Source organism: Micavibrio sp. TMED2 (genome assembly GCA_002168225.1).
GTDB lineage: Bacteria > Pseudomonadota > Alphaproteobacteria > TMED2 > TMED2 > TMED2.
Genome location: NHBH01000001.1, coordinates 628722 through 1090094, shown reverse-complemented (window position 1 = coordinate 1090094; position 461373 = coordinate 628722). Strand labels below are relative to the sequence as shown.

427 protein-coding genes, 8 tRNA genes, 1 other RNA gene and 3 pseudogenes (2 of these 439 running past the window's edge) are annotated in these 461373 nt (G+C 59.0%); 192 read left to right on the top strand and 247 right to left on the bottom strand.

The genetic code is table 11. The annotated features are described in order from the left end of the window. The 3 genes from CBB62_05210 to CBB62_05200 all read left to right on the top strand — a co-directional run. Positions 1–948 carry the 3' portion of a hypothetical protein gene (locus CBB62_05210; GenBank protein OUT41719.1) on the top strand. 75 nt of this gene lie to the left of the window's left edge, so only the last 948 of its 1023 coding nucleotides appear in the window; its start codon lies beyond the left edge, outside the window; its stop codon occupies positions 946–948. Between the two features lie 142 nt (positions 949–1090). Continuing rightward, a complete protein-coding gene (locus CBB62_05205; GenBank protein ID OUT41718.1) occupies positions 1091–2080 on the top strand; it encodes a thioredoxin-disulfide reductase in 990 nt (329 codons plus the stop codon). Positions 2081–2260: 180 nt separating this feature from the next. Continuing rightward, entirely contained in the window at positions 2261–3187 is a 927-nt protein-coding gene (locus CBB62_05200; protein OUT41717.1) for a LysR family transcriptional regulator, read from the top strand. Between the two features lie 15 nt (positions 3188–3202). Here the strand turns inward: CBB62_05200 and CBB62_05195 are convergent, their stop codons facing one another. Further along, a complete protein-coding gene (locus CBB62_05195; protein ID OUT41716.1) occupies positions 3203–3850 on the bottom strand; it encodes a sulfoxide reductase heme-binding subunit YedZ in 648 nt (215 codons plus the stop codon). Beyond that, positions 3850–4755, bottom strand: a complete 906-nt coding sequence (locus tag CBB62_05190; protein ID OUT41715.1) for a mononuclear molybdenum enzyme YedY — start codon at positions 4753–4755, stop codon at positions 3850–3852. Before CBB62_05190 ends, CBB62_05195 begins: the two co-directional genes overlap by 1 nt. Before the next feature lie 341 nt (positions 4756–5096). Between CBB62_05190 and CBB62_05185 the strand changes: the two genes are divergently transcribed. Continuing rightward, positions 5097–6776, top strand: a complete 1680-nt coding sequence (locus tag CBB62_05185) for a hypothetical protein (GenBank protein ID OUT41714.1) — start codon at positions 5097–5099, stop codon at positions 6774–6776. Between the two features lie 44 nt (positions 6777–6820). Here the strand turns inward: CBB62_05185 and CBB62_05180 are convergent, their stop codons facing one another. After that, positions 6821–8035, bottom strand: coding sequence for an aspartate aminotransferase (locus CBB62_05180; GenBank protein OUT41713.1), 1215 nt, complete (start codon positions 8033–8035; stop codon positions 6821–6823). Positions 8036–8303: 268 nt separating this feature from the next. Between CBB62_05180 and CBB62_05175 the strand changes: the two genes are divergently transcribed. From CBB62_05175 to CBB62_05130, 10 genes are all read left to right on the top strand, one after another. Next, positions 8304–10565, top strand: a complete 2262-nt coding sequence (locus CBB62_05175; GenBank protein ID OUT41712.1) for a marine proteobacterial sortase target protein — start codon at positions 8304–8306, stop codon at positions 10563–10565. Continuing rightward, positions 10562–11218: a sortase, marine proteobacterial type gene (locus CBB62_05170; GenBank protein ID OUT41711.1), complete on the top strand. Its 657-nt coding sequence runs from the start codon at positions 10562–10564 to the stop codon at positions 11216–11218. The genes CBB62_05175 and CBB62_05170 overlap by 4 nt, the downstream gene beginning before the upstream one ends. A gap of 183 nt (positions 11219–11401) precedes the next feature. Beyond that, a complete protein-coding gene (locus CBB62_05165; GenBank protein OUT41710.1) occupies positions 11402–11614 on the top strand; it encodes a hypothetical protein in 213 nt (70 codons plus the stop codon). A gap of 166 nt (positions 11615–11780) precedes the next feature. Continuing rightward, complete coding sequence (locus tag CBB62_05160; GenBank protein ID OUT41709.1) at positions 11781–12113, top strand: transcriptional regulator; 333 nt, start codon at positions 11781–11783, stop codon at positions 12111–12113. Between the two features lie 13 nt (positions 12114–12126). Further along, positions 12127–13128, top strand: a complete 1002-nt coding sequence (locus tag CBB62_05155; GenBank protein OUT41708.1) for an arsenical-resistance protein — start codon at positions 12127–12129, stop codon at positions 13126–13128. Positions 13129–13130: 2 nt separating this feature from the next. Next, a complete protein-coding gene (locus CBB62_05150; protein ID OUT41707.1) occupies positions 13131–13529 on the top strand; it encodes an arsenate reductase (glutaredoxin) in 399 nt (132 codons plus the stop codon). A gap of 118 nt (positions 13530–13647) precedes the next feature. Continuing rightward, positions 13648–14484: a hypothetical protein gene (locus CBB62_05145; GenBank protein OUT41706.1), complete on the top strand. Its 837-nt coding sequence runs from the start codon at positions 13648–13650 to the stop codon at positions 14482–14484. A 49-nt stretch (positions 14485–14533) separates the two neighbouring features. After that, positions 14534–16714, top strand: coding sequence for an excinuclease ABC subunit B (locus CBB62_05140; protein OUT41705.1), 2181 nt, complete (start codon positions 14534–14536; stop codon positions 16712–16714). Positions 16715–16745: 31 nt separating this feature from the next. Next, positions 16746–17501, top strand: coding sequence for a short chain dehydrogenase (locus CBB62_05135; protein OUT41704.1), 756 nt, complete (start codon positions 16746–16748; stop codon positions 17499–17501). A 399-nt stretch (positions 17502–17900) separates the two neighbouring features. Further along, on the top strand, positions 17901–19817 hold the full coding sequence (locus CBB62_05130) for an excinuclease ABC subunit C (GenBank protein OUT41703.1): 1917 nt from the start codon (positions 17901–17903) through the stop codon (positions 19815–19817). 5 nt (positions 19818–19822) lie between these two features. Here the strand turns inward: CBB62_05130 and CBB62_05125 are convergent, their stop codons facing one another. After that, positions 19823–20326 (bottom strand): hypothetical protein, encoded by a 504-nt coding sequence (locus tag CBB62_05125; GenBank protein OUT42657.1) that lies wholly within the window; start codon positions 20324–20326, stop codon positions 19823–19825. A 274-nt stretch (positions 20327–20600) separates the two neighbouring features. On the opposite strand from CBB62_05125, the gene CBB62_05120 reads away from it, so the two are divergent. From CBB62_05120 to CBB62_05095, 6 genes are all read left to right on the top strand, one after another. Continuing rightward, positions 20601–20867: a hypothetical protein gene (locus tag CBB62_05120; protein ID OUT41702.1), complete on the top strand. Its 267-nt coding sequence runs from the start codon at positions 20601–20603 to the stop codon at positions 20865–20867. Then, positions 20867–21427 (top strand): hypothetical protein, encoded by a 561-nt coding sequence (locus CBB62_05115; protein ID OUT41701.1) that lies wholly within the window; start codon positions 20867–20869, stop codon positions 21425–21427. The genes CBB62_05120 and CBB62_05115 overlap by 1 nt, the downstream gene beginning before the upstream one ends. 103 nt (positions 21428–21530) lie before the next feature. Further along, positions 21531–22076, top strand: a complete 546-nt coding sequence (locus tag CBB62_05110) for a CDP-diacylglycerol--glycerol-3-phosphate 3-phosphatidyltransferase (protein ID OUT42656.1) — start codon at positions 21531–21533, stop codon at positions 22074–22076. Next, complete coding sequence (locus CBB62_05105) at positions 22073–22351, top strand: molybdopterin converting factor subunit 1 (protein ID OUT41700.1); 279 nt, start codon at positions 22073–22075, stop codon at positions 22349–22351. The genes CBB62_05110 and CBB62_05105 overlap by 4 nt, the downstream gene beginning before the upstream one ends. 1 nt (position 22352) lies before the next feature. Next, positions 22353–22811 carry a molybdenum cofactor biosynthesis protein MoaE gene (locus tag CBB62_05100; protein ID OUT41699.1) on the top strand — a complete coding sequence of 153 codons (459 nt, stop codon included), beginning with the start codon at positions 22353–22355 and terminating at the stop codon, positions 22809–22811. 52 nt (positions 22812–22863) lie between these two features. Continuing rightward, entirely contained in the window at positions 22864–24093 is a 1230-nt protein-coding gene (locus CBB62_05095) for a hypothetical protein (protein ID OUT41698.1), read from the top strand. Between the two features lies 1 nt (position 24094). Here the strand turns inward: CBB62_05095 and CBB62_05090 are convergent, their stop codons facing one another. Then, complete coding sequence (locus CBB62_05090) at positions 24095–25183, bottom strand: ferrochelatase (protein ID OUT41697.1); 1089 nt, start codon at positions 25181–25183, stop codon at positions 24095–24097. A 165-nt stretch (positions 25184–25348) separates the two neighbouring features. Between CBB62_05090 and CBB62_05085 the strand changes: the two genes are divergently transcribed. Then, positions 25349–26671, top strand: coding sequence for a hypothetical protein (locus tag CBB62_05085; GenBank protein ID OUT41696.1), 1323 nt, complete (start codon positions 25349–25351; stop codon positions 26669–26671). A 9-nt stretch (positions 26672–26680) separates the two neighbouring features. Here CBB62_05085 and CBB62_05080 read toward each other — a convergent pair whose 3' ends face one another. From CBB62_05080 to CBB62_05065, 4 genes are all read right to left on the bottom strand, one after another. Beyond that, entirely contained in the window at positions 26681–27115 is a 435-nt protein-coding gene (locus CBB62_05080; GenBank protein OUT41695.1) for a hypothetical protein, read from the bottom strand. 37 nt (positions 27116–27152) lie between these two features. Continuing rightward, a complete protein-coding gene (locus tag CBB62_05075) occupies positions 27153–28064 on the bottom strand; it encodes a hydroxymethylglutaryl-CoA lyase (GenBank protein ID OUT42655.1) in 912 nt (303 codons plus the stop codon). 106 nt (positions 28065–28170) lie between these two features. Beyond that, on the bottom strand, positions 28171–29415 hold the full coding sequence (locus tag CBB62_05070) for a hypothetical protein (protein OUT41694.1): 1245 nt from the start codon (positions 29413–29415) through the stop codon (positions 28171–28173). Between the two features lie 103 nt (positions 29416–29518). Further along, entirely contained in the window at positions 29519–30121 is a 603-nt protein-coding gene (locus CBB62_05065; GenBank protein OUT41693.1) for a hypothetical protein, read from the bottom strand. Positions 30122–30441: 320 nt separating this feature from the next. On the opposite strand from CBB62_05065, the gene CBB62_05060 reads away from it, so the two are divergent. Further along, positions 30442–31902: a hypothetical protein gene (locus CBB62_05060; GenBank protein OUT41692.1), complete on the top strand. Its 1461-nt coding sequence runs from the start codon at positions 30442–30444 to the stop codon at positions 31900–31902. On the opposite strand, the gene CBB62_05055 is transcribed toward CBB62_05060, so the two are convergent. The 6 genes from CBB62_05055 to CBB62_05030 form a co-directional block, all read right to left on the bottom strand. Further along, the gene (locus CBB62_05055; protein OUT41691.1) at positions 31887–33020 is read right to left on the bottom strand and encodes an acyl-CoA dehydrogenase; all 1134 of its coding nucleotides are present in this window, start codon (positions 33018–33020) and stop codon (positions 31887–31889) included. The genes CBB62_05060 and CBB62_05055 overlap by 16 nt on opposite strands. A gap of 60 nt (positions 33021–33080) precedes the next feature. After that, a complete protein-coding gene (locus CBB62_05050) occupies positions 33081–33761 on the bottom strand; it encodes a hypothetical protein (protein ID OUT41690.1) in 681 nt (226 codons plus the stop codon). Between the two features lie 37 nt (positions 33762–33798). Then, positions 33799–34995 (bottom strand): acetyl-CoA acetyltransferase, encoded by a 1197-nt coding sequence (locus CBB62_05045; protein OUT41689.1) that lies wholly within the window; start codon positions 34993–34995, stop codon positions 33799–33801. Positions 34996–35067: 72 nt separating this feature from the next. After that, positions 35068–36489: a magnesium transporter gene (locus CBB62_05040; GenBank protein OUT42654.1), complete on the bottom strand. Its 1422-nt coding sequence runs from the start codon at positions 36487–36489 to the stop codon at positions 35068–35070. 74 nt (positions 36490–36563) lie between these two features. Then, positions 36564–38870, bottom strand: coding sequence for an NADP-dependent malic enzyme (locus tag CBB62_05035; protein OUT41688.1), 2307 nt, complete (start codon positions 38868–38870; stop codon positions 36564–36566). Positions 38871–39102: 232 nt separating this feature from the next. Further along, a tRNA-Leu gene (locus CBB62_05030) sits at positions 39103–39190 on the bottom strand. 129 nt (positions 39191–39319) lie between these two features. Here CBB62_05030 and CBB62_05025 point away from each other — a divergent pair. Together CBB62_05025 and CBB62_05020 are read left to right on the top strand one after the other, a co-directional pair. Next, the gene (locus CBB62_05025) at positions 39320–40024 is read left to right on the top strand and encodes a lipoate-protein ligase B (protein OUT41687.1); all 705 of its coding nucleotides are present in this window, start codon (positions 39320–39322) and stop codon (positions 40022–40024) included. Beyond that, complete coding sequence (locus tag CBB62_05020) at positions 40025–40993, top strand: hypothetical protein (GenBank protein OUT41686.1); 969 nt, start codon at positions 40025–40027, stop codon at positions 40991–40993. A 3-nt stretch (positions 40994–40996) separates the two neighbouring features. Here CBB62_05020 and CBB62_05015 read toward each other — a convergent pair whose 3' ends face one another. Then, positions 40997–41272, bottom strand: coding sequence for a hypothetical protein (locus tag CBB62_05015; GenBank protein OUT41685.1), 276 nt, complete (start codon positions 41270–41272; stop codon positions 40997–40999). Positions 41273–41485: 213 nt separating this feature from the next. On the opposite strand from CBB62_05015, the gene CBB62_05010 reads away from it, so the two are divergent. The 6 genes from CBB62_05010 to CBB62_04985 all read left to right on the top strand — a co-directional run bounded on the left by CBB62_05010 (position 41486) and on the right by CBB62_04985 (position 47752). After that, on the top strand, positions 41486–42124 hold the full coding sequence (locus tag CBB62_05010; GenBank protein OUT41684.1) for a hypothetical protein: 639 nt from the start codon (positions 41486–41488) through the stop codon (positions 42122–42124). Positions 42125–42182: 58 nt separating this feature from the next. Further along, positions 42183–43511: a hypothetical protein gene (locus CBB62_05005; GenBank protein OUT41683.1), complete on the top strand. Its 1329-nt coding sequence runs from the start codon at positions 42183–42185 to the stop codon at positions 43509–43511. Between the two features lie 126 nt (positions 43512–43637). After that, positions 43638–44714, top strand: a complete 1077-nt coding sequence (locus CBB62_05000; protein ID OUT41682.1) for a hypothetical protein — start codon at positions 43638–43640, stop codon at positions 44712–44714. An 11-nt stretch (positions 44715–44725) separates the two neighbouring features. Then, positions 44726–45460 carry a hypothetical protein gene (locus tag CBB62_04995; GenBank protein ID OUT42653.1) on the top strand — a complete coding sequence of 245 codons (735 nt, stop codon included), beginning with the start codon at positions 44726–44728 and terminating at the stop codon, positions 45458–45460. Beyond that, entirely contained in the window at positions 45457–46494 is a 1038-nt protein-coding gene (locus CBB62_04990; GenBank protein OUT41681.1) for an NAD-dependent dehydratase, read from the top strand. Before CBB62_04995 ends, CBB62_04990 begins: the two co-directional genes overlap by 4 nt. 22 nt (positions 46495–46516) lie before the next feature. Next, positions 46517–47752: a hypothetical protein gene (locus CBB62_04985; protein OUT42652.1), complete on the top strand. Its 1236-nt coding sequence runs from the start codon at positions 46517–46519 to the stop codon at positions 47750–47752. Positions 47753–47755: 3 nt separating this feature from the next. Here the strand turns inward: CBB62_04985 and CBB62_04980 are convergent, their stop codons facing one another. Continuing rightward, positions 47756–48934 carry a hypothetical protein gene (locus tag CBB62_04980; protein ID OUT41680.1) on the bottom strand — a complete coding sequence of 393 codons (1179 nt, stop codon included), beginning with the start codon at positions 48932–48934 and terminating at the stop codon, positions 47756–47758. A 171-nt stretch (positions 48935–49105) separates the two neighbouring features. Here CBB62_04980 and CBB62_04975 point away from each other — a divergent pair, with 171 nt between their 5' ends. Continuing rightward, complete coding sequence (locus CBB62_04975; GenBank protein ID OUT42651.1) at positions 49106–50845, top strand: formate--tetrahydrofolate ligase; 1740 nt, start codon at positions 49106–49108, stop codon at positions 50843–50845. Positions 50846–50866: 21 nt separating this feature from the next. Here the strand turns inward: CBB62_04975 and CBB62_04970 are convergent, their stop codons facing one another. From CBB62_04970 to CBB62_04960, 3 genes are all read right to left on the bottom strand, one after another. Continuing rightward, positions 50867–51442 (bottom strand): hypothetical protein, encoded by a 576-nt coding sequence (locus CBB62_04970; protein OUT41679.1) that lies wholly within the window; start codon positions 51440–51442, stop codon positions 50867–50869. Positions 51443–51586: 144 nt separating this feature from the next. After that, positions 51587–51661: transfer RNA gene (locus tag CBB62_04965), tRNA-Val, on the bottom strand. A 177-nt stretch (positions 51662–51838) separates the two neighbouring features. Beyond that, positions 51839–52201 (bottom strand): response regulator, encoded by a 363-nt coding sequence (locus CBB62_04960; protein ID OUT41678.1) that lies wholly within the window; start codon positions 52199–52201, stop codon positions 51839–51841. A 227-nt stretch (positions 52202–52428) separates the two neighbouring features. Between CBB62_04960 and CBB62_04955 the strand changes: the two genes are divergently transcribed. The 3 genes from CBB62_04955 (at position 52429) to CBB62_04945 (ending at position 55056) form a co-directional block, all read left to right on the top strand. Further along, complete coding sequence (locus tag CBB62_04955) at positions 52429–53316, top strand: hypothetical protein (protein ID OUT41677.1); 888 nt, start codon at positions 52429–52431, stop codon at positions 53314–53316. A 363-nt stretch (positions 53317–53679) separates the two neighbouring features. Continuing rightward, positions 53680–54651, top strand: coding sequence for a glucokinase (locus tag CBB62_04950; protein OUT41676.1), 972 nt, complete (start codon positions 53680–53682; stop codon positions 54649–54651). A gap of 66 nt (positions 54652–54717) precedes the next feature. After that, a complete protein-coding gene (locus CBB62_04945; GenBank protein OUT41675.1) occupies positions 54718–55056 on the top strand; it encodes a hypothetical protein in 339 nt (112 codons plus the stop codon). An 18-nt stretch (positions 55057–55074) separates the two neighbouring features. On the opposite strand, the gene CBB62_04940 is transcribed toward CBB62_04945, so the two are convergent. Both CBB62_04940 and CBB62_04935 read right to left on the bottom strand, forming a co-directional pair. After that, positions 55075–56145: a dipeptide epimerase gene (locus CBB62_04940; protein ID OUT41674.1), complete on the bottom strand. Its 1071-nt coding sequence runs from the start codon at positions 56143–56145 to the stop codon at positions 55075–55077. Beyond that, positions 56115–57149, bottom strand: coding sequence for an EBNA-1 nuclear protein (locus CBB62_04935; protein OUT41673.1), 1035 nt, complete (start codon positions 57147–57149; stop codon positions 56115–56117). The genes CBB62_04940 and CBB62_04935 overlap by 31 nt, the downstream gene beginning before the upstream one ends. Before the next feature lie 180 nt (positions 57150–57329). Between CBB62_04935 and CBB62_04930 the strand changes: the two genes are divergently transcribed. Both CBB62_04930 and CBB62_04925 read left to right on the top strand, forming a co-directional pair. Further along, a complete protein-coding gene (locus CBB62_04930) occupies positions 57330–58610 on the top strand; it encodes a hypothetical protein (GenBank protein ID OUT41672.1) in 1281 nt (426 codons plus the stop codon). Next, on the top strand, positions 58597–60921 hold the full coding sequence (locus tag CBB62_04925; protein ID OUT41671.1) for a hypothetical protein: 2325 nt from the start codon (positions 58597–58599) through the stop codon (positions 60919–60921). Before CBB62_04930 ends, CBB62_04925 begins: the two co-directional genes overlap by 14 nt. Here CBB62_04925 and CBB62_04920 read toward each other — a convergent pair. Further along, entirely contained in the window at positions 60918–61124 is a 207-nt protein-coding gene (locus tag CBB62_04920; protein ID OUT41670.1) for a hypothetical protein, read from the bottom strand. The genes CBB62_04925 and CBB62_04920 overlap by 4 nt on opposite strands. Before the next feature lie 425 nt (positions 61125–61549). Here CBB62_04920 and CBB62_04915 point away from each other — a divergent pair, with 425 nt between their 5' ends. Together CBB62_04915 and CBB62_04910 are read left to right on the top strand one after the other, a co-directional pair. Continuing rightward, complete coding sequence (locus CBB62_04915) at positions 61550–62374, top strand: phosphate starvation-inducible protein PhoH (protein ID OUT41669.1); 825 nt, start codon at positions 61550–61552, stop codon at positions 62372–62374. A gap of 65 nt (positions 62375–62439) precedes the next feature. Beyond that, the gene (locus CBB62_04910) at positions 62440–63159 is read left to right on the top strand and encodes a hypothetical protein (protein OUT41668.1); all 720 of its coding nucleotides are present in this window, start codon (positions 62440–62442) and stop codon (positions 63157–63159) included. Here the strand turns inward: CBB62_04910 and CBB62_04905 are convergent. From CBB62_04905 to CBB62_04865, 9 genes are all read right to left on the bottom strand, one after another. Beyond that, a complete protein-coding gene (locus CBB62_04905; protein ID OUT41667.1) occupies positions 63156–63641 on the bottom strand; it encodes a hypothetical protein in 486 nt (161 codons plus the stop codon). The two genes, CBB62_04910 and CBB62_04905, sit on opposite strands and share 4 nt — an antisense overlap. Continuing rightward, on the bottom strand, positions 63598–63789 hold the full coding sequence (locus tag CBB62_04900; GenBank protein OUT41666.1) for a hypothetical protein: 192 nt from the start codon (positions 63787–63789) through the stop codon (positions 63598–63600). The genes CBB62_04905 and CBB62_04900 overlap by 44 nt, the downstream gene beginning before the upstream one ends. A gap of 159 nt (positions 63790–63948) precedes the next feature. After that, entirely contained in the window at positions 63949–64518 is a 570-nt protein-coding gene (locus tag CBB62_04895; protein ID OUT41665.1) for a hypothetical protein, read from the bottom strand. Position 64519: 1 nt separating this feature from the next. Further along, a complete protein-coding gene (locus CBB62_04890; protein ID OUT41664.1) occupies positions 64520–64930 on the bottom strand; it encodes a hypothetical protein in 411 nt (136 codons plus the stop codon). Next, positions 64863–66662: an acyl-CoA dehydrogenase gene (locus CBB62_04885; protein OUT41663.1), complete on the bottom strand. Its 1800-nt coding sequence runs from the start codon at positions 66660–66662 to the stop codon at positions 64863–64865. The genes CBB62_04890 and CBB62_04885 overlap by 68 nt, the downstream gene beginning before the upstream one ends. Before the next feature lie 40 nt (positions 66663–66702). After that, positions 66703–69027 (bottom strand): 3-hydroxyacyl-CoA dehydrogenase, encoded by a 2325-nt coding sequence (locus CBB62_04880; GenBank protein OUT41662.1) that lies wholly within the window; start codon positions 69025–69027, stop codon positions 66703–66705. 54 nt (positions 69028–69081) lie between these two features. Further along, entirely contained in the window at positions 69082–70233 is a 1152-nt protein-coding gene (locus CBB62_04875) for an acetyl-CoA acetyltransferase (protein ID OUT41661.1), read from the bottom strand. Between the two features lie 114 nt (positions 70234–70347). Then, positions 70348–70776, bottom strand: coding sequence for a MerR family transcriptional regulator (locus tag CBB62_04870; GenBank protein ID OUT41660.1), 429 nt, complete (start codon positions 70774–70776; stop codon positions 70348–70350). 125 nt (positions 70777–70901) lie between these two features. Beyond that, a complete protein-coding gene (locus tag CBB62_04865; protein ID OUT41659.1) occupies positions 70902–72638 on the bottom strand; it encodes a dicarboxylate--CoA ligase PimA in 1737 nt (578 codons plus the stop codon). 559 nt (positions 72639–73197) lie between these two features. Between CBB62_04865 and CBB62_04860 the strand changes: the two genes are divergently transcribed. Continuing rightward, complete coding sequence (locus tag CBB62_04860; GenBank protein ID OUT41658.1) at positions 73198–73782, top strand: hypothetical protein; 585 nt, start codon at positions 73198–73200, stop codon at positions 73780–73782. Here the strand turns inward: CBB62_04860 and CBB62_04855 are convergent. Then, positions 73779–75140 carry a hypothetical protein gene (locus CBB62_04855; protein ID OUT41657.1) on the bottom strand — a complete coding sequence of 454 codons (1362 nt, stop codon included), beginning with the start codon at positions 75138–75140 and terminating at the stop codon, positions 73779–73781. The genes CBB62_04860 and CBB62_04855 overlap by 4 nt on opposite strands. Before the next feature lie 301 nt (positions 75141–75441). On the opposite strand from CBB62_04855, the gene CBB62_04850 reads away from it, so the two are divergent. After that, the gene (locus tag CBB62_04850; GenBank protein OUT41656.1) at positions 75442–76803 is read left to right on the top strand and encodes a hypothetical protein; all 1362 of its coding nucleotides are present in this window, start codon (positions 75442–75444) and stop codon (positions 76801–76803) included. Positions 76804–76933: 130 nt separating this feature from the next. After that, positions 76934–77824, top strand: a complete 891-nt coding sequence (locus tag CBB62_04845) for a hypothetical protein (protein ID OUT41655.1) — start codon at positions 76934–76936, stop codon at positions 77822–77824. A gap of 8 nt (positions 77825–77832) precedes the next feature. Here CBB62_04845 and CBB62_04840 read toward each other — a convergent pair whose 3' ends face one another. Then, positions 77833–78462, bottom strand: a complete 630-nt coding sequence (locus CBB62_04840; protein ID OUT41654.1) for a hypothetical protein — start codon at positions 78460–78462, stop codon at positions 77833–77835. Between the two features lie 93 nt (positions 78463–78555). Between CBB62_04840 and CBB62_04835 the strand changes: the two genes are divergently transcribed. The 3 genes from CBB62_04835 to CBB62_04825 all read left to right on the top strand — a co-directional run bounded on the left by CBB62_04835 (position 78556) and on the right by CBB62_04825 (position 81062). Next, positions 78556–79515 (top strand): 4-hydroxy-3-methylbut-2-enyl diphosphate reductase, encoded by a 960-nt coding sequence (locus CBB62_04835; GenBank protein ID OUT41653.1) that lies wholly within the window; start codon positions 78556–78558, stop codon positions 79513–79515. Between the two features lie 77 nt (positions 79516–79592). Continuing rightward, positions 79593–80570, top strand: a complete 978-nt coding sequence (locus CBB62_04830) for a homoserine kinase (protein ID OUT42650.1) — start codon at positions 79593–79595, stop codon at positions 80568–80570. 6 nt (positions 80571–80576) lie between these two features. Beyond that, positions 80577–81062: a ribonuclease HI gene (locus CBB62_04825; protein ID OUT41652.1), complete on the top strand. Its 486-nt coding sequence runs from the start codon at positions 80577–80579 to the stop codon at positions 81060–81062. 22 nt (positions 81063–81084) lie between these two features. Here the strand turns inward: CBB62_04825 and CBB62_04820 are convergent, their stop codons facing one another. Further along, positions 81085–81585: a peroxiredoxin gene (locus tag CBB62_04820; GenBank protein ID OUT41651.1), complete on the bottom strand. Its 501-nt coding sequence runs from the start codon at positions 81583–81585 to the stop codon at positions 81085–81087. Positions 81586–81828: 243 nt separating this feature from the next. On the opposite strand from CBB62_04820, the gene CBB62_04815 reads away from it, so the two are divergent. Beyond that, on the top strand, positions 81829–82404 hold the full coding sequence (locus CBB62_04815) for a hypothetical protein (GenBank protein OUT42649.1): 576 nt from the start codon (positions 81829–81831) through the stop codon (positions 82402–82404). A gap of 19 nt (positions 82405–82423) precedes the next feature. On the opposite strand, the gene CBB62_04810 is transcribed toward CBB62_04815, so the two are convergent. The 13 genes from CBB62_04810 to CBB62_04750 all read right to left on the bottom strand — a co-directional run bounded on the left by CBB62_04810 (position 82424) and on the right by CBB62_04750 (position 95779). Continuing rightward, a complete protein-coding gene (locus CBB62_04810; protein ID OUT42648.1) occupies positions 82424–83005 on the bottom strand; it encodes a hypothetical protein in 582 nt (193 codons plus the stop codon). A 112-nt stretch (positions 83006–83117) separates the two neighbouring features. Further along, positions 83118–84323 (bottom strand): peptidase M16, encoded by a 1206-nt coding sequence (locus CBB62_04805; GenBank protein ID OUT42647.1) that lies wholly within the window; start codon positions 84321–84323, stop codon positions 83118–83120. Positions 84324–84461: 138 nt separating this feature from the next. Then, positions 84462–85880 carry a threonine synthase gene (locus tag CBB62_04800; GenBank protein OUT41650.1) on the bottom strand — a complete coding sequence of 473 codons (1419 nt, stop codon included), beginning with the start codon at positions 85878–85880 and terminating at the stop codon, positions 84462–84464. A gap of 34 nt (positions 85881–85914) precedes the next feature. Continuing rightward, positions 85915–87414, bottom strand: a complete 1500-nt coding sequence (locus CBB62_04795) for a carboxypeptidase M32 (protein ID OUT41649.1) — start codon at positions 87412–87414, stop codon at positions 85915–85917. Between the two features lie 33 nt (positions 87415–87447). Beyond that, on the bottom strand, positions 87448–88221 hold the full coding sequence (locus tag CBB62_04790; protein OUT41648.1) for a hypothetical protein: 774 nt from the start codon (positions 88219–88221) through the stop codon (positions 87448–87450). Then, on the bottom strand, positions 88181–88588 hold the full coding sequence (locus tag CBB62_04785) for a hypothetical protein (GenBank protein OUT41647.1): 408 nt from the start codon (positions 88586–88588) through the stop codon (positions 88181–88183). Before CBB62_04785 ends, CBB62_04790 begins: the two co-directional genes overlap by 41 nt. Positions 88589–88630: 42 nt before the next feature. Then, positions 88631–89443, bottom strand: coding sequence for a cytochrome c oxidase subunit 3 (locus CBB62_04780; protein ID OUT41646.1), 813 nt, complete (start codon positions 89441–89443; stop codon positions 88631–88633). Between the two features lie 64 nt (positions 89444–89507). After that, a complete protein-coding gene (locus CBB62_04775; protein OUT42646.1) occupies positions 89508–90200 on the bottom strand; it encodes a cytochrome c oxidase assembly protein in 693 nt (230 codons plus the stop codon). Continuing rightward, positions 90193–90492: a hypothetical protein gene (locus CBB62_04770; protein ID OUT41645.1), complete on the bottom strand. Its 300-nt coding sequence runs from the start codon at positions 90490–90492 to the stop codon at positions 90193–90195. The genes CBB62_04775 and CBB62_04770 overlap by 8 nt, the downstream gene beginning before the upstream one ends. Positions 90493–90496: 4 nt before the next feature. Further along, complete coding sequence (locus CBB62_04765) at positions 90497–91483, bottom strand: protoheme IX farnesyltransferase (GenBank protein ID OUT41644.1); 987 nt, start codon at positions 91481–91483, stop codon at positions 90497–90499. Positions 91484–91533: 50 nt separating this feature from the next. Beyond that, positions 91534–93156, bottom strand: coding sequence for a cytochrome c oxidase subunit I (locus CBB62_04760; GenBank protein OUT41643.1), 1623 nt, complete (start codon positions 93154–93156; stop codon positions 91534–91536). 79 nt (positions 93157–93235) lie between these two features. Then, positions 93236–94072, bottom strand: a complete 837-nt coding sequence (locus CBB62_04755; protein ID OUT41642.1) for a cytochrome c oxidase subunit II — start codon at positions 94070–94072, stop codon at positions 93236–93238. Positions 94073–94312: 240 nt separating this feature from the next. Further along, entirely contained in the window at positions 94313–95779 is a 1467-nt protein-coding gene (locus CBB62_04750; GenBank protein OUT41641.1) for a hypothetical protein, read from the bottom strand. A gap of 200 nt (positions 95780–95979) precedes the next feature. Here CBB62_04750 and CBB62_04745 point away from each other — a divergent pair, with 200 nt between their 5' ends. The 8 genes from CBB62_04745 to CBB62_04710 all read left to right on the top strand — a co-directional run bounded on the left by CBB62_04745 (position 95980) and on the right by CBB62_04710 (position 101104). Further along, complete coding sequence (locus CBB62_04745; GenBank protein OUT42645.1) at positions 95980–97413, top strand: metalloprotease TldD; 1434 nt, start codon at positions 95980–95982, stop codon at positions 97411–97413. Between the two features lie 91 nt (positions 97414–97504). Further along, positions 97505–97966, top strand: coding sequence for a hypothetical protein (locus tag CBB62_04740; protein OUT41640.1), 462 nt, complete (start codon positions 97505–97507; stop codon positions 97964–97966). A 105-nt stretch (positions 97967–98071) separates the two neighbouring features. Then, the gene (locus tag CBB62_04735) at positions 98072–98590 is read left to right on the top strand and encodes a hypothetical protein (protein OUT41639.1); all 519 of its coding nucleotides are present in this window, start codon (positions 98072–98074) and stop codon (positions 98588–98590) included. A 114-nt stretch (positions 98591–98704) separates the two neighbouring features. Further along, a complete protein-coding gene (locus CBB62_04730; GenBank protein OUT41638.1) occupies positions 98705–99223 on the top strand; it encodes a hypothetical protein in 519 nt (172 codons plus the stop codon). Positions 99224–99324: 101 nt separating this feature from the next. Continuing rightward, positions 99325–99747: a hypothetical protein gene (locus CBB62_04725; GenBank protein OUT41637.1), complete on the top strand. Its 423-nt coding sequence runs from the start codon at positions 99325–99327 to the stop codon at positions 99745–99747. Positions 99748–99769: 22 nt separating this feature from the next. Further along, a complete protein-coding gene (locus tag CBB62_04720; GenBank protein OUT41636.1) occupies positions 99770–100249 on the top strand; it encodes a hypothetical protein in 480 nt (159 codons plus the stop codon). A 41-nt stretch (positions 100250–100290) separates the two neighbouring features. Beyond that, positions 100291–100788, top strand: coding sequence for a hypothetical protein (locus tag CBB62_04715; GenBank protein OUT41635.1), 498 nt, complete (start codon positions 100291–100293; stop codon positions 100786–100788). 37 nt (positions 100789–100825) lie between these two features. Then, positions 100826–101104, top strand: coding sequence for a hypothetical protein (locus CBB62_04710; protein OUT41634.1), 279 nt, complete (start codon positions 100826–100828; stop codon positions 101102–101104). 12 nt (positions 101105–101116) lie between these two features. Here CBB62_04710 and CBB62_04705 read toward each other — a convergent pair whose 3' ends face one another. The 40 genes and pseudogenes from CBB62_04705 to CBB62_04510 all read right to left on the bottom strand — a co-directional run bounded on the left by CBB62_04705 (position 101117) and on the right by CBB62_04510 (position 131420). Continuing rightward, positions 101117–101815, bottom strand: coding sequence for a hypothetical protein (locus CBB62_04705; protein OUT41633.1), 699 nt, complete (start codon positions 101813–101815; stop codon positions 101117–101119). Positions 101816–101836: 21 nt separating this feature from the next. Beyond that, positions 101837–103915: a hypothetical protein gene (locus CBB62_04700; GenBank protein ID OUT41632.1), complete on the bottom strand. Its 2079-nt coding sequence runs from the start codon at positions 103913–103915 to the stop codon at positions 101837–101839. Further along, the gene (locus CBB62_04695; protein ID OUT41631.1) at positions 103912–104697 is read right to left on the bottom strand and encodes a hypothetical protein; all 786 of its coding nucleotides are present in this window, start codon (positions 104695–104697) and stop codon (positions 103912–103914) included. Before CBB62_04695 ends, CBB62_04700 begins: the two co-directional genes overlap by 4 nt. Before the next feature lie 162 nt (positions 104698–104859). Then, positions 104860–106635, bottom strand: coding sequence for a hypothetical protein (locus CBB62_04690; GenBank protein OUT41630.1), 1776 nt, complete (start codon positions 106633–106635; stop codon positions 104860–104862). A gap of 288 nt (positions 106636–106923) precedes the next feature. Continuing rightward, entirely contained in the window at positions 106924–107946 is a 1023-nt protein-coding gene (locus tag CBB62_04685; GenBank protein ID OUT41629.1) for an RNA pseudouridine synthase, read from the bottom strand. After that, on the bottom strand, positions 107943–108335 hold the full coding sequence (locus CBB62_04680) for a hypothetical protein (GenBank protein ID OUT41628.1): 393 nt from the start codon (positions 108333–108335) through the stop codon (positions 107943–107945). Before CBB62_04680 ends, CBB62_04685 begins: the two co-directional genes overlap by 4 nt. A gap of 10 nt (positions 108336–108345) precedes the next feature. After that, entirely contained in the window at positions 108346–109680 is a 1335-nt protein-coding gene (locus CBB62_04675; protein ID OUT41627.1) for an AAA family ATPase, read from the bottom strand. A gap of 5 nt (positions 109681–109685) precedes the next feature. Continuing rightward, positions 109686–111113 carry a serine protease gene (locus CBB62_04670; GenBank protein ID OUT41626.1) on the bottom strand — a complete coding sequence of 476 codons (1428 nt, stop codon included), beginning with the start codon at positions 111111–111113 and terminating at the stop codon, positions 109686–109688. 156 nt (positions 111114–111269) lie between these two features. Next, positions 111270–111608, bottom strand: a complete 339-nt coding sequence (locus CBB62_04665) for a hypothetical protein (protein OUT41625.1) — start codon at positions 111606–111608, stop codon at positions 111270–111272. Then, entirely contained in the window at positions 111571–111993 is a 423-nt protein-coding gene (locus tag CBB62_04660) for a 50S ribosomal protein L17 (protein ID OUT41624.1), read from the bottom strand. The genes CBB62_04665 and CBB62_04660 overlap by 38 nt, the downstream gene beginning before the upstream one ends. A 257-nt stretch (positions 111994–112250) precedes the next feature. Continuing rightward, positions 112251–113267, bottom strand: coding sequence for a DNA-directed RNA polymerase subunit alpha (locus CBB62_04655; protein ID OUT42644.1), 1017 nt, complete (start codon positions 113265–113267; stop codon positions 112251–112253). A 262-nt stretch (positions 113268–113529) separates the two neighbouring features. Continuing rightward, a complete protein-coding gene (locus tag CBB62_04650; protein OUT41623.1) occupies positions 113530–113928 on the bottom strand; it encodes a 30S ribosomal protein S11 in 399 nt (132 codons plus the stop codon). Positions 113929–113930: 2 nt separating this feature from the next. Continuing rightward, positions 113931–114299, bottom strand: a complete 369-nt coding sequence (locus CBB62_04645; protein ID OUT41622.1) for a 30S ribosomal protein S13 — start codon at positions 114297–114299, stop codon at positions 113931–113933. 326 nt (positions 114300–114625) lie between these two features. After that, a complete protein-coding gene (locus CBB62_04640) occupies positions 114626–115240 on the bottom strand; it encodes an adenylate kinase (protein OUT41621.1) in 615 nt (204 codons plus the stop codon). Positions 115241–115244: 4 nt separating this feature from the next. Beyond that, positions 115245–116591 carry a preprotein translocase subunit SecY gene (locus CBB62_04635; protein OUT41620.1) on the bottom strand — a complete coding sequence of 449 codons (1347 nt, stop codon included), beginning with the start codon at positions 116589–116591 and terminating at the stop codon, positions 115245–115247. A gap of 219 nt (positions 116592–116810) precedes the next feature. After that, positions 116811–117293, bottom strand: coding sequence for a 50S ribosomal protein L15 (locus CBB62_04630; protein OUT41619.1), 483 nt, complete (start codon positions 117291–117293; stop codon positions 116811–116813). A 38-nt stretch (positions 117294–117331) separates the two neighbouring features. After that, positions 117332–117538, bottom strand: coding sequence for a 50S ribosomal protein L30 (locus tag CBB62_04625; GenBank protein OUT41618.1), 207 nt, complete (start codon positions 117536–117538; stop codon positions 117332–117334). Beyond that, on the bottom strand, positions 117531–118133 hold the full coding sequence (locus CBB62_04620) for a 30S ribosomal protein S5 (GenBank protein ID OUT41617.1): 603 nt from the start codon (positions 118131–118133) through the stop codon (positions 117531–117533). The genes CBB62_04625 and CBB62_04620 overlap by 8 nt, the downstream gene beginning before the upstream one ends. Positions 118134–118151: 18 nt before the next feature. Next, complete coding sequence (locus CBB62_04615; GenBank protein ID OUT41616.1) at positions 118152–118511, bottom strand: 50S ribosomal protein L18; 360 nt, start codon at positions 118509–118511, stop codon at positions 118152–118154. A 12-nt stretch (positions 118512–118523) separates the two neighbouring features. Further along, positions 118524–119057, bottom strand: coding sequence for a 50S ribosomal protein L6 (locus tag CBB62_04610; protein OUT41615.1), 534 nt, complete (start codon positions 119055–119057; stop codon positions 118524–118526). A 40-nt stretch (positions 119058–119097) separates the two neighbouring features. Next, positions 119098–119496, bottom strand: a complete 399-nt coding sequence (locus tag CBB62_04605) for a 30S ribosomal protein S8 (GenBank protein OUT41614.1) — start codon at positions 119494–119496, stop codon at positions 119098–119100. Positions 119497–119514: 18 nt separating this feature from the next. Then, positions 119515–119820: a 30S ribosomal protein S14 gene (locus CBB62_04600; protein ID OUT41613.1), complete on the bottom strand. Its 306-nt coding sequence runs from the start codon at positions 119818–119820 to the stop codon at positions 119515–119517. 35 nt (positions 119821–119855) lie between these two features. Beyond that, positions 119856–120398, bottom strand: a complete 543-nt coding sequence (locus CBB62_04595; GenBank protein ID OUT41612.1) for a 50S ribosomal protein L5 — start codon at positions 120396–120398, stop codon at positions 119856–119858. 14 nt (positions 120399–120412) lie between these two features. Beyond that, positions 120413–120763 (bottom strand): 50S ribosomal protein L24, encoded by a 351-nt coding sequence (locus CBB62_04590; GenBank protein ID OUT41611.1) that lies wholly within the window; start codon positions 120761–120763, stop codon positions 120413–120415. After that, the gene (locus CBB62_04585) at positions 120763–121131 is read right to left on the bottom strand and encodes a 50S ribosomal protein L14 (GenBank protein ID OUT41610.1); all 369 of its coding nucleotides are present in this window, start codon (positions 121129–121131) and stop codon (positions 120763–120765) included. Before CBB62_04585 ends, CBB62_04590 begins: the two co-directional genes overlap by 1 nt. Positions 121132–121204: 73 nt before the next feature. Beyond that, on the bottom strand, positions 121205–121444 hold the full coding sequence (locus tag CBB62_04580; protein ID OUT41609.1) for a 30S ribosomal protein S17: 240 nt from the start codon (positions 121442–121444) through the stop codon (positions 121205–121207). Positions 121445–121735: 291 nt separating this feature from the next. After that, positions 121736–121927: pseudogene (locus CBB62_04575) on the bottom strand (50S ribosomal protein L29). A 5-nt stretch (positions 121928–121932) separates the two neighbouring features. Then, positions 121933–122352 carry a 50S ribosomal protein L16 gene (locus tag CBB62_04570; protein OUT41608.1) on the bottom strand — a complete coding sequence of 140 codons (420 nt, stop codon included), beginning with the start codon at positions 122350–122352 and terminating at the stop codon, positions 121933–121935. 75 nt (positions 122353–122427) lie between these two features. Next, on the bottom strand, positions 122428–123123 hold the full coding sequence (locus CBB62_04565) for a 30S ribosomal protein S3 (protein OUT41607.1): 696 nt from the start codon (positions 123121–123123) through the stop codon (positions 122428–122430). A gap of 1 nt (position 123124) precedes the next feature. Beyond that, a complete protein-coding gene (locus CBB62_04560; GenBank protein ID OUT41606.1) occupies positions 123125–123508 on the bottom strand; it encodes a 50S ribosomal protein L22 in 384 nt (127 codons plus the stop codon). 5 nt (positions 123509–123513) lie between these two features. After that, positions 123514–123792, bottom strand: a complete 279-nt coding sequence (locus CBB62_04555; protein ID OUT41605.1) for a 30S ribosomal protein S19 — start codon at positions 123790–123792, stop codon at positions 123514–123516. A 25-nt stretch (positions 123793–123817) separates the two neighbouring features. Continuing rightward, the gene (locus tag CBB62_04550; GenBank protein OUT41604.1) at positions 123818–124648 is read right to left on the bottom strand and encodes a 50S ribosomal protein L2; all 831 of its coding nucleotides are present in this window, start codon (positions 124646–124648) and stop codon (positions 123818–123820) included. A 16-nt stretch (positions 124649–124664) separates the two neighbouring features. After that, positions 124665–124994 (bottom strand): 50S ribosomal protein L23, encoded by a 330-nt coding sequence (locus CBB62_04545; protein ID OUT41603.1) that lies wholly within the window; start codon positions 124992–124994, stop codon positions 124665–124667. Further along, on the bottom strand, positions 124991–125611 hold the full coding sequence (locus tag CBB62_04540; GenBank protein OUT41602.1) for a 50S ribosomal protein L4: 621 nt from the start codon (positions 125609–125611) through the stop codon (positions 124991–124993). The genes CBB62_04545 and CBB62_04540 overlap by 4 nt, the downstream gene beginning before the upstream one ends. Before the next feature lie 5 nt (positions 125612–125616). Next, entirely contained in the window at positions 125617–126432 is an 816-nt protein-coding gene (locus CBB62_04535) for a 50S ribosomal protein L3 (protein ID OUT41601.1), read from the bottom strand. A 35-nt stretch (positions 126433–126467) separates the two neighbouring features. Next, a complete protein-coding gene (locus tag CBB62_04530) occupies positions 126468–126776 on the bottom strand; it encodes a 30S ribosomal protein S10 (protein OUT41600.1) in 309 nt (102 codons plus the stop codon). A 190-nt stretch (positions 126777–126966) separates the two neighbouring features. Continuing rightward, positions 126967–128157, bottom strand: coding sequence for an elongation factor Tu (locus CBB62_04525; protein ID OUT41599.1), 1191 nt, complete (start codon positions 128155–128157; stop codon positions 126967–126969). Positions 128158–128334: 177 nt separating this feature from the next. Then, positions 128335–130419 carry an elongation factor G gene (locus CBB62_04520; protein ID OUT41598.1) on the bottom strand — a complete coding sequence of 695 codons (2085 nt, stop codon included), beginning with the start codon at positions 130417–130419 and terminating at the stop codon, positions 128335–128337. Between the two features lie 146 nt (positions 130420–130565). Next, positions 130566–131036: a 30S ribosomal protein S7 gene (locus CBB62_04515; GenBank protein ID OUT41597.1), complete on the bottom strand. Its 471-nt coding sequence runs from the start codon at positions 131034–131036 to the stop codon at positions 130566–130568. Between the two features lie 12 nt (positions 131037–131048). Continuing rightward, a complete protein-coding gene (locus CBB62_04510; protein ID OUT41596.1) occupies positions 131049–131420 on the bottom strand; it encodes a 30S ribosomal protein S12 in 372 nt (123 codons plus the stop codon). 551 nt (positions 131421–131971) lie between these two features. Between CBB62_04510 and CBB62_04505 the strand changes: the two genes are divergently transcribed. Next, positions 131972–133615, top strand: a complete 1644-nt coding sequence (locus tag CBB62_04505) for an AMP-dependent synthetase (GenBank protein ID OUT41595.1) — start codon at positions 131972–131974, stop codon at positions 133613–133615. Beyond that, positions 133612–134328, top strand: a complete 717-nt coding sequence (locus tag CBB62_04500; protein OUT41594.1) for a hypothetical protein — start codon at positions 133612–133614, stop codon at positions 134326–134328. The genes CBB62_04505 and CBB62_04500 overlap by 4 nt, the downstream gene beginning before the upstream one ends. Positions 134329–134411: 83 nt before the next feature. Here CBB62_04500 and CBB62_04495 read toward each other — a convergent pair whose 3' ends face one another. From CBB62_04495 to CBB62_04425, 15 genes are all read right to left on the bottom strand, one after another. Then, positions 134412–138746, bottom strand: a complete 4335-nt coding sequence (locus CBB62_04495) for a DNA-directed RNA polymerase subunit beta' (GenBank protein OUT41593.1) — start codon at positions 138744–138746, stop codon at positions 134412–134414. A gap of 116 nt (positions 138747–138862) precedes the next feature. Next, a complete protein-coding gene (locus CBB62_04490; protein ID OUT41592.1) occupies positions 138863–143059 on the bottom strand; it encodes a DNA-directed RNA polymerase subunit beta in 4197 nt (1398 codons plus the stop codon). Positions 143060–143580: 521 nt separating this feature from the next. Beyond that, complete coding sequence (locus tag CBB62_04485) at positions 143581–143958, bottom strand: 50S ribosomal protein L7/L12 (protein OUT41591.1); 378 nt, start codon at positions 143956–143958, stop codon at positions 143581–143583. A 69-nt stretch (positions 143959–144027) separates the two neighbouring features. After that, the gene (locus CBB62_04480) at positions 144028–144546 is read right to left on the bottom strand and encodes a 50S ribosomal protein L10 (GenBank protein ID OUT41590.1); all 519 of its coding nucleotides are present in this window, start codon (positions 144544–144546) and stop codon (positions 144028–144030) included. Between the two features lie 377 nt (positions 144547–144923). Next, positions 144924–145628, bottom strand: a complete 705-nt coding sequence (locus tag CBB62_04475) for a 50S ribosomal protein L1 (protein ID OUT41589.1) — start codon at positions 145626–145628, stop codon at positions 144924–144926. A 5-nt stretch (positions 145629–145633) separates the two neighbouring features. Then, entirely contained in the window at positions 145634–146065 is a 432-nt protein-coding gene (locus CBB62_04470; protein ID OUT41588.1) for a 50S ribosomal protein L11, read from the bottom strand. A 274-nt stretch (positions 146066–146339) separates the two neighbouring features. After that, positions 146340–147050: a hypothetical protein gene (locus CBB62_04465; GenBank protein OUT41587.1), complete on the bottom strand. Its 711-nt coding sequence runs from the start codon at positions 147048–147050 to the stop codon at positions 146340–146342. Positions 147051–147088: 38 nt separating this feature from the next. After that, positions 147089–148468: a hypothetical protein gene (locus tag CBB62_04460; protein OUT41586.1), complete on the bottom strand. Its 1380-nt coding sequence runs from the start codon at positions 148466–148468 to the stop codon at positions 147089–147091. 82 nt (positions 148469–148550) lie between these two features. Beyond that, complete coding sequence (locus tag CBB62_04455) at positions 148551–149504, bottom strand: glycosyl transferase (GenBank protein OUT41585.1); 954 nt, start codon at positions 149502–149504, stop codon at positions 148551–148553. Positions 149505–149643: 139 nt separating this feature from the next. Beyond that, positions 149644–150177 carry a transcription termination/antitermination protein NusG gene (locus CBB62_04450; GenBank protein ID OUT41584.1) on the bottom strand — a complete coding sequence of 178 codons (534 nt, stop codon included), beginning with the start codon at positions 150175–150177 and terminating at the stop codon, positions 149644–149646. 63 nt (positions 150178–150240) lie between these two features. Continuing rightward, positions 150241–150438, bottom strand: coding sequence for a preprotein translocase subunit SecE (locus CBB62_04445; GenBank protein ID OUT41583.1), 198 nt, complete (start codon positions 150436–150438; stop codon positions 150241–150243). A 59-nt stretch (positions 150439–150497) separates the two neighbouring features. Then, positions 150498–150573, bottom strand: a tRNA-Trp gene (locus tag CBB62_04440). Positions 150574–150750: 177 nt separating this feature from the next. Next, positions 150751–150824: transfer RNA gene (locus tag CBB62_04435), tRNA-Gly, on the bottom strand. Positions 150825–150909: 85 nt separating this feature from the next. Further along, positions 150910–151503, bottom strand: a complete 594-nt coding sequence (locus CBB62_04430; protein OUT41582.1) for a hypothetical protein — start codon at positions 151501–151503, stop codon at positions 150910–150912. Between the two features lie 149 nt (positions 151504–151652). Then, positions 151653–151737 (bottom strand) — tRNA-Tyr (locus CBB62_04425). A 147-nt stretch (positions 151738–151884) separates the two neighbouring features. Between CBB62_04425 and CBB62_04420 the strand changes: the two genes are divergently transcribed. Beyond that, positions 151885–152844, top strand: coding sequence for a 23S rRNA (guanosine(2251)-2'-O)-methyltransferase RlmB (locus CBB62_04420; protein OUT41581.1), 960 nt, complete (start codon positions 151885–151887; stop codon positions 152842–152844). A 71-nt stretch (positions 152845–152915) separates the two neighbouring features. Next, positions 152916–152991: transfer RNA gene (locus CBB62_04415), tRNA-Thr, on the top strand. Positions 152992–153001: 10 nt separating this feature from the next. Here CBB62_04415 and CBB62_04410 read toward each other — a convergent pair. The 5 genes from CBB62_04410 to CBB62_04390 form a co-directional block, all read right to left on the bottom strand. Then, on the bottom strand, positions 153002–153364 hold the full coding sequence (locus CBB62_04410; GenBank protein OUT41580.1) for a hypothetical protein: 363 nt from the start codon (positions 153362–153364) through the stop codon (positions 153002–153004). Continuing rightward, positions 153364–153672, bottom strand: a complete 309-nt coding sequence (locus CBB62_04405; protein ID OUT41579.1) for a hypothetical protein — start codon at positions 153670–153672, stop codon at positions 153364–153366. The genes CBB62_04410 and CBB62_04405 overlap by 1 nt, the downstream gene beginning before the upstream one ends. Positions 153673–153848: 176 nt before the next feature. After that, positions 153849–155162 (bottom strand): hypothetical protein, encoded by a 1314-nt coding sequence (locus CBB62_04400; protein ID OUT41578.1) that lies wholly within the window; start codon positions 155160–155162, stop codon positions 153849–153851. 1 nt (position 155163) lies between these two features. Beyond that, positions 155164–156315: a hypothetical protein gene (locus CBB62_04395; protein OUT41577.1), complete on the bottom strand. Its 1152-nt coding sequence runs from the start codon at positions 156313–156315 to the stop codon at positions 155164–155166. Between the two features lie 68 nt (positions 156316–156383). Continuing rightward, complete coding sequence (locus CBB62_04390; GenBank protein OUT41576.1) at positions 156384–157244, bottom strand: hypothetical protein; 861 nt, start codon at positions 157242–157244, stop codon at positions 156384–156386. 212 nt (positions 157245–157456) lie between these two features. Here CBB62_04390 and CBB62_04385 point away from each other — a divergent pair, with 212 nt between their 5' ends. Beyond that, positions 157457–157594: an entericidin gene (locus tag CBB62_04385; protein ID OUT42643.1), complete on the top strand. Its 138-nt coding sequence runs from the start codon at positions 157457–157459 to the stop codon at positions 157592–157594. Position 157595: 1 nt separating this feature from the next. On the opposite strand, the gene CBB62_04380 is transcribed toward CBB62_04385, so the two are convergent. The 9 genes from CBB62_04380 to CBB62_04340 form a co-directional block, all read right to left on the bottom strand. After that, the gene (locus CBB62_04380) at positions 157596–158399 is read right to left on the bottom strand and encodes a putrescine ABC transporter permease PotI (protein ID OUT41575.1); all 804 of its coding nucleotides are present in this window, start codon (positions 158397–158399) and stop codon (positions 157596–157598) included. Between the two features lie 3 nt (positions 158400–158402). Next, positions 158403–159314 carry a putrescine ABC transporter permease PotH gene (locus CBB62_04375; protein ID OUT42642.1) on the bottom strand — a complete coding sequence of 304 codons (912 nt, stop codon included), beginning with the start codon at positions 159312–159314 and terminating at the stop codon, positions 158403–158405. Next, positions 159314–160474, bottom strand: a complete 1161-nt coding sequence (locus CBB62_04370; GenBank protein ID OUT41574.1) for a hypothetical protein — start codon at positions 160472–160474, stop codon at positions 159314–159316. The genes CBB62_04375 and CBB62_04370 overlap by 1 nt, the downstream gene beginning before the upstream one ends. A 3-nt stretch (positions 160475–160477) precedes the next feature. Then, positions 160478–161590 carry a spermidine/putrescine ABC transporter substrate-binding protein PotF gene (locus tag CBB62_04365; protein OUT41573.1) on the bottom strand — a complete coding sequence of 371 codons (1113 nt, stop codon included), beginning with the start codon at positions 161588–161590 and terminating at the stop codon, positions 160478–160480. Between the two features lie 117 nt (positions 161591–161707). After that, positions 161708–162712 (bottom strand): hypothetical protein, encoded by a 1005-nt coding sequence (locus CBB62_04360; GenBank protein ID OUT41572.1) that lies wholly within the window; start codon positions 162710–162712, stop codon positions 161708–161710. After that, on the bottom strand, positions 162709–163887 hold the full coding sequence (locus tag CBB62_04355; protein OUT41571.1) for a cystathionine beta-lyase: 1179 nt from the start codon (positions 163885–163887) through the stop codon (positions 162709–162711). Before CBB62_04355 ends, CBB62_04360 begins: the two co-directional genes overlap by 4 nt. Positions 163888–163919: 32 nt before the next feature. Further along, a complete protein-coding gene (locus CBB62_04350) occupies positions 163920–165305 on the bottom strand; it encodes a cystathionine beta-synthase (GenBank protein ID OUT41570.1) in 1386 nt (461 codons plus the stop codon). A gap of 177 nt (positions 165306–165482) precedes the next feature. Further along, entirely contained in the window at positions 165483–165977 is a 495-nt protein-coding gene (locus tag CBB62_04345) for a hypothetical protein (GenBank protein OUT41569.1), read from the bottom strand. Between the two features lie 9 nt (positions 165978–165986). Next, positions 165987–167165, bottom strand: a complete 1179-nt coding sequence (locus tag CBB62_04340; GenBank protein OUT41568.1) for a hypothetical protein — start codon at positions 167163–167165, stop codon at positions 165987–165989. Between the two features lie 196 nt (positions 167166–167361). On the opposite strand from CBB62_04340, the gene CBB62_04335 reads away from it, so the two are divergent. Next, positions 167362–167940, top strand: a complete 579-nt coding sequence (locus tag CBB62_04335; GenBank protein ID OUT41567.1) for a hypothetical protein — start codon at positions 167362–167364, stop codon at positions 167938–167940. Between the two features lie 113 nt (positions 167941–168053). Here the strand turns inward: CBB62_04335 and CBB62_04330 are convergent, their stop codons facing one another. Together CBB62_04330 and CBB62_04325 are read right to left on the bottom strand one after the other, a co-directional pair. Next, positions 168054–168260, bottom strand: a complete 207-nt coding sequence (locus tag CBB62_04330; protein OUT42641.1) for a hypothetical protein — start codon at positions 168258–168260, stop codon at positions 168054–168056. 127 nt (positions 168261–168387) lie between these two features. Next, positions 168388–169695, bottom strand: a complete 1308-nt coding sequence (locus CBB62_04325) for an isocitrate lyase (GenBank protein OUT41566.1) — start codon at positions 169693–169695, stop codon at positions 168388–168390. Between the two features lie 374 nt (positions 169696–170069). Here CBB62_04325 and CBB62_04320 point away from each other — a divergent pair, with 374 nt between their 5' ends. The 4 genes from CBB62_04320 to CBB62_04305 all read left to right on the top strand — a co-directional run bounded on the left by CBB62_04320 (position 170070) and on the right by CBB62_04305 (position 174650). Continuing rightward, positions 170070–171575 (top strand): hypothetical protein, encoded by a 1506-nt coding sequence (locus CBB62_04320; protein ID OUT41565.1) that lies wholly within the window; start codon positions 170070–170072, stop codon positions 171573–171575. Positions 171576–171604: 29 nt separating this feature from the next. Beyond that, on the top strand, positions 171605–173047 hold the full coding sequence (locus tag CBB62_04315) for an XRE family transcriptional regulator (GenBank protein OUT41564.1): 1443 nt from the start codon (positions 171605–171607) through the stop codon (positions 173045–173047). Positions 173048–173193: 146 nt separating this feature from the next. Next, complete coding sequence (locus CBB62_04310; protein ID OUT41563.1) at positions 173194–173601, top strand: hypothetical protein; 408 nt, start codon at positions 173194–173196, stop codon at positions 173599–173601. 44 nt (positions 173602–173645) lie between these two features. Continuing rightward, positions 173646–174650, top strand: coding sequence for a hypothetical protein (locus tag CBB62_04305; GenBank protein OUT41562.1), 1005 nt, complete (start codon positions 173646–173648; stop codon positions 174648–174650). 22 nt (positions 174651–174672) lie between these two features. Here the strand turns inward: CBB62_04305 and CBB62_04300 are convergent, their stop codons facing one another. Beyond that, positions 174673–177852, bottom strand: a complete 3180-nt coding sequence (locus tag CBB62_04300) for a hypothetical protein (protein ID OUT41561.1) — start codon at positions 177850–177852, stop codon at positions 174673–174675. A 195-nt stretch (positions 177853–178047) separates the two neighbouring features. Here CBB62_04300 and CBB62_04295 point away from each other — a divergent pair, with 195 nt between their 5' ends. The 4 genes from CBB62_04295 (at position 178048) to CBB62_04280 (ending at position 183763) form a co-directional block, all read left to right on the top strand. Then, positions 178048–178872, top strand: a complete 825-nt coding sequence (locus CBB62_04295; GenBank protein OUT41560.1) for a hypothetical protein — start codon at positions 178048–178050, stop codon at positions 178870–178872. 210 nt (positions 178873–179082) lie between these two features. Next, positions 179083–180378, top strand: a complete 1296-nt coding sequence (locus CBB62_04290) for a hypothetical protein (protein OUT41559.1) — start codon at positions 179083–179085, stop codon at positions 180376–180378. Positions 180379–180414: 36 nt separating this feature from the next. Further along, positions 180415–181290: an N-carbamoylputrescine amidase gene (locus CBB62_04285; GenBank protein ID OUT41558.1), complete on the top strand. Its 876-nt coding sequence runs from the start codon at positions 180415–180417 to the stop codon at positions 181288–181290. Positions 181291–181375: 85 nt separating this feature from the next. Then, complete coding sequence (locus CBB62_04280; protein ID OUT41557.1) at positions 181376–183763, top strand: hypothetical protein; 2388 nt, start codon at positions 181376–181378, stop codon at positions 183761–183763. On the opposite strand, the gene CBB62_04275 is transcribed toward CBB62_04280, so the two are convergent. The 5 genes from CBB62_04275 to CBB62_04255 form a co-directional block, all read right to left on the bottom strand. After that, complete coding sequence (locus CBB62_04275) at positions 183744–184025, bottom strand: hypothetical protein (GenBank protein ID OUT41556.1); 282 nt, start codon at positions 184023–184025, stop codon at positions 183744–183746. The two genes, CBB62_04280 and CBB62_04275, sit on opposite strands and share 20 nt — an antisense overlap. A gap of 30 nt (positions 184026–184055) precedes the next feature. Further along, positions 184056–184301: a hypothetical protein gene (locus CBB62_04270; protein ID OUT41555.1), complete on the bottom strand. Its 246-nt coding sequence runs from the start codon at positions 184299–184301 to the stop codon at positions 184056–184058. Positions 184302–184392: 91 nt separating this feature from the next. Beyond that, complete coding sequence (locus CBB62_04265; protein OUT41554.1) at positions 184393–185367, bottom strand: hypothetical protein; 975 nt, start codon at positions 185365–185367, stop codon at positions 184393–184395. After that, a complete protein-coding gene (locus CBB62_04260; protein OUT41553.1) occupies positions 185360–186373 on the bottom strand; it encodes a hypothetical protein in 1014 nt (337 codons plus the stop codon). Before CBB62_04260 ends, CBB62_04265 begins: the two co-directional genes overlap by 8 nt. Then, a complete protein-coding gene (locus CBB62_04255) occupies positions 186363–187595 on the bottom strand; it encodes a hypothetical protein (protein OUT41552.1) in 1233 nt (410 codons plus the stop codon). Before CBB62_04255 ends, CBB62_04260 begins: the two co-directional genes overlap by 11 nt. Before the next feature lie 360 nt (positions 187596–187955). Here CBB62_04255 and CBB62_04250 point away from each other — a divergent pair, with 360 nt between their 5' ends. Next, positions 187956–189128 carry a hypothetical protein gene (locus CBB62_04250; protein OUT41551.1) on the top strand — a complete coding sequence of 391 codons (1173 nt, stop codon included), beginning with the start codon at positions 187956–187958 and terminating at the stop codon, positions 189126–189128. On the opposite strand, the gene CBB62_04245 is transcribed toward CBB62_04250, so the two are convergent. The 5 genes from CBB62_04245 to CBB62_04225 form a co-directional block, all read right to left on the bottom strand. Beyond that, the gene (locus CBB62_04245; protein OUT41550.1) at positions 189091–190410 is read right to left on the bottom strand and encodes a hypothetical protein; all 1320 of its coding nucleotides are present in this window, start codon (positions 190408–190410) and stop codon (positions 189091–189093) included. The two genes, CBB62_04250 and CBB62_04245, sit on opposite strands and share 38 nt — an antisense overlap. Then, positions 190407–191234 (bottom strand): hypothetical protein, encoded by an 828-nt coding sequence (locus CBB62_04240; protein ID OUT41549.1) that lies wholly within the window; start codon positions 191232–191234, stop codon positions 190407–190409. Before CBB62_04240 ends, CBB62_04245 begins: the two co-directional genes overlap by 4 nt. 117 nt (positions 191235–191351) lie before the next feature. After that, positions 191352–192560 carry a hypothetical protein gene (locus CBB62_04235; protein ID OUT41548.1) on the bottom strand — a complete coding sequence of 403 codons (1209 nt, stop codon included), beginning with the start codon at positions 192558–192560 and terminating at the stop codon, positions 191352–191354. 135 nt (positions 192561–192695) lie between these two features. Beyond that, positions 192696–193775 (bottom strand): hypothetical protein, encoded by a 1080-nt coding sequence (locus CBB62_04230; GenBank protein OUT41547.1) that lies wholly within the window; start codon positions 193773–193775, stop codon positions 192696–192698. A 194-nt stretch (positions 193776–193969) separates the two neighbouring features. After that, positions 193970–195361, bottom strand: a complete 1392-nt coding sequence (locus tag CBB62_04225; GenBank protein OUT42640.1) for an aspartate aminotransferase family protein — start codon at positions 195359–195361, stop codon at positions 193970–193972. A 637-nt stretch (positions 195362–195998) separates the two neighbouring features. Here CBB62_04225 and CBB62_04220 point away from each other — a divergent pair. Then, entirely contained in the window at positions 195999–197003 is a 1005-nt protein-coding gene (locus tag CBB62_04220; protein OUT41546.1) for an alkane 1-monooxygenase, read from the top strand. A 9-nt stretch (positions 197004–197012) separates the two neighbouring features. Here CBB62_04220 and CBB62_04215 read toward each other — a convergent pair whose 3' ends face one another. Next, positions 197013–197321, bottom strand: coding sequence for a hypothetical protein (locus CBB62_04215; GenBank protein ID OUT41545.1), 309 nt, complete (start codon positions 197319–197321; stop codon positions 197013–197015). A 4-nt stretch (positions 197322–197325) separates the two neighbouring features. Continuing rightward, positions 197326–198498, bottom strand: coding sequence for a hypothetical protein (locus CBB62_04210; protein OUT41544.1), 1173 nt, complete (start codon positions 198496–198498; stop codon positions 197326–197328). 427 nt (positions 198499–198925) lie between these two features. Here CBB62_04210 and CBB62_04205 point away from each other — a divergent pair, with 427 nt between their 5' ends. Together CBB62_04205 and CBB62_04200 are read left to right on the top strand one after the other, a co-directional pair. Next, entirely contained in the window at positions 198926–200458 is a 1533-nt protein-coding gene (locus tag CBB62_04205; GenBank protein ID OUT41543.1) for a hypothetical protein, read from the top strand. A gap of 43 nt (positions 200459–200501) precedes the next feature. Next, entirely contained in the window at positions 200502–200936 is a 435-nt protein-coding gene (locus tag CBB62_04200) for a hypothetical protein (protein ID OUT41542.1), read from the top strand. On the opposite strand, the gene CBB62_04195 is transcribed toward CBB62_04200, so the two are convergent. From CBB62_04195 to CBB62_04180, 4 genes are all read right to left on the bottom strand, one after another. Further along, positions 200844–202118, bottom strand: coding sequence for a hypothetical protein (locus tag CBB62_04195; GenBank protein OUT41541.1), 1275 nt, complete (start codon positions 202116–202118; stop codon positions 200844–200846). The two genes, CBB62_04200 and CBB62_04195, sit on opposite strands and share 93 nt — an antisense overlap. Next, entirely contained in the window at positions 202115–202819 is a 705-nt protein-coding gene (locus CBB62_04190; GenBank protein OUT41540.1) for a hypothetical protein, read from the bottom strand. Before CBB62_04190 ends, CBB62_04195 begins: the two co-directional genes overlap by 4 nt. A 159-nt stretch (positions 202820–202978) precedes the next feature. After that, positions 202979–203239, bottom strand: coding sequence for a hypothetical protein (locus CBB62_04185; protein OUT41539.1), 261 nt, complete (start codon positions 203237–203239; stop codon positions 202979–202981). 94 nt (positions 203240–203333) lie between these two features. Next, a complete protein-coding gene (locus tag CBB62_04180) occupies positions 203334–204215 on the bottom strand; it encodes an ArgP/LysG family DNA-binding transcriptional regulator (GenBank protein OUT41538.1) in 882 nt (293 codons plus the stop codon). Positions 204216–204349: 134 nt separating this feature from the next. Here CBB62_04180 and CBB62_04175 point away from each other — a divergent pair, with 134 nt between their 5' ends. Together CBB62_04175 and CBB62_04170 are read left to right on the top strand one after the other, a co-directional pair. Continuing rightward, positions 204350–204961 (top strand): amino acid transporter, encoded by a 612-nt coding sequence (locus CBB62_04175; GenBank protein ID OUT41537.1) that lies wholly within the window; start codon positions 204350–204352, stop codon positions 204959–204961. Between the two features lie 97 nt (positions 204962–205058). Further along, positions 205059–205364, top strand: coding sequence for a hypothetical protein (locus tag CBB62_04170; GenBank protein OUT41536.1), 306 nt, complete (start codon positions 205059–205061; stop codon positions 205362–205364). A gap of 24 nt (positions 205365–205388) precedes the next feature. Here the strand turns inward: CBB62_04170 and CBB62_04165 are convergent, their stop codons facing one another. Next, positions 205389–206747, bottom strand: coding sequence for a glutamine synthetase (locus CBB62_04165; protein ID OUT42639.1), 1359 nt, complete (start codon positions 206745–206747; stop codon positions 205389–205391). Positions 206748–206938: 191 nt separating this feature from the next. Between CBB62_04165 and CBB62_04160 the strand changes: the two genes are divergently transcribed. Beyond that, positions 206939–208321 (top strand): hypothetical protein, encoded by a 1383-nt coding sequence (locus CBB62_04160; protein ID OUT41535.1) that lies wholly within the window; start codon positions 206939–206941, stop codon positions 208319–208321. A 5-nt stretch (positions 208322–208326) separates the two neighbouring features. On the opposite strand, the pseudogene CBB62_04155 reads toward CBB62_04160, so the two are convergent. The 3 genes and pseudogenes from CBB62_04155 to CBB62_04145 all read right to left on the bottom strand — a co-directional run bounded on the left by CBB62_04155 (position 208327) and on the right by CBB62_04145 (position 210499). Continuing rightward, a pseudogene (locus CBB62_04155) lies at positions 208327–209028 on the bottom strand (hypothetical protein). 24 nt (positions 209029–209052) lie between these two features. Further along, positions 209053–210045: a hypothetical protein gene (locus CBB62_04150; GenBank protein ID OUT41534.1), complete on the bottom strand. Its 993-nt coding sequence runs from the start codon at positions 210043–210045 to the stop codon at positions 209053–209055. A 16-nt stretch (positions 210046–210061) separates the two neighbouring features. Then, positions 210062–210499: a cysteine desufuration protein SufE gene (locus CBB62_04145; protein OUT41533.1), complete on the bottom strand. Its 438-nt coding sequence runs from the start codon at positions 210497–210499 to the stop codon at positions 210062–210064. A gap of 144 nt (positions 210500–210643) precedes the next feature. Here CBB62_04145 and CBB62_04140 point away from each other — a divergent pair, with 144 nt between their 5' ends. From CBB62_04140 to CBB62_04120, 5 genes are all read left to right on the top strand, one after another. After that, the gene (locus CBB62_04140; GenBank protein OUT41532.1) at positions 210644–211948 is read left to right on the top strand and encodes an FAD-dependent oxidoreductase; all 1305 of its coding nucleotides are present in this window, start codon (positions 210644–210646) and stop codon (positions 211946–211948) included. Between the two features lie 76 nt (positions 211949–212024). Continuing rightward, positions 212025–213428: a fumarate hydratase, class II gene (locus CBB62_04135; GenBank protein ID OUT41531.1), complete on the top strand. Its 1404-nt coding sequence runs from the start codon at positions 212025–212027 to the stop codon at positions 213426–213428. 306 nt (positions 213429–213734) lie between these two features. Further along, the gene (locus CBB62_04130) at positions 213735–215057 is read left to right on the top strand and encodes a hypothetical protein (protein ID OUT41530.1); all 1323 of its coding nucleotides are present in this window, start codon (positions 213735–213737) and stop codon (positions 215055–215057) included. A gap of 92 nt (positions 215058–215149) precedes the next feature. Further along, positions 215150–215446: a hypothetical protein gene (locus tag CBB62_04125; protein ID OUT41529.1), complete on the top strand. Its 297-nt coding sequence runs from the start codon at positions 215150–215152 to the stop codon at positions 215444–215446. Beyond that, positions 215439–215636: a hypothetical protein gene (locus CBB62_04120; protein OUT41528.1), complete on the top strand. Its 198-nt coding sequence runs from the start codon at positions 215439–215441 to the stop codon at positions 215634–215636. The genes CBB62_04125 and CBB62_04120 overlap by 8 nt, the downstream gene beginning before the upstream one ends. Positions 215637–215645: 9 nt before the next feature. Here the strand turns inward: CBB62_04120 and CBB62_04115 are convergent, their stop codons facing one another. The 3 genes from CBB62_04115 to CBB62_04105 form a co-directional block, all read right to left on the bottom strand. Continuing rightward, the gene (locus CBB62_04115) at positions 215646–217007 is read right to left on the bottom strand and encodes a hypothetical protein (GenBank protein ID OUT41527.1); all 1362 of its coding nucleotides are present in this window, start codon (positions 217005–217007) and stop codon (positions 215646–215648) included. Between the two features lie 86 nt (positions 217008–217093). Beyond that, positions 217094–220741 (bottom strand): 5-oxoprolinase, encoded by a 3648-nt coding sequence (locus tag CBB62_04110; protein ID OUT41526.1) that lies wholly within the window; start codon positions 220739–220741, stop codon positions 217094–217096. 109 nt (positions 220742–220850) lie between these two features. Further along, complete coding sequence (locus CBB62_04105; protein ID OUT41525.1) at positions 220851–222323, bottom strand: hypothetical protein; 1473 nt, start codon at positions 222321–222323, stop codon at positions 220851–220853. Between the two features lie 191 nt (positions 222324–222514). Here CBB62_04105 and CBB62_04100 point away from each other — a divergent pair, with 191 nt between their 5' ends. The 23 genes from CBB62_04100 to CBB62_03990 all read left to right on the top strand — a co-directional run bounded on the left by CBB62_04100 (position 222515) and on the right by CBB62_03990 (position 250506). After that, positions 222515–223450 carry a hypothetical protein gene (locus tag CBB62_04100; GenBank protein ID OUT41524.1) on the top strand — a complete coding sequence of 312 codons (936 nt, stop codon included), beginning with the start codon at positions 222515–222517 and terminating at the stop codon, positions 223448–223450. Next, positions 223447–224166: an N-acetylmuramoyl-L-alanine amidase gene (locus CBB62_04095; GenBank protein OUT41523.1), complete on the top strand. Its 720-nt coding sequence runs from the start codon at positions 223447–223449 to the stop codon at positions 224164–224166. The genes CBB62_04100 and CBB62_04095 overlap by 4 nt, the downstream gene beginning before the upstream one ends. A 24-nt stretch (positions 224167–224190) precedes the next feature. Next, an RNA gene (rnpB, locus tag CBB62_04090) (RNase P RNA component class A) lies at positions 224191–224584 on the top strand. 374 nt (positions 224585–224958) lie between these two features. Then, positions 224959–225426, top strand: coding sequence for a cell division/cell wall cluster transcriptional repressor MraZ (locus CBB62_04085; GenBank protein OUT41522.1), 468 nt, complete (start codon positions 224959–224961; stop codon positions 225424–225426). Then, the gene (locus CBB62_04080; protein OUT41521.1) at positions 225423–226451 is read left to right on the top strand and encodes a 16S rRNA (cytosine(1402)-N(4))-methyltransferase; all 1029 of its coding nucleotides are present in this window, start codon (positions 225423–225425) and stop codon (positions 226449–226451) included. The genes CBB62_04085 and CBB62_04080 overlap by 4 nt, the downstream gene beginning before the upstream one ends. Then, a complete protein-coding gene (locus CBB62_04075) occupies positions 226448–226879 on the top strand; it encodes a hypothetical protein (GenBank protein ID OUT41520.1) in 432 nt (143 codons plus the stop codon). The genes CBB62_04080 and CBB62_04075 overlap by 4 nt, the downstream gene beginning before the upstream one ends. Before the next feature lie 47 nt (positions 226880–226926). Further along, positions 226927–228798 (top strand): hypothetical protein, encoded by a 1872-nt coding sequence (locus CBB62_04070; protein OUT42638.1) that lies wholly within the window; start codon positions 226927–226929, stop codon positions 228796–228798. A 4-nt stretch (positions 228799–228802) separates the two neighbouring features. Continuing rightward, complete coding sequence (locus tag CBB62_04065) at positions 228803–230305, top strand: UDP-N-acetylmuramoyl-L-alanyl-D-glutamate--2,6-diaminopimelate ligase (GenBank protein OUT41519.1); 1503 nt, start codon at positions 228803–228805, stop codon at positions 230303–230305. Next, positions 230305–231765 (top strand): UDP-N-acetylmuramoylalanyl-D-glutamyl-2, 6-diaminopimelate--D-alanyl-D-alanine ligase, encoded by a 1461-nt coding sequence (locus CBB62_04060; protein OUT42637.1) that lies wholly within the window; start codon positions 230305–230307, stop codon positions 231763–231765. Before CBB62_04065 ends, CBB62_04060 begins: the two co-directional genes overlap by 1 nt. Before the next feature lie 28 nt (positions 231766–231793). Then, positions 231794–232879, top strand: a complete 1086-nt coding sequence (locus CBB62_04055) for a phospho-N-acetylmuramoyl-pentapeptide-transferase (GenBank protein OUT41518.1) — start codon at positions 231794–231796, stop codon at positions 232877–232879. A 7-nt stretch (positions 232880–232886) separates the two neighbouring features. Continuing rightward, on the top strand, positions 232887–234314 hold the full coding sequence (locus CBB62_04050) for a UDP-N-acetylmuramoyl-L-alanine--D-glutamate ligase (protein OUT42636.1): 1428 nt from the start codon (positions 232887–232889) through the stop codon (positions 234312–234314). 11 nt (positions 234315–234325) lie between these two features. Continuing rightward, positions 234326–235531, top strand: coding sequence for a cell division protein FtsW (locus CBB62_04045; protein ID OUT42635.1), 1206 nt, complete (start codon positions 234326–234328; stop codon positions 235529–235531). Then, on the top strand, positions 235528–236712 hold the full coding sequence (locus CBB62_04040; protein ID OUT41517.1) for an undecaprenyldiphospho-muramoylpentapeptide beta-N-acetylglucosaminyltransferase: 1185 nt from the start codon (positions 235528–235530) through the stop codon (positions 236710–236712). The genes CBB62_04045 and CBB62_04040 overlap by 4 nt, the downstream gene beginning before the upstream one ends. Then, positions 236709–238154 carry a UDP-N-acetylmuramate--L-alanine ligase gene (locus CBB62_04035; protein ID OUT41516.1) on the top strand — a complete coding sequence of 482 codons (1446 nt, stop codon included), beginning with the start codon at positions 236709–236711 and terminating at the stop codon, positions 238152–238154. The genes CBB62_04040 and CBB62_04035 overlap by 4 nt, the downstream gene beginning before the upstream one ends. After that, positions 238151–239092, top strand: coding sequence for a UDP-N-acetylenolpyruvoylglucosamine reductase (locus CBB62_04030; protein OUT41515.1), 942 nt, complete (start codon positions 238151–238153; stop codon positions 239090–239092). The genes CBB62_04035 and CBB62_04030 overlap by 4 nt, the downstream gene beginning before the upstream one ends. Further along, on the top strand, positions 239089–240021 hold the full coding sequence (locus CBB62_04025; GenBank protein ID OUT41514.1) for a D-alanine--D-alanine ligase: 933 nt from the start codon (positions 239089–239091) through the stop codon (positions 240019–240021). Before CBB62_04030 ends, CBB62_04025 begins: the two co-directional genes overlap by 4 nt. Beyond that, positions 239988–240899: a hypothetical protein gene (locus CBB62_04020; GenBank protein ID OUT41513.1), complete on the top strand. Its 912-nt coding sequence runs from the start codon at positions 239988–239990 to the stop codon at positions 240897–240899. The genes CBB62_04025 and CBB62_04020 overlap by 34 nt, the downstream gene beginning before the upstream one ends. 29 nt (positions 240900–240928) lie before the next feature. Continuing rightward, positions 240929–242200 carry a cell division protein FtsA gene (locus tag CBB62_04015; protein OUT41512.1) on the top strand — a complete coding sequence of 424 codons (1272 nt, stop codon included), beginning with the start codon at positions 240929–240931 and terminating at the stop codon, positions 242198–242200. 218 nt (positions 242201–242418) lie between these two features. Continuing rightward, positions 242419–244269, top strand: coding sequence for a cell division protein FtsZ (locus tag CBB62_04010; protein ID OUT41511.1), 1851 nt, complete (start codon positions 242419–242421; stop codon positions 244267–244269). A 327-nt stretch (positions 244270–244596) separates the two neighbouring features. Further along, the gene (locus tag CBB62_04005) at positions 244597–245613 is read left to right on the top strand and encodes a UDP-3-O-[3-hydroxymyristoyl] N-acetylglucosamine deacetylase (protein ID OUT41510.1); all 1017 of its coding nucleotides are present in this window, start codon (positions 244597–244599) and stop codon (positions 245611–245613) included. A 154-nt stretch (positions 245614–245767) separates the two neighbouring features. Continuing rightward, on the top strand, positions 245768–246616 hold the full coding sequence (locus tag CBB62_04000; protein OUT41509.1) for an outer membrane protein assembly factor BamD: 849 nt from the start codon (positions 245768–245770) through the stop codon (positions 246614–246616). Positions 246617–246680: 64 nt separating this feature from the next. After that, positions 246681–248351, top strand: a complete 1671-nt coding sequence (locus tag CBB62_03995) for a DNA repair protein RecN (protein ID OUT41508.1) — start codon at positions 246681–246683, stop codon at positions 248349–248351. 31 nt (positions 248352–248382) lie between these two features. Next, entirely contained in the window at positions 248383–250506 is a 2124-nt protein-coding gene (locus CBB62_03990; GenBank protein ID OUT41507.1) for a DNA ligase (NAD(+)) LigA, read from the top strand. Between the two features lie 15 nt (positions 250507–250521). Here the strand turns inward: CBB62_03990 and CBB62_03985 are convergent, their stop codons facing one another. After that, positions 250522–251739 carry a hypothetical protein gene (locus CBB62_03985; protein ID OUT41506.1) on the bottom strand — a complete coding sequence of 406 codons (1218 nt, stop codon included), beginning with the start codon at positions 251737–251739 and terminating at the stop codon, positions 250522–250524. A 330-nt stretch (positions 251740–252069) separates the two neighbouring features. Between CBB62_03985 and CBB62_03980 the strand changes: the two genes are divergently transcribed. Continuing rightward, positions 252070–252669 carry a hypothetical protein gene (locus CBB62_03980; GenBank protein OUT41505.1) on the top strand — a complete coding sequence of 200 codons (600 nt, stop codon included), beginning with the start codon at positions 252070–252072 and terminating at the stop codon, positions 252667–252669. Positions 252670–252758: 89 nt separating this feature from the next. Further along, entirely contained in the window at positions 252759–253898 is a 1140-nt protein-coding gene (locus CBB62_03975; GenBank protein OUT41504.1) for a hypothetical protein, read from the top strand. Positions 253899–253902: 4 nt separating this feature from the next. On the opposite strand, the gene CBB62_03970 is transcribed toward CBB62_03975, so the two are convergent. The 5 genes from CBB62_03970 to CBB62_03950 form a co-directional block, all read right to left on the bottom strand. Continuing rightward, on the bottom strand, positions 253903–256635 hold the full coding sequence (locus tag CBB62_03970) for a hypothetical protein (protein OUT41503.1): 2733 nt from the start codon (positions 256633–256635) through the stop codon (positions 253903–253905). 170 nt (positions 256636–256805) lie between these two features. After that, the gene (locus tag CBB62_03965) at positions 256806–258194 is read right to left on the bottom strand and encodes an NAD synthetase (GenBank protein OUT41502.1); all 1389 of its coding nucleotides are present in this window, start codon (positions 258192–258194) and stop codon (positions 256806–256808) included. 15 nt (positions 258195–258209) lie between these two features. Continuing rightward, positions 258210–258563, bottom strand: a complete 354-nt coding sequence (locus CBB62_03960; protein ID OUT42634.1) for a hypothetical protein — start codon at positions 258561–258563, stop codon at positions 258210–258212. Between the two features lie 107 nt (positions 258564–258670). Further along, positions 258671–259960, bottom strand: coding sequence for an NAD(P) transhydrogenase subunit alpha (locus tag CBB62_03955; GenBank protein ID OUT42633.1), 1290 nt, complete (start codon positions 259958–259960; stop codon positions 258671–258673). Between the two features lie 247 nt (positions 259961–260207). Then, positions 260208–261560 (bottom strand): ABC transporter ATP-binding protein, encoded by a 1353-nt coding sequence (locus CBB62_03950; GenBank protein OUT42632.1) that lies wholly within the window; start codon positions 261558–261560, stop codon positions 260208–260210. A 299-nt stretch (positions 261561–261859) separates the two neighbouring features. Here CBB62_03950 and CBB62_03945 point away from each other — a divergent pair, with 299 nt between their 5' ends. After that, the gene (locus tag CBB62_03945) at positions 261860–263026 is read left to right on the top strand and encodes a hypothetical protein (protein OUT41501.1); all 1167 of its coding nucleotides are present in this window, start codon (positions 261860–261862) and stop codon (positions 263024–263026) included. 95 nt (positions 263027–263121) lie between these two features. Then, the gene (locus tag CBB62_03940; protein OUT41500.1) at positions 263122–264144 is read left to right on the top strand and encodes a hypothetical protein; all 1023 of its coding nucleotides are present in this window, start codon (positions 263122–263124) and stop codon (positions 264142–264144) included. Positions 264145–264198: 54 nt separating this feature from the next. On the opposite strand, the gene CBB62_03935 is transcribed toward CBB62_03940, so the two are convergent. The 3 genes from CBB62_03935 to CBB62_03925 all read right to left on the bottom strand — a co-directional run bounded on the left by CBB62_03935 (position 264199) and on the right by CBB62_03925 (position 267673). Then, the gene (locus CBB62_03935; GenBank protein ID OUT41499.1) at positions 264199–266043 is read right to left on the bottom strand and encodes an oligoendopeptidase F; all 1845 of its coding nucleotides are present in this window, start codon (positions 266041–266043) and stop codon (positions 264199–264201) included. 76 nt (positions 266044–266119) lie between these two features. Continuing rightward, positions 266120–266377, bottom strand: coding sequence for a hypothetical protein (locus CBB62_03930; protein OUT41498.1), 258 nt, complete (start codon positions 266375–266377; stop codon positions 266120–266122). A 9-nt stretch (positions 266378–266386) separates the two neighbouring features. Continuing rightward, positions 266387–267673, bottom strand: a complete 1287-nt coding sequence (locus tag CBB62_03925) for a hypothetical protein (protein ID OUT41497.1) — start codon at positions 267671–267673, stop codon at positions 266387–266389. A gap of 350 nt (positions 267674–268023) precedes the next feature. Here CBB62_03925 and CBB62_03920 point away from each other — a divergent pair, with 350 nt between their 5' ends. Next, the gene (locus CBB62_03920; GenBank protein ID OUT41496.1) at positions 268024–271554 is read left to right on the top strand and encodes an indolepyruvate ferredoxin oxidoreductase; all 3531 of its coding nucleotides are present in this window, start codon (positions 268024–268026) and stop codon (positions 271552–271554) included. 123 nt (positions 271555–271677) lie between these two features. Beyond that, a complete protein-coding gene (locus tag CBB62_03915) occupies positions 271678–272535 on the top strand; it encodes a hypothetical protein (GenBank protein OUT41495.1) in 858 nt (285 codons plus the stop codon). 6 nt (positions 272536–272541) lie between these two features. Here the strand turns inward: CBB62_03915 and CBB62_03910 are convergent, their stop codons facing one another. The 9 genes from CBB62_03910 to CBB62_03870 form a co-directional block, all read right to left on the bottom strand. Next, complete coding sequence (locus CBB62_03910; GenBank protein OUT41494.1) at positions 272542–272832, bottom strand: hypothetical protein; 291 nt, start codon at positions 272830–272832, stop codon at positions 272542–272544. A gap of 134 nt (positions 272833–272966) precedes the next feature. Continuing rightward, a complete protein-coding gene (locus CBB62_03905) occupies positions 272967–274415 on the bottom strand; it encodes a potassium transporter TrkH (protein ID OUT41493.1) in 1449 nt (482 codons plus the stop codon). A 32-nt stretch (positions 274416–274447) separates the two neighbouring features. Beyond that, positions 274448–274804, bottom strand: coding sequence for a tRNA-binding protein (locus CBB62_03900; protein ID OUT41492.1), 357 nt, complete (start codon positions 274802–274804; stop codon positions 274448–274450). Positions 274805–274984: 180 nt separating this feature from the next. After that, the gene (locus CBB62_03895) at positions 274985–275419 is read right to left on the bottom strand and encodes a hypothetical protein (GenBank protein ID OUT41491.1); all 435 of its coding nucleotides are present in this window, start codon (positions 275417–275419) and stop codon (positions 274985–274987) included. Between the two features lie 211 nt (positions 275420–275630). Continuing rightward, the gene (locus CBB62_03890; protein ID OUT41490.1) at positions 275631–276305 is read right to left on the bottom strand and encodes a hypothetical protein; all 675 of its coding nucleotides are present in this window, start codon (positions 276303–276305) and stop codon (positions 275631–275633) included. Between the two features lie 99 nt (positions 276306–276404). Beyond that, entirely contained in the window at positions 276405–277217 is an 813-nt protein-coding gene (locus tag CBB62_03885) for a pyrroline-5-carboxylate reductase (protein ID OUT41489.1), read from the bottom strand. A 36-nt stretch (positions 277218–277253) separates the two neighbouring features. Next, the gene (locus CBB62_03880; GenBank protein ID OUT41488.1) at positions 277254–277760 is read right to left on the bottom strand and encodes a hypothetical protein; all 507 of its coding nucleotides are present in this window, start codon (positions 277758–277760) and stop codon (positions 277254–277256) included. 301 nt (positions 277761–278061) lie between these two features. Continuing rightward, positions 278062–278715 carry a hypothetical protein gene (locus CBB62_03875; protein OUT42631.1) on the bottom strand — a complete coding sequence of 218 codons (654 nt, stop codon included), beginning with the start codon at positions 278713–278715 and terminating at the stop codon, positions 278062–278064. Positions 278716–278925: 210 nt separating this feature from the next. Continuing rightward, positions 278926–279321, bottom strand: coding sequence for a hypothetical protein (locus tag CBB62_03870; GenBank protein OUT41487.1), 396 nt, complete (start codon positions 279319–279321; stop codon positions 278926–278928). Positions 279322–279512: 191 nt separating this feature from the next. Here CBB62_03870 and CBB62_03865 point away from each other — a divergent pair, with 191 nt between their 5' ends. The 10 genes from CBB62_03865 (at position 279513) to CBB62_03820 (ending at position 291384) form a co-directional block, all read left to right on the top strand. Continuing rightward, a complete protein-coding gene (locus tag CBB62_03865; GenBank protein ID OUT41486.1) occupies positions 279513–280499 on the top strand; it encodes an ADP-glyceromanno-heptose 6-epimerase in 987 nt (328 codons plus the stop codon). 67 nt (positions 280500–280566) lie between these two features. Further along, the gene (locus CBB62_03860) at positions 280567–281466 is read left to right on the top strand and encodes a prolipoprotein diacylglyceryl transferase (GenBank protein OUT41485.1); all 900 of its coding nucleotides are present in this window, start codon (positions 280567–280569) and stop codon (positions 281464–281466) included. 1 nt (position 281467) lies between these two features. Further along, a complete protein-coding gene (locus CBB62_03855; GenBank protein OUT41484.1) occupies positions 281468–282604 on the top strand; it encodes a hypothetical protein in 1137 nt (378 codons plus the stop codon). 9 nt (positions 282605–282613) lie between these two features. After that, positions 282614–283381, top strand: a complete 768-nt coding sequence (locus tag CBB62_03850) for a polyphenol oxidase (GenBank protein ID OUT41483.1) — start codon at positions 282614–282616, stop codon at positions 283379–283381. Between the two features lie 114 nt (positions 283382–283495). Continuing rightward, positions 283496–284431, top strand: coding sequence for a phosphoribosylpyrophosphate synthetase (locus tag CBB62_03845; GenBank protein ID OUT41482.1), 936 nt, complete (start codon positions 283496–283498; stop codon positions 284429–284431). 233 nt (positions 284432–284664) lie between these two features. After that, positions 284665–285327, top strand: a complete 663-nt coding sequence (locus CBB62_03840) for a 50S ribosomal protein L25/general stress protein Ctc (protein ID OUT41481.1) — start codon at positions 284665–284667, stop codon at positions 285325–285327. A 104-nt stretch (positions 285328–285431) separates the two neighbouring features. Next, positions 285432–286055: an aminoacyl-tRNA hydrolase gene (locus tag CBB62_03835; GenBank protein OUT41480.1), complete on the top strand. Its 624-nt coding sequence runs from the start codon at positions 285432–285434 to the stop codon at positions 286053–286055. A 10-nt stretch (positions 286056–286065) separates the two neighbouring features. Beyond that, positions 286066–286686 (top strand): D-alanyl-D-alanine dipeptidase, encoded by a 621-nt coding sequence (locus CBB62_03830; GenBank protein ID OUT42630.1) that lies wholly within the window; start codon positions 286066–286068, stop codon positions 286684–286686. A 35-nt stretch (positions 286687–286721) separates the two neighbouring features. Beyond that, entirely contained in the window at positions 286722–287822 is a 1101-nt protein-coding gene (locus CBB62_03825) for a redox-regulated ATPase YchF (GenBank protein OUT41479.1), read from the top strand. Between the two features lie 388 nt (positions 287823–288210). Continuing rightward, a complete protein-coding gene (locus CBB62_03820; protein ID OUT41478.1) occupies positions 288211–291384 on the top strand; it encodes a hypothetical protein in 3174 nt (1057 codons plus the stop codon). 542 nt (positions 291385–291926) lie between these two features. Here CBB62_03820 and CBB62_03815 read toward each other — a convergent pair. From CBB62_03815 to CBB62_03790, 6 genes are all read right to left on the bottom strand, one after another. Next, entirely contained in the window at positions 291927–293132 is a 1206-nt protein-coding gene (locus CBB62_03815) for an MFS transporter (GenBank protein OUT41477.1), read from the bottom strand. Positions 293133–293213: 81 nt separating this feature from the next. Continuing rightward, entirely contained in the window at positions 293214–294200 is a 987-nt protein-coding gene (locus CBB62_03810; protein OUT41476.1) for a hypothetical protein, read from the bottom strand. Next, positions 294076–294678, bottom strand: coding sequence for a hypothetical protein (locus CBB62_03805; GenBank protein ID OUT41475.1), 603 nt, complete (start codon positions 294676–294678; stop codon positions 294076–294078). The genes CBB62_03810 and CBB62_03805 overlap by 125 nt, the downstream gene beginning before the upstream one ends. Before the next feature lie 13 nt (positions 294679–294691). After that, complete coding sequence (locus CBB62_03800) at positions 294692–295486, bottom strand: cytochrome c1 (GenBank protein OUT41474.1); 795 nt, start codon at positions 295484–295486, stop codon at positions 294692–294694. After that, positions 295486–296763 carry a cytochrome b gene (locus CBB62_03795; protein OUT41473.1) on the bottom strand — a complete coding sequence of 426 codons (1278 nt, stop codon included), beginning with the start codon at positions 296761–296763 and terminating at the stop codon, positions 295486–295488. Before CBB62_03795 ends, CBB62_03800 begins: the two co-directional genes overlap by 1 nt. Positions 296764–296856: 93 nt before the next feature. Then, entirely contained in the window at positions 296857–297408 is a 552-nt protein-coding gene (locus CBB62_03790) for a ubiquinol-cytochrome c reductase iron-sulfur subunit (GenBank protein OUT42629.1), read from the bottom strand. Positions 297409–297719: 311 nt separating this feature from the next. On the opposite strand from CBB62_03790, the gene CBB62_03785 reads away from it, so the two are divergent. Together CBB62_03785 and CBB62_03780 are read left to right on the top strand one after the other, a co-directional pair. After that, a complete protein-coding gene (locus tag CBB62_03785; GenBank protein ID OUT41472.1) occupies positions 297720–298205 on the top strand; it encodes an rRNA methyltransferase in 486 nt (161 codons plus the stop codon). A 21-nt stretch (positions 298206–298226) separates the two neighbouring features. Next, entirely contained in the window at positions 298227–299129 is a 903-nt protein-coding gene (locus CBB62_03780) for a coproporphyrinogen III oxidase (GenBank protein ID OUT41471.1), read from the top strand. Positions 299130–299174: 45 nt separating this feature from the next. On the opposite strand, the gene CBB62_03775 is transcribed toward CBB62_03780, so the two are convergent. The 4 genes from CBB62_03775 to CBB62_03760 form a co-directional block, all read right to left on the bottom strand. Beyond that, complete coding sequence (locus CBB62_03775) at positions 299175–300041, bottom strand: RNase adaptor protein RapZ (GenBank protein ID OUT42628.1); 867 nt, start codon at positions 300039–300041, stop codon at positions 299175–299177. A gap of 31 nt (positions 300042–300072) precedes the next feature. Further along, positions 300073–300573, bottom strand: a complete 501-nt coding sequence (locus CBB62_03770) for a hypothetical protein (protein ID OUT41470.1) — start codon at positions 300571–300573, stop codon at positions 300073–300075. Beyond that, positions 300570–302345, bottom strand: coding sequence for a hypothetical protein (locus CBB62_03765; GenBank protein ID OUT42627.1), 1776 nt, complete (start codon positions 302343–302345; stop codon positions 300570–300572). The genes CBB62_03770 and CBB62_03765 overlap by 4 nt, the downstream gene beginning before the upstream one ends. Positions 302346–302534: 189 nt before the next feature. Next, a complete protein-coding gene (locus tag CBB62_03760) occupies positions 302535–303284 on the bottom strand; it encodes a DNA-binding response regulator (protein ID OUT41469.1) in 750 nt (249 codons plus the stop codon). Positions 303285–303352: 68 nt separating this feature from the next. Here CBB62_03760 and CBB62_03755 point away from each other — a divergent pair, with 68 nt between their 5' ends. Then, the gene (locus tag CBB62_03755; GenBank protein OUT41468.1) at positions 303353–304348 is read left to right on the top strand and encodes a hypothetical protein; all 996 of its coding nucleotides are present in this window, start codon (positions 303353–303355) and stop codon (positions 304346–304348) included. Between the two features lie 3 nt (positions 304349–304351). Here the strand turns inward: CBB62_03755 and CBB62_03750 are convergent, their stop codons facing one another. The 8 genes from CBB62_03750 to CBB62_03715 form a co-directional block, all read right to left on the bottom strand. Further along, positions 304352–305101: a hypothetical protein gene (locus tag CBB62_03750; GenBank protein OUT41467.1), complete on the bottom strand. Its 750-nt coding sequence runs from the start codon at positions 305099–305101 to the stop codon at positions 304352–304354. A gap of 113 nt (positions 305102–305214) precedes the next feature. Then, the gene (locus CBB62_03745) at positions 305215–306534 is read right to left on the bottom strand and encodes a hypothetical protein (protein OUT41466.1); all 1320 of its coding nucleotides are present in this window, start codon (positions 306532–306534) and stop codon (positions 305215–305217) included. Between the two features lie 14 nt (positions 306535–306548). Further along, positions 306549–307592 carry an acetyl-CoA carboxylase, carboxyltransferase subunit beta gene (locus CBB62_03740; GenBank protein ID OUT41465.1) on the bottom strand — a complete coding sequence of 348 codons (1044 nt, stop codon included), beginning with the start codon at positions 307590–307592 and terminating at the stop codon, positions 306549–306551. A 67-nt stretch (positions 307593–307659) separates the two neighbouring features. Beyond that, the gene (locus CBB62_03735) at positions 307660–308514 is read right to left on the bottom strand and encodes a tryptophan synthase subunit alpha (protein OUT41464.1); all 855 of its coding nucleotides are present in this window, start codon (positions 308512–308514) and stop codon (positions 307660–307662) included. Then, positions 308514–309743 carry a tryptophan synthase subunit beta gene (locus tag CBB62_03730; GenBank protein OUT41463.1) on the bottom strand — a complete coding sequence of 410 codons (1230 nt, stop codon included), beginning with the start codon at positions 309741–309743 and terminating at the stop codon, positions 308514–308516. Before CBB62_03730 ends, CBB62_03735 begins: the two co-directional genes overlap by 1 nt. Before the next feature lie 47 nt (positions 309744–309790). Beyond that, complete coding sequence (locus tag CBB62_03725; protein ID OUT41462.1) at positions 309791–310501, bottom strand: N-(5'-phosphoribosyl)anthranilate isomerase; 711 nt, start codon at positions 310499–310501, stop codon at positions 309791–309793. A 53-nt stretch (positions 310502–310554) separates the two neighbouring features. Beyond that, on the bottom strand, positions 310555–311298 hold the full coding sequence (locus CBB62_03720) for an orotidine-5'-phosphate decarboxylase (GenBank protein ID OUT41461.1): 744 nt from the start codon (positions 311296–311298) through the stop codon (positions 310555–310557). A gap of 54 nt (positions 311299–311352) precedes the next feature. Then, on the bottom strand, positions 311353–312540 hold the full coding sequence (locus tag CBB62_03715) for a hypothetical protein (protein OUT41460.1): 1188 nt from the start codon (positions 312538–312540) through the stop codon (positions 311353–311355). 118 nt (positions 312541–312658) lie between these two features. On the opposite strand from CBB62_03715, the gene CBB62_03710 reads away from it, so the two are divergent. After that, positions 312659–313405: a hypothetical protein gene (locus CBB62_03710; GenBank protein ID OUT42626.1), complete on the top strand. Its 747-nt coding sequence runs from the start codon at positions 312659–312661 to the stop codon at positions 313403–313405. 12 nt (positions 313406–313417) lie between these two features. Here CBB62_03710 and CBB62_03705 read toward each other — a convergent pair whose 3' ends face one another. From CBB62_03705 to CBB62_03690, 4 genes are all read right to left on the bottom strand, one after another. Continuing rightward, positions 313418–314362, bottom strand: coding sequence for an ornithine cyclodeaminase (locus tag CBB62_03705; GenBank protein OUT41459.1), 945 nt, complete (start codon positions 314360–314362; stop codon positions 313418–313420). 75 nt (positions 314363–314437) lie between these two features. Further along, a complete protein-coding gene (locus CBB62_03700; protein OUT41458.1) occupies positions 314438–314845 on the bottom strand; it encodes a hypothetical protein in 408 nt (135 codons plus the stop codon). 12 nt (positions 314846–314857) lie between these two features. Beyond that, positions 314858–315142, bottom strand: a complete 285-nt coding sequence (locus tag CBB62_03695) for an integration host factor subunit beta (GenBank protein ID OUT41457.1) — start codon at positions 315140–315142, stop codon at positions 314858–314860. Between the two features lie 300 nt (positions 315143–315442). Then, entirely contained in the window at positions 315443–317161 is a 1719-nt protein-coding gene (locus CBB62_03690) for a 30S ribosomal protein S1 (GenBank protein OUT41456.1), read from the bottom strand. A gap of 305 nt (positions 317162–317466) precedes the next feature. Between CBB62_03690 and CBB62_03685 the strand changes: the two genes are divergently transcribed. After that, positions 317467–318027, top strand: a complete 561-nt coding sequence (locus CBB62_03685; protein ID OUT41455.1) for a hypothetical protein — start codon at positions 317467–317469, stop codon at positions 318025–318027. Positions 318028–318035: 8 nt separating this feature from the next. Here the strand turns inward: CBB62_03685 and CBB62_03680 are convergent, their stop codons facing one another. Next, complete coding sequence (locus tag CBB62_03680) at positions 318036–319403, bottom strand: 3-phosphoshikimate 1-carboxyvinyltransferase (protein ID OUT41454.1); 1368 nt, start codon at positions 319401–319403, stop codon at positions 318036–318038. Between the two features lie 265 nt (positions 319404–319668). Between CBB62_03680 and CBB62_03675 the strand changes: the two genes are divergently transcribed. The 4 genes from CBB62_03675 (at position 319669) to CBB62_03660 (ending at position 322390) form a co-directional block, all read left to right on the top strand. Beyond that, the gene (locus CBB62_03675; protein OUT41453.1) at positions 319669–320190 is read left to right on the top strand and encodes a TIGR02300 family protein; all 522 of its coding nucleotides are present in this window, start codon (positions 319669–319671) and stop codon (positions 320188–320190) included. A gap of 42 nt (positions 320191–320232) precedes the next feature. Further along, positions 320233–321366 carry a hypothetical protein gene (locus tag CBB62_03670; protein OUT41452.1) on the top strand — a complete coding sequence of 378 codons (1134 nt, stop codon included), beginning with the start codon at positions 320233–320235 and terminating at the stop codon, positions 321364–321366. 85 nt (positions 321367–321451) lie between these two features. Then, a tRNA-Ala gene (locus CBB62_03665) sits at positions 321452–321527 on the top strand. 44 nt (positions 321528–321571) lie between these two features. Next, entirely contained in the window at positions 321572–322390 is an 819-nt protein-coding gene (locus CBB62_03660; GenBank protein OUT41451.1) for a hypothetical protein, read from the top strand. A gap of 383 nt (positions 322391–322773) precedes the next feature. Here the strand turns inward: CBB62_03660 and CBB62_03655 are convergent, their stop codons facing one another. After that, the gene (locus tag CBB62_03655; protein OUT41450.1) at positions 322774–323892 is read right to left on the bottom strand and encodes a hypothetical protein; all 1119 of its coding nucleotides are present in this window, start codon (positions 323890–323892) and stop codon (positions 322774–322776) included. A gap of 328 nt (positions 323893–324220) precedes the next feature. Between CBB62_03655 and CBB62_03650 the strand changes: the two genes are divergently transcribed. Then, the gene (locus CBB62_03650) at positions 324221–324739 is read left to right on the top strand and encodes a heat-shock protein Hsp20 (GenBank protein OUT41449.1); all 519 of its coding nucleotides are present in this window, start codon (positions 324221–324223) and stop codon (positions 324737–324739) included. A 5-nt stretch (positions 324740–324744) separates the two neighbouring features. Beyond that, on the top strand, positions 324745–324972 hold the full coding sequence (locus CBB62_03645) for a hypothetical protein (protein OUT41448.1): 228 nt from the start codon (positions 324745–324747) through the stop codon (positions 324970–324972). Between the two features lie 14 nt (positions 324973–324986). Here CBB62_03645 and CBB62_03640 read toward each other — a convergent pair whose 3' ends face one another. From CBB62_03640 to CBB62_03600, 9 genes are all read right to left on the bottom strand, one after another. Next, positions 324987–325448 (bottom strand): PTS IIA-like nitrogen-regulatory protein PtsN, encoded by a 462-nt coding sequence (locus CBB62_03640; GenBank protein ID OUT41447.1) that lies wholly within the window; start codon positions 325446–325448, stop codon positions 324987–324989. Between the two features lie 127 nt (positions 325449–325575). Next, complete coding sequence (locus CBB62_03635; GenBank protein OUT41446.1) at positions 325576–326175, bottom strand: ribosomal subunit interface protein; 600 nt, start codon at positions 326173–326175, stop codon at positions 325576–325578. Between the two features lie 128 nt (positions 326176–326303). Beyond that, positions 326304–327875, bottom strand: a complete 1572-nt coding sequence (locus CBB62_03630) for an RNA polymerase sigma-54 factor (GenBank protein OUT41445.1) — start codon at positions 327873–327875, stop codon at positions 326304–326306. Between the two features lie 30 nt (positions 327876–327905). Next, positions 327906–328682 (bottom strand): LPS export ABC transporter ATP-binding protein, encoded by a 777-nt coding sequence (locus tag CBB62_03625; protein ID OUT41444.1) that lies wholly within the window; start codon positions 328680–328682, stop codon positions 327906–327908. A 47-nt stretch (positions 328683–328729) separates the two neighbouring features. After that, entirely contained in the window at positions 328730–329572 is an 843-nt protein-coding gene (locus tag CBB62_03620; GenBank protein OUT41443.1) for a hypothetical protein, read from the bottom strand. Then, the gene (locus tag CBB62_03615) at positions 329569–330321 is read right to left on the bottom strand and encodes an LPS export ABC transporter periplasmic protein LptC (protein ID OUT41442.1); all 753 of its coding nucleotides are present in this window, start codon (positions 330319–330321) and stop codon (positions 329569–329571) included. Before CBB62_03615 ends, CBB62_03620 begins: the two co-directional genes overlap by 4 nt. A 6-nt stretch (positions 330322–330327) precedes the next feature. Further along, positions 330328–331383 carry a KpsF/GutQ family sugar-phosphate isomerase gene (locus CBB62_03610; GenBank protein ID OUT41441.1) on the bottom strand — a complete coding sequence of 352 codons (1056 nt, stop codon included), beginning with the start codon at positions 331381–331383 and terminating at the stop codon, positions 330328–330330. Positions 331384–331527: 144 nt separating this feature from the next. After that, positions 331528–332139, bottom strand: a complete 612-nt coding sequence (locus CBB62_03605) for a ribonuclease D (GenBank protein ID OUT41440.1) — start codon at positions 332137–332139, stop codon at positions 331528–331530. A 25-nt stretch (positions 332140–332164) separates the two neighbouring features. Beyond that, positions 332165–332251: transfer RNA gene (locus tag CBB62_03600), tRNA-Leu, on the bottom strand. 150 nt (positions 332252–332401) lie between these two features. On the opposite strand from CBB62_03600, the gene CBB62_03595 reads away from it, so the two are divergent. Further along, positions 332402–333403: a complex I NDUFA9 subunit family protein gene (locus tag CBB62_03595; protein OUT41439.1), complete on the top strand. Its 1002-nt coding sequence runs from the start codon at positions 332402–332404 to the stop codon at positions 333401–333403. Here CBB62_03595 and CBB62_03590 read toward each other — a convergent pair. From CBB62_03590 to CBB62_03565, 6 genes are all read right to left on the bottom strand, one after another. Beyond that, positions 333400–334575 carry a hypothetical protein gene (locus CBB62_03590; protein ID OUT41438.1) on the bottom strand — a complete coding sequence of 392 codons (1176 nt, stop codon included), beginning with the start codon at positions 334573–334575 and terminating at the stop codon, positions 333400–333402. The genes CBB62_03595 and CBB62_03590 overlap by 4 nt on opposite strands. A gap of 80 nt (positions 334576–334655) precedes the next feature. Beyond that, positions 334656–335942, bottom strand: a complete 1287-nt coding sequence (locus CBB62_03585) for an MFS transporter (GenBank protein OUT41437.1) — start codon at positions 335940–335942, stop codon at positions 334656–334658. Positions 335943–335977: 35 nt separating this feature from the next. Continuing rightward, the gene (locus CBB62_03580; GenBank protein ID OUT41436.1) at positions 335978–340867 is read right to left on the bottom strand and encodes an NAD-glutamate dehydrogenase; all 4890 of its coding nucleotides are present in this window, start codon (positions 340865–340867) and stop codon (positions 335978–335980) included. 203 nt (positions 340868–341070) lie between these two features. Next, on the bottom strand, positions 341071–342228 hold the full coding sequence (locus CBB62_03575; GenBank protein OUT41435.1) for a hypothetical protein: 1158 nt from the start codon (positions 342226–342228) through the stop codon (positions 341071–341073). Between the two features lie 227 nt (positions 342229–342455). Then, positions 342456–344102 carry a chaperonin GroL gene (locus tag CBB62_03570; GenBank protein ID OUT41434.1) on the bottom strand — a complete coding sequence of 549 codons (1647 nt, stop codon included), beginning with the start codon at positions 344100–344102 and terminating at the stop codon, positions 342456–342458. A 56-nt stretch (positions 344103–344158) separates the two neighbouring features. Next, positions 344159–344470, bottom strand: coding sequence for a co-chaperone GroES (locus tag CBB62_03565; GenBank protein OUT41433.1), 312 nt, complete (start codon positions 344468–344470; stop codon positions 344159–344161). Between the two features lie 374 nt (positions 344471–344844). On the opposite strand from CBB62_03565, the gene CBB62_03560 reads away from it, so the two are divergent. Continuing rightward, positions 344845–345105, top strand: a complete 261-nt coding sequence (locus CBB62_03560; protein OUT41432.1) for a Usg family protein — start codon at positions 344845–344847, stop codon at positions 345103–345105. A gap of 24 nt (positions 345106–345129) precedes the next feature. Here the strand turns inward: CBB62_03560 and CBB62_03555 are convergent, their stop codons facing one another. Both CBB62_03555 and CBB62_03550 read right to left on the bottom strand, forming a co-directional pair. Further along, positions 345130–345768 carry a hypothetical protein gene (locus tag CBB62_03555; GenBank protein OUT41431.1) on the bottom strand — a complete coding sequence of 213 codons (639 nt, stop codon included), beginning with the start codon at positions 345766–345768 and terminating at the stop codon, positions 345130–345132. Between the two features lie 18 nt (positions 345769–345786). Further along, positions 345787–346893 (bottom strand): hypothetical protein, encoded by a 1107-nt coding sequence (locus CBB62_03550; GenBank protein OUT41430.1) that lies wholly within the window; start codon positions 346891–346893, stop codon positions 345787–345789. Between the two features lie 307 nt (positions 346894–347200). Here CBB62_03550 and CBB62_03545 point away from each other — a divergent pair, with 307 nt between their 5' ends. Then, complete coding sequence (locus tag CBB62_03545; protein ID OUT41429.1) at positions 347201–348292, top strand: hypothetical protein; 1092 nt, start codon at positions 347201–347203, stop codon at positions 348290–348292. 76 nt (positions 348293–348368) lie between these two features. Here the strand turns inward: CBB62_03545 and CBB62_03540 are convergent, their stop codons facing one another. Continuing rightward, positions 348369–348941, bottom strand: a complete 573-nt coding sequence (locus CBB62_03540) for a hypothetical protein (protein ID OUT42625.1) — start codon at positions 348939–348941, stop codon at positions 348369–348371. Between the two features lie 501 nt (positions 348942–349442). Here CBB62_03540 and CBB62_03535 point away from each other — a divergent pair. After that, on the top strand, positions 349443–350351 hold the full coding sequence (locus tag CBB62_03535; GenBank protein ID OUT41428.1) for a hypothetical protein: 909 nt from the start codon (positions 349443–349445) through the stop codon (positions 350349–350351). Here CBB62_03535 and CBB62_03530 read toward each other — a convergent pair. The 3 genes from CBB62_03530 to CBB62_03520 form a co-directional block, all read right to left on the bottom strand. Continuing rightward, complete coding sequence (locus CBB62_03530; protein ID OUT41427.1) at positions 350311–351225, bottom strand: hypothetical protein; 915 nt, start codon at positions 351223–351225, stop codon at positions 350311–350313. The two genes, CBB62_03535 and CBB62_03530, sit on opposite strands and share 41 nt — an antisense overlap. 12 nt (positions 351226–351237) lie before the next feature. After that, positions 351238–351762, bottom strand: a complete 525-nt coding sequence (locus CBB62_03525) for a peptide-methionine (S)-S-oxide reductase (protein ID OUT41426.1) — start codon at positions 351760–351762, stop codon at positions 351238–351240. A gap of 117 nt (positions 351763–351879) precedes the next feature. Then, positions 351880–352554 (bottom strand): hypothetical protein, encoded by a 675-nt coding sequence (locus CBB62_03520; GenBank protein ID OUT41425.1) that lies wholly within the window; start codon positions 352552–352554, stop codon positions 351880–351882. Positions 352555–352795: 241 nt separating this feature from the next. On the opposite strand from CBB62_03520, the gene CBB62_03515 reads away from it, so the two are divergent. Next, positions 352796–353569 carry a hypothetical protein gene (locus CBB62_03515; GenBank protein ID OUT41424.1) on the top strand — a complete coding sequence of 258 codons (774 nt, stop codon included), beginning with the start codon at positions 352796–352798 and terminating at the stop codon, positions 353567–353569. A gap of 20 nt (positions 353570–353589) precedes the next feature. Here the strand turns inward: CBB62_03515 and CBB62_03510 are convergent, their stop codons facing one another. The 3 genes from CBB62_03510 to CBB62_03500 all read right to left on the bottom strand — a co-directional run bounded on the left by CBB62_03510 (position 353590) and on the right by CBB62_03500 (position 355934). After that, a complete protein-coding gene (locus tag CBB62_03510; protein ID OUT41423.1) occupies positions 353590–354438 on the bottom strand; it encodes a spermidine synthase in 849 nt (282 codons plus the stop codon). A 6-nt stretch (positions 354439–354444) separates the two neighbouring features. Next, positions 354445–355017, bottom strand: a complete 573-nt coding sequence (locus CBB62_03505) for an adenosylmethionine decarboxylase (protein OUT41422.1) — start codon at positions 355015–355017, stop codon at positions 354445–354447. 107 nt (positions 355018–355124) lie between these two features. Further along, a complete protein-coding gene (locus tag CBB62_03500) occupies positions 355125–355934 on the bottom strand; it encodes a hypothetical protein (protein OUT42624.1) in 810 nt (269 codons plus the stop codon). Between the two features lie 77 nt (positions 355935–356011). On the opposite strand from CBB62_03500, the gene CBB62_03495 reads away from it, so the two are divergent. The 6 genes from CBB62_03495 to CBB62_03470 all read left to right on the top strand — a co-directional run bounded on the left by CBB62_03495 (position 356012) and on the right by CBB62_03470 (position 361117). Beyond that, positions 356012–356818, top strand: coding sequence for a hypothetical protein (locus CBB62_03495; protein ID OUT41421.1), 807 nt, complete (start codon positions 356012–356014; stop codon positions 356816–356818). Between the two features lie 105 nt (positions 356819–356923). Next, positions 356924–357625 carry a fumarylacetoacetate hydrolase gene (locus CBB62_03490; protein OUT41420.1) on the top strand — a complete coding sequence of 234 codons (702 nt, stop codon included), beginning with the start codon at positions 356924–356926 and terminating at the stop codon, positions 357623–357625. A gap of 10 nt (positions 357626–357635) precedes the next feature. After that, entirely contained in the window at positions 357636–358445 is an 810-nt protein-coding gene (locus CBB62_03485; protein ID OUT41419.1) for an exodeoxyribonuclease III, read from the top strand. Between the two features lie 46 nt (positions 358446–358491). Then, entirely contained in the window at positions 358492–359118 is a 627-nt protein-coding gene (locus CBB62_03480; GenBank protein ID OUT41418.1) for a hypothetical protein, read from the top strand. Further along, positions 359108–359662 (top strand): hypothetical protein, encoded by a 555-nt coding sequence (locus CBB62_03475; protein OUT41417.1) that lies wholly within the window; start codon positions 359108–359110, stop codon positions 359660–359662. Before CBB62_03480 ends, CBB62_03475 begins: the two co-directional genes overlap by 11 nt. A gap of 207 nt (positions 359663–359869) precedes the next feature. Further along, on the top strand, positions 359870–361117 hold the full coding sequence (locus CBB62_03470; protein ID OUT41416.1) for a hypothetical protein: 1248 nt from the start codon (positions 359870–359872) through the stop codon (positions 361115–361117). A 16-nt stretch (positions 361118–361133) separates the two neighbouring features. Here CBB62_03470 and CBB62_03465 read toward each other — a convergent pair whose 3' ends face one another. After that, positions 361134–361289 carry a DUF1674 domain-containing protein gene (locus tag CBB62_03465; protein OUT41415.1) on the bottom strand — a complete coding sequence of 52 codons (156 nt, stop codon included), beginning with the start codon at positions 361287–361289 and terminating at the stop codon, positions 361134–361136. A gap of 173 nt (positions 361290–361462) precedes the next feature. On the opposite strand from CBB62_03465, the gene CBB62_03460 reads away from it, so the two are divergent. Beyond that, positions 361463–362392, top strand: coding sequence for a zinc metalloprotease HtpX (locus CBB62_03460; protein OUT41414.1), 930 nt, complete (start codon positions 361463–361465; stop codon positions 362390–362392). Positions 362393–362624: 232 nt separating this feature from the next. After that, positions 362625–363917, top strand: coding sequence for a 16S rRNA (cytosine(967)-C(5))-methyltransferase (locus tag CBB62_03455; GenBank protein ID OUT42623.1), 1293 nt, complete (start codon positions 362625–362627; stop codon positions 363915–363917). Between the two features lie 21 nt (positions 363918–363938). Here the strand turns inward: CBB62_03455 and CBB62_03450 are convergent, their stop codons facing one another. The 5 genes from CBB62_03450 to CBB62_03430 all read right to left on the bottom strand — a co-directional run bounded on the left by CBB62_03450 (position 363939) and on the right by CBB62_03430 (position 372744). Further along, positions 363939–365540: a hypothetical protein gene (locus CBB62_03450; protein OUT41413.1), complete on the bottom strand. Its 1602-nt coding sequence runs from the start codon at positions 365538–365540 to the stop codon at positions 363939–363941. 142 nt (positions 365541–365682) lie between these two features. After that, positions 365683–366069, bottom strand: coding sequence for a hypothetical protein (locus CBB62_03445; GenBank protein OUT41412.1), 387 nt, complete (start codon positions 366067–366069; stop codon positions 365683–365685). A 79-nt stretch (positions 366070–366148) separates the two neighbouring features. After that, positions 366149–370747 (bottom strand): glutamate synthase large subunit, encoded by a 4599-nt coding sequence (locus CBB62_03440; GenBank protein OUT41411.1) that lies wholly within the window; start codon positions 370745–370747, stop codon positions 366149–366151. Then, positions 370696–371175 (bottom strand): hypothetical protein, encoded by a 480-nt coding sequence (locus CBB62_03435; protein OUT42622.1) that lies wholly within the window; start codon positions 371173–371175, stop codon positions 370696–370698. Before CBB62_03435 ends, CBB62_03440 begins: the two co-directional genes overlap by 52 nt. A gap of 117 nt (positions 371176–371292) precedes the next feature. Beyond that, positions 371293–372744 carry a dihydropyrimidine dehydrogenase gene (locus tag CBB62_03430; GenBank protein OUT41410.1) on the bottom strand — a complete coding sequence of 484 codons (1452 nt, stop codon included), beginning with the start codon at positions 372742–372744 and terminating at the stop codon, positions 371293–371295. A 363-nt stretch (positions 372745–373107) separates the two neighbouring features. Between CBB62_03430 and CBB62_03425 the strand changes: the two genes are divergently transcribed. The 5 genes from CBB62_03425 (at position 373108) to CBB62_03405 (ending at position 378747) form a co-directional block, all read left to right on the top strand. Further along, complete coding sequence (locus CBB62_03425) at positions 373108–373911, top strand: undecaprenyl-diphosphatase (GenBank protein ID OUT41409.1); 804 nt, start codon at positions 373108–373110, stop codon at positions 373909–373911. Positions 373912–374113: 202 nt separating this feature from the next. Next, on the top strand, positions 374114–375682 hold the full coding sequence (locus tag CBB62_03420; GenBank protein ID OUT41408.1) for a hypothetical protein: 1569 nt from the start codon (positions 374114–374116) through the stop codon (positions 375680–375682). Between the two features lie 137 nt (positions 375683–375819). Beyond that, complete coding sequence (locus tag CBB62_03415) at positions 375820–377298, top strand: hypothetical protein (protein ID OUT41407.1); 1479 nt, start codon at positions 375820–375822, stop codon at positions 377296–377298. Between the two features lie 105 nt (positions 377299–377403). Further along, positions 377404–378258 (top strand): hypothetical protein, encoded by an 855-nt coding sequence (locus tag CBB62_03410; GenBank protein OUT41406.1) that lies wholly within the window; start codon positions 377404–377406, stop codon positions 378256–378258. A 45-nt stretch (positions 378259–378303) separates the two neighbouring features. After that, a complete protein-coding gene (locus tag CBB62_03405) occupies positions 378304–378747 on the top strand; it encodes a hypothetical protein (GenBank protein OUT41405.1) in 444 nt (147 codons plus the stop codon). Between the two features lie 39 nt (positions 378748–378786). On the opposite strand, the gene CBB62_03400 is transcribed toward CBB62_03405, so the two are convergent. Together CBB62_03400 and CBB62_03395 are read right to left on the bottom strand one after the other, a co-directional pair. Continuing rightward, positions 378787–380397, bottom strand: a complete 1611-nt coding sequence (locus tag CBB62_03400) for a bifunctional phosphoribosylaminoimidazolecarboxamide formyltransferase/IMP cyclohydrolase (protein ID OUT42621.1) — start codon at positions 380395–380397, stop codon at positions 378787–378789. A 97-nt stretch (positions 380398–380494) separates the two neighbouring features. Then, a complete protein-coding gene (locus CBB62_03395; protein OUT41404.1) occupies positions 380495–381148 on the bottom strand; it encodes a hypothetical protein in 654 nt (217 codons plus the stop codon). Between the two features lie 211 nt (positions 381149–381359). Here CBB62_03395 and CBB62_03390 point away from each other — a divergent pair, with 211 nt between their 5' ends. Together CBB62_03390 and CBB62_03385 are read left to right on the top strand one after the other, a co-directional pair. Beyond that, the gene (locus CBB62_03390; GenBank protein OUT41403.1) at positions 381360–382550 is read left to right on the top strand and encodes a hypothetical protein; all 1191 of its coding nucleotides are present in this window, start codon (positions 381360–381362) and stop codon (positions 382548–382550) included. A 5-nt stretch (positions 382551–382555) separates the two neighbouring features. Next, the gene (locus tag CBB62_03385; GenBank protein ID OUT41402.1) at positions 382556–385744 is read left to right on the top strand and encodes a hypothetical protein; all 3189 of its coding nucleotides are present in this window, start codon (positions 382556–382558) and stop codon (positions 385742–385744) included. Between the two features lie 14 nt (positions 385745–385758). Here the strand turns inward: CBB62_03385 and CBB62_03380 are convergent, their stop codons facing one another. The 4 genes from CBB62_03380 to CBB62_03365 form a co-directional block, all read right to left on the bottom strand. Continuing rightward, a complete protein-coding gene (locus tag CBB62_03380) occupies positions 385759–386196 on the bottom strand; it encodes a hypothetical protein (protein OUT41401.1) in 438 nt (145 codons plus the stop codon). A gap of 133 nt (positions 386197–386329) precedes the next feature. Next, on the bottom strand, positions 386330–387961 hold the full coding sequence (locus tag CBB62_03375; GenBank protein OUT41400.1) for a hypothetical protein: 1632 nt from the start codon (positions 387959–387961) through the stop codon (positions 386330–386332). Positions 387962–388059: 98 nt separating this feature from the next. After that, positions 388060–388728: a ribulose-phosphate 3-epimerase gene (locus CBB62_03370; protein OUT42620.1), complete on the bottom strand. Its 669-nt coding sequence runs from the start codon at positions 388726–388728 to the stop codon at positions 388060–388062. Between the two features lie 126 nt (positions 388729–388854). Next, positions 388855–389754: a hypothetical protein gene (locus CBB62_03365; GenBank protein ID OUT41399.1), complete on the bottom strand. Its 900-nt coding sequence runs from the start codon at positions 389752–389754 to the stop codon at positions 388855–388857. A 185-nt stretch (positions 389755–389939) separates the two neighbouring features. Here CBB62_03365 and CBB62_03360 point away from each other — a divergent pair, with 185 nt between their 5' ends. The 8 genes from CBB62_03360 to CBB62_03325 all read left to right on the top strand — a co-directional run bounded on the left by CBB62_03360 (position 389940) and on the right by CBB62_03325 (position 395543). Then, positions 389940–390185: a hypothetical protein gene (locus CBB62_03360; GenBank protein OUT41398.1), complete on the top strand. Its 246-nt coding sequence runs from the start codon at positions 389940–389942 to the stop codon at positions 390183–390185. Positions 390186–390297: 112 nt separating this feature from the next. Continuing rightward, positions 390298–390969, top strand: coding sequence for a glutathione S-transferase (locus CBB62_03355; protein OUT41397.1), 672 nt, complete (start codon positions 390298–390300; stop codon positions 390967–390969). Between the two features lie 102 nt (positions 390970–391071). Further along, positions 391072–391872, top strand: a complete 801-nt coding sequence (locus tag CBB62_03350) for a hypothetical protein (GenBank protein ID OUT41396.1) — start codon at positions 391072–391074, stop codon at positions 391870–391872. A 14-nt stretch (positions 391873–391886) separates the two neighbouring features. Beyond that, positions 391887–392753: a hypothetical protein gene (locus CBB62_03345; protein OUT41395.1), complete on the top strand. Its 867-nt coding sequence runs from the start codon at positions 391887–391889 to the stop codon at positions 392751–392753. 134 nt (positions 392754–392887) lie between these two features. Next, on the top strand, positions 392888–393505 hold the full coding sequence (locus tag CBB62_03340; protein OUT41394.1) for a hypothetical protein: 618 nt from the start codon (positions 392888–392890) through the stop codon (positions 393503–393505). Between the two features lie 30 nt (positions 393506–393535). After that, positions 393536–394522, top strand: coding sequence for a hypothetical protein (locus tag CBB62_03335; protein ID OUT41393.1), 987 nt, complete (start codon positions 393536–393538; stop codon positions 394520–394522). A gap of 21 nt (positions 394523–394543) precedes the next feature. After that, the gene (locus tag CBB62_03330; GenBank protein OUT41392.1) at positions 394544–395212 is read left to right on the top strand and encodes a hypothetical protein; all 669 of its coding nucleotides are present in this window, start codon (positions 394544–394546) and stop codon (positions 395210–395212) included. 97 nt (positions 395213–395309) lie between these two features. Beyond that, complete coding sequence (locus CBB62_03325; GenBank protein ID OUT41391.1) at positions 395310–395543, top strand: hypothetical protein; 234 nt, start codon at positions 395310–395312, stop codon at positions 395541–395543. Positions 395544–395560: 17 nt separating this feature from the next. Here CBB62_03325 and CBB62_03320 read toward each other — a convergent pair whose 3' ends face one another. The 5 genes from CBB62_03320 to CBB62_03300 all read right to left on the bottom strand — a co-directional run bounded on the left by CBB62_03320 (position 395561) and on the right by CBB62_03300 (position 398449). Beyond that, on the bottom strand, positions 395561–395776 hold the full coding sequence (locus tag CBB62_03320) for a hypothetical protein (protein OUT41390.1): 216 nt from the start codon (positions 395774–395776) through the stop codon (positions 395561–395563). Positions 395777–395851: 75 nt separating this feature from the next. Then, positions 395852–396478, bottom strand: coding sequence for a hypothetical protein (locus CBB62_03315; GenBank protein OUT41389.1), 627 nt, complete (start codon positions 396476–396478; stop codon positions 395852–395854). A 57-nt stretch (positions 396479–396535) separates the two neighbouring features. Next, the gene (locus CBB62_03310; protein ID OUT41388.1) at positions 396536–397348 is read right to left on the bottom strand and encodes a hypothetical protein; all 813 of its coding nucleotides are present in this window, start codon (positions 397346–397348) and stop codon (positions 396536–396538) included. A gap of 2 nt (positions 397349–397350) precedes the next feature. After that, positions 397351–397620 carry a glutaredoxin 3 gene (locus CBB62_03305; protein OUT41387.1) on the bottom strand — a complete coding sequence of 90 codons (270 nt, stop codon included), beginning with the start codon at positions 397618–397620 and terminating at the stop codon, positions 397351–397353. Between the two features lie 85 nt (positions 397621–397705). Further along, entirely contained in the window at positions 397706–398449 is a 744-nt protein-coding gene (locus CBB62_03300) for a hypothetical protein (protein OUT42619.1), read from the bottom strand. A 153-nt stretch (positions 398450–398602) separates the two neighbouring features. Between CBB62_03300 and CBB62_03295 the strand changes: the two genes are divergently transcribed. The 6 genes and pseudogenes from CBB62_03295 to CBB62_03270 all read left to right on the top strand — a co-directional run bounded on the left by CBB62_03295 (position 398603) and on the right by CBB62_03270 (position 405193). Further along, positions 398603–399535, top strand: coding sequence for a hypothetical protein (locus CBB62_03295; GenBank protein ID OUT42618.1), 933 nt, complete (start codon positions 398603–398605; stop codon positions 399533–399535). 63 nt (positions 399536–399598) lie between these two features. Then, positions 399599–400366, top strand: a complete 768-nt coding sequence (locus CBB62_03290; protein OUT41386.1) for a hydroxyacylglutathione hydrolase — start codon at positions 399599–399601, stop codon at positions 400364–400366. Positions 400367–400404: 38 nt separating this feature from the next. Then, positions 400405–401022, top strand: coding sequence for a hypothetical protein (locus CBB62_03285; protein ID OUT41385.1), 618 nt, complete (start codon positions 400405–400407; stop codon positions 401020–401022). 41 nt (positions 401023–401063) lie between these two features. Further along, the gene (locus tag CBB62_03280) at positions 401064–403088 is read left to right on the top strand and encodes a hypothetical protein (protein ID OUT41384.1); all 2025 of its coding nucleotides are present in this window, start codon (positions 401064–401066) and stop codon (positions 403086–403088) included. 5 nt (positions 403089–403093) lie between these two features. After that, positions 403094–404101 (top strand): glycosyl transferase, encoded by a 1008-nt coding sequence (locus CBB62_03275; GenBank protein OUT41383.1) that lies wholly within the window; start codon positions 403094–403096, stop codon positions 404099–404101. 39 nt (positions 404102–404140) lie between these two features. Further along, a pseudogene (locus tag CBB62_03270) lies at positions 404141–405193 on the top strand (hypothetical protein). 28 nt (positions 405194–405221) lie between these two features. Here the strand turns inward: CBB62_03270 and CBB62_03265 are convergent. The 6 genes from CBB62_03265 to CBB62_03240 form a co-directional block, all read right to left on the bottom strand. Beyond that, entirely contained in the window at positions 405222–406826 is a 1605-nt protein-coding gene (locus CBB62_03265) for a hypothetical protein (protein ID OUT41382.1), read from the bottom strand. Positions 406827–407094: 268 nt separating this feature from the next. Next, positions 407095–407532, bottom strand: coding sequence for an ATP synthase F1 subunit epsilon (locus CBB62_03260; GenBank protein OUT41381.1), 438 nt, complete (start codon positions 407530–407532; stop codon positions 407095–407097). 31 nt (positions 407533–407563) lie between these two features. Then, positions 407564–408994, bottom strand: coding sequence for a F0F1 ATP synthase subunit beta (locus CBB62_03255; protein OUT41380.1), 1431 nt, complete (start codon positions 408992–408994; stop codon positions 407564–407566). A 52-nt stretch (positions 408995–409046) separates the two neighbouring features. After that, on the bottom strand, positions 409047–409946 hold the full coding sequence (locus CBB62_03250; GenBank protein ID OUT41379.1) for a F0F1 ATP synthase subunit gamma: 900 nt from the start codon (positions 409944–409946) through the stop codon (positions 409047–409049). 35 nt (positions 409947–409981) lie between these two features. After that, complete coding sequence (locus CBB62_03245) at positions 409982–411511, bottom strand: F0F1 ATP synthase subunit alpha (protein ID OUT41378.1); 1530 nt, start codon at positions 411509–411511, stop codon at positions 409982–409984. Continuing rightward, positions 411511–412071, bottom strand: a complete 561-nt coding sequence (locus tag CBB62_03240) for a F0F1 ATP synthase subunit delta (protein OUT41377.1) — start codon at positions 412069–412071, stop codon at positions 411511–411513. The genes CBB62_03245 and CBB62_03240 overlap by 1 nt, the downstream gene beginning before the upstream one ends. Before the next feature lie 347 nt (positions 412072–412418). Between CBB62_03240 and CBB62_03235 the strand changes: the two genes are divergently transcribed. Then, on the top strand, positions 412419–413270 hold the full coding sequence (locus CBB62_03235) for a hypothetical protein (protein OUT41376.1): 852 nt from the start codon (positions 412419–412421) through the stop codon (positions 413268–413270). A 22-nt stretch (positions 413271–413292) separates the two neighbouring features. Here the strand turns inward: CBB62_03235 and CBB62_03230 are convergent, their stop codons facing one another. Further along, positions 413293–414456, bottom strand: a complete 1164-nt coding sequence (locus tag CBB62_03230) for a mandelate racemase (protein ID OUT41375.1) — start codon at positions 414454–414456, stop codon at positions 413293–413295. Between the two features lie 117 nt (positions 414457–414573). Here CBB62_03230 and CBB62_03225 point away from each other — a divergent pair, with 117 nt between their 5' ends. Next, positions 414574–415509, top strand: coding sequence for a LysR family transcriptional regulator (locus CBB62_03225; protein ID OUT41374.1), 936 nt, complete (start codon positions 414574–414576; stop codon positions 415507–415509). 14 nt (positions 415510–415523) lie between these two features. Here CBB62_03225 and CBB62_03220 read toward each other — a convergent pair whose 3' ends face one another. The 3 genes from CBB62_03220 to CBB62_03210 all read right to left on the bottom strand — a co-directional run bounded on the left by CBB62_03220 (position 415524) and on the right by CBB62_03210 (position 417972). Further along, positions 415524–416213, bottom strand: coding sequence for a hypothetical protein (locus CBB62_03220; GenBank protein ID OUT41373.1), 690 nt, complete (start codon positions 416211–416213; stop codon positions 415524–415526). A 77-nt stretch (positions 416214–416290) separates the two neighbouring features. Next, entirely contained in the window at positions 416291–417055 is a 765-nt protein-coding gene (locus CBB62_03215) for a 3-hydroxyacyl-CoA dehydrogenase (protein ID OUT41372.1), read from the bottom strand. 89 nt (positions 417056–417144) lie between these two features. Next, positions 417145–417972, bottom strand: a complete 828-nt coding sequence (locus CBB62_03210) for a hypothetical protein (GenBank protein ID OUT42617.1) — start codon at positions 417970–417972, stop codon at positions 417145–417147. Positions 417973–418151: 179 nt separating this feature from the next. Between CBB62_03210 and CBB62_03205 the strand changes: the two genes are divergently transcribed. Continuing rightward, positions 418152–418553 carry a hypothetical protein gene (locus CBB62_03205; protein OUT42616.1) on the top strand — a complete coding sequence of 134 codons (402 nt, stop codon included), beginning with the start codon at positions 418152–418154 and terminating at the stop codon, positions 418551–418553. A gap of 53 nt (positions 418554–418606) precedes the next feature. Beyond that, complete coding sequence (locus CBB62_03200) at positions 418607–419131, top strand: hypothetical protein (protein OUT41371.1); 525 nt, start codon at positions 418607–418609, stop codon at positions 419129–419131. On the opposite strand, the gene CBB62_03195 is transcribed toward CBB62_03200, so the two are convergent. The 3 genes from CBB62_03195 to CBB62_03185 form a co-directional block, all read right to left on the bottom strand. Next, positions 419102–420082 (bottom strand): hypothetical protein, encoded by a 981-nt coding sequence (locus tag CBB62_03195; protein OUT41370.1) that lies wholly within the window; start codon positions 420080–420082, stop codon positions 419102–419104. The genes CBB62_03200 and CBB62_03195 overlap by 30 nt on opposite strands. Before the next feature lie 68 nt (positions 420083–420150). Next, positions 420151–420924, bottom strand: coding sequence for a hypothetical protein (locus tag CBB62_03190; GenBank protein ID OUT41369.1), 774 nt, complete (start codon positions 420922–420924; stop codon positions 420151–420153). Further along, positions 420821–422101, bottom strand: a complete 1281-nt coding sequence (locus CBB62_03185; protein OUT41368.1) for a hypothetical protein — start codon at positions 422099–422101, stop codon at positions 420821–420823. Before CBB62_03185 ends, CBB62_03190 begins: the two co-directional genes overlap by 104 nt. Between CBB62_03185 and CBB62_03180 the strand changes: the two genes are divergently transcribed. Genes CBB62_03180 through CBB62_03170 form a run of 3 tightly spaced genes read left to right on the top strand, consistent with a single transcriptional unit; the run spans position 422100 to position 424664 of the window. Beyond that, positions 422100–423008 carry a hypothetical protein gene (locus CBB62_03180; protein OUT41367.1) on the top strand — a complete coding sequence of 303 codons (909 nt, stop codon included), beginning with the start codon at positions 422100–422102 and terminating at the stop codon, positions 423006–423008. The two genes, CBB62_03185 and CBB62_03180, sit on opposite strands and share 2 nt — an antisense overlap. Positions 423009–423035: 27 nt before the next feature. After that, complete coding sequence (locus CBB62_03175; protein ID OUT41366.1) at positions 423036–424208, top strand: hypothetical protein; 1173 nt, start codon at positions 423036–423038, stop codon at positions 424206–424208. Positions 424209–424220: 12 nt separating this feature from the next. Then, on the top strand, positions 424221–424664 hold the full coding sequence (locus CBB62_03170) for a glyoxalase (GenBank protein ID OUT41365.1): 444 nt from the start codon (positions 424221–424223) through the stop codon (positions 424662–424664). 38 nt (positions 424665–424702) lie between these two features. Here CBB62_03170 and CBB62_03165 read toward each other — a convergent pair whose 3' ends face one another. Continuing rightward, on the bottom strand, positions 424703–425995 hold the full coding sequence (locus CBB62_03165; GenBank protein OUT41364.1) for a poly(3-hydroxybutyrate) depolymerase: 1293 nt from the start codon (positions 425993–425995) through the stop codon (positions 424703–424705). Between the two features lie 554 nt (positions 425996–426549). Between CBB62_03165 and CBB62_03160 the strand changes: the two genes are divergently transcribed. Together CBB62_03160 and CBB62_03155 are read left to right on the top strand one after the other, a co-directional pair. Then, positions 426550–427800, top strand: coding sequence for a Na+/H+ antiporter NhaA (locus tag CBB62_03160; protein OUT41363.1), 1251 nt, complete (start codon positions 426550–426552; stop codon positions 427798–427800). Positions 427801–427826: 26 nt separating this feature from the next. Further along, on the top strand, positions 427827–428840 hold the full coding sequence (locus CBB62_03155) for a hypothetical protein (protein OUT41362.1): 1014 nt from the start codon (positions 427827–427829) through the stop codon (positions 428838–428840). Between the two features lie 15 nt (positions 428841–428855). Here CBB62_03155 and CBB62_03150 read toward each other — a convergent pair whose 3' ends face one another. From CBB62_03150 to CBB62_03140, 3 genes are all read right to left on the bottom strand, one after another. Next, positions 428856–429530, bottom strand: a complete 675-nt coding sequence (locus tag CBB62_03150) for a hypothetical protein (GenBank protein ID OUT41361.1) — start codon at positions 429528–429530, stop codon at positions 428856–428858. A gap of 36 nt (positions 429531–429566) precedes the next feature. Continuing rightward, complete coding sequence (locus CBB62_03145; GenBank protein ID OUT42615.1) at positions 429567–430355, bottom strand: ABC transporter; 789 nt, start codon at positions 430353–430355, stop codon at positions 429567–429569. 71 nt (positions 430356–430426) lie between these two features. Continuing rightward, positions 430427–431212: an ABC transporter gene (locus CBB62_03140; protein OUT42614.1), complete on the bottom strand. Its 786-nt coding sequence runs from the start codon at positions 431210–431212 to the stop codon at positions 430427–430429. 241 nt (positions 431213–431453) lie between these two features. Here CBB62_03140 and CBB62_03135 point away from each other — a divergent pair, with 241 nt between their 5' ends. From CBB62_03135 to CBB62_03125, 3 genes are all read left to right on the top strand, one after another. Next, positions 431454–432836: a hypothetical protein gene (locus tag CBB62_03135; protein ID OUT41360.1), complete on the top strand. Its 1383-nt coding sequence runs from the start codon at positions 431454–431456 to the stop codon at positions 432834–432836. Between the two features lie 47 nt (positions 432837–432883). Next, positions 432884–433477 carry a two-component system response regulator gene (locus tag CBB62_03130; protein ID OUT41359.1) on the top strand — a complete coding sequence of 198 codons (594 nt, stop codon included), beginning with the start codon at positions 432884–432886 and terminating at the stop codon, positions 433475–433477. Between the two features lie 106 nt (positions 433478–433583). After that, positions 433584–435098, top strand: a complete 1515-nt coding sequence (locus CBB62_03125) for a D-glycero-beta-D-manno-heptose 1-phosphate adenylyltransferase (GenBank protein OUT41358.1) — start codon at positions 433584–433586, stop codon at positions 435096–435098. A gap of 22 nt (positions 435099–435120) precedes the next feature. Here the strand turns inward: CBB62_03125 and CBB62_03120 are convergent, their stop codons facing one another. Then, positions 435121–435606, bottom strand: coding sequence for a hypothetical protein (locus CBB62_03120; protein ID OUT41357.1), 486 nt, complete (start codon positions 435604–435606; stop codon positions 435121–435123). 233 nt (positions 435607–435839) lie between these two features. Here CBB62_03120 and CBB62_03115 point away from each other — a divergent pair, with 233 nt between their 5' ends. From CBB62_03115 to CBB62_03095, 5 genes are all read left to right on the top strand, one after another. Continuing rightward, entirely contained in the window at positions 435840–436697 is an 858-nt protein-coding gene (locus tag CBB62_03115; protein ID OUT41356.1) for a hypothetical protein, read from the top strand. Positions 436698–436857: 160 nt separating this feature from the next. Then, positions 436858–439278 carry a hypothetical protein gene (locus CBB62_03110; protein OUT41355.1) on the top strand — a complete coding sequence of 807 codons (2421 nt, stop codon included), beginning with the start codon at positions 436858–436860 and terminating at the stop codon, positions 439276–439278. Between the two features lie 376 nt (positions 439279–439654). Beyond that, positions 439655–441595, top strand: a complete 1941-nt coding sequence (locus CBB62_03105) for a ribonucleotide-diphosphate reductase subunit alpha (protein OUT42613.1) — start codon at positions 439655–439657, stop codon at positions 441593–441595. Between the two features lie 73 nt (positions 441596–441668). Next, the gene (locus tag CBB62_03100) at positions 441669–442631 is read left to right on the top strand and encodes a ribonucleotide-diphosphate reductase subunit beta (GenBank protein OUT41354.1); all 963 of its coding nucleotides are present in this window, start codon (positions 441669–441671) and stop codon (positions 442629–442631) included. Between the two features lie 677 nt (positions 442632–443308). Then, positions 443309–444412, top strand: a complete 1104-nt coding sequence (locus CBB62_03095) for a hypothetical protein (GenBank protein ID OUT41353.1) — start codon at positions 443309–443311, stop codon at positions 444410–444412. Positions 444413–444435: 23 nt separating this feature from the next. Here the strand turns inward: CBB62_03095 and CBB62_03090 are convergent, their stop codons facing one another. Next, the gene (locus tag CBB62_03090; GenBank protein ID OUT41352.1) at positions 444436–445197 is read right to left on the bottom strand and encodes a hypothetical protein; all 762 of its coding nucleotides are present in this window, start codon (positions 445195–445197) and stop codon (positions 444436–444438) included. Further along, complete coding sequence (locus CBB62_03085) at positions 445194–445763, bottom strand: RNA polymerase subunit sigma (GenBank protein ID OUT41351.1); 570 nt, start codon at positions 445761–445763, stop codon at positions 445194–445196. The genes CBB62_03090 and CBB62_03085 overlap by 4 nt, the downstream gene beginning before the upstream one ends. 202 nt (positions 445764–445965) lie before the next feature. On the opposite strand from CBB62_03085, the gene CBB62_03080 reads away from it, so the two are divergent. Both CBB62_03080 and CBB62_03075 read left to right on the top strand, forming a co-directional pair. Then, positions 445966–446766, top strand: coding sequence for a hypothetical protein (locus tag CBB62_03080; protein OUT41350.1), 801 nt, complete (start codon positions 445966–445968; stop codon positions 446764–446766). 99 nt (positions 446767–446865) lie between these two features. Next, on the top strand, positions 446866–448797 hold the full coding sequence (locus CBB62_03075; GenBank protein OUT41349.1) for a hypothetical protein: 1932 nt from the start codon (positions 446866–446868) through the stop codon (positions 448795–448797). 10 nt (positions 448798–448807) lie between these two features. On the opposite strand, the gene CBB62_03070 is transcribed toward CBB62_03075, so the two are convergent. Beyond that, complete coding sequence (locus tag CBB62_03070; GenBank protein ID OUT41348.1) at positions 448808–449362, bottom strand: hypothetical protein; 555 nt, start codon at positions 449360–449362, stop codon at positions 448808–448810. A gap of 184 nt (positions 449363–449546) precedes the next feature. Here CBB62_03070 and CBB62_03065 point away from each other — a divergent pair, with 184 nt between their 5' ends. The 10 genes from CBB62_03065 to CBB62_03020 form a co-directional block, all read left to right on the top strand. Beyond that, positions 449547–449831 carry a hypothetical protein gene (locus CBB62_03065; GenBank protein ID OUT41347.1) on the top strand — a complete coding sequence of 95 codons (285 nt, stop codon included), beginning with the start codon at positions 449547–449549 and terminating at the stop codon, positions 449829–449831. Positions 449832–449917: 86 nt separating this feature from the next. Then, complete coding sequence (locus CBB62_03060) at positions 449918–450880, top strand: hypothetical protein (protein OUT41346.1); 963 nt, start codon at positions 449918–449920, stop codon at positions 450878–450880. Positions 450881–451225: 345 nt separating this feature from the next. Further along, positions 451226–451822, top strand: a complete 597-nt coding sequence (locus CBB62_03055; protein ID OUT41345.1) for a hypothetical protein — start codon at positions 451226–451228, stop codon at positions 451820–451822. A 225-nt stretch (positions 451823–452047) separates the two neighbouring features. Next, positions 452048–453235 (top strand): hypothetical protein, encoded by a 1188-nt coding sequence (locus tag CBB62_03050; protein OUT42612.1) that lies wholly within the window; start codon positions 452048–452050, stop codon positions 453233–453235. Positions 453236–453648: 413 nt separating this feature from the next. Beyond that, a complete protein-coding gene (locus CBB62_03045; protein OUT41344.1) occupies positions 453649–454458 on the top strand; it encodes a hypothetical protein in 810 nt (269 codons plus the stop codon). A 96-nt stretch (positions 454459–454554) separates the two neighbouring features. Continuing rightward, positions 454555–455826: a hypothetical protein gene (locus CBB62_03040; GenBank protein OUT41343.1), complete on the top strand. Its 1272-nt coding sequence runs from the start codon at positions 454555–454557 to the stop codon at positions 455824–455826. A 290-nt stretch (positions 455827–456116) separates the two neighbouring features. Beyond that, the gene (locus CBB62_03035; protein OUT42611.1) at positions 456117–457091 is read left to right on the top strand and encodes a malate dehydrogenase; all 975 of its coding nucleotides are present in this window, start codon (positions 456117–456119) and stop codon (positions 457089–457091) included. Between the two features lie 96 nt (positions 457092–457187). Next, entirely contained in the window at positions 457188–458357 is a 1170-nt protein-coding gene (locus CBB62_03030; GenBank protein ID OUT41342.1) for a succinate--CoA ligase subunit beta, read from the top strand. 2 nt (positions 458358–458359) lie between these two features. After that, complete coding sequence (locus CBB62_03025; GenBank protein OUT41341.1) at positions 458360–459232, top strand: succinate--CoA ligase subunit alpha; 873 nt, start codon at positions 458360–458362, stop codon at positions 459230–459232. A 262-nt stretch (positions 459233–459494) separates the two neighbouring features. Then, positions 459495–461373, top strand: partial view of a 2-oxoglutarate dehydrogenase E1 component gene (locus tag CBB62_03020; GenBank protein OUT41340.1) — the 5' portion only. 1049 nt of this gene lie beyond the right edge of the window; only the first 1879 of its 2928 coding nucleotides appear in the window; the start codon lies at positions 459495–459497; the stop codon falls past the right edge of the window.

The following is a 461373-nucleotide window of genomic DNA, read 5'->3' as shown; positions in this document are numbered from 1 at the left end:
AATCAGGGGCTGGGGCTGGCCGAGGCACTGCAGCGCCGGATAGCCGGGCTGGAGATCGTCACGAAACACGTCACCCTGACCCAGCCCTGGCAAACCATTAACCCCTATCTGCGCAGCCACCGCCTCGATAATCTCACCAGTGACAGTGATCCGCTGACCCCGCCATGGCCGGATATTGCCATCGGCATCGGGCGCCAGAGCATCGGCCCGATGCAGGCCTTGCGCAAACAGTCACCCGCCACCCGGCTGGTACAGCTCCAGCGACCAACCGGCTGGCTGCGCACCCTGCAGGGGCTGCAATTCGACCTCGTGGTACCACCGGCCCATGACCGGGTAGCCCCGCATCCGGTGGTGGTTGAGAGCCTCGGCGCGCTGCACCGGGTCACACTGGAGAAGCTGGCACAGGCAACCGAGCCCTTTGCCAAACGGATCGGTACGCTCCGGCAACCACGCTATGCGGTGCTGATCGGCGGCAAGAGCAAGACCCATGACCTCACCGAGGCGGCGCTGGACCGGCTGATCAACGACCTCAAGGATCTCACAGGGGTTTGTGACTGCTCGCTGATGATCACCACATCCCGGCGCACCGGCGAGGATGCCACTGCCCGGCTGCGCGAGGCCTTTGACCGCAAGCCGCACTGGTTCTGGGATGGCGAGGCACCCAACCCGTATTTCGCGTTTCTGGCCGCTGCGGATGCCATCATCATGACCAATGACAGCGTCTCCATGGCCTCGGAAGCGGCAGCCACCGGCAAGCCGATCTATCAGTTCGACCTGCCGGGCGGATCGGAGAAATTCACCCGCTTCCATACAGCACTTGAGAGCCGGGGCATCACCATGCCGCTGCCGAAAAAGCCCCGCACACCGCTCGGGATTTACCATTATGACCCCTTGCTGGAAGCGGACAGAATTGCCACTATTGCCATCGAGCGGTTCGGCTGGGGATAGTTTGCCGGCAATCCGCGCATGGCAGCGTCAAGTGGCTGGCACTCCGCCCGAAAACTGCCTATCTAGTGGGTAACAGGCCTGCCCCGGTGCGGCTTTCCCATATGCGACGACCACGACGAGAAACGAAGGACGCGAGATCATCATGCGCGATCACACAAAAGTACTGATTATCGGTTCCGGCCCGGCCGGATACACCGCTGCCATCTATGCTGCACGCGCCAATCTCGAACCCATGCTGATTGCCGGTCTGCAACCGGGCGGCCAGCTTACCATCACCACCGATGTGGAGAACTACCCCGGCTTTGCCGAGGCGATCCAAGGGCCGTGGCTGATGGAACAGATGCAGGCACAGGCCGAGCATGTGGGCACCGAACTGGTCAATGACATCGTTATCGACGTGGATTTCGAGCAGCGCCCCTATACGGTCAAAACCGACAGCGGCAAGACCATCACCGCCGATACCGTTATCATCTGCACCGGCGCACAGGCCCGCTGGCTCGGCCTTGAGTCCGAAACCAAATTCCAGAGCTTCGGCGTCTCTGCCTGCGCCACCTGTGACGGCTTCTTCTATCGCGGCAAGAAGGTTGCCGTAGTCGGTGGCGGCAACACCGCTGTCGAGGAAGCACTGTTCCTGACCAATTTCGCCGAAAGCGTGACCCTGATCCACCGCCGCGATGAATTGCGGGCCGAGAAGATCATGCAGGACCGCCTGTTCAACAACCCGAAGGTCACCGTGATCTGGGATCATGTGGTGGATGAGGTGCTGGGCACCGAAGACGGCAATACCGGTGCCAAATCGGTGACCGGCCTGCGTCTGAAATCCATGAAAGATGACACGACACAGGATATTGATGTGGACGGCCTCTTCGTTGCCATCGGCCATGATCCGGCAACCAAGCTGTTCAAGGGCAAGGTGGAGATGGACGACGAAGGCTATATCGTCACCGCCGCCGACAGCACTCGGACCAATATCCCCGGCGTCTATGCTGCCGGTGATGTAAAGGACAAGGTCTATCGTCAAGCCGTCACCGCCGCCGGTATGGGCTGCATGGCGGCACTGGAGGCCGAGCGCTATCTGGCCGAGCATGAAGGCGTGGGTAATCCCGCCGATAACAGCATCGTTGCCGCCTGATCCCTATCAGCGATCAAACCCTGGTTCCTGACAACGCGAAAACTGACGCAAATCAGCCAGCACGACCCTGAAACTGCAGCAGAAAAATGCGACAGTTTATTGACATCTGACACCTGCGCATGACAGCAATGCAAGGCTGACAGATATCTATAAGGATCGGGGGAGCGCTGGTGGGCCGATATGGCCCCGGAAAACAGCGTCAATAGAGAGTTGGATTGGGACAAACTTCGGATTTTCCATGCCGTTGCCGATGCTGGCAGCTTCACCCATGCCGGTGACCGGCTGAAACTCAGCCAGTCAGCGGTCAGCCGCCAGATCAGTGCGCTTGAGGAGAGCCTCAACGTCACGCTGTTCCACCGCCATGCGCGTGGCCTGATCCTGACCGAACAGGGCGAATTGCTGCTGGAAACCGCACGCGACGTGTTCAACAAGCTGTCGCTGGCCGAAAGCCGCCTGTCGGAGACCAAGGAAACCCCACAAGGGCCGCTCGTCGTGACCACTACGGTTGCCTTCGGCTGTAACTGGCTGGTGCCGCGCATCAACAAGTTCATGGAACGCTTCCCGGACATCAAGGTAACGCTGGTGGTCGAGGACCGTGAGCTGGACCTTGGCATGCGCGAGGCGGACATCGCCATTCGCCTCAATCCGCCACGTCAGCCGGACCTGATCGCCCGCAACCTGTTTATGATGGATTTCCACATCTATGCCGGTGTCGAATACCTGAAGCAGCATGGCGTGCCGAAAAGCGTCAGCGATCTGGTCAATCACCGCCTGATCGCCTTCGCCTCGGAAACACCGGCACCGATCCCGCAGATCAACTGGCTGTTCACCGAACTCGGTGATCTCGAGCGTCGCCTGACCCAGCGCTTCAATATCAACAGCGTCTATGGCATGTTCACGGCGGTTCAGAGCAATCTCGGCATTGCCGCGCTGCCCGATTACATGGCAGAGGGCAATGAGGATATCGCCCGCATCCTGCCGGACCACAAGGGGCCACCGGTGCAGGCCTATTTCTGCTATCCGGAAGAGCTGCGCAATTCCAAGCGCATCGCGGTGTTCCGCGACTTCATGATTGAAGAGCTGCAAGGCGCCAATTTCAGCACGTAACGCACCGCGACGTCATTATTGCGCGGCTTCACTGCCAGCCTGCTCGGTCTGGCGGATCAATTGCGCGCGCCATTTCGCCAGCGGCAGGCGTGCTATCAGCAAGACAATGATGATGGCGAGATAGATGATCGGCTCGAGCTGAAAGCCCTTCACCAGCCACAGGAAGTGGATGCCACCGAGCAGTGCTGCCGGATAGACCAGCTTGTGCAACCGTCGCCATGTGGCACCGCCCAGCTTGCGGATCGACAGGTTGTTCGAGGTGACCGCCAGCGGGATCAGCATCAGGAAGGCAGCCATCCCGACCGTGACATAGGGACGTTTGACAATCTCGGTCCAGACCCGATCCAGCGACTGCACATCGAGCACGGTCCAGACCAGAAAATGCGCGAGAACGAAGAAGAAGGCGGTGACACCGATCGCCCGGCGGAACCGGATCAGGCTGATACCGGTCCAGTTGCGCAGCGGCGTAACAGCCAGCCCCAGAATGATCAGTTTCAGCGCCAGCTCGCCATATTCGCGCTCCAGCGCATTGATCGGCTCGGCACCCATCTGACCACTGACCGCGAGCCAGAACAGCCACCCGGCCCATGCGGCACCGGCGAGATAGATCAGCCAGGCCGGTACCCGCCGCAATGCCCCGTTGATTGTCCCTGAAATCGCCATCAGTAGTACTTCGCCAGGTCCATGCCCTCATAGAGCGATGCAACCTCGGCCTCATAACCGTTGAACATCAGCGTCGGAATGCGCGGCGAGAACAGACCGCCGCCGATCTTCCGCTCGCTCGCCTGACTCCAGCGTGGGTGGTCCACATTCGGGTTCACATTGCTGTAGAAACCGTATTCGCGAGCATTGGCCTTATTCCATGAGGTCGGCGGCTGTTTGTCGGTCAGGCTGATGCGGGCGATTGATTTGATGGATTTGAAGCCATATTTCCACGGCACGACCAGACGGATCGGCGCGCCATTCTGCTTCGGCATCGGCTGACCATAAATGCCGGTCGCCATGATGGTGAGCGGATGCATCGCCTCATCAAGGCGCAGCCCCTCGACATAGGGGAAGTCCAGCACCCGGCGACGAACACCGATCATGTTTTCCGGCTGCACCACCGTCTCGAAGGCAACATATTTTGCTTCCGGCTTCACACCGACCTTGTTGAGAATATCAGCGAGTTCGATGCCGTTCCACGGCACCACCATCGACCATGCCTCGACACAGCGGAACCGGTAAATGCGTTCCTCCACCGTCAGGTCGGCGAGCAGTTCCTGCAACGGGTAATCGCCGGGCTTTTCAACCAGCCCGTCAATTTTGATCGACCATGGTGAGGTCACCAGCGCCCCGGCATTGCGCGCCGGATCACCTTTCCCGGTGCCGAATTCATAATAGTTATTGTAGCTGGTAATATCATCGAGGCTGTTTGGCTGCAGCGCTGCTGCCGATGCCTTCTGCCGACCGACACCGACAAGGGCCGCCGCACCAGCGGCACCGGCCATCAGTTGCCGCCGGTTCAGAAACGCCGCTTTCGGCGTTATCTCGTCACGGTTCAGATTATTGGTCCAGCGATAGGCCATCCGGTCGGCTCCTCGGTATCGGTATTAACAGGATCATAGCGCATCCAGCGACATGCACCAGCTTGCCACATATGCCGGATCGCACCATCCACACCCGTTCACAATCCCGTGCCCACAGTTAAAACGCCATTATCCGGCCATCACACAGAATAAATTTATCATCACGATACTGCACCGCAGTACGGAGGATTATGACTGAAATGTTACGCAATTTGACGATATTATCGCTGTAAACTTAATTTTAGAATTATTCTAAATTAGTTAATATTGCACTGCAAAACAACAGGAAATCCGGGTAATTCCTGCGCTCTTTCATCTGCCTGTGCTTATAATTTGGGCATATGGAAAAACAACTTTACACCGTACTCTCGATCGACGGGGGCGGTATCAGGGGCATAGTTCCGCTACGGATCATCTCAGAGATTGAACGGCGTCTCGGACGTCCGTTGACTGATGCGATTGACCTTGCTGCGGGCACATCAACTGGCGGCATTATTGCAGCCGGCCTCAGCATGCGCGATCCGAAACGCCCGGATCAGCCGCGCTACAAAGCCAAAGACCTCGAACAATTCTATCACCATGACGGCCCGGATATCTTCCGCAAGGGCCGCTTCAATGTTCTGCGTTCACTGTTCCGCCCGAAATACGATAACACCGCACTTCGGGATTCCCTTGGCCGGTTCTTCGGTGATACCCGCCTCGACCAGACCCTGACCAGCATCATGCTCACTGCCTACGATATTGAACGGCGGGAAAGCGTGCTGATGCGTCACCTGAAGCACAATCCCGATGGTGACAACGAACGGCGCTGGAAAATCCGCGATGCGGTTCTCGGCTCCTCCTCGGCACCTACCTATTTCAAACCGGCCCGTGTGCGCTCAACCTCAGCCACCGCTGGCGGTACGGAGAATGATCCGGCGGTGCGTGAGCATACGCTGATCGATGGCGGTGTGTTCATGAACAACCCGTCTTCCGCCGCCTATATGGCTGCGGTGAAGGAGAAGCCGGAAGGTGCTGAAATCTTCATGATGTCATTCGGCACCGGCAGCGTGACCCGCCCGTTCCAATATGAGGACGCGAAAAACTGGGGCGGTCTCGGCTGGATCAATCCGAAAAACGATGTGCCGATTGTCAGTTCATCCATGGATGGCCAATCCTCATCCGCCGATCAGAACATGGAATTCCTGCTCGGTGACAACTACATCCGGCTCGACGCACCGCTCTCGCATCCCGAGAAGAAGGGCAAGGCACCGAATGATGCCTTCGATGATGCGTCACCGGAAAACCTGAAGAAAATCGTTGATTTCGCCGACCGCATGATTATCGACAACAGCGAGAAGATTGACCGGATTGTCGACGTTCTCCGCGCCCGGATGGTTCAGAAAGACCTCGAACGCGAGGCAAAGCCCGACCTGCCACCGTCCGATCTTGCGGAATCTTCACAGCCACGCCCTGTCTATGGCCCGCTCCGTCAGATCGGCGAATGGTGGCGCAACATGACCCGCCCACCGATTGACGCAAAAGATATTGGTTGGGATGGTGACAAGCTGGAAGATGCCCGTGCTCACAAGTCATCTCTTGATGAACGGGCAGGCAAAGGCGAGCATTTCAAAAATGAGCTGACCGCGAGCGATGCCCGCCTGCTCAATGAGCGTGAAGTGCTGAAGGCACTCGCCCGCCGCTATGGCAAGATCGCCGGCAAGAGCCAGAAGGCAATCCAGCAGGATATCGAGGATGCCCTCGCCGCCGCTGATGAAGCCACCGCCGCCGGTCAGGTGCTGAGCCATTATGATGATGAGAAGCAGAAACCAAACCGCCGTGGCGGTCTGGCGCGTCGCGTCTCCATGCTGCTGGGCTCCGCCGATGATGAAACCGGCCCGGACATGCAACAGCTTGAATTGCTGGTCAATGGCCGCGTCATCGGCGCCAATGACAGCGATCCTAACGCCGAAACACCAGTTCCCCCGATAGCGGGAAGCACGGAGACCAGAGAAGCCCGGCCATTAAGACCGGGCGCCTGATACTCTGATGACAGCAGAGAGAAGAGAGAGAAAGCGGTCGCGTATTACGCGGCCGCTTTTTTCAGATTGGCGCAAGCCGACTGGATACGCTCACAAGCGGTTTTCAGGGCTTCCTTGGAGGTCGCATAGGAAATGCGGAAGTAAGGCGACAGGCCAAAGGCCACACCCGGCACCACTGCTACCTCGGCATCCTCAAGCAGATAGGTCGCGAAATCGGCATCGCTCTCGATCCGCTTGCCGGACGGGGTGACGAGACCGATCACACCATCACAGCTCGGAAAGACATAGAAGGCACCATCAGGGGTCTGACAGGTCAGGCCCTCGGCATCATTGAGCATGGCAACAACCATGTCGCGACGATCCTTGAACGCGGCATTGCGCTCTTCGAGGAAGTCGATCGGACCGGTCAGGGCGGCGAGTGAGGCCGCCTGGCTGATCGAGGACGGGTTGGCCGTGCTCTGGCTCTGGATTTTCGCCATCGCCTTGACCAGGTCTTTTGGCCCACCGGCATAACCGATCCGCCAGCCGGTCATGGCAAAGGCCTTGGAAACACCGTTACAGGTCAGAGTGCGGTCATAGAGCTTCGGCTCAACTGCCGCGATGGTGGTCATTTCATAGTCGCCGTAACCGATATGCTCATACATATCGTCGGTCATGATCATAACCTGCGGATGCTTGAGCAGCACCTCGGCCAGCGCCTTCAATTCGTCGCTGCTATAGGCGGCACCGGTCGGGTTGCTCGGAGAGTTCAACACCAGCCATTTGGTTTTAGGCGTGATCGCACCCTCAAGCAGTTCGGCGGTCAGCTTGAAGTTGTTGTTCTGGCCGCATTCGACAAATTTGGGCGTACCACCGGCGAGCAAGGTCATATCCGGATAGGATACCCAGTAAGGCGCCGGGATCAGCACTTCGTCACCGGGGTTCAGGGTTGCCATGAAGGCATTGAACAGGATCTGTTTGCCACCGGTACCGACAGAAATCTGGTCCGGGGTATAGTCGAGGCCGTTCTCGCGCTTGAACTTCTCGACGATGGCCTTTTTCAGTTCGGGTGTACCATCGACCGCAGTGTACTTGGTCTGACCTTCATTGATCGCCTTGATTGCCGCCTGTTTGATGTGATCAGGGGTATCAAAATCCGGCTCACCGGCACCCAGCCCGATAACATCACGGCCAGCCGCTTTCAGCTCACGGGCCTTGGTGGTGATGGCAATGGTTGGCGAAGGTTTGATGGCGCTCAGACGGTCTGCGATTACGGTCATTTCTCTACTGGTCCCGCGTTTGAAAGCCCCGCGCACCGGGGCGGTTATCGATCAGCGCACAGTATGACCGCCCGGCAGGCATGACAAGAGTACAGGCGCACCATAATCCGGTTTTTTGCCCGCTTTGCCCCATTCCCGGCCAAAATCAGCCGCAGCCTGCCGCAAAACCACCCTGATAATACCAAGCGGGCGAACCTTGCTTGCCCGATCAACCATTCATTGTCCCCCGCAGTTTGACCGCAGCCAATTCACGAGGGGGAACAGATCAATGGCTCACAGCCCGTGCCGCACCAATCACCACACCAATCATCGAGCCGGTTACCGTATCGGCAGCCTGTGCCTGTCGCTCTGCCTGATCGTTTTGCCCGGCACCGGCTACAGCCAACCGGCCAAGACCGGCCTGCGTGAGGTACAGGCGACCATGGAGAATATGGGCGAAGGTGGGCTGTTCTTCCCCGGCTCGAGTCCCGGCACCGTACTCGCCGGGCAGCAGGTCGCGGCCACGGTCGATATCGATATCAGCGGCATGGTGGCCCGCGCCACCGTCACCCAGCACTTCGCCAATCCGAGCGATGAATGGGTCGAAGCGCTGTACGTCTTCCCGCTGCCAGAGACCTCAGCCGTCGACCGGTTGCAGCTGACCGTCGGCGAGCGCGTCATCAAGGCGGAGATCGCCGAACGCAAACAGGCCGAACAGAAATTCGAGGAAGCCAAGGCAGCGGGCAAGACCGCCAGCATGCTCAGTCAGGAACGCCCCAATATCTTCACTAATGCCGTGACCAATATCGGCCCCCATGAAACGGTCAGCGTACAGATCGGTTTTGAACTGCCGGTAGACTATCACTATGACGCCGAAACCGGGCCGCGCTTCTCGATCCGGTTCCCGATGGCGATCATGCCGCGCTACATGCCCGGCAATCCGGTCGCGGCCTTGCAGGCAAGCTATACCGATCAGGGCGAAGGCTGGTCCTTCGATACCGATCAGGTGCCCGATGCCAGCCGCATTTCACCGCCCGTCGATCCTGAACGTGGCCTCAACCCGATCGGCTTCAATATCGACCTGCAGGCGGGCTTCCCGGTGGGCGATCTCAACAGCTCCTACCACACGATCAACACCCTGGCCGGGGAGACCGGCTTTGACATCACCCTTGCCGACGGTGTCGTACCGGCAGACCGGGATTTCGAGCTGACATGGATGCCAGCCAGCGGCATCGCCCCGCAAGCCGGTATCTTCAGTGAAACGGTGGATGGTCATGATCACCATCTGGTTGTGATCTCCCCACAGGTGCCGGGGGATGACGATGCCGCGACAGAGAGCGACATGCCGCGGGATGTGGTGTTCATCCTCGACAAATCCGGCTCCATGTCCGGCACCTCGATGCGTCAGGCAAAGGCCGCGATGGAGCAGGCCCTGCAAGGCCTCTCGCCCAAAGACAGCTTCCAGATCATTGCCTTTGATGACAGCTATTACCCGCTGTTTCATGAGGCCCGCCCGGCCATACAGGCGAATATCGACGATGCCCTCGACTGGCTCGGTCGGATGGAGGCCGGTGGCGGCACGGAAATGGCCGGTGCCCTCACCCATGCCCTCAGCGGCGATGGCGAGGTTGCCAGCGGGCGGCTGGGTCAGGTCATTTTCATCACCGATGGTGCGGTCGGCAATGAGGACGCCCTGTTCAGCCTGATCGAGAGCAATCTCGGCGACCGTCGCCTGTTCACGGTCGGCATCGGGTCCGCTCCCAACGGCTATTTCATGCGTGAGGCAGCCACCGCCGGGCGCGGCACCTATACCTTCATCGGCGCGCTGGATCAGGTGGGTGAGCGGATGGCGACGCTGTTCCGGCAACTGGAATCACCGGAACTGACCGACCTGACTGCCAGCCTGCCCGCCGGTGCCGAGATGTATCCGCCGCTGCTGCCCGACCTCTATCAGGGCGAGCCGGTGAGTTTCGTCCTGCGCCTGCCGGAAGGCACCGATGGCGACATCACGCTGACCGGCAGCCATATGCAGACCCCGTGGACCAAGTCGCTGCATATTGATGCCGATACAGCCGAGCGTCCCGGCGTGGCTGCCCTCTGGGCCCGGCGCAAGATTGCCGAGATCGAGCGTGTCGGTCGTCGCCAGTTCCGCAGCAGCAACGAGAGCGATACCGACAGCATTGCGAAGTCGGTGACCAGGGTGGCGCTGACCTATAGCCTGCTGAGCAAATACACCAGCCTGCTCGCCGTCGATGAAGTCGCTCGTCGTCCACAGGAAGCAACCCTGACCAGCGGCAGCGTCGCCGGTAATATGCCTGCCGGTGCCACCATGGCCTCGCCGAGCATGGCAACAGCCACTGCCCAGCCCATACGGTCACTGACCCCGCTTGCGGCACCCCATAACCCGTTCAGCGCACAGAACCTGCCCAGAACCGCAACCCCGGCAGACCTGCTGGCGATGATCGGCAGCATCCTGATGGTGCTCGGCCTGATGATCCTCTGGCTGAAACGGCGCGGCGAGTATCTGCGTGAACAGGGAACAGGCGCATGACCACGGCAACCCTGACCCTGCCCGGCAAGGGACGACAGGACGCGGCGGCAGATTTCTGTCGCCGCCAGCCTGCCAACCGGGGAAGCTGGGGCCATATCACCATCTGCCTGCTGCTGATCGCCATCGGTGGCGGGCTGATGTTCAAATCGGCACTGATCCATGCCAAGGCTCTGCTCGGCCCGATCCTGCTCCAGCAGGCGTGGCATGAGACACTGGCGACCGGCCTGCCGACCAAGCCATGGTCATGGGCAGACATCCAGACCAGCGGCAGGTTGCGCGCGCCTGAACACGGCATTGATCTGGTGGCGCTCGACAACAGCAGCGGCGAGGCGCTGACATGGGGGCCGGGGTTCTGGACCGACCCGGCACTGGCCGATGAATCCGGCCTCACCATCCTGACCGGACACCGGGATACGCACTTCGCGTTTTTGTCGGACATAAACCCCGGCGACCGCCTGTTACTGCAGACAAAGGACGGCGCAACTCATCAATATGTGACCGTAAAAACACAGGTGGTTGATGTCCGTCATGACCGGATCACAAAACCCGATGCCGGGGAGTGGCTCTTGCTTATTACCTGCCACCCGTTCGGCAGTGTGTTACCGGACCCGCCGGAACGGTTTCTGGTCTGGGCACGTCGACAAAGCGATTGACCGTTTGCGAACAAAAAAGTTTCAAAAATGGCAATTAGTGTTGTTTGACGCTTTCACACTACTGACGGACACTGAAACTACTGATAAGGCACAAAAGAGGCCTATCGAGGAAACCAAACAGAGACCTGCAAGAACTGTCGATGACAGCGTCTGTCATCGACCATAACATAAGGGCTAGGCGTCATGGATTTTGCTACTGATCATCTGGAAGAAGTTATCGTTGGCCGCGAGGTCAAACAGAGCCGCACTCTCGGCACCACAAGCAACCAGTCACTCACCATCCTTCCATCACTGTTGATGAAGCGGAAAGAGGCAGTAGCTGCCGGTAACGACAGCCTCGTCGTCACCCTCGACAACCGTATCGACGCCCTGCGCGCCACCTATCGCCGCGGCTGATAACCGATACGTGACGGAACAGCCCTAGCCGCTGTCCCGCCAATAACCAAATATTCATTCAACCCCTGCGCTTGCGTAGGGGTTTTTTGCTGTTTGGCGATCTGCAAACCGGAAAATCGGAAATGATATCTGGACTTTGGATAAATATTTCCATATTTCATGAATTATGGAAATAAATGACGCACTCACAGCTTTTGCCGCACTCAGTCAGCCCACCCGCCTGAACGCCTTCCGGCTCCTGATACAGGCCGGGCCGAATGGGCTTGCAGCTGGAGAGATCAGCGATGCTTTGCATGTTCGGCAGAACACGCTCTCGGCCAACCTTTCGGTACTGCTCGGTGCCGGGCTGGTTCGCAATGAACGACAGGGCAGATCAATCCGCTATTTCGCGGACATGGATGGCCTGCGCGGCATGCTCGCCTTTCTCCTGCAGGATTGCTGCGGCGGACGCTCTGAGCTGTGCCAACCCCTGATTGAAGAAATCGCCTGTACTTGCTGAAGGATGCCTGAATATGGGCTTGTTTGAAAAATGGCTCACCCTTGCCATGCTGGCCGGGCTGGCAATCGGCAGTTTTGCGCCCGGACTGGTCTCAATGATCGCTGCTGCAGAGGTAGCTTCGATCAACCTTGTGGTCGCGGTACTGATCTGGGCCATGGTCTATCCGATGATGGTCGGCGTTGATTTTGCCGCTGTCGCTGACGTGGCGAAGCAGCCCAGGGGCCTACTTGTTACGCTGGTTGTGAATTGGCTGATCAAGCCCTTCACCATGGCACTGCTGGCGGTACTGTTCTTCGACCATATCTTCGCCCCGCTGATCGAACCAGCCGATGCTGCCCAATATACCGCCGGACTGATCCTGCTTGGCGCTGCACCCTGTACGGCAATGGTCTTCGTCTGGTCGCAACTGACACGGGGTGACGAGACCTACACGCTGGTTCAGGTCTCGGTGAATGACATTATCATGGTAATCGCCTTTGCCCCGATCGTTGCTTTCCTGCTCGGGGTGACGGAAATCGCCGTGCCATGGGAAACACTGGTTCTGGCAACTGTACTTTATGTGGTGTTGCCCCTGCTCGCTGGCCTCGTAACCCGTCGCGCCCTTGGGTCACCCGAGCGCATTGCGGCATTCACCGCCAGCGTCAAGCCATGGTCAATCATCGGCCTGATTACGACCGTGATGATCCTGTTCGGCCTGCAGGGCAGCGTTATTCTGGACGAACCGCTGGTAATCGCCCTAATCGCCGTACCGATCCTGATCCAGAGCTATGGCATGTTCGCCCTCGCCTATGCCGCAGCCTATGCGCTGAAGGTACCCCACCGGATTGCCGCCCCCTGCGCCCTGATCGGCACTTCCAACTTCTTTGAACTGGCGGTTGCTGTCGCGATTAGTCTGTTCGGACTTAACTCAGGCGCCGCACTGGCCACGGTTGTCGGCGTGCTGGTTGAAGTTCCGGTGATGCTCTCGCTGGTCGCCTTTGCCAACCGCACCCGAACCCGCTTTGTGGAGGCTTGATAATGGTTACGATCTACCACAATCCGGCTTGCGGCACCTCGCGCAACACCCTCGCCATGATCCGGCAATCTGGTGTGGAGCCAGACATCATCCTCTATCTGGAAACACCACCAACACGTGAGAAACTGGAAGCATTGATCGCGGAGATGGGCATCACCCCACGGGAGCTGCTGCGTCGCAAGGGTACACCATTCGATGACCTCGGGCTGGATGACCCCACACTTGACGATGCCGCATTGATTGACGCCATGATGGCACATCCGATCCTGATCAACCGCCCGATCGTGGCAACACCGATAGGTACCCGGCTGTGTCGCCCATCAGAAGTGGTTCTAGACATTCTGGAGAACCCGGATATCGGCCCCTTCACCAAGGAAGATGGCGACATCGTCAATCCATAAGCTGTTAATAGTGCTGCACCATTCATAGACCCTGCCCAATGAGGGGGTTTGTGCTATGGATAATCCGTCTACAAAGTATAGTTTTGCTTCCCAGCATTATTCTCATTATCCGGCCAGCATGACCCAGAACAGCAACATCACCCTCGATACCACCCGGAAAGTTTCCATGAGCCGCCGCAAGCTGTTGAGCGGCCTCGCCTCCGGTTCAGTCGTAGCCTTTGCTGCACCGCTGACTGCCTGCAGCACAAATCCGAATACCGGTCGCAGCCAGCTGATACTGGTGAGTGACGATCAGCTGGCGCAGATGGGCACAACCACATGGCAGACCATGCTGACCGACACGCCGGTTCAGGAAGCGGACAGCGAGCTGACCGATGCCCTCCGCGGCATCGGCAACCGGATCGTTGAGGCAGCAGGCCCGTCACTGCCACCGGCGGATTGGGAATATCGGGTATTCAATGACGAGCAGCTCAATGCCTTCGCCATGCCCGGCGGCAAGGTCGGCTTTTATCAGGGCATTCTCGATCTGATGGATAACGAGAGTCAGGTGGCCACAGTCATGGGCCACGAGGTCAGCCACATTGCCGGACGCCATTCCGCCGAACGCTATTCCCAGACCATCGCCGCCAACACGGCCCTTACCGCTACGTCAATCGCACTCAATGCCGGCGAGGTAAGATTCCAACAACAGATCGCCGCCGTGCTCGGCGTCGGCGTGCAATTCGGTGTCCTGCTGCCCTATCAGCGTCGACAAGAGCTGGAGGCAGACCGTCTCGGTCTGCGCTATATGGCTAAAGCCGGGTTCGACCCGCGTGAGTCCGTGAAGTTCTGGGAAAAGATGATGGCTCGCAATGCCGACCGCGAAAAGCCACCGGAATTTCTCTCCACCCACCCCTCTGATGAAACACGCATCCGCGTACTGGAAGAGGAAATCGCGCTGATCGAGGCGGCTTAAACGCAACTGCCCCTAGCCGTCGCGGCCATGAACGACTATCTGTTAGTCCATGCCAGACGATATCCGTACCGCTGATAATGACAATACAGTCGCTGCCGCCGATGCCAGCGCCCTTGCCGGGGCACCATCGGGGGATATTGGCGTGCCGTTCAAGGTGGCATCGGATTTCGCGCCGGCGGGCGACCAGCCGACAGCGATTGCCGAGTTGTTCGATGGCGTCAGGAATGGCGAGCGGGATCAGGTGCTGCTCGGCGTGACCGGTTCGGGCAAGACATTCACCATGGCCCATGTGATCGAGAAGGCCCAGCGCCCGACCCTGATTCTGGCACCCAACAAAACCCTCGCCGCCCAGCTCTATGGCGAGATGAAAAGCTTCTTCCCCGACAACGCGGTCGAGTATTTCGTCAGCTATTACGATTACTACCAGCCGGAAGCCTATGTCCCGCGCTCGGATACCTTCATCGAGAAGGAAAGCTCGATCAACGAGCAGATCGACCGGATGCGCCACTCGGCCACCCGCGCCCTGCTCGAGCGCAATGATGTCATTATCGTCGCCTCGGTCTCCTGTATCTATGGTATCGGCTCGGTCGAGACCTATTCCAACATGGTGCTGGCCCTGTCCCCCGGCCAGATGATCAGCCGCAATGACCTGCTGAACCGCCTCGTTGATCTGCAATATACCCGCAACAACATCGCCTTTGGCCGCGGTACCTTCCGTGCGCAGGGCGATACAGTTGAAATCTTCCCGGCCCACCTTGATGACCGGGCGTGGCGGATCTCCATGTTCGGGGATGAGATTGAAAAGATCACCGAGTTTGACCCGCTGACCGGGCAGAAGACCGAGACTCTGTCCGGCATCAAGGTCTATGCCAACAGCCACTATGTAACCCCGAAACCGACAGTCAATCAGGCGCTGCAGCAGATCAAGCAGGACCTGAAAACCCGGATCGAGGAATTCACCGCCGAGGGCAAGCTTCTGGAGGCGCAGCGGATCGAACAGCGCACCCAGTTCGATATCGAGATGCTGATGGCCACCGGTTCCTGTCAGGGCATCGAGAACTATTCCCGGCACCTGAGCGGGCGCGCACCCGGCGAACCGCCACCGACCCTGTTCGAGTATCTGCCGAAGAACGCCCTGCTGATCGTTGATGAGAGCCATGTGACCGTGCCGCAGATCGGCGGCATGTACAAAGGCGACTTTGCCCGCAAGACCACCCTGTCGGACTACGGCTTCCGCCTGCCCGCCTGTAAGGACAACCGGCCGCTGAAATTCGAGGAATGGGAAGTGATGCGCCCGCAGACGGTTTTCGTCTCCGCCACCCCCGGCCCGTGGGAGCTGGAACAGACCGGCGGTGTCTTCACCGAACAGGTGGTGCGCCCGACCGGCCTGATCGACCCGCCGGTTATCATCCGCCCGACCGAAAATCAGGTTGATGACCTGCTGGCCGAAATCAGGCTCTGTGTTGAGAAGGAACAGCGGGTACTGGTCACCACCCTGACCAAGAAGATGGCCGAGGCCCTGACCGAATACATGACCGAGGCCGGGATCAAGGTTCGCTACATCCACTCGGACGTGGATACGCTGGAGCGGATCGAGATTATCCGCGACCTGCGGCTTGGCACCTTCGACGTGCTGGTCGGCATCAACCTGCTGCGTGAGGGGTTGGATATTCCCGAATGCGGCATGGTGGCGATCCTCGATGCCGACAAGGAAGGCTATCTGCGCTCCAAGACCTCGCTGATCCAGACCATTGGGCGCGCGGCCCGCAATGTTGATGGCAAAGCCGTGCTCTATGCCGACAAGGTCACCGACAGCATGCAGTTCGCCATCGACGAGACCGAACGCCGCCGGGCCAAACAGATCGAATATAACGAGGAAATGGGCATCACGCCGGAAACGGTGAAGAAGCACATCTCCGATGTCATGGCCGGAATGTATGGTACCAGCAACGACACGCCGATGCTGGAAGCCGCCGATGGCGGGCAGCAGGGCTTTGAGCCGCAGGATGTGAAATCGCGGATCAAGGACATCGAGGAACGCATGAAGGCTGCCGCTGCCGATCTGGAATTCGAGGAGGCCGCCCGGCTGCGTGATGAGTTGCGACGGCTGGAGGCAGCCGATCTCGGCTTTACCGAGGGCGACATGACGGCACCGCGGCTGGCCCCCGGCTGGTCAAAACGCTCGTCAGCGCCAACCAAACCCACTAAGAAACGTCGTCGCCGTTCCTGATCCTTCCTTCTTGCCCGGTTAGCCGCCTGTCATGTCAGATACCCCCAGCGTCCTTGTCACCGGAGCCGCGAAACGCATTGGCAGGTTCATTGCCTGCGCCTTTGCCCGGCGGGGCTGGCATGTGGGGCTGCATTATAACAGCTCGGCAGATGAGGCCGCCGCCTGCAAGCAGGAGATCGAGGCACTCGGCGGCAGTGCCAGCCTCATGCCCTGCGACCTCGCCGACCCGGATGCGGTCGGCGCGCTGATTGAACAGGCAGGCACACTGAACAACTGGCAGGCGCTGGTGAACTCGGCCGCGATCTTCGAGCGTGATCGGACCGCCACCCTGACCCATGAGAGCTGGAACAGGCACCAGATGATCAATCTGGAAGCGCCGCTCCGGCTGTCACAGGCTTTTGCCCGGCAGGTTGACCCGCAGGCCAACAACCTCATTATCAATGTCATCGATGCGAAGGTGCTGCGCCCGAACCAGCATTATCTGAGCTATTCGGTTGCCAAGTCCGGGTTGTGGTATCTGACTCAGGCACAGGCGCTTGATCTCGCCCCGACGGTGCGGGTCAATGCCATCGGACCGGGGCCGACACTGGTGGCACCGGGGCAGAGTGATGAGGTGTTTGAGAAGATGGTGGCGAAGCAGCCGCTGCAACGCGCGCCCGATGCCGATGAGTTCGATGCCACTGTCGGGTTTCTGCTCGCGGCGCGCTCGGTTACCGGTCAGATGATCGCGCTTGATGGCGGCAATCATCTCGGCTGGCAGCATGTAGAAAGAGTGCAGCCGGTATAAACGCACGAAACGTCATTTGGTTTCGCGTTTATTGCCAAGGGCTTGCATTTTCTTTGCTGCATCGCCGTTATGCGGCTGCAACATGCGCCTGACAAGGTCAAGTTGTCCCCACCGAAAATTTGCCGGGGATTTTTGCCTAATTGGAGATATGCGAAGGTTACGAATAGGGAAATATGACAATTCTGACATATCTTTTTTGTTTAACATCAACACCTTAAAAGGAATGCCTATTTTTTGACCATTTTGGGCAATCCCTAGGGTTTCAGCCGTCCCAAGAGGTATTCCAGAAGGTAATCTACAGATTTATCCACAGTTTCCGTGGATTACTAAAATGCAATCAATTCGGTCATCTGCACACAAACGCAAATGCGCAATCGATAGAAGTACTTAACCGAAGTTATGCCCAGCCAGCCCCCGTCAGAGACAAAAAATTCCGAAAAAAAATCGGCTGCCCCGGGCATCAGCCTCGCCCATGGGCAAACGGTTATTCGCGATACCGTCAAGCGACTGCCGGACAGTCCCGGTGTCTACCGGATGCTGAACGCGCAGGAAGATGTACTCTATGTCGGCAAGGCCCGCAGCCTGAAGAAGCGGGTGGTGAACTATACCCATGTGAACAAGCTGCCGATCCGCCTGCAGCGCATGGTGGCCGAGACCACACGGATGGAAATCGTCACCACCCATACCGAGGTCGAGGCGCTGCTGCTGGAAAGCAACCTGATCAAGAAATTCCGCCCGCGCTTCAATATCCTGCTGCGCGATGACAAGAGCTTCCCGTTCATCCTGCTGACCGGCGATCATGACTTCCCACAGATCCGCAAGCATCGCGGTGGCCGGTCACGCGAGGGCGATTATTACGGCCCCTTTGCCTCTGCCGGGATGGTTGACCGCACCATTGCCGCCCTGCAGCGCGCCTTCCTGATCCGCAACTGCACCGATCATGTGTTCAGCACCCGGACCCGGCCCTGCCTGCAATATCATATCAAGCGCTGCTCTGCGCCCTGCGTCGACTATGTGACCAAAGACGAATATGCCGGGCAGATCAGACTGGCAAAAGAGTTCCTGAGCGGCGAGAGCACCTCGGTACAGGCGAAATTCGCTACCGAGATGCAGAAGGCCTCGGATGAATTGGAGTTTGAAGTGGCAGCGCGCTACCGCGACCGTATCCGCGCCCTGACCGCAATCCAGTCGCATCAGGAAATCAATGTGCCCGGCCTGGGCGATGCGGATATTCACGCGCTCTGGCAACAGGGCGGCGAGACCTGCATTCAGGTATTCTTCTTCCGCTCCGGCCAGAATTACGGCAACCGCGCCTATTTCCCGTCCCATGACCGGGACGAGACACCGGCAGACATTCTGGCGGCCTTCGTCGCCCAGTTCTATGACAACAAACCGGCGCCGAAAAAGCTGCTGCTCTCCGCGATCCCGAGCGAGGTTGAGCTGCTGACCGAGGCCCTGTCCCTGCGGGCCGGGTACAAGGTCGATGTGAGCGCACCCCAGCGCGGCGACAAGAAACGGCTGGTCGATCGGGCCGAAACCAATGCCCGCGATGCCCTCGCCCGCCGTCAGGCCGAAAGCGCCTCACAGCGCAAGCTGCTGGAAGGGCTGGCGGAGCTGCTCGACCTCGATGCCCCACCGGCACGGATCGAGGTCTATGACAACAGCCATATCGGCGGCACCGATGCGGTCGGCGGCATGATCGTCGCCGGGCCGGAAGGTTTCATCAAGAACAGCTACCGCAAGTTCAACATCCGCTCCGAAGACATTGAGCCGGGCGATGATTACGGCATGATGCGTGAGGTCATGCAGCGCCGCTTCTCCCGCGCCCAGAAGGAAGACCCGGACCGCACCAAGGGGCAATGGCCCGATCTGGTGATCATTGATGGTGGCCTCGGCCAGTTGAATGTGGTGATCGAGACCTTGCAGGAGCTGGGCATCAGCGATCTGCCGCTGGTCAGCGTTGCCAAGGGCCCAGATCGCAATGCGGGGCGTGAGAAGTTCTTCCTGCCCGGTGCCGAGCCGTTCCAGCTGCCGATCAACGATCCGGTGCTGTTCTATGTCCAGCGCCTGCGGGATGAGGCCCACCGCTTTGCCATCGGCACCCATCGCGCGCGTCGGGAGAAGAAGATCAGCGCCTCGCCACTGGATGAAATTCCGGGTATCGGCCCGTCACGCAAGAAGGCACTGCTGCTGCACTTCGGGTCTGCACGCTCGGTCAAACGCGCGGGCCTGAGCGATCTTGAGGCTGTCGAGGGCATCAGCAAGACCGTGGCCAAGAAAATCTACGACCATTTCCACGGCAATCCGGAAGGCTGAAGCCGTCAGTTGCCTGTGCCTGCCCAACGGAACAGCAGGTTTGCAGCCCAGGCGGCGGCGAGGGCAAACAGCACATGCCCGACCAGCGCAACATAGGTAATGCCGGTGAAGCCGAGGAATGGCGGATTGCCGGCCACCAGATGCGCCATGATATACAGCGCGAAGACCCACAGCCCGACACCGTAGAGCGCCGAGGATGGCAGCCAGTGCAGCCATGGCGCTACCTTGCGCATGATCGGTTGCCAGATGAACAGCCAGCCGACCGGATAGGCGATCAGCCCGGCGACATAATGCAGGAAATGCCCGCCGGGACGGTAGGCCTCGCCGAACACTACCTGCCAAGACTGGGTCGCCAGTGGCACCGGTGCGAGGTTGGGGAACCCGGCCATGGGCGACAGGGCCTGCCCGAACAGGTCGAACAGCACAGTGGCAAATGACCCGGCCAGAATGGTGATCAGGATTGTGGTGCTGTTGATGGCCGGAAATACGCTCTCCGCCTTGGCAGGCAGGGCGTCATCAACCGTGGCAGGGGCGGCAGGATCAAGCTCAAGCTCGGTTGGCGGGGTCGTGGACATGGGGGTTTCCTTCATATGGTCCGGCGCTTATTCAGCCTGACTGTGCGGCGTAAAATACCCCTCGGCAAGACACGGGCGCTCACATCGCGGATAGCGGTTTGTGAGTGTGGATTTCGTGAAGTTGCTTAACTTTCGCCTTTTGCTGTTACAATCGGCAATCGAAAGCAGTTCAAACTGTGAATTCCGTACTTTCGGAGCGATCAGAGCCATGCAGAAAACCGGTTCCGTAACCATAGATGCCGAGCTTCTCAAAGCGGCGGAAACGCGCGCGGCGGATCAGGGCCGGTCACTGACCGACTATCTGGAACGGCTGGTAAAGCTGGACCTGGGTCTGATCACCGGCAATGAGGTCGAGGTGATCAATGCCGGGGATGCCGGTGAGTTCGTACCGGACCGGATGCGCGGCGAGACTGCAGAGGAATACGAGGAACGCAAGGCGATGCTGGCAACGCTGCTGAGCGGTGGGGGTAACTGATGACGGCACGATATTACGAAGGTCAGTTTGTGACCTGCAATTTCCCGTACAAGGAAGCACCGACACAGCCTGGTCAGCGGCGCATCGGCTATATCCACTCGGTCGACCGGAAAACCAACCCGGACAGTCCAACCGCGCTTGTGCTCTATACCACCACATCGGATAACTGGATGCGCCAGAACGAAGGACGCGAAGGCTATTTCCAGTTCGATGAAGTGCAGGCCCGCCGCATGGGACAGGACCGCGAGTTCATGATCGAGGCAGTACGGGTTGCCCGCCTGCCTCTGAACCAGACCTTTTTTCCGGAAATCAACAACCGCTCAAATCGCGCGGGCGTAGTCGGCGCAGCCCCCAAGGCCGTGCAGCAGGAAATCACATCGACCCTGATCGATATAGCCAAAAACCGGCCGCACACCATTGACCGTAGCGGCCCACCACTGTCAAAGCCGACCGTGGCGACCGTCAAGACCACTGCGCCAGCAGCCACCGGCCCGCGTTCGGTCGTCGAGACAGGCAGGACGGCCCCATCCGGTCGCCCGGTGCTCGGCCTCAAGAAGTAAATAAGCCAAAAGTTACCGCCTTGGGACTTGTCTCATCAGGCAAAGGCTGGCACATGCTCGGACACGGCATTTTCACCAACCGGAACAACCCGTGGCACATCCGATCTGGACCATTCCGAATATCCTGACCATCTCGCGCATGGTCGCCATCATGCCATTGGCACTGGCGCTGATCTATGGCGGAGCCGCCGGTGCGTGGATTGCCTTCGCGATCTTCTGTGCCATGAGCATCACCGATTTCCTCGACGGCTTCATTGCCCGCCGGTTCAATATGGGTTCGGCCTTCGGGCGGGTTATGGACCCCATCGCCGACAAGGTGGTGATCGGTGTCATGATGCCCCTGCTGATCGGCCTCGACCTGATCAATGGCTGGCACCAGTTGGCGGTCTATCTGATCCTGACCCGGGAGTTTGTCATCTCGGGCCTGCGTGAATATCTGGCCGGCAGCCTGATCATCCATGTGACACAGCTGGCCAAATGGAAAACCACCCTGCAACTGGTTGCCACCGGCGCAATCCTGCTCGCCGCCGCCCTGCCCGTGGTCATCATCCCGGCCCTTGCCCTGCTCTGGATCGCGGCTGGCCTGACCGTGATCACCGGCATCGACTATCTGCGTCAGGCCTGGCCCAAGCTGACGGAAGCAGCATGAGCGACGAGATCACCGGCAACGAGATTACCGTGAGATATTTCGCCTGGGTCCGCAGCCGGTTGAACCGCCCGCAGGACCGGGTGAGCATTCCCGCCACCGGCCTTACGGTTACCGAGCTGCTGGCGCAGCTAAGCACGCTTTCACCCGATCATGCGCAGGTGCTGGACAACCCGGCCGGGCTGAAGGCCGCGATCAACCAGAGCTATGCCGATCCTGATGCCACCATCATGCCCGGTGACGAGGTTGCCCTGTTCCCACCGGTGACCGGGGGCTGAGATGGCGGTTCATGTGCAGAGCGAGGATTTTGACCCGGCAGCGCTGATCGCCGGGCTGACCGCTGGCCGAACCGATATCGGTGGTCTCGCCACCTTCATCGGGCAGGTGCGCGACGAGAACAAGGGCGCGCGGGTCACCAGCCTGACGCTGGAGCATTATCCGGGCATGACCGAGAAGGAACTGGCGCGGATCGAGGCAGAGGCGCGCCAGCGCTGGCCGCTCCATGATGTCGTGATCGTGCATCGCCATGGTCGTCTGATGCCGGGCGACAATATCGTTTTTGTCGGCACCAGCTCCAGCCACCGGCAGGCCGCATTCGAGGCCTGTCAGTTCATTATGGATTACCTGAAGACTGACGCACCGTTCTGGAAGTTGGAAACCACCGCCGATGGCACGGAACACTGGGTCGAAGCGCGACAGAGTGACCGTGACCAGCGCGACCGCTGGCAAAACGACTGATCCTGTCTATACACTCCGCCGCACCCACCACTGATAATTACCCATTCCCGCCATGACCAAGCTGACAGACCATGACTTGCTGATTGCCGGTGCCGGTGCCGCCGGATTGACCATGGCCGTGGCGGCGGTTGATGCCGGGTGGCGCGTCGCCCTGATCGATCCCGGCCCGATGACCGCGAAGCCCCATGAGCACAGTGCGGGCGATGCCAGAACCACCGCGATCATGGCGAGCGGCATCCGGATGCTTGAACGCCTCGGCGTCTGGGACGGGCTCGCCGGGATCAGCGCGCCCTTGCGGCTTCTGGAACTGGTCGATGACAGCGTGCGCCCGCCAATGCGCCAGCGCTTTGACGCCTCGGAAATCGGGCAGGACTGGTTTGCCCAGAATATCCCCAATGACGCGCTGAAAGGTGCCCTGCTGGCCCGGCTCGCCGGATCGGACAAGATTACCATGCTGCCCGGCAACAAGGTGCTGTCGATCAGCAACCGCGGCGATCACATGCTGGTGGCGACCGAGACCGGACGCCTGACCACCCGTCTGCTGGTTGCTGCTGATGGACACAAATCACCCTGTCGCCAGATGCTGCGCCTGTCGGTCTCGGCACGCACGCCACGGGAAACCGCGCTGGTCTTCAACACCGATCACAGCCTCGATCATGACGGCGTGTCCTATGAATTTCATGGCCCACTTACCGGTAATGGCAAGACCGCTCAGGTCACAACCATTCCGCTGCCCGGCAAGCGGTCGGCGATCAATGTGGTCGGCGATCAGGCCACCATCAGCGCTATCATGGATATGGACGCCGCCGCCCGCGCCACCATGGTCGGGCAGGCGACCCGGCAGGTGCTGGGCACGATAACCGAGACCGAAGCACCCAAGTCATTCCCGATCCGCCCGTTTACCGCGCGCCGGTTATCCGCCGAGCGCGCCGTGCTGATCGGCGAGGCCGCCCATGCCCTGCCGCCGATCGGCGCACAGGGGCTGAACACCACGCTGGCGGATATTGCGGTGCTGATCGACCTGATGGGTGATGCTGCCAATGACGATCCGGGGCGCCAACAGGTTACCGACAGCTATGCCCGCCAGCGCCGCGCCGATATCATGGCCCGCAGCAATGCCACGGGCATGCTCTCGGATATGGTGCATCGGGGCAATCCGCTCATCGACCGCTTGCGCCGTGTCGGATTGCAGGCGATCGGCAATATCGGCCCCTTACGCCGCCAACTCATGGCGCGTGGTATGGAACCGGTCGGCAAGGTCCCGCCCCTGATGGCAAAATAGGTTATTCCGCTGCCTGTATGGCAGGGGTATCGAGCGCGCTGACATCAACCCAGCCAGCCAGTTCCCGCTTGGCGAGATGAGCCAGCAGATCAACCGATGGCGCTGACTGGTTCAGGCATGGCACGACCGAGAAATGGGTGCCGCCATGTTCTTCAAAGATATGCTTGGCCTCAATGCCGATCTCCTCGAGCGTCTCGACACAATCGGCGGAGAAGCCGGGGGTAATCACCACCACCCGTTTCACGCCATCCTTGGCCAGTTGCTCGATGGTCTTGTCGGTATAGGGTTGCAGCCATTCCTTCGGCCCAAAACGGGACTGGAAGGTCAGGCGCAGGGTCTTGTCATCCATGCCCATCCTCTCACGCAGCAACCGCGCGGTCTTGGCACAATGGCAGTGATAGGGATCGCCCTGCTCCAGATAGGTTTTCGGCACCCCGTGGAAGGATGAGACAATCACCTCCGGCTGCCAGCCGAGGCTGTCGATATGCGTCTTGAGGGACGCCGCCAGCGCATCGATATAGACCGGATCATCATGATAGGCTGGCATGGTACGCACGGCAGGCTGCCAGCGCATCTTTTTCATCGCCTCGAAGGCCTTGTCATAGGCGGTGGCCATGGTCGAGGCGGAATATTGCGGATAGAGCGCCATCAGCACGATACGATCACAGCCCTGATCCTTCAGCGCATTGAGGCGGCTGGCAATCGACGGGTTGCCATAGCGCATCCCCCAATCAACCACCACGTTATCGCCCAGTACCTGCAGGCGGGCCGCCAGCGCCTCGGTCTGCTCACGGGTGATCCGGCGCAGCGGGCTCTCATCGGTTTCCCGGTCCCAGATCGAAGCATAAGCCTCACCGCTCTTGCTCGGGCGAGTGGTCAGGATGACCAGATTAAGGAACGGCTTCCACAGCCACATCGGTGCTTCAATCACCCGCGGATCGCTCAGGAACTCACCCAGATAGCGGCGCATGGGCCAGTAACCCGTACCATCGGGCGTGCCGAGATTGATCAGCAGCACACCGGTTTTCGGCGACGGCAGTTTCGGATGGTCGGGGGGTAATTGATGGTGGCGATAATCGGACATTTTCATCGGCTATTCCGGATAGTATGGCGATACCAAGTTCGGCTTGGCCTATATATGGCGGGCGACAGCAGCTTTGGCCAGCAAGGAAGGCAGGAATGTCAGGCTGTCACTTTCGCACCAACCTGATACACTATCCTACGCAAGGGGCAATAATTCGGATCAGACAATTCCATGCGGCTTTCCATTATCGGCGGCGGCCAGATCGGCACATCCGTTGCGCGTGCAGCGGCACGGAGCGGCAAATATCGCGATATCAGCATCAGCGAACCTGATGACGATGCCCGCAAGGTATTGAAAGAACTGCTCGCCCAGGACCCGGCCACCAAGCGTATCGAGGTTACCGACAGCAACAAAAAAGCCGCCAATCGCGCGGATATTGTCGTGCTTGCCACCCCGATCGACCAGTTCGCCCCGGTTACACACGAAATCGCCGACAGCCTGAAATCCGGTGTCGCCATCACCGATGTTGGCTCGATCAAACAGCAATCGGCAGCGGCTATCCTCGACAATCTGCCCAAGGGCATGGCCGGTCGCTATGTTCCCGCCCACCCGACAGTTGGTGCCGAGGGCAGCGGCCCCAAGACCAGCAAACCTGACATGTTTGATGGCGGCACGATCATTGTCGATACCTCGACAGCCGATGCCAGTGCAGCCACAGCGATCACGCAACTCTGGGAAGATGTCGGCGGCAAACCGCTCGGCCTAACCGCCGGACAGCATGACAAGCTTTACGGCACCACCTCCCATCTGCAGCACCTCGTTGCCTTTGCCGCGACCCGCGCCCTGCCGTCCGAGAGCACCAAACTGTCGGAAGACCAGCGCAGCCTGTACCAGATGACCCGCATCGCCGACGCCAACAAGGAAATGTGGCTGCCGATCTTCGAGGGCAACAAATCGGCGATCGTTGAGAGCGGTGCTGCCTATATGGACCGGCTGACCAGCATCAAACAGGCCCTGCAATCGGGTGATCGTGAGGGACTAACCGCAATCCTGACCAAGGCCCATGACTTCGCCAAAGGCTTTCAGGCACCGGAAGACGACGCGGTACTGGTCGCAGCCCGTGACACCATGCGGGCACCCTCGGACAAGGCCGGTGATGGCCTCGGCCTGCCCATGGTGCTGGCCAATGTCACCGCCCTTAATGCGCAACGTGTTGAAGGCGAGATCAAGCAGCCGCTGGCTCCACTGGCCAATCGCAGCCTGAAAGAGGCAAGCCGCCTGACCCAGCTGCCACCGGCGCAATCGGCCGATTTCCTGCTCGCCAACCGGGGGGCCGTATTGAAAGCGATCAGCGGCTTTGAAGTGGGGTTTGCCAATAACCTGTCATCGGTGATTCAGTCCGATCCAACCGCCCAGACCGCGATGATTACCGAAGCGCGACAGAAACGCCGCGGCGTTACCCTGCCCGACCGCCCGGTCATCGTAGCGGACAACAAGCCCGTCGCACGGGATGTGCCACAGGCCAAACCGCGCTACGGCAACCACAGCGCCTGATAACAACAATTACATCAGCCCCAGCTGCTGCAATTCGGCGATCATGTCGGGTGGCAGATCATCGCCCTTGCCGGTATCGAGGGCCGCCAGATCAGGCGGTGCATCCGCCGGTTTCAGATAACGCCAGCCCTGCATGTGCTTACGCTGCAGCGGCTTCACCGGCACGAGCTCCGGCGACATGATGATCCGGCACCAGGTCTTGCCTTCCTCATCGGTTTCCAGCGGCAGATCAAGGATCGACTGGCGGATACAGAGCGAGCGCTGGATGATCCAGTAGATCGATCCCTGCCCATCAACGATCTCGTCGGCACGGGTCGGACGGCGGCGGGTGAAAGTCCAGACCGCGTCCTGCCCCTTGTGCCGGAACCGGCGCGGCTCCTGAACCTCACGCAGATGCTCAACCGATTGGATACCGACAGCAGTACGCAGAATATTGACGGCCATAACCAGTCCTGATGTTCCGTAAACCCGGTGTTCGTGATCAGCTTGCACGCTTGGCGAGCATCGCCTGCCCGACCTTCGACTGGTTATCGCGACCGATCACGCGGCAGATCCAGTCACCGATATCGACCAGCGCATCGAGATCAACCCCGGTCTTATAGCTCATACCTTGCAGCATATAGACCACGTCCTCGGTCGCCACATTGCCACCGGCACCCGGCGCATAGGGGCAGCCACCCAGCCCGGCAACACTGGCATCGAAGATACGTACACCCTGATCGAGTGAGGCAGCGATATTGGCCAGCGCCTGACCATAGGTATCGTGATAATGCCCGGCGAGCGCCACATCCGGTCCGACCGCATCGGCCACCGCCGTCAGCATCGGCACGACCGAACCTGGCGTGCCAACCCCGATGGTATCGCCAAGCGACAACTCGCGGATGCCGAGCCCTGCCATCCGCTCGGCTACATCGGCAACCGCCTTCGGCTCGATAAAGCCCTCATAGGGGCAGCCAACCACACAGGAGACATAGCCGCGCACGGTCATGCCGGCGGCCTGTGCCGCCGCAACGACCGGGCTGACCCGCTCGAAACTCTCATTGATGGAACAGTTGATATTACGCTGTGAGAAGCTCTCGGATGCTGACAGGAAAATGGCGACCGTGCTGACATTCGCCGCCTTCGCCGCTTCCAGCCCGCGCTCATTGGGCACCAGTGCATGATAATCGACACCGTCACGGCGCTTGATGTTGGCAAAGACCTCGGCACTGCCCGCCATCTGCGGCACCCATTTGGGTGAGACGAACGACCCTACCTCAACCACGGGCAATCCGGCATCGGCGAGGCGCTCGACCAGCGTTACCTTGGTCGCCACCTCAACCGGCTTCGGTTCATTCTGCAGCCCGTCACGCGGGCCAACCTCAACGATGGTGATTTTGTCTGTCATGGTCATTTGCATATAGCGCAGCCACAGCCGGTGCAAGACCTGCGGACCGCACAAAAGCAATCGGCCGCCACATTGCTGTGACGGCCGATCGCAGAAATCATGTTGTTCCGGCTTACATGCCGAGGCGGCGCTCAGCTTTTACCAGACGTGGCGGGTTTTCACCGGTTTGCGCAGCGATTGGCAGGCCATCATCATTGGCCGGACCACTGCGGCCATTGCGACCACGACGGTTCGGGAACTGATAGGTCGTTCCTTCATCACCGCTGTTTTTCTTGCCATCCAGACGACGCTCGAGGTGATCAAGGCGCTCCTTGACCTCGGCAGTGATGCCGCCGGTGTAGAAGTCGTCATCAAGGTCCATCTCGCCCTTGCGTGGCGCCAGATAGTTGCCGCCATCGGGTTGCTGGCCAAGGCCTTGCAGCCACTCGGTGTCGATTTTGGTAAAGCCCTTGGTCTTGCGGTTGTCGTCGAGGACAAAGGCAAAGTGCTCAAGATAATCGATCGAGTGCTTGTCATAGGCCTTACGGCGCCAGTCCTTGGAGAACCACTGATCGAACACGGCGCGCTGTGCCTTGCCGTTTTTGATCGCCTCAGGGTCTTTCTGGAGCATATGAACCATGGCCATGGCTTCATCGCCATACTCGCTCTGGGCGTGCGATTGCAGAACCTCAGGGTGACCGGCATCGGCCAGCTCAGCAGCAACGCGCAGTGAGTTGGCTTCGGCGTCGGCTTCCATTGCCCGCATCATCCAGATGTTGTCGGCAGGGCTGAAGTCCAGCTTGGTGTGATAGCCGTTCTTGAACTGCCATGCGTGACGCAGTTCGTGGGCCAGCGTGGCAATCGCGCGACCGTCATCAACCTTCGGGTTGACGGCAACCAGATTCTCGCTCGGTGAGTAGTAACCGTAAACGCCGGCCTGCTGGTCGATCGCGAACTTGACGCCCATCTCCTCAGCCATATCGATCAGGGCACGACCGGACTCACTCTTGCGCATGATAGTCATGTAGTGATTGATCGCCTGAACCGCATCTTCCTGGCTCATCGGCTGCTCTGGCTGCTGACCTTTAGGCACTGAGCGACCGCCCATGCTGCCATCTTTGCCTTCGCCCTTCGGATTGCCCGAGAAGTTTGAAACTGGCGCATTCTTGCGACCATCTGCGCCGTACTCTTCCCAGACGACCAGTGGTTGCTTGTCAGTTTTTTGCTTTTTCGCGACAGCCGGACCATCGCGGTAGCCTTCCAGCTTAGCAGTAATGCCGCCCCATCCCTCGTGGCGACGAGCCTCTTCCTTGCGTTTCGCTGCTGCTTCTTTTTCAGCTTCAGCCGCGATATCGAGAAGTGCGCGTAAGTTTGCCATATTACCCTCTAAGTGTCTCATAACGGTGTGGACCATCAGGTCCGGGGAAATGGCGACGAATGTATTGCGGCGGGGGAGCGCCGTATTAGGTTACTCGGTTGGATTACCGCATGCCGGTCTCCATCATGAGCGATGCATCCTCCATAAGACGCTGATCGGGTGAGCAGCGCATCTGACCATCCTCCAGAATCAGCAGACGCCGGGAAACCAGCTCTCTGCCGCTGATAAAGCAGGCATCAATCTCGAAAGCATTCTCGAAGTCGGCACTGGCATGGACCCGCAGGGGACGCAGCACCTGACCCAGAATCATTTTCTTCTCATCGCTGAGGTCGGCAGCGGCGGGAATATCCTCAACGCGCTCAACCAGAAACTGCGGCTGGTTCTTGTGCCAGACAAAGCTGGTGAAGAACCGGGCGTAATCAGCGACGGTCTTGATATCGAGCTGCAGCGGGGCCGCAGCATTGGCAGCCAGTATCGGCGCTGCCGTGTAATCCAGCACAAACACCTGATGGCGGCGGCGCAGGACATATTTGGTAATCGCCGGGATCGTCGCGCTGTCGCGGCATGCATAGAGCAGCATGTCGGCATAGAACGGCAGCGGTGCCCAGGTCAGGGTTGTGGTGGCGCGGGGCAGTGGACGAGGCTCGAACTGTCGATTGATCTGGCGCAGCACAGCGCGGGCCGTATCAGGCTCCAGCGGGCGCATCTGCAGATTTCGTGCTGACAGTATCGTCATAGATCCCCAAGGTCATCGCATGGCGCGACGTCTAACATTCACTCCGACGTCCTCTTGTCGTACAACAAGCAGACATCAACCTGGCGACGTTAGCTGGCCTGTCCCGGGGGAGCGGGTGACGAGGAAGAACTGATCTCGTCAATCGACCTTATTAAATTGTGCAAACAGGTTACGAAAACGTCAAAGCGAGAAAAATATTGAAACTCAACCGCTTAGTAAAAAAATACGAAAGTCGGGTGCGTTATATACCTGCTACACAATTATTCGTGTTGCAGGTAGTTTTCACGCTATTGGTTTCACTGTTCCCGATATCGGCATTGGCACAAATTTCCAATGCAGACGCAAAAACCGAACCGCTGGAGAGCAGTTCCGGCACGATCATCGACCGCGACGAGACAACTGCAACCATGCGTGTTGATCGCAGCCGGACCAGCATGATCTTCACCGCGCCCAAGGCTGCCAACAGTACCGTGCTGAACCCCGTCCATGATGGCAAAGCCATGAGCCTGCTCTCGAAGATGGATGTCGGCAGTCACGTAACCGTCTACTGGCGTCCCGAGCGGGGCTTGCGCGTGCCGGTCGGCTTTGACCTCGTGCTACCCGAGGCGGCAGCCGATATGGCGGCACAGCCGATCATTGCCGATACCAGTCTGGTGCCGCGGGAATTGCTGACCGAGCGCGGCGGCTATTTCGACCTGCTCGAACGGCAGGGTGAGCAGGTGCTGATCTATGACCGTCTGGCCAATACGGTCAGCGGTGACCGGGATCTGTACCGCATGTATGCCGATGGCAGGCTGCCATTCTGCCTGACCTGCTTCATCTCGCCCCGTCCGCGGGCGCGGCTGGGCAATCCTGCATGGCACCCGACCGGGGCTTATGTGATCTTTCAGCAGGCCAATGACAACGCAACCAGCGATCCGACCAACGGCCTCGACTGGGGTATCAACAACGATCTCTGGTCCCTGCGACTGGAGGACAAGAGCCTGAACCGGATTGTCAGTTCCGAACCGGGGCATGGTGCTGCCTATCCGAATTTTCGTGGCAACCAGATCATCTATGCCGAACGCAGCCCGCCCGATACCGGTACCAGCGGACGGCGCACGCTGATCGCCTCGCTGGCTGGCGATGATCCGTGGGATGGCTGGCAGCTCCGCACCATTAACTTCAACCACGACAAACCTATCACCGTCCGCAACAACAATTCGGAAGCAGCCCAGCGTCGGATTATCCCCTATTTCAATAGCGGGCAAATACTGGAGGCATCGGCTGACGAGCATGAAGATGTGATCGACGGCATCTTCACCCGTGGTGCCGGTCGAACCATCCGCAATGAGCTGGTATTGCGCAATCAACCGGGTGCGGAAGGGCATGCGACCTATGGTCAGGCCATTGGCCCGGCACTCAATGACCGGCAGCAACGATTGACCGTCTACACCAGTTCGCGGGCCATTGCAGACCGTCAGATCAGCAATCGACCGGAGAACACGCCGACCGATCTTTTCGTCCGGGTTGGCAATAGCGGCGAAACCTACCAACTGACCACAAACGGCCTGCGCAGCCGGCAGAGCGGTGATACCTATCAGGTGATTGATCTTGGCTGGACCAATGACCGGCAATGGCTGTTCGCCGCCATCGGGGCCAAGAACAGCATCACCGGACGGGAGCGGGAAACCGAAATCTGGCGCTTTGACATCAGTGCGCTCAGGCAGATGCAGGCCGCCTCACAACAACCGGTTCAGCCTGCCAACTGACGCCCGATAATCAGCTTCTGGATATCGCTGGTGCCTTCATATATCTGGCAGACCCGGACGTCGCGATAGATGCGCTCAACCGGGAAGTCCTCGAGATAGCCATAGCCACCATGTATCTGGATGGCGTCAGAACACACCTTCTCCGCCATTTCCGAGGCGAACAGCTTGGCCATTGCCGCCTCTTTCAGACAGGGCTGCCCCGCATCCTTCATGGCCGCCGCATGGAGCACGAGCTGGCGCGCGGCCTCGACCTGCGTTGCCATATCCGCCAGCCGGAAATTGACCGCTTGATGATCGAAGATCGGCTTGCCGAAGCTTTCACGCTCACGGGCATAGGTCAGCGCATGATCCAGCGCCGAGCGCGCCATACCCACCGATTGCGCGGCAATACCGATCCGACCGCTTTCGAGATTGGCAAGGGCGATCCGGTAGCCCTCGCCCTCTTCGCCGAGCATCATGTCCGGCGTGACCCGGCAGTCATTGAAACTGATCTGCGCGGTATCGGAGGCATGTTGCCCCAGCTTGCGTTCGATCCGGGTTACCTCATAGCCCTCGGCATTTGTCGGCACGAGAAAGGCACTGATACCGCGTTTGCCCGCTTCTGGATCAGTGACGGCAAAGACCAGTGCAATATCGCCGTTCTTGCCGGTGGAGATAAACTGCTTGGCCCCGTTCAGCACCCAGTGATTGCCGTCGCGGCGGGCGCGGGTTTTGAGCGCCGATGCATCGGACCCGGCCTGTGGTTCGGTAAGGCAGAAGCAGCCGACCATCTCACCCCGCGCCATGGGTTTGAGGAACTGTTCCTTCTGGTCCGGTGTGCCGTTCTTGACCAGCGCCGCACAGCAGGGCGAGTTGTGCACGCTCATGACGGTTGAGGTCGCGCCGTCACCGGCGGCAATTTCCTCCAGCGCCAGCGCATAGGATACGGCATCAGCACCGACGCCATCCCATTCCTCCGGCACCATCATGCCGAGGAAGCCAAGCTCGGCCATCTGCGCCAGCGCCTCGCGCGGATAGGTATGGTTGCGGTCCCATTCAGCGGCATTGGGCGCCAGCTGCTCGGTGGCAAACTGCCGGGCGGTATCCCGGATCAGCACCTGATCTTCACTCAGAATCATTTCCCTACCCCTGTCATTTCCAGCGCTGCCATTTCCAGCCCTGACATTATTGTTCTCTGATCACCAAGGCAGAACCGTTCCATCGTAATTGAGGAATATGCCGTTCTGGTTCAGCTCCAGCGTACTCAGCACCTTGCACAGCCCGGCGGTCGATTGCGCGACGGTCAGCGGCGCGGCACCGCCGCCCATATCCGTTTGCACCCAGCCCGGATGCAGTGTGACACAGGTGAAGCCCTCGGTTGCCAGATCACGGCTGAGGCTGCGCCAGACGGCATTGGTCGCGGCCTTGGAGCTGCGATACATATAGCTGCCGCCACTGGTGTTATCGGCGATTGAGCCCATCTTGCTCGAAACCACCGCAAGACGACGCATGTCCCCGGCCCGCAGGTTTGGCAACAGCGCCCGGCTGACCATCAGCGGCGCCACCGTATTCACCGACAATTCTTCAAGCCATGCTTCCGGCGTTACCGTGTCGAGAGTGTTCTTCGGATAGTTATAGACACCCGCATTATTGACCAGCAGGTCGATCGCCCGACCGGCCAATGCCGCGACCATCGCCTCGATTGAGGCTGGATCGGTCACGTCCAGATCGATCACGGTCACCCGCTCACCGAGCGTGGCAAGATCAGTTGCCGTGGCATCGCGACCGGCGGCAATAACGTCCCAGCCATTCTCAAGGAAACGCTCGACGAGACCGCGACCGATGCCACGCTTGGCACCGGTAATCATCACTGTGGGCATAAGAACTGGTCCTGATTGTTGGGATTAGTGGACACGCTCAATGAACACGCTCAATGGCAATAGCGGTTGCCTCACCGCCACCGATACAGAGCGAGGCAACACCGCGCTTCATGTCATATTTCTTCAGGGCATTGAGCAGGGTGACAATGATCCGGGCACCGGATGCACCGACCGGGTGGCCGAGGGCACAGGCACCGCCATGGACATTCACCTTGTCATGGGGCAGGTCGAGATCGCGCATCGCCGCCATGGTAACCACGGCAAAGGCCTCATTGATCTCAAAAAGATCGACATCGCCTGTCGACCAGCCGGTTTTCTCAAACAGCTTTTCCATCGCGCCGATCGGCGCCGTGGTGAACCATGCCGGGGCCTGGGCATGGGTGCTGTGTCCATGAATTTCCGCGAGGATCGTGGCTCCCCTCTTTTCCGCTACCGACCGGCGCATCAGCACCAGTGCCGCCGCGCCATCGGAAATCGAGCTGGAATTGGCCGCCGTTACCGTGCCGTCCTTATCAAAGGCCGGGCGGAGGGTCGGGATCTTGTCGGGATTGGCCTTCAGCGGTTGTTCGTCATGCTCGACCACCGTATCGCCCTTGCGACCCTTGACGGTTACCGGCACGATTTCCGCCGCCGCCGTACCGTCCTCGCTCGCCTGTCTGGCGCGTTTCAGTGAGGTAATGGCGAACTCGTCCTGTGCCTCGCGGGTGAACTGATAGTGCCGGGCGGTTTCCTCGGCAAAGGTACCCATCAGCCGACCGGGCTTGTAGGCGTCCTCAAGACCATCAAGGAACATATGGTCATAAACCTGCCCATGCCCCATGCGATAACCGCCACGGGCACGGTCGAGCAGATAGGGCGCATTGGTCATGCTCTCAAAGCCACCGGCAATGGCAATGTCGTTGGTACCGGCCAGAATGGCGTCATGGGCCATCATGGTCGCCTTCATGCCCGAGCCGCACATCTTGTTGATCGTGGTGCAGCCGACCGCTTCCGGGATACCGGCGCCGAGGGAGGCCTGACGTGCCGGTGCCTGCCCCATACCAGCGGGCAGGACGCAACCCATGATCACATCATTGATGTCCTCGCCGGTAACCGCGGCACGCTTCATCGCCTCGCGGATGGCATCGCTGCCAAGTGCCGGTGCCTTAACGTCGGCGAGATCACCCTGAAACCCACCCATTGGTGTCCGGGCAGCCCCGACGATCACCACCGGATCACTGTTCCTGTTCGACATGACGAGCACTCCCTGTTGCGTTGTTTCTTGTTCTTCGTGTTCCCCGAAACATAGGTGGTGGTCTGGACAAGATCAAAGAAGTATCCAGGCCGCCAATCCGAGGAAGGTAAAAAAGCCAACAATATCAGTAACGGTGGTCAGAAAGACCGAGGATGCCACCGCCGGATCGGCCCCGAATTTGTCGAGGGCGAGCGGGATCATGACCCCGGACAGCCCGGCGACCGCAAGGGTGGCAATCATCGCCATGGCGATCACCGCACCGAGCATCGGATTACCGAACCAGACCGAGGCGACAATGCCGCTGACCACGGCAAAGATTATGCCGTTCAGACTGGCAACAAGGGTTTCCTTGGCAATCACACGCCAGGCGGTATTGGCCGACAGCTCGTTCATCGCCAGCGCGCGCACGGCAACCGTCAGTGTCTGGGTACCGGCATTGCCACCCATACTGGCAACGATCGGCATCAGCACCGCCAGCGCTACGATCTGATCAATCGTGCCCTCAAAGACCCCGATCACCATCGATGCCAGCACGGCCGTCAGCAGGTTGAGCGCCAGCCAGACAAAGCGTGATTTCAGGGTCTTGAAGGTATCGGTATAAATATCGCTCTCGGCGGAGACACCGGCAAGGCGCAGAATATCTTCCTCGGCCTCTTCATCGATAACGTCGACGATGTCATCGAAGGTGATCATCCCGAGCAACCGGCTGTTCTCATCCACCACCGGAACAGAGACGAGGGAGTAGCGTCGGAAGACATCAGCCACCGCCTCCTGATCCATCTCAGCCGGGATCGGATGGATGTCGGTTTCCTGAATTTCCTCAAGCTTGGTCGAGCGACGGGTGCGGACAAGGCGGCTCAAATTGACCGCACCGACAACCCGGTGCAGCGGGTCGACCACATAGACAACGTAAAAATGCTCGGGCAGCTGGTCAGCAGCCGCCCGCATATAGTCAACGGTTTTGCCAACCGTCCAGAACTGGGGCAGCGCCACAACCTCGCGCTGGATCAGACGACCCGCGCTCTCTTCCGGGAAAGTCAGGCCCTGCTCGACCTGTGCGCGGAGCTGGGATGACAGCTTGGCGAGAATTTCCTGCTGACGTTCCTCGTCAAGGTCCTCGACCAGCTCGATGGCGTCATCACTGTCGAGTTCAGTTACCGTCCGGGCGATTTCCTCGGGCGGCAGATAGTCGAGCACCTCATCCCGGATCGAGGGACGCAGGTGGACAAACACCTCGGCGTCAATACCGGTGGGCAGCAGACAATCAACCAGCTGACGGCGATATTCGGGATCGATCTGCTCGATGAGGTCAGCCTCATCGGCGTCGTGCAGATCATCAACCAGCGCACGGACATTGTCGAGCTCGCCCTCGTCAAGCCAGTCGACAACCTTGCCGACCGCTTCCGAGTCAAGCCCGTACTCATTGCTCTCGCCAGCCTCTTCCGCCTCCTCGACGGCTTGCGGCCGGGGTGTTTTTGTATCGAGTTCGGCCATGACGCCGTCTCTTTTCCGGTTGCGGGTGATGCGGCCACCATATGACCGCATCAGTGAGGATTTGTCAGCCCGGTTTATACACCAAACAGAACCGGTTGGTTAGCACCGTCGTGATCGCGCTGCTGGGCATCGACGGTGGCCAGTGCTGTCACGTTCAGGATGCTGCGTGCCGTGGCCGAGCTGGTCAGAATATGCGCAGGCTTGTCGACCCCGAGCAAGAGCGGACCGACCGGCTGGGCATCCGCCAGACACTTGACCAGATTATAGGCGATATTGGCCGCATCCAGATTGGGCATAACCAACAGATTGGCCTGTCCGGTCAGGCGTGAATTCGGGAATGCGGTCGCGCGCAATTCCTCGTTCAGCGCGATATCAGCATGCATTTCGCCCTCGACTTCCAGTTCGGGGGCAAGCACTTCGAGCATTTCACGCGCCTGCTGCATCTTCGCAACCGATGGCCCCTTGCGGGAGCCGAAATTGGAGTAGGACAGCAGCGCCACCTTCGGTTCGATACCGAACCGCCGCACTGCTTCCGCAGCCTCGATGGTCATCTCGGCAATCTGTTCGGCGGTCGGGTCCTCATTGATATGGGTATCGCACATAAAAAAGGTGCCAGACCCGGTCACCAGCACGCTGAGTGCCGCCGGGATGGTCTGCCCGGCGCGCAGGCCGATCACCGATTTCACATCGCTGAGGCGATAGCTGTAGCCGCCCTTGGTGCCGCAGATCAGGGCATCGGCCTCACCCAGATGCACCATCAGCGCGCCGATGACCGTGGTATTGGTACGGACAATCTCGCGGGCCCGGCGCGGGGTGATACCCCGGCGCTCCATCAACTTGTGATACTGCGCGGAGTAGTCAGGGAAGCGCGGATCATCCTCGGGATCGACCAGCTCGTAATGCTTGCCTTCCTGAATGCGCAGATTGAGCCGCTTGATCCGGCTCTCGACCACGCCACGCCGACCGATCAGCACCGGATAGGCGAGGCCGTCATCGCTCACCTGCTGCACCGCGCGCAGCACGCGCATGTCCTCGCCCTCGGCATAGGCAACGCGCTTGGCATTCTGCTTGGCCCGAGAGAAGACGGGGGTCATCACCAGACCGGATTTGAACATAAACCGGTTCAGTTCATTCTCGTAATCGGCGAAATCCTCCACCGGTCGGGTGGCGACACCGCTCTCCATCGCCGCCTTGGCAACGGCCAGGGCAATACGGCCAACCAGACGCGGGTCAAACGGTTTCGGGATCAGGTATTCGGGGCCAAAGGACATGGCCTCGTCACCATAGGCGGCAGCCACCGCCTCGCTGGCCTCGACCATGGCGAGATTGGCAATCGCCTCGACGCAGGCGAGTTTCATCGCCTCGTTGATCTCGGTCGCACCCACATCGAGGGCACCACGGAAGATGAACGGGAAGCATAGGACGTTGTTCACCTGATTGGCGAAATCGGTACGACCGGTGGCGATATAGGCATCGTCACGAACCGCACGCACCTCATCGGGCATGATCTCCGGCGTCGGGTTGGCGAGCGCCATGATCAACGGCTCACCGGCCATGGTGCTGACAAACTCCGGTTTCAGTACGCCGGGCGCGGAAACGCCGAGGAACACATCGGCCCCGACAATCGCCTCACCGAGGGTGCGCTCGGGAATATCGCGGGCAAAACGCGCCTGTTTCTCATGCAACTGATTGGCACGTCCGCTGTGCAGCACGCCGTCAATATCGGTTGCGGTGATGTTCTCGGGCTTGATGCCCATATCGACGAGCAGGTTCAGGCAGGCAATCGCCGCCGCACCGGCACCGGAGGTCACGACCTTGACCGTACCGAGATCACGCTTGGTCAGGCGCGACCAGTTGAGGACGGCAGAGCTGACGATGATCGCGGTGCCATGCTGGTCATCATGGAACACCGGGATATTCATCCGTTCGCGCAGGCGCTCCTCGATGATGAAGCATTCCGGCGCCTTGATATCCTCGAGATTGATGGCACCGAAGCTTGGCTCAAGTGCGGCAACGATATCGCAGAACCGGTCGGGATCGTTGGCATCCACCTCGATGTCGATGGCGTCGATGCCGGCGAATTTCTTGAACAGAACCGCCTTGCCTTCCATCACCGGCTTGGACGCCAGCGGGCCGATATTGCCGAGGCCGAGCACCGCCGTACCATTGGTGATTACCGCGACGAGATTGCCGCGCGTGGTGTATTGGCTGGCATTTTTGGGGTCCTTGACGATCTCCTCACAGGCTGCGGCAACACCGGGCGAATAGGCCAGCGCCAGATCACTCTGGTTGCCCAGTGGTTTGGTCGGCTGCAGGGCTATTTTGCCCGCTGGCCGTGCACGGTGATACTCAAGCGCTGCATCTCTCAGCTTGTCGCCCATAATGCCTCCCGGTGCATTGGCGGTGGCCCACCAATGCCGAACTGTTGATTTTTACGCGATAAAAATGAGTTGGTGCGTAGGTTGTGCCTGCTTTTTGGCCATAATAAAAGCCCGCTTACAAGCGGGCTTGGGCACAAATCGGTTATGCAAATTGCACAACAGTCGAAAAAGCGCGGTTTTCCAATAAAACCAGCGACTTGAATATTTTTACCGGTAAATGTCCGAAAAAAGATGGTGCGGTCGAGAAGACTTGAACTTCCACGGGCGCAATGCCCACAGCGACCTCAACGCTGCGCGTCTACCAATTCCGCCACGACCGCACGTGCCACAGGATGAGCAATCATCCTTGGTAGGCGGCGTTCCTAACAAATGCTGTTATAGGAATCAAGCTAGCTTACGTGTCATAACACACTAAATAATCATTCTCCCCCGCAACAGGTCGGCAAAACATGACGTTCCAGCAACCAGCACCGGCAGAAAACCTGAGATTTTCCGGTTCACCGCCGGTAATCGACTGGCAGATCAGCGACCGTCCCGTCGCCTATCCCGAGGCGGTGCAGCAGATGGAAGAACATGTGGCGGCGATGATTGCTGGTACTGCCGGTGACCGGATATGGCTGCTCGAGCATCCGCCGCTCTATACCGCCGGAACCAGTGCCGATGAGGCCGATCTGCTCGACACCCGGTTTCCGGTGTTCCCGACCGGTCGCGGCGGGCAATACACCTATCACGGCCCCGGCCAGCGGGTCGTCTATGCCATGATTGACCTCAAGCAACGGCGTACCGATCTGCGCTGGTATATCAACCGGCTCGAACAATGGGTGATCGACACGCTGGGATCATTCAACGTCATCGGCGAACGGCGCGAGGGCCGTGTCGGCATCTGGGTCGACAAGAGCCGCTATGGCGAGGCCATGGGGCGGGAGGACAAGATTGCGGCCATCGGTGTGCGGGTTCGCAAATGGGTGGCATTCCACGGCATTTCGATCAATGTCGATCCCGATCTGGAGCATTTCGGCGGCATTGTTCCCTGCGGTATTCGCGGTCATGGCGTCACCTCGCTGACCGCGCTTGGCCTGCCGGTGACCATGGAAGATCTGGATGCCGCGCTGATGGCGCATTTCCCGGAAGATTTGCGCCCTCATACCGCGTGATTGCATCCCGTGCCGACACCGCCCGTTATCGACCAACGCCTGCTTGACGCCCTGCCCGATCTGGAGCGCTACGCCGCCGCATCGACGGCTTTTTCCCATGTGGTCAGCATCGACAGTGGACTGGTCGGTCCTCATGTGGTGATCAGCGCCCTTACCCATGGCAATGAGGTGGCGGGTGCCATCGCCCTCGACCGGCTGATCCGGGAAAACCCGGCAATTTCCCATGGCCGCCTGTCACTGTGCTTCGTCAATTACCGCGCCTATGCCCAGCTCGACCCGGCAGCGCCGTTCGGCAACCGGTTCCTGCAGCGCGACATGAACCGGGTCTGGCACGGATCGCTGGCCAGCGATCCGACCGATGCCTGGGAAGTAAGGCGCGCGCGGGAATTGCTGCCACTGATCCAGAGCAGCGATTTCCTGCTCGACCTGCACACGATGCCGAGGAAGGCACCGCCGCTCGCCCTGATCGGTCCCGCCGCCCGCCACCGCGATCTGGCCCGCGCCATGGGCTGGCCCAAATGGGTGATGATCGATCCCGGCCATGCCGACGGCAAACGCCTCACCGATTATCATCATTTCAGTGATCCCGACCGCTATGCCAGCGCCATGCTGATCGAATGCGGCTATCACTTCGATCTGCGCACCGCCGATATTGCCTATCGCGCCTGCCGCCATCTGCTGAAGACCCTGCATATGCTCGACAGTCCGGCGCGGGTCTCCCCGGACCCGGCACGGATCATCACCGTGACCCACAGCCTCGTCCCGACCACGGCAGCGGAATTCTCCTTCGAGCGCCGGTTTGACGGGCTGCAGGTGATCGAAAAGGCAGGCACGCTGATCGCCCGTGATGGCAGCATCGAGATACGCACGCCCTATGATGATTGTGTCCTGCTGATGCCCGCCCTGCTGCCGAGCGACGGCGCAACTGCGCTCCGCCTTGGCCGGGCAAAGGAATTTCCGGATCAGTGAAACCTAGCAGGTGGGCAGGATTCTGAAGCCGGTTTCGGGCGCATCACAGCTTTGTTCGACCATACGGTCGACCTTGGCGACACTCGGCCCGGCCTGACAATCGGTCAGCATCCGGTCAAGCAGGCTGTCATCGGCGGAAAACACCGCTTCAACCGAGCCATCAAGGCGGTTGCGCACCCAGCCGTCAATGCCAAGCTGCCGCGCCCGCTGTTCGGTCCAGGCACGATAGCCGACACCTTGAACCCGACCGTAAATTGATACCCGCACAGTTTTGCTCACGTTTCTATACCCGTGTTTGTTGGCCACGATAGCGCGGCTACATGTTGTTATTTGATCAAAGCTGTTTGGCCTGAACGACCTTCCCGAGGCATAATATTATCGAATTTGATCATCAGCGCCAGAATAGTTGTAATGATAATGTTTAACTGCGGAAAGCGTCATCCGGTTCCCGGCCTTCCTCACATCAGATGGGGTTTTCTGTCGCTGGCGGCAATGCTGGTTCTGGCCGCTGTTTTGCTGGCCGTCACCCCGGCCCCGGCCGAGGCAGCAGACACCCGCACCACGTGGCGTCCCCCGCCAACTCTGGGGATGCAGGACAATGTCCTGTACATGAAACGGGTCGGTGACTGGCAGGTCACATGCTATCGCCGTACCTTTGTCCTGCCGCTGAATGATGCCTGCGAGTTGCGCCTGCATGAGCGGCAATATGTGACCGGGCACCAGAAGCCGGTTTTCGTTTTCGATCTGGTGATCGAGGTGGCGGAGCCGAGCGACTCAGGCAGCCAAAACAACCGCAAGCCGCGCAATGATCTGGGCGACCTCTATGATTTCAACATCATGCTGGACGCCACGCCGACCCCGACCTGGGCCGATGCCACGATCCGCACCAAGGCATTCCAGATGAAGATCGAGGATGTCTGTCTGGTCGGCCCCTGTATCCTCAGGCATCAGGCCGCAGAGCGCCTGATCAACGAATTCGTCGATGCCGCCGGAACAACGGCAATCATCAGTTTCCGGGATGCCCCGCTGACCGATTCCTATGCCAAGCGCCGTATCGGCGTGCCACTGGATGAGTTCGATCAGGCGCTATCCCTGCTGATTGAACAAACCCAACATTACCGGGGCTATTGATGACTGCTGTTCCAGCCCATCGCCCTGATCTGATCCGCTACACGTTCCGGCCCTGCCCATGATTGCCCTTCTGTTACTCATTATCCTGCTTGGTATTACCCTGTTTCTGGCGCGGGAAAGGCTGCAGAAGTCACCGTTCCGCGAGAACTGGTTCTTGTCATGGGGCACGACCATCGAGGCCCCGGCGTTTCTCGCCAAGATATTCGGCAAGCCACTGTCCCTGCCCGACCCCGGTACCAAATTGCCAGCAGATATCATGCAGTTCCCACCGGCCTATCTCGCCATGCTGATCAACCGGGATCATCTGTGCCGCCCGCTGATGGCCGCGATTGTCGATCTTGCGGTCCGTGGACTGGTCAAGCTTAACTGGAAGTCCGATACCGAGGAGCTGATGCTGGTACGGCTGCCGGTTTCCGCCGAGGACGTGCCGAACAAGCTGGATCGTGCCCTGATCAGCAAACTGTTCCCGAACGAAGCGCTCGAACTGCCGATTGAATGGCGGCATTCATCCATTCTCGGCGATGCCCGCCGGTTGCTCCTGAAAGCCTATGAGAAAAAGGCTGTTCCATCCCGGCTTGGTCTCAACCCGATCCTCCTGCTCGTCATCGTCATGGCGATCATTGCCAGCGTGATCGTGATTGTCGCCACCAGCGAGGTCGGTTTCGTTAGCTTGTTCATGCCCCTGATGCTTGCTTTCTGGCCGATGTTCTCCACATGGGCCGTTGGCAACACCATGCGCGCCCGTGCCCTGTACAAGATCGTGCCGGCTGAACGCTTCATGGCCCGGCTCTTCATCTTTGCCGCCTTTACCGGCGGCATCCTGCTGAGCGGTCTGATCATGGTGCTGGTCACGGCATTTGCCTTTGGCATCATCCGGGCGCTGGTGCTGATCGCCATCGGCCTGCTGTTGATGATGGTGTTCAGTTGGGTCCGGCCAGCGGCAAAGCTGACCAAGGCCCATCAGGTCTCGGCTACCCTGATTGCCGCCCTGAAAAACCGCGAACGCCTGCACAAGGACGCGGACAAGGCTGTGGCATCGCTGAACTGGAAGGTACTGGCGCCGAGTATTGCCCTCGGTCGGGAACAGTCATGGATTGCCAATGGGCAGTTGCATGTCGCGATTGAGGATGATCTGGACGCCGAGGGTGAGGCTGAGCCTGATAATCAGCAACAGCCCTCTGTCGATCCTGACAACCCGTCTATCGCCCTGCCGGAGACCCTTGCCCTCGGGGGCAAGAAGGTACCGCTGGAAACCGTCGAGCAACTGCTCGGCTCGGCACTCTGGTTCGATCTGTGGCTGGCACTCTCCCTCGACCGCCTGATGAATATCAGCGGCGAGATTGAAAACTTCCGCAGCAACCTCAAGCTGGCAAAGTCGGGATCATAGCAACTGATTACGCGGTTATGCCGGGTTGCATTGACAGTGGCGACCCGCACCGGTACTGGGTGCGGAACAACAAGTAACCAATAAAACCAATCTTGCTGGCCGATTGCCGCCGCTTATCCCGAGACGATGTCCCCTGCACCCAAGATCGATATAGTCATTCCCATGTGGAATGAGGCCGCCCGTATCGGTCGCGTGCTTGATGCCCTCGTCGCCCAGACCCGGCAGGATTTCCGGGTCACGATTTTTGATAACTGCTCAACCGACAACGGACCCGATATCTGTCTCGGTTACACTGACCGGCTCGATATTCACCTCAACGCCAAGACGCTGAATATCGGCCAGAACGCCAATATCAACCGCAGCTTCCTGAACGCAACTGCCGACTATGTCGCGATCTGCAGCGCCAATGATGTGCTGGCCCCGGACTATCTGGAACAGTTGGCCACAGTACTGGACCGGGAGGCGGATGTCGGCGTCGCCTATGCCAAGGCAATCAGGGTCGGGCGGGATGGCAATCCGCTCACCGCCCAGCCCCGCAAATGGGCCTTCTATTCTGCCGATCAGGATGATCTCATTGCCCGCGCCTGCATGGTGATCGAACAATATCGCCAGCCATCCAATTTCTTCGCCCTCTACCGCCGCACCGTGCTTGACCGGATGATGCCACAGCCGTTCCGTTTCGGCGGCGATAATGTCTTTGTCTGTGAGGCAGCGCTGTACGGCAAAATCCGCTGTATCGAGGAAGCCGTGGTCTATCAGAGCATCTCGCCCGGCCTGTCCTCGATGCCTGACCGGATGCGCCATCTGATGCGCATGTTCTCGATGGATCACGAACGCGGGCTGCCGGAGGGCAGCGCCCTTGGCGCGCTGGAGCAGCTCTGCCCGATTATCGATATGTATCACGCCCATCTGGACATGTTCCGGCTCGCCCGCCTGCCCTATGAACAACGTACCCGGCTTATCACCGAGGGCAGCAGGGCATTTCTCGCGCGGCGCGGCGATGATATCGAGAAGAATACCCAACGGGTAATCATTCATGCCGGGGAATTCATCGACAGGCTGACGCCTGAGGATTTCTCCCACCGCATGTTCATCCATCAGATGCTGCGCAAGATCGACCAGTGCCTGTTATTGCTGCAGCCTGCGGAGCTGATCGCCCTGCGCCAGCGCTATGCCGATCTCTATGTCGGGGCCAGACCATGACGGCAGATACAATCAGGACCGTCATCCTCGCCGGTGGCAAGGGCCAGCGACTGGGCGCACAGGATCAGCCTAAACCCCTGACCCCGATCAATGGCCGCCCGGTTATCGAGCATGTCATGGCTATTTTCGCGCGGCAGGGATTTCGTGACTTCACCATTGCCACCGGCCATCAGGGACAGGCCATCGCCGATTATGTCACCACGCAAACCCGCCGCCCGACAGGGTTATGGCAGAACGACTGGCGGGTTACCTGCCACGATACCGGTGAGGATACCGCAACCGGTGGCCGCCTGCTGAAACTGCGCGACCGATTGGGCGATGAACTGGGTACTGCCCCGTTCTTCCTCACCTGGGCCGATGGCCTCGCCGATATCGACCTTGCGGCATTGCTGGCCTTCCATCGCGGTCATGGGCGGATGGCAAGCGTCACCGCGGTCTATCCACCACCGCGCTTTGGCCATCTGGACATGGCTGGGAACCGGGTGACCGCCTTTGCCGAAAAGCCGGTACAGCGGGAAGGCCGGATCAATGGCGCGTTTTTCGTCATGGAGCCGGGGGTGATCAACCTGATCGACGATACCGCGACCGTGCTGGAACATGCCCCGATGCAGCGACTGGTGGAACAGGGACAGTTGATGGCCTATCGCCATGACGGTTTCTGGCAATGTATGGATACCCCGGCCGAGGCCGAACGGCTCGACGGGATGGCACGGGCGGGCGATGCCCCATGGCTGGCAGGCCCATGAACCGGGTGCTGGTAACAGGCGAGCGTGGCTATATCGGACAGGTGCTGGTGCCAATGCTGCAGGAAGCCGGTACCATCGTGCACGGGCTGGACCAGCATTATTACGATGGCTGCGCCTTTGGCACGCCCTCCGCGACACCGGATATTCCCTTGATGCGCAAGGATATCCGGGCAATCACCCTCAGTGACCTCGACGGGTTCGACACGGTCATTCATCTGGCCGGGCTATCCAATGATCCCTTGGGCGACCTTGATGCCGGAACCACGCTGGCGATCAATCATCAGGCGGCGGTCGAGACGGCAAGACTGGCAAAACAGGCCGGTGCCCGCCGCTTTGTCTTTGCGTCCAGCTGCAGTGTCTATGGTGCGGCGGGCGAAAACTGGATTGATGAGGCAAGCCCGCTCAACCCCGTCACACCCTATGGCCAGTCGAAGATATTTGCCGAACGCGATATCGCGCCACTCGCCGATGACAGCTTCTGCCCGGTCTTCCTGCGCTTTGCCACGGTTTACGGGCTGTCGCCGATGATCCGCTTTGACCTCGTGGTCAACAACCTGATCGCCTATGCCCTCGCCAGCAAACAGGTGTTCCTGAAGAGTGACGGCATGGCCTGGCGACCGCTGGTGCATGTGGCCGATGTGGCCCAGAGCTTCATGGCCGCCGCCGCCGCGCCCGACGATGCGGTCCGGGGCCAGATCTTCAATATCGGCCAGACCGAACAGAATTTCCGGGTCGTCGATATTGCCCATATCATCGCCGATATCATCCCGGATGCCAGCGTTGCCTTCTCCGACCGCGCCTCACCGGACAAACGCTCCTACCGCGTCAGCTTTGACAAGGCCGGCAGCCATCTGCCCGGCTTTGCCCCAGGCTGGACCTTGCAGGCAGGCGTGGAAAATCTCTACCGCGCGCTCAGGGATCGCCCACCGTCCCCGACAGAATTTGAAGGTCCGCGCTATTGCCGGGTTGCCAAGATCCGCAACCTGATTGCCGCCGGTGACCTAGACAGCGCCCTGCACTGGAGCACTGGTTGACATGGTCAGTGTCGGCCATATCCTGCCCCTGTCCGCCGTCACTGCCTGCCGGTCCTGCGGCAGCGATAAACTGTTTCCGGTGCTTGATCTCGGCGTGACGCCGCTGGCCGACCGGCTGGTGGCACCGGAAGAACTGGACAAGCCGGATGATCTCGCGGCATTGGCGCTCATCGCCTGTTCTGCCTGCAGCCTCGCGCAATTATCGGTCACAGTACCGCCGGACCTGCTGTTCCGCCATGACTACCCCTATCATTCATCCGTCTCTCCGGCGCTGAACCGGCATTTCCACGACAGCGCCCAGAGCCTTATCGCCGATCTGCACGATCCGTCACAGGCGCGGATCGTCGAGGCCGCGAGCAATGACGGCTATCTGCTCCGCCATTTTCAGGCAGCGGGTTACAGCGTGCTTGGCATTGATCCGGCAACCGGCCCGGCGGATCAGGCGCGCATGGCCGGGATAGAGACCATCGACGCCTATTTCACTCAGGCACTGGCCCTCAGGCTCCAACAGGAACGGGGCATCAGCGCTGACCTGTTTCTGGCCAACAACGTCCTCGCCCATGTGCCGGAGATCAATGATTTCGTCGCCGGTATCGCCACCATTCTGGCACCCGATGGCAGGGCGGTGATCGAGACGCCCTATCTCGATGACCTGATCCGGCATCTGGCTTTCGACACCATCTATCACCAGCATGTTTTCCATTATTCCATGACCGCGCTGGTGGCGCTGTTCGCCCGGCATGGCCTGCATATCAACACCTGCGAGCGGCTGGGCATCCATGGCGGATCGCTGCGGCTGCATATCAGCCGGAACACAGATCGACACGCCAGCGTCACCGATCTGCTGGCAGCGGAGGCCGCTGCCGGTATTGCCACGCCTAGCTATTACGCCGGTTTCAGCAACCGTATCGCCGGATTGATCGGGCAGATACAGCGCGTGCTGGCTGACTGCCGCGAGGCTGGCAAACGGGTGGCCGGGTATGGTGCCGCCGCCAAGGCCGTCACCTTCATGGCCGCTGCCGGCATCGGTTGTGATGACCTCGCCTATATCGTCGACCGGAACCCGGTAAAGCACGGCAAATACATGCCCGGCACACGGGTGCCGATCCGGCCATTGCAGGCGCTTGCCGAGGATGCGCCGGATTACCTGCTGCTGCTAGCCTGGAATTTCGCCGACGAGATCATGGCACAGGAAGCTGCCTACCATCAGGCTGGCGGCAGGTTCATCGTGCCCATTCCCGACTTCCGGATAATCTGACGGTCAATCAAACACCCGCATCACCGGATCAAGTCCGAGTGCAGCAAGCTGTGCCGCCACCTCCTCGCGGTAGGCACCGTTCATCAGCAAGACCTCGTCAAAGGCAAGATCGGTGAGTGCCGCCGGGGCGATGACCGGATGGCCGGTGACAGGCAGAAAGGTGCCGTGCTTGTGCGGGTTGATATCGACCGCCGCCAGCACCGTACCCCCGGCATCGAGGCTGGTCAGCAGCGCCACCGCCTTTGACCCACCGCCCCAGAGCACGGTCCGTGTACCGTTGCGCCGACAGGTATCGAAATGCTGCTGCCAGAACTGGCCCTGATCGAGAATGGCCGCGATATCGAGCACATTGATATCGAGCGCCGTGCCACCGGCTGTGCCCGCACCGGTCTGGCCGGGCCGGGCACGCAGGTCGAGATACTGGCCGTTGAAGATTGTCCCGCACCGCTCGACCACAAACCCGGCGCGCGCGAACAGACCGGTCAGGCTCGCGCGCGTGAAGTACGAGCAGTGCTCGTAATAGACGTCCCAGAATGCCCCCGTGGCCGCAACCCGTTCCCATGACGGCAGCTGAAAGAACACGGGAACATCCGTGCTGTCCCCAAGTGCTCGCCGGATTGCCCGGACAAAACCGGCCACATAAGGGATGTGCTCGAGGGTATTGCGACAGCAGACCAGATCAACCGGCGGCAGGACCGTATCGCCGGTAAAGGCCTGATCATGGATGATCAGCTCGCCCTGCTCCACCGCCGGACACCGTTCGCGCATTGCCGCCGGGTCATAGCCGATCCCGCGCGCAACCCCGGCCTCGCAGAGGGCTGCCAGAAACTCGCCCTGCCCGCAGCCGATTTCCAGCACCGTGCCACCGGCGAGGCCGTATTCCGCCACCAGTGCCTCTGCCTGTTCAGCCAGAAACCGCCGATAGGTGCCGGAGAAGCTCTGGGTACTCTCATACCCGGCATCATAGGCAACCAGCGCCGGATCAAAACGCGGGTTCCAGACAAAGCCGCAGGCCGGGCACCCGAACAGCGCCAGATCGCCGGTCGGTACACCCCGCGCCGCATCCCGATCATGATGCAAGCGCACGCTGTTCACCGGCAGGCCATAGAGCCAGTAGCCGAGATCATCGCCAGGATGCTCACAGGCCGGGCATGGCGTATTATGAGAGGGCAAGCTGTTCACGCGCTGAGTTATTCACGGGCATCTTGGCCGGTTGTTGCTGTTTTTGGCTGCATGACCGGCATCCTGCGGGTAGTGTCCGGCATCAGGAAAAGGGCATCGTTTAACTGATGCCAGTTTATCCGGTCCAGCGAAAGCCCGGACTGACCGATGTACCCCAAGGAAGCGCATGTCATGAACCATGTCACCGGCACAGCAACCCTCGCAGGCAACAAGGCATCGGACAGCCTGCCACCGCCCGGTGCCGCCGATATCGACATCGCCCGTGCCGCGCATATGGAACCGATCCTGCCTTTGGCCGAGCAGAAGCTGGGCATTCCCGCCGAAGCGCTGATCCCCTATGGCCATTACAAGGCCAAGCTGTCCCACGACTATATCGCCGGGCTGGCCGACAAGCCGCGCGGCAAGCTAGTGCTGGTCACCGCCATCACCCCGACCCCGGCGGGTGAAGGCAAGACCACAACCAGTGTCGGCCTGAATGACGGGTTGAACCATCTCGGTGTGAAATCGGTTGCCTGCCTGCGCGAGCCGTCCCTGGGTCCCTGTTTCGGCCTCAAGGGCGGGGCTGCCGGTGGTGGCCGGGCACAGGTGCTGCCGATGGAGGACATCAACCTGCACTTCAATGGCGACCTGCACGCCATCACATCGGCGCATAACCTGCTGGCGGCGGTACTCGACAACCATATCCACTGGGGCAACGAGCTCGGCATCGACCCGCGGCGGATCATGTGGCGACGGGTCATGGATATGAACGACCGCGCCCTGCGCCAGATGGTCGTCGGCCTCGGCGGACCGGCCCATGGGGTGCCGCGCGAGGACGGCTTCGACATTACCGTTGCCTCGGAAATCATGGCGATCTTCTGCCTCGCCACCGACATGGCCGATCTGCAGGACCGGCTCGGTCGGATCATCGTCGCCCTGCGCCATGACAAAAGCCCGGTAACCGCCCGCGATCTCGGTGTTGATGGTGCCATGGCGGTGCTGCTGAAGGATGCGCTGCAGCCCAATCTGGTGCAGAGCATCGACCACAGCCCGGTCTTCATCCATGGCGGCCCCTTCGCCAATATCGCCCATGGTTGCAACTCCGTCGTCGCAACCCGCGCCGCACTGGCGCTGAGCGATGTGGTGGTGACCGAGGCCGGGTTCGGCGCCGATCTCGGGGCTGAGAAGTTCCTCAACATCAAATGCCGCCAGACCGGTCTGCAACCGGATGCAGTGGTACTCGTCTGCACGATCCGCGCGCTCAAAATGCATGGCGGCGTGGCCAAGGCCGATCTCGGCACCGCCAATCCCGAGGCCGTGCGCAGCGGCAGCAGCAATCTTCGTCGCCACATTGAGAATATTCAGCAATTCGGCCTGTCGCCCGTGGTCGCGATCAACCATTTCAGCGGTGACAGCGAGGCGGAAATCGACACCGCCATGTCGATCTGTCAGGAACTTGGCGCAACCCCGGTGCTGGCCCGTCACTGGGCCGAGGGCGGCACCGGTGCCATCGACCTCGCCAAGGCGGTCAAGGCCCGGCTCGATGGCGACAAGCCCGACTTCCAACTGCTCTACCCGGACAACATACCGCTGGCCGACAAGGTCCGTGCCGTGGCGAGCAAGATCTACCGCGCCCGCGACCTGCAGATCAGCGACGCGGCGGCGAAATCATTTGCGCAGTTCGAAGCCATGGGCTTCGGCCATCTGCCGGTCTGTATCGCCAAGACGCAATACAGCTTCAGCGCCGATACCACCGCCTATGGCGCGCCCGAGGGCCATGTGCTGCCGGTGCGTGAGGCAAGGCTATCGGCCGGTGCCGGTTTTATCGTCGCTATCTGCGGTGACATCATGACCATGCCCGGCCTGCCCCGCAAACCCGCCGCCCTCAATATCGGCCTCGGCGAAAACGGCGAGATCGTCGGGCTGTCCTGAGCCAGACTAAACTAACCGCCCTTACCCCTCACGCAGCGGGAAGGTGATGGAGGCGGCGATGCTCTTTTCCAGATCGATCTCGTCGATCTGCTTCTGTGTGCGTCTGGCCATGTCCTGCCGGATCTCGGGCAGCATCTGATCGAGGTCAGCCTCGATGTCATTCAGCACATCGCCAATACTGCCCAGTATCTCCCAGGCCCGCGCATTGGTTTCCTCGTTATAGGGGATGAAGAACGACAGCTCGTTACCCTCACGCGACACGTCGATCAGTGGCTGGCGGCCACTGGTCGGCTTGCAGCCCAGCAGGGTGGCATCGCCGATCGCCTTCACATTGACCAGCAGATGGGTGACCTTCTTGGCCCGTGACTGGGTGTAGTCATCGATTTTCTTGTCGCTGCTCTTCTTGGTGCCGATCAGGCTTGCCTCATCGATTTTCGGCACCTTGACCTCGAACCCGTTGGCAATACCCTCCGGGCCGTTTGCCATACGCAGCCGAGCTTTGAAATCAACCTCATGCATGCTCAGGATCGGATTGATGTAATTCAGCGAGAGCCGGGTCAGCTCATCGGTAATCGGTACCTTGAAAGCCTGAACCACTGATAATCCCCCCAAGCAGCAACAGAGCCAAACAGGACGCAGAATCTATCAGCATTCGCGCCATCGGAACAGGCGCAGATCGACATATTCTGCAGTTGATTTTTGTCTAGGAAGCTATCTCTGCCCGATCGGGTACCGGGCTCATGGTGGGCGTGACTGGGATTGAACCAGTGACCCCTACGATGTCAACGTAGTGCTCTCCCGCTGAGCTACACGCCCGCGCACCATGAATGGGGCAGCCGTTTTTGCGACTGCGGCGAGGGAGATAGCATTAGATTCCGGCCACGGCAAGGCCTCGATTGCGGTTTTTTCCAAACTATCCGGTTTTTCGGGCACGCGCATGGTGTCGGCACAGCTGGAACCATGGCGCGCAGGTGAAAAACAGGTACGGTCAAATCAGGCCGACAGGACCACGTCGATATGCTGGGCGAGCTGGCGCAGGTGGAATGGTCGCGACATGACCGGTGCGCTGTTGCCATTGGCGGTCTTGCCCATGCGTAAGGATACGGCGGCAAAGCCGGTGATCAGCATCACCTGCATGCCCGGCAGGCTGGCGGTCACGTGCTTGGCGAGTTCGACGCCATCCATGCCCGGCATGACGATATCGGTCAGGAGCAGGTCATAACTGCCACGATCGAGGGCATAGAGCGCCTCGGTACCGTCACCGACACTCTCCACCGCATGACCTGCGCGTTCCAGCGACTGGGCCAGGAACTGGCGCATGCCGCCATCATCTTCCGCCAATAAAATACGTGCCATTTCCCCAACTTTCTGTTCAGGCATCAACCGGCCGGGTCGATGCGCATAGTGCCGCTCGGGCGTTGTGCCCAATATGCCTTTGCATCACGGGACCGTGTTTCGCGGTCGATCCGGCAGCCAAACCGGGGTATGATGCAGGCAACAAGAATTCAAACCCGAGAGAGAGCCGGTCCGGGACCATGCCGTCGCTCTGACAGACGTGTCTGAATACAGTGATTAGAATCGGTATGGCGCAGACAACCACGACGAAAAGTTACCAGATCGACAGACCGGCCAGTCAGGTGTTGCCGATTGTCCTCGCTTCACCCCATAGCGGAGACACCTATCCTGCTGATTTAATTAGAAAAACCAGCCTGAGCCTGATGCAGCTCCGCCGGTCCGAGGATGCCTTCGTTGACCGGCTCTATGCCCCGGCAGTGCAAAATGGGGTGCCCTTGATTCGGTCTCATCTGGGTCGAGTCTTTGTCGACCTGAACCGCGAGCCCTATGAGCTCGACCCGGCGATGTTTTCCGGCCCGCTGCCACCCTATGCCAATACCCGCAGCCCACGCCTCGCCGCCGGTCTCGGCACCATCGCCAAGGTGATTGCCAGCGGCGAGACGATCTATAACGCGCCGCTGGATTTCAAGGATGTGGCGACCCTGCTCGACACCTATTACAAGCCATATCATCAGGCGCTGGAAGAGCTGCTGCGCGAAACGCGCGAGCAGTTCGGCATCGCCATCCTGATCGACTGCCACTCCATGCCATCCAATGTCGGCCTGCCGAAACCGCAGAACGATCACAAGAACCGGGCCAAGAGTATCGATTTTGTACTCGGCGACTGCCACCGCAGCAGCTGCGATGCCACGATCACCGCCTTCGTCGACCGGCATCTGAGCCGTCTCGGCTATAACGTGATACGCAACCGCCCCTATGCCGGTGGCTATACCACCCAGAATTACGGGCGACCATCGAAAGGCATTCACGCGCTGCAGGTTGAGGTGAACCGAGCGCTCTATATGGATGAGGCAAAGATCGAGCCGCTGCCGACCATCAATCGGCTGACCGAGCAACTCGTCGATATGGTCGAGGCACTGGGCCGCAGCCGGTTGAGCGCTGCTGCCGCCGAATAAAACCGGCCAGCCAAAACCCGGATAAAAAAAAGCCGTTGGTAGAAACCAACGGCTTTAAAAGTTTTATTAGGGAGGAAACACCCAACAGAGAGAGGTCGAACACGATCTCCAAGACCGTATGACCATCTTTAGGCTTACATGAGTTTTGCAGCGCAACAAGCAAAAAGTGATCAAAACTTAATCTTTTTTCTAAAAAACCCTTATTTGCCTAATTTTTAACCATTAACCTAAAAACCATGCAGTCAGAATGCCGTTTCTGATGCAACTCTGGCAAGATGTTCGTGCACCAACATCCTGAAATAATTACCAGCCGCATGAGTCTGACGCTTGCCTGCGCAGGCGAAAAGGTCTTAATCGGGTGCCATGACTGATCTTATTGCAGATATCGGCGCTACCAATGCGCGCTTTGCCCTTGTCGGATCGGGCCTTGGCAATGTGGGACCGGAAGCAATCCGCGTGCTGAGCGTGCAATCCTATCGCGGGCTTGAGGACGCGATGAGCGGCTATCTGGAAGCGATCAATGTCAGCCCCGACGCCATTGAGCGGGCCGCCATCTGCATCGCCGGACCGGTGCTCGGCGACATGATCGTCATGACCAATCACCCATGGTCGTTCAGCCAGCGCGATATCCGCGACCAGTTCGGGCTGAATGACCTGACCGTCATCAATGACTTCACCGCCATGGCCCTGTCGCTGCCGCGCCTGAAAAAGGCCGACCGACGGCAGATCGGCAGCGGTGAGGCCGCCGAACATGCTCATAAGGCAGTCCTCGGCCCCGGTACCGGGCTCGGCGTATCCGGCCTGATCCACCACAACCGCAACCGCTGGCTGCCACTGTCAGGTGAAGGTGGCCATGTGACCCTCGCCGGCATGACCGAGCGGGAAGCCGAAGTGATCGACAACCAGCGTCGGCACACGGGCCATGTCTGCGGTGAGGATTTCCTCTGTGGTCGCGGTCTTGTCACCCTCTATCAGGCGATCAGCCGCACTGATGGCAAAACCGTGACCGGCAGGCTGATCCCCGCCGATGTCACCAATCGCGCGCTTGAGGGCTCCGACCCCGTCGCGGTCGAGACAGTGGAGATGTTCTGTGCCTTTCTCGGCAATGTGGCGGGCAATCTGGCCCTGACCATTGGCGCGACCGGTGGCGTCTATATCGCTGGCGGCATTATCCCGCGACTGGGGGAAGCCTTCGACCGCTCTGCCTTCCGTGACCGGTTCGAGAACAAGGGCCGGTTCATCGACTATCTGAAGCCGATCCCGACCTATCTCGTCACCCATGAGTTCCCAGCATTTCTCGGCCTGATCGCAGCGCTGTCAGCAACCGACAACTGACACCGCCAGCGCGGAACCTTTCCCCATAAGCAAACGTTTATGAACGAGATAAACAGGGGAAAGATCATGAAACACCTGACTTTTACGGCCATTGCGCTCAGCGGTGCCATCTCACTTGGCCTGACCGCCTGTGGCCCCACCGTTGCCCACGCCGCCGGACCAGGCCATTGCCCACCCGGTCTTGCCAAGAAGGGCTGCGTGCCGCCGGGACAGGCCAAGAAATATTCGATCGGCCAGCCGCTCAATACCTATTACACGGTTATCCGGGATTATGACCGCTATTCCCTCAATCGCCCGCCGGAAGGCTACTTTTATGCCCGCGTGGACCAAGACGTGTTGCTAGTAGCCGAAGCGACCAGGAAGGTCGCCGATCTCGTGGTCATTCTGGATGCCCTGTCGAATTAGGGGCGCAATACCGACTGCCTAGTGGCGGTACTCATGTGGCAGGGGCAGTTCCTCGATATCGGCGCTCAGCCCCTGTACACCACCACCCCAGAGGCCCGGCTCAACCGGTTCGATCCTCCACTTGTCATAGGTCAGGCCCGGCTTGCGGTCCCGGTCGAGCATGATCGGGCCGTCGAGATCGACAAAGTGTGCGCCCTGGGCGACGAGTGCCGCGGGAGCCATAGCCAGGGATGAGCCGACCATACAGCCGACCATGACCTGAAAGCCCATGCGCTCGGCCTCGATTTTCATCTTGAGCGCCTCGGTCAGGCCACCGGTCTTGTCCAGCTTGATATTGATGATCTGGTACAGCCCACGCAAACGCTCCAGCGTTGGCAGGTCATGGCAGCTCTCGTCAGCGCCCAATGGCACTGGCAATTCGCCCAGCGTGGCAAGCGGTGCATCCTCGGCAGCAGGCAAAGGCTGCTCCAGCATCTCGATCTCCAGCTCCGCCAGTTCAGCACTGAACCGAGCCACCATATCAAGCGTCCAAGCCTCATTGGCATCAACGATAATACGGGCCTTGGGGGCGGACTCGCGTACGGCACGTACACGCTCCATCTCCACCTCATCCTCACCGGCGAGCTTCAGCTTGAGCAAGGGCCAGTCAGCCAGCGTCAGGGCCTTCGCGGCCATCTCTTCCGGATCGCCGAGACTGATGGTAACAGCGGTTTCAAGGGTTTGCGGTTCCGGCAGCCCGGCAAGTTGCCAGACCGGCAGCCCCGCCTGTTTGGATTCCAGATCCCAGAGCGCGCAATCAATAGCATTGCGGGCGGCACCGGAGGGCAGGATTACCTGCAGCTCTTCCCGCGACATGCCCGCGGAAATACCATCGGAAAGGCTGTTGATAATGTCGAGGACACCGTCAACGCTCTCACCATAGCGGGTATAGGGGGTCGCCTCGCCCCGGCCGATGATGCCATCCTGCTCAATCTGGGCGACAACAACATCCGCCCCGGTGCGTGAACCCCGCGAAATGCGAAAGACGCCCCGAGTCGGAATTGTTTGTTTTCGTGCTGTTAGGAGGCGTGCGCCAGTGAGCGGGGCCATTCCTTTTCCAGTACCTCGACAATCGGACCTACACCAATACGAACCGGATCAACCGCCGGCATACCGTATTGCTCTGATAGCTTATCAAGATACGCTTTCGCTTCTGCTTCGTCTGCCATTTCCGCTGTATTGACAGATAATGCCACGACACGTGCCGCCGGATTGACACGCTTGGCACATTTTTCGTTCAGCGCAATGCAGTCACCGATATCGGGCAGCTGATATTCAGGCAGGCCGCGCATATGCGGACGGGTCGGTTCATGGCACATGACGAGGGCATCGGGCTGGCTACCATGGAGCAGGCCCATGGAAACACCGGCATATGACGCATGGAACAGGGAGCCCTGCCCCTCGATCAGATCCCAGTGATCATCATCATTGTCAGGCGACAGCTGCTCAGCGACACCGGCGATGAAATCGGCAACCACGGCATCAATCGAGATACCGGAACCGTGGATCAGGATACCGGTCTGGCCGGTAGCGCGGAAATCGCATTTCATGCCGCGCTGTTTCATTTCCTTGTCCAGCGCCAGGGTCGTGAACATCTTGCCGACAGAACAGTCGGTACCAACCGCGAGCAGACGCAGGCCCGAACGCTTCTTGCCGTTGCCGACCTCAAACTCACCGGTGGCATGGCGCACATCATGGATATTGCGGCCGAGTTCCTTTGCCTTGGCGGCAACCTGCGGCAGATCGGCGACCTTGTTGTGCAAACCGGAGGCAATGTCGAGCCCCATATCGAGCGCCTTCAGCATCACTTCCTGCCACTCGGGCGCGAATTTGCCACCGCGGTTGGCTACGCCGAGCACCAGCGTCTTGGCACCGGCAGCGACAGCCTCTTCCAGCGTCATCTCGGTCATGCCGGCATCGGCCTTACAGCCCGGCAGGCTCAACTGGCCGACACAGTTTTCCGGGCGCCAGAGGGCGATACCGAAAGCGGTCTTGGCCGCAAGCTGGTCAGGTGCATCACCAAGGAACAGAAGATATGGCAGAGCGATTTGCATGAACGGATGCCTTTCGTTTTGTTATCTCGGCAGGCATGACACCTGCGCTGAGGGCATAGCAGATTTTACATCTTGGTATCCCTCATAGACGCATGATGGCAGCTAGGCAATGCCGAGTTTGATGGGTTTTCAACAACACCAATCGTATCGCGTACAACCGATATTGCTTACACAGCAAATTTGGGGACTTACCAAAACGCCGATCCGACCTATTCATATGTAAGACTGGTATTCAACAAGGGCTTGCCGCCTATCCTGTTCGAGACAACCCGGCTTATGAACACTACTGCTACCGGCAGATTGCCGATCCGGCCGATTTCGGCACGTGCATTGACCACCGGTTATATCGTTGCCCTGCTGATCATTGCAGGGCTGTCGATCGGCTCGCATCTCACCCTCGAATACAGCCTGCGCAGCAACAAGGGCACGGCAGCCGTCATCAACCACACCGGTCGCCAGCGCATGCTGTCACAGCGCATCGCCTCACTGGCGGCACAATGGCAGATGGGCGACAGCAGCGCACAGCAGGCGCTGCACAGCACCATCAACCAGTTCGAGGCGGCCCATGAGTTCCTGATTGCCGAGCACAGCATCGGCACCGCCGACAACCGATATGAACGCGCCCTGCGGTCGATCTATTTCGAGGGCAGAAACTCCCTTGATCAACAGGTGGAAAGCTATGTTGCCGATGCAAGGCGAATTGCCGCCATGCAACCGGATAATCCGCAATTCGAGCCGATAATCACCCGTATCTTTGACGCATCAAGGGAGCAGCTGCTGGTCAGTCTCGATAATGTGGTCACAATCGAACAGGCGGAGAGTGAACAGCAGATCGCCAATTTCGAACGGCTGCAATGGGGCATTCTGGCCGTTGTGCTGATGACGCTGGTGCTGGAAGCCTCAATCATCTTCCGCCCGATGATCCAGAAAATCCTCGAATACACCGCCGCGCTGTTCCACCTGGCCACGGTCGATACCCTGACCGGCATCGCCAACCGGCGCAGCTTCATGGATCAGGCCGAGACCGAGCTTATCCGCACGAGACGGTACAAGCGCCCAGCCTGCATGCTGATGCTGGACATCGACCACTTCAAGAAGGTCAATGACACCTATGGCCATGCTACAGGTGATGATGTGCTGGTCGCAACCGGTGAGACCCTCAGGCAGATGCTGCGCCAGATTGATATCTGCGGCAGGCTGGGTGGCGAGGAATTTGCCATCCTGCTGGTCGAAACCGACCTTGCAGGCGCTCACATCGTCGCCGAACGGATCAGACAGCGCTTCGAGGATATGGCCGTGACAAGCGGCAAGCACAGTATCAGCATTACCGTCAGCATTGGCTGCGCGGCGATTGACCCAGAGAATCCTGACCTGGAAACCGCCCTTGGCGATGCCGACAGATTACTGTACCAAGCCAAGAAAAATGGGCGCAATCAGGTCATGACCAATGCATACAGTTAACCGACTCATTGGCAGCATAATTGCCGTATGTGGCCTTGGTGGATGTTCGCTGCTGACATCACTGCCTGAAGCAACCGATACCAGCCAGCGACTGGCCATGTTTCCGACAACTGGCCTGCCACTTGAAGCGCCGGTCAGCATCCGTTGGGACCGGCACCAGATACCAATGATCGAGGCACAAACCGATGGCGATGCGGCTTTTGCGCTGGGTATGGTGCAAGCGCATCTGCGGCTGGGGCAAATCACACTCGCCAAGCATCTGACCCAGGGCCGGGTTGCCGAACTCGCCGGGCCGATTGCCATTGATTTTGACCGGGCCATCCGCACGATCGATCTCGGACGGGCAACACCCGATATCTATGAAAAACTGCCAACGGACACCCGGGAATGGCTCGATCGCTTTGTAGCGGGATTGAACAGCTATCAAATGCGCATGAGCGATTTGCCCCACGAATTCCGTGTGTTCGGCATCGAAGAACCTGAACCATTCACGGCCACCGATATCCTGACGATCGGTCGTCTTGCCGGTGTTGATGTGAACTGGTTGGGCTGGGTCAATCTGCTCGAACAGCGGAGCCGGGCTGATTGGCCGGAAGTGTGGGACCGCATTCAGAGCACAGGCCTGACCAGCATTGCAGCCGACGGCTCGGCATTTGCCAGAACGCCGGATCAGGCTGGATTGGCCCATGAACTGCTGGTGGCAGCGTTGCGGGACAATGCCAAAATCGGCAGCAACTCCATGGTTATCGATGGCAGCCATACCGCCTCGGGCAAGCCGATGATTGCGAGTGATCCGCATCTGGGATTACGCCTTCCAAACCTCTGGTTGCTTGCAGGCGTAAAATCCCCCTCCATGCAAGTGGTCGGGATGATGCCTGCCGGGCTGCCGATATTCGGCCTTGGTCGCAATCCGGAAGCAGCCTGGGGCGGCACCAATCTGCGCGGCGCCTCCAGTGACCTGATCGACATTGAAGCCGTCGGTTACAGTGAAGCCGATCTTGTAACAGAAACCCGCCCCCTAAAGGTGCGCTGGTGGCCGGATACACAATCCGAAGTCCAGATCAGCCCGGTCGGCCCCGTGATCAGTGACGCCCCGCTGCTGGGACTGGATCGGGATCAGTTACTGGCAATCCGCTGGGTTGGACATGACACAACAGATGAGATCACTGCCTTTCTCCATGCCGCACGAGCAACAAGCTGGCAGAATTTTGCAGATGCCTTCGACACTTACGGCGTATCTGCCCAGAACATGCTCTTTGCCGGTCGGAACGGACGTGACATTGGCGAAATCGGCCTGGTGGTAGCGGCCAGGATGCCGCGACGCACCAATGCCCGACCGCAGGATTTTGTTGTGACTGACCGCGCAGCCCTCAATGCATGGGACAATCTGGCAAACAGCGCCGAACTGCCACGTTTTCACAATCCGGAAACCGGCATACTGGCCAGTGCCAACGTTCCTCCCGGCCCGTCGAAAATCCCTCTCGGCTATGTTTTTTCCGCACCCGACCGGGTTGAACGCCAGATAGCACTTGCCAGCCAGCGCAATGACTGGACAGCAGATCGCCTGCAGCAACTGCAGGTTGATACCTTTTCCTATTCGGCGCTCGAATTCAGAGATCTTTTGATTGGCCGTCTGGCATCCAGCGTTCCTGATCTCACACCACGCTACCAACAGATCATGGAATTGATCCGTCAATGGGACGGCAGATATGATCGTGACAGCCGTGGAGCTCTGGCCTTTTCCGCTCTGTTTGCGGAACTGGCCCCGAGAATTTTTGCGCTGGCCCGGAAAGAACAGGACTATGCCCTGATCAATGGCGGCGGCAACAGTAACCGATGGGCAATCGATATTCTTGCACAGATCAGTGATGCAGATCTCCATGAGGCCTTGCTGCATTCTCTCGAAACGACAGAAACAGCAGTCAATGGCGGCCATAATTGGGGCGACATTCACCGCGTAAATATCGCGCATCTGATGGCCGCCATTCCGCTGATCGGCAGCAAATACCAGATCGGCAATTATCCGATTGCCGGCAGTCATGAGACGATCTGGAAATCAGCCCATCCGCTGACTGCTGAAAAACATGATGCCTATTACGGCAGTCAGTCGCGACACATATCTGATCTCGGCGATATCGACGCCAATTACTTTGTCATTCTTGGTGGTCAGGATGGCTGGCTGAAAAGCGAGAATTTCAACGACCAGACCCAAACCTTCCTCGCCGGTGACCTGATCCAGTTGCCATTGAGTGATGATGGCATCGAACGGGTGTTCAGCCACCGGATAGAGCTGACACCAATCGATGATTAGGCATCGGATTTGCCCGCAGCCTCAAGCTCGGCCTTGCGCGCCTGATACTCCGCCTCCGGGATCAGTCCGCGCTCATACATGGCGTTGAGCGCAAACAGTTCACGGGCGACTGATTCGCCCTCATTTCCACTTTCGGCATCGGTCGAGCCGGTTGCCGCCGCGGCTTGGGAAACTGGTTTCCGGGTGGGATATTTTTTCATCATAACCAAAATTAGTCAGGAATTACTGACACATGCAACTGTTTGGACCAGACCAAGACCGAGCCGGGAGTATTAAACTTTGGTTGCAGTGCCGCATTAGTCTTGGTGTGTGCGTAAGGCACTATAGTACCTTATAGATCGTAAACGGTTGGCTTACCTCTATTTGGACAGGGCAAGCATTTGAGAGCGTCTTTGACCGCCTCACATAAACCGGCGACCGATATGGTCGGATACGCCGCGACCGGGCAGGCTGGATTGATCAGCCGCCACATGCTTCGTCAGCCCAATTCGCCAACCGGGCCAATTCAGAAAATCTCCCCGATATACCAAGATACCGACGCGTATGGGCACCACCGTACGCGCGGCCCATGGGCATGGCTTACCCCCGAGTCAGGCCCCACTTCTAGCCCCAGTATGGAGGTTTGACCATGGCTAAACGGAACAGCGTCAAAGCACAGAAACCAACACGTGAGACCGGTGCCACCGTGCATGCGCTGCCTGGATTTGACGAGCCTTATCGTGAACCGGGTTGGGATCCCCTCGGCAATGACATGTACGAGAATGATCGTCGTCAGGGTACCGATCGACGTTCCGAAGCCCGCCGCAGCGACGATCGTGAACGCGATCAACGCTATATGCGCAAGGTCAAGCCACGGACTTCCGGTCAAGCGGAGCTGATGGAAGCCATCAAGGAACATAATCTGGCGCTGGCCCTCGGCCCGGCCGGTACCGGCAAGACCTATCTCGCCATCGCTTCCGCCGTCGAGGCACTGGAAGCAGGCCAGATCGACCGGATCATCCTGTCCCGCCCGGCCATTGATGCGGGCGAGAATATCGGCTTCCTGCCCGGCGCGCTGGAAGAGAAGATGCACCCCTATCTGCGCCCGTTGTTCGATTGCCTGACCGAGCGTCTCGGCAGCAAGCGTCTGCGGATGCTGATGCAGGACGGCACGGTGGAAATCGCACCGGTCGGTTTCATGCGCGGTCGTACCCTCAACAACGCCTTTGTGGTGATCGATGAGGCCCAGAACTGTACCTATGCCCAGCTCAAGATGCTGATGACCCGCCTCGGCTGGCACTCAACCATGGTCATTACCGGTGACCCGGAACAGTCTGACCTGCTCGATGGCATGTCCGGGCTGGCGGATATCGCCCATCGTCTCGAAGCACTGCCGGATATCGGCGTGGTGCGGTTGAGCGAGAGCGACATTGTCCGCCATCCGCTCGTCGCCTCCATGCTGTCGGTGCTGTAATCCGGGTCCGGTTCAGGCCGGACGCGACATAATATCGGTTTGATAAGGGGTCGGTTGTACGCCATATGGTAACGCAACCGGCCCTTTTTCTGTCCGGGCCATCAATTGCTGTGAAAAGACGACCGATCATGAAGAAATCCACGCTCATCGCCATTGGCATCTGTGCCCTGTTCGCATTGGTCATCATTGCCGTGACGCTGGTGGTCATGCCAGACCTTGTCGGCAATCAGCAGAACGCAGCCGACAGCAACACCGACCAGTCCAAGGGCATTCAGATGGCTGGCAATGTCCGCATGGGCGGCCCTTATACGCTGGTCAATCAGGATGGCGAGACGATTACCGAGCAGTCTTTTGACGGCACCTATCGGCTGATGTTCTTCGGCTTTACCCATTGCCCGGATTTCTGCCCGACCAAGCTCTACCACATCTCACAGATGCTCGACCGCCTGCCGCCGGAAAAGGTGGCCAATATCACCCCGATCTTTGTCACCATCGACCCGGCCCGTGATACCGCCCCGATCCTGAAGGATTATCTGACCGGCTTTGACCCCCGGTTCACCGGGCTAACCGGCAGCGACGAACAGATCGCCGCTGTCGCCAAGGCTTTCCGGGTCTATTACCAGAAGGTTCAGAGTGATGATCCCGAGTATTACAGCATGGATCACTCGACCTTCACCTATATCATGGGACCGGAGAACAACTTCATCGACGTCATTTCCTATGACACGCCGATCGATGTGATGGTTGAGAAGGTCGATGGCTATGTAACGCCCGCCGAGGGCTAGACGGCCAGATGGCGCGCGAACTGTTTTTGTAAGCTGCCACCTTCATAGGGCATGGCGCGCAGGGTAATAGCAGGCCCGGAGCCTACCTCCTTCTCCACAACCAGACGCCGGATCTGGCGATCATCCTGCCAGACCAGCCCAGTCAGGGCATCGAGCAGTGCCTTGGCCACATTATCGGCATCGATGCGGCGGCTGATATTATCAACGGTAAGGAGAATGGCGACGTCATAACCGTCAAAGCGTGCAGCCTTGCGCCAGCCGTTATCGACCAGCGTATCGCGAACGAGCGCGCGCAGCCTGCTGCGCTGGGTGGTCAGCGACCCCAGCTCGATAAACAGAATCTTGTTGTCAATGAATGCAAAGCGGCAACTGGCGCCGCCTTTCCAGGCAAATTTGCCCCGCGACATCAGTATCGCAACACCAGACAGACAGGCAGCATCAGGCTGAGGCCCGAAGCTCCGTTGGCTGGCTGACATCGGCATCGCCGAGCATTTCAGCTGCTTCGATCATGGCCGCAGAACGCTTGCGCCCGACCATTGTTTCGTCCTGCATCAGTCGACGCCGACGAACCACATCACTCTGCAGTGTCTGAACACCGCCTGCACCACGAAAACCAACACCAACACGCATCGCTTTGCCCCCGCTAAATCACGCGTCTGATTTCTGATGTGTGCAAACTACGTGATTGTTACGAAAATGAGAACCCTTAACGACCAGTTAATTGACGTTTTTATATACTTGATACGCTGTTATTCACAGGCTGATTGCGCATGGCTGTATTGCAAACGCCTATTCAGCACCAGCCGCAACAGAGCCCTCGGTTGGCCAGTCGGCCAGCATTCTGACCCAGTCATCGACATAGGCCGGGGGCTTGCCATCGGTATCCGGGGCAACGCCGACGAGTTCCATCAACTCACTGGTCGGCACCCGCCCGCCTTTTGAGGTCATCGCAGCCTGCACCAGCCCGATGGCATTGACCCGGCCTGAAGCACCGAAAAACCGCTGCTCCAGAAATACCCAGCGCTCATCCCAGCCAACCAGCCGGGTTTCCAACTCGAATTTCTCAAATGGTGCAATGGCCCGGCGATAACGCACCGTCGAAGCGGCGATCACCGGCATCCACTTCTTCTGCCGCAGGATCGGCCCGAGCAGCCCGGCACGCAGCATCAGATCAACCCGCCCGAGATCCATGATGCTGAGATAACGGCCATTATTCATATGGAAGTTGAAGTCGAGATCGGTGGGCCAGCAGCGCATACTGAGTCGCCGCACTTGCATGAACTCTTCCGCCGGGTTGCAGCCGCGGCCAGCCCGCCAACCGGCGATCAGCACGGCAATCAGGCGGAAGATCAGGTTCATGTCAGTCGTCCAGCAGGGATGCCAGTTTCAGGGCATGGCCCATGGAGCCATTGACCTTGATCTTGCCGGTCATGAAGGCCAGCGTCGGGTCCTGGGTACCGTTGAGCAGCCCCTGCAGCGTATCCGCCGACATTTTCACGGTCGTATCGCTGTCGGCATCGTCATTTGTCACGGCGGGCGGGGCACTGCTGCCATCGAGCAGGATGGTGCCCTCACCATTGAGATCAAGCTTGATCTTGCCCCCGAAAGCACCGGCAAAAGCCATTTTTTGACGTATCTGGTCGGTCAGTTGTTCAACGGCCATCGTGCCGGGTTCCCTTTTTCTCTGCTCTGTTTGCGGGGCGCTAGAACGCCGCCTCATCGAAATCCATGATCGGATCGGCGCCGGCCATGATCCGCTGGAAGCAGGCATTCGCTTCCGGCATCACCTTTTGCATATAATAGCGCGCGGTCTTGATCTTGTTCTCATAAAAACCGGCATTGCCATTGGCTTCCGGCAGCTTGTCCTTCGCTACCTGCACCATCTGCAGCCACATGTAGCCGAGCGCCACATAACCGAACAGATGCAGGTAATCGGTTGAAGCAGCCCCCGCCTCGTCCGGGTTCTTCATGCCCTTCTGGGCAATCAGCGCGGTGGCCTGTTGCAGCTTGCCGAATGCCTTGGCCAGCGGGAAGACGAATTCCTGCAGCTCGGGATTGGTCTGATGCTTCTCCAGATCGGCCTGTACCGGATGGAAGAACTGGCGCAGCAGGCGACCGAAATCCTTCGGCATCTTGCGACCGACCAGATCGAGCGCCTGAATACCGTTGGCCCCCTCGTAAATCTGGGCGATCCGGGCATCGCGGACATATTGTTCCATGCCCCACTCCCAGATATAGCCATGGCCGCCGAATACCTGCTGACAGGCAATCGCGGCATTGGTTCCATGATCGGTGAGGAACGCCTTGAGGATCGGGGTCATTAGGCTGACCAGATCATCGGCATCACGGCGGGTGCGCTCATCGGGATGTTTCTCGAAGGTATCGATCTTGAGGCCGATCCAATAGGCCAGCGCCCGCGCCGCCTCGTTCACCGATTTGGTGTCGAGCAGGTTCCGGCGCACATCGGGGTGCACCAGAATGCTGTCGGCAGCCTCATCCGGCTCCTTTGATCCGGTCAGGGAGCGGCCCTGGCGCCGGTCCTTGGCATAGATCGCGGCGTTCTGATAGGAGATTTCAGCCATGGACAGGCCCTGAATCGCCACGCCCAGACGCGCGGCATTCATCATGGTGAACATGGCGCGCAAGCCCTTGTGCGGATCGCCGACCAGCCAGCCCTGCGCCTCGTCGAAATTCATCACACAGGTCGAGTTGCCATGGATGCCCATCTTGTGCTCAATCGAGCCACACATCACGCCATTGCGCTGACCGGCCACATAATCGCCACCCTCTTCCTTGGGGAGGAATTTCGGCACGAGGAACAGGCTGATACCGCGGACACCCGGCGGTGCGTCGGGCAGCTTGGCCAGCACCAGATGGACGATGTTTTCGGTCAGGTCATGCTCACCGGCGCTGATGAAAATCTTGGTGCCGGAAATACTGTAGGAGCCGTCATCCCGTGGTGTCGCCTTGGTGCGGATCAGGCCGAGATCGGTACCGCAATGGGGTTCGGTCAGACACATGGTACCGGACCAGATGCCATCAACCAGCTTGGGCAGATAGAGGTTTTTCAGCTCATCCGTGCCGTGCAGATGAATGGCGTCATAGGCCCCCTGTGACAGCCCCGGATACATGGCAAAGGCCATATTGGCCGAGGACAGGACTTCATTCAGGACGAAGTTGACCGCCTGCGGCATCCCCTGTCCGCCATAATCGGGATCAGCCGACAGGCCGACCCAGCCGCCCTCACGGAACTGGTTGTACGCTTCCTTGAACCCGGTTGGTGTACGCACCACACCGTTCTCATAGGTACAGCCTTCCTTATCGCCAACCTGATTGAGCGGAAACAGCTCGTTTTCAGCGAGTTTTGCGGCTTCTTCCAGAACCGTGTCGATCAGCTCGAGGTTCATATCCTCATAACCGGGCAGGCTCGACAACTCATCGGCCTTCAGAACATCATGCAGCAGAAACCGGATATCCTCGATCGGTGCAGTATAGCTGGGCATTTCCGTTTACTCCGTTGTCCTGTTTCTTCTTATTGTTGTTCTAGTTGCGCAGCGGCTTGCCGGTGGTGAGCATATGCTCGATCCGGTCAAGGGTGCCGGTGGTCCGCACCAGCTTCATGAACTCGGCACGCTCGAGATCGAGCACCTCGTCCTCGGTCAGTTCCTCAGTCATATCCTTGCCGCCACCGCTCAGCACATGGGCGAGATGGGCAGATACCACCACATCATGCGGCGTTGCCTTGCCCTGCAGGGCGAAGCCGTCAACCGTGGTGTTGAAGATGGTTTCCGCAGCCGGGCCGGGCAGGTTGAAGACCGGTGGCTCCGGTGGCTGATAGCCATCGACCATGGACAGGGCGCGCTGCTTGGCATCAAACAGCACCCGGTCCCGGTTCATGGTCACACCGTCATCGGCGCGGAAATACAGCAGTTCCTTGGCCTCGATGGCGGATTTCGCCACCGTGGCGGTGCCGATGGTCTCAAACACCTGTGCCACGGCAGGCATCGGGCCGCCGGGACGTTTCGGATTGGCAAAGTGACGGGCCAGCATTTCCTTGCAACCGCCCCAGCCGGGAATAACCCCGACGCCGACCTCGACCAGACCGGTATAGGTCTCGGCATGGGCCTGAACCGCATCGCAATGGAGCAGGATTTCACAGCCGCCACCGAGCGCCATGCCGGATGGCGCACCGATCACCGGGAACGGCGCGTATTTCAGCGCCTTGTAGGTTTGCTGGCCGACCCGGACACTGTCCTCGACCTGCGGCCACATGGCGATATTGGCGGCAAACATGGCAAGGCCGAGATTGGCCCCGACCGAGAAGTTACTGCCTTCGTTATAGATCACCAGCGCCTTGTAGGTCGTACCGTCAATCAGGCCCATGACCTTCTGGTACATCCGGAAGACGTTTTCATCGAGCGAGTTCATCTTGCCGGTGAATTCAAAGCACAGCACACCATCGCCGATATCCCAGACACTGGCAGAACCGTTCTTCGCAACCGGCTCGCTGGCGAGCTTGATATCGGAGAGCAGCAGAACACCCTCGGGCCGCTCAACCTTCGCGTATTCGCCCGCCGTGGTCATGAAGAACAGCTGGCCGTCCTCCACCTTGTAGAATGGCCGACCCGCCGCTTTTTCCAGCAAGGCCGGAATGGCGATGCCCTCTTCCTTCAGCTTGTCCGTGAACCAGTCAACACCAAGCTGATCGAGCATTTCAAACGGGCCGTATTTGCGACCGAAACCGGTGCGCATCGCCTCATCGACCTTGACGATATCATCGGCGATTTCAGGCACCAGATTGAGTGCATAAACGAGAGATTCCTTGAGCACGCGCCAGGCAAGCTGGCCGCCCTTGTCGGGATGCTCGACCAATGCGCGCAGACCCTGTTTCGCGGCATCGACGCTTTCGAGCCGCGCTTTCTCGCTCTTGGCATAGTCGCCGGTCTGGAGATTGATGCTCTCCTTGACCTTGCCGCCACCCTCGCGGTTGATACGGTAGAAACCGCCCTTGCCCTTACGACCGGTATAGCCCTCGCTGATCATCTTGTTCATCAGCGGCACATCGCGGTTATCGACCACATACTGATCATCGGCTGGCAGCGACTTGGTCAGGCTGGCCGAGATATGCGGGATCAGATCGATACCGACCAGATCAAGCAGGCCGAAGACACCCGTTTTCGGCAGGCCCATGGGGCGGGACAGAACCGCATCCGCCTCATCGACCGTCAGGCCGAGGTCGAGCGTCGCGTTGATCGCCGATTGCATCCAGAACGTACCGACCCGGTTGCCGATAAAGCCCGGCGTGTCGTTACATTTGATTACTGCCTTGCCGAGCGCCCGGTCGCCGAACTCCGTAATGCCATCGACCAGTTCCTGTCGGCTCTCCGGCCCGGCCACGATCTCGAGCAGGCGCAGATAGCGTGGCGGGTTGAAGAAGTGGGTGATCAGGAAATCGGCCTTGAAGCCATCGGACTGGCCCTCGACAAGATCTTTAAGTGGGATCGTCGAGGTGTTGGAAGAAACCAGTGTGCCCGGTTTGCGGACCGCATCGATCTTCTTGTACAGGGCGGATTTGATGTCGAGACGTTCGATCACGACCTCGATAATCCAGTCAACATCGGCGATCTGCGCCAGATGATCGTCAATATTGCCCGGCGTCACGAGCCTGGCGAACCGTTTGCTCATGAACGGCGCGGGTTCGGTCTTGAGCGCCTTCTCGATCGCGGATTTCGCCAGAATATCCCGATCCTCGGCCCCTTCCGGCACGATATCGAGCAACAATACCTCAACCCCGGCATTGGCAAGATGGGCGGCGATACCCATACCCATGACGCCGGAGCCGATAACGGCGGCTTTCTTGATGTCCATGTCCTGTCTCTCCCTGTTTTTATCTGTTGGTTATCTGTCTGTCCGGTTACCGGATCAGACCGCTTCCAACAGGGTTGAGACACCCTGACCACCACCGACACACAGGGTCGAGACAGCAAGCCCCTTGCCCTCACGCTTCAGCAGCAGGGCCGCCTTGCCGGTGATACGGGCACCGGATGCGCCGAGCGGGTGGCCGAGCGCAATGGCACCACCATCAATATTGATCTTTTCATCAGGAATACTGAGATCACGCTGCACCGCTAGTGACTGGCTGGCGAAGGCTTCGTTCAGCTCGAAAATATCCACGTCATCGACCTTGAGGCCATGACGGTCGAGCAGTTTCTGGGTTGCCGGGACCGGGCCGATACCCATGATTGCAGGCTCACAGCCGGTAACCGCCATGCCCTTGATCCGGGCCAGCACCGGCAGGCCATTGGCCTTGGCATAGCCTTCAGAGGTGACCAGCGTGGCGGTGGCACCATCGGTCAGAGGTGATGAGGTACCGGCGGTAACCGAGCCTTCGGCATCGAAGGCGGGCTTCAGACCGGCGAGCGCCTCGGCATTGGTATCAGGACGGACACAGCCATCCTTGTCCACGGTTACGCCATTGGCATCAACCGAGGTGACCTCGTCGGCATAGTTGCCGTCAGCCCAGGCCTTGGCCGCCTTCATATGGGAGTTGACCGCGAATGCTTCCTGATCCGCACGGCTGATCTGGTATTTCTTGGCGACATTCTCCGCCGTCAGCCCCATGGACATATAGGCGGCGAGATCACCCTTATCCATTGCCGGGTTCGGCATCGGGTTGAAGCCGCCCATGGGCACGCGGGTCATGCTCTCAACCCCACCGGCAATAAACACCTGCCCACTGCCAGCAGCGATGCTGCCCGCTGCCATATGGATCGTACTCATGGAAGAGGCACACCAGCGGTTGAGGGTGGCCCCGCCGACCGATTTAGGCAAACCGGCGAGAAGTGCGACAGCACGGGCGATATTGATGCCCTGCTCACCTTCCGGGAAGGCACAGCCAAGCAGCAGATCCTCGATATCCTCGGGCTTCACACCGGTTTTCGCCACCAGCGCCTTGATCGCGACCACGGCGAGATCATCTGGGCGCACCTTGGCGAGCGCGCCCTTCTTGGCGAAATGGAATGGGGTACGGACATAACCCGCAATGACAGGGGTCTGGTCGGGATTGGGTGCCATGGTGTTGTTCCTCGAAGTCGCGTGTTCTTGTTGTTTTGCGTTTATTGGGACCGGGAACCGTTTGCTGCGTCAGAGATGGGGCGCTCTCAACGACTTCCGGCCATGCTGGATATATCAACCACCGGTTTTCGCCAGATGGTCGGCAATCTGTTGCTCGATCTCACGCAGTTCGGTGCGCGTCTGCTCCAGATCCGCCATCTGCTGGTCGAGCAGCAGCAGCCGTTCCTGCGCGCGGGCATGGGCGTAGCGCATCTGTTCGGCCTGATTGGCATCGACCGTGTATAGATCAAGAAACTCTTTGATTTCAGAGATAGAGAAACCGAGGCGTTTGCCGCGCAGGATCAGCGCAAGACGACCACGATCGCCATGGGAATAAATCCGGGTGGTGCCGCGTCGTGCCGGGGCGATCAGCCCCTCATCCTCATAGAAGCGAATGGTGCGATGGGTAACGCCAAACTCTTCGGCCAATTGACCGATAGAGAATGTGCGGCCATCGCCCTTCTCGTTTTGCTCGTGCCAGTTGATATTATTGCCGATGGACATCGGGTGGCCTTCTGTTATTTGCCGACATAACGGGCTGTGTAGTGCACACCCTCACAATCAGCAAGTACTCAACACCTTACGTTTACGTAAAGTCGATAGATTTGGCAACAGAAATCTGTTGCAGATTATTGCCTGGCTTCCTGCTCAACAAGGTCTTTCCGGGATAATTTCCCAATCAACGTTTTTGGCAAAGGTTCGTTCCGGAACTCAACCTTGCGCGGCAACTCGATCGGCGAGAGCTTGTCACCGAGAAATGCCTTCAAACCATCATAGTCAAGGGACGAGCCGTCCTTGAGCTTGATCCATGCCTTCGGCACTTCACCACGCTTGGGATCGGGGATACCGGCGACAACGCACTCCTCCACCGCCGGGTGGAGATAGATCGCCTCTTCGATATTGCGCGGATAGACATTGTAGCCATTGACCAGAATCATGTCCTTCAGCCGGTCAACGATGAAGGTATAGCCCTGCTCATCGGTATAGCCGACATCGGCCGTGTGCAACCGCCCGTCCTTCAGGGTATCGGCGGTGGCATCATCGCGCCGCCAATAACCCTTCATGACCTGCGGACCACGGATGCAGACCTCACCCACCTCACCCAGCGGCAGGATGGTTTCCCGATCCTCAAGCGAGACGATCTCGATGGTTGTGCCCGGTACCGGCAGGCCGATTGATCCGGCCTTGCTGGTACCGTTGAGCGGGTTCATGGAGGCAACCGGCGAGGTTTCGGTAAGACCGTAGCCTTCCTCAAGCGTACAGCCGGTCGTGCTCTCGAACCGCTGCTTCACCTCAAGCGGCAGGGGCGCGCCACCGGAAATACACAAGCGGATCGTTGAGAGATCATATGATTTGAGGTCCGGCGCGTTATTGATCGCGGTATAGATAGCAGGCACGGCCGGGAACAGGGTAACTTTGTGCTTCTGAATAGCCTTCAGCAGCCCGATCAGCTCAAATTTCGGCAGCAGCACCAGCTCTGCACCAAATGAAATTCCCAGATTCATTGAGGCAGTCATGGCGAAGACATGGAAATAGGGCAGCACCCCCATCATGACTTCCTGACCAAACTTCGCACCGTCGAACCAGGCAACGCATTGTTGACAGTTTATATACAGGTTGGCGTGGGTCAGCATCGCGCCTTTTGGGATGCCCGTTGTACCGCCGGTATACTGCAGCACCGCCACATCCTCGACCGGATCAATCGCCACCGGCACCGGTTTGCCGCCGACCTGCCGCAAATCTTCAAAGCGAACATGCCGGTCATCTTTTGGCACCCGCGCTAGTTCCTTGCCCTTGATGAGGCGGAACAGCAGGTTTTTCGGGAACGGCAGAATGTCGGTGAACGGGCAGACCAGTATCTGCTTCAGCCCCTCATCCAAGAGTGGTGTGAGCTTGTCATACAGGATCGCCAGATCGACCGTGGCAAGCATATCGAGACCACTGTCACGCACGAGATTGGCGATTTCCCGCTGGGCATAAAGCGGGTTGATATTGACCACAACGCCACCGGCCTTGAGCACGGCATAATGCAGGATAATGTAATAAGGCGTGTTCGGCAGCAACAGGCCGATCCGGTCACCCTTCTTCAAGCCACGCGCCTGCAATCCGGCAGCGACTTCATTGATCGCGGTAACCAGTTGGCCATAGGTATATTTCTTGCCCAGAAAATTGATGGCCACATTGTTCGGGATGCGCGATGCAGTCTGCTCAACCAACTCGTAGAGCGGACGCGGCTCCAGCGGCATGTTCCAGTCACACCCGGCGGGATAATTATCCAGCCAGGGGCGATCGGCCGATGTCCGGGACGAGGTCACCTTGGCGGCAACCGCATCCTCAGCACCTTGCGTGATGCTTTGATCGGTCATGTTCTATCTCCTCCCAAGAGACGGTGTCCGTTCAACACCTGAAATTCACCTGCAGCCTGACCTGTTTTTTTATCCGCCCCGGTTATATTTCCGAGATCATAATGGTTCAGACTGGAACCCGGCGACCGATGACCGCCGGTAAAATCAGATACTACAGCAACTTACGGTTACGTAAACTCCCATAGCCCCATCATCATTAAAGGGTTTGGTGCCGCAATCAATCGGTTTTCTGCGCAAGACCGGGCAGAACTGAGTTGCAAATAATTCGCAACAAATATGGCGAGTAACAACCGGCAGCACAACCGCTGATAGCAAGCAATACTGCGGCTTAGCCGCTGGTTGGCTGGAAAGGGGGATAATTTCAACTGAGAAGAATCTGCGGGATCATAAAATCTAGACCTGATTCTGACGCCAAAACGCGGTATGATCAGCACCCGATGCTGACAGAATATTGGCATGGCAATGGAGAGCGCCACCAAAGCGTGGCACATGGGTAAGGCACGTTCCCGAAACCCGACACCCTTGCTGCTTGTTGACTTTGTTTGCTTAGAGGTCCTGCATCGTGTCTGGTGAGAATGCACAAGTTAAATGGTTCAATTCTGAAAAAGGCTTCGGTTTCGTAAAGATTGATGGCGCTGACCGGGATGCCTTTTTACATATCTCTGCGGTTCAACAGGCCGGAATTACATCGGTAAATCCGGATATGGAAATCCGCTGCCGACTCGGCAACGGACCAAAAGGACCGGTGGTAGAGGAAATCTACGAGGTGCTCAGCCATGGCACACCACAGGCTGGTGGCGGTTTCAACACCTCACCCGGCGGCAGACCGTCATTCGGCGGCGGTGGCAGCGGCGGCGGGCACCATCACCATGGCGGCTATGACAATCACGACCGTTATGATGGCGGCCCCAGTTCCTATGAAGAAGCCGAGGGCACCGATCTGGGCGGCACCGTCAAATGGTTCAACCCTGAAAAAGGCTTCGGCTTCATCGTTCCCGATGACGGGGAAAAAGACATCTTCGTGCACAAGAGCGTCTTGCGCCGTTGCGGCCTCGGTAGTCTCGAGCCGGGCCAGAAAGTCAGCATGAAAGTCGTACCGGCACCCAAGGGCCGGGAAGCCAACTGGATCGAAACCAGACTTTAATTTTCAAGACAAAGCGGCAGCAGCAGACCAAAGCTGGTGCCGAACCCCGGGCGGGTATCGATCCGCAACAGCGCGTTCAGATCCATGAGCATGCCCGCAATCTCAGTGAATGCGGCCTGTTGCCCTGCTTTACCGGCATTATCAGCGCCATTACCACCAAATGCGGCCTGTACCACCGCCGGTGACAAGCCATCGCCATGGCATGTTATCTCGATCAGCGCATATGGCTTGTTGAACCAGTATGGCTGACTCAAGGCACCGTAGAGGAACGCCATACTGTCCGGATCTGGCGTCTCGTGAACCCGCAATCCGTAGAATGGCCCGTTATTCAGCCGCACCGGAAAATAGCTGATCAGCGGATCAGCCTGTATTGCCTCAAGGGCGATTCTGATCGTGCCGAATGGGGTGCCAAGGCAGCTGCAACCTTCCCGCACAAGCAACTGACAGAGCCGGTTTATCTGTTCAAAACCCACAGCCGTCCGAAGCGCGGTTCCCTTTGCCGCAAGTGGCGTGTAGATGATGCCCGGCATCACCGCATCGTCATTGCCATTGTCACCGTCAGGACCGGCCCCTTCCTGTATGTCGCCGACAATACGGGGCATGGCGGTGGTGAGATCGCAGACAGACTGAATGATATCGTTGGGTCTGATCCGGTCGCAGTCATTATCATTGTCGGAAAAGGCAACGATCTGGGCCACGAACTCAGTTGCCCGCTGGGTGCTGCTGTAGATCGTGCTGGCAAATTGCTGTTCCTCGGACCCGGACGGCAAAGCCTCGGCGAGCATTGAGGAATAGCCCATGATCGGCGCCAGCATATTGTTGAAATCATGGGCGATACCGCTGGCCAGCATGTCAATGCCGTGACTGCGGCGGGAAGCAAACTCAACGGGTTTTACCGGCTCGGCTGCATCACGCGGCACCATCAGCGGTGCCGAATAGCCGATCATCCAGCCATCGGGCAACAGACGCAGACTGACCCGGTACCGGTTGGCGGTTCGCGTCTGCTCACCCGCGACGATGCCCGACCACTCATGCAGGCTGGACAACGCCGTTGCAATCTCGGCCCTGACCTGATCCGCGGCATGGTCGCCAAAAATCTCGGTATAATGCAGCCCGACGGCATGCTTGCGCGACGGCAGCCCGGCAATTTCAGCCTGAGGTGCATTCATATAGGCAACCCGGCCATCGGCATCGCACAGATAGACGCCGTCCGGGGTCATATCGAGGGCCCGGCGCAGACGCTGCGCTGGCCAGACATCCTGTCGATACCACAGGACAAAAACCAGCGCGCCAATCAGGAGGAGAGAACAGATCAGCCACATATCGGGTAACACGGGTAAAACAGAGCCAAAAAACATCCGGCCAAGTCTATCGCCGCAATTCCTAACGAGCCGTTAAGCCCTCAGTTGTCCCCAAAACGCCAAATCGGCAAAAACACCTGAAAACAAAGATTTTTTCTGACGGTTGCCGGTTGAACTTTCATCATTTTGCCACATATGCAGGTTATCAATTTCATGTGACCCGAAAATGCCCGCTGCAGCCCATTTGGCAGCCTGCCTCAGTTGAATATTTCTCAACTGAATTTGCAGCGATGCGCTATCGATTCACAGAAACCAATTGATTAACAGAAACCCATTTATTCACAGAAGAAGGACTTTAATGGAAAAGTATGCGGACCTGACGGCCCTCACCCTCGTCATTCTCGTTGCCCTCAGCTTTGGCCTGCTCATGACCCGGCTCCGACAACCGGCGATTGTCGGCTATATTCTGGCCGGTGTTGCCCTCGGACCGACCGGTTTCGGACTGGTCGAGGATACCGCCATTGTCCGCCTGCTCGCCGATCTGGGCGTTATCATGCTGCTGTTCGTCATCGGCATGGAGCTGTCGCTCCGCTCGTTCAAGAGCGTGCTCGGCGTCGCTGTTGGTACCGCCTGTCTGCAGATAACCCTGTCCCTGCTGGTCGCGGGCGGCTTTTCCTATCTCTTCGATCTCTCGATGAACCAGGCCATTCTCGCCGGCTTCATCATGTCGCTGTCGAGCACGGCGGTCGTCATCAAAATCCTTGAGGATGTGGGCGAGTTGCGCACCCAGCTTGGCCGGACCGCGGTCGGCGTACTGATCGCACAGGATCTGGCGGTTGTGCCGATGCTGCTGATTATCGGCGACCTCGGCCGCGGCGGGTTTGATCCGAGCATCCTGCTCAAACTCGGTGGCGCCGGTGTCACTCTCGGCATCGTCATCTGGTTCCTGTCACGGCGCGAGCGGGTCAGGCTGCCCTTCCTCGAGCAGATCACCGAGCGTGAGGACATGGCCCCGATTGCCGCTCTCGCCGCCTGTTTCGGCGTGGCAACCGCTAGTGGCCTGCTTGGCATGTCCGCTGCCTATGGTGCGTTTCTGGCCGGGCTGATCCTCGGCAACTCCAATGTGCGGGCACCGATCTGGAAATCGATCAAGCCGATTGAAACCTGTCTGCTGCTGGTCTTCTTCCTGTCCATCGGCCTGTTGATCGACCTGCCCTTCATTCAGGAGAACTGGCAACTGGTGCTCGGCTGCCTGATTGCTGCGACCTTGCTCAAGACCTTCATCAACATCCTGTCATTGCGCGCCATGGGTGAATGCTGGGGTAAATCCTTTGCCGCCGGTGCCCTGCTCGGACAGGTGGGTGAGTTCTCCTTCGTCCTCGCCGCCGCCGGGCTGAGTTCCGAGATCATCGATGAAAACGGCTATGCGCTGGCGATCTCGGTCATTGCCCTCAGCCTGCTGATCAGCCCGATCTGGAAGGGGTTGGTCCAGCGTACCCATGATCTGGCCGCCACCGGCGTGACCAATCTCCGGGTACTGACCGCGCTGATCTTCTGTGACGAGATCAACGCCATGTCGCGCTGCGTTTCCGCGGTCAAGGGCTGGGACCAGTCAAGCCTCGATAAGGATGGCAGTCTGGTTACATTGGCCAGACGCTTGCGAGTGATGCGGCAACGCGGGCATACCAACCTTGCCAGCGATGTGGAAACCGCTGAATAGGCCGCAAATCATCGCGTCTTATTCAGTTGCCCAATACGTCAGGTATACGTTACACTAGTTCCATAACAGTCGTCTTGGGGAAGTCAGCTGTTTGGCGGCAACTGCTGTCGAGGCAAATGTGGGGGTAAACATGGACAATATCCAGGCGCTGCTGCGTGGTGGATCATCGTCTCGGCCAACCGATCAAAACGGGGCCGCAGAAAACGGGCAGGAAGACCGGGCGGATATTCAGCTGCCCGGCATGATGTCCAATCACGACAGAGAGAAAATACACGCGCTGTTCAAACTGCAGTCGGAATATCTCGACCGCATGGACAGCCTGTTTTCCGATGAAAACGAGACATTGGCTGAACTGGACAACCGCCTGCTGGCGGCCCAGCAGCACCGTGACCAGTTGCGGATCATCACCGCCCTGAACGAACACAGCACCGATCTGGACGGCAAGCCGCGCAGTGCCTGGCGCGGCGGTCGCTTCGACCGCGAGCATATCGCGCACAACAACCCGCTGGGCCTGACCAGGGATCATCACTGGCAGGACTACAAAACCCCGCTGCATGGCCTCGTCTATGGTGGTGCGGAGCTGTTGAGCCTGACCTCACCGCCTTATCGGATGGCCATTCTCGACCTGCTGGTCCGGTTCTATCGGGCCAATCCGGGGCCTGAGCAACCCGGCGATGGCAACAATGACAACACGGACCAGAGCGTCGCCCTGCAACGCGCACGCAACGCCTGCCGCTATCTCGGCAATATCGCGGGCATCGTCGAATGGCAGCAGTTGTTCAAAATGTCATTGCAGGAGTTGGACGCAAGCGATCGCGGTCACCAGCTGGCCTGGCTGATTCAGGCCGTCAGCATCGAGCGTAATGGCGGGATCGATCCGTTCGAGACCCATACCAGCTTTTATCGCGTGGCGGGCGAAACCGTGAGTTCAGGCGTCAATATGAGCTATCTCGACTTACATTTCCGGGCATTGGCAGAGGTCCGGCTGCCGGAAATCGCCATGCTGTATGACGATCTGTAACCGATCGATCAGCGACGGCTGCGACGGTTGTATTTGACCTGCTCCGGCGTCAGCTGGAAACCGAGCAGGATGCTGTAATCGCGGGCATCGGCCCCTTCCACCGGCAGCGGGATCGTCTGCTCGAGGCTCTCAAGCGCACCGGCACGGAACACGCCCTCGGGAAACACAACCGGGGTCCGGAAAATCTGTTTGGCGATCACGATGCCAGCCGGGTCGAGAATGGTGACGAAGTAGTCGAAGCTGGTCTGGTTGCCGCTCAGCGCCGCACCGCGCTCCGCGCTCAGGGTCACATCGAAGGTTACATCGACCTCTTCATCGAAATACTCGCAACCACCACGGATATTCGACAGCGCTGCCCGCGCCACCACATCGGTCAGGTCAACCGCGCCCGGCTCGTTGAACACGGTGACATTGGCGGCATCATCGAGGATCGCCACCCGTGGACAGGCACGCGGATCATCATCGGCACTGGTACAGGCAGCCAGCACCATCAGCGCCACAAGCCCGGACATGAGCACATTGAGGGCACGAAATTGCCGAAAGATGCGGCGAGACTGGGACAGCATGACTATATCCGTTGTGCGATGAACCGGCTGATTGTCACCGGCAGACAGGGTGGTGCGGCGCACAGTAATCATATGTGCATGGCTGCGACAAGAACCCATCTGTTGACTTCTGCATTCATTCGCCAGTTTATCAGGCAGGGAAACACGAAAACCGAATGATCGATTATGAGAGAAACCCAGCACCTATCCGTACTTCTGGCCAATCCGCGCGGCTTCTGCGCGGGCGTTGACCGGGCCATTTCCATGGTCGAGAACGCGCTGGAGAAATATGGCGCGCCAATCTATGTCCGGCATCAGATCGTGCATAATCGCCATGTGGTCGAGCGCCTTGAGGGTCTTGGTGCGATCTTCGTCAAGGAACTCGATGAGGTCCCGAGCGGCGAACGGGTCATCTTCTCTGCCCACGGCGTTGCGAAATCGGTTCCGGAACAGGCTGAGCGCCTGAAGCTGATCAGCTTTGACGCCACCTGCCCGCTGGTGACCAAGGTGCACAAGAAGGCAGAGCACCTGATCAATCGCGGTTATCACATCCTGCTGGTCGGCCATGCCGGTCACCCGGAAGTGGTCGGCACCATGGGTCAGGTGCCACCCGGTCACATGACGCTGGTGGAAACCGCAGAGGATGTCGAGGCCCTGACCAACCTGCCCGCCGACCGGCAGCTGGCCTTTATCACCCAGACCACGCTCTCGGTTGATGATACCGCCAGCATCGTGACCGCCCTGCACAACCGCTTCCCGGATATTCTGGCCCCGAAATCAGAAGACATCTGCTACGCCACCACCAACCGGCAGCAGGCGATCAAGGCAATCGCGAAACGCGCCGATCTGGTGCTGGTGGTCGGAGCCGCCAATTCCTCCAACTCCAACCGGCTGGTTGAAACTGCCAAGGGATACGGCGCACCGGCAGCCTATCTCGTGGCCGATGTCAGCGCGATTGACTGGGCATGGCTTGATGGCGTCAAGACACTGGGCCTGACCGCCGGAGCCTCTGCACCTGAACATCTGGTACAGGAAATCATCGACAACCTGCGCCAGCGCTTCGATATTTCCATGACCGAAACCAGCGGCCCGCTTGAAGATGTGATCTTCAGACTGCCCCGCGAGCTCGAACGCATTCCCGCCTGATCTTTCGTGCCCTCTTCTGAGGTGCCGAAACAAGCTGACGGTTGACGCATCGCCGTGAACCCGGTACCAGCGAAGCCATGGCCGTATATACCGACGTAACAGATGAAGAGCTTGCCGCCTTTTTCGATCAATATGATCTGGGCGATGTGATCTCGTGCAAAGGCATCGCCGAGGGGGTTGAGAACTCCAACTACCTCGTGGTGACGGCTGCCGGTCCGCATATCCTGACCCTGTATGAAAAGCGCGTCCGGGAAGAGGACCTGCCCTTCTTTGTCGGCCTGATGGAGCACCTCGCGGCCAAGGGCTTTCCCTGTCCAACCCCGATTGCCGCTAAAGATGGCAAGAGCCTGCGTCGCCTTTGCGATCGTCCGGCGGCAGTTATTTCGTTTCTGCCCGGCATGTGGCCACGGCGGATTTTACCGCATCACTGCTCCGGCCTCGGCACGGCGCTGGCCCAGATGCACCTCGCAACCGAGGGGTTCGAGCTGACCCTGCCGAACAATTTCGGCCCGGTTGAGTGGAAACGCCTCGCCGATGCCTGTGCCGCCCGCGCGGATGAGGTACAGGACGGTCTGGCGCAGGACATTGCCGCAGAACTCGACTTCCTCGCCGAATGCTGGCCCACCGACCTGCCGCAGGGCGTCATTCACGGCGACCTGTTCCCGGACAATGTCTTCTTCCAGAAAGAAGAACTCTCCGGCTTCATCGACTTCTATTTCGCCTGCAATGACCAACTGGCCTATGACATTGCCATCTGTCTGAACGCCTGGTGCTTTGAACTTGACCTATCCTTCAATGTGACCAAGGCCCGGCGGTTCCTGCGCGAATACAACAAGGTCCGCCCCCTGACCAGACAGGAACTGGCGGCGATCCCGATACTGGCACGCGGCAGCGCCCTGCGCTTCCTGTTGACCCGCCTCTATGACTGGCTCAACCATCCGCCGGGCGCGATGGTGACCCCGAAAGACCCGCTCGAATACTGGCGCAAGATGAAGTTCCATCAGCAGGTGGACAGCCTCGCCGCCTATGGTCTCGAAACCGCAATGTCGGATTGAGCATCAGTGAGCGGAACACCGGCCAAAAACAGCGTTGAGATATTCACCGATGGTGCCTGCTCGGGCAATCCCGGCCCCGGCGGCTGGGGTGCCCTGTTGCGCAAGGGCGATGTGGAGAAAGAACTGCTCGGTGGTGATCCACAGACCACCAACAACCGCATGGAGCTGACCGCCGCTATCGAGGCACTGGCCGCCCTCACCCGCAACGGCGTTTCCGTCGACCTCTATACCGACAGCCAATATGTCCAGAAGGGCATGAATGAATGGCGGCACGGCTGGAAGGCGAAAGGCTGGCAGAAGAAGGGCAAGCCGATCCCCAATGCCGATCTGTGGGAGCGTCTCGATGCCCTCGACCGCCAGCATGATGTGCGCTGGCACTGGGTACGCGGCCATTCCGGCCACCCGGAAAACGAGCGGGTTGACCAGCTCGCCGTAACTGGTGCGCAGGAGGCAAAAACAAACGGCGCGCCGTTCAAGCGCGCCGTTGACTGATTGACTATCCGACAGCCGCCGATCAGGCCGCGACGGTTTCACCGCTCATGTGCTTGAGGATCGCTTCGGCGCTGGACACTTCGTAAGCACCCGGCTCTTCAACCGCGATATACTCGACAACGCCGTCCTTGATAACAGCGGCAAAGCGCTGGGAGCGGATGCCGAGGCCAAAGCCGCTGCCGTCCATTTCGAGGCCCATTGCCTTGATCAATTCAGCGTTACCATCGGGCAGCATGGTCACCCGACCGGCGGCACCGGAGGTATCTGACCAGTTTTTCATAACAAAAGGATCATTGACCGCGACGCAGGCAACCCCATCGATCCCCTTTTCCGCAAGCGCGTCGAGGTTCTTCAGATAGCTTGGCAGATGCTGGGCCGAACAGGTCGGGGTGAAGGCACCGGGCACACCGAACAGCACCATTTGCTTGCCAGCAAAAACATCAGTGGTTTCAATGGTATCAATACCTTCGTCGGTCAGAACGCGAAGGCTGACGGCGGGAATACGATCACCGGGTTGGATCATCTGTCAGTTCCTTGGAATAGCGTGGGAAATCATACGGAAAATGCAGCCTCACCATGGATGCGGGACTGCCCTTGCCGGTAAATCTAGTGCGTCATTCCCCCGCATACCAGCCCTAAGTCGGATCGGTGATGCTCAAAGCCCAATCTTTTCTTGTGGTAGCAATGTCACAAGTTAACGGGTAGCATTTACCGTGAGCGATGATCGAACGGGAGAACGGGTATGGGGCATGACAAGACCGGCAGTATGGGCGCAAGCCGCAATACCGGCCACTCACTTGCAGGCCAGTTCCTGATCGCCATGCCGAGCATGGGCGATCCACGCTTCGCCAAAACCGTCATTTATCTCTGTGTCCATGATACCGAAGGGGCCATGGGTCTCGTCATCAACAAGACGCTCGATACCCTGCAGTTCCCGGATATTCTCGATCAGCTCGGCATCACCAGCACCATCCACCTCGCCAACCAGCCGGTCCATGCCGGTGGTCCGGTCGAGACCGGTCGCGGGTTCCTGCTGCATTCCACCGATTTCAGGGTTGAGGATACGCAGGAGGTGGATGATGGCATCGCCCTGACCGCCACCGTCGACATTCTGCGTGCGCTGGCCGATGAGAGCGGGCCGGAAAACAGCCTGTTCGCCCTCGGCTACGCCGGTTGGGGTCCGGGACAGCTCGATATGGAAATTCAGGATAATGGCTGGCTCGTGGTACCGGCGGAGACCTCACTGATCTTCGATGCCGATAACGAGACCAAATGGGACCGGGCCATCGGCCTGCTCGGTTTCGATCCGTTCCGCCTCTCCGGCGAGGCCGGACACGCCTGATCGCTGACAAGCCAATGTTTTAGATAAAATCAGGGTCGCCAGTATGGATGCTGGCAGTATTGCCACCCGGTGCCCAGCGGCGGCGTGGCAGGCCATAGAGCACATGATCCTGCCATTCACCGGCGATCTTCAGGTAATCGCTGGCAACCCCCTCCTCGGCAAAACCGGCGCGCATCAGCAACCGGCGGCTGGCCTCGTTATGGGGCATGGTTGCCGCCTCGATCCGGTTCAGACCCAGATCGGTGAAGCCGAAATCAATGGCAGCGGCCAGCGCCTCGGCCATATAGCCCTGTCCGGTGAATTGCTGACCGAGCCAATAGCCGACCATACCGGCCTGCGCCACACCGCGACGGATATTGGTCATGGCGATGCCGCCGAGCAGCGCCGCATCCTCGGTCCGCCAGATCATCAGGTGATAGGACCGGTCGGCATTCCATTCCTGACACTGATAGCTGATCCGCCGGACAAAACCGGCCCGGCTCAGGGCATCATTGGGCCAGACAGGCTCCCAAGGCTCCAGAAACGCGCGGCTTTCCCGACGCAGATCGGCCCATTGCCGATAATCCTCGGGCTGGGGCGGGGCGAGCAATACCCGGTCCATGGCCACCACCGCACGCTGGCGCGGATCGGTTGGCGGTTTGGCCAACAGCCGCGCCGGGAGGCTCGACAGGGTACGCCAGACTGATGTTGCACCGGGTTTCCGATAATGCAGATCAGGCGGCGAGGCGAGCTTGGATCCGGTCATACTCCTCAAGCCCCTTCAGTTTACCAAGCGCCGTCACAGTCGGTCTGGACGACAGGATACGACGGCTGAGCGCCAGCAGCTCATCACGGCTGACCGCATCGACCTCGGCCATGATCGCATCCGGCAGGATCGGTTCGTCAAATGTCAGCATGTTGTTGGCCCAGTATTCCGCCCGCGCCATGCTGTTTTCCAGTGCCAGCATCTGCCCGGCCTGTGCCTGTGCCTTGGCGCGCTGGATTTCCTCTTCGGTCAAATCATGGCTGAGTTTCAGCAACTCGTCACAGACGACGCCGACCAGCTCTTCGATCTGATCCGGGCCGGTACCGGCATAGATCGAGAACAGGCTGCTGTCGATTGACGGATTGACGAAGCTGTAGACGGAATAGACCAGCCCGCGCTTCTCCCGCACTTCCTGAAACAACCGCGATGACATGCCGCCACCGAGCAGGTTGCTCAGCACGTTGCTGGCCTGAAACTGCGGGTCCTTCGGCCCGACGGAATCAAAGCCAAGCATGAAATGCAGCTGCTCGAGATCATCTTCCCGGCGCAGGTCGCCGCCGCGATAATCCGCCAGTGCCATGTCAAAGCCCTCGCGGTCCGGCAGATCGCCGAAACGCTCGCCGACCATATCGACAAAGGCTTCGTGATCCACGTCACCGGCCGCAGCGATAACCAGTCGTCCGGCGGCATAGTTGCGTGACAGGTAATCGCGCAAAGCATCGCGGCTGATCGAGCGCACGGTCTCGCGGCTGCCGAGGATCGGACGGCCAAGTGCCTGCCCCGGGTAGGCCTGCCCCTGAAACAGGTCATGGATCAGATCATCCGGCGTGTCCTCGGTCATGCCGATTTCCTGAATGATCACCTGCCGTTCGCGGTCAAGCTCGGTCGGATCAAGAGTCGGGGCCAGCAACAGATCGCTCAGCACATCCACGGCCAGCGGCAGATCGCCGGACAGCAGACGGACATAGAAGGCCGTGGTATCGCGGGTGGTGTACGCGTTCATCTGACCACCCACCGCCTCGATATCGCTGGCGATCTGGATGGCGGAACGGGTGGCCGTACCCTTGAACACCATATGCTCGAGCATATGGGCAGCACCATTGAGAAACTCAGGCTCATAGCGGGCGCCGGTGGCAACCCAGATGCCGACAGAGACCGTGCCCAGACCGGGCATGGCATCGGAAATCACCCGTACGCCATTAGCCAGGCGAGTGAGACGTACGGTTTCGGAAGGCTGTTCAGTAACAGGCTTTGATGTGGTGGCGGTCAACGACGGTAAATCCCAGCAGAAATAGTCCAGTTGTTCTTGTTATCAGGCCTTGGCCAGTGCCGCCCGGCTGCGGGCCGCAATATGAGCCTCGATTATTTTGAGATCATTGTCGAGTACCGTCATGCGCTCCTCGCGCTCATAGAGATCGGCCATATAGGGCGGCAGGTCTGGCCGGACGCCGATTGCCTGCTCCACCGCATCGGGGAACTTCGCCGGATGGGCACAGGCGAGCGAGACCAGCGGCATGTCGAGATCGGGCATGGCGTCCCGGAACTGTGCCGCCGCCGACAATGCTGCCGCCGTATGCGGATCGACCACATGGCCGGTTTTGCCATAGGTATCGCGGATCATTTCCAGCGTCGCCTCGTCACTGCTGCGATAGGCATGGAACAGCCCGGTTATAGCGGCCATCTGGTTATGATCGGTGGAATATGACCCAGTGGCCCGGAAATCGCCCATGACCTTGGCAACCGCAGTACCGTCACGGCCCATCATCTCGAACAGCAGCCGCTCAAAATTGCTGGAAACCTGAATGTCCATGGATGGGGAGAGGCTTGGCTCAACCCCGGCCAGACGCATTTCGCCATTCTCGAAATAACGGGTCAGAATATCGTTGCGGTTGGTGCCGATCACCAGTTTCTCGATCGGCAGGCCAAGCTGGCGGGCGACATAGCCCGCATAGATATTGCCGAAATTGCCGGTTGGCACACAGAACGCAACCGACCGGTCGGGCGCGCCAAGCCGCAGTGCGGTGCTGACGTAATAGACGGTCTGGGCGATGATCCGTGCCCAGTTGATCGAGTTCACCGCCGACAAGCCGACCTGATCCCGGAAGCCGGTGTCGGCAAACATCGACTTCACCAGATCCTGACAGTCATCGAACGTACCGCGCACCGCAATCGCGTGGATATGGGCACCGGGCACCGTGGTCATCTGGCGGCGCTGGACCTCTGACACCCGGCCTTCCGGGAACAGGATGAAGGTATCGACGCGGGACAGGTCACGGCAGGCCTCGATAGCGGCGGAGCCGGTATCGCCGGAAGTCGCCCCGACCACCGTCACCCGGCGGTTTTCAGCCTCAAGCACCCGATCGAAAAAGTGTCCGAGCAGTTGCAGCGCCACATCCTTGAACGCCAGCGTCGGCCCGTGGAACAGCTCCAGCATCCAGTCGCTGTCATCCATCTGGACCAGCGGCACCACCGCCTGATGCCGGAACCGGGCATAGGCGTCGGTAATATCCTTCTGCAGGTCGGCCTCGCTGATCGTATCGCCGACAAAACGGGCGAGCACGGCAGCGGCAATTTCGGCATAGGAGGCATTGGCCAGCGCCCGCAACTCCGACTTGTCAAAGGCAGGCCAGACTGCCGGGACATACAGCCCGCCATCACTGGCGAGACCGGTCAGCAGGGCTTCGGTAAAATTGAGCGATGGCGCACTGCCACGGGTGGAGATGTACTGCACGGGATGGTCCCAGCCTTGTTGTCGTTCTTGCCTGCTATGAGAGATAGCGGGTTCTGAGGTGGGTTTTAAAGGCTTCCGTGCTCAAGGTCGAGCCTGTGGCATCGGCAATGATGGTCATGGTGTCGGTTTCACTGCCGCGACCATGCACATGCTTGCGCAGCCATGCCAGCAGATTGCCGAATTCACCGCGCGCCAGATCATCGTCCAGACCCGGCAGATCGCGGCGGATCGCGGCAAACAGCTGGGCCGCGGTCAGCGCACCGAGGGTATAGGTCGGGAAGTAGCCGAAAGCCCCGTCAGGCCAGTGAATATCCTGCAGACAACCAACCCCGTCATTCGGCGGGGTGATGCCGAGCAGTTCCTGCATGCCCTCTGCCCATGCACCGGGCAGGTCGGCAATCGCCAGATCACCGGCGATCATGGCACGCTCAAGCCGATAGCGCAGGATCACATGGGCCGGATAGGTCACCTCATCGGCATCAACGCGGATAAAGCCCGGCGCGACCCGTGTGTAATGGTAGTGCAACGTCTCAGCTGACCAGTTACCGGCATCGCCACCGAAGCTCTCACGTACCAGTGGTGCCAGAAACTGCATGAAACCCTCACTGCGGCAGGCCTGCATTTCCATGAGCAGCGACTGGCTTTCATGCATGGTCATGCCACGGGCATTGCCGACCGGCTGACGGATCAGATCATCCGGCAAACCAGCCTCATAGAGGGCGTGGCCGGTCTCGTGCATCACGCCCATCAGGGCACTGGTGAAATCGGCCTCGTTATAGCGGGTGGTGATGCGGATATCATGCGGCCCGGCCCCGCCACAGAACGGGTGGGTCGAGACATCGAGACGACCACGGTTGAAATCAAACCCGGCTGCTGCCATCAGCTTGCGCCCCAGCGCCTCCTGTGCTGCCACCGGATATGGCCCGGTTGGGCGGGCCGGCACGTCCTGACGCGCCTGATGCTCCTGTACCTCAGCCAGAAAACCGGGCAGAAAACCGGTCAGATCATCGAACAGCGCGTCGATAACCGCCGGTTTCAAACCCGGATCATAGGTATCGAGCATGGCCTCATAGGCAGAACAGCCAAGGGCTGCCGCCTTTGCCTCGGCCTGCTGGATCGTCAGGTTCAGTACCTCTTCCAGCGCCGGACGCAGCATCTCGAAATTCGCTTGCTGGCGCGCTTCCCGCCAGAGCATTTCCGAGCGGGTACAGGCCCGGCTATGGGCCTCGACCAGCGCCTGCGGTACGGCAGTCGCATGGGCATGGAGGCGCTGCATCTCGTGCAGATTGGCGCGCTGCTGTGGGCTCAAGCCGGTTTTGGCAGCATCCGCCTCGGCCAGCCAGTCGCCAACCTTCGGATCGGTAATCATGCCATGGGCAATACCGCCAAGGGTGGCCGCCTGATTACCGCGATCGGTTGACGAGCCGGTAGGCATCATCACCGCCCGGTCCCAGCCGAGCAAACCCAGCGCCTGCTCCACATCGGCAATACGGGCAAACTGGTCTTCAAGCGCGAGATAGGCGGTGTCGGTCATGGAGGTGATTACCTGAAAAGCAGAGGAAGGAAACTAGTCAGAAGCAGTATCGCCCGTCTCACGGCGGCCCCGGCTGAGACCATAGGCACCGAAAACGCCGAGCAGCACCAGTGCGAGGCTGTACCAGGTCAGGGCATATTGCAAATGCTGGTTACGTAAGTTGAGGGCTGGTATCTGCGGCACGGGTGGTGCGCCATCGGGCCCACCCAGACGGGCAAAAACCACGGCGGGTTCGAGCGTGCCGATATCCAGCGCGGTTGCAATCGCCGGAATGTCGATCCAGTACCAGCGCGCCTCGTCCGGCTCGTTATCCGGCACCATCGGCCCCTGCTCGAAATCATTGCGCAGAATGCCGTCTATCGTGACGGTAGAGGCTGGCTCATCAGCGCGGCAAGTCGCCTCGCGCCAGCACAGCGGCACCCAGCCGCGATTGACCAGCACCATCCGCCCGTCATCAAGGGCAAGTACCTGCAGCAGCCATTCGCCGAGCTCGCGATTATGGGTCTTGGCCGGTACGAACTGTTCCGTCGCCGCCAACCAGTAGCCGGTCAGCGCAACCGCCCGGTGATTGAACTCGGGCGCTTCCGGATGCTCGGGCATAGCGATCGGATCGGCACTGCTGCGCGCCTGAATGGTTTCGATCAGGTTGTTCTTCCAGGCGAGGCGCTGCACCTGCCATGTGCCAAGGCCGATCAACACAGTCAGGGCCAGCAGGGTCAGAATGGAAACCGGCCAGCCGGGCCGAAATCTGGCAGGGGTGGTCTTGTCAGACGGTACGCTGGTCATCATCGCTTGCGGATTCTTCATGGGTCGGTAGCTGCCAGTCGCTGCCGGTTGCCCGTGAGCGGTACTGGACACCGATCATCAGACCAAAGGCCGGGCGCAACATGGCAAAGGTTGCACCAAGTATAACGCAGCCCCAGAGCAAAGCGTTCACCCAAAGCGGAATTGTTATATAGGCATTGGCGATCAGCGCGATCGGGGTAATGACAGCGCAGAGGATAAACAGCACGAAAAATGCCGGTCCATCCCCGCTGTCATGCTTGCCGAGTTCAAAACCGCAAACGTCACAGACCTCCCGAACCTTCAGGAAACCGTCGAAGATCTTGCCTTCACCGCATTGTGGGCACCGGCATTTGAGACCGGCGACCCACCAGACAGGTTCGGTAGTCATGTGCTTCACGTACTTTCGGGCAGTCCGGTAAAGGCGCGGACCTTATGCGCCCCACCAGTAGATTGAGACGAAGAGGAACAGCCAGACCACGTCAACGAAGTGCCAATACCAGGCCGCTGCCTCGAAACCGAAATGGCTGTCGGCAGTGAAATGGCCCTTGTTGGCGCGCCACAGGCAGACCGCGAGGAAGATGGTACCGACCATGACGTGGAAGCCGTGGAAACCGGTCGCCATGAAGAAGTTGGAGGCAAACACGCCATCGGTGAAGCCGAAATGAACGTGGCTGTACTCATACATCTGAAAGCCGGTGAAGATGGCACCGAGCAGAACCGTCAGTGCCAGACCGGTTTTCATGTCCTTGACGTTGCCTTCCATGATCGCATGGTGCGCCCAGGTAACCGTGCAGCCGGACAGCAGCAGGATCAGGGTCAGCATCAGCGGCAGATCGAACGGATCAACCGTTTGGATGCCGTTTGGCGGCCAGACACCGCCAACCGCCTCGGTCGGGAACAGGCTGGCATTGAAATAGGACCAGAAGAACGCGACGAAGAACATCACCTCGGAGGCAATGAACAGCAGCATGCCATAGCGCATGCCGATCTTGACGATCACGGTATGGGCCTTCTCGACCACCGCTTCCTTGATGACATCACGCCACCAGCCGAACATGCAGCCAAGCACGCAGAGGAAGCCGAGGATCAGCAGCGGAAAGCTGCCGGTGTGCATATAGATAACCGCGCCAACCGCCATCAGACCGGCGGCGAACGAGCTCAACAGTGGCCAGATGCTCGGGTTGACGATGTGGTATGGATGGCCGGGACCATTCTCGACGATTTCATATACCGGATCAGCCATTTGCTTGTTCCCTACTTGTACCTTTGTCCGGTTGTACCGGCCCAACGTTAAAAATCAAAAAACCTTATTCGGCTGCACCGCCGACATGTTCGCCAACCATGGCGCCCTTGGCTTTGCTAACTTCATAGAACCCGTCAACCTTGTCCTGCAAGTCATCCTCGTCATCTGCCTCGAAAAAGGTATAGGACAGGGTGATTGTCTCCACGTCGTTCATCTTGCGATCCTCAAGGATCGACGGATCGACAAAGAACAGTACCGGCATGTCGACATTCTCACCGGCAGCGAGCGTCTGCTTGTTGAAACAGAAGCACTGAACCTTGTGGAAATACTTGCCCGCCTTGAGCGGGGTGACGTTATAGACCGCCATACCGGTTACCGACCGTGCCGTGCGGTTCTCTGCCGAGTAGTAAGCCATTGCCGAGCGACCGATTTCGACCTTGATCTCGGTCTGCTCCGGCTTAAAATTCCAGGGCAGATGCGGATCGGTATCGGCATTGAACCTGACCTTGATGGTCCGCCCGGTGGCGGCATCCTCATCCAGAACCGCATCGGAAACCTGCGTCGTACCACCAAAGCCGGTGACACTGCAGAACAGGTTGTAAAGCGGCACAGCGGCAAAGGAGACACTGACCATCACCGCAACACAGGTCAGGCAAATCGCCATGACCCGGCGGTTTTTGGCCGCCAGTCCATCCCGGTCAAACGGCTGTGGCTGAGGCTCCTGGCTATCAGGGGTCGGGGTGTGCTGCTCAGTCATCATGCTGCTCCCCCACGGCTTTCGCGGTTTCCTGATTGATCAGGGCTGCGGCCTCGACAGCGCGCTCCATCTCACGGCGCTTCGCTCCCTCATCCATGCGGATGATGGTGATGAAATAGAACATGGCGCAGACCACAACCAGCAGGGCAAGGATGGCCCAGTTGCGCTTGCGCCGGCCAGCAACCCAGTCTCCATCAAACGGGCGGTCGGCCTTGGTCTGACCAAGGGTTTCCGCCGTGGACGGGTAATCATTGGTCTGATTGTTGGTGGTGTTTTTATCGCTCTCGCTCATGCCATCACCCGATCAGCATATTTGGTGGCAGCATCAGCCCGTAACCGAGCGCGGCAACAACGCGGTCGAGGATCAGGGCGGCAAAGATCAGGAACAGGTGCATGATCGAAAACAGGAACATTTTCTTGGCCGCGCGATAGCCGGTCGCCTGCCCATCAACCCGCCAGACCCGCAGTGCATGACCGAGGAACATCAAGCCCAGAACCGTGGTTGCGGCACCATAGACCAGCCCAACATGGCCGAGGAAGACAGGCGCCAGCGAGATCGGCAGCAATAAAGCGGTATAGAGCACCATCTGACGCTTGGTTTCCGCCTCTCCGGCAACCACTGGCAGCATGGGGATATTCACGCTGGCATAGTCATCGCGCTTGAACAGGGCGAGTGCCCAGAAATGTGGCGGCGTCCAGAAGAAGATGATGCAGAACAGCGCCAGCGAGGTCAGAGAGACATCGCCGGTAACGGCAGCCCAGCCGATCATCGGCGGGAAGGCACCGGCAGCACCACCGATGACAATATTTTGCGGCGTCCGGCGTTTGAGCCAGACGGTATAGATCAGGATGTAGAAGGCCGAGGCACCGGCGAGCAGCGATGCCGCCATCCAGTTGACCGCCAACCCCATGATCATGACCGAGAACACAGTCAGGATCAGCCCATAGGCGAGCACGGTATCAGCATCGATCCGGCCCTGCGGGATCGGGCGCTTGGCTGTGCGAGACATGACCGCATCAATATCGCGGTCGTACCACATGTTAATGGCACCGGCGGCACCGGCGGCAATGGCGATGCACAGCACCGCAACCGCGCCCAGAAACGGATGGATCGACCCCGGTGCGGCCAGCAGACCGGCGAAACCGGTGAACACCACAAGCGACATCACCCGTGGCTTCAGCACGGTGATGAAGTCATGCAGTGATGCTACAGGCGGCATACCCTTGTTCGGGTCGGATGCCGCCTGATAACTGCCGGTTTGTTGCAGACTGAGGTCAGTCATAGCCGTTCTAATATTCCAATCGGTACCGGTATCGAGACCAGCTCGGGGCCTTAACGGACCCGAGGCTGGATTTCAAACTGGTGGAATGGTGGTGGTGAGCTGAGTGACCACTCAAGGGTCTTGGCCCCTTCGCCCCAGTAATTGGCGCCAACCTTGCGACCCGCCAGCAGCGTGTAGAACACGACGAAGACGAAGAAGATGGTCGCACCAAATGAGAGATAGGCACCATAGGATGAAATTGCGTTCCAGCCCGCATAGGCATCCGGATAATCCGGAATACGGCGTGGCATACCGGCAAGGCCGAGGAAGTGCTGCGGGAAGAACAAAAGGTTCACACCGATGAAGGTGGCCCAGAAGTGCAGCTTGCCCATCCATTCGGGATACTGGCGACCCGACATTTTGCCGATCCAGTAATAGAAACCGGCAAACAGCGCGAAGACGGCACCCAGCGACAGAACGTAGTGGAAGTGGGCCACAACATAATAGGTATCGTGCAGTACGGTATCGATACCGGCATTGGCCAGAACCACCCCGGTCACGCCACCGATGGTGAACAGGAAGATGAAGCCGAGGGCAAACAGCATCGGCGTATCAAAGCGCATGGAGCCGCCCCACATGGTAGCGATCCATGAGAAAATCTTGACCCCGGTCGGTACCGCAATGATCAGGGTCGCCGCCGTGAAATAGGCCCGGGTGTCGACATCAAGACCAGTCGTATACATGTGGTGCGCCCACACGATAAAGCCGATGAAGCCGATGGAAACCATCGCATAGGCCATGCCCAGATAACCGAAGATCGGCTTTTTGGAGAAGGTGGAGACGATGTGGCTGATGATGCCGAAAGCCGGCAGGATCATGATGTAGACCTCAGGGTGACCGAAGAACCAGAACAGATGCTGGTACAGCAATGGGTCACCGCCACCATCGGGCGCGAAGAACGAGGTGCCGAAGTTACGATCGGTCAGCAGCATGGTGATACCACCACCCAGAACCGGAACCGCCAGCACCAGCAGGAATGCGGTGATCAGCATGGCCCAGGCAAACAGCGGCATCTTGTGCAGGGTCATGCCCGGTGCACGCATATTGAAAATAGTGGTGATGAAGTTGGCAGCACCGAGGATCGATGAGGCACCGGCGAGGTGAAGTGCAAAGATGGCCAGATCCACCGACGGGTTGCCAGCATGACCGGCAGTTGAAAGCGGCGGATACACCGTCCAGCCGGTACCGGCACCACCGACAAAGGCAGATGCGAGCAACAGCAGGAACGCTGGCACGATGAGCCAGAAGCTGATGTTGTTGAGACGCGGGAAGGCCATATCCGGCGCACCGATCATGATCGGCACGAACCAGTTACCGAAACCACCGATAAGACCGGGCATGACCACAAAGAAGACCATGATCAGACCATGGGCCGTGATGAACACGTTCCACATATGGCCCGGACCGCCCTCGGCGAACCAGGTCATGATCTGATAGCCCGGCTCCTGCAGCTCCATCCGCATGATGACGGAGAAGGCACCACCAATGATACCGGCGATGATCGAGAAGATAATGTAGAGCGTCCCGATATCCTTGTGGTTGGTTGATAGGAACCAACGGGTAAAGAAACCGGGTTTGTGATCGTGGTGATCATCGTGGCCGTGGGTGGCATCAACAGCGTGGTCGGCAGCCATGTCTCAATTCCTCAAATCTACTCTGCGACGATGAGCGTCGCTTTAGTCAAAAAGGCAAAAGCCTTGAAATAACAATCAATCAGTCACGCTCGGCAGTGGCATCGGCCAGCACCGGTTGCGCGGTACCGGCAACACCGGCAATACGCTCGGCAGTCCAGTCCGCAAATTCTTCCTTGCTGACGGCACGCAGGGAAATCGGCATGAAGCCATGGCCCTCGCCACAGATTTCCGAGCACTGACCATAATACATGCCTGGCTTGTCAACCCGGAACCATGTCTCGTTCAGACGACCGGGTACCGCATCCTTCTTCACACCCAGCGATGGCATGGCCCATGCGTGGAGCACGTCAGCCGCCGTCACCAACAGGCGGATATTGGTACCGACCGGAACCACCAGATCATTGTCGGTTGCCAGCAGGCGTGGCTGGCCGGGCTGCAGTTCATCATCCTGCAGCATGATAGCGGTCAGCTCTATGCCATCCTGATCGGGATATTCATAGGACCAGTACCACTGGAAACCGGTCGCCTTGATGGTCATTTCGGCATCCGGCGTGCGGTCCATGTAATAGAGCAGCGAGAAGGAAGGCACAGCAATCACGATCAGGATCATGACCGGCACAGCGGTCCAGATTACCTCGATCACCGTGTTGTGTGAGGTTTTCGATGGCTCAGGGTTGGCCTTCTCGTTGAATCGCAGGATCACAAAGATCAGCAGACACAACACAAAAAAGGAAATCGCACTGATAATGATCAGCAGCATGTTGTGGAAGTTGTGCACCTGCTCCTGCACCGGTGAGGCGGCATCCTGCAGGTTCAACTGCCATGGCTGGGCAATACCAACGGTTTCAGCAGCACCGGTGGCATTGGCATCACCGGTCATCATCATGAAGATGGCAACTGCGGCAACGGTCATCATGGCGATGATGCTTGACGGGTTTCTGAGTGACTTCCGTAACATATCCATATTTCCGATGTTCCGGCCCCATGCGCCGGAAAGCGAGGGGGACAGGGTCTGTTCGATCTCTAATACGTTCAGGCTTACCCACTTTATATGAGTAAAGCGATAATAAGACTGGGGTGAAACGCCACAGGTGGCGACAGTGCCGACGGCTTACCCCAAATTACCGGCACTTCATATCTGAAAGATTCAGAAATGTCAGGAGCGGCCTTTCGCCCCACTGAAATAAATGATGCCGTATGCGGCCAGAAGGCCAACAGGAATTGCCGTTATCGAGACAATTCCCGGCTCGGATACCACACCGGCAGCAGCCAGACCATTGCCGATAATCTGGCCCAGAAAGGCAAATGCCGTGGTCAGGCCGATAAAGCCAAGCATCTGGAACAACCGGCGATTCTGGCGCTGTGACTGTGCTGTTCGTGCCATAACCGCGGTTTGTACCTGCAGCGCTTCGGTCAGCTTGCCCCGGTCATCACGCTCCAGATGTCGGTCGGCCTTGGCCAATTCGCCCTCGATCAGGTCAAGCCGGACCATCCATTGGCGCAAATCCTGATTGACCGCTTCCAATGAGTGGCCAAGAAAATCACCGAGCGGCATCAGGCCAGGCACCCGTTGCTCGTCAATCGCCACAAGTGCCGTACGTGCCGCCTGTTCGAAGGCATCGCAGGCAGCAAGCGCCACCCGGTCGGCGTGGTGCCGGACCAGACCGGCACGGACAATCGCCACATCTTCGGCATCAACGCTTGGCTGGCCGCTTTCCGGCTGCAGGCGCTGTTCCCAGACCGCCATCTGCGCACCCAAAGCCTGTAACCGTGCATGCTCGGTAAGAGCCGTCATGCGCGCAGCCTCGAACCGGACCAGATCCATGACCAGACGCCCGGCGGTACGGGCACCCAACCCGGCATCACGCAGCAGAATGCGTGGGAAACCGTCATCGGCCTGGCTCCAGTCAGCCCAGAGCAGCCCCTTGCCACCGGCAACGCTGGTGCCAATATAGCCGTCACGTCCGAACAGACGCGCCAGTGACGCCCGGTTGCGCTCCGGCCCAGTGGCTTCCTCATAAAACAGGTGCAGCCCGAACAGGCGCACACCGTTCAACCCGGCAAGCCAGTCTTCCGGCAGGCCGTTAAGAGCAAGCTGGTCAAAGGCCTGCCCCTTCACATTGCGCTGGACGACCGTATAGGCGGAAATCGCGCCACGGTTCTCCCAATGCACCAGAAAGCCTTCAAACTCCACCGTATGCTCGGTGGCATCCGGCGGTGGCGGCGGCGCACCGACGCTGTAGCAAAGCCAGCCCAGATGCTCGCGGTCCGCCTCAATCGGGGCGGCATTATTGACAGTGGCGAAATGGCTGACGGCGCAGGGCGCATTGAGCGATGGCGCAAACCGCAGCTGCCCCGCCGCAATTGCAGCACCAAGCAACACATTGTCCCGGAACGGATAGGCACTGGCCTGTGTCGCCTCCTCGGCGACATAACCATCGGTATAGGCACCGGGATTACCGGCGTCCTCCATGGCGGCCTGTTCCATCATTGCCTGTTCAACCGCCAGACGGTCGGCATCGTAATGCTCATCCGGCAGCGCGAGCTGGGATGGCAGATCATCGAGCAGTTTGGGTCGGTCGCTATTCGCCGCCTGCGGAAAAATGGGCTTTTTGGTATCCATGGAGTAAAGCCTTAGCCAACCGGCTCAGAAAAAGAAAGCATGGTAACTCACAGAACACGGGATAACCGCCGGAAAGCACCTGACAGCAGCATTATCCACCCTATATAAAAGACTTCAACACCTGACATGATACCGGTGCCGCTGGTTCTATGACTGCCAAGCGGTGCCAAACCGACAATTTCCCTAACAAGGATCGCATCATGAGCCATCTCGATATCACCACCGACCTGTTCTACCGTCAGGCCGGAATCGACCAGAAACGGATCGAGGGGATGATCGGCGATGCCCTGCACGGGGCCGATGACGGCGAGCTATACCTGCAATACAGCCAGTCCGAGGCGATTACCTGGGATGATGGCCGGATCAAATCCGCCAGCTACGACACCGATCAGGGCTTCGGCGTGCGCTCGGTTGCCGAGGATCGCTTCGGCTATGCCCATTCAACCGAATTGTCCGAGGCGGCGATTGCCCGCGCCATCGAAACGGTCAAAACCGTTCATACCGGTCGCAATGCCCAGCTTGCCATCGGCCCGACAGCACCGGGAGCCTCGCTCTATACCGCGGAAAACCCGCTGCCGATGATCGGATTCGAGGACAAGGTCGGGCTTCTGGCCAGAATCGACGCCTATGCCCGCGCCAAGGACAGCCGCGTCCGTCAGGTCTCGGCCAGCATCGCCGGTTCATGGACCGCCATCGACATCATGCGCGGTGATGGCGAGCGCCGTGCCGATATCCGCCCCCTCGTCCGCATCAACGTCTCTATCATCGTCGGTGAAGGCGACCGTCAGGAGAGTGGCAGCTATGGCGGCGGCGGTCGCATTACCTATGCCCAGCTGATCGAGGACAGCTACTGGCAACACGCGGTTGATGAGGCGCTGCGCATGGCGTTGGTCAACCTGACCGCGATCCCCGGCCCGGCCGGGCAGATCCCGGTCGTGCTCGGTGCCGGCTGGCCCGGCGTGCTGCTGCATGAGGCCGTGGGTCACGGTCTCGAGGGCGACTTCAACCGCAAGGGCACCTCGACCTTCGCCGGGTCTCTCGGTGATCAGGTGGCATCGAAAGGTGTCACCATCGTCGATGACGGCACCATGAGCGACCGGCGCGGCTCGATCACCATTGATGATGAGGGCACCCCCTCCGGCTACAATGTGCTGATCGAGGACGGCAAGCTGGTCGGCTATATGCAGGACCGGATGAATGCCCGGCTGATGGGGGTGGAGCCAACCGGCAATGGCCGTCGCCAGTCCTATGCCCACAACCCGATGCCGCGCATGACCAATACCTATATGCTGAACGGTGACAAGACCCGGGAAGAGATGATCGCCTCGGTCGATCGTGGCATCTATGCCGCCAATTTCGGCGGCGGTTCGGTCGACATTACCTCGGGCAAGTTCGTATTTTCCGCCACCGAGGCCTATCTGATCGAGAACGGCAAGATCGGCCCGGCAGTCAAGGGCGCCACCCTGATCGGCAATGGTCCCGAGGCCATGCGTCAGGTCACCATGGTCGGCAATGACCTCGCCCTCGACAACGGTATCGGCAACTGCGGCAAGTCCGGACAGTGGGTACCGGTCGGCGTTGGTCAACCATCCTTACGGATCGACGGCCTCACCGTCGGCGGCACGGCAGCGTAAAATAAGGGTTTTCCACTTTCTGGGCCGAGGAGTAGAAGATTGCGCAGCAGCCGTTTGAAGCTGTGCAAATATTCTATGGAGGCTCCCCGCCATGTTTATGAAATTTCTTCGCGGCCCATCCCCGAACGAGGTTGTCCTCGAGGCTGCCGGTATCATCCTCGGTTCCAGAAAAATGCCTGAAGGGCATGAGAACTATCGCCTGCGCGAGGAATCTGCGCGGCAGGCCAAGCATATCGGCAAGCTGCTGGAAGGTGGCAACCAGCTGATGGATGCAGAGGTGCGTGACTTCCTGACCAAGGCCCATCGCGGTTTTGACCGCCTCGGCAAGATCGACAGCGCCATCCATAACGGCACAACCTTCGGTACCGCTGAAGCGATCGCCATGGCCTATCGCAAAAACCCCAAATGGCAGCGCGAGTTTCTGGCCTTCCGCGAAGCGCTTGCTGATCAGGCCGATGCCGTGATCGACAAGATGACCGCAATCCCGACCGTCGAAATGCCGCGCCGCCCGATTCTCCCCAAGGTATCCCTGTCCAACTGGGGCGGCATGTAAGACACCGCTGGTGCCAGCGTAATACGATAGACAGGGATTCCTCCTGCAGGCTTTCGCGCTCATCCCCTATGGTCTGATCATCAACAGATCATAGAGGGAGAAAAAATGTTTGCGCGTTTTGGTAAGTGGCTGCGTCCGAATGCAGAGGACGTAACACTTGAGGTCATCGGGGTTATCAAGGGTACGCAGGAGCTTCGCCGGGGTTACGGCAATGAAGGCGCCTCCTTTGAAGCCTCGGAAATAGCCACACGTGCAGACAAGGTTCTCCGCCGCGAAGGCCACGTCATCAATGCCGACGTGAAAGAACTGCTGAGCCGGGCATCAGAGTTGTTCGGCGAGCTTGGTGAGATGGAAAGCAGCCGGGATGCCTATCGCAACGAAACAGTCGTGCCGTTCGGAACTACCCCACTGCCGGAAGCAAACCCGCGTTGGGAATATGAGTTCACCATGGCCAGACGCGATCTCGACAAGCTGGCAACCCGTGTCTTCGCTGAGCACTTCGCCCCGCAAATCCGTGAGGAAATCAAGGACATGAGCCCGAAGCAACTGGCACGCAAAGCCAAGCGGGAGCCCGAGGCCATGGCACTGCTCGAAGGCCATCTGCGCAAGCCGCCCCGCCTGTAATCTCGACAGCCAAAGCCTCTGCGTTTTCATTACTCGATACACAAAGTTTGCCTGCATACTTTCTTCAGCTTGCCCTATGTTCAGCTCAGCAATCCAGTTGACGAGGGAGAAAAGATGTTTGCACGTTTTGGTAAGTGGCTGCGCCCCAATGCAGAAGATGTAACGCTTGAAGTTATTGGCCTGATCAAGGGTACGAGAGAACTGCAGGCGGGTGCGGGTAACGCACTTGCTGCCGATGATGTCGCCCGCATCGCCAAACGTGCGCAGAACGCCCTGAAGAAGGAAGCCCATGTCATCAGCCCGGACGTCAAGGAGCTGCTGACCAAAAGCGCTGAACTGTTCGGCGAGTTGGGCCAACAGAAGAGCAGCCGCGATACCGGCCGTTATGAAGTGGTCGCCCCTTATGGCGCTTTCCCGGAGCAGGAACCCGATCCTGCCTGGACCAAAGGCTATACCAAGGCACGCCGCCAGCTGGATACACTGGCCACACGGGTATTCTCAACCCAGTTCGCGCCACAGATCCGGGGTGAGATTGCCAATATGAACCAGAAAGAACTGGCTGCGAAAACCAAGCGCGAGCCGGAAGCAATGGCCCTGATGGAAGGCCATCTGCGCAAACCACCAGCACCGTAATCGGCACTTTAATCAAGAATCTTTACCAGAGCCGTTAGCTGCTTTCACAGCACGGCTCTAAGGTTCGCCATCAATTAAGACAACCCGAAAGCCGTATCACCATGTTTGCTGATCTGCTCCGCCGTCCAACCACCAAAACCCTGTCCCTTGAAGTGGTCGGACTGGTCACCGGTCTGAAAGACGTCAAGCGCGGCGCCAGCAACATGCTCGCCAACAGCCATTGTGAGAAACTGGCCGCAAAGATCGACAAGGCTTTGGTGCGCGAGGAAGGCACGGTCGACGCCGATACCCGTGAGTTTCTGACGTTGGCCAAAACCCACTTGCAGAAACTGGGTAACCAGCCCAGCAGTCGTCACACCGGCCGGTTCCACGCAGTACGCGGTGGTGCCATTCCGATCTATCGCGCCGAACCCGCTTGGGATCGCGCTTACGACGCCTTCCGCGAGCGCATGGTTGAACCGACCAGCAAATTCGTTGGCACCCGCACACCGGATGCCAGCCCGACACCGGCAACCAATATCTGACCCACAAAGCGAGCGAGCAGTCATGTTTGGCAAATTCGGACGCAAAAAATCAGCAGACACCCTGACCCTCGAAGTGATCGGCGTCATCACCGGTGCCGAACAGTTCGACCTTGGCAAGAATAACAGCAAGGGCACCCAGATCGCCCATAAATATGCCCGTGATCTTGACCGCATCATCCAACGCAACCGCCGCGTTATGGATAGCGACACCCTGCAGTTCCTGCGTGACAGCCATCGTCACTTCAAATCCCTTGCCAAGACCGCCAGCAGCATTGCCGAAGGCCCGATCATGAGTGGCCCCATGCCCGGCGTTGCCGTACCGCTGAATGTTAAAGCCAACCCGGATTGGCAGGAAAAATTCACTGCTTTCCGAGATGAAATGCGCGGGGCTGCCGCTCAGGTTTTTGAAAAACAGTACCTGCCGGGCTTCCGCGCCCTGCCCGCCTATGAGCCGACCAAAGAGCAGGAGCTCGCCGGTCGTATCATCATGTCCCTTCGCTAAACTTCCTCTCATTCTTTTACTGTTACCCGATGTGACCGCTTATGTATGGCCAGTACCAAAATGATCTCTCAGCTGAAGCCGTAACACTGGAGCTGATCGGCTTGATCCGGGCCGACCGCCTGCTGCCAAATGAAGGCAAGGCGCATCCCCATGCCGCCCGCGCCGCGGGTGAGGCAGTTCGCAATATCCAGAAAGTGCTGCAGCGTGATGGCCGCTCAATGGACCGGGATTTTCGGGAACTGCTGACCGCAGCCGTACCTTTGCTTGATGAACTGGCGGGCACCGGCAGCCACAAGGATACCAATATCTTTGACATGAAGTCAGGTGCCAGACGGCGTGAAGGCAACCCCAAATTCGACGAAAAGCTGGCGAATATGCGCGATGCGCTGGACGCGCGGGCACAGGCAGTGTTTGAAGAGCACTGGCTGGGTGACGTCAAACGCGAGTTCAAGGCCCTCGGTTTGAGCCGATCCCGTCAGGAACGGGAGGCCAAGGGCAAACTGAAGTTCGACATTGCGATGGGTATGGGTAAACTGTAGCGGCCACTCACCCCGCCACCCGAGACTGTCGGCTTTCATGCAAACCTATCAATTCGCCCATTTCCTCAAAGGCCTGCTCGCCGGTTCCGGTGACACCTTCAACCGCGGCCAGTTCGATGAACTGACCCGGGTTTTCGATCACGTCCAGCCGGATGAGAACGAACCGGAAGAGCTGAAAGCCCATGCCTGGATGACCAAGCGGATCAAGGCGATCAATGAAGCACCGAACGAGGAACGCGAGGCGCTGCTGCTGAAACGCCTGCACCGTGATCTGAGCAATGATTTTGCCAAGCACGAGCCAGCCAACGACAGCTAGGAACAGGTCAGGTCAGAGTAGGCCGAGATAACGCTCGGCATTTTCCAGACTGCTACGGATGTTCCGGCGACGTTCATCCGCCTCGTGGTCGCTGCCCCAGTTCTCGGCCTGATACAGCTCATCGACCAGTGATGCCTGATAGAGGCCATCGGCACTGATCGCCGCGCGTGCCAGTGCCAGACCGAGCACGATTGAGCCGCTGAGGCTGGTCGCCTCGGAAATCGCCGCCAGCCGCCAGTCGTCGAAACCGCTCAGATGTTTCATGAACCGTGCTGACACATCGACATCCTGCGTCACCGGCATGATGCCCGTGGTTTCCTTGAGCGGGATACCGAGATCGCCCTCACTCCAGACCAGCATTGGCCGCCATGCCGCTTCCTGCCGGGCCATCAGCTCCCGGTCATCGCCAGCGAAATAGCAGATGAGGTCGGTCTCGCCATATCCGGCAAGCTCGGCAAGGATGGCGTCGCGGTTGGGACCGACATGGTCGAGCGCGGTATAGGTCAGCGCGGTGATCGGCATGTCCGCCGGGATGATCTGCTCACCCTGCGCATCCCATTCCTCGGCCATGACCTGTGCCAGTGCCTCGGTCGGGGCATCCAGTGCCCGCTTGGCCGGGCTGCGGATCGGGCGACCGTCGAGCAGGACGGCATAGCCCCCGTGTTCACCGCTGGCTGGCCCGACACTGACCTGCTTGTAGAAACGCTTCATAACCCTGCTACCGGTATCGGATCAGTTGCCAAACCGGTCGAACAGGCTGCGCACAGCATTACCCGCACCTTCCGGCAGCTTGTCGAGCTGTTCCTTGACGGCATCGCTTGAGCCACCTTTGGTGATGGCATCCTGTATCGCCTGCCTTGGTGAACCGGCTGGCTGGCTGGCTGCCTGCTTGATGGCCGTACGGCAAGCCTGTGCGCCGCCATCATTGTCGGTGACAACCGGGACACGGAACCCGCCGAGATTGACCCCGACGATATCGCCCAGTCCCTGTGCGAGCCCTTGTGGATCAACGGCAATATTCAGATTGCCCGGCGTACCGGTCACCTTGAGCGGCGCAGACACGCCGCTGGTGGCACCGGTATTCAGGCGCGCCCGCATGACCATGTTGAGGTCGGCAGGCGGCACGTCATAACGACCGGTTGCGGCAATGCTGAGGGCTGCCGTATCGATAAAGGTATCGGCAATGGTAGCAACGCCCTGTGAGATCGTGACGGTGGAGACCGCACAATTCATCACCGTACGCTCGGTATTGATCGTGAATGGTGACGCCTGACGGATGCTGTTGACCCATTTGTTGTCCAGCCGGTCGAGATTGAGGAAGCCCTTGCCGCCATCGATCTCGATCACGCCCTGCAGACTGCGCTGCAACTGCTCGACCTGACGACCACGGCCCTGAACATTCGCCTTCAGATTGGTCACACCCTCAAGCGCCTTGGATACGCCGAGCGCCTCCAGGGTTTCGCCCCAGCGGATCTGCTCACCATTCAGGGAGAGCGCAAACTGGCCAATGCTTTCGGCGATGATCTGCGCATTGATTGTCCCGCCAGCCAGATTGGCAACCAGCGGCTCGACAACCAGACGCCCACCGGACAGATCAACCCGGCCATTGACGCTGCCGAGGGCCGCATTGACCGAGGTGAGGTTGCGGAAATCGAAGGTGACATCGGCATCTGCTGTCTCCAGCGCCTGCCATGGCAGTGCCGCCGGCGCTGCTGCGGCAGTTCCAGCCGCTGCAGGGGCAGCCTCGTCATTTGCGGCAGTCTCATCGGTGGCGATGGCAAAATCACCAAGATTGAGCACTTCGCTGACGATATTGCCCACCAGCTTCGGCCGCTCATCCTCCATGACAAACTTGAAATTGCCATTGAACCGGCTCTCACCGAACTCAAGCACCAGCCCGGAGAGCTGGTATTCGTTCGGCGCTACCTGCAGGCGGCTGACCAAACGATAGGGCTCGCCTTCCGGCAATGGCGGGTTATTGACGATGATGCGGGACAGATCGGCAAAGCGTGATCCCTGCATGGCCAGATTGACATCAGCTGTCAGCGGGCCGGACATATCGACCGTGCCCTGCACTTCCATATCGCTGTCAACGGCCGTAACGGTCAGTGCCACCTGAAACGGTGTTTTGGCCTGCAATTCGGCAAGGGTACCAGCGCGCAGACCGATATTGAACTCCTCACCGGCAAAGACACCGGTAGCATCGAGACCTATCCGCTGGCTTTCCGGTGCACGGACCGTAACCCGGTTCAACAGCAATTCATGAACAACCGGCGTGTCATTGGCCCGGTCAAGGCGATGGCTGAACCGCACATTGCTCAGGGTGATCTGGGACACATCAAGGGACAGTGGCGGTGCCTTGGTGCCATCCTCTTCAAGGACCGGTGCCGGTTCCTGTGCCACCGGCTTGCCCGTCTGGTCAAAGATCGGCAGCAGCCAGTTCTTCTCGCCTTTCGCGCTCTCTTCAAGGGACAGTTCGATATTGTCGAGGAATACGCGCTCAATGGCGATCTTGCGTTGGAGCAGTGGCATGATCGCGATGGAGAAATCAATCGTCCCGGCGGTCAGCATGGACCGTTTTTCCGTCCAGGTTGGATTGGCAACACGTATGTCCTGAACCTGAATTGCCAGACTTGGCCAGAGCGACATGGAAATCGGACCGCCAAAGGAGACCTTGCGACCGATGGCATTGGTTGCCTGCGCCTCGATCTGTGGCCGGTATTTCTCGACATCAAAGGTCATGACGAAGGCGGCCAATGCGCCCACGATCAGGACGATAATAACCAGCAAGCCAATCAGGATTTTTTTCATTGTTCTAGGGCTCCGTTGAGCAGCTCTGTTATGGCGGGAATAATTTGGTCGGACTGTCGGATGATACGGTCAGCCCCGGCAGCGGTCAGTTCGTCAACCGGATGATAACCCCAGTTGACACCGATCGAGGCAATCCCGGCAGCACGCGACATCTCGATATCAAACACGGTGTCGCCGATCATCACACAGTTTTCTGCCTCGACACCGGTCTCACCCAGTGCCCGATAAACCATATCCGGGTTCGGCTTGCCGGGACCGAGATCAGCCGTTTGTAGAGTACTGAAATGTGGTAGCAGGTGGTGTTTTTCAAGCGTTGCCACCAGACCGCGGTGGGATTTGCCGGTAGCAACACCGACAATACAGCCGGCCTTGTGCAGCTCGATAACCACCTCGCCGATACCGGGATAGAGCGGCTCGTGCAGGCTCTCGTCCCGGCGCTGGCTGGAAAACGCTTCCTTGTAGTGCCCGGCCAGCCGCTCGACCATCACAGCAGTCTGGTCGCTGGCGATACGGGCAATGGCCTCCACCAGCGGCAGACCGACAACCCGTCGCACCGTCTCGGCATCCGGCACGGGCAGTTTCTCGGCCTGAAACGCCGCATGCATGGCGGCGATAATCGAGAACTGGCTGTCAACCAGCGTACCATCACAATCAAACAGGATCAGAACCGGGCGGGTAACCTTGAGCACGTCGGAAATCGACTTTCGGGCAGCGGAAAATATACGCCCGGAATGAATAGCCCATACGTCCCCGTCCCTAAAGCCGGAATCTGCGTCCACCATCGAAAAACCATGAGTTTTCCCAAAGGCAGAAAAGACAGATGGGATGCCCTGTGTTTCAAGAGCATCCCATCATATGCCGGTCAGAGCTTGCGTGGGTGGAGAGGGGGATGAGGGGGATACGCGCGCTCCAAACCGGTATCTGGTGTATCTGCTGGCTGGTTCCTAGAGGTCACCCCGGTCGATGTAATAGGCACCATGGACCCGGTAGGCCGCCTTGCCCCGGCGCTCGATCAGGCCGCTGGCCATGATCCCGGTGAAGGGACGCAGGAACGGATCGGTACCGGACAGGGTCGGATAGCCGAGGTTCGGATTGTTGGTCGGCACCAGATCCCGGCCACGGGTTTCGGTAACGCCCCGATCCAGAACCAGCATCATGTGGCCACTGTCGCGGAACAGCGGGGTGTAGTCAGGTGGGTTCAGCCTGCCGCTGAAGGCCAGCGGATTCAGGTCGAACATATCCACCTTGATGCGGACGAAGGCAGTAGCGTATTCCGGCCCCGGCGCGATCTGCGCACCGCGCTGACGCAGTGCTTTCGCCAGATGGTCGCGGAACACATTATCCGGCACCCGGTTACGGAACGCCGTGCCCGGCTCGATATAGAAGAACTCACGACCCGGCGCGCCGGTGTAGAACATCTGCTCGGCGATATCATCGGCGATCATCTGCCAGTATGGTGCAGCCTTGGCACCGGTCATGCCCTGGGTCGGGTTACCCGCTGGTGCGCGCATGGTGCCATTGCCGAGGGTTTTCTCCTCGGTATAGCCACGCAGCGACATGGCGGACATACGATCCAGCGCCCGGCGATTGACATTGCGCGGGTCCATGGTCTCAGGCGTCAGCACCACATGGCGAAAATCACGCGGGTGGCCGGTGGTCGGATCGATAAAACTGGTACCGACAGCCCCCGGACCGGTCTGCGGCGCGGTCAGCAAGCCCTGCATGGAGCCGTGAACCGGTTGCGCCGGATAGCGGAAAGTTGCCCCGGCATCGAGCGGATCATGGGCACCATAGGCCGGATGCTGGCCGGGCTGGCCAGCGATCGAGCCGACTACACCGTACCCACCGGATGACATACCCGGCCCGCTCATACGCGGATCGAGCGGATAATTCGGACGTACACCGTCGAGGAGCACAGGCTCGGGACGTGCGGGATCACGGCGCGGATCGAGATACCCGGCAGCAGGCATCGGCTGCTGTGCCACGGCATAACCCTGCCCACCGCGCATCTCGTCATACTGACCGATATAACCGGCAGCGCGTGGCGGCATACCGGTACCGATACCGGGCGCGCCGTGAACATAGGGCTGCCCCTGCACGACAATCGACGGTGGCTGACGGCTTACCGGCGCCAGAACGGGCGCTGCGTAATAGCGTGGCGGACCGAGCTCAACACTGCCGGCGCGCTGGGGCACCTGATGCAGCGGATTGTTCGGGTCATTCGGCGGCAAAACATCGTAGAGCGGATGCGCCTGCGCATATTGCTGCTGATCCTGTGCACCGACCATGCCGTAGCGTGGCGCCTCATCCATCAGCGGATAGGTACCGCCATAGACGGAATAGCTGTGGTCCGTAGTCAGTTGCTGGAACTGGCCCGGTTGGAACACATGGGTTGGCGCATTGGACATCTGCGGCGCGACATAGGGCGCGCCGGATGGCACAACATCGGTTGCCTGCTGCGCACCCATCCGATAGGTGCGATTGATATGCCGGTGATGGAACGGGCCAGTAGCCGCTGGCTCGCCACCCATCATGACCGGCAACGGAACCGTTGCCCGTGGATCAGGCGGCATACCGGCAAAGACCGGCGGACCACCCGCAGTGAATGTCGGCTGCCCAAATTGAGGAGCCACCTCAATCGCCGTGATCGGCGGAGCAATCTCACGGACTTCCCAATAGCGCGGCGTTGGCTGGTCGAATTGCGAGCACCCTGAGAGCACTCCCAATCCTGCCGCGACCGAGACCAACGCCATAACGCGCAAAGATGGAGCCTTCTGCCACATTGGTTCATCCCTTCTATTCACTGGCGGTAAGGGTATGAGCGGTTTGAGGCGGCCTGCAACAGCAATTATGACCGGCAATCCGGGAATGGCGAAAACCCGTGACCGGGCGAATCAAACTGTGTGATTTACGACTCACTTGACCCACAACCCGGCAAATTTGTCCGTGGGATCGTGGTAACAGGCGGTTACGCACAGCTATTTTCAGCGAATCATTGACGCTTGAGATCAGGGTGATTCGGCATCAACAATGCGTTCATAGCCCTCGCGACCGTCACCGAGGACAAAGCCGAACGCCTTCATCGTCTCGATGAAATGCGGTGGCGGCGGTGCCTCGACATCAATCATGCCGCCTGCTGGATGTGGCAGGATCAGACGCTGGGCATGGAGGTGCAGCTTGCGCGACATGTCATTCATCTGCGCATCCGCCCCGCCATATTTGCCATCGCCGAGAATGGGCGTGCCGATCATCTGCAGATGCGCCCGCAGCTGGTGGGTACGACCGGTGATCGGGCGCAGCGCGACCCAGGCCGCCTGTTTTGCCGCATTATCGATGGTGGCATAGCGGGTAATCGCCCGCTTGCCTGCCTCATCATCGCCGCTCATCTTCTCGTTGCCGGGGCCACCGGCTTTGGCCAGTGCGGCATCGATATCGCCTTCGGACGGTGACGGCGTGCCGACAGTGATCGCCCAATAGAGTTTGAAGCTGTCGCGGGCACGGAAAGCCGCGGTCAGGGCGCGGGTTGCCTTGGCCGTCTTGCCGAGGATCAGGACACCGCTGGTATCCTTGTCGAGCCGGTGCACCAGCTTGGGCCGCTCACCATTCTTTTCCAATGCAGCCAGCATGCCATCGATATGGCGCTTCTGGCCGCTGCCGCCCTGTACCGCCAGACCATGGGGCTTGTTCAGGACCAGCACATGGGCGTCCTGAAACAGCACCATCCGCTCGATGGCCTCACGGTCCTCCGGCTTTGGCCGGGCAGCCGATTTTGCCTTGGCCTTGTCTGCCTGCGCCAACTTGTCAGCAGGCATGGGCGGGATGCGCACGGTCTGCCCACGCTCAACCCGCGTGCTGGCCTTGACCCGCCCGCCATCGACCCGGATTTGCCCCTTGCGCAGCAGCTTTTCCAACTGACCGTGGCTCAGGCCGGGAAAATGCTGTTTGAACCAGCGGTCGAGGCGCATGTCATGCTCGTCACCACTGACCGTACGCTGCTGTACGCCGCTGCCGCCTGTCGCTTGCTCGCTCATTGGGAGAATACCATGCGTGTGAGATAGAGGCCGAGGAACAACCCGCCAATCGCGCCGACCATCGATCCCGCGATATAGAGCGCGGAGAATGTCGTCTCACCCCGTTCGATCAGGGTGATGACATCGAGCGAGAAGGTGGAAAACGTCGTGAAGGCGCCCAGAAAACCGACCGCCAGAAACAGGCGGATGCTCTGGGTCGTGCCAAAATGGGCAAACAGACCGATCAGCAGCCCCATGGCAATCGAGCCAAGAATATTCACGGTCAGTGTACCCCAAGGATAGTCCGGCCCAAGCCAGTGCCCCATCAGGCTGCCGACGGCAAAACGCCCGGCGGCACCAAGGGCACCGCCAGCGGCAACAACGGAAATCTGGCTCAGGGCAATACTCATCTGGATATGTCTATTCTGTATCGGAGCCTGTGTCCGTACCGCCTGAACGCTGTTGACGCAAGCGGTTCCAGTAATTCAGCCGTTTGTTGATCTCGCGCTCGAAGCCCCGTTCCACGGGCTGATAGAACTGCTGGCGCGGCATACCGTCGGGGAAATAGTTCTGCCCGGAGAAGCCATCCGCCTGATCATGGTCATAGGCATAGCCCGCACCATAACCGATTTCCTTCATCAGCTTGGTCGGGGCGTTGAGGATATGAGCAGGCGGGTTGAGAGAGCCGGTCTCCTTCGCCGACCGGACCGCCGATTTGAATGCCGAATAGGCAGCATTGCTCTTCGGCGCGGTCGCGAGATAGATGATCGCCTGCGCCAGTGCCAGCTCACCCTCGGGCGAACCGAGACGCTCATAAATCTGCCAGGCTTCCAGCGTCACACCGGCTGCCTGCGGATCGGCGAGGCCAATATCCTCCACCGCCATTCGCACCATGCGGCGCGCCACATAATGCGGGTCCTCGCCCCCGGCGAACATGCGCGCCAGCCAGTACAGCGCCGCATCGGCATCGGAGCCACGCACGGATTTATGCAGGGCGGAAATCAGGTTGTAGTGGCTCTCCTGCCCCTTGTCATAGATCGGTGCCCGTTTCTGCAGGCGCTCCATCAGCCCCGCAGTATCCAGCGTCTGGTCCAGCCCCTTGATCTGCTCCACCAGATTGATCAGATAGCGCCCATCGCCATCAGCCATGGCGATCAGGGTCTCCCGCGCCTGCTCATCCACCGGCAGCTTGGTGCCGATGATCGCCTCGGCCCGTTGCAGGAGAAGTCCCAGCGCCGCGCTCTCAAGCCGTTTCAGCACCAGTACATGACAGCGCGACAGCAGCGCGGCGTTCAACTCGAAGGACGGGTTCTCGGTCGTAGCACCCACGAGGGTGACCAGCCCCTCCTCCACATAGGGCAGGAAGGCATCCTGCTGGGCGCGGTTGAACCGGTGTATCTCGTCGACAAACAGCAGGGTACCGCGCCCGGCATCCCGGCGCTGCCGCGCTCGATCAAACACCTTGCGCAGATCGGCCACACCGGAGAACACCGCCGACAATGGTTCAAACTCAAGATCGGTATGCCCGGCAATCAGGCGGGCAATCGAGGTCTTGCCGCAACCGGGCGGGCCCCAGAAAATCAGCGATGGCAGCTGGTCACCATGCAGAAGGCGGATCAGCGTGCCCTCTTCCCCGACGAGGTGATCCTGACCGACGATATCGGTCAGGGCCACCGGGCGCAGGCGATCGGCCAGAGGACGCGGCGCATCATCGGCAAACAGACCGGCATTGGTTTGGGACGGTGCTGCAGCCATCGGGATCAGGACCTGAATACAGCGTTGATCACGCGGTCACCGCGACGAACTGAAATATCCCAGACAGTGAACTGCTCCCGTAGCAGGGCTGCCAGTTGTTTTACCGACTGGATATCCGCACCGTTGAGCGAGAGCACCACATCACCGGGGCGGAAGCCGACCCGGCGCGCCGGGCTGCGCGCGGCAATTTCAAAGATGATGACCCCTTCCGGATCGCCCGCAAAGCCGATCTGGTCGGCGAGTCCGGGCGACAGGTTGGAAACCGAGATACCGGAGAGCGGGTGCTGACCACCGAGCAGGGTGGTATCGGGTGGCGGATCGAAGGGCGGGAACACCGGCGTGATCGAGGCATTCATCGGCTTGCCATCACGCCAGAACTGGATGGTGGTCGGCTTATTGGCCACCGCAGTCGCCACCCGGAAGCGCAAAGCCTTCGGATCATCGACCGAGCGGTTGTTGAGTGCCAGCAGCACGTCACCGATTTCCAGCCCGGCCCGAGCCGCCGGACTGCCGGGATGGATGCGGGTCAGCATGACGCCAGCCGGACGGTCGATACCAATGGCACGCATCAGATCCGGCGTCACCGGCTGGCCGCTGGCGCCGATCCACGGACGGCGCAGATCACCGCCCTGCTCTGCCGCGAGCACGACGGTACGCACCATATTCGCCGGGATGGCAAAGCCGATACCAAGTGACCCGCCATCACGGGAGAAAATCGCGCTATTGATCCCCAAGAGCTTGCCGTCCAGCCCGAGCAGTGCACCACCGGAATTGCCCGGATTGATCGCGGCATCGGTCTGGATGAAGAACGAGTAATCGGTCACCCCAACATCGGTTCGTGCCAAGGCCGAGACGATGCCGCTGGTCACCGTCTGGCCGACACCGAAGGGATTACCGATGGCCAGCACCAGATCGCCGACCTCGGCATTATCGCTATCGGCAAATTCGAGCGCTGGCAGCGGCTCACTCATCTGGTCGATGATGCGAACCACGGCGAGGTCTGTGCGCTCATCCTCGACCACCACCTCGGCGGCAAACTCGCGGCGGTCGGAGAGCACGACCCGGATCTCGTCCGCGCCCTGTATCACATGCTCATTGGTAACGATCAGCCCTTCCGGTCGCACGATCACGCCGGAGCCGAGAGAATTCTGCTGCTCTTCCTGTTGCTGCGGGCGCAGATCGCCAAAGAAGCGGCGGAAGAACGGATCGTTGAACAGCGGGTTGACCGGGCGGCGCACCTGTTTGCTGGTATAGATATTGACCACCGCCGGGGCTGCCTCCCGGACCAGAGGGGCGTAGGACAGCTGTATCTGCTCACGGGTCTGCGGAACCGCTTTTGGTTCCTCGATCAGGGTTTGGGCCTGGGCATGGGTCTGGGCCGTGATCGGCAACAGCACAAGCAATGCAGCAAGAAGAGAACGCAGACTGGACAATGGTCGATGCCTGAAATTAAAATCCGGAAAGGTACAGACCTGAAACCTAGTGCTTCTGAGCGACGGTTTCCAGATTTGCCGCCAGCATGCCGCACAAAAAGAAAACGCGGCCTGAGAACCAGAGCCGCGTTTTCGGATAAGAATAATATTGTCAGCCTAGAAGCGTGATGGCTGCTGGCCAAGGTCACGGCACAGTCTGAAACAGGCGCTCAGACCGCGGTCACATTCCTGTGCTGCCCCGAATGAGGTACCGGAGCTGCGTTGTGCGCCCGCGCTTTCCATACAGATTGAATGATCCCGCTCACATGAATTGAGGCAGGCATCGATCTGCTCGCGCTCGGATGGCTCAATGCCGGTATCCATACGCTGGAACTCGGCACAACCGACGAGCAGCACGAAACCAAGCGCCAGAATGGCCAGCGCCTGAAGTCGCACAATCGCACCGGGAAGAATGATATTACGCAGCATCTGCGGCGTCACCGGCATCAGCAGCATCAACCTGATCGGATCCTTTGGCGGCCGGATCACGGTCAACGAGTTCGATAACAGCCATTGGCGCGCTGTCGCCATAACGGAAGCCCGCTTTCATAACACGGGTGTAACCGCCTGGACGCTCTTCATAGCGTGGGCCAAGGGTATCGAACAGTTTCGCAACCAGCGCGTCATCACGCAGGGTAGCGAAAGCAAGACGGCGATTGGCAACGCCACCTTTTTTACCAAGGGTAATAAGGCGCTCAACCACGCGGCGCAGATCCTTGGCTTTTGGCAGGGTGGTAACAATCTGCTCGTGCTGGATCAGTGATTTGGACAGGTTGGTGAGCAGCGCTTTACGGTGGCTGGCATCACGGTTGAACTTACGGCCTGTACGACGATGTCGCATGGGAACACTCCTTCTTTCTTGTCTAAGCCGGCATCGGTGATCGCAGTCACAGTTGCCGATTGCGTATCTGACGACCCGGATCAGACCAGTATCGCCAGGATGGGTCACCACGACCCGAAATTCCTGATCCTGTTACGTCATTCCAGCGAAAGCTGGAATCTTTATCCATCACTGCCAGATCCCTGCTTTCGCAGGGATGACGGTGAGGAACCCCATCCCCGCCGGATCAGGCGGGGATGGATAACTCAATGACCGGCTCAGAAGGGCTCTTCGAGCTTTTTGGCCAGTTCTTCGATGTTGTCTGGTGGCCAGCTCTCGACTTCCATACCAAGGTGCAGACCCATCTGGCTCAGCACTTCCTTGATCTCGTTGAGAGACTTGCGACCGAAGTTCGGGGTGCGCAGCATTTCGGCTTCGGTCTTCTGAACCAGATCACCGATATAAACGATGTTGTCGTTCTTGAGGCAGTTGGCCGAACGGACAGACAGCTCAAGCTCATCAACCTTGCGCAGCAGGTGTTTGGAGAATGGCAGCTCGCCGCCTTCTTCTTCCTGACGCTCTTCCTTCGGCTCTTCGAAGTTGATGAAGACCTGCAGCTGGTCCTGCATGATGCGGGCAGCAAGTGCCAGCGCATCTTCAGGCGACACCGCACCGTTGGTTTCGATGCTGACAGAGAGCTTGTCATAATCGGTGATCTGACCAACCCGGGTGTTGTCGACCTTATAGGCAACTTTACGGATTGGAGAGAAAACGCTGTCCACAGGGATCAGGCCAATCGGCGCATCTTCCGGACGGTTCTGAGCTGCCGGACGATAACCGCTGCCGGTCTCGACGGTCATTTCCATGACCAGCTTGGCATCGGCATCGAGGGTGCAGAGCACCAGATCGCCATTCATGATTTCGATGTCGGCACCGGTCTCGATCATTTTGGCGGTAACTTCGCCAGGACCTTCGGCAACCAGACGCATGCGCTTGGTGCCTTCGGCGTGCATGCGCAGCGCCAGGGTCTTGATGTTCAGGACGATGTCGGTGACGTCTTCGCGGACACCGGGGATGGAAGAGAACTCGTGCAGCACGCCCTCGATCTGGATCGAGGTCACAGCAGCACCCTGCAGGGAAGACAGCAGAACGCGACGCAGCGCGTTACCGAGCGTCAGGCCAAAGCCGCGCTCAAGTGGTTCGATGGTGATTGATGCACTGCGGCTTGGATCGTCGCCGAGTTGAACCATTGGCTGGTTCGGCTTGATCAGTTCTTGCCAGTTTTTTTGTAAGATCATGGTTTCTAGCCACCTCTATCATTGTCGGTATTCCGTCACCGGCTGGCTGGCCGGTTGAGGGAAAACCTCTGCCGTTGAGGTCAATCGGTAATCCGGGCAGTTCGGGTACCGAAAAGCGCCTTCCTGTCCCGATCCTGTACGGGCTGGGTCGTGAAACCCAAAGCCACCCCGTTCAGGATCAATGCTGTGGTTGGCGCAGCAATTGACGCCGGTCACGAAAACCGGCGCCAAAACTCTTGAAAACAATCAACAGCGCGTATCAGACGCGGCGTTTTTTCGGCGGACGAACACCGTTGTGCGGGATCGGGGTGACGTCGCGAATGCTGTTGATGGTAAAGCCGATGGACTGCAGGGCGCGCAGAGCGCTCTCACGGCCTGAACCAGGGCCCTTGACGGTAACGTCGAGGGTTTTCATGCCGTGTTCCTGAGCCTTGCGACCGGCGTCTTCTGCTGCAACCTGTGCGGCATAAGGGGTCGATTTCCGCGAGCCTTTGAAACCTTGGCTGCCAGCGGAGGACCAGGAAATGGCATTGCCCTGTGCGTCAGTGATCGTGATCAACGTGTTGTTGAAGGTCGCGTTCACATGCGCCAGACCGGCTGAGATGTTTTTACGCTCGCGGCGGCGGACGCGGCCAGCGGCTTGAGTCTGTTTAGCCATGATTATTTCTTCTTACCAGCGATTGGTTTGGCCGGGCCCTTGCGGGTACGGGCATTGGTATGGGTACGCTGACCACGAACAGGCAAGCCACGACGATGGCGCAGACCGCGATTGCAGCCCATATCCATGAGGCGCTTGATGTTCATAGCCACTTCGCGGCGCAGGTCACCCTCAACAGCATAATCGCCGTCAATGGTTTCACGGATGCGAACGACCTGATCTTCGCTCAGTTGGTTTACCCGGGTTGCAGTTTCAATTCCGAGCTTTTCACAGATCTGGCGCGCAGAGTGCGGGCCAATGCCGTGAATGTAGCGGAGAGCAATCTCCACTCGCTTATTGGTCGGAATGTTAACGCCAGCAATACGTGCCACGTTACGTCTCCATACATCATGCCGGCCCCTATCGGGTGCAGGCGAAAGGTTCAAAACAAGCGGCCATATCTGGCCTGATTACATCAGCCCGAAAACCGGACCAATTAAATCGGTTCAAAAAGCCACTGTCGCGGAATTCGAAATCCCGGTTTTCAGCGGTTCAGCGTGTCACGCCAGCCAATGGCCAGTGGCCACCAGATCGGTGTGACAAAAACATCGCCGTTGCCGGATTGGAGCGGAGTATATGAATACCCCCCCTCCTGTCAAGCAACAGAGGTGAAAGCAGGACCCGGCCTTGAACTTTTTTCAAAGCGGCCGGAACCTTATTACATACCCGGTGCAGCGGTTTGACGAGGTGCCGGGCCGCCGCCGAGGCCAAGAGCCCCTTCGATCTGACGCGTCACATCATCCATTGATGCCATACCATCGATCTTGTGCAGCACGCCTTTTGCCTCATAGAAAGGCAGTACCGGTGCTGTCTGTTCTTTGTAAACGCCGAGCCGCTTGCGCAGGGTCTCGGCGTTATCATCGGCGCGGGCGCTGTTGCCAGCTTCCTTGGCGCGGGTTTCGATGCGGCTGAACAACTCTTCCTCATCGACTTCCATCACCAGCACGGCATCGATTTTACTACCGGACTTGCCAAGCATCGTGTCCAGTGCTTCCGCCTGTGCCTCGGTGCGTGGGAAACCGTCAAGAATGAAGCCCTTGGCGCAATCGTCCTGAGCAATGCGCTGTTCGATCATGCGCACCATGATGTCGTCGGAGACGAGATCACCGGCGTCAATGATTGCCTGCACCTCTTTACCGAGGTCAGAGCCGCTGGCCACAGCCGCACGCAGCATATCGCCGGTGGACAGTTGCTTGAGGCCATAACGCTCTTCGAGGCGTGCTGCCTGGGTGCCTTTGCCGGCCCCGGGCGGTCCGAACATGATCAGCTTCATTATCTTATCGTCTCCCCCGCAATTTTGATTTTTTGACCAGACCTTCATACTGGTGCGCCAGCATATGGGAATGGATCTGGCTGACGGTATCCATGGTAACCGTTACCACAATCAGCAGGCTGGTACCGCCAAAATAGAATGGCACGGATGCATTCTGGGAAATCAGCAATTCAGGGATCATACAGACCACCACCAGATAGGCAGCACCAATCACCGTGATCCGGTTCAGGATGCGCTCAAGGTAGTCGGCTGTATTCTGCCCTGGGCGCGTGCCCGGTACGAAACCGCCATATTTGCGCAGATTATCGGCAACCTCACCGGGGTTGAAGGTAATCGCGGTATAGAAGAAGGCGAAGAACACGATCAGGCCGGCATAGAGCGCCATGAACAGCGGCTGGCCATGCTGGAGCATCGCGCTCATGGATTGCAGCCAGCCCGGTCCGGTACCACCGGCGAGGCCAACGGCAGACAGCGGCAGCAGCAGGAGCGCAGAGGCGAAGATCGGTGGGATAACACCAGAGGTGTTGAGCTTCAACGGCAGGTGGGTGCTGTCGCCGCCATACATGCGGTTGCCCATTTGGCGCTTGGGATACTGGACGATAACCCGGCGCTGGGCGCGCTCCATAAACACGACAAAGGCGATAACCGAAACCACCATGATCACGATGCCGAACAGGACGGCAACCGACATGGCGCCGATACGGACCTGCTCAAACAGGAAGGCGAGCGAGCGCGGCAGCTCGGCGACAATACCGGCAAAGATGATCAGTGAGATGCCGTTACCGATCCCGCGGGCGGTGATCTGCTCACCGAGCCACATCAGGAACATAGTACCACCCAGCAGGGTAATAACCGCGGTCGCACGGAAGAACATGCCCGGATCGAAGACGGCGGACTGACCGGCAGCGGTGGTCAGGTTTTCCATGCCGATCGCCAGACCATAGGCCTGGAACGTGGCGAGCAGAACCGTCAGGTAACGGGTGTACTGGTTGATGGTCTTGCGACCGCTCTCACCCTCTTTCTTGAGGGCTTCCATCTTAGGCGACACACTGGTCATCAACTGCATGATGATCGAGGCCGAGATATACGGCATGATATTGAGCGCGAAAATGCTCATCCGGCCGAAGGCGCCACCGGCAAAGACATCAAGCATCCCCAGAATACCGCCCTGGTTCTGGTTGAAGATGTCATCCATAATCTGGGTATCGATACCGGGCAGCGGCAGGTAAGTGCCGATCCGGTAGACAACAAGTGCGGCCAGGGTGAAGAGAATACGCTTCTTGAGCTCTGTAGCCTTCGCAAAAGCGCCGAAATTAATATTGGCCGCCAGTTGTTCTGCCGCTGATGCCATGGTTCGGTCTTAGCCTTGCGTTACTGTGTTGCACGCGCCGTTTGGGTCGGCGCTGAACTGTGATATGCGCCGGTTACCGGCGCCGATGACGTTGAAAAGCGCGCTGGATATATCCCGGTTTCAGGCCGGAAAAAACAGCGCGCCAGATCAACACGAATTTCTAGATGGGGTCAAATCACGGTATTACGACCGAAAACTCGATCCGACCCCGATCAGGACTTACTCGGCAGTGTCTTCAACAGTCACTGTCTGGGTGATTTTGCCACCAGCCTTTTCGACAGCTTCAACAGCAGCCGCAGAAGCGCGCGCGACTTCCATATCGACTTTTGCCTTCAGCTCGCCCTTGGCCAGCAGGCGGACACCTGCTTTCAGGTTGCCGACGAGACCGGCAGCCTGCAGAACTTCTGCATTAATCGGCTTTTTAGCGTCGATTTTGCCAGCATCGATAGCTGACTGCAGACGACCGATATTGACCACGGCATACTCGGTGCGGAAGTTCTTGTTGTTGAACCCACGCTTCGGCAGACGGCGGTAGATCGGCATTTGACCGCCTTCAAAACCCTTGATCGCGACACCAGTCCGCGACTTCTGGCCTTTGACACCACGGCCGCCGGTTTTGCCCTTGCCGGAACCAATACCACGGCCAACGCGGGTGCGGTCCTTGCGAGCGCCTTCATTATCGCGAATTTCGTTCAGTTTCATGTCACGAATTCCTGTTCGTGGCGAAATCCCGGGCCAGCTTATTCAGCCGGCAGGATCTCAACCAGATGCTTAACCTTGTCAATCATGCCGCGTACGGCAGGGGTGTCCTCGAGTTCACGGACCCGGTTCATACGGGTCAGACCGAGACCATCGAGAGTTGCTTTCTGATCCTGTGGGCGACCGATGCCGCTACGGATCCGGCGGACCTTGACGGTACCAGCCGCTTTTGCTTTTGCCTTAGCCATCAGACTTCTCCGCTGCTTCTGCTGCAGGTGATGCCTCATCATTGGCGGCAGCACCATCTTCCCGGTTACCCAGGATGTCGCTGACCTTCTTGCCACGACGAGCGGCAACCTGACGTGGGCTGGCAATGTGCAGCAGGGCGTCGAAAGTTGCCTTCACCATGTTGTGTGGGTTCGAGGTGCCGGTTGATTTGGCAACAACGTCCTGAACACCGAGGGCTTCAAAAATGGCGCGCATCGGACCACCGGCGATGATACCGGTACCCGGAGGGGCTGAACGAACAACCACGCGACCGGCACCGAAATGGCCTTTACCATCATGGTGCAGGGTACGGCCCTCACGCAGAGGTACGCGAACCATGTTACGTTTGGCCTGATCGGTTGCCTTGCGGATTGCTTCCGGAACCTCACGGGCCTTACCGGAACCAACGCCTGCACGGCCTTTGCCGTCACCGACAACAACCAGTGCGGCGAAACCGAAACGGCGTCCACCTTTGACAACTTTTGCCACCCGGTTGATGCCGACCAGCTTTTCGATCAGATCGCTGTCCTCGCGGCGTTCACTACCGCGTTCAGCACGTTCCTGACGTTGCGACATGTCGTTTAAGCCCTTCGCTTAGAATTCGAGACCGGCTTCACGCGCGGCATCAGCCAGCGCCTTGATCCGACCGTGATAAAGAAAGCCGCCACGGTCGAAAACGACCTCTTTCACGCCAGCCTTGATGGCGCGTTCAGCGACAGATTTTCCAACCAGAGCGGCAGCTTCAACTGTCGCACCGGTTTTGACTTTGCCCAGTACGTCTTTTTGCAGGGTAGAGGCCGAAACGAGGGTGTGACCCTTCGTATCGTCAATAACCTGGGCATAGATGTGCTGGCCTGAGCGATGAACGCTCAGACGCACACGGCCATTGCGGCGCTGGGCCAGCTTGTTGCGCACACGGTATTGGCGGCGCAGGCGTAGGTTGCGGGTGCTCATCGCTCTCAAACCTTACTTCTTCTTACCTTCCTTGCGCAGGATGGTTTCATGTTCATAACGAATACCTTTGCCTTTGTAAGGCTCCGGCGGACGATAGCTGCGGATTTCCGCGGCCACTTGACCGATGCGCTGCTTGTCGGCACCGGTAATTTCAATACGGGTCGGCTGTGGGGTCTGAATTTTGATCCCTTCCGGCACCGGGTAGCGAACTTCATGGCTGAAGCCCAGCTGCAGAACCAGATCATTGCCCTGGGCAGCTGCACGATAACCGACACCGGCGATTTCCAGATTGATCTGGAAGCCTTCGGAGACACCGGTCACCATGTTGCTGATCAACGTGCGGGTGGTAGCCCACATCTGACGCGCCTGACGTGATTCATTCGCCGGCTTGACGGTAACCTGACCGTCTTCCAGCTCGGTAACCACATCTTCGACCACGGTCATGGCGAGCTCACCGAGCTTGCCTTTGGCGGTCAGGACGCGGCCTGCCATTTTCACGTCAACGCCAGATGGCACAGCGACGGGATTTTTTCCAATACGTGACATTCGTTTAGCCTCTTACGAGTTCCGTTTCCAGTCCGCCAAATCAGTAGACGCGGCAGATAACTTCGCCGCCCACATGGGCTGCACGAGCTTCCTGATCCGACATCACACCGCGTGGGGTGGACAGGATTGACACGCCCAGACCGTTATAGACCTTGGAAAGGTCTTTGATCTTGGAATAGACACGACGGCCCGGAGTGGACACGCGTGCGATTTCCTTGATCGCCGGCTGGCCTTCAAAATATTTCAGTTCAATGGTGAGAGAGCGAATACCCGTGCGGACTTCGTGTTCGGAATAACCGCGGATATAGCCTTCGCGCTTCAGCACTTCGAGGACATTGATCCGTTGCTTTGACAACGGGCTGTCGACAGTTGCTTTATGCGCCAACTGACCATTACGGATGCGGGTTAGCATATCACCCAGTGGATCACTTAAAGACATGGTTCAAAGAGCCCCTGGTTACCAACTAGATTTCGTCAGGCCGGCAATCTTGCCTTGGGAACCGAGTTCCCGCAGCGCGATGCGCGACAGTTTAAATTTGCGATAGAAGGCACGCGGACGACCGCTCAGCTCGCAACGGTTGCGAATCCGGGTCGGGTTGCCATTGCGTGGCATCTGGGCCAGTTTCAGACGCGCGGCGAAACGCTCTTCAGCTGGCAGTTCACGGTTGCTCGCAATTTCTTTCAGCGCTTCGCGGCGGGCAGCGGTTTTCGCTACCATCTTCCGGCGACGCTCATTTTTTGCGACTGCACTCTTCTTTGCCATGTCGGCGGTACTCCTGATGTAACCTTGGATCTGGCTTACGACTTCGCAAACGGCATGTGGAACGCGGTGAGAAGCGCGCGGGCTTCGTCGTCGGTCGTGGCCGTTGTACAGATGATGATGTCCATCCCGCGGACCTTGTCGATCTTGTCGTACTCGATCTCCGGGAAAACGATTTGTTCTTTGATGCCCATGGCGTAGTTGCCGCGACCGTCAAAGCTCTTTGACGGAATGCCGCGGAAGTCACGGATACGTGGCATGGCGATGTTCACCAGACGATCCATGAATTCATACATACGCTCACGGCGCAGGGTCACCTTGCAACCGATCGGCATGCCCTGGCGAATTTTAAAGCTCGCTTCAGACTTGCGCGCCTTGGTGATGACCGGCTTCTGGCCGGAAATCAGCGTCAGTTCTTCCACGGCGTTTTGCAGCTTGCGGCTATCACCGACAGCTTCGCCAACACCCATGTTGATAACGATCTTGTCCAGCTTCGGCACTGCGAAGTCGTTTTCATAACCGAACTGCTCTTTGAGAGCCGGTTTGATCGTTTCGTTATATTCTTGCTTCAAGCGGGCCATTGTCATGCCACCTATCAATCGATTTGTTCGCCGGAACGCTTGGCAACGCGAACCTTGGAACCATCTTCCAGAAATTTGAATGCAACGCGGGTTGCTTCACCTGATTTTGGATCTGCAACAGCGAGGTTGGACACATGGATCGGTGCCTCGATACGCTCAATCCCACCAGCAGCGGTCGGGCTTGGGCGACGATGCTTGGTCACCATGTTGACGCCCTGAACGATCGCACGGTTTTCCGCAGGCATGACTTTCAGGACTTGGCCCTTCTTGCCACGATCACGACCGGTGCGAACGATTACCTCGTCGCCTTTACGGATTTTCAGCTTACCGCTGCCACCCGCTGATTTGTTCAATGCCTGTGCCATCACAGAACCTCCGGAGCCAATGAGATGATCTTCATGAAGGCCTTGCCACGCAGTTCGCGGGTCACAGGTCCGAAGATACGAGTGCCGATTGGCTCATTCGTCTTGTTAATCAATACAGCCGCATTCCGATCGAACCGGATAGAGGTGCCATCTGCACGGCGAATTTCCTTCGCAGTACGGACAACAACCGCACGGTGCACATCACCTTTTTTCACCCGGCCGCGCGGAATCGCATCCTTGACCGAGACAACGATGATATCGCCGACCGAGGCGTATTTACGTTTTGAACCACCCAGCACCTTGATGCACTGGACGTTCCGGGCGCCGCTGTTATCGGCGACATCCAATCTGGTCTCTTGTTGGATCATGTTCCAATTCCATTCCTGGGCCCGACAATCGGGTCAGTCACAACCTAGTTAAATCAAAAACCGTTAAGCGCTTTTACGCACCGACAACGCCAATCACTTTCCAGCTCTTGCGTTTTGACAGTGGCTTGCACTCTTCGATCATTACTTCCTGACCGACCGTGTACTGGTTGGTTTCATCGTGAGCCGCATAACGCTTCGACTTCTTGATGAACTTGGCATAGATCGGGTGCTTTACCCGACGCTCGACCAGAACGGTAACGGTCTTGTCACCTTTATCGGACACGACATTGCCCTGTAGAATACGGCGTGGCATCGTCGATTACTCCTTGGTTTCAGCTGCATCAGCAGCGTCTTTTTTCGTAGCCTTGGACTTGGTAGCGGCTTTCTTGGCCGGTGCCTTCTTCGGCTTGTCATCTGTCTTGGCAGCAGCCTTCTTGGCCGGTGCTTTTTTAGCGGCAGCTTTTTTAGGAGCAGCTTCCGCTTTTTTATCTTCAGCAGGTGCCGCCTCTTTTTTCGCAGCTGGCTTCTTGGCAGCGGCTTTTTTCGGCTTGGCAGCAGCTTCATTCGCCGGCTTCGGCAGTTTCACGCCTGGCAGTGGATTACCACTGGCGTCGCGCATACCGAGGACGGTTTTGACCTTGGCGATGTCGCGGCGAACCTGACGGATACGTGCGGTGTTTTCGAGTTGTCCGCTAGCTTTCTGAAAGCGCAAATTAAATTGCTCTTTTTTCAGCGCGAGCAGCTCTGCAGCCAGCTCATCGTTGGTCTTGTTGAAGTATTCAAGTGCAGCAGTCATTGACCTCAGGCTCCTTCAACAGCGCGGGTAACGAAACGGGTTTTGATTGGCAGCTTCGCAGCAGCCAGTTCAAACGCACGGCGCGCAATATCTTCGGGGATACCGTCGAGTTCAAAGATCACGCGACCAGGTTTGACCCGGACGGCCCAGAATTCGGGCGAACCTTTACCACTACCCATACGGACTTCCGCAGGCTTGGATGACACAGGCACATCCGGGAACACACGGATCCAGAGACGGCCCTGACGGCGCATGTGACGGGTGATGGCACGGCGGGCAGCCTCGATCTGACGCGCGGTCAGACGCTCGGGTTGCGTCGCTTTCAGGCCATAGGCTCCGAAATTCAGGCTCGTGCCAGCTTGGGCAACGCCGTGAATACGGCCCTTATGTTGCTTGCGATACTTTGTTCGCTTTGGACTTTGCATCGTTCCTCACTCCTCAACCGCTGCACCCGGCTCAATGCCTGGGCCAGGTCGGCCGCGGTCTGAAGTAAATTCAGGTTAACTGTTCTGGTTTGGTCGGCCAGCTGGCTGCTGATCGGCGAGGCGCCGGTCTTGAGCCATCGGGTCGTGTTCCATGATCTCGCCTTTGAAAACCCAGACCTTGATCCCAATGATCCCATAAGTCGTGAGTGCCTCAGCGACACCATAATCAATGTCAGCACGAAGGGTATGCAGCGGCACACGGCCTTCGCGATACCATTCGGTACGGGCAATCTCTGCACCGCCGAGGCGGCCAGCACAATTAACCCGAATACCACCTGCGCCGAGGCGCATTGCATTCTGAACCACGCGCTTCATTGCCCGGCGGAACGAGACGCGGCGTTCAAGCTGGCTCGCGATGTTCTCGGCAATCAGGGTGGCATCGAGTTCCGGCTTGCGGATCTCGACGATGTTCAGAGACACCTCACCGCCGATCATGTCGGACAGGGTCTGGCGCAGTTTATCAATATCAGCACCCTTTTTACCGATCACTACGCCTGGACGGGCAGAGTTGATGGTAACGCGGGTTTTGTTGGCTGCACGCTCGATGATGATGCGGCTGACACCAGCTTGTTTCAGCTTGGCGGTCAGAAACTTCCGCAGTTTCAGGTCGCGGTGCAGGATATCGCCGTAATTGTTATCAGCGAACCAACGGCTGTCCCAAGTCCGGTTGATACCCAGACGAAGACCAATAGGGTTTACCTTCTGACCCATCTTACGCAGCCTCCTCGGCTCGTTCACGAACAATAATCGTGACGTTAGAAAATGGCTTTACAATCTTGCCGACGCGGCCACGGGCACGAGCGCGGAAACGCTTCATAACCATAGCCTTGCCAACATAAGCCTCGGCAACAAAGAGACGATCCACATCAAGCTGGTGGTTGTTCTCGGCATTGGCGATCGCGCTCTCGAGCACCTTTTTCACATCCTGAGAGATGCGACGGGTGGAGAACTCGAGATCGAGCAATGCTTTGTTCACCGGCTTGCCACGGATCATAGATGCAACCAGATTCAGCTTTTGTGGGCTGACCCGGATCATCCGACCGACGGCACGTGCCTCGTTTTCCGCCTGACGCGGTTTATTTGCTGGCTTGCCCATCGTGGTCAGCCCCTCTTACCTTTTTTGTCAACACCGTGACCGTAGTAGTTACGGCTTGGTGAGAATTCACCGAATTTGTGACCGATCATCTGGTCGGAAACCAGAACCGGGATGAACTTCTGGCCGTTATAGACGCCAAAGGTCAAACCGACGAATTGCGGCAGGATAGTAGACCGGCGAGACCAGGTCTTGATGATCTCGTTACGGCCAGACTGTCGTGCAGCCTCGGCTTTCTTTAACAGGTAGCCGTCTACAAACGGCCCTTTCCACACTGAGCGTGCCATGGTCTTTGTCCTATTGGCCTAGTTCTTAACGCTGCGACTTACGGCGGCGAATGATGTACTTGTTCGTCGCTTTATTCTTACGGGTACGCTTGCCCTTGGTTGGCTTGCCCCATGGGGTCACCGGATGGCGACCACCAGAGGTACGGCCTTCACCACCACCATGGGGGTGATCAACCGGGTTCATCGCAACACCACGGGTGGTTGGACGAACGCCGAGCCAACGCTTGCGACCGGCTTTACCGAGATTGCGGTTGCTGTGCTCCTGGTTGGAAACCGCGCCAACAGTCGCCATGCACTCGGCACGGACGATGCGCAGTTCACCGGAAGCGAGCTTCACCTGAGCATAACCGGTGTCGCGGCCAACCAGCTGCGCGAAGCTGCCAGCGGAGCGAACCATCTTGCCGCCGCCGAGTGGCTTCAGCTCGATGTTGTGAATGATGGTACCGACCGGCATATTTTTCAGCGGCATGGCATTGCCCGGGCGAACATCAACACGCTCACCGGCAACAACCTTGTCACCAACTGCCAGACGCTGAGGCGCCAGGATATAGGCTCTCTCACCGTCATCGTAGTTGATGAGCGCGATAAATGCGCTGCGGTTTGGATCATATTCCAGACGCTCGACCGTACCGACCACATCGAATTTACGACGCTTGAAGTCAATCATGCGATAGCGACGCTTGTGACCACCGCCACGGTGGTAAGCAGTCGTGCGGCCCTGATTGTTGCGGCCACCGGTTTTGGTCAAACCTTCGGTCAGTGCCTTCTCAGGCTTGCCGCGCCACAGGTCGCGACGGTCCACCAACACGAGTTGGCGGGTGCCTGGCGTCACTGGCTTATATTGTTTCAATGCCATTGTCTTGACTGCCTTATCAGATACCGGTCGTCACATCGATCGACTGGCCTTCAGCCAGGGTCACGACGGCTTTTTTAACGTCTGAACGGCGACCTTTAATGCCACGGAACCGCTTTTCCTTGCCCTTCTGGACCAGGGTGTTGACACCAGCGACCTTGACGTCGAACAGGGTCTCAACAGCTTGACGGATTTCCGGCTTGGACGCGTCCATCGGAACTTTGAACGCCACCTGATTGTGCTCGGCGGCGAGTGATGCTTTCTCGGTGATGATCGGGAAGCGGATGATGTCGTACATCCGTTCCTTGGAGACCTTCACGGCGGCAACGCGGGCTGCATACTTGCTCATGCCAGACGCTCCTCGAGTTGCGCGACAGCGTCCTTGGTCAGGATCAGCGTGTCACGGCGAATGATGTCATAAACGTTTGCACCCTGGCTTGGCATCACATCGATATTGGCGATGTTGCGTGAGGCCAGTGCGAAATTCAGGTCCAGCTCGCTGCCGCTGACGATCAGGGCAGAGGTAACACCGAGACCAGCAAGCGATGTCGCCAGGATCTTGGTCTTTGGCTCTTTGGAGGCAGCCGCATCAAGAATGATCAGCTTGCCTTCCTTTGCCTTTGCAGACAGCGCGCTCTTGAGCGCCAGCTTGCGGACCTTCTTGTTCAGCGAGTGGCTGTGATCGCGCACAACCGGGCCAAAAACGGTACCGCCACCACGGAACTGTGGAGCACGAAGGCTACCGGCACGTGCACGGCCGCTGCCCTTCTGGTTCCAAGGCTTCTTGGTGGTGCCGGAAACTTCCGAGCGACCTTTGGTTTTGTGCGTGCCAGCGCGACGCGCAGCCAACTGATAGTTGACCATGCGAGCGACCAGATCAGCGCGCGGCTCGACGCCAAAAATGGCATCGCTGAGCTCGATATCGCCGACCTTTTTATTGGCCAGATTTTTAACCTCGACCTTCATCGGTCTCAATCCTCTTTCTTGTCGCTATCGCCGGCATCTGCAGCTTCTGCAGCGTCGGTTGCAGCGGTGTCTTCAGCAGCAACGGCTTCGTCAACTGCTTCTGCTTTAACTTCTTCAGCTTCCTGCTCGTTGGCGGCACGGAAAGCGGCAGGCAGTGGCGCATCGTCCGGACGTGGGCGCTTGGCCGCATCCTGAACCAGAACCCAACCCTGCTTGGCACCGGGAACGGCACCGCGAACGAGGATCAGACCCTGTTCGACATCAACAGCGTGAACCGTCAGGTTCTGCTGGGTAACGCGCTCGGCACCCATGTGACCAGCCATCTTCTTACCTTTGAAGACGCGGCCCGGATCCTGACACTGACCGGTTGAACCGTGCGAACGGTGAGAGATCGAAACACCGTGAGATGCGCGCAGACCACCGAAGTTGTGGCGCTTCATCGCACCGGCAAAACCCTTACCGATAGATTGGCCGATGACGTCGATATACTGACCGGCGACATAGTGATCAGCAGTGATCTCAACGCCTGGCTCCAGTACATTGTCAGCGGCAACACGGAATTCAGCCACTTTACGCTTCGGCTCAACCTTTGCTTTGGCAAAGTGGCCGCGCTCGGCTTTGTTCGTGCGCTTGACTTTGGCAGCACCAGCACCGAGCTGCACTGCCGTATAACCGTCTTTTTCGTCCGAGCGGACTGCCACGACCTGGCAATTCTCGAGCTTCAACACCGTTACCGGCACCTGGGTGCCGTCTTCGGCGAAGACACGGGTCATACCCATCTTGCGGGCGATAACTCCGGTACGCTTTGCTGCTGCAGTCATTGTTCAAATACCTTCAAAAACTCTTGGCCAAACCCTTAGAGCTTGATCTCGACATCAACACCGGCCGCCAGGTCGAGCTTCATCAGCGCGTCCACTGTTTGCGGGGTCGGGTCAACAATGTCGAGAAGACGCTTATGGGTGCGGATCTCAAACTGCTCACGTGACTTCTTATCGATGTGCGGGCTACGCAACACCGTGAAACGCTCGATCTTGGTCGGCAGCGGGATTGGACCACGAACCTGTGCGCCGGTGCGCTTCGCGGTGTTGACAATCTCGCCGGTCGACTGATCCAGAACGCGGTGGTCGAACGCTTTCAGTCGAATTCTAATGCTCTGCGCCTGCATGGCCCACAAAACCTCAATTACCCCGACCCCTTACCTTGTTCAAATACAAAGCAGTTGGATCAGGTTCGATGCAGATCCCCCATTTGTCGGGCGATCGGAAAATTCAAGCAACTGGGTGGTTGTAGCGGGGCAGTAAGAAAGCGTCGCTTAAATACTGCCCCGATAAACCGGATTATTTTACCAAGTAAACTTACTTGGCGATTTTCGCGACAACACCCGCGCCAACGGTACGACCGCCTTCACGGATAGCGAAACGGAGACCTTCGTCCATCGCGATCGGCGCGATGAGCTCGACTTCCATGGTAACGTTATCGCCTGGCATCACCATCTCGGTGCCTTCAGGCAATTTGCATTCGCCGGTCACGTCAGTCGTCCGGAAGTAGAACTGTGGACGGTAGTTCGTGAAGAATGGCGTGTGGCGGCCACCTTCTTCTTTGGTGAGGATATAAGCCTCGCAAGAGAAGTTGGTGTGCGGAGTGATTGAACCTGGCTTGGCAAGAACCTGACCACGCTCAACGTCTTCACGCTTGGTGCCACGAAGCAGCGCGCCAATATTGTCGCCAGCCTCGCCGCTGTCAAGAAGTTTCCGGAACATTTCTACACCGGTAACAGTTGTTTTGGTGGTATCGCGGATACCGAGGATCTCAACTTCGTCACCAACGTTGACGATACCTTGCTCAACACGGCCGGTAACAACAGTACCACGACCGGAAATAGAGAAGACGTCCTCGATTGGCATCAGGAATGGACGATCCTTTGGACGCTCTGGCTGTGGGATGTACTCATCAACAGCTTCCATCAGCGCTTTGATCGCATTCTTGCCGATTTCGTCGTTGCTGTCTTCGAGAGCAGCAAGAGCGGAACCTTTAACGATTGGAATATCGTCGCCTGGGAAATCGTAAGAAGACAGAAGTTCACGAACTTCCATTTCAACGAGCTCAAGCAGCTCTTCGTCATCGACCTGATCAACCTTGTTCAGGAAGACAACCAGTGATGGAACGCCAACCTGACGCGCCAGCAGGATGTGCTCGCGGGTTTGTGGCATTGGGCCATCAGCTGCAGACACAACCAGAATAGCACCGTCCATCTGGGCAGCACCGGTGATCATGTTTTTCACATAGTCAGCGTGACCAGGGCAGTCAACGTGCGCATAGTGGCGGTTCTCGGTCTCATATTCAACGTGAGCCGTTGAAATGGTGATACCGCGAGCACGCTCTTCAGGCGCCTTATCGATGCTTGCATAATCCTGGAAGGTAGCGCCGCCAGCTTCAGCCATCACCTTGGTGATAGCAGCGGTCAGCGAGGTCTTACCGTGGTCAACGTGACCAATCGTACCAATGTTGGCGTGTGGTTTGGTACGCTCAAACTTTTCCTTCGCCATTTTAGACTCTCCGTCAGGCGTGAGCTTTCGCTCATACGTCTTCTAATCAAAGTTAAAACCGAGAGCTGACCGAAGCCTTCCGACCAACCCCTATTCACATGACAGCGCCGCTACACTCATCTGCGAGCGACGCTGTTTTCTTACCCAGATATCCGGTAGCCGGACATCCGTGTCTCATTAGGCCATTTTGGCCTTTACCTCATCAGCGATTGCCTGTGGCACCGGCTCGTAGTGATCGAACTGCATGGAGTAGTTCGCACGACCCTGTGACATTGAGCGGAGGTTATTAACGTATCCGAACATATTTGCAAGAGGTACCATCGCTTCAACGACACGAGCGATGCCGCGCTGGTCCATGCTGGCAACCTGACCACGGCGACTGTTGAGGTCACCGATGATGTCGCCCATGTAATCTTCCGGGGTAACAACCTCGACCTTCATGACCGGCTCAAGCAGAACCGGGCTTGATTTTGCAATGGCTTCACGGAAAGCAGCACGGGCTGCGATCTCGAAGGCCATGACCGAGCTGTCAACCTCGTGATAGGCACCGTCGGTCAGCTCGACCGAGAAGTCGACAACCGGGAAGCCAGCGATAATGCCGGTTTCTTTTGCACTCAGCAGGCCTTTTTCAACGCCCGGAATGTACTCTTTCGGTACCGAACCACCAACAATGTTGCTGGAGAATGAGTAACCGGCGCCACGCTCACCTGGGGTGAAGGTAAGTTTGATACGCGCAAACTGACCGGAACCACCAGACTGCTTCTTGTGGGTGTAATCGACTTCGGTAACCTTGCCGAGCGTCTCACGGTAAGCAACCTGTGGTGCACCGATATTCGCATCGACCTTGAACTCACGCTTCATGCGATCAACGATGATCTCGAGGTGAAGTTCGCCCATACCTTTAATGATGGTCTGACCGCTCTCGTGATCAACAGACACGCGGAAAGATGGATCTTCGGCAGCCAGACGCTGCAGCGCGGTAGACATCTTCTCCTGGTCGGCTTTCGACTTCGGCTCAACCGCAATCTCGATAACCGGATCAGGGAACTCCATACGCTCGAGAATGATCGGCGCAGAGCTGTCGCAGAGGGTATCACCGGTGGTGGTATTTTTTAGACCGGCGATCGCAACAATGTCACCAGCTTCAGCAATCTTGATATCTTCCCGCTCGTTTGAATGCATAAGCAGCATACGACCGATGCGCTCTTTCTGCTCTTTAACCGTGTTTTGCACATAGGTGCCGGCCTCGAGCCTGCCGGAATAGATCCGGGCAAAGGTCAGGGAACCAACGAAGGGGTCGTTCATGATCTTGAACGCCAGTGCAGAGAATGGCGCATCAGATGATGGTGGACGGGTATCAGGGGTTTCGCCGTCGAGCTTGACGCCGCGAACGTTACCAACATCGAGTGGAGATGGCATGAAATCGACAACAGCGTCGAGCAGAGGCTGAACGCCCTTGTTCTTGAACGCGGTACCGCAGAGGACCGGCACAAAGTCACCAGCGATGGTGCCCTTGCGGATGCACTCTTTCAGCTTCTCGACAGATGGCTCTTCACCCTCGAGATAGGCTTCCATAGCTTCCTCGTCCTGCTCAACGGCAAGTTCGATCAGCTTGGTGCGGTATTCTTCGGCTTTTTCCTTGAGGTCAGCAGGAATTTCCTCGTCGTGGAAAGACGCGCCAAGGTTCTCAGCTTCCCAGATCACGGCGACGTTGCGGACCAGATCAACAGCGCCGGCATAATCGGATTCAGAACCGATCGGCAGCTGCATGACCAGCGGGGTCGCACCGAGGCGATCAACCATCATGTCGACGCAGCGATAGAAGTCGGCACCGATACGGTCCATCTTGTTCACGAAACACATCCGTGGAACGCCGTATTTGTCAGCCTGACGCCAAACGGTTTCAGATTGTGGCTCAACACCGGCAACACTGTCGAAAACAGCAACCGCGCCATCAAGCACACGCAGAGAACGCTCGACCTCAATGGTGAAGTCAACGTGGCCAGGGGTGTCGATGATGTTGATGCGGTGATCTTTCCAGAACGCAGTGGTCGCAGCAGAGGTAATGGTGATACCGCGCTCCTGCTCCTGCTCCATCCAGTCCATGGTGGCATTACCATCGTGAACTTCACCGATCTTGTAAGACTTACCGGTGTAGAACAGAATCCGTTCGGTGGTGGTGGTCTTACCAGCGTCGATATGCGCCATGATACCGATGTTGCGGTACATTTCGAGGGGCGTTGCTGCAGTGCTCTCAGCCATTATCTCTATCCCATAAACCCGTCGGCCCTGTTGGCCTGATCGGTTTCAATTACGAAGGAGCGGTTCAATTAGTTTGCGGCGCTACGAATAACACCGGGTCGTTGAAAACAGCGCCGGTGAGGAAATCCAAACCGGCGCCGGTATTCTTACCAACGGTAGTGTGCGAATGCCTTGTTGGCTTCTGCCATGCGGTGGGTATCTTCCCGCTTCTTGATGGCAGAACCACGCTGGTTCATGGCATCCATGAATTCGCCAGCAAGGCGGTCGATCATGGTTTTCTCAGAACGGCCACGGGCAGCGCCGATGATCCAGCGGATCGCAAGCGCCTGAGCGCGCTCGGAGCGGACTTCAACCGGCACCTGATAGGTCGCACCACCAACACGGCGGGAGCGCACTTCCAGATATGGCTTAACATTGTCGAGAGCCTCATGGAATGAAGCAATCGGATCAGCCTTGGTGCGGCCTTCGACGAGGTCGAGAGCACCATAGACGATACGCTCGGCTGCAGACTTCTTACCGTCATACATCAGAACGTTCATGAATTTGGTCAGAACCTGATCGCCAAATTTGGCGTCTGGCAGTACTTCGCGTTTTTCCGCGCGGCGACGACGTGACATCCTCTAATTCCCTTATTTCGGACGCTTGGCGCCATATTTCGAACGGCGCTGACGGCGGTCTTTAACACCCTGCGTATCGAGGGTACCGCGAATGATGTGATAGCGAACACCAGGCAAATCCTTCACACGACCACCGCGGATCATGACCACGGAGTGCTCCTGAAGGTTGTGGCCCTCACCTGGAATATAGGCGGTAACCTCAAACTGGTTGGTCAGGCGGATACGAGCCACTTTACGAAGCGCTGAGTTAGGCTTCTTTGGAGTGGTGGTATAAACCCGGGTGCACACGCCACGCTTCTGGGGGCAGGCTTCCATAGCCGGCACCTTGTTGATGGCTCGTTTGTCGGTCCGCCCTTTGCGGATCAGCTGGTTAATCGTCGGCATCGCCGCACGCTCGCTCCTAAATTGTCTTACCCTGCGACCTTCCCGTCATTGGGACACCCCAAGAGCGCATTGATCGCGTCCGGGAAAAAGCCATACCGGCAAGAAACTGGCAAACAAAATAAAGACCCGTCGAAGTGCATTTCCGCAATCGGCATAACCAATTTCGAAACGAGGCGATCAACGGATCTTGTCGATTTTTCGCTGGTGCCCTGGCGGCTCGAACTCAATCAATCCATTTCCAAGGGCCAGCCCACTGTTTGGGAATAGCCACAACCGGGGTTGCGTTTAGTCACCTCAATCAAGGTGCCTACGACCAACCCCCAATCAGCGTGGCGCGGATACTATTCACGAGGCCCCACCCCGTCAAGCGTGCAAACGAAAGAATCTTCCATTCTCCCGGTTATTCCGCTCCCGACAGCATGATCGGACCGATTTTGACGGATTTTTCGACCGAATATGCATGCACCGGACCGCAGCTATGCGTATGTTTGGCAGGAACTATTCCTGTTTGGCGGCCTTGCCGGACAGCTTTATATGACTCTTGCCAGCTTATGCTTCAAAAATTTTCAACGATCGGGGAAACCCGCCAACGGTTCCGCTGGGAGATTCCAGAGCATTATAATATCGGCCATGACATCTGTGACCGATGGGCGGCAAGCGATCCCCAGCGCCTCGCCATCATTGATGTGGCCCCTGACGGCACCGCGACGGAGCACAGTTTCGCCGCCTTGCGTGCCGCCTCCAATCGGCTGGCCAATCTGATCATTGCCGAGGGTATTGCCGATAGCCGGATCGCGGTGCTGCTGCCGCAATCATTCGAGACGGCGGTTGCCCATATCGGCATCATCAAGACCGGCAATGTCTCCCTGCCCCTGTTCACCCTGTTCGGCCCGGAAGCCCTGCTGCACCGTCTGCGCGATTCCGGGGCGCAGGCAATCATCACCAATGCCGATGGCGCCCGCACCATTGCCGCCATGCGCGATGAGTTACCGACCCTGCGACTGGTGCTGTCGGTTGACGGGGACAGCGATGATGCCCGCTCATTCCACGATGCCTGTACCGAACAGAGCGATGAGTTCACGGTCAGGCAGACATTGGCCGATGATCCGGCAATCCTGATCTATACCTCCGGCACCACGGGCAATCCCAAGGGCGCGCTCCATGCCCAACGGGTGCTGCTCGGCCATCTGCCGGGCGTTGAGATGAGCCATGATTTCTTCCCGCAGCCGGGCGACCGTATCTGGACCCCGGCTGACTGGGCATGGATCGGCGGGCTGCTCGATGTGATGATGCCAGCACTGCATCACGGGGTGCCCGTGGTCGCACACCGGTTCCGGAAATTCACCGCCGAGGCAGCCTTCGACCTGATCCGCACCCATGGCATCCGCAATGCCTTCCTGCCCCCCACCGCCCTGAAGCTGATGCGCCAGATGGCCGATGCCGAGGACGCCGGTATCAGGATGCGCTCGGTCGCCAGTGGCGGCGAGACCCTCGGCCCGGAGCTGATTACCTGGGGCCAGAAGGCACTCGGTGTCACGATCAATGAATTCTACGGCCAGACCGAGTGCAATATGATCGTCTCCTCCTGCGCCGCGCTTGAGCCCGCCGAGCCGGGCGTCATGGGTTTTGCTGTCCCCGGCCATGAGGTAGCAGTGATCGACCCGACCACCGGGCAGAGAATGGGCATAGAGGCAGAAGGCGAGATCGCCGTGCTTGCGCCCGATCCGGTGATGTTCCTCGAATATTTCAACAAGCCCGAAGCAACCGCTGACAAATTCGTTGAAGGACCGGAAGGGCGCTGGCTGAAAACCGGGGATCGCGGCGTGCACACCACATCCGGTCGCCTGCGCTTCATCGGTCGGGATGATGATGTGATCAGCTCATCCGGCTATCGCATCGGACCGTCAGAGATCGAGGATTGCCTGATCACCCATGCCGCCGTGCAGATGGCCGGGGTAGTGGGCAAACCGGACCCGGTACGTGGCGAGATTGTCACCGCCTTTATCGTGCTCAATGAGGGCTATGCCGCCAGTGACACGTTGGCCGACGAGATTGCCGCCCATGTGAAGGCGCATCTGGCGGCCTATGAATATCCTCGTGTTGTCAGGTTCCTCGATGCCATGCCTATGACCACGACCGGTAAGATCATCCGACGTGACCTCCGGCAGATGGCCACAAACGAGCAAACGCCATGACAATAACCGGCGGCTATCAGATCGCGACGATCACTGCCAATGGCCGCCCCGATCTGGAGCTGATCCGCGCCGGCTACCGGGAGATATATGAAGCGGCATTCCCGATCCGCGATGAACGGGAAAGTCTGGAAACCTTCTGCGAGGCGCTCACCGCCCCCAGCGACGAGGTCCGTTACATCATCAATATTCTGGGTTGGAATCTGAATGATCCGGAACAGCGCAAGCTCGGCTGCTTCGGTGTTGCCAATTACTATCCGAAACAGGATGTAGGCCTGCTCGCCTATGTCGCCACCCTGCCGGAATATCAGATACAGGGGCTGGCCAAGATCACGGTCAACCGGATGGCCGAGGACACCTATCATATGGCCCGGCAGTTCGGCGGCACCCTGCGCGGGTTGTTCGGCGAGGTGAACGACCCGGACAAGGTCTCCGCCGATGAGGACAGCTTCGATCCGCGCAAGCGTCTGGCGATGTATATCCGCTGGGGCTATCAGGTCGTGCCAATCGATTATGTCCAACCAGCCCTCGGGCCCGGCCAGCAGAAATTTGAGGGGCTGAAGCTGCTCAATATCCCGCACCCGGGCACCGGCGACTATGCCGGACCAAAGGCGATTGCCGCATTTATCGACGGCATCTACCGCGAGCTCGGCACCGACCCGGATACCAGCCCGGACGTTGCCCGGATGTATGCCCAGCTCTCTGAACTGGCCTGATACCCCTTCGGTAAGGCAAGAAACAAAAAGGGCCGCAGCGATTGGCTGCGGCCCTTTTTCTGTTCAGTCATGCCAGCGTGCAATTACGCGACGCTTTGCTCGCCATCGGTTGCCTCGGGCAGAGCCGGGGTTTCCGGTTGTGGCTGCTTGGCCATGATTTCCTTGTCGCGACCGGCGGCAATCCGTTTGATGTGATTGACCACGGAACCGGTACCGGCAGGGATCAGGCGACCAACGATGACGTTCTCTTTCAGACCTTCGAGGCTGTCGATCTTGCCGTTGACGGCAGCATCGGTCAGCACCCGTGTCGTTTCCTGGAACGACGCGGCAGAGATGAAGGAACGGGTCTGCAGGCTCGCCTTGGTGATGCCCTGAAGGACAGGAACACCCTGGGCGACGATGCCGCTTTCCTTGGCGGTTTTTTCATTTTCCGCCTGGAATTCGTAGCGATCGACCTGTTCACCGGTCAGGAACGTGGTTTCGCCAGGTTCGGTGATCTCAACCTTCTGCAGCATCTGGTGAACGATCACCTCGATATGCTTGTCGTTGATCTTCACACCCTGCAGGCGATAGACGTCCTGAATCTCGTTGATGAGATAGTCAGCGAGAGCCTCGACACCGGATACCGCGAGGATATCGTGTGGCACCGGGGTACCGTCGAGCAGTGCATCAGCCTTGGACACGAAGTCGCCTTCGCGCACAGCCAGGTGCTTGCCTTTCGGGATCAGGTATTCCCGCGCTTCCGTCTCATCACCTTCCGGCGTCACAACAATACGGCGCTTGTTCTTGTAGTCCTTACCGAAGGAGACGCGACCATCGATTTCACTGATGATGGCGAAGTCTTTCGGCTTACGGGCCTCGAACAATTCCGCAACACGTGGCAGACCACCGGTAATATCCCGGGTTTTGGAGCTTTCCAACGGGATACGGGCCAGAACGTCACCGGCACGGACCTCTGCACCGCTGGCAATCGACAGAATGGCGTCGACTGACAGGTAGTACATGGCGTCAGAACCATTGGCGAGCTTAACCACTTCACCCTTGTCATCAACCAGCGCAATGCGCGGCTTCAGATCGGAGCCCTTGGGCTGCTGACGCCAGTCGGTCACGACTTTCGACGCAATACCGGTGGCCTCATCGGTGACTTCACGGATCGAGATACCGTCAACCAGATCAAGATATTTGACCGTACCGGCTTTCTCGGTGATCACGGGGATCGTGTAGGGGTCCCACTCGGCGAGTTTCTGACCCTTCTCGATCGCACCGCCCTCATCGAGCAGCAGTTTGGCACCGTAAGGAACCCGGTGACGGGCACGCTCACGACCGGCAGTGTCGAGCAGAACCAGCTCGGTGTTACGGCCCATCACGATCGGCAGATCGCGGCTGTCCATAACCACATTCCGGTTTTCGATCTTGATGGTACCGTCAACGGCACTCTCGACCGAGTTCTGCTCCGCACCACGCTGTGCCGCACCACCGATGTGGAAGGTACGCATGGTCAGCTGGGTACCGGGCTCACCGATTGACTGGGCCGCGATAACACCAACCGCTTCACCCATATTGACCAGGGTACCGCGGGCAAGGTCACGTCCGTAACACTTGGCACAGATACCGGTTTTGGTCTTACAGGTCAGAACCGAACGGATCAGGACACTGTCCACACCGGCCTGTTCAATACGGTCAGCGGTCGGCTCGTCGATCAGTTCACCGGCTTCAACGATCACCTCATCGGACAGCGGATCAACCACATTGGCTGCCACGGTCCGGCCGAGGATACGCTCCGCCAGATTAACGATCACATCGCCGCCATCGATGATGGCTTTGGTGGTGAGGCCTTCTTCAGTACCGCAATCATGTTCGACGATGATCGCGTCCTGGGCCACATCAACCAGACGACGGGTCAGGTAACCGGAGTTCGCTGTCTTCAACGCCGTATCGGCGAGACCCTTACGGGCACCGTGGGTGGAGTTGAAGTACTCGAGAACCGTCAGACCCTCTTTAAAGTTCGAGGTAATCGGGGTCTCGATGATCTCACCGGACGGTTTCGCCATCAGACCGCGCATACCGGCCAGCTGACGGATCTGTGCTGGTGACCCACGAGCCCCGGAATGGGCCATCATGTAGACGGAGTTGATGCCTTCTTCCGGACGACCGGAGGACATCACCTTCATCATCTCTTCCGCCACCTTATCGGTGCAGGCGGACCAGATATCGACAACCTTGTTGTACTTCTCGCCGCGGGTGATCAGACCATCCTGATACTGCTGCTCGAATTCCTTGACCTGATCCTGAGCCGCTTCCAGCAGACCTTCCTTGGTTGCAGGAATGACCATATCGTCCTTACCGAAGGAGATACCGGCACGGCAGGCGTAATAGAAGCCGAGAGACATCATGCGGTCACAGAAGATAACGGATTCTTTCTGACCACAGTGACGATAGACAGCGTCAATGACGTTGGTGATCTCTTTCTTGGTCAGCAGACGGTTGACCAGAGAGAACGGCACCTTGAAGTGACGTGGCAGCAGATCGGCAAGGATCATCCGACCAGGGGTGGTAACCACCTTCTGCAGGACTTCGTTGCCGTCTTCGTCACGGGTACGATAGCGGGTCTTGATCCGGGCATTGATCGAGATATCGCCGGCATGCAGGGCATGCTCGATCTCTCCGATACCGCGGAAGTAAGGCACCGCATAGGCGTCGATGTGCTTCTTGGCCAGTTCGGTTTCAGGGTCTTCGACCTTGTCCTGAATGACCCGTGGCTGATCACCGGAGGTATCGACCATCATCACGTCGCCGTTTTTGTAAGCGGCGGCGAGGCTGGCGATATCGTCAACGCCCTCGATCTTGTCACCGAGAATGTCGTCGCGTTCCCAGGTCACATAGTAGAGGCCCAGAACGATATCCTGTGATGGCACGATAATCGGCTTGCCGCTTGCAGGCGACAGGACGTTGTTCGTGGACATCATGAGGACCCGTGCCTCAAGCTGTGCTTCCAGTGACAGCGGTACGTGGACCGCCATCTGGTCACCGTCGAAGTCGGCGTTGAACGCGGTACAGACCAGCGGATGCAGGCGGATCGCCTTACCCTCAACGAGGGTCGGCTCGAATGCCTGAATGCCGAGGCGGTGCAGCGTCGGCGCGCGGTTCAGCATGACCGGATGCTCGCGGATAACCTCTTCGAGGATATCCCAGACTTCCGGACGGGTTTTCTCAACCATCCGCTTGGCCGCCTTGATGGTCGAGGCCATGCCGTACATTTCCAGCTTGTGGTAAATGAACGGCTTGAACAGCTCGAGCGCCATCTTCTTCGGCAGACCGCACTGGTGCAGTTTCAGCTCGGGACCAACGACGATCACGGAACGACCGGAATAGTCAACGCGCTTACCGAGCAGGTTCTGACGGAAGCGGCCCTGCTTGCCCTTCAGCATGTCTGACAGGGATTTAAGCGGACGCTTGTTGGCACCGGTGATGGTCCGGCCACGACGACCGTTATCGAACAGCGCATCAACAGATTCCTGCAGCATACGCTTCTCGTTACGGACAATGATGTCAGGCGCACGCAGTTCGATCAGACGCTTCAGACGATTGTTCCGGTTGATAACCCGGCGATACAGATCGTTGAGGTCAGAGGTCGCGAAACGGCCACCATCGAGTGGAACCAGCGGGCGAAGCTCCGGTGGGATCACAGGAACGACCTCAAGGATCATCCACTCTGGACGGGCACCGGACTCGATGAAGGCATCAAGGAGTTTCAGACGCTTGACCAGTTTCTTGCGCTTGGCTTCGGAACCGGTTTCGCGCAGGTCTTCCTTGACGATCTCGCGCTCTTCCTCGAGGTCCATGCGCTCAAGGATTTTCTGGACCGCTTCGGCACCGATTGCGGCTTCGAAGTTTTCCTCGCCGTACTCGTCCTGTGCCTGAACCAGCTCTTCCTCGGACAGAAGCTGCATTGGCTGCAGATCGGTCAGGCCCGGCTCAACAACGACATAGCTCTCGAAATACAGCACGCGCTCGAGGTCTTTCAGCGTCATGTCAACGATCAGACCAATGCGGCTTGGCAGGGATTTCAGGAACCAGATATGGGCAACCGGAGCGGCCAGTTCGATATGGCCCATGCGGTCACGGCGCACCTTGGACAGGGTAACCTCGACACCGCATTTCTCACAGATAATGCCTTTGTACTTCATGCGCTTGTACTTGCCGCACAAGCATTCGTAATCCTTGATCGGGCCAAAGATACGCGCACAGAACAGACCATCCCGCTCAGGCTTGAAGGTCCGGTAGTTGATCGTCTCCGGCTTCTTGATTTCACCAAACGACCAAGAGCGGATCTGCTCCGGGCTGGCAATCGAGATGCGGATTTGATCGAAACTCGGCGGCGTATTCTGTTGTCCGAAAATCTGCGCCACGTCGCTCATATGAGATCTCCTAAAAAGGCTGCGATGCTTGGGGTCAACCCCGCCCATCGGATCAAAGCGTGCCATCAATCAAGACGGCGAATTCCAAAAAATAACGGTGCCGAAACCGGCGGGCGTCAAAGCGCCCGCTGGCTCAGGTCAACGTTCAGACCAAGTGATTTCAGTTCCTTCACGAGAACGTTGAAGGACTCTGGAATACCGGCCTCGAAATTGTCATCGCCACGGACGATGGATTCATAAACCTTGGTACGACCGGAAACGTCATCGGACTTGACCGTGAGCATTTCTTGCAGGGTATAGGCAGCACCGTAAGCCTGCAGTGCCCAGACCTCCATCTCACCGAAGCGCTGGCCACCGAACTGGGCCTTACCACCCAGCGGCTGCTGGGTAACGAGGCTGTATGGTCCGATTGACCGTGCGTGGATCTTGTCATCCACGAGGTGATGCAGCTTGAGGATATAGATATAGCCGACCGTAACCTTGCGGTGGAACTGTTCACCGGTCCGGCCATCGGTCAGGGTAACCTGACCTGAGCTTGAGAGACCGGCCATTTCCAGCATGGTGTTGATGTCTTCCTCACGGGCACCGTCAAAGACCGGTGTCGCCATCGGAATACCACCGCGCAGGTTGTTACCGAGTTCGAGCAGCTGTTTCTCGTCCATCGGCTCGATATCGGCCTTGTACTGGGCCTCGCCGTAGACTTCCTTCAGCGTGGTGCGCAGATCCTCGATCATCGGTGAGGTATCCTGCTGTGAACGCGCCAGAGCCTGTACCCGATCCACAGTCTTGCCGACCTGCTGGCCGAGGGACGCAGCCGCCCAGCCAAGGTGGGTTTCAAGGATCTGACCGATGTTCATCCGTGACGGCACGCCGAGCGGGTTCAGAACAACGTCAACATGGGTGCCGTCTTCAAGGTAAGGCATATCCTCGATCGGAACGATCTTGGAGATAACCCCCTTGTTACCGTGACGGCCGGCCATCTTGTCACCAGGCTGCAGCTTGCGCTTAACAGCGATGAAGACCTTGACCATTTTCATCACGCCCGGCAGCAGTTCGTCACCGCGCTGGAGCTTCTCGATCTTGTCCTCGAAACGCTTCAGCAGGGCTTCGATGGCGCTGTCGAAGGTAGCACCGATCGCTTCAACGGTGCCCATGACATCGTCGTCTTCGACGGTGATCTGGCGCCATTGACCCGGGGTGAACTGGTCGAGAACCTCAGCGGTGATTTCATCACCGGCCTTGAAGCCGTTCGGGCCGGAAACAGATTTCTGACCGATCAGAACCTCGCGCAGGCGACCATAGAAGTTACGCTCGAGAATACGGCGTTCGTCATCGCGGTCTTTTGCCAGACGTTCGATTTCAGCCTGCTCGATCGACAGGGCACGTTCGTCCTTGTCGACACCGCGACGGGAGAACACACGCACGTCAACAACGGTACCCTGACAGCCCGGAGGCGCCTTCAGGGAGGTGTCCTTAACGTCGGATGCCTTCTCACCGAAGATGGCGCGCAGCAGCTTCTCTTCCGGGGTCATCGGGCTTTCGCCTTTCGGCGTCACCTTACCGACCAGAATATCGCCCGGCTCGATCTCAGCACCGATATAGACGATACCGGCCTCGTCGAGGTTGCGCAGGGCTTCCTCACCGGTATTCGGGATATCGCGGGTGATGTCTTCCTGACCCAGCTTGGTGTCGCGGGCCATGACTTCAAATTCCTCGATATGGATCGAGGTGAAGACGTCATCGCGCACGATACGCTCGGAGATCAGGATCGAATCCTCGAAGTTGTAGCCCATCCAAGGCATGAACGCGCAGAGCACGTTACGGCCAAGCGCCAGTTCACCGAACTGGGTTGATGGACCGTCAGCGATGATCTCGCCAGCCTGAACCATGTCACCGGTTTTCACCAGCGGACGCTGGGTAATACAGGTGTTCTGGTTGGAGCGCTGGAACTTGCGCAGCTTGTAGATGTCAACCACAGGTGCGGTCGGATCGGTTTCTTCGGTCGCACGAACAACGACACGATTACCATCGACCTGGTCAACCACACCGGTACGGCGGGCAACCATGCTGGCGCCACTGTCGCGGGCCACGGTGGCTTCCATGCCGGTACCGACCAGCGGTGCATCCGCCTGCAGCAGTGGCACAGCCTGACGTTGCATGTTCGAGCCCATGAGCGCGCGGTTGGCGTCATCGTTCTCGAGGAACGGAATCAGGGCGGCAGCGACAGAAACAACCTGTTTCGGCGAAACGTCGATCATGTCGATCGCTTCCGGCATCACCGGAATACCGTCACCGGCTTTACGACAGTCAACCAGGTCCTCGACGAACTTGCCGTTCTTGTCGAGTTCGGAGTTGGCCTGCGCAATGGTGTAGCGGCCCTCTTCCATGGCGGAGAGATAGACCACCTCATCGGTCACCTTGCTGTCGACAACCTTACGGTACGGGCTTTCGATAAAGCCGTAGCGGTTGACGCGGGCATAGGTAGCGAGCGAGTTGATCAGACCGATGTTCGGGCCCTCAGGGGTCTCAATCGGGCAGATGCGGCCATAGTGGGTGGTGTGAACGTCACGAACCTCAAAGCCGGCACGCTCACGGGTCAAACCGCCCGGTCCAAGAGCCGAGAGACGACGCTTGTGGGTGATTTCCGACAGCGGGTTGGTCTGGTCCATGAACTGGCTGAGCTGTGATGAACCGAAGAACTCACGCACTGCAGCAGCAGCAGGCTTCGCATTGATCAGATCGTGCGGCATGACCGTGTCGATATCGACAGAGCTCATACGCTCACGGATTGCGCGCTCCATACGCAGCAGACCAACGCGATACTGGTTTTCCATCAGTTCACCGACGGAACGGACGCGACGGTTACCGAGGTGGTCAATATCGTCGATTTCGCCCTTGCCGTCCTTCAGGTCCACGAGGATTTTCAGGATGGCAATAATGTCCTGCTTGCGCAGCACGCGCAGCTGGTCGTCGGTTTGCTGGTCGAGACGTGAATTCATCTTCACGCGACCGACAGACGACAGGTCGTAACGCTCTTGATCGAAGAACAGGCCCTGGAACAGTGCTTCGGCACTCTCGAGGGTTGGCGGCTCGCCCGGACGCATGACGCGATAGATATCGATCAGCGCATCCTCACGGGTTGCGTTGCGGTCGACTTCCATGGTGTTGCGGATATAGGCACCGACATTGACCTGATCGATCTTGAGCAGGCTGACTTCATCAATGCCGCGCTCGTTGAGAGCCGCCAGCAGATCCTCGTCAACTTCCTCGCCGGCTTCGTTCATGACTTCACCGGTGGTCATATCGACCAGATCGGTTGCCAGATACATGCCTTCCAGATGCTCTTCCGGCACCAGAATGGTTTTGACGCCGGTTTCCTCAAGTTTCTTGATGGTGCGCGGGGTCAGCTTCTTGCCAGACTCGAGGATAACCTCGCCGCTGTCGCCATCGGTCAGATCGCCGGAGATTTTCAGCGCCTTGATGGAATCCAGATCGAAATCGGTCACCCAGCCGGACTTGGTGCGCTTGACCACCATGCTGCCATAGAAGCTGGAGAGGATTTCCTCACGGTTCATGCCGTTGATCATCATGCGATCAACTTCAGCATCGATGCCTTCGGCCTTCTTGGCCTCGATCTCTTTGCGGTAATCTTCGGTCTCGGCACTATCGAGCGCATAGAGCAGTGTGGTCACCGGCAGTTTCCGGCGACGGTCGATACGCACATAGACGAGGTCTTTCGGATCAAACTCGAAATCGAGCCATGAACCGCGGTAAGGAATGACGCGTGATGCGAACAGATATTTACCGGATGCGTGGGTCTTGCCCTTGTCGTGATCGAAGAACACGCCGGGAGAACGGTGCATCTGGCTGACGATAACCCGCTCGGTGCCGTTGACGACAAAGGTGCCGTTATCGGTCATCAGCGGCATGTCGCCCATATAGACGTCCTGTTCTTTAATATCGCGGATCGAGCGCAGACCGCTCTCCTCATCAACATCAAAGACGGACAGACGGAGGGTCACCTTCAGCGGGGCAGCATAAGTCAGGCCGCGCTGCTGACATTCCTCAACGTCATATTTCGGCTCTTCCAGTTCATAGAACACGAAGTCGAGTTCGGCGCGATCGGAGAAATCGCGGATTGGAAATACGGAGCGGAAAACCTCATCCAGACCAGAGGAGCGATCCTCATTGGGCTGCAGGAAGACATCATATGAGCTGCGTTGAACCTCAATCAGGTTCGGCATCTCGGTGACTTCGGTAATCCGACCAAAGTTCTTACGCACTCGTTTTTGCGCCGTGAACGGAGTCGCCATAGCTATTCTATCCTTAACCGCTTGCTTTAAATCTGTTGCCAGCCGATCCCTGTTTCCCAACACCAATGAAACAGCGATTCAGCCGCATTTGACCGTTTGATACCCCATGACATCGGGTTCGGTACGCCGCCGGACCCAATATCTAAAACTTTGAAATTTTTAACTTTTCCGAACAACAGGCGTGACGAATTGTTTGCCTGCCCCGCCATGGGCTGCAGACAGCAAAAAGCGCGCGCGTACTCTCTGGCCAGTACGGCACGGCAGTAAATTTTCGGCTAAAAACATGCCACCTCGGCGCGTCAACGCGATAATCCATTGCATCGGAAGTATGGTGTTATAGGCAGACTCGAGCGCGCTGGCAATCGTCTTTTATAATTTTTTCGCCCACGACTTCGTGAGTTTGTCAAGTCATGAAGGCGGGAGCCGCAGAAAACCCGGATTTGTTGCCCTCATAACGTGCGAAACGCGGCGTGCCGAATGGCAGCCGCGTTCCAAACACATAACTTGTGCTGTCAAGCAGATTACTTGAGCTCGACGGTAGCACCAGCTTCTTCGAGCTTTTTCTTGAGCTCTTCAGCTTCAGCTTTGTCAACGCCTTCCTTGATGGCTTTAGGAGCGCCTTCGACGAGGTCTTTGGCTTCCTTGAGGCCGAGGCCGGTGATGCCACGAACTTCTTTAATGACGTTGATTTTCTTGTCGCCGGCAGAAGCCAGGATAACGTCAAATTCGGTTTTCTCTTCAGCAGCAGCACCTGCATCGCCACCGCCAACAGCAGCAACAGCAACAGGAGCAGCAGCTGCAGAAACGCCCCACTTCTCTTCGAGGAGTTTGGAAAGCTCAGCAGCTTCAAGAACGGTCAGAGCTGACAGGTCTTCAACCAGTTTGGTCAGATCGGTCATTGTTTCAATCCTTCAATGTGTCTCGTTATTTAAGATCAAACAGCCAACAGGGCCTGGGTCTGCGCGGAATTACGCAGCCTCTCCCTTATCGGCATAGGCTTGGAATACACGCGCCAGCTGGGCAGCAGGCGCCTGGGTAACAGTTGCCATGCGTTGGGCCGGAGCCTGCAGCACGCCAATGATTTTAGAACGCAGCTCATCGAGAGATGGCAGTTTGGCCAGCTGCTGAATGCCTTCGGCATCCAGAATCTGCGAGCCCATCGAACCACCGACGATTTGCAGTTTCTCATTTTCTTTCGCGAAGTCTGCTGTCACCTTCGCCGCCGCAACCGGATCGGTCGAATAGGTGATAGCGGTCGGGCCCTTGAACAGATCGGCCATACCCTCGAATTGAGTACCTTCGAGAGCAATTCTGGCCAGACGGTTCTTGGTTACCTTGAACCCCGCATCTGCTTCACGAACCTTACCGCGCAGTGCTTCCATCTCGGCAACGCTCAGCCCTGAATAGTGGCTGACGACGACGAGGGATGCCCCGGCGAAAGTCTCGTTCAGCGACGCAACAAGCGCCTGTTTTTCATTACGAAGCACGTCAATAGGTCTCCTCTTGCCTTGCTTCTTCGGTTCAAAACACCACCCGGCGATACCGTGAAGGCCCCGTCGGATGGCAAACATGGGTTCAGACCGCCTTGACCCGATAAGGTCGCCGCAGCATCACCCGTTTGGTTTCTGTCCCAGAAGGTCTTGATGGCAAGGGGCCTTTGACTGACGGGCTCAACCCATCAACAAAAACCTTGCTTGATCTTCTGTCTCGGCAGGCGAACTACGGTTTTAAGCATCAAACCGGCATGCCGGTTCTCAACACCTGCGGTCTTGGACAGTTGCTGCCGGATCGGTAAACCAACCCGGTAGCAGCTAGCGGATCAGCGGCCGATCAAACGGTCGCCGATCCGAATTCGGTGCGCAACTTACGCTGCTGCGCTGGCAATGTCACCTGTTTCAACCGTGATGCTCGGACCCATGGTTGACGTAAGGGTGATTTTCTTGATGTAGGTACCCTTGGCGCCTGATGGCTTTGCCTTGGTGATCGCATCGATCAGGGCCTGGATGTTTTCCTGAACCTTGTCCTGACCGAAGCTGACCTTGCCGACACCGGCATGGATGATACCGGCTTTCTCGACACGGAACTCAACAGAACCGCCCTTGGCAGCCTTGACGGCATCAGCGACGTTCGGAGTGACGGTGCCGAGTTTCGGGTTCGGCATCAGGCCACGTGGGCCGAGCACCTTACCGAGACGACCGACAACCGGCATCATGTCAGGGGTAGCAATACAACGATCGAAATCGATGGTACCGCCCTGAATGGTTTGCATCAGATCCTCATCCCCGACGATATCGGCACCTGCGGCTTTCGCCTCATCAGCCTTGTCGCCTTTCGCGAAGACAGCGACGCGAACGGTTTTACCGGTGCCGTTTGGCAGGGTAACCATGCCGCGAACCATCTGGTCTGCGTGACGTGGGTCAACACCGAGATTCATGGAAACCTCAACGGTCTCGTCGAATTTGGCCGATGCATTTTTCAGGACCAGAGCAACGGCATCGCCGAGCGCCAGAGCCTGGGTGCGATCATATGAATCGCGGAGGTTTTTAATACGCTTACCTGCTTTAGCCATGTCGCTTACTCCACTACCTCGATGCCCATCGAGCGCGCTGATCCTTCGATCATCTTCATCGCAGCATCGATATCGGCAGCATTCAGATCCTGCATTTTCGCTTCCGCGATTTCCTTGACCTGTTTGCGATTGACGCGACCAACGGTAGCGCCTTTACCAACTTCGCCAGAACCCTTCTGGATTTTCGCTGCCTTCTTCAGGAAGAAGGAAGCCGGTGGGGTTTTGGTTTCAAAGGTGAAAGAACGGTCCTGATAAACAGTGATGACCGTCGGCAGCGGAATGCCAGGCTCCATTTCGCCGGTCTTGGCGTTGAATGCCTTGCAGAATTCCATGATGTTCACGCCGGCCTGACCCAGTGCGGGGCCAATTGGTGGCGATGGATTTGCCTTACCGGCAGGCACTTGCAACTTGATCGTGCCAGTGACTTTTTTAGCCATTGGTTTGCTCCATTTACCCAATGTTACGGCAACGGGCACCCTGCCCGCTTCCAAAAGCGGATACCGTCAATCGCGGTGATCCGAAGGGTGCGTGGTCCGGCTTTTTCCGGCATCAGGCGGAGTAGCACCCGATACCAGCCTCCCACGCAAAATTGCGCGCGGTGGACATGCCACCGACGTCAGCGGCGCGGAATAAACAGTGTTGCCGCCAAGAAAGCAAGGATAAATCTGCACTACAGGCACCGGAGAGGCGCACCGGACAGCCGCGCTGTTATCAGCGATGCCGGAGGATGGTGGTCTGATCCGGTACCGGCAGGCACGGCGTCAGTCCGGTATGTACAGTACTGTTGAGACCGGATGCGGCGATGGCCGGTTTGTAGCGGCCCCGCCATGAATTATCAAATACGACAATCCCGCGGGCGGAGAGGCGAGACAGGGCATGATCCAGACAGGCATTGCGAGCCCTGCCATCAATCACAATCAGGTCGTACTGCCCATCAGTCTGATCTATCGCCGAGGCATAACGCCTGAAGCTTTTGTCTGTGTAACCGTGCTTGCCGGACCTGTATGAGGTCGGTTCGTTTTGATCAGCATCATCCGGCTCCACCAGTGTCAGGGAAACATTGTCAAATTCAGCAAGACTATTGGTCAGATAACCATACCAACCGGCATCATGCTCAACGCTGTCAACACGCTGGCAGCGTTTGGCCAGCCAGATGGTGCTGGCACCGCTGCCGTATTCAAATGCCCGGATATCCGGATTGGCCTGGCAAAAGGCCTCGACCTGATCAATGGCCTTATAGGTCCACCACGGCACATCAAAGGTCAGCATGCGCTCCAGATCATGGATGGCAAACAGACTGCTGAACCAGTGACACCAACGGATATGCCGATGACGGTCGATCAGCGGCAGGATGTGCAGCGCTGCAAGCAGGCGTCCCAGCCAACGAATCACATATATATAGAACTGCTTGAGCTTTCCCATCAATGCCTGCCCCTGCCCCGATCATTGCCGCTCCATGCCTATATCAGGCATAGCCGCTCAACATCGGCCTGATCGAACCCCTTGTGCCGCATGATGTCGTGACATTCCGCATCACTCCACGGCAAGGAAAAGATGTTGTAGGTGAAATATTCCGAATAGACCGCCGCCGCCTTCAGGCTGATGAAGGCACCGAACAGGATGACTGCGGCGATTGCCAGCAATTGTGGGCGAGCATGCCCGCCGGCAGCCGGAACCGCGGCAAAGGATTGGATACCGGGGATCAGTAACACCGCGATCATGGGCCACATATCTATGCGGTATCTGAGCGCAATCGTGCCATAGCTCAGGGTCAGCAACACCGAACAGGCAAGTCCTGCCAGCAGGAGGGTTGTCGGGGTCAGCGCCAGTCGCAGACGTTTTGCCCCAAGCACAGCCAGAATGAACCACAGCGGCCACAGGAAGATAACACCGACACTCGGTCCCTCAATGCGGACAAACCCTACCATCGCCGAGATAATGACAGCATGTATCCAGCGCAGCAGGACAGAAGCGCTGGAAAACTCGAAATCACCCAGATAGATGACCAGATTGGGTATAATACGCAACGGGTTGAAACGGCCATATTGCTCGAAGGCGGCAGCCCGTATGCTGTCGGTTTGCTCCAGTCCGAAAAAGGTCTCGCCATACTGGATATCGGACGCGCCGAAACTGCCATGAACAGCAAACAGCGACCCCATCCTCATGGCATTCAGACCGAGATAACCGGCGGTCAGCAGACCAAGCACAATGCCGGCACAGGCAACCGGCACCAGCGCCAGCCGCCAGTTCCGGTACAGGCTGTAGAGTGACAACAGACCAACCGCCAGATAAAGACCGACAGCAACATTTGGACGCGCATGCAGGACCAGCCCGGCCAGCAGGGCAAGCAGCACCAGCCGCCACCTCATATCGCGGCCCGGCATATTCCGGTGCTGCCACAGGATCAGCCAGACAAACGCCGCAACGAGCGCATAGGTCATGCTGATCGGCTCATGATACATGGCGGTATTGGCAACCAGCAGCAGTCCCGGACCGCCAAGCCATAGACCGATCGCCAGCAGAAACTGCAACTGCAGGTAAACGCTGTTTTTCTCAATCACCTGATTAGCCAGATATCGGGCAAACAAGGCATGATAAATGCCAGTGCCGATCACGGACCACAGCCAGATTGAGAACGGGGCCAGGGACAGGCTGCGAATATCAACAAACGGCGCCAAAAGCGCTCTGGTCACCAGCGGTGCCACGCCATGATAGATCACGGCCAACCCGTCAGGAGTGTAATGCCCCTCGAACCGGATAATTCGTGGCGATATGTCCATTCGCCCGTCGATCAGCGACAGATAGTAATAATCATACACCTGTTGCCCGAAGGCAGGCATGTAACCGGACCACAGATACCCGGCAGCAACCAATGCGTAAAAAACCGAAAAGAAAACAAAGCAGCAGAAGAACAGGACTTCTCTATTTTTTATCATCGAAGTCGATCTCTATCTTCCTCACCCGCTCCAGCAGCTGCTCGATCAACCGCCTGTTGATTGAAATGGTGTCGCCGATAATCGCCGCGACAAAGGTGATGTATCCCATGACCAGAAACGTACTGCCAAGAACCAGCGACTGGATCTTGCCGTCCCCTTCGCCGATGAAATAAAAATACAGGAACCGCAGGACCGGGATCAGGCCGATCAGGATCATGGTTGCACCAAGCATGGAGAACGCATGCAACGGTCGGTACATGGCATAACTGCGGAGGATTGTTGCCACTTGTTTCTTGATGAAATGGCCCATCGACTTGAACAGCCGCGATGGCCGGGTCACCGGATTGGTGTCCACATGCACCGACTTTACCAACAACCCCTGCTGACCCACATGGATCAGGGTTTCCGTCGTGTAGCTGAAAGAGGTCATCACATTGATTTTCAGCGCTGCATCCCGGCTATAGGCACGAAAACCCGATACCGCATCCCCCACATCAACCCGGGCGACATGCCGGACAACGGCACTGCCCAAGCGCTGCAACAACCGTTTCAGCAGCGAGAAATCGGTATTCCTACCCGGCTGGCGATCACCGATCACCACATCGGCCTTACCCTCGACAATCGGTCGGACAAGATCGGGAATGGATGAACCGGCATACTGGTTATCGCCATCGGTGTTGACGATGATATCCGCACCCAGCTCGATACAGCGTTCAATGCCGGACTGGAAGCTGCGCGCCAGTCCCTTATTCGCCTTGTGGGATACTATGTGCTGGACCCCGTGTTGACGCGCCACGGCAACCGTTTCATCGGTCGAGCCATCATCAATAATCAGCACCTCAATGACACTGATACCCTCAATGCTTTTCGGAATATCGCGCAAAACTTCGGGGAGCGTACCAGCCTCATTGTAGCATGGTATCTGCACCATAAGCTTCATGGCCGGTCACCTGAAATCATCAATTAGCAAATTGATTCAACGGTTTCAGCCTAACGAAAAACAGTAGACAGCAAAACAAAAAACGGCCCTGACAGAAATCAGGGCCGTGTTATGGCAATAAAGCCGAAATTCGGGGGTTTTACGTCTTTTCGACCTGATTGAATTCAAGCTCGACCGGGGTTGAGCGACCGAAGATCGACACCGCAACCTTGAGGCGGGCGCGCTCTTCGTCGACTTCCTCGACGCTGCCATTGAAGGAAGCGAACGGACCATCGGAGACGCGAACCTGCTCACCGATTTCAAAGGTGATGGTCGGCCGTGGACGTTCGACGCCTTCCTGCACCTGATTCATGATCTGCTCGGCTTCACGATCCGGGATCGGCATCGGCTTGCCGCTACCACCGAGGAAGGTGGTGACCTTCGGGGTGTTCTTGACCAGATGCCAGCTCTCGTCGGTCAGCTTCATGCGGACCAGCACATAGCCGGGGAAGAATTTGCGCTCGGCATTCACCTTCTGGCCGCGACGCATCTCGACGACTTCCTCGGTCGGCACAAGGATTTCCTCGAAAGCATCCTCAAGACCAACCTTGGCCGCTTTCTCGCGGATGGATTCCGCAACCTTGTTTTCAAAACCGGAATAAACGTGAACTACATACCAGCGGGCGTCAGCCATCGCTGCATCCTCCTTGAGAAAACCGGCCGAGACCGGGTTCGTTATGTCGTCGGGCGAGAGCCCTTATTTGCCGATGCCGAGAATTGCCGCAACGGCCCACAGGATGAGCTGGTCGGCAACGACGAAGAAAATTGAACAGAATGTCACCATCAGGAACACGAAGAACGAAGTCATCATGGTTTCACGGCGGGATGGCCATGTGACCTTTTCGGCCTCATTGCGCACTTCGCGGAAAAACTGTACGGGGCGCCAAGTCGCCATTGCTTTCAGGCCTTACCTTGTCCTTGATGAAAAATACCACCTGCCATCTGCATCAGAGATGGCAGGAGCGGAGGGACTCGAACCCACAACCCCCGGTTTTGGAGACCGGTGCTCTACCAATTGAGCTACGCTCCTGTGTACAGCCTGAAATCAAGCAAGCAGGGTTCGCCCAACCGGTCGTTATCCCTATCTCGATTTGTAAGCTGAGCCTGTTAAATAGCCAATCGTTGCGCCCGGCGCAACTGCCATCATCACCAAAAACCAAAAAGCCGGTTTCAGGCATATGAAAAACAGGACTGTCGAGTGAGAATTTGGAGCGGGCGACGGGAATCGAACCCGTATCATCAGCTTGGAAGGCTGAGGTCTTACCATTACACAACGCCCGCGCTGCGGCAGTCATATAAGACAGAATACCGCGCTGGCCAAGAGGCTATTGTTGTTTTTAACCACAGCGCCGATGCCGGATCAAACCTATACCGCCACGAGTTGCCCGGCGTACATGCGCAACTGGCCAGTGACTGCGGCAGGCCACGGCACCACCCAGATCTCGCCATAGACGTTGGCATCGGTGCCGGTAGCAAAGTTGCCCGTACCGCCACCGGACCACTTGCCGGTCTCAAGACTGCCCCCGGTGGTGACGGCCTCCCCGGCAAGAACTCCGTCGATCCAGAGCCGGACACGACCGGGACCCGATATCCGTATATCCCAGACCAGATTGTGCAACTGGTCATCCTGTGGGAAATCCGTGACATCAAGCACAGCCGTACTGTTCGTGTCATATGGCGAGGCTCCATCACCGGCACGCACGCGCAAGGTGTGACCGCCATCGCGTAACAAAACGATGTGCCCGGTCTCCCCGCCCCCGTGCTCGAACAGCACACCATTTGCCGGTGTCGATGGCAGCACCGCATCGGCGGCAAAAACCATATCCGATGTCAGATAAGCGGTCAGCGGATCGGTAATGCCACCCACATCAAATACCCCGGTCAGGGATAATCCAGCCTCGGGATCGAATGGGGGCAAGGGGATTGCCGACAGCGCTTTATGTCTGGCCTGCTGGCCCATCCCGATGCCTAATTGTCCAAGCATGATATCATACCTCATGGTTAATAATAGGTATAAATTCCTATCACACTATCCGACTGATGGCAATCGGGACATGCCCGACTCAACCGGGCCGACTTAACCCGACTGTCTCAATGCTGTAAGGAGAATGGTGGAGGGGGCAGGATTCGAACCTGCGTACGCTATGCGGGCAGATTTACAGTCTGCTGCCTTTAACCACTCGGCCACCCCTCCACGGGTGCCAGAAACGGAATTACCGTTGCGGAGCGGAAGGAATTAGGGCTAACACCCCCTCGCTGTCAACCGGCTAGCGTCAGAAGATTGCAAACAATCGTAAAATTTGTCCAAATCAGCCACCATGATCGCCAAGAGAGCCACGATATGAGCCAGGAAAACCGCGGAAAACGCCCTCGTCGCAACACCCGCCGGAAATCATCCGGGGCGGGTCACGCCCAATCGGGAAGCCAGTCTGGCAACCAATCCGGCGGCGACTCAAACACCCTGCATATGGGCGGCTCCAGTCGCTATTATCAGCAGGGCAAAGGTTCATCCAAACGCGGCAATCGCGACCAACGGATGCCGGCCCGTGGCTTCTGGCTTTATGGCCAGCACGCCTCGATCGAAGCCGTGCTGAATGCCAAGCGCCGCATCCATCGGATTGTCACCACCGAGAACGGTCTGGAGACCCTGCGTAGCGCGCTTGACGAGGCGGCAGGGAAAGGCCTCGGTCGCCCGCAACCTGAAGTGCTCAAAAACAGTGCCTTCGCCGAGACCATCACCGATGCACCCGGCCATAACGGCATCGCGATCGATGTGGCACCGCTGATGCAACCCGACCTGCCAACCGTGATCGAGGCGCTGCCAGCGAATGCCCCAGCCTGCCTGATCGTGCTCGATCAGGTCACCGACCCGCATAATATCGGCGCGATTATCCGCAGCGCCGCTGCCTTTGGGGCGGTTGCAGTGGTGGCACAGGACCGCAATGCCCCGGATGAGACCGCCGTCATGACCAAGATTGCGTCAGGCGGCAGCGAACATGTGCCCTACGTCAAGGTCACCAATATTTCCCGGACACTGGCCTGGCTGGAAGAGCATGACTTCATCGCCTATGCCCTTGATGAGCGCGGTGATTCCATTCTCGGCGACACCAAATTTACCCAACGCGCCGCATTGGTCATGGGTGCAGAAGGCAGCGGCCTGCGCCGTCTGGTCGCCGAGCGGTGCCACCATACGATCAGTCTGCCGACCCTGCCACCGATCCTGAGCCTCAATGTCTCCAACGCCGCTGCCGTCACGCTCTATGAATGGTCACGCGCCGCTGCCCAGCAGGCCGAGGGATAAAAACACGGCGTTTCAGATAAGTTTGGTTGCGACGAAAAACCGATCTGGCTAAAGTCCCGCCAGATGCGTTGGCCGGCTTAGCTCAGTTGGTAGAGCAGTGGTTTTGTAAACCGAAGGTCGGGGGTTCAAGTCCCTCAGCCGGCACCATCCACCCGCGCTAGCAGCGGAAACTCGCTTCCCAGGCAGTGACATAGGCAAAAGACAGGTATCGGATATCTGATTCCGACAATCCCTGAAGCTGGGCCAACCGTGTGATCTGAATTGCCAGTTGACGTGTGGCCGCCGGATTACCACGCCCGGAAAAACACGCCTGCATCTCTGTGGTAATCAGCACACTGACACGCTGAAGTTGCGGGATACTGCCCGAATAGGCCAATTCATTCAGCGTTGAGCTCTGTTCGACACCCTGAGCATGAACATATGTCGTGGCAGGACCGATGCCCAGTGAAATGGCCATCACACAGATGCTGAGAATGGAGAGAATGTTTCTTTTCATAATGTCACCAAACCACAAGGCCATTACGGGCAATTATACTGGGCAAGCCAAAGATACTGAACGCTGTCCCGTACAGCCGGCATATCCTGATCCTCGAGCCCTCGGGCAATCAGGGTTTGCGCCAGACGTTCCGCAGATCGGACAATCTGCTGCGCGCCACGCACATTCATGGTGCCGGTATTGTGGCACTGTGCCAGCAACTGGTTGGTTGATTGCACAAGAGAAATCACACTGGAATTGGTGCCCTGATACACCACGGGCTGCAGCCGAACCGTGACCCGCTGCTGTGCGGCAGCGTCACCTGCTGCAAATCCCAGTGACAGGAACGCCAAAGCCCCTGCGACGCAAAATTGTTTTACCGAATGCATAGTTTCCAACCCCGTAGCAAACCAGTATCAACAGTCTAGCGTTAATCCACCGCTTTTAAAACCCGACATACCAACGCAGCCAAACACATTCATGTGGGCCAGATATATGGCAACGAAAAAGCCATATGGATGCCGCGCGATTATTCTCTCAATAACCCTTCCTGCAAGAGACAATTACCACCAACCCACAGGCGCTCAATGTCAAATGGCCGGGGCAGCAGGTTGTGACAAATATCCCGTGCCGATTGCGGACAACTGCTGCACGGCATTGATTTCATCAGGAAGCGGCGGCGATCAAACCGTTCGGCGCTGGCAATCAGTTCGGCACGCTCATCAGACCGGCAAGCCGCCCAGCCATGGTCATAGGCATAGCCGATGCCATAATGGGCCGCGTTTTCCATGGACCCGCGATTGACCCGCGCACCCAGCCATTGCCCGACACTCGGACTTTTACCACAACCCGAGACAGCTTCCAGCAGCCACCCGGCAAAATCATCGCCTGCGCTGTCGCCACCCAAGACAAGCAACTCATCCTGTGGCAAACCGCGCAGGCTGATCCGCTTGTTACGGCAGACATGTTCCAGATGCGCCAGAATGCCAGCATCAGCGACAATCTCCACCTCGTCCCAGTTTTCAAGCCATGCCCGGATATCCTCTATTGACGGCACATCGCTCCGGCACAGCACGAGCAGGGACCGGTAGCGCATGGGATCGGCCATGCGCGGGGCCAGCAGGGCATTATTGGAGAAGTCGAGAAACCATCGGCCCGAGCCAAGCCCCAACTCGCCGATAATCATGTGCTTGTGCTCGACTGCGCCATAAAGCGAACGGCTGGTCAGGCAGATACCGAACCAGTCGGCAAAGGCTGGCGGAATCGCGATCCGCTGCTCGCCAACCGCGAGGGTCTGGCGCTGCTCGACAAAGCGGCCATTGACCATGCGCTGCCAGATTATCTCGCCACCCTCCGGCGCCGATACCGTGAGGGCACAATCATGCCCATCCCTGAACAGTTCCGAGCTCAGCAGCTGCACATCAACCGGCGCGTCCTGTACCTGCATCGCGAGCGTCATGACCTGACCGTCATCCGCCTGCAATTCCAGAACGGAGCCATTGAGATTGGCAGCACTCATGTCATAGAGGTTGATCTCTAGAGCCGGGCGACCGTCCTGATCGGCAATCAGGAACAGCGGATCACTGTGTCGCCCCAGATGATGGACTGAACCCCGCTCATGGTTGAGTTCGATCCGATAGTCATCAATCGCCAGCCCGGTCAGATGATCAAAAAAACCCGCATCCGTGGCCGAGAGCAGCAGGGTCAGAGGGTAATCATCCTCGACCAGCGTGCCCTGCTCACGGTGTGTGAAGGTGCGGGTAAAACAGGTGGAAACCACAGCGCGTGGATTGTACCGCCCGGTCATGGATGCGCGATCAAGGCTGGCCGTATGCCCCGTCATCTCAACCCGACAGATGGGAGCGGGACGCGGAGACCTGATCGTGACAGGCGAAGACCGAGCGCATGCCGGATGGACAGATGCGCTTGTCACGCGCCAGCCGCTCGATCGACAGCAGGGCCGATTTATAGGCACCGGAGACGACACAGGCCTGCACATGCGGGCAACTGCGGCAGGCAGGCCAGCGCATGAGGTTGCCCAGCTCCTCGCCGGGGCTGCGGACCATTTTCTGTTGTCCCTGCTGTTGCCGCACCGCGCCGCTGGCGAACCGCACCGGATCCATATCGGCACTGACCGCCGAGAAGCCGTAATGGATCTGCCCCTGCCCATCGACAAACAGCAGCATATTGCCATGGCCCTCGAGCTGGGTTTGCAGACTGTCCATATCGCTCTGGGTATGGGTCATGGCATCTGCCGTCCGGGCAACCAGACTGCTGTCCATGCCCCGTGACCTGAGCGCGACATACCACTCCGCGAGCCAGTCCTCGAGCGCCAGATAGGTATCCGGGTTCGCAGCTGCCGGGTCGAGGCTCGGGGCCCAGGTCACATTGACCGGGAAGCCATATTTGCCCACATGCTCCATCAGTTTAGGAATATCCGGAAGCTGGCCGAGCGACAGATTGAGCAACAGGATATCGCCATCCCCGTCACCGCCACCGCGCAGGCCCAGCATGTGATCGATGAAGCTGCAGATATGCTGCCAGTAACTGGCGGATTCATTGGCGGCATTGGCCACCACGACAAACCGGGCATCGAGGTTGTGATCAGCCTCGCGGAAGCCGGATACAATCCGTTCGGCCCGCGCGATCTGATCCGGCAGGCGTCCCATAACCGAGGTGGCAATCTCGATCAGCCCACGGTCGAAACTGAACGCACCGGCAGCTGATGCGGCAATGGCATTGAGCTGCTCAACCACCCCGTCACCGAGATCGAGCATATTACCCCGGCCAACACCGAGCACCAGATCACGACAGGAGGTATGGCCCAGCGTCGTGATTTCACGGAAAGCATTCTCAACCGTCAGCGGATTGAGAAATGGCCGCGTACTGGCCCGTTCTTCGGCGGACAGCGCACAAACCGGGCAGGAACCGGCACAGCGTCCGGCGTAATCGAGATTGACTATCAGCGTCTCATACTGCTTGGCGTCACCGGGCATGGCCCGTGACTGTCCAGACCCTGCATCCCCGGCAAGTCCCGGTCTTTCTGCTGCTGTGCCAGACAGGCTCATCCGGTCACCACTTCCCAATCATTATCGACGGCGTCATTGAGCACGGCAAAAACCACAGGCTCATCAAAAACATACTCTGTTTCCGCCGGGTTATAAAGCCGGTGACGTTTTCCATCGGCGGTTTCCACATTGAGTGCCCAGTAGATCAGCGGATATGCCGGCAGCCGGATCGTGCATCCTGAAATCACCGGGAACAGGTCGGGCAGGTAATACGGATGGTCCGTGCCCCGCATGACCAGCGATTTGCGCTCCCGCGATCCGGGAATGCCCGCGGTCACCATGACATCGGCAGTGATCGCCGTACCGGCATCGCCCTCGATATGAAATTCACAGACCGAGGCGTATTCATCATAGCTGCTGGGTTTCAGGCTCAGATTGTCCGCTGCGTGGTTATAGACCACCAGCCCGGTCGGCTTCCAGCGCTGGTGCCGCAGGCAAAGGCCGCGAATGACCTCGACACGCCCCGCCGCATCCTTGCGGAATTTCAGCTTGGAGATAAATTCCCACTCGCCACCATCGCCGGTTAGCCGCCCCGCCTCGTCGATACGGTTCTGTTCCTCATAGATCATCTGGCCGCGCCGGTTGAACACGAAGTAGTCGATATCGCCGGTCTCGCGGTTCCAGTCGTGGATTTTGACGGACGTGCCTTCCTTGAGGAAATACGGCTCGACCCGTGGTCGGAACTCGGCGATCTCGTAATCAACGAAACCACCGGCATCCAATCCCATATGCCGGGTGAAGCGGGGCGAAAGGCAGTTGAGCGCCGCCGCGCGGTCACCGGCAACCAGCGCCCGGACGTAATCACCGAGCCCGGCTTCGATATCCTGCTGATCAAGCTGGAGGGTTTGCCCTTGCATCAAATTGATGATCCCGTTGCGGAGTACCCGTTACACCTAATTAAATAGCATTTCTGGCGATTGTTGACCAAGCGATAGACAGGCAGGTCAGAAAGTTTGAGCGCGCCAATCCATTGTTTTTTATGAACCAAAACCGTCTATCAGCGTTTACTCAATGACTGTAATTGAGGAGCCAGATAATGATAAAATTCATCGACAAAGATAAATTCAACATGACGGCAGCTGTCCTCGTTCTGATTGCTGCTTTTGGTCTTAGCGCCTGTAATACGGTGGATGGTGCTGGCCAAGACATTGAGGCCGCAGGCGATGGCATCTCTGACGCTGCCAATGATGTTCAGGATGATATGTAAATCAGGCTCGCTTGAGGCGTCTGGCAGATAGCCAGGCGCCTACAAGTGCGGCACAGGTCACCGCCAGAATCAACAGCGTTGCCAACGCATTGACCTGTGGATCGACGCCTAAACGGATTTTCGAGAATACCACCATCGGCAGGGTCGATGATCCCGGTCCACTGACAAAGCTGGCAATCACCAGATCATCAAGCGACAGGGTAAAGGCAAGCAGGAACCCGGCAATGACACCGGGCAGGATCAGTGGCAGGGTGATGGTGAAGAACACTTTCACTGGCGGTGCACCCAAATCTTGTGCCGCCTCTTCCACTGACCGATCCATGCCCTGCAGCCGCGCCTGCACCACAAGTGCAACATAGCAGAGGCCAAAGGTGGCATGGGCAATAACGATGGTCGTGGCCCCGCGACCCGAGGGCCAGCCGATCAGGTCTTCCATCGCCACAAACAGCAACAACAGAGACAGGCCGATCAGTACGTCCGGCATGACAAGCGGCCCGGAAATCAGCCCGCCGAGCAAGCGCCTGCCGGCAAATCGCCCGAAGCGGTCGAGCGCATAGGCAGCGAGCGTACCCAGAATGGCCGCCATAAATCCCGAAATCGCCGCCAGTTTCAGCGATAGGAACGCGGCTGTCAGCAGCTGGTCATTGCTGAACAGTTCCACATACCAGCGGGCCGACCAGCCACCCCAGACGGTAACCAGCTTGCTCTCGTTGAAGGAATAGATAATCAGCACCAGCATGGGGGTGTAGAGAAACACCAACCCGAAGATCAGCGAGGCGGTCAGGAGCAGGCCACGGCGTTGCATGATCTAGCGCCCCTCCCCGTCGGCCGAACCGGTATAGATGTTCTGCAGAAATGCCAGCGGAATAATCAGCACACCAACCAGCATGATCGCCAGGGCGGATGCCACCGGCCAGTCGCGGTTATTGAAGAACTCTTCCCACAATACCTTGCCGATCATCAGCGTATCCGGTCCGCCGAGCAGCGCCGGAATTACAAACTCACCGGTCACCGGGATAAACACCAGCAGGGCACCGGCAATAATGCCCGGCAGGGCTAGCGGTAGGGTGATGGTGATAAAACCCCACCACGGGCGAGCGCCCAGATCTTCCGATGCCTCGAGCAGTGACCAGTCGAGCTTCTCCAGCGCGGCGAAGAGCGGCAGGATCATGAACGGCAGATAGGTATAGACCGTACCGATATAAACCGCAGTATCGGTGTTGATGATACGGATCGGCGCATCAATCAGCCCCCAATCCATCAGGAAACCATTGATGATGCCATTGTCCCGCAACAACCCGGTCCACGCGTAGACCCGGATAAGAAACGAGGTCCAGAACGGCAGGATCACCGCGGTCACCAGAATGATGCGCAGACGCGGTGCCGCCCGAGCGATGGCATAGGCCATGGGAAATCCGACTGTCAGACAAATAAGCGTTGTGACAGCGGCTATTTTCAACGATCCCAGAAATGCGGCAAGGTAAAGCTCGTCGCCAAACAGCAGCTCGAAATTCTCCAGATCACCGAGCCATTTCGGCCAGCCAGCACCGGACCAGTCAAGCAGCGGGGTATAGGGCGGGCGGGCCAAAGCAAGGTCGACCAGCGACAGTTTGGCAATTACCAAAAACGGCAGCAGAAAGAAGATGCCGAGCCAGACCAGCGGCGGCAGGACGATCCCTGCCCGCCGGACCAATGCCTGATATTTGCCCGCTACCGTCATCATGGCGCCGGGAACCAGTAGGCGTCCTCGACCAGCCATTGCAGCCGGGCCGGGGCGGCGATCTCGAGCGCTGCCGCCTGTTTGTCCCCCTGATGCCGAACCGCACGAACCACACCGCCATCGGGCAGTTCCACGGCAACCCGCAGATGATCACCCATAAAGGCCACATCGCGGGTATTGCCGGTGACAAGGTTCCAGTCACCCCCGGACGCCATATCAGGCGGCGGGGTATCAACCGGCACGATGCCGATACATTCAGGCCGGATGCCGACCCGCAAGCTGCTGCCAACCGTCAGTTGCGGCAGGGCTGCAAGGTTATCCTTGGGCAGCCTGATGCCCTGACCCAGCCCGTCGCAATCGGCGATAATACAATCGTCATTGATCGCGCTGACCGTGGCATCGAACAGGTTGATCGAACCGATGAACCCGGCAACGAAATCATCCGCCGGTTCCTCATAGAGCTGGCGGGCGGTCCCGACCTGTTTCAACCGGCCATGATCCATCACCGCGATCCGGTCGGACAGGGCCATGGCCTCTTCCTGATCATGGGTGACGATGATGAAGGTGATATCGGTCTCGGCCTGAATACGGATCAGCTCGAGCTGGGTCTGCTCCCGCAGTTTCTTGTCCAATGCACCGAGTGGTTCGTCGAGCAACAGCACCTTGGGCCGCTTGACGATGGCGCGGGCGAGCGCCACCCGCTGTCTCTGGCCGCCGGAGAGCTGGTGCGGCTTGCGCCCGCCGAACCCGTCGAGTTTGACCATGGCAAGGGCGCGTTCGACCTCGCTGGCAATGGTTGCCCTGTCCGGCTTCGGCTTTCGCTGATGCAGGCCATAGGCGATATTCGCCGCGACACTCATATGCGGAAACAGGGCATAGGACTGGAACATCATATTGACCGGGCGGCGATAGGCGGGTATGCCCGCCATATCGACGCCGTCAATAAGGATGCTGCCCTCATCCGGCTGCTCGAACCCGGCAAGCAGGCGCAGCAGCGTCGTCTTGCCGGAACCGGAGCCACCGAGCAGGGAAAACATCTCCCCCGCCGCAATGTCGAGGTCCAGCGCATCAACGGCGGTGACGTCACCAAATCGTTTGGTGACGCCCCGCAGAGAGATGGCACCGAATTCCAGATCCGGTTGCGATTGTGGTGCTGACAAGGCCTAGCGCCCTGCCTTCACACGGGTCCAGAGGCGGGTACGGGCACGCTCATATTTGGGCGTCACTTCACCGACACTGAACAACTTTTCCTGGGTTTCGGCGCTTGGATAGATTTGTGGGTCTTCCTTCACCTCGGGATCAACAAACTCAAGCGAGGCAGGCACAGCATTGGCATAGGCGACATAGTTGGTGATGCCGGCCATATTCTCCGGGTCGAGCACGAAATTGATGAAGGCGAGCGCGTTTTCGGGGTGCGGTGCATCGGCCGGGATCGCCATCATGTCGAACCAGACAACCGTGCCTTCTTCCGGTATCACATAGGTGATATCGACACCGTTTTCCGCCTCTTCAGCGCGAACCTGTGCCTGTACGATGTCGCCAGAGAAGCCAACAGACAGACAGGTATCGCCATTGGCCAAATCATTGATGTACTGGGACGAATGGAAATACTTGATATAGGGGCGGATCGAGAGCAGCAACTCTTCGGCCTCTTTCAGATGGGCTTCATCCTCGCTCTGTGGCGGATGGCCGAGGTAATGCAGCACGATCGGCATGACTTCCGACGGGCTATCGAGCAGAGTGACGCCGCAATCGGCGAAGTTCTTCACCACATCCGGGTCAAACACCATATCCCAGCTGCCGACCGGTGCATCGGGCATGCGCTCCTCGATCATGCTGACATTATAGCCGAAGCCATTGGTGCCCCATTGATAGATGGCAGCATATTCATTGCCCGGATCGGCAGCGGCAACCCGCTCCAGCATGGCCGGATCGAGATTGGCGAAATTCGGTACCTTGGACTTGTCGAGCTTCTGGTGGATACCGGCAGCGATCTGGCGCGCCAGTTGCGGCTGGGCCGTCGGCATGACCACGTCATAACCGGAGTTACCGGCAAACAGTTTGGCTTCCAGCACCTCGTTGCTGTCGTAAACGTCGTAATTCACCTCGATACCGGTTGCTGCCGTGAAATCCTCGAGCGTGGTCTCGCCGATATAGTCGGACCAGTTATAGATATTGACCACATTCTCCTGTGCCATTGCTGTGGCGGTAATGGAAAGCATGGCCAGCGCGCTCGTCGCGCCAAGCAGGGATTTAACGGCAAATTTTGATGACATCGTAGAGATGCTCCTGATTGTTATGCTGCGTTATCAGCAGTTTGCGTGTCCTGAGACGGCAGATAGTTCAACGTCTATGCCCTATCAAGTCAAGCGGAGTCATTTTGTCGGGATAAGCTAGTTCGGGATATCAACGACAACCCGACCAATCACGTCACCGCGGGCATTAGTGATATTGCCGCTGGCTGCTGGCCAATGCTCTGACAGCACCGCCGCATCTATCGTCGGAGCATCCTCCAGCCGCTCGATCAGCGTACGCATTGCCTGTTCCGTGCCACGCTGGCTGCCATCGGCGGATTTGAGCACGATTGCCGTGCCGGTTTCCGGGATCAGTGCGCCCTGTACCCCCTCCGCGCCCTGTTTCGACAGAACGCGACTGCCGGTTGCCAGCATCAGCGCAGTATCAAACCGGTTACTGCCAGCGACCAGATCGGGATGCGCCGCCCATGCCGCCAGCAATCGGCTTGCTGCATCACCATAACCATCCGGCGGAGTTGTCAGATTGGCATAACCGGTCGCCAATGCAGTCAGGGTGACGGCATAATTGGGCACGGCACAGCCATCATAGCCCCATGGCGCCTGATCCAGATCACAACCCATGAATCTGCTGGCAATGTCGCGAATGGCGACCTGCACCGGATGCTCATAGGTCTCGTAATCGGCAGGCAGATCGCGGTGACGCATCAGGGTCAGCATCCCGGTATGTTTGCCCGAACAGTTATGATGCCGCGCGGTAAATGGCTGGCCCGTGCGGATGAGATCGTCACCCGCCGCCTCGGCAAACGGGCGGTGCGACCCGCAATGCAGTGCTGCCTCATCCAGTCCAATGGCCTCAAGCCATGCCATGACGGCTTCGGTATGCTTTGGCTCACCGCTATGGGAGGCCATCGAGAGTGCCAGATGCCGCGGCTGCAGCCCATGGGCATCGGCGGCACCGGACTGGATCACCGCCAGTGCCTGAAACGGCTTGAAGGCCGAGCGAGGAAAATACCGGGCATCAATATCGCCCCAAGCGTCAATAACCGTGCCGCCCCGGACAATCACCCCATGGATATCATGAGTGCTTTCCGGGTGTTCGCCACGGCTATAGGTGACGGTTATCGGCCGCCCGGATCGGATCACGCGAGCGCCTGTGCCAGATCAGCCTTGAGGTCTTCCACATCCTCGATCCCGACCGAGAGGCGGATCAGGGTATCGCTGATGCCCAGTTCGGCCCGCTGTGCCGGTGGGATCGACGCATGGGTCATGATCGCCGGATGCTCGATCAGGCTCTCAACCCCGCCAAGGCTCTCGGCCAAGGCGAAGACCTCGACCCGCTCAAGTAAGCGGCGGGCATCATCAAGGCCACCCTTGATGAAGCAGGTAATCATACCGCCACCGGCTGGCATCTGCCGCGCCGCCAGAGCGTGCTGCGGATGGGATTTGAGGCCCGGATAGATAACCCGGTCGATATTCGGATGGGCTTCGAGGAACTCGGCAATCTGACCAGCACTCTGGCAATGGCGCTCCATGCGCAGATGCAGGGTTTTCAGGCCACGCATCGCAAGAAAGGCATCAAACGGCCCTTGAATTGCGCCAACCGCGTTCTGGAGATAGGCAATCTGCTCGGCCAAGGCATTGTCCTTGCCGACCACCAGCACACCGCCGACCATATCCGAATGGCCGTTCAGATATTTGGTCGCCGAATGCATGACAAGATCACAGCCATGCTCGATCGGACGCTGTACCCAAGGGCTGGCGAAAGTGTTGTCGGCACAGGTCAGGATGCCTTTGGACTTCGCCAGTCGCGTGACCGCTTCGAGATCGACCAGTTTCAGCATCGGGTTGGTCGGGGTCTCGATCCAGATCAGGCGGGTATTAGCCTGAATGGCCTCTTCCAGCGCGTTGATGTCACCGAGATCGACAAAGGTGAATTGCAGCCCGGCCGTACGTCTGCGCACATTCTCGAACAGCCTGTACGTGCCGCCATATACGTCATCCATGACGATGATGTGGCTGCCGTGATCGAACATCTCCAGCAGGGTAGCCGTAGCTGCCAGACCGGAGGCGAAGGCAAAGCCCTTGATACCGCCTTCGAGATCGGCGATGCAGGCCTCATAGGCCGTACGTGTCGGGTTCTGGGTGCGGCTGTATTCATAGCCCTTGTGAACGCCGGGGCTCTCCTGAACATAGGTGGAGGTGGCATAGATCGGGGTCATGATCGCGCCGGTCGTCGGGTCAGGCGACTGTCCCGCATGAATGGCGCGCGTGCCGAAGCCGGCCCGGTTCGGGCGTTTGGTGTCGATGGTATCAGGCATGTATCGGGTCCTTGGCTGCGCGTATCAGACTGTTACGCGTTTACTTTGCGGCGGAGGTGATTGAGCAGGTCAATGCGGGTAATCAGGCCCAGGAATTGGGAACCGTCCATGATGATTGCAACCTTATCCGCGGCAAAAATCGGCAACAGATCGGTAACCGGTGCACGAACCGGCACGGTTTCGAGCTTGCCGGTCATCGCGGCGGCCACCTGATCGTTGAACCGGCTTTCATCCCGTTCCACATGCATCAGCAGATCGCTCTCGTCGAGAATACCGACCAGTTCGCCATCCTCGGCCATCACCGGCAGTTGCGACACGTCGTACATTTTCATGCGCGCCATGGCGACCATCAGCTTGTCATCAGGCTTGATCGTAACGGCGCTGCCCTGATCGTGGCGATAGGCGATCAGATCGCGGAGATCATTGGCAACCTCACGCTCCTTGAAGCCCTGATCATAGAGCCAGAGGTCGTTATAGACCTTGGTCAGGTATTTGTTGCCGTTATCGCAGACAAAGGTACAGACCCGCTTTGGCTCGGTCTGCTCACGGCAATAGCGCAGCGCTGCCGCGACCAGAGTTCCGGTCGAGGAACCGGCAAGGATGCCTTCCTTCTGAAGCAGTTCAGCAGCGGTCGCCATGGTCTCGGCATCGCTGATCGCATAGGCGGATGAGGCAACCGACATATCGCAGACCGGCGGGATGAAATCCTCACCGATGCCCTCAACGGTCCAGCTGCCGACCTCGTTTGGAATTTCGCCGGTCTCAACATAGGGCGCGATGATCGAACCGACCGGATCAGCCACAACCATTTTGGTCTTGGGTGAGACCTTTTTGAAATAATTGCCAAGCCCGGTCAACGTACCGCCGGAGCCGACACCGCAGACCATGGCATCAATATCCTGATCCATCTGGGCGAAAATCTCCGGCCCGGTGGTGGTTTCATGGGCGTGCGGGTTATGCTCGTTGCCGAACTGGTTGATATAGAACGCCCCGGTTTCCTTGGCGATCCGCTCGGCGATATCCTGATAATATTCCGGGTGGCCCTTGCCGACATCGGAACGGGTCAGGCGTACATCCGCGCCCATGGCCCGCAGGTGGAAAATCTTCTCCCGCGCCATCTTGTCCGGCACGACGATAATCATCTTGTAGCCGCGCTGGGTCGCAACCAGCGCCAGACCGAGGCCGGTATTGCCCGCCGTTGCCTCGACCAGCGTGCCGCCGGGCTTCAGCTCGCCGCTGGCCTCAGCCGCCTCGATCATGGAAATGGCGATACGGTCCTTGATCGAGCCGCCGGGATTCTGGTTTTCCAGCTTCAGGAACAACCGGCATGGTCCGGTATCGAGATTGGTCACCTCCAGCATCGGGGTGTTACCGATCATGTCGAGCGTGGATGATACCGGCTTTGGCAAATAGGGCATGGAAACGGACCTGAAATAGCGTGTGACTGTGCTTATGACTGTATAGGCGCGAAAAGATGCGCCCCAAGGTGATACAGGCAGCGTCTCACTAAATCGAGAGCTAAACGTGATGGCAGATCGCCGATTTCTGCATGATCCGGCAAAAACCGCTGGTCAGCAGGCAAAACAGCAGGATTGCTAGCGGATATTCGGGTTGCTGTTCCACTCAATCCGGCCAACTTCAGCTTCCTGAGTGGCGGTCAGCGGACGTCCCGAACCGGGTGATTCATAACGCCCGACAAAGCCGTCGACATAGACGTTATGGGCAAGCCGGTCCATATCCCGGCGGAAATCACGGAACTCGACCTGAGCGGCGCGTCGGGCGCCCTGTTCATCGGTGCGGCGCAGAATGCCGTAACGGTTGCTGGTCTCGGCTACCTGACCAAGCGCGGCATAGGTCTTGGTCAACAGGGTGCGTTCATCATCGCTCATCGGCTGGCCGGTCTTGGCCTCGGCCTTCAGCACGCCATCAATCCGGGCGGCCAGCGCCTGTGCATCCTTGCCGTATTTAACCGGCTGTTCCTGACGGTCATAGCCGAGATGGTTGACGCCCTTGATATAGCCGACAGTCTCAAGCAGGACGTCGTCGCGCGCGGTCAGCGCGTCCTGACTGGAAAATCTACCGAATGCCATAGTATCCCCCTATTCGGCTGCAGTTTGCGGTACGGCAAACCGGCCGGTTTTCGGCATGGCGATCCGCCGACACCAATCGGCGACAGCCTCAATGCCTTCACGATCAATCAATGCATCGATCCTGTCAAATACCGCGAGCCAGACCGCACATAATTCCGTGCGGCCATAGGGGCTGCCGGTATGATGCACAGCCTCGGACATACAGCCGCCCTGACATGCCTCGAGGAACTTGCAGGACCGGCATTTGGCATCAAAATGGTCGCGCCGCTCTGCCAGTGCCTCCCAGACCTCGCGCTCGAACCGCTCCTCAATCGCATTGCCGAGCTTGTACTGCCCGCTATCGGCCATATCGAGGCAGACATAGAGGTCGCCATTAGGGTCGAGATTGAGCGAGACAAAGGCGCAGTTCTTCTGGAATGGACAGCCGAAGTTGGCCTTGTACAGCCCCTCGTCCCCGGCCCGCTCAGCGAGCCGCGTGGTCAGTAACTGGTAATGCGGCTGGATCATGGTAGTGCCACGCATGGCCCAGCGCTCGAACAGATCGACATAGAGTGCAGAGAGTTCGGGAATGGTCGCTGCCCCCACATCCTTGCCGCCATGAAACACCGCCCGATAGGTGAGGTCATAGCCCTCACGATCAGCGATTTCCAACTCGTCCATCGCATGCTCCACACCCGCCGCATCGACCACATAGATGGCCGGGGCGTTCAGGCCGCGACGACGCTTCAGTTCGGCCCGGCTCTTGTTCAGCATGGCGCGATACAGTTCCGGCGAGCCCTTGACAGTGCGCTGGGTGCCGTAATTGTCGACCGAGGTACTGAGCCGATGCCCGAACAGGGTCTGCAACGCTGCGATCTTGTCGGATTTGCCGATCAGATTGGTCTGGCAGCCATCGGTCACAACATCGAACATGCTGCCGAACCGGTCGCGGGCATAAAAAACAGAGCCGCGCAGCGTGGATTTTGGTACCAGCAGGATCTCGCCGCCGACATACTGGATCGAGAGATGCCCGCCCTGCCCCTGCTGCCAGCCCATGAGCGGCAGAACCTCGTCAGCGATGAAGTCCACCGCGCGGGCAAAATCGGGCGTGCGCATGTACTGATCAGGCGCTTCCTGCCATGACGAGCAATAGCTGCAATCGGCATTGCAGTGCTTGGTCATGCGTACATGCAGGGTAAAGCGTTCCATATAGTCCCGATATCCGGACCGTAATTCCGGTTTCAAAAATGCCGTCGGCTCAAGAATAACGCGTTTTGTATTATTTTTATACCTGTGCCGGGTTGTTGCGGAAATCGGTCACGAAAAATGTTACTATTTTCAAATATGACCAAAATAAGGCGAAACCAACGGTCGGGTGCCATCAAACGAAATACGTCAGGAAGTCATGAGTTCTAAAATACACACCAGACGTCATCGTTCCCGTTTCAGACAAGCCGGTCTGACCCTGACCGACACCATTCTGGCGCTGGTAATTGCCGGGTTGACCTTGGGCGGTGTCGGCATCTTGTTCCTGCGTGGTCTGACAGATACCAAAACCAATGTCGGTTATCAGCAATACATCGTCATGCAGAAATCCGTGCGCGAACTTTATAGCGGTCAGGCCGATTACAGCGGACTAACCAATACGCTGGTCTATAATTCCGGTTACGTCCCTTCCGATATCAAGGCCGATTCGATCGGGGAAATGCGCAATACCTGGGGCGGACTGGTCAACGTCGCGGTCAATGGCGGGAATACCGGACGGTTTGATATTTCCTTCGAGGAAGTACCGCGGGAAGCCTGTGTCCGTATCGTTTCATACACCGGCAATCAGAACGGCAGTACTGATGGTGTGGACAGCATTACCGTCACGGCCGATGGCGGCGATACGGTATTCGATACTTTTCCTACCAACATGGCCTCGGTCGTTGCCGCCTGCGATGATTCGAACGAGCAAAATATCCTGACCTGGACTGCCTACTGACCTCCTGCCACAGCACAAGACACAAAAAAGCGGCGGCATCATATGACACCACCGCTTTGTTTGATGTGTCGGCCTGACATCCAGCGGTCAGCCAACCTGCTCCATCGCTGGCTTTACTGGCTTACGGCTGCCAGTGGTTCCCGTGCGATGGAAAATCGTGCGGTACAGTTTGACCGCGTTGCCTCAGCGAGTTCACGCCATGTCTTGCGCGCCTGTTGGTAGCAGGAGAATGGTCCCAGAACCTGCCGGGTCTGCTCGATCAACTGCTCGAAGCGGGTATCGACATATTCACCGCCGACAATCCAGAAACGTTCGGTCATCTGATTAGTCTGTGCTTGCTGAATGTTCATGGTTTCTCTCCTTTATGCGCAAAAACGGGGTTTCCTGATCCCTTATTTTTTGGGGACCGGGGCGGATTGGGCCGCCCCGGCTCACGATTGCTGACCCTTAAAATTGTTCTGTTTCTGTAGAGTCAGCCATTGCCGTGGTTGAGCTTTCACCGGCAGAGATCGCCATACTGACGGCATCAAAGTAACCGGTGCCGACCTCACGTTGGTGACGGGTGGCGGTGTAGCCATCCTTCTCGGCCGCGAATTCAGCCTGCTGCAGCTCGGAATAGGCCGCCATGCCGCGCTCCTTGTAACCTTTGGCCAGTTGGAATGCCGCGTGGTTCAGGGCGTGGAAGCCAGCGAGGGTGACGAACTGGAACTTGTAGCCCATCGCACCCAGCTCACGCTGGTACTTCGCAATGGTGTCGTCATCCAGATTGGCCTTCCAGTTGAAGCTCGGCGAGCAGTTATAGGCGAGCATCTTGCCCGGGAACTTCTCGTGGATCGCCTCGGCGAACTTGCGGGCATCATCGAGGTTCGGCTTCGACGTCTCCCACCAGATCAGATCGGCATATTCGGCATAGGCCAGACCACGGGCGATACAGCGATCAACACCATCATCCGGGCTTGGCTTCAGGCGATAGAAGCCCTCAGCAGTGCGACCGGCCTCGAAATCGATGAACGGCGCATCACGCTCGTCATGATCGGAGGTGATCAGCTGGGCCGACTGGGCATCGGTGCGGGCCACCAGAATGGTCGAGGTGCCGCAGACATCAGCCGCCAGACGGGCCGCGTTCAGGGTACGGACAAAGGTTTTGGTCGGCACCAGAACCTTGCCGCCCAGATGGCCACATTTCTTCTCGGATGCCAGCTGGTCCTCGAAATGGACACCGGCGGCACCGGCCTTGATCATGCCCTTCATCAGTTCAAAGGCATTCAGCGGGCCACCGAAACCGGCTTCGGCATCGGCCACGATCGGGGCATACCAATGGGTCGGATCATCACCCTTGCCATCCATGCGCTCCATCTGGGCGATCTGGTCGGCACGTTGCAGGGCATTGTTGATGCGCTCAACCACCTGCGGCACGGAATTGGCCGGATACAGGCTCTGGTCGGGATACATCTGACCGGCGATATTGGCGTCAGCCGCAACCTGCCAACCGGACAGGTAGATCGCTTCCAGACCAGCCTTGACCGCCTGTACCGCCTGATTGCCGGTCAGCGCGCCCAGTGAATTGACATAAGGGCGGGTATGGAGCAATTCCCACAGACGGCGGGCGGTATGTTCGGCGATTGAATAGTCGATCTTCAGCGTGCCGCGCAGGCGTTCAACATCGCGCTCGGTATAGTCACGCTTTATACCGTCAAAGCGGCGCGCGTGGATATCAGCGGTATCGGTGGTTTGTCCTTGATCTAGCGGTGCCATGTGTCGAGACCTCTTCTCTGTTGGGTGTGGGGCTTTCCGGTTACGGTTATCTTCCGTGTCTTTCCGGTACCTGTTTGCAGCGCTCCCATCGCTGCGGTTGTTCGTTAGGAACAGGCTGACAAAGTAAATGCGGCAGCGCAATAATCGTTTCATAAAAAGAGGTTAGTATGTAAATTATTGTACGCGCTTTTTTGTTATATATGTAAATTTGTAAATTATTGCCCCTTTGAAAAGATTGGCAACCGACGGCATTCCGGTTGCCGTCAGTTGCCAAATTCCCTAGTATTCGCAGCGCCCCGACCACCGAATGGGCAAGCCTCCCGGATGACCACAGGCAATCATCGGTGGTTCACACTGCAGCGGAACACAGAATCATGGCCAGTGAAGTAAATGCCTTTGACCTCGGCACCACCACCAGTGATCACGCCTCATCATGCGGCTGTTTTACCTGCGCACAGGCGGCAGCTTCCGCCTTCGAGAACGCCGGTGATCGCGCAACTGTCGATCAGGATGGATATATCCGGGTAACCGGTGACCTTGTCATCGACAGCCTGATTGGCAGTGGTGAGAACCGCTGGAACACCAAGCTGCCCTATGGCAGCCCGGTTGAAATTACCTTCAGCTTCCGCACCGAAACCCCAGCCAATTACTTTGATACCATCTATGATTTCCAGCCATTCACGGCGGAAATGCAGGTGGCGGCACGCACCATTCTGGGCCAATACGCTGCTGCAACCGGGATCAGCTTTCGCGAAGTTGAATCCTATGTCGGCGGCCAGATACAACTCGGCATGTACTCCGGTCGTGGCGGCGTGCCGGCAGGCATCCCCAATGACGGGGAAGCGATCCCGCCCAGTGACTATATCGGTAATGCCGGCGGCGATGTCTGGATCAACTGGCAGCGGGCCGATGCTGGCGACCTCAACCCGACACCGGGCAATGGCGGCTATTTCCTGCTGACCCATGAGATCGGCCATGCGCTTGGCCTCAAGCATACCGGTTTCAACAGCGGATTTGATGCTGGCCCGTTCCTGCCAAACGAACTCGACAACACCGCCAATACAATCATGAGCTATAATGGCGGCGGTCCGGACAATGGCCCGCAATCATTTGACTACAGCGCCCTGCAATTCCTCTACGGCATCCCGGAGGCGGCAACCGCCGGCACGACCCACACCGTAATCATCGACGGCGTCAACAATTTCGAACTGGACCCATCCCTGTTCGGTGCGGTCGCCTCGACCTACGAGATTTACTATGAGGGCCAGGGCGGCGCACTGTTTACCGCCAGCAATGCCAATGAAATCATCCATGGCAGCAATGATGGCGACATCTTTGCGCGCGATAACATCTTCGGCAATGGCGGGCACGACACCATGTTCGGCCGCGATGGCGATGACGTTCTGTACGGTAATATCGGCCTTGATCTGATCAGCGGCGACAATGGCAATGACACGCTTTATGGCGGCAAGGATCAGGATATCGTCTACGGCAACATCGGCGACGATGTGATCTACGGCAATTTCTATAATGACGTGATCTTCGGCAACGACGGCAATGACACCCTCTATGGCGACCAGAACGAGGACATTATCCTCGGTCAGGCTGGCAATGACATGCTGTTCGGCAACCGCGGCAACGACACGATGAGCGGCGGCAGCGGTGCGGATATTTTCGTCGGCCGGGTTGGCGGCGGCATCGACACCATCGTCGATTTCAGCTTTGCCGAAGGGGACAGCCTCGACGTTATCATTTCCCAGATCGCCAGTATCGTTGATGACCCGCAGGGCAATGGTCTGGTGCAGTTCATCGATGGCGGCCTGCTGATCCTGCCCGGCGTGGCGGCTGGCGACATCAGCGCCAGTATCGGGCTGGTCTAGCCGTTGGTCAGCACGGGAACGGTTATCTGATGGACGGTAAAGCCATGCTCGGTCACAAGGTCCGGCGCCTGCGTCGCGACCTTGCCCTGACTCAGGCCCAGATGGCGGAGGACCTTGGCATCTCGGCCAGCTATCTGAACCTGATCGAACATAACCAACGACCGGTTACCGTGCCGATCCTGCTCAAGCTGGCACAGATGTTCGAGATCGACATTCAGGCTTTTGCCGAGGATGACGAGGCACGGGTCAAGGCCGAGCTGACCGAGGTATTCGCCGATCCCCTGTTCGAGAATGAGGAAATCAAGGGCACTGATCTGCGCGAGTTGGCCAATATCTCACCCAATCTCGCACGCGGCATCCAGACGCTGTACAAGGCCTATCGCGGCACCAGACAGGATCTGGAAACCCTCGCCGAACGGGTGGCCGATCAGGACCAGCTGCAGAATCTGGACATGCAGGTGTTTCCGGTCGAGGAAGTGCGCGACTTCTTTGAATCCAGCCATAACTATTTCGCCGATCTCGAAACTGCAGCGGAAACCCTCTGGGCTGATGCCGAACTCAATCCCGACCACCTGTATCGCGGCCTGACCGATTACCTTGAGACTGCCCTGTCGATCCGGGTCAAGGTCATGCCCCTCGATGTGATGGGATCATTGCAGCGCCGCTTCGATCGCCATGCCAGGCGGGTGCTGCTGTCGGAAATGCTGCCACAGACCGCCCGCAACTTCCAGATAGCCTCACAGATTGGCTATCTGACCCAGAGCGAGGTGATCAACGAGATCGTCACCAAAGCCGGGTTCAGCAATGATGATGCCCGCCGCCTCGCCCGCCTCGGACTGGTCAATTATTTCGCCGGGGCCGTGCTGATGCCCTATCAGCGGTTTCTCGAAGCAGCGAAAAAGCTGCGGTATGACATTGATGTGCTATCCCACCGGTTCCATGCCAGTATCGAGCAGGTCTGCCACCGGCTAACCACCCTGCAGCGTCCCGGGGCGAAGGGGATTCCGTTCTTCCTGATCCGTGTCGACAAGGCGGGCAATGTCTCCAAACGCTACAGCGCTGGCACCATGCATTTTGCCCGCTATGGCGGCGCCTGCCCGCGCTGGGCGGTACATGATGCCCTGCGCCAGCCCGACCGCTTCCTGACCCAGTTTGGCGAGATGCCCGACGGTGCGCGCTATTTCAGCATTGCCTGCCAGATCGGCAAACCGAGCTTCGGTCACCACCTGCCCGCCAATGAATATGCCCTCGGCATGGGCTGCGATATCAGCCACGCCAAGGACCTGATCTATGCCGATGGTGTCAATCTGGGCAAGGAGGCAAAGCCGGTGCCGATCGGCGTCAACTGTCGGTTGTGCCCACGCCTCGACTGCAACCAGCGGGCCTTTCCGCCGCTGAACCACCGCCTGCATATCGAAGACCATTTGCGCGGTCAGTCACCCTATGCCTTCTCCCCCGTGCTGGAGAGCTAGGGTATCGAATCCTCATTACATTTCCCCGGCAATCAAAATGCTGCTAGCATTCCGGTTCACACGGGGGCGTATCCACGCCTTTAGGCCGCATCACAAAAACAGCAAAAACTTGCGCATCATATACCCATTACCACTTGGCACTTTCTATGATTGAGGTTGTATTACAAGAAGCCGGCCCCGCAATGGTGGTTGGCGAGGCCGAGGACCTGGAAAATATCGCCTTCCTCAAGGTGGCTGATGACGGCGAGACCGTGATCATGGAAACCACCGATATGCAGGAGAAACCGCTCGGGAAACTGAGCGAACGGGCGATAAAGGGCTTGGGCAGTACCGACGCGGTCATCGTGGCGGCATTGTTCAAAAACACCCTGTCCTGGGCCAAAGAGGTGGATTTTGGCAGCTTCAACAGGCCGCCCAGGGATATGCGGGAGATGGAAATATCCATGCTCGCCGAAGCAATATCCCGGAGCGGGTTCTATGCGGAGCCGGCCATTGCCCCGGAAACAGGGCGAAACAACAGGGGCAGCGGGCGCAAGGAACGACAAGGTCGGTAACACAGCGCTGGCAATAGGGATTACAAGGGTAACAGGATATCAATATGAAAACGGCACTTCCAAAACTCCGCAGACTTGGCCTTGCAGTAGGCAGCACGGCACTGATTGCTCTTGCAACAGCCGGTTGCGCCTCGATACCCGGTGAGCGCACCCCGGTTGGCTTTGATGTTCGCGGTGGCACACCGGTAGTTGCCGGAGCACAGAACCCTACACTGCCAACGATCAATCCGCGTGACACCAAATGGGGTCGCGGCCTGTTCGGCACCGTCAATCCCGGCGCACGGGTAGGTCGCCGACTGCATTCCCAACATCTGATAGGCCAACTGCCATTCGGTCTGGAATATGACCGGGAATCCTTACGTGTTGCAGCACAGGACAAGTTGAGCGCAGCCCGGCTGACCGAACGACGTGAAAGCTGGATGGATGTTGTTACCGGCAACAACAATGCCTTCCGCGCCGGTCGTGGTCAGGCCCTGATGGTTGGTATTGATCCACATGACCCGATCAATGGTGCCCGCGACTTTGCCGAACAATATCATCGTCTCTGGAACTATGTTTCCACCGGCACCACGGAAGAGCGCACCCAACGTGCCGAAATCATGCTGCAATCATATCGCGACACCATGGCGGCCCGTCAGAATACCGCCATGCTGCTGCAGGTCGAACAGCGCCTCGAACACTTCCAGGACTATGCCCAGCTTGAACTGGGACGCCGGGTTCTGGGCGATGTGCTGATCCGTGCCGGGGTCTTTACCGAGCGTGAGATCAGATCCGACACGGCCCCAACCTATGGCTTCCTCAACGCAACCGCCATTGGCGCAGTGGCGTATGAAGGTGCCCAGTTCGGCCCGCAACAGGTTCTACTCGCGGATGACCGTTCGCAATCAGCCTATTTCCGCGACGCTGATCCGATGACACAGGTTGAGAACCGTTATGTCCGTGATTCCTACAATCACATTCGACGCGATGCCGATCAGTACAACCGCATTCGCGCGGAAGCGGCCCGTCGCGGCATCACCAGCGCACCACCGATGCGAGCCCTTCGATAAACAAAAGCCATTTTGCCGCAAATCAGCCAGCCAGGGTTTTCGGCTGGCTTTTTTGTTGCGCACCATCACCGCTACCGGTGCCGTTGCCAACCGTCATCCGGTTGGCATCATGCTGCTGCGGATGGAAATTCAGTCGTGCCACCTGTGACATGGCACCCGGCCACTGATCCCACGCCCAGGCACGATAGCTGCGCGGCGGCATGGCGAGAGCAAAATTCTCGGTATCCAGCGTCAGGTTGGGGCTGTAGGTCGGATCGACCAGCAGTTGCTCGCCCCAACGGTCGGTCAGATATTTCATCTCCGACTGGAAACGCTTCAGCTTCTCCGGCGTATCCTCGAAGCCGCGGCTGATCGATTCCAGATGATAGAGCGCAGCATAGGGCGTGAAGATGTTGCGGTACCCGGCCTCACGCACGCGCAGGCAGAAATCCACATCGTTGAAGGCCACCTTCAGCCCCTCATCCAGTCCGCCGACCTCATCATAAACCGATTTCCGGATCAGCAGACAGGCCGCCGTGACTGCCGAGAGTTCCTGCGCCAGCACCAGACGACCGAAATAGCCGGGGGATACGCGCGGATAGTATTTGTGGCTGTGACCGGCAATGCCGCCAAGGCCGATAATCACGCCGCCATGCTGAACCTGATCGTTGCTGTAATAGAGCTTGGCACCGACACAGCCGACATCGGGACGCAGGGCCTGAGAGACCATCTCCGTCAGCCAGCCGCTGTCGATCACCTCGGTATCATTGTTGATCAGTCCGACAACAGAGCCCTTCGCCTGCGCTGCCGCGAAATTGTTGATGGCGGAGAAATTGAACGGCTGTTCATAGCGCAGCACCCGGACCCGCGGGTCATGGCCGATGCTGGCGAAATAGGCCAGTGTCTCCGGCTCCTCGCTGTTGTTATCGACCAGCAGGATTTCCAGATTATCGTAATCGGTGCGCTCAAGAATGCCCTCGATACAGCCGCGGGTCAGCTTCAACTGGTCCTTGGTCGGCACGATGAGCGAGACCAGCGGCGGCTTTTTCGGCAGGGCGTATTGTACGCGGTAATAGCCGTCGAGACCGAATTCCTCGGCCCCCGGCCCAACCGTGACCTCAATCCCGCGGCGCTCGAAATGCTCGGCCAGCGCGCGTTCACCGGCACTGGCGGCATCGCTCTTGGTGCCGATCTCGGTCGCAGCCGACCCGGCAATCGCCCGCCAGTGATACAGGATCAGCGGCACATGAATGATGCGATCATCACTTGTTTGCTCGATTGCACGCAGTAGCAGGTCATAATCCTGACTGCCGTCGAACCCGGTACGCCACTGCCCCGCTGCCTCGATCAGGGACTTGCGGATGACCGTCAAGTGGTTGAGGTAGTTCTGGCCATAGAACAGGTCACGGTTCCAGGCCGGTTTGAAATAGGGTGAATAGCGGCGGTTCTCCTCATCCACCTTGTCCTCGTCACTGTAGAGGATATCGGCGTCCGGAAACTCACCCAGCGCCAGCGCCATCATCAGCAAGGCATGGGGACGCAGCAGATCGTCATGATCCATCAGGGCGATGAAGTCACCGCTGGCCAGCGCAAAGGCATCATTGGTGGCCCCGGCGATATTCTGGTTATGCACATTGATCTGGACCTTGATCCGCGGGTCCGCATCCGCAACCTGCCGCAGCAGATCAACCACCGCCTGATCATTGCCGCCATCATCGACGATACAGAGCTGCCAGTTGTCATAAATCTGGTCGCGCACCGACTGGATCGCCTGAGTCAGTACATCGATCGGCGTTTTGTAGACCGGCATCAGGATCGAGATTGTCGGCTTGCTATCGAGGCCATCCCTAATCTCGGCGAGGCGGGCCAGATCACTGTCGGCCAGCTTGTCGAAATGCTTGACCCAATCACCGAAATCCGCGCTCGAGGCTGGGGCTGGGATACCGGCAAGGCGGTGACGCACCGCCCGGTAAATCGCCCGGAAATCGCCCTTTGACAGGGCCGAGGCCAGACGCACCCCAAGATAGCGATAGTAGGGCAGCTTCTCATGCCGCCAGGCATTGAAATCACGTAAGGGGGCGGTGATCTTCCAACTGCGCGAAGACAGCACCAGATTGAGCTGGTGACGGAGCTCAGCAATTTCCTGCGCCCGCTCTTTCAGAATATCGCTCTGATCGGAAATGGTGCCGCTCAGGCCATGGATATGTTCGCGCAGCTCGTCGCGTTCGCTTTCCCGCGCCCGGACCATCTTGTCATATTCAGCCACTTGCTCACGCTTGCCATCCTCCTGCTCGAGCAGTTCCCGGTCACGCTTGCCGATCTCGGTACGCAACGCCACTTCCAGCTGGCTGGCATGGGTAGCGCGGATCAGCGCATCGATATGGGCAATTGCCTGCTCATTGAGGATGGCAGGCACCGTATCGAGCGGATCGAGGAAGGACGCGGCACGCTGCAGGATGGCGTCATCGACCGAACCACCCTTCGCGGCCAGCAGGGCCTCGTAAAGTTCAACACAACAGGCGGCGAGATCGTTCGGGATATCCTGTGCCGTGTTATGGCGCAGATCGGCAGAGATGAACTCAGCCACCTGATCCCTGATTGCCTTGGGCTTGATCGGCCAGACGAGATCAAGCTGGCTGGCGATTTCCGCCATTTCCGTCTGCCAATCGGCCAGCATACGGTCATAATCGGTGAGCGCGCGCTTCAGCCCCCGGCTGTCGCGTTCGGATTCTACCGTGTAGCGGAGCCAGAGCGACAGCGCCGTGTTCAACCCCATGCCGTCACGCTTTACCAGTGACCCGGCCACCGCCATCGGGTGCCGGAGCGCCAGCACCACCATCGGCTCAATCGACTGTTCCGCTGCAACCTGACGCCACAGGGGCAGAACCCGGCAGACTTTCGGGTCCTTGACCACCGCGAGGTCACCGGAGAACTCACCAGTCAGGATCGCGCCCAGCGCACCCCCGGCATTTGCCGCCGCCTCGGTCTCAAGCCAGTCTTCGGGCAGAGACGGCAAGGAATTCCAGGCCATGCCATAGGTCTGGAACAGTGCCGCATGAACATCGAATGATGCCTGATTCTCCCAATAGCCCTTGGGATTATCGGGGGTTGCCGGCATCAGATCGCCGCCAATATCCGCACCCAGCAGATTGCACAGCCGGGTCACGACAGACGTGCCCGAGCGGTGCATACCGGCAATGAGAATAAGGCTTTGAATGCTCATCTTGTTTTCTTCAACACACTAGGTAACAGCCTTGATGACCGTAAAGCGCGGAACAGGCTGGCTTCCGGTCACGTCATGGGATAGTCAGACCACAAGCCGGAACCGGCCATCCCTGTCAGACGGGCTTGGTAACGTTTTTATCCGGCGAAAGCCAGTATCAGTAACAGCCACACCAACAACCACATCCTGCAGCCGATGAATACCCCCCAGCCGCATCACATCAACGCATCTGCAAACGGCAATCCGGCCCCCGTGGTCATTGGCGCCACCGGCGGTTCGGGCACACGGGCCTTTCACGGCGTACTGCAGGGGCTCGGCCTGTTTATGGGCGTGCGGCTGAACGGTGCCGGTGATGCCATGGATTTCGAGCCGTTTCTCGATAAATGGATCAATCCGCTGATCGGTATGGACAACCGCCTCGACTATACCCTGTCAAAAGCCGGTTTCTGGCGACGCTGGTGCATCCGGCGCGATTTTGACAAGGCGTTCCGGGTATTTACCGCCGACCGGCCAGCGCATGGCCCATGGGGTTGGAAAAATCCACGCTCGATGTATGTGCTGCCGGTAATCGCCGACCGGGTACCAGATTTCCGGTTCCTGCATGTGGTCCGGGACGGGCGCGACATGGCGCTGTCTGATAACCAGAACCAGCGCCGCAAGCATTTTCAGGCCCTGTTCGGCCCACAGAGCAGTGACCGTGACAGTCCTGCCGCATCGGCGACATTATGGTCGATGGCCAACCTGCAGGCTGCCGACTGGGGCGAATCTGTGCTGCAAGAGCGTTATTTGCGGATCCGGCTGGAGGATATCTGCGCCGAACCGGAACGCCATGTTGCCGCAATAGCCCGCTGGCTCGGCCTGCCTGACACTCCCGGTTTTGCTGAAAAAGTAACGGTTGCCGCCCGAACCATCCGGGCACCCTCATCGCTCGGTCGCTGGCGGCAGGCAGAGGAGAAAGATCGGCAGATGATTGAGGATGCGGCCCGCGAAGCCCTTGGCAGATTTGGTTATCTTGATTAGCGCCCGCTCATACCATGAGCTTGACGAACACGTCATACGCATGCCTACATATGCATTGTTTCCTCTGACAGGCATTGGGCCTTTGTGTAATAGGTCACTGTCTCGGGATAAAAGCACTAATCTGTTAAAAACATTCCTCAAAAATTCCGTAAACCCGTATAGTTGAGGCTTCACATCGTTATTCTCCAACGTTCAGGCATGTGACACTCTATGACGCCGCACGAGCTTCTAGACATTCTCCAAAAGCATAATCGGTGGTTGAACCAGAAGGCGGGCGGCGCACGCGCCAACCTCTCATTCGAGACGCTTGAGGGTTCCTCGCTGTCCAAGGTCAACCTGAAGCAGGCCAAGATGTCGGGTGCCAACCTGTCAAATTGCGATCTGACCGGTGCCAATCTGTCTGAAGTCGACCTGTTTGCCGCCAATCTGTCAGGCGCCAACCTGACCAATGCCGATTTGACCAATGCCGATCTGCGTGGTTGTGACCTCAATGGCGCGATCCTCAAGGGCGCGATCATGAAGGGCGTGGACCTGCGCGGTGGTGCCCTGTTCGGTACCAAGCGCAAGACCGATGGCTCGGTCCGTCCATCCGACCTGACCAATGCCGATATGGACGAGGTGACCCTCACCCGGGCGAATGTCTCCGGTGCCAATCTGGCAAATGTCAGTATGGTCGGTGCCACCTGTGAGGGTGCCAAGATGGACGGCGTCAACCTGACCGGTGCCAATCTGGCCGATGCCAGCTTTGATGGCGTCGATATGAAGGGCGCCAACCTGTCCAACGCCACCCTCAAGGGTGCCAAGATGGGCAAGGCCAATCTGACCGGCGTCGACATCACCGGTGCGAAGATTGATGGCGCGCATCTGGACGGTGCCAATCTGACCGGCGTCGACCTCAGCCTTGCGGCCAGCGATGCCACCGATGCCCAGAACATGAGTCGCGGGCTGGCGGAAGACCCACGGGTTACCAAAATTGTCCGCGATCACGTGGAAGCACATATCCTCTGGCTGCAGACCAACGGTGCCAAGGGTTCCCGCTGTGACCTGCGCGGTGAGGATCTGGTCGGGCTGGACCTGTCCGGCGTCAACCTCTCCGGTGCCAATCTCGCCGGGGCCGACATGACCGATGCCAATCTCGAAGGCTCGGAAATGCAGATGGCTGATCTGTCGAATGCCAAGCTGATCAATGCCAATCTGCGCGGTGCCAATCTGAGCGGCATCAATCTGCGTGAAGGTGATCTGACCAATGCCGATCTGACCGATGCCAATGTTTCCGGCGTCGATCTGAAAACCCCGAATGGCAAGTCGACCGGCCGTATCTGGGCCGCCAACCTGTCCTCGGCCAAGCTGTCAGGTGCCAAAATGATCCGCACCCGGTTGAGCGGGACCAATCTCGCCCGTGCCGATCTGAGCGGGGCCGACCTGTCAGAAGCCGATCTGCGCGGCGTCAATCTCGACAACACTACCCTTGATGATGCCAATATGGACGGCGTCGTTCGGGCATAACCATAAGAATAACAATAAATCCCCGGAGCCCGTGCCATGCGAAATGTAACCGTTGCCGCAACCCAGATGGCGTGCAGCTGGGACACCGCGGCCAATCTCGACCACGCCGAGCAGCTGGTACGTGATGCCGCAAAGGACGGCGCACAGATCATCCTGCTGCAGGAACTGTTCGAGACCCCGTATTTCTGTCAGGACCAGAAGCCAGAGTATTTCGGCCTCGCCCGTCCGGTAGACAACAATCCGGTGCTGGACCGCTTTGCCGCACTGGCAAAGGAACTGGAGGTGGTCCTGCCGATCAGCTTTTTCGAGCGTGGCGGTCAGGCATTCTTCAATTCCATGGTGGTATTCGATGCCGATGGTTCGCTGGTCGATACCTATCGCAAAATGCACATCCCCGACGGGCCGGGCTATCAGGAGAAATTCTACTTCAATCCCGGCGATCAGGGGTTCAAAACCTTCAAGACCCGCTATGCCGAGATCGGCGTCGCCATCTGCTGGGACCAGTGGTTCCCGGAATGCGCCCGTGCCATGGTGCTCCAGGGCGCTGAAATCCTGTTCTACCCGACCGCCATCGGTTCGGAGCCACAGGACCCGACACTGGACAGCCGCGAACACTGGATGCGGGTTATGCAGGGCCATGCCGGAGCCAATCTGACCCCGCTCGTCGCCTCCAACCGGATCGGCACCGAACCGGGCGATAACAGTGAAATCACCTTCTACGGCACCAGCTTCATTGCCGGACCGCAGGGCGAAATCCTGCAGCAGGCCAGCCGCGACAAGCAGGAAATCCTGATCCAGAGCTTTGATCTCGACGCCATCCGGGCACAACGGGCGAGCTGGGGCGTATTCCGCGATCGTCGTCCGGAGTTCTATCTGCCAATTCTGAGCCTTGATGGTCAGCGCGGTCGATAACGGCACAACAATGCTTGCCCTGTCGACTGTTGCGGTTTAGGCAACTTCCCCTAAAATGAACCGATAATTTTCGGGGGGAAATTTCGTGATTGCCAAAACGCTGCCAGATGGCCCGCGCCATCGGCATGTCATCCGCCATATTGGCCGGACAGCTCTTGCCATGGCGTTTGCTGTCGGCATGCTTACCACCAGCGCTCATGCCGCCCCGTTGAAACAGCGCCCAAGCAGCGCTCAAACCCGGACCGAACACCCGATAGCCGCGGATTATTCCGCCCGCGCAGGCAGCCGTTTGACTATATTCGGCGACCGTTTCCGCGCCAGCCTTGCCAGGGACAGCAACACGGAACAACCCGAACCCCTCGGCCAGATCGGCGATGACTATATCATCGGTGCCGGTGACCGGCTGGTGGTCCGCCTGCGCGGATCACGCAACGAGACAACCGAACTGACCATCGACCGCAGTGGTCGGATCGCGCTCGACGAGCTCAACCCGATCATGGCTGCGGGCCTCAGCCTAGGGGAATTGCGCGATACCCTGCAGGATGCGGTGAGCAGCCAGTTTCTCGACACCCGTGCCTTTGTCACCATCGACGGCATACGGCAGATTTCAGTGACCGTGACCGGCGCGGTGCCGTTTCCCGGTCCGCTACAGATCAGCAGCCTCGCTACCCCGCTTGATGCCCTGAAGGCTGCGGGCGGCATTGATCCCATGGGCAGCCTGCGCGCCGTCATACTTGGCAGCGAGGGCGGCAATCGCAGCGTCATTGATCTTTATGACCTGCTGCTCGGCAGCAACCCGGCGGCGAACCGTGTCACCCTGCATGCTGGCGACCGTATTCATGTGCCGCCGATTGGCAGCACCATCGCCATTGCCGGGGCGGTAAAACGTCCGGGCGTATTCGAGCTGTCGCCGGGCAAAACTACCATCAGCCTTGAAGAGGCGATCCTGTTCAGCGGCGGCCCCCTGCGTCCCGGTGCCCATGATATCACCCTGTCCCGGCTCGGAGCCGATGGCCTCGACCAGCATCAGCAGCTTGGTGGCAACGACAAGCCGATGCTGGAGAATGGCGACCTGCTGATCTGGCAGACGCCGCAGGCCGTACCACAGGGCCGGATTACCCTCTCAGGCCATACCGGTCGACCCGGTATCGTGACACTGGATCATGCCTTCTCACTCGCCCGGCTGCTGCGCCAGCCCGGCGTCATCCTGCCAGATAATTACAGCTGGCTCGGTCTGATCGCCCGTCGCGCCGATCCCACCGGTCAGGTCACCTATATCAGCTTTGCCCCACAGGCCGTGATCGAGGGCACGCGGGATCGCCGCCTGCAGGACCGGGATGAAGTCATCCTGTTCCCTGCCGAACTGTTCCCGCTGGCGGCACCTATCCTACCCAAGGATGAGATAGTCATAGCCGAGACTGACACAGAGGATACCGGGGAACTGCCCTTGCCACTTGATGATCTGCGCGCCCTGATCGGCAGTCTGGAACTCGATATTGGCGGCACGGTGCAACAGCCCGGTCGCTACCCGGTTGCCGACAGCCTGAGCGCCGAACAGGCGCTGGCACTGGCCGGTGGCGTACAGCCCGGCGTCGATGTGGAAACCATCGCCCACAGCCGCTACCAGCAGGGTGCCATGATCAGCCGGGCAGACATTCCCGCCGACCGGCTTGGCAATGTCATGGTCAGTGCCGGGGACGTGCTGCATGTGGATGGTGACCGTCAGGCCCTCGCCCGCGCGGTCGAAATCACCGGTGCGGTCTTGCGGCCCGGTCGCTATGCGGTACAGGCCGGTGACCGACTGTCCGACCTGATTACACGGGCGGGCGGGTTGACCGAACAGGCATTCCCGGAAGGTGCGATCTTTACCCGACAGAGCGAAAAAAGGCTGGAGAAACAACGCATCCTGCAAGCGGCACAGGAATTGGATCAGGTGGTTGCCACTATGCTGACCCGGGATGACAAGCCGGACCGCGACCTGATCGAGATGAGCCGCAAGCTGTCCGAGGAATTGCGCACTGCCCTGCCGCTCGGCCGGATAACGGTGGAGGCCGATCCGCTGACCCTCGCCAACAATCCGGCACAGGATCTGTTGTTGCAGGATGGCGATACCGTCTATTTCCCGGAACGTACGCTGACCGTACGTGTCTCCGGCGAAGTGCTGTCACCAGCAGCGTTACAGTTTATCAGCGGCAAGGATGTGGCCAGCTATCTGAAGGAAGCAGGCGGTTTCACTGCCCTTGCCGACAAGGCACGTACATTTGTCGTCACACCCGATGGCAGCGCCCGACCGCTCAAGGTCTCGGCCTGGAACTATGATCCGATCACGGTCCTGCCCGGTTCGACCATTGTTGCTCCGCGTGATCCCAAGCCGTTTGATGCCATCGAACTGACCGCAAATATCGGCAATATCCTGAGCCAGATCGCAGTCACCGCCGCCTCCATCGCGGTCATCACCGATAATGACGACTGATCCCGAGCCGCTGTTGTCGATCATCACGGTTACTGATGATCCGAGTGGTGCCGACTTTGGCATAACCCGTGACAGCCTGCAGGCAATCGGCGCTGTGCCGGAAGTCGAATGGCTGGTTGTGCCCGCCGAGCCATCGGCCATGACAGGCCCGGTAAACGCGCGCATCCTGCCGCCCTGCAATGACGGTATCTATCCGGCCATGAATGCCGGGCTTGATGCCGCGAAAGGCACTTATGTCTGGTTCCTGAATGGCGGTGATCAACTGGCCGGGCAGGATGCCCTGACTGCCGTACTAGCGGCATGCCGGGATGGACAGGCCGATTTCATCTATGGCGACACGCTGGTTGTGCGTAATGGCTTGCCCGAACCGGTCTTGAAAACAGCCCGCGATCACAGGGACTGGCACAAGGGCATGTTTGCCCATCATCAGGCCATGATCTATCGCCGTGCCAGGATCGGCGAACAGCGCTTCGACAACCGCTACAGCATCGCCAGCGACTATCATTTCACCATCCGGCACCTGCTGACCGCGGAGCATGTTATCCGGCTTGACCTGCCGCTCTGTCGATATGCCGAGGGCGGGTTATCCGAACAGCATATGGCGCTTGGCGCACGAGAACAGGCCCGGATCAGGCGGCATGACTTTGCGGTTGATCCATGGACGAACCTTCGGGTGCTGCTGTGGCAGCATGGCAGTCGCCGTCTGCGTTGCTGGGCACCGTCGCTGTGGTTCCGGCTGCGGCATCGCTGGACCGGCTAGCCACCTGCTTGTGGCGTCTGACGGCTCTATCAATCTCCCGATAATACCATGCCCGCGCGCAGGCATAGGACAGACCGATACGCCCGTCGAGGAAGCCCAGGCACAGGACATAACTGTCGATGAATGCCGCGAGTGGTCGCAACGGCGTGTGGTCGAGCAATGACTTGGCCCAGCGTCGTGACCAGTGCTCATGACGGCGACTGTCAGTCAGGGCACCGCGCAAGCGCATCATCGCCGCCCAGTCGGCATAATTCAGATGCCGCGCCCGCCAATCGGCGTCCGGCTTCAGATCATGGTGCAGAAGTGGTGCAGACAAATAGCCGATAGCGCCATCAACAATCGGCTGATAATGGCCCTCAACCTCCCAGCCACCGGCGCTGTCGAGGTCATCAACCACCGGAAACCGTGCGCTGCCGGTCCGAAACAGCGACAGCTTGCGATGGCGGCGGCCATACTGCATCACCTGACCGCGATGACCGACCCGCGCCTGCAGGTAATAGCCGCTCGGCCCCTCGGCGCGGTTCAGCACATCGCAAAACTGATCGAGCAGCGCTGGCGTCAACTGTTCATCGGCATCAAGGAACAGGGTCCATGGCTGCGAGATCGGCAGGTGATCGAGGCACCATTGCTTCTTTTTCGGATAGCGCCCGTCCCAGACAAAACTGACCAGCCTTGCCCCGTATGAGCGGGCAATGGCACAGGTCTCATCAGTGCTGTCGCTGTCGACGACGAAAACCTCTGCCGCCGACCGAGAGGATGTCAGACAGGACGCCAGACAATGGGGCAGGTTAATCGCCTCATTCCGGGTCATGATGATAATGGAGAGCGGCAGGGCGTCAGGCATTGTCGGCCTCCCTGCGCCGGTTGGCCAGCGCCACGGCACAACCAATGCCGAGGCAGGCTCCGGCGAGCAGGGCCAGTCCGGCCACGGGCAATGGTGCAGGCCAGTCAGGCATGCGCAAGGCCGATGGCGGTTCGATAATGTCGGCGGCAAAGGGCAGGTCGACGGCTAACATCATGGCGATCTGCAACTGCTCGGTCAGCAGGCGGTTCATGGCTTCCCGATGGCTGGCCAGTTGCGCCTGTTCCATCTGTTCGCTCAGATGCGCGATCTGGGTTTCGACCCGCCGTTGCGCCTCTTGCCGCAACCCGGCATCGGTGAGGCGCAACAGCCGCGTGACCAGCTCCAGCGCCACAGACCGGTCAGGATGGCGCAGGCTGACCCGATACATGGCGCTCTCACCGATGCGCCGGATCGCCAGATGATCGCTGAGCCAGTCGGCCAGATATTCGCCGTCATCATTGATCATGGCCCGGAAGCTGGCTTGTCCGCTTGCCGTGGCTTCCGCGCCCTGACTGCCGCGCAGCAACCCGGCCAGTACCGCCTCTACCGAGCGATCGGGTACGGCCCATTGCTCACGCGCCGGTTGCCACAAGCCGAGGCTGACCCGGCGCATGAAGGCTTCATCCGCCATGATCTGTCGCGCGGTTGCCGGGGCATCGAGCGTCTGGCGGAAATGCTCGAAATCGGAGACCAGCTCATCGGCGCGATGCTCCAGCGGTGTGGTAATCTCCCCCGGTGTTGCCAGCTGCGGCACCCGCAATCCCATACCAACCAGCCCCGATTGCGCGGTCGGGCCGATGATCGCTGTGGCGGTATATTCCGGTACCGTCATCCGCAGCCAGATCACCGCCAGACACAGGCCGATCAGGGCACCAATCACAGCGGCAAGGCCAAGGCGCTTCGCTGATGGAATATACAGTTCCGTCCCGGCAGCAGATGCCGGACCTGTACCACCACCGGTTGCCGTGGATGCGGCATCGGACTGTAGGGGTGGGTTATCGAGCATCGCGCAGCCCCATGCCCATGACCGGATCACAGTCACTGCCCGCAACCGGATGCGGTGTGCGATCCGATACCGCCACCATCGCCCGGCTGGCAATCAGGGCGGCAAGCCGTTCGGCAGGATGGCGGGCAAACAATTCTTCAGCGTAACGACCGGCATTCCCGGCCATAGTCTCAAGGCGTTCCGGCTCAGTGGACAGCACCTGCACCCACTGGAGCAGCCCTGTCGTGTCGCCCGCCGGAACCACATGGCCGAGGTCATGATCGGTGATCATCCGGGCCAGCTCGGTATCCGGTCCGCCAAGCAGGAGGACAGGCCGCCCCACATGCAGGCTGGCCATGGATTTGCACGGCATGATCGTGCCACTCGCGGATGGTTTGATCGACACCACATGGATATGCGCATTCTGCAGATGTTCGCCAAGCTCGGCCTCCGGCACCAGCCGGGTTATCCTGATGCCGTCGAGCAGGTCACTGCCCGCATATTGCCGCCGCAAGCGCTGCTCGCCCCGTTCTGATAGAGCCAGATGCACATCCACGGGCGTGACTGATTGTGCCCAGACACGATGCGCCCGCAGCAGGTCACCAAGGTCATGACCGATGCCGTAATGACCGGAATAGAGCAGGCGCAGAGGCTTTGATGATGGCAGCGGACGGGCAGGTTCCAATACCCGTTCCGGCCAGTTGGGCATGACCGTTACCGCGATATCCGGATTCTGGCGCAACAGCTGTTGCCGCAGACATGCCGATGGCACCACAACCCAGTCACAGCGCCGGACCAGCCAGCGGTGCAGTGGCCGCATCAGCCGCACCGGTATCCGCTGCAACTGCCACGGTGCCTGCATGGCATTGATGACATCGGGATAGATGTCATGGCACCAGTACATGACCGGCACCCGGCGGATCATACCCAGCAACAGGGCCGTGAACAGCACCATTGGCGGGTCGGACAATACGACAATGTAATCAGGTTTCTGACGTTGGAAAAGCGCGCGCAGCAACAGTTTCGGGTGAGCCAGAAACCGGCTGAAGATTGATGGGTCAGAAGCGTTCCCAGAAACCGCTGAAACAGCATCGGCCTGAAGCCCGGTAGCATCCAGCTCCGCCGCCAGATCGGCAAGCAGTCTTGCTGTTGGCACCCGTGCCTCATAGCCATAAAACCGATTGATCAGCAGTATGTTTGCAGATCGCTGATCCACAGTAACCGCAGGTATTGCGCCTGCCATGACCCCTCCCCCGACATGCGCAAATTGTCATACTGGCAAGTCACCGACAATCATACGCTTATATTCACAGTAAGGGGTTGGATGCCACTTGTCACCGCCAAGGAATAATTGCGCGCGATACTATTTCATCGAGTTTCGCTTATCAGTATGGTGATCGGTTGAGAGTTGGGGTAGGATGTTGTTGCATCGCAGTATGCGGCTACATGTACCGAAACATCCAACTGGACCTGCTATTGTTTGTTATATGCCTGCATAGTCATCGCATTCACACAACGAACTCCGGGCTTACCAGCCATCTGATACCTCTGGAGACAGGCGCCGCATTGTCGCTGAATATCACAGACGCGCAGGTACTGCCCCATGCGTGACAAATACCTACGATATACGCTGGAATCCGGCAGTACCCGCATTTTCAACTGTCTCGCGGTTACCCAATCCATTCTGGCAACACAGGCCGAAGAACAGGCAAGCGAACCACTCGCCATCAATGCCACCGACGGGCAGCCGGATGTCGCCACCCTGGCAACCAGACCCGCCCCGCTGTTTTTTGAAAATCTCGGGCTGAACTATACGATCTTCATCAAGGACATGAACCCCGCCTATTCCCATGGCGACGAGGACAGTCCGGAAAAGCCGATCGGCATGAAGATCTATGTGCCCTTCGATACCGACAATGTCTATGCCGGGGGCAAGTCGATCTTTGCCAGCGACCGGGGGTTCCGCAATGCGATTACCGAGGTGATCGGCGAAGGCAATCACATCCGACCGGAATCCATTGCCCGCGACCTGCGCCTGATTGAAATCCTCGACAGCATGCCGGCACTTGACCCGTTTCTGGTCCGGGACATGATGATTTCCCATGGCATCGAGATTGATGAGCGTTATTTCCAGATCAATGACGTGGAATGGAACCGGATTCAGGACCATATCCGCCAGCGCATCCGCCCCATGGTGTCACTGGCACTGCCTGACGGCATTCTGCATTCAGAAGAACGCATGTCAGAGATGATCGATGCGATCTGGAAAGCATCTGACATGCGCAAGCTGCAGCCGCTGATCAAGGCGTTCCTGCTGCCGGTGGAACAGACCGCCGAGATTTTCTATGCCTGGAAGGGCGTCGCGTTCTTCGAGTATCACTATATGCAACTCTCGGAACCGGCGATCGAGTTTGCCAAATGGCTGCAGAGCAGCGCCATACCGACCCACTCGATCACATCACCGGAACAGGAGGAGCTGGACCGGCTCCGCAGTTCGGTGCGGGCGAAGTTGAAAGCCCACTGGAACCGGGCGACCGGCATTTTGAAAGATTACAACTATTCCTATGAACGGCTGTTCAAGGAACAGGGCAGTGCGGTCGACTTCATGCGCTTCATGGGCGCGGCACCGGAGCATTTCTGGCATCTGGGCGACGCGATCATCCGCCTGCAGCACGCTGTCGAAACCTGGGAAAAGATGACCGGACTGACGCCGGAGCGGCGGCTGGAATTTGAAAACCTCAGGATGACCCTGCTGGTAATGGAAGATCTGCTCTAGGCGGTAATGCCAACGCCAGCGGCATCGCCCTTACAGCGCTGAATGCGCAGCGCCAGACCAGCAGCAACAGCAGCCCATATCCGAGATATTTATAGCTGGTATAGAACAGCAGACCGGTCAACAGCGGTGGCAGACAGGCAACCAGCACCAGCCGGATGCCCGCATCGCCGATACGCCAGCCCCTGAACGCCGCAGCAAGTGTCGCCACCAGATAGCACAGCAGACACAACAGGCCGAGCAAGCCTGCCTTGAGTAGCATATAACCGCCCAGCCCGTGCACATAGCCGACCCAGTAATCCCCCACCGCCGGTGAGGCATAATGGGCACCCCAGCCCTGCCCGAGGAAGAGGTCATCAAGCCGCCAGACAATATCCGACCAGATCGCCGCCCATTCATCGAGCCGCGCATTGTCCCCAACGAGCCGTGATTTCTCCACCAGCGCCGGCATGATCGCCAGAACGGTATCGGTATTGATCAGCAGGATAAGCAACAATCCGGCTGAAACCACGATCAGCCGCAGCATGGCGCGCTGTCCCCGGTGACAGGCCAATCGCACCAGCAGGGCATAACCGGCAAGAACAGCGAGCAGGCACAGGCCTAGTGGCGCGCGCTGTGCCGCGGTCGCCATGGCCATCCAGCAAGGGACAGCCGCCGCAATCATCGTAACACTGCAGGCAATGGCGCGGAACCTGCCCGGCATCTCGACGAGCCGGAGGGCAATCGCCAGCCCCAGCAGCAGGCCATAACAGGCACCGAAGCTGACCAGCGGCGAATTGGCGAGATAATCCAGACCCAGCGGATGGGTCACCCGACCCCAGAGCACCAGCGGCAGATCGGTGCCCATCAGGAAACGACAGGCAAAGGCTGTACCGGCAAGGGCGAACAGTGCCGCCAGCATTGCCGGACGGACCGATTGCAATCGCTCGACCGGCACCAGTACCGCCAGAAACAGGAAACCGAGCGGGATAATATCGCGCAGCATATCGGTGGCAGGCCAACCGGCCATCATCCCGCGGATCAGGCCCAGCCAGAACAACAGTAGAAATGCCGCCCCGCCGAGACGCACCCACCAGACATGATGCTGATCGGCAAGCATCGCACCACTGACGCAAAGCATCGCCGCACGGCCACCGACCAGAACCAGCAGACACAGACCGATCATGGTTTCCGGCAGGGTGATTGTATCCGGGGCAGGTTGTGACCAGAGCGCATGAATACCGACAATCATGGCCGGCAACGCGCTTGCCGCCATGGCTGTCAGCTGTTCACGCTGCAGGATCATCCGGTAACCAGCTTGTAGATCATGCGGATCGCGACAATCAGCAGAAAGAAGCTGAACGCCTGTTTCAACCGCTGGGTCGGCAGTACATGGGCCAGATGCGCGCCCCATGGTGCGGCCAGCATGGTCAGCGGGACGATCAGGGCAAAACCGACCAGATTGACATAGCCGATTGACCCGACCGGCAGCCCCTCGGCACCGAAACCGTTGGCGGCAAAGCTGCAGGCACCGAAAATGGCGATCACCAGACCGATTGCCGAGGAAGTACCGACAGCAACCCGTGGCGGCACGGCGCACATGACCATGGTTGGCACTGACAATGTGCCGCCACCGATACCCATGAGGGAGGAAATAATGCCAATAACGGAACCGATACCGGCACTGCCAACCGGTCCCGGCACGCCCTGACGCAGCACCTTATGCTCCGGTGAAAAGGCCATATGGGCCGCGACAAACAACGCGAGGAAGGCAAACAGCCCGGTCAGCCCCTCGGATGGCAAATATCTGGCAATCACGCCACCAACAATGGCACCGATTGCAATCCATGGCGCCCAGAGCTTAACAATCGTGAAATCGACACTGCCGCGCTTTTTATGCGCCCGGATCGACGACAGCGAGGTGGCAATAATGGTAGCCAGCGAGGTACCGACGGCGCAGTGCATGCGCACCTCATCATCGACACCGATAACGCCGAACAGCTCAAACAGCACCGGCACCAGTACGATGCCGCCGCCAACACCGAGCAGCCCGGCCAGAACACCGGCGAACAGGCCAGCACCAATCAGCCCCGAGACGAGGAGCACAAGAGTTTGGGTATCGAGTTCCATGAGAAAATCGCAACAATACGGATCGGAAAGAAGAGATCATGCGGCTTAGCACAAAAAACCCGCCGCCATGCGAAAAAAAATGGTGCAACTGGACAGCCATGCGAAAACCGGCCGAAATCAGTTTTGGGTCAGGGCTGCCTGTTCATCAATCAGCCAGCCCTGATACATCTTGACCCCGAGTGTCTGACCGATCTTGATCGCGCCCTCATGATCACAGCGTGAAAAGACAATCTTGTTGATATCAAGCTCGCGCAATGCCTTGACGCAATCATCATCCTGCAACAGAGCGACGTGCTCCCGGAACAGGTGAATTTTGATGATTTCGGTATTCAGCTTGTTAAGGCGGACATAAGGCAGCAAATCCATGGTCATGCCATCAACCGCGACGCCGAAACCGAGTTTGTGCAGCTTGGCAATCCCCTCGACCGCACGGGCAATGTCCTGAAATATTTCTGCCCGGTGAATCTCGAACACCAGATTCTCCCGCTCCTTGATCTGCAGGTTCTGGGCAAACATATCGAACAGCTGGTCGAAAACCGTATCGAGCGCCACATTGACGCTGACTTTGTGGGTGATCTTGGTCTTGGCAATCAGCAGGTAATGCAGCAGCCGTTCATCGAGCAAACGGCAAAGCTGGTTGAACAGCGGATCGGAGGGCCGGATTTCCACATCGGGAAACAGCTTGCGCTTGAGGTCGGCGAGGCTGACAAACCGCTCCTCGAACACCGGCCACCAGCCGGTATTGCCCCGGTTGATGAAAATATCCTGCTTTTTCAGAAACGGTCGAATGTCACAACGTGCAATGCGATATTCAATACGGCTGAGCATGGCAGCGTTGAGTGGACCATCCAGATCTGCATCCGGCTCCACCTCGTCATCAACCAGAACCGCCGGCAGCTTGGCGAGATTGCCGCCCTGCAGATACTGGTTGGTATGCTCGCGGAACTCCGGATACTTCTCCGGAATCTCGAACTGGTCGATCAGTTTGCGGACCTTTTTCTCCGGCACATCGGGATCGCGCAGGATCGACGTGGCAATCTCGTCAATCAGCGTCTTGGGCTGATCAATCATGTCGAGACGCAGGATAATCACCGCATCGCCATTGCTCATGCGGAAATACTGGCCACGATAGCGGTTCGCCATCTCTGAGATCAGGCTCTGCTGCAACCGGATCAGGCGTGAATTCCCACGCAGCTGGGTGAAGGCCGCAAGCTGCACGGTAACCGCCAGATATTTGTACGGGGTTCTGATCAGGCGACGGCAAAATGCCATCAGTTCTTCTTCTGAACTCATCCGGCGTTCCTGCCAGCGATGCAACGGGCCCATTGCGGAGAATACCAGGGCCTGTGCGGGTTATTATTTATATGCGGCAACCATAACATAAAAAATCCCTGATAACGACCTAACTGCACGTCTGCGGGACAGGCGGCATCAGGCGATATTCCGATGCAACACCTGACGCTACTCGTCGGCATCCGGCACAGTGATTTTCGGCTGTTGCTGGGTGATACAATGGATACCGCCACCGCCACGAATGATATCGAGGGCAGGTACCTGAACAATCTCATGCTCCGGGAACACGCTGTTCATTACTCTCGCCGCCTCGGCATCCGTGTTCTGGTTGAAGCTCGGCATGACAATCGCAGCATTGTCACCCTGCCCGGCGATGTAGAAATTGATGTATCCGGCAGGCAGGCGTCGCCCCTTCTCATAGATCGGTTTCGGTTGTGGCATCAGGATAATTTCCAGCTCACGTCCCTTGGCATCCTCGGCCTTCTGCAGGCGTGACAGGGCATCCTGACCGAGCGTGAAGTTCGGGTCTTTCTCGTCCGAGGGCATGTTGAGCAATACCTTGCCCGGTGCCGCGAAACAGGCGAAATTGTCCACATGGCCACCGGTTTCATCTTCCTCGAAACCGTCATTCAGCCAGATAATCTTCTCGGTACCGGTGTAATCCTTGAGCAGCTTGGCGATGTGATCGCGGCTCATGCCCGGATTGCGGTTCTCATTGACGATGCAGCTCTCGACCGCCAGCAGCGTGCCCTCACCATCGGTATGGATGGCACCACCCTCGGTCACCAGCGGCGCATCAAACAGTGACCAACCGAAGCGTTCGGCAAGGGTCAGTACCAACTGCGCATCACGGGCATATTCATCGCCCAGCAATCCGCCCCAGCCATTAAAAGTCCAGTCGACCGCCGCCTGACGGCCATCGGGATGCACGACAAAGGTGGGACCGGTATCACGGGTCCAGCTGTCATCGAGGTCGACCGGCAGAATGTCGATGCTGTTACCACAGGCCATGGAGGCATCGGCCACATCTTCCTGACGACACAGCATGGTCACCGGCTCAAACCGCGCGATCGCCTTGGCCACCTCGGCATAAGCTTCACGCCCTGCCTCGATGTCGCCATCGCTGAGCGCCCAGGTCTCCTCGCGGCATGGCCAGGCCATGAAACAACGCTCATGAGGGGCCCATTCGGGCGGCATTACGAAACCGGCAGCACGGGGGGTGCCGCTGAGCACGTCTCGATCAGTCATGGTTATTCCGTGAACGGTTGATGGGGCTGGCCATCGGTGCTTTTGAACCGCACCTGTCTGTCTGGCTCTTTTGTCGTCACCAGCAGCCTAACCGCAGTTGCTGGCAGACGCAAGACAGGGCGCAAGACGGGGCGCAAGAGGGGGCCACCATGGCCCCGTCTCACATTGGTTTGAAGATCGCATCGGCATCGGACCTAGAGATAGCCCATGTCTTTGGCCGTTGCGTCGATGGCGCGTTTGGCGCGGCCGACCATTTCGTCGATTTCCGCCTCAGTGATCGTGAAGACCGGCGAGAGCACCATGGTATCGCGCACTGCCCGCATGATCAGGTCATTGGCGAAGCAATGGTCACGACACTTCATGCCGACCTTGTCCTTGTCATCTAAGAAGGTGCGCTTTTCCCGGTCCTTGACCAACTCTACCGCCGCCAGCATGCCGATGGAACGGACCTCGCCCACCATCGGATGATCAGCAAAGGCCTCGTTCAGCCGCTTGTTCAGATAGGGGCCGGTCACATCGCGGATGCGTTCGACCAGACCTTCCTTCTCGATGATGTCGATATTGGCGAGGGCCACGGCACAGGCAACCGGATGACCGGAATAGGTGAAGCCGTGATAGAACTCGCCGCCTTTCTCAATGAACATTTCGGCCACACGATCACCAACCATCACCGCTGACAGCGGCAGGTAGCCGGAGGTGATAGCCTTGGCCTGGGTCATGAAGTCAGGCTTGATGTCGTATTTGTCAGAAGCGAACCAATGACCGGTCCGACCGAAACCGGTAATCACCTCATCGGCGATCAGCAGGATATCCCGCTCCTTGCAGATGCGGTTGATTTCCGGCCAATAGGTCTCCGGCGGAATGATCATGCCACCGGCACCCTGGATCGGCTCGGCGATAAAGGCGGCAACCTTGTCCTCGCCCAGCTCGTCAATCCGCTTCTCCAGCGCCTTGGCAGCGTGCAGGCCGAATTCCTCCGGCATCATGTCGCCGCCCTTGCCGTACCAGTATGGTGGTAGGATGTGATCGACACCGGGCAACGGCAGGTCGCCCTGACTGTGCATGTGCTTCATACCGCAGAGTGAGGTCGCCGCCACGGTGGAGCCGTGATAGCCGTACTCACGGCCGATGATGATCTTCTTCTCCGGTTTACCGGCGAGGTTCCAGTAATGGCGGACCATACGGAAGATGGTGTCATTGGCCTCTGACCCGGATGAGGCATAGAACACATGGTTCAGCCCCTCGGGTGTCAGGTCGACCAGACGCTTCGACAGCTCGATCGACGGTACCGTCGCGGTCTTGAAGAAGGTGTTGTAATAGGCCAGATCCATCATCTGCTTGTGTGCCACATCGGCCAGTTCCTTGCGGCCATAACCAACCGCAACACACCAGAGACCGGCCATACCATCGAGGATTTTGGCACCATTGATATCATGGAGCCATGTGCCCTCTGCCTTTTCGATGATGCGTGAACCGCCCTCGGCTGCCAACGCTTTGTAATCGGTGAAGGGGTGCATGTGGTGGGCAGTATCAAGCGCACGCAGCGCAGCACCGTGATCATTGGTGCCATGGCGGGCATCGGGCATGTCTGCCGGTGGAAATGTCATGTTCGAGATGCGAGTCATAAGTCCCGTACTCCTGTTCTGATTTGATTTTTGTAAATAGTCGGGGGTGTCGGCGCCGGATCGGGGATCGACGGCACCGGCTTGAAAACGCAGCCAGTATCAGGCCTTTGGCGATTGCGGCGGGTTGTAGCCAATACGCGCGCAGAGCAGCATGAGTTCATGCTTGCGGGTCAGGAGCGCGGGTACTGTAACAATCAGATGGACCATGCCCGGAATGGTATGCTTGGAACATGACGTGACCAAGGAAAACTTGGCCGAACTGGCCGAAAATTGCGGTTTCGGTTAGGATAGTTTTAGGAATGCTCATCAACAGGGAAGATTCTGACCATGAATACCTGCTCACAATGCGGCGGCGCACGTTCGGTACAATGCAATCAGTGCCACGGCTCCGGACAGGGGCAGCCTGTCCCCTCCGGGAATCCCGGTCAACCGGCCATGCCTGTGCCCTGCCATGGCTGCGGTGGCAGTGGCCGGATGCCCTGCTATAGCTGCTAGACCAGTCTCAGCACCCTGACGCACCCGACAGCATTGCTGCCCTCACCATTTTGTCGGTGCTATAGGTCTTTCGGTTTCAGATCCCGCACCCTATATGGGGTGAATGTTACCGATCTCCGTTCTCGACCTTTCCCCGATTGCCGATGGCAGTGATGCCGGACAGTCCTTGCGCAACACCCTCGATCTGGCGCGCCACGCAGAGCGTCTGGGGTATCACCGCTACTGGCTGGCCGAACATCACAACATGCCCGGCATCGCCAGTGCCGCCACCGCCGTTGTTATCGGACAGGTGGCCGCTGCCACCTCGACCATCCGGGTCGGCGCAGGCGGCATCATGCTGCCCAACCATGCCCCGCTGGTAATTGCCGAGCAGTTCGGCACCCTCGAGGCGTTGTTCCCCGGTCGCATCGACCTCGGGCTGGGCCGGGCACCCGGCTCGGATCAGGTGACGGCGCAGGCTCTCCGCCGCACGCTCGCAGGCAGCGCCGACAGCTTTCCCAATGATGTGCAGGAATTGCAGGCCTATCTGATGCCCGCCGTGCCACAGCAAGTGGTACAGGCCGTGCCCGGTGCCGGGTCTGAAGTGCCATTATGGATACTGGGCTCCAGCCTGTTCGGCGCGCAACTGGCAGCGCATCTGGGCCTGCCCTACGCCTTTGCCTCGCATTTCGCGCCGGGTGAGATGGAACGGGCGATCACTATCTATCGTGACCGTTTCGAGCCATCGGCACAGCTAGACGAGCCGTATGTCATGCTCGGCCTGAATGTCTTTGCCGCCGATAGCGAGGATGAAGCCGAACTGCTGTTCAGCTCATTGCAGCAGGCCTTCGTCAATCTGCGCAGTGGTCGTCCGGGCAAACTGCCGCGTCCGGTGGAAAATTACAGTCAGCAGATACCACCGGCCATGCAGGGCATGATCCAGCAGGCACTGGCCTGCTCGGCAGTCGGTACGCCGGAGATGATCAGAGCAGGGGTTGAAAGGTTCATCGAACACTATCAGCCCGATGAACTGATCATCACGGCACAGATCCATGACCATACCGCCCGTCTGCGCTCCTTCGAGCTGACGGCAGAAGCACTTGGGCTGGCCTTGGAGCAAGCTGCCTGATGTCAGGTATTAGTGATGACCACCGGGACGATCGGTCAGGGTAATACCGACCGTATATTCCGTGGTCAGCGTACCCTTGTCCGTCACATGGCCGACAGATGCCCGCTTCGCCACATGAAAAGCCGGGCGCAGATCGGGATCAACCGGGTATTCGAGCGTGATTTTCGGCTGGCGGCGCTCGAACAGCAGGGTCACATAGCCATCGCTGCCATGAAACACCACCGACTTCAGCCGCTCCGGCACCGGCTCCTCCAGATAGAGAACGATCTGGTTCTTCTCGGTAATCGCGAGATCAACGATCAAGTCAGACTGTGTCATGGCATCAGACTTTCATCGCAGGCTTTTTCGGTTCAGCTGCAGAACTCTGCTCTTTCATCTCTTTTCCCGGCAGGGCCTGTTCTTCCTGCTTGTGGAAATGGTGCTTCATGATCAGCTGGCCGTTTTCATCCTTGACCCATTTGGTCGTGGCTCGTGGTTTTTTTCTGCCTAGACGGACGGCATTCAGCCGAGCGGTACGCAGGGCAATGCGGTCCTGCTCGGCCTGCTTGCGCTCCTGTTCCTCATGACGTTTGTCGAGATAATGCCGTGTGGCCTGGATCAGGCTGACGCCCGATGTTCCGGCGACAATGCTGTAGACCGAGGTCTTGGCAATATCGAACATGTATTTCGCTTCCGGCAGCTTATCGAGTTCCACATCCATGCCAGTGCTGATAGCGAGATAACCATACAGCCCGGTAAGACCGGCCAGCACTGAAGGCTTGTGCAACAGGTCATTGATGACAGAGACAGTTTTCTGAACTGCCGGATTTTGTGCGGCCCGAACGGTCATGCGTGCCAGGCGGCTGGTGATACCGCGTTTACGATCACCATTGAGCTGCTGCAGGCGAACACCGTCACTATGCTGGCCGGCAATGCCATGTTCTGCATCGTCACCGGCATGGTGCCCAGCTTCATGGCCCTGATCATGCCCGTGCCCATGACCATTGTCGTTATGAGCCAACATCTTGATCACCGACATAGCAACAGAGGCCGTGCTCGGAATATCTGCCAGCAGCATTTTCGGCGCCGAGAGCAGGGCAACCGTAGTGTATGAACGTCGACGATGAGTCTGTTGCTGCATCGCGTCGATTACCTTGGTGTCGGTGGCCCCGGCAGTGGCCAGCAACATGGAGTGAATGACACTGCGGCCACGCTTGGGACGCGACAGTTGCTGGACATAGACCCGAATACTCTCTTCCGACTGATCCAGATCAATGTCGTCGAGCGCAAAATCGCGATCTATATCAATATGCGGAATGCGTTTTCCGGCAGGTCTTGGCCCGTCGGTGCTGGTTTTTGGGTCGCTGGCGGGTTTTGCCCCGGTTTCAGTGGCCTGTTTGCTGTGCCGCGGATCATCGTTGGCGATGATTTTACCAGTGTCCGCGTTACTTGCTTGAACGGCGTGCGGTCGATTGTCTGATCGATCGTAGTCGTCGGATGGTTCAAAATGTTCCATCCCCCGATACTCCTCAGAGGCGAATGTAGTCAGCACATTTATTGCGCTGCAATATCAATCTGGCACCCGTTGTAAGAAAGCGCAAACGCCAAAAACCGGGAGTTTGCAGAAATGTGACATTTCTGATTTCATCATGAAACTGGAAATGGGCCATATGACGCAGAAACATACGGCAATGACCCTGATTACTATTTTTTACGTTTCTTGCTGTTATCGCCCAGCACAAATTTGTTATTGGGCAAATGAATTTCAAAGAACCCAAAAGCGGCATCGACAAAAACGACTCATTTAAAGTTCTATAATAAAACCTTAAATACTCCCAGCAGCAAGTGAGTGAGACTCTCCGCAGTGCCGACGACAGACATCATGCGATGCGCTTAGGCTCCGTGCCAGTTCATTGGACCACAAGGCATGAAGGAGCCGATCCATGAAAGCACGCATTACCGCTACCGAGACCGTTCCCACACATGATGGCGCAAGCCTCGACTGTCATGTCTGGCAATCCCAGACCGGACGCATTCACAATGCACTCCTCATGCTGGCCGACAGTAATAACGATGACGGCTGGGCCAGCGCACTGGTGCATCAACTGGATATGCCCAATGCCGTCGCCATGGCACCGGTACTCCATGAGATCGAACTGGCCGACAGCCCGACTATCATTCAGGCGCTGATTGACCATATCTGCAGCCGCCACGATCTGAGCCCGGCGGATATCCTGCTGATCGGCAAGGGTTCCGGGGCCAGCCGGGCAGCGCTGTTTGCCCATGACTGCGCCCCGCTGCTGCGCGGCATGATCCTCGACACCCCGCGTTTTGCCAGCCTTGGCTTTGCCGAACGCCGGACCATGCACCGGGTTGTCGCCGATGCCACCGCCATCATCACGCCGACACTGATATTAAGCGCCAACCACAGATTTGACCGCGATCACGGCGCGCAACAACGCCTCCATGACCAGTTCGGTAGCCTGTTGAAAGATATCGCCCCGGCTGCTGAGGCACTGGTTCTGCCAACCATTCGTGGCTTTATCGCCCGCTGTTTTGCCACCGCCCGCCCGGTGATCCCGAACCTGCTCGATGCCGATCGGCATGGCCATACGGCAGCGGAATTCGAGCGACTGAGCCAACCGCCTGGCCCATGGTCACCGCGCGGCCTCTATTGGCGCGGTGTCCGCAGCGGTCTGAAGCTGGCGGGCCGGTTCTCCGACGGCATCCGCCTTGGTCACGAGGTCGGCTTCGACAGCGGTGCCATGCTCGACTATGTCTACCGCAACGAGGCAAAGGGCATGGGCCCGATCGGCCGGATGATCGACCGCAATTATATCGATGCCATCGGCTGGCAGGGCATTCGACAGCGCAAGCTGAACCTTGAGGCCATGCTGCTCGAGGCCAACCGACGCCTCAGCGATACCGGAGAGGATATCCGCCTGCTCGATATTGCCGCCGGTCATGGCCGTTATATTCTCGATGCCGTCAACCAATTTGACCAGCGCCCGTCACGGGTACAGCTGCGCGATTTCGATGCCCATAACGTCGCCGATGGTCGGGTGCTGATCCGCGACAAGGCTCTCGCCGACATTGCCGGTTTCGAGCGCGGCGATGCCTTTGACGCTGAGGCGCTGGCAAGCCTCAACAGTCCTGATAGTCTGGCGACCCTGTCAGTCGTCTCGGGCCTTTACGAATTGTTCCCCGAGAACGAACCGGTGCAGCGCTCGCTGGCCGGACTGGCCGAGGCGACAGCAAGCGGCGGCTATCTTGTCTATACCGGCCAGCCATGGCATCCACAGCTTGAGTTCATCGCCCGCGCCCTGACCAGCCACCGTGACGGTCAGGCATGGACCATGCGCCGCCGGACACAGGCGGAGATGGACCAGTTCGTCACCGCCGCCGGTTTCGAAAAAGTGACCCAGCGTGTCGACCCGTGGGGCATCTTCACGGTGTCACTGGCAGTCAGGCGGTGATAGTTTCGGGCTTTGCGAACGAACACCAACACCGCTTGCCCCAATGACACCCGATGATTTCAACAGTTTCTGCGCCGCCCTGCCTGCCACCACCCATGTGGTGCAATGGGGCGGTGCGGATGTGTGGAAGGTTGGCGGCAAGGTTTTTGCCATCGCCTGGTTCGGTCGCGACTATCGCAACTGGCCGAATGGCAAGCCGCCAGCGGATATGATGATCAAACAGGGCGATCCGACACCGGAGAACGGGCATTTCACCTTCAAGGTCTCGGACCTGTCCTATGAGATCATGAGCGAACAGCCCGGATTGCGCCCGGCCCCGTACCTCGCCTCTCGCGGCATGAAGTGGATCCAGCATCATGCGGCACCGGGACTGAACGATGACGAATTACGGGACTATATCCGGATGAGTCACAGGCTGGTCGCCGCCGGGCTGACCAAAAAGAAACGGCTTGAGCTTGGCCTTGCCGAACCGGCGTAGCCTGCCGCCAGCCGCCCGTTCCAACTCCCGCCCCTCGGCGGTATCGCCCGCCCATATCTCGAGCGCTGTGGTGATGGCATAACCGGTCATCTGCGCCTCAATCGCATCAAGCGGCAACAGATCACCGGCAAGCCAGGCACCGGCTGCCGGTGGCGCATCCAGCAAGAGTGCGAGCGCTGCGGCAGTGGCCATAACCGGCACATAAGAGCCGTCATCATCAGCCGCAACCAGTGTCCAGCGAGCATGACGGGCAATACCGGCAGCATCCCGGCCATGCACATCAACCATCATCCCGCCGCGATCCCCGGTCACAAGTCGGGTCAGGCCGCGCGCTTTCTGTAACCATGGGACAAGCCGTGCCACATCGCCGAGCAGATGACGGTGACGCAGCCATGCCAGCGCCTCCATCCCCCGCTGTTCGACCGTCGCCTCAAGCCCGGCATGGAACCGGATAGAACCGGTGATGCTGTAACGTCGGTTGAGCAGGGCAGCATCGGCGGTTTCCACCAGTGCCACCCGCCGCCGTCCCAGCCCCGGCAGATCAATCTCATGCCCCTGCCGCCAACCGGTCTCGACATCGAGCGTGCCGTTTCGATAAACGGTAACCGGCTGTCCGGCATAGCTGAGCACGGCCTCGATAACGGATTGCCCGACCGCGCTTCTGCCCCCCGGTACGATGGCCATGTCAATATCGTCAATGCCCTGCCAGTCATCACAGATAGCGGCGATCACCGCGCCGGACAGGCCGGGCGTGGAGCTGGCTCCGGCAATGGCGAGCACCCCGGCGGCTTTCGCCAGACCATGCAGATGCTCGCGGTAGCCGGTGAGATAGGCCTCGGCATCCGCCAGATCGATGATATGGGCACGAGAGGCAATCGCAGCCTCCGCCAGCCGGTAATCCGCCGTCTGAAACGGCCCGGTGCAGTCGATGACCGCCCAAGGCTTCAGAGCGCCCAGTTGGGCCGCAAGATCGCCGCCGGTGTCAAAGGCAACGCCCTTTACCGGGATCGCAGCTGTTACCGCCAAGGCGGCAGCCAGATGCTGTGCCCGTGCCTCGTTCCGTGAAGTCACCACCAGATCGATACCGGTGAAGTCCCGGCACAGATGTTGCGCCAGCCTGCCACCGAAAACACCGGTCGCGCCCACCAGCAATACGGTCTTGCGTGTCCTAGTTGTCGTCATGGTCTTTGCTCCCGATACAGCCCGGCCTGATAGATCAGCTCACCGAACCATTTATGGGTCAGGGTCAGGGCGAAGAGGAAGGCACCGTCGCCGTCGCTTGCCGCCCGGTCCCGGTGTTCCACCAGCAGGGCACCGGGCTCAAGCCAGCGGGGCAGACGCAGCCGCCATGCGCCAATCCGCCAGTAATAACCGGCGCTGTGGAACAGCAAGGCGTCTTCTGTCGCCTCAACCCGCAGGGCCATGGCGAGGCCGAAGCCGAGATACTCCTCCAGCCCGGTCGGGCCGGTAAACTGCTTGGCAGAATGGATCACCTGCGGAAAGCCAGTACGGTTGGCATAGAGCCGGGTCCAGACCTGCCCGCCGCTCCGCACATCCTCGGTCACGGTCACGACAGACGGCACATCCACCGCCTGTTGCAGCGGCAGCGGTGCGCCGAAGGGGCGGAGCAGATTGGCCAGAACCCGCCCAGCCCGGCTGACCCGCATCTCCACCAGCCGCCCGACATAAATCGCCGTTGCGCCATCGGTCAGCCGTTTGGCAAAGCGTCGTCTGATGGCCGCTGGCAGGCCGTTCCAGTCATCGGCACCGAGCAGGGTGCGGAACCGCAGATCGCCCAACGCCGTGGGCCTGTCCTGTTCGGGATAAAGCCTGTTTTCCGGCGGCTGGTGCCGCTCTGTTCTGACATCAAGGGCCTGTCTCATATCGGCCTCCCTCCCCACCCGGGGCAGAGTGTCTGTCCGACGCCTATCGCCGAACCCTTACATTACAATCTGTAATTTCTGTCTTAACAGAAATTTAAGTCAGCACAGTTGGATTTGCAAGAAAATTTGCACCTGCAAACATCAATGGCGTGTAACGGCTCAGCCCTGATCGTTCAGATAGGTGCGGGCGGTGGCGATCATAGCCTTCAGCGCGTCTTCGCCCATGGTGTTGAGGCGTGGCTCACCGAGATGGGCATTGATCCGCATCCGCAGGATCGCGGCATCGGCGCGCGCCAGATCACTCATGCCGTGAATGCCCAGCATTTCGACAAACCCGACCATGGCCGGGCCGACATTATCGATGCCGAGCAGCGCCTCGCGCTCCCGCTCGGGGAAAGGCTGGATCGTTGATGCGGACATGGGAACCTTACCGGGAATATGACGATGACAAAGGCCGGGCACATAGGCCGGGCGCGATCATAGGTCAGAAGCCCACCCGGTTCCAGAGCGATGCCTAGACCAGATGCCGGGCGGCGACCGCCCGCACCTTTCGGCTGAGAGGCTCCAATGCCGGTGCGGCGAGACGGCTGACATGCCAGAACAACGGCACGTCATGGGGCTCAGACGGTGACAGGGAGATAAGCCGCCCTGCCGCCACATGCGCACGGACCAGCGGCTCGGGGTTCATGCCCCAGCCAAGCCCGGCCAAGGCCGCATCAACAAAGCCATGGGTCGAGGGCAGCCAGTGGGTCGGTAATACCATGCGCTGCCCGGTCAGCCGTTCCGCCCAGTTTGCCTGTAGCCGGTCCTTGATGTTGAAGGTCATGCAGGGTGCAACCGACAGTGCCTTTGCCGTCACCCCGTCAGCAAACCAGCGTTTGACGAAGGCGGGGCTGGCGGTTGCCATATAGCGGAGCGCACCAAGCGGCACGCAGTTGCACCCCTGTACCGCGCCCGGCTTGCCACTGATCGCCGCCGACACCTCACCGCGCGCCAGCAGTTCCGAGCTGTGATCCTGATCGTCGACTACCAGATCATAGAGCAGGCCGTCATCGGCACCGGCCAACGCCTCGACAAACCAAGTGGCAAGGCTGTCGGCATTGACCGCGATCCGTATCGTGACCGCCTCCCCCGCGCCTGCATTCTGTCCCAGATCCTGTGCCACCGCCTGTTCGAGCAGCGCCACCTGTTCGGCATGCTGGACCAGACGCTTGCCGGTCGGGGTCGGGTAGCAGGGCTGGGCCCGCACCACCAGCACCGACCCCATCCGTTCCTCCAGCAGCTTGATCCGCTGGGAAATCGCAGAGGCGGTGACGCCAAGCTGTTGTGCCGCCTTGTCGAAGCTGCCGGTATGCACCACGGCGGCAAGGGCGGCGATTGCCTGATAGTCATACATGGTTGCACCCCGCGTGATGGCGCATCATTAGTTTTTCTAAATTATACTTATTTATCATAATTTTTCTAATTCATGGCGCTCTGCTAGTCAAAGCCGGTGGCCCGACTACAGACAGACACAAACAGCATCAGATCATGTCCAACGCCCTCATCGCCGGTTTTCTGCTCAGCTTCAGCCTGATCCTCGCCATTGGTGCCCAGAACGCCTTTGTGCTGCGGCAGGGCCTGCGGCGGGAGCATGTGCTGGCTGTGGTCTTTGCCTGCGCGCTGTCGGATGCCGTGCTGATTGCTGCCGGGGTGGCGGGGTTCTCGACACTGGTTACCGGCAATTCGTGGATCGAGCCGGTTTTCCGCTATGGCGGCGCGGCGTTCCTGATTGTCTATGGGCTGCGCAGTTTCTGGTCAGCCTGGCGCAACCGGGGGGAAGCGCTGAACCCGGCAGAGGACGCTCCGGCGCGGCTCGGGCGCGTGCTGGTGACCACGCTGGCGCTGACCTGGCTCAACCCGCATGTCTATCTCGACACGCTGGTGCTGATCGGCTTGATCTCCACCCAATATGACAGTGAGGCGCTCTGGTTCGGCCTCGGCGCGGTCAGCGCATCCTTTGTGTTCTTTTTCTCGCTCGGTTATGGCGCAAGGCTGCTGCGCCCGTTCTTTGCCAAACCATCGGCATGGCGGGTTCTGGACGTGCTCGTCGGTGTGGTGATGCTGGGAATTGCCGCGGGCTTATTGCTCGAAACCGGCTAACTAACAGACGCAAGAATCCCATCTAAATGATAATGATTCTTACTTTCATAAGCATGGTGCATGGTACTGGCTGATCTGATCAGCAGGAACACCAAGCATGTATGTATGCAACTGTACGGGCATCGGCGAAAAGCGCCTAGAAGAGATTATTGACGATGAAGGTGCCCGCACCGTTGGTCAGGTATTCAAAACCCATGGCCAGAAGCCCCAATGCGGGCAATGCACCTGCGAAATCCGGGATATCCTTGAAGATGGCGCCAAATCCGGCAAGCCGACCAAGGAAGGCCTTGCCGAATGGCGCAAGCGCAAGATGAATGGCGGCCCGCGCTGCAAATCCAAGGACAAGGGCGCGGCCAACGACAAAACCGGTGATGAACCACCCCGCCTGCGCCGCGCCATGTAGGCTAGCGCACCCGGTCCGACCGGATCAGACGTTGAGCAACAGGAACTCCCGCTCCCAGCTGCTGATCACCTGCTGATAGGCATCATACTCACCATATTTCACCTGCTCCAAAGCATCGACGAAGCGTTCGCCGAACAGCTCACGCAGCGGCTTTGACTGGCGCAGCTTATTGAGCGCATCGAACTGGTGACGCGGTAGCGAGAAGGCGAGACGATAGGCGGAGCCGGTTACCGGATCGGTCGGTTGCAGCTTCTGGGTCATGCCGAGATAACCACAGCCGAGCGATGCCGCGATGGCCAGATACGGGTTGGCGTCAGCACCGGCAACCCGGTTCTCGACCCGGCGCGATGCCGGACCGGAGAGCGGTACGCGGAAGCCGGTTGTCCGGTTGTCATGGCCCCAATGCACATTGATCGGCGCATCGCTGTCCGGCCGCAAGCGGCGATAGGAGTTCACGTTGGGCGCAAACATCGGCATGGCGGCGGGCAGGAATTTCTGCAACCCCGCGATATGCGCGAGGAACAGGCGACTGCTCTTACCCGTAGCGGTGGAGAAGACATTCTCCCCGGTTTCGGTACTGACCACCGACTGGTGCATATGCATTGCCGATCCCGGCTGACCCTGCATCGGCTTGGCCATAAAGGTGGCATAGACGTCGTGGCTGATCGCGACCTGACGAACCGTGCGCTTGAACATGAACACCTGATCGGCCAGCGACAACGGATCACCGTGATTGAAGTTGATCTCGATCTGCGCCGCACCGACCTCATGGTTCATGGTATCAGCATCAATGCCCTGCTTCTCGCAGTAGTCGTAAACATCCTCGAAGATCGGATCGAATTCGTTGAGCGCATCGATCCCGAAGGCCTGCGCGCCGAATTCCTGTCGGCCCGAGCGGCCTACAGGCGGCTCCAGCGGATAGTCCGGGTCCTTGTTCTTGGCGACCAGATAGAATTCCAGTTCGGGCGCCACAACGCAGCGCCATTTCCGCTTGGTGTACTGCTCAACAATCCGGCGCAGGATATAGCGCGAGGAGATATCCACCGGCTTGCCGTCACGATAGAAGCAGTCACAAATCACCTGTGCCGTCGGTTCCTTGTACCAGGGCACGATGCGGATCGTGGCGGGGTCAGGCTGGAGGTAAACATCGATATAGGTGCGATCGGTGATCGACTCCCCTTCCGGATATACCCCGTTGACCATGGAGACGAAGACCGCTTCCGGCAGGCGCAAACCGTTGGTACCGAGGGCTGTCAGGAACTTTTCTGCCGGCAGAACCTTGCCGCGGGCAACGCCCGACATATCGGGAATGAGGCACTCAACCTCGGTAATCCCGTGGCCGCGCACGAAATCAATCAGGCTCTGCTTATCGTGAGCGGGCATATCAAAAGGCATAGAACACATCTTGGCTGTTTCAGAAGCCTGTATGATGCTGCTTTACAGGGCGGCCTACAACTGCCAACCATTGCTGCCTACAAAAATATCTGCGGATCAAACCGCACCAACCACGCTTTGCCACAGATCACGCCCGGAGCGATGAGCCATGGCAGCCAAGAAAGTCGATCGCACATATCATGCTCATGACCGATAAAACCGCAGAAAACCCCTATATCGACTTCCTGAACGAGCACCCGGAGCTGGTCGAGAATGATGGCCTTGTCGATGTGCTGATGCCGGATATGAACGGTGTGATGCGTGGCAAGAAAATGCCGGTTGCCGACCTGCCGAAACTGGCCAAGGACGTGTTTTCCCTGCCCGGCTCGATGTATGCGCTCGATGTTACCGGTGAAAATGTGAAGGGAACCGGTCTGGTCTGGCGCGATGGCGATGCCGACCGCATCTGCAATGGTCTGCCGCACACCATCAGCCTCGTGCCATGGGCGTCCAAGCCAACGGCACAGGTGATGATCACCATGCGCGACAAGGATGACAGCCCGATGGAGGTCGAGCCGCGCAATACCCTCGCCCGGATTGTCGACCGGTTTAACGAGAACGGCCATTACCCGGTTGTGGCGATTGAACTGGAGTTCTTCCTGCTTGATCCGAACTGGCGGATGACCGGCGATCCGCTCGGCCCTGTTGCGCCGATGAGTGGCGACCGGTTGAGCACGACCCAATGCTATTCCCTTGATGACCTTGGCCAGTTCGAGCCGGTGATCGACGATATCTATGCCGCCGCCCGGCTGCAGGATATTCCGGCCACCACGGCGATTGCCGAATACGGCCCCGGCCAGTTCGAGATCAATTTCAACCATGTGAAAGACCCGCTGAAAGCGGCAGATCAGGCAATCCTGTTCAAACGTCTGGTCAAAGGCGTGGCCGAGGCCCACGGGTTTGAAGCCACCTTCATGGCCAAGATTTCACCCGACCTGTCCGGCAACGGCATGCATATCCATTGCAGTGTCGAGGACGCAGACGGCAATAATATCTTCGACGATATCGACAGCGAACACCGGACGCCGGAATTCCTGAACGCGGTCGGCGGTCTCTGCGCCACCATGGAAGACGCCATGGCGATCTTCGCCCCCCATGGCAATTCCTATCGCCGCTTTATCCCCGGCTCCTACGCGCCGATGGCACCCCATTGGGGCTATAACAACCGGACCGTGGCGATGCGGGTACCGCTCGGCGCGCGCCGGGTCGAACACCGGGTCGCCGGGGCCGATGCCAACCCCTATCTGGTGCTGGCCGCCGTCCTCGCCGGTATCCATCACGGCATGACCCATGACATCGAGCCGCCAACCCCGATCAGCGGCAATGCCTATGAGCGCCTCGACAGCAACCGCCCGCCGAACTGGGCCAATGCGCTCGACACCTTCCATGAGAGCGAGTTCATCCGCACCTATTTCGGTGAGCGTTTCGTGAAGACCTTCCTCGCCATCAAACGCAACGAAATAGCCCGCTACATCAGCGCCGTGCCACCAATCGATTACGACTGGTACCTGCGAACGACGTGACGGCCTTACCGGCAGATGCCATAGGGCCCCATGTCGAGGTGGAAGTGGTCGGCATGGGCGGCGTTATAGTCCGGGCCGAGGACGCTGCGGAACAGGTCGCAGGCGCCGTCGCGAAGATCGCGCAGAAACGCGCCTTTCGCGCCCTCATCATCCCAATCATTCAGCACCGAGATTTGTGTGCCGTCCTCTAGCGTCAGCCCGGCAATGTCAATGGCATTGGCGGTTGCGTGCTGACTGCGCCGTGACGACCCCGCAATGTTGCGACAGGCAAAGATGCCGTAATGCTGAATGCGGGCGACCGGCTGGCCGAAATGACGTTCGGCAGCGGGCTTGACCACCGCATTCTCCCAGATCATCAGCGCCGCAACCATGGGACAGGTACCGCGCACTGGTGCTGAATAGGGATACAGGCTCTGGTTCAGAGACACCTGTTCGGTGAGGCTGCATTGGCCAGCCTCCCGATCACCAATGGCAACATAATCGATCTCGGAGCGCGCCAATGCCGCCTGACACCCGTCAAAATCGCCCTTGAGCATCGACAGTTTGGACCCGGTGAACAGCCCGGGTTCAGCGCGCAGGTCAATCGGCTTCCATGGGATATTGGCATTCCGGATCATGCCGTTTTCCGCCATGTACCAGAACGTCCCGGCGGCAGAGACGATAATCAGACAAAGAACAAGTAATATACGCATGACCAATCAACGCATCGGATGGGTTTGCGTTGCGTGCGCTTAAACTGCAGCCTTGATCCAACGGTGAACGAAGGCCAGTTTCCGCCGGGTTACGGCGCTCATGACAAAGGGGTAGACATCATACAGCCCCATCGCCCGGTTGACGTGGTTCAAAGCAATACCGAGGGACGCCGCGACACTCAGTAACGGCTCGGGCGTAGCCGCATCATAGGGATCGAAATCAGCAAGGATCGTATTGCCGTTATCGTCCTTGGTGGTCCATGAGAGCCCCGACGCTTGTGCGCTGTCAACAATATCAACCAGATGCAGAAAATGGGCAAAGGTCTCGGCCCAATCCTCATGGGGATGGGCGCTGGCATAATGGGTCAGGAACTCATGTTGACGCTCCGATGGCTCCTGGCGCGCATAATGGCGTTCGAGCGCAGCGGCATAATCCTGCTGCTCGTCCCCGAACAGATCCCGAAACTCCTCGGCAAAGCCGGGGACGGCAACCAGTCGCATATGGATATAGTGACCGAGTTCATGGCGGAAATGACCGATCATGGTCCGCAAGCGTTCATCCAGTGACTGCCGCCGGGACTCCCGGATTGCGTGATCGGCTTCGACCACATTGATGACAATCCGGCCTTCTGCATGGCCCATCATCACCTGTACCTCACCACCTGCTGTCGCCTCGCTGATCAGTTCGAAGACCGGGTCGGCGTGATTGTCCTGTGGGCCGAATATCCCGTAGCGCATGAGATTGGCCATGACCCAGCGTTTGGCCTGCTCCGCCTCGGCCCAGAGCTCCCGGTTCTTTGACACGGTGAGATCGGGAATGGTCTCCGTCGTGCGGCATGACCGGCATTGTGCATAGCCGTCATCAGCACGCCAGTTGCAGTCGATCTGTTCCCGGTTTTCACATGGGTTGACCGTATTCAGGTCAACAAATCCGCCAAGTGCCGGATCATAGGCCACCGCCTGACCACATGAGCACCCAAGATTGCGGAAATAGATCGTGCCACCGCAACCGGGACATTTAAACAGCTTCATGCTCTGATACAGCCCGTCATGACGCCGAGGCGGTCTCGATCGCAGCCACGGTCTTGATCCGGTCGATCATGGAGAAAAAGCCGTTGCGACGGTTGGCGCTCAGATGTTCCTCGAGCTGCAGCTGCCGGAATGCATCTTCCACATCGACAGCCAGCACCTGCGCCGGCGTCTTGTCGGAATAGAGCACCATCAGAACGGCAATAAGCCCCTTGACGATATGGGCGTCGCTGTCAGCCTGCAGATGGATCACGCGCTCGCCATCAATCTCACGCATTTCATGGATCATCCAGACCTGACTCATACAGCCGCGCACCTTGTTCTCGTCGGTATAGGCGGCCTCGGGCAGCGGCTCCAGCTCGCGGCCCAGATCGATGATGAATTTGTATCGCTCTTCCCAGTCGTCGAGAAATTCAAGGGTTTCGACCAGATCATTGAAATCTTCGGGCAGCGCCATGACGGGTACTCTGACAGTATGGAATAACAGGATATATTTAGCCCTTGCCGGGCGTTCTCATCTTGCAAGCTAGCGAGATCGCTGCCAAGGACAAGGGCAAGTTTTGGTTTTCCTGCCGCCAGATCGGCAAACAGGGTTTCGATCATGCATAACTACCGCAATGAAGGGCACGAGCATCCGGCATCATGGTATGCGGCCTCGGCAACGCTCGACCAGCCACGCCCGCCGATACTGGCCGACCGGACCTGCGATGTCTGTATTGTTGGCGCGGGCTATACCGGGTTATCTGCCGCCATCGACCTTGCGGCCAAGGGCTATGACGTGCTGGTGGTCGAGGCCAACCGGGTCGGTTGGGGAGCCTCGGGCCGCAATGGCGGGCAGGTGGTGCGCGGCTTCACCAAGGGACAGGACCAGATCGCGGGCTGGGTCGGCAAGGAAGACGCCGACCGGCTCTGGAACCTGTCGGTTGATGCCATGGACCTGCTGCGTGAGCGGATCGACAGCCACAACATCGATTGCGACCTCACCTGGGGCTATATTCATGCCGCAGAGAAGGAATCCCACCTCACCGATTGCCGCGAGACCTTCGAGGAATGGAGCCGGTATGGCGTCGAGGACATTTATGTCATGCGCCCGGATCAGATCAGGGAGCGGGTCGCCAGCCCGCGCTATATCGGCGGCTTCTATGATCCCGGCAGCGGCCATCTGCATCCGCTGAAGTATGCCCTCGGCCTTGCCCGTGCGGCGGAAACTGCCGGTGCGACCATCGCCGAGCATTCACAGGTCCTGACCCTTGAGGATTATGACAAGCCCGGCCCGGTAAAGGTGAAGCTGGCAACCGGTGCCACGGTGACGGCGAAGCATGTGCTGCTCGCGGGCAATGCCTATCTCAAAGGGGTGGCACAGGAGATCGAGGGCTATGTCATGCCGGTCGGCACCCATATTGTCGCCACCGAAACCCTCGACGAGAACATGGCCCGGTCGCTGATCCCGGATAACGAGGCAGTCTGCGACCTGTTCTTCGTGCTCAACTATTATCGTCGGTCACCGGACAACCGGCTGCTGTTCGGCGGGCGGGTGAGCTATTCCGGCTATGATCTGCCCGATGTGAGCAAGCATACCGCCGACAAGATGCGCCATGTGTTCCCGCAGTTGAAGGATACCGAAATTGAATACAGCTGGGGCGGCTATGTCGGCATCACAATCAAGCGGGTGCCGCATCTCGGCAAGATCGGCCCCAATACCTTTTTCGCCCATGGCTTCTCCGGTCACGGTGTTGTGTTGACCGGTATGGCCGGGCGCGTGATGGCCGAGGCGATTGCCGGTACCGCTGAACGTTTCGACCTGATGGCCAAAGTGCCGCATGCCAAATTCCCCGGCGGCCGCCTGTTCCGCACCCCGGCACTGGTACTGGCAATGACCTGGTATCGCATGCGGGATTTGCTTTGACCGACAGATCGCCGTAAAACAGGCCGCTCGTCAGCACGACACTTCCTTCCTGTCCTATTCTGGAACATATCGACCAATGACCACCGACCAAAACGTCCGTATCGAAACCGACAGCATGGGCGAACTGCCCGTTCCAACCGACCGTTATTACGGTGCCCAGACCGCCCGCTCCCTGATCAATTTCAAGATCGGTGGCGAGACCATGCCGGCCCCGCTGGTACGTGCCCTCGGTATCGTCAAGAAAGCAGCAGCCCAGACCAATATGGAACTGGGTGCGATGGACAAGAAGATCGGCAATGCGATCACCGAGGCCGCTGAAGAAGTCATCGACGGCAGCCTGCTCGATCACTTCCCGCTGGTGGTCTGGCAGACCGGCTCCGGCACCCAGTCGAACATGAATACCAACGAGGTCATCGCCAACCGGGCGATTGAGCTGCTCGGCGGCGAGCTTGGCTCCAAGGACCCGGTGCACCCGAACGACCATGTGAATATGGGTCAGTCCTCGAATGACACCTTCCCCACCGCCATGCACATTGCAGCGGTCGAGCAGGTGCATCACGAACTGATCCCGGCCCTGCAACGCCTGCATGCTGCCCTCGACAGCAAGGCGAAGGATTTCGCCGATATCATCAAGATCGGCCGCACCCACCTGCAGGATGCCACCCCGCTGACCCTCGGTCAGGAATTCTCCGGCTATGCCCGGCAGATCGAGAACGGCATCGTGCGCATTCGTGGCTGCATGCCACACCTGCTCGAACTGGCGCAGGGCGGCACCGCTGTCGGCACCGGCATTAACTCCAAACGCGGTTTCGCCGAAGGCTTCGCCGCTGCGGTTGCCGAGATCACGGCACTGCCATTCGTTACCGCACCGAACAAGTTCGAGGCACTGGCCGCCCATGACGCGCTGGTCGAGGCATCGGGCGCGCTCAACGTACTGGCTGTCTCGCTGATGAAAATCGCCAATGATATGCGCCTGCTCGGCTCCGGCCCACGCTGCGGTATCGGCGAGATTTCCCTGCCTGCCAATGAGCCGGGCTCCTCCATCATGCCGGGCAAGGTGAACCCGACCCAGTGTGAGGCGATGACCATGGTTTGCGCTCAGGTGATGGGCAACCACACCACTGTCACCGTCGCCGGTTCCAACGGCCATTTCGAACTCAACGTGTTCAAGCCGGTCATCATCTTCAACGTGCTGCAGTCGATCCGCCTGATCGCCGATGCCTGCAACAGCTTCACCGATAACTGCGTTGTCGGCATCACCGCCAATGAAGAACGGATCGGCAAGCTGATGCGCGAGAGCCTGATGCTGGTTACCGCCCTCAACCCGCATATCGGCTACGACAATGCCGCCAAGGTCGCGAAAAAGGCGTTCGAGGACAACTCGACCCTTGAGGAATCGGCTGTCGCCCTCGGCCTGATGACCGCCGAGGAGTTCAACGCGGCGATCAAACCGGAGGAAATGATCGGTCCAAGGGACTGATTTTCCAGCCCTGCCAGATAAATTTTCAGGCGGCAAAACCGCCCGTTTCTACCGCGCTGCAGCATCATAACATTGATGTTGCAGCGTTTTCTTTTTGATTAACCGAATCCTCAGGTTTCCCGGCTAATTTGCCTAAAATTGAGTCATTTGTCATTGGACGAAATCTCGGCCATATTATGACAAAAGCAGCGTATTTGATTTTAAATACACCTGCATTTTCCGGAAATACCGGAGACTGCAGATTTGGCACATGGGGCAAGAATTTTGGATGCAGTCGTAACAGCATCTGGTCAGCAAACCGAGGGAATGGCGGCAACCGCGCCATTGTCCGATGCGCGTGGCGTGAAGATTACCCAGCAGCAGCTTGAAGCGCTGATTGCAGCGCATCAGCATTTTCTGGCCAATCGTGCCGATGCGCCCCGGCTTGACCTGTGCGGACGCACTGTCACCGGCCTCGACTTCTCGCACCACAACCTGACACTCAGCGATTTTTCCCGTGCCGATCTCAGCGGCAGCAACTTCCGGGGCTGCGACATGGCCAACGCCAACCTGTTTGGCGCTGCCATGATCGACAGCAACTTCGCCAGCGCCAATCTGATCAACAGCGACCTGCGCGGCGTGGGCCTGCAGAACGCCGATCTGCGCAGTGCCAATCTGCGCGGTGCCGATCTGCGGCAGGGCATGGTCGAGGACGAGCACGGCAACCGCCACTTCGTCGGCAGCAATCTGCGCTTTGCCGATCTGCGCGGTGCCAACCTCACCGACATTCTCGCCCATGGTGCCGACCTTTCGGCCAGCGACCTGTCCAATGCCCGGCTGAATAATGCCGAGTTGAACGACTGCAACCTGCGCGCCGCCAATCTCGAGAACAGCGACCTGACCGGCACCAATCTCAGCGGCTCTAACCTGCAGGGCGTCGATCTGACCGGGGCCATCCTCGACCGCACCGACCTGACCGGGGCCGATCTGACTGCCGCGATCATGGAAGGGGCACGTATCCGCCGCACCGATCTGACCAGGGCACGGCAATCCGAGCAGCTGGTCGATATCGAAGCCGATCTGCGCTCGATTCTGCATGAGCACCAGCGCTGGATCGAAAGCCTTGGCCGTGTCGGTCGCCGGGCCGATCTCGCCCGCCATGACCTGACCGAAATCGGCCTCAATGGCGCGGAACTGTCCGCTGCCATCATGACCCTGTGCCTGCTGAAATCCGGGCGTCTCGACCGGGCCAATCTGGCCATGGCCGATCTCAGTTCCTCCAACGCACCGGAGATGAGCGCGATCAGCGCCGATCTGCGCGGCACCGTGTTCTCAGAAGCCAATCTGCGCCGCGCCCGGTTCGACCGTGCCGATTGCTCACCGCTGCAGGTAAAACGACCAGAAGGCACCCTGACCTGCGAGGCGGATTTCGCCGGTGCCAACCTGTCTGATGCCAGCTTCGCCCATGCCGATCTGCAGGGCGTCAACTTCGCCGGTACGATCCTGCGTCGCGCCAATCTGCAGGATGCCGACCTGACCGGTGCCAATCTGCGCGGGGCCGACCTCACCGGCGCGCTGTTTGATGGCATCCGTCTAGACGGGGCCGATACCACCGGTGCCATCGGCATCCCGGACGCCTATCTCGACTGATCGCTCCACGAAATTGACGGTTCAGTACTTCCCAGCATCCGGGTAGCGGGTTACTCTGGTTCGCATCCCGTGAACCGCAACAGCCTGTCACCATGCCCGGCAATCCGATCCGTAAACGCTCTGTCCGCCTGTTCGGCCATCTGACCTCGATCAGCATCGAGGAACCGTTCTGGCGCGAATTGCAGGCAATCGCCGCCGCGCGCAACATCACCATGACCGGCCTGATCGAACAGATCGACGCCGAGCGGGCGGAGAGCGAAGACCCGGAAGCCACCGGCAACCTCTCCAGTGCCCTGCGCCTCTATGTGCTGGCGCAGCTGCTGCGTGAACGCGATGAGCGGGACAGCAATCAGGACAATATGACAAGCATGGAGGCAAGCCATGGGTGATGTGGTCAACCTGCGCCAATTCAAGAAGCAAAAGGATCGGGCGGAGAAAGAGAAAACCGCCGAGGCCAACCGCCGCGACCATGGCCGAACCAAGGCCGAGAAGCAGAAGACGGAAGCGCTGCGCAAGATCGAGCAGGACCGCATCGACGGGCACAAGCTCGGCACGGATGAAACCAACAGCGATACCTAGACCGCCAGGTCAGGTGCGAAAATCGAAATCATCCGGTATCCGGTTGAATGCGATCTTGGCCCCGACATAGGGCGCGGTCTTCACGGGCATATGGCCGAAGGACACCGTATCCTGGCCGTATTTCTGGTTCAGTTGATCGAGCGCACCGGACAGTTGTTCATGCCGCCGACGCTTGCTGGCGGATGGTGCCGGTACAGGTTTGTGACCAGCCACCTGCGGCTGCTCATCTGCTGCTGTTGCGGCTGCTGGCGCGAACAGCTCGCCCTGCACCGCATCCATCGGGCTGATCCGGTGCAGCATGACCCCGACTTTTTTCAGTGCGGTATCCGGCGTGATGCCAAGCGCCAGCTCCATGCGGTCCCAGAGCCGATCCACCGCCGTGGTCAGCGCCACCACATCATGCACCGCACCGCCAAGATCCCAGCTCCCGGCCCAGCGACGGCCATCGACAAACCGGACCGACAGATCGAGCAGCCCGGCGACGCGGTTCTGGTGCCGCAAGCGGCTGCCTGCCTTCTGGGCCAGACGCCGGGCAATGGGCCGGGCATTCGCCGGAATACGGGCATCCAGCGGCAGGATATGGCTGTGGCCGACCATCTTGCCACTGCTGTTGTAATCCTCCGGCACCGGATAGCCATGCAGGCGATACCAGAGCCGCTCGCCCTCGACACTGCGCCAGATCGCCCGCAGCTGTTTCGGACTGCTGCGCCAGAGATCATCGATGGTGGCAATGCCATTATCGGCCAGCCGCCTGCCGATGCCGCCCCCGACCCCCGGCAGGTCATTGAGTTTCAGATCGTATAAACGTTGCGGCAGATCATCGGCGCGGAGCAGCACCAGACCATCGGGTTTCTGCAGTTCGGTCGCCACCTTGGCCAGAAACCGGTTCGGACCGATACCGATGGAACAGGTAATCGCCGGGCTGAAGGTCGCGAGCAGGTCACGCTTGATCGCATGGGCAATCTCGTACACCCGCTCGACCGTACCTTCATTGGCCTTCAGCGCGCAGACGAAATCATCAATGGAATAGGCCTCATAAACCGGCACATGATTTTCGATCACCTGTTTGATCTGGCGATGAATGCGGACATAGAGGTCATGCTTCGCCTCGCGAAACACGATGCCGGGACAGAGCTGGCGTGCCTCCGCCACCCGCGTGCCGGTTCTGATGCCATGGCGCTTGGCAATCCGGCAGGCGGCAATGACCGACCCCGAATTGCCCATGATCGGCACCACGGCAACCGGCCGGTCACGCAGTGCCGGTTCCAGATGCTGCTGCACACTGGCGAAAAAGCTGTTCAGATCGACATAGAGCCAGCGCGGGTCATTGACCGGATGAAACGCGGCAGTGGCATGAGGATCGGTGAACATGTGCAGTTACGGGCATAAGTTGAAACCGCCCGAACCATAACCCGATGCGCAGGACTCAACAAGAACAAAAAGCGAACAAATGCACCCTAAGCCTTGCCGAAGCCGCCACCGCCGGGGGTTTCGACGATGAACACATCGCCGGTATCCATTTCCACCGTCTGGGTGCTGGCCAGTTCCTCGACCGTGCCGTCCTTGCGACGGACCGATGTGCGACCGAGCGCACCCGGCTCACCGCCTTCAAGCCCGAATGGCGGTACCTTGCGCCGGTTCGACAGGATCGAGGCGCGCATCGGCTCAAGGAACCGCACCGCCCGAACCGTGCCATCACCGCCGTGATACTTGCCCTTGCCGCCGGAGCCATCCCGGATGGCAAAGCTCTCGAGCAGCACGGGGTAACGCAGCTCCAGCACTTCCGGGTCGGTCAGGCGGGAGTTGGTCATATGGGTATGAACACCGCTGGTACCGTTGAAGCCACGGCCATTATGCCGCCCTGCCCCGGCCCCGCCGCAGATCGTCTCGTAATACTGGTAACGGTCATTGCCGAAGGTGAAGTTGTTCATCGTCCCCTGTGCCGAGGCGAGAACGCCAAGCGCGCCGAACAGACAGTCGGTGACGCATTGGGACGTCTCCACATTCCCGGCAACTACGGCAGCCGGATGATGCGGGTTGAGCATCGAGCCTGCCGGAATACGGATGGTGATCGGTTTCAGGCAGCCGTCATTGAGCGGAATATCCGCCTCGATCAGAGAGCGGAAGACATAGAGCACTGCCGCCCGACACACCGCCGAGGGTGCATTGAAGTTGTTGTCGAGCTGATCGCTGGTGCCAGTGAAATCCACCACCGCCTGCCGGGCATCATGGTCGATGGTCACCGCTACCTGCACCTGTGCGCCATTGTCGAGATGCACCGTATGGGTGCCATACTTCAGACTGCCCAGCACCTCACGGACCAGCCGTTCGGCATTGTCCTGCACATGGCCCATATAGGCACGCACGGTGGCGAGACCGAACTGGTCAACCATCTTGCGCAACTCCGCGACGCCCTTTTCATTGGCGGCGATGTGGGCTTTCAGATCGCCGATATTCTGCTCGATATTCCGCGCCGGATATCTGGCACTGGAGAGCAGTTCCGTGACCTCATCCTCAAGGAACCGGCCCTGATCGACGAGTTGGAAGTTGTCGATCAACACGCCTTCCTCGTCGATATGCTTCGAGTGCGGTGGCATGGAACCGGGGGTCATGCCACCGATATCCGCATGGTGCCCGCGCGACGCGACATAGAACAGCAGTTCAGCCCCCTCACGGTCGAAAACCGGGGTGATGACCGTAACATCGGGTAAATGCGTGCCGCCATTATACGGATCGTTCAGCATGAACACGTCACCGGGCTTCAGGCTGTCGCCACGACGCGTGATGATCGCCTTCACACTCTCGCCCATGGAGCCGAGATGCACCGGCATATGCGGGGCATTGGCCACCAGATCGCCCTGCAGGTCGAAGACGGCGCAGGAGAAATCGAGGCGTTCCTTGATATTGACCGAATAGGCTGTGTTCTCGAGCGTCACGCCCATCTGCTCGGCGATTGACATGAACAGATTGTTGAACACCTCGAGCAGCACCGGATCGGGCCCGGCATCGGCATCACCGGACAGCGCCACCTGATCGGCGCGCGGCTGATAGCGTTTCATCACCACCGCACCGGATGGCATAATCTCCGCCTGCCAGCCCGGCTCGATCATGATGGTCGAGGTATCCTCAAGCAGGATAACAGGCCCCTTGACGGTACTGCCGACCGGCAGATCCTTGCGCTCATAGATCGTGGTATCGCGGTGCTTGTCCTGACAATACACCCCCGTCACGGTCAGCGGTGGCGGCAGCGGCAGGCCGCCCATGCGCTTGCCACCGGTCGCATCATCAACTGTCGCCGTGGTGCCGGAGGCACCGATTGCCTCGACCGCCACCATCTCGACGATCAGATCACGACCATCCATGGTGAAACCGAATTGCTGCTGGTGCAGGCTGTGGAAGTCCGCGGCCATGCCCTCGGCATCGCCAAGCGGCACAGCGAGTGATTTATCAGTGCCGGCATATTTCAGATGCAGGCGGGTCTGGACCGAGATCAGGTCCGGCGTCACACCCTGATCGCGCAATTCCTGTGTTGCCTCATCGGCCAGTGCCCTGGCCCTGTCCTCGGTGCGGGCGAGCGTATCCGCATTCAGCACACCCTCGATCGAGCCTTCACGCAGGGAGCGCAGATCGGCGAGGCCCATACCATAGGCGGAGAGCACACCGGCATAGGGGTGCAGCAACACGGTTTCGATACCGAGCGCATCGGCAACCAGACAGGCATGCTGGCCGCCAGCGCCGCCGAAGCTGTTAAGCGCATAGCCGGACACATCATGACCACGCTGCACCGATACCTGCCGGATCGCATGGGCCATGTTGTCGACGGCAATCCGCAGGAACCCGGCGGCAACCTCGACCGGCGCCCGGCGTGTACCGGTCTGCTCGGCGATTTCCTCGGCCAGCGCGACGAATTTCTTGCGCACCACCTCGGCGTCCAACGGCTCATCACCCTCGGGACCGAAAACACGCGGGAAAAAGCTGGGCTGCAGTTTGCCGAGCATGACATTGCAATCGGTAACCGTCAGCGGCCCGCCACGGCGATAGCTGGCCGGACCGGGATTGGCCCCGGCACTCTCCGGCCCGACCCGGAACCGGGCACCGTCGAAATGGCAGATCGAGCCACCACCGGCAGCAACCGTATGAATGCTCATCATTGGCGCACGCATCCGCACCCCGGCCACCGCCGTCTCAAAGGTACGCTCATAGACACCGTCATAATGAGCAACATCGGTGGAGGTCCCCCCCATATCGAAGCCGATGATCCGGTTGAAGCCATAGGCACGGGCGGTTTCCACCGCTCCGACAATACCGCCCGCCGGGCCGGACAGAATACAGTCCTTGCCCTGAAAACGGTCGGCATCAATCAGCCCGCCATTGGACTGCATGAACATCAGGCGCGGTTGTTCACCATTCTCGCGCTGCAGTTGTCCAGCTACCTGATCCACATAGCGACGCAGGATCGGCGACAGATAGGCATCGACCACCGTGGTATCGCCCCGGCCCACCAGCTTGATCAGCGCGCTGACCTCATGGCTGACCGAGACCTGATCGAACCCGGCCTCGCGGGCGATGGCGGCGGCACGCTGCTCATGATCGGGATAGCGATAGCCGTGCATGAAGACGATGGCACAGGCATTGAAGCCGTTGTCCTTGGCCGCGGCCAGACCGGCGCGCAGGGCATCCTCATCGAGCGGGGTCAGCACCTCGCCCTGTGCCGTCACCCGCTCGGGCACTTCGAGGACATCAGCGTAAAGCAGTTCCGGCAACTCAATCGCCAGATCGAAAATCCGTGGCCGCGCCTGATAGCCGAGGCGCAGGGCATCGCGGAAACCTTCCGGCACGATCAGCAGCACCCGTTCGCCCTTGCGCTCGAGCAGCGCATTGGTGCCAACGGTGGTGCCCATCTTGACCACCTCGATCTTGTCCGCCGGAATATCGGCCTCATGCTGTACCTCGAGCAGATCGGCGATCCCGCGAATGGCGGCATCCTTGTACCGCTCCGGATTTTCCGACAGCAGCTTATGGGTGGTCAGGGTGCCATCGGGTTTGCGCGCAACGATGTCGGTGAACGTGCCACCGCGATCAATCCAGAACTGCCATTTGGTCATGAGGAACCGAGAGTTGGAACCAGTGTGAAGACACCTTCACCTGTACCCGCCAAACCCGCGTAACGCAAGCGGGTCAGACGCCGCAACGCAGCATCGCGAGCCGCCTGGATCAGTATGGCAGCACGACAAAACTCAACCGGTGGTAGGCCCGCTGGGCACTGCCGATACCATCGGTTGAAGAGACGATATACTGCCCCGGATCGAGCACCATGACACAGCGATACTGGCCATCGAGCACGCCATTGGTGTTCGGGGCGGCATTGACGCAGTCGCGACCATTGACCTTGATCCCTGCTGCCGGGGGCAGGCTGATCCGTTCCTCCCCGCGCACCGGACCGATTGCGGCATCGGCAATCAGATAGCCACGCTGGCTCAGACCGAATTGCTGACTGTTCACAATCGCCTCATTTTTGGCCAATCCGGCATAATGCAGGGCCAGCGGCAGGGCAATCGGCTGCCAGACCTTGTCCTGACAGACCAGTATCTGGTTCGTGTTATCAAGCGAGATTGCCAGCGAGCGTTCCGGCGCGCACTTGGCCCCGGCAACCGCGCTGGTATTGTCCGACTGGACGGGCTTGGGCGCGGCGGCGGCCTGAACCGGCACCGGTGGTGGTTGAGGTGCTGCCTGTGGAGCAGGTGGCGGAGCAGACGTTTGGATAGACGATCCACCGGCATCATCATCAAAAAAGAAGAAACTGCTGTTGCTGCGTCTCGGCAACTGGTCGATGTCATAGGAACGGCCCAGAATACCGGACACGGAACGCTCGGCTGGATCGTTGACCGCACGGTTGCGGTCCCGGATTTCCTGACTGCGTTGCCGCTGGCGCTGGATGATGCTGCTGACCCCGCGCCCCTGGGAACCGGCCAGACGGTCTTCTGTTGTCGGCAGTTCCTCATACTCGTCCCGGCGGCTCGGAATATTGACCGCATAGCTGTTCACATAGACCCCGCCGCCCTGTCGGTAATAGGCGATCATGGCCAGATTGCCCCGCCCCAGCCGATATTCCGGCGGAAACTCGCGCAACGGGATTTCCCAGCTGCCATAGGCACCGTTCAGATGGGTGCCATCAATGGATATGCCGCCAGCCTCGGCCCCGGCGATTGATATGATCCGCCCGACCTCACTGGCCGAAAGCTCCTTGCCGCCGCTGGTAACGGTCAGCAATTCAAGGGTCGGGAGCGGTTTCTCGCCATCGGTGCGACGGATCAGCAGCCGGTAGCTCTGGTCATAGGGGTTGGGTCGCAAAACCCCGTTCTGCACCATGAAGTCGGGCACATAACCCTCAGCCGCCAGCAGCGAGGGCGGTATTTCCGTCACCCCGCCCCGACTCACCTCGGCCAGCACGGCACCAAAATTATCCCGCAGATAGCGCCGGGCCGCGTAATGCACAATCCGGTGCTGCTGGGCGGTAACGGCAGCCTTTTCGTAATTGAACTGGCTGACCTGCAATGTGGTGATGATGGCGAGACCGCTGGCGACAATACCAACGCTGAGCAGCCCCTCGATCAGGGTCAGACCGGCCTGATGGCGTCTGAATACCGGAGAATGCCGTCTCGAGAACAGCGATCTGAGAAAGGACATGGGGCGCAAGCTGTGATTGTACCGGACGCTCATAAACAGTTTCGTATCATATCCGCATCGCTGCAACAGCGCATCTTTCTGATCCGACCGGGAAAATTGCGCGTGGCCTTGGCCAGAGCGGCAAATACAGGATATGCTGACCAGTGTTCCATAAGGGGTATCCACCCGCACATTATCAGTATTGGTTTCCCATGGTTGGTTTTCTGGCAAAAGTTGCCCTCAGCGCCGGTGCTTTCGCATTGGCCGGTCCGCTCTCCTATGTTCTGAAAGCCGCCTTTGACGGGACGGTAGAAGGCGCCACCGCCCTGATCACCGGTGAAGACCCGGAGGCCGACAGCAACCCGCTCCGTGGTGCCCTGCCGATTACCGATCTGAGCACCGAAGACCAGTTGGCGTTCTTTGTCGGTGCCATTACCCTGATCGCCAAGATGACCGCCGCCGATGGTGACAGCACCTTTGATGAGGTGCGGGTATTCCGTCAGGTATTCCGCATCAATGGCGAAAACCTCGATGATGTGGCCAAGATCTTCAATGCCGCCAAGCAAAGCAGCCTCGATTACGAGGAATTTGTCGAGCAGCTGGTGGAAATCTTCGGACCGCGCCATGAAACCCTCGACGCCCTGCTCGATGCGCTGTTTGCCATTGCCTATGCCGATCATGTGCTGACCAGTTCGGAGCTTGAATTTCTGCGCTCGATCGCCACCGGCTTCGGGCTGAACAAGGTCGAGTTCGATCAGCTTTGCGCACTTAATGATGCCCGGAAAACCACCGATCCCTACATGGTTCTCGGTGTCCGCAAGGTACAGAGCACCGTGGAAATTCAGGACGAGTACCAGCGCCAGATGGCCCGTTACAGCCCTGATGAGCTGACCCGTCAGGGCCTGCCCAATGCCTTTGCCGAACTGGCGGCCCTGCGCATGGAACTGCTGACCGAGGCGATGGAGCGCATACTGACCGAGCGGGATGTGAGCGGCATGGCCGAAGGCGAGACACCAACCGCCTATTTCGAACGGGTATTCCCGATTGCCAATGCCGGGTTCAAGGGCTTTGGCGTCGGCAAGGACCCCCGTTATGCCGATGAGGCCGAACGCGAGGCATGGCGCGCCCGTAACCAGAAGCGCCGATAGGCAAGCGCCCGACGGTGCCCCCAAGCGACTATATATCCCATCCCTCGCCCAATCTGGATGACCGCCCGGATGGCACGGCAATCGACCATCTGGTGCTGCACTATACCGGTATGAAGACCGGCGCGGCGGCACTGGAGCGCCTGTGCGATCCTGACGCCAAGGTTTCGGCCCATTACCTCGTTGAGGAGGATGGCCAGATATTCCAGATGGTCGATGAGGCCAAACGCGCCTGGCATGCCGGTGTCGCCAGTTGGCGCGGTGCCCGCAATATCAATGCCCGCTCCATCGGCATTGAAATCGTCAATCCGGGCCATGAACATGGCTACCGACCGTTCCCGGCAGAGCAGATCAGCGCCGTCATCGAGCTGTGCCGGGACATCCTTGCCCACCATGACATTCCGGCTCGCAATATTGTCGGACACTCTGACATAGCACCATGGCGCAAGGAAGACCCCGGCGAACTGTTTCCATGGGCCAGCTTCGCCGCTGCCAGCATCGGCCTCTGGCCGGGGACAGGGGCATCGGCAGAAGGCATGGATGCGATCGAGGCACTGACCTCGATCGGCTATCTGACCATGGAACCGTCAAGCACGGAACTGGCGATTACCGCCTTTCAGCGCCGGTTCCGGCCTGCGCTGTTGAATGGCATTGCCGACCCGGAAACCACCGGCCTGATCCATGCCTATGCTGCGCTTTGCGGGATCGACGCTGCCTGAAAACATCGCTATGGTGCGCCACCGCCAGATGGCTGGATGATCGCATGATCGGCCTTGTTGCCGGTCCTGAGGAAAGTCCGGGCTCCACGGAAACACGGTGCCGGGTAACACCCGGCGGGGGCAACCCTAGGGAAAGTGCCACAGAAAACAAACCGCCTGCCTCGTGCGGGTCAGGGTGAAAAGGTGCGGTAAGAGCGCACCGCGACTTCAGCAATGCGGTCGGCATGGTAAACCCCACCGGGAGCAAAACCGAATAGGGATGGCCGGATGGGGCGCCTCGGCGCTGCCATCGGACGGGTTTTCGCGTCGCTATCCGGGTTGGTTGCTCGACGCAGTCAGTAATGGCTGTGCTAGATGAATGATCATCCAGAGGCAGCAATGCCTTGGACAGAACCCGGCTTACAGGCCATCTGGCGGCCTTGCCTTCCACCCGCACATCACCACCATGGGATTTTATGGGCAGACCCGATCCCATCGCGCTCTTATGAGATCAAAATAGGAACATTAAGCGAACAATACCGGTTATAATCTGAATAAATATGCATTCAATCATTTCAAAACCCGTTTTGTTCTATTCAAAGTGTTTGAATATCTACTTCAAAACCGCAGAAAAACTGCCGTATTTACTATCAGATAAGTTGACGACCCATAATTTCCCATGATATCCCAAGATATCCCGGCGAAACGGATGGCAGGGGAAGGCAGCCCTTAACTGGGCAACATCCGGATCGCAGCAACGGGACAGAATGCGGAGCAACCAGCCATAGCGGCTTTTTGGTGGGGAACGGGCTGATGGCCCTCTTTTTGGCCACACACCACAATCGGGTAGATAAGAAGGGTCGTGTATCGGTCCCGGCCCAGTTCCGCACGGCCATTGCTGGCCAGAGTTTTCAGGGCATCGTCGTGTTCCCGTCGCACAAGGCGACCGCGCTGGAGGGTTTCTCCATGGGCCAGATGGAACAGCTGTCCTCAAGCATCGACAGCTTCGACCTGTTCTCCGACGCTCATGACGATCTCGCCACCACCATGTTCGGCAGCTCCGTGCCGCTGCCATTCGACGGCGAGGGCCGGATCGTCCTGCCGAAAGAATTATGTGCCCATGCCGGCATCACCGATGCCGTTGCCTTTGTCGGTCTTGGCAAAAAGTTCCAGATCTGGGAGCCGGAAGCCTTTGCCAGACATCAGGCCGCCGCACAGGAGCGGATGCGCAAGGCCGGACAGACCGTCCCCCAATCAAAAAGTCAGGATGGTGGTCAATGAGCACAGATGCGCCACACATCCCGGTTCTGCTTGATGCCGTCCTGAGTGTGATGCCCTGTGCCGCTGATAAAGTCGTTGTTGACGGCACCTTCGGCGCAGGCGGTTACAGCCGCGCCATGCTGGCCGCCGGTGTCGGCAAACTTTATGGCATCGACCGTGACCCGAGCGTTCAGACCTTCGCCGCACCGCTTGCCGAACAGTACAAGGATCGCTTCACCCTGCTGCAGGGACCGTTCAGCGACATGGAAAGCCTGCTCGCTGCCGAACAGGTCGAGAAGGTGGACGGCATCGTCCTCGATCTAGGCGTGTCCTCGATGCAGCTCGATCAGCCGGAGCGCGGCTTTTCATTCCGCTTCGACGGTCCGCTCGACATGCGCATGGGCGATACCGGCCCGACCGCCGCCGATATCGTCAATGATCTCGAAGAAACCGAACTGGCCAACATCATCTACAACCTCGGCGAAGAGCGTCGCTCCCGTCAGGTCGCCAGCGCCATCGTCCGCGCCCGCGCTGAAAAACGTATCGAGACCACCTTTGAACTGGCTGAAATCATCCGTCCGGTCGTGCGCAAGGGCGCCAGCCGGAAGGCCGCCGAAAAGATCGATCCCGCCACCCGCACCTTCATGGCCCTGCGTCTCTATGTGAATGACGAGTTGGGTGAAGTGGAGCGGGCGCTGAGCGCTGCTGAAAAAATTTTGCAACCAAACGGCGTTCTGGCGGTTGTGTCATTTCACAGCCTCGAAGACAGGCTGGTGAAACAATTTTTCAGAAACCGCTCCACGCCCCAAGGCAGCGGCTCTCGACATCTCCCTGCTCCAATCGCCCATCCCCCCATGGGCACGCCCCCCCTCAAGGGGCAGGGAGATGTCAACTTTCTCCAGACATTCCGGTTCGACAAGGATCTCGGCGGCTCCCGCGGGATCACCGCCAATGATGCAGAGCTCGAGCACAACCCGCGCGCCCGGTCCGCCCGGCTGCGCGCGGCGATCCGCACCGATGCCCCGGCACGGGAGATGGCAGCATGAGCAACCAGAACAATATCCGGTTCAGCACCACCATGTGCACCAGCCTGATCCTCGCCGGCCTGATCGTCATTGCCGCCAGCACCATGATGACCGTCGCCCAGCGGGTCGAGAAACTGCGCGACCAGCAGGCATCACTGACCAAGGATATCGAACGCGAACGCCGGGCGCTGCACATGCTGCACGCCGAATGGGCGCATCTCAACCAGCCGGAGCGCCTGCGCGATCTGGCACTTGCCGTTACCGATCTGCGCCCGCTTGAGCCGGCGCAGCTCGTGTCGGTTACCTCACTCGCAGAAACGCTTGAGGAAATCGAACACACGCCGACTGCACCACATTGCGCGGGTCTGGAGCCACCGGCCCGCAAACCGACCGTGGACAGCAACGGCATCCTGCTTGTCACCTATGGGTTAGGAGGGGATCCCATATGAGCGCGACCATCTGCCAGAATGGCCATAACAGCATGAAACTGGACGCCATGCGCCGACATTACGGCGCCCAGCACCATGCTGAGGACCAGCTCAACAAACCACAGCTATTGCCACAGCGTGCCAGCGCCCAAGCAAAGAGCGCCAATGTGCAGGCCAAGCCTGCCATCTCCGGCATCGCCGATTTTGCCGGTCAAAAAACCCTGTCCTGCCACCGCATCGACGGCACCGACCGTCCGGCACTGCAACGGGCCCGCAAGCGCCTGATGCTGGCCGGGACCGCCTTTGCCTGCGCCATGGCCATTATCGCCGGTCGCCTCGTGGATGTGGCCCTGACCAAGAACGCGGAAGGCAACCACATCGCCTCCCCGCTGCATGGTGATTTCCGCGCCGATATTGTGGATCGCAACGGCGTGCTGATGGCAACGCAGGTTCAGACCGCTTCCCTGTTCGCCGATCCGGCCAAAGTGCTCGACCCGGCGGATACCGCGGCACAGCTGGTGCGCGTCCTGCCCGACCTGAACGCAGAGCGCCTGACCAAGCGCCTGTCCAGCGATGGTCGCTTTACCTGGATCAAGCGCCACCTGACCCCGGAACAGCACGCCGCGGTGCACCGTCTCGGTCTGCCCGGCATTGATACCCGCGAGGAAACCCGCCGGTTCTATCCGCAGGGCAACAGCTTTTCCCACCTGCTCGGCTTCACCTCGATCGACAATGAAGGCCTTGCCGGGATCGAACAGGAATTCGATACCCGCCTGACCAGTGAGAGCGAGCCGTTGAAACTGTCGGTCGATACACGGGTTCAGGATATTCTCCGCCGCAAGCTCGGCGATGCCATGCTGAAGCATCAGGCGGTGGGTGCCACCGGTCTGGTCATGGATGTGCGCACCGGTGAGGTGGTGGCCATGGCCTCCCTGCCCGATTACGATCCGATGCGTCCAGCCGAAGCCCCTGCCGACCACCGTTTCAACCGGGCGGTTCAGGGTGTTTATGAGCTTGGCTCGACCTTCAAGATTTTCACCTCGGCCATGGCGCTCGACAGCGGTCGCGTCACCATGCGCGACGGCGTCGACACCACCGACCCGATCCGCGTCGGCCGGTTCACCATTTCCGATTTCCACCCGCAATCACGCTGGCTGTCGGTGCCGGAAATCTTCATGTACTCGTCCAATATCGGTACCGCGCGCCTCGCCATGGCGGTCGGCACCGAAGGCCAGCAGAAGTTCCTCAACAACCTCGGCCTGACCCAGCGCCTGTCGGTTGAACTGCCGGAAGCGGCCAACCCGATCGTGCCGAAGACATGGCGCGATGTCAGCACCATGACCATTTCCTACGGCCACGGTATTGCGGTCACCCCGATGCACCTGACCAGCGCGGTCAGCGCCATGGTCAATGGCGGTGTCTGGAATGCGCCCACAATTCTGGCCGCAAACAGCCCCGACAACACCCACAAGCTGCCATCACATCGTGTCATTTCCGAGCAAACCTCGGCTCAGGTGCGTCAGCTGATGCGTCTGGTGGTCGAGCACGGCACCGGTGGCCGCGCCGATGCCGACGGCTATCTGGTTGGCGGCAAGACCGGCACTGCCGAGAAAGCCGTCAATGGCCGCTATGCCGAGCGTTCGCTGATCTCTTCTTTCGTTGCGGCCTTCCCGATGAATGACCCAAAATACGTCGTGTTGGCGACCCTGGATGAACCCAAGGGAACCAAAGACACATATGGCTACGCGACAGGTGGCTGGGTTGCCGCCCCGGTCGTGTCCCAGGTGATTGCCGAAATGGCACCGATCCTTGGCTTGCCGCGTGTCAACGCCGACGACCCGAAGGTCCGTCGCGCACTTGATATCCGTTTCGACGGTCCGGTCATCGAGAACGAGCCGGAGCCGACTCCACTTAGAGGAACCAGGCTTGCGTCCTACTGATGTGATGACAGCAATTGTGGATTACATACGTCGTATCGACGGTCAGGATTTTTCTGTGGAAAGCGGGGATAGTTTGCCCGAAAACACCACCGGAAGAATTACCATCGAGAGCGTCACAAGTGACAGCCGCCGGGTAACCCCCGGCGCGCTTTTTTGTGCCATTCCGGGCACCCTGACCGATGGCCGCAACTTTATCACCCAGGCCGCCGAAAAAGGCGCCAGCACCATTCTTGCCCCGACCGGCACCGACTGGCCCAGCCTCGACCAGCGTGTCACCCGTCTGGAAACCGACCAGCCACGCCGGGTTCTGGCGCTGGCCACCGCCGCCTTCTATGGCCGCCAACCGAAACACATGGCTGCCGTTACCGGCACCAGCGGCAAGACTTCAACCGCGCTGTTCACCCAGCAGCTGCTCAGCCTGTTCGGACACAAAAGCGGCAGCCTCGGCACGCTCGGCCTGCGCGCTGACGGATTCCCGGAAACCGAGGCACTGACCACCCCGGCACCGGAAGATTTGCACAAGCTGCTGGCTGAGGTCGCCGATGCCGGTATCGATTACTGCGCGATGGAAGCATCGAGCCACGGCCTCGACCAGTATCGCCTCGACGGCGTGCAGATTCAGGCGGCGGGCTTCACCAATCTGGGCCGCGACCATCTCGACTACCACGCCGATGAGGCGGAATATTTCGCTGCCAAGGCACGCCTGTTCAGTGACCTTCTGGCCAAGGACGGCACCGCGGTTATCAATGCCGACAGCAGCTATGCCCCGGCCTTGCGCGAGATTGCTGCCAAGCGCGGCATCAGCGTGGTTGATTACGGCTTTGCCGCCCGCAACCTGAAACTCCTGAAAGCAACGCCGCACACCACCAGCATCGAGCTGGACCTGTCGATCAATGGCACCGAGCGGACCATTTCCGTACCGCTAGTTGGCGCGTTTCAAGCCCATAACGTCCTGTGCGCCCTCGGCATGGCCATGGCGCTCGATCCGAGCGTGCGGATCGCGGCGGCACTGGATGCCTGCACCAAACTCAAGGGCGCGCCCGGTCGTATGGACCATGTGGCGACCCATACGAGCGGCGCCCCGATCTTTGTCGATTATGCCCATAAGCCCGATGCCCTCGAGGCCGTGCTGAAAGCGCTTCGCCCGCACACCGAAAACCGGCTGGTTGTGGTGTTCGGCTGTGGCGGCGACCGGGACAAGGGCAAGCGTCCGGTGATGGGCGAGATTGCCGAACGGCTCGCAGACCGGGTTTTTGTCACCGACGACAATCCACGCGGTGAGGACCCGGCAACAATTCGCCGCGAAATCCTCGAAAAGTGCAGAAATGCAACGGAAATCGGCGACCGGCGTGCGGCAATCGCAACAGCGATTCGCGATCTTTCGGCAGGGGACATTCTGGTTATTGCCGGAAAGGGTCACGAGACCGGACAAAAGATCGGAGACGAGATTCTACCTTTCAACGACACAACAACCGCCCAAGAACTGGCCGGGGAGCAAAGACAATGATGCGCAAAGCGCCAAGACCAGTCGTCCTCTGGACGTCCAACGAAGTAGCACAGGCTGTTCGCGGCATCTGTGAAATCTATTGGGAAGCCACCGGCGTTTCCATCGACAGTCGCACAACCAAGCGTGGCGACCTGTTCATCGCCCTCGATGGCGAGAATTTCGACGGTCACGACTTCGTTGCCGATGCCTTCGTCAAGGGCGCATCCGCTGCCATCGTCAGCCATATCCCGGATGATGTGCCTGAAGACTGGCCGCTGGTGGTTGTCGAGGACACCTATCAGGCGCTTGAGGACCTTGCCCACATCTCACGCCACCGCAATCAGGGGAAGATGATTGCGCTGACCGGTTCCGTTGGCAAAACCGGTACCAAGGAGGCGCTGCGCCTCTGCCTCGGCGCACAGGCACCGGCCTATGCCAATGAAGGCAACCTGAACAACCACATCGGCGCACCGCTCAGCCTGACCCGGATGCCGGAAGACACCTTCTACAATGTCTTCGAGCTGGGTATGAATCATGCGGGCGAGATCGAGCCGCTGTCGAAGATGGTCCAGCCGGATATCGCCATCATCACCAACGTCCATGATGTGCATATCGAATATTTCGAGAATGAAGAGGGCATCGCCGATGCCAAGGCCGAAATCTTTGCCGGTCTCGGCCCGAACGGTACTGCCATCATCAATGCCGATAACCAGCATTACGCCCGCCTTCTGGCCCATGCCAAAACCCGCGGCATCAAAAACATCCTGACCTTCGGCTCTGACCGCAGCTGCGACGCCTATGTCGTTGATGCCCAGTCCCATGCCACCTCCAGCGCGGTATCCGCCGTGGTCAATGGCGAACGCCTGATCTACAGCCTGTCCGTGCCGGGCATGCACCTTGTCATGAACAGCCTCGCGGTGCTGCTGGCCGCCTCTGCTGCCGGTGCCGACCTGCCGACCGCGGCACGGGCACTCAGCTATCTGAAGCCGATCAAGGGCCGTGGATCACGCAGCCGCGTCGCCACCCCGTTCGGCGCCTTCACCCTGATCGACGAGAGCTACAACGCCAGCCCGATCGCGGTCCGTGCCGCGATCAATGTTCTGGACCGCACCGATCCACAGCCCGGCGGTCGCCGCATGGCCGTGCTCGGCGACATGCTGGAACTGGGTGATACCGGTCCAGCGGCTCATGCTGGCCTCGCCCGCGACCTGAAACGCGCCGGGATCGAGACCGTCCATTGCTGCGGCCCGCTGATGCACCACCTCTATGAGGCACTGCCACCCCATATGCGCGGCCATTATGCGCCTGACAGTGCAACCCTCGCCCCGCTCGTTGCCAATGACGTGATGAGTGGCGATGTGGTGCTGGTCAAAGGCTCGTTCGGCAGCCGGATGAAGGCTGTAGTCGAAGAACTGACCGCCATGTCGGATGAACAGCCGATGTTCCACACCTCGACGGCAATTGCCGTCAATGATGCTTGATGGTGTCTAAAGGAGACCCAGAGACGCCATGCTATACAACCTGATCACGCCTTTTGCGGGTGATATTCCATTAGCCAACCTGTTTCGGTATCTGACTTTCCGGACCGGTGGCGCGATTATGACCGCACTCGTGATCAGCTTTGTTTTCGGACCGGCGATTATCCGCTGGCTGCGCTCGAAACAGGGCGAAGGCCAGCCGATCCGCGAGGACGGCCCGGAAACCCATTTTGTCAAAAAAGGCACCCCCACCATGGGCGGGACCATGATCCTGCTCGGGATTGCGGTCTCCACCCTGCTTTGGGTTGATCTGACCAATATCTATGCCTGGGTCGTGCTCGGCGTGACCATCGGTTACGGCATGCTCGGCTTCGTCGATGACTATCTGAAACTGACCAAGCGCAACACCAAGGGCATGCCCGGCAAGGTCAAGCTGCTCGGTCAGTTCTCCATAGCCTTCATTGCCGCGCTGATCTTCACCATGGTTACCGAAGCGCCGCTCGATACCGGTCTGGCCATTCCATTCGTCAAGGACTTCCTGCTCAATCTCGGCATCCTGTTCGTGCCCTTTGCCATGTTCGTGATTGTCGGATCGTCCAACGCCGTCAACCTGACCGACGGCCTCGACGGCCTAGCCATCGTCCCGGCGATCATCGCCGCCATGTGCTTCGGCCTGATCGCCTATCTCACTGGTAACGCGCTGTTTGCCGACTATCTGCAGATCCACCACGTTCCCGGCGTCGGCGAACTGGCGATCTTCTGCGGCGCGCTGATCGGTGCCGGTCTCGGCTTCCTCTGGTTCAACGCACCACCAGCCATGGTGTTCATGGGCGATACCGGCTCACTCGCCATTGGCGGCGCGCTCGGTTCCATCGCCGTGATCACCAAGCATGAGCTGGTACTGGCGATCATCGGCGGACTGTTCGTGCTCGAAACCGTCTCCGTGATCGTGCAGGTCGCCTCGTTCAAGCTGACCGGCAAGCGGGTATTCCGCATGGCCCCGCTGCACCACCATTTCGAGAAGAAGGGCTGGCACGAGCCAACCATCGTTATCCGGTTCTGGATCATTGCCACCATTCTGGCCTTGATCGGCCTCTCGACCCTGAAGCTGCGGTGATCGAATGATGACAACAGCACCAGACAACCATATCGCCATCAGCAGCAACCGCCCCGTCGCCGTGATGGGGCTTGCGCGTTCCGGCCTCGCCACCATCCGGGCGCTGAAACGCGGCGGCAGCGATGTTATTGCCTGGGATGACAATGCCGACCGGCGGGCCGAGGCAGAGGCACTCGGTGCCAATATCCGCGATCTGCTCGAAACCGATTTTACCGAGGTAGAGAGCCTGATCCTCGCCCCCGGCATTCCGCTGACCCACCCGGCGCCGCATCCGGTGGTAGTGAAGGCAGAGGCCGCGAATACCGAGGTGATCGGCGATATTGAGCTTCTGTACCGCGCCCAACCGGCGGCACGCCATGTGGGCATCACCGGTACCAACGGCAAATCCACCACAACCGCCCTGATCGGTCATATCCTGAACCAGCAGGCCGAGGCTGGAAAGCACGTACAAGTCGGCGGCAATATCGGTATGCCGGTGCTCGATTTCAACCTGCCCGAACCGCGCGATCCGGTGGTGCTCGAGCTGTCCTCGTATCAGCTCGACCTGACCCGTAACGCCGTGTTTTCGATTGCCTGCCTGCTCAATGTCACCCCGGACCATCTCGACCGGCATGGCGATATGGAGGGCTATATCGCCGCCAAGAAACGCATCTTCCGTCGCGGTGCCATGCCGCAGGATGCGGTGATCGGCATCGACAGCGCACCGACCGTCACCATCGCCAGCGAGCTTGAGAAAGCCGGACACTGGCGGGTTACCCGCATCAGCAGCGAAGGCCGGGTCGAGGGCGGTGTCTATGTGCTCAACGGCGTGTTGTATGACGATATTGACGGGCTGGATGAGGCGGTCTGCGACCTGATGCCGATCGAAACCCTGCCCGGTCGACACAACTGGCAGAATGCCGCTGCGGCCTATGCCTGCTGCAAGCGCCTCGGCCTTGATGCCGAAACAATCGCAACCGGTCTCGCCAGTTTTCCCGGTCTGGCCCATCGCCAGCAGATCGTTGCGCGCTACAAGCGGATCAGCTTCGTCAATGACAGCAAGGCGACCAATGCCGATGCCGCGTCCAAGGCGCTCGGCTCATACCCGCGTATTTTCTGGATTGCCGGTGGCAAGGCCAAGGATGGCGGATTGAGCGGGCTTGAGGGCCTTATGGACCGGGTACGCCATGCCTATCTGATCGGCGATGCCGCCAATGATTTCGGTGCATGGTGTGAGGGCAAATGCGCCTACACCATCTGCAAGACCATGGACAAGGCCGTGGCCGAGGCGACCGCGCTGGCCGTAAATGAGCGCAAGGAAAGCGTAGTTCTGTTGTCCCCGGCCTGTGCCAGTTTTGACCAGTTCGACAGCTTCGAGCATCGCGGCGATGTCTTTGCCGCGACGGTGACCAGTGTCATCCGCACCCGCCAGCAAATGATGGAGGCCCAGCAATGAGCGCCACCAGCATGAGCCACACCCACGGCATCCCGTCCAACCGGCAGCCGGTCAATTCACAGCTCTCCATGTGGTGGTTGACCATCGACCGCTGGCTGCTGAGCGCCCTGATCGGCCTCGCCCTGTTCGGGGTTCTGGTGATTGCCGCCGCCAGCCCGGCGGTTGCCGAGCGCATCGGCCTTGCCAGCACCCATTTCCTGAAGCGCCACCTGATCCTGCTGCTGCCGACCATGGCGATCATGATCGGCCTGTCCTTCCTCAGCCCGCGCGGAGTTCGACGCGCCGGGCTGCTGCTGTTTTTCGGCGCGCTCGCCATGCTGATCATCACCCCCTTCACCGGTGATGCGATCAAGGGTGCAACCCGCTGGGTACGGATTGCCGGGTTCTCGCTGCAGGCATCCGAATTCATGAAGCCGGCCTTTGCCATCGTGGTCGCCTGGATGTTTTCGATGCAGCAGAAGGGCGAGGGCTTCCCGGGCAATATTGTGGCCATGGGCATCTGTGTTGTGGTGGCCTCCCTGCTGCTGGTTCAGCCAGATCTCGGCCAGACCTTTGTGCTGATGAGCATTTTCGGCGTGCAGTTCTTCCTCGCCGGACTGCCGATTCTGCTGGTTGTCTGCCTCGGCGTGCTCGGGCTTGGCGGCCTTGTCGGTGCCTATTTCACCTTCCCGCATGTGCAGAGCCGGGTTGACCGGTTCCTTGATCCGTCGAGCGGCGACACCTTTCAGGTCGAGCGCTCCCTCGCCGCCTTCCGTCACGGCAGCTGGTTCGGTACCGGCCCGGCGCAAGGCGAGGTCAAGCATCAGTTGCCCGATGCCCATGCCGATTTCGCCTTCTCCGTACTTGGCGAGGAAATGGGGCTGATCGCCTGCATGCTGTTGCTGATGGTTTTCGCCTTCATCGTCATGCGCGGCTTCTACCGGGCCAGCAAACAGCCCGACCTGTTCGTGCTGCTGGCCACCTCCGGCATCCTGACCCAGTTCGGTATGCAGGCGCTGATCCATATGGGTTCTGCCCTGCACCTGATGCCGACCAAGGGTATGACCCTGCCATTCATCAGCTATGGCGGTTCCTCGCTCATCAGCCTCGGTATCGCCATGGGCTTCATGCTGGCCCTGACCCGCACCAAACGGGCCATCCCGCTGAACATCCGGTTCCAGCCAAATGACAGCGACTGGGATGCAGCCACCACCGACCGTTCGGAGGTGCGCTCATGAGCAGGAATGTGCAGCAACAACCGATCATGCTGGCCGCCGGTGGCACTGGGGGACACCTGTTCCCGGCTCAGGCGCTGGCCGAAACCCTTATCAAACGTGGCTATCGCGTGATCATGGTCACCGACCGTCGCGGCCTCAATTTCGGTGATAATCTGGCCGCGATCGAGGTCCGCCATGTTCAGGCCGCCGGGCGCAAGCCGGGCCTCAAAGGGTTGCTCCGCATGGTAGTGAAAATGGGCCTCGGCTATGCACAGGCCCATGCCATGCTGATGAAGACCGATCCGGCGATCATCGTCGGCTTCGGCGGTTATCCATCCATGCCAACGGTTCTGGCCGCCCTGCATCAGGGCCGGTCTGTCATGCTGCATGAACAGAATGCTGTCCTCGGTCGGGTCAACCGCATGTTTGCCAGCAAGGCCAAGGCCATCGCCACTGCCTTCCCGCGTCTGGAACTGTTGCCGAAAGATGCGGCAGCGCTGACCCAGACCGGCAATCCGGTACGCGCCAATATCGCCAGCCTGCACGACGAGCCATATACCGCACCGGGCGAGGATGACCCGCTGGAGGTGCTGGTGATCGGCGGCAGTCAGGGTGCCACCGTGTTCAGCGAAATTCTGCCCGCAGCGGTTGCCAAACTGCCCGATCATCTGCGCCGCCGCCTGCATATCACCCAGCAGGCTCGCCCGGCGGATATTGAGGAAGCACGCTTCGCCTATGCGCAGATCAACCAGCGTGTCGAGCTGCAGACCTTCTTCACCGATATGCCGCAGCGCCTTGCCGCCGCACATCTGGTCATTGCAAGGGCCGGTGCTTCCACGGTATCGGAGCTGACCGCTGCCGGACGTCCGGCCATTCTGGTCCCCTATCCGCACGCAATGGACGACCACCAGCACAAGAACGCGACCCAGATGGTCGAGCAGGGTGCCGCCTGGCTGATGCCGCAGGACGGCTTTACCGCCGATGCGCTCTCGGCCCGGCTTGAGGCACTGCTGACCAATCCGCAGAAGCTGGCCGAAACTTCAGCCAATGCCCGTGCCGCAGCCCGTATCGATGCCGCCGACCGGCTGGCCGATCTGGTGCTGGCCACTGCCGGGATCGGTGCTGCGGAAAATAGTCAAGAAACCGCCGCAAAGCCGTCAAAGGATCAACCTGATCAGGCACTAATGGAGATGGCATCATGAGAGCTATTCCATCCAATATAGGTGCCCTGCACTTCGTCGGTATCGGCGGTATCGGTATGTCCGGTATTGCCGAAGTCCTGCACAACCTCGGCTACACGGTTCAGGGGTCGGATATTGCCGACAGCGCCAATGTCAAACGGCTGCGCAATCTGGGCATCGAAATCAATGTGGGTCACCGGGCGGAAAACCTCGGCGATGCCATTGCCTGTGTCATTTCCTCTGCCGTGAAGGCTGACAACCCGGAAGTGGTTGCCGCCCGTCGCGCCCGCGTGCCCGTGGTACGCCGCGCCGAGATGCTGGCCGAGCTGATGCGCCTGAAATGGTCGGTCGCCATCGGCGGCACCCATGGCAAGACCACGACCACATCACTGGTCGCAGCGGTCCTGGAAGCAGCCGATCTTGACCCGACTGTCATCAATGGCGGCATCATCAATGCCTATGGCACCAATACCCGGCTTGGTGATGGCGACTGGATGGTGGTCGAGGCGGATGAGAGCGATGGCACCTTTATCCGGCTGCCCGCCACCGCTGCGGTTGTCACCAATATTGATCCGGAACACATGGATCACTACGGCGATTTCGATACGCTGCGCCATGCCTTTGACCGGTTTATCCTGAACCTGCCCTTCTATGGTTTTGCCGCCGTCTGTATCGACCACCCGGAAGTGCAGGCGATGATCCCGCGCGTGGCTGACCGCTGGGTTGTCACCTATGGCTTCTCGCCACAGGCCGATATTCGCGGCATTGATCTGCGCAGTGATGCCAATGGCACCCGTTTTACTGTCCAGATCAGCGAGCGCGCCGGTCGTGACGGTGAGGAAGGCGAAATCCGCGACCTGTTCCTGCCGATGTATGGCGACCATAACGTCCAGAATGCCCTCGCCGCCGTTACCATTGCCCATGAGATGGGGATCGACGCCAATGCGATCCGCAAGGCCTTTACCGGCTTTGGCGGGGTCAAGCGCCGCTTTACCACCACCGGAATCGTCAACGGCATTCGCGTAATCGATGATTACGGCCATCATCCGGTCGAAATCGCCGCCGTACTGAAAGCAGCGCGTCAGGCGGTCGGCGCTGGCAATGTCATCGCCGTGGTGCAGCCGCACCGCTATACCCGCCTCGCCGATCTGTTCGAGGAATTCTGCACCTGCTTCAACGATGCCGATGCGGTGATCGTCGCCGACGTCTATGCCGCCGGTGAAGACCCGATCAAGGGCGCTGACAAGAACAGCATGGTCGAGGGCCTGCGCATGCACGGTCACCGCGATGTGCAACCGCTTAAAGATGCCGCCGCCCTGCCGCAGGTGATTGCCGGGATGGCCAAGCCGGGTGATCTCGTGGTCTGCCTCGGTGCCGGTAATATCACTGCATGGGCCAATGATCTGCCAAGCCAGCTCGAAACCCTGTTTGATGAGCCGAACGCTCAGGGGAGTGCCTCATGATGGCAGCCCAACAAACACAACAGGCGGATTGGCGCGATACCCTGCCGGAACTGCGCGGTCGGGTTAAATATGATGCCCCGATCGGTGCGATGACCTGGTTCCGGGTCGGCGGTCCAGCCGAGTTGCTGTTCCGCCCGGCGGATACCGATGATCTCGCCGCCTTCATCCGCGCCGTGCCCTCGGAAGTCCCGGTTACCGTGATCGGTGTCGCCTCGAACCTGCTGGTGCGCGATGGCGGCATTGACGGCGCGGCAATCCGGCTCGGTGGCGGTTTTGCCAACATCACCGTCGACGGCGATGTGGTCGAGGCCGGTGCCGGTGCCCTTGACCTCAATGTGGCGCTGACCAGCCGTGACGCCGGGCTGACCGGCCTTGAGTTTCTGGCTGGCATTCCCGGCACCATCGGCGGTGCCCTGCGGATGAATGCCGGTGCCTATGGCGGCGAGACGAAAGATCACCTGATCGAGGTCGAGGCCGTAACCCGCACTGGCGAGATCATCCGCGTACCGGCAGCCGAGCTTGGCCTTGCCTATCGTCACAGCGATGCCCCGGCGGACTGGATTTACACCCGCGCTTGGTTCCGTGCCACGGCGGGTGACAAGGACGCCATCGCCGCCCGGATCAGTGAAATTCAGTCGGCACGTGCACAGACCCAGCCGATCAAGTCCCGTACCGGCGGCTCCACCTTCGCCAACCCGGATGGGCACAAGGCATGGCAACTGGTCGATCAGGCCGGGTGCCGCGGTCTCAAGGTCGGCGGGGCACAGGTATCCGAACAGCACTGCAACTTCCTGATCAATACGGGCGACGCCACGGCTGCCGATATCGAGGCGCTGGGCGAGGAAGTTCGTCGCCGGGTCAGGGAAACATCAGGGATTGAGCTCCGCTGGGAAATCAAACGGATCGGCAATCCGATCCGGTCAGGAGAAAGCGCATGAAATCTATGCCGCAAAACAAGGATATCGTTGTCTTGCTCGGTGGCTGGTCTGCCGAACGTGAAGTATCGCTGGTCAGCGGCAAGGCGATTGCCGATGCACTTGAGGCACGTGGCCATAAGGTGCGCCGTGTCGATGTGACCCGTGATCTCGAAAAGCTGCTCGCCGATCTGACGCCGAAACCCGATGTTGCCTTCAACGCGCTCCACGGTCAGGGCGGCGAGGATGGCGTTATTCAGGGCGTATTGGAAATGCTAGACATTCCCTATACCCATTCCGGTATTGCCGCCTCGGCCATCGCCATGAAGAAGCCTGACAGCAAGCGCATCGCCTCTGCCGCCGGTCTCAATGTGGCGGAAGCACAGGTGCTGACCAAGGCCGAGATCATGGCCGGTGAGATCACACTCGAGGCACCTTACGTCATCAAACCGGCAGCCGAAGGGTCAAGCGTCGGCGTGTCGATCATCAAGCCGGGACAGAACGACCTCAAACTGGCGCATGGCGATGATGACACCATGTATCTGGTCGAGAAGTTCATCCCCGGTCATGAACTGACCGTCGGTGTGATGGGTGACCGCGCCCTTACCGTGACCGAGATTTTCCACGAGGAAGGCTTCTTCGACTATCTGGCGAAATATACCGCGGGCAAAGCAACACACGTGATCCCGGCCCAAATCCCGAAAGAGATCGAGACCGCCGCCATGGAACACGCGCTGGCAATCCACCGCGCCCTCGATTGCCGCGGGATCAGCCGGACCGATTTCCGCTGGGATGATACCAAGCCCGGCACCGAGGGGCTGATCTTCCTCGAGATCAATACCCAGCCCGGTTTTACCCCTGTCAGCCTCGTCCCGGAACAGGCCGATCATATCGGCATCCCGTTCGGTGAGCTGTGCGAATGGATATTGGAGGATGCCCTATGCCGCGTGTAGCCAAGACCAAATCCAAAGCGAAACAGGGTGACGGCAAGCAAGCATCCATCTGGAAACAGAATCTGGGCAACTGGTATCGCGGCCAGATCGCCCGCTGGCGTCGTCCGCTGACCATTACCGCCTTCTGCCTGCCCGTGCTCGGCGCTGTTGCCGGAGCCGGATACTGGGCAGTTGCCAGCGGCTGGGCCGCACGCACCCAGAATGCCGTCACGCATACGGTGCTGAACTGGACCGCCGATATGGGTTTTGCCGTAGCTGATGTCCGGGTTGTCGGGCGCAGTGAGGTATCGAGCGAGACCATCCTCGCGATCCTGAATGTCCGCCCCGGCGACCCGATCCTCGGTTTTGATCCGGATGAGGCTCGTTCGCAGCTTGAACGCCTGAGCTGGGTTGGTGCGGTTACCGTCCGGCGCGAACTGCCGGACCTGATCCAGATCCGGCTGGTTGAGCGCACCCCGGCTGCCCTCTGGCAGCGGCAGGGCGAGATTTCGCTGATCGATGCCGATGGCAATGTGCTCGACACCGCCGATGTGCGCGACTACCGCCATCTGCCACTGCTTGCCGGTACCGGCGCGGCCAAAAAAACCCGTGACCTGTTCGGCGTACTGGCCAGCGCGCCGGAGATTGCGGAGCGGATGGTAGCCGCTGCCTGGATCGCCGATAGACGCTGGGATATCACACTCGACAACGAAGTTGTGGTCCGGTTGCCGGAAGACGATCCAGCAGGTGCATTGACCCGGCTGATGCGAGTAAATAACGACCACGATCTCCTGACCCAGGACATCGTCAGTATTGATCTGCGTGTTGATGACCGACTGGTTGTCGAAACGCCTTCGGCTGAAGTGGCCGAGGCGATCAACCCGCAGGAAGGCATTTAGAAAATCAGGCAGGCAGAAAGCTTAAAACCATGGGGTTTTCCAGTATCAGACAAAACCGTCGGCGTCCGGCAGGCAGTATCATTACCGCCCTCGATGTAGGCTCGACCAAAATCTGCTGCTTTATCGCGCGGGTTGAGGAAGCAGGCCATCTGCGCATCATCGGCATCGGACACCATGCCTCAGCGGGCGTGAAAGCTGGTGCGGTCGTCGATATGGAAGCCGCCGCCATCGCGATCGGTCACGCGGTGCATCAGGCCGAGCGTATGGCCGGTCTCGCCATCGACAACGTGCTGGTCAACCTGTCCGGCCCCCATGCGAAGTCGCACCGCGCCGAGGTGGATATTGCCATTGCCGGTGATCAGGTCACCGAGGCCGAAATCTACCGTGCCATCGGTCAGGCCCGCGCGGTTGACCTCGGCGACGATCAGGAACTGGTTCATGCCATGCCGGTCGGCTATGCGCTCGACGGTCAGCGCGGTATCGAAGACCCGCTCGGCATGTATGGCAAGCTGCTCGGTGTCCATATCCATCTGGTCAGCGGTGCCACCGGCCCGATGCGCAACCTGACCGCCTGTATCGAACGCTCGCAACTCAATGTCGATGCCTTCTGCCTCGGTGCCTATGCCGCAGGTTTTGCCAGCCTGACCGAGGATGAAATGCGCCTCGGCGTCACCCTGATCGATATCGGCGGCGGGACCACGGACATTGCCGTGTTCGAGGATATGAGCACGGTCCATACCGATTGCCTGCCGGTTGGCGGCCTGCATATCACCAATGATCTGGCGCAAGGCCTCGGCACCGCTGTCGGCCATGCCGAGCGGATCAAGACCCTGCATGGCAGCGCCCTGCCCGCGATCGGCGATGATGAGGAACTGATCGACGTGCCGCGCCTCGGCGATGATGACGAGCTCTCAGGTCAGGAGCAGGTCTCACGCTCGCTTGTCGTCGGCATGATGCGGCCACGGCTGGAAGAGATATTCGAACTGGTGCGTGTGCGCCTTGAACGCTCCGGCGCTGACCGGTTTGGCGGTCGCCGTGTGGTCCTTACCGGCGGTTCCAGCCAGATCACCGGTATCCGTGAGCTGGCCAGCACCATGCTCGACAAACAGGTACGCCTCGGTCGCCCGAATCGACTGCTCGGTTTGGCTCCTGCAACCACTGGTCCGGGCTTCGCCACGGCTGCCGGGTTGCTCCATTACGGCCTTGAGCACCGGATTGAAACGGTACCGGAAATGACGGCCGTAGAGCCGGAAACGACATGGTATCAACGCGTTAGCCATTGGTTGCGGGAAAACTTATGACCCGGCAACCGATGCAGCAATCCCACAGCCTTACAAAACCTGTGGTTTTCCCATGCCCCGCGCGGGCGGGCATCGGTAGGTTGGACAGGATTCGGTCTGTGATTCCAGAGACATGGCCAGACATGACTGTAATCCATCCGACCATATATACTTGCCACCATGATGAGCATGGTCGCAGCCAGACAACTTAAACCCGCAGCAGCCAAGCGGAGGCTTTTATGATCAATGTAGCAGTACCTGACGATAACGGCGCGCAACTGACGCCCAAGATTTTCGTCATCGGCGTTGGTGGTGCGGGCGGCAACGCCGTCAACAACATGATCCACTCCAACCTGGAAGGCGTGAACTTCCTCGTTGGCAACACGGACGCACAGGCCCTTCAGGGCAATGATGCCGAGATCAAAGTCCAGCTTGGCCCAACCACCACCAAGGGCCTCGGCGCAGGCTCCCGCCCGGAAGTCGGTGAAGCCGCTGCTGAAGAAGCAATGCCCGAGATCATGGAGCACCTCGAAGGTGCGAACATGGTGTTCATCACCGCCGGTATGGGCGGTGGCACCGGCACCGGTGCCGGTCCGGTGATCGCCAAGGCCTGCCGCGAGGCCGGTATCCTGACGGTCGGCGTTGTTACCAAGCCATTCCAGTTCGAAGGCGCACACCGCATGCGCACCGCCGAGGCGGGCATCAAGGAACTGCAGGCCTATGTCGATACGCTGATCATCATTCCAAACCAGAACCTGTTCCGCGTTGCGAATGAGAAAACCACCTTCGCCGATGCGTTCAAGATGGCGGATGACGTCCTGCATGCCGGTGTTCGCGGTGTTACCGACCTGATGGTCATGCCGGGCCTGATCAACCTCGACTTCGCGGATATCAAGACCGTGATGCAGGAGATGGGCAAGGCGATGATGGGTACCGGCGAAGCCTCCGGCGAGCGTCGTGCTACCGAAGCCGCCGAAGCCGCGATCTCCAACCCGCTGCTCGAAGATACCTCAATGCAGGGTGCCCGCGGTATCCTGATCAACATCACCGGTGGCATGGACATGACCCTGTTCGAGGTCGATGAAGCTGCCAACCGTATCCGTCAGGAAGTTGATCCGGACGCCAACATCATCTTCGGTTCCACCTTCGATGAGCACATGGAAGGCGTCATGCGGGTTTCCGTTGTCGCCACCGGTATCGACGCTGCCGAAGGCCAGCAACCGGTTCCACTGCCGGAGCGCCGCACCGAAGCGGTCGCCAGCAAGCCGGTCGTTATGGCTGAACCAGAGCCAATGCCTGAGCCGGAACAGGAGCCGGTGATCGAGGAAGAAGAGATCGCTGCCAGCGCCCCTGCCGCTTTTGACATGGAGCCGGAACTTGAGGACGAGGAAGTCTATATCGAGCCGGAGCAGGTTGATCTTGAGGATTTGACTGCTGCTGAGGCACCGGTACATGATCTGCTCGGTATGCCAGCGCCACAACCGGAGCGTCCGGCAGCCCGCGCACCGGCTGCCCGCCCGGTCATGCAGCCACGTCCGGCCATGGCACCACAACAGGCTGCACCACAACAGCCAACTGCCCGCCCTGCACCACAGGCACAGCCTGCAGCAGAGCAACGCCCGCTGCCACAACGCCGCGACGATGCCTTTATTCCACCAGCCCCGATCGATCCCGGCTACAAGCCGGAAATCGCCCGTGAGGCCAAGCCAGACCCGTTTGCCGCTGCGGCACTCGCCAATGGTGGCCGGGGTGAGGAAAAGACCCGTCGCCGCTCTCTGCTGGACCGCGTAACCGGCCTCGTCGGTTTCGACTCAGACAGCGCTAACCACGCTGAAAACCATGACGAAAATGCAACGGCGGCATCCAATAAACGCACAGCTGGTGGTTCTCCATCACTGAGCCGCGGTGCCGGTGAGCGGCCACAACAGGCCCCTGCATCCCGTCCGGTACGCAGCGCACCAGCCGGTCGCACGGCAGCTGCAGTTGCCCAGCCGAGCCTGAATATCGCCCCGACCTCACCTGCCGAAAGCGCAGAGACGGACGAGGAAATGCTTGATATTCCAGCATTTTTGCGCCGCCAGGCGAACTAATCAACGGGCCAGACTGCATCTGATGCAGAAGCCTGAACCCACTGAAACACCCCGGTTGCCAGACCGGGGTGTTTTTCTGTGCGGCTGCGAATAGGCAATGGCACAACCATTCACAGGTTTTTCAACATGTTACATTTGGTAACAAACGTTGATTTGTTCCCTTGTGCTGCACTTGCTAAATCGGTGATCGTCAAGAAACCGAACTGAACACCAAAACTGAATAAAGGCAATTTTCCAACCGGTTACGGATCAGGCCCAGCGAAGCGCCACAGCTTACAAGCCCCCCTACAAGGCAGCACGCAGCTGATCCGCAGGAAACAACCGAAGATGAGAACATCTTGGAAGATTGTTGGCAGCAACAAAGCCGATGGAGCCAGTCTAGTGCATTACGCAAACGATACCGTCGAAGCCGTTCTTCAACGCACCCTGAAAACCAGCATTCACTGCACTGGTGTCGGGGTCCATTCCGGCAAGAAGACCGCCCTGCGGTTCCTGCCTGCCCCCGCCAATAGCGGTATCCGCTTCATCCGTACCGATGTCACCGATCGTGACAATGTCGTCCCGGCTATCTGGGACGCGGTCACCGACACCCAGCTCTGCACCGTTGTCACCAATGATGCCGGCGTTTCCGTCAGCACCGTTGAGCACGTCATGGCCGCCCTGCGCGGTTGCGGTATCGACAACCTGACCATCGAGCTTGATGGCCCGGAAGTGCCGATCATGGATGGCAGCGCCGAACCATTCGTCTTCCTCATCGACTGCGCCGGTATCGAGGTTCTCGACACCCCGCGCGACGTTATCAAGGTTCTGAAGCCGATCGAATTCGTCGATGGCGACAAAATTGCCCGTCTGCTGCCAGCCGATGGCTGCCAGTTCAGCTTCGAGATCGATTTTGCACCGCGCCTTGACGTCCAGCAGACCTATGAGCTCGACCTCGACGCCAGCGCGTTCAAGCGCTTTATCAGCCGCGCCCGCACCTTCGGCTTCCTTGAGGATGTGGACAAGCTGCGCGCCATGGGCCTCGCCCGCGGTGGCTCGCTCGAAAATGCTGTCGTCATCAGCGGCGACAAGATCATGAACAAGGGCGGCCTGCGCTACACCGACGAGTTGGTCCGTCACAAGGTTCTGGATGCCGTTGGCGACCTCTACCTTGCCGGCGCGCCGATCATTGGCCGCTATGAAGGGTTCAAGGCCGGTCACGCCATGAACAACAACCTGCTGCACGCCATGTTCGCCGATCCGACCGCCTGGATCAAAACCAGCACCGTCGATCTCGGCCTTGATGCCGCCAGTGCCGACCTAGCCGGTTGGCAGGGTCAGTCACAGGTTGCCCGCATCGCCTGATTGCCGCTCAGGCACTGATTTAAGGGTCAGGCGTGGCCTTCGGACGATAGCCGATAATCATATATTGCCGTGTGGTGATCTCGCGCATTGCGCCGGGCATCAAAACGCTTAGAATGCGCGGCAACGCTATATTCCTGTGAAGAGTACGCGCATCATGACTGCCCCTATCGGCTCCTGTTCCGGCAACCGTTTTCGTCCCATACTGCTGGGTCTGGCTCTTGTCCTGTCTCTGGCCGCCTGTTCGAGTGATGACGAGGGCGTCGCCTATGTCGAGCGCCCGGCCGAGGAAATCTACAACACCGCCGCCAATGCGCTCGATTCCGGACGCTATCAGGAAGCCGCACAGCAATTCGACGAGGTGGAACGCCAGCACCCCTATTCCGAATGGGCGACACGCGCCCAGCTGATGGCCGGTTACGCCTATTATCAGGACCTCGACTACGATCAGGCGATCCTGGCGCTGGAGCGCTTTATCCAGCTGCAGCCGGGGCATAAGGATATCGCCTATGCCTATTACCTGCGCGCGCTGTCCTATTACGAACAGATCACCGATGTTAAGCGTGATCAGGCCGTGACTCAGCAAGCCATGGACGGCCTACGTCAGGTGTTCACCCGCTTCCCGGAGAGCAAATACGCCCGCGATGCCCGCTTGAAATTCGAGCTGACCGAGGATCACCTCGCCGGCAAGGAAATGAGCATCGGTCGCTATTACCAGAAGCGTGGCCAATATCAGGCTGCGATCAATCGCTATCGCCGGGTGGTCGATGAGTTCCAGACCACCAGCCACGTGCCCGAAGCGCTGCACCGCCTGACCGAATCATACCTGGCTTTGGGCGTTGTTCCCGAGGCGCAGGCCGCTGCCGCCGTACTTGGCTACAATTTCCCGGGCAGCGACTGGTATGAGGACAGCTACGCATTGCTCGCCGAGGAAGGCTATGAGCCGGTTCGCCCGGAGAAGGGCTGGATGGCCCGTATGATGGACAAGGTCGCCAACGCATTTTGATCGGCCCCGCCGGACAAATACCGCTATAATTCCGGGACAGTTTCCCCGAACCCGCGACGCCGCAATGCTCGTCTCCCTGACCATTCAGAATATCGTTCTGATCGACAAGCTGACCATCGAGTTGGCGGGTGGCCTCTGCGCGCTGACCGGGGAGACCGGGGCGGGCAAGTCGATCCTGCTTGATGCCCTTGGCCTCGCCCTCGGTGCCCGCGCCAATGCCGGTCTGATCCGCGCAGGAGAGGCACAGGCATCGGTCAGCGCGGTTATTGATGCCTCGGCCCTGCCCGGTCTGCAGCAATCCCTCAGCGAGCTTGAAATCGACACTGGCGAGGATCTGATCCTGCGCCGGGTCATCACCCGTGACGGGCGCAGCCGCGCCTTCGTCAACGACCAGCCGGTCAGTATCGGTACCCTGAAGGATATCGGCGCGCATCTGGTCGAGATACACGGCCAGTTCGAGACACAGGGGCTGCTCGATACCGCTGCCCATGCCCAGCTGCTCGACAGCTTCGGCGGCCTGCTTGATACCCGCAAGGCGGTTGCCGACGCCTGGGATAACTGGCAACAGGCCGAAAAAGCCCGCCAGAGCCTCGCCGAGGAGATCGACCGCGCCCGCGCCGAGGAAGACTATCTCCGCCATGCCCTTGGCGAGCTGGATGAGCTGAACCCGGAAGCCGGTGAAGAGGATGCCCTCGCCGCGCGCCGCACCCAGCTCATGCACCGCGAGAAGGTGATGTCGGCCCTTGCTACCGCCGCCAGCGAACTCGGCGGCGAACAGGGTGGCGTCAGGCTGCTGTCATCGGGCCGACGCACCCTTGAGCGCATCGCCGACAAGATGGGCGATGCCTATGACAGGATACTGGAGCCGCTCGACCGGGCACAGTCGGAACTCGATGAAGCCGTCGCCATTCTGGAGACTGTGCTGGCAGAACTTGACCATGACCCGCGCGGGCTTGAGGAAATCGAGGACCGGCTGTTTTCGCTCCGCCAACTGGCGCGCAAGCACAATGTCTCGCCGGATGATCTCGCCGCCCTGCGCAACGGTTTTGCCGAGAAACTGTCGATGATCGACGACCAGAGCGCCCATCTGGACAAGGCCGCCCGCGCCTCGACCGCTGCCCGGCAGGCCTATATCGACGCCGCAGCGATCCTGCGCGAGGGCCGGGAACATGCGGCGGAGAGCCTCGATCAGGCCGTAATGACCGAGCTAACGCCGCTGAAGCTGGGCCGCGCGGTCTTTGTCACCAACCTGACCCGGCTGGAAGAAGACAACTGGACCTCTACCGGCACCGAACGCGTCCGCTTTACCGTCGCCACCAACCCCGGCCAGACACCGGGGCCGATCGACAAAATTGCCTCGGGCGGTGAGCTTGCCCGCTTCATGCTGGCGCTGAAGGTGGCGCTGCGCCGGGTCAATGCCGTGCCGACACTGGTGTTCGACGAGGTTGATGCCGGTATCGGCGGGGCGGTGGCCGATGCGGTAGGCGAACGGCTTGCCCGGCTCGGTCAGGATGTACAGGTTCTGGTGGTCACCCACTCACCGCAGGTTGCCGCGCGCGCCGGTCATCACTGGCAGATCGCCAAATCGGAAGCCGCCGACGGCCTGCCCGCCACCGCCATCACCCGGCTTGACGACAAGGCACGGCGGGAGGAGATTGCCCGGATGCTGTCCGGCGCCGAGATTTCCGATGAAGCCCGCGCCGCCGCTGAAAAGCTGCTTGTCAGTCCTACATAACACACCACACTGAACCGACTGTCCGACAATTATGAAACATGATGTCGTTGATCCAACTAAGGATTTCAGCACTGACAACCTGACCGCCGATGAAGCGGCAGCGGCGCTTGAAGCATTGGCCAAGACCATTGCGGAGCATGACCGCGCCTATCATCAGGAGGATGCGCCGACCATCAGCGACGCCGATTACGATCTGCTGCGTCGTCGGAACGAGGCGATCGAACAGGCATTCCCGCTGCTGGTCCGGGCGGACAGCCCGTCACGCAGCGTCGGGGCAAAACCGGCTTCCGGCTTCAAAAAGGTCCGGCATCAGGTCTCCATGCTGTCGCTGGCCAATGCCTTCAGCGAAGAGGATGTGGCCGACTTCCTCAAAACCGTGCGCCGGTTCTTTGACCTGCCCGAGGATGCCGAGGTGCCGGTACTGGCGGAGGTCAAGATCGACGGCCTCTCCTGCTCCCTGCGCTATGAGCAGGGCAAGCTGGTACAGGCTGCCACCCGTGGTGATGGGCAGGAGGGAGAGGATATTACCGCCAATGTCCGCACCATTGATGATGCCTATATTCCCAAGACGCTGCAGGGCGATTACCCGGATATTCTGGAAATCCGCGGCGAGGTCTATATGGACCGCAGCGAGTTTCTGGCCCTCAACCAGCGCCGGGAAGAGGCCGGTGAGCCGCCCTTTGCCAATCCGCGCAATGCCGCTGCCGGATCTCTGCGCCAGCTTGACCCGAAAATCACCGCCGAGCGCAAACTCCGCTTCTTCGGCTATGGCTGGGGCGTGATCAGCGAACCGGCAAAGGAGTTGTTCGGCACCCAGACCGGTGCCCGCGAACGGATTGCGGGCTGGGGCTTTCCGCTGAACCGGCCCGAACGGCTCTGCCGCACGGTTACGGAGCTGATGGCCTTCTACGAACATGTGCAGGCGGAACGGCCCGGCCTGCCCTTCGACATTGACGGCATTGTCTACAAGCTGGACAGCCTTGATTATCAGGACCGCATGGGCTTTGTCAGCCGCGCACCGCGCTGGGCCATCGCCCACAAGCTGCCTGCCGAACAGGCCCAGACCATATTGGAAAAGATCGATATTCAGGTGGGGCGCACCGGCGCCCTGACACCGGTCGCCCATCTGCAGCCGGTCACCGTCGGCGGGGTCGTGGTGTCCCGTGCCACCCTGCATAATGAGGACGAGATTGAGCGCAAGGATGTGCGGGTCGGCGATACGGTGGTGATCCAGCGTGCCGGGGATGTCATCCCGCAGGTACTGCATGCGATCCCGGAGAAGCGCCCGGCTGACAGCCAGCCATTCGTCTTTCCCGATACCTGCCCGATCTGCGGCAGCCATGCCATTCGTGAGGCCAGTGAGGTCGTACGCCGCTGCACCGGCGGCCTGATCTGTGCGGCACAGGCGGTTGAGCGCATCCGCCACTTCGTCAGCCGTGATGCCTTCGATATCGAGGGTTTTGGTGCCAAGATCGTCCAGCAGTTCTGGGACGATGAACTGGTGCGCAGCCCGGTCGACATCTTCAAGCTACGGGATAAGGACAGCCAGAGCCTGACGCCACTGCGCAACAAGGAAGGCTGGGGCGCCACCTCGGCCACCAAGCTGTTCGATGCCATTGATGAGCGCCGGAATATCGAGCTGGACCGGTTTATCTATGCCCTCGGCATTCGCCAGATTGGCCAGACCACATCCCGGCTGCTGGCCCGGCATTTCGGTCGCTTCGATGCCTTGCGACAGGCGATGATCGAGGCACAGGACCGCGAGAGCGATGCCTATAACGACCTGATCAATATCGACAAGATCGGTCAATCCATGGCCGATGACCTGATCGGATTTTTCGCCGAGGAACAGAACGAGCAACTGCTCGACGCCCTGCTGGCCGAACTGCAGGTGCAGGAATTTACGCTGGAGGTCGATGACAGCTCCGCCGTTTCCGGCAAGACCGTGGTATTTACCGGCACGCTCGAAACCATGTCACGGGCAGAAGCCAAGGTGCAGGCGGAGAAGCTGGGAGCCAAGGTGGCAGGCTCGGTCTCCAAGAAAACCGATTACGTGGTCGCCGGTGCCGATGCCGGATCAAAACTGACCAAGGCCCGCGATCTCGGCGTCACGGTATTGAGCGAAGCCGATTGGCAGGCCTTGGCCAGCGGTTAGCGGTTATTGGCAGGCTCAGGCAATCACAGCCGAAGAAACGGCATCGATTGATGTGACACCAATCAAGGTCAGGCTGTCGCCACCACCGAAGTCGAGCACCAGACTGCCATTAATCTCTGTCGCAACGGCTGTATCCAGCGTCAGGTTCATGAGTGACAGGCTGTCAGGATTGCTGAAATCGGAGATCGTATCCGCACCGAAGCCGAGACCGAAAACGAACTGATCCGGCCCATTGCCACCGATCAGCAGGTCATTGCCAATGTCACCGGACAGCACATCAGAGCCGACATTGCCGAACAGCACATCATCACCGGCACCACCGGAGAGGTAGTCGGTTGCCTGCCCACCGAACAGGGTATCGGCACCATTGCCGCCATTGATAACGTCAGTGGACATGTTGCCGTAGAGAACGTCATCGCCGTCCTGCCCCAGAACCGTATCATCCTGCTGGCCACCATAGAGCGTGTCATTGTCATCATTACCGAACAGCTGGTCCTGATTCTGGTTGCCATAGATCACATCGGTACCGCTGCCGCCATAGATGGTATCCAGCCCGCTGCCACCGAAAATTGTGTCATTACCGGCAAAAGCAGTAACCAGATCCTCACCGGCATCAGCAAGAATCTGATCATCCCCAACCGTCCCTTCGATCATGTCGTTGCCAGCCGTGCCAAGTATGACACCGGGCAATGGCACAGGACCCGGCGTTGTACCGACCAAACCGGGCACAAAGGCAATGGTGGCAGTTGCAGAGGCATCCCCACTGAAGATGAAGTCACCGGCACTCAGCGTCGCCACGCTTGCGCCATTCACTGTCAGCGCCTGCGCATCATTGGCCATGATGGTAACCGCATTGGCACCGCTGGTGCTGATGACCAGTTGGCTGAGATCGGTAATGCCGAGATTGGAAACATCAATCCGGTCAATGCCAACTTCAAAGTCACCGATTGTATCGAGCGAACCCGAGGTCGGGGTGAACAGGAAGACATCGGCACCCGTACCGCCAAACAGCATCTCATCTGATCCGGGACCGCCCTGCAGCGTGTCATCGCCATCCTCACCCAATACCAGCGCTGCGCCATAGCCAACCAACACGTCGCCATCAGCCCCACCATAGAGGGTATCGTTACTACCGATGAGGGTATCCGCCCCGGCATAGCCATAGATCGTATCAGCCGTGCCAATAACGGTATTGGTAATCAGGTCAGCGGAGGTGGTTCCTTGAATAGACATGTGGGGGGATTTCCTTTTTGCCGGGGACATGGTTGTCAGGGCGAATGGGGCATACGGGTGATGTCAGCCGTAATATCTCATGCATCTGCACAACCGCCTCAGCAGCCAAAGGTTCCCAAACCACTCTCCCCATCTCCGGCGAATCGTTTATCGGTTTCAGCCAAATTCGCGCAGTTTCCCTATCCATCAGACCGCGTTCCGTGCCGTCAATTTCAATAACAGCCTGATTTTCCAGTGCTCTTGATTTGCCATACTTGTCCGCGCTGGTGTGTTGCTGAACTGGTCCGGTATCGTATGGCAACAGTTCTCATGATCGCTGCTGGAATACGCATGACCCAAGACACGCGCCCCCTCACTGCCATCTGCCGCCTGCCTATCCTGTTCGGGCTGCTCATCGCCATGCCGTTTCTGGCAGCCTGCGAACCGGATACCGGAAGCGCAATCGGCGAACGCGCGCGCATCGTCTCGGACAAGGATCCGACCGGCGAGAAACTGAATGAAGAAATCTACAGCACGCCAAGCCGTCTGGTCGCCTCGATCCAGACCCTGACCGGGGCCAAGCTCTATGATTTCCAGCTGGAAGAACTGGTCAAGATCGATGCCGCGCTGTCCGACAGCTTCAACCGCATCTCGCTCGCCTATCTCCACGACCTCTCGATCATCACCGGCGTCGAGAAGCAAAAGCTGGAGCCACTGCGCCAGCAGTTTGATACCCAGACCGTATCGGTCGACCAGACCGTGCTGTTCCCCTTCGTCGAGGCCAAGCGCCATCGCCGGTTGTCCGAGGACCAGAAGGAACTGATCCGCCGTCTAGACAGCCAGCGTCGCCTCGACATGACCCATCTGCGCAATAAATACGCCCAGCAGGTCTCGGCGATTACCGGCCTGCCGATGCCCGATGTGGCCGGTGTTCTGGTCCGGGAATTCTGATTAACCGGTTATTCTTTCCTGAAAGCGGTCTAGCCTGTCGTCCTGTTGATTGACGATATGCAGTGGGTGCGGTAGCACCAGCAACCATAATGACCAAGCCGCTCGACCAGATGATTGCCGATTTCTTCAGGGAGTTTCCTGCCCTGAAGCCGACCACGCATATCATCAACCCGACCCGCAAGGGCGCATTCGAGGCAGCAAACCGCTGGATCAGCACGCGGCTGAAGGATGAGGGCCTCGATGGCCGCGCCATGCAGCGGGTCTGGAGCGGCACGCATCGGCATATCCGTGAGGGCGTCCCCCATTATTATGGCGTACCCGGCCTCCGGGATAAGCGCCTCGCCGCGAATATCATCAATCCGGTCTGTTACCCGCTGACATGGGCGGATCGGGTCGAGCGGCAGGTGAGCGATTACCGCGAACAACACTGGGCACGCCCGGACATGCAGGCATTCGAGGCACTCGACCACGCCTATGGGGTGTATACTTTCCATCACGAAACCGGCCATGCGATTGAGCACAGCCTGCCGAAAATGCTGAGTAAGCGCCCATCACGGCATACGGCAACGACAACCGCACTGAAGGCACTGCAGAGCGAGACCTTTGCCGATATTCGTGGCAGCCTCGGCCTGATCCATGAGCTGCCGGCAGCGGATGCGATCGAAACCATGCGGCGGCTCGCGCATCTGCGCAGCATCGCCGCCATCCATCACGGCGATACCGAGCATCTGACCACCCGCGGTTTCCGCACGGTGGTTGGCCGCCTTGCCAGACATCAGGAGCTGGAAGCATGGCAGAAACCTGGGCAGGCCGGGGCACAGGCGCTGATGCAGGACCTGCCGGAGATCAGCTTTACCGCCGACAATATGGAGAGCCTTGCCAGCCTCAACCGGGCGATCATGCCCGGCGACACCTTCTCCGCCGAGACAGCCCTCGCCACGGTCAGCGGCATCGGGGAGAGCACGCCCGACCCGGCGGTTTATGAACTGGCCCGCGATTATGTCGAGGCGGTTGCCGCGCTTGTCCCCGCCGACCGGTATGAGGCATCCAGCCTGACGCTGGCCCGGCTAAACCTGCGCCGCAACCCGATCGCCAAGGCGGTGGATGCCGCCCAGCCGCGGATTGAAACACTCGCGGCACAGGCGCGGCAGGCACTTGTCCCCACCAATGACGCCAAACCGGCACCGGGCACAAAACCGGCACCGCCCCTACGCCGCGCCGGTCTGTAAGTCTCTATTCCACGGCCTTTACCGCAGCGGATACTGAAATACGTTGTCTCACCTGAACGTTGAGCCAGGCGAGGGCGGCCAGTATCAGGCCGAGGCCGAGGAAGGAAACCACCCGCAACAGGCCATCCAATCCCGCCATGTCGATCAGGAATGCCTTGGCAAGGGTCAGGCCGACGCCAACCACGGCGATCCTGTAAAGTTCCGGCGAGCGACGGAAAAAGGTCAGCAGCAGCAAAACCGCTGAGGTGAGGATCATCAGCAGGGTATAGCTGTAGAGTTCCGGATTGGTGGTACCCGGTACCGACAGGATATCGCCGCGCCAGAAACGCCGGATTTCCAGCACCACATACAACCCGCCAAACGCGGCCATCAACCATGCCAAAAGTAATTTCGCTTCGGGCTTCAGGGCCGATGACTGCCGCCCGAACAGGTACAGCAGGCCCCCGAACAGCAGTGCTGGCAGGCCATAGGCAACAAGCAGGGTATCGGCAACCAGCGGGCCGAACACAATCTCATCCGGATCCCGGAGCGGGCTGAGCACCAGCATGGCCACCGTGAACGCCAAAGCGCTGGCCACACCGAATATACCGCAAAGACCGACCCGCACCTGACGGACAAACCCGGTCGAGACCTGCAGGCGGTAATACTGCACTGCTGCCGAGAGCAGACAGATCATCGCCAAGAGCGATGCGCCCCAATGGCTGGCAATATCGTTATCCAAAGCGCGCAGCAGCAGGATGATGCCGAGCACGAATGGCAGGCTGAGCACTGCAGAGTCGATCATGGTCCGGGCGGCAATCCGCTCACGCCCCCGGATATAATGCCATGAGGCGGCGAGCAACCCGATTGATCCGCCATAGACAGCCAGCAGCTCAACCAGCGGCGCATCCAGCGCCCAGAGAACGCCCGGCGTGATGATGAGGCGGCTGGAGACCAGCACCACGCCGACCTGAACAAAGATTGTCAGCAGAGGAAGGTCGAACCGACGGTCGATCAGGACGGCAACCAGCACCATCAGCGCCATGGCAATGGTCAGGGCCACCGATGTCAGGGTCACAACCAGCGCGAAACCGAGCATGGTGAGTGCCGCCAGCGCTGCAAGCGAGACGCGCATCTTGTCCGCGCCGTCAATCCGCGCGAGGCGTTCGGCAAACAGGGTCATCATGGCCGCAATCGCAATGCCGACCAGCCCCCAGCCCTCTGCGCCCAGCACCTGCTGTGGCTCCCAGAATATTTCGAGCAGGACCAGCGTAACCGGTGCATAAAGCGCCAGACCAAATCCCCAATGCACATCGAACGAGCCGCGAATACGCGCCCGGTAAAATGCCAGTACCGACCCGGCAACACCGAAGGCAACGAGGGCGAGCAGGGCCACCAGCGCATCCGATGACATGGCAACGCCCGTGTTGTCCTCGATATAGTCATGGAGCGAGCCACCCGATACCGCCTGCATCACCAGAATAGCGAAGAACAGCAGCGGCGGGATCAGGTTCATATCCGTCAGCGCCCGCGCGTCCCTAAGCCAGACAACAGAAGCCAGCTGCATCAATCCGAGAACAACCAGCACCGTTACCATTTCGGTCAGCCCGCGATCGACCAGAGCGACGGCCAACACCACGCCATAGCTGGCAACGGTCGCAACGGCGGCAATCAGGGTGGTGGCGTGCGGCATGGAACGGTTTTTACCCCACAGCGCCTCGCTCAACATGATCCCGGCATGATCCGGCCAGAGCTTGCGGTTCGGGATAATGATCGCGCCGAGCGCCACAATCAGGGCAAAGGCGATGAAATGAACGTCAGCGTCATGGGCCAGAAACAGCATGCTGGCGGCAGCATAGGTAAAAGCCAGCGCCAGAGCCGATGGCCAGAGCCACTGCTTGACCGTATCAACCAGCAGCCCGGTCAGGGCGATCAGGGCAAAGTAATAGAAGAACTGGTCGACGCTCTCGCTCTCGCCACCGACGATGAAGGGGGCGAGGGTCGCGCCCAGCAGGCCGATGACGGTCAGAACCGGACCATAGAGCCAGCCCATCACCACCGTCGCAACCGACAATCCGGCGAGCAGCGTGAAGGCCATCTCGGCCCCGATCAGGCCATAGAGATGCCGCGCGCCGAGAATGGCGACAAAGATGACAACGATTCCCGCCCCCGACAGGGTCGATGGCAGATAGGCGGTATGGCTCGGCGCATCATCACCAACCCGGCGGCGCAGGAAATCACCTGCGCCAATCAGCGCCAGACCGAGCGCAACCGCACAGGCCACGCGCATTTCAGGGGTCAGCAACCCGCGCTCGATGCCGTAATGGATCAGGAAGATACCGGCAAGCGACAGACAGATGGCTGATACCGCGTAAAACCAGTTCTCACGCAGCCAGTCACCAAACCGTTCGGACAGATCAGGTGCCGTTGTAACCGGAGAAGTCGTTACCGGGGCCTGCTCATAGGCAGCTTGCGCCGGTGCCGGAATATCCAGCGGTTCATCCCGTACGGCGTCAGCTACGGTTTCCGGCAAGTCATCAACGCTGTTCGGAACACTGTCGGATTCCGCCTTCCGTTCACCGGCAGACGGGGTTTGTGACCATGGCTTTGGCCCCCAGAGATCATCGCCGGAGACCACAAACCGGCGCAGATTGCTTACGGTATCTTCCAGTTCACGGGTTTTCGCACTCAGGCGATTGACCTGTACCAGCAGATAGATAAAGCCGCCGATAACGGCGAGAACGGCCAAGGCTTCCATGCGACAAACCAACCCTCAGACAAAAAGCCATGACACTCTGTGCACCAATGGCCCGGCAATCAATGGCGGGGCGGCGAGCGGCACTCACTCACGAGCCGTCTTGCCCCCCTACAAATGCGAAACGGGGCAGAATGATTCTGCCCCGTTTCGGATAATCGTTACGTCCGGCGTTATTCCATCGCCTTGACGATGTCCTCACACATCTTCTTGGCATCGGCCAGAAGCATCATGGTGTTGTCGGCAAAGAACAGCGGGTTATCGACCCCGGCATAACCGGAACCCATGGACCGCTTGACGAACAGCACGGTCTTGGCCTTCTCCACATCCAGTACGGGCATACCGTAGATCGGTGAAGAAGTATCGGTTTTCGCCGCCGGGTTGGTGACGTCATTAGCGCCGATCACAAAGGCCACATCGGCCTGCGCAAAGTCGCGGTTGATGTCTTCCAGCTCGAACACCTCGTCATACGGCACGTTGGCTTCCGCCAGCAGCACGTTCATGTGACCAGGCATACGACCGGCAACCGGGTGAATGGCGTAGGACACGTCAACGCCCTCGGCCTTCAGCATATCGGCCATTTCCCGCAGGGTGTGCTGGGCCTGTGCCACCGCCATGCCGTAACCAGGCACGATGATGACCTTGCCGGCATTCTTCATGATGAAAGCGGCATCATCGGCCGACCCGGCCTTGAAGCTGCGCTCACCCATGTCAGCGGCGGCGCCACCAGCGGCATCACCGCCGAAGCCACCGAGAATGACGTTGAAGAACGACCGGTTCATGCCCTTACACATGATATAAGACAGGATCGCACCGGATGACCCGACCAGCGCCCCGACGATAATCAGCAGGGTATTGCCGAGGGTGAAGCCGATACCCGCTGCTGCCCAGCCGGAATAGCTGTTCAGCATGGAGACCACCACCGGCATATCGGCACCACCGATCGGAATGATCAGCAGGATGCCAAGCGCCAGCGAGACCAGAATGATCAGCCAGAAAGCAGCGGTGGAATTGCTGCCCGCCATCCAGATAATCAGCAGGGCCAGCAGAACACCAAGCGCGGCGTTGAGCGGGTGCTGCATCGGGAAGCTGACCGGCTTGCCGGAGACGATGCCCTGCAATTTGCCGAAGGCAATGATCGAGCCGGTGAAGGTAATCGCACCGATTGCGGTACCGAGCGCCATTTCGATCAGGCTCGACCCGGCAATGTCGCCGCGCGTACCGATACCATAGGCTTCGGGTGCATAGAATGCGGCCATGGCAACGCAGACCGCGGCCAGACCGACGAGAGAGTGGAACCCGGCCACCAGCTGCGGCAGGGCGGTCATGTCGATCTTCTTGGCGATCAGGGTACCAATGGCGCCACCAATAGCGATGCCGAGAATGATCATCCAATAGGACAGAACGCCCGGCAGCATGAGGGTCGTGACAATCGCCACAACCATACCGGCGATACCGAACTGGTTACCGCGACGGGCAGTTTCCGGGTGGGACAAGCCGCGAATGGCCAGAATGAACAGGACCGACGCGACGATATAGGCAAAGCCTGCAAAAGTATCCATGAGTGCTGCCCTACCCTATCGCTGTTTTTTCTTGAACATCGACAGCATTCGCTGGGTCACGATGAACCCGCCGAAGATGTTGATCGAGGCCAGAATGACCGCAAAGAACCCCATGACCTTGGCAAAGCTCATGCCCTCGGGACCGGCAGCGATCAGTGCGCCGACGATGATGACCGAGGAAATGGCGTTGGTGACGGCCATCAATGGCGAGTGCAGTGCCGGGGTAACCGACCAGACCACGTAATAGCCGACGAAACAGGCCAGTACGAGTACCGTCAGGGCGGTGATGAAGAACCCGTCACCATGACCGGCGGCGGCAGCGTCAAGGCCGCTATGGGCCATGGAACTGACATGGGCCTCGATATCCATGAGGCGCGCCTGAGCCGCCTCCAGCGCATTGCGCACGATCTCGAGCTCACCGGTGGTATCAAACCCGTTTTCGCCGAGGCCTGATGGAATATTCTGTTGTTGGCTCATTATTTCGTCTCCCCGTCAGCGGGTTTATCAGTCGCCGTATCTGCTGGTTTTGCAGCAGGCTTGGCCGCCGGTTTTTTGGCCGCAGGCTTGCGTGCCGCGGGCTTCTTGGCCGGTGCGGCAGCAGCTTTGGCTGCTGGCTTGGCGGCTTTGGCATCCTTGAACTGCTCATGGACAACGGCCCCGTCGAGGGTCAGCAATGTGCCCGCAACGATCTCGTCCTCACGATTGATGTTCAGCGACTTGCCGTCTTCCGACAGCAGCAGCGACAGCAGGTTGAGCAGGTTCTTGGCAAACAGGTTTGACGCATCGGCAGCAAGGCGTGACGGCACGTTGTTGTGGCCGACAATCTTGACGCCATTGGCCGTCTCGACAATCTCACCGGGCTTGGAGCCCTCACAGTTGCCGCCCTGTTCAACCGCCAGATCGATAATCACCGAACCCGGCTTCATATCATCAACCATCGCCTTGGTGATCAGGGTCGGGGCCGCACGGCCCGGGATCAGGGCGGTACAGATGGCAATATCGGTCTTCTTCAGCGTTTCATGGACCTTCTCGGCCTGACGCTTCTTGAAGTCCTCGCCCGCTTCCTTGGCGTAACCGCCAGCGGTTTCCATATCCTCCATGCCGTCGACCATCAGGAAGCTGGCACCAAGGCTCTCCACCTGCTCCTTTGCCGCCATGCGAACGTCAGAAGCGGTAACGACAGCGCCCAGACGGCGCGCGGTGGCGATCGCCTGCAGACCGGCAACACCGGCACCCATGATCAGAACGCGGGCCGGGGCAACGGTGCCCGCAGCGGTCATCATCATCGGGAACGCACGGCCATATTCGGCTGCGGCATCAAGCACGGCCTTGTAACCGGCGAGGTTTGACTGGGATGACAGCACATCCATGGACTGCGCCCGGGTAATCCGTGGCACCAGTTCCAGCGCCATGGCGGTCACACCGGCCTTGGCATAGGCAGCAATGTCATCAGGGGACTGATAGGGGTTGATCGTGGCGATCAGCAGCGCCCCCTTGGGGATCAGCGCCAGTTCATCCAGATCACCGTCGCGGAGCGGCTTCTGTACCTTGAGGACAATATCAGCACCCTTGTAGAGGGCTTTCGGGTCCTTCTCGATCTTCGCGCCTGCGGCTTCATACTGGGCATCGGTCACCGACGCCTTCAGACCGGCACCGGTCTCGATCACAACATCGAGCCCCTTGCCGACCAGTTTTTTCACCGTATCGGGCGACGCAGCCACACGCCGCTCGAATGGGCGCCGTTCCAACGGCACTACCAATTTCATCTTGGTCATCTCCCGGTTGCTTGAATGACCACCACGCCGGACGACGCGGTACCATTGATTATTTGTCAGGTGTACGAACCCCACGAGGGGTCGCACCCATGCCCCATGGTGATTCGCACAAGACAGCCCCCATGGCAACAACGCTTTCGGGATCAATCAATAAAATCGGGGAAGACAGGCGTACGCCAGAGACGTACACATACACAAATAGCAAAATCGCAGCCGCAAACGGCAAAATCGCAGCCGATCAGGCAGCCTGAACCGGCGGCAGGTCATTGCGGGCAAGCAACTCGGTCTGACGCTGCTTCAGCTTGTCCTCATCGAAATCGGCGATGACAGTCTGGAACAGCTCGTACCAGTTGATATTGGCGCGCAGGTGCAGGAACACCGAGCCGAGGCCAATGGCGGCACGGTCCATGAAGACGAATTCCCGTGGCACCTCAACCCCGCCGACCTCACGCAGGGCCATATGCACCTTGCGCGCGGTCTCCCGGCCATACATGCCGGAATTGGTTTCCTCGATCAGCCGGGTGCGGTCCTCAAGGATCGGGGCATAGATGAAGTTGGCCCAGATATTGAGAACGTCGATCAGGTCCTTGCTCAGATTGTTGAAGCCCCATGTCTCATAGGCATGGACCGCCAGCGCCTGATCGTCGGTGCGCAGGGCATTGTAGAGATCAATGACACCGCGCACGAAATGTGACGGGAACACACGGACACAGCCGAAATCGAGCAGGTTGATCGAGCCGTCCTCGCGCACCTGATAATTGCCCAGATGCGGGTCACCATGGATCAGGCCGTAATTATAAAACGGCGTGTACCAGGTGTAGAACATGTTCATCGCCAGCAGATTGCGATGTTCCTCATGACTGTCGACATAGTTGAGGATGCCTTCACCCTCGAGCCAGCTCATCGTCAGCAGCCGTTTGGTGGTCAGGTCATTATCAACCGCCGGTACGTGCACCCGATCATCGCCGGTGAAGATATCGCGGTACATGGCCATATGCTTGGCCTCGCGTTCGTAATCCAGCTCTTCACGCAAGCGCTCGGAAATCTCCGCATGGATCTGCTTGGTCGAAATCGCCTTATCCGAGCGCTCGAACAGGTTCATGATCAACTTCAACTGGCGCAAATCCGCCTCGATTGCCGATTGCATATCCGGGTACTGGAGCTTGCAGGCCAGCTGCGCACCGTCGAGGGAAATCGCGCGATGCACCTGTCCGAGCGATGCGGCGGCACAGGCCTCTTTCTCGAAACTCTCGAACCGCTTCTGCCAGCCGGGACCGAGTTCGCTCGCCATACGGCGCTTGACGAAGGGCCAGCCCATCGACGGGGCGTTCGACTGCAGCTGTGACAGCTCCTTCACATATTCCTTCGGCACGGCATCCGGGATGGTCGCCAGCAGTTGCGCCACCTTCATCAACGGGCCCTTCAACCCGCCAAGGGCTGCCCGCAGATCCTCGGCCGCCTTCTCGCGCTCGACCTTGATGCCGAGATAACGCTCACCAGCCGCGCGCGCGGCGATACCGCCCATGGCGCCGGATACCTTTGCGTATCGGGATAATCGTCCGGCCAGGTTATTGTCTTCGCGGTCACTCATTCCGGCAGCGCTCACAATCACGGTATTCCCAGCCATCCAGACAGGCCGGGGAGGTGTTCTTCACAACATAGGGTACTGGTCACCCAACAACCAGTTCCAGATGGCAAAATTTTGTCGCAGGGACAACGAGATACTTTGATCGTGACCGATTGGGTGCGATGCTAGGCGAAATGCCGGATCGGCAGGACAGTCATGCAGTAAACTCATTCTTGGCTTTCGCCCGGAACCGCGACAAACTGAAGGTGTCTCAGATATTGGCTACCCTCACCGCATGGTGAGGCGTTGCGGGTAACAGGATCATGCGTCAGGTCTTTCCGAGCGGCCATCGGCTGCACCAGCCCTCACCCATGGACCGTATGATGGGTTTCTTCCGTCGCGGCGATGCGCGCACACATGTGTTCCAGCTCGGGCTGAGCGGCATGATACTGGTCGGCAGCACCACGCCGACCGCGCTGAAATCGACGATCCGCGACCGAGAATTGCCGATCCACAAGCCGGAGCCGGAAACCGGCGGCAATGCCAGCCCGCCCGACGACCGCATTCGCATCGCCCACGAGCTGACCGCAGGTGGCAAACCGCTGACTTTCGCCCCGGCGGTGAAGACCGAGACAGTCCCGGTTGAAGCCGTCCTGAACGAGCCCGAAACCATCAAACCGGTTGTACCGGAAGTGATCGAACCCGTTGAGGTGGTTGAGGTAATCGATGCCGTTGAGACGGGCGCCCCTTCAGCCACCGCCGGGCCGTTCCGGGACGGCATGAAGACCAGCTTCAGTAATGCGCCAGTGATTACCGAGGAAATGGCCGAGGCGATGAACATCGCCTATGACCGACTGCGCAGCTATCCGATCACCAAGAATGCCGCCATCGCCTGGACCCTGCACGGACTGCATGAGAGTCAGGGCGGCACGATCCTGCGCGAGAAGGGCAAGGGCGATGGCGTCGGCTTTTTTCAGTTCTCGATCTGGAATGGCAATGGCGCCGGCAGCGAGATCAGCGAACTGCCGAAGCGCGGCACGGATCGCAACTGGGAACGCGGCGACTTCATGACCGTGGATGAGGGCGGCACCGCCCCCGACCGAGCCAGCGCGATTATCAGTTCCGTCGATGCGCTGGTGCAGAGCCTGCACGCCCAGCAACATTACCAGTCGCTTTATCGTGCTTCCGGTCGTCACCAGACCACCATTTCCCGGCTGGCTAAACTGTCCACCGGCAGCTTCATCCGCCCCGGCGTGTCATGGAGCGGTCGGAGCAACGGCATCACCAAGACCTATGACCAGAACAAAAAGGCGATTGAAGCCAATATCGCCAGCTTCGAGGCGGAGCGGCAGCGCGATGCCCTGTTGCCCGGTGCCATACCGGTGCCGATACCGGTGCGTCGCCCGGACAATCTCGCTGAAGCATCAGTGGAAGCGCTGGTTTCCACCGGCAAGCATCCTGCCGAACGCGGGCCAGCCATGCCGCGCTGACATAGCGCAAGATATGGCGTATACACTTTCTTGATGATCCGACAATGATACAGTCAGCAAGCAATTCAAAGGGCTGATCCAGAGGAACCGGACCAATGGCAAAACGCAGCTTTTCATTCACCCGTCACGATGGTCGCACCACCCGTGTGTTCATGAGTGGCCCTGATCTGATTGCGCCATCACCGGCTGAAAGTCTTGGCCGCTTCGCCCAGAAAAATGGCCGCCGCGCCGGTGTTGGCCTTGCCATTGCCGGTGTCGCCAGCTTCTTTGCCTTCAATGGTCCGAAGCGCGAGGAAGGCCCAGCCATCGAAACCGGCATCGAAACCAATATTGGCACCCAGCTGCGCACGCCGGAAGTTGTCGCCGGTGATGGTCTGGCCGGTATCGAGACCGTTACCGAGGACCGCACCCTCCGTGCCCCGCGCGTCGCACCACTGCTCGCTGAACCGGCTGAGATCAACCGCGACCTGCCAGTGATCGCGCCCCCGCCTGTACTGGCAGATGCCGAAAATGGTCCGTTCCGTCAGGGCATGCGGACCGGCTTCAACAACAATCCGGTGTTGACCGGGGCAATGGCCGAAAACATGAATATCGCTTTCACCCAGTTCCGCAGCCACGGCTTTACCGAGCAGGCTTCCCTCGCCTTCACCCTGCAGGGCGTGGATGAGAGCCTCGCCGGTACCACCCTGAACGGCACCGGTGATTCCGTCGGCTATTTCCAGTTCTCCAAATGGGATGGCAATGGTGTCGGCGCGGAAATTGCCGCCCTTGCCAAGCCGGGTGCTGATCGCAACTGGGGACCGGCAGATTTCACAGGCGCTGACAGCGCCACCGCCATTCGCAATGCGGCTGATGCCACAGCACAGCTACTGGCCGAAGCCCCCGATTATGCCGGGTTGAATACGCTGGTCCGTGACCCGGATGCGAGTGCTGCCGATCTGGCCCGCGCCACGACCCGCGACTTCATGCGCCCAACCGGCACGGTTGCCGACCGCATGGCCGAGATTGCCACCACGCTTGAGCGCAATCAGGTGGCCCTGCGCAGCAATATCGATGCCCAGACACCGGCGGCGGCCAGCCTTGCCGACCGCCCGCTCGATCGACGCGCAACGCCCTAACCGCCGCTGTGTCCGGCTAATCTGGCTGGCCGGTTAATCAGGCTGCCAGTTAAATCAGGCGACTTCTTCCAACTCATCAATCATGCCGGAAATGATGTCGAGACCGCGCGTCCAGAACGCCGGGTCCGTGGCATCAAGCCCGAACGGTGCCAGCAATTCCTTGTGGCGCTTGGTACCACCGGCGGCAAGCATCTCCAGATACCGCTCGGCAAAGCCGTCATTGGCATCCTGATAGACGGCATAGAGCGCATTCACCAGACAGTCACCGAAGGCATAGGCGTAGACATAGAACGGTGAGTGGATGAAGTGCGGGATGTAGGACCAGAAGTGCTTGTACTCATCCTCGAAATGCATCGCCGGGCCGAGGCTCTCGGTCTGCACATCCATCCAGATTTTGCCGAGCTCGTCAGCAGTCAGTTCCTGCTCGCGCCGTGCCTCATGCACACGCTTCTCGAAATTGAAGAAGGCGATCTGGCGCACGACGGTATTGAGCATGTCCTCGACCTTGCCCGCCAGCAGGATGCGGCGCGCCTTCGGGTCGGTTTCGGCATCGAGCAGTGAGCGGAAGGTCAGCATCTCACCGAAGACGCTGGCGGTTTCAGCCAGTGTCAGTGGTGTTGAGGCCTGCAGATGCCCCTGACCACCCGCCAGCACCTGATGCACGCCGTGACCCAGCTCATGGGCCAGCGTCATCACATCACGCACCTTGCCATGATAGTTCAGCAGCAGATACGGGTGGGCGCTCGGCACGGTCGGGTGCGCAAAGGCACCGGGAGACTTGCCCGCGCGCGGTGGCACATCGATCCAGTCGTTATCGAAGAACTTCTGGCCGACACTGGCGAGATCGGGTGAAAACCGGCCATAGGCGTCGAGCACGATCTTCTTGGCTTCCGGCCAGCTGATCTTGCGGTCGATGTCATCGGGCAGCGGCGCGTTGCGGTCCCAGTAATTCAGCTTGTCGCCACCGAGCCATTTCGCCTTCATCGCGTAATAGCGGTGCGACAGGCGCGGATATGAGGCCGTGACAGCATCATTGAGCGCCTCAACTACCTCATCCTCAACATAGTTGCCGAGATTGCGCGCCGATACCGGTGTCGGATAGTTGCGCCAGCTGTCGTCGATCTGTTTGTCCTTGGCCAGAACATTGGTGATCAGGGTAAAGGTCTTGATGTTGTCGCCAAACACCTTGCCCACCGACTTCGCCGCATCCTTGCGCTTCGCACCGTCGGTATCGCTCATCAGGTTGAGAATTTCGCTCGAGGTCAGCTCCTCGCCGCGGAACGGGAAGCGCAGACCGGCAACAGTCTCATCAAACAGACGGTTCCAGGCAGAGCGGCCAACCACATGGCGCTCATGCAGCAGGCGCTCCAGCTCATCATCGAGCTGGTGCGGGCGGAACACGCGGACATCGCGCAGCCAGCTCTCATAGGCCTTGAGATCGGCATCGGCCAGTTTCTTGCCCATGCTGTCATCACTGATCTTGTTGATCTCCAGCGTAAAGAACAGCAGCGGCGTCGATATTTTGGTGATCCGGTCCTGCATGGAGGAGAAGAAACGACCGATTTCCGGATCGCTCATGTCACCGGCATAGGTCAGATGGGCAAAGCTCATGATCCGGGACAGCACCTCGTCGATGCGCTCATATTCGCGGATCGCTTCGGCCAGTTCGGCACCGGTCAGCTTGTCGATCCGGCCCTTGTACTGCTCGTGGAATGCCTTCGCTGCTGCATCCATGGCCTCAAGATCTTTCTTGAGTTCCGGGCCATCGGTGGAGGGGTAGAGATCAGCCAGATCCCAGACGGGCAGGTCCTGATCGCCCTTGGGGGCGGCGGCAATGCCGTCAGGGGTGTTGGGGATCGAATGGCGGCGGGCAAGGGAAGCGCTGTTCGGCAGAAGCATCGGATGATCTCAATCGGCAGGTGTTAATCAGACATGGTTGATAAAACCATACTGTAAACACCTAGGCGCTCAACAGTCATTCTACCAGTCCGAAACGTTCCTTTATGCCGTTCAGTTGAAAATCACTGGGGCGGCCGATGCCGTGAACCAACACTTCGCCCCATGCCGCCGGTTCAAACCCGTCACGGTCCAGTGCCTCGAGGCACGGCTCCAGACGGTCGATGGCGACACTGAGTACGCAATAGATTTCCGACCCCGCCAGATCATGACCGGACAGGATGAAAACCGTCCGGTCATCGCGGGCGACAATCTTCTGGCGGATCGTCAGTTTCATAACAGAACCTTAGCCGAGCTTGGCTGTCTTCCGTGGTGCATCACCATCCTGCTTGGGCGGTGCAGGTGGTGCCGCGCCATAGGCATGCAGATCATCGCGGCTGACGGCATCATTGTCACGCAGCCCCATGGCCCGTTGCGTGGCATGGGCATCGTGGCGGAATGCGGCCTTCAGACGTTCACCACGCTCTTTCATGTTATCCCGCACACCCATGATCAGGTCACGAACAACGTGGCAGAGAGCGCCTGGACGCTTGATAACCATACCGATCAACTCACCAAGCGGTGCCTTGCGGAACTTGATGTCACCGGCTTTGGCATAGGTGTCGGCAACCGTACGCAGACGCTTGGCACCAACTGCCTTGGCAAAGGGTTCGGGATTGTGATGCGGGTGAACCACCTGAATTTCTTCCCGCAGCATCTTGATGAAATCCTGATTGGCAGCACCGGCCGGATAGGATTTCACAAATGCTTCGGCGGCACGCAATGACATTGGCATGGTGCGGAAGGTTTCGCCCCGTGCCTCTTTCAGGGTGCGCAGCAGGTCGATCATCTTGATTGATTCAGGACCGGAGGCATCGAGTACCTGATGCTTTGCAGCATCGCTCTCGACCAGCCGGGCGGCCTTGGCCACGTCACGGACATGGATCGGCTGCATCCGGGTCTGGCCCTTCCCGAGGATCGGTACGATCGGCATGGCGGCGATGTCATCCATGGACATCTTGTGGCCCCAGCTCTCGGCAGAATAGACAATATCCGGGCGAACAATGGTCCAGTTCAGATCGCGCTTGCCCTGGATGTAGTCATCGGCCTGACGCTTGGACGAGCCATAACCGACCTTGCCGGCATAGGACTTGCCGGCAACGGCGGATGACATCTGGATAAAGCGGCCAACTCCTGCCTTCCCGGCACCCTCGGCGAGGGCAACGGCGGCATGGAAGTTTACCGTCTCGAAGCTGGATTTGCGTTCGAGGTTTTCTTCAAAGATACCGGCATTGTTGATGACGGCATCGACCTCATGGGCCCGGATGACAGCGCGCCAGAAATTCGGACGGTTGACCTTCGGGTCGGTAAAATCCGCCTTGATCCAGCTGACGCGTGGATCATCGGATTTGCGGGTTCGGGAGGAAGTGGCGACAACGTCATGGCCACGTTTCAATAGCTCACGCATGAGCTCGCGGCCAATAAAGCCGCTTGCACCGGTCAATAGAACTTTCATGTCAGATGAACTTCGGTTGTTGCTGTTCGGTCCGTTGGCGGAGGCGGTGTGGCCGCGCCCAGTACAGTGTCCGTCCATACTTCAGCCCGTTTATTCTCATCGGGCGGTTCCGGAACGCTCACCGGGGCAGTCGCATCGTCCCGTCAGCACATTCACACCCTGCGCCTGTTCGATGAAAAAGGAAACATATTGCAGTGCGAAAGATTTATGACGGAAATGTTTCAGCTTTCGACTTCGCAATTTTTTTTCCAAATGCTGCACTGCTTCGATGGAATTATTGCGTTTTGCATAAAGCCCAACCGGTTTTCTCGCCAAAAAGGTCAGCACCCATTACCTTAATGCAGATGTGACATTCATGAGTTGCATGCGAAATCAGACAGCAAAGACACCTGAACAAGGGTGCAGACGTCGTTTTTGGGAGAAAATTTATGGCCGATTTGGTGTTAAACCGGACAATCAGCCTCGACGATAAATATACGCTCGATACCGGTCGTGCCTATATGACCGGCACACAGGCACTGGTGCGCCTGCCGATGCTGCAGCGGCAACGCGATGCGGCAGCCGGGCTTGATACCGCCTGTTTTATCTCCGGCTATCGCGGCTCCCCGCTCGGCGCGCTCGACCAGCAGCTCTGGCAGGCGGGCAAGCATCTGGCCCATAACCACATCCACTTCCAGCCGGGGCTGAATGAAGACCTCGCCGCCACTTCGGTCTGGGGCAGCCAGCAGGTCGGACTGTTCCCCGGCGCGAAGCACGACGGCGTATTCGGCATCTGGTACGGCAAAGGGCCGGGGGTTGACCGCTCCGGCGATGTACTGAAACACGCCAATGCCGCCGGAACCGCCAAACATGGCGGCGTGCTGGCCCTTGCTGGCGACGACCATGCCTGCAAATCCTCGACCTTCCCGCACCAGTCGGAACAGGCCTTCATGGCCGCGATGATCCCGGTGCTGAACCCGGCCAGCGTGCAGGAGTTCATCGATCTCGGCCTGATGGGTATCGCCATGTCGCGCTATGCCGGTTTGTGGGTCGGTTTCAAGACCCTTGCCGATACCGTGGACAGCTCTGCCTCGGTGCTGATTGATCCGCGCGCGGTAGAGATCAATGCCCCGCTCGATTTCGATCTGCCGCCGGGCGGCCTCAATATCCGCTGGCCCGATCCGCCACCGGGACAGGAAGTGCGTCTGATCGACTACAAGCTGCCAGCCGCCCTCGCCTTCGCCCGTGCCAACAAGATCGACAAGGTGGTTTTCCAATCAGACAAACCACGGATCGGTATTGTCTCGACCGGCAAGTCGGTGGTGGAAATCCGCCAAGCCCTGAATGACCTGAATATCGACGAGGACCGGGCCAAATCTCTCGGCCTGTCGCTTTACAAGGTCGGCATGGTCTGGCCGCTGGAAACCGAGGGCGTCAAGGCCTTTGCCGCAAAGCACGAGGAGCTGCTGCTGATCGAGGAAAAGCGCGGCATCATTGAGCCACAGATCAAGGAAGCGCTCTATCACCTGCCTGCCGATCAGCGCCCGCGCATTGTCGGCAAAAAGGATGAGACCGGCAAACCACTGATCAAGTCCACTTACGAGCTGAGTCAGGTCGAGCTGGCGAGTGCAATCCTGAACCGCCTTGGCGATACCGCCCCGGCCGATGCCCGCGAACGGCTGGCCAATATGCAGAAACAGGAGAACATGCGCAAAAACCCGGCCAAGCTGGAGCGCGTGCCGTATTTCTGTTCCGGCTGCCCGCACAATACCTCGACCAATGTGCCGGAAGGCAGCCGCGCCATGGCCGGTATCGGCTGTCACTATATGGCGGTCTGGATGGATCGGCGCACCGATACCTTCACCCAGATGGGTGGCGAGGGCGTGCCATGGATCGGCCAGGCAGCCTTCACCGATACACAGCATGTCTTTGCCAATCTCGGCGATGGCACCTTCTATCACTCCGGCTCGCTCGCCATCCGGGCAGCGATCGCGGCGAAGGTCAATATCACTTACAAACTGCTCTACAATGATGCGGTTGCCATGACCGGCGGTCAGCCGGTCGATGCCCGCGACCAGAGCATTACCGTGTCGCAGATCCTGAAAATGCTGATGGCCGAAGGCGTTGACCGCATTGACGTGGTGACCGAAGATCTCGACCGCTATAATGGTGTCAGCCTGCCGAACTTCACCGGCCTGCATCACCGCAATGATCTGGACAAGGTCCAGCGCGAGTTGCGTGAAACCGGCGGCGTCTCGATCCTGCTCTACGACCAGACCTGCGCCAGTGAGAAACGCCGCCGTCGCAAGCGTGGCCTGATGCCCGATCCAGACAAACGGGTGATCATCAATGAGCTTGTCTGTGAGGGCTGTGGCGATTGTAGTGAGAAATCGAACTGCCTGTCGGTCGTGCCGGTGGAAACCGAATACGGACGCAAGCGCAAGATCGACCAGTCGACCTGTAACAAGGATTATTCCTGCGTCAACGGCTTCTGCCCGAGCTTCGTCAGCGTCAGCGGCGCACAGCTGCGCAAGCCGAACAGCGGCATTACCGGAACCACTGGCCCGCAACCGGTCATTGATCTGCCGGAGCCAACCCTGCCCAATCTGGAGCGCGACTATTCCATTCTGGTTACCGGCGTTGGTGGTACCGGGATCGTGACCGTCGGCGCGCTGCTCGGCATGGCCGCCCATATCGAGGGCAAGGGCGTATCTGTGCTCGATCAGGCCGGTCTCGCCCAGAAGGGTGGCCCGGTGATCAGCCATCTGCGGTTTTCCAAATCGCCGGACCATGTCCTTGGCTCACGTATCCCGAGTGCCGGGGCCGATCTGATCCTCGGCTGTGACCTGCTGGTTGCTGCCGGTGGCGAGGCACGGGCCAAGGTCGATCCGGGCCGCACCCATGCGGTTGTCAACGCCCACCGGACCATCACCGGCCAGTTCACCAAGAACCCGGACCTGAAAATTCCGGGTGAGGCCATGCTCGGCGACATTGCCGCACTGGTCGGTGACGGCAAGCTGTTCTCGATCGACGGCACCGAAATCGCCACCCGAATGATGGGCAACTCCATCGCCACCAATCTGTTCATGCTCGGCATCGCCTATCAGAAGGGGCTGGTGCCGGTATCCTCCGAGGCAATCCTGCAGGCGATCAAGCTGAACGGCGTTGCGGTCGGCATGAATACCGATGCCTTCATGTGGGGCCGTCGCGCGGCACAGGACCCGGATGCGATCCGCAAGGTCATGGAGCAGCGCCGGGCCGCCGCCCGGGCGCAACTCGGCGTTACCGCCAACAAACCGCGCCACCGCGTGCTCTCAACCTCCACGGACGAGATCATCGCGCGCCGGGTCGAAGAACTCACCGCCTATCAGGATGCCGCCTATGCCAAACGCTACAAGGCTCTGACCGAACGGGTACAGAAAGCCGAGGCCAAGCTCGGTGCCGATTTCACCCAGTTGACCGAAGCTGTCGCCCGCTATGCCTACAAGCTGATGGCCTATAAGGACGAATATGAGGTGGCACGGCTCTATACCGATGGCCGGTTCCTGAGCCAGCTCAAGGAGCGCTTTGAGGGCGATATCAAACTCACCTTCCACCTCGCCCCGCCGATGCTGGCGGATCGGGATGAACGTACTGGCGAACTGAAGAAACAGGAGTTCGGCCCTTGGATGCTAAAAGCCTTCGGCCTGCTCAAGCATTTCCGCAAGTTCCGCGGCACCGCACTCGATCCATTCGGGCGCACCGAGGAACGCAAGCTGGAGCGCAAGCTGATCGCCGACTACTTCACGACCATCGATGGCTTGCTGGCGACACTGGATGCAGCCAACCATCATATCGCGGTCGACATTGCCCGGGTGCCGGAACATATCCGCGGCTTCGGCCATGTGAAGGAGCGGCATCTCAAGCAGGCCAAGGCGCGGGAGGCTGAATTGCTGGCCAGTTACAGCAATCCGGAGCCACAGCGCACTGCCGCCGAATAGGCGCCGAATAACCACCACTCATGGATCGATCAAGCAGGTGTGAACAAGCCCCTGCTTGCAATGACTGCTCAGCATACCAACCTGTAACGCAAGCGTTTTTACCCTACGTTACAAGGTGTTATCATGACTGCAGAGACCCTCATTGCCACAGATGCGCCTGCATCCCGGCAACCCCAAGCCCGTTCGGCCAGTCCGTTTCAGGGCTTTTACAACTACACCCTACCCCATGATTATTTCGGTTTTCTGGCACCTCTCGGTTATCGGGCGCCCGACGAGACCATGGGCTTGCTGCGCCCATGGCTGCGTGAGCAGCAGAAGGTCATCACTGACCGACCGATCCGTATTCTGGATTTCTTCTCCGGCTATGGTGCCAATGGCCTGATGCTGCGCACCGGCTATTCGATCCCGGAGATCAGCACCCTCTATGCCGAGGGCGAGCTGTCGACCCATGATTTTGCCAAACACCGGGCGTTCTTTGCCGAACAGCCGATCGGGCCGGATCAGGTGGAGCTGTATGGTCTCGACATCGCGCCCAATGCGCTGGCCTATGCCAAGGCAACCAATGTCTATCAGCAGGTGTTTGACGATAATCTGCTGGAAGGGCCGCCATCAGCGGCATTGGCGCAAGCCGTACATAATGCCGACATCATCATTGAATCCGGCGGCCATCACGAGATTTCCGCCCCGATCATTGATGGGCTGCTTGGTGCTGCCAATCCGGCCCGGCGTCCGCCGCTGATCCTCAGCGTTGCCCGTGACTTCGATTTCCAGCCGATTGCCGAAGTGCTGGACCGGCATGATTACCGGTTCAGGATCGCCAAGCCCGACTTCATGCTGCGACGGTTTGCCGATGACGCCGAACGCGCACGCCGTCAGGCACGCAACCTCGAACTGGGCCAGCCGGTCGGCGGACCATTGGGGGATAACGTTCGTTACGCCAATCTGTACTGGGTCGAACCGGCAGAAACTCAAGCGCGATAACGCTTGTTATGCCGGCTGCATACCGATGGCCGCCAGGTAGAGATCGAGCAGTTGTTCCTGCTCTTCGCGATCCTGGCGGTCCATTTTGCGCAGTTTTACTACCTGACGCATGACCTTGGTGTCGAAACCGACGGCTTTTGCCTCGGCATAGATTTCGCGCACATCAGCGCCAATCGCGGCCTTTTCCTCCTCTAGACGCTCAATGCGCTCGATAAAGGATTTCAGCCGGTCACCAGCGACGCCACCAACATTTGAGGTCTGGGGTTCGTTGCTCTGGTCAATAGCGGCTTCTGACATGGTGCACACTCCATAGGCGCAAGAGGATTGTTCGGGACCGTCTGGATGGCGGATTGATGCGCCCGAGTCAAGCTGGCTGACCGACGCACCCCGCTATCTTCTGGGGGCAGGCTGTTGATAGTTTGGGCAGGGTTCTAACCGCGCCAGAAACCGGGCAACAGGACAACCGCCACCGCCATCAGCTCAAGCCGCCCGAGCAGCATACCGAAAATCAGCAGCCATTTGGCGACATCCGGCAGAGAGGAGAAATTGCCCGCCGGACCGATGATCGGCCCGATCCCCGGCCCTACATTGGCAACTGCCGTTGCGGCACCACTGAAGGCGGTGATGAAGTCCAGCCCGATAAAGGTCAGGGCACAGACCAGCGCGAATACCGTCATCACGAAGATAATGGTGAAGGAGATAATCGCTGCCTCGGTCTCATCATTGATCGGCTGGCCGTTATAGCTTTTCCGGATAACCTTGTGCGGCGTGATCATCTGCTCGGTCCGGGCGATGAACATGCGCACCATGACGATCAGCCGATAGACCTTGAACCCGCCAGCGGTGGAACCGGCACAGCCACCCATGAAGGTCAGGAAGAAGAAGAAGCAGATCGCCCCGGCACCCCACATCAGATAATCAGTGCTGGCATAGCCGGTGGTGGTCATGACCGATGAGATATGGAAGGCCGAGAGCCGCAGGGCATCAAGGAAACCGACATCGTTGATCTCGTAGATATAGAAAGCCATGGCGAACGAGGTGATCACCAGAAAGGCGATATAGAACCGCACCTGTTCATCGGTGAAAAACACCCGGTATTTGCCCTGCATGAAGCGGATGAACAGGACAAAGGGAATACCGCCACAGGTCATGAAGACAACACTGACCCATTCGGTCGCCGGATTGGTGAAATGCCCCATGGAGGCGTCAGAGGTTGAATAGCCACCGGTCGACAGCGTAGTCATGGCATGGTTGACCGCCTCGAACCCGCTCATCCCGGTCATGCCGTAGAGCACGGCACAGGCCGCGGTCAGCACCACATAGACCATGGCAAAGGCACTGATAAAGCTGGCCGATTTCGGCACCACCTTGTCATAGGTATCCGAGGACTCAATCCTGAACAGCTCCATACCACCGATTTTCAGGAAGGGCAGGATCACCAGCCCCATGACGATAATCCCGATCCCGCCGAGCCACTGGGTCATGGAGCGCCAGAGCAGCAGGCTGGCCGGTTTGCTGTCGAGATTGGTGAGGATGGTCGAGCCGGTTGTGGTCAGCCCGGACACGCTCTCGAACACCGCATCGGTGATGGTCTCGACAAAGCTGGAGAAATACAGCGGCAGGGCAGCAACGAAAGAGCCGATGATCCAGGTGACGATAATCAGCAGAAATGCCTGCCGCCGGTTCAGTCCCGGATTGTCATGACGCATAGCGAGCAGAAACAGCCCACCCAGAAAGGCCGAGAGGAAGAACGACACGGTAAAATGCCCCGCCTCCCCGTCATGAAGGTGCAGGGACACCAACAGAGGAACAAGCATCGCAGCGGCAAGCACCAGCACGAACCATGCCGCGATATAGAGAACCGGTCGTATGTCAATCATACTGGATCATATGTAAGAGAATGCGGGTGCGTTCAATACATCCGCCCGCCATTGGGCACATCGAGACTGGGCTGCAGCAGCACAACCTCACCCTCATCATCAGGTACACCAAGTACCAGAAACTCGGACATGAATTTACCGATCTGCTTGGCCGGAAAATTCACAACCGCCACAACCTTGCGACCCGGCAGGGTTTCAGGGTCGTAATGCTTGGTGATCTGGGCCGAGCTTTTGCGCTCACCGATCTCCGGGCCGAAATCCACCCAGATCTTGATCGCCGGACGTCGCGCTTCAGGATAGGGCTCAGCCTTTACAATCGTCCCAACCCGCACATCCACCTTCAGGAAATCATCGAACCCGATTTCCGGTACCAATTCGCTGCTGGCCATCTCGTATACTCACATCATTCGAAAAACACCTTTTCTCTCCTGCCGTGATGACAACCATGGCCCCGACAGAAGGGAAGGAAGAGATAAACCATAATCGGCACTGGAATGCCACCTGACCGCACAAGGCAATAAAAAAGCCCGCCGATAGGGCGGGCCTTTTCATTTCAGCATCAGGGACGCTTACTTTTTCAGCGATTCAACCTGTGATTTCAGCTCGGCGAGGCTTTCCGAGAAACGCTTGGACAGCACATCGGCGCATTCGTTGTTCGACTTCGCCATCAGTTCGGTCATCTCGCGCATATTCTCGAGCAGTTTCTCGAAGTTTTGCTGCAGCAGTTCGGTCTGCTTGGCGACCTTCTCTTCCGGTGCGGACTGGGTCATCAGTTCGTTCATGGAGCCCTGCATTTCCGCGAGCATGGTCTGGAGCACTTCCTGCTGACGACGCATAACCGTCTGCATGCCCTCAAACGCCAGACGGTTGGCCTGGGTCAGCGCATCGATGTTACGGCGCTGGCTGTTGATGACATTGTCCATGTCCACGCCTGGCATTTTGAAATCAGCCATAACTTTGGTGAAATCGGTTTCAAAGAAGTTCATTGGGTTCCGCGCATTCATGGGGCTGTACTCCGCGTGATTATTCTAGTTGGCTTGGGACAGGCCAAATGGCTCTTTGCCTGCCTGTCCGGCACTGTGCGTTTACAAAACACACAGTTACGCCGTCAAGGAAATTGTGCACTGCACAATAAACTTTCAAGCGAAAAAGTTATTCTGTTTCAATCATTTGCGCACATACAAACGCATGCTGCGGCGCAAAACACTTTACACATCAATCGCTTGGCTCAGCCGGTTTCTCGACATCACGTGACGGGCGCAATTCGGACAGCAAGGTGCGAATAAACGACACAGGACCGTCATTGAGCGAATTGGCCAGACTTTCCGCATTCAGCAGGGCCTTGTCGAGCGCTGCCATGGTCTTTGCCTGATCGGCGCTGTCATCATCGAGCCATTTGCGCATGACCGATAACCAGATCAGTGACAGGGCGGCAACCCGTGGTGGTCCGCCATTGGTTTTGGGATCAATGCCAACGGCTGTCATCATCGCCGCCATGGAGCGCCCCAGCTGGGGCAGAACCGGCAGGATATGCTGGGGCCGCGACCGGGCCTCACCCAGCACCACCTTCAGGCCGGGCTTGTAGGCATCGAGCGCATCGAAGCGCTGCATCAGAATATCGAACAGGGCATCGCGCGGCGTCTCGTCGGCGAGATCGGACAGGTCACCGCTCAGAACATCGGCATCAGTCTGCCGGGCCAGCGCAATCAGGATTTCATGTTTGGCGAGGAAATAGCGCTGCACCTCGGCACGGGGCAGCTTGCTGGCATCGATGATGTCATCCATGGACAGCCCGTGCCACGATCCGGCAGCAGCCAGTTCCATCGCCGCATCAATCACCTGACGCGGCGCATCAATTGCTGTGCCGGAGCCATTACCCTTGGCAGCCATGATGACCTCAACTCCCTCAAACGAAGCGCTTATTGTTTAGCCACTATGTAGGGTTATTTACCATTAAAACCAGTAACGGGCGCCGAAAAACCCGTGCCGTTACTCGACTTTAAGCGCGCGAGAGCGGGCAGCGGCGGCGCGGACCGTACGGATCACCAGTGATGGCAGGCCGCCTTCGGCATCCATCAGCACCTGCAACCCGGCCTCGGTCGTGCCCTTGGGACTGGTCACATTCTCACGCAGGGTGGCCGCACTCTTGTCGCTGTCAAACAGCAGGGCACCGGCCCCCTCGACGGTCTTGCGTGCCAGCGTCATGGCGAGATCAGGGGCGAGACCCTCGGCCTCACCGGCGGCGGCCAGCGCTTCCACCAGATGAAACACATAGGCGGGGCCACTGCCGGCCAGACCGGTTACGGCGTCGAAATCATCTTCACGGTCGAGCCAGACCAGCGCACCCGCCGCCTCGAACAGCGCACTCACCGCCTGTTTCTGCTCAGCGGTGACATTCGCGGTGGCGAGCGCCGCGGTTACTCCGCGCAAGACTGCCGCCGGGGTATTGGGCATGGTGCGGATAATCGGGGCATCGGTGCCGAAATAATTGCCGAGCGTGGCAATCGATGTACCGGCCATGATCGAGACCAAGGTACCGCCGCGGCGATAACCGACCAGCCCCGGCACGACGCTTGCCACCATCTGCGGCTTGATCGCCAGTATCATCAGGTCCGGCGCAAAATCATCCGGCACGGCGCTGATATCGAGCACAACTCGCACATTATCGGGCGCATCGGCCAGCACGGCCTTCGGGTCAACAATGTAGGATTGATCGAGCAGCCCGGCCTGCAGCCAGGCATTGAGCAGGGCACCACCCATATTCCCACACCCGATCTGCAGAATGCGGATATGGTCAGCCATGAGCCCTCGCCCTGTCAGCGGTAGAGTTGTTGTTGATTACGCTTCGCCGAGAATATCGACGATGGCGGCTTTCAGTGCCTGATCGGCATCGCCACCACCCATGATGACATACTGGAATGCCGGATAGAAACGCTCGGCCTCGGACAGGCCGAAATCAACCAGATCCTCGATCTGCTCAAGGCTGGCACCGCTGGTACCGCGCATCAGCAGGGTATGACGGAACACCGGTGAGACCTCGTCGCTCGGGAAGATGAAATGGCCGAGCCACAGCCGCTCATTCACCTTGCCCAGCAGCGGATAAAGTTTGTCACGGATCGGGTCCGGGACGGCGATGCAGTATTGACAGAAGAACTGCAGCGAGCTGAAATCATCCTGCCAGATGAACAGCAGGCGGTAATTGCACCAGGTACCCGCAACCTCGACCGCCAGTTCGTCGCTGTCCTGACGCTCGAAGCGCCAGTCATTGGCAACCACGATCTCCTCAACCAGATCGAGAGGATTGACGTGGGGCTGTTCGGTTGTTTCATGCCATTGAATTGACATACCGGTTAGACTCCTTCTAGCGCACCGGCAAAGGGATGGCGCATCACTGCAATGACTGGGTTGGCGACGATGGCCTTCAGCATCGTCATCGAAACGTCATAGTGACCGTGCCAGAGCCTTTTCGGCTGAGCAAATCGGGGTTTGGAACGTAACTGGCGCAGACACGCAACAGCACGCATAAACACATTGTTTTTCAAGCAATTAGACAGCGATACCGTTGCGCCACACCGATCAATAAAGCAATCGGCACTCGGGCCTGTGACGCCCATGACACGAAAAGGGACATTGCTGCCGGGGTAAATCACGGACGCAGACTCCAACCGCCAAACCGATCCGGGCAGTAATGGAGCACACGGCCACCGGGATTGTTGACCTGTGAGCAGCCGTGCTGGCTGAGCGGCGCCGTGCCCTGACGGTAAACCGTCACGTCAGACACCGGCTGCCAGACCACCTCGCGGTAAGCGGGGTACTGGTACTGGACCGCGGGTACGGAGAAGACATTGTTCTGGATCGTGTTCGGCACCACAGGGCCCTGACCGATTAGATAGGCGCTGTTGCCCGGATCACCGCGATAGATATAGCCGCCCGGCGTATAGGACGGGATTTCACCGGACTGATAATAGGCCGCGCGGTTGTGATAGGTGTAATAGTTGTTGCCGATGCGCGATGGGCCGCGCTCGAAACCGGTACCGGCAAAACCGGAGTAATTCGCCTGATGGCCGATACTGCCGCCAACGGCCGCACCGATCAGGGTACCGGCTGCTGTCGCTGCCAGCCGCCCGGAACCACTACCGATGGTCGAGCCGATCAGACCGCCCGCCGCAGCGCCCAGCAGGGTGCCACCGACCTCGGTGCCGGATGGGCCCGGATGGTAATAACCGGAGCCGTAATATGGATGCGGTGACGCACAGGCGGTGGCGAGCAGAGCCACACCGGCAATCACACCGGTGCGCATGAAACCGGCAAAACGCCGGGCCTGACCTGCAGATGACTGATGGCCAGCCACGCCACCGATATTGGCACATGACTGTGCCCTGGCACTAAACAAGCGCATGGAACCTTCCCCTTATCCGTCCACGACCCTGACCTTTAGCCCGTGACCTCGATCTTCCCAAATCGATACCACCCGGCCAGCGTCTTATGACTTGAGGAAAAGACTACGCGATCAGTTTTTCTTTGTCGTGCTGCCTTTGCCGGTTTTGCCGGTTGCAGTTGTTTTGCGTGTCGTTTTCGCCGCGGTCTTTTTGGCAACACCCGTCCCGGATGCCTTGTTTGCGGCGGGTTTTGACGCGGTCTTCTTCGCTGCCGGTTTGGCATCGGCGAGCTGTTTTTCCAGCTTGGCGAGCCGTTCCTGCAATTCCTCGACCTCGATTTTCGCGTCCTGTGCGATCGCCGACATTGTGTCGAATTCCTCACGGGTCACGAAGTCGAAGCGCTGCAGGATCTTCTCGACCTGCTGGCGCACCTGTGCGTCAAACTCTTCACGCAGGCCGAAAACCGTACCCATGGCACCGCTCGCGAGCCGCGCCATATCGTCAAAGAACTTGTTATCGGTCTGCATAGTCTTGTCCCTGTATCAATTACCCGATGCCGTTTACGGGCGCTGTCCGCCAACATCCCTAGCATTACCCGCAGTATAGGCGCGCGCGGTATAAAGGCCAAGCACGGGAATAGTTTGCGATCAGACAAGCCCCGCGCCTATAAGCGTCCACACGGAGAACAACGCAAGATCAGCGACGGGATTTTACGCATATGTATATCGTCACCGGCGGTGCCGGCTTCATCGGTTCCAATATCGTGGCAGGGCTTGAGCAGGCAGACATGGGCCCGATCGTGGTCTGTGACTGGCTCGGCACCGAGATGAAGTGGCGCAATATCTCCAAGCGCAAGCTGTTCGATGTGATCGCACCGGAGCAGCTGGCCGATTTTCTGAACAGCCATGCGGGCGAGATCAGCGGCGTGATCCATATGGGTGCGATTTCCTCGACCACCCACCGCGACGCCGATGAAATCGTCAGCAACAATATCCGCCTGTCGCTCGACCTCTGGACATGGTGTACCCGCGCGCGGGTACCATTTATATATGCGTCTTCTGCCGCCACTTACGGTGATGGCAATGAGAGCTTTGACGACCGCCGCAATGCGGATGGCCTCTCCAGCCTCAACCCGCTCAATGCCTATGGTTGGTCCAAGCATATGGTCGACCGGCGGATTCAGGATGACCTCGATGCCGGTCGCCCGCATCCGCCGCAATGGGTCGGGCTGAAGTTCTTCAACGTCTATGGCCCGAACGAGTTTCACAAGGGCGACATGATGAGCGTGCCCTGCAAACGCTATCCGGAACTCAAATCCGGCGAGCCGTTCCGCCTGTTCGCCTCCGACCGCCCGGAATACGAGGATGGCGGTCAGCGCCGCGACTTCGTCTATGTAAAGGACTGTGTCGAGGTCATTCTCTGGGCACTCAAAAACCCCTCGGTCAGCGGGCTGTTCAACTGCGGCACCGGTCGCGCCACCAGCTTCCGCGAATTGGCGGAAGCCACCTATAGTGCCATGGGCCTGCCATCCAATATCGAGTACATCCCGATGCCCGAACAGCTCAAGGGCAAGTACCAGTATTTCACCCAGGCCGAGATGGGTAAGCTGCGCGACGCCGGATATAATGGCCAGTTCCGTACCGTGGAACAGGGCATGCAGGATTACGTGGCAAATCACCTCAGCAAGGAAGACCCGTTCCTGTAAGCGGCAATCCGCGCTAGGATACCGCCCCTGACATCAATTCTGTTACAGCCCCGGATAGCCCCCATCTATGGCTCTAGAATACCCGACAATCGACCCGGTCGCCCTCGACCTCGGCATCCTGCAGGTCCGCTGGTATGCGCTCGCCTATATCGCCGGCTTTCTGATCGGCTGGCGCTATGTGGTCAGCCTCGCCAACCGTCGCGCCCGGCTTATGGGGCTTTATCCAAAGGCCGCTGACGATAAGGCCCGCATGCGCCCGTCAGCCGATCATATTGCCGATCTGGTCAGTTGGATGATCATCGGCGTAATCCTCGGCGGACGGCTTGGTTACGTGCTGTTCTACCAGCCCGGCCATTTCATCCAGCACCCGCTGGAGATTGTGCAGGTATGGCATGGCGGCATGTCGTTCCATGGCGGCTTTCTCGGCGCCGTCGCGGCCATCGCCCTGTTCGCCCGCCGTCACAAACAGCCGGTACTGGTGCTCGGCGATTTTGTTGCCGCCGCCGCCCCGATCGGGCTCTGCCTGGGTCGGATCGCCAATTTCATCAATGGCGAGCTCTATGGCCGGGCGAGCGATGTGCCCTGGGCCATGGTGTTCCCGAACAGTGATGGCGTTCCGCGTCATCCGAGCCAGCTCTATCAGGCCGGGATGGAAGGCATCGCCCTGTTCATCATTCTGGCGATACTCGCCTATATACCCGCCGTACTGAAACGCCCCGGCATGCTCGCCGGATCGTTCCTCACCGGCTATGGCATCGCCCGGATCATCGGCGAGCTGTTCCGCCAGCCCGACCCGCAGCTCGGCTTCCTGTTCGGCGGTATCACCATGGGCCAGATACTCTCTCTGCCGATGATCGTTATCGGCCTTGGTCTCGCCATCTGGGCATGGCGACGGGGCGAGCGGCTGGGGGAACCGGCACCGGTAACGTCAGTGCCACAATCCGGCACCGAAACAGCCAAATCCTGATATGAGCGTCGATAGCGCAGACAAGCCGGATGAGACCAATCCGCTGCTCGACCTGATGCGGACACGGATCGAACGCGACGGCCCGATTTCAGTCGCCGATTTCATGGCCCTTGCGCTTGGGCACCCCGAGCATGGCTATTACCAGCAGGCAGAACCCTTCGGCGGCAAGGGCGACTTCACCACCGCACCCGAAATCTCCCAGTGTTTCGGCGAGTTGATCGGGTTGTGGCTGGTGCAGTACTGGCGCGATTGCGGCAGCCCCGATCCGGTCAATCTGATCGAACTCGGCCCCGGTCGCGGCACGCTGATGGCCGACACCCTGCGTGCTGCCGCGATTGATCCGGCCTTTATCAGTGCCGCCCGGATTTATATGGTCGAGACCTCACAGCGCCTGCGCGCCATACAGGCCAAGACCCTTGGCCGCCCGATCACGCATCTGGATGATGTCAGCGACCTGCCCGAGGGTTTCTCGCTGGTTGTCGCCAATGAATTTTTCGACGCCCTGCCGATCCGGCAATTCATCCGCACTGACACCGGCTGGCAAGAACGGCGCATCACTATCGATCCGGCAGACAACATGCTGGCCTTCTGCCAGACGCCCCTGCCCGGTAACCGGGAAACCGGCCTGCCCGCCCATGCAGCGCGGGCCGCAACCGGTGCCATCGTCGAAATCTCTCCGCAATCACTGATCGCCACCCGCGATATAGCCGCCCATATCGCGCGCAATGGCGGCGCCGCGCTGTTCATTGATTATAGCTACCACGCGGACCAGTTGCCTGCGGATGGCAGGTTCGGCGAGACACTGCAGGCGCTTCGCGCCCATACGCCATGGCCGGTGCTGGCCGATCCGGGACAGGCCGATATCACCGCCCATGTGGATTTTACCGCGCTGGCGGATACCGCCGCAGCCGATACCCGTGTGGCACCGATCACGACCCAGAGCCTGTTTCTGCAGCATCTCGGCCTCGCCCACCGCCTCGGCCAGTTGCTCGCAACTGCCGCCTCAGCAGAACAGGCGCGCGAGATCGAAACCGCCGCCATCCGGCTGGTTGATCCGCAGCAGATGGGCGATCTGTTCAAGGTGCTGGGCTTCTGTCAACAGGGACAGCCCCCTATGCCCGCACTGGAGAATCTGTAAGGTAGCGCCATGATTACCAGCGACGTACTCGACCACCCCGGCATCGCCCATGGCTTCTGCACCCGCGCGGGCGGCGTCAGCACCGGCGTTTATCAAGGGCTGAACTGCGGTTGGGGCTCGGATGATGACCGGGCCGCCATCCTCGAGAACCGGCGCATCGTTGCCGACCGCTTCGGCCAGACGCCGGACAAGCTCGTCACCATGTTCCAGATCCACAGCGCAAAGGTCGCGACGGTAACCGAGCCATGGGCACCGGACAAGGCACCGGAGGTTGACGGCATCGTCACCGACCGGCCCGGCATTATTCTTGGCGCCCTCGCCGCCGATTGCGCGCCGATCCTGTTCGCCGATCCCGAGGCGCGGATTATCGGTGCCTGTCATGCCGGTTGGAAAGGTGCCCTGCACGGGGTGGCACAGGCGACCGTCGAGGCGATGGAGCAGCTGGGTGCCAACCGGGATGACATCCATGCCTGTATCGGCCCCTGCATCTCCGCCATCTCCTATGAGGTCGGGCCGGAGTTTCCGGCACCGTTTCTGGCCCAGTCACTGGATAACGATCGTTTCTTCCGGCCCGGCAATGGTGATCGGCTGTATTTTGACAATCCCGGTTATCTGCGGGCCAAGCTCACCGAATTGGGGCTCGCCCGGGTAACCGCTACGCGCCACGACACCCTGACCGATCCTGATCGTTTCTACAGCTACCGTCGCAGTTGCCACCTCAATGAACCCGATTACGGACGGCAGATTTCGGTCATCATGCTGGATGCGCAAGGGTGATAACCGCACGAAAGAGCAGGTCAGCGCTTGTAAGAAACAGTTTTCGACGCTATCCCTTGTTCCGCGTTTTCATTGCCAGCATTCGACTGGCCAGCCAACCACGCCAGACATCCCATGAAACTGCTCGCCTGTAACAGCAACCGCACCCTCTCGGAAGCGATTGCCGCCGCTCTCAACACCCCGCTGACCAAAGCCAGCATCCGCCGGTTTTCCGATATGGAGGTGTTCGTTGAAATTCTGGAGAATGTGCGTGGCGAGGATGTTTTCGTCCTGCAATCTACCTCGTTCCCGGCCAATGACAACCTGATGGAACTGCTGGTCACGCTCGATGCCCTGCGGCGCGGTTCGGCCCGCCGGATAACGGCTGTTATCCCCTATTACGGCTATGCCCGTCAGGATCGCAAGACCGGCCCACGGACCCCGATTTCCGCCAAGCTGGTTGCCAATCTGATCACCGTAGCCGGTGCCGACCGGGTACTGACCATGGATCTCCATGCCGGTCAGATCCAGGGCTTCTTCGACATTCCGCTCGACAACCTGCTCGGCGCGCCCGTCTTCGTGAAAGACATTGAAGATCAGGTCGGTCGCGGTAAGGACATCGTTATCGTCTCTCCTGATGTTGGTGGCGTTGTGCGCGCCCGCGCTGTTGCCCGCCGCCTCGATGCCGATCTCGCGATTATCGACAAGCGTCGTGAGCGCGCCGGTGTCTCCGAGGTCATGAACATCATCGGCGACGTCAAGGGCCGTGACTGTATCCTGCTCGATGACATTGTCGATAGTGCCGGCACGCTCTGCAATGCCGGTGTCGCCCTCAGTGAGGCCGGTGCCAAATCTGTCCGCGCCTATGTCACCCATGGTGTTCTGAGTGGCGGTGCCGTTGCCCGCGTCAGCTCCTCACCGCTGGTTGAGCTGGTGACTACCGATAGCATCACCGCAACCGAGGCGGTCCGCGTGGCCACCAATGTCCGCCAGTTGTCCATCGCGCCGATCATGGCCGAGGCGATCAGCCGGATTTCGGAAGAGCGCTCAGTATCCAGCCTGTTTGACTGATTGGCCTGAGCTAGCTGTTGTGAGCGGATGCAGGCCGCATCCGTCCACCGCCAACCGGTCAAACAAAAAACTGGCACTTTCCTGCCATCTGCGATAAACCCCGCACGTCGATTGCGACCCGTACCTGCACCCTTGGAGGCGGCGGTATAGCGTTCGACTGCTATCAAAAACATCAAACACCTGTCTCTTGCGGATTTTTTACCATCCGCATCAACGGGTTATTGGAGATTAACATGACTGAAGTTCGCAAACTCGAAGGCGAAGCACGCGACCGGGTCGGTAAGGGGACCGCCCGTGCAGCACGTCGTGCAGGCCGTATTCCAGCCGTTATCTATGGCGATAAAAAAGATCCGGTGTCGATTACCCTTGATGATCACACCATCCGCATGTTCCTGACCAAGCCTGGCTTCATGACCACCCTGTGGGACATCGAAATCGGCAAGGACAAGCATCGCGTTCTCGCCCGTGACGTTCAACTGGACCCGGTCATGGACTTCCCGGTCCATATCGACTTCCTGCGCGTTACCGACAGAACCAAGATCACGGTTGAAGTGCCTGTGCACTTCATCAACGAGGAAACCTCTCCTGGCCTGACCAGCGGTGGCACCCTCAACGTGGTTCGCTACTCTGTCGAGCTCAATGTCCGTGCCGGTAACATCCCTGACAGCATCGAAGCTGATGTCGGCTCCATGGAACTGGGCGATGCGCTGAAAATCAGCGACATCAACCTGCCCGATGGTGCAACCCCGACCATTGATGACCGCGACTTCACCATCGCCACCATCGCCGCTCCATCTGCTCTGCGTTCTGAAGCAGATGCCGAGGAAGAAGGCGAAGAGGGCGAAGCAGAAGCGACCGAAGCTGATGCCGAGGGCGAGGAAGAAAGCGCGGAATAAACCGCTGCTTCTCCAGCACTCTGCTAAAGACAAGAACCGGCGGTTTCCCGAGCGATACCGCCGGTTTCTTTATGATGACTTCTCAGATAAATGGCTGATCCCCGATGATGATCATTGCTGGCCTCGGCAATCCCGGGCAGAAACATGCGAAACAACGGCACAATATCGGCTTCATGGCGGTCGATGCGATTGCCGCATTGCATGGTTTTGACAGCTGGCGCAGCCAGTTTCAGGCACTGACCGCGCAAGGCCGGATCAATGGCAAGAAGGTGCTGCTGGTCAAACCCCAGACTTTCATGAACAATTCCGGGGCGGCAATTGCCGGCGCCATGCGCTTCTATAAGGTGCCTATGGACAAGCTGGTGGTCTGTTATGACGAGCTTGACCTCGCCCCCGGCAAGCTGCGGGTCAAGCGTGGCGGTGGCCATGCCGGACATAACGGTTTGCGCTCCATCGACAGCCATCTGGGACCGAATTACTGGCGAATACGCCTCGGCATCGGCCATCCGGGGGAGAAATCCCGGGTTCTCGGCCACGTGCTTGGTGATTTCTCGAAGGATGAACAGACATGGCTGGTGCCGCTGATTGCCGCCATCGCACAGGAAATCCACTATATCGTCGATGATAATCAGGCATCCTTCATGAGCCGGGTTGCCATGCATGTGAATGCGGAAACCAAACCGTCAGAGCCAGCCAAACCGAAACAGGACAGCAGCGACGATGCCTGATCTCTCAACCATGTTGCCCCTGTTCGACAACAGCGAGACGCTGGTGCGGATCAATCCGCCCGCAGTTGCGGTCGACTGTCAGCCGGTCTATGCCTCGGCCCATAATGTTCTGGCCCACCCGCTCTATAATCGTCTCGACTGTTACCTGCGACCGGTAGCGGCCAATGCGCTGGCCCTTGCCGCCAGTCTGGCGAAGGAGGACGGGCTGTCTTTACGGGTTTTCGATGCCTATCGCCCGGTTGAGGCACAATATGTCTTCTGGGACCACACACCCGATCCCGATTTCGTCGCCGATCCCCGGCTCGGCTCTACCCATGGGCGCGGGATTGCGGTTGATCTGACCCTGATCGATGAGCAGAAAATGCCCCTGCCGATGGGCACTGAATTCGATGATTTCACCATTGTCGCCCATCACGACTATGGCGACTTGCCCGATGAGGTGATCGCCAACCGGCACCGTTTGCGCGGTTATATGGAAGCGGCAGGATTTATTATTCACGCGCCCGAGTGGTGGCACTATAACCTTCCCGATCCGAACCAGTATCCCCTGATCCATGATGGGGATGCGGTCCCGGCCCTGCTGCGTCCGGAGATGCGCGCCCGCGCCGACCGGACTATGAAGAATTTTTAACTCCGCGCTGATTATACCAGAGAAAAGAGCATATTATGGGATTTAAATGTGGGATTGTCGGACTTCCTAACGTGGGCAAGTCGACATTGTTCAACGCCCTGACCGCCACCGCGGCAGCCCAGGCGGAGAATTTTCCATTCTGCACCATCGAGCCCAATATCGGTAGGGTCGCCGTGCCCGATGAGCGTCTCGACAAGATCGCCAAAATCGGTCAGTCAGCAAAGATCATCCCGACCCAGCTCGAATTTGTCGATATTGCCGGTCTGGTGCGCGGTGCCTCCAAGGGCGAGGGTCTCGGCAACCAGTTCCTCGGCAATATCCGCGAAACCGATGCCATTGTTTATGTGCTTCGCTGTTTCGAGGATGGCGACGTTACCCATGTGGAAGGCTCGGTCGATCCCCTGCGTGATGCCGAAATCATTGAAACAGAACTGATGCTGGCTGATCTCGAGAGCCTCGAGCGCCGGATCCAGAATGCGGTCAAGAAGGCGCGTGGCAATGACAAGGAAGCCAAGGAACAGGTGGCGCTGATGGAACGCATCGTCCCGCTGCTCGAGGACGGCAAACCGGCCCGCATGGTTGAGTTGTCTGCCGATGAGCGTGAGACCTTCCGCCAGCTGCAACTGCTGACCTCAAAGCCTGTGCTGTATGTCTGCAATGTCGAGGAAGACAATGCCGCCGATGGCAATGAGTATTCTGCCAAGGTCGCGGCGATGGCAGCAGAGAAAGGTGCAGAATCCGTTGTCATCTCAGCCAAGATCGAGAGCGAGATTGCCCTCATCGATGATGCAGAGGAAAAGGCCGAATTCCTCGAAACCCTTGGCCTCAGCGAACCCGGATTGAACAAGATCATCCGCGCCGGTTACAAGCTGCTCAACCTCGTCACCTTCTTTACCGTCGGGCCAAAGGAAGCACGGGCTTGGACCGTCCGCCGCAATGCGACGGCACCGGAAGCGGCCGGCGCTATCCATACCGATTTCCAGCGCGGTTTCATCAAGGCGGAAACCATTGCCTATGATGATTTTGTCGGCCTTGGCGGCGAGAGTGCCGCGCGCGAGGCGGGCAAACTCCGTCAGGAGGGCAAGGAATACATCACTCAGGACGGGGATGTTTTCCACTTCAAATTCAACGTTTGATCCACTCCGAACGGGGTCACCATCCGGGCACGAATTAGCGCCACCAGACTCCGGATCAAACAGCTTTCAAAATCGCCGTGACAGGAAACTGTCGACGGCGATTTTTTTATTTCGCGTCCCAAATTGGCCCAAAAGACAATTGGTTTTACCGTCAACTTGCTTGCTTATTCGCTATGCATTACACGCAAAGCAGCCCAAAACGATGCGCATATCGTGTTTGTTATACTTTTTATCCATGCCGTTACATTTTATTTCTCAAAACCGTAACAAACCGTCTTTGTTCTTTCAAAACTGACCCTTACGCCTAGAAGGGTCGCAAATGCGTCAGGCCAGCCATGCGCTGACCAGATAACTACTCCCCCCCCTTTCACATGAAAGACGGTTTTTTATGTCTGATGGTCCGATCAGCACGCGCGAATTTTTTGATGAACTTGGCGTCTATATGGAAGCCAGCATCGAAGAGCGTAACGGCACAGCACCAAATTTTGATGACCTTCTCTACGGTATTACCCTGATTGATGAAGGCCAGTTCCTTGCCGCCCCTCGCAACCTGAATGCGTTCGGCGTGCTCAACGACATCCGCTATGTTCAGCAGTTTGGACGGCCAGAGGGTTTTGAGCGTCAGGAGCCATTTGCCCAGTTCAAGAAAGCTTACAGTGAGCTCGCCCCTCAAATCCTGAAGGAATATCAGGAAGGAATGGCAGCTGTTACTGAGCAGCTTGATGATGAGCATTCCCAATATACCAAGGAAGCACTCGATCACGCACAGGACCAGTATCGTGACAAGGCTGAGCGCGACTTCAATCGCACCTCGCCAATCAGCGTTCACAGCATGGCCGAATATCTGCTGCGCAACATTGTTAATGCGACCCAGACCAATCGCCGTGCAGCACGCAAACTCGATGGCCCACTGACCATCGATGCTGAAACGGAAAAAGAAATTTCCAACACGTTCAACAGCGCCACCCGCAATCCGGTTGACACCCTGTTTGTCATCGAGGGTCGGACACCGGAAATGCGGCCACTCAGAGTACGCAACTTCCTGCGCGCGCTCGATCCGAAGTTTTTCGAACTCATCACCACACGCAACAACACGCAACTCGCCAACTCAAGTGCAGTACCGGAGTCTTCTATGCCTTCTAATGAACTGACCAAATTCATCCTCCGTGCCCAGACAGAAGCCAGAACCCTGGGTGATGATGAGCTGCAGCCGAAGCACTTGTTCCTCGCCCTGCTGGACGATGAAAAGGTCAAAGCCGAGCTGAACAGCCTCAACCGCAGCGCTCGCAAGGTTGAGATCGGTGAACTTCGCTGGGCCTTCACCACCGCTGACACCTCGAAGGCAAGTGCCGACAACCCGCAGGCGAGTGCAGACTTCAATGCGGCACTGGCGCTGGTCGGTCCCGAGTTCCACGAAAGCAATGGCAAGTTCGCTGCCTCCAAGGCCGTGCAGAAGATGCTGGAAGAGTATCCCGAAATCTCTGCAACCCTCAGCGAGGCCGGTTTCACCCCACGCCGTTTCGAGCGCTGGTCAGAAATCGCCGGCAAGGAAATCAAGCCGGTCAACCACAAGCCGTTCAAGATTTCCGATCACGTCTTCAAAGAGGCGATCAAAGAATTCACCCGTGACATCACCGAGATGGCCAATGATGGCAAGCTCGACCCGATCATCGGTCGTGCCGATGAGCTCGAGCAGATGAAAACCATCATGACCCACCGGAAGAAGAAAAATCCGATGGTCATCGGTGAGCCGGGCGTTGGTAAAACCGCACTGCTGCATGGTTATGCTCAGGATGTAGTCAAGGGCGATGTCCCTGATAACCAGAAGGGCGCACGGGTTCTCGAACTCGACGTTCAGGCGCTGATCGCCGGCACCCAGTATCGCGGCCAGTTTGAAGAGCGCCTGCGCAACATCATTGACGGTATCGCCGAGCGCAACGAGCGTGGTGATCGCCCGCCGATCATCCTCGGCATCGACGAAGCTCACACCCTTGTCGGCCTCGGCACTGCCAGTGGTCAGGCACAAGGCGCGTCCCAGTTCATCAAGCCTGCTCTGCAGGAAGGTAATCTGTGGACCATCATGTTCACCACCGAGGACGAGTTCACCAAGCACATCGAAGGTGACGGTGCCCTCGAGCGTCGTACCCAGACCCTGAAGGTTGAAGAGCCTTCACCGGAGGATACCGTCAAGATCCTCATGGGTCTGCGTGGCAAGTTCGAGGATCACTACGACATCACCATTCCTGATGAAGCCCTTGAGGACATCGTCGGTCTGGCAGCGAAATACGTGAACAACCGCAACTTCCCTGACAAGGCGATCGACCTGCTCGATGGTGCGGGTGCCGTTGCCTTCAAAAAGGGCAAGGACACCGTTGACCGTGATGCGGTTATCGAGGTCGTCGCCCGGATGGCCAAACTGCGGAAATCCTATCTCGGTCAGGAAGACAACCAGCGTTATGCCGAACTGGCTGACAGCCTGAAGGAAGATGTCTTCGGTCAGGATCAGGCGGTTGAGGAACTCGCCGATGCCGTTGCCTATGCCAAGGCCGGTCTGCGTGAGCCGAACAAACCTGTGGGCAGCTATCTGTTCGTTGGTCCAACCGGTGTCGGTAAGACCGAACTGGCGAAAAGCCTCGCAAAACGCACCACCGGTTCGGAAGACAACCTCATCCGTATCGATATGTCCGAATACATGGAGAAACACACGATCGGTAAACTGGTAGGCGCCCCTCCAGGCTATGTCGGTTATGGTGAGGAAGGTGTCCTGACCGGCGCAATCCGCCGCCAGCCAAACGCTGTTATCGTGCTCGATGAGATCGAGAAAGCCCACCCTGACGTCCAAAAGCTGCTGCTCGGTGTCATGGATGACGGCAAGATGAAGGATGGCCGTGGTCGGGAGATCAACTTCCAGAACGCTACCCTGATCATGACCTCCAACCTCGGTGCAGCGAAAGCTGACATGGAAGCCACCAAGCGCACCATCGGCTTCCAGAGCGAAGAGAAGAAGGTTGATCGCGGCGAGATAATGGAGAAAGAGGTCGAAGCCTTCTTCGCACCTGAGTTCCGTGGCCGTCTCGATGGCATCATCCGCTTTAACGAGTTGGACAAGGATGTGGCCAAGCTGATCCTCAAGGGTCAGGTCAAAAAACTCATCGGTCGTGCCAAGGAATCCTGGGGCATCAACCTTGAGATTAGTGACAAGGCCCGCGACACCCTGATGGAGCAGGGCTTCAATCCGAAGCTCGGTGCCCGCCCGCTGAAACAGGCGATCGATCGTCTGGTCGGTAAGCCGCTGGCCAAATGGCTGATGAAGAACGGCGACCAGAACACCCGTTCCGGCATGACCGTTACGGTCGAGGAAGTCGGCGAGAACTTCACTGTTTCCAAGGGCAAGGGCGACGATCTGATCGTCAATCCGAAACGGATCGTCAAGCCGGGTGACCTGCCAAACGATACCCTGATGCGCCTCAGAAAGCGCCGTGAGGGTGATACACGTCAGCCGGTCAACGGCAACGACCGCAAGCTGTTTACACCGGGCGGTCCCGGCAAGCGCTTCGGTTAATCTCTGCCGATAAATGAAACAAGAAACGGGAGTGTCTGCTTTTCAGACACTCCCGTTTTGTTTCGGGACCCGGGCTTCCGGGGGTCGGGCAGGATCATCGGCCAAGTTGAGGCAGGAAGCCGATGAAGTCAGGTTACCCAAGTCCCGATCTCGTTCCACGCATTGGCCTACTCTATCAGCCAGTTCGCTTCGAAGATCATGGTCAGTATCGGGCAGGTTATGTGGGGTGTTGGGGCCCGTCCGATGTCCTGACAAGCTCATGATTGGCGGGTTTCAACAGGCCCGCAACAAATTTTATTTAGCGAATACTAAGGCCAAAAACGGCCCAATTTCGCATCAAGAACCGGGTATATTTAGGTAAAATTCTTCTCAATATTAGCCACTATTGATCAGATAAAAATCGCTTTAAAAACAATAGCGTATGGCGTCCATGATCAGGATGTCGAGACCGTATTGCCACCACAGGGCTAGCCCGCCGGCGACCATGCCCATGCCGACCAGCCCTGCCGTCAGTTTAAAAAAAAATTTGCGGTGGGCTTCGATCATGCCATCTGCTCTCTTCCGAGAGCAATTTTCGCCGACATTTCGCGAATTGGCAAATGCAGGATCGCGGCCATCACCCCGAAGGCGATGCTGGCATACCAGATCGGATCATAGCTGCCATAGCGCTCGAACGCCTCACCGCCGAGCCAGGCACCGAGGAAGCTGCCCACCTGATGCCAGAGGAAGACCACGCCGTAGAGGGTTGAGAGATAGCGGGTACCAAACATCAACCCGACCAGACCGCTGGTCAGAGGCACCGTGGCGAGCCACAGGAAGCCCATGGCCGCACCGAACATAATTGCGGTGACGGAATTGAGCGGAATGACCAGAAACAGCGCGATCACCACAGCACGCAGCAGATAAATCAGGCTGAGGAGATACTTTTTGCTAAACTTGTCACCGAGATAACCGGAGAAGTAGGAGCCGACCATATTGAACAGCCCGATCATCGCCAGACCGATCGAGGCTGACCCGGCATCAACCCCGCGATCAAGCAGGTATGACGGGTAATGCACACCGATAAAGGCCAATTGGAACCCGCAGACGAAAAAGCCGAGATTGAGCAGCCAGTAATCGCGGTACCGGAACGCCTGCTTGACCGTCTCGCCCAGTGAACCAGTGCTGATCTCTCCCTCCGGCTCCTTTGGCTTGCCGGCCAGCGCCAGCCCGAGCACGGCCATGATCGAGGTCAGGATGGCCAGCCCAACCAGCGCGCCCTGCCAGTCAAACCAACTGATCATGCCTTGCGTCCCGGGCACGATGGCAAACATGCCGAAACTGCCCGCCGCCGTGGTAATGCCAAAGGCCCGTGAGCGGTAGGCGGGCGGCACCGCCCGGCCTACGGCACCCAACACGACAACATAGGTGGTACCGGCAAGGCCGAGACCGGTCATGACGCCAAGGGTGAGGTGCAGACCCAGCGGGTCCTTGGCCACGATCATCAGCAGCAGGCCGAGGACATAGACCACGGTGCCGCCAAAGATTACCCGGCCTGCGCCATAGCGATCGGCAATCGCGCCGACAAAGGGCTGCGCCAAGCCGAATAACAGGTTGGAAATGGCAATCGCCAGCCCCATGACATCGCGGCCGACCTCAAGATCAATACCGACAGGCTGGACGAACAGGCCCATGCTCTGTCGGATCCCCATGGCAATCGAAACAATCGTCGCGCCACAGGCAATCATCAGCCAAAGTCGAGCAGTCATGGAACCGGCTTTCAAGAAACGTAAAGGGAGACGGAGCATGCCACCATGCAGTGGATGAGACAATCCGCCACGTGCACAACACTAGGATGCTGCAAACTCAATAATAGTGCCGTCAGTATAGGCCGGATCAATAACCAGCCGTTCACCGGGTACTGACAGGATCGGAATATCCGCCTGTGCCAGATAATGCGCGGTATCATCAAGGGATGCGACAGCAAGGGTAATCACCAGCGGCCCCGGCCGATTGAGCAATGCCGCATCGATACCGGGATAGCGCCGCGCCGCCCGCGTCGGTGTCAGGAAACGCAGGCTCTGGCGCGCACCAATCGGCACATCCAGCCGCCCCTCACCGCGATGCAGGCGATCCAGCGGCTGTTCCAGCGCGCTCAGAAAGGTCACGTAACCCGCCTCAAGGCTGGCCGGGTCATCATGGATGATGGTCATGCCCTCGACACCGACCGTGCCATTGGGATGCTCAAGCCATGCCGCTTGCCGGATAATATCCTTGCTCAGATGCTCAACGATAAAGCCGGACAGGGCAGGTACGCTGCCCGGTTTCGGATAGGCGAGACGGAAATGCAGTTCGGTATCGCCGCTATCGAGTTCGACCAGCCGCGACAGATCGGCCAGACGGTCGGCAAGCCCATGAGCTTCGAGCATGGCATGGGCCTGCGCTGCATTATCGGTGGCAAAGGCGAGACCGCTGACACCCGGTCCACGGCTGTCCAGCTGTGTGTTAAGGCCATTGACGAACTGGGACGCATCGACAATGCCGAGCAGTTCCAGATAATCATCGGCAAACATGATGCAGTAATTGGCCGTGCCCCAGCCGATATGCCGACCGCGCGGGGTCAGGGTGAAACCGAGCTTGCGGTAGAGCGCTGCCGTTGCCTCAAGATCGGCAGCGACACTCAACGTATGGTCAATGCCGGTAATCATGGTCTCAGAACCCGTCCGGATGCTGTGCCAGCCATGCCGCCTCTGCCGCCGTGGTCTCCCGCCCCAGCACCTGATTGCGATGCGGGAAACGACCAAACAGGCTGATCGGTTCAAGATGCCGCCGGGCATACTCGGTGGTATTGGCCCAGAACTCGGCATCTGCCGGGTCGATGCTTGGCGCCAGTTGCTCGAACATACCGACACAGGTTTCCTGAGCTGCCATATCCTCGGCATGTTCGAAAGGCAGCAGGACAAACAGCTTCTGCTGGGCGCTCAGCCCCATAAAGGCATCATGGAACTGGTCGAGATACTGCCGGGCGGCGGCCAGCGCCCGGTCATCAAGGACAAATGCCCGTGCCGAACCACGAAACAGATTACGCGGCAGCTGATCGAGCACCAGTATGAGCGCCAGCATGGGCAGGGGATGATCGCGCCAGTAGTCCAGCTTGCCAGCCTCTGCCTCATCGACCAGATGGCCGAAACGGCTCTGCAACCGGGCATCAACATCGTCCTTCTGGATGAACCAGTCGTCAAATGCCAGTTCCTCAAACCAAAACGACAGCAACCCGCGGGCGCTGTCGTCTTGTACAGTCTCAAACTGTGTCATTTGTATTGCGCCTTTAGTGCGCGTCAGCCCAGATGCGCCGTTTGACGGCATACATGAGACAGGTGAACACGATCAGGAACAGGATCACCTTGACCCCGGTCTGCTTGCGCTCATTAAGGTTCGGTTCGGCGGCCCACATCAGGAAGGCAGAGACGTCCTCGGCCATTTCCTCGACGGATGGCGCATAGTCTTCCTCACCATCAAGGCCCTTGTAAGTGATGGCACCTTCAAGCAGCGGTGGCGCCATCGCGATCATGTGACCGGGGAAGTACTCGTTATAGTACATGCCCTCTGGAACGGTCACACCTGCCGGTGCGTCATGATAACCGATCAGTACACCATGGATATATTCCGGGCCCATAGGGCGTGCCTTGGCGAGCAGGGACATATCCGGTGGCAGGGCACCGCCATTGGCGTAGCGGGCAGCCGCTTCATTGGCAAACGGGCTGACGAAGCGATCCTTTGGCTCGGCTGCGCGCTCGAACATCTCGCCTTCGTCATTCGGGCCGTCGGTGACGGTGTAATTCGACGCAATCGCCCGTACCTCTTCCTCGGTAAAGCCAAGTTGGCCAAGGTTGCGGTAGGACAGCAGGCTCATCGAGTGACAGCCAGAGCAGACATCGCGGTAGACCTGAAAACCGCGCTGCAACTGAATCATGTCATAGGTACCGAACGGACCGTCGAAGGAGAAATCCACCTCAGGTGCGTGCACCTCCTCACCAGCAGCGCTGGCAGGCGCAGCCATGAACATACCGGACAGACCGAGGGTAACGGCAAAGGCCGCGGCTAAAGTTGTGGTAAACCGCATTACGGCTTCTCCATCGGGTTGCTTGCCGGTGCGGCACCAGCAGTCGTTGAACTACCACCACCCTTCAGGACAGCCTCGCTGATGCTGGCTGGAAGCGGCAGTGGTTTCTCGATTTTGCCCAGAACAGGCAGGATCACGAGGAAGTGCAGGAAGTAATACAGGGTCGCAATCTGACCGGTGATCACATACCAGCCTTCCGGTGGCTTGGCACCGACATAGCCGAGGACAACGCAATCCACAGCCAGCACCCAGAAGAAGATGCGATAGATCGGCCGGAAATTGGTCGAGCGCACTTTTGAGGTATCAAGCCAGGGCAGCACGAACAGAACAGCAATCGCCGAGAACATCAGGATGACGCCGCCGAGCTTGTCCGGCACGGCCCGCAGGATCGCGTAAAACGGCAGGAAGTACCATTCAGGCACGATATGCGCCGGGGTAACCAGAGGGTTGGCCGGAATATAGTTGTCCGGGTGGCCCAGATAGTTTGGCGCAAAGAACACGAAGGCAGAGAAGAAGATCAGGAAGACGCCAATGCCGAATGCATCCTTGGAGGTGTAATAAGGATGGAATGGCAGGGTGTCTTTCTTGGACTTCGGCTCAATGCCGAGCGGGTTGTTGGACCCGGTAATATGCAGGGCTGCGATATGCAGGACCACAACGCCGACAATGACGAATGGCAGCAGGTAATGCAGGGCAAAGAAGCGGTTAAGGGTCGGGTTATCGACCGAGAAACCACCCCAGAGCCAGGTGACGATATAGTCACCGACCAGCGGTATCGCCGAGAACAGGTTGGTAATAACCGTGGCACCCCAGAAGCTCATCTGGCCCCATGGCAGGACATAGCCCATGAACGCGGTGGCCATCATCAGCAGCAGGATCACAACACCAAGCATCCAGAGCAGCTCGCGCGGTGCCTTGTATGAACCGTAGTAGAGACCTCGGAACATGTGGATATAGACCACGATGAAGAACATGCTGGCGCCATTGGCATGGACATAGCGCAGCAGCCAGCCGTGATTGACGTCACGCATGATGCGCTCGACGCTCTGGAAGGCATAATCGGCATGGGCGGTATAGTTCATGGCCAGCATGATGCCGGTCAGGATCATGGTAACGAGAACTACCATCGCGAGCGCACCGAAATTCCAGAAATAGTTGAAATTCCGGGGCGTCGGGAAAACGCCGTATTCCTTATACAGCATCGTGACTACCGGCAGGCGGCTGTCGATCCACTCTACCACCGGGTTCTCAAATTTGGTTCTTTCGCCACCAGCCATCTTGTGACCTCTATCGGTTATATCAAAGCCGTTCAGTGATTTGGCTTGTCAGTATCAGTGTTTTGTTCGGTATCGGAATGCGCGTTCGGGCGATCAGCCGATTTTCACGGTTGTATCGTCGACAAACTCATATGGGGGAACCAGCAGGTTGGCCGGGGCCGGGCCCTTGCGGATACGACCTGCGGTATCATAGTGCGAGCCGTGGCATGGGCAGAACCAGCCACCGAAATCACCCTTGTTGTCAGCAGGCTTCTGACCCAGCGGCACACAGCCGAGGTGGGTACAGACACCAACCATCACCAGCCATTCAGGCTTCTCGGCGCGCTCTTCATCCGTCTGTGGGTCACGCAGATCATCCACGTTCACAGCGCGTGCCTCGTCGATCTCCGCTTCCGTCCGGTGACGGATAAAGACCGGCTTACCGCGCCAGGTGACAGTGACCGCCTGCCCGACTGCGATATTGGCGATGCTGACCTGAATTGACGCCAGCGCCAGCGTATCGGCCGCCGGGTTCATGCTGTCAATTACCGGCCAGGCAACGGCACCAACGGCAACCGCACCCATGGCACCCGTGGTCAGAAACAGGAAATCGCGGCGCGTTCCCTCGGTATGATGTGATTTGGCGTCCACTGTCTGATCAGTCATCGCAAGGTCATCCACTAGAAATTTCAAGGCGATCATGGCTCATCTATAGCAGCGGGTGGTTACCCGACCCTTACGGGCGCACTATGGTTAAAGCCTTGACCATTCATAGAAATGCGACCGGCAGTCGCATCGTGATAATCATTTTCACATTGTTTGGAAAAATTCTAAACAACATGCCAGCAGGGTCTATACAAAAGCTGAGGCCGCTTGCCTAGAGCCATGCGACACTTATCATGATCCGGCGTGTCATAGCAGCACTGCCGGTTTCACGCCAACCCCTTGTTTCTGACACTGTTTGAAGACCGATTTCGATGCCCCGCCTCTGTCTCTATCAACCGGATATCGCTGCAAATATGGGCAGTATCCTTAGGCTCGGGGCCTGTCTCGGTACCGATTGCGAGATTATCGGGCCATGCGGCTTTCCCTTCGATGATGCCCGATTGCGCCGATCGGCCATGGATTATATCGAGCATGTGACATATCGCTACCACACCGGCTGGGATGCCTTTAACGACTGGCGCACCGGTGAAAATGCCGGTCGGCTCGTGCTCCTGACGACCAAGGGGGCGACTCCGCTGCATGACTTCCGCTTTCAGGCCGATGACCTGCTGCTGTTCGGGCGCGAGGGTGCGGGGGTACCGCAAGTGGTGCATGACAGCGCCGATGCCCGTGTCATCATTCCCATGCGCGCCGAGGTCCGCTCCCTCAATCTGGCACAATCAGCCACCATCACCCTGGCCGAGGCCCTGCGCCAGACCGGGCAATGGCCGCAAATTACCACACCGAGACGGCGATAACCGCCGCACAGGATTAGTTTCATGCACACTGACGAACTCTCCAGCCAAAAGCCGACAACCGTACCGACGGCAACGCAGAAGCAGCGTGCTGTCGACTGGTTTGCCGAGCTGCGCGACCGTATCTGTGCGGCATTCGAGGCGATCGAGGATGACCTTGCCGGCACCAACAGTGACCAGCCGCTGGGCCGTTTCACCCGCAAGGATTGGCAACGCACCGATCAGGTGACCGGCGCTGTCGGCGGCGGTGGCACCATGTCGACCATGCGCGGGCGGGTGTTCGAGAAGGTCGGGGTGAATATTTCCACCGTCCACGGCCATTTCTCGCCTGAGTTTCGCGAACGCATGACCGGGGCCGGTGAGGATGGCGCGTTCTGGGCAGCCGGGATCAGTCTGGTGGCACATATGCACTCGCCGCTGGTCCCTGCGGTTCATATGAATACGCGCCATATCGTAACCCGGGTCGGCTGGTTCGGCGGCGGCGCGGATATGACCCCGACCTTTCCCGAAGCCGCCGATACCGATGCCTTCCACAACGCGCTGAAACAGGCATGCGATGCCCATGATCCGCGCTACTATCCGGAATACAAGGCGTGGTGCGACCGTTACTTTTACCTGCCGCACCGACAGGAACCGCGCGGCATCGGTGGCATTTTCTATGACACCCTCGACAGCGGTAACTGGGAGGCGGATTTCGCCTTCACGCAGGATGTTGGCAAGGCGTTTCTCGATATCTATCCGCAGATTGTCCGCCGCCATATGGATCAGCCTTGGACCGACGAGCAGCGACAGGCCCTGCGTGAAAAACGCGGGCGCTATGTGGAATTCAACCTGCTCTATGATCGCGGCACACTGTTTGGCCTGAAGACCGGCGGCAATATCGAGGCGATCCTGATGAGCCTGCCACCGGACACTGCCTGGCCTTGAGCTTCCCGCAAATTTGGCGGTACAGGAATCGTTATCCTGCCTGTTTTACTGGGGAATATTAGCCGGTAAATCCCGATGCAGCACCTGCGGTTTGAACTGGTCATCGGTCAATGCCGCCGCGATCCGTTCAGCCATGAACACCGAGCGGTGCTTGCCGCCGGTACAGCCGATGGCAATGGTCAGATAACGCTTGCCCTCGGTCCGGTAGCGCGGCAGCAGCGGTTTCAGCAGACTGAGCAGGTTCTGCTCGAATGCCGCGAAATCCGGGTCCTGCATGATCGCCTCACCCACCGGCTTATCCAGCCCGGTCAGCGGGCGCAACTTTTCATCATAATGGGGATTGGCGAGAAAGCGCACATCGAAGACCAGATCGGCATCGCGCGGCACGCCCTTCTTGAATGAAAACGAGGTGACAAAGCCCTCGAGCCGGTTGCGACCGCCGATCTCGTAATGCCCGGTCATCAGACGCCGCAGATCGTGGATATTGAGGTCCGTGGTGTCGATCACCAGATCGGCCTGTTCCTTCAGCGGCTGCAGCACCTGCCGTTCCTTGGCGATGCCATCCGCCACCGGTCGGTCAAGCGCCAGCGGATGCCGCCGTCGGGTTTCGGTGAAGCGGCGGGCCAGCACCTCGTCACTGCAATCGAGGAACAGTATCTGCACATCGCCATGGGTTGAAGCCGCAAGCTGATCCCGCTGGGCAATCAGGCTGTCGGCGGCGAAACCGCGGGTCCGGGTGTCGATGCCGACCGCCATGTGCCGACGCAACAGATCACCCTGCGCCACGAGTGTTTCCAGCAGCGGCAGGGGCAGATTGTCCACGGCCTCGAAGCCGAGATCCTCCAGCGCCTTCAGGCCACTGGACAACCCGGCACCCGACATGCCGGTGACGAGTATCAGACGGTTTCTCATTGCAATACGCTGCTTGCCGGTCACGGGGCAATTATCCCTCTGAATGCATATGCACAGCTAAACGCAAAGCTGCAAGCACACGTTCCGGAACGCCGAATTCGAGCATGGTCAGCGGCAACATGGGCACGGACCGATCACCGATGACCGTAACCGGCAATACCTCCGGCAGCCGCTCCAGCGCCTGCGCCGCATCCCGGTCACCAAGCCGGGCGACCAGCCGCACAGGTTCAGGCTCCCCAGCGACCGGATAGGGCACGAGCCCGACCCCGCGCACCTCGATACGGCCCCTGATTTCTGTCGGACAGTCGGGCATATAATCGCCACTATCAAGCTGATTTAGAAGGGTTTGGTCATCAGATACCAGTTCAGCACCATAGCGTTCGATCAGATGCAGGGCGAGCATGGATTTGCCGCTACCGGACGGTCCCTCTATCAGGATCGAGCCAAGCCCGGCGATTGAAACGGTGCTGGCATGGCGTCGGATGGTCAGGGGCTTGCCGGTCAATGCCTTACCTCGCTCGGCACCTGTCATGCACCACCACGACGGCTGCCATCCTCGCGGCGGCTCTCCCGTGTCGATCGCTCGATCGGCAGTCTGATGATAAAGCGCGCACCGACAATCTGGCTGCCTTCATAACGGTTTTCGGCATGAATGCTGCCGTTCAGCGCCTCAACAATTTGTTTCGAGATCGACAGCCCCAGACCGGAATGGGTACCGAACTTCTCCGTCTTTGGTCGCTCAGAGTAGAAACGGCTGAATATGGCATCCAGCTTGCCCTCTGGGATGCCCGGCCCCTCATCGGCGACACAGATCACAACCTGATTTCCCTGCTGTTCGGCACTGAGCCAGATACGGCCATTCGCCGGGGAGAAGGAAATGGCATTGCCAATCAGGTTCTGCAACACCTGCACCAGCCGCCCCTCGAGCGCCCGCACCTTCAGCACCGTATCGGGCAAGGCCAGCACAACCGATGGCGCCTTGTCTTCCTGTGCCTGCACCGTATGCCGGTGAATATCGGCGAGGGTCGACAGCATAATATTGAGGTCAATGCTTTCGGAATCCGCCCGCGACAACTCGGCATCAAGGCGGGACGCATCAGAAATATCGCTGATCAGCCGGTCAAGGCGGCGAACATCATCCTGAATGATGCCCATCAGCTTGCGCTGCTGATCGGGATCACTGAGCCGGGCTGCGGTTTCGACCGCCGAGCGCAGGGAAGTCAACGGGTTCTTGATCTCATGGGCCACATCGGCGGCAAAGGCCTCAATGGAATCCATCCGCTGCCAGAGCGATTCCATCATCTCCCGCAGGGCCAGTGACAGATCGCCGATCTCGTCATTGCGGGCGGTGAAATCAGGAATCGCAGCGACAGTGCGACCGGGGCTGTTACGCACGAGATCAGCGGCCCGCGCCAGCCGACGCAAGGGTCGCTCGATCGTGCCGGCCAGATAGAGCGATAACAGCACGGTGACCGACAGCGCGATCATCGACATATAGAGGATTGAGCGTCGGACCTCGACCATGGCCGCATCAACGCCGCTGCCATCACGGATCAGCAGCACCGCGCCCAGAACCTTCTTGAACTGCTGGACCGGCGCGGCAGCGGTCAGGATAATGCCCTGCTCGCGATTGCCCCAGCTGTTGGCGCTGACATTACCGGCAAGTGCACGGCCCACATACTGGGTTGCCGGACCGATCAGCATCAGCCCATGCTCTTCCGGATTGGAGTAGATACGTGGCGGATCGCTGATGCTAAGCAGGGCAAACAGGTCATCGAACAGTGACCCGACCCCTTTCCAGCTCTCTGGACTCTGTTCGTCCAGCGGGGCCAGTTCCTCGATTTCCACCAGCCCAAGGCCACTGCGCAGCAAATGGCTGTCGGCAAGCAACTCGCCATTGGCATTATACAGCCGGGAGCGAACCTGCGTCGTCTCGGTCAGGCGACGCACCATCTGGCGGGCCAGTTGCGGCGACAGGGCAATATCGCGCTCGCCTTCCACCTGCTCGATCACCGCGCCTTCAGACACCAGTGCGGCGAAAACCCGTGCCTCGACCAGCAATGTTGCCAGTTCGCGCTCAACCAGTTGCTTGCGGTACTGATCAAGGAACATGACACCAGCCACCAGAATCAGCAGCGCGACCAGGTTTACGGCGAGAATACGCAAGGTGAGCGTTGAGAACGGACGCTGTCCGAGTGCCCGCTTGGCTTCTGGCTCATCATGCTCGACCTGACCACCGGCACGGGATTGGGCCGGGTCATGTCCGGTCGCCTGCGCATGGTGGTTGATGAGCGGACGCGCCATCTTCGGCGATGCATAGGCATCACCGGGGATCAGCCGGTCATTGTCGCCAGCACTCGATGGACGCTTTATCTCGTTCAAAATACCACCAGTAACCTTGCATTGCCGAAGCCGTCAGCAATCGCCTGCATGACAATGGTCAATACAGCAAAGGATACACTGAAAAAAGGGCAGTGGCCAAATAGCGCCGGATCAGGCGTCGGTCGGCTCCGGCGCATCGGCAGCCTTGCCATCCTCGAGACCGTCGCCATGCTCGCGGTAGCGATAGCCAACGCCATAGAGGGTTTCGATGCCGGAGAAGTCGTCATCGACCGATTTGAACTTCTTGCGCACCCGCTTCACATGGCTGTCGATGGTGCGATCATCCACATAGATGTGCTCGCCATAGGCGGCATCCATAAGCTGATTACGGGTTTTCACATGGCCCGGACGTTGCGCCAGGGTCTTGATCAGCAGGAACTCGGTGACGGTCAGCGGTACTTCCTTACCTTGCCAGGTGCAGAAGTGGCGATCCATATCAAGGATCAGGTCACCGCGATCCATGATGTTCTCATCGGATTTACCGGCCTGGCTGCGGGCACTCTCACGCCGTAGCAGTGAGCGGATACGCTCGATCAGCAGGCGTTGGGAAAACGGCTTCTTGATATAATCATCGGCGCCCATGCGCAGGCCGAGCAGCTCATCGACCTCATCATCCTTGGAGGTCAGGAAAATTACCGGCACCTGACTGGTCTGGCGCAATCTGGCGAGGGTTTCCATACCGTCCAGCCGTGGCATCTTGATATCGAGCACAACCAGATCGGGCATGTTGTCCTGAAGTCCGCGCAATGCCTCATCGCCATCGCCATAGGTGCGGACATTAAAGCCCTCTGCCTCAAGCGCCATGGACACAGAAGTCAGGATATTGCGGTCATCATCAACCAGAACGATCGAATTGGTCATGGAACATACTTTCATCAAATAAACCAGATTGGCATCAAATAACCCGGATTGGCCCAGATTTGCCCCGCTTGCACCCGGGTTCCCTGCCACCAACCATCATTATGCCGTCTTTCACACGATCCGTCATGAATATGGCGCCAATTCGGCAGAAACTTGTGCCTTATCCGGCAAACCCGGTGGTCATTTATGGGCAAATGGCCTTATCTGTTGTCCTGTCTGTTGATAAGTTCCACCGGTATGCACACGATCGAGAGACCGACATGAGCAGCAACCGCCCCTCGCTGACCCCGGCCATTACCGCCCGTGGCCTTTTGCGCCGCGCCCGGTTCGGCGCACTGGGCACGGTCAGTCACGGCGTACCCCATGTCTCACTGGTCTCGGTTGCAACCGACCAGCAGGGACAGCCGGTGATGCTGCTTTCGGACCTTGCCCGACATACGCAAAACATCGCACAGGATGCACGGGCCTCGGTAATGGTGGAAGAAGCGCAGCCGAGCGTGGTGAGGGCCAGACAGGCCCATGGCACCGATGGCGCGACCGAGGATCGCGGCGATCCCATGACCCAGGGCCGCCTGACCGTTACCGGTCGCATCGAACTGGTCGACAATGTCGACCGCCCGGCACTGATGGAGCGGTTTCTGGCCCGCCACCCCGATGCCGGACGCTATACCCAGTTCAGCGATTTCCGGGTCTATCGCCTGCTCGTCGAGGACAGTCATATGGTTGCCGGGTTCGGTGCCATTCACGACATCAATCCCGACCAGTTGCTGATTGCCCATGAGCGCGCCGAGGCCATGGCCCATGCGGAGCCCGACATCATCGACCATATGAATGCGGATCATGAGGATGCGCTGCGCGATATCTGTCACAACGTCACCGGCATGCCGAAAGGACGCTGGCGTATGACCGGCATCGATTGTGAAGGCTTTGACGTGATGGACAGCAATCTTGGCTGGGCACGCCACCGGTTCGAGATACCCTTGCGCAATCCGGCCGGTGCGCGTGCGGTGTTCACCCAGCTCGCCCGGGCCGCGCGCGATGCCTCGGCCTCGGATCAGACCTGATAGCTAGTTAAGGGATGCCGACACAAACTTCCCGGCCCCAAGGATCGGCCCGTGATTACGGGCCTGAACCAGTACGGCGAGACCGCTGTTGTCAGTTTCCTGTGGTGCTGCAACGTCGAAACTCACCGGCTCACCACGCCAGCGGCCAAGAATACGGCGCTCATACACCACATTGTAGTGATTAAGGGTCCGACCGGCATTCTCACCGCTGCCGATGGGCTGTCGCTCATGACGCTTGAAGCGCAGCAGGATAATTTCCGCCTCAACCCCGTGATCCATGCCATCAACGCCCACCTGCAGCTGGTTATCCGGTTTTTTCAGGATGCGGACCGGCACATTCGGTCGTGAACTCTTCTGATAGGTCGCGATTGTTTCGAGGACATCATTGCGGCGCGACCCGATCTCATCGGTCTCACCCTGTATCACCATCTGCGGGGTATAATTGTTGCGCCGTCCATGGGCGCGGCTATAGGCCGATTGCAACTCAGTCGCCCATTTCGAAGAATAACGATCCACCCAGCCGAGCCGGTTCCAGTAATCCACGTGATAGGCAACGGCAATCACATCGTCGCGGCGGGCGAGATCACCAAGCAGCGCATCGGCGGGCGGGCAGGATGAACAGCCCTGCGAGGTGAATAGCTCCACCACCACAGGCTTTGACTGCGCGTTCGCCAGCTGTGGGATCATCAGCCCGACCAGCAGGCCAAGCCCGAGAAAACCCGATGCAATCCGCGATGCGATTTTATGTGTCATGGCCGTTCTGCCGTTTTTCAACTCTGTTGTGCTTCCTTACTACCAGAAAAAGCGCAATACGGGCAGATGACAAGCCACGTTCGGTCACACTGATGTGAGCCTGTGGCGAAATATCAGACGCCAACCAGCGCCAGACGCCCGGCCTCACCCTCAAGATGGCGCAGCACGGCACCGGCGAGATAGAGCGAACCGGCAATCAGTATCGGCGCGTCAGAGGGCAGAGTTTCCGCCAGTTTTCCCATGGCCTCGACGATGTCACTCGCGACCAAGACATTGGCGGTAACGTCATCGCAGCCATCGATAACGGCAGCGAGATCGGCTGGCGGCATGCCGGCTTCGGTACCCGGCACTGGCACGGTGACAATATGGCTGAACCGGTCCGCCAGATAATGCGCCATGGTGGTGAAATCCTTGTTCGCCATCACCCCGATCACCAGACCTGCCGCACCAGTTCCATGCATCTGCTGCCAGCTATGCATCAGCGCCGCCATACCTTCGGGGTTATGGGCACCATCGAGCCATATTTCGCGGCGCTGGCCGAACTCGGCAACGAAGGCGGTATCCGCAAGGCGCTGCAGGCGGGCAGTCCATTGCACGCTGGCCAGCGCCTGTTCTGCCGTTGGCCAGTCAATCGCCTCGCCTCGCTGGGCCATAAAGGCCTCGAAAGCAGTGAGTGCTGCGCGGGCATTGGCCGGTTGATGGCTGCCGACCAGACCCAGCCTGCCAATCGGATGCTCGGACAGAGGCAGGATCGGTGCAGTAAGCTGGCGCGCACGCTCCTCAACCACCTGAACCGCGGCATCATGGGCCTGCGCCGCCAGTACTACCGGACGCCCATGCTTGATGATCCCGGCCTTTTCTCCAGCAATCGCTGCCACGGTATCACCGAGAAAGCCCATATGGTCGAGGCCGATGGCGGTAATGACACTGAGCGCTGGTGCCGCCAGCACATTGGTGGCATCGACCCGACCCCCAAGCCCGGTCTCGAGCACAACCAGATCGGCCGGGGCTTCGGCAAAGGCCAGCATGGCCGCCGCGGTCGTTACCTCAAAAAACGTGATCGGCACGCCGCCATTTGCGGCCTCAACCCTATCCAGCAAGGCAAGCAGGGATTGGTCATCAATCGGCTGCGGCAACTGTCCCGGCCCGCATGACAGGGCAATGCGCTCGTTGAAGCGCACCAGATGCGGTGAGGTATAGCGATGCACCCGCAAGCCCTGACTGGCCGCCAGCGCGGTAATCATGGCAATGGTCGAGCCCTTGCCATTGGTACCGGCCACATGAATGACCGGCGGCAGGTGGTGGTGCGGATTATCGAGTGCAGCCAGCAATCGCTCGATACGATCAAGCGACAGATCAATGAGCTTCGGATGCAGGCGCAACAGTCGCGCCAGCACAACATCAACGGGATGGTTGCTGTCCGCCGCGATCATGGCTGCCGGTGATCCTAGTTCTTCGCCTTGCCGTCCGGCTTTTTAAGGCTGTCCGGTGCGGCCATTTCCAGACCGTCATCCGCATCCTCGGCGCCGTCTTCGGCCAGACCGCCCTTGATATGGTCGGAGCCATTGGCCTTGCTCGCAGCAGCACCATTGCCATTGGCACCGTTGGTGGCGGCTTTCGGCGCAGGCTTTTGGGCTTCGGCATATGGCTTGGTCAGCAGGTTCAGAATTCGGCCAAGAGTCGCTTTCAGGTCCTTGCGATGCACGACCAGATCAACCATGCCGTGAGAATGCAGGAACTCAGCGCGCTGGAACCCGTCAGGCAGGGTCTGGCGCATGGTTTCCTCGATCACCCGGGCACCGGCAAAACCAATCTGGGCACCGGTTTCGGCAATATGCACATCACCCAGCATGGCAAAACTGGCGCTGACGCCGCCGGTGGTCGGATCGGTGAACACCACGATATAGGGCAGGCCAGCCTCACGCACCTGCTGCGAGGCAATGACTGTGCGCGGCATCTGCATCAGGGACAGGATACCTTCCTGCATCCGGGCACCGCCGGAAGCAGGTACGACGATCAGCGCTGCTTCCTGTGCCACGGCCAGCCGTGCCGCCGTGACGATCCCTTCACCAACCGCAATACCCATGGACCCACCCATGAAGGAGAAGTCAAAAGCGGCAATCACGGTTTTGACCCCGTCGATGCTGCCATGGGCAACCATGATCGCATCATCGCGACCGGTCTTCGACTTGGCATCGCGCAGACGGTCGGCATAGCGCTTGCTGTCACGGAACTTGAGCGGATCGGCTGGTGTCTTCGGCAACTCGACCAGTTCATAGGCACCATTATCGAACATCAGTTCGAGGCGCTGTTTCGCATTCAGGCGCATATGGTGCGAGCATTCCGGGCACACCATATTATTGGCCACCAGATCCTTGTTGTAGATCATGGACCCACAAGCCTGGCACTTCTTCCACAGATCATCGGGGACTTCCCGTGGAGCAACCAGCGCGCGAATGCGCGGACGAACATAGTTGGTAAGCCAATTCATCGTACAAAAAACCCAAGCAAACCTGCACCCTAGCAGGCGTACGCCATATCAATGCGTACGTTTGTTATCAGGAGCGTACAGCGGCCGACAGCTCGGCAACGAAGCCAAGCGTGGTTGAAACCGCGTCATCAGACCCGCCTTGATAGGCGTTTTTAAGCGTTTCCACAATAGCAGAACCGACCACAACCGCATCGGACAATGTGGACATCTCTTTCGCCTGTTCCGGGGTTTTGATGCCGAACCCGACCGCGACCGGCAGTTCCGTATGTGCTTTCAGGTCATCAATAGCGGCCTGTACCTTGACGAGATTGGCCGAGGCCGTACCGGTGATACCGGTGATCGATACATAGTAGAGGAAGCCCGACGTATTGCGCAGCACCGCCGGCAGCCGCGCCGCATCGGTGGTCGGGGTGATCAGGCGGATGAAGCTCATCCCCGCCTCGACGGCAGGCTGGCACAGCTCGGCATCTTCCTCTGGCGGCAGATCGACCACGATCAGACCGTCGACACCGGCAGCAAGCGCATCGGTGATGAAGCGATCAACGCCGTAGCGATAGATCGGGTTGTAATAGCCCATGAGCACGATCGGCGTGGTCTTGTCCTGCTCGCGGAAATTGGCAACCATGGCCAGCGTCTTGGCGAGCGTCATTCCGGCGGCAAGCGCACGCTGGCTTGAAGCCTGAATCGCCGGACCATCGGCCATCGGATCGGTGAAGGGCATACCGATCTCGATCACATCGGCCCCTGCAGCGGGCAGACCGTTCAGCACCTGCTGGCTGATACCCGGCTCGGGGTCACCGGCGGTGATAAAGGTAACCAGCCCGGTCTTGCCTTCGGCTTTCAGTGCCGCAAACCGTGCCTCGAGGCGATGCTTGCCGAACAGGGTTTCACCGGCAGCGGCAAAATTAACAACATTGCTCATTACATCTCGACTCCCAGAGCCTCGGCGACGGTGAAGATATCCTTATCCCCCCGGCCACACATGTTCATGACCATCAGATGGTCGGCAGGCAGTTTCGGTGCCCGTTTCATGACTTCGGCGAGCGCATGGGACGGCTCAAGCGCAGGCAGGATGCCCTCCTTGGCCGCACAGAGCTTGAAAGCTTCTAGCGCTTCGGCATCAGTGATCGGCACATATTCCACGCGCTTCTGCTCATGCAGCCAGGCATGTTCCGGGCCGATGCCGGGATAATCGAGACCGGCAGAGATCGAATGGGCCTCGGTGATCTGGCCGTCATCATCCTGCAGCAGGAAGGTGCGGTTGCCATGGAGCACACCGGGCAGCCCGCCGGTCAGGGACGCCGCATGTTCGCCGCTGTCGAGACCATGACCACCGGCCTCAACCCCGACCATGCTCACCTCACGGTCATCAAGGAACGGGTGGAACAGGCCGATGGCGTTCGAGCCACCGCCGATGCTGGCGATCAGGCTGTCAGGCAGGCGGCCCTCGGCCTCGAGCATCTGCTCACGGGTCTCGATACCGATCACTGACTGGAAATCACGAACCATCTCGGGATAGGGGTGCGGACCGGCAGCGGTACCGATCAGGTAGAAGGTATCCTCGACATTGGTGACCCAGTCACGCAGCGCCTCGTTCATGGCATCCTTCAGGGTTGCCGACCCACTGGTCACCGGGCGGACCTCCGCGCCGAGCAGCTTCATACGGAACACGTTGGGAGCCTGTCGCTCGATATCGGTCTTGCCCATATAGACAACGCAGGGCAGGCCGAACAGGGCGCAGACGGTAGCGGTGGCAACGCCGTGCTGACCGGCACCGGTCTCGGCGATGATCCGGGTCTTGCCCATGCGCTGGGCGAGCAGTATCTGGCCGACACAGTTGTTGATCTTGTGCGCGCCGGTGTGGTTCAGCTCGTCGCGCTTGAAATAGATTTTGGCACCCTTGCCCGGCTCCGCCTGCGCGCGGAAATGCTCGGTCAGTCGTTCGGCATAAAACAGCGGGCTTGGACGACCGACATAATGTTTCAGGTAGTACTGGAACTCTTCATCGAATTTCGGATCGGCCTTGGCAGCGTTATAGGCCTCCTCCACCGCCAAAATCAGCGGCATCAGGGTCTCGGCCACATAGCGGCCACCGAAAATGCCAAAATGCCCGTTTTCGTCCGGGCCGGCTCTGTAGGAATTCACATTCATGTAATTGCTCTCGTCAGGGAGACATCGGAAACCGTCTGCGCGGGACATTAGCCCTCGGGCAGCAGCAAGCCAAGCGCTTGTGCTTTTTTCTGCGCTTTATTCCGTTCCGGCGATGGCAGGCTGTTGGCCAGTTCGACAAATTCGATGATTTTCGCCGGGTCCTTCTTGCCCGGACGTTCCTCGACACCGGAGGAAACATCGACCGTATGGGCATTGGTTTCGGCCACCGCCTCGGCCAGATTGCCCGGATTGAGGCCACCGGACAGCATCCATGGCCGCCCGAACTCCTGATTGGCCAGCAAACGCCAGTCGAAGGACAGGCCGTTACCGCCGGGCAGAGAGGCCACATTGCTCGGTGGCCGGGCATCGAACAGCAGCCAGTCGGCCACCGGCTCGTAATCCCTGATCGTTTTCAGGTCGCTGGCATCACCGATCCGAAATGCCTTCATCACCGGGATCGAATAGCGCTCACGGATTTCCCGCACCCGGCCCGGCGTCTCGTCGCCGTGGAGCTGGAGCATGTTGAGCGGGGTCTGGCTGATGACATCAGCGAGGAAATCATCACTCGGGTCAACGAACAGGCCAACCACCCGTGAGCTGGTCCCGGCCTGTGCTGCCAGTTGGGCTGCCATCGGTGGCGGCAGATAGCGCGGCGAGCGCTCATAAAACACAAAGCCGATATAGCGCGCACCGTGGGACACCGCAGCCTGCAGGGCCTTCGGCTCATTGATCCCGCAGATTTTTGCATCGACTGACATGACGGCTGCCCCGCTTGGTGAAAACCCAGACCCTAGAGTTAGGGCAAATCGGCCTAAACGCCAGCCTCAATTTCAGCAACGATCTTGCCCGCCGCCTCAACCGGATCGGGGCTGGCGGTAATCGGGCGACCAATGACGAGGTAATCGGCACCGGCATCAATCGCCTGTGCCGGGGTCATCACCCGTTTCTGATCATTCTTGGCCGACCATTCGGGACGCACGCCGGGCACCACCAGCACCACGTCATCGCCCAGCGCCTCACGCAGGAACTTCACCTCGAACGGCGCACAGACCAGACCATTGGCACCGGACTGGACCGCCAGCTCACCGAGACGACGCACCTGATCGGCAACGCTGCGATCCTGTCCGACGCTGGAGAGGTCATCGGCATCGAGGCTGGTCAGCACCGTAACCGCCAGCAGTATCGGCGGCTGGACGCCCTGAGCTTCCGCCCCTTGCTTCGCCGCATCGGCAGCAGCGGCAATCATGGTCCGGCCACCGCTGGCGTGTATGGTCAGGAAGGTCGGCGCGACACTCATGGCCGAGCGCACGGCACCGGCAACGGTATTCGGAATGTCGTGAAATTTAAGGTCGAGGAACAGCGGCAGGCCGAGGGCACGAATATGGTTCACCGCCGGTGGACCGAGCGAGCAGAAGAACTCCAGCCCCAGCTTGACCCCGCCAATCAGCGGCTTGCCATTGGGGGCGAGCGAACGGACCGTTGCCTTGGCGGCGTTCAGGTCATTGGTATCAAGGGCGCAAAGGATGCGTTCATGCGGCTGCAAAACCAGGGTCATAACAGGGCTCTTAACAGTCAGAAGAATAAACTCGGATCGCGCCGGTTTACCTGCTTATGCGACGGATGCCAACCCGGCAGCCCATGGTGTCACCACATCTTTGTCCCGCTGGCCCAGAACCATATCGGCCATGGCCTCGCCCATCAGCGCGCCGAACTTGAAACCGTGGCCGGAAAACCCTGACATTACAAAGCCCTTGCGCCCCATTGGCTCGAGCAGGAAGCGCTCTTCCGGCTGCACGGTATAGAAGCAGGCTCTGGCGCTCTCCAGACGGCTGCGGTCGAGATTGCCGAGGCGCGCTGCGGCCCAGTCGACAACATTGTGCGCCGCATCACGGGCCACATCGCGGTCATCATCGGGATCACCGCTCAGGCTGAACTTGTGATCGCCGATCTTCAGCCGGTTGCCGAACACTGGCGGCACGGCATAAAAGCCGTTGGCCGGATCAATATCGAGCAGCATTGGCGCCATCCGCCATGCCGCCAGCTCATCATCGGTGAGGTTGATATAAACCACCATCTGCCGTGAGGGCGTCACCCGCGTACCGAGTTCCGGCAGCAATTTGGTGACCCAGGCACCGGCAGCCACCACGACAGCGTCGAACTGCTCCGTCGTGCCATCACCGAAATCCAGTATGCCGGTTTCCAGATCAAGACCGTGCACCGGGCGGTTGGGATGGATATGCACGCCGCTGCGCGACAGGTAATGGGCGGTCAGCTCGACAATCCGTCCGGCATGAAGCACACCGCCGGTCGCCACATGGAAGGCATCGAGCACGATCTCACCACGTAGGCCCGGCACCAGTGCGGCACAACCCGCCCCGTCCAGATCACGATAGGCAACAGAGAGCTGCTCCAGACAGCGCCGCGATCCGGCGATCCAGTCCTTGCGTTCGGGCATCCAGCTGCGGTCGGTCGCCGCGTCACGGCCCTCGGCCCCGCCGGTATCCATCACCAGCGTCCCGGTCTCATGATAGAGCGGCTCATCACCGGCAAATTTCGTCAGGTCGGCAAACAGCCGGTCCCAAGCGGCAAAGGCCGGATCGACCATCGCCGTATAGCCCATGGCATTGCCATAGGGGTGGCGGATCAGGCGGCTTTCATCCACCGAGCTGCCATCGGGATTGGGAATATGCGCCTGCTCGAATACCGAAACCCGCGCCCCGGCCCGATACAGCGCCCATGCGGTCGACAGCCCCATAATACCGGCGCCGATCACTGCAATCGCTGGCTTGTCACTCATGCCCACACCCGATCTGAACCCTGCTGAATAATGGCAATATTATGGAATCTCGCCTTGCCGCTGAACCCTGCCACAGCTTCAGCGTTGTGTCCGTAATATTAGATTATGGATTTTATTGATGGCAGATAATTTGGATCGCAGAGCGCTGCTGGCCGCCGGGATCGGTTTTGCCGCAGCCACAACAACCATCGGGATCAGCCCCGCCTTCGCGCAGGGCGATGAGGATGTACACGCCCTCGACCAGTCGACAGAAGTGGTAAAGGGTCCATTTGTGCAACCGGAACTGGGGTTCGAGACCACCGCACTCGACCCGGTGATTTCATCACAGACCATGGTACTCCATTACGAAAAGCACCATGCCGGTTATTACAACAAGCTGAACAAGCTGGTGCAGGGCACACCCTATGAGGCGATGAGCCTTGTGGAGGTAGTGCGACAATCGAAACAGCAGGATCTGCATCAGGACATTTTCAACAATGCCGGTCAGGCGCTCAACCATGTGCAGTACTGGGAAACGCTGGTACCTGGCGGACCGGCAGAACCGGATGACATTTTGAAGGCTGCAATCGACGAGAGTTTTGGTCGGTTTGACGTCATGGTTAATCAGATTGTCGAACAATCCGGCAGCCTGTTCGGCAGCGGCTGGATCTGGCTGGTTAGGACACCGGAAAACAAGCTGTCGATCGTGAAGACCCGCAATGGCAATACGCCGATCGCGGAAGGCGGCAGCCCGGTGCTTAATCTGGACCTGTGGGAACACGCCTATTACCTCGACTACCAGAACCGCCGGAAGGATCATGTCCGCGCCTTGCTGGAGAAGAGCATCAACTGGCGTGTGGTCAGCAGCCGGTTTCAGGATGCCTAGAGGTACTGCGGGCTAAACACGCTCAAAGGTCAGTTCGGCAGCGGCGAGGTCTTCCAGCGCCGTGCCGACCGATTTGAACACCGTAATATCATTATAGCGCCAGCGGGCACTGGACTCACCGCGGGTCAGGCCGAACAGATCGCCGATGATGTCCTGTTCGGTCATGGCACCGTTATTGATCGCCTGAATGATGTCACCGGCCTCTTTCAGCGCACCCTCGCGGGTATCGACGAAGACCAGCCCGCGCTTGAAGGCGCTGTCATCGGCCTCACGCATATCCGGGCGGAAAGCACCGACCAGATCGAGATGGGCACCGGGCTTGAGCAACTCGCCCTTGATCAGCGGCTGTTCCGCCAGCGTGGCACAGGAGACGATATCCGCCCCCTCAATCGCGGCATCTAACTCATCCGTGGCATTGATCGTCAACCGCCGGTTGGTATAGCGGGCGAGGTTTTTGGCCAGCTTCTCGGCCTTGGCCTTGTTACGTCCCCAGATCAGCACTTCAGAAATCGGCCGCACCGCCGCATGGGCGAGGATCAGATGCGGCGCGAGCGCACCAGTGCCGACCATGAGCAGGCGGCTGGCATCACTGCGCGACAGGTAACCCGACGCCAGCGCCGAGGCACAGGCGGTCCGGCGCACGGTCAGCGCCGACCCATCGATCAGCGCCTTGGGCTTACCGGTTCTGGCATCCATCAGCAGATAGCTGCCAATGACCGCCGGAATGCTCTGTTTCGCGTTGTCGGGAAAAACCGTGACCAGCTTGACCCCCAGATGCTTGCCGGTCTGCCAGGCGGGCATGATCAGCAGATTGCCGGGGTGTTCCGTATGGGTGGGGATGGTCAGGTGCTGGCGCAATGGCACCTCGGCACCGCTGCGGAATGCCTGCCTCAGACGCTCAACCAGATGTTTGTAATCAAGGGCCGCATCGACCTCGGCGGCAGAGATAACGCGCATATGGTACGTCCCTGCTTGTTTGTCAGACCCGGCCTGATTGCCGGTCTGCCGCCCCGATCAAGTCAAAGAGGCAAATCAAGAGGCGACCCGGTCCACCTTGTCCGCATCTGCAGCGTCGATGGTTTTGGGCTGTTCGGGGACAACCAGCGGGTTCGGCGGTGACAGCAATGTCTGTGGCACCGGGGATGGCGGGCGCTTGGCCAGTTCGGCCTTGACCCCGGCAAGTTCTTTTTCAAGCGCGGCAGCCTGCTTCTCTGCGGCACGACCGGCCTTGCGGCGCGGGGCGGCATTGCACCAGATGACAAAGCCGCCAACCAGCATCGCCACAAATGCAACGACCAGAACCAACAGGAATAACGGTAGGGTCAGCGTTCCCGGCAGCGGGAACAGGGCAATCTCGACCGGATTGCGATTGCTCAGCGCAAAGGAAACAAGAACAAGACTTACAACGGCCATGATCGGCCATGTGAAAAGGCGCAACATCAGGTACCTGTTTTATGCGTCGCCGTTGAGGCGCTCACGCAGCTGCTTGCCGGTTTTGAAGAACGGAACACTCTTCGCATCAACCTGAACGCTCTCACCGGTACGCGGGTTGCGACCGACACGGGCATCACGCTGTTTGACGGAGAAGGCACCGAAACCGCGCAGTTCAACCCGGTCACCACGGGCAAGGGCCGCCGTGATCTCGTCAAAGACGCAGGCAACCAGCCGTTCAACATCGCGCTGATACAGGTGCGGATTCTGTTCTGACAGTCGTAAAATCAACTCAGACTTGGTCATAGAAAAGTTAAACCTCCAAAAACAACGCGGTTAGTTGCCTGGCTAACGGCTCTCACCAAAACGCCCGTCACAACATCCGGTTTTTTTCTACATGCGTTATCGTTCACATTACAACCATCGAACAACCATTGGTCATCACGATTACGCATATATCTAATTTTATTTCTAAATCATGCGCTTGTGAGAGTGCCAAAGCATAACGCAAGCCGTCAAGGAACGCTTAAGAAAAATGCCGGCGAAGAGGGTTCCCCGCCGACATTTTTGTGTGTTTTTGCAAAAACTGACCGTTTTGGCCAGTTCTTACTTGTCTTCGTCGCTACCGGCTTCGGCTTTTTTCATGGCCGCGCCAAGGATGTCACCGAGAGACGCACCGCTGTCGGTAGAACCGAATTCAGCCATTGCTTTCTTCTCTTCAGCAACTTCGCGTTGTTTGATCGACAGGTTCACCTTGCGACCGCTGCGGTCAACGGTGGTGACGATAGCGTCGACCTTTTCACCAACGGCGAAACGGTCAGGACGCTGCTCGGAACGATCACGGGACAGTTCACCCTTGCGGATGAAGCCGGTGACACCTTCGGTGACCTCAACTTCAACACCGTTATCTTCAAGTTTGGTAACGGTACAGGTAACGATCTGACCCTTTTTGACGGAGCCTGCGGCACCTTCATATGGATCGTCGGACAGTTGCTTGACGCCGAGGGAGATACGCTCTTTCTCGGTGTCGACCTCAAGGACTTTGACCTTGATGGCATCGCCCTTGGTGTATTCCTTGATCGCTTCCTCACCGGATTTTTCCCAATCCAGATCAGAGATGTGAACCATGCCCTCGATGTCACCTGGCAGGCCGACAAACAGGCCGAATTCGGTGATGTTGCGGACATCGCCATCGATCTCGGCACCAACCTGATAGTTGGCAGAGAAGCTGTCCCATGGGTTTTCCATGGTCTGCTTCAGGCCGAGAGAGATACGGCGTTTGTTCGGATCAACGTCGAGAACGGCAACGTCAACTTCCTGGCTGGTAGAGACGATTTTACCGGGGTGGACGTTTTTCTTGGTCCAGGACATTTCGGAAACGTGAACCAGACCTTCGATGCCGGGCTCGAGCTCAACAAACGCACCGTAGTCGGTGATGTTGGTAACGCGGCCAGAGAACTTGGCACCGACCGGATACTTGGCTTCGACGCCTTCCCATGGATCGGTCTCGAGCTGTTTCATGCCGAGAGAGATACGCTGGGTTTCAGCATTGAAGCGAACGACCTGAACTTCGACAGACTGGCCGATTTGCAGGGCTTCCGATGGGTGGTTGATACGACGCCATGAGATGTCGGTAACGTGCAGCAGGCCATCGACACCGCCGAGATCGACGAACGCGCCGTAATCGGTGATGTTTTTGACGACACCCTGAAGAACCTGACCTTCCTGCAGGCTGGAAACCAGCTCGGAACGTGCTTCCGCGCGGCTCTCTTCGAGAACGGCACGACGTGACACAACGATGTTGCCACGTGAACGGTCCATTTTCAGGATCTGGAATGGCTGTGGGGTACCCATGAGCGGGGAAACGTCGCGGACAGGGCGAATATCGACTTGGCTGCCCGGCAGGAACGCAACCGCGCCGTTGAGATCAACGGTAAAGCCACCCTTGACGCGACCGAAGATGGTACCGGTAACGCGACGGCTTTCGTTGAAGGCGGTTTCGAGTTGCTGCCAAGCCTCTTCGCGGCGGGCTTTCTCGCGGGACAGAACAGCTTCGCCGTTCTTGTCTTCCATACGCTCGACGTAAACCTCAACGGTATCGCCAACGGTCAGTTCGGGCTTTTGTCCGGGTGCAGCAAATTCCCGCAGGGGAACGCGACCTTCGGACTTGAGGCCGACATCGATGAGGGCAGCATCACTGTCGAGGGCGATGACAACACCGCTGACGACGCTACCTTCAAAACCTTCTGAGGCGCCGAGCGACTCATCAAGCATATCGGCAAAGGACATTTTATCTTGTTGCTGTTTAGCAGCTGCTTCAGCCATGGAAACTCCAGTTATGCACACGACACGGGGTTAAGGGTTATGGATAAGAACCTGATGCGAAGAATGTCTGTGCGACCGGTCGTGTCAGCGGTCGACAACCACTCTTCAGCGGGTTATCAAGTGCCCGTAGCGGTTGCCCCATCCCTTGAAATGCAAAAACGCCCGCAGGCTTCAACGCCGCGTGCGCCACGCATGGATCAGGATGTGTCAACCAAACCACTGGACGCGCGCGTTATAGTGCCGGAAAACCACGGATGCAAGCGTCTCGCATAAGATTCTGACAATCGTAACCGACGATACCTTCCATGATTATTACCGCTGTTGGCATGCCCGGATCGGGCAAATCCGTTTTCGCTGAGGAATTGCGCCGTCGTGGCCTGCCCCTGATCTATTTTGGCGGGCTGGTGCTGAAAGAGGTGAAAGAGCGCGGTTTGCCTGGGACTCCGGACAATGAGAAGCTGGTGCGCGAGGAGCTGCGTGAGCAGTTCGGCATGGATGCCATGGCCCAGCTCGCCCTGCCGCAGCTGAAGGCCAAGACCGGCGATGGCAGCAAACATTGCGGGATCGACGGGCTGTACAGTTTTTCAGAGTACAAGACCCTGAAAGAGGCATTTGGCGATCAGTTGGTGCTGGTTGGCATTGTTGCGCCCAAGGGCCTGCGCCATCAGCGGCTGGCCGAACGGGAAATCCGCCCCCTCACCTATACCGAGGCCCGCAACCGCGATATTGCCGAGATCGAGAATCTGGAGAAGGGCGGCCCGATCGCGATTGCCGATCACTACATCCACAACCATGGCGATCTGGCGGATTTCACCGCCGATACCAAGGCACTGCTCGACGAGCTGCTCGGACCTGCCAGCAAATAGCCCGCCGATCAGACCGGATTATGCTGCAGCTTGGCGCCGAGCTGGATCATCAGCTTGGCAAAGCTCGGGAAACTGGTGGCGATCGGGGTGGCATCATCGACCGTGACCGGCTCGTCACTGGCGAGGCCGAGGACGAGGAAGCTCATAGCGATGCGGTGATCCAGTGCGGTGGCTACCGTCGCCCCGCCCTTCGGCGGCTGACCGGTGCCACGGATGGTCAGGCTGTCCTCTCCCTCATCGAGATCGACCCCACAAGCGGCAAGCCCAGTCGCCATCATGGCCAGACGGTCGCTCTCCTTGACCCGCAATTCGTGCAGGCCGGGCATATAGGTCGTGCCCTTGGCGCAGGATGCGGCCACTGACAGAACCGGATATTCGTCGATCATGTCGGCCGCCCGGCTGGCCGGTACTTCAATGCCTTCGAGCACACTGCCACGAACCCGCAGATCGGCCACTGGTTCGCCTGCCTCGATGCGCTCGTTCAGAATATCGATCTGGCCACCCATCTCTTTAAGGGTCAGGATCAGCCCGGTGCGACGGGCATTCATGCCAACCGCCTCGATGGTGACATCGGAGCCGGGACGGATCAGTGCCGCGACAATCGGGAAGGCAGCCGAACTCGGATCGGTCGGCACCTTGATATCGGCGGCGACCAGTTCCTGCTGACCAGTCACGGTAATGCGGGTGGCACCATCACTGTCGGTAGTGATGGTCGGGGCGGCACCGAAATGGCGCAACATGTTTTCGGTATGGTCGCGGGTCGGCACGGCCTCGATCACCGTGGTCTCGCCCGGCGTGTTCAGCCCGGCCAACATGATCGCCGACTTCACCTGCGCCGAGGCAACCGGCAGGCGGTATTCAATCGGCACGGCAAGCTCTGCCCCCTCGACCATCATCGGCAGGCGACCAGTACCAAGCTCACCGCGACGGCTGTGGAAGCTCGCGCCCATACGGGACAGCGGATCGGTGACCCGTGCCATAGGCCGCTTCACCAGCGAGGCATCACCGGTAAAGAAGGTGGTGATCGGATGGGTTGCGACGAGGCCAACCAGCAGGCGGGCCGCGGTACCGCTGTTGCCCATATCAAGCACCCGATCAGGTTCGCTGAGCGCACCGACACCGACACCATCAATGCTGACCCGGCCACCCGGCCCGGCGTGATGGGTAATGGTGGCTCCCAGCGCGCGCATGGCAGCCATGGTGTTGAGCACATCCTCGGCTTCGAGCAGCCCTTCAACTTCAGTCCGGCCAACCGCGAGGGTGCCGAAAATCAGCGAGCGGTGTGAGATCGATTTGTCACCGGGAACCCGGATTGTACCCGTCAGCGCATCGCTGCGCCGCGCGACCATTGGGTGTTGCGTTTCGCCGTGGGCCATTTGTTTTCTGCTTGTTTTCGTTATGTTTGCCGCCGGGTGAAATCCACGGGGTCGGGCGAGTTTACAGCCGATCCCGATGCCAGCGCCAATGATTGATAAGCCGGATGCGGAAATACCCGGTCAATTTGACTTTGACAACCCGCTCGCCTCATGGCAAACGCGAAACGGAATTGGGGGCCGGTTATATCTGGCCATGGCCGCCAGTACACCTCATATTTGCAGACCCATTTTGTACATTGACCGTGACCTCTAAGGATACCCTCCCGTGAGCAAGACATCACTCGGCACCAAGCGCATCTGCCCAAACTGCGCAACCCGTTACTATGACCTCGGCAAGAACCCACCGGTTTGCCCGTCATGCAGCACAGAATACGATCCCGAGGCGATGCTGAAGTCACGCCGCACCCGTGCACCACAATCCGATGACGTGAAGAAGCCATCTCCGAAAAAGGCATCGAAGAAGACCGAGGCCGATTACGATGATGATGAGGACGAGGATGAAGATGACCTCGAAACCACGGCATCAGATGACGATGATGATGATCTCGAGGAAGAAGAGGACGACATCGCGGAAATCGATGAGCTGGACGGTGAAGCCGATGCCAGCCTGTTGAAAGATGACGATGATGACACGGACGATGACGATGATGATGACGACATCGACACCGACCTTGACGACGACGATCTGGGCGATGACCTTGGTGATGACGTACTCGTCGATGATGACGATCTCGACGATGACGACCTGGGCGACGTGAAACCAAAAGGCGGCTCAGGCGATATATAAGGGGTCACTGTTACCCCGCCCCTATCAACTGGACACCATAAAATGACACGATCGAACATCCGGCAAAGCGCAACCCTCTGCCGGATGTTTGTTTTTGCGCTATCGCCCCTGCTGATGGCGCCAGTGGTACCGCTCTCAACCGCGCTGGCCGATGAGTCAAAGCCGGTGGAGCCGGAACTGCAGATCGACAAGACGGCGCGTGAGGAACTCGACGCCGACGATCCACGCCTGCTGAAACAGGATGATGACGGTACCATCACCTTCATCTGGGAAAATGACCGCTTTGGCGGCACCGACCGCAACTACACCAACGGCAACCGCATATCCTATCTCTCGCCGACCCAGTCGGTCGGCAGCTTTACCGCGAAGGCAGCACGCACGCTGCTCGGTGCCGATGGCTCTGACAACGTCCGCTATGGCGTTTCGATCGGCCAGAGCATCTTCACCCCGGAAGATACCCAGACCACGGCGCCGCGCCCGAACCAGCATCCCTATGCCGGCTATCTCTATGGTGAGGCCGCCCTGCAGGTGGAAAGCCCGCAGCTGCTGGAGACACTCAGCCTGCAACTGGGCGTGGTTGGTGAACTGGCCGGGGGTGAGTTCGTACAGAACAATTATCACCGCCTGACCGGTGTTGATGAGGCAAATGGCTGGGACAACCAGCTTAAAAACGAACCGGCCCTGCTGATCAGCTATGACCGCAGTTTCCGCAGCCTCTATGACTGGCAGGGGGATGAGGGCGATTTCTTCGATGGCTACGGCTTTGACGTAACGCCAAGCATCGGGGCCAGTCTCGGCAATGTGCTGACCCAGGCGCAGGTCGGCCTTACCTTCCGCTTCGGGCAGGATCTGCGACAGGATTTCGGCCCGCCACGGGTACGCCCGGCAGTGGCCGGCGGCGGCTTCTTCGACCCTGACAGTGATTTCAGCTGGTACGTCTTCGCCGGTGTTGCCGGTCGGGCTGTCGCCTACAACATGTTCCTTGATGGCAACCTGCTGCGCAGCGGTGGGCCAAGCGTCGATCGCCGCCCGCTGGTTGCGGACTTTCAGGTCGGATTGGCGATGCAGTTCCACGATGTCCAGATCGCCTGGACCTATGTCACCCGGACCGAGGAATACCAGACGCAGGGCAGCCAGCAGCAATTCGGTGCGTTCAGCGTCTCCTACAAATTCTGATCCGGTACTTTTCACGGATTTTCTTGAAAAAGACCCTTGCCAGCGCGGTTTTAACGGCCTAAATACGCGGTCTCAGATTGGTGACGGGGCTATAGCTCAGCTGGGAGAGCGCTACAATGGCATTGTAGAGGTCAGCGGTTCGATCCCGCTTAGCTCCACCAATCAGACCAAGGCTTGACCCGGCTCTCATGCCGGGTTTTGTTTTTTGTGGGCCCTCCTGCCGAATATCCGACTGGACCGCACCATGCTGATTGCCCTGCTGATCCTCTCCAACCTGCTGCTCCTGATCGCCCTGCTGTGGCTGGGCAAAAACTATCTCCGCCAGCGCGACCGGCGCCGGGGGCGGAAATCCATCGGCAGCAATCCGATACCGCTGGTTGAACCGGGTGCGATTGATCCGCGCTTCGCCCTCAGCCGGGCGCAGGCCCCCAGCCTCGACAGTGAAGTGCGGTTTATCGGTGCGGGCGGCACGCTGGGCGGCACGACTGATACCGAGGCATGGCTGCTGGCTGGTTTTGCCAAATCGGCCCGACAGATATTTGAGCTCGGCACCTGTACCGGCAAGACCACCTATCTGTTCGCCGCCAATGCACCGAATGAGGCGGAGATCGTCACAATCACCCTGCCACCCGATGGCAATGCCGCCGGTAACCGTGCTGCTGGCGATGATATGGCCGCCCTGGAAACCGCGCAGAAGGAAAGCCAAGTCAGTGAGTTCTATTACGCGAACACGCCGGAAGGCCGGAAAATCACCCAGCTGTTCGGTGACAGCAAGGAATTCGATCACGAGCCCTATCGCGGGCGTTTTGACCTGATTTTCATTGATGGCGGCCATGCGGCTTCCTATGTCAGGTCTGACAGCGAAAAAGCGCTGGCCATGCTCGCACCCGGCGGTTTGCTGCTCTGGCATGACTATACGCCGAGCATGACCGGTGTCTGGGACACGCTTAACGCCCTGCACCAGTCCGGTGTGCCACTTCAGCACATCCGGAATACGACCCTTGTGGCCCATCGCGCTATTTGAACAAAAAATGGCGAAAAATCGGCACTGACGGAGTGTTAACCGATTATTTCGCAATAATAAACGATACAACCCACATATGGTTGTATGGTTAACCGACTGTTTTTTAGCAATATATATCAATTAGAAACCACTGATGTAAAAATAATCGGCGGCGAATACACTTTTTTTACCGCCGCCCTATTGTGACCTTATTTTTGGTTTTTATATCTATCTTACGGATCGTCGGGATGTCCCCCCTTCCCACATATTGGGAAATTGGCTGAAGTCCCTTGCCCCCCTACCCAGGCTTCACCAGCCCGGCGGTCCGCCCCCCTCTTTTCATCAGGCTGGTCGGTTGTTCCGATTACAGGTTTTGGCTGAATGCCCTACTGCTTTCGCGTGCGCTAGATTTCGTTAAGCGGCACTTCGTCGAAGGCACGGTCCTTGCGCGCTTCAACCGCAGGCAGGCCGAGATAGACCGAGGTGCCATCCTCGAAATGGAAGTTGATCTTGGCATTGAAGGCCACGTGCTTGAAGCCGTGCTTGTCCTCGATCGTGAACCGGTCGACCATATAGGTACGGTCCACCTGTCGTCCGGTCAGATAGAATTTGGCCTCACGCAGCTTGGTACCGAACAGGCGGCGGTTACAGAACGCGCGCAGCTTCTCATTGACGATCCCGGCGAAATCCTTGGGCGTGAAGACCTCACCCGCCGGGGTCGGACGCACGAAATTGCCGACCAGTATCTGGTTCGGATCAGCTGCTTCCATCAGGCGGGCCAGCTCGATGGTGACATCCCCGACGATATAGTTCGACCCGCGCGGGTTCAGCCGCTCAACAGAGAAGTAAGTGTAGTGGGAACCGATTGAGGCGCAGGTCTTGGTGGTCGGGATGTAATGCTTGGCCTCATGGCGCATCATGTAATTGACCAGCGCCAGCGTGATCGCCTTGAAGGCAAACAGGTTGGCATCCGCATCAAACCCCTCACGACGGTTCCAGCAATAGAAACCGTCCCCGGTGGTCGAGCGGTTGACCTCGACATAGATCTGGGCATCCGACACAACCCGCTGGGCCACATTGATTGCATGATCCAGATAGCTGAGCTGCGCCACCTGACTGAGCGGCGGCAGGCGACCGAAGCCGGTGATATCGAACAGCAGAACCGCCCGATGCTCGGTCTCGATAATCGAATAGCGGCGCATGAGGACTTCAACGGCGGACAGACTTATCCGACCGGGGCCCTCACCAAACTGTTTGGAGACCGACAGGCTGATGGTTTCGACATTCAACTGGCGCGCCCGGCGGTTCAGTTCATCCTGGCTCATCAGGCGTTCGCCGCGAACAATACGCGGATCGGATGTCGCTACATGGAAGATGCGCGAACGCGGGGCCATCAGGAGTTTGAGGCCGACCCGCATCAATGACCAGCCGACCACCAGATTGCGGCCATACCCCCATTGTTTGCTGAGGAACGCATTCAGTTCATCGACCGAACTGACCGTTTTATGCTCAAGCATCGACATGGCTTGACGCCCACCATCCCCGTATCGTTATGCGACGGTGCCGGATGGGCTGCTACTCAGTCAATCCGGCGAAAAGTGAAGCTAGTTCACGGCACAGGCAGCAGCGTACCACCTTTCGACGCCAAGGGCACCTGTCAGATGCCCCAAATCGACACCCCCTGCCGCGTAACCCGTTATCCACGCATAAAAACCGTCACCACTTGATCTTTGGGCAGGTGCTGACCACATAATATCCAAGTGTCAATGCCGCTATATCAGGGTTGGCACGATTGAGAATTACCCGGCAGCTTTGCCGATGGCCCACTCGCTTGGATTTTAGGAGTGCACCATGTCAGGACGTTTGTCCGCTTTTAACAGCCCGTTTCTGCTCGGGTTCGACCAGATTGAGCAAACGCTCGACCGGCTGACCAAGAGCGCAGGCGACAGCTATCCGCCCTACAATATCGAACAATTTGCCGACGGCAATCTTCGCATCACGGTGGCCGTGGCCGGCTTCACCCTCGATGATCTGTCCATTCAGGTCGAGGATGCGCAACTGGTCATCCGCGGTCGTCAGTCATCGAAGAAAACCGGGGACGAGAGCATCTATCTGCATCGCGGCATTGCCTCCCGGCAGTTCCAGCGCGCCTTTCTGCTGGCCGATGGCATCGAGGTTGCAGGGGCCAATCTGCGACACGGGTTGTTGCATATTGATCTGCGCCTGCCACCACCGGCAACCACGGTCAGGACGATACAGATCAACGCCGGCGACAACTCGGCCAATACCAATGAGGCGGTCGCAATCGAAGGCGAGAGCCAACCGGTCCCGGAGCAGGAGCTCGGGCAACAGCAGAATGCAAAGGAGTAGGAACCATGACAGCAAACACCCCATCACAGATCAGCGAATCTGCTCTGACAACACAGGATTTCCTGACCTTCGGCATCAATGACGTGGCCTATATCCGTACGATCATGGAAGATGGTGCCGAGAAATATGCCGTACATGCGGCTGACGGTACCGAACTGGCAGTGATTGACCATCTGGGCCAGGCAATCGCCACGATCCAGCACAACGAACTGGAAGTCGCCAGCGTCCACTAATCAATTGTAGGCAATCAGGCGGCGCGGCTGTCCGCATGCTGCACCAGCAGCGCCTCAATCGCGGCCGCGCCATCGGCACCGCGCAACTTCTCACACAACGACTGCTCTTTCAGCAGACGAGATACCTTCGCCAGTGATTTCAGGTGATCAGCACCGGCACCTTCCGGGGCCAGCATGGCGAAGATCAGATCAACCGGCTGATCATCCATCGCATCAAAATCAATCGGTCGATCAAGCCGGGCAAAAACCCCGACCACATTGCGGATACCGGCAATCTTCCCATGGGGGATTGCGATGCCCTTGCCGACACCGGTCGTGCCGAGGCGCTCACGCTCAAGCAGCGTGTCGAACACATCGCGTTCCGGCAGGTCATACACCGAGGCAAAGATCGCGGCGATTTCCTGCAGGGCCTGTTTCTTGCTCGTCGCCTTGAGCGACTCACAAATCATTTTCGAATTCAGTTCTGGCGCAGCCATATCGTCGTTTCTGCCCCCTGCCAGTTTACGATATATACCAGAGGCAACCTGCCCGCCTCCGGTTTCATCACGGGTCTAACGGCAAATCATGAAAGCCCCATGACCTGCCGCTATCCCGTTATCATGATCACGCCATCTCAGGCGTTTTCTGATTAGCTTCGATTGTTTCCGGGTCTACCCACCCGATATGCCCGTCTGGACGACGGTATATCATATTCAGCCCGCCATGGGCACGATTTCGGAACATCAGTGCGGGCAACTCACCCAGATCAAGGCGCATGACCGCCTCGGAAACCGTCAGTTCCTCAATTGTAATCGGCAGTTCGGCGACAATGGTTGGCTCGCCATCGTCACTGTCATCCGGCTCGACTGCCGGTTGCTCTGCATGATCAATCACATACTGGTTGGCCCGCATTTCCTCGGACGCTTTCTGGTTGTGATCGCGCAGCTTGCGCTTGTAACGGCGCAAGCGCTTTTCGATGCGTTCGGCGGCGGCATCAAAGGCCGGATATGGCTCCGGTGCCGATCCATTGGCCTGCAGCAGGATGTTGCGGCCCACATGGACGGAAATGTCCACCTGATACAGATACGCATCCTTGGACACGATAACCTTACCCTCGATCGGGTTCGGAAAATACTTTACTGTCAGCGCGTTTAAATGCTCCTCGACATACTCCCGTAAACTATCACCCACATCCATATTCTTACCGATGATGTTAAGTTTCATGGGCTTTTTGCATCCGTTCTTTTTCGTGTGTCACATACAGCAATAAGTCTGCGCGCAGACGGCCCGCCAATCAAGGCTTGAAGGTGAGTTAATTTTCACTACCGCGTCAAACTGCGGATAAATAGCAGTTATTTGTTCAGTCTTTTTTCCCGGCGGCGCTGCACCGATGACGGAATCCGCATGGCCTCCCGGTACTTCGCCACCGTCCGCCGGGCAATATCGACCCCGTCGGCCCGGAGCAGACTGACGATCTTGTCGTCTGACAATATCTTCGCCGGTGGCTCGGCGTCGATCATGGTGCGGATGCGGTGCTTGACCGCCTCGGCGGAATGGCTGCTCTCCCCGTCCGCCCCGGCAATCGCGGCGGTGAAGAAGTATTTCAGCTCGAAGATCCCGCGCGGGCAGGCGATGAACTTGTTGGTCGTTACCCGGCTGATCGTGCTCTCATGCATCTCCACCGCCTCGGCGATGTCGCGCAGTACGAGAGGTTTCAGCGCCTGTACCCCGTGACGGAAGAACTGGTCCTGCTGACGCACCAGCTCGATTGACACCTTGAGGATCGTGGTTGCCCGCTGGTGCAGGGATTTGACCAGCCAGTTGGCCGACTGGAACTGCTCGCTGATATAGTTCTTGTCGTCCTTGTTGGTGACCTTCGATGTCACCATGGCGTGATAGGCCTGATTGACCAGCACCTTGGGCAGGGCGTCGGGGTTCAGTTCAACCAGCCAGCCACCGCGCGGATTGGGCCGGACGAAGATATCCGGGATCACCGGCTCGGCGGTCGGCATGTCGAAGCTGGCCGCCGGTTTCGGATCAAGCGAGCGCAGATCGGCGATCATGTCGCTGAGGTCTTCCTCATCGACGCCGCAGATCTTGCGCAGCTTGGTAAACTCACAGGCCGCGAGCAGGTCGAGATTGTCGAGCAGGGCCTCCATCGCCGGATCAAACCGGTTGCGATCAACCAGCTGCAGACGCAGGCACTCGGTCAGGTTGCGGGCGAAGATGCCGGGCGGATCGAGCCGCTGCAACTTCACCAGCACCGCATCGACCATATCCGGGCTGCAGCCGAGCTGTTCGCTCAACTCACCGAAATCCGCCTCGACATAGCCGGAGCCGTTGAGGCTGTCGAGCAGGGCAAAGGCGATGATCCGCTCGGTGGCATCGGTGATCTCGAGCGGTATCTGTGCTGCCAGATGCTCACGCAAATTCGGCGGACGGCTGTAGCGCGCCTCCAGTTCCAGCTCGTCATCGCTCAGATGGCCGCTGCCACCACCAGCGCCGAGGCCTAGGCTGCCGCCATCCATGCTCGGCAGGCTCGGTGCCGGCATTTCCGCATCGCTGTTGGTCCAGACATTGTCGTAATCGCTGTCAAAGGCGTCGTCGAAGGCCTCTGTGCTGTTCTGCCGGTCGATCAGATCGGCAGACTCGTCGCTCCGTTCTGCAACCCTGTCGCTGCCATCGCTGTCATTGCCGCCAGTGGGGTCGGGCGCTTCCGTGTTCGGCTCATTGACGCTGGCAGCCTCATTGTCGCGGCTGTTGTCGTCGCGTTCGAGCAGCGGGTTCTGCTCCAGTTCCTGCTCGACATATTCCTGCAACTCCACCGATGACAGCTGCAGCAGTTTGATCGCCTGCTGCAGTTGCGGCGTCATGACCAGCGATGTGCCAATCCTGAGTTCCAGGCGTTGTCCCGGCGATGACATCGGTTATTGCCTCTTGCCCATCTGGATCACCTACAGCCGGAACTTCTCGCCGAGATAGACCCGGCGAACATCGTCATTATCGACAATGTCATGTGGCGTGCCTTCCATCAGCACCTTGCCGTCATGGAGGATATAGGCGCGGTCGACGATCCCGAGGGTATCGCGGACATTGTGATCGGTAATCAGCACGCCAATGCCCCGGTCCTTCAGATGCGCGATCAGGTCACGGATTTCCGCAACGGCAATCGGATCGATCCCGGCCAGAGGTTCGTCAAGCAGGACAAAATGCGGCTGGGATGCAAGCGCCCGGGCGATCTCCACCCGTCGGCGCTCACCACCGGACAGGGCGATGGTCGGCGTATGGCGCAAATGGCTGATCGAGAACTCGGCCAGTAGTTCATCAAGCATCAGCTCGCGGATCGAGGCATCGCCCTCGACCACTTCCAGCACCGCGCGGATATTGCCCTCGACCGTCAGCCCGCGGAAGATCGAGGCTTCCTGTGGCAGATAGCCGATGCCGAGCCGGGCCCGGCGGTAGATCGGCTGGGTGGTTATGTCATCGCCATCGAGCAGCACCTGACCGTAATCAGGCCGGATCAGACCGGTAATGATGTAGAACGAGGTTGTCTTGCCTGCACCGTTGGGGCCGAGCAGGCCAACCGCCTCACCGCGCTGTACGGTGAGCGAGACATCGCGGAGCACCGGGCGACCCTTGTAGCGCTTGCCGAGGTGGGATGCCTCAAGACCGCTGTTGCTATGGACCAGACGCGGGCCATGGCCATAGCCGACCTGATGGCCCTGACCCATTTCCTCGCCGGGCGGTGTGCGCCGTATCTTGCGTCGTCGTAAAACCATTACCCCTCGCCCTCTTCACCCGATACATCGTCCGGTGTAATCACCCCGCGCACCCGGCGCTGTCCGTCCTTGGTGGTGAACAGGCGCGATACGCCCGTATCCATATTCACTTCCGCCCGATCACCATTGAGCTGGGTGGAGCCACGGGTCAGGCGCACATCGCCGGTCAGAGTCGCCACATTGGCCTTGACGTCAAAACGCCCCTGACTGCCGCGCACCAGCTCGGTCGGTGTCTCGATCACGACCCCGCCGGTGGCATCAACCACCCGCATGACCATCTCGCCCGCCGCATCCTCGGCAAACCGGGCCATCAGAACATCGGAGCGCAACTCGTTCTCTTCCCGGCTGGCGGTGGCATCACCACGCGCCACGGCGAGTTGCCGCGCCTGCCAGAACTCGAGGCTCTTCTTCGCGGTAATCCGGTCGGTCGCGGTGGTCAGCGCCAGATCCTTGCCGGTAATCACCGCCACCTGTTGTGCTACATCATAAACCGCCTGATCACCGGTCACAGTGGCGTCGGCGGAAATCAGCCTTACCTTGCCCTTGGCATCAAGCCGATAGATTTCGGTCCCGCCTGCAGCCGTATCGCGGTAATAGGCAATCAGCACATCGGCAGCGACGGTCAGGCCATCGCGGGAGGCAACCGCATTGCCGCGCGCCACATAGGCCTGGGCATCGCGCTGCCATTCAAGGCCGTTTTCCGCCTCGATCTCCAGCGGCCCACCGCTCTCATCGCCAAGGGTCAGCGCCGGTTGCTGTGCTTGTACCGACGACAGAGATAACCCGCCAGAAAACAGGGCGACCATCAGCACAAGCAGCGGGGCAGACAGGATACGGCTCACGAGGCACCTCCGTCACCGGCCAGACTGCGCAGCGTCAGGCGACCACGTCCGGGGAACACCAGATAGCGACCATTCTCGAAAATTCGCACACCGCTGCCGGCAATGGTGCCGCCCGGTCCGGTACCGGTGACCGGCTTGTCGGACCATGCGGCCCGTGCTGCCGTATCCACCTGCAGTGCAGAGGTGGTGAACTCGAAACCATCGGGCTGGAACATGTTCACATCGCCCTGCAGCAGCAGTTGCTGACTGTCTTCATCATAGCGCCCGGCATTGGCGCGAATGGCCACCTGCGTGCCGTCATCATAGGTGACATCGGCGAGTGGCTGGGTCAGGTCGATCAGGTTGTTGGCCCCTTGCGAACGGGTGACCTGATCCGCCGTGATGGAGACCAGCCGATCGGCATCGTCATAGCCCTCGAACCGGGCATTGAGCATGGCGCTCTCACCACGTCCGAGGCGGCGCAAACCGTCGCTGCCAGCATTGAGCAGCGGCCAGATCAGGGTACCAACCAGCAGGACAGCCGCCAGTGACGGCACAATGATCCGCAGACCGCGAATGATGCGTGACCGGCGCGGATTGATCCGCGCGGTTTCCCGGCGGCGGTACCAGTCACTCGACTGCCCGGCGGCACCGACACTGCGATAGCCTTGCCCGTCATCCGCGCTCGACTGTTCTGCAGGCGCAGACAGATAGGCCGGTCTTGCCGGGCCACTCTGCCAGTCATCATGTGGGGGGCGTTGGTCGCTCATGGGTTATCAGGCAACCCCGGCGCGCAACAGATCATGGATATGGATGAGGCCGACAGGTCGCTCATCCTCAACAACAAACAGGCTGGTGATCGATTTCTCGTTCATGATCGCCACCGCCTCCGCCGCCAGAGCGGTCGGACGGATGGTTTTCGGTGATGCGGTCATGATCTCGCCGGTCGGCGTGGTCAGCAGATCGGGCGACATATGGCGCCGCAGGTCACCATCGGTCACGATGCCGAGCAAACGGCCATCGCCATCCACTACGCCGGCACAGCCGAAGCTCTTTTCGCTGATACAGACCAGCGTGTCACCCATTGAGGTATCGGCACCGACCAGCGGCAGGGCATCGCCCTTGTGCATCAGATCGTGGACGCGGAGCAGCTTCTGGCCCAGTGCACCGCCCGGATGGAAAATACGGAATTCGTCAGCCGAGAAGCCGCGCTTCTCAAGCAGCGCCATGGCCAGCGCATCGCCGAGCGCCAGCGTCATCGTGGTCGAGGTGGTGGGCGCCAGATGCAGCGGGCAGGCCTCATCCACCTTGGGCAGCAGCAGGGCAATATCCGACTGCTCACCGAGCGGCGAGGCAATATCGCGGGTAATGCCGATCATCGGGATACTGAACCGCTTGGCATAGGGAGCGAGAGCAGCAAGCTCGGCCATACGACCGGAATAGGAAATCGCCAGCACCACATCATTGCGGGTAATCATGCCGAGATCGCCATGCACCGCCTCTGCCGGGTGCACGAACATCGCAGGCGTGCCGGTGGAGGCAAGCGTGGCGGCGATTTTGCGGCCCACATGACCACTCTTGCCAATACCGGTGACAACCACGCGACCGGTCGGCGGCGCACCGTCGGCAGGCTTGTAATCGGCCCCGCCGGTGGTGACGAAAATCAGATCGACGGCACGGACAAAACTGTCATCAAGGCTGGCGGCAAGGGCGTTGAGACCATCGGCTTCAAGTGCCAGAACCCGACGACCGACTTCCTTCACATCAACAGGCTTGTCAGCAGTGGGGGCAGTCGTGCCCGATGCAGAGTTGGCATCGACCGTTTTGGCCACGGTAGCGGTAGTTCCGGTCACGAAATGGGTGGTCCCTGATTATTTTCATGCAGAAATTATGCCAACGCAGTATGCAGCCAAGCTCACCAATGCGTCAAGCGAGGGCCTGAAATGGGTGCGAGGGCACCGGATTTCAAGCTGTTTCTAGTGCGAGAAAATATCCGTTTCCGGCCAGCCTGCCAGATCAAGCTGACAGCGGGTTGGCAGGAAATCAAAGCATGACTGCGCCATGGCCATACGGCCCTCACGCTCCAGTCGACGGTCCAGTTCGGCCTTGAGCTGGTGCAGGTACAGAACGTCGGACGCAGCGTAATGCTGCTGATCTTCGCTCAGCGAGTCGCCGCCCCAATCGGAACTTTGCTGCTCTTTCGACAGACTGATGCCGAGCACTTCCCGGCACAGCTCCTTGAGCGAATGGCGGTCGGTATAGGTGCGGATCAGGCGGGAAGCGATCTTGGTGCAGTAGTTCGGCGCGCTCATCGCCCCGAAGGTGTAATACATCACGGCAATGTCGAAACGCCCGTAATGATACAGCTTGGTAATCTTGGGATCGGTCAAAATTGCCGAGAGGCGCGGTGCCGGTTGCACATCCTTGGCGATCTTGACCAGATGGGCGTCGCCGTCACCGGCAGACACCTGTACCAGACAAAGCCGGTCGCGGGCCGGGAGCAGCCCCATGGTCTCGCAATCGATGGCGACCGCCGTGCCGGGGTCGAAGCTTTCCGGCAGGTCATGGTCGTGCAGATAGATAGCCATCGAGGATGATATTTCTTGAAAGAAATGGTGCCCAGGAGAAGACTCGAACTTCCACGGCCGTTAAGCCACAGGTACCTGAAACCTGCGCGTCTACCAATTCCGCCACCTGGGCAGGGCGGGCCATGATCTAATTCCCTCGGAGGCACTTGTCAATTTATTGTCGCGCTTATATGGCGTTTTTAATTATTCACTGCTATCTGAGCAGGATATCCAACCATTCGAGCACCCATTTCCCAGCACTCATTTCAAGGCATTGCATCCCATGACATTGAACCAACCCGGCAAGGTCGCAACCGTATTCGGCGGAACAGGTTTTATCGGACGCTATCTGGTACAGCGCCTCGCCCGTGATGGCTATTCCGTCCGGGTTCCAACCCGTCACGCGGCAGAAGCAAACCGGCTGCGCGTCAGTGGCGTTGTCGGTCAGGTGGTCCCGGTGCGCATGAGCCTGAAAAACGATGCCGCGATCGAGCGTGTGGTCGATGGTGCCGACTGGGTCATCAATCTGGTCGGGATTCTGGCCGAGAACCGGAAACAGAAATTCAGCGCCCTGCACGCCGAGCTGCCGGGCCGGATCGCCGCTGCCTGTACCAAGGCCGGGGTCAAGTCGCTGGTCCATGTCTCGGCTATCGGTGCCGACAAATCATCCGCATCCGCCTATGCCCGCAGCAAGGCCGAGGGTGAAGAGAACCTGCTGAAGAACTTCCCGCAGGCAACCATCATGCGCCCGAGCGTGGTGTTCGGCCCGGAAGACGACTTCCTCAACCGGTTCGGCGAGATGTGCATGCTGTCACCGGTATTGCCGCTCATCGGCGGTGGCCAGTCACGGTTCCAGCCGGTCTATGTCGCCGATGTGGCAGAAGCCATTCATGTGGCCCTAGCCTCGAAGGACGCACGCGGCCAGATTTATGAACTCGGCGGCCCCCGTCGCTATACGTTCAAGCAGATCCTCGAATACATCAATGAGGTTACCGGTCGTGACCGCAAGCTGGTCAACGTGCCGTTCTGCCTCGCCAGCTTCAAGGCTGCGTTCCTTGAGAAACTGCCGGGCCAGATCCTGACCCGTGATCAGGTAACCCTGCTGAAATCCGATAATATCGTCAGTGACAGCGCCAAGCGCCTTGGCGATCTCGGTATCGAACCGACCACAATGGAAGCGATTGCCCCGCGCTATCTCTACCGGTTCCGGAAGGGCGGGCGCTTTGCCGGCAAGGGCGACCCGAAAAGCGCCAGCGCCACCGAAAGCCGCGGCGTCGCGGCCTAGTCGCCCGACTTACGCAGCACCACAACCCATCCGGCAAGCGGCTTGCCGTATTCGAGCCGGATGGTTTCCTGCCCGAAAAACTCGGCCTCAAACCCGTGCTTTTCCGCCAGCCCTTCAAGGTAATGGCGGTGCTGGGCATAACGCCCGCTGTCGCGCAGCACATAATCGCTGTGCCCGGCGTCCTGCTCGTTATAGGTCAGCGCTTCCGAGGTGAACAAAAACACCCCACCGGGGCCGAGCAGGCGGTCAACCTGCTCGAAAATCGCAGCCAGATCACCGATATAGCAGAAGACATCACCGGCAATGACCACATGATAGTCATGGGCGTTGAGCTTCTGCATTTCGGTGACAAGATCACCTTGCATCAGTCCGGTATAGATATTCTTCTTGCGCGCTTCGGCGAGCATTGCCGGTGACAGGTCAATACCGTCGAGCCTTGCCGCGACAGGTGCCATGAAGGCACCGCACTGGCCGGTACCGCAACCGAGATCGAGAACCGAGAGGTTCTCGCCTCCCATCAGCCCTGACCGCTCGGCCAGATTTTTCAGCATCAGCGGCACCTGATAGCGCAAGACGCTGGCGGTATGGCTGTCGAAGCTCTTGGCATACTGGTCAAAATAGGACGCCACATAGGCGTCAGAAGCCCGCTCCGGTGCCTTGTAATCGCCATCGAGTTTCGCCTTCAGGGCATCGACCATATGGATCGCCTTGGCATCATCAGGGGCCAGACTTACCCATTTCTGATAGGCGGCGAGCGCTTCTTCTAGCTGTCCTGCGGTACGATAGCCATCGGCCAGTTGCTGCCAGATGGTCAGATGATCAGGTTCATACTCGCTGCCTGCCTGTAACTGCTCGAGCGCCTCGGTCAGCTTGCCCAGCTTTTTGTAGGCGATGGCGAAGTTGATCCGCGCCGGGACATATTCCGGGTTGAGCAGGGTCAGAACCTTGAAATAGGGCAGGCTTTCGCGTGCCTTGCCCTGATTGACCAACAGATTGCCGAGGCGGAACAGCGCCTGCGCCTGGGTTGGATCAACGGCGATGCAGAACCGGTAATAGGCGGTGGCCCCATCGATGTTGCCTTCCTGCTCCATCGCCACAGCTTTATGGAACAGGTCGCGCGGTGATTGCGGCGTATCTGCCTGGCTTTGCTGATCGGATGGCTGACTGGACATGGGCAAAACTCACCAAATCGGTTTGATACTGCTGTTTCGATAACGATTAGCCCGGCAGGGCGCAAGCATCCGGCAAAAGATTACGGGGATGGATCATCACCGGCAGTCGTCGGGCGAACCGTCAGCAGGATCAGGGCACCAGCCAGAAAGAAGCAGATAACCGTTGCCAGTCCCCAGCGCTGGCTGTCGGTCCACAGGGTCACCCAACCGAACAGGATCGGCCCCAGAAACGCAATGGATTTACCGGTCAGGGCATAGAGGCCAAACATCTCGGTTGTCAGCTCCGGTGGGCTGATCCGGGCCAGCAGGGACCGGCTGGCCGATTGCGTCGGACCAACAAAGATGCCGAGCGCTAGCGCCAGGCCGATAAACAGCGTCTTGTCGGTAATGAACAGGATTGTCGTACTGAAACCGATCAACCCGGCAAGGGAAATCAGGATTGTCGGCTTGGCCCCAACCCGGTCATCAACCCATGAGAAGGCAATGGCACCAATCCCGGCGGTGAGGTTAAGGCCAATGGCAAAAATCAGGATTTCATCGAAGTCCATGCCGAAGCTGCCAGCCGCATAAAGCCCGCCAACGGCAAACAGGGTACCAAGGCCATCCCGATACAGCGCCGAGGCGATCAGGAAGCGCATGAGCGTCGGCTTGCCCGGCAGGGAGCGCAGAGAATGCTTCAGCTGTTTCAATCCGGCGGCGATGGCGGCACCAAGCGGTCTGCTCTCGCCCCATGGCTTGTCATCGGTCCAGAGAAACAGGGGCACGGAAAACAACCCGTACCACAGAGCCACAAGAATGGCCGTTGCCCGTACATGCTCCTGATTGCCCCGGTCGAGGCCGAATAGCGCCGGATCGGGCTTGATCAGCAAGGCCAGCGCCAGCGCCAGACAGGCCAGCCCGCCGATATAGCCGATGCCCCAGCCCCAGCCGGACATGCGCCCCAGCATATGACGTGGCGCCACGGTCGGCAGCATGGCGTTGTAGAATACCTGCCCGATCTCGAACGTTATACTCGAAATCACGACAAGGGTTATGACTAGCGGGATAAACGCCCGGTCCGGCTCGGCAAACCATAGCCCTGCCGTGGCCAGTACAGCGATCAGGGTAAGCGCGCCAATCCACGGTTTGCGCGGTCCAGCATGATCGGCAATGGCACCGAGTATTGGTGCCAGCAGGGCAACAGCGAGACCGGCAGCCCCAATGGCAAAGCCCCACATGCCGGAACCTTCCGCCTCATCGCCAACAACGCCCTTGGCGAAATAGACGCTGAAAACAAAGGTCAACATCACCGTGCTATAGGCGGAATTGGCCCAGTCATACAGGCACCAGCCCACGATCGATGACCGTCGATGTGCAGTTCCGGTCATGGTCCGGCCCTTTTTGTTTTCGGTTCGGCTGCCGATCAGACTTCAGTCAATGTCCGCAACTGACGGTTGGCAATGGCCAGCATGGACAGATCAACCTCGGCTGCCGAGCGGAACTCCGTAATCAGCCGCATGAGGCGACCAACCTGCTGGGAACGACCCTCGCACCAGTTCTCGATCAGGGCCGTGTTGCTGCCATCCGGATCATATTTGCCATCAACCGACCGCAGCACCTCATAGGCAAGCCGCGAGCGGATGGCATAGAGATCATCAATGATCGCAATCACCGCCTGTTTGCGCCAATGGGTGGTGCGCGGCAGATCAACCGCCTTCATATGCAGCCAGGAAATGCTGAAATAGTCGGAAATTTCGGTATAGGCCTTGGCCGCAACCGGTACCGGTACCTCTGCCATTTCCGCAGTCCGGGCAATATCACAGGCACCGAAGAGTACCGGCAGACGGGCAATCCGCATGGCCAGATCAGCCTCGGCCCCCGCCTTGATATAGGTATCGCAACGCTGGGCAATGCCCTCACGCTCCGGCTCCGGCACCATGGTTTCAAGGCTGGCAATCGCCTGCTGCAGCGGCTGTTTGAAGCGCTCGACCGTCTCGGCAATATCAATCGGCTGTGGCAGGTTATTGAGGAACCAGGCACTGCAGCGTTCCAGCAGGCGGATGGTCCAGCGCATCATATCGAGCTGGATTGCCGCCTCTATCTTGTTATCACCGGACTGAATTTGCCCCCAGAGCGGGATCAGACCGAAACATTCACGCACAACAGCATAGGCACGGGTGATTTCCGCCGCTCCCATGCCGGTTTTGTCGGTCAGGTCCTTGGCAAAGACCGGGCCGGCACGGTTGACGATGGAATTGGCCATCACAGTAGCGATGATTTCCCGCCGCAGCTGGTGGTTCATGATGTATTCCCGGTAACGCTTGCGCAGCGCGCGCGGGAAGTATTTCACCAGACTGCTGGCAAGGTATTCGTCATCCGGCAGATCACTCGCCAGCAGATCGTCATAGAGCTTGATCTTGCTATAGGCGAGCAGGACAGAGAATTCCGGCCGGGTCATGCCGCGACCGTCACGCTGGCGATCGGCCACCGCTTCCTCGTTCGGCAAGCCCTCGATCTCGCGGTTCAGAACGCCATCGCGTTCAAGCTGCCGCATCAGGCGGGCATGATCCTCGAACCGTTTCGGCGCTTCTGCCAGCGCTGCGGAAATGGCCTGTGTCTGCAGGTAGTTATCGGCCAGCACCAATTCGCCGACCTCGTCGGTCATTTCGACCAGCAGCGCATCACGATCCTTACGCTCAAGCTCACCCGCCGCCGCAACACCGGCGAGCAGGATCTTGATATTGACCTCGTGATCCGAGCAATCAACCCCGGCGGAGTTGTCGATAAAGTCGGTATTGAGGCGCACACCGAATTCCGCGGCCTCGATACGACCGGCCTGGGTCACACCGAGATTGGCGCCCTCGCCGACCACCTTGGCCCGGACATCGCGGCCATTGATGCGGATATAGTCATTGGCCTTGTCGCCGACTTCCCCATGGCTCTCGGTATCGCCCTTGATATAGGTACCGATACCACCGAACCAGAGCAGCTCTACATGGGCGCGCAGGATGGCTTCCATCAGCTCGTTAGGCGTTACCCGTTCCCGGTCGATGGACAGCGCCTCGCGGATTTCCGGCGTCAGGGACAGGGATTTGGCACTGCGCTCGAACACCATGCCGCCTTTGGACAGCTTGGCCGGATCATAATCGCTCCAGGCACTGCGCGGCATCTCGAACAGACGTTTGCGCTCGGCATGGCTGACGGCAGGGTCAGGATCGGGATCGACGAAGATATGCAGATGGTTGAAGGCGGCGAGCAGTTTGGTCTGCTCGCTCAACAGCATGCCATTGCCGAACACGTCACCGGACATATCGCCGACACCGACACAGGTGAACGGCTCGGACTGGATATCCTTGCCCATCTCCCGGAAGTGGCGCTTGACGCCTTCCCAGGCACCCTTGGCGGTAATGCCCATGCCCTTGTGGTCGTAACCGGCTGAGCCACCGGAAGCGAAGGCGTCATCGAGCCAGAAGCCGTATTCGGTCGACAGCGCATTGGCCGTGTCGGAGAACGTCGCTGTGCCCTTGTCGGCAGCCACCACCATATACGGATCATCACCGTCATAGCGGATGATCTGTTCCGGCGGTACGACACCGCCATCGACGATATTGTCGGTGATCTCGAGCAATGCGCGGATGAATATCTTGTAGCAGGCAACGCCCTCGGCCTGCAGCGCATCCCGCTCGCCGCCCACTGGCGGCTGTTTGAGCACAAATCCGCCCTTGGCCCCGACCGGCACGATGACCGCGTTCTTGACCATCTGAGCCTTCATCAGCCCCAGAATCTCGGTGCGGAAATCATCCCGGCGGTCCGACCAGCGAATACCGCCACGGGCAACCAGACCACCGCGCAGATGCACGCCCTCAACCCGCGGGCTGTAGACAAAAATCTCCCGCTTCGGACGTGGCAGCGGCAGTTCGTCAATGGCCTCCGAATTTAGCTTGAAGGCAATCCATGGCCGGTGCTTGCCATCCATGTCCTGCTGATAGAAATTGGTCCGCAGCGTCTCACGCACCAGACTGATCAGGGCACGGAGCGCCCGGTCATCATCAAGGCTGCTGACATTTTCCAGATCATGATCAAGCGCCACCACATGACCGCCAACCTTGCTGTCGCGATCGGCATGGCTGTCGCTGGCCTTCGGATCATGCATGGCATGGAACAGCTGTACCAGCCGTCTCGTAATCTTCGGTTGTGAGACCAGAATATCGGCAAGCGCCTCAGGACCGAGCGGGAATTGAATCTGACGCAAATAGCGACAATAGGCCCGCAGCAGCGAAACCTCACGCCAACTGAGACCGGCGGACAGGATCAGCCGGTTGAGACTGTCATTCTCGGCCTGCCCGCTCCAGACCTTGGCGAAGGCATCGTGGAACCGGTCCTTGGCATCTTCCAAATCACCGTTGAGATCGGTGGCGAGACGCGCCTCGAAATCATGCAGCCAGACGCTGCCCTCATAACCGTTCGGGCGCAGCTCATATGGCCGCTCGGTCAATACCTGCAGCCCGAGATTCTCAAGGGTTGGCAGAACCCGCGACAAAGGCAGCGCCTTTTTCGGGTGGAACAGGCGGAAATGCAGTTGCTTGGCCTCCCCCTCAACCGGACGGTAGAGCAGCATGCCCAGCTCGTTGCCATGCAGTAAGGCCTGCAGACGGGCAATATCGATGATTGCCTGACGGGCGGTTTCGCGCTCGCGATACCCGGCGGGGAAACTGCTGCCGAACTGGTCGAGCAGCGCCTCGGCCTGATCCTCGCCATGGGCTTCGATCAGGGCGTCGGAGAGGCGATCCTCCCACAGGCGCGCGGCGTCGGCCAGCTTGCGCTCGATCTCCTCGATATCATAGCCGTCGACATCGCCTTGCGGGGTCATGATAAACTGGATACGCGCCAGCATCGTGGCGTCGAGTGTGACATAGAAGCTGGAGACTTCCGCCGACATCTCATTTTCCAGCAGACGCTGCATGCGCTGGCGCAGATTGGTGTCGTAACGGTCGCGCGGCACATAGACCATGCACGAGACAAAACGGTCAAACGGATCGCGGCGGACGAACAGGGCGACCCGCGGCCGCTCGGTCAGGTGCAGAACGCCGGTGGAGATATCCAGCAGCTCCTGCTCCGTCATCTGGAACAGCTCGTCACGCGGATAGGTATCGAGGATATGGGCAAGGGCCTTGCCGGTATGGCTCTGCTCCGGTAGTCCGGCGGCAGAGATGGCGCGCTGGACCTTGGTACGGAGATAGGGAATATCGCGGGCGCTGCGGCTGTAGGCGATGGAGGTGAACAGGCCGAGGAACAGGTGTTCGCCAATCGCCTTGCCGTTCTCATCATGCTCGCGCAGGATGATCGCATCCATGGGTACGGCACGGTGTACCGTCGCCGGGCGGTTGGATTTGGTCAGGAACAGCGGGCTCTGGCGCAGGAACAGATCCTGTGCGCTGACCGGCAGTTGCTGGAAGTTCCGCAACCCGTCGAAAACCGAATAGGCCTGATCGACGAGGATACCAAGACCGTCATCATGCTCGATCTCAAGGCTCAGATCATCGCCCTCGCCGGAAAACCGGTAATGGCGATAGCCGAGGAAGGTGAAGTGATCATCGCCAACCCATTGCAGGAAGGCCACAGCCTCGGCAATCGCATCATGCTCATCGCCGCTGGTCTTGTCCGCCTTGGCTTGCAGGGCCGTTGCCTGGCTCCGGCATTTGTCCCGCATCGCCGCCCAGTCGCGCACGGCGGAGCGCACATCATCCAGTACTGTTTTGAGACGGCGGTGCAGGGTTGATTGCCGCTCCTTGTCGGCAAGGCGGCTGACCTCGATATGCATAATGGATTCGAGACCGGGGGTGCTCGACGCGTCATCATCCGGCTCGCTGTCTGCAGCGGCGGCGCCAAATGAGGTCAGCTTGCCATCCTCATCGCGCTCGACCCGCAGAACCGGGTGTACGACCAGCTTGATAGTAATACCAAAACGCTGCAGGGCAGCGGTGACGCTGTCGACCAGAAACGGCATGTCGTCATTGACGATCTGCAGCAGCGTGCCATGGGCGTTCCAGCCCTGTTCATCGGTATCGGGATTGAAGATGCGGATACCCGGCTGGCCCGGCGTGCGGTTCTGAGAAAACTCCCAGAGCGACAGAGCAGCATGGGCAAGATGCGCAACCGAGCGACGGCCCAGATCCTCGGGTGCCACATGGGCATAAATCTGGCGGGTAAAGCTGGCAATGCTGTCACGACTTGCCTCCGCCACCAGATCCTTCTGCACATCAATGACACGATCCAGCAGCGCGGTTTTCAACCCATCATCACGCGACGACATGGCAATACTCTCTCAGGCTTGAAACCCCGGCCGGTGAGTGTCTCGGCAATAACCCGTTATATCCGTGAGACATGACCGGGGGTAGTGGACAGGCAGGCACAACATGCACCCATGGCGCATCAATCTCAACGATTGGACGTGCTGCGGCGCAGTAAAAAGATCGGTTTTCCTGTTGATACAGTGGCTGAAACACCACCGGCGGATCAGAGCAGATCGTCGAGAACCATGTAGAGATCAAGCAAAGGCTCAGATTTCAGACGACGCCCTGGGGCCCGGCAGGTCAATTTGTCCCAGATTTCCACAGACTGATACAGCTTGGTGATCCCATCGCCCAGCGACCAGAAATATTGTGGCGCCTGCCCCATGAAGGTGGCGAAAGGAACAGGGCTGCCCTGTCGGACAAACAGCTCGTCATACGAGTTATTGTACTCGGCAAATATCTTGGCTGATTTGGACCAGCCCTTCTTGATCTTGTCCTTGATCAGCTGCTTGTACTCTTTCAACAGCTGTTTCTGCTCGGGTTTGGCATAATCAAGCGGCTCGGCAGCTGTCGCCAGCCATTCTGCGAGACGACGGATACGGTCCTGATTACGGGCATACTGGAACTCGTAATAAGCAAGGCCCTTCCACGCGTAGAAAATCTCGTGGGTCTTGTCGACCGGCAGACGGAAAGCCTGAATCAGCGGGACAAGATCGGAGAGATCATCGGCGTGCCAGATCTTGTCGACAAATTTCTTCACCTGATCGCGACCACCCTTCTGCCCCTGCAGGGCGAGCAGGATCATCGGCTCAAGCTTTGTGCGGATATGCAGCTGAATTTCTGCCCATTCCTCTGGCTGAATGGCGAAATAGGCCGGATCGCATTCAATGCCCTCTTTCTCCATCTTGTCCCGCACAAGGAACGGATCGAGGGTCGGCATGCTGTTGATGATCTCAAGAATTTTCAGATCAGCGGCATAATCATCGGGGTTAAGATTGGCATCCCAGCCAATATGCTCACGCAGGGTATCGAGGAAGGTTTCCTGATTGAAATAGATCGACTGCCCGCCGCTGTAGATATTCCGCTCGTCATAGGGGAAATACAGCTTGGTGCTGACGCGGTAGGTTACCTGACCTGGTTGAGCCATCAGCTCGGTCTCGGCTGCTTCCTTGATATAGATGACGTTATTGAGGTCCTGAAACCGGAACAGTAGTTCGGGTTTTACATCCTCGCCCTCTGCCTGTGCCTTTGCCGCCGCCGCCTTGATCTTGTTGGAAATCTTCAGACAGTTGAAGACCCGCGCGGAACCTGAATCGAGCGTATAACGCAAAAATTTATCAGCGCGGCTGGAGCCTTTGGAGTTGCGGGCGGAAACGACCATTAAGCGGTAACCTGTGTATGAGTCAGACCCGGAAACGGGTATCTGCACAATCTAGCCTAGTAGATAAGCATTCGGGAAACATCAGAAATATGCCGTGTCGACTGATTTCCATGGCAGATGCGAACTCATGGGCACACCGGCGTCAGCAAACACATATTCCCATATGCAAAAAGGGCCGGCGCATGGCACCGACCCTCATCGCATTCATATAGCGGGAAAGCCCGGACTTAGAAGTCCATGCCACCCATACCACCCATGCCACCCATATCAGGGACACCGGCAGATTCTTTTTTCTCTGGCAGCTCGGCAACCATGGCTTCGGTGGTGATCAGCAGACCAGCGATGGAAGCAGCGTCCTGCAGGGCAACACGCACAACTTTCGCAGGATCGATCACGCCGAATGAGAACATGTCGCCATATTCACCGGTTGCAGCGTTGTAACCGAATTTTGCATCGTTTGCATCGCGCACCTTGCCAGCAACGATAGAGGCATCAACGCCTGCATTTGAAGCGATCTGGCGAATTGGTGCCTGCAGTGCACGACGAACGATTTCAATGCCGGTTTTCTGATCAGCATTGACTGGTGCACAGGTATCGAGAGCCTTGATACCGAACAGCAGAGCAGAACCACCACCAGCAACAACGCCTTCTTCAACAGCAGCGCGGGTAGCGTGCATGGCGTCATCAACGCGGTCTTTCTTCTCTTTCACTTCAACTTCGGTCGCACCACCGACACGGATCACGGCAACACCGCCAGCCAGCTTGGCCAGACGCTCTTGCAGTTTCTCACGGTCGTAATCAGAGGTGGTGTTTTCGATTTGTTGCTTGATCTGGCCAACGCGGGCTTCGATGTCGGCTTTCTCGCCAGCACCGTCAACGATGGTGGTCTCGTCCTTGGTAATGCGGACTTTCTTGGCGGTGCCGAGCATGTCGAGGGTGACATTCTCGAGCTTGATGCCGAGGTCTTCGGAAACCAACTCACCATTGGTCAGGATCGCCATGTCTTCCATCATCGCCTTGCGACGATCACCGAAGCCTGGAGCCTTGACGGCAGCAACCTTGAGGCCGCCACGCAGTTTGTTGACCACGAGGGTAGCAAGCGCTTCGCCTTCAACGTCCTCAGCGATGATCAGCAGCGGACGGCTGGACTGAACAACAGCTTCGAGGATTGGCAGCATGGCCTGCAGGTTAGAGAGTTTTTTCTCGTGATACAGGATGAATGGATTTTCCAGCTCGCAAACCATCTTGTCAGCATTGGTGACGAAGTATGGAGAGAGATAGCCACGGTCGAACTGCATGCCTTCAACGACTTCGAGTTCGGTTTCCAGTGACTTGGCTTCCTCAACGGTGATGACGCCTTCATGGCCGACTTTTTCCATGGCTTCAGCGATCATCTTGCCGATTTCTTCATCGCCATTGGCGGAAATGGTACCGACCTGAGCGATTTCGGAATTGGCGTTCACCTTGCTGGCGCGACCCTTGAGGTCGGCGACAACGGCTTCAACAGCCATGTCGATACCGCGCTTGAGGTCCATCGGGTTCATGCCGGCAGCAACCGACTTCACACCTTCACGAACGATCGCCTGAGCGAGAACGGTAGCGGTGGTGGTGCCATCACCGGCAAGATCATTGGTCTTGCTGGCAACTTCACGGACCATTTGCGCGCCCATGTTCTCGAACTTGTCTTTCAGTTCGATTTCCTTGGCAACGCTGACACCGTCCTTGGTGATGCGTGGTGCGCCGAAAGATTTGTCGATAACGACGTTACGGCCTTTTGGACCGAGGGTGACTTTTACGGCATTGGCGAGAATGTCGACACCTTTCAGCATACGCTGACGGGCATCGGCATCAAATTTGACTTCTTTTGCAGCCATGGAATTGGCTCCTCTTGAATATTATGCGTTGATAATGGAACTGGGGATCAAAGAGATCAGGCAGCTTTCGCAGCAGCCTTACCGTCGATCACACCCATGATGTCGCTTTCCTTCATGACGAGCAGATCTTCGCCATCGATGCGGACTTCGGTGCCTGACCATTTGCCGAACAGGACGCGGTCGCCCGGCTTGACGTCCAGAGGCTGGACCTTGCCGGTTTCGTCGCGGGCGCCGGAACCAACGGCGACAACTTCGCCCTCGGATGGCTTTTCCTTGGCATTGTCAGGAATGATGATGCCGCCAGCGGTTTTATCTTCGCTTTCGATGCGGCGGACAAGAACACGGTCATGCAATGGGCGGAAGCTCATTGATGGTTCTCCCTCATTTGTTTGGATGCCGGTCGGTTTGATGACCCGGGCGATCCTTGGGTTGAAAAACAGGAACGACTCGACCGGAAAATCAGTTGTTAGCACTCAGCCCGGAGGAGTGCCAAACAGGTATGAGATCGCGGCCCGGATATCAAGAGGGAGTCTTTGCATAATGTTTGTGCAAATATTGCTTTTTTTGCCCATATAACGACACAAAATTAGCAGCACTCTCGGGCGCCGAGTGCTAAAGCCCTGATATAAAGCAATTTTTTATTGTCTATATACACAATACACCACACACTTATTGGGTGATCCCTGAACCGGGGATCGCGTCCCTGAGCCGAGAAACGGCCAAACTAGTTGTGAGGTGACCGATGAGCTTGATTAAACAACTGGACAACTACCGCCTGACCACGGCGGAAATTCTCTACCATATGCCGGATCATCCGGACCTGCTGCAGAGCTACATCTGGCAGGAATATGATATGGCCCCGAAATTCCCGGTTTTGAAAAAGTTTCTGGATTTCTGGGCCCGCGAGATCGACGGCAAGCTGCATTCCGTCAATATCTCCAGCAAGGGCATCATCAGCGCCAACGACCTCGGACTGCGCGACAGCGAATACGCGCTGCACTAGGAGAAGGGCAGATCGGGCTCAGGCTTACATTGCCAGCGCGCGGCGAGGTTCTTCTGTCGGTTTCGGCGAAGGCGGTGCGGTTTCCAGATATTGCCGCGTTGCGCGCGCCATACCGTAGCCATGGGTTTGATGACTAGGCAGCCGTTCGGCGCCCGCTTGGTATTTGCGATCATGCTCCGGAGGGCTGATTTCACCGATGCCGGACATGGCAACCTGGGTCAGCCCGGCCTTGTAATCGCTGTCGTCAATCGCGCCCATAGCCCGCAATTCGCGCAAGGATTTGGCGGCAACGGTCGCGATATTGTCCCGACGGATCGTGTCGATCGTCGCATTGGTGCCGCCGGACAGATTGTGCCGCCCCTTGGTATTGGGGTAATTCCACTCTTGCTCCTTCCCTTTAGGGTCATGGAAGGAACTGGAAACCCTGAATGACGTATCGGTTTCCGCCGAACGAACATTGGCATAATCCGGCGTCTGGTTAAGCGACTGGTTAAGCTTCTTCGCCACTTCCCAGAAATGCTCCTTCGGCATGCCCCCCTGAACCAGTTGAATACTGTCCGGCGCACCATGATTGCGCTGCTCGTCTTCACCATAGGCCTTGATTACAAAGCCGCCGAGATGGGATTTTCCAGGTGTGAAATCGATTTGGATAGTACGTGGCATATCAGGCAGTCCCTAAAATTACATGCGTGGCTTGGCAACGTCTCGCTGTTCGGCCTTCGGGGCTGCCGGTGCCGCATCATGGGCATGGGCTTTACGCCAGCCGGACAGCTTGCCCGCTGCATCGCTCGCCGGCGTAGAAACCGCCGCCGGTGCATCCATGGTTGATGGCATGTCCGGCATGGGTGCCTTACCCATCAGTTTTTTGCTGTCCTCAACAAAGGTGGCCCGGCGCATGGACTTGGCGCGCCTTTCCATTGCCATACCACCATTACGGTTACTCTCGCTTTGTTCAGACATATAGCCTTCCAGCGACGCAAGGGTCAGCGGGCCACTGGCCTTCTCGACCAAAATCGGTTTGTCGCGGCCCCGCTCATGCTTGGGCACCATATGGGTCCAACGTGCACCGGCGGGATCCGCCGGATCGGAGACAACATCGATATGTCCGTGAAGGGCCCTGAACCGTGCCCCATTTTCCGGAACCGGATTGCTGTCGGTACCCCGCATACGGAAGGTGCTGCCACGCTCACGCTGATTGAACTCGGCCAACACTGTTTCGGCATGACCCAGCGGCAGGGCAGCATGGCCAGTATCTTGAGCAACCTTCGCCTCGGCGCGATGGGCGAGATGATCGCGGGCCGCACGGTTGGCCAGCTTGCCAACGCCTTCAAAGTGCCGCCCCTCTTCATAAGAGACCTCACCGTCAGCACGGCGCAGAACCGTTGTCGGCTTCGCTTCACCGAGTGTATTTGTCTTTGAAGATGCGAGGCTGAAATCATTGGAGCCGGCAACCGGATCACCACCCCTGCCGGGAACGCTGTCGGTCAGGACGGCCTGACCGGTATCGGCATCATACCGGAACTTATAGGTCTGGATATGCTGAGCAGACGCATAGTTCAGCACAGCCCGGTCAAACGCGTTGACATAGGCCTGCGCCTCGGTCGGATCGGCAACCGGCGTCGTGGCAATGGTTTTGGCACCACCCACACCATCAACAGCAGTGCGTGTTGTTACCGCAAGGCCATCCGGGCCTTCCTTCAGCGTATGGGTGTAAAGTGGGTCACGGAACGTACCGCTGGTCATCTGACCGGAGGTTTGCGGACGATCCAGAAGATCGGTGGCGTTCATAATCCCTCAAAATACCTTCGTGACATTCCTTACCATAATACAAAAGAGGCGGGAGAGCCTGTCTTTTAGGCGGGAGAGCCTTCACCTGAGAGTTTTTTACCGGACGAAGGAAGGGGAGTAAGTACACGTTACCCAACCGACCAGAAAGCGCAAGTCATATTTGAAAACCAATCGGAAGTTTTTTGTGCGCAAGTTTCCAACATACCTGCCTGCGGCGCAGACGCGCGGGATACTGGCCAGACGAACAGGCAGCCTCTATATCGACCGATAGTCGCAATCAACAGCCACCAAACCGCCCTGAGCAGCCATGACCGAGCTATCAGCAACAGAAACCGTCCCCGTTACCACCACGGCAGCTGCACCGCACGCATCCAACCGTGCCATCACGCTGTGGCTGTGGGTCAGCGCCTTCATGGTGTTTGCCATGGCGGTGATCGGTGCGATTACCCGACTGACCGAGTCCGGGCTCTCCATGGTCGAATGGCGACCGCTGATTGGTGCCCTGCCGCCGATGACCGAAACCGAATGGCAGCGGGTATTCGACCTCTACCGCCAATCCCCGGAATACCAGCTGAAAAACAGCGGCATGGCGCTCGAGCAGTTCAAGAGCATCTTTTTCTGGGAGTGGTTTCACCGCCTCTGGGGCAGAACGATTGGCCTCGTTTATGGCCTGCCGTTCTTCTGGTTTCTCCTGCGTCGCCAGATCCCGACCGGCTACCACGGTCGGCTGTGGCTGTTGCTGGCGCTTGGCGGACTGCAAGGGGTCATCGGCTGGTATATGGTGATGAGTGGTCTCGTCGACCGGCCATCGGTCAGCCATTACCGTCTGGCCCTGCATCTGGGTGCCGCAACGCTGATCTTTGCCCTGCTGGTGCATACGGCGGTGCGGATCGGCCAGATCGGCAAGCCCCTGCCCACTACCATCGCGCCGCCCAGTCTGGTCGCCCATGGCTGGTTCGGGCTGGCGCTGGTGGCCATGACCATCGCCTGGGGGGCTTTTGTTGCCGGGCTCGATGCCGGGCTGTTCTACAATACGTTTCCGCTGATGAATGACAGCTGGCTGCCGACCGAGATTTACGATGTTCGCCCCTTGTGGCTCGGCCTGATCGACAATCCGGCGCTGGTACAATTCACCCACCGCTATCTGGCGATGTTTACGGCGCTGGTACTGGCAATCCTCGCGATCCGCGGCTGGCGCACCCTGACACTGCCGCTTGCCGCCCGTCGGCTGGCGCTGCTGGTCGGTGCCATGGCGCTGGTCCAGACCGGCCTCGGCATCGCCACACTGCTGAGTCAGGTAATGATCCCGCTCGCCGCCCTGCATCAGGCCGGTGCCCTGACCCTGCTCGCCCTGCTGGTCAGCCTCCTGACCCTGCTGCCGCGACAGCTCAATTCCTGAATCCAAGTAACGGGCATAAAAAAAGGGCTGCGATGTACGCAGCCCTTTTTGCAATTTTTTGAAAGCTTTTTATCGCTTAGGCGGCGTTGGCGACTTCGCCCATGTCGCCGATCATGTCGATCGCCTGATCGAGCAGTGCTTTCAGCTCTTCAGCATCGGTGATGGTCGAGGTCATCATGGAACCGCTGACGGTGGTGGCATCGTCAGAGACGGTGGCACCGGCAGTGGTCAGAGCCTCGGCAACATCGGCAGCTGCGCTGACCTTGCGACCGGCAGCGCGCTCGAATTTGGCGAGCAGCTCAGGCGCATGGCCGAACAGAACCATTGGTTTTTCAGCATCAACGAAACCGGTCATGATGCGGCGGGCGTGAGGATTGGCGGCCAGCTTGTCGATGCTGCGCTTGCCACCTGGAACAACCAGAGCGGTGAAGTCAGCGGCAAGAACATCGCCCAACTGCTTATCAATCGGGAAATAGTGGCCCCAGGAGCTCTCGTGCCAGCCATTGACCAGACCGTTCTCCGGGCTGATGACCGTAACTTGGGCACCGGTGCCAGCAAACCGACGTTGAACTTCGGTGAAATGAACTTCTTCAAAACCGTTAGCAACCAGAACCGCAATTTGGCGACCGTTGAGAACTTTATCTGTCATGGAAATCTCCTGCATTGTGCATTGTTGTCAGTAATTCGCCCCGATCGCGGCACCAGCTGTAGGGAAGCGGGCCACAGTGAAGCGACATATCAATCAAGGCTTCTGATGTCTGCCTGTATGCATGCGCGGTGCCGGACCTTTGCAGCCCAGCGGGGTGGGCCTGTCCAGTTCTATGCGTGACGCAAAGTGCGCGAATGTCTTGGCGACACGTCATAACGGCGTCGCTGTTCGCAAACCCGGTCATCCCGGTTCGGGATCTGACAATCAGAGGACTGTTTTATCGATGACTGGAAAATGGTGGCAAACCAGCTTTCAGTCAATCAGGTAAATCGGGTGCCCCGTATGCGTATAAACCATATGTCGCACAATCCGGTGGTTTCCGATGTATGGATACATGTGAAACTAACGGGCAGTGCGGCAAGGTGACGCCAATTTCACCCAATATACAGCATATTCAACCATTTGGATTGCCTCGATTCGATTGCAAGCTAAAGTGCCCGAATGGCTGATATGCGTCTTCCGAAACCGATCCTTGCACTGGCCGCCATCATCATTGGCGCGGGCCTCACATGGCTGTGGCATGCGGGTGCACCGGAGCATGCATATCCAGTCGCCGCCATCCCGCAATTCGAACAGTTCACCCAGCGCAACACCTGTGGCGACCAGCGTAGCACCCAACATGCCACCATGCTGCTGCGCGCTGCTGCGCCAGCAGGCATTGTTACCGAGGCCCGATGGATCGAGATTGCCGACCCGGCGCTGACGGAACCGCTGCGGCTGCAGATCGAGCCATCACAAGCCGATGGCGCGCCAGGCAGTTATCGTTACCCGCAACTGTTCGGCAAAGCCGGGCATGAGGAGCAGTGGCGCCCATACTGCCAGGACGGCAATTGCGCATTCAGCATTATTTACTACGCCAATGAACTGGCCCCGGCAGCGGATTATCAGCGCGATATTATCCTGACACTCGGCACGGATGCCGATGAAACCGGGGAGAGCAAGCGTTATCAGGCTGGCTATTACCGCAAGGCACTGCCACCACGGGCAACCACAGCAACCGGGGCCGCCTTTGTCCCGATAGAAGGGGCTATCGACGAGGACAGGCTGTCGCTCACCGTTACACCGACCTACAAGGCCGACAGCCTGATCAAGTTCCAGATTGAGGACGCCGCGGGCAAACGCGAGGTCGAGCACCAGCTGCCGTCCGGTGCCATCGGCACGATCAGCGCGAGTGAGCCATTACAGCCACCGGTCACCTATGCCGCCGGGTTCATCCTGACCCATGATGCCACCCGTAACCGCACGCTGGAGAACAAGCTGGAACTGGCCAACAGCCGGGACAGCTTCTTCAGCTGTAAGGCAACGAGCACTAGAGAAACGTCAGACGCGCCTCAACCAGATCAGCGGTAACGCCCAGTACATAGATTTGCGTCGCGCCGAACTCAATCACCGTGCCACCGGCGATATCGACGAACAGCGAGGGCGTTTCCTGTATCGCGATCACGTCCATTGCAGGATCGAAATCAACAATCACATCATTGCCGTCATTGCGCTCGAACAGATAGGCATCGCTGCCGGCACCACCGACCAGCGTATCGGCCCCGGCCCCGCCGACCAGCACATCATCGCCGAGATTGCCGAACAGCCAGTCATCATCGCGGTTACCGAACAGTGTGTCCTGATCCTGCCCGCCATAGAGGACATCATTGCCCTGTCCACCGAACAGAATGTCATCCTGCAGATTGCCAAAAACCGTATCGGCCTCGAGATTGCCGTAGACAACATCATTGTCCCGGCCACCAAACAACGTGTCGGTATCGCGGCCACCAAACAGGAAGTCCGCGCCCTGGTTGCCATAGATGATGTCCTGCCCGGCATTGCCATAGAGAATATCACCACCGCCCTGGCCCCAGAGCGTATCCGCGCCGGTGAAGCCGAAGCTGCGGTCGGGCGCCGGACTGCCACGCATCTGTTCCGCCCCCTGCAGCGCCAAATAAACAAGGTCAGCATTGCTATCGGCCCAGTCCTGTACCGGCAGGGCCATGTCGGTAATGGTAAATACCGTTGATTGATCGGCCGAACTGACCAGCTCATAGCCGGTGATGGTGCCGGTTGCCTGCAACAGGTCATGACCGATTACGGTTTCGATATAGCCGTTTGCCTTGAGGATCGAGACCTGTGTTTCGCTGGAGAGCAGCAGCTCCACATCCGGGCTGTCGAGCGCCGACAGGCCGGTTGGATCAAATGCCAGACCGGCCTCGGTCAGAATAGTCAGAACCGTCATCAACCCGCCCGATCAGCTGGCAATACTCTCATCCGACAGCACCCAGTCGGGACGAACCCAGTGACAGGTATAGCCGTTCGGGTGCTGGACCAGATAATCCTGATGCACCGCTTCGGCTTCCCAGAAATCACCGACAGGGGCGAGCTCGGTCACCACCTTGCCCGGCCATTTGCCCGACGCCTCAACGGCATGGATAACGCTTTCTGCCACCTGCTTCTGGGCCTCATCGGCATAAAAAATCGCCGAGCGGTATTGCGAGCCGCGATCATTGCCCTGCCGATCCACCGTGGTCGGGTCATGCTGCTGGAAGAAAAACTCCAGCAGGCGGCGATAGGTCAGGACCGATGGGTCGAAACTGATCTCGATTGCCTCGGCATGACCGGTATCGCCCTTCTTGACGAGGTCATAGGTCGCATTCGGCACGTTGCCGCCGGTGTAGCCGACGCGGGTTGCCTGTACGCCGGGCACCTTGCGGATCAGATCCTGCATGCCCCAGAAGCACCCACCGGCGAGGACGGCAATTTCAGTATCAGCCATGATGTTTTCTCCAGACTTTATTCTTGTTCCTGCACTTCCAGATCGTGACGCCCGGCAGCAATATCCAGTAGCAACCGTTCACAGTACCGTCAGGGTGATCAGGACCACAAAGACGACTTATTGACCGGGTCGATCAGAAAAGCCAAAGCGCGGCGTGCTAGGTTGCGGCATCCCGGCGCTGAGCTGGGCATTCATCGCATGGAATTCATGGAAGCTGGTGAGATTGTCGATCACCTCGACCGAAGCAAACAGAATGCAGCCGTTGACATAGATGAAATTGGCGGCATTCAGCTTCTGGATATTGTAGATGCCGCCAACATTGACCGTGCTGACATCATAATAAACGAAGTGTTCGGGGTTAAGATAGAAGGTGTTGCCGAACATGTATTGGGCAGCGGCAAGCTCGGTCGGGCGGGTCTTCTCGATATAGCCCAGATAGTTACGCACCTTGGCCGAACGCTCGATCAGCCCTTCCTTGACCCGGTTGTTGATGCTCTGGAAATCATTCACGGTGAATGATCCCTGCATCTCCTCATTCCGGTTCATGATGCCGACACTGACCGTCGACGGCACGGCCCATTGTTCATGGACATAGAAGCTGCTCTGGTAAACCGCCGAAAAGGTCTGGTTCGGCAGCTGTTCATTGAGGAAATTGGTCAGGGTCATCGACTTGCTGACCGGCAGGAACGGCTCCGGCAGGCGGATCGCCACCGGATGCGGACAGCCGGACACATCGATCTGGTCAGAATAATAGCTTTCCTTGGTCGTCAGCCCGGTATCCCCGCTGAGCACACCTGATTGCGCCAGGACATGGGAGGGCAGTACTGCCGTTGTTAGGGCCAAGACGGCAGCCAGAGCAGAAGTCGTCAGCCAAGAGCCCTTGATAACGGTCCCGCTAGTTTTAGATTTCAAAGGCACCAAAGAACGAGCCCCCATGCTCAAGTCCATACAAACCGGATCAGATAATCAGATTACCGGGCTATGGTCATAAAGACCAGCATCTTACCAGCCACATATTGCCGCCATCTTCTGTATGCACTATGGCATCCCCATGACCTCAACAGGTTCAGCCCCTGATCACATATTGTTGACCACTATGTTCAAAACACCGCACCGCCATACTACCGGGTTCACTTGGCCCGCCCGCCTTCTCGCCGCCTTGCTGCTGGCCCTGACAGTCCTTATGCCGGATATGGCCCGGGCTACCGATCTGCTGCCCTCACCGATACCGCTGAATGAGGCTGATCAGGCGATTGTCGAGCGGATCGAGGATTATATGAGCGGGGTCAGCACCGCGACCGCGCGATTTGTCCAGCGCCATGACAACGGGGAGACCGCCACCGGCACGTTCTACCTGTCCCGGCCGGGCAAACTGCGCTTTGCCTATGAGACACCGAATGACAGCTTTGTCGTCGCCGACGGCACCTTCATCTATTTCTGGGATGCCGAGCTGGAACAGGTCTCGCAGACCACAATCGGCCAGACCCTCGCCTATGTGCTGCTGCAGGACGAGATCGAGTTGAACAACCCGGACCCGAACGATCCCGGTGCAGTAGCAGTGCGTGGCCTGCTGGTCGATGACAACGAAATCGTACTGGCACTTGAGCTGGCCCATGATCCGGGTCAGGGCCAGTTGACCGTCGCGTTTCAGGAAGAGCCGCTGATGCTCAAGCGCTGGACCGTACTCGATGCCCAGGGCTTCAAAACCATTGTCGAGATGGAAGACTGGCATGAGGGCGTACCGCTCTCACGCGATCTGTTCTACTTCTCCCGCCCCGGCTTTGGTGGCGTGGACAAGAGCCAGTGATGCCAGGCTGATGTAGCCTATCAGCCCAGATGCGTCAGATAGGATGGCGGCAGGGCAAAGGCACCGACATGCACGTCAGGCGTGTAGAACTTTGTCACGATACCGCTGTCAGCATAGCGTTTTCGCAGTTCTTCAACCGGCGTTTGTCGGACTGCCGGACTTTTACAACCCCAACCGAGCAGCATATCACCGCCAACATAGGTCGGCACCGGCGCACGGGTGAAGCCGAAATCGGCCACCAGTGGCTTGAGACCATCATGGGTCAGCTTTGAACTCTCCGGCTCCCAGAGCGGCACACCCGACTGGGTCACAACAACGCCCTGTTCGGTCAGGCAGCCGACAACGGATTTGTAGAAGGATGGATCAAACAGCACCCGGCCCGGACCAACCGGGTCGGTGCTGTCGATAATGATCACATCAAATTTCTCATCGGTCTCGGCGACAAATTTGGCACCATCCGTGATGATCACATTAGCGCGCGGATCGTCATAGGCACCGGCACTGATCATCGGCAGGTATTCAAGGGACAGGTCAATCACGCTCTGGTCGATTTCAACCAGCGTGACCTGCTCCACGGATTTGTGCATCAGACAGTGGCGCAGCACGCCGCCATCGCCGCCGCCGATAATCAGCACCCGTCTGGCAGCGCCATGGGCGAGGATCGGCAGATGCGACATCATCTCGTGATAGATAAATTCGTCGGAGGTGGTTAGCTGGACAATACTGTCCAGCGCCAGAATCCGTCCGAACCGGTCATGATCGAAGATGATCAGATCCTGATGCTCGGACTTGTCCTGATAAACCACGGAACCGACGCGATAGAGCGCACTGAAATCGTCGTAGAGACGTTCTTCAAACCACTGAACCATGCCGGATCAACTATCCATATCCACATCGCCGCGCAGCAGCTCATTGACCACGACACGACCGGGCTGAAATGCCTGACGCAGGATCGGAATGGTTTTGGCGGGCTCGCTGTCACCGCACATGAACACGTCCAGTGCCGCATAGTTGCGCTCGGGCCAGGTGTGAATGCTGATATGGGATTCTGCCAGTACCGCCACACCGGAGACACCGCCATTGGGGGTGAAGTGGTGCAGGTGGATGTGCAGCAGGGTCGCCTTGGCAGCATGAACGGCCGTGGTCAGCGCCGCTTCGATATGCTCGATGTCATCAAGGCGTGATGCATCCCAGAGATCAATGATCAGGTGCTCACCGGCGAAAACCTTGCCGTTTCGCGTGATGAAGTGATCGTTATCGTGATCGGATGCAGGCCAATGCTCCTGCGCCGAACTGTCGCCAGGCACAGTCGAGATATGGACAACGTTATTATCGCGTTGTTCCTCGGTGCTTTCGCTGTAGGTAACTTGTGCTGCTTCCGTTTGGGCGCTGCTTGGCTGACCGGCCAAGTCGATCCCCAATTGGAAGAGACCGGCTTGCTTTGCCATGTCGGTTCTCCCCAACCAGTAGACCGCACCGGCGCACCGGTGCTTCATGTGTGTGGGTGTGTATGAGGTATAAACCGGCTTTCCAGCAAGAAAATTCGATAGTGGAATCAATTATTTTTTAAACGCCGCCGAAACGGACGGACCAGCAGGCGGGACAGGGACTGGTCGCGCAAGCCCTCGACCCCGATCCGCATATCCGGGAGACGCGCGGTTTTGCTTCTTGTGCCGAAAATCGGGTCCCAGATCGACAGGATCGTGCCGTAATTGCTGTCGGTATCAGAGCGGATCGCGTGATGATGCACCCAATGGATCGACGGGGTGATAATGATCCGGGATAACGCCCGTTCCACCCGGTCCGGCAGCGCGATATTGGAGTGATGAAAGATCGCCGAGAGCAGCACCAGCAACTCGAAGGCCAGCACACTCGACATGGGTATGCCGAGGGCCAGTATAGGGATTACCCGCACGGCGGCGGACAAAACCACCTCACCCACATGAAACCGCACGGCGCTCGTGGTATCGAGCCGCTCATCCATGTGGTGGATTTCATGGAAGCGCCAGAGGAACTGGATTTCATGGTTCAGCCGGTGCCACCAGTAGATCGCCAGATCGAGCACCAGAATATCCAGCACCAGCCCGAACCAGCCCTGCAGAAAATCCGGGCGGGCAACCGGCGATGCCTCGGCCGCCAGCAGGGTGATCGGCAGCACGATCAGTGGCGAGATCAGGATATTGCCAGCCCAGAGCACGCCGTTACGCATCAGGCGACGCCAGCCGAACCACCCCTCATCGGGTGGCGGAGGGTGGCGCATGGCATCAAGCGCCCGTGGTCGCCAGCGCTCAAGCGTGAATAGCAGGGCGAGCCAGCCACCGACAGCAGCAATCTTGATGATCAGAAACAATGTGCTTTGGTCCATGGCCGACATTATGTGATCCTGTATCGAGATCACCAAGATCGACCAACAAAACTGTGATGTGAAGAGAGTGCGATAAAATGGCTATGCCCGTCATCGGTGTCACCGGCTGTTATGAACCCGCAGCCAATCCTGACAAGGACCTGCCCCGCTGGCAGGTGAAGATGCCCTATATTCAGGCGGTTCTCGGGGCCATGAATGCCGCCCCGATGATCCTGCCCGGCGGTGCCACCGAGGCCATGCGTCCGGCGGTTATCGACACATGGCTCGGCACCATCGACGGCCTGCTGGTCACCGGCAGCCCCTCGAATGTGGAGCCACATCACTACAAAGGCGATGCCAGCGAGACAGGCACCCTGCACGACCCGGCCCGTGACAGCTATACCTTGCCGCTCATCCGACGGGCCATTGAGCTTGGCGTGCCCCTGCTCGCCATCTGTCGCGGCCATCAGGAACTGAATGTCGCTCTCGGCGGCTCACTGCATCAGAAAATTCACGAGGTGCCCGGGCATTTCAACCACCTGCCGGACAAGTCACTGCCGATTGCCGAACAGTTCGGTGCGGCGCATATGGTCCAGCACCGCCCCGGCGGCTTCTTCCAGCAGCTGATGGATTGCGATGAAAGCCTCGTGAACTCCTATCACGCACAGGCGATCAATCATCTGTCGTCACGGCTGCAGGCGGAAAGCAGCGCACCGGACGGCACGATTGAGGCCGTTACCGTGCGGGACGCGAAAAACTTTGCCCTTGGCGTACAGTGGCACCCGGAATGGGGATATGACACCAGCGAAACGTCAAAGGCGATTTTCACCAGCTTCCTTGACGCCTGCCGCGCGCGTCAGTTGAACAAGATCGCGACACCGGAAAGCATGGCCGTCAGCGCCTGACCCGTGGATCACGGGATATTGTACCCACCCCCTTGACGGCAAGTGGATTGCCCGCGCAGATTGGCCCGTCCTGATCGTTCCGATCACCAATCCCGTGCAGGTACCATGTCACAATCATTCGTCATTGCCCCGCCACCGGTCACCGCCCTGACCGTCGATGGCTCCACCGATGCCTTTCCGGTACGCCGGGTATTCTGTGTCGGCAAGAATTACGCCGATCATGTCCGTGAAATGGGCGGCGACCCGAAGGACACGCCGCCGGTATTCTTCACCAAACCTGCCGATGCCGCGATCCCGGCCGATGACAGCGGCAGCCATGTCATCGCCTATCCACCGATGACCGAAGACCTGCATTACGAGGCCGAACTCGTGGTCGCCCTGCAATCCGGTGGCCGCGACATTGCTGTCGCCGATGCGCTGGGCTGCGTTTACGGCTATGGCGTCGGCATCGACTTCACCCGCCGCGATATTCAGCGTGCCATGTCCAAGGCCGGGCACCCGTGGGATATGGCCAAGGGGTTTGACCAGTCCGGTATTGTCGGCCCGATCAAGCCCCTGCCCGGTCAGGACTATACCGAGGGCCGCATCAGCCTCAGCGTTGATGGCGAGACAAAACAGGATGCACCGCTGAGTGACATGATCTGGAAACTGCCGGAAATCATCAGCACCCTGTCCCGGTTCGTTGCGCTGAAACCCGGCGATATTATCTTCACCGGCACACCGGCAGGGGTCGGCCCGGTGGTCAAGGGCAACCGGCTCAACGTCAGCGTTGACGGCCTGCCATCAATCACCCTGACGATTGGCTAGGAACTATCGGATGTCACTGAGCAATCTCCGCATCGCCACCTGGAATATCAACTCTGTCCGGCTCCGCATCGACATGGTGCTGCGGTTTCTGGCCGAGCATAATCCCGATGTCCTCTGCCTGCAGGAAACCAAGTCACCGGACGGCAATTTCCCGACCAAAGCGTTCGAGGATGCCGGATATGGCCATATCCACAAGATCGGCATGAAGGGCTATAACGGCGTTGCGGTCATCTCAAAACACCCGTTTGAATCCACCGAGATCGTCGATCATTGCGGTCGTCAGGATTGCCGTCATGTGGCAGCTCGTCTGGCTGGTGGTGCTGAGGTGCACTCGATCTATATCCCGGCAGGCGGCGACATTCCCGACCCGGTCGAGAACGACAAATTCGCCCACAAGCTCGACTTCGTGACCGAGTTGCAGGACTGGTTCGCCAAAAACCGCAAAAAGGACGATGCTCTGGTCGCGGTCGGTGACTTCAATATCGCGCCGCTGGAAACCGATGTCTGGTCGCACAAACAACTGCTCAAGGTTGTCAGCCACACCCCGATCGAGGTTGACCATCTGAACGAGCTGCAATCGGCCTTCGACTGGTTCGACGCGGTCCGCGCCATCATCCCGCCGGAGGAGAAGGTCTATACCTGGTGGAGCTATCGTGCTCGCGACTGGGAAGCCGCAGACCGGGGCCGCCGCCTCGATCATATCTGGGTGACGCAACCACTGGCCGCCAATGTCAAACATGCCGAGGTCATCAAACCGGCACGTGGCTGGGAGCCGAAACCATCGGACCACTGCCCGGTTTTCGTCGACCTCGCCTTTTGATGCTCCCCCGTTTATCTTACCGCCTTAACCAAGCTGCTTATCGATTATGACTGATCACCAGAATACTGTTTCCATGCTGCTCTGCCGCCATGGCCCAACCACCTGGAACAAGGCCGGCCGGGTTCAGGGCCAGACCGATGTGCCGCTGTCCGATGCCGGACGTCAACTGGTCCGAAAGTGGCGTATCCCGGAACAGTGCAAGGATTTTGCCTGGACGGCGAGCCCGTTGATCCGGGCACAGGAAACCGCCAATCGCCTCGGCGCGGTCAATCTCAAGACCGATATGCGGCTGGCCGAGACCAGCTGGGGCGACTGGGACGGCTGGAAACTCGCCGATATTCGCGCGACGTTCCCCGAGCGCATGGCAAAAATGGAAGCCGCCGGCCTCGACTTCCATCCACCCAATGGCGAAAGCCCGCGCATCGTGCAGGAACGTCTCAAGGACTTCCTGAAGGATTTCCACGCTGCTGGCACCGATACCATCGTTGTCTGCCACAAGGGCATCATCCGCGCCTTCTACAGCCTCGCAACCGGCTGGGACATGCAGGAAGAGCCTGAAGAACGGCTCGGCGATGGCTGCTGCCACCTGATGCGGGTTCTGCCCGGTGGCGGGATCGAGGTTGACCGGATCAACATCCCGCTCAGCGATGATCGCTCGGGCTATGCCTGGTGAGGTTGGGGCTGGAGCCGGATCTGATAGCGCTCCAGCGCCGCTGATCGACCGCCGCTATCACGGTCCAGGCCTGATCGGCGATCTGATCCGGGCCGTGCTGGCATTGGCCGTCACCGGCCTGCCGCTGGTGTTTCTGGCGCTGCATCCCGTACTGCAGATCCTGCTCGGCGGCACAAGCCTGCTGTTTTTCTGGTTCCTGCTGCGCATTGTCGAGCGTCTGTTCACCCGGATCAGCGTCACAGAAACGGCCCTGTCAATCCATGGCTGGCGACAGCGGCAACTTGACTGGGCAGCGCTGAGTGATGTGCGCATGCGTTACTATTCAACCCGGCGCGACCGGAGTAATGGCTGGTTTCAACTGGTACTCAGGGGACAGGGACGACAGCGGCTCGTGCTCGAAAGCGGCATTACGGATTTTGACCAACTGGCCGAGCATGCCGCATGGCAGGCAAAACATCGCGGGCTGACCCTGGATGATGCGACGATAGAAAACATGCTAAATATTGGCGTTCCACATCGATTACTGAGTATAAAGGAACAGTAATCACACACCTTATGCGCGACTGATAATAAGTGCACTGCCGCAACACCAGTTTCCGCTACACACCGCAACTTCCCGCCTGCAACTCGCGCTTTCTCCCTGATTTTGCTACATCTGTTTTTCCGGTAAGTCATTGCGTCTGCTAAGCTTGAGTATCCCAGAGATTATGTTCATCCCGCCAATTTTCCGAATTGCAAGGCAGGCACAGCCATGAGTGGTCTGTTCGATGGATTTCGCGGGCGCAACAGCCAGCCCGTGACCAATGGGATCGCGGATATTGAAAATGACATGCGGTTTCAGGCGCTGGAGCAGCTGCCAAGCAATATTGCCGTTATCGATGCCGAAACGCTGACCATCGCCTATCTTAACAAACAGGCACACCGCATTATTGATGGTTTCATCGATAAGCTGCCGATCGGTTCATCAAACCTGATCGGCCAGCCATTGAAGCTGCTGTATCCCGACTTTGACAAGCATCTGCCGCATCTGGGCGAGCCGGACTATCTGCCGATTTCCGACCGTGCCAATGTGGGCGATGAGTGGCTCGGCCTGCGGCTGTCGACCATTGTCGATGGCAGCGGGAAGACCATGGCCTATCTCATGACCTGGGCGATGATCACCAACAACGTCAAACGCACCAACGAGTTCGAGGCCAATATCAGCCAGATCGTCGATGCGGTTGCCCAATCCGCCAGCTTCCTGCTGACCACAGCCGAGGGCGTCAATCGGGATGCCAATATTGCCAAGGACCGTAGCAGCGATGCCGGCAGTTCGGCACAGGATGCCCATGGCAATGCCCAATCCGCCGCCGTCGCCGCAGAGGAACTGACCGCCTCCATCCAGTCGATGAGCTCGCAGTTCCACACCTCGACCCGTCTCGTTGCCGGGGCCGTGGATCAGGCCGACAAGACCCGTGAGGTGGTTGGCCGCCTGACCGATGCCACCGGCAAGATCGATGCGGTTGTAAAGCTGATCAATGAAATCGCAGGGCAGACCAACCTGCTTGCCCTCAACGCCATGATCGAGGCGGCCCGCGCCGGTGATGCCGGGCGCGGCTTCGCCGTGGTTGCCGCCGAGGTCAAGGATCTCGCCAACCAGACCGCACAGGCGACCGAGGATATCCAGACCCAGGTTGATGCCATTCTCGGTGCCACCGACGAAACGGTCGGCGCCATCAGCGAGATTTCCAAACGGATTGAGGAAATCGACCAGATCGCCACCTCGATTGCCGCAGCGGTTGAGGAGCAATCCGCCGCCACCAGCGAGATCGCCCGGTCGGTCAGCTATTCATCGGATAACATGCGGCGGGTGACGGAAAGCCTAGACGACGCCAACAGCGCCATGGTCAGCACCAGCAGCTCGGCCAACGAGCTGACCGATGCCGCAACCCTGCTGACGACACGCTCCGACGAGCTGCAGCGCATCACCAAACAATATCTCGAGCGGTTGAAGGTATAACCGGGCAGCATATGGCTCAAAAGTCTGAGCAGCGCCCCTTGTGCTCCCAATCGCCGTAACGGGTAGGCTCTGGGCCTTTCGGCCCACCTATTTCCTTGGGCTTGCGATTCTTGCTGTCGGTGTCTGCATCAACACCCGTTTCGACCGTTTTCTCGCTGCTTTTGTCACTCATACTCAACCTGCCCTGAAACCGTGGACCGTAATCCTGCGTTACGCTCTATATGGATTATCAGTCCGTAATGTCACCCCGAAATGCATAAAACCTTCATATGATAGGTCTTGAGCAGGGATGTGCGCGGCACCACATGATCCATCAGCTTTGTATCAGCACAGGATTATAGGCACATGGGTTACGCAAGGACGGCTCTTTTACTGGCGGGGATGACCGCCCTGTTTCTGGTGGTCGGCTATCTGCTCGGCGGTGAAGCGGGCATGGTGATCGCCTTCGGTATCGCCATTGCCACCAACCTGTTTGCCTATTGGAACGCCGACAAGATTGTCTTGCGGATGTACAACGCCCGGCAGGTGGATGAACAGACCGCACCGCAATTCTACAATATGATCCGCGATATGGCGCTCCGAGCCGATCTGCCGATGCCAAAGGTGTTCATTATTGAAAACAGCCAGCCCAATGCCTTTGCCACCGGTCGCAACCCGGAGAATGCCGCCGTTGCCGCCACGACCGGGCTGCTGAAGCGCCTCTCTCAGGAGGAGATCGCCGGTGTCATGGCCCATGAACTGGCGCATATCGCCAACCGCGACACCCTGATCATGACCGTAACGGCGACCATTGCCGGTGCCATCTCGATGCTGGCGAATTTCGCCCTGTTTTTTGGTGGACGCGACCGGAACAGCCCGCTCGGTCCGATCGGCGCACTGGCGGTCGCCATTCTGGCACCGTTCGCCGCCATGATCGTACAGATGGCGATCAGCCGCTCGCGGGAGTATGAGGCCGACCGGATCGGTGCGGAAATCTGCGGCCAGCCGCGATGGCTCGCCTCGGCCCTGCACAGCATCCATGACGCGGCCCAGAAGATCGACTATCCGCGCGCCGAGGCAAACCCGGCCACCGCGCATATGTTCATCATCAATCCGCTCCATGTTCATTCGATTGACGGCCTGTTCTCAACCCACCCGAAAACCGAGGAGCGCATCCGCCGGTTGATGGAGATGGACGCATCCCCAGCCGCAACCACCGTGCAGAAACGCCGGAAGCTGGCACCAAGCGGCGGACAGCTGCGCGCCCGGCTGCAACGTGTCGGGCCATGGGGCTAGGCGCAGCTCAGGCGTACAATTCAGGGTAATTGCTGCGTGACTGGCTCGGCAAAAGCCTCTATGTAGCGCGCTTATGAAAAACGATGACCGCACCCGAGAATATAATCGCCGCCTGAATACCGGCGGTAGTGACCGCCCGCGCCCGAACCGTGGCGGCAAGCCCGGCAGCCCTGCCGGCAACCGGCGTGGACCGGCCAAACGCCGCGAGCGCCCGGCTGGCGTCGATGCCCGTATGGTTGCCCTCGACCTGCTTGGCACGGTCCTGATCAAGCTGACGCCGCTCGACGAGCGCCTTGATGAGGACAAGGCATTTGCCAAGCTCAGCCCGCGCGACCGGGCCTTTGCCTATCATCTGGTGCTGACCGTTCTGCGCCACTGCGGCACGCTTGATGCGGTGATCGAGCAATGCCTCGACCGACCCAAGGACCTGCGGCAGCATGATTTGCGACAGCTGCTGCGTCTGGGTGCCGCCCAGTTGCTGTATCTTGAGACACCGCCCCATGCCGCGATCGACACCTGCCTGCATGTGGCCGATGCCCGCCGCCTGACCCGTGCCAAGGGACTGGTGAATGCCGTCCTGCGCAAGATTTCCCGCGATGGCAAGGAACTGCTCGCCAGTACCGACAAGCCGCAACTCAACACGCCCGACTGGCTGTGGATGGCCTGGGACGAGCATTACGGCAAGGACAAGGCCGCCGCCATCGCCGCCGCCCATCAGATTGAGCCGCAACTCGACATAACCGTGCGCGATCCCGCCACCCGCGAACATTGGGCCGAACAACTTGAGGCGACAATCCTGCCCAATGGCAGCCTGCGGCGCGCCACCGGCGGTGCCATCGACAAGCTGCCCGGCTTCGATGAGGGCGCATGGTGGGTACAGGATGCCGCTGCCTCGATCCCGGCCCGGCTGTTCGGGCCTGAACTAGCAGGCAAGGTAATCGCCGATCTCTGCGCCGCACCGGGTGGCAAGACCATGCAATTGGCGAGCGCTGGCGCGGAGGTCATTGCCGTTGACCGCTCTGCTGAACGCCTCAAACGCCTGAGCGAGAACCTGCAGCGCCTCGGCCTTGACGGGATCAAGCCGATCACCGCCAATGCCCGGCACTGGAAACCCGAGCAACTGCTCGACGGTGTCCTGCTCGATGCGCCATGCAGTGCCACCGGCACCATCCGCCGCCATCCTGACGTGCCATGGCTGAAGACCCCGGACGATGTGGATAGCCTTGCCGAAACCCAGGCCGAGCTGCTGGCCGAAGCCATTGATATGGTTAAGCCGGGCGGCACGCTGGTCTATTGCACCTGTTCACTCGAACCCGCCGAGGGCGAGGCCCAGATCGAGCGCCTGCTCAGCCTCGGTGCCCCGATCCGGGTGATGCCGGTCACGGCGGACGAGTTGGGCATTGATGCCGATATGATTACGGATGAGGGCTGGCTCAGGATATTGCCAAGCCATTGGGCCGAGCATGGCGGCATCGACGGCTTTTTTGCCGTGCGTCTCGAGCGCTTGCCCGATCAACCTGAATAAAGTTAACAGCTGTTCAGCTTGTTAAGCAGCCGGTTTCGGCGGCGGGCCGGGCCGCGTCCCATCTTCCGGCCCCTTGCCAGCATCGAAGGTCGTTTTGACAGAATTGAAGCGCGGTTGATCCGGGTAATGGGTCTTGTTGGCTGGCATCCAGTTAGCAACGCGCTTGGCAATCAGCTTCACGCCGTTGCGGGCCAGACGGAAAATATCACCGTTCAGGGCATCCTGCCCCTTGGCACCATATTGCACGCCGAGGTCCATCAGTGCCTTGCGCATGAATGGCACACCATGGGTCGGGATCAGCACCTTGGGCTTGAGCGCCGACAGGATTTCCTTCAAATCCTCACGCCGTCCATGACCTTCACCAAAATCCGAACGCTTGCCGATGCGGCGGACATTGACCCGGCGCTGGCGCAGGGCGCGGTCCATGGCATTGGCCTGTTCCGGTGCTGCCGTGCGATAGCCATCGGGCCAGACCACCACATCATCGGCGGAGGGACACCAGCTGTCGTGCTTGCCCTTGGCCGCCTGGGCCAGAACGGTTCTGTCGTCACCGTCAACACCGGTGACAAGTTGTAATGCCTGTGACGGTTTCAGCGCCCGCGCCTCGTCACTGTCGATGTCGAAAATGCGCAGTTTCTTGCCCGTGCGTTCCTCAACCAGCTTCGGCAGATCAATGCCACTGACACGCAGTGCGGTCAGATGGGTTTCCACCGACTTGCCGCCATAAACCAGCGCCCGTCCGGTGCGAGCCGCGACCTCGCCGAGGCCAGCGAGCTGTTCCACATAGGAGCCGAGCACGGCATAGGTCACGCGTTTGGACGGATGTTTTGAGACTTCCCGGAACGCATCCTCGCGCACTTCCTGCTCACGCTTGGCCCAGCCATCCTTGGGTGCGCCGGTGCTGTCGATCAGGGCGCTGTCGATACCGCGCTCGCCCCATTCCCGGAGGGTCTTCAGGTCGGTGCCACCGGCAACCAGCGAGCCTTCATCAACCTTGATATCACCGGAATGGAAGTGCCGCGCGGTCGGGGTTTCGATCAGGAAGCTCAGCGCCTGCGGGATCGAGTGGGTAGCACCGGTGACCTCGACATTAAGCCGGTCCGACAGCTTCAACCTGTCACCGGGCTTGATCTCATGGATTTCCGGCCAGTGATCCTTGTCAACGCCATTGGAGGCGAGATGCGAGCGGATCAGAAAGGCGGAATATTTGCTGGCATAGATCGGCGGCGTCACTGCACCCGACTGGATATGTGCTGCCAGCCCGGCGATATGGTCCGAATGACCATGGGTGATCAGGATCGCGCCGATCACCGGCTTGTCGACCTGTGATCGCACCATGCCTTCCGCAGCCTCGGCGGTCGGCATCATGTGGCTATGGTCGGGCGTATCGATACGCTCTTCGTCATTGCCGTAGAATTTGGAGAGGTGCAGCAGACCAATATCGACCAGTATGGTCTCCGCCCGCCAGCGTCCGGCATCATCCTGAAACCGGTAGGAATACAGGTGGGCGTTGCCGCCGATGCTGTCGTCCTGATTGCCCCCCGAGGGCGACCAGAGCAATTCCCCCGCCGCCTGATCATCGGCGAGCGCCTGTTCATTCACTTTTGGGAAATCGGTAGACATAAAAGAGGCCTGTTTTTGCAAAACAATCTCAGGCCAACCATAGTCCCAAATCAAGAAAGTACCCGGCAACCATTCGGCATAAAAAAGCGCCAATCCATCGATCAGCGCTCCGTTACTTGTATAAGCTATGCGTTACGAACCACTACGGTCCCCCGGCACCCGGGAAACGCGGGGCGGGCGGATTTGGGTTCTTACGGTAATCACCGGCCTGCGGCGCTTGTGTTGAGGCCATCATCTGCGCCTGTTGCACACCACCGGCCTGATTGAGGCGTTCCGGGCTGATGCCGTTTGCCGCCGCCCAAGTAGCCATATCCTGTTGCATATGGCTGGCTTCGCTTGAATTGAGGCCCTGCGGATGGGTTGCACGCTCAGCGGCACCGCCAGCCTTCACCACCGCATAGGCACCACCGGTTGCAACTGTTGCCACCGCAGCCTTGGTCCAGCTGGTATCATGCTGTTGCGTCGGCGCAGGCTGCTGCTCTGAATTATTCAGCAGACTGGCTCCGAAAGCACTTGGATGTACAGGCATATCACCCCTCCATTCGCGTTAAGCATATCGGCAACGCTGAATGAAGTCACGCCAAATCGGTAAAATTGTAACTATCGGGCTATTCCGCTGGCACAGCCACGGTCTCCGTTACCGGCACCTCCAGCTTGTCGAGCAGTTCGCGCGGCACGATCTGCCAGAATGAACCGCGCTCGCGCTCCCAGTCATTGACCAGTCGTGCGGACAGGCGGGAATGGGTTGCCTTGGCATGTTCCTTCAGCAGATTGAGCAGCTTCTGCTCGTAATACGGCACCTCGATCCGCATCATGATGACACTCTCATGGTTCATGATCGCTTCGAGGTTGTTGTCGGGATCATAGATGAAGGCCATGCCGCCGGTCATGCCAGCCCCGAAGTTATCGCCCACCGGACCGAGGATCGCCACCTCACCACCGGTCATGTATTCACAACCGTTGGAGCCACAGCCCTCGACCACGGCGCGGGCACCGGAATTGCGCACACAGAAGCGTTCACCGGCCTGCCCGGCAGCATAGAGCTGCCCCGCCGTGGCACCGTACAGCACGGTATTGCCGATGATCGTGTTCTCGTGACTTTCCAGCGGGCTGGAGTTCAGCGGCCGCACCACGATGGTGCCACCGGACAGCCCCTTGCCCACATAGTCATTGGCATCGCCGAGCACCTCGATCCGCACGCCCTGTACCGCAAAGGCACCGAGACTTTGTCCGGCAGTCCCACGAAGCTTCACCGTAATATGCCCGGGTTTCAGCCCGGTTTGGCCAAACTGGCGGGTAATGAGGGAAGACAGTCGCGTGCCCACGGCCCGATGCACATTGCGCACGGTATAGGCCAGTTGCAGCTTCTCGCCATCGCGGAACAGCGGCTGGGCATCCTCGACAATCTGGGCGTCGAGCGTATCCGGCACCTCGTTCCGGCCCTCAAGGGTGCAATACATGGCATCCTCGCCCGGATCGGGACGGACCAGCAGCGGGTTGAGATCGAGATCGTCCAGATGCGGCGCACCCCGGCTGACCTGATGCAAGAGATCGGTACGACCGATCACCTCATTCAGGCTCGACATGCCGAGGGTGGCCAGAATTTCGCGCACTTCCTCGGCGATGAAGGTGAACATATTGACCACCTTCTCCGGCGTACCGACAAATTTGGCGCGCAGTTTCTCATCCTGGGTACAGACGCCGACCGGACAGGTATTCGAATGGCACTGGCGCACCATGATACAGCCCATGGCGATCAGGCTGCCGGTGCCGATGCCGAATTCCTCGGCCCCCATCATGGCGGCGATGACCACATCGCGACCGGTCTTGATACCGCCATCGGTGCGCAGGGTGACCCGGTGCCGCAAACGGTTGAGGGTCAGCATCTGGTGCACTTCCGACAGGCCCATTTCCCACGGGATACCGGCGAATTTAAGCGAGGTCTGCGGGCTGGCACCGGTACCACCAGTATTGCCGGAGACGAGGATCACATCGGCATTGGCCTTGGCGACACCGGCGGCAATCGTACCGATACCGGAACGCGCCACCAGCTTCACACAGACCTTGGCATCGGGATTGATCTGTTTCAGGTCATAGATCAGCTGTGCCAGATCCTCGATCGAATAGATATCGTGATGCGGCGGTGGCGAGATCAGGGTCACCCCCTCGGTCGCATGGCGCAGCTTGGCGATCATGGCCGTGACCTTGAAGCCGGGCAGCTGGCCGCCTTCACCGGGCTTGGCCCCTTGCGCCACCTTGATTTCAATCTCGCGACACTGGTTCAGGTATTCCGCCGTCACACCGAAGCGGCCTGATGCCACCTGCTTGATCGCGGAGTTCCAGTTGTCGCCATTGGCATCGGGCTTGAAGCGTTCGGGCAGCTCGCCGCCCTCACCACTGTCGGATTTCGCCCCGATCCGGTTCATGGCCACGTTCAGGGTGCCATGGGCTTCCGGGCTGAGCGCACCAAGGCTCATCGCTGGGGTGATGAAACGTTTGCGCAGTTCCGTGATGCTCTCGACCTCATCGATTGAAATCGGCTCGCTGGTCGGGCGGAAGTCGAGCAGGTCACGCAGATTGGTCGGTGGCCGCTCATGCTGCTGCTGGGCGTATTTCTTGTAGGTATGATAGCTGTCCTTGGTCACGGCAGCCTGCAGGGTGTGGATCAGGCCACCTTCCCAGGCATGGCGCTCACCGCCACGGCGATAGCGGTAGAAACCGCCGACCGGCAGGGCAATCACTTCCTCATCAAACGCCTTGTCATGCTGGTCCAGCACCTTGCGCATGATACCGGCGAGACCGATGCCGGACAGACGGCTGGTACAACCGGGCAGATATTCGGCAACCAGCGCACGGGACAGACCCACCGCCTCAAAATTACAGCCACCACGATAGGAAGAGATGATCGAAATGCCCATCTTGGACATGACTTTCAGCAAGCCATCATCAATGCCCTTCTTGTAGCGTTTCAGGCATTCGCTCAGGCTCATATCGCCGAACAGGCCACGGGCCTGACGGTCGGCGATTGCTTCCTGCGCCAGATAGGCATTTACCGTGGTCGCACCGCAAGCGATCAGCACGGCAAAATACTGCACATCCATACATTCACCGGAGCGCACATTAAGCGAAGTAAAGGTGCGCAGCGACTGGCGGATCAGATAGGTATGCACGGCACCGGTGGCGAGGATCATCGGGATCGGTGCCCGCTCAGCGCTCATATCCTCATCACTCAGGATGATATGGGTCGCACCGCGACGCACGGCATCCTCGGCCTCGACCCGGATACGATGGAGCGCATCCTTGAGAGCGTTCTCACCGCCCTTGGTCGGGAAGGTACAATCGATGGTCGCTGCCGTATCGCCCATATATTCCTGCATGGCGGCAAATTCGGCATTGGTCAGCACCGGGGTTTCCAGCTGCAGCAGGTGGCACTGGCTCTCGTCCTCGTCCAAAATGTTGCCGAGGTTACCCAAACGGGTGCGCAGGCTCATCACCCGGCGTTCGCGCAGACTGTCGATCGGCGGGTTGGTCACCTGACTGAAATTCTGCCGGAAGAAGTGGTGCAGCCCGCGATAATGATCGGACAGCACGGCAATCGGCGTGTCGTCGCCCATGGAGCCAACCGCTTCCTTGGCATCCTCGACCATCGGATGCAGGATCAGCTCCATATCCTCCATGGTCTGGCCATAGGCGGTCTGGCGCCGACGCAGTTCAGCGCGGTCCATTTCCTGCACATCGAGTTTTGCCGCCTTGGCGACGAGGTTATCGAGTTCGGTAACGCTCTTGACCCATTCACCATAGGGCTGGCGGGCAGCAAGCTGGTCCTTCAGCTCCCGGTCGTACCAGAGTTTGCCTTCGGCGAGGTCGACCGCGATCATCTGGCCGGGACCGATGCGGCCCTTCTCCTTGACCTGGGTTTCATCCACTTTGACCATGCCGGTCTCGGAGCCGATAATCAGCAGGCCATCGCCGGTGATGGTATAGCGCATCGGGCGCAGGCCGTTACGGTCCATGCCGCCCAGAATCCAGCGCCCGTCATAGGCGGCAATCGCCGCCGGGCCGTCCCATGGCTCCATCACGGCATTGCAATAGCTGTACAGTGAGAGATGCTCTTCCGGCACGGAATCCTTACCGGAATAGGCTTCGGGCACGAGCATGGTCTTGACCATCGGCGCATCGCGACCGGCGCGGCACATAAGCTCAAACACGGCATCGAGCGCAGCACTGTCGGAACTGCCCGGCCGGATCACGGGCTTCAGCGCCTTGATATTGCCGGCAAAGCGATCATGGGCCATGCGGGTTTCATGCGCCCGCATCCAGTTGGCGTTGCCCTTGAGCGTATTGATCTCGCCGTTATGGGCCAGAATGCGGAACGGCTGGGCCAGTGACCATGTGGGGAAGGTATTGGTTGAATAGCGCTGGTGATAGAGCGCGAAATTGCTCTCAAACCGGTCATCAAGCAGATCCGGGTAATAAGAGGTCAGCTGCTCGGCCAGAAACATGCCCTTGTAGATGATCGACCGGCAGGACAGGGAGCAGATATAGAACTCACCGACACCGGCGCGGGTGACCGCATCCTCGATCTTCCGACGAATGATATAGAGATCGCGCTCGAAATCATCGGTGCTGACCCCTTCACGGTTACCGATCATGATCTGTTCAATCTCGGGCCGGGTTGCCTTGGCCTTCTCGCCGATCACCTCGTTATTCACCGGCACCTGACGCCAGCCATAGATGCGGTAACCGAATTCGAGAATCTCGGTCTCAACCAGCGTCCGGCACAGCTCCTGCGCATCGTAATCGGTACGCGGCAGGAAGATCATGCCGACGGCGAGATCGTCATCGGTCGGCTTCTGGCCGGAACGGGCCACCTGCTCATGGAAAAAGGATTGTGGCACCTGAACATGGATACCGGCACCATCGCCGGTCTTGCCATCGGCATCCACAGCCCCGCGGTGATAGAGCACCTTGAGCGCCTCAATCCCGGCAACCACCACATCACGACGCGGTGTACCATCAAGCGAGGCGACAAAGCCGACACCGCAGGATGAATGCTCGTCATCGGGATTATAGACATGGGCCGCCTGCAGGCGCGCGGTTTCCGCCGCCCATGTCTCATTGGTCCAGGGGGCGGATTTCTGCGCCGCCGCTTCGGTCAGCCGTGCGCTTCCAGCGAGTTCAGTCTGGCGTATTTCGGGTTGAGACATCGGGTCTGCAAATCCTTACGTTTGCGGTCGATGTAACGGAACAGCTTGGTCTTAACCCCTGTTGTCGATACCGGCTTGGCGATGAAATCATCAGCACCCGCCCGTATGGCCTGATTGACCCGCCACTCCTCCGGGAACCCGGTGATAATGAACAGGCCGATCTCGCGCTCGACAAAACGATTGTCATTGCGCACCAGTCTCAGGAAATCGCCACCATCCAGCGGCTCCATTTCCCAATCGACAATGATAATGTCCGGCACGCCGTAACGCATCTGTTCAAATGCCATGGCAGCATCGCCACTGGTCTTGACCTCGCCGACACCGCAGCGGGTCAAAATGCCTTTCAGAACCTCGGTCATTGCCGGTTCGTCATCAATGACCAAAATCTTCAAGGGCCGTAAGTCGTAGCGTTCAATTGCACCGGTCATCTTCTATCCCCGATCCACACATTCTGTGATTGATGGCTCAGGGTAGATCATCAGTGGTTATTGTTCCGTTAATCGCACCTCCGGTTTGTTATCTGTGTTGTAAGCGGTTGATGAAAACTATTCGGCGGCAACCATGGCCGTATCGCCCGTGCGCGCCTTCTGTTTCAGATAGTCGTGGATCGAGGCGGCGGCATCGCGGCCATCGCGGATGCCCCAGACCACCAGTGAAGCACCGCGCACGATGTCACCGGCAGCAAACACGCCATCCAGCTTGGTCATCATGGTCGACCATGAGACGGAAACCGTGCCCCAGCGACTGACCGGCAGACCATCCATGCCGAACATGCCCGGCAGATCCTCGGGATCGAAGCCGAGCGCCATGATGGCGAGATCGGCATCAATGTTGAAGCTGCTGTCCGGCACCGGCTCCGGTGTCTGACGCCCGGTGGCATCCGGCATCCCCAGATGCATGCGCTGGGCACGAACCGCAGAAACCCGATCATCACCGAGGATCGCCTCGGGTGCCGCCAGCCATTCAAAGATCACGCCCTCTTCCTCGGCGTTCTTAACCTCACGCATGGAGCCGGGCATATTGGCGCGGTTGCGACGATAGAGACAGGTAACCGCCTTGGCCCCCTGCCGGATCGCCGTGCGCAGACAGTCCATCGCGGTATCGCCGCCACCGATCACGACAACGTTCTTGCCCTCGGCATTCAGGGTACCGTCCTCGAAGCCATCGACCGTATCGCCCAGTCCCTTGCGGTTGGAGGCCGTCAGGAAATCGAGCGCCAGGGTGACACCGGTGAGGCCGATGCCCGGCATCGGTGCTTCACGCGCCTTATAGACACCGGTGGCAATCAGCACGGCATCATGGCGGGCACGCAGTTCCTCAAAGGTAACGTCGCGACCGATTTCACAATTCAGGTGAAACTCGATGCCCTGCTGGACCAGTTGATCGGTCCGGCGATTAACGACAGATTTTTCCAGCTTGAAATTCGGGATGCCATAGATCAGCAGACCACCGACCCGGTCATAACGGTCATAGACATGCACCGCATAGCCCTTGGCGCGCAGCATCTCGGCGGCGGCGAGACCGGCGGGACCGGCACCGATGATGCCGATGCTCTGGCTGATTTCGCGCAGCGGCATCCGTGGCTTGACCCAGCCATTCTCCCAGGCGGTTTCGGTAATGTATTTCTCGACCGCGCCGATGGTAACGGCACCGTGGGTTGATTGCTCAATAACGCAATTACCCTCACACAGACGATCCTGCGGGCAGATGCGACCACAGATTTCCGGGAAAGTGTTGGTGGCGGCGGAAACCTCATAGGCTTCCTGCATACGGTCGTTGGCTGTCAACATCAGCCAGTCGGGAATATTGTTCTGCAGGGGGCAGTGAACCTGACAGAACGGCACGCCGCACTGGGAACAGCGATTGGCCTGTTCCTCAGCCTTGTCGGCGGCATATTCACGATAGATTTCGCCGAAATCCCGGGCCCGCTCATCGGAGGGGCGCTTGACCGGGGTCTCCTGCTCCGTCTCGGTAAAGCCCAGCATGCGTCGTGTCATGGTTACTTGCCTTCTCCGTTACCGACAGCACGCCATTTCCTGATGCGTCTTTTCAGACGCCACATGGGTAATAAAGCGATATTGGAGCGCGTCGGCAGCGATCTTTTTTATCATTAGGTCACAGTTAGTGACCATTTATTGATCTCTCACCTCTTAGGAAACCAGAACCATTCTAAAAACGCACGACAAAACCACAATATAGTTCCGAAACGAGACAAATAATCGCCATGCATTGAATGCATAGCTGATCTGGTCCACAGAAAGCCATATAGATGGCTGGACAGATCGGGCGACGCTTGGCATGACCGAGCCCGGCCATATCAACCCGATACGGCTCACCCGCTATCCTCAAGGTTACAGACGATGCCCCTCTGGCATATCGCAATCCTCGCTCTGGTTCAGGGCATCACGGAATTTCTGCCGGTCAGCTCCAGCGCCCATCTGGTGCTGGCACCGGTCGTGCTCGGCACCGCCGATCAGGGGCTGCTGTTCGATATTGCCGTGCATTTCGGCACACTGATCGCGGTCTGCCTCTATTTCTGGCGCGAGAGCCTGCAACTGCCGGTCGGCGCCATCCACCTGCTCGGCAAGCGGCGTGGCTCGGCACAGGCGAAACTCGCCCTGCATGTGATCCTCGGCTCGATCCCGGTGATTATCGCCGGGCTGTTCCTGCACGAACTGGTACCCGCCGGGCTGCGCTCGATCGAGATGATCGCGATTGCGACAATTGTTTTTGGCATCTTGCTCGGCATCGCCGACTGGATCGGAGCCAAGCGCAAATCCCTCGGCAGCATGGACCGCCTAGACGCCATCCTGATCGGTCTGGCACAGATACTGGCCCTGATCCCCGGCACCAGCCGGTCCGGCATCACCATGACCATGGCCCGTTTCATCGGCTATTCCCGTGCCGAGGCCGCACGATTCTCGCTCTTGCTGTCAATTCCGGCGATTGCCGGGGCGGCCCTGCTCGGCCTGCTCGATGTTATCGAAGCCGGTTCTCTGCGGTTCGGCCTTGATCTTGCTATTGCCGCGCTGCTGTCCTGTGTCTCGGCCTTTGCCGCGATTGCCGTCATGATGCGCATACTGGACAAGGCCAGTTTCATGCCCTTTGTCATCTATCGCCTGCTGCTCGGCGCCGCACTGCTCGCCTATATATATCTGCTCTGAAACTGCCTGCAGCAGCATACAAACAAATTTTTGACTGGCACCTTTCGCGGTGAACCGGGACAATACGCTTTCAATTATATGAATGGCGCATAACAATAATAATACGCCATCGGCCACCATAAACACCACGGCGGCCACCCGAGGAAACAATCAGTGATCGAGACAATCGATCCGCCTAGCAATAGAGACCAAGTGAGCATTTATGGCACCGCGTCTATCACGAGACACCCTTCCACAAATCGTTGGCGACACCGATAACAGCGCCGCGAGTTCAGCCGACAGCAAGATTGGCATTGTCCATCTGGGCTGGGGCGGCTTTGCCCGCGCGCATATCGGCACCATCCTGAATGACCTGCCAGCGGCAGCGAAACAGGAATGGGGCGTTTCCGCTATTTCCATGCGTTCCCCGACGATCCGCGACCAGCTGGCACCGCAGGACGGCCTCTATACCGTCACCGAGCGCCGCGCCGAGGGTGACAAGACCCAGGTCGTCGATGTGGTCAAGGAGACCATGGTTGCACCGGAAGAGCGTGAGCGCGTTGTTGCCCGCCTTGCCAATCCGGATACCAAGATGGTCTCCATGACCATCACCCAGAAGGGCTATATCACGCAGGAGCCGGGTGCCGATGCCACCATGCACAGCATGGTCACCGAGGCGATCAAGCGCCGCAAGGAAGCTGGCGTTGCCCCACTGGCCGTCGTCTGCCTCGACAATATCCAGAGCAATGGCGACTTCACCAAGAAGACGCTGGTTGATTATGCTGCCCAGACCGATCCGGAACTGGCCAGCTATATCGAGCAGAATGTCGCCTTCCCGAACACCATGGTCGACCGGATTACGCCAAAGCCGAAATCCGATGATCTCGACGTGCTCGCTGATCGCATCGGCGTACGTGATGAAGCCGCCGTCGCTGCCGAACCATATCGCCAGTTGGTTATCGAGAAGACCCCGGACAGCGTCGCGATGCCACCGCTCGGCGATGTTGCCGGCGTCAAGATCGTCGACGACGTCAAGCCGTTTGAAGCCGCCAAGATCAAGATGCTGAACGGTGCCCATATGATGATGGGTGCAACCGGGCGTGTTGCCGGGTTCATGACCGTTGATGAGTGCATGGCTGATGAGGACATGGGTGCCTTTGCCAAACGCTTCATGTCCGAGGTTGCCGCCACCATCGACCCGATCCCCGGCACCAATATGCAGGTCTATGCCGATGATCTGGCCGACCGGTTCAGCAATCCACGGATGAGCGACGATGTGGACCGCCTCGCCAATGATACCTCGAAGAAAGTGCATCCACGACTGTTTGATGCCCTGACCGACTCCCTCAAGAAAGGCACCCCGAATGATGCGCTGGCGGTTGCCGCTGCAGGCTGGGTGCGCTTCGTCTCCGGTGAGGCACCGGGCCATGCGACCCCGAAATCCGACGGTGATGTTGTCGGCATGACAGACAAGGGCCGCGCCTATGTCGTCAATGATCCGATTGCCGAAAAATTACAGGCTGCCGCCCGCGCCAATCCCGGCAACCCGGACAAGCTGTTCGAGGCGGTCGGGCTGAACCTTGGCGATTATGGTGCCGAGGGCAAGGCTATGCGCCGCAAGATCGTGACCGCGCTTGAGACCATGAACAAGGACAGCTCATTGTCCGCTATCCGTTCGGTCACCATGCGTCTCGACCAGTTGCCGGTGCCGGTTGTGCCGGAAGCGGATCGCGGTGTCGATGCACCAAAGGCCGGGCCGGACAACCGTCCGCAGCCACGTCCGGGCAGCTGAGTTTCAAGCCACGCGTCAATGGCATATATCCCCTGCCGGGATCGGCAACCTCTTCCCATAAGGTGCCGGTCATGGCATAAGCGCCACGCGACTGTTCGGGCTTCCTGCCCGCCCCTCACGTAACCCAAGGCCTGACGGTGTCCAGCGTCAAACTCAAAACCGCCAATCTGGCGAAGCTCAGCGATAACATCGCCGTCCCCACTTATGACCGCACGGCGATCAGCCCCGGCATTGTGCATATCAGCCTCGGCGCATTCCACCGCGCCCATCAATGCGTCTACACTGACGAATTGCTGGCAGAACAGGGCGAGAAGGCCAAGAACTGGGCTCTGTGCAGTGTTGGCGCGCTGCCCAATGACGAAACCCTCTGCCGCCGTCTGAATGGACAGGACAATCTCTATACCGTCGTGACACGCGATGAAGGCGGCATGTCTGCCCGCGTCATTGGCTCTATCGCCAAGGTCATGCACGCCCCGGCCGATCCGGGTGGCGTCCTGACCCGGATGGCGGACAAGGCGACCAAAATTGTCTCTCTAACCGTGACCGAGCGTGGCTATGGCCATGATCCGGCGACCGGCAAGCTCGATGTCGAACGCAGCGATGTTGCCGCCGACCTGATGATGCCGAAGCGTCCGAAAACCGCCATCGGCTACGTCGTCGAGGCCCTCGCCCGTCGTCGGGAAGAAGGCTTGCCGGCATTCACCGTCATGTCCTGCGACAACCTGCAGAAAAATGGCGAGCTGACCCGCGACCTGACCATCGAGTTCGCCAATCGCCGCGACCCGAGCCTTGGCAACTGGATTGCCAAGAACGGCGCGTTCCCGAACAGCATGGTCGACCGCATCACCCCCGGCACCACCCAGACCGATATCGACCACATCAAGAGCCATTTCGGCATCGACGATGCGGCACCGATTGTCTGTGAACCATTCAAGCAATGGGTGCTGGAAGACAATTTCTGCAATGGCCGCCCCGAATGGGAAGCGGTCGGCGCGCAGATCGTGCCCGATGTCTATCCCTATGAGCTGACCAAGCTGCGCCTGCTCAATGTGGTGCATTCGGCATTCTGCTATCCCGGCTATCTCGCTGATTACGATTTCGTCCATGAGGCAATCATGGATACCGATATCCAGCGTTTCGTGCGCCGCCTGATGGATGAGGAAATCACCCCGACCCTGCCGCATGCACCGGGCATGGACCTGCCATCCTACAAGAACAAGCTGATCGAGCGTTTTGCCAATCCGGAAATCTGTGACGGCCTGCCACGCATCTGCATGGATGGCAGCCAGAAGATCGGCAACCAGATGCTACCCATCGTGCGTGAGCGACTGGCCGATGGCGGATCGATTCGCATGCTTTGCTTCTCAATCGCCGCCTTTATCCGCTTCTGCCGCGGTATTGACGAAAAGGGCAAGCCGATCGAGATCAAGGACCCGCTGGCCAATGAGTTGCGCCGTGCAGCACAGGCAGGTGGCCGTGATCCGCGCCCATTCCTCAACCTTACCCATGTGTTTGGCGCAGACCTCGCGGCCAACGAAACTTTCGTTCATGGGGTTGAACAAGCGCTCGGAAACATTGAAGATCAAGGCATCAGAAGTGCCGTTGCAGCACTCTAATCAGGAGACAGGCCGAACACTTTCTTATCGATAGTGTATAGTTAAAACACCAAGAACGACGCCCAAAACATATCGGGCGCACCAAAAACAGAGGAACATAATCCGATGCAGAACAAGCCAGCAAATGACGGTCTGCCGGGCACCCGCTTCGACGCACTCATCTTTGATTGCGACGGTGTCTATGCCAAGAATTCGGAAAACCTGGCCTTTGAAGTCGTAACGGAACATGTGAACCGTTTTCTCGAAGTGCGCGGCGGCCCCAGCTATGATCCTATCAATATGATGCGCGATTATGCCGGCAAGCATTTCAGCAATATTCAGGATGGCGTCGAGGCCGATACCGGCATCCGCATCCCGGACAGCATGGATGACGAGATCACCCGCGATATCGTGGTGAAGCTCAAGACCGATACCAAGATCGACCCGTCGCTGTTCAAGCTCATCGATACCTTCAAGCAGAGCGGTGCCTCGATCGGCATGGCCTCATCCAGCCCTCATGCGCGCCTCGATGCCGTGCTGCATGCCACCGGTTCCCGCCGGATTCTGGACCGGATGCGCCATGACAATGTGGTCAGCGCTGCCGATGACTGCAATGCGCCCAAACCCGATCCGGCCAGCTATCTGCTCATTGCAGAAAAGCTCGGCGTTGATCCCGAGCGTTGCCTGACCATTGAGGACAGCGTTTCCGGCGTCAAGGCAGGGGTTAATGCCGGTATTACCGTTGTCGGCTATCTCGGTGCGGATCACATCGACCCGACCGCCAAGGCCCAACATGCGAAGAAACTCATGGATGCCGGTGCCACGATGCTGGTCGACAGCATGGCGGAAATCATTGCACGCAAGCCGGAACTGGAGCAGGGTTTAACTGCAAAGCTGGCCAGCATGGGCGCGAAAAATACCGCTGCAGCACCACGACCCGCTGCACCGGGCGCTACCCCACCGGCACCGCCAGCCGCGTAAAAACCTGCTATATGGCAACCACTGCATTCTGACGATGTTACTGGCGTGAGCGATCCATTCAACCTGAACAATCAGGCATTTTCCGGTCAGGGCTGGCAAACCGGCCGGTCCGAAACAGCAACCATCCTCGGCGTAACCGACCGTATGGTCGCCCTCGCCGATGAGGCCCGCCATGACGGTCCGAGGGTACTCGCCGTCAATATGGCCGAGATTGCCCGGCTGCATCCCCGCCTGAAAGACAGCTTCCAGCGCTTTGCCGACAGTATCGGGGCCGAGAGTGATGAAGCCCTCGCCGATGGTGATGGCGATAACCGCCCGCTGATGGCAGCCAAGGACGCAGTCACCATTATCGGTGTCGTGGCCCAGAACATGATTACCCGTGACGGGGTACAGCAGGTGCAGGACAACCTGACCAGCCTGCGTGATGCCATCATCACCATGGATCAGGCTGTCAAATCACCTGACCTAACCGTCAGCCGACGCGGCTGACGGTCCAGCATTCCAGACATCAGGCCAATCAGCCCGGTATCAGTGGTTGAAGTGGCGACGACCGGTGAAGACCATGGCCAGACCTGCCTCATCGGCAGCGGCGATGACTTCCTCGTCACGCATTGATCCGCCCGGCTGGATCACAGCGGTGGCACCTGCTTCAGCCGCGGTCAGCAGGCCATCGGCAAACGGGAAGAAGGCATCAGAGGCAACCACGGAGCCGATTGCCAGAGACTGATCGAGACCAGCTTGCTCGGCGGCTTCCTTGGCTTTCCAGGCGGCGATGCGGGAGCTGTCAACCCGGCTCATCTGACCGGCACCGACACCGACAGTGGCCAGATCCTTGGCATAGACGATGGCGTTTGACTTCACATGCTTGGCGACGCGGAAAGCGAAGAGCATGTCGGCCAGTTCAGCCGGGGTCGGCTGACGCTTGGTGACAACCTTGAGGTCGCTCTCGACCGTCCCGGCATTGTCGCGTTCCTGTACCAGAAAACCACCGGCAATGGTCTTGACCGCCAGCGTTGCCGCACGTGGATCAGGCATGGAGCCGGTGGTCAGCACGCGCAGGTTCTTCTTGGCCGCAAAGACGGCACGGGCAGCCTCGTCGATCTCGGGTGCGATCACGACTTCGGAAAATACCTCGATGATCTGTTTGGCGGTGGCCTCATCAATGGTCTGGTTGGCCGCGATGATGCCGCCAAAGGCACTGACCGGATCACAGCGCAGCGCATCGGCATAGGCTGCGGCCAGGCTGTCGGCAGAGCAGACGCCGCAAGGATTGGCGTGCTTGATGATCGCAATGGTCGGCTGATCGAATTCGGAGACCAGCTCGAATGCGGCATTGGTGTCGTTCAGGTTGTTGTAGGACAGCTCCTTGCCCTGAAGCTGGGTGGCACTGGCAACGCCCGGACGGTTGCTGCCATCCATATAGAGGGCGGCAGACTGGTGCGGGTTCTCGCCATAGCGCAGGATCGCCGCACGCTTGCCGGCAACGCTGATCCGTGGCGGCGTGACCTTGTCTTCCTCACCGAGGAATCCGCGATTGGCAAACCAGCCGGAAATCGCTGCATCATAGGAGGCGGTGCGGGCATAGGCATAACCGGCAAGACGACGGCGCAGGTTGAAGGTGACGCCACCGTCATTGGCATCCAGCTCGGACAGGAATGCCTCGTAATCCTCGGGATCGGTCAGGACAGCCACATGGGAATGGTTCTTGGCCGCCGCCCGGATCATGGCCGGGCCGCCGATGTCGATATTCTCGACACAGGTCGCGTCATCCGCACCCTTGGCGACGGTTTCCTCGAACGGATAGAGATTGACCACCAGCAGGTCGATCGGTGCGATGGCATGGCTTTCCATCGACTTCAGGTGCTCCGGGTTATCACGCAGCGCCAGCAGGCCGCCATGCACCACCGGGTGCAGGGTCTTCAGACGCCCGCCCATCATTTCCGGGAAGCCGGTGTGCTCGGAAACCTCACGGACCGTCAGACCGGCCTCAACCAGCACCTTGTGGGTGCCACCGGTGGACAGCAGCTCAACGCCATAATCGGCGAGCTTGCGCGCGAGGGTCACAACATCACGCTTGTCGGAGACGGAAATCAGGGCACGCTTGATACGCACAAGATCGGCTTTGGGCAGTTCTGACATGGCAGGGCAATTCTGTTTCGGCAGGATGAAAAAGGATGATGCCGGGTCTTTTGCTGCCATGGCCGCCAAAGGTCAAGGGGGCCATGGCGTATGTTTGCTATGTCAGCGGGTAAAGTTTGAAGAATTTCCCCACAGCACCTGCTGCCATTTTCTCCGCCTCTTCCGGCCCGACCGGTCCGCGCAGGCTTAACATGCACTGCATGTGGACAGAGATTTTCGAGAATTCCAGAAACTCGCGCGCAGCCGTTACCGGGTCGTCGATCCGTATCAGCCCCTGATTTGCCGCCCAGCCCAGATAATTGGCGAGCCGCTCGATCCCTGCCTTCGGGCCGCTCTCGAAAAATATCCGGCCCAGATCGGGAAAACGTGGCGCCTCGGCAATCACGATCCGATAGGCGGCAATCGGATGCTCGCTGGTAATGAACTGCACGAATTGGGAGGCAACGTGACGCAGCACACCGTCAATGTTGCCGTCACCGGCTTCGAGGGAAAACAGATCGGCATTCTGCAGGCGACAGGCGGAACGGACCACCGCGCCGAACAGCGCATCCTTGTCCTTGAAATAGTTGTAGAGCGTGCCTTTGGACACCCCGGCATGGCTGGCAATCTGGCCCATGCTGGTAGCCCCGAACCCCTGCTCGAAGAACAGGCAACCGGCCGCATCGAGGATTTGCAGTGCCTTCGGACTGTTCAGATCAACCGCATCGGGTTCGGCATCGACCACATCAGCCCCGGCATTATCGAGTGTCATAAATATTCCCAAGCAATAATGCGCCCGTCAGCGCAACCATCCCAAACAGCCATCACACAAAAATGACCGAACCGTTCGGTCAGCAATTGTATAACAGTCAACAAGCCTGTAAAGATACCGGCCAGACGACCTGACCGAACGGTTCGGTCAGCACCTTCATATACCGATATAGCACCAGAACCTGATCTGGCTATCACGGAAATGGTGAGAGATGACCATGGCAAATCGCCTATCAACGATCAAGCACCTGTCCGGCAATCCCCGTCAGTTCCTGATTTCCGCCGGTATGATTGTCGCCCTGATCGGTGGCACGGCGCTGATTGCCGGGTGGATCACCGGCAGTGCCAGTGCCCAGAACGCCAGCAAGGAAGCCAGCGCCGCTGCCCGTATCCTGCCGGTTGAGGCCAGCATCGTGCGCATCGAGGACAGCTACGAGCGCACCCGTCATTTCCCCGGTCTGATTGCCGCCCGCCGCAGCGTCGATCTCGGCTTCCAGATCAATGGCATGATTGCGGCATTTTCAGCCGATGAGGGCGACAGCGTTGCCAAGGGCGATGTGCTGGCCAGCATCGACACCGACCGACTGCAGGCCGACCGGGCGCAACTGGTCGCGGCACTGGCGGAGAACCGGGCCAGCGTCAAGCTCGCGCGCCAGACCCGCAATCGCCAGCGCGACCTCAATGCCAAGGGCCATGCCAGTGACCAGACCCTTGATGAGGCCGAAAGCGAGCTGGAGCGCGCCACAGCCGCTATCGCCGCCACCCAGGCACGGATTGACCGGCTCGATGTGGATCTGGCCGATGCCGCACTGGTTGCCCCTTTCTCCGGCACCATTACCCGCCGTCTGCTCGATGAGGGTGCCGTGGTCACGGCAGGTGCCCCGGTCATGCGGCTGATCGAAACCACTGCCCTTGAGGCAAAGATCGGACTGCCGCCACGGATTGCAGCGGACCTCACCATCGGCAGTAGACTGGATTTCGACTGGCGCGATACGCGCCGTCAGGGCGTGCTCCGCACCATCCTGCCCAGCGTCGGGCGCAGCTCACGCACCCTCACCGCCGTCATCGACCTACCGAGCAACATCGCGGCACAGGATGGCGAGTTGATCGAACTGGTGCTGAAGGACAATGTGCAGGAAAGCGGTTTCTGGCTGCCTAATGATGCCCTGACCGAGGGGCTGCGCGGCCTATGGAGCGTCTATACCCTGCAACCGGAGCCTGACAGTGACGGGCTGTACAGAACCAGCCGGGCCGAGGTCGAGATACTCTATGCCGAGGCCGACCGCAGCTTTGTCGCCGGCACACTCAATGATGGCGATCATGTCGTCTGGCACGGTGCCCACCGCCTGACCGCTGGCCAGACAGTCAAGGCCGACCCGTCAGCAACGCAGCCCGAGGGTTAGATGCCATGGCTGCCCCGGAAACAGGCTCCCTGAAAACGCTGTATCTCGACTATCCGCGGCTGCTGGTCCTGACCATCGGCATCCTGATTGCCGCCGGGCTGGGCTCGATCTTCACCGTCCCGCGGCTGGAAGACCCGCGCATCAGCAACCGCAATGCGATTGTGGTCACGCCCTATCCCGGTGCCGATGCCGCACGCGTTGAGGCACTGGTGACGGAACCGCTCGAAGATGCCCTGCGCACCCAGTCGGAGATCAAGCACATCACCTCGACCTCACGCGCCGGGGTCTCGGTCATCAATATCGAACTGAAAGATGCGGTCACCAATTCCGAGCCGGTCTGGTCGCTGCTGCGTGACGAGGTCAATGCGGTGGCACCGACCCTGCCACCGGATGCGGGCACACCGGACCTCGATGATGATCGCAGCTATGCCTTCACGCTGATTGCAGGATTGCAATGGACCGCTGACACGCCGCCCAACTTCCGGCTGATGAAGCGGTTTGCCGAGGCGCTGCAGGATCGGATGCGCAATGTTGCCGGTACCGATATCGTGCGGATTTCCGGCGCACCGGATGAGCAGATCGAGGTGATCGTCGATGCCGAGACACTGGCCGCCGCCGGATTGTCCCTCAACAGCGTCGCCGGTGCCCTCGTCAATGCCGATGCCAAGGCATCCGCCGGTGCCCTCGATGGCGGCTTGACCGGGCTGACGGTCGAGGTCGACGGCCAGTTCAAGACCACCGAGCGTATCGGCAGAATCCCGCTGGTTGCCGATGAGGCAGGCGGCCTGCGCCTGACCGATGTGGCCACGGTCAAGCGCAGCGTACAGGACCCGCCGGAAGTTATCGCCACCATTGATGGCCGCCCCGGCATTGCCATCGCCAGCCGCCAGTTGCCAGATATCCGCGTCGATGTCTGGGCCGCCGCAACCCGCACGGTGGTGGCCGAATTTGAAGCCACCCTGCCGCAGGGCATTGAACTCCGAACCCTGTTCGATCAGAGCACCTATACCGAGGATCGCCTGAGTGGCCTGATGGGTAATCTGCGCGCCGGTCTGGTGATTGTGCTGCTGGTCCTGCTGATTACCATGGGCTGGCGCTCGGCGATTATTGTCGGCCTTGCCCTGCCACTGACCGCCCTGTTGGCGCTCGGCAGTTTCCAGTTGCTTGGCGTCAATATTCACCAGATGTCGGTAACCGGCATCATCGTTGCCCTCGGCCTGATGGTGGATAACGCCATCGTCATGTCGAACGGCATCCGGGCGGATGTGCAGGATGGCATGGATCGCCGGGACGCCGTTGCCCGCAACGTCCACCGCTTCGCCGTGCCGCTGCTGGCCTCGACCATCACCACGGTCATTGCCTTCATGCCGATCGTGCTGATGCCCGGTGCCGCCGGTGAGTTTGTCGGCCCGATCAGCCTTGCCGTGATCAGCTCGCTGCTCAGTTCCTATGCCATCGCCATGACCATTGTGCCGGCGCTGGCCGGGCTGATCTCACCCAAGGAGCCACCACCGCCCTCACGCTGGCGCGATGGTCTGGTTGTGCCTTCGGTCACCAAATGGTTCGGCTGGAGCATTGACCAGAGCCTGAAACGCCCGGCGGTGTCGATCATTGCTGCCATGTGCCTGCCCATGCTCGGCTTCATCGGCGCGGGCACCCTGAGCGAACAGTTCTTCCCGCCCGCTGACCGCGACCAGTTCCATATCGAGATTTATGCCCCGGAGCAGAACTCGATCCGCGGCACCCAGCAAATCGCCGAGGCGGTGGACGCCGTGCTGCGCGGGACCGAGGGCATTCTGGAAACAAACTGGTTTGTCGGCGGCAGTGCCCCGTCCTTCTATTACAATCTGCTGCAAAATCAGGATCGCAACCCGTCATACGCTCAGGCCATGATTACCAGCGACAGCTGGCAGCGGACCAATGCCCTTGTCCTCGAGTTGCAGGATCGGCTCGATCGGGAATTTCCCGGCAGTCAGATCATTGTCCGCAAGCTCGAGCAGGGCCCGCCATTCGATGCGCCGATTGAGGTCCGTATCTATGGCCCCGATCTGAAGATGCTGCGCACGCTCGGCGATCAGGTGAAACAGGTGCTGTTCACCACCCCGAATGTGGTCCATATCCGCAATACCCTCGATGCCGGTGAGCCGAAGATTACCGTCCATGCCGATGAGGATCAGGTCAATCTGGCCGGGCTGACCCTGACCCAGATCGCCAGCCAGTTGAGCGATGCACTCGATGGCCGTCGCGGCGGCTCCATTCTCGAGGCAACCGAGCAACTGCCGGTGATTGTCCGCCTGTCACAGGACAAGCGCAGCACGCTGGGCGAGATACGCGAACTGACACTGGTGCCCGGCGCCACCAATATCGACCGGGCGGCAGAGCCAAACCCCAATGCGATCGGTATTCCGGTCTCCGCCCTCGGCGAGATCACCATGGTGCCGAGCCTGACTGCAATCCCGCACCGCAATGGCGAGCGGATGCAGGAGATCAAGGGCTATATCTATGCCGATACCCTGCCCGCCGCCGTGCTCGCAGATTTCCGCCACCGGCTTGAGGCCAGCGATTTCAGCCTGCCGCCGGGCTACCGGCTGGAGTTTGGTGGTGAGAGCGAGAAGCGCGGCGATGCCATCGGCAACCTGTTGTCATCCGTCGCCCTGCTGGTGATCCTGATGATTGCCACCGTGGTGCTGTCCTTCAATTCATTCCGGCAGGCAGGCATCATTTTCATGGTCGCGTTTCAGGCCATGGGGCTGGGCCTGCTCAGCCTGACCATCGGTGGCTATCCGCTCGGGTTTGTCGTCATTGTCGGGGTTATGGGGCTGGTCGGTCTGGCGATCAACGCCACCATCGTCATCATCGCCGCGATCAAGGATGATCCGGTTGCCCGCAGCGGCGATCCCGTCGCCATGCGCGAGGTCATCATCCGTGATACCAGCCGTCACATCCTGTCGACGACCGTTACCACGGTTGGCGGCTTCTTTCCGTTGATTATGGCAGGTGGCAGCTTCTGGCCACCCTTTGCGGTGGCGATTGCCGGCGGTACGGCGCTGGCGACCATCGTATCCTTTTACTTCACCCCCGCCGCCTACCGCCTGTTGATGGGGTGGCGGCAGGCGGCTGACAGAACCCGCGGCAGGAATAGCGACAAAACGGACCTGTCGGGTGATGGCAAACTCGCGATGGCGGCTGAATGACTAAACGTAAATGACTAGGCATCCAGCCGGTTGAGCACACGCACGCGCGCATACTCGAAATAATAATTCTCCTCATCCAGGAAATAGCGGGGCCGCATCATGAAGGCCATGAGCAGCACGCCGGTTATCGAGACCATGCACCAGGCCGCAAGATCAATCACGGTCATGGGCAAGATTACCAGATAAGCCATGGAGCAGATCCAGACAGCAAATAGCGCGGGCAAGGCAATCGCCGCGCTGTGCAGGCACAGAACCCGGACAATCTCACGCTTGAAGTGGTGAACGAAGTCATCCTTGCTGCTGGTGAGAGCAATCGCCCCCTCGCTGGCAAGCTGGTCCCATTCATGTTCGATACGGGTTTTGATGGTGCGCCAGGTAATCGGCTTGCGAACCAGGGCAATAACGGTGAGGCAGGCAATGGAAACGCCGATCAGTCCAACCTCAACCATCATAGCAAATCGCCCCTGATTATTTGATACCGAGTACTTGATACCCTGTAACCTAAAAACATCATGCAGATGAAATGGGGCAATCCGAGGGCAAAAAAGCCTTTTTATATGTCAGCGATTCTGACCCGGATCATACCTATAGATGCAGTATCTCGCTGGTATCGGGACTTCTGGCCGGTTTGCGTTCACGGGTCAGGGACCAGCCAATCATGGCCCCGATCCGGCGATCCCCGCGCAGGGCAAGGGCGCTGCGGTCCTCGGTCTCGCCCTTGAGCACAAGCTGATAGCAACGCCGGGGGGCACCATCACCGAGATAGATGCTCTCTTCCACGTCCAGTTCCGCGCCCTGAGCCTGAAACCGCCAGCCGGTGCCGCTCAACGGTTTGATCAGCGCACCGCCCTGTACCGGCGAGACCTGCACATCGGGCGACAGATGGAACCGGACGGTAAAGCGATGCCCCGCCGTGCCGGTGAGCTTTTCTTCACCGAAAATCGCCTCACCGCTGTCGGAAACGGTGATGGTGCGGTCATAGATGAGGTTGAAACGCTCCTGCCAGCCATTGTGGTTCATGATAACCCGGGTGCCGTAACTGCCGGATTCCCGCAGGCTGGCGAGTTTCGTCGGGCTGCGACCGATGCCGCCGCCGGGCTGCACCTCACAGGCATTGGTATCGGCCACAACCAGCGTCGAGGATGCCGCGGTGGAGCGCAGCGGATCGAACAGCGCGCCCTCACCCGCATCATGGCCGCAGGAGATGATGATCCGCTCACGGCCATGGCTGAGCTCGAAGCCGAACAACCCGGCATGGGCATTGTGGTCATAGGGTTTGGTGGCGGCACTGCCGGTATCGACGATGATGGTGGTGCGCCCGACCGCAACCCGCTCGTAACCGCTCTGCGGCAGTGACTTGATCGGACGGCCACGGGCATCGGCCTGTGCCAGTGCCGTATCGATGACCAGCGGGTCGAGCACCCGGCTGCCATTCATGGTGGCAAGCCCACCATCGGCATGGCGGAACAACCGCAGGGCAGGCACCATCCGGTCAATGCCATCCTGCAGATAGACCGGCACCGGCTGTTGTGCCGCAACCAGTGCTGCGCGAATGTCGATCAGGTCGCGCAGCACGCCGAAATGCTCTTCCGGGTTGCGGGTTACATGCCCGCCATCCCCGGCAATCTGTTCCCGAAGGACGGCAGCGAGCGTATCAAGCGCCAGTGGCAGTTTGAATTCATGGGCATCGGTGCAAAGCGCAAACAACAACCAGCCCTTGATCGCCAGCACCTCACCGGCCCCCTCGGGACCGTCATACCTGCCGGCATTCTTGCCGACATTGCGGATCAGGTGGCGGGCCTGCATCGCAGCACTCTCGAGCAATGCCGTCTGTTCATCCTCGCTCAGGCCGGGGGCAAAGAACTCATACTGGCTGAGCCAATGGGACAGCCGGGCGCCGGTGGCATCCATGGCCCAGGCATCAGGCTCCCAGCGCGGATAGGTATTGATCCATTGCATGACCCCGCTCGCCGCGCGTCGTCGGGCCTGATCACCGCCACAGGCCCGCAGGTGCCGGAGCCAGTGAAAGCCGTGCAGGGCACGCAGCCAGCCAGCCGGGGCGCGCTCGGCGTAACCGCTGAAAATCCGGTCGCCCAGATGCTTCGGCGCGCCGCAGATGGTGTAAATGCCGCTCAGCATTGCCTGACCGTAATCGGTGCGCCCAGGCCAGGGATCAGGCGGAATGAGGGCAAACCGGGTCGGCACATGGCCCCGCAACCCGCGCTCATACAGCGGGTTGGTGAAGGCAAATTGCCGCCCCCGTTGCTTCAGCCGGTCGAGTGTCGAGGTAGTGTCCCGGCCGTGGGGCCCCCGTGTCACCTCAGAACCTCGATGGCCGCCGCATAATCGGGCTGGCCGAATACCGCACTGCCAGCCACCAGCACATCGGCACCGGCCTCACGGCAGAGCAGGGCGGTTTCGGCATTGACGCCGCCATCGATCTCCAGCGCGATCTCGCGACCGCTGGCGGTAATCCGGCTGCGGGCGGCACGGATCTTGTCGAGCTGGCTCATAATGAATTTCTGGCCGCCGAAACCGGGATTGACGGTCATGATGCAGATCAGATCGATATCGCCGATCAGGTTGTCCACCACCTCGATCGGGGTGGCCGGGTTGAGCGCTATCCCGGCCTGACAGCCGAGGGATTTGATATGCTGTACGGTGCGGTGCGCATGGGGTCCGGCTTCCGGGTGGATGGTAATCATGCCCGCTCCGGCAGCGGCGAAATCATCGAGATACTGGTCCACCGGCGAGATCATCAGATGCACATCAAAGGGCAGCGCGGTATGCGGGCGCAGCTGCTTGATCAGCTGTGGGCCGAACGTGATGTTCGGAACAAAGTGGCCATCCATAACATCCAGATGCAGCCAGTCGGCACCGGCTTCCTCAACCGCCCTTGCCTCATCGGCCAGATGGGAGAAGTCGGCAGCCAGCAGTGACGGCGCAATCGTGGAACCGGTCTGGCGGCGTTTGGTTTCAATCATAACGGTATCGATCTTGTTCATGGTGCATGCCTAAAGCTGATGGTCATCATAACAGACCATTTCCTGCCCCATGCTGCTTAGCAACTGGGGGCGATTTGCTCAAGCATGCTGAGCGTTCAGCGAAAGTCAGATTTCCGCATCGACAGCGCCCAGCGCCTCAATCATGAAGTCGAGGAACACCCGTACCTTGGGCGACATCTGCTGGCTGGTCGGGAAAACCGCATATACCGGCACCGCATCCATGTGCATGTCGGACAGGATCTGGGTCAGCGCGCCGCTGCGCAGATCGGGATCGATCACATAGGTCGGCAGGCGTGCGATGCCGAGACCGGCCAGCGCCGCCGTGCGCAACATGCTGAGGCTATTGCACTGGAGTGGACCATTTACCGGCACTTCGACTTCACTGCCATCATTACGGAACCGCCAGCTGACCCGCTGACTAACCTCGCTGAAGGTCAGGCACTCATGGGTTGCCAGATCATTGGGGCGCTTCGGCGTGCCGTGGTTTTCGAGGTATTCCGGCGCGGCACAGATCACCCATGTCTGGGTCAGCAGCCGCCGGGCAATCAGGGCACTGTCGGGCATCTCACCGACCCGCAGGGTGACATCGAAACCTTCCGCCACCACATCGACCCGGCGCGAACTCAACACCAGCTCGAGCTGAATATCGGGGAACGCCTTCTGAAAATCGGCGAACATCGGGGCCAGCACCCGCTCACCGAATGTCGGCGGGGTCGAGATACGCAACCGGCCACGGGGCTGGCTGCCCATGCTCATGATGGTGTTTTCGGCATCATCGAGCGACTGCACGATGTCGCGGGCGCGCTCATACAGCATCATGCCGATCTCGGTTGGCTGGATCGAGCGTGTGGTCCGGTTCAGCAGGCGGGTGCCAAGGCGCTCCTCAAGCTGGCTGATCTGGCGGCTGACCGCCGAGGGGGAAACGCCAAGACGCCGGGCAGCAGCGGAAAAACCGTGCTGTTCGATCACATGGACATAAACGCCCAAGCCATAAAGCCGATCCATATTCTTTGCCCCGAACTCTCTTAGGAATTTCCGCCCTGAACACCCAGCCTTATTATTGCGCAAATCGCAAAAGACTATCGTTTTTATACCGTATTATTGATTTTATGAAAACACTTATATTGGAAGTAACACGGGATTACAGCCACCGCAAATCGAAACAGGCTGCAGAAAGTCAGGAGGACGACATGACCTCGAACAATCACACAGATGGCAAAACCAATGGTAACTGGGTTGGCGACCACCTTTACGGTCGGCCGAGCGACATCAAGCCGGAATGCCTTGAACTCTACATGCGCAATGCAAGACGCCTGCGGGCCAATGCGTTCATGGAACTGTTCAAAGGCGGCCATGTGAGCAAGGCCAGCGATGCGATGCGCCCAAAACTGCCCGATTGCAAGGGGCGCTATGCTGCCAAACCGGCAACAGCCTGAGTGTCGCCTTGCATCAATAACCAACCGATTCGATGTTTAGGGCTAGGACAGACAGACGGATTTGTCTAAGGTCGCCGCCGATCCGATCCATCCGCTACTGTCCCAGCCCTTCATGCGACTGATTTATCATCTCTGGCTATCCGCTTCCTCCCGAAAGGTGCGCATCTTTCTGGCCGAGAAAGGTCTGGAATTTGACCTGAAGGTCGAGAAGATCTGGGAACGGCGCACGGAGTTTCTCGCCATGAACCCGGCGGGCGATGTGCCGGTGCTGATTGAGCCGGACGGCACCACCCTGACCGACAGTCAGGTGATCTGCGAATATCTAGACGAAGTCTATGGTGCGGAGACGCCACTGCTCGGCAATGGGCCACTGCAACGGGCCGAGACCCGCCGTCTGACCACATGGTTTGACCAGAAGTTCGGCAAGGAAGTCACCGACAACCTCGTCGGCGAAAAGCTGATGAAACGGTTCCTCAAGCTGGGCGAACCACACGCCCCGTCGATCCGCGCCGGTCATGCCAATATCCACTATCATCTCGACTATATCGGCTATCTGACCGAGCGACGCCGCTGGCTTGCCGGGAACGATTTCTCCCTCGCTGATATTGCCGCTGCCGCGCACCTGTCGACCGTGGACTATCTCGGCGATGTGCCATGGGACGAGCATAAGGAAGCCAAGGACTGGTACGCACGGGTCAAGTCACGTCCCTCGATGCGCGAGATACTGACCGATCTGATCCCCGGCGCGCCACCGCCGAAGCATTACTCAAACCTCGATTTCTAAGCCGCTTTCCAGCCCCTGACGATAAAGCCCATCGCGTTTTTGGGCGAGGCTGCTACACTGTCCGGTGACTGGGGGACCATTCAACCGGGACAGGCTTGTGCCATGAGAAAATGGCTCGGCACTACACTATCAACCGCCATCGTCGCTGGCCTGCTGCTGATCGGCACGCCGCCACTGGCTGCGCTTGCCGCCGAACCGGGCCTTCCCGGATATAACGACACCATTGTTCTAAACCTGCAATTCGAGGACTGGGCCGAACCCAAGACCGCGCTGGTAACGGTGCGTGTCGGCGTGGTGACCGACCAGACCCAATCAGGCCTGATTCAGGCCCGGATGAAGGGCATTGCCGAGGACGCCTCCGATCATATGGACTGGCGGATCGCCCAAATAACCCCCGCAGCCGGTGCCCGCGGTGCCGCCCTCTGGCAGGCCATGCTGGAGACCCGCATGACCCCTGATGATCTCGGGCGGCTGGAACGTGCGGTTGCCGCCTATACCGGCAATGGCAATGACGCCAGCTTCAGCATCGAGCGGGTTGACTTCGCGCCGACACTGGCTGAGATACAGGCGGTCCGCGCCAGCCTGCGTGCGCAGGCCTATCATCAGGCCGCACGGGAAATCCGCCAGTTGCAACTGGCCTTCCCGGATAAGATATACCGCATCGCCAGCATCACCTTCGGCCAACAGTTTGATTACAGCAGCGTGCCGCTGTCACAGATACTGGGCGATGCCACTGCCTATCCCCATGGCAGTGCCGCGACCCGCCGACCGGGGGAGGCAACCCATGTCACCCTTACAGCCCAGATCACCCTGACCGCCGATCCACGCATGGCCGGGGCCTCGGTCATCGAACAGACCGAGCGCACGAGCAGCGCCGTTCAGTCCATCCTGCAACCCCGCTAAACCACCCTCAAGCTATGTCCAACGATCCAAGCCTCGCGCTGGCACCACGTATTATTGACCAAACGGTTGAGCAACTGACCGCCGCCATTCCGGCGGAACGGCGCAACCTGTTCATCCTCGGCCTCGGCTATACCGGCCAATATATCGCTACCGCCCTGACCGCCTGTGGCTGGCGCGTTGGCGGCACCAGCCGCAATGCAGAGACCCGCGAGCGTCTGTCTGCCGCCGGGCTGGAAACCGTCGCGTTCGGCGATGCGATCCCCGACGGCTATGACCAGTTGTTGAGCACCATTGGCCCGGACCGCGAGGATGGGCACGATCCGGCGCTCACCACCTATGGCCCCGCCATGCTTGACCGGCGGTTTCGCTGGACCGGCTATTTCTCGGCTACATCGGTCTATGGCGACAGCGGTGATGACTGGATCGAGCAGACCACCGACCCGGCACCGGCAACCGAGCGCGGGCAAAAACGGCTGGCGATCGAACAGGCATGGCAGGGGTTGATGCAACCGGTCGGATTGCCGCTGAGCCTGTTCCGCCTCGCCGGTATCTATGGGCCCGAGCGCAATATCATCATGCAGTTGCAGAGCGGGAAGGCGAAGGTGGTCGACAAGCCCGGCCATGTTTTCAATCGCATCCATGTGGAAGACATTACCCGCGCGGTGCTGTACCGGATTGCCAATCCTGCCCCGCTGACCATTGATAACCTCGCCGACGGCCAGCCGATGACCCAAGCAGCATGGGTGGCGCGGGCGGCGGACATGCTCAACATAACCGCCCCGGCGGCAATCCCGTTCGAGCAGGCCAAGGCTAAAATGTCGCCCATGGCCCGCAGCTTCTGGGCCGAGCGCAAGCTGATCCGGGCGCCCAAATTCGGCTGATCACCTCGGATAAATGGCACAGCGGCCGGGCATGTGAGTGCCACTCGCCACAACCCGCTTCGCAGCCGGGCACAAGCGACTATCATGTGGGTGAGTGAGCAATCACTCAGTATCACCGTCGATGGAGCAACCCGATGCCGCAACTGCCCAGCCTCTATCAGATCAAGCCGGCATTTCAGCGCCTGTTGTTACCGGTACTGGACTTCTGCCTGACCCGCGGTATCAGCGCCAATGCCCTGACCGCCCTCGCCCTCGCGCTTTCGGCACTCGGCGGGGCCGCGATCCTGTTCTCCGATGCGGCGTTATGGGCGCTGCTGCTCTATCCGCCGCTGATGCTGGTACGCATGGCACTCAATGCCCTCGACGGGCTGGTGGCCCGCAGGACCGGCACCAGCACCAAGGGCGGCATGATCTTCAACGAGACAGCCGATATTCTGAGCGACCTCGTGATGTATCTGCCCCTGCTGATCGTGCCCACGATCAACCCGTCCCTGCTGATCGGCTTTGTCGCTACCGGCGTGTTCGCCGAGCTGGCCGGCCTGTTGCGCCTGATCCGCAATGGCCAGCGCGCCTATCACGGACCGCTCGGCAAGAGTGATCGGGCGGCAGCGGTTGTGGTATTAACGGTTATGGTCAGTTTCGGGACACCACCGGGCTGGCTCAGCGGTGCTCTGGGCCTGTTCATCGCCCTGCATCTGGTGACCATCATCAACCGCTCTGTCGCCCGTCTGACACCTCCGCCGGGCGCCTAGAGCCCCCGACACGACCGGAATGATCCCGCCATGAATGATATTCTCCGCATCATCTCCCGTATCGGGCTGGAACTGCCGCCGCCGCATCTGCTCTGGGTGATCGCCGGTGCCGTCGCAGTCTTGGGTGCGGCCACCATCGCGGCCAAGCTGCTGCAGCGGAAGCGCGGCAAGGCCCGGACGCAGGAGCTGAATGCCCGCATGGTCGGCTGGTGGCTGATTTTCGGGTTTCTGGCCCCGCTGCTGTTCGGCACACCGTTCATGGGTGTGCTGGTACTGGCGCTGATCGCGTTTCTGGCATTGCGCGAATATGCCAGCCTCGTGCCGCTGCGCCCGTCGGATCGTTGGGCGCTGATGCTCGCCTATCTGGCGGTGCCGGTGCAGACCTGGTTCATCCTGAAAATGCAGTACGGGTTTTTCATCATTCTGGTACCGGTCTATCTGTTCATGATCCTGCCAGTCGCCCTCGTCCTCGCCGGGGATACCAAACGCTTCATTATCTCGCTCGGTACCCTGCACTGGGGCGTCATGATGGCGGTCTATGCCCTCGGACACGCCGCCTTTCTGCTGGTGTTGCCGATCCAGCATTTCGGCGATGTGGCCAAACCGGGCGAAGGGCTTGGCCTGCTGTTGCTGCTGTTCATCCTGACCGGCGGCAATGATGTGGCGCAATATTGCTGGGGCAAACTGCTCGGCAAGACCAAGATCATCCCGAGCATCAGCCCGAACAAGACATGGGAAGGCTTCATCGGCGGCATTGCCACAACGGCAACGCTGGCCCTGCTGATCGGGCCGTTCCTGTCACCGTTCCATGGCACCATGGCGGCGATGCTCGGGGCCGGACTGGCGGTTGCCGGTTTCCTCGGCGATGTTACCGTCTCAGCGGTCAAGCGCGACCTCGGGGTCAAGGACAGCGGCACCGTCCTGCCGGGCCATGGCGGTTTGCTCGACCGGCTCGACAGCACGGTGTTTACAGCACCGCTGATGTTCCACATCTGCCGTTACTTCTTCTACGTCTAGGCTTCAAGGAACGGGCACCCGATGCGCTGGCTTCGCCTCACGATCATTCTCTGTGTGCTGCGACCGCTGCTGTTTCTGGTTACCGGTAACGGCATTCGCGGACGGCACCGGCTGCCCGATGGCTCCGGCCCGGCGATCCTGATCGCCAATCACAACAGCCATCTGGATGCGTTGGTGCTGATCGCTGCCCTGCCATGGCGCGGCATCCTGCGGGTCCGCCCGATTGTCGCCGGTGATTATTTCGAGACCACATGGTGGGGCCGGATCATCGTGCTCGGCATCCTCGGTGGTGTGCCGATCTCCCGCCAGCGCAAAAGCCCGGATGACAACCCGCTGCAACCAGCCTGCGATGCGCTGGAGAACGGCGCGATCCTCGTGTTCTTTCCCGAAGGCACGCGCGGTGAGCCGGAAGTTTTCGGTGAGATCAAGAAGGGGCTTGGCCATCTCGTTGCCGCTGCGCCTGCCGTGCCGGTCGTACCGGTCTGGCTGACCAATCTCGGTCGTGCCTGGCCGCGCGGCGCCGGGGTGCCGGTGCCGCTTGCCTGTCAGGGCTGGGTTGGTCGCCCGCTGCACTGGACCGGTGATGTAGACAGCTTCATGACCGCTGTACAGCACCGCCTGTTGTTGCAATCGAAACTGCTGGCTGCCTGCCTACCGAAACCCTATGATTTCGGTGACGAAAACGTCTGACGGGAGGAACCTCATGCACGTTCTGGTCTTTGTCCGCTTTCCCAGACCCGAGGGTTGGGATGCGGAGACATTGTACGCAAAATATAAAGAAACAACCGTGCTCTACACGGATATCGACGGCCTGCTGCGCAAGGATTATCACTACAATCCGGAAACCGATATCGGTGGCGGGATGTATCTCTGGGATGATGAACAGAAGGCACGCGCCTTCCATCAGGGCCCGTGGATGGAGCGGTTATTGGCCAATTACGGCAGTGAACCGGAAATCGACTGGCTGCAGATACCGATGACCACCGACGGCATCAATCACAGCGTCGCGGTTCATCTGTAACCACAACAGATATCGGTCTAATGGGCCTTCTTGCCTGAGCGCCGGTTCGGGCCATCGAACTGGTCCAGCCGCCCGGCCTTCAACAGGGCACGCTTGTCGATGCGCTCGGCCAGCGGGCGGACATTCTCCAGCCGCGCCTCAATCTCCGCCACCTTCTGCGGGTCGGCGGCGGCGATGCGCTCTGCCTTGGTTTTCAGCCGTGCGATAATCGGTTCGGAAGTAGTATTGGTCATCGGCTCAGACCTTCGGAATATTGGTGAAGTCGGGCTTGTCATTGCGGATCTGCAGATGCGGATCGACCTTCGGCTCTACCCGCATGCGCACGAACTCGTAACCCAGCTCGTCGGTTTCGCCCGGGGTCTTCTCAAAGCCCATGGCCTTGAACAGGGCCTCGGAACCGGGGTTGGTGTCAACGAAGCGCAGTTCCTTGAAATCGCCGCCCTGAACCGCATTGATACCGGCAGCAACCGTGATGAAACGGGCCGCCCCGGAATCGGATTGTCCGACTTTTTCGGGCTTTCGATATAATCGAGGTCAATACGGCCCGGCTCACGGTCATCATAGACTGAGCCGGCAGCCATACCGGCCAGTACCGATTTGCCATCGGGCTGGTCAACCCAGATCGCGAGACCGAAGCGGTTCGGCTTTTCGGCATAGTTTTCCCAGATGCGGTGCCAGTCGTAATCATCGACCCATTGCTTACGATCCGGCTGATCCCAAGCGGAGGCCGCATCAAGCGATTGCTGGTCGATCGGCTCAACCCGGATTTTCTTCGAGGCATATTGCGGCTTGCCGATGGCCTGCATCAGTGCCGGTAACTGCTTCTCGGTTGCCGTGAAGGCGATATCCTGCAGCAGTTCAAAATCGTCACGCGTGCGGCTGCTTTTGCTGCTGTCGTAGGTATTTGGTTCCCCGTCAGGGTATTTATCGGCCATGTGGCGCCCCATCTATCATGTTGTTGATACATGATACGCAAACGCCAAGAAAACGCATCAATCAAATTGCCATGCGGGCACAGCTTTTCGCGCTTTATCCACCAGCGCCAGATCGAGGGTGGCGGAAATCACGCCCGGCTGGTCGTCAGCCTCGGCCAAAACCTCGCCCCAGGGGCTGATAATCATGGAGTGGCCATAGGTGACACGGCCCGGATGATGCTCCCCGGTTTGCCCCGGTGCGACAATAAAAGAGCCGGTCTCAATAGCGCGAGCGCGCAGCAGAACCGACCAATGCGCCTTGCCGGTCGGTACGGTAAAGGCGGCAGGTACCGCAATGACCCCGGCACCGGCACGGGCCAGTGCGCGGTACAGCGCCGGAAAGCGCACGTCATAACAGATCGACAGCCCGAGCGTTGCGGCCCCGATATCCGCCGATACGGTCTTGTCACCGGGGCGGTAGGTATTGCTCTCGCAATAGACCTGATCGCCGGTTACATCCACATCGAACATATGCTGCTTGTCATATTGCGCGACCAGTTCACCGTCGGGATTGAACAGCAGGCTGCGATTTGCCAACCGTTCGTCATTCTCAAGCTTCACAGAGATCGAACCGATCAGCAGCCATGAGCGGCATGATGCCGCCTGCTCGGAAAACCGGATAATCGCCGGGTGTTCGGCCATGGGCAGGGCAGCCGCCAAGGCACGCTCCCGCCCCTTGACGATGCCACTGGTCATCTCCGGCGTCGCGATCAGGCGGTTGTCGGATGCAGGCAAGGTCGAGGCCGCAGCGGCAATCAGTTCGCTTGCATGATCGAGATTGGGCCCAAGCTCTTCGCCCACATTCAACTGAACGCAGGCGACATCAATCATGCTCACGCGCTGGCCACTTCCAGCTTGGCGTCGAGTTTACCCGCCGCCTCAAGCGCATAGAGGTCGTCACAGCCGCCGATCCCCTCACCATTGATGAAGATTTGCGGCACGGTGCGGCGGCCATCGGCACGCTCAATCATCTCCGAACGCTTGTCGGGTTCAGCGGAAATATCGGTTTTGGTGAATGGCACGCCTTTCTTGTCCAGCAGCGCAATCGCGCGGTGGCAATAGGGGCAGGTCATTTTCACATAGAGTTCAACGTTAGCGGTCATACCTTTGATGCCTCGGCACAGGTTGAATACATATCTGTCTCTAAATTTGCGGTTCAAAGCGCGGTTTGACAAGGCCGCAGTACAATCAGTCGCGCACAACTCTTGTGACCGTCAGTACATCAACCCGCCGTGCACCGGCCCGTTTGAGCAGTTTGGCAATCTCGTTCACCGTCGCACCGGTGGTGATCACATCATCGACCAGCAGCACATGGGCGTCCTTAACGCGGGCGGGATTCGTCACGGTAAAGGCACCGCGCACATTCACATGACGCGAGGGCGCCTGATCCGATCCCTGGGGCGGCGTCGCCCGGTTGCGGGTCACCAGCTGCGGCTCGAATACCAGTTCCGGCAGGTCGGTGCCGTGACTGCTGCCCACCTCACGGACCAGATACCGGGCGAGTTCCGCCGACTGATTGTGCCGCCGGAGCAGCAAGCGCCGCCAATGCAGCGGCACCGGCACCACCAGCACCTGACCACCCGGATCAAGGTCCGGCAGTCCACGCACCAGCCGTTGCAGCCATCCCGCCAGCAGCGGTGCGAAATAGAGCTTGTCCGCATGTTTCAGCCCGAGAACCAGCTGCCGGGCGACACCGTCATAGGCGAAGGCGGCACGGGCATGGTCATAGATCGGCGGCTCGTTCAGACAGCTGCCGCAGCGCTCTCCGGCATTTGCCTGCTCATAGGCGAAGGGCTGGCCGCAACAGATGCACCAGGGCGGCTCCAGTATCCGCAGATCGTTCCAGCAGTCACCGCAGAGCAGCCCCTGAGCCTCGATATCGCAGCCGCAACCGGCACAGCGTGGCGGCAACAGCAGGTCAACCGCGCGCATCACCTGCTGGCGCAATCCGGTCAATAGCCGGTATCCAACTGCTGCCTGATCGGTGTATGACAAGCCCTTGCCCCGATTACGAATTGCAAAACCGCCGCTATAGTGCCGCAGATGAATGACCAAAGACCAGCCACAACCGGCCCTGCCAGCCAGATGAGTGATCCGCACCTGCCATTCGACCGCAGTTTGCTGCGCCAGCGCCGGGCGCGGGCGGCAGCCACCCTCTATGCCGATGCCGATTTTCTGTTTGAGGAAGCGGCCCATCGGATGGCCGAACGCCTCACCGATGTTCGCCGTGATTTTAACCGCGTTCTGGAACTGGGTGCACGCCGGGCCGCACTGGCCAATGCCCTGCCGCGCAATCCCGACCGCCTGTATGTGGCGAGCGATGCCGCCTTCACCTTCGCCGCCCATCATGAATATGGCGTGGTGGCCGATGACGAGGCCCTGCCCTTTGCCGCCGACAGCTTCGACCTCGTGCTGGCCAATCTCAACCTGCATCACGTCAATGACCTGCCCGGCACGCTCTGGCAGATCCAGCAGGTCCTGCAGCCAGACGGATTCTTTCAGGCGGTCATGTTCGGTGGCGAAACCCTGAACGAACTGCGCGCCTGCCTCGTCGAGGCCGAGACCGAGATTACCGGCGGTGCCTATCCGCGCTTCTCGCCGCTCGCCGATCTACGCCAGATTGCCGGGCTGCTGCAGCGGGCGGGCTTTGCCCTGCCGGTTGCCGATCACGAACGGCTGGCCGTGCGCTATGCCGAGCCGATGCGGCTGCTGGCCGAGCTCAGGGCGATGGGAGAGAGCAACCTCCGCCATGACCGCTCACGCAAGCCGCTGCGCCGCGATGTGCTGTTTCGGGCCATGGAGCTGTACCAGACCCGGTTTGGTGGCAGCGATGGCCGCGTCCCGGCCAGTTTCGATCTGGTGTTTATGGCCGGATGGTGCCCGGATGCGAGCCAGCCGAAGCCGCTGCGCCCCGGCACTGCCGGTACCCGCTTGGCCGATGCGCTGGGCACGACCGAGCACAAAACACAGGATGTGGTTGCGCCGCCAACCCAAACCCGGCAGTCTGATGGCGACTGACATTGCCCGTCCCGACAGCCAGTGCCAAATCTCCGTGCCCACAGCCCGACCGGTACTATCTCCATGTCCCTTAAAGTCCAGATTATTCCCGCGTTGAGCGACAACTACATCTATCTGCTGATTGCCGATGATGGCGAGCATGTGGGGGTTGTCGATCCCGGTGACGGTGCCGCGGTGCTGAAGGCGCTGGAGCACGGCAAGCTGCAGCCGACCCATATCTTCAACACCCATCACCACAGCGATCACACCGCTGGCAATCACGCGCTCAAAGAGCGCTATAATACGCCGGTGATCGGCCCGGCTGCCGAAGCAAGCCGCATCCCGGACCTCGACCAGACAGTTCAGGAAGGCGATGTGCTGGATTTCGGCGGCAACCGTGTCGAGGTGATTGCCACCCCCGGCCATACCAGCGGCCATATCTGCTTCTATTTCCCGGATGCCGGGATCGCCTTTGTCGGCGATACCCTGTTCGTCATGGGCTGTGGCCGCCTGTTCGAGGGCGATGCCGAGCAGATGTGGGACAGCCTGTGCAAGCTGCGTGACCTGCCGGAGCAGACCGCGATTTACTGCGGCCATGAATATACCCTCAGCAACGCCCGCTTTGCCCGCTCCATCGACCCTGATAATACGGCCCTCGCCGAGCGTATGCGCATCGTCGAGGGCCTGCGCGGTCGTGGCCTCGCCACCATTCCGAGCACCATCGGCGAGGAGCGCCAGACCAATCCGTTCCTGCGCGCCGATGATCCCGACCTGCAGGCCAACCTCAACCTGAGCGGCGCCCCTGCCGCACGGGTCTTTGCCGAAATCCGCCGCCGCAAGGATGCGGCATAGGGCACTCCTTAACTGTTCTCTCTATCCCCTGAGCTATCATGTCCAGAACCATCGATTACTATTTCTCGGTCATTTCCCCGTGGAGCTATATGGGCCATCAACGGTTCATGACGCTGGTTGAGAAACACGACCTCGCGGTTGATTTCAAACCCATGCACCTGCCGACACTGTTCCCGCAGACAGGTGGCCTGCCACTGGCCAAGCGTCCGCCGATCCGGCAGGCCTATCGCATCCATGAGATGAAGCGCTGGCGCGAGTTTCTCGATATCGAGCTTAATCTCGAGCCAAAGCATTTCCCGGTGGCCGAGATACCGGCAAGCTGCCTGCTGAATTATGCCGAGGACCGGTTCGCCGATGTCGGTGCACTGATGCTGGCGATTTTCCGGGCTGTCTGGGTAGAGGACCGGGATATCACCGATGCCGATACCCTGCGCGCGATTATGACCGAAAACGGCTGTGATCCCGACTGGGTCGATGCCGCAGCAGAGGATCAGGAAGCCAATGACCGCATCCAGCGCGATACGGCAGAGGCCTTCGCTGCCGGGGTCGTCGGCGCCCCCGGCTATGTCTTCAAGGGCGAGCCGTTCTGGGGGCAGGACCGGCTCGACATACTCGACTGGCGTCTGACACAGGATGCAGCCGCCCATGCCGCCTAAGCCATGACGGTGGGTATAGTGCAGCCGGAACATCACCGATAATGACCAGCACCACCAAGCCCATTCATATCAGGATCAATTTTTCATCGCCTGCCTTCTGCATCACGGCGATCATTGTGTTTGGCATTATCCAGCAGCTGTTCATCGCACAGGTATGGCCAGGCGAGTTAGTCGGTTTTTCTACCGACAATCACACCTATATGGTCCGATTGCTCGAGAGCAGGTGGTGGGAAGACCATGGCTGGTTCAATCAGATCAATGCCCCTGACGGCATCGTGCTACACTGGACCTACCCGCTGATGCTGCTGATCACGGCATTGGCATTACCACTCCAGCTGTTCATGCCGTGGCAGGATGCCCTGATCTATGCCGGATCACTCTGCGCACCACTGTTCTATCTCGCGATCGGTCTGGTTATCTATAGACTGACACGGTATCTGACCACACCCGGCTGGGCTTGTATCGCGGCGCTGATTGTCATGTCGGCGCGGCCCATACTGAATTATGGCACCATCGGACGCCCGGACCACCATCTGCTCGCGGTGCTGCTGGTCTGTGTGTTCTGGTGGGCATTGATCGGCATGGATCGGGGGAAACGCTACTCCCATTCCCTGATGGCAGGAGCCTGCGCAGCGCTTGCCATATGGACAACGCCGGAAACCATGGCCGGGCTGGTGCTTGGCATTGCGTTGCAGTCATGGGCACGGATTGTCGACCATATCGATGGCCGGTTACCCCATCCGATACGGACCTGCATCGGTGGTGACATGCTGTTTGCCCTGTCATGGGTTGTCCTCCTGCTTGGTGCGATCATCATTGATCCGCCCTATGAGGGCCGATGGGCGGCAGTGCATGACCGCGCCTCAATCGTCCATATATGCTTTGCCGGCTTTACCGGCATGTTGATTATCGGACGCACGCTGATCATGCCGCCATTGGACCGGATCAGGCATAATCGGCTGATCATGCAGACCATCGGCCTCGGCATTCTGGGCCTGCTCGTGGTCGCCGGGTTTATTGCCCTGTTCCCCCATGCCTATGCCGGTGCCATGAACCATGTGGCCCCCGAACTGAAAACCTGGATTGCCAATATTCAGGAAATGCAGCCGTCGATTACGCCGGATCAGTTGCTGGTCAATATCGGCGCGCCGCTTCTCGGCATCTTTGGCCTGCTGCTGGTCTGGGAATACCGGGCAGAGCTGACCGAACGGCAGAAACTGCTGACCCTCGGCGCCATGGTTACCCTGACACTGCTGACCATGGTTGGCACATTGTATTTCCGTTTCGCCTATTTCGCGGTTGCCGCCGCCGGACCCTTTGCAGCACTGCTGCTGATCCGGCTTGAGCGGATGCAGGTAGCCTTTCTGAAACCCGACATACTCGTGCCGATCATCATCGGCCTGCCATTGCTCGTCACCCATATCATGGGCGCATTGGAGGAATCGGGCACGATCAATTATCGGCTGTTCGCTGTGCCGACCAATGCCCCGGAAAACAAGGCATTGCAGCCTACTTACACCGCCGACAACCGGATCATACCGATGTCACATCCCATCGGACAGGCCGTCTGCACAAATTACCCGATGGTGACCTATCTCAAGGAGATCGCGCCAAAGCTGGAAGCCAAATGGCACAGCCCTGACCCGATGATCGTGATGGCCTCGCAAAATCCCGGCCCGGCAATCCTGTTCCATACGGATTTCAACATCATCAGTGCGCCCTATCACCGGAATACTGACGGCATTCTCGATGAGCGCCGGTTTTTCGGCACGCCGGGCACGGACTATATGAACGAGGTAATCGACCGTCGGCACATTGCGGTTGCCGCCGTCTGCGTCAAACCGGTGATCGACCAGCCGGAGCTAGAACGGCCCGGGGTTTATGACTGGGCACTCAACGGCGGCGATGACCGGTTCGGCGTTGCCCTCGAAATCCCCGGTGAATGGGTCATTCTCGCACGACGGGAGTTGCTAGATGACTGGGCACCCGTCATAAAGCAGGCTGATCCGGACGATGCGGAAGCACCGGCAACAGATACAGATAACAACAGCAATAACAGCGGATAAGTTTCATGGCCGATGGTGCCCTTGCCAGTGCTGCTGCGGCAAAGCAGATCAGTCTCGATGACCTCGATATTGCCGTCATCATTCCCTGCATGAATGAAGAGATCGCCATTGGCGGCATGGTGCGCAAGCTGCGCGAGTTGCTGCCCCATTCACGGATCTTTGTTTACGACAACAACTCCACCGATGATACGGTCGGCGAGGCTGAGCGTGCCGGTGCGATCGTGCGCCGGGAGAAACGTCAGGGAAAGGGCTTTGTCGTGCGCCGGATGTTCGCTGATATCGATGCTGACATCTATATGATGGTCGATGGCGACAACACCTATGACATCGACGCGGCACCAAAGCTGATCCAGACACTGGTCGATGACGGCCTCGATATGGTTAACGGTGCCCGCAAGGCCGTGGTGGAAGAGGCCTACCGCCCCGGTCACGCCATGGGCAACAAGGTGCTGACCGAGATCATGCGCCGCCTGTTCGGCAAGGGCTTCTCCGATATCTTCTCCGGCTACCGGATATTCTCCCGCCGTTTCGTCAAGTCATTCCCGGTCATGTCGCGCGGCTTCGAGATTGAAACCGAACTGACGGTACATGCTCTTGAGCTGGAGATGCCGTTCGATGAGATCGAGACGGATTTCCGCGACCGCCCCTCCGGCTCGGAGAGCAAGCTGCGCACCTATAGTGACGGCACCCGCATCCTCTGGACCATGATCAACCTGCTGCGTCAGGAGAAGCCGTTCCGCATCTTCGGGGCGGTGGCCGGTTTTCTGGCGCTACTGTCGATCATCATCGCCTATCCGCTGTTCATCACCTATTTCGAAACCGGCCTCGTGCCGCGTTTCCCCACCGCGATCCTCGCCACCGGGCTGATGCTGCTGGCATCCCTCAGTCTGGTCAGCGGCCTGATCCTCGATACTGTTTCCTATGGCCGCCGGGAGGCCAAGCGGATGCGTTACCTCACCATTCCCGGCATTCATGCAAAAGCTGACAACATCCGAAGAAGTCAACAGAACTGACCTTCCTTCCCTGCCATACCAACAGAGGCACAAATCATGCTGACACTGCATTTCAGCCATACATCGCCCTATGTCCGTAAAGTGATGATGGTCGCCATCGAAAAGGGCGTTGAGGATCGTATCAACAAGGTGGTTACCAACCCGTGGGAGTCCGGTGACGCACTGCTGAAAAACAACCCGCTGTCCAAGGTTCCGTGCCTCGTGCTCGAAGATGGCACCACCCTGTTCGACAGCCCGGTGATTTGCGAGTATCTCGACAGCCTCGGCAACAAGGCCCCGCTGCTGCCGGAAAGCGGTATGGCGCGCTGGCAGGATCTGCGCCTGCAGGCACTGGCCGATGGCATCATGGACGCCGCCGTGCTGCGGGTACTCGAAGCCAAGCGTGAGGCGGCACAGCGCTCGGAGAACTGGTCATCGCGCCAGAAAAGCGCCATTGACCGTACGCTGGCCCATCTCGAGGACACCGCAGCCTCGATCAGCCCAGAGATCACCATCGGCACGATCAGCCTCGCGGTTGCGCTCGGATATCTCGACCTGCGACATGGCGCCGATCAGTGGCGTGAACGGTTCCCGAAACTGGCCAGCTGGCACGCAAAATTCGCCAAACACGACAGCTACGCTGAAACCGCGCCACCGGAAGGGGCATAAGACCAAATGCTCCCGGACAATATCAGTGCCGCCGAGATCATCAGCCGGTTGGGGTTACAGCCCCATCCGGAGGGCGGACACTACCGGGAAACATGGCGTGATGCCGGAGATGACGGCGCGCGTGGTTCCGGCACAGCGATATATTACCTGCTGAGCGCCGGGGAGGTATCGGCCTGGCACCGGGTCGATGCGGTTGAAATCTGGCATTGGTATGCAGGCGCACCACTGTCCCTGATGCTGTCCGCCAATGGCAGGACAACCGAAACCCTCACCCTTGGCCCCGCCTTGTCAGAGGGCCAGCAGCCGCAGGGCATCGTGCCGATCAACTGCTGGCAATCAGCCCGGAGTGAAGGCGCGTGGACGCTGGTCGGCTGTACCGTCAGCCCGGCCTTTGTCTTCGATGGCTTTGAAATGGCACCTACAGGCTGGTCACCCGGCGCATAAGTGGTGGATTTATTCGGACTGTAGAGCCTTAGGGCGTACCGGCGGCAGCGGGCACCTGATCGCCCTTGCCCTCATCCATCAGTTCCTTGTGATCGATGCTGTCCTTCTTCTTGCGGAAGAACTGATCGATATTCTCATCCGGCTTGCCAAACAGCCAGCCCTGCCCCTTGTCGATGCCGATGGTGCGCAGAACCTGTGCCTGATCCGGCATTTCCACCTTCTCGGCCACGGTCTGGATACCCAGTTCGGAACACAGACGCTGGATCGCCAGCACCAGTGCCCGGTCGCGGTCGGCCCAGAGAATACGGTCGATATAGGAGCCGTCGATCTTGACCACATCCACATCAAGGGTGCGCAGATACTGGAATGCGGCGGCACCGGAGCCGAAATCATCGATGCAGACCTTGTTCCGCTTGCTGCGGAACTCCTGCAGGATTTCGTTGACAACCCCAAGGTCCTTGATTTCCGAGGTCTCGGTCACTTCCAGAACCAGCTGCTCGCGAATATCGTTATGGCTGTCGAGCAGATCGGTCAGTGCCTGCACGAACATATTGCTCTGCAGGGACCGGCCGGAAATGTTCACCGCCACCAGCGGGCGAATGCCGGTGCCATTGGCTTCCTGCACCTTCTCGATCGCCTGTTTCATCACCGCGAGGTCGAAATCCTCAATCACCCCGGTGCTCTCGGCCAGTGCCAGCGCCTCATGGGCAGATGACCCGTCAGCGAGGCGGCTCAACGCCTCCACATGGCTGACCCGGCGGGATTTGAGGTCGACGATCGGCTGGTAAACCAGCTTGAAACCGTTGGAATTGATGACCGAGCGCAGCTCCGTCATCCGCTGGGCGGTTGATTTGGTGAGTTCGGTGACGCTCTCATAAAGACTGTCGATATCGAACTCTTCCGCCGTTTCCGCCTGGGCAAACTGCTCCATGGCATATTGCAGGGCGCGCTGGGCATCGGATTTCGACAGATTATCCTGATCGAGGTCAACCGCTTTGGTCGTCGCCTTGATATTGGCCGCCGCCGGGTGGCTGGCCTGAACCGTGCTGGTTACCTTGCTCTTCAGGTCATCGGCCTTCATCCATTCCGGGTGCAAGACACCGAAACGGTCATCGCCAAGCTTGCCAATCGCCTTCGAGCCGACCTGATCAGATTGCAGCAGGTTCAACAGGCTGTCGGTAATCTCCGCCGAAGCCTCGGGATCATCGATATCCGACAGGCCATCAAGGTCGAGCAGGGTCAGGGACAGGCCCTCGGAGGCCGTGGTCTCCCCGGTCGCCAGCGCGATCATGTCCTTCATATCGACAAAATCAGAGCCACGATCATCACCCAGTGAGCCGACGAAGGAAATCTGGTTGCCGCGCGGGAAGTTGGCAGAAAGATGGATTGCAGCCTTGGTTTCATCGCCATCGGGCATCCGGAAACCGGCAATCATGGCATCAATTGTCTTGCCATCACGGTTGAGGAACTGCAGCTTCATCGGCTGCATCCGGCGACCGGCCTTGATCGAGCGAATAGCCGAATGCAGGCGTGGACGATCACTGACGGCAATCACATCAACGAGGCGCCGGTCCACAAGGTCTTTCGGCTTGTAATTGAGAATAGTCTGACATGCACCGGCGACAAACTGCATGTGCTCACCATCAGGGGTAAGCTCAATCAGAAGGTCCGCAGTTGCGAAGGCAAATGCAAGGAACCTGTCTCTATCGTTTCGACTGTTATGATCGGTCACAAGTCTCGTGCTGTGTCCCAGTGAAAATAAGTAAGACTGCCAAACAGCATAGTCCCGAATGCAGCGTTATACAACGCGGACGATGCCGGAATTTCTCTTAAGTCTTGTTGACAACTAATAAAACGCCACGATGACGCGAGAAACCGCGAGATACGGGCGGCCCAGCGGATCAATACTGCGGCAGAATATCGCCGGTCACGGTCACCAGTTTGGCCTCTGCCACCGCCAGTTTTTTCTGGGCCAGCAGGCGTGTAGCGTCGCTGGAGGCGTCGCTGATATCCTCTTTCAGATCCCGGCATTCCTGACGGACCTTATCGACATCGAGCTTATCAACCGGCATCGCATCTTCTGCGAGGACGATGCAACGCTCGCCATCGACCTCGACAAAACCGCCGGCCACAAAGATGCGGTGGTCGACGGAATTGCCCTGATAGACATCAATGGCACCGGGTTCCAAGGTCGACACCAGCGGGATGTGATCGGCCAGAACACCGAATTGACCTTCGGTGCCCGGCATCACAACCATGGTGACATCTTCGGCCAGGAGCAGTTTCTCGGGGGAAACCAGCTCCAGGCGAATTTTCTTGGCGTTGGCATCAGTAGCCATCAGGGTGGTCCTTTAAACAGTCGCGCGCTTATCAGGCAGCCTCGGCAGCCATTTTCTTGGCCTTCTCAACCGCTTCCTCAATGGTGCCAACCATGTAGAAGGCAGCTTCAGGCAAGTGATCATATTCACCGGCACAGATGCCCTTGAAGCCCTTGATGGTGTCTTCGAGCTGGACAAACACGCCAGGGAAGCCGGTGAAGATTTCGGCAACATGGAATGGCTGTGACAGGAAGCGCTGGATCTTGCGGGCGCGGGCCACGACCAGTTTATCTTCCTCGGATAGCTCATCCATGCCGAGAATGGCGATGATGTCCTGCAGGGACTTGTAGGTCTGCAGGATACGCTGCACCTCACGGGCAACGCCATAATGCTCGTCACCGACAACCTGTGGGTCGAGAATACGGCTGGTGGAGTCCAGTGGATCAACCGCAGGATAGATGCCGAGCTCGGCGATCTGACGGGACAGAACGGTGGTCGCGTCAAGGTGGCTGAACGAGGTGGCAGGGGCCGGATCGGTCAAGTCATCGGCAGGGACGTAAATCGCCTGAACCGAGGTGATCGAACCGTTCTTGGTTGAGGTAATCCGCTCCTGCAGCGCACCCATATCGGTTGCCAGCGTCGGCTGATAACCAACCGCTGATGGAATACGACCGAGCAGAGCCGACACTTCGGCGCCTGCCTGGGTGAAGCGGAAGATGTTGTCGACGAAGAACAGAACGTCCTGACCTTCCTTGTCACGGAAATATTCCGCCATGGTCAGACCGCTAAGCGCAACACGGGCACGGGCACCCGGTGGCTCGTTCATCTGGCCATAAACCAGTGCCACCTTGGAGCCTTCGCCATCGAGCTTGATGACGCCGCTATCGACCATTTCATAATAAAGGTCGTTACCTTCACGGGTACGCTCACCAACACCGGCGAAAACAGACACACCGCCGTGGCCTTTTGCGATGTTGTTGATCAGTTCCTGAATCAGAACGGTCTTGCCGACACCGGCACCGCCGAACAGGCCGATCTTGCCGCCCTTGGCATATGGTGCCAGCAGGTCAACGACCTTGATGCCGGTGACGAGGACTTCAGCCTCGGTGGCCTGATCGATGAATTCAGGGGCCGGACGGTGAATTGGCAGGGTCTCATCAGCCTTGACCGGGCCTTTCTCGTCAATCGGCTCACCGATAACGTTCATGATACGGCCGAGGGTAGCGGTACCGACCGGCACGTTGATCGCAGAACCGGTATCGGTAACTTCCTGACCGCGGATCAGACCGTCGGTGGTGTCCATGGCGATTGCCCGGACGGTGTTTTCACCAAGATGCTGTGCGACTTCGAGAACCAGAGTGACATCACCGATCTGGGTGGTCAGTGCGTTCATGATTGCTGGCAGATCGCCGTCAAACTGCACATCCACCACGGCGCCCAGAACCTGGGAAATCCGTCCGGTTACGTTGCTTGCCTTTGCCATTTTTCCTGTGCCTTCGTTTGAAAAATCGTCGTGTTACGAATTTTGAGTGCTGTTAAACCGCTTCCGCACCGGAGATGATCTCGATCAGCTCCTTGGTGATCTGAGCCTGACGGCTGCGGTTGTAGACCAGTGTCAAGCGGTTGATCATGTCACCCGCATTGCGTGTTGCGTTGTCCATAGCCGTCATCCGTGCCGCCTGTTCACCGGCAGCACTCGACAGCAGGGCAGAGTAAATCTGAACCGCCAGATTGCGGGGCAGCAGATCCGCAAGGATCGCTTCCTCATCCGGCTCAAACTCATATTGCTTTGACGCGCCAGCTTCATCTACAGGCGCATCATCATTGGCCGCTGCCGCTTCCAGAGCCGCAGGAATAACCTGCAGGTCGGTCGGCACCTGACTGATGACGGATTTGAAATCGTTGAAGATCAGCTCGCAGATATCGAAACCACCGGTCTCGAACTCGGCCATGATCATATCGGTAACGGCCTTTGCCTCCTCGAAACTTACATTCGAGGTGCTGAACTCACCGGGCGCTTTCAGCTGGTCGACATTGGCTGTCCGGCGCAGTTGCTGGACCGCCTTGCGACCGAGGCAGAGCAGACGGACCGTCTTGCCCTGTGCCTGCAGCTCCGCGACACGCTTGCGCGCGAGACGGACGATCTGGGTGTTGAAACCACCGCAGAGGCCCCGATCAGCGGTAATCGCTACGATCAGGTAGGTATCTTCCTTGCCGGTACCGGCGAGCAGCTTGGGCGCGCCGTTTTCAAAGGTCACCCGACCCGCCAGAGATGACAGGATACCGCCCATACGCTCGGCATAGGGCTTACCGGCCTCGGCCTGATCCTGGGCACGGCGCAGTTTTGACGCCGCAACCATCTTCATGGCCGAGGTGATCTTGCGCGTGGATTTCACGCTGTCGATCCGGTTACGTAAGTCCTTTAAGCTTGGCATCTGCTGCTACTCGTTGGTTCCAAGATGTCTGATGATCAGGCGAAATTCTTGGCGTAATTACCAATGAAGTCTTTCAGCTCGGTCTCGATCTCGTCGGTGAGCTTCTGCTCTTTCGCGATCTTGTCGAGGATGCCCTTGCCACCAGCGCGCAGCTCACGGAGCAGACCGGTTTCGAATTCACCGACCCGGCGAACGTCGACGCCGTCGATGAAGCCATTCACACCGGCATAGATAACCGCAACCTGCTCTTCAACCTTGAGCGGGCTGTACTGACCCTGCTTGAGCAGCTCGGTCAGGCGGGCACCACGGGCCAGCAGTTTCTGGGTCGAGGCATCGAGATCGGAAGCGAACTGGGCGAAGGCTTCCATCTCACGATACTGGGCGAGTTCGAGTTTGATCGAACCGGCAACCTGTTTCATCGCCTTGATCTGTGCGGCAGAGCCAACTCGGCTGACCGACAGACCGACGTTGATCGCAGGGCGGATACCCTTATAGAACAGGCCGGTTTCAAGGAAGATCTGACCATCGGTAATGGAAATCACGTTGGTCGGGATATAGGCGGAAACGTCACCGGCCTGGGTCTCAATGATCGGCAGTGCGGTCATGGAACCGGCACCGTGCTCCTCATTCATCTTCGCCGCACGCTCGAGCAGACGGGAGTGAATGTAGAAAACGTCACCAGGATAGGCTTCACGGCCCGGTGGGCGACGCAGCAGCAGGGACATCTGGCGATAGGCAACAGCCTGTTTCGACAGATCATCATAAACGATCAGGCTGTGCATGCCGTTGTCACGGAAGAATTCAGCCATCGCGCAACCGGCATAAGGCGCAAGGAACTGCAGCGGAGCCGCTTCCGATGCGGTGGCCGCAACGACGATTGAGTATTCGAGCGCACCATTGGCCTCGAGCGTTTTCACGATCTGGGCAACGGTTGAACGCTTCTGACCGACAGCGACATAGACGCAGTAGAGCTTCTTGCTCTCGTCATCGCCCTCGTTGATTGATTTCTGGTTCAGAATGGTGTCGATCGCCACGGCGGTCTTACCGGTCTGACGGTCACCAATGATCAGCTCACGCTGGCCACGACCGACCGGCACCAGTGCGTCAATGGCCTTGAGGCCGGACTGCATTGGCTCGTGAACGGATTTCCGTGGAATAATGCCCGGTGCCTTGACTTCGACACGGCGCATTTCGGCACCTTCGATCGGGCCTTTGCCATCGATCGGGTTACCGAGCGCATCAACGACACGACCGAGCAGGCCCTTGCCAACCGGCACCTCAACGATGGCACCGGTACGCTTGACCAGATCGCCTTCCTTGATGTCACGGTCTTCGCCGAAGATCACGATACCGACATTGTCGCTTTCCAGGTTCAGGGCCATGCCCTTGATGCCACCCGGGAATTCGACCATTTCGCCAGCCTGGACGCTGTCGAGGCCATGAACGCGCGCAACGCCGTCACCGACGGACAGAACGGTTCCGACCTCGGCCACATCGGCCTCGGCACCAAAATTGGCAATCTGCTGTTTTAGAATGGAGGAGATTTCCGCAGCCCGGATTTCCATTATCCAACACCTTTCATGGCTAGTTGTAGCCGTTGCAACTTGCTGCGGATGCTGTCATCCACGAGCTTTGAACCAACTTGAACGATCAACCCGCCGAGGATCGCAGGATCAACGGTCGGATTGACGGAGACTTTTGCACCGAATGTCTGTTTCAGCGTATCGGTGAGTGAATTGAGCTGTTCATCGGACAGCTTGACCGCAGAGGTCACGGCTGCCGTCATTTCACCGCGACGATCGGCGAGATCGGCGAGAAACGTGTCGATGATCGATTGCAGCGCATAGAGGCGGCGATTGGCCGCGACGACGCCGACAAACTTTTGTGTGATTTCGTGGGCTTTGGCCGCATCCAGCAGTGCCGCCATGGCCTTTGACTGATCGGCACGGGTCATGACCGGAGACCGGACGACATGGCGCAGATCATCGCTCTCACCCAGCATTTCCTTGAGGGAACGCAGGTCAGCTTCGACGGCGTCAATAGCCTTGGCTTCTTCAGCCAACTCGAACAGGGCAGCGGCGTACCGCTTGGCAAGATCGGAAAAACCCGGGCTGCGCGTGGCCACAGTGAACCTCGGTCAGTCAGTGGTTAAAATCGGTGACACCGGCCGCTTGCCATTGCAGCAAACAACCGGCAGTTACGGTATTCAACCCACCTGCCCATCATATCCCGGATGGAATATGTCGGGTGGTTTGGGTCGTCGTTATCCCGATTAGGTGCAGGGTGCAGAGGGTTAGACCCGCACACGACCACACCAGCCGTCCTAACGCGGCGTGTGAATAGCATAGGGTCTACCCGCTTGCAACACGCAGAAGACGGGTTTTCGTCCGATTTTGGCATTTATTCGCATCCGGAGCTTTTGCCGGTTAGTTTTAGTCGAGGTCGCCCCCTTTGAAAGCAACAGAAAAGCCCATGACCGGCACCGATGATATGGCTGCACTGCCAGCGAAAAAACACTGGTTTTGCCGCGATATGGGGGCTGAAATCACCACCATCGACCTGTTGAAGGCGGTCGCCATCCTGACCATGGTTGTCGACCATATCGGCTATTACTTCATCGCCGACAGCGACTGGTGGCGGATGGTGGGACGCTTCAGCGCACCCCTCTGGCTGTTTCTGATCGGCTATGCCCGCAGCCGCGACATCCCCATGCGCCTCATCGCCTGTGCTGTCCTGCTGGTGCTGGTCGATGCCGCGACCATGCAACCGCTGCTGCCGATCAACATCCTGCTCACCATTATCCTGACCCGGCTGGCACTGCCGATCCTGACCCGGCCCGCGCTGCTGCAACAGGATAATATACTGGTCGTCCTGCTGCTGCTCGCCTGTCTCGGCGTGCCCACATGGTTCAGCTTTGAATACGGTACTATCGCCTTCCTGTTCGCGCTGTTCGGCTATCAGGTCCGGCAGGGTACGGCGAATTACGTCCAGCTCGGCTCGGTGATCGGCGTTACCGTGCTGGTCTATGCCCTATGGCAGCAGCTGGCCTTCGACTTCAATACGCTGCAGACATGGATTGTCGGGATCGGCACGCTGGCCCTGATGCTGGGACTGTTACGGTTCCGCAACCAGCCGATCCCGAACACCGCCGATATTCCAGTCCTCTCCAGCCTCGCGCGGCTGACCGGGCGCTATACGCTGGAGTTCTACACCATCCATCTGGTCATCTTCGGCGTGCTGGCCTTCTGGCTCGCTGATCATCAGGAGTTCCGCATCCTGATTTCGCCCCTGAGCGAGGCGGCGGTTGAGGCCGCCGCCAAGTAAACCGCCAAATAGATTTCAGGGATCAGGCCAGTTCCTGCATCACCTTGTAGAGCGCGGATTTAGCCTCGAAGCCGACGCCGGGGATCTGCGGCAGGCCGACCCGGCCACCCTGCACCTCGATACCATCGGCAAATCCACCGAAGGGCTGGAATACGCCCGGATAGCTCTCGTTCCCACCAAGGCCGAGACCGGCAGCGATATTGAGCGACATCTGGTGTCCGCCATGAGGCACCACCCGGCACGGTGACCAGCCCAGCTCCTTCATCACCGCCAGCGTGCGCATATATTCGACAAGACCATAGGACAGGGCGCAATCGAATTGCAGCCAGTCCCGGTCAGGCCGCATGCCACCATAGCGCAGCAGGTTGCGGGCATCCTGATGGCTGAACAGGTTTTCACCGGTAGCAATTGGCCGACCGTAATTCTCCGCCAGCCGCGCCTGTATCTCGTAATCGAGCGGGTCGCCCGCCTCCTCATACCAGAACAGGTTATAGGGCTTCATCGCCTCACCATAGGCGAGCGTGGTGTCGAGATCGAACCGGCCATTGGCATCGACGGCGAGGTTCTTGCCATCGCCAACCACATCAATCACCGCCTCGATCCGCTTCAGATCATCGGCCAGCGGCACGCCGCCGATCTTCATCTTGACCACCTCATAGCCGAGATCGAGATAGCCCTTCATCTCATCCTGCAGCTTGGCGTGATCCTTGCCCGGATAATAATAGCCGCCGGCGGCATAGACCCAGACGCTGTCATCAGCATCCCCATCACGGTAGCGATCCGCCAGCAACCGCCAGAGCGGCACGCCAGCGATCTTCGCCACCGCATCCCAGACAGCCATGTCTATGGTGCCGACGGCCACCGAGCGCTCCCCATGACCGCCCGGTTTCTCGTTCTTCATCAGCGTGTCCCAGATCGCGAATGGATCGAGGTTGTCATTTTGCTCATCCACCAGCGTATCGGGGTCAGCCTCCATCACCCGGTCGATGAACCGGTCACGCATCAGCGCGCCCTGCCCGTAGCGACCGTTGGAGTTGAAGCCATAGCCGACCACCGGTTTGCCATCACGGATAACATCGGTGACCACCGCCACAACCGAGCAGGTCATTTTGGAGAAGTCGATATAGGCATTGGCAATCGGTGAGGCGATCGAGGCTGTCTTCTCGTGGATGGCAGTGATTTTCATGAGTAAGCGCTCTGTTTGACGAAGATATGAACTGATGTCGACTGGCACAGTAGATCAATTCATAAAATATGATAATTTGAAAAAATTCATTTCATTAGTGCGTTTGGGTTCTCAATTATGTCGGAAGGTGATCTCGGTTTCTTCGTTATGCTGGCGCGGCAGGAAAGCTTTGTCGACACCGGACGGGAGCTGGGCATTTCCGGCTCCGCCGTCAGCCGCCGTCTGGCCAAACTCGAGGATCGCCTCGGTGTGCGCCTGATGAACCGCACTACCCGGCGGGTCAGTCTGACCAGCGAGGGCGAGGCCTATTTCCGCCATGCCGCGCGGATACTGGGCGAGATCGAAACCCTCGAACACAACATGCAAAAAGCCGCCGAACAGCCGACCGGCCTGCTGCGGATCAATGCAACGCTGAATTTCGGTCGGGAGTATATCGCCCCGGCCATCGCGGGCTTCACCAGTCGGCACCCGGAACTTGAGGTACAGCTGGTGCTCAGTGATGCACCGCTCAATCTGGTCGAGACAGGCATTGATCTGAACATCCGGTTTGGCGTGCCCGCTGCAGGTGGTCTGATCACCCGGATGCTGCTGCGCAATCGCCGCTTTATCATCGCCGCACCGGATTACCTCGCAAGACATGGCGCGCCGGAGCAACTGGCCGATCTGCAGCGGCACAACAGCATCATCCTGCGGCAGGAACATGCCGCCTATGATGTCTGGCGCTTCGATGATCTCGGCGATGGCAGCGTGCCCTCGGCGAAAATCCGCGGTGATCTCAGCACCAATGATGGCGAGGTTGCCCTCGACTGGGTGCTGGGCGGACATGGCATCATGCTGCGGTCGGAATGGAATATCGCCCGGCATGTGCGTGCGGGCCGATTGCGCGTGGTCATGCCGCGCTATCGCCAGACCGCGCCGGTCAATGCGGTCTATCCCGAGCGGCACAATCTCTCGGCCAAGGTTCGCCTGTTTATTGATTATCTGGCCGAAAACATCTCAAGCGCGGCACATGATAATGCCCTTGGCCTCACCACCGAGGAACTGCGGGGCTGATCAGACCCGGTTAATCAGGCGTGGCGCAGGCCGGGAATGTGGGACAGCGCCTGCCGCACCCGTGACAGGGCGGAAACCGGTGCCGGTGGCTGTTTCGGCTGTGGTGCGGCAACGCGCAAGGAGCCATCGCTCGGTCTTGCCGCCTCGGCGGGCAGGACATCACCCGGCATCGGCGCCTGACCGCGCAATTCCCGCCAGGCCTGCCGCAGGTTGTTTTTCACCTTGTTGACGGTCGGGCGCATCCGGTTGCCGGGGCCGAAATATTCATAGGGCTCCCAGTCCTCACGCTGATGCGGCGGGCGCTGCTTGGGTTTGAACTCACCAAAGGGGAATGTCTCAAGCTCGACCGTGGTGCCGAGGCGATCCTGCACCTGCTGCAAGCCCACCGGCCCACCCTCGAACAGCGACGGGTCAATAAACAGGCGGCGCGGCTCACCATCAATCATCATCTCGGGCGTTGCGATCACCACATGGGCGGTCCATGGCACCGCGCCATCAACCTGCATCCCGTCAACCGAGCCGGGCAGGAAATAGGCCATCTCGAACGGCAAGCCCGCACGCTCGGCCTTCAGCGCCATGGCATAGGCCCGGTCATGGCAATAGGAGCCGTTATTGGCGTAGGGAATGTCACCGGTATTGACCGCCTCGTACAGCTTGCGGCCCAGTGCCTGAAGATCATCAACAGTATCGTGCATGAGATACATACTGCACCAGACACACGAAAGGCGCGACAGCAAATGCCGGTCGCGCCTTCCGGTAGTCGATCAGCCCTTGAGGCTGCTTATTTCGGTGCCAGACGGACCGAGCCGTCGAGGCGGATGGTCTCGCCATTGATCAGGCTGTTCTCGCAGATATGCGCCGCCAGTGCAGCATATTCCTCCGGCTTGCCGAGGCGTTTCGGGAACAGGGTGGTGGCGACAAGGCTTTCGTAAACCTGTGGCGGCATACTGGTCAGCATCGGGGTTTCGAGCAGACCCGGCGCGATGGTCACGACCCGCACACCGAATTTCGCCAGTTCGCGCGCTGCCGGCAGGGTCAGGCCGGCGATGCCGCCCTTGGATGCGCTATAGGCACCCTGACCGATCTGGCCGTCGAATGCGGCAACCGAGGCCGTATTGATAATGACACCGCGCTCGCCGTCTTCAGTGACCGGCTCTTCCTTGGCCATGTCATTGGCGGCGAGGTTCAGGACCGAATAGCTGCCGATGAGGTTGATTTCGATCACCTTGCGGAAGCGGGCAAGGTCGGATGGGCCTTCACGACCGACGATCCGCTCACCGGTCGCAACACCGGCACAGTTGACCACGATCCGGGCAGCGCCATGGGCGGCTTTTGCCGTCTCAAGCGCTGAACGCACGCTGGCCTCATCGGTAACATCGCATTTGATTGCCAGACCGCCGATTTCGCCGGCCACTGCCTTGATGCCGTCCTCATTGACGTCGAGAACCGCTACCTTGGCACCTTTTGATGCCAGCAACCGTGCTGTTGCGGCCCCAAGGCCGGAACCGCCGCCGGTGACAACCGCTGCTTTACCCTGCACATCCATGTCCGGATTTCCCCTGCTTGATTGTTCTGTTTGATGTGTTCTGTGATCACAGAATGAGAGGCTGCCGGTTGTATCAGAGCAAAACCGGTTTAGCCAACCCGGATCACCGGTTCCGCATCACGATCCGAGACCAGTGCGACCATGAGGTTGCCGATCAGTGTCGCCTTGCGGTCATCATCGAGGCTGACCATGCCGGATTTGTTGAAGTGCTCAAGCACGTCATCGACCATGCCGACCGCATTCTCGACGATGAAGCGACGGGCGGAGATCACCGCCTCGGCCTGCTGGCGACGCAGCATGGCGGCGGCAATTTCCGGCGCATAGGCGAGGTGCGACAGCCGGGTTTCCTCAAGCTCGATCCCGGCGACCTCAAGGCGTGGCTGGAGCTGCTTTTTCAGGTCATCCGCCACCTCGTCGCTGCTGCCGCGCAGGGATTTCTCATCATCATGGGCATCATAGGGATAGTCAGCGGCCACATGGCGGATGGCCGTCTCCGCCTGGGTCTGCACGAATTCATGATAGTCGTCGACATTGAATACCGCCTTGGCGCTATCGACTACCCGCCAGACAATGATCGCACCAATCTCGACCGGATTGCCGCGCACGTCATTGACCTTCAGCTTCTCGCTGTCGAAGTTGATCAGGCGCAGGGAAACCCGCTGGCGCACCGATAATGGCCAGGTCCACAGGAACCCGTCCCGCCGCAGCGACCCCTTGAAGTCACCGAAGAAAACCACCGTCTTGGCTTCATTCGGCTGGATCACCGTAAAGCCGGTCATGATCAGGAAGTTCAGGATGGCGAGCGGAATGCCCAGCCCCGGACGTACGGCAAAGGCACCGAGCATGGTGCCAATCATCAATATCCAGAAGCAGAAGACAAAAAAGCCGTTGAGCGAGAATGCCTCGAACTCCTTCACATTTTTCATTTTAGATTCGGACATGCAGCCCTCCCTGCCGCTGATATTTCCTGTCGCAACCAATACATACCCAACTGTGCGTGTTTTTGGCGAGCAATGAATTTCTTGCGCTTATTTCAAGCTGTTACTTGTGACAGGTTGAAACCGCACGCATAATCCGCATCACGATGAAAAAGCATATGCAAGATGAGATAATCGAACTGGTCCGACAGGGTGACGAGTATGTGGATGCCCGCATCCTCAACGGTCAGGAGCGATTTGTTGCCGACCAGTTCTGGCCAAAGATCCGGCGTTATCTGGCGCAATTACCATTTGCCAATGACCTGACCGCGGCCTATTACGCCGCCACTGATCGGAATACACCTCTGGGCGTACGGGCTGCCCTGCTCGGCGCACTGGTCTATTTTATTATCCCGACCGATGCGATTGCGGACTTCATCCCGGGTTTCGGCTTCATTGATGATGCCGCCACTCTTGCCGCAACCCTGCAGGTGGTCATGGTCCATATCACGCCTGAGCATCGTGCCCGGGCCAGTGCTGCGCTGAATGAGGCAAGCCAGCCGGAACAGGAAAACCAGTAACACCGGAACCGGGCACTCGCTCGATTTTCGGCTTTATTTTCAGGTATAGCCTCATGTCAGATCAAAGCACCTCTCCGCTATCCTCGGACCTGATCCCCGCCCCGGCAGCCGTGCTCGGCTATGTCGGACTGGTGCCCTTTGTCATTGGCGCGCTCGGAACATGGCTCTTGCCGCTGCCCTATGCCGCCTATATGGCCAGTGCCCAGATTTATTATGCCGCAATTACGCTCAGCTTTTTCGGCGCGGTACATTGGGGCTGGGCGCTGCAACGGGATTTCGATGCACCGACCAGCAGCTGGGAGCCCTATGTCTGGGGCGTCACCCCGGCAGTGATTTCATGGGCAGTGGTGGCAATCTCGTCATTCCCGCTGATGGACCCACCCGGTGCCACGCTGCTGTCGTTGGATCAGACCGTTGCCATGCTGATTGCCGGCCTGCTGCTCAGCCTGCTTATTGACCTGAAGCGCATCCGCATCGGTCGCTTCCCGGTCTGGTACCGCAAGCTGCGCCTTCGCCTTACCTTCAGCGCAGTTGCCTGTCTCGGCATCTCACTGCTTCGGATCGTCAGCTATGGTTGATTGCTCGGGTGCCTCCGGCTCCATTTCCACCGGATGCTTGTGCAGTTGCGACTCCCTGCGCGCGATATAGACGGTTGATCCGGCGATCACCGCGGCACCTATCCATGTCCACATATCCGTCGCCTCACCAAATGCAAGCCACCCTACCAAGGCGGTCAGCGGTAGCTTTGCATACTCGAAAGGTGCCAGAAAACTGGCATCGCCGTAATGGAAAGCCTGGGCGAGACAGCCCTGAACGCCCGTTGCGACACATCCGATCAAGGCCATCCAGAGCAAATTCTCAACCGTCGGCATCTGCCAGACGAACAGCGCCGGGATCAGTGAGAGCGGCGTCATCCAGAACATGGTGTAAAACAGCATGGTCGAGGTCGCCTCGGTTCGCGCAAGCGACTTCACATACATCATGGTGATAGCCAGAAAACCAGCCGAACCAAGCACGATAAAGGCAGAGGGCTGGATGACATCAACCCCGGGACGCAACACGATCAACACACCGACGAACCCGATGATGGTCGCGGTCCAGCGTCGGGCACGTACAGTCTCCTTCAGCACAATCGCCGCCAGTACCGTCGCGAAAAGTGGCGTGGTGAAGCTCAGCGTCACGGCCTCGGCTAATGGCATGATAGTGACGGAATAGAACCATGAACACATGGCTGTCAGACCGAAAATAGCCCGCAAGGCATGCATTACCGGACGCTTGGTGCGCAACTTTTCCCGTGGCAGCTTGAGCATCCAGGGAACCATGAACAGCAGCGAGAAGACATTACGGAAGAAGGCCACCTCGAGCGCGTGCATTTCCGAGGAAATCGCGCGGATCAGGGTGATGACCGTGGTCATGCAGACGCCACCGGCGAGCATCCACAACATGCCCTTGGTCGGGTTCGGCAAGCTGGCCGCCCGGCGGGAGATGCTATCGCGAAAAGTAGTAATCAGATCGTAATTGGATGACATAGATTTTTAGTTAAGCACTGCTGACCCTTTTTGGGCAGCAGATTAAATGTCTGGCAGCCATGCACAAATCAGCCGTAGTGAAAAAGGTCACGGCCATGTCGACGCAGCCAGCGCCGTTGCGTGGCCATATCGTCATCGCAAAGTTCGGCGTTGAGTGCCCAAAAATTATCGCTGTGGTCGAGATGGCGTAAATGCGCGACCTCATGGGCGACGACATAATCAAGCACCGCAGACGGTGCCAGCACCAGCCGCCATGAGAATGACAGACAGCCATCATGGGTACAGGAGCCCCAGCGGCTCCTCGTGTCGCGTACGGTCACGCGACGTACGCTCTCGCCGATGCGCTCGGCCTTGATTTCGGCCAAAGGCACGATAAGCGTACGTGCCCGCTTTTTACAGAATTCCAATACCCGACGCTGTATGTGCTCCGGATCGCCCGGCACCTGCAACTCATCATCCGTCAGTACCGGCAACCCGCGCAGCTTGCCGGTCCCGACAATCAGGCGCTCGATCCCGTCCACAGGTACAGCGGCACCGGGTACCAGCGCGATACGCTGACCGCGTTTGTCGAGCTGTTTTGCCACCCAGTCCCTGTGCTGGTCAACAAAGCGCTGCACCTCCCGCGGGCGGGTGCCCGGCGGCACGGTTACCCGCAGCGCCTCCTGCAACGGATCGAGCCGAGCGGACAGCCTGCGGGTCCGCCCATGCTGGCGCAAATGCACCGGCAGGATGCGGCCATCATTCAATCGTACTGACAGGGGGCTGGTCGTCACGGGGCTCAAGATGCTGCATGAAACTGTTGCATGCCGGATTGCACGCCACGCCCCAAAGGTACAGCCCACCGCCGATGACGACCAGTGCCATTGTTGCCAAACCGAAGGTCAGCGGCAGAAAGCCACCGACAGCACCGATCGCCAGCGACATGGCGGCACCGGAACCGATCTGGATGGCACCGAGCAGGGCGGATGCGGCCCCGGCGATTCGCGGAAACGGCTGCAGGGCACCGGTAGCACCATTGGGCATCACCAGCCCGGCGCTGAAGGCCCAGAGGATGAACGGAGTCATGAAGAGCAGCGGACTGAGCGTCAGGTACTCAATCGATTCCAGCCAGCCGAGCACCAAGAGGCCGGAGCCGCCGAGCGCAGCCAGCACCAGTCCGGTCACGATCAGCCGGTCACCGGGCACCCGCCCAGCCGCCCGATTGCTGATAAAGGCACCGAAGAAATAGCCGCTAACACTCATCAGAGTGAAAAAACCATAACGGGTCGGCGGCACCTCGAGCAGATCGATCAGGATAAACGGCGCAACACTATGGAATGAGAAGATGCCGCCGAGTACAGCACCGACCGGGCCAGCATAGCCGAGAAACTGACGGCTGCCGAGCAGCGTGCCATATGAGCGGAGGAAGGATTGCTTCTGTACGTTTCGATTGGTTTCCGGCAAAACGACGTACACCAGCAGCATGAGAAGAGAGCCACCGGCGGCCAGCACGACAAAATTCGACTGCCAGCCAAAGGCGGTCTCCAGTTGGCCACCGAGCAGCGGACCAACAGCAGGGGCGACAGCGAGGGCCATGCTGACAAAGGACAGCATCCGGGCAATATCGCTTTTGTCGAACAGATCCCGGATGATCGCGCGCGACATCACCGCACCGGCGGATGCACCCAACCCCTGAAATACCCGCGCGATCAGCAGATGACTGATATCGGTAGCCAGTGCGCAACCGATCGAGGCGAGGATGAACAGGGCATAGCCGAAGAACAGCACACCCCGGCGGCCATAGCGGTCCGATACCGGTCCGTAAAACAACTGCCCCAGTGCCACGGCAGCGAGGAAAACCGTGATTGACGCCTGCACCAGTGACTCGCTGGTCGCCATGGCCTCCCTGATCGCCGGCATGGATGGCGTGTAAAGCGACATGGTGAACGGCCCCAGCGCAATCAATGCTGCCAGAAGGAAGCGGATCGGATGCTGCGGGGAATAGGTCTCGATTGTCAGGCTGGTATCTGTCGTGCTCATGGGGCTAGATATGCCCTATTCCCTGCAGATTACCAGCCTCATGCGAGCAACAATGTCGGATAATCCAGCATCAATCGACCAAGCCACCTTCCCCTTCCCGCTCGAGGCAGGCGGTTTTCGGCTCGCCATGGGCCTACGGCATATCACTGAAGCCGACTGGCTGTTGCCCGGCCCCGACCGCGCGGAACAGATGGCAGAGCGCGCAAGATTGCTGGGCGAACAACCTGACAGCGTGCTTGCCTGCCTGCCATCGGCGGAACGGGCCGCCGGTATCGTTCTGCGTCTGGTTGACCCGAATGCAGCAGGCGCAAACGGTATTGCGGCACTCAGGGCACTCGGGCATCTGGTGCAGGAGGATTTCTGCATCATGCAGCGCCCTGCCAATGAAGACAGCTATCGCCTGACCGGTGCGGTCTTGTGCTTCCCCAACCGCTGGCGGCTGGCGGACAAGCTGGGCCAGCCAATGGCGGGCATCCATACACCGGTTCCGGCCTATACCGACAAGCTGCAGAAACCGGTCGACCGGTTCTTCACCAATCTGAAGTCCGGCAAGATTGCCATGCGCCACAACTGGTCGCTCCATGCCGACAGCATCTTGTTCCACCCGGCCAGCAGCAGCGAAGATCACGACCGGGCGGTGGCGTCGGTGACAGCAAGCAATGCCGGTGAGACCGTCTTCATGCGGGTCGAGCGCCAGACCCTGCGCCGGATTGAGGGTGCCGGTGACGATACCATCCTGTTCACCATCCGCACTCTGATCGCACCGCTGGCCGTGGCGGCGGATACAACCGACAAGCGGCAGGCGCTGGATGACAATCTGACGACAATGCCACAGGATATGCAGCGCTATAAGGCCATGGCGAGTTTGCTTGATCCCGTCCACTCATGGATAATGGCGCAACAATAAAACCAACTGCATATCGATACCCTGCACATGCCCGACGTTTACACCGAAGTTATCAGCAGCACTGGGCTAGGCGGGAATATAAAACGCCGTTTTATTGGCATGATAATCGGCCTGATCCTGTTTGTTGCCGCCTTTCCCCTACTGTGGTGGAACGAAGGACAATTGCTGAAGCAACATGAAGGGCTGGACTGGTTGCTGCAGCACGCCATTGCCGTCGATCCGAGCGAAGCAGGCTCAGCAACTGATGGCGGCCCGGTATATCTGGTTGGCACCCCTGAAACATCGGAAAGCCTTGATGACAGGAAATTCGGCCTGTCGCTCAATGGCCTGCTGCGTCTCAAGCGACAGGTTGAGATGTATCAATGGCAGGAGAAGGAAAAAACCTATACCCGCGATACTCCCGGCGGCGGCTCGGAGACAATCAGGGAGTACACCTATTCCAAGGTCTGGGATGAGGAAGCGATCAGCAGCCGACGCTTTGCCAAGGATGGCTACGACAACCCCCGGATGCGCTATAAATCCGAATGGTTTGATGCCCGTAAGGCAAAATTCGGAGTTTTCCGACTGGAAGAAAACATTATCGAGCGCCTGACCGAGACCCAGACACTGCCGCTTGGCAATTATTCCTTATCGCCGCCGGATGAATTTCAGGCTGTCAGCGATACCCGCCTCTATGCTGGCAAGGGCGAAGACGGCAATCCTGCTATCGGCGACATGCGCGTACAGTTCAATTACGTGCCGATACAACCGATCAGTGTTATCGCACGCCAATACGGCAACCGTCTGACCGAGGTAACAACACCGAATGATCTGCGCTATCTGCTGGTCGGGCAAGGCGAGCAAACGGCTCGGGAATTGATCAAGACCCGCCGCAATCAGGAGGAGATCAAGGCCTGGCTGATCCGCGCTGCCGGTATCGTGATGATGCTGATCGGGGTGCAGGGGATTTTCCATTTCATCGGCTCCCTGCTTGGCTTCATACCGTTTTTCCGCGGCTTTGTCGGCGGGATCGGCTTTCTGGCCGGGCTGATGGTGGCCCTGACCCTCGGCTCCACCACCATTGCCCTTGCCTGGCTGGCGGCACGACCGGTATTTGCCATTACCTGTCTTGGGCTGGCAGCGGTTACCCTGCTTGGTGGCGGCGTCTTCGGGGCGCGCAATGTCCGTAAAACCAATCGTAAACTGGCCCATAGCTCATAAGGATTACAGCCCATGTCGGCACCGCAGCTCGATACCCGCTTCCATCTGGCCTTTCCGGTCAGTGATCTGGAGGCAACCCGCACCTTCTATTGCCAGCATGTGGGCTGCCGTGAGGGGCGCTCGGCTGAACGCTGGATCGACTTTGACTTCTATGGCCATCAGATTTCGGCCCATCTGGTCGATGAAATGGACAGCGCCGTCACCAACGCAGTCGACGGCGATGCCGTCCCGACCCGGCATTTCGGCTGCATTCTGCCATGGGACGCCTGGCACGCCCTGGCCGAACGGATGAAAAGCGCGGTCGCCAGTGGCGAAACGCGCTTTATCATTGAACCGAAGATCCGATTTGTCGGCGAGCCGGGCGAACAGGCCACGATGTTTGTGACCGATCCCAGCGGCAATGCGCTGGAGTTCAAGTCATTCCGGGACGACAAACAGGTCTTTGCGACCGAATAAGCCCCGGAATGCCGGAAGCGTAGCCAAAACAGCCGTTATCAGCTGGCCTGCTTCAGCTTGACCACATCACCCTTGGTCCCAGCACTGCCGAAGCGTGGTGCCGGGCTGCGCTTGATGTCATTGTCGCGGATGAAGTCACGCACCCGTGGCATGATCTGTTCACGCCAGCGACGACCGTTGAAGATGCCGTAGTGACCAACTGCAGACTGTACATGCTCACGACGCATATTCTCGGGAATATTGCGGCACAGCTTGTGCGCAGCCTTGGTCTGGCCAACCGCTGAAATATCGTCAAGTTCACCCTCGACGGTAAACAGGGCGGTTTTCTTGATCGCGGCAGGATTGACCGGTTGACCGTGATGGGTCAGCGCGCCGCGTGGCAGAGCATGTTCCTTGAACACCCGTTGCACGGTCTCGAGGTAGAATTCGGCGGGCATATCCATGACCGACAGATATTCGTCATAGAATTTGCGGTGCGCGGCGGCACTCTCGCCATCGCCCTTCCCCAGATGCTGGAACATATTCATATGGGCGCCGATATGGCGGTCCATATTCATCGACATAAAGCCGGAGAGCTGCAGGAAGCCGGGATAAACCGCCCGCGATCCACCACCGTAATAAGGCGGTACAATCGCGATCACATTCCGCTCGAACCAGCTCATCGGGCGCTGCTCGGCGAATTTGGTAACACTGGTCGGTGCTTCGCGGGTATCGATCGGCCCACCCATCAGCGTCATTGACTTCGGCTGGTTGGGCATATCGTTCTCGGCCATCACAGCGGCGGCGGCGAGTACCGGTACCGCAGGCTGGCAAACCGCCATCAAATGGGTCTCGGGGCCAAGTTCGTTCACGAAGTCGATGACATAGTCGATATAGGTATCGAGGTTGAACTTGCCGTCCTTCAACGGCACGTGGCGCGCATCGATCCAGTCGGTGATGTAGACATCATGATGCGGCAGCAGTGCCTCTACCGTTCCACGCAGCAGGGTGGCATGGTGCCCGGACATCGGGGCCACGACCAGCAGCTTTGGATCATTGCGCTTGGTATCGCGCTTGAAGCGGAGCAACCGGCAGAACGGCTTTTCCACAATTGTCTCTTCCTCAACCGTGACCTCGCGACCATCGATCTCGGTACGGTGCAAACCGAATTCCGGCTTGGCAAAACGTCTGGTGGTGCGCTCGAACATTTCAGCGCCGGCAGCAACCGTACGGCCAAACCGCGTATAGGACAGCGGGAATAACGGGTTCTGGAATGCAGCCTGGGTAAGTTCAGCAGCAAACCGCATTGGTGCCAGTGCTGCCTGGTTCATATCGTAGATTTGATAAAGCAAATGCCTCGACCTCACGATGTTTCCGAATGTACTCCCCGGACCGGTGTCTGTTTTTATGGGGCCTTATCATCATGGCCGATTAGACATTCCGATTACGTTAATATGAACCCAAATGATCCGATCTGGTTAGAGGGATTCCAGTTTGAGACTGCATCCAGCGTGCGCCGCAACATGGATCATGCACCGCACACAACTCGCAACACATTGAAATAAATTGCATATTTTTCGTATGGGCGCTTTATTTGACCACATAACTAATTTGCGCATATCTGGTATGCAATTTCAGAATACCCGCAAAACATGTCGAAAAATGGCCAGAATCGGGCACCGCGAGTCAGTGCGGCAAGCAGAGAAAATTAACCTTCTGGCCTCCCGCTTATACAGATTGGCCACAGCAAATTTCGAAAACAGCAGCATCCATCAAGCGAATTGCTTGTATACCTGCCACCTTATCCAATATCGCATTATGCTCAATCCATTAGCGTGCCAACTCATCCGGCATCCGCTTCAAGCCATCCCCGACTTTGAGACATAGCAAAGAGACACATCCCGACATGCGCCCAGCCATTGTTAAAAAGCCACTTACCTTCATCCAGGACTTTCTGAGAACCGAAGCATCGGGCGGTATCATCCTGATGTTTGTCGCCCTGATTGCGCTGATATGGTCCAACTCACCTGCAGCGCACCTCTATGATGAAATCCTGCATGTCCACATTGCTTTCTCGATCGGTGACTGGCTGGAAATCGACAAGAGCATGGTCCACTGGATCAATGACGGGCTGATGGCGATCTTTTTCCTGCTTGTCGGGCTTGAGATCAAACGCGAGATGCTGACCGGCGAGTTGTCCAATATCAAGACCGCTGCCTTGCCTGCAATTACTGCACTCGGCGGCATGGCGATCCCGGCCCTGATCTATGTCGGCATTAATTCGGGAACGCCGGAAACACTTAGCGGCTGGGCGATCCCGGCGGCCACCGACATCGCCTTTGCCCTCGGTATTCTGGCCCTGCTCGGCAAGCGCGTGCCGCCTTCGCTGAAGATATTCCTGCTGGCACTGGCGATCATTGATGATCTCGGCGCCGTGGTGATTATCGCCCTTTTCTATACTGCCGAGGTCAAGATGCAGGCCATGGCGATTGCCGGTGGCGCCATGGCAGCACTGATACTGCTCAACATCATGGGTGTGCGCCGGCTGTCCTGGTATTTCCTGTTCGGCCTCATCCTCTGGGTTGCCGTGCTGAAGTCCGGTATCCATGCCACCCTTGCCGGTGTCGCGCTTGCCCTGTGCATCCCGTTACGCGGCGATGAGGATGCCTTCACCACCGCCAAATATTCCAGCCCACTCGAGCATCTGGAGCATTCGCTGCATGGCTTTGTCGCCTTTATCGTGCTGCCGATCTTTGCCCTCGCCAATGCCGGTGTCTCCCTTAAGGGCCTCAGCTTCAGCGAGTTGTTCGAGCCGGTGCCGCTCGGCATCATGCTTGGCTTGCTTATTGGTAAACAGGTCGGCGTGTTCGGCTTTGGCTTCGTCGCCATCAAGCTGAAACTCTGCAAACTGCCGGAAGGGGCCAAGTGGATACAGTTCTACGCCACGTCGTTACTCGCCGGTATCGGCTTCACCATGAGCCTGTTTATCGGCAACCTTGCCTTCTCCGATCCGGTATATGCAACCGATGTGCGCCTCGGTGTGCTCGCCGGTTCCATCCTGTCCGGCATTCTCGGCTATGCCCTGCTGCGGTTCTGCACTGACAAGCCCGAGGCCGATAATGCCGACGAGGAAACTGCCAGCATGGCTCAGGGCTGAGCCACCAACAAAGGCTGGAACAGATCATGGAAGTCAGCGATCTTGGTGAACAGATACTGGCACTCAATGAACTGAGTGCGAGCCTGCTCGTCATCATCGCCGCCATTCTGCTTGAGCTCGTGATCAGCCGCGTGCCCGGCATCGCCCGCTGGCGTCTGCACACGATCCTGCAGGCCCCGTGTCAGGCAATCGAGCGCAAGCTCAATCGTCAGAAACGCAGCGACAAGACACGACTGGTTCGCGGCTTGCTGGCGGCCCTCGTGCTGATCCTGCCGGCACTGGTACTTGGCACCATCGCCACCATGGGCTTTGTCAGCAGCCATCCGATCATTGCCGGGCTGGGCGTCACCATCATTCTGGCGTTTTCCCTGCGCCTCGGCCTGTCGATTGCGCTTGCCGGGGCCCTGCACAAGGCGATCCGTGCCGGAAACCGTGATACTGCCAATCGCCTGATCCGCCGATACGGACGCGGCGATCCGGCAGCGCTCGATGATCACGGGCTGGTCCGCATGGCGATACAGATGCAGTGTCGCGGCTGGGATCGCGGGTTGCTGGCACCAATCTTCTGGTTCCTGATCTTCGGCCTGCCCGGCCTGTTCATCCTGCTGGTCATTCAGGCGGCAGACGAAGTGGTAGGGCGTGCCGACCATCGGCTCGAGGCCTTCGGCATGGTCATCACCCGGCTCGACACCATCCTCCATCTGCCCGCCTCGCGCCTCGCCGGGCTGCTCCTGATCGCCGGGCTGGCGATCCTGCGTCCCGGCAAGATCGGCGCTGCCTTTGCCGCAATCAGTCAGGCCGCCAGGGCGGATTTCGCCACCAATGGCCGCTGGGTATGGGGACCGGTCGCCGGAGCACTGGATTTTGCCCTCGCCGGACCGGTAAAGGGGGAAAAGGATCGTCCGTGGATCGGCTCCGGCACCGCCAAGCTGGAACCGGAAGCGATCATCCGCAGCCGCCTGCCGCTGATGACCGGCGGCATCCTGTTGCTGCTGGTACTGGTTCTCTGCTTTGCCGCCGCGCTGGCGGCTGGTGTCTGATCAGCCTCGAAACAATCAGGCCTGAGGCAAACCGAAACGCAAGCCGTGGATCGGCGGCAGGTTCACGCTGCCCACGGTCCAATGCGCAGCCGCACCACCTGACCGTTCCGGGAAATAGCTGACCTCTGTCACCGCCAGATTGTCGATCTGGAAGCCGAGCGCGGTCTGCGGCGCAATCCCCATGACATAGGCGAGCACCGCCCGGATCGTGCCACCATGGGCGAAGCAAACAATATCCCGACCGGGATAAAGGGCGTTATACCGCTCGATGCCGTGGCCAACCCGCGCCAGCATGTCGAAAAAGCTCTCGCCCTCTGGTGGACGCAAATGGGCAGGGGCGAGCCATAACGGATGCTCGCGCTTCAGCTGTTCACGAACCTCGGCGCGCTGCATGCCCTGCCAGTTGCCGAAATTCTGCTCCATGAAGTCCTGTTCGACGGTGAAGTCAGGCATCTGGAAATCCGGATTGGCCCGCTTGCGGGCGGCCAGAACCGCCTCTGCCGTCTGACGGGTACGCAGCAGCGATGAATGCATCCAGACCGGATCATCGGGCAGCAGACCGGAAAGCGCATCATAGGCAGCGTCATCGCTGGTATCGGCGTGAATATCCCCCTGCCCGTAAATCGCGCCGGAGGGATTGATAACCGGTGCATGACGTACCCACCACCAGCGGGTTATGTCCTGTCGCATCGTAAAAAGCCTTTTGTTCAAAATGTATCGTGCGGGCTACTCGCCCATTTGCAGCAGCTTGCCCTCTTCCCGCGCATTGCGGAACGCACTCAGCAGGAAGCAGACGGCAATGACCAGATAGCCGAGGTTGAGACCGAAGGCGATCGCCAGCGACACAAGATCGACACTGCCATCGAACAGAACAGAGCGCATGCCCTCAAAGACATGGGTTGCCGGGATCAGCATGCAGAACGGCTGCAGCCATGCCGGCAGGGTTTCGAGCGGGTAGTAAACACAGGAGAAGGGCGCCAGCACGAACAGCGACATCCAGGCGATGCTCTCCGCCCCTAAACCATGTCGGAGGATGATCGCCAGGATCAGGATACCGATCCACCAGCCCATCATCAGCAGATTGGCAAAGAACGCCACCAGTGGCAGGCCGAGGCTGAACAGCGAGAACCAGGCGAGCAGACCGGCAATGATAAATGCCGGGATCAGCCCGATGGCGCTTCGGATAACGCTCATCAGCACCAATGACCCGACCCATTCGCCGGGATGCAGCGGACTGACAAAGAGGTGACCGAGATTGCGCGACCACATTTCCTCAAGGAAGGAGAGCGTTACCCCGAGTTGACTGCGCAGCACGACCTCCCACATCAGCACGGCACCGACAAGAACGCCCGCGCCCTGCGCCACCCAGCTGCTGTTACCGGCCAGAAACTGGCTGAGGAAGCCCCAGATCAGCAACTGGATCATCGGCCAGTAGACCAGTTCAAGCAGGCGCGGCCATGATCCGCGCAGCAGATACCAGTGGCGCAGCACCATGGCGTATATGCGCGATGCCATGAAGCCATCACGGTTGCCGAGCGCAGGCAACGGCGTGGCCGGTGACAATTCACCATTCACATCACTGCTCATCACGCATTCTCCCGATCGGCTTCACGGTCATTTTTACGGTCATTCTCGCGACCACTGCGGGCGATATCGAGGAATACCTCTTCAAGATTTTCGCGGCCATAGCGGTCGATCAACTGACGCGGCGACCCGGCATCGTAAATCCGCCCGTCCTTCATCATCAGCACCTGTTCGCAGAGCCGCTCCACCTCCGGCATGTTATGGGAGGCGAGCAGCATGGTGGCGCCGGTCTGCTTCAGATAATCGGCCAGATACTGACGCACATAATCGCCAGTGTCGGGATCGAGCGAGGCCGTCGGCTCATCGAGGAGCAATACTTCCGGTCGGTTGATCAGCGCCTTGGCAAGGGTCAACCGGGTCTTCTGACCGGCAGAGAGTTGCCCCGAGGGGCGGTCAAGCAGGCGGGTCAGGTCAAGCTCATCCGCCAGCTCACGAATTCTGCCCTCCAGACGTATCACCCCGTAAAGCTTGCCAAAAACGGTCAGATTTTGTCGGACAGTCAGACGATAAGGCAGTTCAACATAGGGCGATGAGAAGTTCATGCGCGCCGCGACCTTGTAGCGGTCGCGCGCCATATCGGCACCAAGCACCTTCGCGGTACCGGCGGTCGGTGTGAGCAGCCCCAGCAGCATCGACATGGTGGTGGTCTTGCCCGCGCCGTTGCCGCCGAGCAGGGCGGTTGCCGTGCCCGGTGCGATATCGAATGACAGGTGATCGACGGCACGCTCGGCCTTGTCACCACTGCCATAGATTTTGACCAGATTACGCACCCGCACGGTCGGGTTCATGTAATCGGGCAAGGTGCAATCGGGCGCTTTTTCGGCGGCGGACAGCCTCAGCGCGGCAGATGATGTCTCGTTTTTCAGCAGGGTCGGTTTGGAATCATCAAGCATGGTGGCGGCAATATGGGCGGCATGAACGCGAAAGACCAGCCTGTTTTATGGCCCGATTTCATATCCCCGCAATCATGGATAACAGGCCGGCCGCTGAAGGCTCGCTTTTTGGCCAAAATCGGATTATGCCAGTCCCATGTCAGCGACCACAGAAAACATCGCCGGGGATGAGGACGGGAACAGACACGCTCAGGATCGTCCCAGATCCGGCCTGCAGATCGACCCCGGTGATACGCCCGAGCAAAGCGCCCCGAAACGCCGCGGCCGGATCAGCCAGCGGTTACTGATTTTCCATCGCTGGATCGCCATTATCGGCCAGTGCATCGCCCTGCTGCTGGTGGAATACGGGCTGAGCTATGATCTGCCCCTGTTGCCTGCCCTGATCCTGATTGCCGCCTCGATTGCCCTCAACCTGCTGGTGATTGCCCAGCCGCGTCGCCCCAATCAGGCCGATGACCGCACCGCAACCGTCTATCTGTCCTTCGATATTCTGCAGCTTTCGGCCCTGCTCTATCTGACCGGCGGGCTGCAGAACCCCTTTGCCGTGCTGATGCTGGCCCCGGTAACCGTGGCCGCCACCATGCTCGGTCGCCAGTCGGTGCTGATTATCGTCGGTCTCGCCATTGCCTGCCTCAGCGCACTCGCCGTCGCCTATCGGCCATTGCCCGGACCGGAAGGGATCAGCTGGGTCATGCCACCGGTCTATCTCGCCGGGTTCTGGACTGCTCTCGCCCTCGCCTGCTTTTTCATCAGCGCCTATGTCTACATGATCGAGCGCGAGGCACGGCGCATGTCCGATGCCCTGACCGCAACCCAGATGGCGCTGATCCGCGAACAGAAGGTATCGGCGCTGGGTGCGCTCGCCGCCGCCGCCGCCCATGAGCTCGGCAGCCCGCTCTCGACGATCCGCATGATCGCCAAGGAAATCTCGAAGGATATTCCGAAGGACAGCGACCTTACTGAGGACATCGACCTGCTGATCAGCGAGAGCGACCGCTGCCGCACCATCCTGACCGAGCTGTCCCGCACCCCGGAACCGGCGAGCGACAACCCGTTCGACACTATGCCGCTGCCGATGATCGTCGAGGAAATCGCCCGCATCCATATTCCGGGCACCATCAGCTTTGCCGTCGAGATCGATGCGGATTTCAAGGTCAGCACGCCGAGCACCTATTTCGGCCCGGAAATTCAGCATGGCCTCGGCAATATCCTGCAGAATGCCGGGCAGTTTGCCGGGCGCAAGGTCACCGCAAGGCTGCATTGGGATACCCAGTCGGTCACGGTCACCATTCATGATGACGGCCCCGGTTTTCCGCCATTCCTGCTCGACCGCCTCGGCGAGCCCTATGTCTCCGGGCGGGTACAGAAAGGCGAGAATATGGGCCTCGGCGTGTTCATTGCCCAGACCCTGCTTGAAGGGCTCGGGGCTGACATACTGTTCCGGAACGCGCCACGCGGCGGGGCACAGGTGATTATTCACTGGCCAAGAAAGGCTTTTGAAATGCGTCGCCCGACATAATTATATAGTGAGACAGAGAAGACATTAGCGACAAGGGATGAAGGGCAATGGCCAGCAGCCAGCAACAACCGGCAACGGGATACCGCACCGCAGATGGCGGCGATAACAATCAGCACCTGCTGATCGTCGATGACGACCGCCCCTATCGCGAGCGGCTGGTCCGTGCGATGGAGAAACGCGGCTTCCTCGTGGAACAGGCCGAAAGCGTCGATGACGGGATCGAGATCGCCCGCCGGGTCCGCCCGCAATTCGCCGTACTCGATCTGCGCCTGACCGATGGTAATGGCCTGGACATTGTCGGCACACTCCGCGACATGCGCCCGGATTGCCGGATCGTCATGGTCACCGCCTACGGCAATATCGCCACCGCCGTCGCCGCCGTGAAGGCCGGTGCCGTTGATTACCTGTCCAAGCCGACCGATGCCGATGCCATTGAGGCAGCGCTGCTCTCGACCAGCGACAAGGCGCTACCGGAACCGCCGGAAAACCCGATGCCTGCCGACCGGGTCCGCTGGGAACACATCTTGCGGGTCTATGAGCAATGCGACCGCAATGTCTCGGAAACCGCGCGACGCCTGCGTATGCACCGCCGGACCCTGCAACGCATCCTCGCCAAGCACGCCCCGCGCGAAGGGGCATGACAAACCGAATTTGCTTGTGCTTTTTTGCAGTAATGCGGGAAATACACCTCTCGAAAGCGTAAAGCCGCTGGCCTTTTTTCCATGACCGGTTTAAACCCGCACCGCTATGAGTGATCTGAACGAAATTCTCACCGGCGTTGTCGCCCGCATCGATCAGGCCGCCGTCCTCTGTGTCGGCGACATCATGCTTGATCGCTTTGTCTATGGCTCGGTCGACCGGATTTCCCCGGAAGCGCCGATCCCGGTCATGCGCGTACAGCGTGAAACCAGCAGCCTCGGCGGCGTCGGCAACGTGGCGGCGAACGTCCATTCGCTCGGTGCCAAGGCGATGATTGCCGCGGTAGTGGGCGAGGACTTTGCCGGTCGTGACATCCGCCAGAAAACCGCCGATCTGCTCGGCGACGACAACGGGCTGATTACCAGCACCGACCGTCCTTCGACCCAGAAAACCCGCTATCTCGCCCGCAACCAGCAGCTGCTGCGCGCCGATGAGGAAAGCACGGTAGCCCTGCCACCCAAGGCACAGGCCGCCCTGATCGAGATTGCGCTGAAACAGCTGCAGCAGGCAACCGCGGTTGTCCTGTCCGATTACGGCAAGGGTGTTCTGGACGACAAGACCATAAAGGCGATCATCGAAGCCGCGCGGGAGAAGAATATCCCGATCATCGTTGACCCGATGGTCCGCGATTTCAGCCGCTATCGCGGTGCCAGCGTCGTCTCCCCGAACCGCAAAGAACTCTGGGAAGCGACCGGTATGGGCACCGATGGCGATGACCAGATCGAGGCCGCCTCATGGAACATCATCGACACCTGCGGCATCGAGGCCGTGGTGGCGACCCGTTCCGAGGAAGGCCTGTCGATCGTCAGCGGTACCGGCGTTATCAAGCACATGCCGACCGAGGCCAAGGAAATCTGGGACGTCTCCGGTGCCGGTGACACGGTTGTCGCCAATCTGGCTGCCGCCATCGGCCTTGATCCCGAACTGGAATTTGACGAGCGCCTGACCCGCTCCGCCGCCATTGCCAACATGGCGGGCGGGATTGTGGTCAGCAAGGTCGGCACCGCCACCTGCACCCGTGACGAGTTGAGCGCCGCGCTGACCCAGCACAGCCGCACCGCCGCCCGGCATCAGAAGATGGTCACCCTGCCGGAAGCCCTCGACCAGATCACCAAATGGCGGCGTCAGGGCCTGCGGGTCGGCTTTACCAATGGCTGTTTTGATATTCTGCACCCGGGCCACGTCTCCCTGCTCCGGCAGGCCCGTGCCCAATGCGACAAGCTGATCCTCGGCCTCAACAGCGATGCCTCGATCAGCCGCCTGAAGGGCCCAACCCGTCCGGTCAATCGGGTTGAGGACCGCGCCGATGTGCTCGCCGGGCTGGAAAGCGTCGATCTGCTCATCGTGTTCGATGAGGACACGCCGCTCAACCTGATCTCCGCGATCAAGCCAGATGTGTTGACCAAGGGCGCTGACTATACGGTCGAGACCGTGGTCGGGGCCGATATCGTGCTGAGCGCTGGCGGTCGGGTGCATCTGGCCGAACTGACGCCAGGCGTCTCGACCACCAATACCATCGAGCGGATGCAGGCGGGCGAGAAAGACCAGAAAGCCGACGCCTGATTAAGATACCTGATTCAAGCGCCTAATTCACCGGATTGGGCAGATCGCGCAGAATCCCCGAGCACCCCGGATCATTGAGCAGTTGCAGGCGCTGGGCCGCCAGACGGCCAAACCGCGTCACCAGCGATTTGCGCCTGCTTGCCGCCAGCGGAGGGCTGGCAGTGGGTGCCCGCAGGATAATCGCCTGATAGGCATCGGCCCGAAGCAGCCCGCATTCTGCCGGGATCACCTCATCCGGGAAACCATCAGCAACGGCAAAGAACAGCAGATCGCAGAAATCCTTGTAGGCATGCCATTTCTGATCACTGCGGAAATCCGCCAGCGATGATTTGACCTCGACGATTGTGATCTGCCCCTTTTTATCCAGCGCCATAATGTCGGCGCGATGACCATCGGGGAGTATAACCTCGGTCAGGCTGACCAGACCGGCCTGCAACATGAACCGCTGGACGCCACGGGTGATCTGTGCGGCGACGCCGAACGGTTCCGATTGTGTGGTATCTGACATAAAGGCTCTGGTTACGGGTTTGTCAGCCTTACAACGCATTGTCAAAACGCGTCAGTCGGGCAGAACCGACAGGGGGCTTCCTATCAAAATCACACTTTAAAGCCCGTGTAAAATAGCGTATTTTGTTGTGTATATCGTATGCAGAAAACATACGGAGCGGCGGCACCGGGCTTTTCAACGAGAGACAGCACGGTAACCGTTATACATGAACGAGAAGCGAGGCATTATGCCCCATGATTGGTCTGGGTCTTAATTTCATCGGCACATCCGCCAGTGCCGGACAGGCGGCACCGGTCGCTGTTCCGGCGAGCGGCACGTCCGATGCCGAGGTGGCAACCGACATCCGCAATCAGGCAGCTGGCAATGCCGGGCAACTGGCACCCGTTGCCTCACTCAGCCCGAGCGCGGTCACCGCCATCGGCAATACGCCCGAAACCGGCAACAGCACGGCAAATACTATAGATGCAGGCACCGCAGCAAGTGAGCCAGAAGATGGTGCGGTAACCCCGGACAATCCGCTCGGCCTGACCGAGGATGAACAGGCACTGGTCGATGAGCTGCAGCAGGTCGACGCCGAGGTGCGCCGCCATGAGCAGGCGCATATGACCGCCGGTGGCCAATATGCCGGACAGGCAACCTATACCTACGAAACCGGGCCGGATGGCGGACGGTATGCCGTTGCCGGTGAGGTACCGATCGATACCGCACCGGTCCCCGATGATCCGAAGGCCACCATCGACAAGATGCGGGTCGTGGTCCGTGCAGCGCTTGCCCCGGCTGAACCATCGGCACAGGACATGCGGGTTGCCAGTTCCGCACGCCAGACAATCGTCTCCGCCAGCGCCGAATTGCGCGCCGAGGAGCGGGCTGAGTTTCAGGACCGCCTGACCGGCAACAATGACCCGGCGGACGACATTTCCGGTCCGGAATCCGGCCCATCGGCTGATAATGGAGCCAATACCGGCCAAACCGGGCCGCAAAATGCGCAAGGGAATGACAATCAGACTATTTCCGGACAGGCCGCAACCGTGTATACTGTGGCCAATGGTTTGGATGATACACCGACCCGGGAAGCCGGTTTGAGCATCTAGGTCAGTTGTTTTAAGATGGTGTTGCTGGCATAGAAAATGCGTATGGCAAACCTATCTGAATGACAGAGCGCAATAGACGCGGAACAGAGTAACACTGATCGCCCGGCCATGATGGCGTGGCGATAATCGGAATAGATCGAGATCACAGAAAGAGATCGAGATGGTAGCAGGTATCCCAGGAGCGTCCGGCCTCGTCGCCTGGAACGCATTTATCAAAGACCCGGAAACGCAGCTTTCGAATTTCCGGAAGTCGCCGAACATCCAGCGTCAGATCGACAAGTTCACCGAGAAGTTCACGGAATTCGAGACTCTCGATGATCTGGTGAATGACCGTGAGGCCATGTATGTGGTGCTCTCTGCCTTCCAGCTCGAAGAAGAAATCAACTATACCGCGCGCAACAAGAAGATCATCGAAGAACCCTATCAAGGCGAAGGGGCAGAGGGCAGCCTCGTCAATATCCTGATCGACCAGCGCTACCGGGATATGGCGGAGACCTTCGGCTATGCCGGTCGTGGCGATCTGGTTTTCGCCAGTACGCCGGTCATGAACGAGATCATCGACCGGTTCGTCATCAACGAATTTGAGAAATCACTCGGCGAGAGCAATCCCGGCCTGCGGGAAGCTGCCTATTTCTCCCGCAGCGTTGGCGATTTTACCAGCACTGTCCAGCTTCTGAGCAGCAAGGCGCTCCGCGCCGTAATCGACACCGGCCTCGGCCTGCCAGCACAATTCGCCCAGGCCGATCTCGACCAGCAGATCCGCGTGATCGAGAACCGCCTTGATGTCGAGGACTTCTTCACTGAGGACAGCGAAGGCACACAGGAAGCATTCCTCTATAATGATGCCAAAGCCAATATCGCCAATCTGAGCCCGGGACAACAGGCCGGAAAGTCAGCGCTGACCTCTATCGAAACCATCATTGAGCAGCTGAGAAGCATTCAGGGCCAGTTCACCTCAATCACCGACGCGACCGATCCTCTCGGCCCGAATGCTGCCGAGATTACCTTTCAGGAAAACAATATCGGTGAACTGATCACCGCCGGTGGTGCCATTGAGGCCGCGCAGAAAGCCAGTCAGGAAGCAACCGACCTGATCGCCGAGATGCGCAAGCTCTACTTCGACACCAAGGACCTTAATCCGGTCGCGGATGCTGCGGAGATCGCAGCCAATCAGGAACGGTTCGGCGAGATTGCCGGGGAGATCGGTGCCGTGCTGGCGGGTGCCAGTATCATTGATCCCGAAACCGGGGTTGAGACCAACCTGCTGTTGCCAATCCCAGGCCCCGGCCCGTCAACCGTTACCTATCAGTTGGAATCCACCTCAGCCGCCGTCAATGTGACCGGCTATGATCTGAGCGGCTTTCTCGCCGACATTCAAACCGCAGCCACGGACTTTCAGGCCGGAAACTATGTTGCTGCCAACAATCTGGTCGTCGCAACCCGGACCAGCCTGTACACCGCGCGCAATGACCTGATTGATGTCAATGACACCTATCAGGCCGACATTGATTCCGTTGAGTATTTCTCCACCGCACTGGACATGACGGCGATTACCGCCGCCCGCGTGGATGCCCAGCAATCACTGTCCGATGCCGGGCGTGCCGTCAACATCCTGACGCAGCTTGAGGATCTGGCCAAGCAACTCTCCGACCCGGCCCTGACAGCCCCGGAGCGTGCGGCGCTGGAAACCCTGTTTTCGGATCAGCAAGTCGCCCTCGATGCCATTTTGAACCCGCCCGCCCCCAACAACTATCTGACCAATGGCGGGGCGACGCTAGCGCTCAACGGGTTCAGCACCTATACCACCCGCGGTATCGACTTCAATAACGGCGCTCTGTACCCGGATATCGATCCGGCACGGATACCGGCCGATGCCGCCGATGCCGCTGGCCTTGCGACCACGCTGGAAGCCATCAGACATGACATGATGACCCTTGAGCGGCAGTTGCAGACCGATACCGATCAGTTGAACATGCTTGAGACCCGGTCCGATCCGTTTGGCAAGCCCAATGCGGAATTGCAGGCGCTGACCGACCAGCTCGAAGAGCTGAAGGCCGCTGCCCAGACCGAAATCGGTGCTGATGAGGATGGCAATGGCGGTCGCAACCTCTTGGCCGAAGGCACCACTGACCTGCGTGTCTACACCACATCCGGCGAAAGCTTTGTGATGCGCGGGGCCGATACCTATGGCCTGCTGGTTGAGGATTTCATTACCGCTGCCAATTCACTGGCGACCACCGATCGTGCCGGCACCGATCTGGCAATCGATACGGCGCTGAACAATGCCCTGTCATTCCGCGATCAGTTCAAAACCGATCTTCGGCATATCACTGCCAAGCTGAATGAACTAAACCTCATTGCTCAGGACAATGCACCGGAAACCGATCCAACCGAAACCAGCGATTTCGCCAATCCGTACAAGGACGCGAACGCCTTTACCCTGCAATTCATCCAGCGCTATCTGGCCCTGAATGATCAGGCAACCCAATCCGCCAACAACCCGTATCTGCTTTTGTTTGGCGGCGGCGCTGGTGGCGATGATAGCGGCGGTGCCAGCGGTATTGTCAATCTGCTGATCTGATCTATCCGGTCTCGCGGCACGGGTCTTTGATGGCCCGTGCGGTCCGGTATACTGCCTTACCCCTATAGCCGGTGTTGGTAACTTCGGGATAACGTGCATAACCACGCCCTCCCGAGGCACTTTTTGTGCATTTGCTGCACTTTTCGGTGCAGCGGTTTCACACCCCGCCCGCTAATATGCGGCCCAGCCACAAACATGTCAGCCCGGCACACGCGACAGTCCGTTGGACATCGCGCGCCGGTTGCCCATGGGCCTAATCGAAACATAGACAGCCGTTGTTGCTGGCCCGGACCGGCAACATACTATATATAGTATATGACAGGTGTTGATGGCCGATATCCACGGCTCCACCGAGACACACAAAGGGCAAAACGAGATGCTGAACGACGCTATCCAGATGGGCGAACGTCCGCAGGTCACCACCGATACCGCGCGTGATGACAAGCTGACCGCGTTCGGCAAGGCCACCCTGACCGACCGCTATCTGATGCCGGGCGAGAGCTTTCAGGACCTGTTTGCCCGCGTTGCGTCCTATTACGCCGACGACAAGGCCCATGCCGACCGGCTCTATGACTACATCTCGAACCTGTGGTTCATGCCCGCAACCCCGGTCCTGTCCAATGGCGGCACCGATCGCGGCCTGCCGATCTCCTGCTTCCTGAACGAGAGTCAGGACAGCCTCGAAGGCATCGTCGGCCTGTGGAACGAGAATGTCTGGCTCGCGTCCCGTGGCGGCGGCATCGGCTCATACTGGGGCAATCTGCGCTCGATCGGCGAGACCGTGCGCGGCAATGGCAAGACCTCGGGCGTTATCCCGTTCATCCGGGTCATGGACAGCCTGACACTGGCGATCAGCCAGGGCTCGCTCCGTCGCGGCTCCGCTGCCTGCTACCTGCCGATCGACCACCCGGAGATCGAGGAATTCATCGAGATGCGCCGCCCGACCGGTGGCGATCCGAACCGCAAGGCGCTCAACCTGCACCATGGCGTACTGATTTCCGACGATTTCATGCGCGCGGTCGAGAGCGGCGGCGAATGGAAGCTGAAAAGCCCCCATGGCGGCACCGTGATCGGCAAGGTCCGCGCCCGCGATCTGTGGATACGCATCCTGACCGCACGGATCGAGACCGGCGAGCCCTATATCATCTATTCCGACACCGTAAACCGCCAGATCCCGGAGCATCACAAGCTCGCTGGCCTGCAGGTCAAGACCTCCAACCTGTGCTCGGAAATCACCCTGCCGACCGGCAAGGACCACCTCGGCAATGAGCGGACCGCGGTTTGCTGCCTGTCCTCGCTCAATGTCGAGACCTTCCTCGAATGGCAGAACCATCCCGACTTTATCACTGATGTCATGCGCTTCCTCGACAACGTGCTTGAGGACTTCATCAACAAGGCCCCTGACAGCATGGCGCGGGCGAAATATGCCGCGATGCGTGAGCGCTCGGTCGGCCTCGGCGTCATGGGCTTCCACTCCTTCCTGCAGGCCAATATGGTGCCGTTCGACAGCGTCATGGCCAAGTCGTGGAACCTGCGCATGTTCCGCCATATCAAGGCTGGCGTCGACGCCGCCTCAAAACAGCTGGCGGAAGAGCGCGGTGCCTGCCCCGATGCCGCCGATTACGGCATCATGGAGCGGTTCTCCAACAAGATGGCCATCGCGCCCACCGCCTCGATCTCGATCATCTGTGGCGGCACCTCGCCCGGCATCGAGCCGATTGCCGCCAATGCCTTCACTCACAAGACCCTGTCCGGGTCGTTCGAGGTGCGCAACCGCCACCTCGCCAGACTGTTGGAGCAGAAGGGCCTGAACACCGATGAGGTCTGGTCCTCGATCTTCACCCATGAAGGCTCGGTCCAGCATCTCGACGACCTCACCGACGACGAGAAGGCGGTCTTCCGCACCGCGTTCGAGATTGACCAGCGCTGGCTGATCGACCTCGCCGCCGACCGGACGCCGTATATCTGTCAGGCGACCTCGCTCAACGTGTTCCTACCCGCCGATGTGCATAAACGCGACCTGCACCAGCTGCATTTCCAGGCATGGAAGAAGGGCGTAAAGTCCCTTTACTACTGCCGTTCGAAATCAATCCAGCGGGCCGAGAGCCACACCTCGGCCAATGCCGCTGCCGATGCCAACAACATTCTGGCCGAGGCGATCGCGGCGGAAGCCGGCAGCACGCCGATGGTGGCGAGCGAGGAGGCAGGCGGCCTCACCGAACTTGCCGCCAACATGACCGCACGCCAGAACCAGTCACGCAGCGAGAGCGACGAGAACGGCCCGACCGATTACGAGGAATGCCTCGCCTGCCAGTAAAAGGCAGGGCAGGCAGGCACCGAATACCGCAGCCATACCGACAAACGCAGACAACCCATCAACGAGCCGTCCCATGTCCAAGCTTCTGACCCCCAACCCGGTGTTCAAGCCCTTCTCCTACCCATGGGCCTATGACGCCTGGCTGACCCAGCAGCGCATCCACTGGTTGCCCGAGGAAGTGCCGCTCGCCGATGATGTGAAGAACTGGAAGCACGACCTGTCCGAGGCCGAGCGCAACCTGCTGACCCAGATTTTCCGCTTCTTCACCCAGGCCGATGTGGAAGTGAACAATGTCTATATGAAGCACTACTCACAGGTGTTCGAGCCGACGGAAGTGCAGATGATGCTCGCCGCCTTCTCCAATATCGAGACCGTGCATATCGCCGCCTATTCCCACCTGCTCGACACCATCGGCATGCCGGAAGTCGAGTATTCCGCCTTCCTTGAGTATCAGGCGATGAAGGATAAATGGGAGCATCTGCAGGACTTCAACTGCAAGTCGAAGCGCGATATTGCCCGCACGCTCGCCATGTTCGGCGCGTTTACCGAGGGCCTCGCCCTGTTCGCCTCCTTTGCCATGCTGCTCAACTTCCCGCGTCACAACAAGATGAAGGGCATGGGCCAGATCGTGACATGGTCGGCGCGGGACGAGACCCTGCATACCCATTCCGTGATCCGCCTGTTCCGCACCTTCATCGCCGAGAACCCGGATGTCTGGACCGATGAGCTGCAGAAAACGATCTACAAGGAATGCGAGACGGTCATCACCCATGAGGATGCCTTCATCGACCTCGCCTTTGAACTCGGCCCGGTACAGGGCCTGACGGCGGAAGAGGTGAAGCAGTATATCCGCTGGATCGGCGACCGCCGCCTGCTCCAGCTCGGCCTGCAGCCGATCTATCGCGTGGCCAAAAACCCCCTGCCATGGATGGACGTGATCCTCAACGGCATTGAGCACACCAACTTCTTCGAAAACCGCGCCACCGAATACTCCAAAGCCGCCACCAAAGGCACCTGGGACGAAGCGTTCGAGTGAACAAAAACCAAAGCCTCTAAATCAACATATAAGACAATATAAAAGCAGTCATAGCACCCAAAAACACAAATAAGAACATCAGCACTAAAGACAATATCGCCATACCGATACTACCCTTAGCTTTTTTTAATAATTTTGGTGATATTTCATTACTTTCACCAAAAGAGTATTTTTTTGCCAAACGTGAAAATCTAGCAATGACAAAACTGTTAGCATAGCAAGCAACCCAGAAACACAATACATTGAACAAAATAATTATAAGGCTGTTTAATGTAGGCACCATCATATGATATGTGGATAATAGTGCATATAAGTCTGAATCTTTGGGCAAATCAGAGTTCAGAAGACGTGTATCAACAGACATATTAAAAGTTGTGAAAACAGTTATAAAATAGCCAGAAATTAAAAATACAAACCCAGCCCAATAAATCCTTCTGTAGAACAACCAAATAAAAATTAATATAAATGGCCAAGCCTCAAAACTGGCAATATATGATACACCGCTTGCTTTTATCTTTGAAAACGTATCATGAAGCCGCCATCTGGTATGTTCACTTGATTGAAGATCAATAATTTTTTCAACCGCAGAAAAATTATCCATAAGAAAAAACCCAGACATACAAATATATGCAAATCATATAACTTACGATTACCGTTATACCGTAATTGCGACATGGATGCAGATGATAAAAACAAATATTCTGACACTGAGCGCCAATATCGCCGCGATGCAACGGATTGCGGATGGGGCGGGGGTGCGGTTGCGGCCGCATGCCAAGACCCATAAATGCGTTGAGATTGCCCGGCGGCAGGTAGCGGTGGGAGCGGTCGGGCTGACCGTGGCCAAACCGGCCGAGGCTGCGGTGTTCATCCGCGCCGGTATCCGCTCGGTCAAGCTGTGCTATCCCATGATCGAGGCGGAGGCGATCCGGCAGGTGCTGAGCCTCGCCCGTGAGCATGGGGCGGAGCTGATTTTCGTCATCGACAGCGCCCTCGGGCTGCAGGTGCTGGACGGTATCGCTGCCGGGTTCGGTGCGGTGGTGCCGGTCTATCTCGAGGTTGATGTGGGCCTGCATCGCTGTGGCGTGGCACCGGACGGCCCGGCGCTGGTCAATCTCGCCGGACAGGCGGCGGCCTCGCCCAATCTGGATTTCCTCGGCCTGACCGCCCATGCCGGACATGCCTATGCCGCCACCGACCGGGATGCGGCAGCGCGGATCGCCGAGGAAGAGCGCCTGACCATGCTCGCGGCGAAACAAAGGCTGGCGGAGAACGGTATCGCGGCGCGGGAAATCTGTGTCGGCTCAACCCCGAGCATCTGGGCCCAGCGCGATTTCACCGGCATTACCGAGATCAAGCCGGGCAATTACGTGTTCAACGACCTGACCCAGCTCGGTATCGGTGTGGTCGGCTGGGACCAACTCGCCCTCACCATCGCCGCCACGGTGGTCAGCGCCAATGATACCTATCTGATCATTGATGCCGGATCGAAGACCCTGACCTCGGATCTCGGCCCCCATGGCAATAACTCGATCACCGGCCATGGCCGCGCCTTCACCCTCGATGAGATACCGGGCGAGCATCCGGGCCGCACCATCACCAAGCTGTCGGAGGAACATGGCTGGATCGCCCATGACGGCAAGCCCCTGCCGCTCGGCACGCGCCTTGTCATCTATCCCAACCATTCCTGCCCGGTGGTCAACCTCACCGACCGCATCAGCGTGACCGAAAACGGCACCGAAATCGCCCAATGGCCCATCGACGCCCGCGGCTGCAGTTAAGCAATCCGGCAGCGGGGGACAGATTAGCGAGGCCGTTTGGCGAAACCCTTGGCGAGGATCGGGCCAGTCGGGCGACCGGTCGGTGATCCGCCCTGCTGCTCCAGCGTGATTTCATAGAGCTGCTGCTCGAGCGGCATCGGCAGCTTGGCGAAATCGAGCGTCACCGTCTCACCCGGCGTCAGGAGACCGAGCGAGGTCGGCCCCATTTCCCGGTTGGGCAGGGTCCATACCTGAATACTCCGGTCAGCCGGTACGTCGTAATCGGTAAGCAGCGTCACCCGTGCCGTCTCGCCGCCGAAATCCTCGATCATCACCTGCGGCTCATTGCTGTCATTGAGCAGGATGGCGATAACCGTCGGCTCCGGTGTCCGGCTCACCGACCAGAACAGCCCGCCAACCGCCAGCAGACAGGCGACCGAAGCGGCAATCGCCCGGCGACGCCAGATAGCTGTCTGAGCATTATCATTGGCTGAAGTTGGAACCGAGGACGGGGCTGAGATTGGCGCAGTAGTTATCTTCCGCACCCGTGTCGGCTGTTCGCCATTGAGACGCGCCTCGATCCCGGCCCAGAACTCGGGCCCGAGGTCGAGCGGCTCTGCGGTCAGCGCCAGCGGCAGGAACCGTTCCTGACTGGCAACCACGGCATGGCGCCAGTCGGGGTCGACCTCGACCGCTGTCGCAACAAGTTCAGATGTGGCCTCGTCAAGGATGCCGAGCACATACTGATCGGCGAGCGCATCACGACCGCCGGGATAGCCGTCAATATCTGTAATCACATCACTCATGAGAGGCACTCCCGCAACATTGACAGGCCACGCTTGATCCATGACTTGGCGGTGCCGAGCGGTACTTTCAGCTGGCCCGCGACCTCGCCATGGGTGAAGCCGTTGATATAGGCGAGCAGGATGCTCTGCCGTTTCGGCTCATCCAGCGCCTCAAGGCACTGTTTCAACTGGCTTTCCGAGGCCAGATCGCGCCATGCCTCATCAGCCGCGCCGGACAGGTCATGGATCTGCTCCAGATCACTAGCATCGACCAGATCCTCGCGCGCGCCGTCACGGATGACGTTCAGCGCCCGGTTTCTGACGATGGTGTAAATCCAGCCGCGTGGTGAGCCGCGATCACCGGCATATTGACCGGCCTTCTCCCAGATGATGACAAAGGCTTCCTGCACAACCTCTTCCGCCAGGTCCCGGCGACGCAGGATGCGTTGCGCCATACCGACCAGCCGCCCCGCCTCGGCATCAAAGATGACTTTCAGCCCGGCACGGTCGCCCGCGGCACAGGATGCAAGCGCATCGGCAAGTGTATCGGCGGCTGAACTGTCGTCAGCATGCGTCGAAGTGTTCATCTGAGCGGCTAACCCATATGGAAAATCTTGTCTGGCCATAGTGGGTCTACACAAAAAGCCGGGATTTGGATGCAGCTAAAAATAATTTTTTGGCTCACTGCATCCAAACCGGCGTTTCGCGTGTCGACAGACTGAGAGGACGGAAAACCGCTGTGACAGCACCCCGTCCGTAAATGCCCCCAACTGATCTGGAGCAATAACAATGAAAAACCTTACCTCAGCCCTCATCGCCGCTGGCCTGCTGGCCGTCTCTGCCCCCGTCGCCGGCCAAGTCGCCGAGGCCGCGCCTGCCCTCGCACTGGTTGGCGACAAGACACTGGTGATGTTCGATACCGACAATCCGAGCGTGTCCAAATCCATGGATGTGGATGGCGTCGACAGCCTGCTCGGCATTGATCTGCGCCCATCCAACCGGACCCTGATCGGGGTGACAGATGACCACCATATCGTCGAGATCAATCCCGCCACCGGCAAGGCGATGATGAAATCCAAAATGGATACCATGCTGCCCGTGGATGGCGGTCCGGTGATCGTCGATTTCAACCCGGCTGCTGACAAGCTGCGGTTCATGACCGGCACCACCAACCACCGCGTCGATGTGGACAGCGGCAAGGTCACGGTCGATGGCAGCCTCGCCTTCGAGAGCAAGGACATGCATGCGGGCGAAGCACCCGACATCGTTGCCGCCGCCTATATCAACTCCTATGGCAAGCCGGACAAGACCGCGATGTATGACATCGACAAGACCATTGTCGCCCTGATCCAGCAGACCTCACCGAATGACGGCACGCTGGGCGCGATCGGCAAGCTCGGCATCAACAATCCGGGCGAATACTATGCCTTTGACGTGCAGACCACCGCCGACATGACCAATACCGGCTGGCTGGTGACCGATAACATTCTCTATACCGTCGATATGAATACCGGCAAGGCAACCGCCAAGGGTGCGATCAATGGCGCGGAAGGCGAGGTCCGCGACCTCACCGTACTGACATTGGATTAACCTGACAGATAACATTCCCTGTCAGTGATCAGGAGCCGGTAGCCCACCCGCTTGGGGCTACCGGCTTCTTGCTGTTTTGAACGGCAACATCCGTGAGCAATGCAACCATTGGCATCGCACTGCGTTGTTATCCGTATGCATGTGATCCTGAAAATTCTCGCCGGTGTAACGGCTGCCATACTGGTGATTGTCACCGGGCTGGCGGCTTTTGTTTACTTTGCGACCGGTGAGCAGGTGCGACCGCTGGCACAGGGATTTGCCAGCGCCGCCCTCGGGCGCAAGGTCACGATTGACCGGCTGACGATCAACAAGGGCTGGATCACCGATATAACAGCCAGCCATCTGGTCATCGCCAATCCCGATTGGGCCGGTGACAAACCCATGGCCGAGATCGAGCGCTTTGCCGTAACCCTCGACCTGTCCAGCCTGCTCGATCCGCAACTGCGCATCCCCAGGCTGGAACTGGAAAACGGCACCATCGATATTGCCTATGGCGCGGATGACCGGGTGAACTGGCAATCCGCGGAAACGGCGGGCGAGTTGGCGGCGCCGGAAGAGCGTCAGGAAATGCCGGCAATCGAGAACCTCGCCATTACCGGTATCGATGTCACCTATCGCAACCTTGAAACCGCCGCCAGTGAGACAGTGGCGATCACGGGCATTGAGGGCACGCTGGAGAAGGGCAAAAACGTCAGGCTTTCCGCCGATCTCGACTGGCGCGAACACGATGCCAGACTGCAATTCAATGGCGAGCAGTTCGAGACACTGATCAATGAGGACCGCCCCTATAACTTCACCCTCTATGGCGACGGACTGGTGAATTTTGCCGTCGACGGCACAGCGACCAAATCCGGCAATCTCGACATATTGCTGGAATTGAACGGCGAGAGCCTTGCCGATATCGGTCGCATTATTGACGTGCCCCTGCCAACCACGGCCAATTTCTCGCTCAAGGGCCAGTTGCTGACGGCGGAAGACAGATACACGCTGCAGGATTTCAGCGGCACGGTCGGTCGCAGTGACCTGTCCGGCACCGCTACGCTTGAACTGACGCGTGATATCCCGAAGCTGACAGGCGATCTCTATTCAAACCGGGTTGATTTCAAGGATCTGGCCGGGCTGATCGGTAATGATCCCGACAGCTTTGCAACAACGGCTGAAACTGGTGAGACAGCAGAAACGGTCGACGACAACACCTCCCCCAACCTGTTTTCCAATGCGGCCATTCCAACCGACCGGCTGCGCGATGCCGAGCTTGATCTGAGCTACAATGCCCGCGAGATTATCGCCCCCACATCACGGGTCGAGGAGCTGTCGATCACGGCAAAACTTGCTGATGGCCGGTTGCTGGTGCGCCCCTTCATGATCGGTATCGCCAAGGGCGTTATTTCCGGAGAGATCGCGGTAAACGCCCGTGAAGCAACGCCAAGCGCCGATATTGATGTCGCATTGTCCGATATTTCAATGCGCGATTTCTTCACCGATACCGATTTCGCACAGGAGATGGGCGGCACCCTGTCAGGTGCGCTCTATCTGATCGGTACAGGCAATACCCCCAACCAAATCGCGGCGACGGCAGAAGGCGGCGGACAACTGATTATCCGTGATGGCAAGATCAGCGCCCTGATTGTTGAGGCTGTTGGCCTTGATGTTGTTGAATCGCTCGGCGTCCTGCTGATGGGTGACGTCCCCTTGCCCATGCCCTGCGCCGGGCTCAACTTCACAGCAGATCATGGCAGCATCGATATTGAGAAGATGATGCTGAGCACCGATGACAGCCTTGTGGTCGGCAAGGGTTCGGTCGACCTCGCGCAACAGACCCTTGATATTCAGGTCGAGGGACGGGCCAGCGATTTCTCCCTGCTCGATATATCTGCCCCGATCAACCTGACCGGGCCAATCAATGATCCGAATATCGGCATTGGCGGGGAATCCCCGCTGGAAATGGAGCATATCGGCGAAGATACCAAAGTCAGCTGTCAGCAAATCCTTGGCGAGCGGCACAATCAGGTAGCGGAAACCCCGGATTGATCGCTCACGTTCACGCAATCGGCCAGAGCAGGATCGGGCCGCGCACCACTTCCCAGAACAGCGGGAACATCATTGTCAGCTGCCCGGCCAGCATGCCCGTGCCGGTGACGTAATCAACCCCACCGGCACGCCAGACCGCCCGGCGCTGGAGCAGGGGTTCGGTATAACGCTCGATAGTCCGGGAAATAAACCGCGCGGCGGCGGCCATGACCATGGACCGGCCGAACAGACCACAGAAGGCCCATGTGGCCGTGGCCGAGAACATGGCAAGGGCAAGCAAGCCGTCGTGATCGCTGAAATAGCCGATCATCAACATGGAATTGATCAGGAACATACTGAGCGCCATGGCGAGATAATGCCGCCGGAAGGCAAACCAGGCCGGACCGGCAAGCATGGCGCTAAGGCTGAGGCTCGGCACCCAGACCGAGTTCTCCTGCCACATGCGTTCATAAAGGCGCTGGAACACCAGCGGGCGGTCGCGGAAATAATCCGCCAGATACGGCCCCACCTGATGATTGAACAGGTGGTCGTCACGCAATGGGTCAACACTCCAGATCAGCGTCATGCCCGGTAATTCCGCCCTCACCGTTGCCAGTGCCGGTCAGCCTAGCAGAATTCCGGGCCATTCGGCAAAAATCCGGAAAAAATTGGAACGTTTGCACCGACAGTTCGTTTTTTCAGCGAGTGTTACAAATGACAGGAGACACACAATGAAACGCCTACTTACTACCTCAACTGCTGTTGCCGCGATGATTGCCTTTTCTGCGCCAGCATTTGCCGGTGATGTCACCAATGATGGCTCTGCTTCCTTTGGTGGTGGAACCGATGTGAATATGGGTACTGAAGCAACCGTGAAGGATGTGAACCCGCAAACCGGTGCAGCCCAAAGCAGCCTTGATCGCGAAAAAGTTGATCAAGTTTCCGAACTGCCATTCGGTTCCAAGACAACCCATATGCCCGAGTATGATGGTGACACCCATCAGGGCAGCTATGAATCCGCTGTCGATGATCCGATGAAACCGGATAATAACTGATCAGCAATGACTTAGCGAAAAAGAGGTCGGCCAGTCCGGCCTCTTTTTTTGTCCGAAATCCGGCCCCGCCGTGCTAAACAGCAGGAATGCATGACGCCCATCAAACCCGGTCCGACAATCAGCTATCGGTTCCCTTGCTGCAACAGCCGGGCATCGCCTTCTGTCTGCTGCTGATCGGCTCTTGTGCCGCGGGATCGGCGGCGCTGTTTGCCCGGATCAGCCCGATGGACCCGGTAATCACCACCTTCTGGCGCTTTGCCATTGCCACACCGTTCCTGACCCTCGTCATGCTGGCCCTGCCGCCCAAGCCGGACAAACTCTCAGCCAAATATCCCACGGCAGCGAAAGACTGGCTGCTGGTGCTGTTCACCGGCGCCAGTTTTGCCGTATCCCAGATGCTCTGGTTCCTCGGGCTGGAATATACCAGCGTCGCCAATGCCACCCTGTTGCTGAGCCTAACCCCGCTGATTGCTGCGCTTATCCTGTGGCTGGTATTCCGGGAGGTGATCGGCAGGCGCTTCTGGTTCGGCATGCTGCTGGCAATCAGCGGCATGGCCGGGCTGACCTATGCCTCAACCGCCAGCCCGGACAACTCCCTGCATGGCGATATACTCTGTGTCTTCGCCGCGATTGCCCTCAGCGGCTATTTCATCGGCTTGTCGAGATTGCGGCGGCGGTTTCAGGCCATGCCGGTCATCGCCCTCAGCGCCATTGCCTGTACGCTGGTCATGCTGGTGAGTGTCAGCCTGCGTGGCGCACGCATTTTGCCGGAAACCCAGTTTGAATGGGAGGTGGTGATCGGCCTTGCGGTCACCAGTCAGGTAATCGGCCACGGGCTGATGACCTATGCCGTCGCCTATCTGCCCGGTCGTCTCGCCGCCGCCTCGGTGCTGATCCAGCCGATCTGGGCCACCATGCTCGCCTGGGCATTGCTGGATGAGGCGGTCTCACTGATCGCCCTGATCAGTGGCGCATTGATCCTGTGTGGCATTTATCTCAGTGGCGATCGGGCGCCCCGCAAGCGCCTGAACCCCAAAGTAACCCTGTAAACGGCTGATATTGCACGGCTGTTTCAGCCTTTTTCGGCAGATGCAATAGGAATTGTGGAATTTTCCAAAAATGTGATATGTATATCTATGGTCAAAACAGCGCAGAACCGCGCTGCCAAAGGCCATATCCCTTAAACGGTGAGAACATCGAGGTAAGGTGCCATGTCTCAAGTCGGAACTTCACTGGGGAATAATAACCTCAGTAGTGTCAGCACAATCCAGCCACGCACAGATGTCGAAAGCGGCGTCGCAGGCAGCCGTGCTGTCAAAACTGTACAGCCAAGCGTACAGTCATCACTCTTTCAACCAGTTGCAAAACGCTCCGCGGATGGCGCAGCCACCCCGGTGATCAATGTCGAATTCGGCGTCCCTGCCGGCAGCGTTGCCCAGATCAAGCAGCGTCTCGACGATCAGCTGTCAGCGTTTTATCGCATTTTCTACAAGGTCGAGGATCAGCAGCGCGAGATTACCAACAAGGTATCAAGCTCGCTGGCATCCCTTATCGATGGCGTGGCCAATGGCGATTTCTCGGCAATCCAGTTCCGGTTTGCCTCTGTCGAAACCCAGTTTGCCGATGGTAACGGCAAAGTGTTCGGCTCAACCCGCCAGTTTGCCCTTGAGGTAAGCGCTGTTTCCCGGACCGAAAACACCGTGTCCGCCAGCAGCGTCCAGCTCTTCGGCCTGAGCGGCAGCCGCATCAGCCTCGGTGGCAATGAGGCCCAGACCGGCCTCGTTACCGGCCTGTATACCCGGAGCGCATCGCTTGAGGAACAGTCCAACCCGGTTCTGGCCCGTCAGCCATCGGAAGTTGATGACATCATCAACAGCCTGCGTCAGACGCAGGAAGCCCTGCTGTCCTATCGTGACGGCGACTTCCGCGCCCTGAACTCCCTGATCGGCAGCCTGACCGGATCAGGATCGAGCCTGACATTCAACGTCTGATTGACGAACGACTATCCGCGGCACCCGGATGGCTTGAACCGCCTTTTGCATCTGCAGAAGGCGGTTTCCTGCATTGTATCTTCAGGGCTTCAACCGGCAGGGTCGGTAGCCATACAGCTATTGTAAGAGCACTTGCAATTACCGGCAAAACCCGTCATGCGCAATCTGCACACTGCCCGCAGCCCGACACAGCCCATGCCCAAGGTTATGAACAACCAATCTGAAATGGCATCGCCCACACAAGCGCCCCTGTCACTGGCCGAGTTGATTACCCAAAGTGGTCAGAAGACCCCGCTGGGCGCCTATCAGGCCCTGATCGGGATGGGTGCCATTCGGGAGAATGCGGATCAGGCACGGGTGGTTCGCGATCTCGAGCAGCTGCATGATGCGCTGGAAGGGTATGCACCTGCCCAACCCGTCAATGGCTGGCTTGGCAAGATCAGCAGCAAGCTTAATGGTAACAGCCAACCGGAACCGCCCAGAGGTCTCTACATCCATGGCGGGGTCGGGCGCGGCAAGAGCATGCTGATGGATTTGTTCCACCAGACATCAACGGTTCAGAAGCGGCGGCGCGTGCATTTCCACGCCTTCATGCTCGAAGTGCATGACGAGATGCACCGGCACCGCAAGACCGCACGCCAGGATGATGACACCAATGTCATCACCCATGTGGCCGATTGGATCGCCGACAGCACCTGGTTGCTGTGCTTTGACGAGTTTCACGTCACTGACATTACCGACGCCATGATCCTCGGCCGACTGTTCGAGGCCCTGTTCGCCCGCGGCGTGGTGGTGGTCGCCACATCGAACTGGCCACCGGACCGGCTCTATGAGAAGGGCCTGCAGCGCGAGCTGTTCCTGCCATTCATCACCATGATCAAGCAGAGGCTGGATGTCATTCCCCTCGATCATGGGACCGATTACCGGCAGGCGCGACTGGCCGGGATGCAGACCTATCTGACCCCGGATGATGCCGCCGCGACCGCAACGCTCGATCAGGCCTTTGACGACCTGACCCGCGGCACGGCACCAACCCCGACGGTTCTGACCGTCAAGGGCCGCCAGCTACCGGTGACCCGTCAGGCAAAGGGCGTTGCCCGATTCAGCTTTGACGAGCTGTGCGGTCAGCCGCTCGGCAGCGCTGATTATCTGGCCATCGCGAGAACCTATCACACCGTGATCCTCGACCATGTCCCGGCGCTAGCCCCGCAAAGCCGCAATGAGGCGAAACGCCTGATCCTGCTGATTGATGCACTCTACGAGGCCAAACGCCGCCTGCTGCTGTCATCGGCCGTACCCGTGGATCAGCTCTACAACACCGGCGACCACAGCTTCGAGTTTGAGCGCTCGGTTTCACGGCTGATGGAAATGCAGAGCCGCGACTATCTGGATCAGGTCGCCGAAGAGCTTTGAGCACCGGCAAATCGACCGTCGGTTTTTGATTTTTACCGTCAGAATCGGAAATTTTCGGAGTCGTTGCCATTCATGGACCGGCAATTTTCGCCGGAAAACCATTGGTTTTGGGCAAAAGTGTGATTCTTTGGTGACGGCGGCAAAATTCACCTAGCCATATTGAAAAGTGATGATTGCAAGCCACAATCATCTCTGGCGGCCTATTGACTCAATAGCGAAAACGAGGGGCAGAAAGCGCCGCAACAATTCAGCGTTAAATCGCATAAATCCTATCACTTACACGAAGAATCGTGTACAACAAGTGTGGGAAGTGAATCATATTGGGCACCATGTCATTCGTCTTTAACGATCAAGCCGTGGAATTGGCGCGCGGTCTTCGGCGTTTATACGCCAGCAAAACTCCTGTCATCACGATGGAGCCGGGGGCCGACCCTGTGCGCACCGACGACGTGATGGACCCGTCACGCGAACTCGGCGCGATTGATACGCCGCTGGTTCTCGCCGTTATGGCCGCGAAAGACCCGTTTGAGGGCATGTCGCTCGCCGCTTCTGTCCGCATGATGCCCAATGCCCGCGAGGAAATGATCGTCGGTGCCATCGTCGGTATCGTCGGCGAGGTGAGCAAGCACGAGATCGTTCAGGAAACCTGCGATACCGCCATGCGTGAGGAGTTCAACCCGCGCATCGTCACCACCCTGCGGCACAAGGCGATTGACCATATCAGCAATGTCCGCCAGATCGCGCTGACCGACCTTGTCGAGCGCGTACGCCTGTTGAGCGAGAGCCGGGTGGTGGATGAGGAATTTGTCGACGAGGTGTTCAACCTCGCCTTCAGTTGCGACCTGCGCACCGATACCTTCCGCGACATGCTGGTAAAAATCCTGCTGTCCAACAAGGTTCGCGCCCGGGTCAAGCTGCTGGTCATCGACCGTCTGCACCTGCTGCCGATGCAGCTACGTCTCGAGCTGGTGACCAAGATCAATGCCCTGGGTGACGCCACCGACAGCGCCTTCATCAAGCGCGAGATCGAGTTCACCCTCAAGGAACGCGGACTGATCCCGCCGACCCTGCATGTGCCGCGCCGTCCCGGCCAATCCCAGAAACTGTCGGCGATTTTGCCGAGCAGCAAGGGTATCCAGCCGCCATCCGGCCCAAGTGGTCCAGTGCCGTGGCATGAGGTGCTGTTGCGCGATAAATACGCGAACTACGCCACCGCCTCTTGATCGGCCCGGTTCCTGCGATAATTCAATAAGCTGTGATACAAATTCATGGCGAATTGTTTTTGTTGGATGAACGAGCGAATACGCTAAACTATTAGCATGACAACCGATCCGCGTCAGATGCGCCCGGACGAGCTGCCGATCAACCTGCAGCCCGACCTTATGGAGGCGATCCTGAAACTGGGACGTCACGAGACCATTGTTGCCATGGTCGGTCGTTCCGACGTGCCCGGGCCGGTACTCAACCTGATTGCCCGGCACAAAGCCCCGGATGTCCGGCTTGCCGTTGCCCGCAATACCTCGACAAGCGCCGATACCCTGATCTCCCTTGCCAACGACAAGGAAGCCAAGATTAGGGGCGCCACCGTGCCCGGCCTGACCGCGCGGTTGAGCGGCAAGGCCAACAGCCGCCCAACCATGGGCGACAGGAAGATCATCGGCAGCCTGAAAAAACTGGCTGAGGATGAGCTGGCCTCGGTCCGCCGTCAGGTCACCTCCAGCATGCTGGAAAAGGGCCAGCCGATCACAGAAATCGCCAATATTCTGGCGCAGGATCTGGACCGCGCCGTCGCTGAGCCGATCCTGACCGGCGCACCGCAGTTGGACGAAGACCTCCTGCACAAGATGCTGGAGCATTACCCGCCGCCATGGATGCTGAAGGCGATCGCCCAGCGCAAACAGCTTGGCCCGCAACTGACCCACGATATCGTCGAGCACCGGGATGCGGATGCCACCGGTATTATCCTCGACAACGAAGGCGCGGTGATCGATCAGAAGAGCTTCGGCATCATGGTCGAGATGGCCGAGGAGCACCCGTCGCTGCAGGAACCGCTGGCGTTGCACCCGCATCTGCCACGCGAAGAGGCGCTGCGCCTCGCCTATTTCTCCGGCGAGCGTATTCTCGAGATGCTGAAGGCAGCGCACAAGGTAAACCCGTCCGAGGCCCGACGTCTGGCCCGTACTGCCAGCCGGGAACTGGCAAGAGTACGGAGGATCGCCACCTATGAAGATGCGGTGGCCGAGGCTGCGCGCCTCGACCGCTCCGGCCAGCTCGATGATGAGTTCCTGATCAAGTATCTTGATGCCAATGATCCGACCCTGTTGATCGGCTCGCTTGCGTTCCGCGGGCGGGTGCATCCGCTGATCGTCAAACGTATCCTGAAAAGCGAGAGCGCCAAGGCGATCACGGCACTGGTCTGGCGCGCCGGTTTCCGGCCAAATCTGGCCGAGGAAATCATGGAAAAGGTGGCCCATCTGCCGAAAAACAAGCAGATCCGCGCCAATCACAATTACCGGTTCCCGCTGCAGGATACCGAGATGGTCTGGTACCTTGAGTTCTTCGGTATAGACGACCCGCTGCCCGCTGCCTGACCGGCCCACAGGCATTCACCCCATAAAAACAGGCCAGAAACGCGGTTTATGCAATGCTCAACCCTTGCCCCCGGGCACCGGTTCGGGTTACGAACATGACCGTCAAATTCCGGTCGTGATGGCACGCATAGCAAATGCGTACAGACGGCCCCGGCAATGATGTGCGCCGTGGCATGCCTGCCCACCAGCCAGACCGACCATTCCCGTGGGGTGCCGACTGCCTGCCAAACATTTGTTAAGCAGTCAGTGGCAAGATCCCCCCACACGCAACGAAAGGTCTGATGATCCACATGTCCCGTGCAAAAGCCGCGCGTAACAAAATCGCGCTTGTCGGTGCTGGCCAAATCGGCGGCACCCTCGCCCTTCTCGCCGGTCTCAAAAATCTCGGCGACGTCACCCTCGTCGATATCGCGGAAGGTGTTCCACAAGGCAAGGCGCTGGACATTGCCGAGGCATCCCCGGTCGAAGGCTTTGACAGCCTGATGACCGGTGCCAATGACTACACCGCCCTCGCCGGGGCCGATGTGGTTATCGTCACCGCCGGTGTGCCACGCAAACCAGGCATGAGCCGCGATGACCTGATCGGTATCAATACCGGCATCATCGAACAGGTCGGTGCCGGCATTAAGGAAAACTGCCCTGACGCCTTCGTCATCGTCATCACCAACCCGCTCGACGCCATGGTTGCCGTCATGCAGGAAGCCGTTGGCGGCGATCCGAAGAAAATCTGCGGCATGGCCGGTGTTCTTGACAGCGCCCGCTTCCGCTGGTTCCTCGCCGAAGAATTCAACGTTTCCGTTGAAGACGTCACCGCCTTCGTTCTCGGCGGCCACGGCGACACCATGGTCCCGCTAACCCGCTATTCCACCGTTGCCGGTATCCCGCTGCCTGATCTGGTCAAGATGGGCTGGACCACACAGGAAAAACTGGACCAGATCGTCCAGCGCACCCGTGATGGTGGTGCCGAGATCGTCGGCCTGCTGAAAACCGGTTCCGCCTTCTATGCGCCTGCCTCTTCCGCCATCTCCATGGCCGAGAGCTACCTGCTCGACAAGAAGCGCGTTCTGCCCTGTGCCGCCCTGCTCAACGGTGAGTATGGCGTCAACGGTCTGTATATCGGTGTCCCGGTCGTCATCGGCGGCGAAGGCATCGAGCGTATCGTCGAAATCGAGCTGAATGCCGAAGAACAGGCCATGTTCGACAAGTCTGTCGCGGCGGTTGAGGGCCTCAAGCAGGCCGTCGCCGATATTCGCGCGAAAAAGTAAGCAACCCGGATACGCCGACCCGTCAAAAGGTCGGCGTTCTTGGTTTCAGTCCAATCCAACTTTCCAATTCCAATCCGAAAAGCAAATGGAACAGCCATGAATATTCATGAGTACCAAGCCAAATCGCTGTTGCGGCAATACGGCGTTGCCGTGCCGGAAGGCGGCGTGGCCTATACCGCCGACGAAGCGGTCAAAGTAGCCGAAAACCTCGGTGGTCCGGTTTATGTGGTCAAGGCACAGATCCACGCCGGTGGCCGCGGCAAGGGCGGCGGCGTCAAAGTGGTCAAGTCACTCGATGACGTCCGTACCGAAGCGGAAAAGATGATCGGCATGCAGCTGGTAACCCACCAGACCGGTCCAGAGGGCAAGGAAGTCAGCCGCGTCTATGTTGAGGCCGGTTCCGATATCGCTCGCGAACTCTATCTCGGCATGCTCGTAGACCGTGCAACCTCCCGCGTTACCGTCATGGCCTCAACCGAGGGCGGTATGGAGATCGAGGAAGTCGCCGAGAAGAATCCCGATGCCATCAAGAAGGTGGCGATTGACCCTGCTACCGGCCTCCAGCCGTTCCACGCTCGCAAGCTGGCCTTTGCACTCGGCCTCGAGGGCAAGCAGGTCAACAAGGCGGTTCGCTTCATGATGGCCATGTACAAGGCCTTCACCGAACTGGATTGCGCGATTGTCGAGATCAACCCGCTGGTTGTCACCGGCGACGGCGATGTAATCGCTCTCGATGCCAAGATCAACTTCGACGACAACGCCCTGTTCCGCCACGCCGATGTGGCCGAGCTGCGTGACGAGACCGAGGAAGACCCGATCGAGCTCGAAGCCACCAAGCATGAGCTGAACTACGTCAAACTCGACGGCGCCATCGGCTGTATGGTCAACGGTGCAGGTCTGGCCATGGCGACCATGGATATCATCAAGCTCTATGGCGGCGAGCCTGCCAACTTCCTCGATGTTGGCGGCGGCGCGACCCGTGAGCGCGTTACCACCGCGTTCAAGTTGATCCTCTCCGATCCGAACGTTGAAGGCATTCTGGTCAATATCTTTGGTGGCATCATGCGCTGCGACGTGATCGCGGAAGGCGTTGTGGCAGCGGCCAAGGAAGTCTCCCTGCACGTGCCGCTGGTGGTGCGTCTGGAAGGCACCAATGTCGAGCTTGGTAAGAAAATCCTGGCGGAAAGCGGCCTGCCGATCCTGGCGGCCGACAACCTCGCCGATGCTGCTGAAAAAGTTGTTAAGGCCGTGAAGGAGGCCGCATAATCATGGCCGTACTTGTCAATTCAGAAACCAAAGTCATCTGTCAGGGCTTCACCGGTGCACAAGGCACCTTCCACTCTGAACAGGCGATTGCCTATGGCACCAAGATGGTCGGCGGCGTTACCCCCGGCAAGGGCGGTACCAAGCACCTCGACCTGCCGGTGTTCAACACGGTTGCCGAAGCCAAGGCCGAAACCGGCTGTAATGCTTCCGTGATCTATGTGCCACCGCCATTCGCCGCCGATGCGATCCTTGAGGCCATCGACGCCGAGGTCGAGCTGGCGATCTGTATCACCGAGGGTATCCCGGTCATGGACATGATCGCGGTCAAGCGCGCCCTTGATGGTTCCAAGACCCGCCTGATCGGACCGAACTGCCCGGGTGTCATCACCCCCGGCGAGTGCAAAATCGGCATCATGCCCGGCCACATCCACAAGCCCGGCAAGATCGGTATCGTCTCCCGTTCCGGCACCCTGACCTATGAAGCCGTGGCCCAGACCACCGCTGCCGGTCTCGGCCAGTCGACCTGTATCGGTATCGGCGGTGACCCGGTCAACGGCACCAACTTCACCGATGCGCTGAAGCTGTTCCTCGAAGACGACCAGACCGAAGGCATCATCATGATCGGTGAAATCGGCGGTACCGCAGAGGAAGAGGCCTGCGAATTCTATGCAGCCCAGCCGAACCGCAAGCCGATCGTTGGCTTCATTGCCGGCACCACCGCCCCGCCGGGCAAGCGCATGGGCCATGCCGGTGCGATCATCACCGGTGGCAAGGGTACCGCGGAAGCCAAGATGGCCGCGATGGAAAGCGCCGGGTTCCTGGTGTCGAAATCACCGGCATCGCTCGGCACCACCATGGTTGAAGCAATGGGTTAACCCGCAACCGTTATACTCGATCAAGATCGAATCTGGAGCAGCCCGGTCACATGCGTTAAGTGCCGGGCTGCTTTCACAAAAATCATGCTGTTCTTGACTTGCAAGGACGGTGTAGAAGGCACACTATATTGACGATCGGTGCGGATTGCGCCGGTTACAGGGGATCGGACGGCATCAGCTGTCCGGAAACAGGCACATTAACCACCAACGAGGGACCATACCGCCGAAACGGGCCTGACAAGGCGTTTAGCAGCAAGGCGCTATGGCAAAACAAGTGACACATGCGGGGCGGCTGCCTTACGGCGCGGATCAACTGAGCTTCCTGTCCGGCGCTAATGCCGATTTCATTGCGAATATCTACGCAAAATACCTTGAGAACCCGCAATCAGTCGATGACAGCTGGGCCGCCTTTTTCGGTGAGCTGAACGAAGACAGCCGCGCCATCCTTGAGGAATTGCAGGGTGCCAGCTGGCGTGATGACCGCATCACCAGCCAGCAGAAGGACGAATATGACGTCCTCCCCGACTTTGCCGCCGAAGCAGCCACCGTAGCCAAGGCCGCCAAGGCCATCGCCACCAGCGACAGCGCCGACAGCCGTCAGGCAGTGCTCGACAGCCTGCGCGCCATCATGCTGATCCGTGCCTATCGGGTACGCGGTCACCTCGCCGCCGATCTCGATCCGCTCGGTCTGGCACCGAAGGGCAAGCACCCTGAGCTGGAGCCAGCCACCTACGGCTTCACCGAAGCAGATATGGATCGCCCGATCTTCCTCGACAACGTTCTTGGCCTCGAATACGCCACGATGCGCGAGATCAACGATATCCTGCAGCACACCTATTGCGGCAAGATCGGCGTCGAGTTCATCCATATTCAGGATCCGGCTGAAAAAGCCTGGCTCCAGGAGCGCATTGAAGGCGCCCAGAACCGCACCGAATTCACCACCATGGGCAAGAAGGCGATCTATGAGCGCCTGACCGCTGCCGAGGCATTCGAGCAGTTCCTGCAGATCAAGTACACCGGTACCAAGCGTTTCGGCCTCGAAGGCGGGGAATCCATGATCCCGGCGGTTGAGCAGATCATGAAACGCGGCGGCCAGCTCGGCCTGAAGGAAATCGTTGTCGGCATGGCCCACCGCGGCCGCCTCAACATGCTGACCAACATGATGGGCAAGCCGTTTACCGCCGTCTTCTCCGAGTTTCAGGGCAACGCTGCCCATCCGGATGACGTTCAGGGCTCCGGCGATGTGAAGTACCACCTCGGTACCTCCTCCGACCGCGATTTCGACGGCAACAACATTCACCTGTCGCTGACCGCCAACCCGTCACACCTTGAAGCCGTCAACCCTGTGGTTCTCGGCAAGGTCCGGGCCAAACAGATCCAGCGCGGTGATACCGAGCGGAAACAGGTCATGGGCTTCCTCGTCCATGGCGATGCCGCCTTTGCCGGTCAGGGTACCGCAACAGAAACCATGGCGATTTCTGATCTGAAGGGCTACCGCACCGGCGGTTGCCTGCATTTCGTCATCAACAACCAGATCGGCTTCACCACCAACCCGAACTACTCACGCACCGGCCCGCACCCCACCGATGTCGCGCTGATGCTGCAATGCCCGATCTTCCACGTGAATGGTGATGATCCGGAAGCGGTGACCCATGTCGCGCGCATGGCGATCGAGTTCCGTCAGGAATTCGGCAAAGACGTGATCATCGACATGGTCTGCTATCGCCGCCATGGCCATAATGAGGGCGATGAGCCGAGCTTCACCCAGCCGCTGATGTACCAGAAGATCAAGGATCACCCGACCACCCGGGAAATCATGGCCAAACAGCTGGTTGACGAAGGCCTGATGACCAAGGAAGAGACCGAGAAAGTCCGCGACGACTTCATGGATCAGTTGCAGAAGGATTTTGACGCCGCCACCAATTACAAGCCGAACAAGGCCGATTGGCTGGAAGGCAAGTGGTCGGGCTATACCACCGCCACCTCTGATGAGCGCAAGGGAACAACAGCGGTCGATGAGAAGAAGCTGAAACAGATCGGTAAGGTGCTCAGCACCATTCCCGACGGCTTCAACGCCCATTCCAAGATCGTCCGGCAGATGAAGGCGAAAGCCAAAATGCTGGATGAGGGCAAGGCCATTG

Excerpts from the sequence above, each read along its gene's own strand:
- CBB62_04815 (OUT42649.1), top strand. The coding sequence starts at position 81,829 with ATGGGCGCAAGCCGCAATACCGGCCACTCACTTGCAGGCCAGTTCCTG.
- CBB62_04210 (OUT41544.1), bottom strand. The coding sequence starts at position 198,498 with ATGGAACATTTTGAACCATCCGACGACTACGATCGATCAGACAATCGA.
- CBB62_03145 (OUT42615.1), bottom strand. The coding sequence starts at position 430,355 with ATGGCATCGCGCATATACGCCATGGTGCTGCGCCACTGGTATCTGCTG.
- CBB62_04300 (OUT41561.1), bottom strand. The coding sequence starts at position 177,852 with ATGAGCATTCAAAGCCTTATTCTCATTGCCGGTATGCACCGCTCGGGC.
- CBB62_03645 (OUT41448.1), top strand. The coding sequence starts at position 324,745 with ATGACAGCAAACACCCCATCACAGATCAGCGAATCTGCTCTGACAACA.
- CBB62_03935 (OUT41499.1), bottom strand. The coding sequence starts at position 266,043 with ATGCTTCTGCCGAACAGCGCTTCCCTTGCCCGCCGCCATTCGATCCCC.
- CBB62_03250 (OUT41379.1), bottom strand. The coding sequence starts at position 409,946 with ATGCCAAGCTTAAAGGACTTACGTAACCGGATCGACAGCGTGAAATCC.
- CBB62_04315 (OUT41564.1), top strand. The coding sequence starts at position 171,605 with ATGGACGGTAAAGCCATGCTCGGTCACAAGGTCCGGCGCCTGCGTCGC.
- CBB62_04255 (OUT41552.1), bottom strand. The coding sequence starts at position 187,595 with ATGGCAGGCGCAATACCTGCGGTTACTGTGGATCAGCGATCTGCAAAC.
- CBB62_03705 (OUT41459.1), bottom strand. The coding sequence starts at position 314,362 with ATGCGCGTTATCTCTGCCGCCGAGGTCGATGCGGCCCTTGATTACAAA.
- CBB62_03390 (OUT41403.1), top strand. The coding sequence starts at position 381,360 with ATGACCATGGCAAATCGCCTATCAACGATCAAGCACCTGTCCGGCAAT.
- CBB62_04305 (OUT41562.1), top strand. The coding sequence starts at position 173,646 with ATGAAAACGGCACTTCCAAAACTCCGCAGACTTGGCCTTGCAGTAGGC.
- CBB62_04835 (OUT41653.1), top strand. The coding sequence starts at position 78,556 with ATGAGAGAAACCCAGCACCTATCCGTACTTCTGGCCAATCCGCGCGGC.
- CBB62_04180 (OUT41538.1), bottom strand. The coding sequence starts at position 204,215 with ATGTATGACTATCAGGCAATCGCCGCCCTTGCCGCCGTGGTGCATACC.
- CBB62_05000 (OUT41682.1), top strand. The coding sequence starts at position 43,638 with ATGTCCCCTGCACCCAAGATCGATATAGTCATTCCCATGTGGAATGAG.
- CBB62_03070 (OUT41348.1), bottom strand. The coding sequence starts at position 449,362 with ATGACGCTGATCTGGAGTGTTGACCCATTGCGTGACGACCACCTGTTC.
- CBB62_03735 (OUT41464.1), bottom strand. The coding sequence starts at position 308,514 with ATGAGCAATGTTGTTAATTTTGCCGCTGCCGGTGAAACCCTGTTCGGC.
- CBB62_03295 (OUT42618.1), top strand. The coding sequence starts at position 398,603 with ATGAGTGATCCGCACCTGCCATTCGACCGCAGTTTGCTGCGCCAGCGC.
- CBB62_03635 (OUT41446.1), bottom strand. The coding sequence starts at position 326,175 with ATGAAACTTAACATCATCGGTAAGAATATGGATGTGGGTGATAGTTTA.
- CBB62_04635 (OUT41620.1), bottom strand. The coding sequence starts at position 116,591 with ATGGCATCAGCGGCAGAACAACTGGCGGCCAATATTAATTTCGGCGCT.
- CBB62_04040 (OUT41517.1), top strand. The coding sequence starts at position 235,528 with ATGAGCAGGAATGTGCAGCAACAACCGATCATGCTGGCCGCCGGTGGC.
- CBB62_03970 (OUT41503.1), bottom strand. The coding sequence starts at position 256,635 with ATGGAAGCCTTGGCCGTTCTCGCCGTTATCGGCGGCTTTATCTATCTG.
- CBB62_04515 (OUT41597.1), bottom strand. The coding sequence starts at position 131,036 with ATGTCACGTCGTCGCCGCGCGGAAAAACGCGAAGTACTGCCAGACGCC.
- CBB62_03975 (OUT41504.1), top strand. The coding sequence starts at position 252,759 with ATGACCAAGCCGCTCGACCAGATGATTGCCGATTTCTTCAGGGAGTTT.
- CBB62_03575 (OUT41435.1), bottom strand. The coding sequence starts at position 342,228 with ATGGTCGTTTCCGCCCGCAACTCCAAAGGCTCCAGCCGCGCTGATAAA.
- CBB62_05145 (OUT41706.1), top strand. The coding sequence starts at position 13,648 with ATGACCCAGAACAGCAACATCACCCTCGATACCACCCGGAAAGTTTCC.
- CBB62_04755 (OUT41642.1), bottom strand. The coding sequence starts at position 94,072 with ATGATGACCGTTGCCGCAGTTGCCATCTTCATGATGATGACCGGTGAT.
- CBB62_04845 (OUT41655.1), top strand. The coding sequence starts at position 76,934 with ATGGACAATATCCAGGCGCTGCTGCGTGGTGGATCATCGTCTCGGCCA.
- CBB62_03155 (OUT41362.1), top strand. The coding sequence starts at position 427,827 with ATGGAAGTCAGCGATCTTGGTGAACAGATACTGGCACTCAATGAACTG.
- CBB62_03115 (OUT41356.1), top strand. The coding sequence starts at position 435,840 with ATGATTGGTCTGGGTCTTAATTTCATCGGCACATCCGCCAGTGCCGGA.
- CBB62_04400 (OUT41578.1), bottom strand. The coding sequence starts at position 155,162 with ATGACGGGGCATACGGCCAGCCTTGATCGCGCATCCATGACCGGGCGG.
- CBB62_03220 (OUT41373.1), bottom strand. The coding sequence starts at position 416,213 with ATGTATCTCATGCACGATACTGTTGATGATCTTCAGGCACTGGGCCGC.
- CBB62_03890 (OUT41490.1), bottom strand. The coding sequence starts at position 276,305 with ATGGCTGCCAAGGGTAATGGCTCCGGCACAGCAATTGATGCGCCGCGT.
- CBB62_05190 (OUT41715.1), bottom strand. The coding sequence starts at position 4,755 with ATGGCCTATCGCTGGACCAATAATCTGAACCGTGACGAGATAACGCCG.
- CBB62_03105 (OUT42613.1), top strand. The coding sequence starts at position 439,655 with ATGCTGAACGACGCTATCCAGATGGGCGAACGTCCGCAGGTCACCACC.
- CBB62_03930 (OUT41498.1), bottom strand. The coding sequence starts at position 266,377 with ATGAAACTGACGATCCGCCAGAAGATTGTCGCCCGCGATGACCGGACG.
- CBB62_04485 (OUT41591.1), bottom strand. The coding sequence starts at position 143,958 with ATGACCGATCTGACCAAACTGGTTGAAGACCTGTCAGCTCTGACCGTT.
- CBB62_03400 (OUT42621.1), bottom strand. The coding sequence starts at position 380,397 with ATGTCAGAACTGCCCAAAGCCGATCTTGTGCGTATCAAGCGTGCCCTG.
- CBB62_03630 (OUT41445.1), bottom strand. The coding sequence starts at position 327,875 with ATGTCATCGCCGGGACAACGCCTGGAACTCAGGATTGGCACATCGCTG.
- CBB62_03160 (OUT41363.1), top strand. The coding sequence starts at position 426,550 with ATGCGCCCAGCCATTGTTAAAAAGCCACTTACCTTCATCCAGGACTTT.
- CBB62_03490 (OUT41420.1), top strand. The coding sequence starts at position 356,924 with ATGTCACAATCATTCGTCATTGCCCCGCCACCGGTCACCGCCCTGACC.
- CBB62_03915 (OUT41495.1), top strand. The coding sequence starts at position 271,678 with ATGACTGCAGAGACCCTCATTGCCACAGATGCGCCTGCATCCCGGCAA.
- CBB62_05195 (OUT41716.1), bottom strand. The coding sequence starts at position 3,850 with ATGGCGATTTCAGGGACAATCAACGGGGCATTGCGGCGGGTACCGGCC.
- CBB62_03950 (OUT42632.1), bottom strand. The coding sequence starts at position 261,560 with ATGAGTGACCGCGAAGACAATAACCTGGCCGGACGATTATCCCGATAC.
- CBB62_03245 (OUT41378.1), bottom strand. The coding sequence starts at position 411,511 with ATGGAAATCCGGGCTGCGGAAATCTCCTCCATTCTAAAACAGCAGATT.
- CBB62_04260 (OUT41553.1), bottom strand. The coding sequence starts at position 186,373 with ATGCTCGATAACCCACCCCTACAGTCCGATGCCGCATCCACGGCAACC.
- CBB62_03185 (OUT41368.1), bottom strand. The coding sequence starts at position 422,101 with ATGAGCACGACAGATACCAGCCTGACAATCGAGACCTATTCCCCGCAG.
- CBB62_04940 (OUT41674.1), bottom strand. The coding sequence starts at position 56,145 with ATGGCCCCGCTCACTGGCGCACGCCTCCTAACAGCACGAAAACAAACA.
- CBB62_04105 (OUT41525.1), bottom strand. The coding sequence starts at position 222,323 with ATGTCCTTTCTCAGATCGCTGTTCTCGAGACGGCATTCTCCGGTATTC.
- CBB62_03740 (OUT41465.1), bottom strand. The coding sequence starts at position 307,592 with ATGAATTGGCTTACCAACTATGTTCGTCCGCGCATTCGCGCGCTGGTT.
- CBB62_03885 (OUT41489.1), bottom strand. The coding sequence starts at position 277,217 with ATGGCTGACCATATCCGCATTCTGCAGATCGGGTGTGGGAATATGGGT.
- CBB62_05065 (OUT41693.1), bottom strand. The coding sequence starts at position 30,121 with ATGCGCCCGCTGGAGCCTGATACGGCCCGCGCTGTGCTGCGCCAGATC.
- CBB62_03510 (OUT41423.1), bottom strand. The coding sequence starts at position 354,438 with ATGGTTCAGTGGTTTGAAGAACGTCTCTACGACGATTTCAGTGCGCTC.
- CBB62_03895 (OUT41491.1), bottom strand. The coding sequence starts at position 275,419 with ATGAATGCGCGGAACCCAATGAACTTCTTTGAAACCGATTTCACCAAA.
- CBB62_03310 (OUT41388.1), bottom strand. The coding sequence starts at position 397,348 with ATGATTGATGTCGCCTGCGTTCAGTTGAATGTGGGCGAAGAGCTTGGG.
- CBB62_04205 (OUT41543.1), top strand. The coding sequence starts at position 198,926 with ATGAAAGCACGCATTACCGCTACCGAGACCGTTCCCACACATGATGGC.
- CBB62_05010 (OUT41684.1), top strand. The coding sequence starts at position 41,486 with ATGCTGGTTCTGGCCGCTGTTTTGCTGGCCGTCACCCCGGCCCCGGCC.
- CBB62_03435 (OUT42622.1), bottom strand. The coding sequence starts at position 371,175 with ATGACCGGTGCAATTGAACGCTACGACTTACGGCCCTTGAAGATTTTG.
- CBB62_04240 (OUT41549.1), bottom strand. The coding sequence starts at position 191,234 with ATGGAACTCGATACCCAAACTCTTGTGCTCCTCGTCTCGGGGCTGATT.
- CBB62_03690 (OUT41456.1), bottom strand. The coding sequence starts at position 317,161 with ATGGCTGAAGCAGCTGCTAAACAGCAACAAGATAAAATGTCCTTTGCC.
- CBB62_05035 (OUT41688.1), bottom strand. The coding sequence starts at position 38,870 with ATGGGCGACAAGCTGAGAGATGCAGCGCTTGAGTATCACCGTGCACGG.
- CBB62_03065 (OUT41347.1), top strand. The coding sequence starts at position 449,547 with ATGATTGCCTTTTCTGCGCCAGCATTTGCCGGTGATGTCACCAATGAT.
- CBB62_03810 (OUT41476.1), bottom strand. The coding sequence starts at position 294,200 with ATGCCCGGCGGCATCTTGAACCGATCAGCCTGTTTGGTCGTTTCCCGC.
- CBB62_03695 (OUT41457.1), bottom strand. The coding sequence starts at position 315,142 with ATGACCAAGTCTGAGTTGATTTTACGACTGTCAGAACAGAATCCGCAC.
- CBB62_03555 (OUT41431.1), bottom strand. The coding sequence starts at position 345,768 with ATGCCACGTACTATCCAAATCGATTTCACACCTGGAAAATCCCATCTC.
- CBB62_04950 (OUT41676.1), top strand. The coding sequence starts at position 53,680 with ATGACTGATCTTATTGCAGATATCGGCGCTACCAATGCGCGCTTTGCC.
- CBB62_03035 (OUT42611.1), top strand. The coding sequence starts at position 456,117 with ATGTCCCGTGCAAAAGCCGCGCGTAACAAAATCGCGCTTGTCGGTGCT.
- CBB62_04120 (OUT41528.1), top strand. The coding sequence starts at position 215,439 with ATGGGTGATGTGGTCAACCTGCGCCAATTCAAGAAGCAAAAGGATCGG.
- CBB62_04535 (OUT41601.1), bottom strand. The coding sequence starts at position 126,432 with ATGACTGCAGCAGCAAAGCGTACCGGAGTTATCGCCCGCAAGATGGGT.
- CBB62_03870 (OUT41487.1), bottom strand. The coding sequence starts at position 279,321 with ATGCAGACCGATAACAAGTTCTTTGACGATATGGCGCGGCTCGCGAGC.
- CBB62_03450 (OUT41413.1), bottom strand. The coding sequence starts at position 365,540 with ATGTCTACCGATTTCCCAAAAGTGAATGAACAGGCGCTCGCCGATGAT.
- CBB62_04910 (OUT41668.1), top strand. The coding sequence starts at position 62,440 with ATGGTAACGCAACCGGCCCTTTTTCTGTCCGGGCCATCAATTGCTGTG.
- CBB62_03285 (OUT41385.1), top strand. The coding sequence starts at position 400,405 with ATGTCCAGAACCATCGATTACTATTTCTCGGTCATTTCCCCGTGGAGC.
- CBB62_03340 (OUT41394.1), top strand. The coding sequence starts at position 392,888 with ATGCCGCAACTGCCCAGCCTCTATCAGATCAAGCCGGCATTTCAGCGC.
- CBB62_04530 (OUT41600.1), bottom strand. The coding sequence starts at position 126,776 with ATGCAGGCGCAGAGCATTAGAATTCGACTGAAAGCGTTCGACCACCGC.
- CBB62_03255 (OUT41380.1), bottom strand. The coding sequence starts at position 408,994 with ATGGCAAAGGCAAGCAACGTAACCGGACGGATTTCCCAGGTTCTGGGC.
- CBB62_03820 (OUT41478.1), top strand. The coding sequence starts at position 288,211 with ATGTCTGATGGTCCGATCAGCACGCGCGAATTTTTTGATGAACTTGGC.
- CBB62_03535 (OUT41428.1), top strand. The coding sequence starts at position 349,443 with ATGGCTGATATGCGTCTTCCGAAACCGATCCTTGCACTGGCCGCCATC.
- CBB62_04865 (OUT41659.1), bottom strand. The coding sequence starts at position 72,638 with ATGACCGATCAAAGCATCACGCAAGGTGCTGAGGATGCGGTTGCCGCC.
- CBB62_03350 (OUT41396.1), top strand. The coding sequence starts at position 391,072 with ATGAGAAAATGGCTCGGCACTACACTATCAACCGCCATCGTCGCTGGC.
- CBB62_03790 (OUT42629.1), bottom strand. The coding sequence starts at position 297,408 with ATGACTGATCAGACAGTGGACGCCAAATCACATCATACCGAGGGAACG.
- CBB62_03425 (OUT41409.1), top strand. The coding sequence starts at position 373,108 with ATGCCCCTCTGGCATATCGCAATCCTCGCTCTGGTTCAGGGCATCACG.
- CBB62_05185 (OUT41714.1), top strand. The coding sequence starts at position 5,097 with ATGGAAAAACAACTTTACACCGTACTCTCGATCGACGGGGGCGGTATC.
- CBB62_04725 (OUT41637.1), top strand. The coding sequence starts at position 99,325 with ATGTTTGCTGATCTGCTCCGCCGTCCAACCACCAAAACCCTGTCCCTT.
- CBB62_04190 (OUT41540.1), bottom strand. The coding sequence starts at position 202,819 with ATGAGACAGGCCCTTGATGTCAGAACAGAGCGGCACCAGCCGCCGGAA.
- CBB62_03320 (OUT41390.1), bottom strand. The coding sequence starts at position 395,776 with ATGACCAATACTACTTCCGAACCGATTATCGCACGGCTGAAAACCAAG.
- CBB62_04565 (OUT41607.1), bottom strand. The coding sequence starts at position 123,123 with ATGGGTCAGAAGGTAAACCCTATTGGTCTTCGTCTGGGTATCAACCGG.
- CBB62_04885 (OUT41663.1), bottom strand. The coding sequence starts at position 66,662 with ATGCCCAGCTATACTGCACCGATCGAGGATATCCGGTTTCTGCTGCAT.
- CBB62_03965 (OUT41502.1), bottom strand. The coding sequence starts at position 258,194 with ATGGATACTTTTGCAGGCTTTGCCTATATCGTCGCGTCGGTCCTGTTC.
- CBB62_04220 (OUT41546.1), top strand. The coding sequence starts at position 195,999 with ATGTTACCGATCTCCGTTCTCGACCTTTCCCCGATTGCCGATGGCAGT.
- CBB62_04505 (OUT41595.1), top strand. The coding sequence starts at position 131,972 with ATGCTTCAAAAATTTTCAACGATCGGGGAAACCCGCCAACGGTTCCGC.
- CBB62_04490 (OUT41592.1), bottom strand. The coding sequence starts at position 143,059 with ATGGCGACTCCGTTCACGGCGCAAAAACGAGTGCGTAAGAACTTTGGT.
- CBB62_03505 (OUT41422.1), bottom strand. The coding sequence starts at position 355,017 with ATGGCAAAGCAAGCCGGTCTCTTCCAATTGGGGATCGACTTGGCCGGT.
- CBB62_04870 (OUT41660.1), bottom strand. The coding sequence starts at position 70,776 with ATGTCCATCGGCAATAATATCAACTGGCACGAGCAAAACGAGAAGGGC.
- CBB62_04035 (OUT41516.1), top strand. The coding sequence starts at position 236,709 with ATGAGAGCTATTCCATCCAATATAGGTGCCCTGCACTTCGTCGGTATC.
- CBB62_04775 (OUT42646.1), bottom strand. The coding sequence starts at position 90,200 with ATGACTGAGCAGCACACCCCGACCCCTGATAGCCAGGAGCCTCAGCCA.
- CBB62_03985 (OUT41506.1), bottom strand. The coding sequence starts at position 251,739 with ATGTCTATTCAAGGAACCACCTCCGCTGACCTGATTACCAATACCGTT.
- CBB62_05175 (OUT41712.1), top strand. The coding sequence starts at position 8,304 with ATGGCTCACAGCCCGTGCCGCACCAATCACCACACCAATCATCGAGCC.
- CBB62_04585 (OUT41610.1), bottom strand. The coding sequence starts at position 121,131 with ATGATCCAACAAGAGACCAGATTGGATGTCGCCGATAACAGCGGCGCC.
- CBB62_03875 (OUT42631.1), bottom strand. The coding sequence starts at position 278,715 with ATGCGCACCGGTGTGATTGCCGGTGTGGCTCTGCTCGCCACCGCCTGT.
- CBB62_04270 (OUT41555.1), bottom strand. The coding sequence starts at position 184,301 with ATGCTCCGCGGTCAGCAGGTGCCGGATGGTGAAATGATAGTCGCTGGC.
- CBB62_04820 (OUT41651.1), bottom strand. The coding sequence starts at position 81,585 with ATGATCCAACCCGGTGATCGTATTCCCGCCGTCAGCCTTCGCGTTCTG.
- CBB62_03730 (OUT41463.1), bottom strand. The coding sequence starts at position 309,743 with ATGAATGTGAATTCCTACAGAGCCGGCCCGGACGAAAACGGGCATTTT.
- CBB62_03290 (OUT41386.1), top strand. The coding sequence starts at position 399,599 with ATGTCCCTTAAAGTCCAGATTATTCCCGCGTTGAGCGACAACTACATC.
- CBB62_04230 (OUT41547.1), bottom strand. The coding sequence starts at position 193,775 with ATGACTGATCGAGACGTGCTCAGCGGCACCCCCCGTGCTGCCGGTTTC.
- CBB62_04905 (OUT41667.1), bottom strand. The coding sequence starts at position 63,641 with ATGCCGATGTCAGCCAGCCAACGGAGCTTCGGGCCTCAGCCTGATGCT.
- CBB62_03650 (OUT41449.1), top strand. The coding sequence starts at position 324,221 with ATGTCAGGACGTTTGTCCGCTTTTAACAGCCCGTTTCTGCTCGGGTTC.
- CBB62_04225 (OUT42640.1), bottom strand. The coding sequence starts at position 195,361 with ATGCCCGATGCCCGCCATGGCACCAATGATCACGGTGCTGCGCTGCGT.
- CBB62_03550 (OUT41430.1), bottom strand. The coding sequence starts at position 346,893 with ATGAACGCCACCGATCTTCTGGATCGTCCGCAAACCTCCGGTCAGATG.
- CBB62_03305 (OUT41387.1), bottom strand. The coding sequence starts at position 397,620 with ATGACCGCTAACGTTGAACTCTATGTGAAAATGACCTGCCCCTATTGC.
- CBB62_04195 (OUT41541.1), bottom strand. The coding sequence starts at position 202,118 with ATGACGACAACTAGGACACGCAAGACCGTATTGCTGGTGGGCGCGACC.
- CBB62_03560 (OUT41432.1), top strand. The coding sequence starts at position 344,845 with ATGAGCTTGATTAAACAACTGGACAACTACCGCCTGACCACGGCGGAA.
- CBB62_05090 (OUT41697.1), bottom strand. The coding sequence starts at position 25,183 with ATGAAAATGTCCGATTATCGCCACCATCAATTACCCCCCGACCATCCG.
- CBB62_04140 (OUT41532.1), top strand. The coding sequence starts at position 210,644 with ATGCATAACTACCGCAATGAAGGGCACGAGCATCCGGCATCATGGTAT.
- CBB62_04215 (OUT41545.1), bottom strand. The coding sequence starts at position 197,321 with ATGACACAGTCTGACTTGATCGTTGATCTCGCGATTACCGAGAAGAAC.
- CBB62_04165 (OUT42639.1), bottom strand. The coding sequence starts at position 206,747 with ATGCCCGCTCACGATAAGCAGAGCCTGATTGATTTCGTGCGCGGCCAC.
- CBB62_03750 (OUT41467.1), bottom strand. The coding sequence starts at position 305,101 with ATGACACATAAAATCGCATCGCGGATTGCATCGGGTTTTCTCGGGCTT.
- CBB62_04595 (OUT41612.1), bottom strand. The coding sequence starts at position 120,398 with ATGGCCCGCTTGAAGCAAGAATATAACGAAACGATCAAACCGGCTCTC.
- CBB62_03515 (OUT41424.1), top strand. The coding sequence starts at position 352,796 with ATGCACTATGGCATCCCCATGACCTCAACAGGTTCAGCCCCTGATCAC.
- CBB62_04615 (OUT41616.1), bottom strand. The coding sequence starts at position 118,511 with ATGAGCACCCGCAACCTACGCCTGCGCCGCCAATACCGTGTGCGCAAC.
- CBB62_04385 (OUT42643.1), top strand. The coding sequence starts at position 157,457 with ATGACGGCAGCTGTCCTCGTTCTGATTGCTGCTTTTGGTCTTAGCGCC.
- CBB62_04520 (OUT41598.1), bottom strand. The coding sequence starts at position 130,419 with ATGGCTGAGAGCACTGCAGCAACGCCCCTCGAAATGTACCGCAACATC.
- CBB62_04495 (OUT41593.1), bottom strand. The coding sequence starts at position 138,746 with ATGAGCGACGTGGCGCAGATTTTCGGACAACAGAATACGCCGCCGAGT.
- CBB62_03725 (OUT41462.1), bottom strand. The coding sequence starts at position 310,501 with ATGTCAGTCGATGCAAAAATCTGCGGGATCAATGAGCCGAAGGCCCTG.
- CBB62_04895 (OUT41665.1), bottom strand. The coding sequence starts at position 64,518 with ATGAACCTGATCTTCCGCCTGATTGCCGTGCTGATCGCCGGTTGGCGG.
- CBB62_04915 (OUT41669.1), top strand. The coding sequence starts at position 61,550 with ATGGCTAAACGGAACAGCGTCAAAGCACAGAAACCAACACGTGAGACC.
- CBB62_03485 (OUT41419.1), top strand. The coding sequence starts at position 357,636 with ATGTCACTGAGCAATCTCCGCATCGCCACCTGGAATATCAACTCTGTC.
- CBB62_03570 (OUT41434.1), bottom strand. The coding sequence starts at position 344,102 with ATGGCTGCAAAAGAAGTCAAATTTGATGCCGATGCCCGTCAGCGTATG.
- CBB62_04185 (OUT41539.1), bottom strand. The coding sequence starts at position 203,239 with ATGTCCGCATCAACGATCCAGCCTTTCCCCGAGCGGGAGCGCGAGGCG.
- CBB62_03365 (OUT41399.1), bottom strand. The coding sequence starts at position 389,754 with ATGGATCGGCTTTATGGCTTGGGCGTTTATGTCCATGTGATCGAACAG.
- CBB62_03625 (OUT41444.1), bottom strand. The coding sequence starts at position 328,682 with ATGGGTCAGGGCCATCAGGTCGGCTATGGCCATGGCCCGCGTCTGGTC.
- CBB62_03850 (OUT41483.1), top strand. The coding sequence starts at position 282,614 with ATGATTACCAGCGACGTACTCGACCACCCCGGCATCGCCCATGGCTTC.
- CBB62_03860 (OUT41485.1), top strand. The coding sequence starts at position 280,567 with ATGGCTCTAGAATACCCGACAATCGACCCGGTCGCCCTCGACCTCGGC.
- CBB62_05120 (OUT41702.1), top strand. The coding sequence starts at position 20,601 with ATGCAGAAAACCGGTTCCGTAACCATAGATGCCGAGCTTCTCAAAGCG.
- CBB62_04510 (OUT41596.1), bottom strand. The coding sequence starts at position 131,420 with ATGCCGACGATTAACCAGCTGATCCGCAAAGGGCGGACCGACAAACGA.
- CBB62_03825 (OUT41479.1), top strand. The coding sequence starts at position 286,722 with ATGGGATTTAAATGTGGGATTGTCGGACTTCCTAACGTGGGCAAGTCG.
- CBB62_03125 (OUT41358.1), top strand. The coding sequence starts at position 433,584 with ATGAGTGATCTGAACGAAATTCTCACCGGCGTTGTCGCCCGCATCGAT.
- CBB62_04235 (OUT41548.1), bottom strand. The coding sequence starts at position 192,560 with ATGGGCCCGTTGCATCGCTGGCAGGAACGCCGGATGAGTTCAGAAGAA.
- CBB62_03945 (OUT41501.1), top strand. The coding sequence starts at position 261,860 with ATGCGTCAGGTCTTTCCGAGCGGCCATCGGCTGCACCAGCCCTCACCC.
- CBB62_05180 (OUT41713.1), bottom strand. The coding sequence starts at position 8,035 with ATGACCGTAATCGCAGACCGTCTGAGCGCCATCAAACCTTCGCCAACC.
- CBB62_04640 (OUT41621.1), bottom strand. The coding sequence starts at position 115,240 with ATGAAGCTGATCATGTTCGGACCGCCCGGGGCCGGCAAAGGCACCCAG.
- CBB62_03075 (OUT41349.1), top strand. The coding sequence starts at position 446,866 with ATGCAACCATTGGCATCGCACTGCGTTGTTATCCGTATGCATGTGATC.
- CBB62_03445 (OUT41412.1), bottom strand. The coding sequence starts at position 366,069 with ATGCCTGTACATCCAAGTGCTTTCGGAGCCAGTCTGCTGAATAATTCA.
- CBB62_04560 (OUT41606.1), bottom strand. The coding sequence starts at position 123,508 with ATGGGCAAGCCAGCAAATAAACCGCGTCAGGCGGAAAACGAGGCACGT.
- CBB62_03230 (OUT41375.1), bottom strand. The coding sequence starts at position 414,456 with ATGAAAATCACTGCCATCCACGAGAAGACAGCCTCGATCGCCTCACCG.
- CBB62_05070 (OUT41694.1), bottom strand. The coding sequence starts at position 29,415 with ATGGCAAACTTACGCGCACTTCTCGATATCGCGGCTGAAGCTGAAAAA.
- CBB62_04455 (OUT41585.1), bottom strand. The coding sequence starts at position 149,504 with ATGAAGCTTATGGTGCAGATACCATGCTACAATGAGGCTGGTACGCTC.
- CBB62_04395 (OUT41577.1), bottom strand. The coding sequence starts at position 156,315 with ATGCCCGGTGACGCCAAGCAGTATGAGACGCTGATAGTCAATCTCGAT.
- CBB62_03995 (OUT41508.1), top strand. The coding sequence starts at position 246,681 with ATGCTCGTCTCCCTGACCATTCAGAATATCGTTCTGATCGACAAGCTG.
- CBB62_04945 (OUT41675.1), top strand. The coding sequence starts at position 54,718 with ATGAAACACCTGACTTTTACGGCCATTGCGCTCAGCGGTGCCATCTCA.
- CBB62_04245 (OUT41550.1), bottom strand. The coding sequence starts at position 190,410 with ATGATCCTGCAGCGTGAACAGCTGACAGCCATGGCGGCAAGCGCGTTG.
- CBB62_03770 (OUT41470.1), bottom strand. The coding sequence starts at position 300,573 with ATGACAGGTGCCGAGCGAGGTAAGGCATTGACCGGCAAGCCCCTGACC.
- CBB62_05045 (OUT41689.1), bottom strand. The coding sequence starts at position 34,995 with ATGTCGAACAGGAACAGTGATCCGGTGGTGATCGTCGGGGCTGCCCGG.
- CBB62_04065 (OUT41519.1), top strand. The coding sequence starts at position 228,803 with ATGACAGCAATTGTGGATTACATACGTCGTATCGACGGTCAGGATTTT.
- CBB62_05200 (OUT41717.1), top strand. The coding sequence starts at position 2,261 with ATGGCCCCGGAAAACAGCGTCAATAGAGAGTTGGATTGGGACAAACTT.
- CBB62_03455 (OUT42623.1), top strand. The coding sequence starts at position 362,625 with ATGGTTGCCCTCGACCTGCTTGGCACGGTCCTGATCAAGCTGACGCCG.
- CBB62_04330 (OUT42641.1), bottom strand. The coding sequence starts at position 168,260 with ATGACCGAACGTTTCTGGATTGTCGGCGGTGAATATGTCGATACCCGC.
- CBB62_04345 (OUT41569.1), bottom strand. The coding sequence starts at position 165,977 with ATGGCATTCGGTAGATTTTCCAGTCAGGACGCGCTGACCGCGCGCGAC.
- CBB62_04730 (OUT41638.1), top strand. The coding sequence starts at position 98,705 with ATGTTTGCACGTTTTGGTAAGTGGCTGCGCCCCAATGCAGAAGATGTA.
- CBB62_03565 (OUT41433.1), bottom strand. The coding sequence starts at position 344,470 with ATGAGCTTCCGCCCATTGCATGACCGTGTTCTTGTCCGCCGCATCGAA.
- CBB62_04745 (OUT42645.1), top strand. The coding sequence starts at position 95,980 with ATGAGCCATCTCGATATCACCACCGACCTGTTCTACCGTCAGGCCGGA.
- CBB62_04700 (OUT41632.1), bottom strand. The coding sequence starts at position 103,915 with ATGAAAAAAATCCTGATTGGCTTGCTGGTTATTATCGTCCTGATCGTG.
- CBB62_03140 (OUT42614.1), bottom strand. The coding sequence starts at position 431,212 with ATGAACCCGACCGTGCGGGTGCGTAATCTGGTCAAAATCTATGGCAGT.
- CBB62_05050 (OUT41690.1), bottom strand. The coding sequence starts at position 33,761 with ATGCCCACAGTGATGATTACCGGTGCCAAGCGTGGCATCGGTCGCGGT.
- CBB62_04790 (OUT41648.1), bottom strand. The coding sequence starts at position 88,221 with ATGAAGAATCCGCAAGCGATGATGACCAGCGTACCGTCTGACAAGACC.
- CBB62_03175 (OUT41366.1), top strand. The coding sequence starts at position 423,036 with ATGCCCGACGTTTACACCGAAGTTATCAGCAGCACTGGGCTAGGCGGG.
- CBB62_03680 (OUT41454.1), bottom strand. The coding sequence starts at position 319,403 with ATGGCCCACGGCGAAACGCAACACCCAATGGTCGCGCGGCGCAGCGAT.
- CBB62_04285 (OUT41558.1), top strand. The coding sequence starts at position 180,415 with ATGCGAAATGTAACCGTTGCCGCAACCCAGATGGCGTGCAGCTGGGAC.
- CBB62_04805 (OUT42647.1), bottom strand. The coding sequence starts at position 84,323 with ATGCCCGGTCTGGGCACGGTCTCTGTCGGCATCTGGGTTGCCACCGGC.
- CBB62_04975 (OUT42651.1), top strand. The coding sequence starts at position 49,106 with ATGAACCATGTCACCGGCACAGCAACCCTCGCAGGCAACAAGGCATCG.
- CBB62_04025 (OUT41514.1), top strand. The coding sequence starts at position 239,089 with ATGAAATCTATGCCGCAAAACAAGGATATCGTTGTCTTGCTCGGTGGC.
- CBB62_04720 (OUT41636.1), top strand. The coding sequence starts at position 99,770 with ATGTTTGGCAAATTCGGACGCAAAAAATCAGCAGACACCCTGACCCTC.
- CBB62_04470 (OUT41588.1), bottom strand. The coding sequence starts at position 146,065 with ATGGCTAAAAAAGTCACTGGCACGATCAAGTTGCAAGTGCCTGCCGGT.
- CBB62_03960 (OUT42634.1), bottom strand. The coding sequence starts at position 258,563 with ATGGATATCGAGGCCCATGTCAGTTCCATGGCCCATAGCGGCCTTGAC.
- CBB62_04055 (OUT41518.1), top strand. The coding sequence starts at position 231,794 with ATGCTATACAACCTGATCACGCCTTTTGCGGGTGATATTCCATTAGCC.
- CBB62_04705 (OUT41633.1), bottom strand. The coding sequence starts at position 101,815 with ATGAAGCGTTTCTACAAGCAGGTCAGTGTCGGGCCAGCCAGCGGTGAA.
- CBB62_04890 (OUT41664.1), bottom strand. The coding sequence starts at position 64,930 with ATGCCTGCTTCCAGCGGATCATGGCCGGCGCCGATCCGATCATGGATT.
- CBB62_03100 (OUT41354.1), top strand. The coding sequence starts at position 441,669 with ATGTCCAAGCTTCTGACCCCCAACCCGGTGTTCAAGCCCTTCTCCTAC.
- CBB62_04900 (OUT41666.1), bottom strand. The coding sequence starts at position 63,789 with ATGCGTGTTGGTGTTGGTTTTCGTGGTGCAGGCGGTGTTCAGACACTG.
- CBB62_04175 (OUT41537.1), top strand. The coding sequence starts at position 204,350 with ATGTCCAACGCCCTCATCGCCGGTTTTCTGCTCAGCTTCAGCCTGATC.
- CBB62_04150 (OUT41534.1), bottom strand. The coding sequence starts at position 210,045 with ATGAAGCTGTTTAAATGTCCCGGTTGCGGTGGCACGATCTATTTCCGC.
- CBB62_04935 (OUT41673.1), bottom strand. The coding sequence starts at position 57,149 with ATGCAAATCGCTCTGCCATATCTTCTGTTCCTTGGTGATGCACCTGAC.
- CBB62_04715 (OUT41635.1), top strand. The coding sequence starts at position 100,291 with ATGTATGGCCAGTACCAAAATGATCTCTCAGCTGAAGCCGTAACACTG.
- CBB62_04605 (OUT41614.1), bottom strand. The coding sequence starts at position 119,496 with ATGTCTTTAAGTGATCCACTGGGTGATATGCTAACCCGCATCCGTAAT.
- CBB62_03315 (OUT41389.1), bottom strand. The coding sequence starts at position 396,478 with ATGGCCGATAAATACCCTGACGGGGAACCAAATACCTACGACAGCAGC.
- CBB62_04390 (OUT41576.1), bottom strand. The coding sequence starts at position 157,244 with ATGCAAGGGCAAACCCTCCAGCTTGATCAGCAGGATATCGAAGCCGGG.
- CBB62_03865 (OUT41486.1), top strand. The coding sequence starts at position 279,513 with ATGTATATCGTCACCGGCGGTGCCGGCTTCATCGGTTCCAATATCGTG.
- CBB62_04410 (OUT41580.1), bottom strand. The coding sequence starts at position 153,364 with ATGGCCTTGTGGTTTGGTGACATTATGAAAAGAAACATTCTCTCCATT.
- CBB62_05005 (OUT41683.1), top strand. The coding sequence starts at position 42,183 with ATGATTGCCCTTCTGTTACTCATTATCCTGCTTGGTATTACCCTGTTT.
- CBB62_05105 (OUT41700.1), top strand. The coding sequence starts at position 22,073 with ATGAGCGACGAGATCACCGGCAACGAGATTACCGTGAGATATTTCGCC.
- CBB62_03170 (OUT41365.1), top strand. The coding sequence starts at position 424,221 with ATGTCGGCACCGCAGCTCGATACCCGCTTCCATCTGGCCTTTCCGGTC.
- CBB62_04545 (OUT41603.1), bottom strand. The coding sequence starts at position 124,994 with ATGAGCAAGTATGCAGCCCGCGTTGCCGCCGTGAAGGTCTCCAAGGAA.
- CBB62_03090 (OUT41352.1), bottom strand. The coding sequence starts at position 445,197 with ATGAGTGATGTGATTACAGATATTGACGGCTATCCCGGCGGTCGTGAT.
- CBB62_03465 (OUT41415.1), bottom strand. The coding sequence starts at position 361,289 with ATGAGTGACAAAAGCAGCGAGAAAACGGTCGAAACGGGTGTTGATGCA.
- CBB62_03040 (OUT41343.1), top strand. The coding sequence starts at position 454,555 with ATGACAACCGATCCGCGTCAGATGCGCCCGGACGAGCTGCCGATCAAC.
- CBB62_04840 (OUT41654.1), bottom strand. The coding sequence starts at position 78,462 with ATGATTACTGTGCGCCGCACCACCCTGTCTGCCGGTGACAATCAGCCG.
- CBB62_05080 (OUT41695.1), bottom strand. The coding sequence starts at position 27,115 with ATGGCCGTCAATATTCTGCGTACTGCTGTCGGTATCCAATCGGTTGAG.
- CBB62_04355 (OUT41571.1), bottom strand. The coding sequence starts at position 163,887 with ATGCCTGATACCATCGACACCAAACGCCCGAACCGGGCCGGCTTCGGC.
- CBB62_03440 (OUT41411.1), bottom strand. The coding sequence starts at position 370,747 with ATGTCTCAACCCGAAATACGCCAGACTGAACTCGCTGGAAGCGCACGG.
- CBB62_04625 (OUT41618.1), bottom strand. The coding sequence starts at position 117,538 with ATGGCTAAGGCAAAAGCAAAAGCGGCTGGTACCGTCAAGGTCCGCCGG.
- CBB62_04735 (OUT41639.1), top strand. The coding sequence starts at position 98,072 with ATGTTTGCGCGTTTTGGTAAGTGGCTGCGTCCGAATGCAGAGGACGTA.
- CBB62_03410 (OUT41406.1), top strand. The coding sequence starts at position 377,404 with ATGCAGAACAAGCCAGCAAATGACGGTCTGCCGGGCACCCGCTTCGAC.
- CBB62_03205 (OUT42616.1), top strand. The coding sequence starts at position 418,152 with ATGCAAGATGAGATAATCGAACTGGTCCGACAGGGTGACGAGTATGTG.
- CBB62_04740 (OUT41640.1), top strand. The coding sequence starts at position 97,505 with ATGTTTATGAAATTTCTTCGCGGCCCATCCCCGAACGAGGTTGTCCTC.
- CBB62_03370 (OUT42620.1), bottom strand. The coding sequence starts at position 388,728 with ATGATTGAAACCAAACGCCGCCAGACCGGTTCCACGATTGCGCCGTCA.
- CBB62_04295 (OUT41560.1), top strand. The coding sequence starts at position 178,048 with ATGAATACCCCCCAGCCGCATCACATCAACGCATCTGCAAACGGCAAT.
- CBB62_04445 (OUT41583.1), bottom strand. The coding sequence starts at position 150,438 with ATGGCGACTTGGCGCCCCGTACAGTTTTTCCGCGAAGTGCGCAATGAG.
- CBB62_04125 (OUT41529.1), top strand. The coding sequence starts at position 215,150 with ATGCCCGGCAATCCGATCCGTAAACGCTCTGTCCGCCTGTTCGGCCAT.
- CBB62_03380 (OUT41401.1), bottom strand. The coding sequence starts at position 386,196 with ATGATGGTTGAGGTTGGACTGATCGGCGTTTCCATTGCCTGCCTCACC.
- CBB62_04170 (OUT41536.1), top strand. The coding sequence starts at position 205,059 with ATGTATGTATGCAACTGTACGGGCATCGGCGAAAAGCGCCTAGAAGAG.
- CBB62_03670 (OUT41452.1), top strand. The coding sequence starts at position 320,233 with ATGACACGATCGAACATCCGGCAAAGCGCAACCCTCTGCCGGATGTTT.
- CBB62_04350 (OUT41570.1), bottom strand. The coding sequence starts at position 165,305 with ATGCCCTATTTGCCAAAGCCGGTATCATCCACGCTCGACATGATCGGT.
- CBB62_04060 (OUT42637.1), top strand. The coding sequence starts at position 230,305 with ATGCGCAAAGCGCCAAGACCAGTCGTCCTCTGGACGTCCAACGAAGTA.
- CBB62_03830 (OUT42630.1), top strand. The coding sequence starts at position 286,066 with ATGTTGCCCCTGTTCGACAACAGCGAGACGCTGGTGCGGATCAATCCG.
- CBB62_03845 (OUT41482.1), top strand. The coding sequence starts at position 283,496 with ATGAAACTGCTCGCCTGTAACAGCAACCGCACCCTCTCGGAAGCGATT.
- CBB62_05025 (OUT41687.1), top strand. The coding sequence starts at position 39,320 with ATGACGTTCCAGCAACCAGCACCGGCAGAAAACCTGAGATTTTCCGGT.
- CBB62_04010 (OUT41511.1), top strand. The coding sequence starts at position 242,419 with ATGATCAATGTAGCAGTACCTGACGATAACGGCGCGCAACTGACGCCC.
- CBB62_03275 (OUT41383.1), top strand. The coding sequence starts at position 403,094 with ATGGCCGATGGTGCCCTTGCCAGTGCTGCTGCGGCAAAGCAGATCAGT.
- CBB62_04680 (OUT41628.1), bottom strand. The coding sequence starts at position 108,335 with ATGAGTATTGCCCTGAGCCAGATTTCCGTTGTTGCCGCTGGCGGTGCC.
- CBB62_03180 (OUT41367.1), top strand. The coding sequence starts at position 422,100 with ATGGGGCTAGATATGCCCTATTCCCTGCAGATTACCAGCCTCATGCGA.
- CBB62_04250 (OUT41551.1), top strand. The coding sequence starts at position 187,956 with ATGCGTGACAAATACCTACGATATACGCTGGAATCCGGCAGTACCCGC.
- CBB62_03880 (OUT41488.1), bottom strand. The coding sequence starts at position 277,760 with ATGTCAATTCAATGGCATGAAACAACCGAACAGCCCCACGTCAATCCT.
- CBB62_03335 (OUT41393.1), top strand. The coding sequence starts at position 393,536 with ATGAATGATATTCTCCGCATCATCTCCCGTATCGGGCTGGAACTGCCG.
- CBB62_03225 (OUT41374.1), top strand. The coding sequence starts at position 414,574 with ATGTCGGAAGGTGATCTCGGTTTCTTCGTTATGCTGGCGCGGCAGGAA.
- CBB62_03060 (OUT41346.1), top strand. The coding sequence starts at position 449,918 with ATGCATGACGCCCATCAAACCCGGTCCGACAATCAGCTATCGGTTCCC.
- CBB62_04465 (OUT41587.1), bottom strand. The coding sequence starts at position 147,050 with ATGGGAAAGCTCAAGCAGTTCTATATATATGTGATTCGTTGGCTGGGA.
- CBB62_03345 (OUT41395.1), top strand. The coding sequence starts at position 391,887 with ATGTCCAACGATCCAAGCCTCGCGCTGGCACCACGTATTATTGACCAA.
- CBB62_03955 (OUT42633.1), bottom strand. The coding sequence starts at position 259,960 with ATGAAATTGGTAGTGCCGTTGGAACGGCGCCCATTCGAGCGGCGTGTG.
- CBB62_04085 (OUT41522.1), top strand. The coding sequence starts at position 224,959 with ATGGCCCTCTTTTTGGCCACACACCACAATCGGGTAGATAAGAAGGGT.
- CBB62_04000 (OUT41509.1), top strand. The coding sequence starts at position 245,768 with ATGACTGCCCCTATCGGCTCCTGTTCCGGCAACCGTTTTCGTCCCATA.
- CBB62_03280 (OUT41384.1), top strand. The coding sequence starts at position 401,064 with ATGACCAGCACCACCAAGCCCATTCATATCAGGATCAATTTTTCATCG.
- CBB62_03765 (OUT42627.1), bottom strand. The coding sequence starts at position 302,345 with ATGGCGCGTCCGCTCATCAACCACCATGCGCAGGCGACCGGACATGAC.
- CBB62_04115 (OUT41527.1), bottom strand. The coding sequence starts at position 217,007 with ATGTTCACCGATCCTCATGCCACTGCCGCGTTTCATCCGGTCAATGAC.
- CBB62_03200 (OUT41371.1), top strand. The coding sequence starts at position 418,607 with ATGTCAGATCAAAGCACCTCTCCGCTATCCTCGGACCTGATCCCCGCC.
- CBB62_03805 (OUT41475.1), bottom strand. The coding sequence starts at position 294,678 with ATGACACAGTTTGAGACTGTACAAGACGACAGCGCCCGCGGGTTGCTG.
- CBB62_05130 (OUT41703.1), top strand. The coding sequence starts at position 17,901 with ATGCCCAGCCAGCCCCCGTCAGAGACAAAAAATTCCGAAAAAAAATCG.
- CBB62_04460 (OUT41586.1), bottom strand. The coding sequence starts at position 148,468 with ATGCCTGCCTTCGGGCAACAGGTGTATGATTATTACTATCTGTCGCTG.
- CBB62_03130 (OUT41359.1), top strand. The coding sequence starts at position 432,884 with ATGGCCAGCAGCCAGCAACAACCGGCAACGGGATACCGCACCGCAGAT.
- CBB62_04340 (OUT41568.1), bottom strand. The coding sequence starts at position 167,165 with ATGGAACGCTTTACCCTGCATGTACGCATGACCAAGCACTGCAATGCC.
- CBB62_04420 (OUT41581.1), top strand. The coding sequence starts at position 151,885 with ATGAGCCAGGAAAACCGCGGAAAACGCCCTCGTCGCAACACCCGCCGG.
- CBB62_03110 (OUT41355.1), top strand. The coding sequence starts at position 436,858 with ATGGTAGCAGGTATCCCAGGAGCGTCCGGCCTCGTCGCCTGGAACGCA.
- CBB62_03545 (OUT41429.1), top strand. The coding sequence starts at position 347,201 with ATGACCGAGCTATCAGCAACAGAAACCGTCCCCGTTACCACCACGGCA.
- CBB62_04675 (OUT41627.1), bottom strand. The coding sequence starts at position 109,680 with ATGGCTGCAGCACCGTCCCAAACCAATGCCGGTCTGTTTGCCGATGAT.
- CBB62_03715 (OUT41460.1), bottom strand. The coding sequence starts at position 312,540 with ATGAGTGACAAGCCAGCGATTGCAGTGATCGGCGCCGGTATTATGGGG.
- CBB62_03780 (OUT41471.1), top strand. The coding sequence starts at position 298,227 with ATGCACACTGACGAACTCTCCAGCCAAAAGCCGACAACCGTACCGACG.
- CBB62_05160 (OUT41709.1), top strand. The coding sequence starts at position 11,781 with ATGGAAATAAATGACGCACTCACAGCTTTTGCCGCACTCAGTCAGCCC.
- CBB62_04030 (OUT41515.1), top strand. The coding sequence starts at position 238,151 with ATGATGGCAGCCCAACAAACACAACAGGCGGATTGGCGCGATACCCTG.
- CBB62_03980 (OUT41505.1), top strand. The coding sequence starts at position 252,070 with ATGACCCAAGACACGCGCCCCCTCACTGCCATCTGCCGCCTGCCTATC.
- CBB62_03745 (OUT41466.1), bottom strand. The coding sequence starts at position 306,534 with ATGATCGCGGCGGACAGCAACCATCCCGTTGATGTTGTGCTGGCGCGA.
- CBB62_03385 (OUT41402.1), top strand. The coding sequence starts at position 382,556 with ATGGCTGCCCCGGAAACAGGCTCCCTGAAAACGCTGTATCTCGACTAT.
- CBB62_03300 (OUT42619.1), bottom strand. The coding sequence starts at position 398,449 with ATGCGCGCGGTTGACCTGCTGTTGCCGCCACGCTGTGCCGGTTGCGGC.
- CBB62_04920 (OUT41670.1), bottom strand. The coding sequence starts at position 61,124 with ATGATGAAAAAATATCCCACCCGGAAACCAGTTTCCCAAGCCGCGGCG.
- CBB62_03910 (OUT41494.1), bottom strand. The coding sequence starts at position 272,832 with ATGTCAGAAGCCGCTATTGACCAGAGCAACGAACCCCAGACCTCAAAT.
- CBB62_04925 (OUT41671.1), top strand. The coding sequence starts at position 58,597 with ATGCATACAGTTAACCGACTCATTGGCAGCATAATTGCCGTATGTGGC.
- CBB62_04990 (OUT41681.1), top strand. The coding sequence starts at position 45,457 with ATGAACCGGGTGCTGGTAACAGGCGAGCGTGGCTATATCGGACAGGTG.
- CBB62_03530 (OUT41427.1), bottom strand. The coding sequence starts at position 351,225 with ATGACGGTTCTGACTATTCTGACCGAGGCCGGTCTGGCATTTGATCCA.
- CBB62_04335 (OUT41567.1), top strand. The coding sequence starts at position 167,362 with ATGAGTTCTAAAATACACACCAGACGTCATCGTTCCCGTTTCAGACAA.
- CBB62_05095 (OUT41698.1), top strand. The coding sequence starts at position 22,864 with ATGACCAAGCTGACAGACCATGACTTGCTGATTGCCGGTGCCGGTGCC.
- CBB62_03835 (OUT41480.1), top strand. The coding sequence starts at position 285,432 with ATGATGATCATTGCTGGCCTCGGCAATCCCGGGCAGAAACATGCGAAA.
- CBB62_04955 (OUT41677.1), top strand. The coding sequence starts at position 52,429 with ATGGCGCAGACAACCACGACGAAAAGTTACCAGATCGACAGACCGGCC.
- CBB62_04600 (OUT41613.1), bottom strand. The coding sequence starts at position 119,820 with ATGGCAAAGAAGAGTGCAGTCGCAAAAAATGAGCGTCGCCGGAAGATG.
- CBB62_04450 (OUT41584.1), bottom strand. The coding sequence starts at position 150,177 with ATGGCTGACGCCCGCTGGTATGTAGTTCACGTTTATTCCGGTTTTGAA.
- CBB62_04770 (OUT41645.1), bottom strand. The coding sequence starts at position 90,492 with ATGAGCGAGAGCGATAAAAACACCACCAACAATCAGACCAATGATTAC.
- CBB62_03500 (OUT42624.1), bottom strand. The coding sequence starts at position 355,934 with ATGGACCAAAGCACATTGTTTCTGATCATCAAGATTGCTGCTGTCGGT.
- CBB62_03330 (OUT41392.1), top strand. The coding sequence starts at position 394,544 with ATGCGCTGGCTTCGCCTCACGATCATTCTCTGTGTGCTGCGACCGCTG.
- CBB62_05040 (OUT42654.1), bottom strand. The coding sequence starts at position 36,489 with ATGGCCGAACTCGATACAAAAACACCCCGGCCGCAAGCCGTCGAGGAG.
- CBB62_03590 (OUT41438.1), bottom strand. The coding sequence starts at position 334,575 with ATGTCCAGTCAGCCATCCGATCAGCAAAGCCAGGCAGATACGCCGCAA.
- CBB62_04665 (OUT41625.1), bottom strand. The coding sequence starts at position 111,608 with ATGCTGCTGATGCCGGTGACGCCGCAGATGCTGCGTAATATCATTCTT.
- CBB62_04685 (OUT41629.1), bottom strand. The coding sequence starts at position 107,946 with ATGAGCGAGCAAGCGACAGGCGGCAGCGGCGTACAGCAGCGTACGGTC.
- CBB62_04110 (OUT41526.1), bottom strand. The coding sequence starts at position 220,741 with ATGACCAAATGGCAGTTCTGGATTGATCGCGGTGGCACGTTCACCGAC.
- CBB62_04875 (OUT41661.1), bottom strand. The coding sequence starts at position 70,233 with ATGGCACCCAATCCCGACCAGACCCCTGTCATTGCGGGTTATGTCCGT.
- CBB62_03215 (OUT41372.1), bottom strand. The coding sequence starts at position 417,055 with ATGGATGTGCAGGGTAAAGCAGCGGTTGTCACCGGCGGCGGTTCCGGC.
- CBB62_05140 (OUT41705.1), top strand. The coding sequence starts at position 14,534 with ATGCCAGACGATATCCGTACCGCTGATAATGACAATACAGTCGCTGCC.
- CBB62_03920 (OUT41496.1), top strand. The coding sequence starts at position 268,024 with ATGGCCGATTTGGTGTTAAACCGGACAATCAGCCTCGACGATAAATAT.
- CBB62_03840 (OUT41481.1), top strand. The coding sequence starts at position 284,665 with ATGACTGAAGTTCGCAAACTCGAAGGCGAAGCACGCGACCGGGTCGGT.
- CBB62_03525 (OUT41426.1), bottom strand. The coding sequence starts at position 351,762 with ATGGCTGATACTGAAATTGCCGTCCTCGCCGGTGGGTGCTTCTGGGGC.
- CBB62_03235 (OUT41376.1), top strand. The coding sequence starts at position 412,419 with ATGACCGGCACCGATGATATGGCTGCACTGCCAGCGAAAAAACACTGG.
- CBB62_04310 (OUT41563.1), top strand. The coding sequence starts at position 173,194 with ATGATTGAGGTTGTATTACAAGAAGCCGGCCCCGCAATGGTGGTTGGC.
- CBB62_05155 (OUT41708.1), top strand. The coding sequence starts at position 12,127 with ATGGGCTTGTTTGAAAAATGGCTCACCCTTGCCATGCTGGCCGGGCTG.
- CBB62_04555 (OUT41605.1), bottom strand. The coding sequence starts at position 123,792 with ATGGCACGCTCAGTGTGGAAAGGGCCGTTTGTAGACGGCTACCTGTTA.
- CBB62_03355 (OUT41397.1), top strand. The coding sequence starts at position 390,298 with ATGCGACTGATTTATCATCTCTGGCTATCCGCTTCCTCCCGAAAGGTG.
- CBB62_03905 (OUT41493.1), bottom strand. The coding sequence starts at position 274,415 with ATGATTGACATACGACCGGTTCTCTATATCGCGGCATGGTTCGTGCTG.
- CBB62_04850 (OUT41656.1), top strand. The coding sequence starts at position 75,442 with ATGGAAAAGTATGCGGACCTGACGGCCCTCACCCTCGTCATTCTCGTT.
- CBB62_05100 (OUT41699.1), top strand. The coding sequence starts at position 22,353 with ATGGCGGTTCATGTGCAGAGCGAGGATTTTGACCCGGCAGCGCTGATC.
- CBB62_03720 (OUT41461.1), bottom strand. The coding sequence starts at position 311,298 with ATGACCCTGGTTTTGCAGCCGCATGAACGCATCCTTTGCGCCCTTGAT.
- CBB62_03775 (OUT42628.1), bottom strand. The coding sequence starts at position 300,041 with ATGAGAAACCGTCTGATACTCGTCACCGGCATGTCGGGTGCCGGGTTG.
- CBB62_04810 (OUT42648.1), bottom strand. The coding sequence starts at position 83,005 with ATGGACCGGGTATTGCTCGCCCCGCCCCAGCCCGAGGATTATCGGCAA.
- CBB62_05170 (OUT41711.1), top strand. The coding sequence starts at position 10,562 with ATGACCACGGCAACCCTGACCCTGCCCGGCAAGGGACGACAGGACGCG.
- CBB62_04610 (OUT41615.1), bottom strand. The coding sequence starts at position 119,057 with ATGTCACGTATTGGAAAAAATCCCGTCGCTGTGCCATCTGGCGTTGAC.
- CBB62_04070 (OUT42638.1), top strand. The coding sequence starts at position 226,927 with ATGCGCCGACATTACGGCGCCCAGCACCATGCTGAGGACCAGCTCAAC.
- CBB62_04145 (OUT41533.1), bottom strand. The coding sequence starts at position 210,499 with ATGGCGCTGCCCGAAGATTTCAATGATCTGGTCGAAACCCTTGAATTT.
- CBB62_04695 (OUT41631.1), bottom strand. The coding sequence starts at position 104,697 with ATGGTGGACGCAGATTCCGGCTTTAGGGACGGGGACGTATGGGCTATT.
- CBB62_04525 (OUT41599.1), bottom strand. The coding sequence starts at position 128,157 with ATGGCGAAGGAAAAGTTTGAGCGTACCAAACCACACGCCAACATTGGT.
- CBB62_03990 (OUT41507.1), top strand. The coding sequence starts at position 248,383 with ATGAAACATGATGTCGTTGATCCAACTAAGGATTTCAGCACTGACAAC.
- CBB62_04785 (OUT41647.1), bottom strand. The coding sequence starts at position 88,588 with ATGACTACCGAACCTGTCTGGTGGGTCGCCGGTCTCAAATGCCGGTGC.
- CBB62_04855 (OUT41657.1), bottom strand. The coding sequence starts at position 75,140 with ATGTTTTTTGGCTCTGTTTTACCCGTGTTACCCGATATGTGGCTGATC.
- CBB62_04960 (OUT41678.1), bottom strand. The coding sequence starts at position 52,201 with ATGGCACGTATTTTATTGGCGGAAGATGATGGCGGCATGCGCCAGTTC.
- CBB62_04135 (OUT41531.1), top strand. The coding sequence starts at position 212,025 with ATGACCACCGACCAAAACGTCCGTATCGAAACCGACAGCATGGGCGAA.
- CBB62_03050 (OUT42612.1), top strand. The coding sequence starts at position 452,048 with ATGGCATCGCCCACACAAGCGCCCCTGTCACTGGCCGAGTTGATTACC.
- CBB62_05135 (OUT41704.1), top strand. The coding sequence starts at position 16,746 with ATGTCAGATACCCCCAGCGTCCTTGTCACCGGAGCCGCGAAACGCATT.
- CBB62_03195 (OUT41370.1), bottom strand. The coding sequence starts at position 420,082 with ATGTCATCCAATTACGATCTGATTACTACTTTTCGCGATAGCATCTCC.
- CBB62_05055 (OUT41691.1), bottom strand. The coding sequence starts at position 33,020 with ATGATTCTGAGTGAAGATCAGGTGCTGATCCGGGATACCGCCCGGCAG.
- CBB62_03605 (OUT41440.1), bottom strand. The coding sequence starts at position 332,139 with ATGGCTATCTATCTGCACGACCATGACCTGCCGGAAAGCTTCGACCCC.
- CBB62_04880 (OUT41662.1), bottom strand. The coding sequence starts at position 69,027 with ATGGACATCAAGAAAGCCGCCGTTATCGGCTCCGGCGTCATGGGTATG.
- CBB62_04795 (OUT41649.1), bottom strand. The coding sequence starts at position 87,414 with ATGACCGACACCGCCTATCTCGCGCTTGAAGACCAGTTTGCCCGTATT.
- CBB62_03260 (OUT41381.1), bottom strand. The coding sequence starts at position 407,532 with ATGGCTACTGATGCCAACGCCAAGAAAATTCGCCTGGAGCTGGTTTCC.
- CBB62_03795 (OUT41473.1), bottom strand. The coding sequence starts at position 296,763 with ATGGCTGGTGGCGAAAGAACCAAATTTGAGAACCCGGTGGTAGAGTGG.
- CBB62_04830 (OUT42650.1), top strand. The coding sequence starts at position 79,593 with ATGGCCGTATATACCGACGTAACAGATGAAGAGCTTGCCGCCTTTTTC.
- CBB62_04765 (OUT41644.1), bottom strand. The coding sequence starts at position 91,483 with ATGACTGACCTCAGTCTGCAACAAACCGGCAGTTATCAGGCGGCATCC.
- CBB62_03080 (OUT41350.1), top strand. The coding sequence starts at position 445,966 with ATGAAAAACCTTACCTCAGCCCTCATCGCCGCTGGCCTGCTGGCCGTC.
- CBB62_04045 (OUT42635.1), top strand. The coding sequence starts at position 234,326 with ATGAGCCACACCCACGGCATCCCGTCCAACCGGCAGCCGGTCAATTCA.
- CBB62_04540 (OUT41602.1), bottom strand. The coding sequence starts at position 125,611 with ATGAAGGTCGAGGTTAAAAATCTGGCCAATAAAAAGGTCGGCGATATC.
- CBB62_03900 (OUT41492.1), bottom strand. The coding sequence starts at position 274,804 with ATGGCCAGCAGCGAATTGGTACCGGAAATCGGGTTCGATGATTTCCTG.
- CBB62_04015 (OUT41512.1), top strand. The coding sequence starts at position 240,929 with ATGGGGTTTTCCAGTATCAGACAAAACCGTCGGCGTCCGGCAGGCAGT.
- CBB62_03655 (OUT41450.1), bottom strand. The coding sequence starts at position 323,892 with ATGTCGATGCTTGAGCATAAAACGGTCAGTTCGGTCGATGAACTGAAT.
- CBB62_03640 (OUT41447.1), bottom strand. The coding sequence starts at position 325,448 with ATGGCTGCGCCAGAACTGAATTCGAAAATGATTTGTGAGTCGCTCAAG.
- CBB62_03925 (OUT41497.1), bottom strand. The coding sequence starts at position 267,673 with ATGGACGGACACTGTACTGGGCGCGGCCACACCGCCTCCGCCAACGGA.
- CBB62_03595 (OUT41439.1), top strand. The coding sequence starts at position 332,402 with ATGACATTGAACCAACCCGGCAAGGTCGCAACCGTATTCGGCGGAACA.
- CBB62_05165 (OUT41710.1), top strand. The coding sequence starts at position 11,402 with ATGGATTTTGCTACTGATCATCTGGAAGAAGTTATCGTTGGCCGCGAG.
- CBB62_03475 (OUT41417.1), top strand. The coding sequence starts at position 359,108 with ATGCCTGGTGAGGTTGGGGCTGGAGCCGGATCTGATAGCGCTCCAGCG.
- CBB62_04020 (OUT41513.1), top strand. The coding sequence starts at position 239,988 with ATGGATATTGGAGGATGCCCTATGCCGCGTGTAGCCAAGACCAAATCC.
- CBB62_04080 (OUT41521.1), top strand. The coding sequence starts at position 225,423 with ATGAGCACAGATGCGCCACACATCCCGGTTCTGCTTGATGCCGTCCTG.
- CBB62_03085 (OUT41351.1), bottom strand. The coding sequence starts at position 445,763 with ATGAACACTTCGACGCATGCTGACGACAGTTCAGCCGCCGATACACTT.
- CBB62_04660 (OUT41624.1), bottom strand. The coding sequence starts at position 111,993 with ATGCGACATCGTCGTACAGGCCGTAAGTTCAACCGTGATGCCAGCCAC.
- CBB62_04075 (OUT41520.1), top strand. The coding sequence starts at position 226,448 with ATGAGCAACCAGAACAATATCCGGTTCAGCACCACCATGTGCACCAGC.
- CBB62_04325 (OUT41566.1), bottom strand. The coding sequence starts at position 169,695 with ATGGCACCGCTAGATCAAGGACAAACCACCGATACCGCTGATATCCAC.
- CBB62_04320 (OUT41565.1), top strand. The coding sequence starts at position 170,070 with ATGGCCAGTGAAGTAAATGCCTTTGACCTCGGCACCACCACCAGTGAT.
- CBB62_05150 (OUT41707.1), top strand. The coding sequence starts at position 13,131 with ATGGTTACGATCTACCACAATCCGGCTTGCGGCACCTCGCGCAACACC.
- CBB62_05115 (OUT41701.1), top strand. The coding sequence starts at position 20,867 with ATGACGGCACGATATTACGAAGGTCAGTTTGTGACCTGCAATTTCCCG.
- CBB62_03540 (OUT42625.1), bottom strand. The coding sequence starts at position 348,941 with ATGACAGATAAAGTTCTCAACGGTCGCCAAATTGCGGTTCTGGTTGCT.
- CBB62_03615 (OUT41442.1), bottom strand. The coding sequence starts at position 330,321 with ATGAGCGACCAACGCCCCCCACATGATGACTGGCAGAGTGGCCCGGCA.
- CBB62_03135 (OUT41360.1), top strand. The coding sequence starts at position 431,454 with ATGTCAGCGACCACAGAAAACATCGCCGGGGATGAGGACGGGAACAGA.
- CBB62_04570 (OUT41608.1), bottom strand. The coding sequence starts at position 122,352 with ATGCAAAGTCCAAAGCGAACAAAGTATCGCAAGCAACATAAGGGCCGT.
- CBB62_03030 (OUT41342.1), top strand. The coding sequence starts at position 457,188 with ATGAATATTCATGAGTACCAAGCCAAATCGCTGTTGCGGCAATACGGC.
- CBB62_04160 (OUT41535.1), top strand. The coding sequence starts at position 206,939 with ATGCTCATGACCGATAAAACCGCAGAAAACCCCTATATCGACTTCCTG.
- CBB62_04750 (OUT41641.1), bottom strand. The coding sequence starts at position 95,779 with ATGGATACCAAAAAGCCCATTTTTCCGCAGGCGGCGAATAGCGACCGA.
- CBB62_03395 (OUT41404.1), bottom strand. The coding sequence starts at position 381,148 with ATGACACTCGATAATGCCGGGGCTGATGTGGTCGATGCCGAACCCGAT.
- CBB62_03045 (OUT41344.1), top strand. The coding sequence starts at position 453,649 with ATGGAGCCGGGGGCCGACCCTGTGCGCACCGACGACGTGATGGACCCG.
- CBB62_03760 (OUT41469.1), bottom strand. The coding sequence starts at position 303,284 with ATGACCAATTCGATCGTTCTGGTTGATGATGACCGCAATATCCTGACT.
- CBB62_04475 (OUT41589.1), bottom strand. The coding sequence starts at position 145,628 with ATGGCTAAAGCAGGTAAGCGTATTAAAAACCTCCGCGATTCATATGAT.
- CBB62_03815 (OUT41477.1), bottom strand. The coding sequence starts at position 293,132 with ATGACTGCTCGACTTTGGCTGATGATTGCCTGTGGCGCGACGATTGTT.
- CBB62_04430 (OUT41582.1), bottom strand. The coding sequence starts at position 151,503 with ATGGGCCAGCAGGCCAGACATAAAGCGCTGTCGGCAATCCCCTTGCCC.
- CBB62_04590 (OUT41611.1), bottom strand. The coding sequence starts at position 120,763 with ATGGCACAGGCATTGAACAAATCAGCGGGTGGCAGCGGTAAGCTGAAA.
- CBB62_03460 (OUT41414.1), top strand. The coding sequence starts at position 361,463 with ATGGGTTACGCAAGGACGGCTCTTTTACTGGCGGGGATGACCGCCCTG.
- CBB62_04050 (OUT42636.1), top strand. The coding sequence starts at position 232,887 with ATGACAACAGCACCAGACAACCATATCGCCATCAGCAGCAACCGCCCC.
- CBB62_04630 (OUT41619.1), bottom strand. The coding sequence starts at position 117,293 with ATGAAACTGAACGAAATTCGCGATAATGAAGGCGCTCGCAAGGACCGC.
- CBB62_04130 (OUT41530.1), top strand. The coding sequence starts at position 213,735 with ATGGCGGCAACCGCGCCATTGTCCGATGCGCGTGGCGTGAAGATTACC.
- CBB62_03585 (OUT41437.1), bottom strand. The coding sequence starts at position 335,942 with ATGACCGGAACTGCACATCGACGGTCATCGATCGTGGGCTGGTGCCTG.
- CBB62_03265 (OUT41382.1), bottom strand. The coding sequence starts at position 406,826 with ATGCAGTTTGTCGCCGGTGCATGTCAGACTATTCTCAATTACAAGCCG.
- CBB62_04375 (OUT42642.1), bottom strand. The coding sequence starts at position 159,314 with ATGACGGTAGCGGGCAAATATCAGGCATTGGTCCGGCGGGCAGGGATC.
- CBB62_03580 (OUT41436.1), bottom strand. The coding sequence starts at position 340,867 with ATGTCGTCGCGTGATGATGGGTTGAAAACCGCGCTGCTGGATCGTGTC.
- CBB62_04200 (OUT41542.1), top strand. The coding sequence starts at position 200,502 with ATGACACCCGATGATTTCAACAGTTTCTGCGCCGCCCTGCCTGCCACC.
- CBB62_03710 (OUT42626.1), top strand. The coding sequence starts at position 312,659 with ATGGCAGATAATTTGGATCGCAGAGCGCTGCTGGCCGCCGGGATCGGT.
- CBB62_03940 (OUT41500.1), top strand. The coding sequence starts at position 263,122 with ATGGCAAAACGCAGCTTTTCATTCACCCGTCACGATGGTCGCACCACC.
- CBB62_03685 (OUT41455.1), top strand. The coding sequence starts at position 317,467 with ATGATTATTACCGCTGTTGGCATGCCCGGATCGGGCAAATCCGTTTTC.
- CBB62_03785 (OUT41472.1), top strand. The coding sequence starts at position 297,720 with ATGCCCCGCCTCTGTCTCTATCAACCGGATATCGCTGCAAATATGGGC.
- CBB62_03150 (OUT41361.1), bottom strand. The coding sequence starts at position 429,530 with ATGCGACAGGACATAACCCGCTGGTGGTGGGTACGTCATGCACCGGTT.
- CBB62_04620 (OUT41617.1), bottom strand. The coding sequence starts at position 118,133 with ATGTCGCAACGTCAGGAACGTGCTGAACGCGGTAGTGAACGCCGCGAG.
- CBB62_03420 (OUT41408.1), top strand. The coding sequence starts at position 374,114 with ATGGCACCGCGTCTATCACGAGACACCCTTCCACAAATCGTTGGCGAC.
- CBB62_03800 (OUT41474.1), bottom strand. The coding sequence starts at position 295,486 with ATGCGGTTTACCACAACTTTAGCCGCGGCCTTTGCCGTTACCCTCGGT.
- CBB62_03855 (OUT41484.1), top strand. The coding sequence starts at position 281,468 with ATGAGCGTCGATAGCGCAGACAAGCCGGATGAGACCAATCCGCTGCTC.
- CBB62_04265 (OUT41554.1), bottom strand. The coding sequence starts at position 185,367 with ATGCCTGACGCCCTGCCGCTCTCCATTATCATCATGACCCGGAATGAG.
- CBB62_05085 (OUT41696.1), top strand. The coding sequence starts at position 25,349 with ATGCGGCTTTCCATTATCGGCGGCGGCCAGATCGGCACATCCGTTGCG.
- CBB62_04650 (OUT41623.1), bottom strand. The coding sequence starts at position 113,928 with ATGGCTAAACAGACTCAAGCCGCTGGCCGCGTCCGCCGCCGCGAGCGT.
- CBB62_04290 (OUT41559.1), top strand. The coding sequence starts at position 179,083 with ATGACGCCGCACGAGCTTCTAGACATTCTCCAAAAGCATAATCGGTGG.
- CBB62_04780 (OUT41646.1), bottom strand. The coding sequence starts at position 89,443 with ATGGCTGATCCGGTATATGAAATCGTCGAGAATGGTCCCGGCCATCCA.
- CBB62_03360 (OUT41398.1), top strand. The coding sequence starts at position 389,940 with ATGACCTCGAACAATCACACAGATGGCAAAACCAATGGTAACTGGGTT.
- CBB62_03025 (OUT41341.1), top strand. The coding sequence starts at position 458,360 with ATGGCCGTACTTGTCAATTCAGAAACCAAAGTCATCTGTCAGGGCTTC.
- CBB62_03480 (OUT41418.1), top strand. The coding sequence starts at position 358,492 with ATGACTGATCACCAGAATACTGTTTCCATGCTGCTCTGCCGCCATGGC.
- CBB62_05075 (OUT42655.1), bottom strand. The coding sequence starts at position 28,064 with ATGACCATGACAGACAAAATCACCATCGTTGAGGTTGGCCCGCGTGAC.
- CBB62_03470 (OUT41416.1), top strand. The coding sequence starts at position 359,870 with ATGAGTGGTCTGTTCGATGGATTTCGCGGGCGCAACAGCCAGCCCGTG.
- CBB62_04500 (OUT41594.1), top strand. The coding sequence starts at position 133,612 with ATGACAATAACCGGCGGCTATCAGATCGCGACGATCACTGCCAATGGC.
- CBB62_04365 (OUT41573.1), bottom strand. The coding sequence starts at position 161,590 with ATGTCATCAAAATTTGCCGTTAAATCCCTGCTTGGCGCGACGAGCGCG.
- CBB62_03495 (OUT41421.1), top strand. The coding sequence starts at position 356,012 with ATGGCTATGCCCGTCATCGGTGTCACCGGCTGTTATGAACCCGCAGCC.
- CBB62_03120 (OUT41357.1), bottom strand. The coding sequence starts at position 435,606 with ATGTCAGATACCACACAATCGGAACCGTTCGGCGTCGCCGCACAGATC.
- CBB62_03095 (OUT41353.1), top strand. The coding sequence starts at position 443,309 with ATGCAGATGATAAAAACAAATATTCTGACACTGAGCGCCAATATCGCC.
- CBB62_04100 (OUT41524.1), top strand. The coding sequence starts at position 222,515 with ATGGTTGGTTTTCTGGCAAAAGTTGCCCTCAGCGCCGGTGCTTTCGCA.
- CBB62_04760 (OUT41643.1), bottom strand. The coding sequence starts at position 93,156 with ATGGCTGCCGACCACGCTGTTGATGCCACCCACGGCCACGATGATCAC.
- CBB62_03700 (OUT41458.1), bottom strand. The coding sequence starts at position 314,845 with ATGTTGCGCCTTTTCACATGGCCGATCATGGCCGTTGTAAGTCTTGTT.
- CBB62_05205 (OUT41718.1), top strand. The coding sequence starts at position 1,091 with ATGCGCGATCACACAAAAGTACTGATTATCGGTTCCGGCCCGGCCGGA.
- CBB62_04710 (OUT41634.1), top strand. The coding sequence starts at position 100,826 with ATGCAAACCTATCAATTCGCCCATTTCCTCAAAGGCCTGCTCGCCGGT.
- CBB62_03430 (OUT41410.1), bottom strand. The coding sequence starts at position 372,744 with ATGACACGACGCATGCTGGGCTTTACCGAGACGGAGCAGGAGACCCCG.
- CBB62_04580 (OUT41609.1), bottom strand. The coding sequence starts at position 121,444 with ATGCCACGCCGTATTCTACAGGGCAATGTCGTGTCCGATAAAGGTGAC.
- CBB62_04005 (OUT41510.1), top strand. The coding sequence starts at position 244,597 with ATGAGAACATCTTGGAAGATTGTTGGCAGCAACAAAGCCGATGGAGCC.
- CBB62_04550 (OUT41604.1), bottom strand. The coding sequence starts at position 124,648 with ATGGCATTGAAACAATATAAGCCAGTGACGCCAGGCACCCGCCAACTC.
- CBB62_04380 (OUT41575.1), bottom strand. The coding sequence starts at position 158,399 with ATGCAACGCCGTGGCCTGCTCCTGACCGCCTCGCTGATCTTCGGGTTG.